Genomic DNA, 457622 nt, shown 5'->3' on the forward strand with positions numbered 1-457622 from the left:
TAACGCACGTCGTGACTTCTTCAAACGCGCCGGGACGGCCACGGTGGCGTCCGCCTTCGCATCGCAGCTGGCGGGCTGCAATGGCGGCGGCATGTCGGACGCCATTGCATCGACCATCCTGCCGGCCAAGGCCATGTTTCCAGGCGTGGCGAACAAAGTGTTCCTGAACGGCGCGGCCGATCATCCATGGAACCAGCATGCGGTCGATGCCATGAAAAACTATGCCGAGGCCAAGCTGTCGCTGGGCAGCGGGTCGGTCACCGCAACCGGCAAGTTTGCGACCCTGATCAATGCCGATGCCGACGAGGTCACGTACGTGCCGTCGACGTCGATGGGCGAGTACCTCGTCACCAAGGCGCTGGGCCTGCCGGAGTCGGGCGGGCGCGTCGTGACCGATGCCCTGCACTTCGTGGGCTCGTTCTACATGTATGAGCAGTACCGCAAGCAGGGACTGGATGTCGTGACCGTGCCCATGGACAGCGACTACAGGATCTCGATGGCGGCGATGGACGCGGCGATCGTGCCCGGCACGAAGCTGGTGGCCGTGTCGCACGTGTCGCTCTACAACGGCTTCGAGCATGACATGAAGGCGCTGTGCGACCTGGCGCATTCGCGCGGCGCGCTGGTGTTTGTCGACATCATCCAGTCTGCCGGCACGGTGCCGGTCGACGTCAAGGCCTGGGGCGTCGACTTTGCGGCATGCGGCACCTACAAATGGCTGATGGGAGACTTCGGCTTCGCGTTCCTGTACGTCCGCAAAGCCTTGCTGCCGCAACTGAAGCGGCCCTGGTACGGCTACCGGCAGACCCGCAATTTCGCGGCGCCCATCCTGCATGTGTACCCGTTGGATCCCGCCGGCGCCGTCCCTTATGAAAGCGTGCAGATCGACAGCGTGGCCGGGTACTTCATGGGGTCCTTTCCCGCGGCGGCCATCGAAACCGCGTGTGCGGCGTCCATCGACTGGATCATGGGCGTGGGCGTGGCGGCAATTCAGGAATATCGGCAGCCCATGCTGCAGGCCTTGCAGACCGGTCTGCGGGGCAAGGGATTCCGAGTCGTCACGCCAGCCACCTCGCGGACTCCGATCGTGACGGTGGCCTACGCGAACGCCGCCAGCCTGCAACCCCGGCTCGCTGCGGCGAAGGTCGAAATCACGCTGCGCGCCAACCACGCCCGGGTGTCGCCGTCGGTGTTCAACGACATGAACGACATCAACGTCTTTCTCAACGCCATCGGCAACCCTTGATCCACCTGGAGCGTCAAACATGCCCGTTACCCTTTCCAAGCTCACCCTGGCCATCGTGGTCGCGGCCGGCCTGTCGGCCTGCGCCGGTCCTTCCATGGCGCCCGAGTACAAGAACTCCGGCAAGATCCTGCCAACCACGCTGCCGTTTTCCGAGGCCGTGCAGGTCGGCAACCTGCTGCTGATGTCGGGCCAGATCGGAAATCTGCCCGGCACGCTGACCCTGGCCTCGGGCGGAATGCCTGCCGAGGCCACGCAGGTCATGGAAAACATCAAGACCACGCTTGAAGCGCATGGCTACACCATGAATGACGTGGTCAAGTGCACGGCGATGCTGGCCGACATGAAGGAGTGGGGCGCCTTCAATCAGGTGTACGAAAAGTATTTCCAGAAGGGGCGCTACCCCGCCCGCAGTGCGTTCGGCACCTCGGGCCTGGCGTTCAATGCACGGGTCGAAGTCGAATGCATCGCGGCAAAGTCGTCACCCGGGGCATAACTGCTATACCGGCGGCGCGGGCATCGCCATGATCGGCGTGACTAGAATGGGTGCAACAAGAACGCCCTCTGGAGACCGTTGTGACGATCCACCTTTCCCGCCGCGCTTTTACCACCTTTGCGGCTGCCGTCTCGGCATCGCTGGTGGCGGGCCTGCCGCTGACTGCCCTGGCGCAGGCCTTTCCTTCCAAGCCCATCTCCATCGTCGTGCCCTATGCGGCCGGCGGCGGCGTCGACATCGTGACCCGCGTCGTCGCGCAAGACCTGGGCACCGCGCTGGGGCAAACGGTTGTCGTTGACAACAAACCGGGCGCATCGACCAACATCGGCATGGCGGCCGTGGCCAAGGCGGCGCCGGACGGCTACACGTTGCTGACCGCGTCGCCGACGCTCGCTAGCAACGGCGCGCTCTTCAAGCAACTGGGCTTCGATCCCGCTGCCGACTTCACGCCGATCGGCAAAATCGGCTATTCGCCGCTGGTGATCGTGGTGCCAGCCAACTCGCGCTTCAAGACGCTCAAGGAACTGATCGACTACAGCAAGGCGCATCCGGAAGAACTGTCGTATGGGTCGGCCGGCAGCGGCAGCTCGGGCCATCTGGCCAGCGCGCTGCTGATCCAGGAAACGGGCGCGAAGGCGATCCATGTGCCGTACAAGGGCGGCAGCCCGGCCATTACCGATCTGATCGGTGGCCGCCTGTCGTTCATGTCGATCAATCCGCTGGAAGTGCTGGCGCATGTGCAGGCCGGCAAGTTGCGCGCCCTGGCGGTCTACGGCACCAAGCCGACCGATGCGCTGCCGGAACTGCCGACGACGGCATCGCTCGGCTGGCCCAAGCTGGACGCAACGGTGTGGTGGGGACTGATGGGACCCAAGGGCATGCCGAAAGACGTCGTGCAACGGCTGAACAGCGATTTGCAGAAGACGCTGGCGCGCAAGGACGTGCAGGAAAAACTGGCGGCGCGGGGCGCGATCGTGGAGACGGGTACGCCCGAGCAATTCGCCGCGTTCAATGCGGCTGAAATCACTAAATGGCACAAGGTGATCAAGGACGCCGGCATCCAGGCCGATTGAGTTCCATCTTGGGCGAGGCGCGCCCCCGCGCTGATCGGCAAACGTGCAAGATCGGTGCGCACGGATGCCTTGTGGGGAACGGTGGGCGCCTTGTGATCGTGCAGTCCTGCCGGGCATGAGGCTTGCAGTCATCCGGGCATGCTTTTCCTTCAGGACCTGCCATGACCCACGCCGACGCCTTCCTGCTTGCCGCCAACGATTGGGTGCCGAACAACGCGCGGCTGCCCGTGCTGGTGTACCGCGCCGCCATCGCACCGGATCCCGACGATCCCGCAGCGGCATTCGAGCGGGCATTCGCCGCCAACGGATGGCCCCCTGAATGGCGCGACGGCATCTTCGACTATCACCACTTTCATTCCACCGCGCATGAAGTGCTGGGCGTCTCGAAAGGGCGGGCAACGGTGATCCTGGGCGGCCCCGGCGGCCGCAAGGTCGATCTTGCAGCCGGAGACGTCGTGGTCTTGCCCGCGGGTACGGGCCACTGCCTGGACCATGCCGACGACGGATTTGAAGTCGTCGGCGCCTATCCCGCCGGCCAGCAATGGGACATCTGCCGCCATGCGCTGACGCCGGATGCCTTACGCAAGATGCTGGCGCTGCCCGTGCCGGAGCAGGACCCGGTGGCCGGCCAGGGTGGGCCGCTGTGCCAGGAATGGGACGAGCCGGGGAAGCAGATGTTGTGAGCGCGCGGCTGCGGGCCTGAAGGAGCGGCGGGCGGATACAGCGGGCGGTCCGGCGTCAAGGGCGCATGATGTGGAGACGCCTACCCTGCCGTAAGCTCAAACCCTTCACGCGCCAGGCTTTCTCCGTTCACCAGCAGTTCCAGTTCATGCCGGCCCGGCTGGTGGGTGCGGGTCGACAGGTCGCGGAACGCCTGTTTGCGCGTGATGCGAACCGAGCCATGGGCGGGCAGGGTCAGGGACTTCAGCTTGAACACCTTGCCGGACGCGACCCCAGATTTCTTGACGTAGTGGACGCGATAGTCGATCACCAGCGACTGCGGCCGGTCCACCTGCGACGTCAGCGTGAAGTCCATGAGGACCGTGCCGCCGATCGCGATGGTGGATGGCGTCAACGAAAAGCCGTGCACCGCGACCTCGGGCGCATCGCCCGCGCCAATGACCGCCAGCGCCCGCCTGTCCCCCTGTTTGATGAGCGTACGCAGCGCATGCCGCGTGATCCACGCGGTGCGCGGATCGTCCAGCGGCCAGCGTTCGAGGGTGTCCAGCACCCAGGTGGGATGCAGTTTGGTCACGTCGTTCAAGTGGTTCGCGACCGACTTGCGCACATACAGGCTGTCGTCGGCACGCAGCGTTTCCAGGATAGGCGCGGCCAGTTCCGGGTCGTTGACGATCGCATCGAGCCTGAACGACCACGGCAGCCGCGGACGGCAGCCTTCGCTGGCCAGGCGCCGGACATGGGGATTGTCGTCGTGCGCCCAGGTCGCCATGGTGGCCAGCGCGCGCGGCGGGTCCGCGCGCAGGAAAGGGCGGATGCCGAACTCCGACGATCCGAAGGGCGTAAAGAAGCGCAGGGCGTCCATCGATGCATCGAAATGATCAAGACCGTGGCACGCCACGTAGTCGGGCAGGATCATGGACACGAAGGCGTGGTCGATGCGGGGCGCCACGGCTTTCAGGATCGCCAGCGCGTCGGAAAAGTCGTTGGGCAGCGTGGCATGCAGGCTGGTCGTTGTCTGCCGCAACCTTTCCATCAGGCTGAGCGCGTCCAGGTTGGCGGTGGCCAGCGACAGGAACCGCGCGGTATCGAAGCGTGGATGCACGGCCTTGACCTGCGCCGCGATGTGTTTCAGACGGGCCGGGTCGAACATGGCTTTGAGGGCGGGGGCGGGCGTGTCGGACATGAATGGACTCAGGTGAAGGCAGCACGTCGAAGCAGCGGTTGAGGGCAGCAGGGCGGGACAGCGGCTGACGACGGCCCCGGCGGGCGGTCGGCCCTGCAGTGTAGACGCCGGGGTACCCCTGCGCCCGCCGACAGCGGGTAGACTGGCGGCCTTTCCGTGCTTTCGAGAGCGCCATCATGTTTGTCAAAGCCTTGCGTGTCGGTCTGGGTCAATTGATCGTCATTGGCGACGCCCTGTCGCGTCCACGTCCCCGGAAGCGCTCGGCGCAAGGGCAGGCAACCGTCGACGCGGAGGCTGCGCGGCTTTCCTTGTATCAGCTGCATGCCTGCCCTTTTTGTGTGAAGACCCGGCGTGCCGCCCATCGGTTGAACGTGCCGCTGACCTTGCGTGACGTGAAGCGTGATCCGCAGGCGCGCCAGGAATTGCAGGCGGGCGGAGGCAGGGTGAAGAGCCCGTGCCTGCGTATCGACGATGCCAAGGGCACGCGCTGGATGTACGAGTCCAAGGACATCATCGCGTATCTTGACCAGCGGTTTGGCCAGGTCGTCTAAAGGGCATCGTCCTGGTAACGCCCTCGTCCGGGTAACGTTCCAGCTTGTACCGTCCTGGTCGCGTCCTGCTCCTGTCCCTGCCTCGTCCCGTGGCAAACAGGCGACTGCGGGGCGGCATGAAATCCATTCATGGACATCCTCAACGAATGTCGTTTGCGGTGCTCGGTCGCGGCTCGCACACTTCGACCTGCATGCTCGCTGACAGGACCTTAGAGCCAGTCCACTGGCCGGTCCGGTACGCAAGGAATTGCCGTGCACTCCGCAACCCTCCCCACGCCCGAGGACACCCCCTGGTATCGGGCATTGAGCAAGAAGCAGTGGCAGATACTGGTCGCATCCAACCTGGGCTGGATGTTCGATGGCTTCGAGAATTACGCCCTTATCCTGACAGCCGGGACGGTCATGCTGCAGCTGCTGCCGCCCGAGCAGCACGCCTCGCTGTCGCTCTATGTGGGCGCCGCCATCGGGATCAACCTGCTGGGCTGGGGCGTAGGCGGGATGCTGGGCGGCATCCTTGCGGATTACATCGGCCGCAAGCGCATGATGGTCATTGCCATTCTGGCCTATTCGGTCATGACGGGACTGTCGGCCTTCGCCTGGAATTTCTGGTCCTTTGTCGTGCTGCGCTTTCTGGTCGGCGTGGCGGTGGGGTCGGAGTGGGCCACCGGCAGTTCGATGATGGCCGAGCTGTGGCCCGACCGCGCGCGCGGCAAGGGAGCCGGGCTGATGCAGTGCGGCCTGGGGCTTGGGTTCTTCGTGGCGGCCCTGGCATGGTTGTTCATTGCACCGATCGGCGAACACGCCTGGCGCGCGATGTACCTGCTGGGCGTGCTGCCGGCCTTGCTGACGCTGTGGATACGCCGCGCCATTCCGGAATCCGCGCTGTGGGAGGCCGTGAAGGCCAAGCGGGATGCGGCTCGCGAGCGCCTGCGCAGCGGCAGCGCGCTGTCGACATCCGATGAGCAATTGACCCGCTTTACCCTGACGGATCTGTTCACCGACACGACCGTGCGGCGGCGCACGATCCTCGTATTCCTGATGTCGCTTGCCACCACCGTGGGCTTCTGGAGCGTGTCGACCTGGGTGCCGCCCTTCATTGCGTCCGTGGCCGGACGGGCCGGTCTGCCCGCGGCCAAGTGGGCCAGCTATGCCGGCATGGCGTACACGCTGGGGTCGATCACGGGGTATGTGCTGCTTGGTTTCCTGGCCGATGCCTTTGGCAGGAAGCCGGTCACCATCGCCTTTTTCGTGCTGGCCTTCGTGATGACGCCCATTCTGTTTTTCACGACCACCAATCCCCATTGGCTGTTGATGCTGGCGTTCGTCAGCGCCATCTTTTCCAATGGCCAGTACACCTGGATGCCGGTCTGGCTGCCCGAGCTGTACCCGACGCGCATGCGGGCGACCGCCCTGGCGTTCGCCTTCAACGCGCCGCGCTTCCTGGCGTTTCTGGGGCCTTTGCTGGCAGGCGCGATGATCGTGTCTTTCGGGGGTTACGGACAGGCGGCGATGGTATTGGTGTCGGTCTATGCGCTGGGCATCCTTGCCGCGCCTTTCCTGCCGGAAACGAAGGGCAAGCCGCTGCCCGAGTAGCGGTCACCGCAACGGCCATGACAGTTCGGCATGTTTGTTGCTGCTGACAGTAAAAAAACCGCGAGGCTGGACTGTCATGACGACCGCTGTATCCCGCTCGCTGAAGCGGCATCCCATTGCTTTGGGCGTGCTGCTGTTCTTGATTCTGCTGGTGCTGGTATTCGACTGGAATTGGCTGCGCCATCCGGTCGAACGCTACATCTCGAGCAAGACCGAGCGCACCTTCACCCTCGGTCATCTGGATGTGGACCTGGGCTTTCCTACCGTCGTGCGCTTGCGGGACGTGTATTTCAGCAATGCGGACTGGGGACGCAAAGAGCCCATGGCCAAGGTTGGCCAGGTCGAATTTTCGGTGTCCCTGCCCAGCCTGTTCGCCGACAAGATCCTGATGCCACGCCTTGCCGTGTCGAATGCCGATGTCGTCATGGAAATGGACAAGGAAGGCCGGCGCAACTGGCGGCTGTCGGAACCCGACGATACGCGCCCGGGGCGTGTGCGCATCGGATCGTTGGCCGTGACCGATACCCGGCTGCGGTTCTATCAGTACGCCAGGAATCTGGAAGTGGCGGTCGATGCCACTACCTTCGATCCCAGGGCGGCGGACCAGGCGCGTGACGGAGACGCCCAGCCCGACAATGCTACCTTCACGACGCGCTACGCGATACGTGGCAACTACAACGATGCCGCGTTTGCCGGCGAAGCCATCGCAGGCGACACGCTGACCTTCCAGGAATCCGGCACGCCGTTTCCCTTGAAGGGCTACCTGGAAGCAGGGACGACGCGGTTCGATGTCGACGGCCAGATCGCCGACGTGGTCAACCTGTCGGCCATCGACGCGCGCATGAAGATCCGTGGCGAAACCCTGGCCAATCTTTATCCGTTCCTGTTGCTGCCTTTGCCGGCCTCTCCTCCCTACGCGCTGGAAGGACATCTGAAGTTGAACGGCAATCTTTACACCATGGACGAGTTGCGTGGAAAGATCGGGTCGTCGGACGTCACGGGAAGCGGAACGTACGAGAAACGCGAACCCCGGCCCTTGTTGACGGCCAAGCTGAGCAGTTCGCTGCTCGATGTAACCGACCTTGGTCCCCTGATCGGCGTGAGCAAGAAGCACGACGGCGCGTCGCCCCCAGTGAGCCAGTCGGAAACGAAGAACCGGGCCAGCGCTAAGGCAAAGGACGCCGCATCGGATAAGCGGGTGCTGCCCACGCAACAGTTCCAGCCGGAACGTTTCAAGGCTATCGATGCGGCTTTCGATCTGGATGCGGGCAAGCTGAAAGTGCCAGGCAAGCTGCCGCTGGATAGCCTCAAGGTGTCGCTGCGGTTGAAGGATGGCGTGCTCAAGCTTGAGCCCTTTACCGTTGGCATGGGAGCGGGGGCGGTGGTCTCACGTATTACCCTCGATGCCAGTGGCGAGCCGATGCGAGCCGATGCGCAAATTGACATCAAGCAGGTGGGCCTCTCGCGGCTGCTGCCGGCGTCGGACAAGGTGGCTCCCAGCACGGGCACGCTGGGGGGACGGATCAGCCTGCGTGGCACCGGCAGTTCGGTGGCGGAGTTCGCGGCGAAAGCCGATGGGCAGATCAGCCTGGCCGTGTCGCGCGGCCGCGTCTCCAATCTGATCGACGCGGCCAGCGGCCTGAACGGTGGCAAGGTCATTGCGCTGTTGGCCGGTGGCGATGAGCAGATCACCCTGCGTTGTGGCGCTGCCTTGTTCGATGTCAAACAGGGCAAGGGCACGTCGCGTGTGTTCGTGATCGATACCGAAGAAACCCAGGTCGTGGGTGACGGCAGCTTTGATCTGGCGGCCGAGCGCGTCAATCTGACGCTCGCGCCTCAACCCAAGAATCCGGGTTTCCTGTCGGCACGCACGCCGCTGAACATCCACGGCAGCTTCGTGTCGCCGCAGTTCGACCTGGAAAAGAAACCGCTGGTGGCTCGGGCCGTGGGCGCCGCGGCGTTGGCTGTCATTGCCACGCCGCTTGCGGCGCTGATCCCCTTCATTGAAACCGGCCCTGGCGAGGACACCGACTGCAGCAAGGTATGGGGTAAGGTGCCCGCCGCAAAAAGCGGGACGACGGGCGGGAAGTGAGGGCGGCGCGGGGCACGACGCAAGCGTGCCCACGGGCCGGCCGGCGTGCTCAGTCCAGCGTGATGCCCGATTCACCCACGATTTTTGCGAAGCGGGTCGAATCCGCAGCGGCCGCCTTGGTAATGTCGGCCGGTGTGCCGCGCCATGACTCGAAGCCGAAGTTGGCCATCCGCGCCAGCACGTCGGGCTCGTTCAGCGCCTGATTGATGCCGGCGTTGATCTTGTCGACCGCCGCCTTCGGCATGCCGCGAGGACCGAACAACGCCACCCAGGTCTTGAGTTCAAAGTTGGCAGGTCCTCCGGCTTCGCTCACGGTCGGGATGTCGCCGTATTCGGCCAGCCGCTTCGGCGCAGCCAGGGCCAGGAGCTTTACTTTTTCGCCTTGTAGAGCGGGCCCGCCGTGGCGGCGCTGCCGAAGGCCCAGCCCACTTCGCCGTTGGCGACGGCGGTATAAAGCTGCGGCAATTCCTTGAACGGCACGTGAGTCATGCGGGCGCCAGTGGCTGTCTCGAGCATGGCGCTTCCGACATGCGCCACGCTGCCGATGCCCCAGGTGCCATAGGTCATCTTGCCGGGATTGGCTTTGGCGGCGGCGACGAGATCCGCCACCGAATTCCATGGCGAATTGGCCGGCACCACGATGAAGAAATGGGTCCAGTAGAGCGGCGCCACGGGTTCGAAATCCTTGGCGGGATCGAAGGGCAACTGCTTGTACAGATGCGGCTGCAAGGCCATGTGGGTATTGTCGACTTCTAGCAGGGTGTAGCCATCGGCCGCCGCGCGCTTGACCGATTCGATCGCCAGCCAGCCATTGGCGCCGGGCTTGTTTTCGATCACGACCTGCATGCCCGCCGACTGGCTGAGCTTTTCGCCCACGTGGCGCAGCACGGCATCGGGGCCGCTGCCTGCCGAATAGGGCAGCACGGCGCGGATAGAACGATTCGGGTAGGCCTGCTGCGCGGCGGCGGGTTGCAGTCCCGACGCGACGAGCAGGCAGGCGGCGGCAAGGCCGCGCAGGCTGAGAGTCATGGTTGTCTCCGGATGTATTTGTCGTGTGGTGTAGGGGTGGGGCGATCAGGACACGGGCAGGGCGTCCGCGGGGGCTGCCATGGCGGGCGCGTCAGGTGCGCCCGGCGCCGCAGGCAAGGCGCCGGCCTGGGCTTCCCAGGCACGGGTAAAGCGGGGATCGCGCTGGCGCAGGTCGTCGTGACTGACCTGCCCGGTGCGGCGCATGTAGTCGTAGGCAAAGGACACCGGGTCCAGCGGCAGCTTGTCGGCCACGTTCTCGTACCAGTCCAGGCTGCGCGCCGCGGCCTGCTGGAAACTGGACGAAGCGGGACGGCGGGTGGCTTCGAACGCCGCGAAGGCCGCGGGCACGTCGCCCGGATGCGCCACCAGCCCACGGTGCAGGGCGATGGCATCCTGCATGGCCATGCGCGTGCCCGACCCCAGCGAAAAGTGCACGGTGCGCAGGGCATCGCCCAGCAGCACGATGTTGCGGTGGGTCCAGCGTTCGTTGCGCACGATATTGGCCTCGAACCAGAGCGACCGGTTGGTCAGCAGATCGTTGCTGCCGAGATCGGCGCGGAATACGTCCGCGCAATAGTTGCGGCTGTCCTCTTCACTGGCCTGGTCCAGGCCCGCCCGGCGCCAGGTGTCCGGATCGACCTCGACCAGAAAGGTGCTCAGGTCCGGGCTGTATTGGTAGGCGTGCGCGATGAACACGCCCGCCGGGGTATCGCGAAAGATGAGCGACACCGGATGGAAGCGCTGGTGCGTGCCGTACCACGCGAACTTGTTGCGGCGCTTCTCGAACGTGGGCTGGAAATGATCCGCGTACTGAGTACGGACCGCGCTGTTGCCCCCGTCACTGGCAATCAGCAGGTCGCAGTCGGCAGCAAGGGCGTCGACGTCGGTGATCCGCTTGCCATACTCGATTCGCACCCCTTCGGCTTCGCAGGCCTGCGACAGCACATTGAGCATGTCGATGCGCGCGGTGCGAGAAAAATGGTTGCCGTGCAATTGCACATGGGTGCCCTGGTGCACCACTTCCATGTAGTCGCACCGTTCATGATGGGCGATGAACTGCTCGAAAAAGACGGGGTCGGCGTCCTTCAGAAAGGCCAGGCCCACGTCCGAGAAGACGACGCCCCACCCGTAGGTGGCGCCGCGCGCGTTCTGCTCGAAGATCCGGATCTCGTGCGACGGATCGTGTTTTTGGCGAGCAGCGCGAAGTACAGGCCGGCCGGGCCGGCGCCGATGATGGTGATTTTCATGCGGACACCTTCAGGTCGTGAGTGCAGTATGCGCGGCGGCGGTCGTCGCGGCGGCTTCCGCTTCCAGCAGCGCTGCGATGCGGGCCTTGAGCGCGGGCTTGTCCACCTTGCCGACCCGGGTCAACGGGAAGGCATCGATGGTCTCGATACGTTCCGGGCACTTGAATTTCGCAAGGCCCTGCGCAACCAGGAAAGCACCCAGCGTCTTGACGTCGGGCGCCGCGTGGCCCGGCCGCAGCACGACATAGACGCAGCCTTTTTCGCCGTAGAAGGCATCCGGCATGGGCACCAGCTTGGCATCGGCAATCGCCGGATGCATGCTGACGAAGCCTTCGACTTCCTCGCAGCCGATCTTTTCGCCCCCGCGATTGACGTTGTCACGCAGGCGGCCTTCAAAGGCGTAATAGGTGACGCCATCAACGATATGGGCAGTCATCATGTCGCCGGTGCGGTAGTAGCCGTCGGACGTGAACGCTTTGGCGTTCGCATCGGGCGCCTTGTAGAACCCCGGGATGGCCGACGGCCCCTTGAAGCACAGCTCGCCCATCTGTCCAGGCTCGACCGGCGTTTCGGTATCAGGCACCAGCAGGCGCAGGTCATCCAGCGGACAGCCCGACGCGCCCTGCGTGTGGTGGCGTGCAAAGGCCGGGGCATCCGGCCCGCTGCCCAGCAGCAGGCCTTCGGTGATGCCGAACAGGTTGGAGCAGGGCAGGCCCAGATGCGCTTCCAGTTGCTCGGAGCGGCTCATGGTGGCGAACAGGCGCAGCGACGACAGGTCATGCGTGCCGATGTCGCCATAGGCCATGATCTGCGGCGCGATGGGCCCGATCGACAAGGCATGCGTCACCCGATGCGTGGCGATCAGCTCGAGCATGCGCGGCACGTCCACCTTCGGCATGAGCACCGTCGTGACCCCCATGGCCACTGGCGGGATCAGCGCATACAGCTGACCGGCGTTGTGCAGCAGCGGCAGCGACCAGATGACACGGCTGTCGGCGGTGATGCCATACACCTTGGCCCAGCCCACGGAATGGCCCAGGTATTCGCCATGGAAGCGGGGAATGATCTTGGGGACGCCGGTTGTGCCGCCCGACAGCTGGAAGCTCAGCACGTCGCGCGGGCTCAGCCTGAGCTGCGCCAGCCGTTGGCGCGCGGCGGCAAGCGGCATGGCATCGATCAGCGCGTCAAGCGATGCATGGCCGCCGGCATCGTTGCCACGCGCAACGATCAGGTGCTGAAGCGAGCCGTGCCGCTCCCGCATCCTGGAAGCGAACCCCACCAGGTCGAAGGCGCCGATGTCGGCCTGCACGAAGTAGCCGCGGGCGTCCGATTGTTCGGTCAATTGACCGATCTCGACCTCGCGGTGCTGCGGCACCGAGCAGACCGGAATGATGCCGGCTTTGTAGCAGCCCAGCAGCGCAAGCACGGTGTCGATCGTGGTGCCCATCTGGAAGATGGCGCGGTCGCCACTGTCCAGTCCGAGGTCGAGCAGGGCGGCGGCCAGCCTGTCGGTGGCGTCATCCAGCTCCCGGAAGGTCAGGTTGCGTTCATCGCTGATGAAGGCGGGACGGTCGGGGTATATGGACGCGGTGTCACGCAGCGCGTCGCCCACGGTCCGGCCCTGCCAGGCGCCGGCGGCGGTCCAGGTATCGGCCAGCTGTTCATCGGGGTAGACGATCCCTTCAAGGGGATTCTGTAGTGGCAGCATGTGTGTCTCCTTCCTGGCGCTCGCGTCAGGCGGCCAGCGGGACGATCCGCACGACATCGCGATCGAAGGTTTCAATCGTGCCCTGCAAGCCGCCGGTGAACAGGCCATACCAGACGGCCGGCTTGAGCCCGAGCACCTTGCGGCGGAACTCGACCGGGGCATCGGCTTCGATCACGGTGTAATCCGGCCCGGGTTCCACCCGGCAGTCCGGGCGGCTTGCGGCGTCCCTGACCAGCGACGCGAATTCGTCGACACGGGGCACGAAGATGCGCACGCCCTTCCCTTGCGGCAGCGCCTGCCGGGCGGCAACCAGTTTCCCCTTGTTCGCCCAGATGTCATCGATGTGCGTGACCCGGTCGCCTCGCCGGGCTGCGTCGTCTTCGGCCTGCACGGCGGCCTCCAGGGTCAGCGCCGCATCGGTGGCATCGAGGGTGTCCAGCGGCCGCAGCTTGCGGGTGAACTCCACGAAGTAGCCATTCGGATCCCGCACATAGATGGACTCGATCACTTCATGCCGGGTCTCGACCGATACCGTCAGGCCATGGCTTTCCAGCCGGGTCTTCCAGGCCTGCAGGGCCTCGGCGCTGTCCACCAGCCACGCGGTGTGCGTTGCATCGGCTACGTGGTCTTCGGGCAGGGGGCATGGAATTCCCGGCCTGCCATCGATGCGGGCGCATCCGATCCCAGGTAGTAGAAGAAGGCGATGGTGCTGCCTTGGCCGCTGTCGAAAAAGAAGTGCAGGAAGTCGGGATGCGTGGCCGGTCCCCAGCCGCGCGCCGAGATCACATGGACCAGCGGCAGGCCCAGCTTGTCGCGGTAGAAGGCAATGGTTTCGCGCAGCTTCCAGGTGGGACGCGCCGTGTGGTCGACACCCTGCAGCAGCAGGCGGGTCGCCGAAAGATCCATGTCGGACATGCGGAACTCCAGAAGAAAGGTCTCAGGCGGAAACGGGGAACGTGGCGCGCAGCCAGTCGGCCAGCAGCCGTCCGGCTTCGAGCCGGCCCGGCGCTTCGCCGTCTTTGAGCGCGCGGCCATGGTGGTCGCCGCGGATGCGTTCGTGGCGCTTGTCGGGCGAGCCGATGGCTTGGACGATGGCGCGCACGTCACCAGGAAAGCAGGCCTGATCGCCGGTGTACTCGACCACCAGCACGGGCTGCGTGATGGCCGGGGCGGTCTTGGCCAGCGTGGCGTTCGAGCTGAGGCCCGACCACGTCGACAGCCAGCTCTCGGGTGTGCACTGCCGCGCAAAGCCCACCGCGCCGTAGTTCGATGCGTACGGATCGCGGCCCCACAAGGACCCGAAGGCACGGTCCGATGGATCCTGGCTCAAGTCGAAACAGCGCAGGTCGCCGTCGGTGCGCCACACGTTGATGATGGGTGTGTGGGCCGCCGCGCGGCGGTCTTCTGGCGTGGCGTCAGGCCCTGCCGCCTTGACGCGCTTGCGGGCGGCCAGCCGGGTGTCGATCAACTGATGGGCCAGCGTGTCCAGCCGTTCGACGCGGCGGCGCTGCGCGATGCGATACCGTTCGACGAATTCATCCGGGTATTGAGTGCCCTTGGCACCGCGATACCCGTTGGCCGGCGATAGCGGATCGAGCGACGGGTCCACCGACAGCGGATCGGCTTCGTCCACGACCGACGGATCGATGCAATTCATGAGCAACGCGCCCTGACCAGGATGGGGTCCCACCAGCACCAGGCCATCGACGCGCGGCATGTCGAGGCCGTCCAGGCCAGTGGGCCGGCCCCCGGGCGTGCGAGCAATCCGCTCCGCGCCGGGCAGGGCGGACTGCTGGGTGTACAGCGCGTACAGGCCGGCGCCCCCGGAATTGCCCAGCAGCACGATGCGTGTGTAACCGCGCCGCTTGAGTTCGGCCAGGCCGGCGGCCACGTCGTGCAAGGCGATTTCGTGTTCCAGACGCAGATCGTTGCCGACCGAGCGGGGCGACTGCGACCAGGCCGCGTACCCCGCGCCGACGATGTCGGGAATGAGGTAGTGGCAGGCCATGAATTCGCGCGGATGCATGACACAGACCACGGTGTCGGTGGGGGCAGCCGGCGCGTACAGCGATCCGCCGGTGGCCGCACTATCGTCGGTGCGCAGCACGACGTTGGTGGTCGTCACGCCGTTGGGCAGTCCGCGCGGATTCCAGTCGGTATTGAGCAGGCCGGCAGTGGCCTGCGCGGCTTGGGTGGACGTGTCTTGGGAAGTCATGATCGACAGCCGGCATGCGGCGCCCGTGATTGAACTGGGGTCAATCATAGGCTCGTTTTGACACTTGTGTGAATTAATTTACGTAAGTGTCAACCCGCATAGGGGCGGCCCGGATAGTGCAGCCGGCGGTCGATTGTCAGGGCTTAGCGGCGGCGGGTGCTGGCGTCCACCTGCTCGGCCAGGCGGGCCAAGCCTTCTTGCAGCATGCCGATCGATTCGGCCACGGTGGCCGGGGGTGGCGGCCGTGCATCGTCGCGCAGCAGCGACCGCATCGCGAATTCGGCCAGCGACTTGGCCACGTCTTCGGCTGGCATGCCCGCATCGGGCTTGAACCACCACGCCGACCAATTGCACATGCCCAGGATGGCGAACGCCGCGACTCGCGCGTCGGGCGCCCGGAAGTCCCCGCTGGCCACGCCCCGTTCGATGACGTCAACGAAATGTTCGAGCAGCGCGCGCCGCGCCGCCTGCGCCGCCGCGCGCCGCTCGGCCGGCAGGTCTTTTTCGCTGCGCTCGACTACGCGGAACTGCAGGGTATGGGTCAGGATCAGGGTGGCATGCTGGATCACCAGCTGGCGCAGCGCCGCGTCGGGCGGCATGCCGTCGCGCACCGACACCGAACTGGCCAGCGCGCTGGCCGCTTCGGTCACGTCTTCGGTCAGCGCTTCAAGGATCGCCTCTTTGCTACGGAAGTAGTAGTAAAGGGCCGTGCGGCTGACGCCCAGCACATCGGCAATGTCATTCAGATTGGTGCCGCCAAATCCTTTCTCGATGAAAAGGCGCGAGGCGGCATCGAGAATGGATTGCCGTTGCAATTCACTGCGGGGGCTGGCGCGGCGACGCGCCGACGACGGCGGCGCGGGGTTGTCTTGGGTCATGGTCTCAGGCAGGAAGGGGGCAACACGCCCGGCCCCAAGCTTACGCTAGTCGACCGCGCCGCTTCACCGCACCGCCCCGCGCGGGTTCGCCGAATGCCCGTCCGGCCGATGGCCGCCCTTCCGATAATCGGCTAATGTCGTGGTTACCCCTTATTCGCGGAGCAGGCATGTTGAATATCTATGTGCTGGCCGGGCTGATCGGCATCGTGTGCGGCCTGCGCGCAATGACGGGTCCGGCCGTGGTCAGTTGGGCGGCCTACCTGGGCCTGCTGCCGGTGGCGGACACCTGGCTCGACTTTCTGAGCTATCCCGCAACGCCCTATATCCTGACCGCGCTTGCCGTCATGGAACTGATCGCCGACCAATTGCCCAAGACCCCGCCCCGCATCGTGCCGGTGCAGTTCGGCACCCGCATCCTGACGGGTGCCGTGTGCGGCGCGGCGCTGGCGTTCGGTGTGGCGCCGATCACCGGCCTGGTGCTGGGCGCCGTAGGCGCGATCATCGGCACCCTGGCCGGCTACACCGCGCGGCGGCGCCTGGTGGCAGCCAATGGCGGCCGCGATGTTCCGGTGGCCCTGGCTGAAGACTTCATTGCGATCGCCGCGGCGATCGGCATTGTGGCGATGGCATCATGAGCCGCGCGTTTGACGCGATCATCATCGGGGCGGGGCAGGCCGGCCCGCCGCTGGCCGGCAGGCTCAGCGCGGCGGGCATGACGGTGGCCGTGATCGAACGGCATCTGGTGGGCGGGACTTGCGTCAATGACGGATGCATGCCGACCAAGGCGCTGGTGGCCAGCGCGTACGCGGCGCACATGGCGCGGCGCGCGGCCGACTTTGGCGTGGCGGTAGGCGGTGAGGTGTCGGTGGACATGACGCGCATTCGCGGGCGCCGCGAGACGATCTCGGGCAACGCCCGGAGCGGCGTCGAAAAATGGCTGGCGGGCATGGAGCACTGCACGCTGTTCCGCGGGCATGCTCGCTTCGAGTCGGCCACGTCGGTGCGCGTGGGGGACGAGTTGCTGACGTCGAACCAGATCTTCATCAACGTGGGCGCGCGGGCGCTGGTGCCGGACATGCCCGGTGTACGCGATGTGCCCACGCTGAACAACACCGGCATCCTGGACCTGGACGTGTTGCCGCCGCATCTGGTCGTGATCGGCGGCAGCTATATCGGTCTGGAGTTCGCGCAGATGTATCGCCGTTTTGGCAGCCAGGTGACGGTGGTCGAAAAGGGGCCGCGTCTGGTGTCGCGTGAAGACCCGGATGTGTCGGACGCGATCCGCGGCATTCTGGAGGCCGAGGGGATTGACGTGCGCACGGAAGCCGAGTGCATCCACTTCACGCCGCACGGCGACCAGGTCGAAGTCGGCCTGCATTGCGGGAGCGATCCGGCGCTGCTGGCCACGCATGTACTGCTGGCCGTGGGCCGCGTGCCGAATACCGATGACCTGGGGCTCGATGCTGCGGGCATCACGGTCGACAAGCGAGGCTATATCGAGGTGGATGACCAGCTGCGCACCAACGTGCCGGGTATCTGGGCGATGGGCGATTGCAATGGCAAGGGCGCCTTCACGCATACGTCGTACAACGACTTCGAGATCGTTGCCGCGAACCTGCTCGACAACGATCCGCGCAAGGTCAGTGACCGGCTGCCGGTGTACGCGCTATATATCGATCCGCCCCTTGGCCGCGTGGGCATGAGCGAGACGCAGGCGCGGGCATCGGGCCGCAAGGTGCTGGTCGGCAAACGCCCCATGACACGGGTTGGGCGCGCGGTTGAAAAGTCCGAGACCCAAGGCTTCATGAAGGTCGTGGCGGACGCCGAGACGAAAGCCATTCTTGGTGCCGCGATCCTGGGCACGAGCGGGGACGAAGCCATTCACGGCATCATCGACATCATGTCGGCCGGTGCGCCGTACACGGCGCTGCAGCGCACCGTGCACATCCATCCGACGGTGTCGGAACTGATCCCGACCGTTCTGGGTGACCTGAAGCCGCTGGAGTGAGACGCGCATGGCGATTGTCGACGCGCACAAGCTGGACCTGAATCTGCTGCTTGTATTTGAAGCGCTGTACCTGGAACGCAATGTGACCCGTGCCGGGCAGCGTGTCGGGCTGTCGCAACCATCGATGAGCAATGCGCTGGTCCGGCTGCGCGCGCAGTGCGGCGACGCGCTGTTCGTGCGCGCGCCTTCGGGCATGGAACCCACGCCCTACGCAACCGCGCTGTCGGGCAATGTGCTGCGGGCGCTGGACCTGATGCGCGCCACCTTCGAGCAGTCGGCCGCCTTCGATCCGGCGACGACGCGGCGCACCTTCACGCTGCTGATGTCGGACTTTTCCCAGTTTCTGGTGCTGCCGCCCTTGATGGCGCGGCTCAAGCAGGTCGCGCCGCGTGTGCGGCTCGATGTCAGCGCGATGGACCGTGACCAGTACCGCGCCGCGCTGGAAAGCGGCGTTGCTGATCTGGCCGTGGGCCACCTTCAGGAACTGCAGAGCGGCTTCTATCAGACCGGCCTTTTCGTGGACCAGCATGTGTGCGTGATGGGGCGCGACTTCCGGATGGCCGGCGAGGCGATCACGATGGAGGAATATCTTGCCGCCAATCACCTGGTTGTCACCAACAACAAAACCGATCTGCAGATCGATCGCGACTTGGCGCGGCAGGGCCATCGGCGCCGGGTGGCCCTGAGCGTGCCGCGTTACCTGGTGCTGCCGCCGCTGCTGGGGCAGACGGATTTCATCGTGACCGTGACCGAGGCGATTGCCCAGGCGATCGACGACGCGATCGGGGTGCGCTGGTGCCCGTTGCCGTTCCCCACACCGCTGACGCGCATCCGCCAGTTCTGGCACGCCCGCTACCACCACGACCCGGGCAATAGTTGGCTGCGTCAACAGATTGCCGAACTGCAGATCGGGGCCACGCTGCGCAAGATCGGCAGCCCCTGTCCGCGGTCGGAGGCGGTGTCATGAACACGGTGTCATGAAGCCGGTGTCATGAACCCGGTGTCATGAGTCGGCCAGGCCGACGATGTCCTGTGCGAACACCGGCTGCTCGACCTCGGATACCGAGTCCGGATCCGCGGCGTTTTCCAGCGTCTTGCAGATGAGCCACACACCATCGCGCGGATTCTCCACCAGTTCGACCACCGCGCCTTCTTGGGTCTTCAGTCGGGTACCCGGGGTCAGGTCCACCACGTTCAATGCATTGTGTCCGCTCATCGTTCAGCTTTCCGGTTGGATGTTGGCGCGCCGGGCCACGTCTTTCCAGCGCGCGAGTTCGTCTCGATTGAAGTCCGCATAGGCGGCGCTGTCCTTGACGGCCAGCTGGAAGCCGGCCGTTTCCAGGCGCTGCACGTTCTCGGGCTGCTGCGCGCCCTTGACGATGACATCGCCCAGTTTCTTGACGATGTCGGGCGGCGTGCCGACCGGGGCATACGCGCCCAGCCAGCTCGTCACCACGAATTCGGGCAGCCCCGATTCGACCATGGTCGGCACATTGGGCAGGGCCTTGCTGCGCTGCGCGCTGGTCACCGCCAGCGCGCGCAGCGTGCCGCCCTGCACCAGCGTGTTTACCGTCGGGGCATTGGCGAACGCAATGTGCACATCGCCATTACGCAGCCCGGAAATGATCTCGCCACTGGATCGGTAGGGGATGTGCACGAACTGCGTGCCCGCCTGCAGGTTCAGCAGCTCGGACGTGAAATGGGCCGAGGTGCCCACGCCGTTGGTTGCGTAATTCAACTTTCCGGGGCGCGACCTGGCGTATTCGATCAGCTCGGACACGCTTTGCGCCTTGATGTCCTTGCCGACCACAAGCACGTTGACGAACTCCGCCAGCTGCGCGACCGGAACGAAGTTGGTCTGCGGGTTGACGGGCAGGTTCGGGTTCAGAATCACGGGCAGCACCTGCCCGCCCAGCCCGCCTGACAGCAGTACATGACCATCGTGCGGCTGCTGCAGGATGTACTGCTGCGCCACGGTGCCGGTGCCGCCGCCTTTGTTCTCGACAATGGCCGGCTTGCCGTATTCCTTGGTCAGGATCTCGGCGATCAGGCGGGCCGCCAGGTCGGTCACGCCGCCCGGCGGATAGGCCACCACCACCTTCATCATCTTGTTCGGAAAGGCGTCTTGCGCGCCCGCTTTGCCCGCCAGCCCCAGGGCCGAACAGGCCATCCCAAAACGCAATACCTCTCGACGATCCATGCTTGTGACTCCTGGTGCGGTGAGGAGTCTTCAAGGTAGGATTTCGCGCCCTGCGCTGTCCATCCCTTCCCAGCCATACCGGATATGGCTGGTGCGCATGATGGCGGCGCCGGCAGGGGATCCGGCGGTGTGCGGCTACCGCATTCGGCTACCGCATCCAGTGCACGTCGCCACTGAGCCAGCATCCGGGCGCATCGCCGCGCGCCCGGATGCGGATGGCCGAGGGCGCACCCATCGCCACTCCCTGGCGGACCGTGAAAGGCGCGTCGGCCGTCGATGCGACGGCCGCGCCGGCGTGGGTATGCAGGTAGCCCCACAGCGCGGCGGCGGCAATCCCGGTGGCGGCGTCTTCGGGGTAGCCGGACTTCTTGGGAAACTGCCGCGCGGTGGCGCCGGTGGCTTCCAATGCATAGGGATACAGGCCCGTCGATCCAATGGCGTCGCATAGCGCTTCGACGGCGCCGAAGTCCGGCGTGATGGCATCGAGTGTGGCGGCATCGGGCACGCGCACCAGGGTCTTGACCCGGCTGGTGCTGGCGTTGACGACGTGCAGTCCGGGCAGCGCGGGGTCGATGTTCAGTACCCGTGCAATGGCGTCGCGTTGATCATCGGTCAGGGTCTGGACGGTGGCCGCCGGTTGCGAGACCCAGGCCCAGCCGCGTTCGTCGTCCCACGACACCTCCACGCTGCCGCTCAGCGTCTGCACGCGGGCCTGGGGGTCGTCCAGCGTCCCCACTGGCGAAGCGCCCACAAGGTGCCCACGGTGGCATGGCCACACATTTCCATCTCGTGCCCGGGCACGAAAACCGAAGGCGCCAGTCGTGGGTGGCGGGATCGTCGGGCGCAAGGACGAAAGACGATTCATGACCGTGCTGCGCGGCCAGGTCACGCATGGCGTTGGCGCTCATGCCGGTGGCGTCCAGCACCAGGGGCACGGGATTGCCGCCCCGGTCGCCATGCGCCGGGTCCACAAAAACGCGAAGCAAGGCAGCGTCGCCTGCACGGGGTTCGGGCATATCAGTCAAGCTGGACTCCAATCGATCGGACGAGTTTGCCCCAGAAGGGGACGTCATGCGCCACGGCGCCGGTCAATGCTTCAGGGGCATCGGCACGCACCGCCACGCCTTTGGCGGCAAGGTCCTGCGCCACGGCCGGGTCCTTCAGCACGGCATTCAACGCGGCGTTGGCGCGCGTCACGATATCGGCCGGCGTGCCTTTGGGAAAAGCCAGACCGTACCAGAGTTGTTGCGTGTAGGCGGGCATGCCCTGCTGCGCAAAGGTCGGGACATCGGGAAGGATGGGGGTGGGTGCGGTCGTTGCCAACGCCGTCATCTTCCCGCTGCGCACGAAGGGGGCGAGTCCGACCGGGTTGTCGAACAGGATGTCGACCTGATTGCCGATCAGATCGGTGTAGGCCGGCGCCGCGCCGCGATAGGGAATGTGGGTCAGGGCCAGCCCACGGTCTTTCGCGAACATTTCGCCCAGCAGATGGGAGACGGTGCCCGCGCCGACCGACGCATAGCTGCCATTGCCCTTGGCCTTCAAGATCCTGGCGATGTCGGCGACCGACTTGGCCTGCAAGGAACCGTTGGCCACCAGCACATAGGGCGACGTGCCAATGAAGCCGGCGTAGCTGAAGTCGGACACCGGGTCATAGGGCAGCTGCTTGTACAGGCTGGCTGCCACGGCATGCGTGCTGGTGGTGACGGCCAGGGCAGTGTAGCCGTCGGGGCGCGCCCTGGCGGCCTGGGCCGAACCGATCGTGCCGCCCGCGCCGCCGACGTTGGTGATGACCACGGTCTGGCCGAGCTGGTGGCTCATGCCGGCCTGCAGGGATCGGACCACCAGGTCGGTGCCGCCGCCGGGCGGGAAGGGCACGATGAGCGTGATCGGTTTGTCGGGCCAGGCCGCCTGGGCCTGAAGCGGCATGGCCGCAAGGACGGTGCTGGCCGCCAGCGCCAGGGCAAGCGTGGGAAGGAGTGCGGACGTATTGGGGGATGTCAGCGTGGGCATCGGGACCTCCTGTTCGATGACCTCATGCTAGAAGTCCCTGTCCCGACGAACCAAACCGGGACGCGACATCGGGCGATCCCGAAGGCGACACGGCGGCCGGTCTTGCACGAATGCGGCCGCGCGCCGATACTGGATCGATGACCCTGCTTTCTTCCAAGCTCGACCTGATTGCGCGTGACGGCTTTGCGCTCGCGGCCAGCCGCCAGCCCGGCTATGCCTTCCGGTGGCACACGCACGATTGCGCGATGCTGCTGTGGCCGCGCGCGGGCGCCTTGCTGACGGCGTGGGGCATCGAAGATCACACCCTGCAAGACCGGCTGGTCAAAGGCCAGGCCCTGCTCCTGCCGGCCCATGTTGCGCATCGCACGCGATCGGACAGCGCCTTGCAGCAGCATGGCGAGCTATATCTGGCGCCGGAATGGGCGCAGGCATGGAAAGCCGGCGGCGTGCTGCAGCTGGACGGCGCGGCGCAGGCCATGCTTGACGCGTTGTGGATGCCGGCGCTGTCGGCCCATGCTGCCCCCGGGCTGGTGCAGGCCCTGATCGCGCAATTGGCGAGCAGCCGCGTCAAGCCTGCGCAGGCGGCCGCGCCAGCCGGGCTTGCCAACCGGTGGCGGGACCTGCTGCAAGCCCGGCTGGCCGATGGCCGCGCGCTGCCTGCGATTGCCGAGTCGGCATCCTGGTTGGGCGTGACCCTGCGAACATTGCAGCGGGCGTGTTTGGCCGAGTTCGGTCAGACGCCGGTGGCGGTGCGGCGGTCGTTGCTTGCGGCCGCCGCGCGCGCCCACCTGGCTGCTGGCGCGCCGCTGGCGCAGGTCAGCGCCGAACTCGGCTTTGCGAACAGCGGCCATCTGGGCCGCCTGTTGCGGGACGTGCCGGACGGGCGCTTGCACGGCCGTCTGGACGGGCCGTTGCGCGACTAAGCGGCCGGCAGCACGCCATGCCCCAGCCGGTCCGACAAGGTTCGGGCGGCCTGGCGGACGGCATCGGCAATGGGGCCTGACGGATCGGCATCGAACACGGCATCGTTGCCCAGCGCGGTAATGGCCAGCACCAGGCGGCCATCGTGATCGAACACGGGCGCGCTGACCGAATTGATGCCGGGCACCAGGTCCCCCATCACCACACCTACATGGCTGTCGCGCACCGTGCGCGTCAGCGCCTTCACCTCTTTGGCGGTTTCCGGAAAACGCTTGACCCGGGCAGCCTTGCGTTCCTTGAGTTCATCCGCAATCAACGACGCCGTCAGGGCCGGGTCCAGAAAGGCCGCAAAGACGCGCCCCGTGGCGGACGCCAGCAAGGGCATGACGGACCCGGGCCGCACATTGACGGTGACCGGATGCGGCGAGTCGCGCCATTGCACCACCGTCGGCCCACGGTTGCCCCAGACCGCCGCCAGCACCGTTTCGCCGACCGTGACGCTCAGTTCATCCAGCAGCGGCGTGACCAGCCGGATCGCGTCGACCTGAGCCAGCCCGGCCAGCCCCATGCGCAGCGCATTGCGGCCCAGGCTGTAGCGGCCATGCGCGTCCTGTTCGACATACCCGAACTTGATGAAGCTGACCAGGTAGCGATGCGCCTTGGCGGGATGCATGGACGCGGCCTGGGCGATGTCTTTGAGCATGGCCGGGCGAACGAAACCGGCAAAGGCGTCGAGCACGGACAGGCCCGTTTCCAGGGCTTGCACGCCGCCTGCCCCGCGCAGTTCGGTGCTGGTGTCGGAAGTCATGAGTCGGCTTTCATTGATTACGTCTGGCGTAACTCTAGCACGCCATGCGTAATTCGGCTTGACCCTGCCGCGCCCTTGAAATTACTCTTGCCGTAAACCGATTACGTCAGAAGTAAGCTGCTGCCTGCCAGCGGCGCACCCATCGACGAACACCAGGACGTGGTGACGAGACATGCACAGCAACTTCCCCAGCCTGGCCGCGGACTCGCGCGCGCTGGCCGATACCTTCGACCTGGCCCGCCTGCCGGCGGCGTTCTACGACGACCCGTTTCCGACCTATCACGCGCTGCGTGAACACGCTCCGGTCAAACAGCTGCCGGGCGGCGGGGTCTTCCTCACGCGCTATGCCGATCTGATCGCGGCCTACAAAAGCACGAAGGTGTACAGCAGCGACAAAAAGGTCGAGTTCAAACCCAAGTTTGGCGATTCGCTGCTGTTCGAGCATCACACCACCAGCCTGGTATTCAACGATCCGCCGCTGCACACCCGCGTGCGCCGGCTGATCGCGGGCGCACTGACGCCGCGGGCGATTGCGGGCATGGAGCCCGGTCTGATCCGTCTGGTCGATACGCTGCTGGACCGCATGGCCGCCAAGGGCGAGGTCGACCTGATCGAAGACTTTGCCGCGGCCATTCCGGTCGAGGTGATCGGCAATTTGCTCGACGTGCCGCACGATGAACGCGAGCCGCTGCGCGACTGGTCGCTGGCCATCCTGGGCGCGCTGGAACCGGTGGTGACGCCGGCCGCGGCACAGGAAGGCAATGCGGCACTGCGCCAGTTCCTGGATTATCTGGACGGGCTGATCGCGCAGCGCCGCGCGTCGCCCGGCGATCCCGAGCACGATGTGCTGACCCGCCTGCTGCAAGGCGAACCCGATGGCGAACGGCTCACGTCGGGTGAGCTGCTGCACAACTGCGTATTCCTGCTCAATGCCGGGCATGAAACCACCACCAATCTGATCGGCAATGGACTGGTCGCGCTGGCGCACTATCCGGACCAGAAAGCCCGGTTGATTGCCGAGCCGGACCTGATCAAGCCCGCGATCGAAGAAGTGCTGCGGTTCGAAAGTTCGAATCAGCTGGGCAACCGCATGACCACCGAAACCGTCGAGATCGGCGGCGTGACGCTGCCACCCGGCACGTCGGTCACGCTCTGTATCGGCGCGGCCAACCGCGATCCCGAACAGTTTCCCGATCCGGACCGCTTCGATATCGCGCGGTCGCCCAACCGGCACCTGGCCTTTGGCAGCGGCATTCATCAGTGTGCTGGCATGTCGCTGGCGCGGCTGGAAGGCGCGATCGCGATATCGCGTTTCCTGGCGCGTTTTCCGGATTACACGTTGACCGCGCCCCCGGTACGCGGCGGCCGCGCCCGCTTTCGCGGCTTCCTGCGGGTGCCGGCGCGGGTGCAAGGCTGATCTCATCAAGGATGCTCATGAACTCGCCATCCCTACCGACCCCGACCGACGCCGGCTACATGTCGGGCTTCGCAAATGAATTCGCTACCGAGGCGCTGCCGGGCGCCTTGCCCATAGGCCGCAACTCGCCTCAACGCGCGCCGTACGGTCTGTACGCCGAGCAGCTGTCGGGCACGGCCTTCACCGCACCGCGCAGCCACAACCGCCGGTCCTGGCTCTATCGGATCCGGCCTGCCGCGGTGCACTTGCCGTTCGAGCCTCTGCCTGACGACGGCCGCCTGGTCAGTGACTTTGGCCGCGTGCCGCCCACGCCGCCCAACCAGTTGCGGTGGGATCCGCTGCCCATGCCCGACGTGCCAACGGATTTCGTGGACGGCCTGGTTACGATGGCAGGCAACGGGTCCGCCGACGTCATGGAGGGTTGCGCCATCCACCTGTATGCCGCCAATCAGTCCATGACGCGCTTCTTCTACAGCGCGGATGGCGAACTGCTGATCGTGCCGCAGCAGGGGCGGCTGGTGCTGGATACCGAAATGGGCCGCCTCACGATCGAGCCGCAGGAAATCGCCGTGATCCCGCGCGGCTGCCGGTTTCGGGTGACGCTGCCCGATGGCGATGCGCGCGGCTATGTGTGCGAGAACTTTGGCGCCTTGCTGCGCTTGCCCGACCTCGGCGTGATCGGGTCCAACGGCCTGGCCAATCCCCGCGACTTCCTGACACCCCACGCCGCCTATGAAGACGTGGAAGGCGAGTTCGACCTGGTCGCCAAATTCGGCGGTCTGCTGTGGCGCGCGCGGTTGGGCCATTCGCCACTGGACGTGGTTGCCTGGCATGGCAACTACGCGCCCTACAAATACGATCTGCGCCGCTTCAATGCGATCGGTTCGATCACTTACGACCATCCGGATCCATCGATTTTCCTGGTGCTGCATGCGCCTACCGACACCCCAGGGGTGGACAGCCTGGACTTCGTGATCTTCCCGCCGCGCTGGCTCACGGCCGAAGATACCTTTCGGCCGCCCTGGTTCCACCGCAACGTGGCCAGTGAATTCATGGGCCTGGTCCATGGCGCGTACGACGCCAAGGCCGAAGGCTTTGTGCCGGGCGGCGCAAGCCTGCACAACTGCATGTCGGGCCACGGCCCGGACGCCGGCACGTTCGAGAAGGCCTCGAATGCCGACACCCGCTCGCCCCACAAGGTAGGCGATACGATGGCGTTCATGTTCGAGACGCGCACCCTGATCAAGCCGACCCAGCGAGCGCTGGCGTCGTCGCAATTGCAAGCCAACTACTTCCAGTGCTGGCAGGACCTGACACGGCACTTCAACCCGGAGACTCCATGACCGCCACCCCACCCGCCGCCCATCAGAAAAGCTGGGTGCCATCCGCCCATCGCGCGGACTCTCACTTCCCGATCCAGAACCTGCCGTTCGGCGTGTTTACTTCCGCGGCGTCGGCCGACCCCCGCGTCGGCGTCGCGATCGGTGACGAGATCCTCGATCTGTCGGTGCTGGAAGCGCGTGGCCTGTTGAACGCACCCGCCGGACTGTTTGCGCAGCGCACGCTCAATCCCTTCATGGCAGCGGGCCGCGACGTGTGGCGCAGCGTGCGCAGCCAACTGACGCAACTGCTGTCCGACGACAACGCGACCCTGCGCGATGATGTGGCCTTGCGGCAGACGGCCCTGGTGCCGCAGTCGCAGGCCACGATGCACTTGCCCGTCGACATTCCTGGCTACACCGACTTCTATTCGTCGCGGGAACATGCAACCAATGTGGGCGCACTGTTCCGCGATCCCAAGAACGCGCTGATGCCGAACTGGCTCGAGATTCCGATCGGCTACAACGGCCGCGCCTCGTCGGTGATCGTGAGCGGCACGCCAGTGCGCCGTCCGAATGGCCAGATCAAGAAGCCGGATCAGGAACGTCCGGTATTTTCGCCCTGCCTTCGGCTCGACATCGAACTCGAAACCGGATTTTTCGTGGGTGTGCCGAGCGGCCTGGGCGATCCCATTGCCTGCCAGGATGCCGAGTCCCACATCTTCGGCATGGTGCTCCTGAACGACTGGAGCGCGCGTGATCTGCAGGCCTGGGAGTACGTGCCGCTGGGCCCTTTCAACGCCAAGGGATTCGCAACGACGATCTCCCCCTGGGTGGTCACGATGGATGCGCTGGAGCCTTTCCGCTGCGCGCAGCCTGCGCAGGACCCGGTGCCGCTGGACTACCTGCGGCACGACGGCCACCACGCGTTCGACCTGCACCTGGAAGCCGCGATCCGGCCGGCCAACCAGAGTGCGGCCACGACCCTGGCGCGCACCAACTTCAAGTTCATGTACTGGACCATGGCCCAGCAACTGGCGCATCACACCGTGTCCGGCACCAACACCCGGGTCGGCGACCTGATGGGGTCGGGCACGATCAGCGGATCGACGCCGGACTCGCTTGGCTCCTTGCTGGAAATGACGGCAGGGGGCAAGACACCGATCACATTGAACAGTGGCGAGACCCGCACCTTCATTGAAGATGGCGATGAACTGATCCTGACCGGCTGGTGCCAGGGCGATGGATATCGCGTCGGGTTCGGTACCTGCACTGGCACGATCCTGCCTGCGCATCCCATCAAGAGCTGATCCAGCCCCCAGTTCGATCCACAACAATATTCGGAGACACCTGTGAAAACGTTCATCAAGCTGGCTTTGTCCGCGTCGGTACTTGCGTCAGGATGGGTCCTGGCCGGCAGCGCATGGGCGCAGGCCCCTAGTGCGAAGCCCCTGCGCTGGATCGTGCCCTACGCCGTGGGCGGCGGGTCGGACTTCCTGGCCCGGACCATCGGCGCGCAACTGGCGGAGAACACCGGGCAGACGGTTGTCGTCGACAACCGTCCGGGCGGCAACACCGCGATCGGCGCCGTGGAAACCGTGCGCGCGCCGCACGATGGCACGACCGTGCTGTCGGCCGATAATGGCACACTGATCTTCAACCCGGCGCTGTACAAGTCGCTCAGCTACGACCCGCTGCGCGACCTGGCGCCCGTCAGCCTGATGGGCCGCTTCCCCATGATCCTGGTCGTCGGCCAGACCACGGACATCAAGGACGCCAAGGATTTCATGGCCAAGGTCAAGGCCGCGCCTGGCAAGTTCAGCTATGCGTCGGCCGGGGCGGGCAGTCCGCATCACCTTGCCATGGAACTGCTGAAGGAACGTGCCGGCTTGCGCATGCTGCACATCGCTTACCGAGGCGCCGCACCGGCGCTGGTCGACGTCGCTGGCGGCCAACTGGCGGCGATGATGACCGACCTTGCCGCGGGCAATGCGTTCATCAAGGGAGGCAAGGTGCGCCCGATTGCGGTGGCCAACGCCACCCGCCTGCCGCAACTGCCCGATGTGCCGACCTTTTCCGAACTTGGCGTGCCCGGTGTCGAAGCCGCCGCGCTGGTCGGCATGGTGGCGCCGGCCGGTACCCCGCCCGACGTCATCGCCACGCTGCAAAAGAACGTGTCCGCCGCGATCCACACCCCCGCCGTCAGCAAGAAACTCGTGGAATTCGGCGTGGAACCCGTGGGCGGCACCCCGCAGGAATACGCCGCGTTGATCCAGAAAGAGACAGCGATCTGGCACAAGCTGATCAAGGACCTGAAGATCAGCCTGGATTGATAAGGTCGGGCTTATCTATCAAAGATAAGCTGGACCTTATGTATTTGGGCGGCCGGCGGGAAAGCGGCCCCTCGCCGGTGGCTTGGCGGCAAGGGAGGTGACCGCCGTCATCGCCCGGGCCAAGAGGGCGGGCGAGGGCGGCGCGGCGTGATCAGCCTGGGCGGATCGCGCTAGCCACGCTCTGCACGGTCATATCTCGCCAGAAACATGTCGACCGTGGTCGCCACCACGACCTGCTGCCGTTCCGCCGACAACGGCGGTTCGCCCATGGTGACCTGCGGCCAGAAACCGAAGGTCTTGAGCATGCCGTGCAACTGCTGCGCGGCGAACACGGGATCGGCGCCGCGCAACTTGCCATCGTCCTGAGCGGCGCGCAGCCACACCAGCAGGCCTTCTTCCTTCTCTCCCAATCGCGCCACCATGCTTTGCGCCCGCTCGGGCGAATGGATGGCGGCTGCGATCGCTACCCTGGCCAGGTCCAACAGGTGCGTGTCATTCAGCATGCGCAGTTTGGCGGCCAGCAGTTCCTGCAACTGATCGCGCAGCGGCACGTCGTTGCGATAGGCCAGTTCCCGCTCGGGCGCGCTCACGTTCCACAGCTGCACCAGGATGTCCGCAAAGAGCGCTTCCTTGCTGGGAAAGTGGTTGTAGACGGTCCGCTTGGACACTTCTGCCCGTGTGGCAATCCGGTCCATGCTGGTGGCTTCGAACCCGTTGGCACGGAATTCGGAAATGGCGGCCGCCAGGATGGCGTCACGTTTACGGTCGGTCAGGCGTGGGGCTTCGGTCATCGGGGAACGTTCGCTGGCGGAATCGTGTCATTTAGAACGGGCTGAAATCTTACACTGACCAGTTTACTTTTCACGCAGCGTTCTCTACACTCGATAAAACTACACCGTACAGTGTACTTTGAGCAGACACATCCCTCTTTCCGGAGCTGTTCCGTCCATGTCCGATACCCCGTCTTCCGTCGTTTCCCCGCTCGCCGCCTTGCGCGCGCGGGTTCCGCAGCGCCCGGTGCAGGCGGGGCTGTTCAACACGCTCAAGCTGATGTGGAAGGTGTTCTTTGCCAAGCCTCGTACCACCCGGCCGTCGGGCAGGATTCCGGTCCATGCCCTCACAGCCGCTGCCTTGCTGGCCGCGCCCGACCACACCGTGTACCGGCTTGGCCATTCCACGCTGCTGCTCAAGCTGCGTGGCGGGTTCTGGCTGACCGACCCGGTGTTTTCGAAACGCGCGTCGCCTGTCCAGTGGGCCGGCCCGAAGCGTTTCCACGCGCCGCCGATCGCCATGAAGGACCTGCCGCCATTGCGTGGCGTGATCCTGTCGCACGACCATTATGACCACTTGGATTACGCCAGCATTCAGGCGTTGGCGCCGAAAACGGACGTGTTCCTGACGCCGCGTGGCGTGGGCGACCGGCTGATTGCCTGGGGCGTGCCGGCAGACAAGGTGCGGCAATTGAACTGGTGGGAAGAGACCGACGTGGATGGCATCCGCTTCGTGCCGGGTCCGGCCAAGCACTTTTCCGGCCGCACCCTGCGCGATGGCAACCGCACGCAATGGGCGTCGTGGATCATCGTGGATGGCGATACGCGAGTGTTCTTCAGTGGTGACACGGGCTATTCGGCCGGCTTTCGCCAGATCGGGGAACGCTATGGGCCGTTCGACCTGACCTTGATGGAGACAGGCGCCTACGATGCGCGCTGGCCGGGCGTGCACATGCAGCCGGAAGAAAGCCTGCAGGCGCACCTGGACCTGCGCGGCAAATGGATGCTGCCGATCCACAACGGGACCTTCGACCTAGCCTTCCACGACTGGCATGAACCGTACGACCGGATCGTGGCCCTGGGCAAGCAACACGGCGTGCAGGTCACCACGCCGCGTATGGGGGAGGCCGTGGCGATCGGCGCGCCGCATGCGGGGGAGGCGTGGTGGGTGGGTGTCGATGCCGTGACGGCGTAAAGGCAGGGCGGATGCCGGCCCCGTCATGCCCGGCCCGCGGTATGGCCCGCAACTAAGGCATGACCCGCAACTAAGGCATGACCCGCAACTAAGGCATGACCCGCAACGACGGCATGACCCGCAACCGCCAGCCGGTGGGATTGCCTGCCTTATCCCGCATATCCATTCAGCCAGGCCAGCACTCCCGCCCCGCCAATGATCGCCGCTGACGACAGCACGCGTCGCGGGGCATAGCTGAACATCAGGGCGCAGGCGATGCCGGCAATGCTGAGCATGCCAAGCCAGAAGCTGATGCCGACCGAGGTGCCTTCGGCCTGAATCGCCGCCATCAGCGCCAGCACCAGCAGCAACGAGCCAAGCACACGCCAGCCGATCCGTCGGCGGCCATCGAGGGCAGGCAGTTCCGCCTGTTCCTGATGCCGGTCCATCGCCAAGGCAAGCCCGACAAAACCCGAGTAGGACAGCAGCAGGGTCGCCAGTCCGTTCATGATGCGGCTCCCGGCAGTGCCTCCGTCCGGCCAGGGGGACGCTGCAAGGCACCCGATGCCGCCGTGGCGGTCCGCGCCATGGCGGGGTCGCTGGCGGAAGCCGGGCCCGCGTCTGGCCGGCTTGATGAGGCGCCGTCATCCGCGCTGCGTCGCGCGCCGTCAGCCTTGCGCCGCGGCGTCTTTGCCAGGACCGTGCCCTTGCCGCCGCCACGCAGGCGGTATGCGGCGTAGGCCAGCAAGGCGCCGATCACCAGACATGCCACGTCCACGCCAGCGACCGCCCACAAGCCAGCCGGGATGCTGACCCTCAGGCCCGCGCCGCCCGTGAGCGCGTTCAATATTGGAAGGGACACAAAAAGCCCCGCAGCCAGCGTCAACTGTTCGCGCCAGGCGCTGCGATGCGGCCGCAACGCGGCGTGGACCAGGCAAACCAGCCACACGATGAATAACGTGTTGATTTCCCAGGCGCTGCGCTGGGCGAAGGTGGGGTCTATCAGCCGGTTGGCATGGAAGTAGGCGCCGATGGCAAGCGGCAAGCCGGCAATGCCGGCCACATTCAGCACTTCGACCAGCCGATGGCCGCGCGGCGTGGCGCCCAGCTTGCGGCGTTCCGGCAGGCGTTTGACGACCCACAACACCATGCCGGTCGCAACCATCAGCGTACCGATGATTCCGCCGATGAACAGCGCCCATCGCATGGCGGGTCCGGCAAAGCGGCCCAGGTGCAGGCTGGTCATGACGTTGTAGGTCGCGCGAATGGCAGAAGGCGGTGGCGGCGTGTCCTGCTCAAGCAGCCTTCCGTTGCCACCATCGAAGACCAGCTTGCGGCTGCCGCCACGTTCCGTCAGCTTGCGGCCGCCGTCTTCGCGCAATTCAATGCGCGCGCCCGGGGCGCCAGGGCGGGTGACCACGATGGCGCCCACCTCGCGTCCGGGCCAGGCCGCCTGCGCCTGCGCCATCAGCGGGGCGATCGGTGTCAGGGGCATCGGGCCGTCAGCCACGGCCGCGTTGCCACGCCGGCCACCGCCGCCCCGACCCTGACCACCACCCGCTTCACCGCCACGCGCATCGCCATTCCCTGCCTGGCCCCCACTTCCTTGACCTGACTGACCCTGCGCCGCCGGCGCCTGCCCGCGAAACTCGGCAAAGAACGCCGCGTTGTCGCCTCGGTAGACCGCATCCTTCGGGAAGGGCATGAGCATGTTCATCAACAACAGCAAACCGCTGAACGTGATCACGATGTGCAAGGGCAGCGCGAGCACGGCCGTGGCGTTGTGCGCGTCCAGCCACGAACGCTGGCCCTTGTTGCGGCGGAAGGTGAAGAAGTCGATGAAGATCTTCTTGTGCGTGACCACCCCGCTCAGGATCGCCGCGAACATGACCATGGTCGCGATGCCCACGATCCACCGCCCCCACACGCGCGGCATGGCGTGCAGTTCGAAGTGGAAGCGATACAGAAAGCTGCCGGCCCGGGTGTCGCGCACGGTGATCGGATCGCCGGTGGCGGCGTCGAGCATGGCGCGTTCGGTACCTGCGCGGCCGGCCGCCGCGCCGGGCTTGCGCCATGACGCTTCGACGGCGTTCTGCCGTTCGGTAGGCAGGCCCAGGGTCCAGGTGGTTGCATCGGGCGCAAGGCGCGCCATGCCGTCCAGCGCGCGTTGCGCCGTGTCGGGTTGCGGCACGGAACGGTGCAGCTCAGGGCGCATCCACGCGTTGATTTCATCCACGAAAAAGCTCAGGGTGCCGGTCAGGAAGACGGCATACAGCAGCCATCCAAGCAGCAGGCCGGACCACGTGTGGAACCACGACATCGCCTGCCGCAGACCTTCGGATTTCCCATCGATGCGCATGGCGCGACCCTGTCAAAGAACGTAGTGGGCAATGGCCCAGCAGACGGCGGACGGCGCCAGCAGGCCCATCCACAAGCGTGTGATGCTGGTGCAGCGAAAGGCCCACATCGCGGCAACAGCGTGCACGAGGAAGGCCAGCATGGTGGTGAGCAGCACAGCGTCGACGCGCGGCAGCGGCAGTACCGCGGCCAGCACGGTGGCCGTGCTGGCGCCCAGCGCATAGCCGCCGAAGATCGCCGCCGCGGCCCGCGACGCGATCCGCAGGCGGTATTGGAGGACCGGCGGCGCCGGCCGCCGGACCCGCGCCGGGGCCTTCGCGCTGGCATCCCCCGTCGCAGCGGGAAGCAGGACCGGCGCAGCGCCGGTGTCGGTGGCGGTAGGCGTCGTCATGTCAGAAGGTCATATTCATGGCCAGCCACAAGCGGCGGCCGTCGATGTACTGGTTCGCGACGTCGTAGTCCAGGCGCTTGTCGCCCAGGTTGTAGATCGCGGCGCTCAGAGTCGTTGCCTTCGTCAACTTGTACGAGCCGCCCAGGTCTACCTGCGCATAGCCCGGGGAGATCGTCGGCACGGCGCTGGTGCGGTTCAGTTTCATCTGCTGGTCGTAGGCCAGCAGGCGCGTCCAGCCGGTCGCGCGATCGTTGGGCTTCCATTCCACCGTCGCGCTCAGCACCTGTTTGGGGGTGCCCGCCAGTTGCAGACCGGTCTGGCCGTTGACGGGGTCGTCGGTGATCTTGGACCGGATGAAGGTGTACGTGCCCCGCAACGACACGGTGCGGGTCACCGGCCATTTCAGATTGGCTTCGACGCCGCGCATCACGGCGGCCCCGACGTTGACGCGCGAACGGATGGTGGCGCCCGGAAAGTTCGGATCGACCACGCCCGGCAACGTCACTTCAGTGATCTTGTTCTTGAAGTCGTTGTTGAACAGGGTGACCCCGCCCGATACGCCGCCGCGCTTGCCGTACTGCAGGCCGATTTCCTGGTTGATGCTGGTTTCGGGCTGCAGATCGGGGTTGGACCGGATCACGATGGAACCGCCGCCATTGCCGCCCCCTGACGACAGCGCGTAACCTGGCAGGATGTCGCGCGCGGAAGGCGCCTTGTAGCCCTTCGACACGCCGCCCTTGACCGTCCATTCGTCGTTCAGGTTGTAGACCGCATAGGCCCGCGGCGAGACTTCGCGCCCGAAGATTTCATGGTCGTCGAGCCGCACGCCGCCCGTCAGGATCAGGTTGTCGGTCAGGCGCCATTCGTCTTCCAGAAACACGGCCTTGATCACCGTCGACAGCTTGGAATCCGCCACGTTGATCGCGCGATAGGAACTGCCATTGTTCGGCGTGCCCGGCGCGACGCAGTTGAAAAACGGGTCGGCGGGATTGGTGCGGATGCACTCGCGGCCCACGTAGTTGTTGGCGGTGAAGGCTTCCTTGCGGTATTGCCCGCCTACGGTCATCAGGTGGTTGCCCAGCGGCAGGGTCCACTTGCCGTCGAGCACGGTGTTGCGCAGCTTGTTGGGCGACGCCGGCACCGCGCCGGTTTCCAGGTCGAAATTGCGGCGATAGGATTCTTCCTGGTAGATCGATACGGTGGACGTGCCCAGATCACCATATCGGCCCGTGTGCGTCAGCGCGATGTTGTCGCGCTGGTTCAGGCTGCGTCCCGACGCCGTGGTGGCGGTGACCGATTCGCCACGGTGGTAGGACACGTCCTGCCGGCTGCGGCCGAGGTCGAGCACGATGTCGTGGTTCTTGTTCGGCGTCAGCGACAGGCGGCCGTTCAAATTCGTGTTCTCGGCGCGGTTGAAGCCGTACAGGATCTCGTCTTCGGCGCGGTTGAAGTAGCCGCCGAACAGGGCCAGGCCCAGCAGGTCGTTTTTGATCGGCCCGCTCAGGTAGAAGTTGGTGCCGCCCGAATTGCCGGATGCCGACCGTTCCTGCAGTGTGCCTTCGACGCGGACCGAGCCGCCCCATTTCTTGGCGACTTTGCGCGTGATGATGTTGACCACGCCGCCCATGGCGTCGGAACCGTAAAGCGACGACATGGCGCCGCGAATCACTTCGATCCGCTCGATCGCCTCCAGTGGCGGTATCCAGCCGGCTTCGTAACCGGCATTGCCGTTGGTGCGGGCTTCACGCGTATTCTGCCGGCGGCCATCGACCAGGATCAGGGTGTAGGCGCCGGGCATGCCGCGAATGCTGATGTCGTAGCCGCCCCCGCCTTGCTGCGCGGCCGCTCCGGTCACGCTGACGCCTTCCACATTGCGCAGGGCGTCCGTCAGGTCCCGAAAGGCGCCGCTGTCCAGCTCCTCTTTGGTCACGACAGTGATGGATGCAGGCGCTTCCTTGATGTCCTGCTCGAAGCCCGACGCCGACACGACGACACTGTCGAGCGTGACAGGGCTGGGTGACGCAGTCTGGGCATGCAGGGCGGGGCTGGCGAAGGCAGCAAGAAGGGCGACAGTCAGGCAGGAAGGGGTGGGGAAACGGAGCACAGGGGAGGGCATGCGACAACTCTTGAAAAATGCGGGGATTCCGACGTTACCTATGGATCTAAATGAGAATGGTTGCTAACCTGATTTACTATAAGGTTTCACGGGCGCTGTCTGTTCGGCAGGTTCCCAACTTTGGCTATCTTTTGACTTCTTGATGTCCACTCGCGCCTCTCTTTCCTTTCCCGTCGCACTCAGGCCACAATTCGTCGGCGCGTCTGGGCAAGGCAATGCTGCGGACGGTTTGGCCGCCCGCGTCTGCGCTCCGCCCGACGGCAGGCCGTCCCCCGCCGCGCCGCTGTCCATCCTGCTGGTGGAAGACGACGTTGAACTGGCGCAGATGTTGGTGGAGTTCATGAGCGACGAGGCGCACGCCGTCACGCTGGCGCACGATGGCGTGGCGGCGCTGGGTCTGCTGCTGGAGCAGCCTTTCGACCTGGTGGTGCTGGACGTCATGCTGCCGCGCGCCGATGGCTTCGAACTGCTGCAGACACTGCGGCGGCGGTCGCAGGTGCCGGTCATCATGATGACGGCGCGCACCGCGCCGGCCGACCGGATCTCGGGTCTGGAACTGGGCGCCGATGACTACCTGTGCAAGCCCGTGGACCCGCTGGAATTGATGGCGCGTATCCGCGCGGTCATGCGTCGCACGCAGGCGCCCTTGCGTGACGCTGCCGTGGAGCCCGACGCCACGGTGATCGGACTGTTGCGGGTCGTGCCGTCGTCGCAGCGCGCGACGCTGGCCGGGATGGACCTGGGCCTGACCGCGGCCGAACTGCGGGTCCTGGACATGCTTGCGCGGCAGGCCGGCACGCCGGTCAGCCGTGAACACCTGACCGAACTGGCGCTGGGCCGCAGCCTGGAAGCCTATGACCGCAGCCTGGATACGCACGTCAGCAATCTGCGCCGAAAATTGCGCCGGGCCGCCGATCTGGCCAATGCGCCCGACGCATCGGTGCCCGAGATCCGCGGACTGCGCAGCTTCGGCTATGTGCTGACCGCGGGGACCGCCATTCCCGGGCCATCGGCGTGAATTCCTTGTTCCTGCGCATCGTCATCTGCTTCTGGCTGGCGATGGGCCTGATCGTGACGGGCGTGATCGTCGTGATGTCCCGTGCCGAAGCCGGCCGCAGCGAGGCCCTGGCAGCCATCGATCCGTCGGCGCTGGCGACCGAGGCGCGTGCGATTGCCCTGGCCGACGGGCTGCCCGGCCTGCGCGCATGGATCCGCGACACCGAAAACGAACACCCCATGCTGGCGGTCTATATCGTTGACAGACGCAACGACGACCTGCTGTCCCGGGAATTGTCGGAACTGGCCGATGACCGCATCAAGGCCTACCGCGCCCGGACCGTGCGACGCTACGTCGATGACCCCGGCTATGTCGAAGGCATGGAACCCGAATCGACACTGCGTGCCGCGCATCGGCAGGCATGGTGGAACATCCGCCGGCTCTACCTGAGCGACAGCACCCACTACGAACTCATCTTCGATCCCCTGTTCACCCCCGGCTTCGGCGACTTTGGCCATCCGAATCTGCCTTGGCTGTTGCTGATCTTTGCGCTGACCGTCAGCGGTCTGGTCTGTTATGGCCTGGCGCGCTACCTGGTGCTGCCGCTGCGCGATCTGCAGGCGGGCGTGCGGCGGCTGGCCACGGGCGATCTGACGCAGCCGTCGATGGGCAGGGCGTCGACCCGGCGCGATGACGTCGGCGTGCTGGCGCGTGATGTCGAGACCATGGCGGCGCGCATCCGTGACCTGATCACCATGAAGGAAACACTGCTGCGCGACGTCTCGCATGAATTGCGGTCTCCGCTCGCCCGCCTGCAGGTGGCCCTGGGCCTGGCGCGCCGGGGCGGCGAGCGCCTGCCCCTGCAACTCGACCGCATCGAGCGCGAGTGTGCTTTCCTGGAAGAGATGACACGCCGCATTCTGGAATCGGCCACGCTGGAAGCGCGCACCGGCGCGCTGCATGCGCTGGTGCTCGATCCGATCGTGGATCGCGTGGTGGACGATGCGCGCTTCGAAGCCAGCACGCGTCAGATCGGCGTGCGGGTCGTGCGCGCCTCCCGCCCACTGTGTCTGCATGGCGATGCCGTTGCCCTGCACAGCGCGATCGAAAACGTGCTGCGCAACGCGCTGCGGTTTTCGCCGTCGGGATCGGAAGTGGTCGTGGCGATGAAGGAACAAGAGGAATCGGCGCACGCACACGCCCACGCAGGCGCCTGGGTCTGCGTCGACATTGCCGACCGGGGACCCGGCGTGCCGCAGGCCGATCTGGACCGCATCTTTGCCCCGTTCTTTCGCGTGGCGGCGGCGCGGGATCGGAATTCAGGCGGCGTCGGTCTGGGCCTGGCGATCGTGGCCGAAGCCGTACGCCGTCATGGGGGGCGGGTGTCGGCTTGCAACCGGGATGATGGGCCCGGCCTGATCGTCAGCCTGTGCCTGCCTGTCACGGGGCCGGACGCCACCCTGTCGGCCCAGGATCACTTGCCTGCTGCCCGGTACGCCACCTTCAACGCTTCCACGATCGCCTCATAGGCACGCTTGCGGGTGTCCTCATCCGGCGCGCGCAGCACGAATGACGGATGATAGGTCGGCACCACTTGCCGGCCTTCGTGGTCGATCACGGTGCCGATCACGCTCTGCAGGGTGGCCGTACGTTGCGACAGGACCGACTTCAGGGCCGTTGCACCCAGGGCCACAATCACCCGCGGTCTGACGTCTTCCAGTTCCTGCTCGAGCCAGTAGTGACAGGCGGCGATTTCCTTTTGCGCGGGCGTCTTGTGCATGCGCCGCTTGCCACGCGGCTCCCACTTGAAATGTTTGACCGCGTTCGTCACATAGACATCGTGGCGTGGCACACCGGCGTCTTTCAGCGCCGCGTCCAGCATCGCACCGGCCGGACCCACGAAGGGTTCGCCCGCCAGGTCTTCCTTGTCGCCCGGCTGTTCGCCCACCATCATCAATGGCGCGTGCTTCGGCCCGGCGCCGGCGACGCCTTGCGTCGCGTCATGCCACAGGGCGCAGCGGCGGCAGTCGTCCAGCCTGGAAGGCTGCTGGTCGGGCAGGATCTCGATGGGTGTGCCTTCTGGCGCGCTTGCTTCGGGCGCGTGATCTGCGACGCCTTTCGCGTTCGAAGCGCGAGGGGCCGTGTGGCGGCCAGCGGTCGTCGTCTCGGTCGTGCGGGGCATGGCGGGCCCTCCTGCAAGGTCTGCTCGTCGGTGTGCGGATGCAACGCATGCTGATTGTCAGCACACCGCCGTTCAGCATGCCGTATGCCTGGCATCGGCATCACAGGGGCCGCGGTGTGGCCGTTTTGCCTCATCCGTCGGCCCCCACTTGAAAGCCCCCGCGCATCGCCATGTAGTGCCTATACGCAAGAGGTACGAGCGCCATGAGATCACGAGACCTGGGTTCCTGGATGTGGGGCGATGCCCTGTCACTGCTCGAGCAGGCCGACCGCCTGCACCGGCAGTTCTTCCAGAACGGGGCGGCTGAAGGCCGCTGTTGGGAACCTCCCGTCGATGTCGTGGAAACCGCCAGCGAAGTGCTGATCCATATCGCCCTGCCGGGCGTGCCGGCATCGGGCATCGTGGTCGGTTTCGATCCTGACGGGATCACGGTGTCGGGCGTGCGCCGCTTTCCGGCGCCCCGTTCGGCACGCATCCACCGCATCGAAATTCCCTACGGCCGTTTCGAGCGACGCATCGCATTGCCTCTCCACGCACTGAACCCTTCTCCCCCTGAATGGGCCGACGGGTGCCTGCTGCTGACGCTGACCAAGGTAAAGGTAAATCCATGATCCATGTTTCCCCGATGCAGGACCTGCGGACCGGTGAAGATGGCCCCCACGCCGGGGGTTCAGCCGCCGCGCCCACGCCAGCCCAAGGCGCCGTCAAGCGCCTGCCCGACGACGCGATCGCCATCGTTCCGTTGCGCGCGTCCGTGCTCTTTCCTGGCGTCCTGTCGCCAGTGACCGTGCATCGCGCGAGCGCCGTTGCCGCGGCGCAGGAAGCCGTCAAGAACGAGCATCAGGTGGGCTTCCTGCTGCAGCGCGATCCCATGACCACCGACGTGTCGCCGTCCGACCTGTACTGGGTCGGCACGGCCGGCCCGATCGTGCGCTACATCACGGGCCAGGACGACACCCATCACCTCGTGGTGCAGGGACAGTCGCGTTTTCGTGTGCTCGAATTCCTGGAAGGATGGCCCTTCCTGGTCGCGCGCGTCGCCATGGTCGAGCAGCCCAAGGGCGAGGGCAGGGACATCGATGCGCGCTTCCTGCAATTGAAGGAACGGTCGATCGAAGCCATCAGCCTGCTGCCGCACATTCCGGATGAACTGGCCGGCGTGGTGCGCAACATCGACTCGCCTGCCGCGCTGGCCGATATGGTCGCGAATCTGGTCGACGTCAAGAGCGAAGAAAAGCAGGACATCCTGGAAACCTTCGATCTCGAACGTCGCCTGGACAAGGTGATTGCCGCGCTGTCGGCCCGTGTCGAAGTGCTCAAGCTGTCGAAGGAAATCGGCGACAAGACGCGCGCGCAGTTCGACGAGCGCCAGCGCGAACACATGCTGCGCGAACAGCTCAAGCAGATCCAGATGGCGCTGGGCGAAGGCAATGAATCGGCGCAGGAAGTCGAAGCGCTGCGCGCCGCGATCGATACCGCAGGCATGCCCGAAGACATCCACAAGCACGCCGAAAAGGAACTGAAGCGGCTGCAGCGGATGGCCGATGGCAGTGGCGAAGCATCGTCCGTGCGTACCTATCTGGAATGGCTGACCGAACTGCCGTGGAAGGTCGAACCGCAGGAAGCCATCGACATCGGCCAGGCTCGCCAGGTGCTGGATGACGACCACTTCGGCTTGCCGAAGATCAAGCGGCGCATTCTGGAATACCTGGCGGTGCGCAAGCTCAACCCGGAAGGCAAGAGCCCGGTGCTGTGCTTCTCGGGTCCGCCAGGGGTGGGCAAGACCTCGCTCGGGCAATCGATCGCCCGCGCGACCGGCCGCGCCTTCCAGCGGGTGGCCATGGGCGGCCTGCATGACGAAGCGGAAATCCGTGGGCATCGCCGCACCTACGTGGGCGCCTTGCCTGGCAACATCATCCAGGCGATGCGTCGTGCCGGGACCAGCAACGTCGTGCTGATGCTGGACGAGATCGACAAGCTGGGCGCCGGTGGCTTCCATGGCGATCCGGCCAGTGCGTTGCTCGAAGTGCTCGATCCCGAACAGAACCACAAGTTCCGCGACAACTACCTGGGCGTCGACTTCGATCTGTCGCGTGTCATGTTCATCTGCACCGCGAACGTGCTCGACACGATTCCCGGCCCGCTGCGCGACCGGATGGAAATCATCCAGCTGCCCGGCTATACCGAGGAAGAAAAGATCCAGATCGCCAAACGCTATCTGGTCGAGCGCCAGCTGAAGGCCAACGGCCTGACGACGGAACAGGTGACCGTGACCGACGACGCCATCGCGTCGCTGGTGGGTGACTACACCCGGGAAGCCGGTGTGCGGGGCCTGGAGCGCGAGATCGGCGCGGTGCTGCGCCGGACGGCCATGCAAGTGGCCGAAGGCGAAGGGGCGGCCGTGACGATCACGGCGGACGACCTGCCGGGCATTCTGGGAGGCAAACGCTTCGACAACGAAGTGGCCTTGCGCACCAGCGTGCCGGGTGTGGCGACCGGGCTGGCATGGACGCCGGTCGGCGGCGACATCCTGTTCATCGAAGCCAGCAAGGTGCCCGGGACAGGCCGGCTGATCCTGACCGGTCAACTGGGTGACGTGATGAAGGAATCGGTGCAGGCCGCATTGACTCTGGTCAAGGCGGCGCGCGGGGATGCGATGGACAAGATCGACATCCACGTGCACGTGCCGGCCGGCGCCACGCCCAAGGACGGTCCGAGCGCGGGCGTGGCGATGTACCTGGCGCTGGCATCCCTGATGAGCGACAAGCCGATCCGCTCCGACGTCGCGATGACGGGCGAGATCAGCCTGCGCGGGCAGGTGCTGCCGATCGGTGGCCTGAAGGAGAAGACGCTGGCGGCGTTGCGTGCCGGCATCAAGACCGTCATGCTGCCCCGGCGTAACGCGAAGGACCTGGAAGACGTGCCGGCGGAAGCCCGCGAAAAGCTCGAGTTTGTGTTGCTCGACACGGTGGAAGACGCCGTACGGTGCGCCATTGGAGAAGACGTGCTGAGCCCTGAAGCCGTGGCGCATTGAGCGCATCAGGCGCCGGCCCACGGCACCTGCAGGCAGTCCCAAGGCGATCGGCAACGATCGCCTTTTTTACGCGTTCCTGGCGGTGTGAGACGGCGGCATCCTTGCAAACCCTCACGCCAGGCCGACCTTGGCGCCTGCTTCCCCTGGCATGCGATGGGCACGCCGGCCGGCAAGGCACGCATTGCGGTCGGGAACATCAATTGCGCTGCGCGCTTTGACTCAACCATATAAGAGACTGTGATGACCGCCGCAACCTTCCCGCAAGCACTGTCCGCCACCGACCCCGTCCGCTACCGCGCGGATCTGGAGCAACCCGAGCCTGACGAAGCCGAAACCATCCAGGGGCTGACCGATGCCCTGCACAAGGTCAGCGCCACCGTCTATGAAGACAGCGGTCACGCCGAACGCAGCGTGCACGCAAAAAGCCATGCGCTGTTGCGCGGCGTGCTGCAGGTCGATGCGGGGCTGCCCGCGACGCTGGCCCAGGGCATCTTCAAGACGCCGGGATCGCATGAGGTCGTGATGCGCTTTTCAACCAATCCGGGTGACATCCTGAACGACAAGGTGTCCACGCCGCGCGGGCTGGCAGTCAAGGTGCTGGGGGTGGAAGGCGATCGTTTGCCCGGTTCCGAAGACGAGACCTCGCAGGACTTCGTCATGCAGAACGCGAAAGCGTTCACCGCGCCCACGCCCAAGGCGTTCCTGAAGAACCTGAAGATGCTGGCCGGCACGACCGACAAGGCGCCCGGGCTCAAGCAGGCCTTGTCCGCCGTGCTGCGCGGCCTGGAAAAAGGGATCGAAGCCGTGGGTGGCGAAAGCGGTACGATCAAAAGCCTGGGGGGACATCCGCTGACCCACTTGCTTGGCGAAACCTATACGACCGTGCTGCCGCTGCGCTACGGCGAGTATGTCGCCAAGATCGCCGTGGTGCCGGTATCGCCGGCCCTGGTCGCCCTCAAAGATGCGCCCGTGGACCTGGACGACAAGCCTGACGGCCTGCGCGAAGCCATGCGGACGTTCTTCGAGACGCAGTCAGCCGAATGGGAAATCCAGGTTCAGCTCTGCACGAATCTGGAAACCATGCCAATCGAAGATGCGTCCAAGGAATGGCCGGAAGAGGAAAGCCCGTTTGTCCGGGTGGCGACAATCCGGGCCGAACCTCAACCCGCATGGACGGACGCGCGGCACGCTCTGGTGGATGACAGCATGGCCTTTGGCCCATGGAAAGGGGTGGTCGAGCACCAGCCATTGGGCGGCGTGATGCGGGCTCGCAAGTCGACCTATACGCACTCGGTGGACTTCCGGAGCCAGGCCAACGGCTGTCCCATGCATCGACTGGCAGGGACCGCCGACCTTCCGGACTAAGGCGTCAGTTCAGGGATAGGGATCGCGAGCGCGGCGGCGGCGAATGGCGGCCGCCTGCGGCGCCATGCTGTCGCTGCGGTGACGGCGCTGGCCCGACGAATGCGAATGGCCGCTGGAGACGACGACGCGCGCCGTGCAAGGCACTGCCACGCGGCGGGCCCGGCGCATACCCGTGGGCGCCGGCAGGCTGGCCCAGGGCGACATGGCGTGGTTGCCGCTCATGACCATGCGGTCATTGGCAGGCGCACCCAGGCGTTTGTACATGATGTGGGCGTCGACAAAGCCCAGCGACGCATGGCGGAAAGCATCGGGCAGGGTGCCGATGATCTCGAAGTCCAGGCGCTGCCAAAGTTGAACGGCGGCCAGGTTGGTCGCCACGACCATGTTGAATTGCATGGCGCGGAAACCCAGGCGCATGCTCATTTGCTGCGAGTGTTCGCACATCAGGCTGGCCACGCCCTGACCCTTTGCGCGGTCGGAAACGATGTAGGCACAGCTGGCGACATGAGAACCCAGGCCGGGCTGATTGGCCGTCAGGTAGTAGGTCCCGAGGACATCACCGCGTTCGTTCTTCGCTACGTAGGTTGCCACCGGCTGGTCGACCCAAAGCTTGCGGGCTTCGGCTTCACTGATTTCGGGCGAGTAAGCAAAGGTCTCACCGGCGCGAATCACGGGTGCGATGATGGCCCACACGGCGGACCAGTCATCGACGTCGAATTTTTGGATGGCAATCATTTTTCTCGGGGATCTGTCAGCGATACAAGTGGAGTGTTCGCCGAAGTGCTATGACGTTCACGGAATGTAGATTAGCGCCTGTTATGACGACTGTCCCTCCACCTCCCCAAGTAGCTCTGCCGGATCGTCGCGGATTTGCGGTAATCGCAACGGCGTATGCTAGGAGAATGTCTTGAATGCTCTCCGTCCAACTATATCTGCGGTGCGATATTGCCCTGCGTAATGTAAGAAATTTTCTTACCACCTAAGCATTAGTTCAGTTAGGTTAAAAACTCATCCATCGGGGTGATATCAACCCCCGAAATCAGCGAAAGCCGGACGCAGTTTGTCATAAATGTGTCAACGCTTACATGTAAGACGAGATAGAGGTTGGGTTTCAGGCTGAACTGATCGAGCCTGAAACCGGCCCTAGGCCTACGTCGAATCGCCGCCATGACGGCAGCGCCGGAGCGGCCGTGCGGATGCTTGGACCCTCATGCTCCAGGCAAAAGGGCAGCTTGCGCTGCCCTTTTGTCTTCATTCCACCGTCACGCTTTTGGCCAGATTTCGTGGCTTGTCCACGTCCGTGCCCCGGGCGCAGGCCGTGTGATAGGCCAGCAACTGCATCGGCACCACGTGCAGGATGGGCGACAGCGAACCGTAGTGCTCGGGCATGCGGATCACGTGCACGCCAGCCTCGTTGCGGATGTTGCTGCCGGCGTCGGCGAACACATACAGCTGGCCGCCGCGGGCTCGCACTTCCTGCATGTTGGACTTCAGCTTCTGCAGCAGCTGATCCTGGGGCGCCACGGTAATCACGGGCATCTGGTCCGTCACCAGCGCCAGCGGGCCGTGCTTCAGTTCGCCGGCCGGGTAGGCCTCGGCATGGATGTAGCTGATCTCCTTGAGCTTGAGCGCGCCTTCCAGGGCAATCGGGTAGTGCATGCCGCGGCCCAGGAACAAGGCGTGTTCCTTGCGCACGAATTCTTCCGCCCAGGAAATGATTTGCGGTTCGAGCGCCAGCACCGATTGGACGGCCACGGGCAGGTGCCGCAGCGCCTTGATGGCGTCGGCCTCTTCGTCGGCGTTGAGGCGGCCCTTGAGCTTGGCCAGGGTCAGCGTAAGCAGATACAAGCCGATCAGCTGGGTCGAAAATGCCTTGGTCGATGCGACACCGATCTCGACGCCGGCGCGGGTCAGGAAGGCCAGACTGCATTCGCGGACCATGGCGCTGGTGGCCACGTTGCAGATGGTCAGCGTTTTATCCATGCCGAGCGAACGGGCATGTTTGAGGGCGGCCAGCGTGTCGGCCGTTTCGCCCGACTGCGAAATCGTGACGACCAGCGAGCGAGGGTTCGGCACGCTGGTGCGGTAGCGGTATTCGCTGGCGATTTCGACATTGCACGTGATCGACGCAATGGACTCGATCCAGTATTTGGCGGTCAGGCCCGCGTAGTAGCTCGTGCCGCAGGCCAGGATCAGCACCGAATCGATATCGGCCAGGATGGCTTCGGCGCCTTCGCCGAACAATTCCGGCGTGATCGTTTCAACGCCTTGCAGCGTGTCGCCGATCGCGCGGGGCTGTTCGAAGATTTCCTTCTGCATGTAGTGGCGATAGGGGCCGAGTTCGGCAGCAGCGGTATAGGCCATCACGACACGCACGGGGCGCTCGACCGGGTTGCCGTCGATGTCCACGATCCAGGTGCGCGACAGCTGCAGATCGACGACGTCGCCGTCTTCGAGGTACACGATGCTGTCGGTAGTGCCGGTCAGCGCCATGGCGTCGGACGCCAGGAAATTTTCGCCATCGCCCAAGCCCACGATCAGCGGCGAGCCGTGACGCGCGCCCACGACCCGGTGCGGTTCGTCGCGGCAGAACGCCGCGATGGCGTACGCGCCCTGCAGGCGCTTGACCGTCTGCTGAACCGCCAGGAACAGGTCGCCGTCATAGACGTGATTGATCAGGTGGGCGATGACCTCGGTATCGGTCTGGCTTTCGAACGCGTAGCCGGCGGCTTCGAGTTCGCTGCGCAGTTCATCGTGGTTCTCGATGATGCCGTTGTGCACGATGCCGATACGGTTGTGGCCGGTGCGGTCTTTCGAGAAGTGCGGGTGGGCGTTGTGGGTGGCGGGTTCGCCATGCGTCGCCCAGCGCGTATGGGCAATGCCGGTGTAGCCGCCCAGGTGTTCCTTTTCGATGAGCGCTTCGAGCTCGGCGACGCGCGACGTGCTGCGCGTGCGTTTGAGTTCGCCGTCGGTGTAGACCGCGACGCCGCAGGAGTCATAGCCCCGGTACTCGAGCCGCTTCAGGCCTTCAACGAGGATGGGGGTGATATCGCGCTGGGCGACCGCGCCGACGATGCCGCACATAGAAGTCTCACTTGATGAGGAGTAATCGTTGCCGCTATTCTCTGCTTTTCCTCGTGAAATATGCTTTCCTATAACGGCGTAGTTTCGTCATATATTTCACGGTACATATCGGTGGACCAAAAATTTCATCAGCAGGACGCTTATGAAATAAAGGGGAGGTTTTTTGACTGCAGAGTCGCTGCCAGCTCCGCTGGACGATGTAGATCGCGCCATCCTCATGCTGCTTCAGGATGATGCGGGAATCACGAATCACGAGCTCGCCCGGCGGGTTGCGGTGTCGCCGCCCACCTGCCTGCGGCGGGTCAGGCGCCTGATGGAGCAGGGCATCATCGAAAAGCAGGTGGTGATCGTGTCGCCCGAGAAGGTTGGGGCGGGCCTGACCGGCATTGTCGAGGTCACGCTGGATGTGCAGGCCGCCGAGGCCCTGACGACGTTCGAACGTTCAATGGCGAAGGAAAGCACCGTAACGCAGTGCTATCGCGTATCCCAAGGTCCGGACTTCGTGCTGATGGTGCAGGTGCCGGATATGGAGGCGTACCACGCGCTGGTGCACCGCGCGTTTACCGCACAGAACAACGTCCGCAATGTGCGGACGTTTTTCTCGATTCATCGAAGCAAGTTCGATACGCGGGTAGTGGTCTGAAGCGGCCGGGTCGCTCCGACCCGCCGGCTCACGCCGGCTTTTTCACCGGCCGTTTCCATCCCGGCACGCTGACCTGCTTGGCCCGCGACACGGTCAGCGTGTCGGCCGGCGCATCGCGCGTCAGCGTCGTGCCGGCTGCGATGGCGGCGCCGCGGCCCACGCGGATGGGGGCGATCAGCTGGCTGTCGGACCCGATGAAGGCGTCATCTTCGATCACTGTGCGGTGCTTGTTCACGCCATCGTAATTGCAGGTGATGGTGCCCGCGCCGATGTTGACGCGCGCGCCCACCGTGGCGTCGCCAATGTAGCTGAGGTGGTTGGCCTTCGCGCCTGTGTCGAGCGTGGCGTTCTTGATCTCTACGAAGTTGCCGACGTGCGTGTCGTTGCCCAGGCGGGCGCCCGGGCGCAGGCGCGCGTAGGGGCCGACACGAGACACGTCGCCGACTTCGGCATCGTGCAGGTGGCTGAAGGCTTCGATGCGGGTGCCGGCGCCGACCTTGACGTTGCGCAGCACACAGTACGGGCCGATGGACACGCCATTGCCAAGTTCGACCACGCCCTCGAAGATGCAGCCCACGTCGATCGCCACGTCGCTGCCGCAGTTCAGCTGGCCGCGCAGGTCGAAGCGCGCGGGGTCGGCCAGCGTCACGCCGGCTTCAAGCAGCCGCGCGGCCTGCGCCTGCTGATAGACCCGTTCCAGTTCGGCCTGCTGCACGCGGCTGTTGACGCCCAGCGTTTCCCAATCGTGCGCGGGCTGGGCGGTGGCGACGGGCATGCCTTCGGCCACGGCCATCGACACGATATCGGTCAGGTAGTACTCGCCTTGAGCGTTGTCATTCCTGAGCGCGCTCAACCAACGCTTGAGCGCGGCGGTGGGCGCCGCCAGGATGCCGGTGTTGACCTCGCGAATGGCCAGCTGATCGGGCGACGCGTCCTTGTGTTCGATGATGGCGGTCACGGCGCCGGCTGTATCGCGAACGATGCGGCCGTAACCGGTTGCATCCGGCATCGTTACGGTCAGAATGCCCAGACCCCCGCCTTGCCCTGCACGGGCGTCCAGCAAGGTGCGCAGCGTGGCGGAGGCCACTAACGGAACGTCACCATAGAGCACCAGTGTCACATCGTCGCCACTGCCGCTTTCCAGTAGAGTGGGGACAGCCTGTTGCACCGCGTGGCCGGTGCCGAGCTGGGGCGATTGCATTGCAAACGCCAGGTCGGCGTCGCCGGCGTAGCGGGCTTCGACGGTGGCAGCGCCATGGCCGACCACCAGCGTGATGCGGGCCGGGTCCAGGGCGCGGGCACTGGCGAGCACATGGCTCAACATCGGCTGGCCAGCCAGCGTGTGCAGTACCTTGGGCAGGTCCGACTTCATGCGTTTGCCCAGGCCGGCTGCAAGAATGACGATGTTCAGCATGAAGCGCTTATCCAAGTGGGAGTGACGAGCGTCGCAGTTTAAGGCATTGGAGAAGGGAAAATGATACGTTGGGTACTCGTCGCTTTGACCGTGTTGACTTTGAGTGCCTGCACCACCATGCGGCTCGGCTACAACTCGGCCGACACACTGATCGCCTACCGCATGAACGATTGGTTCGATACGTCAGGCGAACTCGAAGCCCCCGCGCGTGAACGTCTCGACTCGGTGATCGCCTGGCATCGCCGCGAAGAACTGCCCGAGTATTCGCGCCTGCTGCTCAGCGCGCGTGAACGCTTTGCCGACCCCGCGCCCTTTACGCCCGAGCAGGTGCTGGCCATGCAGAAGCAGGTCACCCAGCGACTGGTGCGCACCGGGGACAAGGCGGCTGACGCCTTCGCCGACCTGTTCCCCCGTTTTGGTCTGGCCCAGCGCAAACGGGTGATCGCCCGGATGGACGAGAGCAACAAGGAATTCACCGAAAAGAACATCGATATTTCTCCGGCAAAGTTGCGCAAGCGCCGCATCGACGACATGGAAGACCGGTTCGCGTTCTGGTTCGGCAAGCTGGACGCGTCGCAACGCGAGCGGATCGAGAAATGGGCGGACGAGGCCGAGCCGTCGGGCGCCGAGCGCCTGGCCGTGCGGCGCATGCGTCAGACGGCTTTCCTGAACATCATGGATACCGGCAAGACGGCCAGCGTGCCCGAAACCAGCCGCAAGCTGAAGGCGTTTTTCGCCGACCTGGAAACCCCTGCCGATGCCGGAGTACGCGAACGTCAGCGCAAGCAATTGCAGCATTGGGCCAGCCTGACGTCGGATCTCATCAATAGCGCGTCGCCCGCGCAGCGCGCGCGGATCCAGGAAAAGATCAAGACCATGTCAGACGATTTCCTGACGCTCTCTCGGCAGAAATAGGGTGTCAGTCGCAGTTCGCCCCAGGGTTCGCGGTGCTAGGATAGGCACTTACTGACTGGAGTCCCTATGAGCAAGCTTCCCGGAATCGTGATTGCGCTGCTGCTGGCGGTGGTTGCGGCCGGCGCCTATCTCTGGTGGCGCCAGCCTGCCGAATTGCCCGCCATCGAGCAGGCGGCGGACGCGCCGCCGCTGGCCGACGCGCCGATCGAGGCGCCGCCGCCCGGGCCCGAAACGCGGTACCCGATCGAATCGGTGCCGCCATCGACCGATACGGCGATCGCCGACCCGGGCAACGACTTTGGCGTGGCCATGACGCAGCTCATCGGTCGTGACGCGGTCGTCAAGTTCCTGCAGCTGGCTGACTTTCCCCGCCGCGTGGTGGCCACCGTCGACAACCTGGCGCGTGCGCATGCCGCGCCGGTATTGTGGCCCGTCAATCCGACGCCCGGCCGCTTCACGGTGGAAGGCGCGGGCGATAACCAGTCCATCATGTCGGCCAGCAATGCGGCGCGCTACCAGCCCCTGGTGTCGGTGATCCAGGGCGTATCGACGGACAAGGCGGTCGCGCTCTATGTGCGCATGTACCCGCAATTCCAGAGCGCCTACGAAGAGCTGGGCTATCCCCGGGGCTATTTCAATGACCGCCTGATCGCGGTGATCGACAGCCTGCTGTCGACGCCCGAGCCCGACCAGCCGCCCAGATTGCAGCTGACCGAGGTGAAGGGAGAAGTGAAGTCGCAGCGGCCCTGGGTGCGCTACCAGTATGTCGATGGCGACCTCGAGGCGCTGCCGTCGGGTCAGAAGATGCTGCTGCGCATGTCGCCGGCCCAGCGCAAGGCCGTCATGGCCAAGCTGGCCGACTTTCGCCGCCGGTTGACGGGCGAAGCCGCCAATCTGTCGGCGGTGCCTGGATCGGGCCGCTAGACCCGTCGCCGCTGGGACGAGACCCTTATGTCGTGGGCCGTGCCAACAGGCGTTCGATCTCCCGCATCAGGCGGGGATCTTCCGGTTCGACATTGCTTGGGAACGCAGCAACGGGCTGTCCGTTGCGATCGACCAGGTACTTGTGGAAATTCCACGCGGGCGCTTGCCCCGTGGTCTTGATCAGGGTGCGGAACAGGGGTTGGCCCCGTTGCCCGTCACGGGGGTAGGCGTGAAGATCGGAAACTTCACGCCATAGGTATTGAAGCAGAGCGTTTCGATCTTGCTCTTGTCGGCCGCCTCCTGGCCAAAGTCATTCGACGGAAAGGCCAGCACGACCAGCCCGCGATTGCGGTATTTGGCATACAGCTTTTCCAGCCCCTCGTATTGCCGCGTGTAGCCGCAATAGCTGGCCGTGTTGACCACCAGCAGTACCTTGCCGGCGTATTGGCACAGATTCTGGACCGATTCGTCCTGCAATTTGTGCATGTCGACATTGAGCGAACTGGGGCAGGATCCTGCCGCGTCGGCAATGTACAGCGGTCGTGCGTCGCCTGGCGCTCCCGGCCCTGCCGCCATGGCCTGGCACGCAAGCAAGGACGCCGCGGCCAATGCGGTCAGCATCCCCGCAATGTGATAGCGGCGGGGGTCCGCACGCAGTGCAAGGGTCTTGCGGGCAGGGTAGGCCATGGTCAGTCTCCGATCTGTGTACGAACGGCCCACGCAATGCCGAAGCATCGGGCGGGCCATTTTCCATCATGCATCAGAACGCGGCAGCGTCCAAACGCAATGCCATCAGAACACGACGGCGATGTCCGTCAGCAGCGGTCCGGTCGCGCCGCCCACCAGGCCGGTGCTGGCGTCGGTCGGCGTGAGCGCGGTCAGGGCGCCGGTGGCGAGGTTGACCGTGAACAGCTTCGACGGGCCGGTGGCGGTTGTCGACGACGTGGCGACTGCCAGGCCGTTGGCGCCGCCGCCGATGTCGAATCCGACCCGGGCGCCAAGCGTCGTGCCGAGCGGGCCGACATCGACCAGCGTGCCGTCGTTCGGCGGGTTCTGCAGCGACAGCACGTTCGACGTGCGTTCCATGTCGTACAGCGCCGTGGCCGTCGTGCCCGCGAAGCTGTTGGTGTAGGCGGCAGCCGCCACCACAGGGGCCGCACCCGCGCGGTTGATGTTGCCGTCGGTGATCGTCGCGCCGGTCGCCACGTTGATACGCAGGCTGGCACCCGTGCTGGTGATCACGCGCAGGCGATCGGCCACCGGATTGAAGTCGACCGAGAAGGTCGTGCCTGCTGCCGGGAAGGTGGTGTAGGGCGCTGTCGTATCGGTCGTGTCGGCGGCCAGCGTTGCCACCACGGTCGCGACGCCGGTGGTTGGGACTACCGTAAACAGGCGGCCGGTGCTGCTCAGGCCGTAGACCTTGCCATCGGCGGGACGCTGGTCGATGCCGACCACGGTTTCGCCAGCGGCCAGGCCGGTGATGGCGACGTTGCTGGTCAGGGTGCCCGGCGTGGCGGGCTTGAAGCTCACCAGGCGGCTGTCGGAAGTCAGGCCGACCATGGTCGGGCCAGCCTTCTGGCGCAGGGCCAGGCCGCCCACCGCGGTGGTGCCCGCGCCGATCGCATTGACACGCGTGGCGGCAGGCGCGCCCGCGGCCGGCGTCAGGTTGATTGCATACAGGCTGGTCACGCCGCCGACCGTCAGCGCGGCAAATCCCTGGTTGGTCGTGGCGTCGATGTCGAAACCATTGGCCGCGGTGGCGTCGAAGCCGAGCGGAACCGGGGTCGACAGCGTGCCGTCGTTCGGCGGGTTCTGCACGTACAGCACGTCGTTCGCGGTGTCGATGTCGTACAGCGTCGTGGTGCCGGTGCCTGCAAACGAATTGGTGTAGGCCGCGCTGGTGACGGCGGCGCCCGCTGCGCCTCCGTTCACGATGCCGTCAACGATCGTCGCGCCGGTATCCACGTTGATGCGCAGGTTCTGGCCGGTGTTGCTGACGACACGCAGGCGGTCGGCGGCAGGGTTGAAATCAACGCCGAAGCTGGTGCCGTTCAACACCACGGCAGCGCCGCCCGCGGTGGCAGGCGCCAGTGCCGACTTGCGCGTGGCGACGCCGGTAGCCGGATCGATCGTATAGATCACGCCGGTGGTCGAAATGCCATACAGCAAATTGTCGGCAGGGCGGAAGTCCATGCCGACGAGGGTTTCACCCGTCGTGGCAAGGCCCGACAGCGCAACCGACGACAGGAAGGTCTGGGGAGCGGTGCGGTTGAAGGTGGCGAGCTGGCCGGCTGCCGTCAGGACCACGACGTCGCCAGGGGCGGTCGGAGCGGGCGTATTGTTGTTGTCGTCGTTGTCGCTGCCGCCGCAGGCGACCAGCGCCAGGCACAGCATGCCGGCGCCAGCCAGCTTGAATGGGGTTGCCGATGCCAGGCTCGCCTTGCGGCCCGTTTGCTTCTGATTCTTCGCCATCTTCCCGCTCCTATGTCTTTGTCATCAGTGACGTTTGCACGCGTCGCAGTACGCGTTGGCGAACACTACCCGCCGGTTCGGAATTCAGATGCAAGCCGAACGACGTATGTCTGACAAAAAGTAAGGAAGGGATGAAAGGAGTGTGACCAGTTTTCTTCAATACTAAAGAAAAGTCACCAGCACCCCGGTGTACCAGGACATGCGGTCCCCGTATATCTCGCCGTTCGCGAACAAACCAATCAGGGGAACATCGCCCAATTGCTGCTGCACCAGATGCATTTCGGCGGACGGGCCGCCGAACAGCGTGCCGGTGCGGCCCAGGCAAGAGATGTACAACGCGCCCCGAATGCGGTTCATGTTGCCGTACCGGGTTTCGATGGTTTCGCGCAATTCCGTGCATGCGCGGATCAGGTCGACCTGCGCGGCATGGCGATCGCGGCGACAGAACACCACGTGGTCGGCATCGTCCAGTTCGGCGCCCATGGCAAGCGCGCGTTCATGGGGATCCACGCCCACCAGCGGCCGGACCGGATAGTTGCCCCGCAGGAACGCGTCCCCTTCACCAAAACCGATGAAGGTGCCCTGCAGCATCTGCACCGTGGAGGCTGCCTGCTGCTTGCGCGCGGCCGGGGGCACTGGAACCCCTTGCACGGTGCTGGGAGACCATTCGGTCGGGGCGCCCATGTCGCGCAGCAGGACGTCCAGGGCGGGCGCGTCGTCCAGCCGGTTCAACAGCCGTCCGGCCGATGCCGTGACGCGATGCACCGGGCCGATCGGTTGGCAGCCCTGGCTGATGCGGCTTTCGACCGAAATGTTTTCGGACAGCACCACGCCTGACAGGCCGCCTGCAAAAATGTCATCGGCAATCAGGGCATTGGCATGACGACTGCTGGATACGCCGCCGAACAGCGTGTCCCCCGCAATCTTGCCGGCCATGTCCTGCAGCAATTCGGGCAGGTCGGGGGTCGAGGCGTCGGCGTGCACGAGGGCGGTCCACGAGGCGGACCGGCCGTTCGGAGTGCGTGCATCCCGGGCCGGCGGACGCGACTTGCCCGAGAACACCTGGAAGTCATCCGGCGAAAAATCCGCCAGCATGAAGGCCATGGCGGGTTCATCGATGTATTCGGCCATCCCGGCCGCCACGCCAACGCCGATCGCGCCCGTCCAGTGCGTGATCCCGGTGCGTTCTCGCAGAAACGCCAGGATGTCGTCCGAAGCTTCGGCAAAGTGGTCGGTCAGATACAGAAAGCCCAGCGTCGCCTGCCGCCCGGTTTCGGTGCGGCTGGCGTGTTCGATCTGGGCCAGGCACAACGACGCCGCCATCCGCCAATCCGGATGGGTGGCATGCGCCCAGGGAAACTGCGTGGTCATGCCTTGCCTCGGGCTCCGCGCGCGGGCGCCTTCCTGGCCGGTGCCTTGCTGGCCGCGGGCGCCTGCCTGGAAGTCTTGCCAGCGGCCTTTTTGCGGGCGCGTTGGTCGCGGCGTTTTTGCTGGCGTTCTTGCGCGCCGGGGCGGTCGTGCGCGCGGGGCGCGCCTGGCGTTCAGCCGGCGGGGCCGCCTGGCGGGCGGGAGCATCGGGCGCGCGCGACGGTTCGAACACGGTGCGCGCCGCGGCAACGGCGGCCTTGCCCAGATCCATGTGCGGCATCGGCGGCATGGCCGGCACGGCGGGCACCGCTTGCGTGGCGGCGGCGGTGATCTTGTTGAACTGGTCCTGCAGCATCGACCACCAGGCATTGGCCTGCGGCGAGCCCGGCGCGGCACCGGTGCTGTCCTCGGTCGAAGCCGTGTCGGCAGGGGAGGCGTCTGTGGCTGCGACGGTCCCGCGGGTTGGGGGGACGGCGGCGGCGTGGCTGCGGACATCGGCGGCGTGGGGGTGGACGCCGGAGTGGACGTCGCCGCCGGCATATGCGCAGGCGTATGCGGCCACCCGGTGGGCTGCGCAGCCGATGTGGCGGCGGCGGGTGCCGCCGCGGACGCCGATCCAGGCGCCGATGGCGTGGCGCTGGCCGAGAAGCCGAAGGGCGACGCATCGGCCGCCGCTCCCGGCGCCTTGCGCAGGCCCAGCACGATTTCCAGCGGCGACGGCGGCGGCAGGTCGGCCCCGTCGGCGTCGGACGTGCCCGTGGGACCATGCGCCTGATAGGCACTGCTGACGTTCTGCGCAAAATTGCGCAGCGTCGAGATCGTTGCGCGTTGCACCTCCAGGCCCTGTATGGTCCCGCGCAACATGGTCAGGTTCAGGTTCAACCAGTTTTCAATCGCGCGCAGGTCGGTGATCCGCTTGTCCAGTTCGTCGAGCCCCGGCACATTGCCACCGGGCGCCGTCGTCGCCATCGACCCCAGGTTGCCCCACACCTGCCGCATCATGTCCAGGCTCTGCATGACCGGATTGGCCGCGCCCGGATCGAAAGACGGGGCCGCGCCGGGCATGCCAGGGAACGCAAAAGGATTGCCGCTGGGGATCATCGCTCTTCCTTGTCTCGATAGGGGCGGGGTCAGGCCGCGCCGGGGGCGCGATCACCTGGTCGATGGCGCCGAAAATGCTGGCGCCTTTCTCGTCGAGCATCTCGATACGGATGCTGTCGCCGAACTTCATGAACTCGGTCACCGGGGCGCCGGTTTCGATGGCCTCCAGACAGCGCTTTTCGGCAATGCAGGCATAGCCCACCGAACTGTCCTTGTTTGATACCGTGCCCGAACCGACGATGCTTCCTGCCCGGCAATTGCGCGTCTTGCAGATGTGGGCGATCAGCGTCGGGAAGTTGAAGACCATGTCCTCGCCTGCCTGTGGCTTGCCCACCACCTTGCCGTTCCATTCCACCGTCAACGGGCGATGCACCTTGCCGTCGCGCCAGGCCGAGCCCAGTTCGTCGGGCGTCACGGCGACCGGTGAAAACGCGGTGGCAGGCTTGCTCTGGAAGAAACCGAAGCCCTTGCCCAGCTCGCCTGGGATCAGGTTGCGCAGCGACACATCGTTCACCAGCATCAGCAGCCGGATGGCGTCGCTGGCGCCGTTTGGCGGCGTGCCCATGGCCACGTCACCCGTGATCACCGCGATCTCACCTTCGAAGTCGATGCCGAACGCTTCGGAAGGGACCACGATGTCGTCATGCGGGCCAAGGAAATCGTCGCTGCCGCCCTGATAGATCAGGGGGTCGGTCCAGAACGTTTCCGGCATCTCGGCATTGCGCGCCTTGCGCACCAGTTCCACGTGATTGACGTAGGCCGACCCGTCGGCCCACTGATAGGCACGCGGCAGCGGCGACGCGCACCTGGACGGATCGAAGGGGAAGGGATGGCGGGCGCGGCCGGTGTTCAGCGCGTCGGACAGGTCCTGCAATTGGGAAACGACAAAATTCCAGTCGTCCAGCGCGCGTTGCAGCGTCGGGGCAATATCGGTGGCGAAGTGCGCGGTCTTGAGGTCGCGCGACACCACCATCAATTGACCGTCGCGCGAACCGTCGCGCAAAGAGGCGAGTTTCATAAGACGTGAATGAAAGAGTAGGGCGTCAGTCCGGCCGGCCGGGGCATGCAACGGGCCAGGTTCGGCAGGGAGCGACAGGATGCGCTTACAGTAACATGCGCCGCCCGGCGATCCGGCTTGGGCGCAGGGTCCCGGCGAGACGCGAAGGGCTTCGCGCGCGGGACATCGCGGACTTCCGAATGCCACCTTGCAGGGAACTCACGGCCCCGGCCGCGCCTCTACCGGTACGACTTGCGGCCTGCGCCTCTCCGGCCGCCGCAAGGCTTCCGGTACGATGAACCCCTTGCTTACAGGCGGCGCCGGGCCAACCGGCGTCTTCATGCCCATGACAGCTTCCTTGATCACCCAATCCGTATCTCTTGCACGCCGGGCCTTGGTGCGCCACGGTGTTGCCCTGGCCGCCGCGCTGCTGGTGGCGCCCGCTGCCTTGCTGGCCGCGTCCGGCACGGCGTCCGCCGCTGCACCGGCGGCTGGAGCGGCAACGGCATCTTCCGCCGTCAGCGTTCCGGATTCGTCGTCCATGACCTACACCTTGAAGGCCTCGGCCAAGGGCTTCAAGATCAACGTCGACAGCCACTTCGACTGGCAGCGCGAAGGCGACGCCTACCGCCTCGTCAACAGCGGCCGCTTCACCCTGTTCAGCTTCAATTTCGAAAGCAGCGGCGTGATCACGCCCCAGGGGCTGCAGCCGGCGCGCTATCAGGAAACCCGCAACAAACGGGTCAAGGCAGTCACCTTCGATCCGGAAGCCAAGAAAATCACCTTTTCGGGCGGCGAGTCGGAAGCGCTGCAGCCCGGCACCCAGGATCGCATGTCGGTGCTGGTGCAACTGGCCGCAATGGGCCGCAAGAACCCCGACGTGTTCGCATCGGGCAAGGTCGTCCCGTTCCGCGTGGCCGGGTCCAGCCGGACCGGCATGTGGCGCTTCCGGGTAGCTGGCACCGATACGCTGGATACCCCGCTGGGCGCCGTCAAGGCCGTGCATCTGGTTCGCGAGCGCGATGACGATGACGGGCAGAAAGTAGAAGTGTGGCTGTCGGCGGACTACGACTGGATGCCGGTACGCGTCCTGTCCAATGAATCGGATGGCGACTACCTGGATCAGGTGCTGAGCAAGTTCGAGCGCAAATAGGGGGTGATCGTCGGCGCCAGCGCGTGCTGGACAGCAATCGAATAGAATAAGAATCATTATCGATTGCTTCTGCTGCCCGACGGCAGCTGCCGCCCGCGTCCAGCGGGTTCCACGAGCGTTGCCGTGCCTCTTTCCTATTACCGAGAACTGCTGAACTTTTGCTTGCGCGCGCTCAGCGATCGCGACGCCGCCGTGGACACGGTGCAGGAAACCTACGCCCGCGTTCTATCAGCCGGGCGCTCGGGTGAAGCCATTGCGGATCCGCGTGCTTTTTTGTATCGCACCGCCCGCAATGTCATGACCGACGACTTTCGGCGGGCAGACGTCCGGCAGCATGCCAGCCTGGACGATCTGACGGTCGAGGACGAGCCGGTCAGCGCGGTCAATCGCCAGCCGGAAGAACGCTGCGCGTCGTCGCAATACGCGACGGCGATCGTGACAGTGATCGAAGGGTTGCCGCCTCGATGCCGCGAGGCCTTCGTGATGTTCAAGTTCGACGGGATGTCGTATGTCCAGATTGCCGAGGCCATGGGAATTTCGGTGCGCACGGTGGAAATGCATCTGAAGCTCGCCATGGATGCCTGCTGGCAATGCGCCGATGAAATGGTTGGCAAGGGATCCACCGATGGCAGTGGACCAGGCGCGAGGTCGTCGGCAATGGGCGGGCCGGTCGCCCGGCGCCGCGCGGGAGCGCGCGGATGACCACACTGCGTGAACACGTGCTGGATTGGTTTCTGCGCAGTCAGCGCGCGGATTGGTCGCAGGCGGATGCCCTGGCGCTGGCCAAGTGGCTGGATGCAGATCCGTCCCATCGGTCCGCATTCGAGCAGTTCGGCCAGCACTGGTCGGCATTGGACAGCTTGCCGACCGAGGCCGTGAACCGCCTGCGGGCAAGCCATGGAAGGGGGCGCAACGCGCCACGCGCCGCCCTGCGCCGTCCTGGCTCACCGTGCGCTGGCTTGCTGCCGGCGTCTCGCTGGCTTCCGTGGCTGCCGTCGCAGTCTCGTGCGGTCTCGTTTGGCGGCATCTGCAACAACCCGTCTTCTTGCAACATGTCGCTACCGGCCGGGGCGAGCAGGTCGATGTGCGCTTGCCCGATGGCAGCCAGTTGCGGCTGGACAGCGCAACGCAGCTGTCGGTGGCCTTCTACCGGAACCGCCGTGACGTCACGTTGACCGATGGCCAGGCGCTGTTCGCAGTGCAGCCGGATACCGATCGCCCCTTCCACGTGACGGCAGGACCATCGCGCGTGACAGTGGTCGGCACGAGGTTCACCGTTCGCTATCTGCCCGCCTTTGCTGGCGACACGGGGCCTGTCGTTGCTGTCGAAGAAGGCAAGGTGCGCGTGGGGCGCAGCGAAGCGAAAGCGTCGGAAGGCATGGGGGCGGTGGCGGGCGCGGGCGCGCCGGGCGGTGGGCTGCCGCGCGCAGACGCCTTGCTGACCGCCGGCCAGCAACTGGCCGTCCGCACCGACGGATCACCCGGCACCGTCTCCGCGTTGCCGCCCGAGGGCATTGCGCCCTGGCGGGACCGTCAACTCAGTTTCATCGATGTGCCGTTATCGCGCGCCCTGGCGGAGTTGGAGCGTTACACCGATTCGGGGCTCGTGCTGCGTGACCCCGCCGTTGCGGCGTTACGGCTCAGTGGCACCTTTGACACGACCGACCCCGCCAGCTTCCGGCGGCTGCTCCCGCGTGCCTTGCCAGTGCGTCTGCAGCCCACGCCTGACGGCCTCGAAATCCGCCCGCTGAAATAAATAACGTCCGCCATACGGGATTTCGCGCGACCCATGCGTCTTCATGAATAGGAATCGTTTCTATTCATTGGAGTTCTCATGGTGTGCGTCAAACCGCGTCCGGTATCGATTGCCGTGGCCTTGCTGGTGGCAGTCGCGTCGTCCGCAGCATCCGCCCAATCGGGTGGCAATGCATTGGCATCCGCCGCGCCGATCCCATTCGAGATCCGCGCCCAGACTCTGGCGCAGGCGCTGAACGACTGGGCCCGCCAAAGCCGGGTGCAACTGATCGTGCGTCAGGGGCTGGTCGCCGGCAAGATGGCGCCCGCCGTTTCCGGCACCTTTCCGCCGCGGGACGCACTGAATCGCCTGCTTGCGGGTAGCGGACTCGAAGCTGTCAGTGAAGGCGCAGCGGTCGTGGTGCAGACCGCTGCGCCGACGGCCATCCGAGCCCCTGCCAACACCGTGCTTTCAACGATTGATGTCACGGCTTCCGGTAATGCGCAGGCCACCAGCCTGCGCCGTACGGCGGCCTCTGGCGCATTGGGCCGCCGCAGCGTGCTCGACACGCCGTTTTCCATCACCAGCGTTGGCAGTGAAGAGATGGAAACCCGGCTGGTGACCACACTGGAGCAAGCCCTGCGTTACGACCCGTCCGTTCAGTCGACCGGCAGCGAGTACGGTCATGGCGCATCGATTTCCGTACGCGGACTGGGTCTGGACAGCACGAACGGCTTCAAAGTGGACGGGCTGCCGATCACGGCGTGGGGCACCGGCCTGCCCATGGAGCTGTTCGACCGTGTCGATCTGCAGAAGGGCATTACCGGCTTTATGAATGGATTCGGATCGCCGGGCGGTGTGGCTAATTACGTGCTCAAGCGTCCAACCGATGAACGCTTGTTGACCGCGTCGCTCGGCTTCAAGTCCAGGTCGCTGTTCTCCCAAAGCGTGGATGCGGGCGGGCGGATCGGCAACGACGACCGCTTTGGGTATCGCGCCAATCTCGTCCACGAAGAGGGCGACACCTTCACCCGGGGCGGCAGCTTGCGGCGGACCGCTGCGTCGATTGCAATGGATGCCCGGCTGACGAATGCCCTGACGGCCAGCTTCGATTTTTTATATGCCGACCGCAAATCCCTCGGCAACAGCTTCTGGGGGTCAACCTGGGCCGACTGGGCGTCGTGCCAGACCCGAGTAATCCCAGGACCCAGACACAACCTGACGGATCCTACTACCACACGACCGATCAGGTGGCCACGGCCGGCTTGCAATGGAACCTGGCGCCCGGATGGAACGCCAGCGCCACGTACCGAAAAAGTCGCCGCGATATTGATTACAGCTACAGCACGCTATACGTGCAGAATCTGGCAGGCGACTACACCGCTGACCAGTCCGTCTATAAGTTTCGGCAGGACTTCGAACACGCGCAGGCCATGGTCGACGGCGAGATCACGACGGGTCCTGTCAAACACCGAGTCGTGTTCGGGGCATCGCGGCAACGATTCCTGGGGTACGCCCCGTACCAGTCCATTTACACCGGTGACGTGGGCAGCGGCAATATCTATCGCGACTCGCCATTGACGATCAGCGGCGATGCTGGCACCCAATCGCTCTATCGTTCCAGCGTCATTGCGCAGACCGCCGCTTTCGTCAGCGACACCCTGAGCTTCGGCGACCAGTGGTCACTGATCGCGGGCTTGCGCTACAACCGTTTCAACCAGACCGGCGCCAACGCGGCAGGCACTCCCACAACACCGTACAAGCGCAATCCCGCTACGCCAACGCTGGCGTTGATGTTCAAGCCTACCCCCGGATCGACGTTGTACGTCAGTGCCGTCGAAGCGCTGGAACGCGGCGGCACCGCACCCACGAACGTTGTCAACCGCAACGAAGTGCTCGGACCCATCAAAAGCAAGCAGTACGAAGCAGGCTACAAGTTCGAACAGGGCGCATGGAGCGGCACTGCGGCGCTGTTCCGCCTGGACCGGACGGCGGGCTACACCAACGCCTCGAACTACTACGTGCAGGACGGCATTACCCGATACCAGGGCGCCGACATCAGCGGCCGCTATCGTTTCGATAGCCAGCTGTCGGTTGCTGCGGGCGTCATGCTGCTCGATGCCAAGTACGAAGAAGCCGCTGCGGCGGTAAACGGCAAGCGCACAACCGGCACGCCGCGCGTGCAGGCGGCGCTTGCCGCAACCTATAACGTGGCGGCGCTGCCTGGGCTGAGCTTGAATGGCGGCCTCAAATACATTGGCGCTGCCTATATGGACACAGGCAACACCTATCGCTTGTCGCCCTACCTGACCGCGGATGCCGGGGCCAGCTACAGCACTCGGCTCGTGGGCAAGGACGTCACCTTTACGGCTGCCATCCAGAACCTGGCAGGGCGTCGTTACTGGATCTACAACGGGTCCAACTACGTGGCGTCTGGCGCGCCACGCACGGTCAGTCTCAACGTACGTCTGGCGTTCTGATGCGGGCCAATACCGCCGGAGGGCGACAGGTGGCGCTGCGGGTTCTACTCGCGGTCGTTGGCGGCTATGCAATGGCATCGGCAATCGCAATCGCTTTGCCGCCCGTGCTGACCATGCCGCGCGTCGAGGCCGTCATGACCGCGACCCTGCTTGGTTACGTTGCCTACGTAGCCCTGATCATCGTCGTCTTCGCATCGACCCACCTGGCGCGGCTGGCCGTCGTGATGCTCGCGGCCAGCTTCGTGCTGGGCGGGTTCGGATGGACTGCCGGAGGTCTGGGCGCATGACCCCCGCAGCGTCCGCCACGGCGGGCTCGAACGCGCTCGTTGCCAAGGGCCTCCGTCAGCGCATGGCGTGGCTGCACACGTGGTGCGGCCTGTGGATTTCCTGGTTGCTGTTCGCCATTTTCCTGACCGGGACGTTGGCCGTCTTCGAAGAACCGATCACGCACTGGATGACCCCCGAGCATCATGCGGACGAAGCCGCGGCGCGGCTGCGCAACGACGTGGCGCCCGCTGTCAGTCGCTCGCAACGCCTGGCCTACGCGGCGGCGTATATGGCGGCGCATCATCCAGACGCAGGCATGTGGGAACTGTGGCCATCCGATGCACATGGGAAAGGCAGCCTGACGGCATTCTGGTTGAACGAAGACCGACATTACGAACGCGCGCAGTTGTCACCCACGACGGGGGTGAGGATGGACGCCGGCGCGCAAGAGGCAACAACGGGCTCGCCCGCGCGCGCAACGTTTGGCGGCCATCACTTCGTTGATTTCCATTACACGCTGCATGGCAAAGACGTCGGCCTGTGGGCGGTTGCGATCACCACCGTGGCCATGCTGGTGGCGCTGGTGTCCGGCGTCATCACGCACAAGCGCATTTTCAAAGACTTTTTCACCTTCCGGCCAGGGAAGGGCCAGCGCTCCTGGCTGGACGCGCACAACGCCGTTGCCGTCTTGAGCCTGCCATTCCAATTCATGATTGCTTTCACCGGCCTGGTGTTCAGTGCCGAGGTGTACTTGCCTGCTTCCGTATGGGCGCATTACGGCACGGACGCCACCGCGCGCACGCGTTACACCACCGACCTGTCGGATCCCGGCGTGCCACGACGCAGCGACATTCCGCTGGCGGTGCCTGACCTGGAACCGTTCGCGGCGCGCGCCGAAGCGTTGATGGGACAGCCCGTGCGCGCCGTCGTGATCGACCAGCCCGGTGACGCCGCCATGCGCATCGGCGTGTATGGATGGAATGACGACGAGGACGTGACGCGTCGGCTGACCCCGACGACTGGCCGGGTGTCGTTTTCGGCTGCGACGGGTGACTTGCTGAGTGTACGGATGCCCGGCGCGGTCGATGGCGGCGCGCCCATCCGCACGCGCGCGATCATGGGAAATTTGCATATGGCCGGTTTCGGTGGCGATGCGATTCGGTGGCTGTACTTCATAGCAGGGGCGGCGGGCGCGGCCATGATGGCCACCGGCGCCCTGTTGTTTGCGGTCAAGCGGCGCACGTCGTCGTTGCAGGAATTCGGTGACGCAACCGCGCACGTATACCGCGCCATCGACGCGCTGAACCTGGCCGCAATCGCTGGCTTAGGCATCGCGTGCACGGCCTATCTGTGGGCAAACCGGCTGGTTCCTTTGGGAATCGACCATCGGGCGTTGTGGGAGCTGCGCGTGTTCTTTGCCGTATGGGCCTTGTCGTTGGTGCATGCCTGCATGCGGCCTACCGGCCGTGCGTGGGTCGAGCAGATGACCGTGCTGGCAGTCCTGTGCCTGGCGTTGCCCCTTCTCAATGCTGTTGTGACCGGCAACCATCTGGTTGCGCATATCCACGAAGGCGACTGGGAAAGCGCCGGGGTCGAAGGCATGGCGGTGCTGATCGGAATGCTGGCATCCTGGGCCGCATGGCGGGTGCGGCGCCGTCCGGTGGACCGTAAACAGGGCAGGGCCGGGTACGTCTATCGCGGACAGCGTGCGCGCCAGCCGGAAGCAGGCCGACAGGAAGGGTCCGGTCGTCACGGCAGGAGCGTCTCATGACGTCGCCGTGGGCTGCCTGCTTATCCCCGGTTTTCGGTTTCGTTGGGATGGCATTGCTCAGTCTGGCCATGGACCGTCACTTCGGGCAAGTATTCTCCCGCCGCGCACCGTCTCGCGCACTGTGCATTCTGCTGCGCGTGGTTGGCGCTCTCGGCCTCGTCATGGCGCTCGTGTTCGCGCTAGACGCATGGGGTCCCAGTGTGGGCTGGGTGGCCTGGCTGGGTTGGCTCACGGTCGGCGCCTTGGTCGTGGCGTGGATGCTCGCATACGCCATACGCTTGCTGTTGGGTTTGGTGGTGTTAGGGACCGCGGTGCTCACCGTTTCGGTGTCCCTTCTACTGGGTTGATGTCTTTTTCGAGTTCCTGCATGACGTTTTCTTGCGTTGAATTGAATGTCCTCGCCATCATGCGCAAGGCTCGCTTTGCCCTCGTCATCGCCCTGCTTGCAGCCGTGAGTGGCCTCGGGCTGTGGTCGATGCGTGAACGCATCGATTACACGACCGAAGTGCTCGTGCGCCGGTCGGTCGAGTCGACCGTGACTGCCATTGGCAGCCTGCAGCCTCGGCGATACGTCGACGTTGGCGCCCAGGTGTCGGGGCTCGTCAACCGGCTGCACGTCAAGCCGGGCGATGGGGTCACGAAAGGGCAGTTGCTGGTGGAAATCGATCCAAGCGTGCAGCAGGCTACGGTCGATGCCGGCCGCGCAAGACTGGCCGGGCTGTGGGCTCAGGTGAACGAGCAGCAGGCCTTGTTGCGGCTGGCGCAGCAGCAACTGGCGCGCCAGCGGCAGATGGCGGCCGATGGCGCGACTCGTGAAGAAGACGTGCATGTGGCCGAAGCAGACTTCGCGGCGGCGGGCGCAAGAATCGACCATCTGCATGCGCAGATCGCGGAATCGCAAGCCAGCCAGCGGGCCGAAGAAGCACGCCTGGGGTATACGCGCATCTATGCGTCCATGGCCGGAACGGTCGTGTCGGTGGAAGCGCGCGAGGGGCAGACCCTGAACGCGACGTATCAGACGCCAAACATTCTGCGCGTGGCCGATTTGTCGGGCATGACCGTCTGGACCGAGGTGTCCGAAGCCGACGTGCGCCGCGTCAAGCCGGGCATGCCGGTATATTTCACGACGTTGGGTGACGACGGGCAGTCCACCGCACGCCGGTGGCAGGGTACGGTGCGGCAGGTGCTGCCGGCGCCGCCCGTCGCCGAGGCCAGGGCCAGCGCATCGGCCGCGCCTGCCCCCGCCACCAAGGCCGTGGTGTACACCGTGTTGTTCGACGTGGACAACGCCGACGGCGAACTCATGCCGCAAATGACGGCGCTGGTGTCCTTCATCACCGCGCGCGCGAAAGATGCGGTGGCCGTGCCGCTTGCGTCGCTTGCCGAGAACGAAGGCGAGCCGGGTGTGTACCGGGCGCGCGTGTTGCGGACCGATGGCCGGCCTGAAACCCGCCAGGTGCGCCTGGGCGCGCGCAGCCGGCACCTGGCCGAGGTGCTCGAGGGGCTTCAGGAAGGCGAGCGGCTCATCACGGCGGAAACGCGTGTGGGTGGACGCCCGCGGTGGATCCAATGGTGAACCAACCCATGAGCGCGCAAGCACCTGACGCCACACCGCCCCTGATCGCCCTGCGCGCTATCCGCAAGACCTACGGCGGCGGCGCCCAGCCGGAAGTGGAAGTGCTGCATGGCATCGACCTGAGCATCCGCGTCGGCGAGTTCGTCGCGCTGGTCGGCGCATCCGGATCAGGCAAGTCGACCTTGATGCACGTGCTGGGCTGCCTGGACCGCGCCACAGCCGGCACCTATCACATTAACGGCCACGACGTCGCCGCGCTGGACGCTGATGCCCTGGCCTGGCTGCGGCGCGAGGCCTTCGGATTCGTCTTCCAGGGCTATCACCTGATCGCCAGCGAAAGCGCGTCCGAAAACGTGCAGGTGCCGGCCATCTATGCCGGCATGCCCGAGGCGGATCGCGCTGCGCGAGCAACGGCATTGCTGGGCCGGCTTGGCCTGGCCGACAGGCAAGGCAACCGCCCCAACCAGTTGTCGGGCGGCCAGCAGCAGCGGGTATCGATTGCACGGGCGTTGATGAATGGCGGCCGCATCCTGCTGGCTGACGAGCCCACTGGCGCACTCGATACCCGCAGCGGCGCCGAAGTCATGGCGCTGCTGCACGAATTGGCCGACGCAGGTCACACCATCATTTTGATCACGCACGACCGCGACGTTGCGGCGCAGGCACGACGCGTCATAGAAATCCGCGATGGCCTGATCGTTGCGGACAGCAACGAAGCGGTGGCCGATCATCCCTCCGTCCGGTCACCTGCGCGCCAGAACACATTGCCCGGCCTGGACCTGCGCCACGCGGCAACGGCGTCAGGTGCGAGCCTAAAGGCCGACCTACGCGAAGCCTTGCGCACGGCGTGGCGCGGAATGCGCATGAACCGTGGCCGCACAGGGCTGACCCTGCTGGGCATCATCATTGGCGTGGCTTCGGTCATCGTCATGCTCGCGATCGGCGAAGGCGCCCGTCAGAAGGTGGTCGAGCAGATGGGGGCCATGGGCACCACCATCATGTACCTGAACAGCCAGCCGCCCGCCACGGGCGGGCCGACCGGGCAACTGACGCCAGACGACCTTGAGGCGGTCGAAGCCCTGCCTGAAATCCGGCGTGTCATGCCGGTCATCGGGGATCCGATCACCGTGCGGCGCGGCAACGCGGAACGGCAGATCTACGTGTTCGCCGCCAATCAGGACATGCCTGCCATCCATCACTGGAAGCTGGCGTCGGGCCGCTATTTCACCGAGGCCGAGGACCGGGCGCTGGCGCCCTTGGTCGTGCTGGGAATGGGTGCCAAAAACCATTTCTTTGGCGATACGCCCGATCCGCTGGGCCGCCAGCTCTTGATCGGCAATTCGCCCTTCGAAGTCATCGGCGTCCTGACGGAAAGAGGCGCCGATTCGGGATCGCAGGACTACGACGACATGGTGTTCATTCCCTACCGCAGCGGACGCGCGCGCGTCTATCAGGCACAGACACAACCGGATTACGTCGTGGTCGAGGCCATGTCCTCGCAGGACGTCTTGCCTGCCGAGCACGCCATGAACGAACTGCTGACGGCGCGGCACGGCGGGCGCAAGGACTTCGCCATCGGCAATGCGGCTGCCCGGTTACAGGCCGAGGCGGCGACACGCAGCAGCATGACGATGATGCTAGGCCTGATCGCTGCCGTGTCGCTCTTGGTCGGCGGCATTGGCGTCATGAACGTCATGCTGATGACCGTGCGGGAACGCACTCGTGAAATCGGCATCCGCGTAGCCACTGGGGCACGCCAGCGCGACATCTTGCGGCAGTTTCTGACCGAAGCCGTATTGCTGACCGTGACCGGTGGGATCATTGGCCTGGTCGCGGGGCTGGCTGTCGGTGCCGTCCTGATCGCCCTGGGCATGCCACTGGTGTTCTCGGTGCTCGCCATGCTCGGCGCGTTTCTGTGCGCAGTGGTGACCGGTCTGTTGTTCGGTTACATGCCGGCGCGCACTGCGGCCCGGCTCGACCCGGTCATTGCACTGGCAGGGGAGGCGTGACCATGCATGTCACCGCTAAGACGGTTCCGTCGCGGCAAGGGCTGTTCATGGTCCTGGCGCTTGGATTGGGCGGCTGCGCCGGGCCAAGCGCGCCGACGCCTGGCCAGGCACCCTCGCTGCCTGCCACCTGGTCCAGACCGGCGCCGTCGGCAGGCCCGTTATCCGACGCCTGGTGGGATGGGTTTTCGTCGGCTGAACTGCGCGACGTGCTGGATGCCGCCACGACCGGCAGCCAGGACCTGGCCGCAGCTGTTGCACGAGTGCGGCAGGCCGACGCACGCGTGCGGGCCGCTGGCGCGGCACTGTTGCCACAGGTAAGTACTACCGTGACGGCCAGCCGTCAGGCGCAAGTCGGAAGAACGACTTCAGGCACGGTATCCAGCAGTGCCTATACGACAGGCCTGGCGGCAAGCTATGAGGTCGACTTCTGGGGCCGCAATCAGGCCGTTCGCGACACTGCCGTCGCCTTGCGGCAAGCCAGCCATTACGACCGCGACACCGTCCGCATCACGGTCACCACCGGCGCCGCAAGCCTGTGGCTGCGCACCGTTGCCGCGCGCGAGCGCACGACGATTGCCGTGCGGAACGTAGACACGGCCACGCGCTTGCTCGACACCGTCACCGCGCGTGCGCGGGCCGGCGCGGCAGGGCCGCTTGAAGTCGCGCAGCAACGAGGCCTCGTTGCCGCCTTGCAGCGCAATGTCGATGCCTTGCGGCAAGAAGCCGATGACCTGCGCATTGGATTGAGCGTGCTCGTTGGCCGGCCGGGTCTCGCGATGACGACGGCGCAACTCACCGGCATCTTGGCGCCGCCAGTCGATACAGGCGTCCCGTCGCAGTTGATGGCGCGCCGCCCCGACATCGCCCGTGCCGAGGCCCAGCTGGCTGCCGCCGATGCCAATGTGGCTGCCGCCCGCGCCGCCCTGTTCCCGCGACTGACGCTTCAGGCCGGCCTGGGCGTCGGCGGCACGCGTCCCAGCGCCCTGCTCGACCATCCCCTTTACAGCCTGGTGGCGGGACTGGCCGCACCGATTTTCGACGCAGGCTTTCTTGCCGCGCAGGGCGACCTGGCATCGGCTGAACGCGAGGCCTTGCTCGCAAGCTACCGGCAGTCAGTCATCGCGGGCTTTGCGGAAGTGGAGCTTGGCCTGAACGCGTTGAGCGGAGTGGCCGCACAGATCCAGGCGCAGACCACCGTCGTGGCCGAGGCCGCGCGGGCATTGGCCTTTGCCGAGTCGCGCTTCCGTGCGGGCGCCGACACCCTGCTGGTACTGCTCGATGCACAGCGCACGCTGTACAGCGCGCAGGACCTGGCCGTCCAATTGGATCTGGCGCGCCTGCTCGCGACCGTGGATCTTTACCGTGCGCTGGGCGGAGGGTGGTCGTCCGCGGGATCGTAATTCCTTCGTGTGGCACCATGGCGCTATCGCACGCAACGTGCAACGAGAAGGTGCCGCATGAACAGCCACATCGCCCCGGTCGAACTCCCCAAGGCCTACCGCCTGCTCAACCATGGTCCGACCGTGCTGGTGTCGGCGCGCCACGATGGCCTCGACGACGTCATGTCCGCGGCCTGGGCCTGCGCACTGGACTTTGCGCCGCCCAAGGTCACTGTCGTTCTGGACAAGGCGACGCGCACGCGCGGGCTGGTCGAAGGCAGCGGGCACTTCGTGCTGCAGGTGCCGACCTTTGCGCAGCTGCAACTGACCTACGACGTGGGCAACCTCAGTCTGGCGGACGCGCCCGACAAGCTGGCGCGCTGCGGCGTGTCGACGTTCGAGGCGCCCGGGTTCGACGTGCCGCTGGTTCAAGGATGCTCGGCCTGGCTGGTGTGCAAGCTGCTGCCCGAGCCGCACAATCAGCAGGCCTACGATCTGTTCATCGGCGAAGTGGTCGGCGCCTGGGCCGACACCCGTGTGTTCCGCAACGGCCACTGGGAATTCGAGTCCGCCGGCCCGTCCTTCAGAAGCCTGCACTACATTGCAGGCGGCACGTTCTACGCGATCGGCGATCAGGCGCTGGCCGATACCAACAATCCAAAATAAGACGCGCATCACCACACAGGACACCGCGGATCCGGCTCGGCCGGTCCGCTGGTGTCGCCCCCGGGGAGGCGCGAAGCGCCTTGGGGGCTCAATACCCCGGTCCGCTGGTGTCGCCCCTGGGGGAGGCGCGAAGCGCCAAGGGGGCTTACAACGGCAGTTGAAAGTGCCGGGACGTCGTTTTCAACTCTTCGCGGTGCAGCGCCGCCAGCCTTGCCAGCACGATTTCACCCTGTTCCGTCAGATGGATGCGCACCTGGCGTTTGTCCTCGGACGCGGGTTCGCGGCGCACCAGGCCGAGCGCCTCGCAGCGGTTCACCAGCGCCACCGTCCCGTGATGCACCGACACCATCCGTTCGGCCAGCTCGCCTACCGTCGCCCACTCACGGCCCGGGAAGCCCTTGATATGCAACAGCAACAGATACTGCAGCGGCGTGATCCCCTCCGCCTGGACGGCCTCTTCGGAAAAATGCAGGAAGCGGCGCAGCTGATGCCGGAATTCCGACAGCACTTCAAAGTCGGATTTTTTCAGGGGTGGGGTCGATCGGCGGGTCATGTCGGCGTCGGCGGTGGAAGGGGCGGTTGGCGCGTCGGCCAGGGCGGCGCGTTGGCGACTGGCGCGGAGTTCAGCGCGTTGCTCGGCGTCATCAACCAGGGTAACAAGGTCTTCCGCGTCGATGGTCAACAGCTCGTCGCGGCTGTCCAGCACGGCCGCGATGTCGGCGTCGGTCACCCCTGACCGCGTGGTACGCGGTGCCCGGGCAGGTCCCGCATGATGCGGATACCGATGCCGTGTCGCCCAGTGGAAAAGCAGCGCGCAGGCCAGCATGATCAGACTGTTGATGGCCACGGGCATGATCACGAACCCGTACCCGGCCGCCTTGATGCCAGGCCCGCCGAACACCGCCGTCAGTGCAACCGCGCCCGACGGCGGGTGCAGGCAACGGCATGCGAACATCATTCCGATCGCCAGCGCCACGGCCACCGCCGCCGCCAGGATGGGCAGCGGGATCCACTGTGCGCAGGTGACACCGATCACCGCCGCCAGCAGATTGCCGCCAATCACGCACCAGGGCTGGGCCAGCGGACTGGCGGGCGCCGCGAACAGCAGCACGGCCGACGCCCCCATGGGCGCGATCAGCAAAGGCAGATCGGCATGGTCTCCCATGGTCCAGATGGACATTACCCCCGTCAGCCCGATGCCGATCAACGCGCCCAGCACCGCGCGAAGGCGTTCGGTGCGGCTGACGTGAAGAGGTTCGGGCACGCAAGCGCCCAGCCAGGACGCGATCGAAGCGGTGGGGAAAGACATGGAAGACGACAACAGCAATTGGGAAGGCACCGATCCAGGCAAGCATCGGCGCGGCCCGCCATTGTGCCATATATATCACGGTGTGATATATCAGGTTGATGTCGTCAACATGTGGACGACGGCAACCGTTTGCCGAGGGCAACTGATTGCCCGCGGCAATAGGGGCGCGCAGCCTACTGGGCTACGGAACCGCTGCCAGTCAGCCCGCGGTTCCTGGCTCGGCGTCGCCTAGGGGCGCTACGGCATCCGCCGCCTGGTACTTCACGTTGCCCATGGCGCGGGTCACGGCGTGCCACGCGAATTCCGTTTCGCCCAGCGCCTGTGTCGCCGTCACCAGCAACGCGTCGTCCGAACTCGTGTCGGGTGCCAGCCACTCGCGCGCGCCTTCGGCCGTCAGCGCCACCGGGCGGCGGTCGTGCACATCCAGCAGCCCGGCGTCCGCCGAACTGGTGATGATCGCAAACCCGTCCGACCCCAGGATCGCCGCCAGCAGCAGCGGCTCGTCATCGGCGCGGTGGATGAAGTGGGGCTGGCGGTTCGGCTTTTCGCCGGTCCACTCGAACCAGCCGTCCGCCGGAACCAGAATGCGGCCCCGTTCCCACAAGGGCTTCCAATAGCCCGACGTCGCGGCCTTTTCGACCCGGGCATTCACATACATGCGCGGCGCGCGGCCGCGATAGCCCCAATGCGCTTGCGCGGCCTCGGGTCCGTCGCCCCCGCGCGGAGGATCATCGGTTGCGTGCCGGGCGATACGTTATAGACCGGCGCATGCGAAAAGGCGGCGGGCAATACCGACGCATCGGCATTGGCGCCAGTGGCAAACGGGGTCGCCGGATTGGGGCGCAGCAGCTCGAAATAGCGTTCGGCGTCGCGATACTGGGCAAGTCGTCCGCACATGGTGGCCTCCTGGAACACGGCATGAACCAGGGTGTAGCAGGAGTCGATCCCGAGCGCGACAGTGGATGCGTCATACTCGGGGGACGGTCGACGCTGTCGGACCCGACGCATCCAACAAGGCAGCATTCGCACTATGACTATCCGGCCACCAACAGTCCTGCCAAGTGCGATCTACTTAAAACCAATCAGAAATCCAGGCTGACCTTCGCGTCCTTGACCAGCTTTGCAAACCGTTCGGTGTCCGCCGCGATCAACTGCTTCATCTGATCCGGATTGTCGCCGATCGCTTCCGCGCCCAGGTCGGCCATCCGCTTCCTGAAATCCGCGGACTGAATGATCCGGACCATGTCCTGGTTGAGCTTTGCAACGATTGGGGCAGGTGTGCCCGTCGGCGCCAGGACGCCGAACCAGGTGCCCAGGTTGAAGCCTTTCAGCCCCGACTCATCCAGCGTCGGCACATCGGGCAGGGCCGCCGATCGATGGGACGTGGTGACGGCCAACGCGCGCAACTTCCCGCTCTTGATGAAGGGCAGCACGGGCGTGACGGTGTCGAACGACATGGCGATCTGGCCGCCCATCAGGTCGGTCGTGAGCGGGCCGCTACCTTTGTAGGGAACGTGCAGCAGTTGCACGCCGCCCAGGGATTCGAATTGAGCTCCGATCAGATGCTGGCCGGTGCCTGTGCCGTTGGACCCGTAGGCCAGCTTGCCGGGCTGCGCTTTTGCCAGCGACAGCAGTTCCTGCACCGACTTGGCCGGAATGCCGGGGTTGATGACCAGCACGTTCGGAACCAGCGCGACGGTGGTGATCGGCATCAGGTCTTTCTGGAAATCGTAGGGCAGCTTTTTGTAGACGCTGGATGCGATGGTGTGATGCACGGCGCCCATCAGCAGGGTGTAGCCGTCGGGCTTGGCCTTGGCCACGTAGTCCGCGCCCAGCGTCGATCCGGCGCCTGGCTTGCTTTCGACGATGACGGGCTGGCCCAGTGTCTTGGACATCTCATTGCCCAGCGCACGGGCCAGAACGTCGGTGGTGCCGCCGGTCGGGAATGGGACGATCAGCGTAATCGGCCGGCTGGGGTAGTCCTGTGCCGATACCGGAGCGGCCACGCTGATGCCGCATAGAGCGGCCACGGCGATGGCGGTGGTGAAAGATGGACGGGTCATGCTGTCTCCTTGGATCGAAGCGCCGGCGCGTCGGCCGGCGTCTTTCTTTTGCGTGAAGGAAGTGCGCGGGGCGGGAGCGATGCCGCGCATGGCGGACCGCTCCGTCGCGCTGCGCCGGTCTTATGCAACGCGGCTTTGTGCCAACGCGTTCGCCCGGATCCGTGCGCACACGGCCTCGGTGACCTGACGGGTCGTGGCCTGGCCGCCCAGGTCGCGGGTGTGCAGCGCGGGGTCGGCGGTGACGGATTCGATGGCTTGCATCAGCGTGGCCGCGGCGGCCTGTTCGCCCAGGTGCTCGAGCAGCATCACCACGGACCAGAAGGTGCCGACCGGGTTGGCCAGGCCCTTGCCCATGATGTCGAAGGCCGACCCGTGAATGGGCTCGAACATGGACGGGTAGCGGCGTTCGGGGTCGATGTTGCCGGTAGGAGCGATGCCCAGGCTGCCGGCCAGTGCCGCGGCCAGGTCACTCAGAATGTCGGCATGCAGATTGGTGGCGACGATGGTGTCGAGCGTGGCGGGCCGGTTGACCATGCGGGCGGTGGCGGCGTCGACCAGTTCCTTATCCCAAGTGACGTCAGGGAATTCCTTGCTGATCTGTACCGCGATCTCGTCCCACATCACCATGGCATGGCGCTGGGCGTTGGACTTGGTGACGACGGTCAGCAGCTTGCGCGGCCGCGACTGGGCAAGCCTGAACGCAAAACGCATGATCCGTTCGACGCCGGCACGCGTCATCATCGACAGATCGGTCGCGACTTCTATCGGGTGTCCCTGGTGCGCACGGCCACCCACGCCGGCATATTCGCCTTCGGAATTTTCGCGCACGATGACCCAGTCCAGATCATCCGGTCCGCAGCGTTTGAGCGGGCCATCGATCCCCGGCAGGATGCGCGTCGGCCGGACGTTCGCATACTGGTCGAAGCCCTGGCAGATCTTGAGCCGCAAGCCCCACAGCGTAATGTGGTCAGGAATGTCGGGGTCACCGGCCGACCCGAACAGAATGGCGTCCATGTCGCGCAACGAGGTAAGACCGTCCTCGGGCATCATCGCGCCATGTTCGCGGTAGTAGTCGCCGCCCCAGTCGAACGACGTGAAATCGAAACGAAAGCCGGATTGGGCGGCGGCCAGTGCTTCCATGACGGTCTGTCCGGCGGGCACGACTTCCTTGCCGATGCCATCGCCGGGAATGCATGCGATTCGATACTGTTTCATATGGGAATGTCCTGAGAAAAAATGGGTGATCAACGATCAGGGAAGGCTGGCGATACGCAGCAGGTTGGTAGTGCCCGGCGCCTTGAAGGGCATGCCCGCGGATATGACGATGGTGTCGCGCGACTGCGCGAATTCCTGGTCGAGCGCGGTCGCGCAGGCGAACTCGGTCATCTCGCTCACGCTCTCGACTTCGTGGACCTGCACCGCATGCACGCCCCAGATCAGGGCCATGCGGCGCGCGGTCGATTGATTGGGGGTCATGCCCAGAATGGCAGTGCCAGGCCGTTCGCGCGACATGCGCATTGCCGAATAACCGGAGCTCGTATAGGCGACAAGGGCTTTGGCATGCAGCAGCCCGCACACCGCGCGCGCCGCCATGCCGATTGCATTGGCCGGGTCGGCCTCGGGCGCGGTGCGCGAGGCTTCGATCACGTCGTGGTAGTAGGGGTCGGCTTCGGTCTGGGTGATGATGCGGTTCATCATGGCAACGGCCTCGACCGGAAACTGGCCGGATGCCGATTCGGCCGACAGCATGACGGCGTCGGCGCCGTCGTACACCGCCGACGCCACGTCCGACGCTTCGGCCCTTGTCGGCGTTGGCGATGAAATCATCGACTCCAGCATCTGCGTCGCCACGATGACCGGCTTGCCGGCGCGGCGGCAGGCGCGCACGATCCGCTTTTGGATGGCGGGCACCTGTTCGGCAGGCATCTCGACACCCAGGTCGCCCCGGGCCACCATCACCGCGTCGGTCTCGGCAATGATCGCGTCCAGGTCAAGGATTGCCGCGGGCTTCTCCAGCTTGGCCACGATGCGGGCGCGTCCGCCGATGCGTTCACGGACCTCGCGTATGTCGGCGGCGCGCTGCACGAACGACAGCGCCACCCAGTCCACCCCCTGGTCCAGCCCGAATGCCAGGTCATCGATGTCTTTGGGTGTCAGGGCCGAGAGCGGCAGGATCACGCTGGGCACATTGACGCCCTTGCGATTGGACAGCGCGCCGCCCACCATCACCCGGGTGAGTGCGTCGGTGGCGCCGACCCGCAGCACACGCAGCCGGATCTTGCCGTCATCCAGCAGCAGATCGGTATCGGGCTTGAGCGCGGCAAAGATTTCCGGATGCGGCATGCTGACCCGCGTGACGTCGCCCGGCACGTGCGTGTCTAGATCCAGCTGGAAGTCCTGCCCGTTGCGCAGCACCACGCTGCCGGTTTCAAAGGTGCCTACCCGCAGCTTGGGTCCCTGCAGATCCAGCAGGATGCCGATCGGGCGCTGCACATCCTGCTCCAGCTTGCGGATGGCCATGACACGCGCGCGATGGTCGTCGTGCGTGCCATGGCTGAAGTTCAGCCGGAACACGTCCGCGCCGGCGCGGAACAACTGGCTGAGGCTGTCGGCACTGCTGCTGGCAGGGCCCAGGGTCGCGACGATCTTGGTGTTGCGGGTACGGCGCATGACTCAGACTCCTAGGGATGCCAGGCCGGGCCTGGCGATGTAGATGGCGCGAAAGTCATTCACGTTGCTCAGGGTCGGACCGGTCACCACGGTGTCGCCCAAGGTGCTGAATAACGAATGGGCGTCGTTGTTATCGAGCCAGGCGCGGGGCAGGGGCCGGAGGGCGCGGGTGCGCGCCAACGAGGTCGGGTCGATGCAGGCGCCCGCGATCGGCTCGACACCGTCCACGCCATCGGTGTCGGCGGCGATCGCATGCACTTGTGGCTGTTCGCCGAGCGCCAGCATCAGCGACAGCAGGAACTGCACGTTGCGGCCGCCGCGGCCGGATCCCGTGACCGTCACGGTGGTCTCGCCGCCCGACAGCAGCACGCAAGGCAACGTGAACGGTCCTTCATCGCGCACCGTATGCAGCACCAGCCCGGCCATGGCCTTGCCGACTTCGGTGGCATCGCCTTCCCACCGGTCACCCAGCAGGTACGGCGTGATGCCCGCACGGCGCGCGGCGTCCGCGGCGGCCGACAGCGCGGTGTAGGGCGTGGCGAGCATCGACCCCGTGGCGCGCGCAAGGCGCGGGTCGCCGGGCTTGATGCTCTCGGCGCGGCCGTCCTTCAGCAGACTGAGGACCCTGTCCGCTACGCGCAGGCCGTACCGGTCGATGATGGCGAGCGCATCGCGGCAAGTGGTCGGATCACCCAAGGTCGGGCCCGATGCGATGTCGACCGGATCGTCCCCGGGCACGTCGGAGATCAGCAAGGTGTGCACACGCGCGGGCAGGCAGGCTGCGGCCAGCCGCCCGCCTTTCACGGCCGACAGGTGGCGGCGCACGCAATTCATTTCCGAGATGGATGCGCCGCTGTGCAGCAGCTGTCGGTTGATGTCGCGCTTGTCTTCGGCATCGATGCCAGGCAAGGGCTGGCATAGCAAGGCCGACCCGCCGCCCGAGATCAGGCAGATCACCAGGTCGTCTTCAGTCAGCCCCCGAACGGCATCCATGACTTGCGCAGTAGCTTCGAGTCCGGCAGCGTCAGGCACCGGATGGGACGCTTCGATCACACGAATGCGCGACAGCGGCAACGCATGGCCATAACGCGTCACGACGACGCCCGACAGTTCACCGTCCCATGCTGCTTCGAGCGCTTGCGCCATGCTGGCCGCCGCCTTGCCCGCGCCGATCACCACCGTGCGGCCGGCTGGCCGCTCAGGCAGATGAGCGGCCAGCGTGCCCGCCGGCGACGCCGCCTGCACGGCAGCCTCGAACAAGGCGTTCAACACGTCGCGGGGACGTTGCGGTGTCATAGGGGCGGTCTCCTCCGTACGTTGCGGATAAGATGCAGCAGTCCTGTCAGGCCCGTCTGCACTGCAAAAAAGCGAGACCGTACTGTGCAGGCGCATGGCCTTGCGTGCCCGCGTCACCCTTCAAGCCATTGATGACTCTGGATTCAACAATGAACAAACCCGCATCGATGCTCGCCCAGAACCCGCAGATATCCGACTTTGCCTTCTTCGTGCTGATCGCACGCAAGGGAAGCCTGTCAGTGGCCGCGCGCGAACTGGACATCACGCTGTCGGCCGTCAGCAAGCGGCTGGCGCGCATCGAGCAGGGCCTGGGTGTGCGATTGTTGAATCGCACGACCCGGCGGCTGTCGTTGACCGAAGAAGGAACGATCTTTCTGGAACGGGCGCGGCAAATCCTGGCCGACATCGACGACATGGAACGCTACTTCGAGCGCAGCCGCGCCAAACCCAGCGGCCTGCTGCGCATCAACGCGCCCATGGGGTTCGGCCGCCAGTACATTGCGCCGGTGGTGTCGGCCTTCGCCAAGCTGCATCGCGACATCGACGTGCAGCTCACCCTGACCGACCGCCCCGTGGGTCTGAACGATGACGACTTCGATCTAGCGATCCGCTTCGGCGAATTGCCCGATGCGCGGGTCATCGCCCGCAAGATCGCCGCCAACCGTCGCCTGCTTTGTGCGTCGCCGGCCTATCTGAATCTGCGCGGACGCCCCGACACGCCGCAAGATCTGCTGGATCATCAATGCATCGTGCTGCGCCAGAACGACTCAGGCTTTGGTGTGTGGCGCTTGAGCAAGGACGGCGAGACCCACGCGATCAAGGTCAACGGGGCGCTGAGCAGCAATGATGGCGAGGTGACGTTGACCTGGGGCCTGGACGGCCACGGCATCCTGATGCGCGCCGAATGGGACATTGCCCGCTACTTCCGCAGCGGCCGGCTCGAGCATGTGCTGGTGGGCTACGACCTGCCCGCCGCCGACATTTTTGCGGTGTACGGGGAGCAGAACCACACATCGCCCAAGATCCTGGCGTTCGTGGACTTCCTGGCCAGCCGGTTTTCGATCGACAAGGCCAGTGATGGGGACATGACGTCGTTGTGGTGAACGACCGCGCCGGGGCCGGGCCAGGTTGTGGACAAAGTCAACAATGCCTTGCACGGTGCGTCATCAATGACGGATGTCATGGGCGCTACCATCGGTCCATGCATATGCCTCATGACCTCATTCATCGATTCTTCTGGTGCCTCGACCAGCGTGACACCGAAGGTGTTCTTGCAACGCTGAGCCCTGACGTGGTGTGGTTGCGGCAAGGGCGGCGCCACGTCGGCCTGGAAGGCGTGACCGCAGCGTTGTCGAGTCGATCACCCACCTTGTATGTCAGACATGTCGTCAGCAATCTGTTCGAGATGAGTCCGCGCGATATCGCGGCCTCGGACATTACCTTGCGTGAAGTCGATGCCGATCTGCAGGCCGTGCGCCCTGGCGACATCGTGTTGTCGAGCTATCTGTCGGGCTATACCCATGACGACGGCACGCAGGTGCAGGCGCCTTGCCACGGTGGCCATCTGCACAAGATGTCCTGGGTGCGTACTCGCCTGTCCCGTCACGAAGACGGATGGCGGATCGTTGCCAAACACATGCTACCGCTTTTTGTGTTCGGCCCCGCATGATTGCCGCTGCCACCGCCCGGCACGACGGCCAGCTCCGGCCGACCATCCCCCGGCCGATGTCCGACACACTTTCGCCGGCAGCACCGTTTCCGCGTGGCAGCTGTGACAGCCACGCCCACCTCTTCGGCGCGCTCGACACGCATCCCGTGTTGCCAGGCAGCCATTTCGTGCCGCATCCCAGCCCCTTGACCGACTATGCCGCCATGTTGCGCGTGCTGGGGTGTGATCGCGCGGTGCTGGTACAGCCGAGCGTGTATGGCACGGACAACCGCCTGATTGCCGGGACGCTCGCGGATGCCCAGGCCGTGCCGGCCTCGGCTAGCGGCTTGTCGCTTCGGGCCGTTGCGGTCGTCAACGAAACCATCGCCGACAGCGAACTGGAAGCGATGCACGCGTTGGGCTTTCGCGGCGTGCGTATCAACACCGCATCGGCGACACCTGGGCTGACCCTGCCACAGGTCCGGGTGCTGGCCGAGCGTATCCGGCACCTGGGATGGCACGTGCAGTGTTTTGTCGACCTGAAGCGCCTGTCTGACGTGACAGACGAACTGGCGCGGCTGCCCGTGCCCATCGTCATCGATCATTTTGGAAAGGTCGATGCGTCCGCGGGCGTCGATGCGCCACCCTTTCAGGCCTTGCTTGCCCTGCTGGCCCATGACCACTGCTGGGCCAAGCTGATGGGACCGTATTTCGTCTCGGCGCGCGGCCCTGGCTTTGACGATGTAGCGCCCCTGGCGCAGGCCATGGCAAGGATTGCGCCCGATCGCTTGGTGTGGGGCACGGATTGGCCGCATCCCAGTGCGCACGGGCAGATGCCCAACGACGGCACATTGGCCAATCTGTTGACGGCCTGGATACCCGACGCAGGCTTGCGGCACCGCGTATTGGTCGATAACCCCGCTCGCCTGTACGGATTCTGATAACAAGGAGACAGCAGTGACACTTACGCAGACGCTCTGCGCGGCGGCGCTCGCCCTGGCGACCACTGGCGCGCACGCCCAGTCCTATCCGGCCAAGCCCATCAAACTCATCATCGGTTATCCGGCGGGCGGTGGCGCCGACGTCGTTGGGCGCGTGGTCGCACAGAAACTGGGGGAACGTCTTGGCCAGCCCATCGTCGTCGAAAACCGGGGCGGCGCGGCAGGTGTCATTGCCACGACGGCCGCGGCCCAGGTCGCCCCCGATGGCTATACCTTGCTGCTGGGCCACGTGAATGCCTTGTCCATCGCGCCCGCCGCCCCCACACCGCTGGCTTACGAGGCAACGCGTGATTTCGCGCCTGTCGGCTACATCGGATTCGTGCCGAACATCCTGGTCGTCAACCCGGCCAGCGGCATCAAGTCCGTTGCCGATGTGGTCGCACACGCCCGGAAGCAACCGGGCAAGCTCAGCTTTGCGTCGCCAGGGGTAGGCAGCACCAACCATCTTGCGGGCGAAATGTTCAAGTCGGCCGCCGGGGTGCAGATGCTGCACGTTCCGTATCGCGGCAGCGCGCCCGCCATCACCGACCTGCTGGGCGGCCAGGTCACCATGAACTTCGACGCGCTATCGTCGGTGTCGAACTTCGTGCGGCAGGGCAAGATGACCGCGCTGGCGGTGACCAGCAAGGAGAGGAACCCGGCATTCCCCAACGTGCCGACGATGGTGGAACTGGGCTACAAGAGTTTCGACGTGACCATCTGGTACGGCATCGTCGCCCCGGTCAAGACACCGGCCGATATCGTGAACGTGCTTAATCGCGAGATCAACGCGGTGCTCGTGGACGCAGGCGTTGCCAGGCAGCTGGCCGAACTGGGTGTGCAACCCCAGCAGATGACGCCTGCGGCGTTCGGGTCACTGATCCGTCAGGACACCGACAAGTATGGTCAGGTCATCAAGCAGGCGGGTATCGTCATGGAATAGCCACCGCCCGCTGCGCGGGGATCCGCGCCGGTCAGGCCGCTGCAATCATCAGATAACACGCGTTGAACCACGCGTGCGTCACGATGCAAGGCCCGACCGCCCCGGTCACTTCCCGAATCTTGCCGAGCAGCAGCGACGGCAGCACGACGGCGCACGACATTTGCAATGACTGATACGGCAGGTGGCAGGCCGCGAACGCAATGCTCGTCAGTATATTGGTCGGGGCGAGTGCGAACGTGTCTGCGATCGTAAGGCGTTTCAGCACCCCTTGAAGCAGGTCGGTCATGGCCCCCCTGAAAGCCAGTTCCTCCAGCACGGGCGCGACACCTATCATCAGGATCGCGGCCTGCCAGGAAAGCAGCGGCTGCCTTCCTGGCAAGTGGCCTTGATCCAGCAACGCCAATGCCAGCGCCCCACCAGGACCTGCAACGAAAGCAAGCGCAAGGATGGCGCGCGCTCTGCCGCGGGTAATCGCAGCAATCACGGCTTGCCTCAGTCCTGCTTGGACGTGGGCTTGGGTTGGCGCCGGCGGATCAGCCCAAGCGCGGCCAACAGGGTCAGGCCGGCCAGCATCGGATCGAATCCGCCCTTGCCGATGGTGCATCCGCCGCCGCCGCTTCCACTGGACTCGGGCAGCGCCGCCTGGACAGTGGCGGGAAGGTCCACGAATTGCGCGGTCTGCGCGCCCGCGTACGACGCCGTCACCTTGCCATCGGTAAAGGCGGCATTGCCGCAGGTGGCGACGCCAGTGGCGTCGGTGGTTGCGGTGCACGACGCGTTCGAGCCTTCCGCCTTGAAGGTGATGGACTGGCCAGCAACCTGGCTCCAGCCGTTCTGCAGTTTCACGGTCATCCTGGCAGGCGTCGGCTGGCCCACGAATTCCAGCGTGTTGACCCGCCACGTGGCGAATGACCGGGCAGGATCCAGCCGAGTCAGCCATGCCGCCGAACATTCCCGCGCCACGGCCAGTTGCCGAAGCACCATTTCCTGGCCAAACACGAACTGGCTGGGCTTGCCGCGACCCTTGGCAATGATGTCGTCAACCTTCAGCACGGTGCCATCCCAGTAGATGTGCGGCGTCATGACACCTTCGACGTTCTGTTCTTTGGCCAGTGTGTACGTGCGCTCGATGGAGTCCAGGTACTGCGCCACCGCGGGCGCCGAATTGGTCATCGACTGCCCCCCGTTGATCAGGACGCGCACATCCCTGCCGTTGTCCTTGACAGTCAGCACGGCCGACGTCGACCCGGGCGTGTGGCCAGGTGTGGCAAGCATGGTGAACGTCTTGCCGCCGACCGAGATCTGCTGCGGTGACAGGTTGGTTGAATCAATCAACTTGGGCTGATAGGACTTGTTCGCGGCATCGGCCGACCCCAGCCAGGACCGCGCGCCCAGATTGTCCAGCAGCCACTGCGCACCGCCGTCGTGGTCGCCGTGGCCGTGCGTCAGGAAGACTTCCTTCAACGGATAGGACGCGGAAAGGCCCAGTGAGCGCAACGCCGGCAGGTTGTAGGTCTCGACTTCGCTCGCATTGTTGCCGCCGTCCACCATCACGAAACCGTCCGGCGTCTTGATGATGTATTGCGCGACGTAGCGGGAGCCGACGATCCAGACATCGTCGAAGATCTGTGTGAGCGGCACACGGATGCTGTTGGTCGCCCGCGCGGCCAGGACGATGGCGTTGTTGTCGTCGGGCAGGTTGCAGTAGAACGCGCGCGCGTTCTGCGCCATGAAGGTGTCGCCGCCGACGTTACGGGTGGCGGCGTCGCGATGGATCTCGCTCTGTGTCTGCGCGGCCACATGCGCCGACGCGCTGACGGCAATGGCGGTGGCAAGGATGCGTCCAAGGTGATGGCGGTGCGGGGTCAATGGTGGTCTCCTGATTGTTATGTTCCCCCAACCCGTTAGGTCGGTTGCGATCAATGTACCGATCGCAACCGCGAAAATACGGAGCCCAGGTAAAGGTGGTCTTTACCTGGGAGTTGAGAGTGGAGACCTGCAGCTGTCTGGCAGAACCGCCTAGCGCCCCGCCCCGATCCGCTGCGTGATGTCCTGCGCGATGCCGACCAGCCGTCCCGCCAGATACGCCTCGTTGAACGCGTGGAAGCGATCGAACGCGCCAACCGCGGTAATGCTGCCAATCACCCGTTTGCCGTCGAAAATCGGCGCCGCAATGCCTGCCTTGCCGTTGTCCAGATCCCCTCCGACACGCTGTAGCCCCGCTTGCGGGTGTCCAGCATCGCCTTTGCAAAAGCCTTCCAGTGTTCGCCCAGGCGCAGCACATCCGGGTGCTCGGCGTTGTCGTCGTACACGCGGCGCAGGTGCCGGGAGGGCAGATGCGCAAGGATCACGCGGGCGGTAGCGCTGCGGAACAGCGCCATCGGACGGCCGCGTCCGAATCGCAAGGGTTCGCTGTCGCGCCCCTGTTCCTGGTGCACGTTGATCACGGTGTCGCCATAAAGCTCGCTCAGCAGCACGCTCAGTCCGGTTTCTTCGGCCAACTGCTGCATGGCCGCGCGGCTGCTGTTGAGCAGGGGGTCTTCCTCGCGCATCTGCAGGTCGAGCGCGATGATGCGCGGGCCGAGCGCGTAGCCACCCGGCAACCGTACGAGCAGTCCCACGTCGCAGAGTTCGCGGACATAGCGGTAGGCCGAGGCGGGGGCGTAGCCGAGCTGAGCGCAGATCGCTTCGATGTCGACAGCCGGCGTGCCGGGCTTGAAAAGGTCCAGCACGTCCAGCATGCGTCTGAGGCTGTTCATAGGGTGGGGCTAAGGCGGGTCACGGGCGTGAGGGTGACGCAAAGGGGAATGCTTGGCAAGCCGGCCGGAACGTTTCGAAATCGATGAAAAAGCAGAATTTTGCTCTTGGGATAAAAATGCAAAAATATCTGGACTTGGCTCGATTTTGATTTCACACTTCTATCCCAGGAAGATAATTCTGCAAGAAAGGAGTGGCGGCTATGCGCACGGGTGCAACGGAAGTTCTCGCGGTTCTGCAGCAGCGCGGGGTGGACGTGTGCTTCGCCAATCCGGGTACCACCGAGCTGGACATCGTCCGAGCCCTGGAGGCCCAACCCGCCATGCGCTGTGTGCTGGGCCTTCAGGAAAACGTGTGCACGGGCGCTGCCGATGGCTATGGACGCATGACGGGAACGCCCGCGCTGACGCTGCTGCACCTGGGGCCGGGCTTTGCAAACGGCATTGCCAACCTGCACAACGCGCGCCGGGCTCACACCCCAATCATCAATCTGATTGGCGACCACATGAGCTGGCACCTGGCCTTCGATGCGCCGCTGACGTCGGACATCGAGTCGCTGGCGCGGCCCGTGTCGGGCTGGGTGCGGCGCATGACTGGCGCGGCCGACGCCGTGGCCGCCGCTGCCGAAGCGGTGGATCGTGCGCATGACAACGGCGGGCAGGGCGTCACGCTCATCTTTCCGGCGGACTATCAGGCGGAAAAGATGGACGCGGTGGAGACGGCGGCAGCAAAAGCCGAGGCCGCCCACCCGGCGTCCACCGTTTCAGGGGCGACCCAGACCGCAGCCAGGACCATATCGACCCCACCGCCGCGCGCCGACGTTGACGTGAACACCTGTGCCGACCGCCTGCGCGCCGCGGGCAAGATCGTGTTCCTGCTGGGCGGTGGCGGCGAAACCAGTGGCCTGGGCGAACGCGCCCAACGGGCTGCCGCCCGGCTGTGCGACGCGCTAGGCGCCACGGCCTATGCCGAGACCTTTCCGGCGCGCGCGGCGCGCGGCGGCGGCCTGCCCGACTTCGACCGCTTGCCCTATTTTCCAGAGCCCGCCCGCGCCGTGCTCGACGCAGCGGACCTGATCGTGCTGGCCGGCGCGCCCACGCCAATTACCTATTTCGGCTACGACGGTCACCCGAGCCAATTGGTCGAGAACGATCGCGTGCTGGTGCTGGGTTCGGCGGGCGACGACATTGCCGCGCCGCTTGAAGCGCTGGCGCAGGTGCTGGACGCGCCGGCCTATCTCCCCCGCAGCCACGACATTCCCGAGGTGGACGACGGCGCCTTGAGCCCCGCGGGCATTGCCGCGACGGTGGCGCGCCTGCTGCCGGCGAACGCCATCGTGTCCGTCGAGGGCGGAACCTGCGGCTATCCGTTCTATGCCGCATCGGCCGGAGCCGCGCGCCACACCACCTTGACCAACACAGGCGGTGCGATCGGCCAGGGACTGCCGGTGGCATTGGGCGCCGCCGTGGCCTGCCCGGACCGCAGGGTGATCGCGCTGCTGTCTGACGGCAGTACCCAATACACGATCCAGACCTTATGGACGCTGGCGCACGAAGCGCTGCCGGTGGTGGTGCTGATTGCCGCCAACCACCAGTACGGCATCTTGCGCAACGAACTCAAACGCGGCGGGCAAACCTTGGGCGAACGCGCGGCGGGGCTGACCAGCCTGGATCGCCCGCGCATCGATTGGGTCGAGCTGGCCCATGCCTATGGCGTCGACGCGACGTCGGTCGAGACGACGGGCGAACTGGCGGCGGCGATGACCCGCGCGCTGGATCGCCCGGGTCCGACGCTCATTGCCATGCAGCTGTAACCGCACCCTCGCACCCCGGACTTGAAGGAGACATCATGGATTTGCAACTGAGCGGCAAGGTGGCCGTGATCACAGGTGGCAGCCTGGGTATCGGGCGCGCATGCGCCGACGCCCTGGCCGCGGAAGGCGTCAAGGTCGCCATCGTGGCGCGCCGTCAGGACCAGCTCGACGCGGTGGCGCGCGAGATCCGCGAGGCCACGGGCGGTGAAGTGATCGGTGTGGCGGCCGACGTGTCCGACACGGCGCAGGTCGAGGCGATGATGGAAAAGGTGGCGAGCCACTTCGGCCGCATCGACATCCTGGTCAACGGCGCGGCCCATCCGGGCGGCCTGGTCCGCAGCGAGATCGAACACGCGGATCCGGAAGGACTGCTCGAAGACATCAACATCAAGGTGGTGGGCTACATGCGATGCGCCAAGGCCGCCGCGCCGCACATGAAGCGCAACGGCTATGGCCGCATCGTCAATATCGGCGGGCTGACCGGGCGCGGCAGCAAGCAGCTGTCCGGCATGCGCAATGCCGCCATCTGCCATCTGACCAAGACCCTGTCCGACCAGCTCGGCCCGTCAGGCATCACGGTCAATGTGATCCATCCCGGAGTGGTCGAGACGCCGCATATCCACGAGCTGTACGAAAAGGAAGCGATCAAGCAAGGGCTGACGGCCGCCGAAGTCGAAGCGAACTATTGCAAGGTCACACCCATCCGCCGCGTCCTGCAGCCGCCGGAAATCGCCGATGTCGTGTTGTTCCTCGCCTCGCCACGCGCCGCCGCCATCACGGGCGAATCGCTGGCGGTCGATGGCGGCATCACCCGCGGCATTTTCCTTTGACGCACGGAGACAGGTCATGAAAGGCACGATTCTGGTCGGCACCGCGGGGCAGGGCATCCTTCGCAGCGTGGACGATGGCGCAAGCTGGCATCGCCTGGGCCTGCGTGAGGCGATCGAGTTCGACGGCGTGGTGCGCAGCCTGGCGGTGGACCCGTCGGATCCGTCGCGCATCTTCGCGGGCGCCGACGCGGGCATGTGCATCAGTACCGATGGCGGCGCGCATTTTTCGCGGGTGGACTCGCCCATGAACGGCATGACGGTATGGGCGATCGCAATCGATCCCGCCGATCCTCGCCACATGTATGCCGGCACGGGCGCACCGTCGCGTGCCGCGATGTTCCGTTCGCAGGATGGCGGCGCGACGTGGACGCGGCTGTCGCCCGATATTCCCGAGTTTTGCCGGGGCGTGAACCGTCCGCGCATCCTGTCGGTGTGCGTGGACCCGCAGGAAGGGCGCAACGTGTGGTTCGGCGTGGAAGAAGGGGGCGCGTGGCACAGCGCCGATCATGGCGATACCTGGACCCGCATCGATCAGGAAGATGGCGTGCTCGGCAATCCGGATATTCATGCCATCAGTGTGCTGCCGGCGGAAGGCAACACACCGCGCCGCGTGCTGGTGCTGACGGTCAACACGGTCTACACCACCGACGACGATGGCGAACAATGGACCGGTGTTCCTTCCCGCACCCGCTTCGACGGCATGTACTACACCCGCACCGTGCAGGCCACCACTGACGGCGCAGCCTTGATGATCGCGATCGGCGACGGCACGCCAGGCACCCGCAGCAAGCTGTACCGGTCCACCGATCGCGGTGACAGCTGGAGTGAAGCGCTGCTGCACACCGCACCGAACTCCACCTTCTGGGCCTTCGGCGCGCACGCGGCCGATCCTTCCTTGATGTTTGCGGGCACCAAGTACGGCGATCTGTTCCGGTCCATGGATGGCGGCGCCAGCTGGTTCAAGGAATGGCGCAGCTTCAGTGAAATCACGGCGATTGCCTGGACGCCGTTCGAAGCGCCCGTGCACGCGCATCCCCAATCCATCACCTGACCGGAGCGCCGCCATGTCTGACGCCATATCGAAGCCTGCCTTGTACAGTCCAGCGCCCTTGCGCCCGCGCATTACCCGCACGCATCTGTCCTTGTTCGTGAAGGACCCGTTTGCTTCCGCGCCCTGGTATGTCGACACGCTTGGCATGCAGGAGACCGCGCGCGGCGCCGAGTGGGTGTTTCTATCGTTCGGGACCAAACATCACGATATCGCCCTGATCCGCGCGCAGGACGCCACGGGTGAATTCGCGCGCGGCCCGATCAACATGCAGCACTACGGGCTGGAGATCGAGGGTGACGTCGATGACCTGCGCCGGCTGTACGGCGCATTACTGGCCAAGGGGTGGAGATCGTCAAGATCACCGATCACAAGATCGGTTATGGCCTGTATTTCCTCGACCCCGACGGACACCGGCTGGAGTTCTTCTGCCCGCTGATCCACGACGACGAAGAAGGCAAGCGCGTCCTGCACGCCTACAACGCGCCCAGCGACCCCATGTCGCTGGAGCCGCTCTGATCCGTCCATTTTTCCCCTACAAGGAGACACCCCATGCGCCCCAGCAACTTCGGCGACCTGTTCATCCGCAAGTGGTATCTGCAGTTCGAGGACACCCTGGCGACCGAAAGCGGCGAGCCCGCCGATGGCGAGCCGCTGCGCAAGATCGTCATCGCGGCCGCGCTTCACAACCCGCATGCCGGCCGCTACGTGGAAAAGCTCGATGCCACTATCGCGGCATCGGCCGCGCTTGGCGCCGAGTTCGGCCGTCGCATTCAGGAAGCCGCCGCGGGCCAGGCCATCGAAAGTTATGGCAAGGCATGCGTGGTCGGCCAGGCAGGCGACTACGAACACGGCAATGCGCTGCTGACCACGGTGTTTGCGAACCCGGTGCGCGAAGCCCTGGGCGGCGCCCTGTCGTGGGTGCCCTCGACCGGCAAGCGGGGCGGTCCCGGCGCCACGATCGACATTCCTCTGGCGCACAAAGACGCGTTGTACGTGCGGTCGCATTACGACACGGTCAGCGCCACCTTCCACGACGCGCCCAACGCCGATGAAGTGCTGGTGGTGTTCGCCTTCGCCACACGCGGGCGGTTGCACGCCCGGCTTGGCGGCCTGCGCGCCGCGGACATCGAAGGCCGTAACGGCCTGAACTGAGAACGCCATGGACCGCCGCGAGTACGCCGTGAAGTCGGAAGGATTGTCGTTGCACGTCACCGAGTGGGGGCCCGCGGATGGCCATCCGGTGGTGATGCTGCATGGCATCCGGGGCTATGCCGAGACCTTTGCCGGGCTCGCCGCTGCCCTGCAGCCCGAGTGTCGTGTGATCGGCATCGACCAGCGCGGCCGGGGCGGCAGCGATTGGGACCCGGCGCGTAACTACTACACCGATGCGTATGTGGCAGACCTGGCGGCCGTGGCGGATCGCCTGGATCTGCGGCGGTTCGACCTGCTGGGGCATTCGATGGGGGGCATTGCCGCCATCGTGTATGCCGCGGCGCGCCCGGCGCGCGTGCGCCGCCTGGTGATCGAAGACGCCGGTCCGGGCGCCTTCGAAGGCAGCGCGGGCGCGGAGCGGATCCAGCGCGAACTGACGGCCACGCCCGCCGGCTTTGCGGACTGGGATGCGGCCCGGGCATTCATGCGCGCGCTGCGTCCCACGGTGACCGAAGCCGCGCGCGAGCAGCGATTGCTCAGCATGCTGAAGGCCTTGCCCGACGGGGGATACACCTGGCGCTACGACCATGCCGGCATCGTCGCCACACGGCTGCATCCGGATCCGGCGCGGGTCGTGGACCTGCGGCCGCACGTTGCGCGGCTGGCCTGTCCGACGCTGGTACTGCGTGGCGGCCGATCCGATTATCTGCAGAACGCGTCGGCGCAGGCCATGGCCGACGCCAATCCGAACATCCAGTGGAATGAAGTGCCCGATGCGGGGCATTACATCCACGACGATCAGCCCGACATCGTCGCCCGCCATGTGCGCGGCTTTCTTGTCGGCGGCGACGTTCCCGTGGCCCCGACGCATCGTCCAGGAGACGCCCATGTTGGTTGAGATGCGCACCTATACGCTGGTGCCCGGCGGTGTGGCGGAATATCTGCGGCTGTACGAGGGCGAAGCCCGCGCGCTGCAGACGCGGGTGCTTGGCGACCTGGCCGGGCTCTACCAGACCGAAAGCGGCGAGTTGAATCAGCTGGTGTTCCTGTGGCGTTACGCGTCGGCCGAGGACCGCGTGCGGCGGCGGGCCGAACTGATGGCCGACCCCGGCTTCACGGCATTTCGCAAGGCCAGCCGCCATCTGCTGGTGCGGCAGGAAAACCGGATGTTGAGTCCGCTATGAACGCCTCCCTGCAAGCAACCCATGTGTCCGCAGCCAGAGCGATGCCGGCGGCCGAGACGGTCGACGTCATTGTGGTCGGCGCGGGTCCGGTCGGCGCCACCATCGCGAATCTGTTGGGCACCTATGGCATTCGCACGCTGGTACTCGAACGCAACACCGAGATCCTGGATTACCCCCGCGCGGTCGGCCTGGACGATGAAGCCATGCGCACCCTGCAGAGCGCGGGGGTGGCCGACAGCATGCTGAAAGACATGATGCAGAACGTGCCCATGCGCATGTACACGGCGGGGCACCAGTGCTTTGCCGAATTCCTGCCGGCCACGCGGGAATTCGGATGGTACCGGCGCAATCTGTTTTCGCAGCCTTTGGGCGAACGGGCGCTGCGTGCCGGATTGCAACGGTTCCCCCACGTCGAACTGCGGCTGGGGGTGGAGCTGGCGGGGCTGGAGCAGGATGCCGACGGCGTCCTGGCCCGAGTGCGGAATGCCGACGGCACGGAACGTGTGATACGGGCCAGCCTGCTGCTGGCCGCCGACGGCGGCCGCAGCACGGTACGCGAAAAGCTGCTGCAGCTGCCGTTCCCGGGGGCGACACATGCACGCAAGTGGGTCGTTATCGAATGCGACAACGATCCGCTGGATGCGCCCTTTACCGCGCTCCATTGCGACCCGGTGCGGCCCTATGTCTGCCTGCATCTGCCTTACGGCATCCGCCGATGGGAATTCATGCTGTTCCCGGGCGAGGACGACGAACAGATGCTGCACCCCGACAAGGTGCGCGAACTGCTGAGCCGGCAGGTCCCCGATCCGGGCGCGCTGAACATCATCCGCGCACGGGTGTACACGCACCATTCGCGCATTGCATCGACGTTCGTGGTCGGGCGCGTCTGCATCGCGGGTGACGCCGCGCATCTGACGCCGCCCTGGATCGGACAGGGCCTGAACGCCGGCCTGCGTGACGCCTGCAACCTGGCCTGGAAGGCTGCGTGGATCGTCCGTGGCCGCCTCAAGCCCGAGATGCTTGCCAGCTACAACGATGAGCGGCATCGCCACGCGAAGGCCATGATCGAACTGGCCGACCTGTTCGGCGCGGTGCTGTCGCAGACCCAGCCGGCACTGGCCTGGCTGCGCGACCGCGCCTTCATGGCGATCCGCAACATTCCGCGGCTGCGCGATTACGTGTTGCAGATGAAGTTCAAGCCCATGCCGCGCTACACGCAGGGGGTCGTGCTGGATGCCGAACACAATGACGGCGTGGGCCGCATGTTCATCCAGCCCACCGTGGACACCGCGGACCGCAGCGGGATCCGGCTCGATGACGCCCTGGGTCACGGCTTCACGCTGCTGGCCTGGCGTCACATGCCGGCGCTGGGCGCCGTCACCCTCGACGGCCTGGATCGGCTCGGCTGCCACCGAACCGTCGCGGCCATGGCGCGCAGCGGTCCGGCCAGCGGCCGGCGCATCGATGTGCCCGCGGGCGTGTCCTTGGTCGAAGATACCGAGAACGCGCTGAACCTGTGGTTTCGCGCGGCAGGTGTCGACTGGGTGCTGATCCGCCCCGATCGATATATCGCGGCCATGGGCAAGCGGGCGGATGCCGACGAGACGCTGCGGCGCTTCGTGGACCGCTTCGTGCCGGCCGCCCCTGCCTGCGCCGCCAAGGAAGCCGCATGACACCGACCGTGACCCGCAACGTGCTGTTCGTGATGTGCGACCAATTGCGCGCCGATGTGCTGTCCTGCTATCGGCCCGGTGGCGCCTTGCAGACGCCACACATCGACCGGCTGGCGGCGATGGGCGTCCGCTTCGATCGCGCCCACGTCAGCTCGGCTGTCTGCGGCCCATCGCGCGCCTCGTATTACACGGGCCGTTATCCGGCGTCGCACCGGGTGACGTGGAACCGCGTCCCCATGCCCATCGACGAATGGAGCCTGGGCGATTACCTGGCGCAGCATGGCCGTGAATGTCATCTGCTGGGCAAGACCCATTTCGTCCCGGATACGCGCGGCTTGAAACAACGCGGCCTGGAGGTATCCGGCGCGGCGGCGGTGCGGTTCCGGCAAGGGGCTTCACGCCGATCGAGCGGTATGACGGCCACTTCGAAATGCATGCCGACAGTCCGTACCGGCAACACTTGCTGGCGCGGGGTTACCAGAGCGACCGGCCGTGGGAAGACTATGTGATCGGCAGCCTGGACCAGGACGGCGCGTTGGCGTCCGGATGGTATCTGCGCAACGCGGGGCTGCCCGCGCGTGTCGATCGCCGCGATTCCGAAACCGCCTATCTGACCGACCGCGCCATCGACTTCATCCGGGCCCGGGGCGACACGCCCTGGACCTTGCACCTGTCGTACATCAAACCGCATTGGCCCTACAAGGCGCCCGCGCCGTACCACGCGATGTTCGGCCCGGCCGACTGCGCGCCACCGGTGCGGTCCGAGCAAGAACGTTCGCATGCCCACCCGGTCCAGGCCGCCTACCAGAAGCACGAAGAGTCCGAGGCATTCGCGCGCGACGAGGCCTGGCAGACGATCAAACCGGTCTACCTGGGGCTGGTGAAACAGATCGATGACGAGTTTGGCCGATTGCTGGACGTGCTGGACGCGGCAGGCAGGATGCAGGACACCCTGATCGTGTTTTCGTCCGACCACGGCGACCACCTGGGCGATCACTGGCTGGGTGAAAAGGAAGTGTTCTTCGACAGCGCGATGCGGGTCCCGCTGATCGTCTATGACCCCGACGCCCGCGCCGCTCCAACGCGCGGCACCGTATCGAACCAGTTCGCGGAATGCGTTGACGTGGTCCCGACCATCCTGGATGCACTGGGCATCTTGCCGGCGTCCCAGCGCATCGAAGGTCAGTCGCTGCTGCCCTGGCTGCGCGGCGAGACCGCCGAGACGCTGCGCGAGGTCACCGTGGGCACGCTCGACTACGCCTATCGTGAAGCCCGCCTGACCCTGGGGCGGGATGTGAATGAGAGCCACGGCACGATGGTCCGCGACGACCGCTACAAGCTGATGCTGTGGCAAGGCTATCGCCCGCAGCTGTTCGATCTGCACGACGACCCCGATGAACTGCATGACATCGGCAACGATCCCGCCAAGGCGCCGGTGCAGCGCCGCCTGCGCGACGCGCTGGAAGAGTGGCACCTGCGCCGGCGGCAGCGCGCGACCGAATCCGACGCGGAAGTGGCTCAGCGCACCCATGCCCACGAACGCATGATGAACATCCTGATCGGACGCTGGTGATCCAGCGAGACAGCTTTTCGACCCCGACGGTTGCTGCCGGCGGGGATCCCTGCCGGCCCTGCCGGTGTTGTGCAACCTCTGGAGAGCAAGATGGGAAGTCTCGACCCGAAATGGGTGATCGCAGCATTGGGTTGCGTGGCGGCAATGGGTGGCGCGCCGGCCAGTGCGCAGTGGCCGGCAGGGCAGGTCAGGATCGTCGTGCCCTATCCCCCTGGCACCGAGCCGGATGTCATGGCGCGGGACATCGGCCAGCGCCTGAGCCACAACGGCAACGTCGTGGTGATCGAGAACCGCCCGGGCGCCAACGGCATGATAGGCACGGCGGCGGTGGCCAAGGCCGCTGCCGATGGCCACACCTTGCTGATGATCGACCGGCTGGCCCTGGTCACCAATCCCATGCTCTACAGCACGCTGCCCTACGATCCCAAAACGGACATCAAGCCCGTGGCCGAAGTGGGCAAGATCAACCTGCTGGTGGCCGTGCGGCAGAACTTTCCGGGCGCGACCTACAAGGACTTCGTGGCGTATTCCAAAACAGCGCCGGGCAAGACCAACGTCGGGACCGGCGGCAATGGCCACGTCAATCATCTGGGCATGGAAATGCTGGCGCAGTCCGAGAACATTCAGTTCTCGTACGTGCCCTACAAGGGCGTTGCTCCTGCCATCAATGCACTGCTCGCAGGTGAAGTCGACGCCGTAATGGCCGGAGGACTGGTCATGTCCCAGCACGCGGGTGGGGGCCGCATCAAGGTCCTGGCGGTGGGCGATACGACACGCAGCGCCTTCCTGCCAGAGGTGCCGACGCTGGGCGAGGCAGGGGGCACACCGGGCGCGATTCCCTCTACCGTGTTCATGCTGGCCGCGCCCGGCAAAACCCCAGCGCCAGTCCTGGATCAAGCCAACGCGGCGATCAACAGGGTGCTGGCCGATCCGGAACTGCAGGCCTCGTATCGCAAGCGCGGGGTGGAACTGCTGAATTCGACGCCGGCGTCCGTGCAGGAAGGCATCCAGCGCGAAACCGGGGTGTACGACGCGCTCATGAAACGTTCTCCGATCAAGCTGCAATAAGAGGCCGCGCATGTATCCCAGCCTGACCTTCACCCTGGACGGCACGCCGATCGGCGCCGATGGAAGAGCCACGCGGCCCGTCATCAATCCGGCCACGGGCGCCGCGGTCGGATCGTTGCCGTGTGCAACGACCCGGGACGTCGACGCCGCATTGCAGTCGTCGCAGCGGGCCCTGCCGGGATGGCGGCGCATGTCGCCCCTCGACCGGTCGGCCATCCTGCGGCGCGCCGCCACCCTGACACGCGAACGCGCATCCGACATCGCGCGCGGCATTACGCTTGACGAGGGCAAGCCGCTGGCCGAAGCCCTGGGCGAAGTCATGTCCTGCGCGGAGCAGTTCGAGTGGCATGCGGAAGAGGGCAGGCGCATCTATGGCCGCGTCGTGCCGCCGCGACTGCCCGACGTGCGCCAGATCGTGGTGCGGGAACCCGTCGGCGTCTGCGCTGCGTTCACGCCTTGGAACTTCCCGATGTCGCAGGCTGTGCGCAAGGTGGCGGCGGCGCTGGCCGCCGGGTGCACGCTGATCCTGAAAGGGCCGGAAGAGTCCCCCAGCGCCGTGGTGGCGATGACAGCCTTGCTGCACGAGGCAGGACTGCCCGCCGGGGTGCTGAACACGTTGTGGGGCGATCCGGCCGCCATCTCGACGCAACTGATCACGTCGCCCATCGTGCGCAAGATTTCGTTTACCGGGTCCGTGCCGGTCGGCAAACAGCTGGCCGCATTGGCCGGCGCCCATATGAAGCGGACCACCATGGAACTGGGCGGGCATTCGCCCGTGCTGGTGTTCGACGATGCCGATATCGACCGCGCGGCCGCCATGCTCGCGCAGTTCAAGTTGCGCAATGCCGGGCAGGTGTGCGTGTCGCCCACGCGTTTCTACGTCCAGCGCGGGGCCTACGATCGTTTCGTCTCGGCGTTTGCCGGCGCCCTGTCCGCCATTCGCGTAGGCGACGGCCTGGCCGATGGCACGCAGATGGGGCCGCTGGCCAATGTGCGCCGCGTGCAGGCCATGGAAGCGTTCGTGGAGGATGCCGTGTCACGCCGGGCGGAGGTGGTGACCGGAGGAAAACGGATGGGTGACAGCGGCTTCTTCTACGCGCCGACGGTGTTGGCCGGCATCGGCGATGACGCGCGCATCATGAACGAAGAGCCCTTCGGTCCGGTGGTGCCGGTCACCCGTTTCGACGAGATCGAGGAGGTGCTGACCCGCGCCAATGCCCTGCCGTTCGGATTGGCGTCGTATGTCTTCACCGAAAGCCTGAAAACCGCGCACGCCGCCTCCAACGGATTGGAAGCCGGAATGGTGAACATCAACCACTTCGGCATGGGCAATGTCGAAACGCCCTTCGGCGGCATCAAGGACAGTGGCATGGGCAGCGAAGGCGGCACTGAAAGCATGGACGGCTACCTGCAGACCAAGTTCATCACCCAGATGTAGGGCGTGCCGTCGGCAGGGTGGGCAGGCGGCCGGTGGCGAACGCCGTCATCAGCTGGATCACGCGGCGATGCGCGGGATGCGGCGCGGCGTCCCGCAACAAGATGGCGCCCACTTCCTGATAGGGTGTCTGAAGCCCGTCCAGACAGCGCACCAGGCCTTCATCCTGCAGGCGGGTGGCTTCGCTTTCGGGAAACAGCGCCAGCAGGGGATGCGAGGTCATCATCGGCAGATCGTTGAGCCCCAGCATCGACAGCACGGATGCCTGCGGCGGCGCCAGGTTCTCCGACAGGAAGGCCTGCTCGAACACATGGTGCGCGAACGTACCGGCCGGCGGCAGGATCCATTCCTGTGCCGCCAGGGCCGCAAGGCTGGCCGACCGCTTGCGCCACCACGGATGCCCGCGGCCACACACCACGACGAACCGGTCGCGATAGATCGGGTGGTATTCGAATTCGGCGCGCCGAAAGCCCGCGTCGCACCTTCCGAAGACGACGTCCAGCGCCTTGCGTTCCAGCTCGGCCAGCATGGTGTCGCGCGTGCCGCGATGCAGGCTGACCAGCAACCCGTCTTTCAGCAATGCGGTGGGCAAGGTGCCCGACACCGCGGCTTCAGCCACGCGGGTGGTGCCGATCGCGAAACGTTCGCGCGTGCCGAGCTTGGCGCGCCGGGTCTCGCGCTCCAGATCATCGACGTTGCGCAGGATGGCCCGTGCACGCTGGACCACGACCTGGCCGGCCGGCGTCCACTGCAGCCCTTCCCCCGTCGCTTCGAACAGCGCGTCGCCAACGATGTCGCGCAGGTCCCGGACGGTCTTGGAGACCGCCGGCTGCGTGACATGCAGCAGGCGGGCCGTGCGCGAGACGCCGCCCATGTCATACAGCGTGACGAGCAGGCGCAGGTGCCGCATGGTAAGGCGACGGATGAGTTCGTTCATGGCAAGGGCATAAAGGAACGGTTATGAGGCTTTGATGCGGATTCATTATCCGCCTCGGGCCATCTTACCTAGAATGACTTCACCTTAGTACTCGCCAGGGGATGACGCCATGAGATGCACCCGACGCAGTTTCCTCGGCGCCAGCGCCGTATTGATGAGCGGGCTGTCGCCGGTCCGCGCGGCGCCGCCGCCGTCGCGCCTGCGTCTGCTGGTTGCCGGGCCGGCCGGGGGCGCCGTTGACGTGGCGGCGCGGCTCGCGGCCGATCAGCTCAAGGAGTCAGGGTATGTCGCCATCGTCGAAAGCCATGCGGGCGCGGCCGGGCAGATCGCGGTCGAGATGTTGGCGCGCGCGCCCGCCGATGGGAGCACGGTGCTCGTCACGCCACCTGGCGTGTTCACGATCTTCCCGCATATCTATCCGCGGCTGCCGTATCGCACCGCCGATTTTTCGGGTGTCGGCACCCTGTGCGGGTACCAGTTCGCCATTGCCGTGGGACCCGCGGTCAAGGCCGATACCCTGCCCGGCTTTCTGGACTGGGCGCGCTCCCGGCCCGAGCAGGCGTCGTATGGCACCCCCGGGGCTGGGACCGAGCCTCACTTCATCGGCACCGAACTGGAGCGCCTGTCGGGCGTCAAGCTGGCGCATGTGCCGTATCGCGGCGGCGCCCAGGCCATCAACGATCTGGCAGGCGGACATCTGCCTGCGGTGATCTCGGCGGTACCCAATCTGGTGGCGCAGCATCAGGCGGGCAAGATCCGCGTGCTGGCAACCACTGGCAGCCACCGCAGCGACTTCCTGCCGAACGTTCCGACCATTGCCGAAGCGGGCTATCCGCAGATCACCGGCAACCTGTTCTATGGCGTCTTTGCGTCGGCCAGGGTGCCAGGTGAGACGCTGGCCGAGTTGTCGCTGACCTTTGCCCGCGCGGCGCAGGCCACGGCGTTCCGCGACGGCCTGCGCCGCATGTCGCTCGAACCCATGACGCTGTCCCGCCCCGATCTGGCCGCCACGATGTCGGCCATGAGCGACAAGTGGGCCGCCGTGGTGAAACGTTCCGGCTTCAACCCGGAGACCTGATCGGATGTCTGCAACCGCCATGAACACCCTCCTGTTGATGTCCGACGAACATAACCCTTGGGTAATGGGCTTTCTCGGGCACCCGTGCGTGCGTACGCCCAACCTGGACCGGCTTGCCGCGCGCGGTACGACGTTCACCCGCGCTTGGGCGGCAAGCCCGCTGTGCGTGCCGTCGCGCGCGTCGATTGCCACCGGCCGCTACGTGCATCAGCATCAGTGCTGGGACAACGCGATCGCCTACCAGGGCAACCCGCGTTCGTGGATGCACTCGCTGTCCAAGGCCGGTCACGTCGTCGACGCCATCGGCAAGCTGCACTTTCGCAGCGCAGGCGATCCGGTGGGGTTTCGCCAGCAGATAGAGACCGTGCATATCCAGGACGGCATCGGCCAGGTGTGGGGATCCGTGCGCGATCCCCTGCCGTCGACATCGAGCCGATCCGGCATGTTCGACAAACTGGGCGCAGGCGAGTCCGCCTACAACCGCTACGACCGTTTCGTGCGCGATGCCGCCTGCCACTGGCTCGAAAGCCATGCTGGCGGCGATGCGCGCTGGACGTTGTTCGTCGGGCTGGTCGCGCCTCACTTCCCCTGGTCGTGCCGCCGTCCTTCCTGGAACGCGTCCTGAACGACCCGGGCCTGGAAGCCTGCCTGCCGGTCGACCCGCCGCCGCGTCATCATCCGTGGGTGGCACGCATGCTGTCCTACATGGACCACGACGCGGCCCTGGGCACCGCCGAGCGCCGCCGGCTGGCCGTCGCTGCCTATCTGGCGCTGGTCGAATTCATGGATGGACTGATCGGCGACATCCTGGCCGCGCTGGAAGCGAGCGGCATGGCGGACGCCACCCGCGTCATCTACACCTCCGACCACGGCGACAACCTGGGTGCCCGCCGCCTCTGGAACAAGGGCACGATGTATCGCGAATCGGCCGGCGTGCCGCTCATCATCGCGGGTCCCGACATTCCCGCCGGCAAGACATGCACGACCAATGTGAGCCTGGTGGACCTGCATCCCACCTTGCTGGCGACGCAGGGCCTGCGCTGCATCGATCCGGCCTTGCCGGGCCGATCCCTGCTGGACATCGCCTGCGAGGCGGACGATCCGGCGCGGATGGCCTTTTCGGAATATCACGGCGTGGGATCGCCCTCGGGCGCCTACCTGGTCGCCAATGGCCGCTATGTCTACCACCACTATGTCGGCTATCCGCCCGAACTGTTTGACACCGTCAACGACCCGCTCGAACAGCACGACCTGAGCGAGGATCCGGCGCACGCGGCGGGCCTGGCCGACATGGTTGCCGCGCTCAACGACATCGTCGATCCCGGCAAGGCCGATGCCGCGGCCAAACGCGATCAGCGGCGGCTGGTGGCCGCGCATGGCGGGCCGGAACAGGCCCTGCGCAGCGGCCATCGCGGCGCGACCGGCGTACCACCGTCTTCCCCCGTCCGATTCATCCGTCTTGAGCGAGCCCCCAATCATGAATGCAGCCACGCCTACCGTGGGCGATGCGATCGTCAGCTACCTGCACCGCCTTGGCGTCGAGCACGCCTTCGGCGTCCTCTCGATCCACAACATGCCGCTGCTGGATGCGCTGGGCCGGGATGGCCGCATCCGGTATGTGGGTGCCCGGGGCGAAGCCGGCGCGGTCGGCATGGCCGACGCCTGCGCCCGCGTGACGGGAACGATAGGGGTGGCGTTCACCAGTACCGGCACGGGCGCGGGCAACGCCGCGGGCGCGTTGATCGAAGCGCTGACCGCGGGTACGCCCCTGCTGCACCTTACCGGACAGGTGGCCGTGCCTTATCTGGATCGCGGGCGATCCTACGTTCACGAAACCAAGGACCAGTTGAGCATGCTCACCGCGGTATCGAAAGCCGCGTTCCGCGTGTGGTCCGCGCACACCGCGCTGGCCACGCTGGAAGAAGCCGCGCGCGTCGCCCTGACGGCGCCGACCGGACCGGTCAGCGTGGAAATCCCTATCGACTTGCAAGGTGAACCGTTCACGGCGATGGTGCCGGCAGCGCCCCGGATCGTGCGCACCGAGCCCGACGAGGCCGCGTTGCGCGAACTCGCCACCCGGCTCAGGCAGGCCCGCCGCCCCCTGCTGTGGGTGGGCGGAGGCGCGCGCCATGCCAAGGCGGAAGTGCGGCGTCTGCTCGACATGGGATTTGCCGTCGTCACGACCTTGCAGGGGCGGGGCATCGTGCCCGAAGACGATCCGCGCACGCTGGCCGCCTTCAACTCTCAGCCAGCGATCGAAGCCTTCTATGGCACCTGCGATGCCCTGCTGGTGGTCGGGTCGCGCCTGCGCGTTCCCGAGACCCTGACTCACAGCCTGAAGCTGCCTGCACCGTGTTATCAGATCGATGCCGACCCGCTGGCGTCACAACGCGGCTACCCGACCGACCTGTTCGTATGTGGCGATGCGCAGCGCGCGCTGTCGCGCCTGATCGCCCTGCTCGACGAGGGCCTGACGATCGATCCGGCACTGCAGAAGGACGCGGCCGCCGCCCGGCACAAGGCGGCCAGCATGCTGCGGGGGCCGTGGCGCCCTACGACCAGGTGGCCGACGCCTTGCAGAGGGTGTGCGGCCGCGACTTCAATTGGGTCCGCGACGTCACCATTTCCAACAGCACATGGGGCAACCGGCTCTTTCCGCTGCCGGATGTGGCCCAAGGCGTGCATGCCGTGGGCGGCGGCATCGGCCAGGGACTGGCCATGGCCATTGGCGCCGCTGTCGGCACGCCCGAACGCCGCACGTGGGCGCTCGCGGGCGACGGCGGTTTCATGCTCAACCTGGGCGAGCTGGCCACGGCCGTGCAGGAAGACACCGGCATGGTCCTGCTGGTGATGAACGATGGCGGCTATGGCATCTTGCGCAATCTGCAGGACGCCGATTACGGTGGCCGGCGCTATTACGCCGACCTGCATGGCTTCGATCTGCGGCTGTTGGCCGAATCGGTGGGCGCCAGCTACCTGCGTGTCGGCGCGATCAGCGAAGTCCAGGAGGTGCTGGCAATGGCGGCCCGCCGCCGCCCGCCGGTCATGCTGATCGAGTTCGACATGCAGGCGATCGGCCCGTTCGCCAGGCCCTTCACCGGACCGCCCCTGGGGAAAGGCTGACGCCGGTCAGGCCTTGCCAGCCACCTTGTCCAGGCAGCGCGCAAAATCGGCCAGCAGGTCGTCGGCTTCTTCCAGGCCCACCGACACGCGGATGAAGCCGTCGGGAATATCCATTTCCTTGCGCTTTTCCGGACCGGCTTCCCAGAAAATCGTGGCGGCGACCGGAATGACCAGCGTGCGCGTATCGCCCAGGCCCGTTGCCTTGATCGGAATGCTCAGGTCGTTCATGAACGCCACGGTCTGGCTCGCGTCGCGCAGCTCGAACGACAGCAGCCATGCGTTGGCGCGAAACAGTTCCTTGGCGCGTGCGTGCTGTGGATGGTCGGGCAGGCCGGGATAGGACACGCGGCCCACGGCGGGATGCGATACCAGGAATTCGGCCAGCGCCTGCGCGGTCTGGCTGCTCTGGCGCACGCGCAGATTCAGCGTTTCCATGCCGATCGACACCTGGTTCGCATGTTCGGAAGACAGCGACCCGCCCATGTCGCGCAGCCCCTTCTTGCGGATCTGCTGAAGGCCTTGCTGGGCGGGCGCGGCGTCGCGATAGGCGTCGGCAATATTGGGATAGCTCGCCCAGTCGAACAGACCGGTGTCGGTCACCGCGCCACCCAGTGCGGCGCCATGGCCCGACAGGGTCTTGGTCAGCGAGTTGATGACCAGCGTGGCGCCCACGCGCTTGGGCTTGAACAGGGCAGGCGACGTGATGGTGTTGTCGACCACGTAGACCAGGCCCTTGTCGCGGCAGATGTCGCCAATGCCTTGCAGATCGACGATCTGGGTACCCGGGTTGGCGATGGTTTCGACAAACACCATGCGGGTCGCCGGCGTGATGGCATCGGCCACGCGCCGGGCATCGGTCAGGTCGTCCATGGTGACCGAGATGCCGAACTGGCGCAGCGTGCCGAACAGACTGTTGGTGTTGCCGAACACGTGCTGGCTGGCAATGATGTGGTCGCCGGCTTTGAGCAGCGTCAGGAAGACCGCGGTGATGGCGGCCATGCCTGTCGAAAAGCAGACGGTGCCGACGCCTTCTTCCAGTTCATTGATCTTGGCCTCGAGCATGGCCGACGTCGGCGTGGCCTGGCGGGCGTAGTTGAACGCGCCCTTCTTGGTGCCCTGGAACATGCCGATCAGGTCTTCGACCTTCTCGAAGCCATATTGGGCGGACATATGGACAGGGGAGCGCAGCGCGCCGAATTCCACGCCGACGCGGCGGTCGCGGTGAACGATGGTGGTGGTGATGCCCTGCTGCTTGTCTTGGTTGTCCATGTCGATGGCGGTCCTTGAATATCGTTCCGCAACGTTAACCCAACTCGGCGAGCCGTTTCGCTGCAATCGCCGCGACGTGGCGCACGTGGGCCTGCGACGCCTCTTGCGCGGCGTCCGGATCGCGGTCTTTCAGGGCCTTGACCAGCTTGGCCATTTCGGCCGCGGCGTCGGCCCGCCGGCCCGCGGAGGAGATGGTCACCGCGCGCAAACGGTTGATGCGGGCGTTGAGCGACTGCACCACGCCCCAGGCCACCGTCATGCCGCTGCCGGCGAACATGGCCTCGTAGAAGTCGGCGGTGCGCGCCATGACTTCGGCAAAGTCGTTGCGGCCGAACGCGGCATGGATGCGGTCATTGAGCTTGCTCAATCCGGCAATCGTGTCGTCGCTGGCCTTCTCGGCGCAAAGGCGCGCCGCGTGGCCTTCCAGCAGGGCGCGGATTTCATAGATCTGCGCGGCCTGGCCGCTGTCCAGCCGGGCCACCACCGGACCCTGATAGGGGATCGACTCGACCAGGCCTTCCGTCTCAAGGTGCCGCAGCACTTCCCGGACGATCGACCGGCTGACGTCCAGTTGGGCGCACAGGGTGCGCTCGACCAGACGTTCGCCGGGCTTGAAGTGATCGTTGAGAATGGCGTCGCGCATTTTCTCCAGCGACAGCTCACGCAAGGTCTTGGCGCTGCGATCGACCTTGAGGGAAGCGGCGTTAGGGACTGACATCGTGGTGGACTTCCTGATTCTTCGATTCGATGTCGAAGTATTCCACGTCTCGCGGCATGGCCAGGAAGGTCCGGAGCGACGCGTTCACCTCGTCCGGATGGGTCAGGGTCATCATGTGGCGGGCGTCGGGCAGGATCTCGACCACCGCGTTCGGCGCCAGCTCACCCATTGCGCGCGACATGGCCGGGCTGGAATTGGCATCGAATTCGCCGGTCAGGAAGAGCGCGGGCATGGCCAGCGTCCGCAGGCGATCGGCATGCACCGCATCGCTGCTGGCGAACAGGCGATAGGTGCGCGCGTACCCGGTCGGGCTGACATGGGTCAGCAAGCCGGACACCAGTTCGGCCGCGGTGCGCAGGTCGGGCGGCACCGGCGTGCCGAACCATCGGGCGATGGTCGGGCCGATGGTGGCCGCAAAGCCGCTCTGCTTCAGTGCGTCGGCGCGGGCCCGCACCGCCGCGCGTTGGTCGGGCGTGCGCTGGAACACCGCGTTCAATGCCGCCACGCGCAAGGTGCGCTCGGGCCGCGTCAATGCGAACTCCAGCGCGATCAATGCGCCCATCGAATGGCCCACGATGTTCGCGGCCTTGACGCCGAGATGGTCCATCAGGTCCGCCAGCTGCGCCGAATAGTCCGCCAGCGTCGCCCCTTCCGACGGCAAGGTGCTGTCCCCATGGCCCAGCATGTCGTAGACGATGACCTCGTGATCGCGCGACAGGTTGTCCACCTGCGGCTGCCACACGGACTTGGCCATGCCCACGCCATGGATCAGGATCACGGGTTCGCCGTGACCGGTCCGGCGCCAGGCGGTCTGCGGCAACGCGCCCGTGACAGGAAGGCGCTCAGGCATGGTTGCTGCCCAGGTCGGCCAGGTCCTGATAGCGGTCGCCAATGCGGTGATGCGGCCGGCCGCCGATCGATGCGCCCAGCGCCACCACGATCTCGTCCGGACCCGGCGCATCGTTGATGGCGAACTGCAGTGTCAGGTAATGGGACCGCATGCCTTCGTCATGCTTGTGCATCATCGGGATCGAGATCGCGCAATTCGGACCGCCGCGCACGTTGGTAAAGCTCAGGTAGCTTTTGGCGCCCACGGCCTTGCGATAGAAGTTGCCGAAGCGCAGCGTGTGGATCAGCGCCGACGCATGTTCGATCTCGCCATGGCTGCCCACCACCGCGGCCTTGCCATAAGCTTCGATCGCATCGCCGCCGCCGGTCAGGCCCAGCAAGGTATTGGTGATCTGTTCGCCCAGGACCGGCGCGACCGCATGGATCTGCGGCTTCAGGTCCTCGACGAAGCCTTGGCCGGCCCAGGGGTTCTGCAACACGGCCGCCACGGCGAACAGGCGCAGCGGCGTGGCGGCTTCCTTGCCGCCTTCAATGAATGTGTCTTCGGTGTAGGTAACGATCTTACGGATTCCGTGGCTCATGGCGTTCCAGTCAGGCAATAGAAAAAGGGCGGTGCAGGGAAGGGACGGTGCGCGCGTGGCGTCATTCCGCGGTGATGTTGGCGGCCTTGACGACGGCCCGGTACTTCTCGACCTCGGCGGCCATGAAGGTACGCAGATCGTCGGCCGACGCGCCCGATGCCGTGATGCCCTGATCGGCCAGGTTCTTGCGGATGGTGGGATCGCGCAGCACGTCCTGCGATGCGGCCTGGACCTTCTGCACGATGTCGCCCGGCGTCTTGACCGGTACGAACAGGCCGAACCACACCCCCAGGTCGAAGCCTTCCAGCCCCGGTTGCTGACCCATGGCCGGAATGCCGGGCGCCAGGTCGGACGGCTTGGCGCTGGTCACGGCCAGCGCCTTCAACTTGCCCGATTTGATGTAGACCTGCGCCGCGCTGAGCGTGGACACGCCCAGGTCGATCTGGCCACCCAGCAGGTCCACCAATGCTGGCGCCGCGCCGCGATAGGGCACATGCGTCATGTCGATCTTGGCGCGCATCTTGAGCAGTTCGCCCGCCACATGCATGGGCGTGCCATTGCCGGCTGAGGCGTAGCTCAGCTTGCCCGGCTCGGCGCGCGCCAGCTGCAACAGTTCGGGCACGGTCTTGGCGGCCAGGCTTGGCTTGCCCAGCAGCACCATCGGACCCGTGCCGATGAACACCGCTGGCGCCAGATCCTTCATGCCGTCATAGCCCACGGAAGGATTGATCAGCTTGTTGATCAGGATTTCCGACCCGGAGCCGAGCAGGATCGTGTAGCCATCCGCCGACGCCCGCACCGCGCGCTGCGTGCCCAGCATGCCGCCCGCGCCCGCCACGTTCTCCACCACGATGGTCTGACCCAGCTTTGCGCTGAGCGCCGGCGCGATGTTGCGCGCAATGATGTCCGAACTGCCGCCCGGCGCGAACGGCACGACCAGCGTGATGGGCTTCTCGGGATAGGCGGCGTGCGCCATCAACGGGGCGGCACTTGCCAGGAATGCGGCCGTGGCGATCATGGCCAGACGGCGCGACGGACGCGCGGGCAAATCGGTGGAGTGGGTCATGGTGTCCTTCTGCGGGGGAGTGACATGAGGCGCCGGCAAAGCCGGCAAACCGATCGCGCACGGGGTCTCTGCACGTGTGCCATCGGGACAGGGTTATCGGTTGGTATGATGGTATACCAACATACCAAGAATTGTCGAGTTGGATGCCGCCGAGGCCCCCAACCAAGGCCGCGGCGGCGCTCCGTGCCTCAGGCGTCGGCCATCACATGCTCGGGAATCAGGACATTTCCTTCGAACAGCCGGCGCGCGGTGCGGATCAGCGCCGCGCGATGAATGACCGGGTGATCGCCGCCCAGCTCGACATTCAGATCGATGGCGATGCTGCCTGACGGATGTTCGATCTCGACCACACCCTGGGGCGCCTGGTCCGGCAAGCCGGACAGACGCTGCGCGATCGTGCCGGGTGTCGCGCAGGCCGCCGCCACGCAGACCGCGCCCGTCACGGCATGTGCCTTGTGGCAGGCATAGGGCACGAAGTAGCGCGACGATATCGTGCCGCCCTTTGCGGGCCGCGCCATCAGCCCGATCTTGGGCACGACCGACTTCGACACGTCGCCCAGGCCCATCAATTCGCCCGCCTGGCGCCGGATCGCTTCCATGCGGGCAAGCAGCGCCACATCGGCATCCAGTTCGTTCGCGCCTTCGTGCCCGGTCTTGCCGACTTGTTCGGCCGGGATCAGCACCATGGGCATGGCGACGTCCACGCAGCTGACTTCCACGCCGTCGATCACATCGATGGGCCGGCCGGTCGGCAGCAGCTTGCCCGTGACGGAACCGATGGCGCTACGAAAGTTGAGGCGGACCGGCGCGGCGGTGCCCGGCACGCCATCGATGGCGGTCGTGCCAGCATAGGTGACGACGCCGTTCGGCGTTTCGACGATGGCGTCGACCTCGGCCTTGGTGTTCACATTGAAGATGCGGACGGTGGTTTCGCCCTGCTGCGCGGGCACCAGGCCCTGCTCGATGGCGAACGGACCGACGGCGCCGAGCATGTTGCCGCAGTTGGGCTTCGTGTCGACATAGCGTTCGTTCACCAGCACCTGTGCGAACAGATAGTCGACATCGATCCCGGGCCGGGTGGACCGGCTGATGATCGCGACCTTGCTGGTGAAGGGCGTTGCGCCGCCTATCCCGTCCACCTGGTATTCATGCGGCGAACCCATCGCGGCAATCAGGATCTCGTCGCGCAACGCAACGTCTTCTGGCAAGTCCTTGGCAAGAAAGAACGGACCGCTCGAGGTGCCCCCTCGCATCATCACGCAGGGAATCTTGGTTTGCATCGTATGTCCTTCGGCGGGGTAAGCGCCGGGTAGGTGGTCCGGAGGGTGGGTCCGGACCGGGTCAATCAAGGTCAGGTCGTTCAGGGCAGGTTGTCCGGGGCAGGTTGTCAAGGCAGGCGCATGCGCTTCACGGCGGTGCGCCATGGCGCGTTCAGTCCACCTGGATACGCGCGTCCGCCACCACACGCCGCCACAGGGCGACTTCCTTGTCGATCTGGTCCATGAAGGCGGCGGGCGTGCCGGGTGAGGTCTCTTCGCCGGTCGTTTTCAGATGGTCCGTGACTTCCTTGCTGCCCAGCGCCGTATTGATGGACTGGTTCAACTGCTTCTGAATGGCCGGGTCCAGGCCTTTCGGCGCGATGATGCCGTACCACACGGTCACCTCGTAATCGGGCAGGCCGGACTCCATCACGGTCGGAATCTGGGGTTCGGCGGCACTGCGTTTGGGCGTCGTCACGGCCAGCACATTCAACCGTTTGTTCTTCATGTAGGGCGACGCCGCGGCGGGCGTGCTGAAGAACACGTCGGTCAGTCCGGCCACCGTGTCGGTCAACGCGGGCGACGTTCCCTTGTAAGGAACGTGAGTCATATCGATGCCGGCACTCTTCAGGAACAGCTCGGTGGCCAGATGCGAGATGCCGCCCTGTCCGGACGATGCGAAGGTCATTCCGCCCGATTTGGTCTTGGCCAGCGCAATCAATTCAGGAATCGTGCGCGCCGGCAGTTTTGGATTGACGGCGACCAGCAACGGCGCGCGGGCAATCATGCCGACCGGCGTGATGTCCTTGATCGGGTCGAACTTGATGGGGTAGAGGCTGGGGTTGGCGGCATAGCTGTTCGAGATCAGCGTCAGCGTGTAGCCGTCGGGTTCCGCGCGGATGCCTTGTTCGACACCCAGCCGTCCGCCCGCCCCCGCACGGTTGTCGATCACAACGGGTTGGCCCAGTGCTTCCGACAGCTGCCGTCCAAGCAGGCGGGCAATGGCGTCGTTGCCCCCGCCAGGCGCAAACGGCACGATCAGTTTGATGGGCTTGGCGGGGTAGGCTTGCGCGTTGGCGGCGCCGTGCCAGGTCAATGGGCTCAGGCCCAAGGCAAGGGTCAGCGCCAGGCCCGCACGAAGGACGTGTCTGCGGCCAGATAAAAAGTCATTGTTGCGGTCTCCAGTAAGTCGGCGCCTGTGTCAGGTCTGTCAGGGGATCATGCAAGGCCAAGGCCATCTCACGCGATATGCAATGGCCGTGCCATAGGGGGCGGCAGCCCGGCGTGACGCCATTGCCAGGTACCCGGCGGATCGACGCCCGAGCACGGCGGGGAGTATGTTTCAATAATGAAACCCACATGAAACAGCCGAACCCTGACATGCCGCAGCCTTTTTCCGACGCCGTTCGCCCGGTCATCATGGCGGCCAGTGCCCACCGGCTGACCGACATCTTCCACACGGTATCGCCGGAATTTGCCGATCGCGCGCGCATCGAGGTCGTCGACAAGGGCTACGACGACGCCGTGTCAGCGATCTCTCGAGGCGCCCAGGACGGGCCATGCGATGTCGTCGTCGCGGCAGGCGCGCATGGCGCCTATCTGCGCCGCCACCTGTCCCAGCCGGTGGCCCTCGTCAAGGTAGGCGGCTTCGACCTTATGGCGGCGCTGAGCAAGGCCCGGTCCATCTCTGACCGGATCGCGGTGGTGATGCACTTGCGCATCTCGCCCGAGCTGACGCGCTTTGCCGGGCTGTTCGATCTGCCGCTGGTGCTGCGTTCCTACGAGACGGCGGACGACGCGCGGCTGTGCCTGGCCGAGCTGACCCGGCTGGGCATCAAGGCGGTGGTGGGTCCGGGCCTGATCGTCAATCTGGCCTACGCCGCCGGGCTGGAAGGCGTGCTGGTGTATTCGCCGGACTCCGTCCGTGCCGCGTTCGACGACGCCATTGCGCTGGCCAGCGCCAAGGTGGCCGAGCGGTCACGGCGCGCCCGGCTGGATTCCGTGCTGCAGCACCTGACCGACGGCGTGGTGGCCGTCGACATGGCAGGCCGCATCCTGACCGTGAATCCCGCCGTTGGAAAACTGACGGGGGCACGGGTCTCGGGCACCCAGGGCCAGCCCGTGCACAGCGTATTGCCGGAACTGAAGCTGGGCCAGGTGCTGACGCGTGGCACCAGCGACATCGGCTCGGTCGAGGACATGGCCGGGCGTTCGCTGGTCGTGGACCGGGTGCCGCTGTTCGATGAGGGCGTGCAGACCGGCGCGATCTTTACCTTGCACGGATCGAGCACACTGGAGCGCGCCGCCAGCAAGCTGCGCGCGCACAGTCACCGCAAGTCACGCGCCGCGCGCTACCGGCTCGATGACGTCGTTGCCGAGTCGCCCGCCATGCGGGACGTCGTGAAGCAATGCGCGGTGTTTGCGGCGCACAGCGACGCAGCGGTGTTGATCAGCGGTGAAAGCGGCACGGGCAAGGAACTGCTGGCGCAGGGCATCCACAACGCCAGCCGGCGTCGCCATCATCCCTTTATCGCAATGAACTGCGGCGCGTTTTCCGAAAGCCTGCTGGAAAGCGAACTGTTCGGTTACGAAGAAGGGGCGTTCACGGGCGCGAGCCGTCACGGCAAGATCGGGCTGTTCGAAGCCGCCAATCAGGGCACCTTGTTCCTGGATGAAATCGGCGAGATGCCGTTGGCGTTGCAGACGCGCCTGCTGCGCGCGCTGCAGGAAAAGGAAATCACGCGGGTCGGCGGCGTCGACGCGGTCGCTGTCGATGTCCGCATCGTTGCCGCCACCCACCGCGACCTGATCGCGATGGTGGCCAACGAATCCTTTCGTGAAGACCTGTTCTACCGGCTGAACATCCTGCACGTGGCGGTGCCGCCGTTGCGCGAACGCCCGGCCGACATCCACGCGCTGGGCACCCGGCTGATCGCCAACGCCCTGGGGCGCGCCGATCGCCCGGATCTGGCCAAGGATGTGCTGCGGCTGGCCTTGCCGGCCATGAAGACCTACCCCTGGCCCGGCAATGTGCGTGAGCTGGAGAACGTGGCCGAGCGCCTGGCCATGGCCTGCCTGTCGGCGGACCGCGCGCCGACCCGTGGCGAGATCAAGGCCATGCTGGCCGGGATGGGGCAGATGACAGGCGTGCGTCTGCCGCCCGGCCAGACCTTGCCTGATGCGCGCCGCACCCGTGACAGCGGCATGGCGCAAGCCATGTTGCGCGCCTGCGCGGGCAACCACGAGGAAGCCGCCCGGCGCCTGGGTATCAGCCGCACGACGCTGTGGCGCAAACTGCGCAGCAGCTGATCGCCCGTGGCGTCCGTTGCGCGCAAGAAGGTCTGCTTAGGCCAGCTTGCTCCATGCCTTGGGCGTTTTCGCCCATTCCTTCAGGAATTCGACGAACAGCTGCACCCGCATTGGCATGTTCTTGCGTGACGAATGGATCGCGTACACGTCCAGGGCCGAGGGCTCGTAGTCGGGCAGCACGACCTTGAGCAGGCCTTGCTCGATCTCTTCGGCGATCATGTAATACGGATGCATGGACACGCCCAGGCCGGCCAGCGCCGCCTCTTTCAAGGCGTCGCCAAAGTCGGAGCGCAACGAGCCGTGCGCACGGACGGACACCGGGCCGTCGGGACCCGTGAAGTTCCAGATGCCGGTAGGAGACTTGTTCCAGTTGACCAGGCAGTTGTGCCCGATCAGGTCTTGCGGTGTGCGGATGCGGCCGTGGCGCTTGAGGTAGGCGGGTGAGGCGACCAGCGCCTGCGGCGCGCCGGCCAGCGGAATCGCAACGTAGCTGGCGTCCTTGAGCACCGGCACGATGATGATGCCGATATCCAGTCCCTGTTCGACAAAGGTTTCCTGCTTGCGCACTGTCAGCAGGCTCAGTGCGATCTGGATGTCGGGGTAGCGGGCGTAGAAGTCGCGTATCACCGGCAGCAGCCGCCGCGTGCCGAAGGACGGTGGTACGCCCACGCGGACGATGCCGGACACGTCGCCCGACAGATTGTTGACGGACTCACGCAGTTCGTCATATTGCTGAAGCAGGGCGCTGCCGTTTTCCACGACTTCCAGGCCGGCGCGGGTCAGACCCAATTGCTTGGTCGTGCGGTTCAGCAGTTTGGCGCCGAAGGATTTTTCCAGCCAGGCAACCTGCTTGGTGCTCGTGGCCCGCGATACGCCAAAGTGCTGCGCGGCCCCCGAAAAGCTGTTGCGTCGCGCCACTTCCAGGAACATGCGCAGGCAGCTCAACTCGTCCACATCGTCTCCTTGTCGGACCCTGTCGGTTTCTTATCTGGAAATTATCAATTTAGCACTGCCGTCTTGTTGGGTCAGGCCCCACGCCGAATAATGGCCGTTCGGCATTGTTTCGGGGAAGGGTGCATTCCGTCCGCGAGCCGTCCTTATAACAGCCACGCTTCCAAGCCGGCGTATCGACCTTTTGCGGAGACACCCATGGTCCCATTCAGCTCACGCGTGCGGCACGCCGCGTCATCCTTGAACGTGCTCAAGATTGCTGGCGCTGTCGTCTTGCTGGCCGGCGCCACGGCGTTCACGCAGCAGGCTCGGGCGCAGGCATTTCCATCTCATCCCATCCGCATGGTGGTCGCGTATGCGCCGGGCGGTGCGACCGATATCGTGGGCCGCATGCTCGCGCAGGAAATGTCGGCCGACCTCGGCCAGACCGTCGTGCTGGAAAATCGCGCGGGGGCGGCACGCTGGTCGGTACCGACTCGGTGCGGCGGTCACCGGCTGACGGCTATACGCTGCTGTTTGGCACCAACGCTTTCGTGATCACGCCGCTGCTGCATGACAAGCCCACGTACGACCCTGTCAAGGATTTCCAGCCGGTGTCGCTGACCACCGTGCAGTCGCTGGGCATTCTGGTCACGCCCAAGCTCAAGCTGCGCACGGTCCAGGACCTGATCGCCTATGCCAGGGCCAATCCGGGCAAGGTCAACTTCGCGTCGTCGGGGAACGGGTCGGCGCAACATCTCGCAGGCGAGGCTTTCCGCACCGCTGCCAGGATCGAGATGGTCCACGTACCGTACAAAGGCACCGGCCCGGCCATGACGGATCTGCTGGCAGGCCGTGTGGACGTCATGTTCAGTTCATTGGTCGGCAATATGGAACACGTGAACGAAGGCCGGCTGAACCTCGTTGCCACCACGGGCGCCAAACGCAATCCCGCCACCCCCAACGTGCCGACCGTGGCTGAAAGCGGACTGCCGGGTTTCGAAGCGGGTACGTGGCAAGCCGTGCTGGCGCCTGCCGGCACGCCCGGACCGGTGGTGGAACGGTTGAACGCGGCGATTGCCAAGGCGGCCAAGTCGCCGCGGATCGTCGAGACCCTGGCCGCGCAAGGCATGGAGGTTCGCACGTCGTCTCCGGACGCCCTGCGCGAGATGCTGAAAAAGGACTCCAGCGAGTACCAGGCGCTGCTCAAGCACACCAAGACGACGCTGCAATAAACGGCAGGCAGCAGGCAAAGCAACGGGCGCTCGACAGGCGCCCGTTTGTCATTCCACCGGTGCTGGCGCACCCTCGTGATTACTTCAGTGCAAAGCCCATGCGGTTGAGCACCTCAACCAGTCGGTCCCGGCCTTTCATTGCTTCCGGACCGCGCACGCGCTGCAGCGAATGCTGGTCCCACTCGCCTTTGGGCTTCATGCCCTGGCTTTGATAGAACTGCGCCATGACGGCGTTGTAGCTGTCAGCCGCGGGTTCCAGCGTCGTTGCGTCGTACTGCTCGCGGAACAGCACGGCGGTCTGCGGCAGACGCGGTTTGACGGCAGCCGGACGCGTGGCGTCGGGATAGCCGATGCACATGCCGAACACACCGAAGGTATTGGAGGGCAGATTCAGTTCGGCGGCGACCTCTTCGGGCCGGTCGCGAATGCCGCCGATGTAGACCACGCCCAGGCCCAGCGATTCCGCCGCGACGGCGGCGTTCTGCGAGGCCAGCGCGGCGTCGATGGTGGCCACCAGGAACATTTCCAGGTGATCCAGGCTGGCGTGCGGCATGCCGCGCCGCAGGCCCAGGCTGCGCAGGCGCGCCAGGTCGGCGATCCAGACCAGGAACAGCGGGCACTCTTCCACGTGCTTCTGGTCGCCGACCAGGTGGGCCAGGCGCTGCTTGCGCGCCGGATCGGTCACGGCGACCACGCTCCAGGCCTGCAGGTTGGAGGACGACGACGCGGATTGCGCGGCCGCGACCAGCAGCTCGAGCGTGCCGTCGGGCACCGGCGCATCGGTGTAGGTGCGCACGGAGCGATGCCCGAGCAGGGTGGCCAGCGTGTCATTGAGATCATCGGCACCCGCCGCGGCCGCACCATAGCGGGCGGCAAGCATCTGGGTCAAGGTGGTCTGCGGGACGGAATTCATGGGCAGTTCGCTATTGGGCAAAAGGGGTTGAGACGTCACTTCTTGATGCGGTCGATGATGCCGGCAAGCTGGCGCCGGTCCTTGACGATGAAGTCGTGCAGGGCTGGCGGGGTCGAGACCCGTACGTCCATGCCTTCGTCCTTGAACCGGTCGGCCAGCCGTCCTGCCTGGCCCACCCGCTGCAGCGCCTGGCTCAGCCTGTCGATGACGGGCTGCGGCGTGCCGGCGGGGGCAAAGATGGCCTGCCAGGAATCGACGGCGTAATCAGGAAGGCCGGCGGCTTCGGACACGGACGGCACATCGGGTGTCGCCGTTGTGCGCGACTGGCCGGTGGTCGCCAACAGAATCATACGCTTGGCGGCGATGTGATCCTTCAGCCCGAGCAGGCCGGTGAACATCATGTCGACGCGTCCGGCGATCAGATCCTGGATGGCGGGACCCGCGCCTTTGTAGGGGACGTGCACGATGTCGATCCTTGTTGCGGCGGCGAAGGCTTCGCCCGCGACATGCTGGGCATTGCCATGTCCCGATGAAGCGAAGTTGAGCTTGCCGGGCCGTGCCTTCGCGTACGCAATCAACTCCTTGACCGAGTGGATGCCGAGCCCTGGCCGCACGATCAGCGCCAGGGACTGCACGGTGACCATGCCCACCGGCGCGAAGTCCTTCACCACGTCATAGGGCGCGGGATCCTTGAGCAGCGAGTTGATCACCATGCCATTGGTGGCAAAGAACAGCGTGTACCCATCGGCGGGCGCGCGCGCGACATATTCGGTGGCGATCAGCGTGCCCGCCCCGGCTTTGTTCTCCACAACGACCGGTTGGCCAAGCTCGCTTTCCAGTTCGCGGGCCAGCACGCGGCCGACGATGTCGGTCCCGCCGCCGGGCGCGTAGCCGATCACCAGCGTGATGGGCCGGGTAGGAAAGGATGGGCTTCTTGATGGCGCGGAAGGCGCAGTCTGCGCCTGCGCGAGCGGCAGGCCCGCCACAGCCGCCCAGGCAGCAGCGGCAGCCGTGCAGGTGACGGCGCGCAGGCGCGGCGGCGATACAGGGCGAAGCGTTCAGGGATCATGCAAGTCTCCTTGTAGGCCCGCATGCCGGTGTATCCCGGCTGCGCGGGGAGGGCGGATCAGGGCGACCGCGGGCACCGCCGCGCCGCCCCGGCATCACGTGCGGGGCGCATCACGCAGCGAAGCGGCGCTCCGACACTTTTTCAACGAACTTCCACACGCCGCCTTTCGTGCAGACCAGGCGTTCGCGATGAAACGAGATCGACAGCGGCCCGCCCAGCGGCGCGGCGCCGGACAGCGGCGCGTCTGCATCATGCCGGTACACCAGCGTCATGAACTGCGCCTGTGCGTGGCCCGGATCGATGACATCGACAACCAGGTTCTGCACCAGGTGCGCGGTGCGACGGCCGGCGGGGCGCTGGGCCAGGGCCGCCTGGACTGCCGCCGGACCGCGCAGCGCTTGCCCCTGGCGATGCCATACGCCATCGTCCGCCATGGCCGCGCTGACTGCATCCATGTCGGACGCGTCAAGCGCGGCATAGAAGCGGTGAATGGCTTGCTGGCAGCCGATCACCGCTTGCAGTTCACCAAGCCCGGCGGGCTGCGGTTCACCACGACTGTCGGATCGTTCCATGGCTGTCTCATTCCCCCTGTATGAATCGATTGCTCAAGGTGCCCAACCCGCTGATCGTCACGTCCACCACGTCGCCGGCGTTCAGGTCGGGCGACGATCCATCGGTGCCCATCCAGATCACATCCCCCGGCCACAGCGTCAGGTACTGGCTCATCGCGCACAGAAAGTGGGTGACGCCGAACAACATGTCGTTGGTTGCGAATGTGGTGCTGGCCTGGCCATTCACGCTGACCGTGGTGGTGGCGTGCGACGGGTCGAAATCGGTGTCGATCCACGGTCCCATCGGCTTGAAGGTGTCCGTGTTCTTTGCCCGCCAGAGCGTGCGGTCGGACCGCTGCCACACCCGCTCGCTGACGTCGTTGCCGATGGTGTAGCCCAGCACGCACTCCAGCGCGTTGTCCGGCGTCAGGCGCTTTGCCTGCTTGCCGATCACCACGACCAGTTCGCCTTCGTATTGCATCTTCTGCGCATCGGGCGGAATGACGACGGCAGCGCCATGCGCGATCAGTGCGTTGTTGGCGCGGTAGCCGATATCGGCCTGCTTGGGCAGATTGGGTTCGACGCCGCGTTTGGCGGCGGCTTCGATGGCGTGCGCGGCGTAGTTCAGTCCGGCGCAATAAAACGTGCGGGGAATGACCGGGACCTCGATCGTGACATCGGCCATCGCGTGCCAGTCGTCCTGCACCGTATAGCCGTGGAACGGATCGCCCGATACGCGGCGCACGCGGTCGCCTTCGACGATGCCGTAATGCGTCGCGCCGGCCGTGGTGTATCTCATCCAGCGCATGCGCTGCTCCTTGTCGTGAATAGGGATGCCGCCGGGGATGCCACGGGCGATGCCACCCGAGACGCCGCGCCGGCGGGCGGTGCCAGAAGGTCTGGGCCGATGGCGTCGATGCGCGGGGTGCCGCACAGTTTCATGGCGCGCACCAGTTCGCTGGTCAGGATCTGCAGCGCGCGTTCGGCGCCCGCATCCCCCGCGGCCACGGCGCCCCACAGGGTGGCGCGGCCGACCAGCACGGCCTGCGCCCCCAGCGCGCGCGCCTTGACGATGTCCACGCCGCGCCGCACGCCGCCGTCGATCAGCACGGGCACCCGTCCGGCCACGGCGGCCGCCACTTCAGGCAGGGCATCGAGCGTGGCGCTGGCGCCGTCCAGTTGCCGGCCGCCATGGTTCGACACCACGATGGCGTCGCATCCCATGCGCACCAGCCGATCCGCATCGTCGCCCCGCAGTACGCCCTTCACGATCAGCTTGCGCGGCCACAGGGCGCGGATTTCGGCAAGCCGGTCCCAGTCGAAAGAGGGGTCGTAATTGCGGCCGACTGCCGCCGCCACGCCGGCCACGCTGGACACGTCGCGCTGCAGGCCGATCAGGTTTTCATTGACCGGAAAGCCGTGCCGCAACACGGCCAGCGCCCAGCCCGGGTGCCGCGCGACGTCGCCGATGCTTTTCGGCCCGAGACGGAACGGCGTGCGAAAGCCGTTGCGAAGATCCCGTTCGCGATTGCCGCCAACGGCCAGATCGACCGTGATCACCAAGGCTTCGTACTCGGCCACCCGCGCGCGCTCGATCAGCTTAAGCAGGAATTCGCGGTTCTTCAGCACATACGCCTGGAACCAGAGCCGGCCGGGCGCCTCGCGTGCGATGCGTTCGATGGAAGCCGTGGCGCTGGTCGACAAGGTGTAGGGAATGCCGATGCGCGCCGCCGCCTTGGCGATCGCGACATCACCGCCCAGACGGCCATAGCCCACGCCGCCGGTGGGTGCGATAGCCATCGGGTAACCCGCCGGCGCACCCAGCACGTCGCAGGCTGTCGAGATGTTGCTGACGTCAACCAATACCTTGGGGCGCAGCCGCACGCGTTCAAAGGCAAGGCGGTTGTCGTCCAGCGTCGATTCGCTTTCGGCGCCACCGTCGAAGAAGTCGAAGACCAGGCGGGGCAGGCGGCGTCGCGCCATCTGCCGCAGGTCTTCGATGGAGCTGGCGCGGGCCAGCCGGGTGTCGGAAGAGGCGAACATGGCGGGGCTCAGGCCCGGCTGCCTGCGCGCGGCTCGCCGCGCGCGCCGGCCAGTGTCCGCACCGAGGGCGGCAGGAAGTCCGGATCGAAGATACGGTCCGCCATGACCTGGCAGCGTTTGATCAGCCGGTGTTCATGCGGCAGGTAGTCCGGCCACGCGGTGTGCAGGGTGCCCAGATGGTCCCACATCAGCACGTCGCCTTCCGTCCATTGATGCGTGTATTGGTACTTTTCCTGCAACTGATGCGTCGTCAGCATGTCCAGCATGGCGTTGCTTTCGGCTTCCGGCAATTCATTGATCCGGATCGCGTAGCCCGGATTGCAGTACAGCACCTTGCGCCCCGTGATCGGATGCGTCAGGAACAGGGGGTGGACCGACGGCGGGCGCTTGGCGCGCTGTTCCGGCGTCAGCGGGGGTCGTTCGCTGCCGGGCCGCGACCGCATGTTTTCCCAGAACTTGTTGAAGTCGTGCAGCACCGTTGCGTCGCGCAACCGTTCGCGGAGATCGGCAGGCAGGTCGTCGTACGCCGCGTGCATATTGGCAAAGCTGGTGGCGCCCAGCGCCTTGCCGTCGCGGCGCGGCACCTTGATCGCATACAGCACGTTCACGAAGCCGACCGTCGCGTTGTAGGACATGTCGGTGTGCCAGTCCTGGCCCGCGTCGGCCAGCCCTATCGGCTTTCCGTTCTCGACGATGTTGGACAGGATGCTGACTTCCGGAAAGCCCGGTTCGTTGACGGGGGACAGCGTGGTCTGCAGCCCGCCAAAATGCGCCGAAAACGCCTTGAGCGCCGCCGCGTCAATGGTCTGCGCGGGAAAGCGCAACACCCCATGCTGACCGAGGGCGGCAAGAATGCCGGCGAAGGCGTCGGGTGACAACGCGCGCGACAGATCCAGCCCCGCGATGGTGGCGCCGAGGATCTGGCCCGAGGGCTCGATGACCATGGTGCGTGCTCCTTGCTTGAACATGCGCCCATGGTAGGCGTCGGCAAGACGCTTGATAACTACACAGCCGCAAACTTGTTGTTTCGCAAAAGGAAACCAGGATGCGGTGGCGGGCTTAACGCGCCGCGGGGGCCAGTGCCCCGTCCTGCTTCCTGACCAGGTCTGTCAGGCTGCTGGCGGGCATCGCGCGCGAGAACAGGAAACCCTGCAGTTCGTCGCAGCCCGCGTCCACCAGCGCCGTCATCTGGTGTGCATTCTCGACCCCTCAGCCGTGACGGTGATGCCCATGGCGCGGCCCAGCGCCACGACCGAGCCCACGATGGCGGCCGAGTTCGCGTCCGAGCACAGATTCTGCGTGAACGACCGATCGATCTTGATCTTGTCGACCTCGAAGCGGCGCAGGTAACTGAGACTGGAGTGCCCGGTGCCAAAGTCATCGAGCGCCACTTTGAAACCGGCGCGGCGCAGGCGTGCCAGCGCCATGTTCGACACCGGGTCTTCGCCGACCAGGACGCCTTCGGTCACCTCCAGTTCGATCTGCGAAGGGTTGCAGTGTTCGGCTTCGACGATCTCGATCGCGCGCATCGCGAAGTCGGCCGATCGCAATTGCACGGGCGACAAATTGACGGCCATGAACCATTGCGGCCATTGCCGCGCGGTGCGGCACGCCTGTCGCAGGATCCACTCACCCAGCGGCATGATCAGTCCTGTCTCTTCGGCGACTGGAATGAACTCGTCGGGCGTGATCGTGCCGCGCACTGGATGGGTCCACCGCACGAGGGCTTCGAGTCCCACGACCGCGCCGCGCCCATCGACCTGCGGCTGGTAATGGACGTCCAGGCCGCGGGCATCCAGCAACGCCACGCGCAGATCATCGGCAATCACCTGCCGCCGCTTGACCGTTTCGTCCATGGCGGGCTCGAACCGCCGGTAGCGGTCGCGGCCCTCGCGCTTGGCCGCGTACATGGCGATATCGGCGCGGCGCACCAGGTCGACCCGGTCCTGTCCGTCGTCGGGCGCGATGGCGATGCCGATGCTGGTCGACCCGAAGATCTCGTTGCCGAGCAGATAAAAAGGCTTGCGGATGGCGTCGACGATGGCGCGGGCCAGCGCTTCGATATCGGTGCGCTCGGTCATGCGGGGACGGATCAGCACGAACTCGTCGCCTCCCAGGCGCGCCACGGTATCTTCGGGCCGCGCCAAGGCCGACAGCCGCGCGGCTGCCTGCTTCAGCCAGGCATCGCCGGCGTGGTGCCCCAGCGTGTCATTGACCTGCTTGAAGCGATCCAGGTCGAGCAGCAACAGCCCGACCCTTTCGCCGGGACGCGTCGCGGCCAGGGATTCGGCCAGACGCTGATCAAACAGCGCCCGGTTGGGCAGGCCGGTCAGCACGTCATGAAATGCCAGGTGCTGCGCCTGGGCTTCGCTCGCGCGCAATTCGATCACCGACTGCGACAGGCGGACCGCGGATTTCCAGAGACGCCGCGCAAGCAGCCCCATCGCAAGGACGATGACTGCCAGCACGACCAGCAGCAATGGCAGGATGGCCGCCCGCATGCGTGTGCCTGGCAGGTCCGGACGCCAGATCAGATGGCCGATCGAGCCCCCGACGCCTGGCGCACCGGCATGCTGTGCTCGGCATCGCTGGCGTCGTCGGTGGCCGAAAACCTGAGATCGCTCAGTATGCTGTCGCGCGCCAGGTCGGCCAGATAGCCGTCATCGAGCATTTTCAGATTCACCAGCAGGTACGTGGGCTGCGTGAGGCGTTCCGCACCTGCCGGACCCGCGTGGCCGGGCGAATCGGCATCACTGATCCGGGCCACCGCGATCGCCGCGGGCCGCGCGCCGATCTTCAGCAGGCTGACATTTTGCTCGCCCGACGCCGCGACGTCGGCAAGCAGGGTGCGCAGGTAGGGCCGCAGGCTGTCATAGCGGCGGCCCTCGACCCGGATGCCGTCGATCGCCGCATACAGTGCGTTGCCTGATTCGTTGACGATGAACACCCGATCGTGGCGAAACATGGCGTGCAGCCACCCGCCGACGTTTTCGTCCAGCCATGCCGCATCGACCGGGGGCGACGCCAGCGCCCGCGCCAGTGGCTGCCATAGCGCGACACTGCGCTGCTGCGCGCCCAGATCGCGCAGGCTGCCGGCAATGGCCACCTGGATGATGGCGCGTTCTTCGTTGATGGAATCGGTGTCGCTATGGCGCGTCGTGGACAGGACGACCAGGGTCAACGCAGCAGTGATGGAGAGCAGCAGGCCTGTCAACGGGAGCAGCACATGCAACACGAACCGGCGGCGGAAATCCGGTGACATACCGACCATACGATTCACCGGGCCGCTTCCTGCAAGAAGCCCGGCGCACCGCGCGCCCCAACGCGCGCGGTGCAATGACGCCAGACAAACACGATCACGACACTCCTCTCTTCTGTCCGCATCCGGTGGCGTCTGCCGGACACGGGCAAGCCCCTCGCTGGGGTGCCCGGCAATGATCGCCGGATACCGTCCCAGAAAGGTCCCACTGTTGCGACTAATGCCGCCTTCAGGGCAAAAGAGTGTGGCGCGCGCGCGACCCTGCCCGGCGCAGCGGGCAAGGGTTGCTCATCCGTACAGGAGCAGTCGGCGTACAGCGTCGGCGGGCGCCCTGACGCCGGAAGACTACTTCAGGCCGAACATGGCCCGGATGTCTTCGCCGGCGTTGTTTTCGCCGCTGTCATAGCGGTCACCGGCTGCCGCGCAACGCGCCGCCACCATCAGCGCAAAGGTGATGTGCGCTTCGTTGATGCGCATGCCTTCTCGCAGCAGGCCGGCTTCACGGGCCCAGCGTTCGACGTCTTCGCGGTCGTAGCTTTGCGACGTGGTGTTGGGCGCCAGGTCGATCACTTCGATATCGACGCTCTCGACACCCGGGTCGAAATAGACGGACCCGTCGGGGGTGGCCAGCATCCAGGGCGGCGCGCCGCAGGCCACCGAACGGAAGGGATTGACGCCAATGACGGTTCCGACATGGCGCACGCCGCCCACCGTCGCAATGACATCCTTGTCCACCAGTTGTTTCCAGTCTCCGTATCTTACTTTCGGCATCTTGATTCCCTAGTACCGCGCTGTGTGATGACCAGTGTCGCGTCGCGGCTCGCAACCCGGACTTGTTATCCGCGAAGCCATTGTGCTGCGGCGTTTGGCCTGCGCCCATCAGCCGTTGGTGAGACGGAGGCGGTGGTGATGGTCTAGTCCTGCGCCTGCACAGAAAGATGTAGAGCTGAGGCGTTTAGGGGAAGGGAGCGAGACCTGGCAGGACGTCCACGCCCGACGGGCTAGACTGTCAGGTGACCCCGCCCCTGGCAGCCGGGTCGAGTGGCCCACCTGCATGAGACAACCATGACCTCGCCGACCCCGCGTGCCATGTCCCACGCCTTGAACCTGAACCACCTGCCGCTCAATCACCTGCGCAGCTTCCTGGTGATCGGGCGTTACCAGAGCCTGATGCGCGCGGCGGAAGACATGCACCTGACCGCGTCGGCGCTCAGTCACCAGTTGAGCGCGCTTGAAGAACGGCTTGGCGCCAAGCTGTTCCTGCGGCACGGCCGCGGCCTGGCATTCACGGACGTCGGGCGGCGCCTGCATGCGCGGGTCGAGACCTGTCTGGCCGAACTGGACGACGCGCTGCAGGAAGCGGCCCGGCCCGCGCCCGAACGCGACCTGGTCGTCAGTGCGCTGCATACCTTCGCGACCCGATGGCTGCTGCCGCGCTTCACGCGCTTTCCGGCGCAGGTGGCCAATACCGAGATCCGCATCTCGCGTATCGACACCCATTTCGATCATGACAATGTGGACTGCGCGGTGTTCTATGGCGATGGCTGCTGGCCGGGCCTGACCGCCGAGTTCCTGCAGGATGAATACCTGATGCTGGTGTGCGATCCGTCGGTGCGCGCCCGTCATGCGCTCGACCGCTACACCGATGTGTTGCACCACGATCTGCTGGCCGCCAAGGCGCGTCCCGAAGATTGGACCCTGTGGTGCGCCGCGGCCGGCATCACGCGGGACCCGGCGCAACGGCAGCTGACCCTGGAAAGCCGCAACCTGGTGATCGAGGCGGCAGAGTCCGGCCTGGGCCTGGCGGTGGTGGATCCGCGCATGGTGGCCAAGGAACTGGCGACCGGCCGGCTCGTTTCGCCGTGGGACTTGCGGGTCAAGGGGCCGGGCGCCTATTACCTGGTCTATCCCGACGATCGCCCGCTCAGCAGCAAGGCAATGGCTTTCCGGGCCTGGCTGATCGATGAATTCCGCAACGATGTCGATGCGCTGCACAACACGGTCGATGCGTCCCGCAACGATTCGCGCGCGCCGGCATGAAAATCCGTCAACTCTGAACTTAGGAAGTTTCGTTTGTGCGGTGGGGTCGCGCTGCCTAGCATGAGGTCCTGTTTTCCACCCGCCGGGTGGTCTGAAAAGGATCTTGCATGGCCTACTTGCGCAACGCTTGGTATGTCGCGGCCTGGGGACACGAAGTCACCCGCACGCTGCGGCCCCGCACCCTTCTGGACGAGCCGGTGGTGCTCTACCGCCAGCTTGACGGCACGCCGGCCGCCATTGCCGACCGCTGCCCGCACCGCTTCGCGCCGCTGCATCTGGGCCGCCTTGTGGGTGATGCCGTCGAATGCGGCTATCACGGCCTGAAGTTCGACTGCTCCGGCGCCTGTGTCGAAAACCCCCATGGCGACCAGCGCATCCCGACGGCAGCCCGCGTGCGCGCCTATCCCCTGGTCGAGCAGGATGGACTGGTGTGGATCTGGATGGGCGACCCGGCCCGCGCGGATGCCGCCCAGGTGCCTGCCTATCGCTACCTGACCGACCCGTCCTTCAAGACCATCGGCAACGTGATGCTGCAACAGGCCAACTACCAGCTGGTCGTCGACAATCTGATGGACCTGACGCACGTGAACTTCCTGCATGCGCCGTACCAAAAGACGGATGAGCTGCTGGTGGCGCCCCACGAGGTGACGCAGACCGGCCGCACCCTGGACAGCCGGCGCGCCATCCCGTCCACGCGCGCGCCGCAATCGTTCACGCCTTTCCTGGCGGACCCGGACGCGCCGGTGGCCTACTGGCTGGACATGCGCTGGCAGGCACCGGGTGCGTGCCAGCTCGAAGTAGGCGTCACGCCAGTCGGCCAGCCGCGCAGCGCGGGCATCCTGCGCCGGGGCACGCATATCGTCACCCCCGAAACGGACACCACCACGCACTATTTCTACGCCAGTTCCCGCAACTATCTGCTGGACGATCCCAAGGCCGACCAGGAAACGACCAATTGGCAGCAGGTGGGTTTTCATGAGCAGGACAAGCCCATGCTGGAAGCCGTGCAGCAGCGCATGGGCACCACCGACCTGGATGCGTTGCGGCCGGTGCTGCTGTCGTCGGACCTGGCGGCGATCCGGGTGCGACGCAGACTGAAGGAATTGATGGCGGAAGAAGCAAGCGGCAATGCCGGCCGCATCCCGAATGACAGTGTACTGACGATGGACGCGTGACAACGGTGGATGCGGCGCGGAGAGCCCGGGTCGCATCGCCATACCCCCACCTTGCTTCGAACGACTGCGGACGCCAAGAAAGGCCGCGGCGACATGAACGACAATCGAGACGACACCATGACCCGACTTCCGTTGATCCTTCCGTGTGCGGCCCTGGCCGCCCTGGCATTCGCAACCGGCGCCAACGCGGCAGATGCTCCGTTTCCCGCGCGTCCCGTCAAGCTGATCGTGGCGCAGGCCGCGGGTGGCGGCCCCGATGTGCTGGCGCGGCTGATCGCGCAGGAATTGGGCGAAGCCTGGAAGCAGCCGGTCATTGTCGAAAACAAGCTGGGCGCGGCCGGCGCCATTGCCGCCGAGTACGCGGCGCGCGCCCCCGCCGACGGCTACACCCTGTTCGTGGCCAGTGCAGGCATCATGACCATCGCGCCCGCCATGGACGCCAAGCTGCCCTACACGCCTGCCGAGTTCTCGCCATTGATCCACCTGGCGTCGTTATCCAACGTGTTCGTGGTCAACAGCCAGTCGCCCGTTAAGACCATGCCCGCCCTGGTCGACAAGGCAAAACAGGCGCCGACCGGCTTGAGTTTCGCATCGATGGGGCCGGGGTCGACCGGACAGATCTCGGGCGAAATGCTGGTGCGCAGCGCGGGCGTCAAGATCGTGCAGGTGGCGTACAAAGGGGAAGCCCAGGCCGTGACCGACATCCGCGGCGGCCATCTCGACTTCATGGCGGCCGGCTTGCCGGTGGCCTTGCCGCAGGTCAAGGCGGGCGCGTTGACGCCCCTGGCCGTGACGGGATCGAAGCGGACGGCGGCCTTGCCCGACGTGCCCACCATGAACGAGTTGGGCTACACCGGGTACGACGTGTCGCAGTGGTATGCGCTGTATGCGCCGGTCGCCACACCCCGTCCGGTTCAGGAGGCCTTGACACGCGCCGTGCAGGCGGTGCTGGCCAAACCTGCCGTGCAGAAGCAGGTCATGGAGCTGGGCATGGACCTGACCAACGACGCGCAGAAAGACTTTGCCGCCTTTGACCGGGCCGAGCGCGCCAAATGGGCGGCGTTCATGAAGGCAGGCGGTGACATGGCGGCGCGGTAAGCGGGAGCGGCAAGGGCCGCGGCCGCTTGTTCCGGCTCCCCGCTCAGCCCATCGCCGGATCGCTGACCGAATGCTCGCCCGTCTCCACGCGTCCCGCGAAACGGCGATAGAACGCCGGGTCGGCATCGCACGTGACGGCAAAGTCGTACCAGCGGCCACTGTCCGCCAGCGACCAATGCTGGGTGGACGTCGCGCCGCCCGCGACCGACGCCGTCCACGGACCGTCCTTGCGATACGCCATCGACACGATGCTGAACTGCACCGGAGCCGTGCCGCCGTTCATCATCTCGGCATAGACATGGCCATTGGCGATGTCGTAGCAGACCCGGATTTCAGGCGTCGCCTTGCTCGCGGCAAGGCGGGTCGTGTCGCCCTTGAAATGGCGATGGAAGCCATTGGGCCCCAGCACCCACAAGTCGTAGCGGCCCGCGTCGGTGGCCTGCGTCGTCCACGTGTCATCCAGCGTCTTGCCCGCTTCCACGATATAGCGGCGCGGAATCCGGTCCAGGTGCAGCGCGTCGTACACATGGAACACGGCGGCGCGTTGGCCGGTATTGGAAAACAGCAACTGCACCGAACCGTTGGCATTGGCGCGGGCACTGGTGTGCAGTTCGTACGCCAGCGCGCGCGACGGCCGGACGCCACTTGCCTGCACGGGCAACTGCATGTCGGTCGGCACCGGCACCGCCGGCAACGCCTGCTGCGCCGTGCGCAACTGGTCTGCCGCATCGCGGGTGCTGCGACCCTTGAGCGTGGGCAGGGTTTCAGTGTTGGGCGTCTTGAAATTGAACGCGCTCAACAAATCGCCACAGACCGCCCGGCGGTACGGACTGATGTTCGGCTCCTGCACGCCAAAACGCGCCTCAAGAAAGCGCAGCACCGACGTGTGATCAAACACCTCGGAATTGACCCAGCCACCCCGGCTCCACGGCGAGATCACATACAGCGGCACCCGTGGCCCCGGACCATACACGCGATTATCCGGAGCCGGCTGCCCCTTGCTGCCCTGCGGCGCCGGATGGCGGAAATACTCGGCAGCCATCGCGGCATCGCTCAACGTCGACTTGCCTGCCACGGTATTGTCGGCATTCAACGACGGCGCCGATGGCGAGGGCACATGATCGAAGTAACCGTCGTTCTCGTCGAAATTGACGATCAGCACGGTCTTGCTCCACACGTCCGGATTGGCTGTCAATGCGTCCAGCACTTCCTGCAGGAACCAGGCGCCTTGCACCGGACTTGACGGCCCCGGATGCTCGCAATAGATCGATGGCGCATTGACCCACGACACCTGCGGCAGCGTGCCCGCCTTGATGTCCCGCTTGAATGCGTCCAGGTATTCCTCGGGCTTCGTGCCGGGCAGCGTATTGGCCACGCCCTTGTACAGCGGATTGCCGGCATTGTCCTTGGCGGCGTCATATGCCTTGTAGGGCAGCGCCTGGCCCGTCAGGTCATATGGCTTGCCTGGCGATCCGCCGCTGGACACCGGATAGCCCGACGCCAGATTGGCCTTGCGGAACTGCTGGAACGCGCCCAGCATGTTGTCGCCCCATTCGTCAGGCATGTTCTGGTACGAGATCCAGCTGATCCCCGCCGCCTCCAGGCGCTCGGCATAGGTGGTCCACGTGTAGCCCACATTGGCCGACGACGGCAGCCCGTCGATCGCATCCCACTCATTGTTGACGAAGGCAACGCCCTGCGCCGTCGGCCCATTGGTGCCGGTGATGTGAAAGGAGCGGTTCGCATCCGTGCCGGTGTGCATCGAGCAATGATAGGCATCGCAGATCGTGAACGCGTTGGCCAGGGCGAACTGGAAAGGGATCTCGCTTTCCTTGAAGTAGCCCATCGAAATGTCTTTCTTCTGCGTCGGCCAGTTGGTCATCCGACCGTTGTCCCACGCCTTCTGGCTGTCGACCCATGTATGGTTCGCGCCCGCCGCGCGCTGCGCGTTGTTCTTGCTGCCGTCCAGGTGATAAGGCGTCAGCACCGTGCCATTGGAACGTTCCTGCTGCCACACACTGCGACCTTTAGGTAGCGGAATCGTGATGCGATCGCCAAATCCGCGCACGCCATTAAGCGTGCCGAAGTAATGGTCGAACGACCGGTTTTCCTGCATCAGGATCACGACGTGCTCGACATCCTTGATCGTGCCGGTCGCGTTGTTGGCTTCGATGGCCAGCGCCTTGCGGATGCTGGGCGGAAACGCAGCGAGCGCGGCCGAGGCGAACCCGGCCGTGCTGGCGGCTTTGATGAATTGGCGGCGTGAGGTCATGGGGGTGGGCTCCTTGAGTCAGGGCGCGCAGCGCATGACGGCTTGCGGCTGGGACGGGGTCGAGTCATTGCCGCTGGACGCGTCGTCACCGCCGCAGGCGGTCAGACAGGCGGCCAGCAGCGCCATCGCGGCAAGGCGCGTGGCAAGCAGGGCGGAAGGCATGGAAGTGAGGACAGCGCACGTTGAGGTCGGCTACGGGGCGGCTGCATTTTTGAGTCGCCGCCCCGTGGGAAAGTGCGCGAATGGTAGAGGCGCGCCGTGACGGGGGAATGACACGGGGCTGACGGGAAGATGAATGGGGGCGCTTAGGGCGGAAGCTCGCGAATGTAGGCAGTCAGTTCAGAGATGAAAGTTCTGGTTCGTGCTGAGACCCGTCCGCCTGGGTACAACAGCCACGTTGCAAGCGAAGAGCCGTCTGAATTTACGCATTCATACTCTTCAAGCAGGCAGACCAGTTCGCCACTCGCGACTGCGGCGCGAACGGATCCGGTGCTGGCCTGGATGATCCCCATGCCGTGTCGTGCAAGCGCGATCAAAGGCAGATAGCTATTGCTGAAGAGCAGTTGATGGACCCGTTGCCGGATCACGTCCTTGCCCTTCTTGAATGTCCAATACCCATCGATGGCCTGTTGATGCGTCAGGCAGTCGTGCTCGATTAGAGCTTCAAGCGAGGTCGGTTTGCCCCGGCGCGCCAGATAGGATGGCGCCGCGCACAGGACTCGACGATAGTCCCTGATCCGGACGCCCTTGAGTGTCGAATCAGGCAAGCGGCCAGACTGGATCGCCACGTCGTAATCCCGCTTCTCGATGCCCACGATGTCATCCATGATGGCGATCGAAAAACGGATCCTTGGATACTTCTGAGAGAACGCCGCCAGGAACGCAGGGGTCAATATTGTCGATACGTATTCGCTCATGACGAGGCGCAGATTACCTGCCAATTGCCCTTGCAATGCGTCGATGTCATCGGTCAGCCGGTCATGATGGGCAAGCACGTCGCGCGCCCAGGCAAGCGTCAATACACCGGCCTCAGTCAGGTGGATTCTTCGCGTCGTCCGGTCGAACAGACGGGTGTTCAATTCCGCTTCGAGCCGGCCTATCTTGCGCGCAGCCAGCGAGGGCGCAATCTGCCACACGCGGGCCGCAGCCGAAATGCTCTGTCGCTCGACGACTTCCAAGAACAGGCCGAGCAGTTCCAGCGAGATTCTTGAGCCGGCAATGTCTTCTGTCATGGCATGGGGAGGATCGAAGGTGTGGAAGGAGCAATCGCGTGACCGTACCGCGCACCTTGCATCAGGGCAAGCGCGGCAAGGCGGGCCGACAGTCCCGTTCGCTGCACCGCGATTTGTGCAAATTCTGTCACGCCGCTAAGACGAAACGCGAGTGTTCGATCGTGCAGCCGCTCGATACCATGACTGCGCCGCCTGCCGATTTCCAAGGCCGGCGAACCAGACCCTATCGAGCGAGACAAAACAATGAAAAAGGCAGCCGGCTTGCAGCCGACATTGGAGGCACGTTCACTGACGTGGCCTACTTCGATTCGTCGACCGGCGCCATGTCCCTGGGGAAAACACTGAGTACTCCGCAGCATCTGGTTGATGGTATCGCCGACGGTGTCGGCAAAGCGGGGACCCGGTTCGCCGACGCCGAAATCTTTCTGCACGGATCGACCGTCGCGATCAACACCCTGCTCGAGCGCAAAGGTGCGAAGACAGCGTTGTTGATTACCGAAGGGTTCCGGGACGTCTACGAAATCGGCCGGATCAATCGGCCGGATGCCTACAACCTGTTCTTTGCCAAGCATGTTCCGTTAGTCGAACGGGACCTGCGCTTTGAAGTACGGGAGCGGTTGACGGCCGAGGGTAACGTCCATGTTCCCCTTGACGAATTCGGAGTGCACCGCATTTGCGACGCCCTGATCGAGCAGGGGGTAGATGCCGTGGCGATCCTGCTGCTGCACTGTTACACCAACCCCACCCACGAAATCACCGTCAAAAAAATCGTGCAGGAACGCCTGCCGCGCGCGTTCGTCAGTGCGTCGCATGAGTTGTCGCAAGAGTATCGAGAATTCGAGCGATGCTCGACCGTCGTCGCCAACGCGTATGTCGGGCCGGTTGTCAGCCGGTATGTTGCAGAGATTGAAACGCGCCTGCGCGACGAGGCGTTCCGCGGCGCGTTTCTTCTCGTTCAGTCCACTGGAGGACTGTATGAGTCGGTTCAGGCGCAGCAACACTGCGTGCGTATGCTGGAATCGGGCCCGGCCGCCGGTGTCATCGGCGCCCATGCGCTGTGCGCCGAACTCGGTCTGGCAAATGCCATTGCCTTCGACATGGGGGCACCACGGCCAAGGCCGGCGTCATCTTCGAATCAAGCGTGCTGACAACCAACGTCGCGCTGGTGGGCGGTTACAACCAGGGGTTGCCCATCCAGATTCCGCTCGTCGACGTGTTCGAAGTCGGGACCGGCGGCGGCAGCATCGCAGAAGTGGACACCTCGGGTTCGTTGCATGTCGGGCCCCGCAGCGCAGGCGCTGAGCCCGGTCCTGCGTGCTACGGAAGAGGGGGCGTGGCGCCGACCGTGACCGACGCCAACCTGGTTCTTGGGCGCTTGGGCGCAGACAGGTTCCTTGGCGGTGAGATGCTGCTTGATGTACACAGCGCGCGGGCCGCCATTGCGGACCGTATTGCCGGGCCGCTTGGATTGGACCTGTTAGCCGCTGCGAATGGCATTCTTCGCATTGCGGTCACGAAGATGTCGTATGCGGTCAAGGGCGTATCGACCGAACGTGGGCTGGATGCGGCGGCGTTCACCCTCATTGCCTACGGCGGCGCAGGCCCCCTGCACGCGTCGTCCATCGCGCGCGAGATCGGCATGAAGCACGTGATCATTCCCCGGGCACCTGGCCATTTCTGTGCGTTCGGCATGTTGCATTCAGACCTTCGCTACGACTTCGTCAAGACAACCTTCAGGAAACTGGCCGACGTCGACTTCCATGAAATCCGTGACGAGTTCGCATCCCTGGCTGGGCAAGGCAAAGCGGCCCTCGACGGCGCGGCCATTACGCCGAACGTGGTACGCGTGACGTACTCCGCCGACATGCGCTATGTCGGGCAAGAGCATTCGGTAACGGTGGTGCTCGACGCGCAGCTATTGGAACGACAAGACCGCGACGCGATCAAGCAACACTTTGACAGGGTGCATCAGCAACGTTACGGCACCTGCGCGCCAACCGAGAAGGTCGAGATCGTGACGCTGCGCGCCGCGACGACGGGTGTCATGACGAAACCCACGATGGAACGGATCGAGGCGGGCACCACCGACAGCCCTGAAGAAGCATCTGCTGGGTCCCGGCCGGTGGTGTTTTCGGACGCCAGCAGCGATGTCATGACGCCGGTGTTCAGGCGGGACAAACTGCTCGCCCACAACCGCATCGCCGGTCCGGCGCTGATCGAAGAGCACGCCTCGACGACGGTCGTCTTCCCCGGCGATGTCGTCGAGGTGGACGCTTTCGGAAATCTTCACATCAAGCTGGGAGCCACACCATGACTACTTCCATGGATAGCGCGGATGCATTGTCTGCCGAACAGGACATACCGCGTCCCGACGCGGTGCTGACGGAGATCGTGCGTAACGGCGTGCTGGCGGTGACCGAGGAAATGAAGACCAACCTCATGCGCACTGCTTACAACATGATCATCTATGAGGCCCTGGACTTTACGGTAGGCCTGTTCACGGCGCGGGGTGAGACGATTTCTATAGGGATAGGCCTGCCCAGCTTTATCCGGGGTATGGCCAATACCGTCAGGGAAAAATTGGCCAAATACGGTGTCGAAGGCATTGCGCCGGGCGACATCCTGGTCACCAATGACGCGTACATTACCGGCAGTCATCTGAACCACTTCACATTCAGTCAGCCGATCTTTTCCGGCGGCCAACTCACAGCTTGGGCGTGCTGCATGGCGCACTGGCCAGACGTTGGCGGATCCCTGGGCGGGCCCACGTCCGACATCTTTTCCGAAGGGCTGCAGATACCGATACTCAAGTATTCGCAGGCCGGACGGATCAACGGGGATCTTGTCGACATCATCAAGGCCAACGTGCGATTGCCCGACCGCGCGATGGGCGACCTGCGCGCGCAGATCGTCGCGGTAACGACCGGCACGAAACGGTTCACCGAGTTGCTGGACCGATATGGCAGGGGCAATGTGCTGGGTGCCATCGCCAATATCATGGACCGGTCAGAAGCCGCGGCGCGTGCCAGGACGCTGTCCATTCCCGATGGCGTCTACGAGGCCGAGTCGTTCATGGATGACGACGGGCTGCAGATCGGCAAACCTGTGCCTATCAAAGTCCGGGTCCTCAAACGCGGCGACGAACTGACGGTCGATCTATCCGAGGTCAGTCCCCAAGTACAGGGCTTTTTCAACTCCGGGCCGAGCACCGGTTATTCGTGCGCACAAGTCGCGTACAAGTGCCTGACGTCGCCAACCGACTATCCGATCAATGAAGGGAGCTTTCGGCCGCTCAAGGTCATCGTGCCCAGCGGCACGGTGGTCAGCGCGGTGAAACCTGCGGCGATGCGCAAGTGGATGACGTTTCCGATGACGGTGGTGGACACCATCTTCAAAGCGATGGTGGCCGCCATTCCGGAACGCACGATCGCCGCGCATCATGCCGATCTCGTTATCACGCTGTTCCACGGCATCGCGCCCGTGGACGGAAAGTTCTTCATCGGGTTCATCGGCCCGACCGGCGGCGGTTGGGGCGCGAAACACAATGGCGACGGCATGAGTGGCGTCGTGTGTTCCAACGACGGCGACACCCATAACAGCCCTTGCGAACAACTAGAAGCGAAGTACCCAATCTTGATCGAACGCCACGCACTCAGGCCCGACTCGGGCGGCGCTGGCCGTTTTCGAGGCGGGCTGGGTACGGAAGTGGTCGTTCAGGCCCGCTCGACCATTGCGGTCGACATCCAGGCCGACCGAATGCAATGTGCGCCGTGGGGACTGGAAGGCGGACTGGCTGGATTGCCGAACGACGTTCGCGTATCGATGCGAGGTGAACACGGGCAGGAGACCCTTGCCGGCAAGATTCGGAGTCAACGGCTGCGCGCAGGGGACCGTTTGTATCTTCGTGCGGGCGGCGGTGGCGGATTCGGTCCGCCCGAGGAACGGGACCCGATGGCAGTTTTACGGGACGTCAGGCACGGCTATGTCAGCGCAGGGGCCGCAAGGGAACATTACCGGGTAGTGGTCGACGATGCGGGGAAGCTTGACGAAGTTGCAACGGTAGCGCTGCGGACCCCTAGCCGGCAGTGCCGCGATGAAGCATAAAAATAATGTGGATGGAGACAACCATGATCGACTCGATATCATCTGTGACACGGCGCGCGCTGTTGGCGCTGACCTATGTCGTCCTGCAGTGCCTGACCGTTGCCGCCTTTGCCGACACGTTTCCTAGCCGTCCTGTCATGCTGGTCGTGCCCTATCCTCCAGGGGGTGGCGCCGACATCCTGGCGCGCGCGGTTGCCCAACAACTAGGCCAAGAGTGGAAGCAACCGGTGATCGTGGAGTCGAAGCCAGGGGGCGGCACGATGATCGCGGCAGACTACGTGGCACGCGCCAAGCCGGATGGTTATACCTTGCTGCTCAGTGTGACTCAGCATGCGATTGCCGTATCGCAATTCAAGAAGCAACCCTACAACTATCTGACCGACCTTGCGGCGGTGGCTTTGTTGAGCGACAGCCCTTTCATCCTGGTCGTTCCGCCGAACTCCACGGTCCAATCATTCCCGCAATTGGTGGACCTCATCAAGTCGAAAGGCAGCGCGTTAAATTTCGGGTCGTCAGGCTTGGGAAGTGTGCCGCATCTGAGCGGCGAGATGCTGAATCGTGCCTTGAATGCCAAAGCGGCGCACATTCCCTATCCGGGTACCGCACCCGCGTTCGCGGCGCTGATGGGCGGGCAGATCGATTACCTGTTTGGTGATACCTCGGTCTTGCCCAGCATCAAGGCAGGCAAGGTCAAAGCGTTGGCGGTAACGACGGGCAAGCGCAGTCCAAGCCTGCCCGACGTGCCCGCCATGTCGGAATTCCTGCCTGGCTTTTCCTTGTCATCGTGGGTGGCGATCGAGGCGCCGGCAGCCACCCCGCGGGCGGTGGTCATAGGTATCAATGCCAGCATCCAGAAGATCCTGAAGTCACCCGAACTGGTGGCGAACTATGAAGCGACCGCCAAGGAACCGTTGTTCTCCACACCGGATCAGTTCACGGACTTCAAGGTGGATGAGGTCCGGAAGTTCCAGAAGCTCATCGCCGATATCGGCATGGCGCAAGAGTGACAACGTCACTGTCCGTGCAGGCCATCTCGACGGCTGGCCGGTGGACCCGGCTGGCTCAGGGGCATATTCAACTGGCCGGCATGTCGTGCATGTGCAGCGCGGGTTTCGGAGGCATCAGCGTGGCGGACTTCGAACAGGACGTGCTCGGTTATTTGTTTGCCAAGCACGGCCAGAACCCAGCGCTTGCAGCGCTGCTTGCGCAGGCAGGATGCACCGAAGACGGTGGCGGGAACGTCCTGGTCCTGCTCCAGGCCATCGCTCAGATGACTCAGGATGGTCCTGGAACGAGACGGCTGTTGGCGGATCTGGATGCGTCCTTGCGCTCGTTCGAAGAGAGCCACGCAGGCACTACGGCAACACGTTGATCTTATCCACTACCCGTTAATGGCCGCGAACGTCGCATCAAAGCGCCCTTCACGTTCGGCGTTGCGCTGAAACAGCACGCGTTTCACCAGGATCTCGTTGGGCACTTGATCCTGTGACAGGACGTCCATGACTTCCGTGATGAAGGCATCCAAGGGCAGGGCAGCATCCCACTTGGATTGGCCCGGCGTCAGTTCCGTTGCTACCAGCGGCGGGGCGATTTCGTGGACGGCGACGGACGTATCGCGTAACTGGTGGCGCAACGATTGCGTCCACGAATGGATCGCAGCTTTGGTGGCGGAGTACACCGGGTTTTGCGCGCGCGGAACGAATGCCAGGCCGGACGACACGGTCATCAGCGCGGCGGCGGGCCGGGTGAGCAAGTGCGGCAAGAAGGCCGCAGCAAGGTGGATCGGGGCGATCAGGTTGGTGGAGATGGTGCGGTCGGCAACGTCGGTGCTGACGGCATCGGCTAGATAGTCCTCGGCTTCCATGATGCCCGCATTCAGGATCACGGCATCCAGGTCCGGCTGATCGGTCAGCACGCGGTCAGCGAATCCGGCCAGCGCATTCACGTCGGTCACGTCCAGTGCGTAGCCGGTCATGCCCGGGTGCTTAGCCAGCGTGGCGTGCAGCGTGTCCGGGTTGCGGCCAGTGATCACTACGGTGTTTCCCTTGGCTTGCAGCGCCGCGGCAAGAGCCTGGCCAATGCCTGAATTGCCGCCGGTGATGAGAATTTTCTTGTTGGTGAGTGGCATGGTGTGTCCTGGCAATAAGTGAATACTTGCCGAAGCTTAAGGAGCACACTAACCTTTCGCAAGAAGGCACCTGAAAAATCTATACCCACCCAAAAGAGAGTGAAGAACCATGCGCAGCGTTGCTGAAAAGCGCGTTCCCCACGACTTTCCGCCGACAACGCCCGAGCTGGACGCGCTGGTGAAAGAAACGATCAGCCGCGTCGCGGACAAGTGGACGATGTTGCTGATTGAGGTCCTGACGGAAAAGGGGGACTGCCGATTTACGCAGCTGGCCCGCGAATGTTCAGGGATCAGCCAGAAGATGTTGACGCAGACCTTGCGGGCGATGGAGCGCGATGGCCTGGTTACCCGCACGGTGTTTCCCGTGATTCCGCCCAAGGTGGTTTACGCGTTGACCGACCTGGGGCTGGGTCTGAGCAAGGCGTTCTGCGGAGTGTGGATTTGGGCGCAGGACAATCAGGCGACGATCGCAAAAGCACGCAATGCGTTCGACGCCCGACAGATCGAAGACAACTCCGCGGGAACCACTGCAAAAAGTTGACTACGGCAACACGTTGACCTTATCCACCAGTTCCGTCGTGAACGCCTTGCGGTAATCAACGCTCGGCGCCAGCAATTTCTCCTTGACCATGAAGTCATACGTCGCTTTCCAGCGCGCATCCGTCATCGTCAGCAGCCCCCGCTTGGCCGCGTCGCCCCCATCAACCAGCTTGGCCTGCTTCAGGGCCTTGACACCGTAATCCAGCAGCGCAGGGGTCATCTGCGGATTGTCTTTCAGGATCAACGCATTACCCGCCGCCGGATTGGCCAGGTAGCTCTTCCACCCTTCCGCGCTGGCTTGCACGAAGCGCTGCAAGGCGTCGCGTTTGGCAGTCAATGCGCTGCGGGTCGTGACCAGCGTTTGCGCGTAGGGTGGGTAGCCGTATTCACCCAAGAGAAAGACGGTGGGCTTTTGTCTGGTCTGTTGTTCGATGGTGTACGGCTCGGACGCCAGGTAACCCTGGGTGGCCGATTGTTTGTCGACCAGGAAGGGCTGGACCGAGAAGGTGTAGGGCTTTTTTGAGCGTCGGTAAAGCCGTACTTGGTCTTGAGCCAGGGCCAGAAGGTGGTTTCGCTGGCTTGGCCGATGAATAGGGTGCGGCCTTTCAGGTCGGCCAGGGTCTTGGGACCGGGATGCGACACCAGCACGGTGGGCGATTGCTGGAAGGTGGTGGCGATGGTGACCAGGGGCAGGCCTTGTTCGACGCCTTTGTAGGTCTGGAGGTCGTCCCCCATGGCGACGTCGTATTGGCCGGCCAGCAGCAATTGCATGCCGTTGACTTGCGGGCCGCCCATCTTGATCGTGACGTCCAGGCCGTGCTTGCGATAGATGCCTTCCGCAACCGCCTGGTAGAAGCCGCCGTGTTCGGCCTGGGCGTACCAGTTCGAGCCGAAGGTGAGCTTGGTGGGAGCGGTCTGGGCATAGGCGCCTGCCGGGATCAGGGCAGCGGCAAGCACGCCGAGGGTGACGGCGATGGTCGCGGGCAGGGCGAGGAAGCGCCTGGGCGTGGAGGCAGAAAGCTTGGCGGCAGAGGTCATGGGGTCTCCGGGCAAGGACGTGGGTGCGGGTAGTGGGTCAGGCGGTCGTGGGTCAACCCAGCCATCGTTCAATCAGTCCGTGGTTTCGCTGTCATGCCAGCGCGCCAGCACCATGCGTGACAGCAGGGTCATCACCGCAAACAGGATGACGCCGGCCACGGTAATGAGCAAGAGGGCGGCGAACAGGCGGGGGATGTTGATCTGGTAGCCGGCCTGCAGGATCTGGTAGGCCAGGCCGGTCTGCGCGCCGCCCGTGCCGGCGACGAATTCGGCAACGACCGCGCCGATCAGGGCCAGTCCGCACGCAATCCGCAGGCCGCCGAAGAACGCGGGCAAGGCCGACGGCAGGCGCAGGCGCCACAGGATCTGCCAGCGCGACGCGCGTTTAAGACGGAAGAAGTCGAGCAGGCCCGGGTCGACGCTGCGCAGCCCGAGCACGGTGTTGCTGATGATGGGAAAGACCGCGACGATGGTGGCGCACAAGGTCAAGGCCGCCGTGGTGTTCTGGATCCAGATGATGATCAGCGGCGCGATGGCGACGATAGGTGTCACCTGCAACAACACGGCGTACGGAAACAGGCTGGCTTCGATCCAGCGGCTCTGTACGAACAGGAAGGCGAGCAGGACGCCGATGCCTGTTGCGGCCGCCAGCGCCAGGCCGGTGATCTTGAGCGTGAACCACAGGGATTGCGCGAGCAGGGACCAGTCGCTGGCCAGTGCGTGCGCCACGTCGGTGGGCGCGGGCACCAGGTAGATCGGGACGTCCAAGGCGCGGACCAGTCCTTGCCAGATCAGCAGCAGGACGATGGCGACGATGACCGGCGCGGACCAGCGCAGTGCGGGGCTCATGGTTGCGTGTCCCCGATGCCCGCGGCGCTGAGGGCGCCCGGTTGCTGTCCCCCCGGTTGCTGGCCCTTCAGCAATGCCGCCTGCAGGCGGGCGGCGCGCATTGCGAAGTCGGGCGATCCGCGAAAGGCGGCATCCCGCATGGGCGCGTCATTGTTGACGTCTTCAACGATCCGTCCGGGCCGCGCCGACATGACCACGACGCGGGTCGACAGGTACACGGCTTCAAAGACGTTATGGGTAACGAACACCACGGTCAGCCGGTGCTTGCGGGCCAACGCCAGCAGTTCGTCGTCAAGATGCTGGCGGGTGATGTCGTCGAGTGCACCAAAGGGCTCGTCCATCAACAGCAGCCGGGGCGCGGTGACCAGGGCACGCGCGATCGACACCCGCATCCGCATGCCGCCCGACAGTTCGCGGGGAAAGGCGTCCGCAAAGTCGCTGAGGCCGACCCGTTCGAGTGCGGTAGCGACCGCCTGCGCGGCGTCGGCAGCCGAACGCTTGCCGCTGCCGCGCGTCAGGTCGACCGGCAGGCGCACGTTGGTGCGCACCGACGCCCAGGGCATAAGGGTGGCGTCCTGGAACACATACGACAGGTCGTCTTCATCGACAGCCCGGGTCAGTGTGCCCGTGGTCGGCACATCCAGCCCGGACATCAACCGCAGCAGCGTGGTCTTGCCGCAGCCCGACGGGCCGAGCAGGGTGACGAATTCGCCTTCGCGCACGGTCAGGTCCACGGGCGACAGCGCCATCACGCCCTTGGCGTAGCGGCGCGACACCCCTTGCGCATGCAGGACGACCGGCGCCTCGGGCAAGTCAGTTGCCTTGTGGCCGCAGGAAACGGACGGCGTGTTCGGTGATAGGACCGTCGTCGCTGCTGCCACAGGCGGATGCTGCCGCGGCGGGGCTGACGGGGTCCACGGCGTCGAAGGCGGTGTCCCCATCGGCATCCGGCACACCCGTCGGCTTCAGGTTGACGAAGTCGAACAGGCCGCGGTCCATGAGGTGCGAGGGCGTGACGCGGGACAGGGCATTGAAGATGTTGTCGATCCGGCCCGGGAATTGCTTTTCCCACGTGGCGATCAGCCGGCTGGATTCCTTGCGCTTCAGGTTTTCCTGCGACCCGCACAGGTTGCACGGAATGATCGGGAAGCCCTTCCAGTCCGCGTAGGCGATCAGGTCCGCTTCCTTGACATAGGCCAGCGGGCGGATCACGGTATGGCGGCCGTCGTCGGATACCAGCTTGGGCGGCATGCTTTTCAGGGTGCCGCCGTAGAACATGTTCAGGAAGAAGGTGGCGACGATGTCGTCGCGATGGTGACCCAGCGCGATCTTGGTCGCGCCGAGTTCGTCGGCCACGCGATAGAGGATCCCGCGGCGCAGGCGCGAGCACAGCGAGCACATCGTCTTGCCTTCCTTGATCACGCGCGTGACGATCGAGTAGGTGTCCTGCGTTTCGATATGGAAAGGCACGCCCAATTCGGTCAGGTAGCGCGGCAGGATGTCGTCCGGGAAGCCGGGCTGCTTCTGGTCCAGGTTGACGGCGATGATGTCGAAGTGGATCGGCGCCCGTTCGCGCAGCTTGAGCAGGATGTCGAGCATGCCGTACGAATCCTTCCCGCCCGACAGACACACCATGACCTTGTCGCCTTCTTCGATCATGTTGAAGTCGCCAATGGCGCGGCCCACTTCCCGCGTCAGGCGCTTGTCGAGCTTGTTGCGCTCACGTTCGCGCTTGAGGCGGGCGCGGGCGGATTCAGCGGCCTGGGTGTCGTTGACGTCGGCAACGACATCGCCTTGGGTCATGAGGGAAGGAACGGCGTTCATGCCAGGTCTCCACGGGAGGCCGAAATTTCGATGCCGACCGCAACGCAGTCGGCAAAGGCTTGGGGCTTGCTCACGCGCAGCTTGACGTGCTGCACGTCGGCGAACTGGGTCAGCAGACGGGCCGCAAGCCGGTCCACCAGGGTTTCGAGCAGGTTCACATGCGTGCGGGTGCACTCGTCGATGATGGCCTGGCGCAGGTGACGGTAGTCCAGCACTTCCTGGATGCCGTCATGGCGCGGAATGTCGATCATCGCAACGTCGATCTCGGCGTCGATGTGCAGCGGCTGCGTGGCGCCGCGCTCGTGGTCGAGGATGCCGATCTGGGCATCGATGGCCAGGCGGGTGAAGAAGATACGGCGGGTGCGCATGGCGTGTCGTGCTCAGGGAGTCGCCGCAGGCGGCGCTGCGGACGGGTTCATCATGCTGAAATCGCGAGAAAAGCCCACCAGGTGCTGGCCGCCGTCGACCATGAGGGTGGTACCCGTCATGGATCCGTTTTCGGCGGCGAACAGCACGGCGCTCGCGATGTCATCGGGGGTGCTGGCCTGTCCTAGCGGGGACATGGCGTGGGTCTGCGCGAACTGCTCGGGCGTCTGCAGGTGGCTGATCATGGTCAGTCCGGGCGCGACGCCCACCACCCGCACCGCGGGCGCCAGCGCCTGGGCCAGCATGGTGGTGGCGGCTTCCAGCGCGGCCTTGCTCAGCGTGTACGAAAGGAAGTCGGGGTTGTAGTTCCAGAGCTTCTGGTCGAGCAGGTTGACGACCACGCCCCGCGCATTGCCGCCGCGGTCCGCGACGGCATGCGCCAGGCCACGCGCCAGCACGATGGGCGCGACCAGATTGGGCATTAGGTGTTGCGTAAGCGACGCGGCGTGGAAGGTTTCGACGTCATCGAACTCGAAACATGACGCATTGTTGACGACCGCATCGATCCGCCCGAAGCGCGCGACGACAGCCGGCACCAGATTGCCGACCTCGGCTTCGATAGCCAGATCGCAGCTAAAGGCCGCGGCTTCGACGCCCAGGGCGTGCAGGTCGTCGCGGGTCTGTGCGGCGTCTTGTTGCGAGGTCGCGTAATGGATCGCGACGTTCCAGCCGCGGCGTGCAAAGGCCAGCGCGATTTCGCGGCCGATGCGGCGGGCCGCGCCAGTGACGAGGACGACTTTGCTGTCGGAACGCGCGTCGTTCATGGGGAAAGAGGTAACCGTAAGGGCGAATCCCGCAGTTTACCAAGGGCGGCGCGGGCAAGGGGCAAACCACTTCCGTGGGAAAATGCGCGTCATGCCTCCTGCCTCGATGTCCATGTCTCCGTCCGCTCCTGCCCAGGGCCTGCCGCCCCTTGACCCCTTGTCGCAACAGCATAGCGACGCCGTCGCCAACCACCTGCGCGCGCAGATTGCCGCCGCCGGGGGCTGGCTGCCCTTCGACCACTGGATGGGCGACGCCCTGTATGCGCCCGGCCTGGGCTATTACGCCGCCGGCAGCGAAAAGCTGGGATCGCCCGGCACCGCCGCGTTGGGTGGCGACTTCGTGACCGCTCCGGAACTGACCCCACTGTTCGGCGCGGCCCTGGCCCGCCAGGTGGCCGAGGTGCTCGCGGATTGCGGATCGGTCCAGGTCATGGAAGTGGGCGCAGGCACAGGCGTTCTGGCACGCTCCTTGTTGGAAGCGCTGGACGTCCTGGGTGTCGCCGCCCGCTACCGCATCCTGGAAGTGTCAGCCGACTTGCGTGAGCGGCAGCAGGCCACCCTGGCAGCGTTCGGCGATCGCGTCACCTGGCTGGACGCCTTGCCCGAGTCCTTTACCGGGTGCGTGGTTGCCAACGAACTGCTGGACGCCATGCCCGTGCGCCTGTTCCATTGGCCGGACAATGGCGGCGGTCTGCAAGAGCGAGGCGTGTCGGTGGATGCCACCGGCGCATTCGTCTGGGTGGACCGCCCGGCTGCCGATCCGCTGACCCATGCCGTGTCCCCCGCCTGCCCGCCTTGCCCGGCTACACGTCCGAGATCAATCTGCAGGCCGAGGCGTTCGTGCGCGGCATGGGCGACTGGCTGACGCGCGGCGCGGCCTTGCTGATCGACTACGGCTTTCCGCAGGCCGAGTACTACCACCCCCAGCGCGCCGCGGGGACCCTGATGTGCCACCTGCGCCATGTGGCCCATGCCGATCCGTTCGTTGCGCCGGGCGTGCAGGACATTACCGCGCACGTGGACTTCACTGCGATGGCCGACGCGGCGCTGGAAGGCGGGCTGGAAGTCCTGGGCTATACGTCGCAGTCGACCTTCCTGATGAACGCGGGGCTGGCCGACATGTTGGCGGACCTGGATCCGTCGGATGCCAAGGCTTATGCGCAAACCGTCGCGCCGGTGCAGAAGCTGCTGTCACCCGCCGAGATGGGCGAGCTGTTCAAGGTGCTGGCGGTCGGGCGCGATGTGGATGTGAGCCTGCGCGGTTTCGCGCAAGGGGATCGGCGGCATCGGCTGTAGGCGCGGACTGCCACGCCACCGCGCGGCACCGTTGCAGCGCGTCCCGATCATGCCAACCCCAATTCCTTCGCCGCCTTCACGATCTGCCTTGCGCGGCGGCTGAAGGGCGGGTCGATCATCTGGCCGTCGACCGTGTAGGCGCCGACACCATCCTTCTCTGCCTGGTCGGCGGCGGCCACCACGCGCAGCGCGTGAGCGATCTCTTTGTCTGACGGCCGGAACACCTCGTTCGCGATGGCGATCTGGCTGGGGTGGATGCAGGTCTTGCCCAGGAAGCCGAGGCGGCGCGCGGCTTCGGCTTCGGCGCGGTAGCCGTCGGGATTGGCGATGGCTGCGTAGGCGCCGTCGTAGGCCCAGACGCCGGCCGTGCCTGCCGCCATGCGCAGCGCGAACTGGACGTGATGCACGGCCAGGGTGTCGGTGCGGTCGATGCCGAGGTCTTCGAACAGGTCGCCCAAGCCTACCTGCAGACCAACGACACGCGGGCTGGCCTTGGCGATCGCGGAGGCGTTGGTCAGCGCGGTGGGGGTTTCGATGTTGGCAAGCAGGCCGACGGGCGTGGTGATGCCTCGTTCGGTTTCGAAGCGCTGCAGCGCGTCGGCGGCGGCCAGGATGTCGTCAGCCGATTCAGGCTTGGGCAGATTGACGATGTGCAGCGCAGGGCAGACGATGGCGTCCAGGTCGGACTCGAAGTGGCCGGAGTCGAGCGCGTTGACGCGAACGATCAGTGTCTTGGTCACCTCGGCAGAGGCGAGTCCGCGCAGGAAGGCGCCAATGGCCTCGCGCGCTTCCTGCTTGCGGCTTTCCTGAACGGCATCTTCGAGATCGAACGATAACGAGTCGGCGGCGCTGGCCAGCGCTTTCGGGAACAGTTCGGGACGGGAGCATGGAACGAAGAGTTTGCTGCGCATGGGCGTCGGTCAGAGTAGGAAGCGGATCGAACGCGCAGGATACCTGAGGCGGCGCGTCGGGTAGCATGCAAGCACCTGTCCACCCGAGCCTTCCGCCACCATGACGACCCGTGCCAACAAGCCTTCCGCCAGCTTTGCGACCAGTCATGCCGGCGTGGTCGCGTTCCTGACCGTCGCGGCCGAAGGCAGTTTTGCCAAGGCCGGAGATCGGCTGGGCATCGGCCGGTCAGCCGTCAGCCGCAGTGTCCAGAAGCTGGAAACCCAATTGGGCGTGCGCCTGTTTCTGCGGACGACCCGCAGCACATCGCTGACGCGAGAAGGCGAACTCTTTTACGCCAATTGTCATCCGGGCGTGACGCGCATCGAAAAGGCGCTGGAAGACATGCGCGACTTGCGCGAGGGCCCGCCGCGCGGCCCGCTGCGGGTGTGCGCCACGGTGGGCTTCGGCCGCAAGGTGGTCGCGCCCTTGCTCAAGGAATTCTGCGCCGCCTATCCGGATATCTCGCTGGACCTGTTGCTCGATGATGGCCCGACGGACTTTACGTCTGACCGCGTTGACGTGTCGTTTCGCAATGGGCGCATGGAAGACAGCCAGGTGATCGCCAAACAACTCATCCCCATGCAGATGGTGGTGTGCGCGTCGGCCGACTACGTACGCGAGCACGGCGTGCCGCGGGTCCCCGCGGATCTTGAACAGCATCTGTGCGTGAACTTCCGCTTCGCGTCGGGCCGCCTGTACGAATGGGAGTTCAACGTGGATGGGCGCCTGCAGCGGGTGCTGCCGCGGGCGCGGTTCACGATCAACGATGCGGACCTGGTGCTGCGTGCCGTGCGCGATGGTCAGGGCTTTGCGCAGATGGCGGCGTATCAGGTCAGCGATCTGTTACGGTCGGGCGAACTGGTGTCGTGCCTGGATGCCTTCGCGCCCGATGACCGCGGCCATTGGCTCTGCTACCAGAGCCGCCAGCATCTGCCGGCCCGCATTCGTGTGTTCATCGATTACATGACGGAAAAGATCCGCGGCCTGGGCCTTGAACGCCCGCGGATTGGAACGTGGTGATCAAGCCAGCTCGGCCTTGTCCAGCCCATACGGCTTGTCGAGCGAACCGGGCACGCTCCGGAAGCCCACATTGATGCGGTTCCACGCATTGATGACCATGATCACGTAGCTCAGGTCAACGATTTCCCGTTCGGACAATTCGGTGCGGACCTGTTCATAGACGGCGTCGGGCACGCCGTGCGGGGGCAGGTGGGTCAGGGCTTCCGTCCAGGCCAGCGCGGCGCGTTCGCGGGGCGAGAAGAGGGTGGATTCGCGCCAGATGGCGACATGGTGCAGACGCAAGGGACGTTCGCCATGCAGCGTGGCTTGCTTGACGTGCATGTCCAGGCAGAAGCCGCAGCCGTTCATTTGGGAAGCGCGAATGTCGACGAGATCGACGATGGCCGTCTCGATGCTGCTGTTCTTGAGATGGTTGCCGAAGTCAACGAAACGCTTGAAGAGGTCGGGGGCTTGTTTGACGTAGTCGATGCGATGGGTCATGGTGGACTCCTTGTGGGGCTGCGATGGAATGGGTCCATCGTAGGAGTCGCGGGCCGTTGCCGGAAGCCACGCAAGCGGGCTCGCTGTGTTGACTGGAATGCACCAATCGCGCCGGGCAGCGACACGCCCCAAGGCCCAGGGCGGCGATAATGCGCGAATGATCCCCCAACACCCGTTTCCCATCACCGGCCGCGCCCTGTCACGCGCCGACGTCCAGTCGTTGTTGTCGTCAACCGATGGCGCGCTGACGTTCGTGCAATGCAACTTCGATGACGCCGACCTGACCCGCCTCGATCTGCGGGGCGCGAGCTTCATCGAATGTTCTTTTGTCGAAGCGGCGCTGAGCCGCGCTTTGCTGGCCGACTCTCGGTGGCGTCAGTGCAAGGGGCGTCAGGCCGATTTCGAATTGGCCGACCTGACCGACGCCCAGTTCGAACGCTGCGACCTGAACAACACGCAGCGGCGGCGCGCGCGTCTGGCCTCGGCCCGCTTCAGCAACGTGAAGCTGACGGGGGCACGCCTGGCGGAAGTGGCGGGATTGGGATTGGTGTTCGAAGAATCCTTGTTGATCAGTACGGACCTGCGTGGTCTGTCATTCCGCAAGCAGCGGCTGGTGCAGCTGGATCTGTCGGATGCGGATCTGACCGGCTGCGACTTTACGGATGCCGTGTTTGACGGTGGCAGCTTGCGCAACGCGAATCTGACCAAGACGAAATTTGCGGGGGCAGACCTGCGGCAGGTCGATCTGGGTGGCTTGAAGCTGCCCGATACGTCGGTGCTGAAGGGCGCCACCATTTCGTATCACCAGGCGGCCGAGCTGCTGGCCGAACTGGGGTTGCATGTGGCGTGAGTCCTCGTTCGTCAGTGTGCTGTATGTCGTGCGCCCATGGCCTGCGCCGGCAAGACCAGACAAGGCAAGACCGGCCGCGAACGTGCCGGTCGACGCGCCATCACCTTGTTATTTCGCTGCGGCAGCCACCTTCGGATCGACCAGGAACTTGATCAACGCCACGACCGCGAACAAGGCTCCGGCAATACCCACCCATGCCCAGCCGCCATGATCGTACAGGGCGCTGGCTACCGCGGCGCCGATCGCACCGCCGATGAAGATGGCGGTCATGTAGATGCTGTTCAACCGGCTGCGCGCCTTCGCATCCAGTGCGTAGACTTCGCGTTGGCCGATCACCATCGACATCTGCATGCACAGATCCAGTACGACGGCCGTGACCGCCAGGCCGAACACGCCGAACCCCGGGTGGATCAGGGTCGGCAGAAAGCTCAATGCGGCGCCGGCCAGGGCGATCAGGGTGCCGATGCGGCCATGGCCTGCGTCGGCCAGCCGGCCGGTGAAGGGTGCCGCGAAGGCCCCGGCGGCGCCCACCAGCGCGAACAGGGCGATCTGGCTTTGCGAAAAACCATGGTGACGCGACAGTTCCACTGGCACGGCGGTCCAGAACAGCGCAACGGCGGCGAACATGCACGCCTGGTAGAACGCCCGTTGACGCAGCACGGGCTGGCTACGCAGCAGGACCAGCAGCGAGCGAATCAGCTGACCATAGCTGGCGGTATGGGCCGGCCGGCGTTGCGGCATGGTCAGCCCGAGCAGCACGACGATGGCAAGCATCAGCACGGCAGCCGCGGCAAACATGGTGCGCCAGCCGAAGTGGTCGGCCACCAGACCCGACAGCGGGCGCGACAGCAGGATGCCGAACAGAAGACCGCTCATGACACTGCCCACGACCCGGCCCCGTGTTTCATCGGTGGCCATGTGGGCGGCTAGCGGCACCATCATCTGGACCGAGACGGAACTGAAGCCGATCAGCATCGAAAAGACCAGAAAGGTGCCGGGCTGGCCGGACAAGGCCGCGCCGACCAGGCTTGCCGCCGACACCAGCAGGGTAATGATCATGAGGCGGCGGTTTTCGGTCAGGTCACCCAGTGGAACCAGGAACAGCAGGCCGATGGCATAGCCCACCTGCGTCAACGACACGATGAAGCTGGCGGCATGGCTGGACAGGCCGACGTCCGGCGCGATCAGTTCAATCAGCGGCTGGGCGTAATAGATATTCGCGACGATGGCGCCGCAGCAGAACGCGAACAGCAGTACCAGGCTGTTCGGGATGCCGGCCGGCACGGCGGGGCGGGACGTCGCAGTGGCGACATGGGTGGTCATGGCGGACTCACATATTAGGGTTACCGAGGGGTTCATCATCGATGTTTGCGCCTTTTGCGTAAATCCCTTACAACGCAAAGGATCTTTGCGAATCATGCAAAGAGGCGCAATGGACTGCGTGGCCGAAAGAGCGCATCACCGTTCCGCGCCCCCAGTCCGCCACTTCCGCTCCTTTTGAGCATCCCCGCCTACACATCCCATCAAGACTGCCCTCATGATCGAAGCCTTGCGTGATTTCGTCAGCGTTGCCACCCTGGGCAGTTTCTCGGGCGCGGCCCGTCAGCAGAACGTGGCGGTGTCATCGGTTACCCGGCGCATTGAAGGGCTGGAAGCCGAGCTTCGCGCCAAGCTGTTCAACCGCAGTACACGCGTGCTGACGCTGACCGAGGCCGGACAGGAATTGCTGCCCCGGGCGCGCGACATCCTGGCCGAGGTGGATGATGCGCGCGACGCGGTGTCCGCCTTGCACGCCGAGCCGCGTGGCACGTTGCGGGTAACGGCGCCCACGGCCTTCGCCCGGCTGCATATCGCGCCCGCGCTGGGCAGTTTCCTGGCGCGGTATCCGCTGTTGCATGTGGAGCTTGCAACCAGCGATGAAGTGTTCGATCTGGCCACCGACCGCATCGATGTGGCGATCCGTGTCGGCACGCTGCCCGACAGCGACCTGGTCGCCACCCAGCTTGCTCCCCAGCACCGCATCGTGTGCGCCAGCCCGGCCTATCTGGCGAGGCGGGGCACGCCAAGAACGCCGGACGACCTGCTGCAGCACGATTGCCTGAACAAGCACTTTGGGCCCGTGCCATCGGGTTGGTGGACGTTTGCGGGAATCAATGGGTACCGGCCGCTGCCCGTGCAGGGCAGCTTCCGGTCGAACGACACGCCCAGCCTGTTGCAGGCGGCGGTAGCCGGCGTGGGCATCGTGCATCTGACGAGCTGGCTGGTCAGCACCGAGATCGCGGCAGGCACGCTGGTGCCGCTGTTCATGGATCTGCCGGGCTATTCGACCCGGCAATCCGCGATCTATGCCGTGCGGCTATCGGGCCGGTCCCAGGCGACCAAGACCACCTTGTTCATCGACCACCTGCGGGAAAGGATAGGGTCGCCGCCGTACTGGGACGCGGTGTTCGGGCAGACGCTGCGTTGATCGTCTGCGGGGCCGGGCCCCCGGCGTAGGAGCCCCACCCCGGGGCGATCCCATAAGGGGACTGATGCCACACCCGGCCGACACCGTGCGTCCCGGCTGGGCCGCGCGGCCTTCCGATCCTTCCGCTTTATTCCGCGCGGATGTCGGCGTCTTTCGCCACCTTGGCCCACTGGCGGATTTCCTGATGGAACTGATTGGCGAATGCCGATGACGTTTGCGGCGCGGCTTCGGCGCCTTCCCGCAGCAGCAGTTCCTTCATCTCGGGCTTGGCCAGGGCTTTGTTGATCTCGGCGTTGAGCCGGGTCACGACCGCGGCGGGCGTTCCGGCCGGGGCGAGCACCCCCACCACAATTCCATGTTGTAGCCAGGCGCGCCGTTCTTGGCGAGCGGCGGGATCCCTGGGGCGACGGCCGATGGCTCGGCGCTCGTAATGCCCAGTGCGCGCACTTTGCCGGCCCGCACCTGCGGCATGATCGACGGGCCGCTGGCGATCAGGACCTGCACCTGGTTGCCGATCAGGTCATTGATGGCCGGGCCCATGCCTTTGTAGGGCACGTGCGTCATCTGGATGCCGGCTGCCTGCGCGTATTGGTGGGTCGCGAAGTGGTTGATGCTGCCGATGCCCGAGCTGACGTAGTTGAGTTTGCCCGGCTGCGCCTTGGCCAGTGCAATCAGGTCCTGTGCGGTCTTGACCGGCAGGCTGTTGTTGACGGTCAGGATCAGCGGCCCCTTGGCGACCATGGCCACGGGCGCGAAGGCTTTGTCGGGATCGAACTGGGTATTGGGCTGCACGGCCGCATTGGTCGTGAAGGTCGACGACACGAACAGCAGCGTGTAGCCGTCGGCCGGCGCGCGCGCCACCGACGCCGCGCCGATGGTGCCCGTGGCGCCGGCGCGATTGTCGACCACCACGGGCTGGCCCAGAGCGTCGCCCAGGTGCTTGCCCATGGCGCGGGCGAACACGTCATTCGATCCGCCTGGCGGATTTGGCACGATCAGGGCAATCGGCTTCGTGGGCCAGGCGCCTTGCGCCAATGCCGCGGTGCTGAAGGCGGTGCCCAGGGCGGCCACCGCAAGAAGGCAGACGGCGTGGCCGCGGCGGGCCAGTGGACGGGGCAGACGAGCCATTCAGGTCTCCAGAGTGTTGTTGTGATCCGGCGATTTTTCATGACCGGATAAACTTAGGCCAGCTATTTTTTATCGCATGGCCCTTTAGGATCCCTAATGAAAGTCGAGTTCCTCCACACTCTGTGCGCGGTGATCCGTCGTGGCACCTTTGCGGCGGCGGCGGAGGAAGTGCATGTGACGCCGGGGGCGGTCAGCCAGCACATCAAGTATCTGGAACAGCACTTTGGCCAGTTATTGTTCGACCGGTCGGCCCGTCGGGCCCACCCCACGCCGTTCGCGCTGGAACTGGCGCAGACCGTGCAAGGCACATTGGACGCCCTTGAGTCCCTGCGGACGCGCGACGAAACGGACGTGTCGGGCCGCACACGCCTGGGCACCATCGACACGGTGCAGGCCACCCTGCTGCCCGGCGCGCTGAAGTGGCTGCGCGATCAATATCCCAAGCTGGACGTGGAACTGGCACGGGGCCGGTCCGATCATCTGCTGGGCGAACTGAATGCCGGCACGCTCGACGCCGCCGTGGTGGTACGCCCCTGACCGGTGGGTCCAGCCGTCTTTTCTGGCAGGTGTTGCGCGAAGAAAGGATGGTGCTGGTGGCGCCGCCCGATGCGACGGGCGGCACCGTGCAGGAACTGCTGCGGCAGTACGACTGGATCCGCTTCGACAGGACGTCGACCGGCGGCATGATCGCCGCGCAGTTCGTGGAACGACTGCAGCCGCGGATGCGTGCCCGCATCGATCTGCTGTCCAGCCATGCCATCGTGGCCATGGTGTCGGCGGGGCTGGGGGTGTCCGTCATTCCGCAGCCGTACGAGCCGCTGCGTCGGGCCTACGCGTTTCGTGAAGTGGACCTGGGGAGGAAAGGGCCGACGCGGCAGGTGGCGTTTGTCTGTCGGCAGGCGGACAAGGACAAACGCAGCATCGGCGCCCTGCAGGAAGCGTTCAGGCTTTGAACCCGTCAGCGTTCGAACCGGTGGCGTTCGAAGAGGTGAAGGTGTCGGACGGGTCGCTGCCGAACCAGCCGTCGACCTTGTTGCGCGCCTGGTCCTTGACCGCGCCGGTGATGTACATGGACGTGACCACCAAGGCAGCCGCCATGACGCTCAGGTCGTCGGTATAGCCAACCAGTGGCGCGAAGTCGGGAATCGCATCCAGTGGCAGGATGAAATAACCCAAGGCGCTGTACATCGCGGCCTTGGCCCACTTCGGGGTGGCGGGGTCCTGCGCGGCGTAATGCAGCCACAACGCCTTTTCGACCACCTCACGGCCTGCCTTCCTGGCAAAGCGCGTCAGTTTCTGACGGAAATTGTCGTCGGAATAATGCGCTTCATACGTTTCGTTCATACCTCGTCCTCGTGCCCGTCCTGGGGCGGTTCGTTCTGCGGCTGCGGCCGCTGCGGGCTGTCCTGGGCCAGATGTCGTTCCAGGGCGTCGCGCCGGGCGGTCCTGACGGCGTCCTTGATCAGGGCAGGCGTCTTGGCGTGCCGCGCGGCAATCGCGCCCGCATCCACGGTCCGCGCGACATCCAGCCAGTCCAACCACCGGTTGCGCCATGACTCGCGTTCCACCGGCAGGATCAACGCCGCGCTGTCCAGCAATTGGGACAGCCGGTCGGGCTTGCGCAGCGCGTCGGTCAATTCGAACAGGCTGATCACCTGCTCTGCCGACGGTGATGCGCCAAAGGCCTCGGCCATCTTCAACATGCTCTGCAACAAACGCGCCTGATCCGCACATTCGGTCGGCGTCCGCAGCCGCTTGGCCAAGGCCGCCGTGTCCGACGATTCGACGCATAGCAGGGCATACCGGCCGGCAAGGGGCAGGCCGTTTCGCGCGGCCCGGTCGATCAGATCGGCCACACGCGGCGTCCACACCAGACCGGGCGCCACACGGGGCAAGGCATGCGTGTCGGCCAATACGTCGAGCATGCGGGACGGCTGGTCCAGCATCAGCCCGCGCGCCAATTCTTTCCAGACCCGTTCCGGTACCAGCGCGTCGACTTCGCCGTCATCGACCATATGGCGGCACAAAGCCAGCGTTTCTGGCGCGATGGAAAAGTCCGTGAAGCGCGCGGCAAAGCGGGCCAGGCGCAGGACCCGGACAGGGTCTTCGGAAAACGCCGGGCCGACATGACGGAAGACCCGATCCGCCAGATCGCGCTGGCCGCCGTAGGGGTCGACCAGGCGGCCATCGGCATGCCGGGCAATGGCGTTCACCGTCAGGTCGCGGCGCCCCAGGTCGTCTTCCAGTGTGACTTCCGGACCGGTATGAAAGGTGAAACCTTTGTAGCCCCTGCCAGACTTGCGTTCGGTGCGAGCAAGCGCGTACTCCTCTCGCGTGGCGGGATGCAGGAAGACGGGAAAGTCGCCGCCGACCGGCAGGAAACCTCGGTCGGACAGCTGTTCGGGCGTGGCGCCCACCACGACCCAATCCCGGTCCCCGGCCGGCAGGCCCAGCAAGGCGTCGCGCACGGCGCCGCCCACCACATACACGTCCAGCCCGTCCAGGGCGGGGTCCGCTGCCGCCATGCCGCGCTACGTATTCCGGCCGTGGCGCGCGCGCACGTCGTCGAAGCGTGTGCGCGGATGCTGGCCGGCAAGGTAATCGGGCGCGACTGCATCGAGCGAGGTCGGATGCAGGTCCAGTTCGGGCGCCAGCGCGTCGTTCATGACATTGTCGGTCGCCAGCGAATCCAGGTTGTCGCGTGACATGATGGGCTCGCCTGGCAACATCTCCATGAAGGCCGCCTGCAGCTTGCCAAGGCCCATCGGGATCTTGACGACCGGGCGCTTGTGTCCGCCCCACAGCGCCGCCAGCCGGACCAGTTCACCCAGCGTGAAGGTCTGGGGGCCCGCCAGCGAATACGTCTTGCCGTAGGTGCGTGGATCATCCAGCGCGTTCGTCATGGCCTGGGCCACATCGCCCACGAAGATGGGCTGCAGCCTGGCGTCGGCGCCCGCGATCGGCAGCACCGGGAAGAAGCGGGCGAGCCGCGCGAACAGGTTCATGAAGCGGTCGTTCGGGCCGAATACGACCGATGGCCGGAACACGGTCAACGCATTGCCTTCGACCCCGTCGAACGCACGATGGACGGCGGCTTCGCCGTCGCCCCGCGAGCGCTGGTACATGCTCTTGCCGGCCGGGTCGGCGCCCAGCGCGCTCATGTGCAGCAGGCGCGTCACGCCATGGCGCACGCAGGCCCGGGCGATCCGGTCGGGCAGCTCGACGTGCATCTTGCGGAACGCGTTGCCATAGGGTACGCCGCGGTCGCCGTGCAACACGCCAACCAGGTTGATGACCGCATCCTGTCCGGCGATCAGGGCGTCGAGATCGCGATCGTCATGGATGTCGGCTTCGATGGCGCTGACCGTGGGCAGCAGGATCAGGTGGCGCGCACGAATGTAGCGGCGTGTCGGGACGACGATGCGTTTGCCTTGTGCCGCCAGTTGGGCAACCAGATGGCTGCCGATGAAGCCCGAGCCGCCGATCACGAGGACACGTTGGTGTTTCATGGAGGGATGTCTTCTTCTAATCTAGGGAATCAGGGTCGTGTCGACCGCCTGTTGGGGCGCGACCGTGCCAAGGCGGGCTTTCAGGGACTGCGGCTGCCCGCTGAACAGGGCGGCGTAATAGGTGGCGTTGGACAGCACCTTCTTGACGTAATCGCGCGTCTCGGTAAAGGGGATCGTCTCGGCAAAGATGGCGCCTTCGACCGGGCCAGGCAGTGTCGAGCGCCAGGCCACCGGCCGGCGCGGGCCGGCGTTATAGCCCGCCGACGCCAGCAGCGGCGAGCCGCCCAGATCGTCCAGCACGATGCGCAGGTAGCTGGTGCCCAGCATCAGGTTGACGTCCAGGTCGTTGACCCGCGACGGTGAAAAGTCCGCCATGCCGATCTTGCCCGCTACCCATTTGGCGGTGGCCGGCATCAACTGCATGAAGCCCGACGCCCCCACGCTGGACCGCGCGTTCATGATGAAGCGGGATTCCTGGCGGATCAGCCCGTACACCCAGCTTTCATCGATCCCGATGCCGCGTGTGGTCTGCGCCATCTGATCGCGGAATGGAGTGACGAAACGCAGGTTGAAGTCATGCTGGCGTACCGTGCGATCCGCCGTGTTGACCGCGCGATCGTAGATGTTTTCCAGATGCGCCAGCTTGGCCGCGGCGATCAGCTCGCGATCGTCCATGGTGCGCAGCGCGTAGTTCCACTCGCGGGTGGCCTCGGTGCGCCAGTTCAGCTTGAACAGGGCCAGGGCGCGCTGCAGGGCCGGGTTGTATTGCGCAGCGGCCAGTTCCTGTGGCGTGATCGGGGGCGCCGTAGTCGGAATGGTGGTCGGCACACCCAGTTCTTCGGCAGCCAGTTGGCCATAGAAGTTGAACTGTTCGGCAATGCTGCGGAACGCCGCCTGGCCTTCCGGCACCGCGCCCGTGGCGATCAGTGCGCGGCCGCGCCAGTAGACCCAGCTGGCCGGATCTTCTTTCATGCCCGATGGCATGTCGTCCAGGTACCGCAGCACCAGGCGCCAGTCGACCGGCTGCTGGCGCAAGGCCGTGCGCACCCGCCACGCGTGGTTGTATTCGGTCAATTCCACGCCTTCACCCGCCCGGTACCAGTCGATGGCAACCGGATCGAGCTTGATGGCGGCCGACAGCGCAAACTGGTTTCGCAGCCATGCGACGTCGGCGGGCGGCAACTGGCGCGCCCAGCTGCGCTCGAAATAGGCGTAGCCAACCTGGGGATCGGTGCGGGCAAGGCGGCTCAAGGCATTGACGATCAATTCGCGGCTGGCCCGGTCGCGCGGCGGATCCGCCTGCTTGACCAGCCAGGGCATGGGCGCGTCGACCAGCGTGTTGAACGCCTTGAGCTGGACGGGGTTGTAGATGTAGCGGGCCATCCGGCGCGCGTTGGGCAGCGAGTTGTTTTCGAGCTGGCCGCGCAACTGGACGATGAAATCTTCGGTCTGCATGACGCCGTCCGCCTGCAGGCGGTCATACAGGGACCAGCAGACATCGCCCGGCGAAAACAGCTCGTTCACGCGCTTGAGCGACACCTTTTCGCCGCGCGCATGCTGGGCGAGCAGGATGCCGCAATCGACCTGCGGGGTCGTGACGGTGGTGTCGGCGTAATTGCGGATCGCGCCGTAGTCGCCCGTGCGCGCCGCCGCCAGCACCAGATCGCCCCGCAGCCGTTCGGCCAGGTAGGTGCCGCGGTGCGTAGTCAAGAAGGCATCGATCTCGGCCACCGGCGTCGGCTTGCGGGGATCCAGTGTCTGCTGGCGCAGCCACCAGTATTCGGGGTACGCCGCCAGCACATTGCCCTGGACCTGCGGAATCAGCGAACGCACCGCGTCCCAGTTGCCGCTCTGGCTGGCCGAGTAGGCGGCCATCAGGGCGGCGTCGGTGCGCGGCGCGGACGTTTGCGCCTGCGCGCAGCCGCTGACGCCCGCGACCGTGAAGGTCACGGCGGCAAGCGCGATAATCCGGGAGGTGATGAAACGAGCGAAATGAGCCATGGCGGGTAGGATAGCACCGGGAAAACCGCAAGACGGTGACCCTGCGGAAGAGGACAAAAACGGCGTGCGGGCGCAACAGGCGGCGCCCGGCGGCCCGGCTGTCAGCGGGCAGGGCGGGCCGGCGCCGGGCGCACCGGGCGCGGCGGGCACGGCGGCGGAAGTTCTTTCCAGCATGCCGTCCAGCACCGCGCCGGGTTTGCGGGCGGGATTGCGCGCCGCCCGGGCCGCAATGGGCGCGGCCGAACGGCTTGCGGCCGACGCCCGCCTGATGGCCGCCCTGGCGGTCTGGGCCGACGCCTGGCTGGCCGGCCGGCGCGCCAGCGGTTGGACCCGTCACACCGTCGCCGCGTTCTGGCCGATCGGCAGCGAACCCGATCTGCGGGGCCTGTATCGCCACTGGGCGGCGTCGGACGACGTCACCCTGGCGCTGCCTGTGGTCGCGCGCCAGGCCGCGCCCCTGGTGTTCCGCCGCTGGTCGGTGGGGGGACGATGGCGTCGGGAGCCTACGGCATCCCGGAACCCGATGGCGACGTGGTGACCGCGCCCGACCTGGTGCTGGTGCCGCTGCTGGGGTTCACAAACGACGCGGACCGGATCGGCTATGGCGGCGGCTATTACGACCGGACGCTGGCGGAGTGGCGGGCGCGGGGAGTGACGGTCAGGTCCATTGGCATCGCCTATGCCTGCAGCCGGCTGGCTCCGGGCGAGCACGTGCCCGAACCGCACGATGTCAGGCTGGACGCGGTGGTCACTGACGCCGGATGGGTGCCTGACGAACCGCCGGTCACGACGCCGCAGAGTGCGTCGTAGGTACCGCCAACCCAGCGGGCCGGCGGGTCATCGACGCCGCCGCCGGACGGGCCAGGAGCAGCAGGTTCTGCAAGGGTTCGGCGGTATTGTCCTCGCGATAGGCCACCCCCAGCGGCGACAGAGGCGGCAATCGCGCCGGCAAGGTCACGTCCAGAAGACAGATCCGGGGATTGGCCAGCAGGCCCTTCGACACGCTGCGTGGACAGATCGTGGCGGCATTCCCCTGTTGCAGCAGGCCGTCGAGCACCGGCACCGATACGGTGGATACCATCAGGAACTGTGCGTCCGGAAAGTTGCGCAGCACGACGGCATCGAAAATGGCGCGGACCTCGATATTGACGGTCGGCATGATCCATCGGCTGTTCGCCAGGCTTTCCAGCGAGACGTCCGCCTTTCCCGCCATGGGATGGCTGGCCGCACCGATCACCACGACGTCGTCGGCCAGCAAGGGGGTGAACGCAAAGCCTGAGGGCAGACTGGGTGGCGCGCGGCAGAACACGGCGTCCAGATGCTCGGCCAGCAGCAACGGAAGCAGCGCAGTGCCGGCGCCTTCTTGCACGTCCAGATGCACGCCAGGGTGTTCCGCGCAGAACACTTCAAGCAACGGAGGCAATAGCGTGTAGGACGCGGCCGGGATGGCGCCCAGCCTGAGGGTGCCCGTCGCGCCGCGCTGCAGCGCGGAAAGCGCTTCGGCGGCGCTTTGCAGGCCGGCCGTGGCGCCGCGGGCGGCGGCGATCAGCGCCTGCCCGGCGGTCGTGGGGCGGATGCCGCGTGCGTGACGTTCGAACAGCTTGACCTCGAGCAGACGCTCCAGATCGGCGACGGCCTGCGTCGCGGCAGACTGGCTGAGGTGGATGCTGGCGGCGGCTCGGGCAATGCTGCCATGGTCGTCCATGGCGACAAGGAGCCGCAACTGCCGCAATCGACCGTGTGTCATCAGCCGGGCAAAGAGCACCTTTGCGTGGGCCGAGGGCGTTGTGTCGGGCATGGAATTCCTGAAAGGCTGGGACGATGCAGGCCCGCTGCGGGCTGCAAGCCAAGGGCGGTACCGGTGCGCCTGCGCGGCGGCGCGGGCACGGACGCACGGGAAGTGCTCACTTACTCCACAGTACGCGCATGGGGAGCCGTGACCAAGCACTGATCTGCTAGCAATGGTTGCCTGCTGAGCTACCGGCGCAGCCGATAGCCTACGTTGAATATCTATTGGTGCGTTGCACTGTAAGTTTCTACAGTAGCGCGTCTGCAGTAGTGCTTACACCCGCTTACGTCCCGTTTTTAATTCAGGAGGATCCCGTGTCTGTTGTCGTGACGGCCTTCTTGCGCCGCATCGTTCTGATTGCCTGCGCGGCGTTGTCGACGCAGGTGTCGGCCAATGCCGACTTTCCCGTTCGGCCCGTCAAGCTGGTGGTGCCCTACGCGGCCGGCGGACCAACCGACCGCATTGCGCGTGTGATTGCCGACGGGTTGCGGGACGAACTGGGGCAGCCCATCGTGGTGGACAACCGGGGCGGCGCCGGCGGCATGATGGGCAGCGAGGCCGTGGCCAACGCGGCGCCCGACGGGTATACCGTCGGCATTGCCACCGTCAGCACCCTGACCGTCAATCCGCTGTTCAACCCCCGGGCAGTGGCCATCAACCGGCAGCTGATGCCGCTGATCCAGCTGCTTGACGTCCCGGGCGTCATTTCGGTGCATCCGTCCATGCAGGTGAAGGATTTTGCCGGCTTCGTGGCGGCGCTGAAGCGCTCGCCCGACACCTACAGCGCCGCGGTCGCAGGCGCGGGCACCTTGAGCCACCTGCTGATCGAAGCGATGACCCACGCCCTGCATGTGAAGATGCTGACGGTGCCTTACCAGGGGCAGGCGTCCGCCGTCGGGGAAGCCTTGTCGGGTGTCGTGCAGATCATGCCGGATCAGCTGCCCACCGCGCTGGCCCATATCCGGTCGGGCAAGCTGATTCCCGTGGTGGTGGGCGGTGACAGCCGGCTGCCCGAACTTCCCGGCGTGCCGACCTTCAAGGAACTGGGGTTTGCCGACCTGAACGATCTGGCCAAGAGCTGGTTCGGCCTGGTCGTGCCCGCCGGGACACCGGCGATCGTGGCTGAGCGCTTGCGTGCGGCGGCCCGCAAGGCCGTGCAGCGGCCTGACACCAGCGCCCGTCTGTACGCCATGGGCGCCCGGGTCGTTACCGGCCAGGGGCCGTCGTTCGCGGCCGTGGTCGATGCGCAGCTCAAACGCAATCAGGCGATCGTGCAGCGCTCGCACATCCGGCTGGAATGAAGCGCGGGGCGGGCTGCCGCGCCGTTGACTTGGTGTTCGGTCGGTCGGGTGCGACGGCAGCCGTCTTTCGGGTCAGCCATGTTGCAAGGCGCGGCGACGCTGATTCAGCAGAAACGGCCGGTCGATCTGCGCCGCATAGCCTTCGATCACGGCAGCGGGAATGCCGGCTGCGGCGAAGTGGGACTGCCATGCGTCCACTGCGCGGGCGACCCGTGCCATCTCGGCCTTGGCCTGCGCCGTTGTCAACCCATACGCTTTGGACCCGGACGCCGCATTATCCAGCGTGGACGACGCGCCGTCCTCGCCCAGTTCCTCAACGGCTTCACCCTTCAGAATTTGTTGGGTGAGCTGATGGAGCCGATCGACATCGGCCAGGGTGGGCAACGCCCCGTGGTGATGCGGCTGGTAGGCCGTTGCCGATGACGACACACCCAGTGCCCCGAATCGGTCGTCGCCCGCAAAGAACAGATAGTCGAGCAAGGCAAGACGGGGTGGCTTGTCGAGCAGGCGGATGACGCGCTCGCCCCAACGATCGGGGCGAGCGTCATCGACTGCGCCAGCCGCCTTCTCCTTTTCGATCGGCAAGTGTTCGATATCGATCAGCGGCAGATCTTCGCTCAATGGGAAACCTTGCTTCAACCACGAATCGGCATACCGCAGGCTGACGCCTCGCGATTGGACCAGCAAGCGGAGTTCGCCCACCGGAAGCGGTGCAGAGGGCAGTCCGAGATACCACAGAAAGCGCGAGTCGGCGGCTTGCAAAGATGCCATCATGACGTCTTCGGTTTATCGCGGCCAAGCCGTGCTTGGACCGATGCCGCGGTGCGAACCGCCCGCCGCCGGGTAGCGGCTCGAATGTCGAGTTCGAGTGCGCCAACGTCGTCGACGGGGTTGGCCAGATCGGCCAACTGATTCGATCGACCCATCATCCAGAGCGCGGTGGCATAGATACCCATGCTTACACCGGGATCACCGCGCTCCATACGAACGAGTGTTGGCACCGAGATGCCGGTGCGTTCCGCCCACTGGCGCTGCGATTCCTTGCGGCGAACGCGAGCCAGCGCAAGATATTCACCCAGGCGGGCCAGGGAACTGGCAACCTGGGGAGGCAGCGTGGACACACTCTGGGAGGCTCTGGACATACATAAACTTTATCGTTCTACCCACAAACGAGCAAGTTTATGTTGCTTCGACGCCCTACCGGCCCTACAGCTCCAGCTGCTTCCAGATCCCCAGCGTCGCGTCGGCTGAATTCATGGTGTAGAAGTGCAGGCCGGGTGCGCCGCTGTCCAGCAGGGTCTGGCACAGCTCGACCATGACGTCCTGGCCGAACGCACGGATCGACGCCTTGTCGTCACCATAGGACGCCAGGCGCAGGCGGATCCAGCGGGGGATTTCGGCGCCGCACATGTCCGAAAAGCGAGCCAGCTGGCTGTAGTTCGTAATCGGCATGATGCCGGGCACGATGGGCGCCAGCACGCCCTTGGCCGTCGCGCGGTCCAGGAAATCGAAATACGCGTCGGCATTGAAGAAGTATTGGGTAATGGCGCCATTGGCGCCGGCGTTGATCTTGTTCACGAAGTGCGTCAGATCGGCGTCGGGGCCAGCCGCCTGGGGATGCATTTCCGGATAGGCGGCGACTTCGATGTGGAACCAGTCGCCGCTTTCTTCGCGGATGAAACGCACCAGGTCGCTGGCGTACCGCAGTTCGCCCATATCGCCCATGCCCGAAGGCATGTCGCCGCGCAGCGCCACCAGGCGGCGGATGCCGGCCTTGCGGTAGCTGGTCAGCGTTTCGCTCAGGCTGTCCTGCGTCGAACCCACGCAGGACAGGTGGGGCGCCACTTCGTAGCCGAGGCCCTGCAGGGTACGCACCGTGTTGAGCGTGCCTTCACGGGTGGAGCCCCTGCGCCGAATGTCACGCTGACATAGCTGGGGCCGACGGCGTACAGCTGCTTGGCGGTACGGACGAGCCGTTCCTGGGCGGCGTTGTCACGCGGCGGAAAGAACTCCAGGCTGATGGCAGCGGGAGCCTCTGCCTGGGCGGCAGAGTTCGGGGATGAGACGTCGGAGATCACGAAGGGCGCCTGAGAAATAAGGGAAGAGCCAGCAAGCGGGGATCAGCCGGGAACGATGGCCGACAGCAGCCCGGAAATCAGGCTATACAGCAGTGCGCCGATCACGGCCCACCAGAACCCATTGACCTGGAAGCCCTTGAGGATGGATCCGGCGAACCAGAACAGCAGGGCATTGAGCACGATCAGGAACAGACCCAGCGTCAGGATGGTGATGGGCAGCGTGAGCAGCACCAGCAGCGGTTTGACGAGCATGTTCAACAGGCCGAGCACGAGCGCGGCGATCAGCGCCGAGCCGAAGCTCGCCACGGTAATGCCGGGCAGCAGGTACGCGACGACAAGCAGGGCAACCGCATTCAACAACCAGACAAGCAGCAGGGTCATGGCAAGGGCCTTCTAGGTGGGTGACCCCGGCGCGTGCGCGCCGGGGCGGGTGGTAAGCCGTGACGGCCGATCGGACGGGCGATCAGTAGCGATAGGTTTCCGGCTTGTACGGGCCGGCGACCGGGACGTTGATATACGACGCCTGGTCATCACGCAGTTCGCTGAGCATCGCGCCGAGCTTCTTCAGGTGCAGACGCGCCACCTTTTCGTCCAGGTGCTTGGGCAGCACATAGACCTGGCCCGACGTGTACTTGTCGTTGTGACGCCAGAGTTCGATCTGGGCGATCGTCTGGTTGGCGAACGACGACGACATGACGAATGACGGGTGGCCCGTGGCGCAGCCCAGGTTCACCAGGCGGCCCTGCGCGAGCAGGATGATGCGCTTGCCGTCAGGGAAAATGATGTGGTCGACCTGCGGCTTGATCTCTTCCCAGGTGTACTGCTTGAGCGACGCGACATCGATTTCATTGTCGAAGTGGCCGATGTTGCAGACGATGGCCTGGTCTTTCATGGCCTTGGCGTGTTCGTGCGTGATCACGTGGTAGTTGCCGGTCGCGGTCACGAAGATGTCGGCCTTGTCGGCGGCATATTCCATGGTGACGACCTTGAAACCTTCCATCGCGGCCTGCAGGGCGCAGATCGGGTCGATCTCGGTCACCCACACTTGCGCGCTCAGGGCACGCATGGCCTGGGCGCAGCCCTTGCCCACGTCGCCGTAGCCGCAGATCACGGCGACCTTGCCGGCGATCATGACGTCGGTGGCGCGCTTGATGCCGTCGACCAGCGATTCACGGCAGCCGTACAGGTTGTCGAACTTGGACTTGGTGACGGAGTCGTTCACGTTGATGGCCGCAAAGGCCAGTTCGCCCTTTTGCGACATCTGGTACAGGCGGTGCACGCCAGTGGTGGTTTCTTCGGTCACGCCGCGCACCTGCGCCAGGCGGGTCGAATACCACTTAGGATCGCGCTTGAGCTGTTCCTTGATCGATGCGTACAGGAATTCCTCTTCTTCGCTGGTCGGCTTGTCGAGGATGGACGCATCGCTTTCGGCGCGCGTGCCCAGGTGCAGCAGCAAGGTGGCGTCGCCGCCGTCGTCCAGGATCATGTTGGCCTGGCCTTCACCCGGCCATTCGAAAATCTTGTGGGTGTATTCCCAGTATTGCGCCAGGGACTCGCCCTTGACGGCGAACACGGGCGTGCCGCTGTCGGCAATCGCGGCGGCGGCGTGATCCTGGGTCGAATAGATGTTGCACGAGGCCCAGCGCACGTCGGCGCCCAGGGCCTTGAGCGTTTCGATCAGCACGGCGGTCTGGATGGTCATGTGCAGGCTGCCGGCGATGCGGGCACCCTTGAGCGGCTGCTGCGCGGCGAATTCGTCGCGGATGGCCATCAGGCCAGGCATTTCGGTTTCGGCGATGCTGATTTCGCGGCGGCCCCAGCCGGCCAGGCCGATGTCGGCAATGATGTAGTCGTTGGTCTTGATGTTTTGGACAGCGTTCATGGAAGCTCCAATGAACCTGCGCATCGGGAAGGAGGAGGGGAGACCTGACATCTGCTCACCATACCGCCCGCGTGTTGCAGGATATGGGTGAGCGCCGTTGCGGCAGACCACGCCGGCAAGGACGCCGGGGTCTGTTCGATTCCTGAGCCTGGCGGATGGACCCGTCGCAACGCTCCTCAGGAGGCAAGATTGTAGCCGGTCCGGGCGCCAATTGCAGCCCCTTGCGTGTCCGATGCGCGGTCCCACGGCGGGGGCAGTGGCCGCAAGGGATCCGCGGCCACCTGGGCATGCAGCAATTCGCGGGCAATCTGTTCCCAACTGTGACACAGCGCCTCCTGGCGGACGGCGGCGCGGTCCAGTTTGAGGGCATCCAGGCAGGCCACCCGCAAGTCGTTCGACAGCACGCCGGTCAGGCGGGGCCGCAGCACAGCGCGGGGCGCGGCATCCGGAAAGGCCGCCACCGGCGTGCCGCAGGCCATCGACTCCAGCATGACCAGCCCGAAGGTATCGGTGCGGCTGGGGAACACGAACACGTCGGCCGACCGGTAAAAAGGCGCCAGGGCTGAATGCGGCTGGCTGCCCAGGAAGATGGCGTCGGGAAAGGTCCGGCGCAGCCGCGCTTCATCCGGGCCGCCGCCCACCACGACCTTGGTGCCGGGCAGGTCGAGCGACAGAAACGCATCCAGATTCTTTTCCCTGGCGACCCGCCCAATGCTCAGGAAAATGGGGCGCCGGTAGGGCAGCGCGTCCCGCTCGCCGGGCGCGAACTGAACGGTGTCCACCCCCGCGCCCACACCTGCAATTGGCCCAGTCCCCGCCGCGCCAGCAGGTCGCGCACGGTAGGCGTGGGCACCAGCACCCTTTGCGATGGCTGGTGGAACCACTTCATGAACTTCCAGGTGAGGCCGACTGGCACGCCCAGGCGCGCCGTCAGGTAATCGGGAAACAGGGTGTGGAAGCCGGTCGTGAAACGCCAGCCGCGTTGCTTCGCCAGCCTGCGCGCCGCCAGGCCCAGCGGCCCTTCGGTGGCGATGTGCAGCGAATCGGGCAGGCGGCCGTCCAGCACACGCAGCAGGTGGCGCATCGGTTCGATGCACAGGCGTACGTCGGGTTCGGACGGCGCGGCGATCGTGCGGCTGCCCTGGGGGCTGACGATCACGACCTCGTGTCCCCACGCCGTCAGCGTCTTGACCATATAGGTCCAGGTATGGACCACACCGTTGACTTGGGGATGCCAGGCATCCGTGACGAGGACGATGCGCATGCGGGCGGCTACCAGGATGGGGTGGCGTCATTTGGCCCGCGGCCGATGACAGGGCCAAGACAGGCAGCCGTCTTTCGCAGCGTGCCGCAGTGGCCCGCATCCGGCCTGGACGACCCGCCATCCGCTTGCGACCCCGCGGCGATAGAATGGACGGGGTTATCAAAGCGCGTCGCTTTCCTGTATTGGCTTCGGCACATCCTGCATGCCTTCCTTTCCCCCTGTCGAAGCGGTCGTCCGCGCTGTCACCTTGCTGGAATGCCTGAATAGGCATCCCGTCTCCAGCATCGCGCAACTGCACTTCCAGACCGAAATTCCCAAGCCGTCGCTGGTCCGCCTGCTCCAGACCCTGGAAGGCATGGGCTACGTGCGCCGCGGGCCCAAAGCTGGCGGCTACATGCTGACGTCGAAGGTGCAATTGCTAGCCTGCGGCTACCACAGCCAGCCGCGTCTGGTCGAAGTGGTGGCGCCTTTGCTGGATGCCGTTACCGAAGCCATCAAATGGCCCGCCGCGCTGGCCGTACCCAGCAATGGCGCCGCGGTGATCTGCTACAGCACCATCCCGAACTCGCCGCTGGCGCTGCTCCACAACAGCATCGACATGCGCCTGAGCCTGTTCACGCGCGCGCTGGGGCGGGCCTATCTGGCGTTCTGCGATGACGACGAACGGGAAGCCCTGATCTCGATGGCCGACGTGGTCGACAACCCCGAAAACGCGGCATTGCAGGACCGGCGGTCCCTGGACGCAACGCTGGAAATGATCCGCCGGCAAGGGTATGCGCTGCGCGACCCCAAGGTGCGGCCCGTGTCAAAAACGGTGGCGGTGCCGCTGTTCGATGGCCAGGGCGTGGTCGGCAGCATCGGCATCACGTGGTTCACGTCAACCATGAGTGACGAGGAAGGCGTGAAGCGGTACCTGGGCCTGCTGCAGGATGTGGCGGCAGAGGCCAAGGCGGCGTTGACCGCGCCTGGCCAGTCCGACGGCGCGTGATGCCTCGCAGTCGCCGAGCACGCCGTGGCGGGTGGCGCGACCGGGCGGGGCGGCGTGTGCGAGGTGGCGTCAGTGAGGTGGCGTAAGTCAGGGCGTTTGACTGCCAGATGCGGTGCCAGGCGCGGCATAGTCGCCGGAATTGGCTACCCACCCGTTGGCGATGAAGTCGGCGCGCGGTGGCGAGAACACGTCGATCAGCAAGTGCCGGCCGGGCCCCACGCCTTCGCTGGTGTGGATGATCTGCACGGGCACCACCATCAACGACGGCGACCCGAGCTTCACGTGACGGTCGTCCTGCCATGCATCTGCATCCGGTCCCCATTCCACCCGCAGGTGATGTTCGAAGTCCCCCGCCAAGGCCAACGATCCCTGCTCGAATGACGTGTGCGAATGCGGGCTGAGCGCCTGCCGGTTACGCGGGCCGTCATACTCGACCCAGTTGATCGACAGCGTCGCGCTCTGCAGCATCTTCAGGCGCGGTTTGTCGGGGGACGCGGACACCTGGTCGATGGGCAGCATGCGGATGCGGTCGGCGTCGCGCACGGGGCGGTAGGGCGCGCCGACGGGGACGATGCGGGGATCGGGATCGGCGTAGGCGTCTTCGTTCAGGGCGCCAGCATCGTGGCCGGCCGGCAATGACGACAGCACGACACAGGTCGCGCCCGGCGCAAGCTGAAGCGTCCACGCGCCTGGGGGAAGCAGGCAGATGTTGCGCGGCGCAGCCTCGGCGCGTTGGCCTTCGCCGGCGATCGCCACGGCGGCGTCGAGCACCAGAACCATGAGCTCGAACATCGAATCGATGTGTGTGTGAGCGCCCTCTGTACCGGCACGAGTCCAGTTGACGGCGAAGTTCTGGCCGCGGCCGGTCCATTGCCCTATGCCGTCAGGGATGGCTGCATTCAAAGCAGCCCCATTGCGGGTCGGGTCCAGCAAGCTGGGTTGACGGACTGCATCGGGCGTGGATAGGGGCATGGTGGTCCTGGTCGGAAAACGAGAAAGGGTACGGATCAAACAGGGGCAAGCATCAGGTAGGAGCAAGCATCAGATGGGGGCAAGATCAGCCAAGCACACGGATCAAGAGAGCTTCAGCGAAGCGCGAAGCCGAACAATCGCGCCGGGGTCTCGCCCAATACTTTACGGCGGTCCGCCTCGTCCGGAAACCAGCGGACCAGCGCCTGCAACAGCGTAGCGTGATCGATGCGCTGGGGGGCGTGCAGATAGGGCCAGTCCGACCCCCAGATGCACCGGCCGGGCGTGAATGCGTCGATCAATGCGTGGACATAAGGGTCGACATCCTCGAAAGGATATCCCTGCTTCGAAAAGCGGAACACGCTGGCGAGCTTGATGACGGCCTCGCCTTCGCGGCCGAGTTCGAGCAGGGCCTTGAAACCCGGCTGGTCCAGGCCGGCCGACAGTTCGGGGCGGCCGCAGTGGTCGATCACGATCGGCAGGCGCGCGCGGCGCAGCACCGGCAGCGCATCGATCAAGGTCGTGCCTTCATAGTGCACCTGGGCAAACCAGCCCAGGTCGCGCGCAATGGCCAGCGAGCGCTGGGCTTCGGGAACGAACAAGGACGGACTGGCCGGAAAGTTCAGGTTGAACCGCAGGCCGACGACGCCTGCGTCCGCCATCTGGCGGAATCCGGCCTCGGGCGTATCGTGCGCAACGACGGCCACGCCTTTGAAGCGACCCTTGAAGCGCGTCAGCGTGCTCGTCAGGCAACGGTTGTCGGTGCCGTAACCGCCCAGCGGATTGATCAGGACGCCGTGGCTGAAACCCTGCGCGTCGAGCACGCATGCGAACTGATCGGCGGTGCCGATTTCATTGGGCAGCGGATCAAATCCACTGCTGTGATGCAAAGGGTGACGCGCCAGGTCGTACACATGCGCGTGGCAGTCGATCCGCCAGGTCGTTGCGGATGTCAACGATGCGCCGGCCGGGAGGGCCGAAGGCAGGGAATGCATGGCAGGGTCCTCCTTCAAGTCGTGATCGCGGACATCATGGCGCCGAATCGCGTCGTCTCGTCGGCCAGCATGCGGGCCAGCGCGTCGGCCGGCATCAGGTTCACCCGCGTGCGCACGCCTTCCATGGCCTTACTGTACGACGGGTCGCTGGCTGCGTCGTGGAATGCGCGCGCCAGGGTCGCGACCACGTCCGCTGGGGTGCCCCTGGGGGCATAGATGGCGAAATGGGTCGAGACGTCCAGATCGATGCCCACTTCGGCCAATGAAGGAATGTCGGGCGCCAGGGGAAAGCGGTTCTTGCCGACCACTGCGATCCGGTGAATCGCTTTGGACTCGATTTGCGGCATGAGGGTGCTGGGCGCGCCGATTACCGCTTCCAGGTGACCGCCAAGCAGTCCCTGGATGGCGGTCGCGATGCCCGAATACGGAATGTGAGTGACGCTGCTGCCAAGCGCGCGGGCCAGGGCTTCCATTCCCAGATGCGGCGAGGTGCTGATGCCCGGCGACCCATAGGTCAGCACGCCCGGCTTCTGCTTGATGAAGTCGATCAAACCGGGCAGGTCGGTAATCGATGATCCTTTGCGGGTCGCAATGATGTACGGCACCGTCACCAGATTGATGATCGGAATGAAATCCGCAAGCACCGGCGCGGCGGGCTGCACGCGTGGCGCGATCGACATCAGGCCCGACCCGCAAAACAGCAGCGTGTAGCCATCGGGCGCGCTGCGTTTGACGCGTGCCGCGCCCACCGTGCCGCCCGCGCCGTTGACGGATTCGATCACGAGCCGGATGCCATGCGCCTGTTCAAGCGCCTGTTGCAGCGGGCGCAGATACGTATCGGCGCCGCCCACCGCGTAGGGCACGATGGCCAGCACCGGGCGGGCCGGATAGGCGCTGGCTGCCCGCGCGGCGCGCCACGTCAGCGGCAGGGCGGAGCATGCAGCGGCGATCGCAAAGGTACGTCTTTTCATGGCTGTCGTCCTGACGATCAGTTAAGGGTGATGCGGCCTTTGTCGACCACGCGCTTCCATCGTTCGAACTCGACCCGCGTCATGTCGCGATAGGCGGCCGGCGTGGACGTCAAGGCGGTCCCGCCGATCCTGGCCATCTCGGCCTGCATCTCGGGTCGGGCGACCGCGTGGCGTACCGCTTCCACGATGCGGGCCTGCACCTCGGAGGCAATGCCCTTAGGGCCGACGATGCCGTAGTTGGCATCCATCAGGACGCCCGGAAACCCAAGTTCCGCCGTCGTCGGGACATTCGGCAGGCCCGGCACGCGGCGGTCGCTGACCACGGCCAGGATCTTGAGCCGGCCGCTTGCAGCCAGGGGAATCACGGGCAGCAGATCCACCATCATCATCTGCACGTCGCCCGCCATCAGCGCGGCAAGGGCCGGGGCTGCGCCCTTATACGGGACGTGCACGAGATCGATCTTCGCTTCCTGTTTGAACAGCTCGGCGCCAAGATGCGGAGTGGTGCCGGCGCCGGCCGAGCCGTAGTTCATCGTGCCCGGATGTTGCCTGGCCTGCTCGATCAGGGCTGCCAGGGTGTCGATGCCCGACTGGCTGCGCACGACGATGACGGACGGCGTGCGCGCGGCGAGCGTCAGATACCCGACGTCATCCGGGGCGTAGGGCAGCTTCATCAGGTTGGGCATGCCCGCGATCGGGCCCGGCGCGACCAGCGCAAGCGTGTAGCCATCGGGTTCGGCTTGCAGTGCCTGACTCAGTCCGATGGTGCCGCCCGCGCCGGCGCGGTTGTCCACGACCACCGGTTTGCCCAGCGCCTCGCCCGCGAACCGCGCCACCAGCCTGCCGATGATGTCGGTCGGGCCGCCGGGTGCGTACGGGACGATCAGGCGCAGCGGCCGGGTCGGCCAAGTATCGGCCTCGGCGGCCGCGGCGGTGGCGGTGGCGGGCAGTGAAGCCAGCGCAAGGGCCGCAAGGGCCACCATGCCAAGGCGGCCCGCAGCGCCCATGCGGCCCATGCGGCCTATGCGGCGCATGCGGCCCGTAAGACCCACGTCGCCCGCATGCTCCGGGACGCCCGCCAAGCCGGCTCGTGATGCCCCGCGCGGCGTCATGACGGCAGCCCCGGCCGCAGCACTTCGTGCAATACCGACGTATCGATCAGGGGCGCCAGCTGGGCAGGGGTGCGTGGTGCGCGGCCGGTTTCCTTTGCCACCCAGACATCTTCGTCGACCATGGTGTCGAGCAGGTTGGACAGCAAGGTGCCGGGGTAGGTGTTGTGCGGCCAGGCCCGTTCGACGGACGGCGGGTCAAGGCGCGCGGCCTTGGCCACGAGCGTGATCGCCTCGCGGGGATCGCGCCGGATCTGCTCTGACGCGATCATCAAGGACCGTACCAGCGAAACGATCTTCGGGCGCAATACGGGATCGGCCAGATTGCCGCGTGTGCTGTACAGACTGAATTGCTCGCGATAGGCGGCGGCATCAAAGAACGAGATTGCGTCCGCACCCAATGCGTCGGCGCAGCGTTGCATTTCGGGTTCCCAGATGGTGACCGCGTCGATCAGCCCGGTAAGCAGGGCGTCCTTCATCATCGCCAACGGGCGCGCGGTCCCCGACACGAACGGCTCGATGCGGACCTCATCGTCGTTCACGCCCACGCTGTTCAACATGCGGTGCAGGTAGTAGGCCGACGAGGTCTTGGGCATGGTGCCGATACGTTTGCCCCGCAGGTCCGCCAGCGACGCGATGCCGGCAGATCTGCGCGCGATGATGCGGTAGACGCCTTCAGAGATCGTGAAGATGATGCGCAGGTCCGGGTTGTCGAGCGAATACCGCAAGCCTTGCGTTTCGGAGTTGGTGGCGACATGGGACCGTCCGCTTGCCTTCAAATTCGGCAGGTCGCCTTGTTTGTCGAACAGGCTCAGGATGCCGCCCTGCGCGATCTCGATCCGTCCGGCTTCGCGCGTGGCGCCCGCCAGTAGCACCGGCGCGAATTCCAGCGTGTCGAGATTGCCAAAGACTTTCAGCGGCGCCGTGTCCGCGGCAGCAAGCGGCAACGAAGCGTCCGCCGTGGCAGGCGCGGCGCATCCATGCAACAGCGTGCCAAGGCCGAAGACGGCGCCCAGGCCCAGGACCTCGCGGCGGGTTGCGACGGGTTGGGCAGGAATCGGCAGTGCAGGAACGTGGGGCACGGGAGGGGGCTGCATGACTGTCCTCATTCCATGATGGTGGCGGCAATGGGCTCGACTATCGGACGCCATTTGTCCGTCTCGGTACGCATCAGTGTCTTCAAGGCGTCCGGCGTGCCGCCGATGGCGCGCATGGCGTACACGTCCAGCTGCTTGCGGCCTTCGGGGCTGGCCAGGAACGCGTTGGTCGCGGCGTTCACCTTCTGCACGATGTCGGCAGGCAGGCCCTTCGGGCCGGCCAGTCCGTACCACCCGGTCGCATTGACGTCGATGCCCAGTTCCTGAAGCGTAGGCACGGCAGGCAGACTGGCCGAGCGCTGCGGACCCAGTACCGCCAGGGGCTTCAGCTTGCTTGCCGTGATGTGCTGAAGGTAGGTTGGGACAAGATCGAAGCTGAGGTTGACGACGCCGGCAAGCAGGTCATTGAGCGCCCCCGCCGATCCCTTGTAGGGCACGTGCACAAGAGATGTCCCGGTGGCCCGTTGCATGAGCATCGCCGCCAGATGCCCCATTGACCCATTGCCGCCTGTCGAGTAGGACACCTTGCCCGGATTGGCGCGCAGGTAGTCAAGCAATTGCTTCACGTCATTGGCGGGGAACGATGGGTGCGCGGCCAGCAGCAGCGGCACGTCGGCCAGCAGGGAAATCGGTGTGAAATCGGTCAGCGGGTCGAACGGCGTATTGCGGTACAGCAGCTTGTTGATGGACAACGGGCCGGTGGTCGAGAAGAACAGGGTGTAGCCATCGGGCGCTGCCGTCGTGACAGCGGTGGCCCCCAGGTTGCCGTTGGCGCCGCCCCGGTTTTCGACGATGAACGGCTGACCAAAGCGCTCGTGCAGCGTCTGCGCCAGCAGGCGCGCCAGCGCGTCGGTGGACCCACCGGCAGCAAAGGGAACGACGAGCCGGACGCGCTGCGTCGGCCACGCCGCGGCGGCCGCGCGCGCGCCGGCGTGAAACAGTCCGCCCGCGCCAAGCGACGCGCCCGCCGCCAGCCACCGCAGCGCTTTGCGCCGGCCCGGATTGTCCGTGCGATCAAGGGTCATGCGCCCTGTCTCCTTGTCTTGTTCTTGCTTTGTTGAATCGATGGTAATGAGCGATCGAAGCAGTCGTGTGCAGCCCGACGCGGGATTTCGCTCAACGAAACCCCGTCGTGCCCGATCAGAAGAAGTGCGTGATGCCCACGTCGATGACACGCGACGCGCCATTCAACGCAACGCCGGTATAGGCGCCGCCGCCATCCGACGCGCCGTAGTTCGATGCATGCCGGTTCTTCAGCCGGGTCAGGCCACCGTAGAGCGTCGTGCGTTTGGACAGGGTGTGCCGATAGACCACGCTCCAGATGTCGGCATCGAAGTTGGATACCGTCCGATCGTCGTAGCGCTTGTAGGACCCGGACACCGTATCGGCACCCAGATTCACGGTGCCGCCAACCATGTAGCTGTTGAACCGGCGGCTCCAGATGCTCGATGCGCTGGCGGGTGCGGCGGCGCTGCGCGTGCCTTCCCATCCGCCGAACTGGCCCGCAGCGGCGAGCGAGAACGTGCCGAAGTCGTACCGCGCGGCAAGGGTGGTGGCGCGGTCGTCGCCGGTGTCGGCGGCGTTGCCCACCTTGGCGTAGGTCATGCCCGCGAGCAGGTTTTCACTGCGGTAGGTGACGCCCAGCCCTTTGGTGTCGCCGCCGCGCGACGGCAGCGGCGCGATCTGTTCGCCAGGCGCGTACAGCACCCGTGCGTTGAAGCCGGCGTACGTCGGGCTCTGATAGCTGATGGTGTTGTCGGTCCGGCCGCCGGCCGTGCCGGGCGAGCCGGACCAGAGCGTGGCGATGACCGATCCGATCCCCAGCCGCATGGGGTCGATGGCGGTCAGCAGATCGAACGCCGGCGCATAGGCGCGGCCCGCTTCGATCGCCCCGAACTTGCCGCTCAAGCCCACGATGGCCTTGCGGCCGAACAGCCGGCCGTTCTGCGCGAGGACGCCCGTGTCGATGCCGAACCCGCTTTCAAGCTGGAAGTACGCCTTGTACCCATCGCCCAGGTCCTCGGTGCCGCGCAAGCCGAAGCGCGAGCCGAAACTGCAGCCCCCGCCATTGATCTGGAAGTTCGAGCCCGCATTGCCGTTGTGCATGGCAAGGCAGGCGTCCGCGACGCCGTACAGGGTCAGGCTGGCGGTCGATGCCGCCGTCTGTGCGTGGGCGGCCGGCGCCATCAGCGTCGCGGCGGTAGCGAGCAGGGCCAGCCGGATGCGGGCGGTGTCCTGAGTCATCGTGTCTCCTCTCGTTCGTGACTTCTTGCGGTCGTGGCTTCTTGTGAAGGCGAGCGGAGTCTAGGAGGGAGGCGCACCTGGCGCAACGGATCGTTTTGCCCTTTCCGAGTGCCGGAATATTGCGTGCCGACAGACGAAAAAAGCCCCACGGCGTGGGGCTGTTGGTGGCAGAGCAAGCAGCAAGACGTCAACCGCCCGCGCGCACGAAGGGGGAACGCATCTCGACAATCTCGCCCACCGTGGCGTACTGGAAACCTCCAAGCCGGGTCAGCGGCCGCGCCTTGACGGTATCGAAGCGGCCGTCTGCATCCACGCAGTCTTCACGCAAATGCAGACCGACGACGCGGCCGAAAATAACGGTGCTTGGCGTTTCACCCGGATAGTCGGGTGCGATATCCACCCGCTGGATCATGCGGCATTCCAGGCTGGCCGGAGACGCGGCCACCCGGGGCGGCCTGACATGCGTAGACGGCGCCTTTTCCAGGGCGGCGTGCTCGAATTCGTCCGTCCCGTGGGGTAGCGGCGTCGACGTCAGATTCATGGCCTCGCGCAGGTCCCACGACACCAGGTTCACGACGAACTCGCCGATCGCGATCACGTTGGCGATGGTGTCTTTCTGTTCTCGGTCTTCGGGTGTGTTGCACGCGAACATGACTACGGGCGGCGCGGTCGACACCAGGTTGAATTGCGAGAATGGCGCAAGATTGACGCGCCCATCCAGGGCCATGGTGCTGATCCAGCCAATCGGGCGGGGCGCCACGATAGCGTTGAAGATCGAACGCTTGAAGCCGGGGTAGGTCAGGGGGTCGATGAACATGGTCGCGGGAAGAAGATGGGCAAGGGTGAAAGTGCGTGTCCGCAGGCGTCAGCCCGTGGTCGGCGTTTCATCGCGGAACTGGGGAAAGACGCGGCGGGACGCGTAACGCCACGTTCCATCCGCCTGCTTGAGAACGACCTCTTCGACCAGCGCCAGCATGATCGCCGGCCGCGAGGGCAGCACCGGCACGCCATCGGCGGCATACAGATTCAGAATGTACTGGCAGCGCACGCGGGTGTCGGACTCGGGCTCGATGCGAAAGTTCTGGACCACATGCAGCGACACGCGCGCGCCGCGGTCGCGGCGCCGTTCATAGAAGGCCTCGATGGCCGCGCGGCCCCGGTACTCGCGCACGCTGGACGCGAATACGGCGTCTTCGACATAGTAGCTGGCGGCCTTGCCCCGCCGGCAATGTCGACTTCGTGCCAGAAGTCGATGGTCAGGGCTTCAAGTTCGTAACGCAGTAACAGCAGTTCAGTCTTGGTCATGGCGAGGCCGGTAGAAAAGGTTGGGCGTATCGAAGGCGATACGGTGGCGGGCGACGGGATCGGGCACCCAGGTGTTCAGGTCGTTCAGGACTTGCGTATAGCTGACTTGCGTTTCAAAGGCGGCGAAGGGCCAGTCGCTGCCCCACATCAGGCGTTCGGGCCCTGCGTGTTCGAGCAGGGTGCTGGCCGCTTGCAGGACGAGTGCGTCCGATCCAAGGCGAAACGCGGAGGACAGCTTCACCCACGTGCGTCCGCCGGCAATGGATCGCAGCAGGCGCTGGAAGCCTTTGCCGCCGATGCCGTCTTCCAGGTCCGGACGACCGAAATGATCGACAACGACCTTGACGCCGGCGGCTTCGAGCCCGGGCAGATAGTCGGGAAGACGGCGCGCGTCATCATGCAATTGCACGTGCCAGCCAAGGTCTGCGATGTGACGCAGCAGGGCGCGGTATTCCGGTGAGGCGAAGTCCGGTACTCGCGCCACGTTGCGCAACTGGAAACGCACGCCCACGGCGCCGCGGCGGTCCATGTCCTGAAGGACGTTCAGGGGGAGTCGGGCGCGACGATGACCGTGGTCCTGAGCTGCCGGGAGCGATCGCACGCCGCCAATGGATAGTCATTGTTGGTGCCCGAAATGCTCGCGCCGGCCAGCACGCCGGACTCGACGCCGTGTTCATCCAGCGTGCGCAGATACTGCTGCGGATCGGCTTCGGCAACGGGGCGGTGCCAGGCGCCTTCGGCCAGCGGCATTGTCATGCTGAAGACGTGGGCATGCGTGTCGATGATCCTTGGCGCGGGCGGTGGCGGGGTCATGCAGTCGTCTCCCTACGTTCGGTTTGCCTGGGTCCTTCCAGCCGCGATCTTACGGAGCGCCGACCGGATTGCGCCTGTGACGACGGTCGATTTCGCTCAGCGAAAACATTTCGCACGATCGGATGGCCGCGGCCATGGCGTTCCTATACTCGACAAAAAAGGAGACCGCCGTATGCGCTCGACATCATGCGAAACCACCGCCGTCAGGTCTGTCATTCGCGCGATCGATCTGTTGCGGACCTTGAACCAGCGATCGATCTCCACGATCGACATGCTGCATTGCCAGACGCGGCTGCCCAAGGCCACCATCATGCGGATGATGCGCACGCTGGAAGAATGCGGACTGGTCAAGCACGCCCCGCAGCACGGCGCCTATTACCTGACGTCCGGCGTGCTGGCGCTCAGCCACGGCTATCACAGCGAGCCGCTGGTGGTGGAAGCGGCCACGCCCTGCATGGATGAACTGACCCGGCGCATCAAGTGGCCGGTAGCGGTGGCGATGCTCGACGAACTGTCGATGGTCGTCCGGTACAGCACCATTCCGCTGTCGCCGCTGGCTTTGCGTCATTCGACGCTCAACGTGTGCCTGAGTCTGGCCAGCCGCGCTATCGGCCGGGCCTATCTGGCGCATTGTTCCGTCGAACAGCAGGACGCGCTTATTGCCGCGCTGGCGTCATCCGACCGTGACGAAGATGCGCTGGCCAAGGATGCCGCCGCGATGCGGGACGTTCTGGACGACGTGCGGGCAAAAGGCTTTGCGACCCGGGATACCCGGTTCTGGCCCGCCACCAACACGATTGCAGTGCCCGTGTTCGATCGGGACGGCGTCGCCTGTGCGCTTGGCATGACCTACTTCGCATCGACCATGACACCCGAGCAAGCCATCACCCGCCATCTTGACGACCTGCAAGGGGCGGCGGCCGATATCGGCGCGCGCCTGCAGGCCATGCAGGCCACCGCGGCCCGGCCTGCGATTTGAACTTGCCTACAGGATGTTTCCATGACCCCCACCCCTGATGATTGCGTCCGTTTCCAGCCCTTCATCGACATGATCGCCGGGCATGCTGCGGCCATGCCGGCACATGTCGCCTTCAGGGTGGAAGACAGGACGTTGACGTGGCAAACGCTGTTTGATCGGGCGCGCAGCGTCGCTCGCGCACTGATGGCAAGTGGTGTGCGACCGGGCGATCGTGTCGCCCTGCTTGGCCCGCCGTCGCTGGCCTATGTGGCGTGCTTGTTCGGCATCGTGACAGCGCGGGCGTGCGTGGTGCCTTTGCCGGCATCGGCCAGTGCCGACACGTTGGTCACGATGCTGGCGGACTGCGATGCCCGAATGCTGTTCGTGGATCCGGCCGTGGGGGACCTGCTGATGGCAAGCTCCGTTGATGCGGCGGCGTCAACGCGATGCACCCCTGTCCGGTTCGGCGACGAGGGAGTCCAAGCCGCCGAGTTCGCCGCCTGGCACGACCAGCCGACGGACGATCTGCCGTTGCCTGTCGCGCTGGCTGACGATGCCTTCAACATCATCTACAGTTCGGGCACCACCGGCACGCCGAAGGGCATCGTGCACCTGCACGGCATGCGCCAGCGGCAGGCGCAGCGCAATGGTTTCGGATTCGGACCGCACAGCCGGGCGCTGCTGTCGACGCCCATGTATTCGAATACGACGTTGACGCCCTTGCTCGGTTCACTGGCGCATGGCGGCGAGTGCCTTCTGATGCGCAAGTTCGATGCGGCGCGTTTCCTGGCGCTTGCCAGCCAGTTCCGGGCGACCCACACCATGCTGGTGCCGATCCAGTACAAGCGGCTGCTGGCCCATCCGGACTTTGCCACCTCCGACCTGTCGGCGTTCGAATTGAGCCAGTCCACGGGCGCGCCGATGGACCCTGCACTGAAGCGCGACATCCTGGATCGTTGGCCGGGCCGCTTTCTTGAAGTCTATGGCATGACCGAAGGCGGCGTGTCCTGCTTTCTTGACGGCCGCGCCCATCCCGACAAGCTGCGCACCGTAGGCGTGCCGGTGTACGACACCGATATTCTGCTGATCGATGAAGCGGGCCAGCGCATTCCTGGCAACGCCGGGAATGCCGCCGCGCCCCAGGTGGGCGAGATCGTTGGCCGGTCCCCGTTCATGATGGCGGAGTATCACAACCGGCCCGAAGGAACGGCGGCCATCCGTTGGTACGACCAACAGGGGCGCATGTTCCATCGCACCGGCGACATCGGGCATATCGATGCCGACGGATTCGTGACGCTGCTGGACCGCAGCAAGGACGTGATCATCTCGGGCGGCAACAACATCTATGCCGCGGATCTGGAAGCCGTGCTGCTACGGCACGAGGGCGTTCAGGATTGCGCCGTCATTGGCGTTCCCAGTGTGCAGTGGGATGAAACGCCGCTTGCGCTGGTCGTGTTGCGTCCGGGCACGCGTATCGACGAAGCCACCTTGCGCGACTGGGTCAACGCCAGACTGGGCAAGACCCAACGCGTATCGATGGTGGAGTTTCGCAATGATCTGCCGCGTTCCGAACTGGGCAAGCTTTCCAAGAAAGCCCTGCGAGCGCCCTACTGGGCCAAGGCTGGCGCATGAAGCGATGGAGCGCCTGCCGCCGCATGGGCGGGATTCATCGTGCCGTCACGGACGCCGCCGAGGATAGCCCTGCGCGCGGATCCTTTCCCACACCGCCTGCTTTTCCTCGTCGGTCATGAACACCCAGTTGGACACTTCCATGGCCGTCCTTCCGCACCCCCTGCAGATGTCATCGAAGAGGGTGGAACACACGGCCACGCACGGAGAGTCCGTGGCCGTGAAGGAAGCGGAGCTGACGGTTCTTGTGAAGTCGTTGTCGTTGGAAGCCATGGAATCCAGAAAGGGTGACGCTTAGCCGCCGGCGGCGGCGCGCAGCGCGGCGGCCTTGTCGGTCGCTTCCCAGCTGAACTCCGGTTCCGACCGGCCGAAGTGGCCGTAGGCCGCCGACTTGGTGTAGATCGGGCGCAGCAGGTCCAGCATGGCGACGATGCCCTTCGGACGCAGATCGAAATGTTCACGCACCAGGGCAACGATCTGGTCATCGGAGATCACGCCGGTGCCGTTGGTGTCCACGGTGATGTTGATCGGGGCGGCCACGCCAATGGCGTAGCTGACCTGAATCTGGCATTGCGTGGCCAGGCCGGCCGCCACCACGTTCTTGGCGACGTAGCGCGCGGCGTAGGCGGCCGAGCGGTCGACCTTGGAAGGGTCCTTGCCCGAGAATGCGCCGCCACCGTGCGGGCACGCGCCGCCGTAGGTGTCGACGATGATCTTGCGGCCGGTCAGGCCGGCGTCGCCTTGCGGGCCGCCGATCACGAAACGTCCGGTCGGGTTGACCAGATATTTGGTGTTCGCGGTCAGCATGCCGTCCGGAAAGCTTTTCTTGATGATCTCTTCGATCACGGCTTCGCGGATGGTTTCCTGCGACACCTCCGGTGCGTGCTGAGTCGAGAGCACCACGGTGTGCACTTCGACCGGCTTGCCATCGACATAGCGGAAGGTGACCTGCGACTTGGCGTCCGGACGCAGCCAGGACAGGCGGCCATCCTTGCGCAGTTCGCTCTGGCGCTGCACCAGGCGGTGCGCGTACCAGATCGGCGCGGGCATCAGGTCGGGGGTTTCGGAGCAGGCGAAACCGAACATCAGGCCCTGGTCGCCGGCGCCCTGGTTCAGGTAGTCGTCGGACGCGCGGTCCACGCCCTGGGCGATGTCGGGGGATTGCTTGTCGTAGGCCACCAGCACGGCGCAGCCCTTGTAGTCGATGCCGTAGTCGGTGTTGTCGTAGCCGATGCGCTTGATGGTGTCGCGCGCGACCTGGATGTAGTCGACGTTGGCGCGGCTGGTGATCTCACCCGCCAGCACGACCAGACCGGTGTTGCACAGCGTTTCGGCGGCGACCCGCGACGTGGGGTCCTGTTCCAGCAGCGCGTCCAGGATCGCATCGGAGATCTGGTCGGCGACCTTGTCCGGATGCCCTTCGGAAACGGATTCAGAGGTGAAAAGGTAGTCTTTGTTGGCCACTCGATGGTCCTTTTATCAACTTGCCGGGAGTCTGCAACCGGCCCGGCATATCGGTTATGCGGCGCGTTGCACGGCAGGGTCAAGACCTTGTACGAGCAGCGACGCTTTAGCGGAATGTGGCGATCGCGCAAGCGCAACCGCCCGATCGCCCCGCAAGTTGTCGTGTTAACTCGGCGATCACTGTCATTTTAGGGGAAAATCGGGGATGGGGCCGCAGTGGCCCTACCGTCCTGTCGGTCTTGCCTGGCCGGCACGGCGCCCGTTTTCTCTATTTCGAGTCCGATGCTTACATTTTATCGACTGCTGGCCTGGCTGCCGCTTTCCTGGCTCCATTTCCTGGGGCGCCGCCTGGGCCTTCTGGTGTACCGGCTGTCGCCGACCTACGCCTCGCGCCTGCGCGAAAACGCCGCGCTCGCGGGCTATACAGGCGAAAAGTTCGCCCGCGCCTCGGCCGCGTCGGCAGGGGAAGGCGCCCTGGAGGTCCCGAAGTGCTGGTTCCGGCCCGACGAATCGCTGGCCAAGGTCCAGGCCGAAGGATGGGACGACGTGGCGGCGGCCATTGCCGAAGGCAAAGGCATTCTGTTCATGACGCCGCACGTCGGCTGCTTCGAAATCGCCGCAAGGTACTACGCGCATCGGGGTGGGCCATTGACGGTGCTGTATCGTCCGCCGCGCAAGCAATGGCTGTCAACACTGGTCGAAGCCGGACGCAAAGGCCCCAATCTGGACACGGCGCCCGCCAATCTGCAAGGAGTGCGACGATTGGTAAGGGCGTTGCGCAAGGGCGACGCGATCGGCATCCTGCCCGATCAGGTTCCGGGCAATGGCGAAGGCGTATGGGCGCCGTTCTTTGGACGTGACGCCTTTTCGATGGTGCTGCCCGGCCGGCTGGCCACGCAGACCGGGGCTGCGGTGGTGCTGGCGGCAGGTGAACGCCTGAAGGGCGGGAAGGGCTGGCGCGTGCATTTCGTGCGGCTGCCGGGCCCGGTACCGGAAGGCACCGAAGCGCAGGCAGCCTGGGTCAATGCCGCCATGGAACGGATCATCCGCCGCGTGCCCGAGCAGTACCTGTGGGGCTACAACCGGTACAAAAAGCCCCGCGCAGCCGAAGCGGCGGACGCGGCGGCGGTGGAAGCTCCGTAGAAGACTGCTTGCGCCGCGATCAGTGATCGAAGGTCAGATGCAATTCCGCCCGGTCGCCTTTCTGGACGGCGCGAACGCGGTCGGCCAGCTTGACGATGATCAGTGCCGACACTTGCCGCATCATCAGGTCGATGTCGTCGTCGGCATCGTCCGCGGCAGCCGTCGGGCTCGCGTCCATTAGCGCGGCAAGGTCGGGCTTGGTGCTGGCGTCCAGGCCGATCGACGTGCCCGTCCAGCTGAGCACGCACACGAAATGGAATTCGTCGAAGCTGGTGGTGAGTGTGACGGCGCCGGCAACGCCGGCCTGGCGCAACGCCTCCAGTGCCTCGCCAATGGCATGCTGCGCGCGTAGCGCGGTGTCCCGCCGCAGGCCCCACAGCGTCCCGGCGCGGTCGATGGCCTCGCGCGCGTCGGCTGCTTCATTGGCCGGCGCAAGCGTCTGGCGCAAGGTCTGCCGGGCGCCGATGCGGAACACGGCATTGAGCGCGACAGCCACCAGGGCGCCGACCGTCAGTCCGGACTGCACGATCACGAGCATCCAGTCCGGCGCGGCCTTGGACAGTTCGGGAATCAGCATGACCGACGACCCGCACACGATCGCAAGGCCGACCGTGAAGTTGCGGCGGGGATTCATCATGCGCGACATGATCAGGTCCATGCCCGCCGTCAGCATGTATGCCGCCGTGTACAGCAGGATGCCGCCCACGACGGGCGCTGGCGTCAGCACGAGCAAGCCGGCAAGCGGCGGAAAGAACGCGGCCACGACCAGGACGCCGCCCGCGACCAGCCCGACGCGTCGCGCCGGGGTCCCGGTGGCGTGAACGAGTCCGATGTTGGCCGACGACGATCCGCCCGGCAAGGTGCCCGTCAATCCAAAGAGGATGTGGGTCAGTCCCATTCCGGTCACCGCCCGCCCGACCATCGGCATGTCGGCCCGGCGCCAGTGTGCGTCCGTCATGCGGTCCATCGTCAGCGCGCTGCCGAATTGATCCATCATCGTGATGAATTGGGCAACCACCACGATCACGATAGGGATCAGATGGAATTCCGGCAGGGGCAGGTTCAGTCCCACCACGGGAAGCGCCACAAAGGGCATGTCCATCAGGTTCCCGGCGGGAACACTACCTACCATGGCCGTGACCGCCGTCCCGACCAATGCGCCGGCCAGCATGGCGACGCGACGCCAGGCGGGCGTGCCCCACACCGCGATGCCGACCATGCACGCCAGGGTCGCGAACGCCGCCGCGATGGCCGGGATCGATACGGCGTGCGCGCCGCCAGAAAAGCCGACACTTCGTGACACGCCGCCCGTCACCAGGGTCATGCCCATCATGACCAGCACCACGCCGATGACTTCGGGGGAAAGATGGGCCGCAGGCGGGGAATGACGCGGGCAAGCAGCACGGTCAAGACGCCGGCCACGATCGTCGCGCCCATGGTGGCCGCCAGGCCGTAATGCAAGGTGACGGCAATGTGGATGGGCAACCGGCCCGCGCCGGGAATGCTGACCAGCAGCATGCCCGCGCCGAAGCGGCTCGGCAGCGCCTGCAGCAAGGTGCCGCAGCCCATGATCAGCACCGTGGCGCTGACGAAAGCGGCCGTCTGCGCGGCGTCGAACCCCATGCCCTGACCGGCGATTGCTGCGTACAACGCGAAGATGAGCGCAAGGAGGGCATGCTGGATACCCAGGCCTGCCGTCACTGCGGACGGTGGGCGATCGTCGATGCCGTACAGCATCTCTTCGGGCCGCTCGCGCTTGCCGCGGGGTGGCGCGGCAAAGGCCCGTGCGAGTAAGCCAGCTTTCATTGGAGCGTGACCTCGGGCGGCAAGGCGGGCAGCGGGTGCGCCGCGCGTTCCGTGGCGATGTGCCGGATCCGGTCGATGCTGCTGCCGCCCAGGGCCTGGAAACGATGAAGGGCGCGTTGCGCGCCATTGCGTCCGGTCCGCACTACGTGGCGCGGGTAGGCCAGCATCCATTGTTCCTCTGGCGCCAAGCCCGCCGCCGCTTCGTCCAGCACGTGTTCGGTCAGGCAACGGACGGATACCGCGCCCGCGCGGCCATCCAGGCCGTCGCGAATGGCGGCGTCGCGCAGTGCCGGCAGCAGGCTCCACGGAGCAAGTGAGGAAAGCCGCGACCATGCGCCGGGGCGGCACAGCAGTCCCTTTTGCAACGCCGTGGGCGCCATCACGACCGATGCCGCGATATGCGCATCGGCAAGACCCAGCAATTCCTGGTCCGGAAAGTTCGCGCCACATGCGCGGCCTTCGATGTACACGTCGGCGCCACAGTCAGAAAAAAGCTGTTCCATGGCGCCGCGGGTGTGCAGCGCGTCGAAGAAGTCGGGCAGGGCGGGCGTCTTGGCAAACTGGAAACGGATGCGTGCATCCAGGAAGTGGGCGAACTGCTGCTGCGAGATGTGGCCCGCCTGTGGGCAGAGCATGTCGACCGCGGTGGTCCCGATGTGCCTTGCGCGGCGCGCCGGACCCGACAGGAAATCGAGCAGGCAGGGCGCATCTTCCACGCAGAACAGGGCGCCGTAGCCTTTGTAGGTGCCGTCATTGGCAGGAATGACCTGCATGGTGGTGCCGGGGCCGTACATCCACATCAGGTAATCGCTCAGGTCGCGAAAAGGACGGGCGGGCGGTAGGTGGAAGCGGCGATCGCCCGCTGCATGCGCGTTGGCGAACATGCGTGGCCACAGGGTCAGCCGGTTTTCGAGCAGGCCCGTGACGCGGCCGGCTTCGAACGGACTGTTGCCGAACAGGGCGATCATGGCCGGCGCTGTCCATAACATCAGGTTCAGCGCCTGGACCGCGCCGGCGGCGTCGACGCCGGTCGACGGTCCGTTCTGGGCTTTTGCGTCGATGCCTTCTTCGTGACGCCAGCCGCGGTCGCCAACCCAATGGGTGTAGATGGGCTTGGGCGCGCGCAAGCGGTGATACACGTCCGCATCGATCGCAGTGTCGGGATGCTCGGACAGGTTGAGCACCACGGCGCCTTCATCATGCAGCGCGGCCAGCACGGCGTTCATTTCGGTGCACACCGTGCCGGCCAGGCGATTCAGGAAGGAACCATCGGTATGGCCGAATTGGCTGCCGACCGGGGCGAACGCGTATTCCAGATTGTTGAAACCGTTGTCGACCGAAAAAAGCCGGTGTCGCAGGTCGACCCGATCAACAGATCGCCGGCATGCACATCCGTGCCCGGAACACAGTGTTCACCGCGGTAGTGCTGCCAGCGGCCAAAGACGGCCCTGGCGTCGTAGGTATGGCCACCGGCGCGGGCGGCGACCGCGCATTCCACTTCGAGCCCGACACTGGGCCGGGCCAGGACGGACGGGTCACGTGAATCTGCTGGCACGCCGAATTCTCCATGCGAGGATCGCGGCGGCCCCAGGCAGCAACGCGGAAGGTGCACGGATGATATCTTCGGTTACATCGCGGTAGTCGGATCGTATACGTTTGTGTTGCGCCGGCGCGACTGGGAATCCGCGGGCGGCATCCCGTCCGGTCACCCCAGATCGCGCAGCACCGCCTCGATCGCGACCGTGTCGTACGGTTTGCGGAGCACCTGGAAGCCTGGCGGAAGACTGTCGGGTTCCGTGCCGGTGGCGAATACGATGCCAAGGCTGGGTAACGCTTCCCTGGCGGCGTTGGCCAGTGATTCACCCGACTCGCCAGGCAGCCCCAGGTCGGTGATCATCACGTCGATCGTTTCGCGGCGCAGCGTCGCCATCGCGTCCGGCGCATTGCCTGCCACGAACACCGTGTGTCCAAGTTCCTGCAGCAGTTCGCGGGTGTTCTCGCGTATCAGGGCGTCGTCTTCCACGAACAGAATGCGGCGACTGTAAGTCGCGGGTGCACCGTCATTGACGGGCGCGAGCAAGGCAGGTTGGCCAGGCGCGCCGACGCGTTGCGATTCGGCGGCCAGAACCTGGCGGATCTTGCGAGCCAGCGCTTCGCGGGTGTAGGGCTTGCTCAAAGGTCGACGCCGGCGTCGAGCCGGCCGCCATGCACGATGGAATTTTCGGTATAGCCCGACGTGAACAGCACGGCCAGACCGGGCAGGCGTTCGCGCGCGCGGCGGGCCAGCTCGGGGCTGCGCAACGGGCCGGGCATGACGACGTCGGTGAACAGCAAGTCGATGGACATGCCGCTTTCGACAATGGCCAGCGCGCTGGCGGCGTCCGACGCTTTCAAGACGCGGTAGCCCAGTTCCGACAGCGTTTCAACCACGGTGGCGCGCACCTGGTCATCATCTTCCGCGACCAGGATGGTTTCGCGTCCGCCTTCGACCAGGGTGGTTTCCAGCACCGGGCCGGTTTCTTCGCGGTCGTGCGACCGTGGCAGGTACAGCTTCACGGTGGTGCCCATGCCAGGTTCGCTGTAGATCTTGATATGGCCCCCCGACTGCTTCACGAAGCCATAGACCATCGACAGACCCAGCCCCGTGCCCTTGCCCTCGGGCTTGGTCGAAAAGAAGGGTTCGTAGGCTTGCGCCAGGACGTCGGGTGTCATGCCGCAGCCGGTGTCGGTCACGGCCAGCATCACGTACTGCCCTGGCGCGACTTCGGCATGCTGGCGGGCATAGGCATCGTCCAGAAAGGCATTGCCCGCTTCCAGGGTGAGCTTGCCCGTGCCGTCCATCGCGTCGCGTGCATTGATGGCCAGGTTCAGGATGGCGTTTTCCACCTGGGTTGGATCGACCAGGGTGTTCCACAAGCCGCCCGACACCAGGGTCTCGATCTCGATGGCTTCGCCCAGGCTTCGGCGCAGCATGTCTTCCATGCCGCCAATCAGCCGGCCGATCCTGATGGTCTTGGGTTCGAGCGGCTGGCGCCGGCCAAAGGCCAGCAGCTGGCTGGCCAGCTTGGCGCCGCGCTGCACGCCGCCCAGCGCGTTGCCCAGCCGGCGCTCGGCGCGGGCGTTGCCGGCCACGTCGGCCGCCAGCAGCTGCAGGTTGCCAGAAATCACCTGCAGCAAATTGTTGAAGTCATGCGCCACGCCGCCCGTCAGCTTGCCGATGGTTTCCATCTTTTGCGACTGCTGCAGCGCGAGTTCGGTGCGGCGCAGCGCATCGGCGGCTTCGCGGTCGGCGGTGATGTCGCGGCCGACCGCGTGAATGAATCGTGCGTCGGGCACGGCCGTCCACGACAGCACGACGTAGTGGCCGTCGCGGCAGCGGTAGCGATTGATGAACTTGTACGTGCGCCTGCCGGCGCTGAGGTCACCCACTTCGGCCAGGGTCTCGATCCGGTCATCGGGATGCACCAGGTCCATGAAGGACCGCCCGACCAGGGCACTGGCCTCCCAGCCCAGCAGTTCGGTCCATGCCGGGTTGATGGCGACGATGTTGGCGTCGAAGTCGGCCACCAGCATGACGTCGGTGGACAGCCGCCACATGCGGTCGCGGTCGGCATGGCTTTCGGCCACCTGTTGTTCAAGGGTCTTGTTCAGGCGTTCCAGCGCGCGGGCGGCCGACTTCTGGTCTTCGATGTCGGTGTTGCTGCCCACCCATCGCACGATGCCCCCGGCCGCGTCGCGGATCGGCAGGGCGCGCGACAGATGCCAGCGGTAAAAGCCGTCGGCCCGGCGGATGCGGAATTCGCATTCATAGGTACCGCCGGTGTCGATCGCCTGTCGCCACCGGTCCAGCGCGTGGGGCAGGTCGTCCGGATGCAGCGTGGCATGCCACGCCAGGCCGTCGAGCTTGCCGGACGGCTTGCCGCTGAACGCGTAGACCTTGTCGTTGAACCAGTCGAGCGCGCCATGGCGGTCGGCGGACCACACCTGATTCGGCATGGCCTGCGCAAAGGTACGGAACTTGGCTTCGCTTTCGACCACGGCGCTTTCCGCCAGCAAGCGATCCGTGACGTCGGTACCCTGGATGAAGATGCCGATCACATCGCCGTCTTCACTGCGTACCGGCTGGCACACGAAATCCACGTGCCGCAGTTGCGGCGCGGCGCCCGGCGTGCGGGCCAGGTGCATGGGCTGCGCAAAGCCCGCGTGCGATTGGCCCACCGCGTACACATGATCGAGCCGCTCGAAAAATCCTGACCGGCCAGCTCCGGCAGGCAGTCGCGTACCCCACGGCCGATCAGGTCGCGCTGGCCGACCAGCGACAGGAAGGCGCCATTGGCCAGGTCGAACACGTGGTCGGGACCCGTCACCATGGCCATGAATCCGGGGGCCTGTTCGAACAGGCGGCGCAGGCGTTCGCGCTCGCCGCTCAGCCAGCGTTCGGCGCGCACTTTGGCCGTCGTCTCGACTACGATGGCAATGACCCCCATCGGCACGCCGTCGGGCCCGGGAATGGGCGAGTAATCCAGGTTCATCCAGACCGGTTCGCCAACGCCGTTGCGAAACAGCGTCAGCTCCTGATCTTCGTAACGCAGCGTCTTGCCGGCCAGGCCCACCTTCATGACGTTGTCATTGAAGTCGGCAATTTCAGCCCAGCCTTCCCGCACGTTCGACCCGAGCAGTTCCGGATGCCGGCCCCCGGCGAATACCGAATAGGCGTCGTTATAGAGCATCACGCCTTCGTCGCCCCACAGGGTAACGATAGGCAGCGGCGCGCGCAGGATCAGTGCAAGGGTGGCAGTGAGCGTGCTGGGCCAGGCATCGATCGGACCAATCGGCGTAACCGACCAGTCGCGGCGCGCGATAATGTCGGCGACGCCGCCGCCTTGCGCAAGAAAGGGGAAGGATGACGAGGGCTGGTCGGTCATGAAGGCGGTGATCGCGCTGCCCGAACAGGCATCACGTCAAAGAACGTTGGGAAAGTCGAGCAGGGCGCATGCATGTTACCTGCTGACAGCAGGCGCAGTGCCGAGCATGCAACGAGATGTAGCGTCGGGCCATCGAGGCCACATCGAGAAACAGAAAAGCCCGGGCGGCGTCTGCGGGAACAGCGTCGTCCAGGCCTTGCGTTGCCTGCCTGGAATCAGGCCGATTTCAGTTGCGCACTGGACACCGGCAGCTTGCGGATACGCTGACCCGTTGCGGCAAAGATGGCGTTGGTCAATGCAGGCGCCGTAGCGGCCGTGCCCGGCTCACCGATACCGCCCGGATCATCGGTGCTTTTGGCCAGAAACACCTCGATCCTGGGCGCTTCGTTCAGGCGCATCATGCGGTAGTCGCCAAAGTTCGACTGCTGCACACGCCCCTTGTCGAAGGTGATTTCGTTCCACAATGCTGCCGTCAGACCGAACACCACGCCGCTTTCGATCTGCGCCATGACGGTGTCCGGATTGACCAGCTGGCCACAGTCGACGGCGCATACGACACGCGTCACCTTGACTTCGCCAGCTGGGTCGACGGCGACGTCGATGACCTGGGCGATGTAGCTGCCGAACGCAAATTGCGCCGACACGCCGCGGCCCACGCGATGACCGTCGACGGCAGGCGCGGGTGTACCCCAGCCTGCTTTTTCGGCCGCCAGGTTCAGCACCTGACGCAGGCGGGGCGACTTGTCGAGCAGTTCGCGGCGGTAAGCGACGGGGTCCTGCTTCGCCGCCGCGGCCAGTTCGTCGATGAAGCTTTCGACCACCCAGATATTGTGGGTGGGACCGACACCTCGCCAGAACGCCGTAGGCACCGGCGGCTCGTGCCGCACGTAATCCACATGCACATTCGGAATCGCATACGGCATGTCGCGCGCGCCTTCGACGGCGTCGGGGTCCAAGCCGTCTTTCATGGCGGCCGGCGCGAACCGCGCCATGATCGACGATCCGGTAATACGATGCGACCACGTCTGCGGCATGCCCTTGTCGTCAATCGTGGCCGCCAGTCGGTCGTAGTAGTAAGGCCGGTACATGTCATGCTGGATGTCTTCTTCGCGCGTCCAGACGAATTTGACGGGCTGCTTCACCTGCCTGGCGAAGGCCACGGCCTGCGTCACCATGTCCACTTCCAGCCGCCGGCCAAAGCCGCCGCCAATGAAGTGGTTGTGCACCTTGACCTGATCGTTGCTCAGGCCTGTCAGCTTGGCCGCCGCGCCCTGCGCCAGCGCGGGCACCTGGGTGCCCAGCCACAGATCGCAGCCATCGGCGCGCAGGTCGACCGTGCAGTTCATGGGCTCCATCGTGGCATGCGCCAGGAAGGGCATTTCATACACCGCTTCCAGACGCTGGCCGCCCTTGGGGGCGTCCTTGTTGGCGTCGCCATCGTTGCGCGCCACGACACCGGCGCTGTTCGATGCCGTCTTCATGTCCGCAATGATGGTGGCCGTGGTCATGGCCGCGTTCGGCCCGTCGGACCAGGTCGGCTCCAGCGCGGCCAGGCCCTGCTTGGCGGCCCACATGTGATCGCCGACCACGGCCACCGCGTTGTCCAGCTTGAGCACATGACGCACGCCCTTGACCGCCATGGCCTTGGCGTCGTCGGCGGCCTGCAGCTTGCCGCCCGGCACGGGGCAGGCCGCCACCGTGGCGATCAGCATGTTGGGCAGGCGCACGTCGATGCCGAATTTGGCCTGGCCATTCACCTTCCCCGGCGAATCCAGGCGCTTCAGCGACTTGCCGATCACGGCAAAGTCCTCCGGCTTTTTGAGCGTGATCGATTTTGGCGTGTCCATCCTGGCCGCCGCGTCGACCAATTCCCCGTAGTGCAGGGTGCGGCCGCTGGACGCATGCGTGACCTTGCCATTGCGGGCCTGGCATTCGCCGGCATCGACCTTCCATGTTTGCGCGGCGGCGGCGACCAGCACCATGCGCGCGGCGGCGCCGGCTTCGCGCATGGGCTGCCAGCCGCCCCGGATCGAGGTGGATCCCCCTGTCACCTGGCCGCCCAGCAGCGGGTCGCTGTACAGCGAGTTGTCGGCAGGCGCATGTTCCAGCTTGACCTGCGACAGGTCCACTTCAAGCTCTTCGGCAATCAACATGGGCATCGATGTGTAGGTGCCCTGGCCCATCTCGGTCTTGTGCACGATCAGGGTCACGACGCCCTGGCGGTCGATACGGATGAAAGCCCGCTGCGCCAGCGCGGGGGCATCGCCGGTGACGTTGGTCGTGGCGTGGCCGACCGCGGCTTCGGGCGGCTTGGCGTTGCGGTCTTCCCGGCTGCAGCCGGTCAGGCCAAAGCCGATCAGCAGGCCACCGCCGGCTGCGGCGCCCACCTGGAGGAAGCGGCGGCGAGCAGGAGAGTCAACGGCTGCGGGGGTTGCGAGTTCGGTCATGTCGGCTCCTTACGTCGCGGCCGCGATCTTGATGGCGGCGCGAATGCGGCCATAGGTGCCGCAACGGCAGATGTTGCCGGACATGGCGCCATCGATGTCGGCATCCGACGGCTTCGGCGTGGTCTTGAGCAGTGCGGTCGCGGCCATGATCTGGCCCGACTGACAGTACCCGCATTGCACGACGTCGATCTGCCGCCAGGCTGCCTGCACCTTCTTGCCGACCGGATCCTGATCCATGACTTCGATGGTGGTGATGGCCTTGCCTTCCACCACCGAGACCGGCGTTACGCAAGACCGGATGGCCGCGCCGTCCATGTGCACCGTACAGGCGCCGCACATCGAAATGCCGCAGCCGAACTTGGTGCCGGTCAGGCCCGCCACATCGCGGATGGCCCACAGCAGGGGCATGTCGTCAGGGACAGCTAGCGTGGTCGGCTGTCCGTTGAGCGTAAAGGAAGGCATGGGTGACTCCGTACAAAAACGACAGCGTACTGCTGTCATGTCAGGCATGGCGGTCTGGCCAGTGCGGATGTGGGGGAATGCGGAGGGGCGTTCAGCGTTGCGTCAGGCAGTACCCATCGTCATGTCGGCCAGACCTGCCTGGCGGATGCCGGCGCGCGCCTTGACCAGGATGCGGCCGCGCGGCAAGGCGGGCAGGCGCCGCCAATCCAGTTCGGTGTCGCCGGGGATGACTTCGCTGCGCAGCAGGTGGTCGGTAAAGAGTGACATCAGGGCCGTGGTGACGTCTTCACCCGGACACCGGTGGTGCGTGCGCACATCGGCGCCGCCTTGTGGAACCAGGTCGAAGGGCCCGATGGCGCGGTCAAGAAAACGGGTGGGATCGAAGCGTTCCGGCAGGTCCCAGGTACGGGGATCATGGTTGGTGCCGTACAGGTCGAGCAGGGCGCGGCGGCCGCGCGCAATGCGCAGGCCCTTCCATTCGAAGTCACGCGCGGCGCGGGCCACCACGGCGGGAAAGAAGGGGTAATGCCGGCGGATCTCCTGCACGAACGCCAGCTTGAAGTGCCGGTCGCCGTCGGCCAGCCGCCGGGTGCATGCGGGATGCATGGCCAATGCGTGAGCCACGAACACGACATAGACCGATACGGCCACGACCGGCCGCAACACATTCAACAGTTCGGCGGCGGCCACAGGCGATGGCAGGGCCTGCCCGTCGGCATCGCGATGCTGCGCCACCGACGCCAGCACGCTGCCGGTGGACGCTGTGTAGCGGCCGGCGCGCACGTCGTCGATCACGCCCGCGAGCCAGCGTTCGGCCTGCCCTCGCGCGGCGCGCGCACGAAGGTGGCTGGCTACATTGCGCGCGGCGTCGTCGAACAGCGCCACCAGCTGGCCCTGCCGCCGGGGCGCGTCTTCACGCGACAGGGGAACGCCGGCCCAGCGGCATACCGCGCGCGTCAGCACGCAATGTGTCAGCTCATACAGGGGCTGTGCCGTGCCGCCCGACAGGGCAGCGTGCCATTCGCGAGAGGTGTGCTGCACCAGCGACTGCACGGCCGCCGGGTTCAACATGTCTACGAACATGGCCTTGCGCAGGCGGTGCGCGGACGCGTCCAGATTCTGCACGGTCACTTTGCCAAACAGCGTGGCGCGAACGGGCTCGGGCGCCGCGGTGGCGCGCTGGAAGTGATCGGTATCGTAGAACACCGCCGCCGCCTGCGTGCCACTGAAGCAGATGGTCGGCTGCAACATGATCCGGGCTTCGAAGGCCTCGGTGCCCAGGCGCCTGCATTGGCTCGAAATGTAGCGGTAAGGATCGGCCAACATGGCCAGCGTGCTTTCCAGCCGGCCATCCCGGGGCATCGTTGCAACCATCAACGTTCCTTGAAACGGATGAGCGGGATTTGCTCGCGGCGGCAGTCCCTGCTCAGGCATGCCGCCGCATCCCGCTCACCGGGGTGCTCAGTCCTTGCCGAGCTTGGTCTGCAGGGTCTGCGCCATTTTCAGGTGATGCTCGAGCGAGGGCAGGGTCTTGGTCGCGAATGCCTTGACCTCGGGGTCACGCGCGTTGCGCGACGCCGTACGGAACTGCTTGATGGTGGCTTCATGAGACGCCACGCCGATGCGGCGCATGAACATCTTGTCGAAGTTGTCGCCCTCGAGCACGCCCAGCGCGCGCAGTTCGGTGCGCTGCACCACCGACGGCTCGGTCGGTGGCGTGTAGCCCTTGGACGACGCCAGGGTCGCGAGTTCCTGGTTCACCTTGGTGTGCTCATCCACCAGCATCTGGCCAAAAGCCTTGACTTCGGCGTTGCTGGACTTGGTCTGCGCCAGCTTGCCCGCCTCCACCTCGGCAAAGCCACCCTGGGCTGCATTTTCCAGGAATGCGGTGTCTGCCTTCTGCAAATTGGAGCGCGATCCCTTTGCCGACGGCATGGAGGTGTCGGGCGAGGTCGCCGGAGCCGCGCGGACGGTCGGGCCAGCCGGAGGCGTCTGCGAGCTGGTCTGGGCGACCGCGGCCGTGCCGGCCATGACAAAACATGCGGCAACGGCGCTCAAGGTTGCGGTGCGTAGGCTCATGGAAGACTCCTTGTGGGTTGTATCTTGGGGAACCTCTGGTACAGCAAGTGGCGCGCCCGGGTCATGCAAACACCAGCGATTGGTGCACGGCCACGCCGGCCTGAAAGCCATCGCCCACGGCCGATGCCAGGCTGTGCGTGGCCCGCGCGGTGTCACCACAGGCGAACACGCCTGGCACATCCGTCGCTTTACAGGCGTCGGTGCGAATGAAGCAGCCAAAGGGGCCTTCCTCCAGGGTGCAGCCCAGCTGTTCGGGCAGGGCGCTGGTCATCCGCTGGCGCGGCGCCACGAACAGGCCGCGCAAGGCTACCCGCCGGCCGTCGGTCATGACCACCGTGGCGTGCTCGTCAATGGACGCCACCGCACCCTCCACGACCGTGACCCCGCGCGCCTGCAATCGGGCCGACTGCTCGGCCTCCAGATCCACACAGCCATCGGCGAAGAGCGTGACCGTGCCCCAGTCGGTCAGCATCATGGCCTCGTGTACCGACACCGATCCGGTCCCGATCACGCCCACTTGGCCCAGGTCCAGCTCATAGCCATCGCAATAAGGACAGTTGAAAACCGTCTTGCCCCAGCGCTCCGCGAGTCCGGGAATGTCGGGCAGTTCGTCGGTCAGGCCGGTGGCCAACACAAGCCGATCGGCGGAAACCGACGCGCCGTCGTTGCAGGTGACAACGAACCGGCCGCCGTCGTGCCCGGCCTCGCGCCGGACCCGTTCGGCAAACGCATCACGCCACTGCACGTTGGGATAGGCCAACAGCTGTTCGCGGCCCAGGGCCGCGATCACGGCCGGATCCTTCCCGTCATGGCCAAGGAATCCGTACGCCCGTTCAACCGTCCGGTTGCGGCGCTGGCCCGCGTCGATGATCAGTAGGCTGCGCCGCGCGCGGGCCAAAGGCATGGCCGCCGAAAGTCCGGCATAACTGCCGCCAATGACAATGACATCGAAGTGCTGCGGGGACATGCACATTTCCAGGAGTCGGGACGCCCGACCCAAGCAAGCAGCGCGCCCGCCTCGGCCGTCAGCTTTCCAGCCAGTCCTTGGGCGACCGCTTCGACACGACGAGCACCAGCTTGATCATGGCCCGCGTGGCGCCAACGAACAGCTTGCGTTTGGTCTTGGTATCCAGCGTCTCGAAGTCGATCTCGGTGAACACGACTGCCGCCGCGGCCTGGCCCTTGAAGCGGTAGATCGACTCCATCAGCACGTCGCCTTCCGAGAACTCCGGCTTGCCGAACAGATCGTACGTGCCGGTGAAGGTGCGCATCGCATGCGGGCCGAGCTGCGATTGACGCAGCAGCGCCGAGTGTTCCCGGCCCCGGAACCCGATCACCGCAATGTCGCTGCGCTTGAAGCCCGCCGCCAGGCAGTGCGAAATCGCCTTCTTGGTATGGTCGATCAGTTGGGTGTCGTCGTCATAGACCATCACTTCCACGTCGGACGTGGCGATCGGTCCGCAGGGTTCAACCGTGACGGTGTCGGGCAGCAGGTTCTGCAGCAGCTTCACCACGCTGCGCGGACTGCGGTAGTTGGCGGTGGCGTGCAGGGTCACCCACTTGGGCAATTGCACGGGTGGCTTGTCATACAGGTTCTGCATCGGGTCTTCCAGCCACACGATGCGCGCATCGGGCGCGGCATGGCGCAGCACGATGTCCCGCCAGCGATCGGTAAAGTCCTGGCCTTCGTCCACGATCACGGTATCGAACACCATCGAGGGCGGCACGGGAATCCTGGCGGCTTGCTCGACCAGGTCGTCGAACACGCTGGCACGCGAAAAGTCGGCTTGCGTGCCGATCGTGCGCAGCATGGCGCCGCACAGCGTGTGGAAGGTGACGGCCATGCCGCCTTCGGGCGCCACCTCGGCAAAATGGTCGGCCAGCGGACGGTTGAAGCACACGTACAGGGGCCGCTTGCCGGCATCGATGGCATCGCGGTATTCGGCCTGCGCCAACAGGGTCTTGCCCGATCCGGCCGTGCCGATCACATGCAGACGGAAAGGATCGAACTCCAGCTGGTGCGCCCAATGGGTCAGGCCGCCCGAAATCCGCGTGACCATGGCCTGCGCGCGGCCGACCATGACACTGGTGTCCGGATGCAGCTGGATGACGTCGCTCAGGAAGCGGTGCACATGTGCGCCCTGGCCGTTTGGCGGACCGGGCGGAATTGCCGCCAGGATGATGGCGCAGAGCTGATCGCGGCGGTTGGCATCCACGATACGTTCGGGCGCCAGACCCGCCGTATCGGGAAAGCGGACCAGGTAATCGGGGCAATACAGAAGGTACTCGACCCGTACGGGGCCGATGTTGGGCCGCTTCGACAGGCGGCTCTGCAGTACCGATACCTGCCGCGCAAGCTGCACGCGCACGTTCTTGGCGCCGTCGGGATACTTCTTGAAAATGCCTTCGGGCGTTTCTTCCAGGAAGCCGGCCTGCTGCTCGATCAGCAGCAGTTCGCCAGCCGGACTGACCACGGCAAAGTCGATATCGCCATAGATCGAAAAGCCTTGTTCGACGTTGGTCCAATGGACCGCGTGGTAGACGGTATAGCCCTCGGGAAGCCCGCGCGCGAGCAGCGCCAGGGTTTCGATTTCGCGCTGGGCGGCGCCGGTGGCGCTGACTTCGCGCCAGCCGTCGGGAACGATACGGGCCATGGTCAACCGGGAAGAAGAGGTCAAGCCCGCAGAATAGCAAGCCCGGCCCGATGACTGCCGCGTTCGTTGGAAACCTGCTGTTGCGGCGGTCCGTGGCGGGGCGGCGGCCGGATGTGCAACAAGATGCGATAATCCTCCGATGGACTGGCACTTCACCAAAATGCACGGCGCAGGCAACGACTTTGTCGTTCTCGATGGCGTTCGTCAACACATCACGCTCACCCCCGAGCGCGCGCGCAAGCTCGCCCATCGTCAATTCGGTGTCGGGGCCGATCAAATCCTGTTGGTGGAACCCGCGACGCGGGCCGACGCCGACTTCCGGTATCGCATCTTCAATGCCGACGGTGGCGAAGTCGAACACTGCGGCAATGGCGCGCGCTGTTTCGTCCGCTTCGTGCATGAGCAGGGCCTGACCGACCGCAATCCGATCCGCGCCGAGATCTGCACCGGCATCATCGTGCTCAACGAGCAGGACGACGGTGAGGTCAACGTCGAAATGGGCCGCACCAGCTTCGAGCCGGCGGCCGTTCCCTTCGACAGCGCCGGTCTGGTGCCGCGCATCGAAGGCCAGGACCAGCTCTGGCCGCTCGCCCTGACCGGGGAGGACGGCGCCGAGCGCACGGTGTGGGTATCGGTGGTCGGCATCTCCAACCCGCATGCGGTGCAGGTGGTCGACGATGTCGATACCGCCCCGGTCGCCACGGTCGGCCCGCGGGTGGAAAGCCATCGCCGATTTCCGCGCCGGGTCAACGCCGGCTTCATGCAGGTCGTTGACCGGCGCAACATCCGGCTGCGCGTGTTCGAACGCGGGTCGGGCGAAACCCTGGCGTGCGGCACCGGCGCCTGCGCGGCGGTCGCCGCCGGCATCCGCCGCGGCCTGCTGGATTCGCCGGTGCGCGTGCAGACGCGTGGCGGCGTGCTCACCATCGCGTGGGACGGCGAACAATTGGTCATGACCGGCCCGGTCGTGACGGTCTTCCAGGGCGTGATCGACGTCGACACCCTGTTGGGTTGAAGGCGGAAGCAGGTAATCAATGGATCTAGAAAAGCACACAATGGACGCCAACGCAGTCGCGCAATACTTGCAGGACCACTCCGATTTCTTTGAACAGCATGCCGAGCTCTTCAGTACGCTGAAGGTGCCCCACCCCCACGAGGGCCGCGCGATTCCGCTGGCCGAACGCCAGGTGCTGGCGCTGCGCGAACGCGTGCGCGGCATGGAACTGCGGGTGGCCGAACTGGTTCGCAACGCCGCCGAAAACGAACACATTGCCGACAACCTGCAACGCTGGAGCCGTGCGTTGCTGAAGGAGCCGTCCGCGCGCAAGCTGCCCGACGTGCTGACCACCGGCCTGGCCGACATCTTCAGCGTCCCCGACGTGGCCTTGCGCCTGTGGGGCCTGCCGGTCAAGGCTGACGGCGCGGGCGCATCGGCGGGCGATACCCCGGCCTGGCAAGGCAGCGTGACGGATGACGTGCGCAGCTTCACCAACAGCCTGATGTCGCCGCATTGCGGCCCGAACTCCGGCTTCGAAGCGGCTGCCTGGCTGGAACGCACGGTGGGTTCGATCGCGCTGATCCCCCTGCGCGTAGGCCTTTCGCCTCAGGCGTTCGGCCTGCTGGTGCTGGCGTCGCCCGATCCGGACCGCTTCTCGCCGTCGATGGGCACCGCCTTCCTGGCGCGTATCGGCGAAGTCGCCAGCGCCTCGCTGTCGCGCCTGCTGGCGGACTGACATGGCGGGCGCGCCGGCCGACCCCGTGCTGCTGGCGCCGCCCATGCTGCAGTGGTTGCAGCATCTGGAAACCGCCCGCCGTTACTCCGCGCACACCCTGTCCGCCTACCGGCGCGATCTGCAGCAATTGGTGACGCTGGCGGGCGGCCTGCCGCTGGCTGATATCTCATCCGGCCACCTTCGCCGCTACCTGGGCCAGCTGCATGCCCGCGGCATGGGACCGCGCAGCCTGGCGCGAATGCTGGCGTCGTGGCGGGGCTTTTATCAATGGTGGGCGCCCCAGGCGGGCCTGCCCGGCAATCCGGTGGCGGGTCTGCGCGCGCCCAAGGCGCCCCGCGGGTTGCCCAAGGCCTTGTCGGTGGACCAGACCCAGGCCCTGCTGGATCACGTGCCGGGCACCGTGGGCGGCGTGGCGGCGCACCTGCCGGAAGCCGACCGGCTGGTGGCCAGCCGTGACCGCGCCATGTTCGAACTGTTCTATTCCAGCGGGCTTCGCTTATCGGAGTTGACCGGACTCGACGTGCGCTACCTGAAGACGGCACAGTATGAATCGGCCGGCTGGCTCGACCTGGACGCCGGTGAAGTCAACGTGCTGGGCAAGGGCGGCAAGCGCCGGACCGTGCCCGTGGGCGAGGCGGCCCGGACCGCGCTGGCGGCCTGGCTGACGGACCGGGCATCTCTGGCGAAAGGCACCCCGCTGCAATCGGCGTCGGGCGCGCCCGCGGGCGAGGCCACCCAAGCCACCCCGCCGGCGCCGTCGAACCCGGCCGACGCCAACGCGCTGTTCGTGGGGGTGCGCGGCGCCCGCATCGCGCCGCGGGTCGTGCAGACCCAGCTGGCGCGGTGGGCGCAGGCGGCCGGTGTGCCGGCCCATGTCCACCCGCATGTGCTGCGCCACAGTTTCGCCAGCCATGTGCTGCAGTCCGCCGAAGACCTGCGGGCCGTGCAGGAAATGCTGGGTCATGCCAGCATTTCCACCACGCAGATCTACACCCGGCTCGACTTCCAGCACTTGGCCAAGGTCTACGACAAGGCCCATCCGCGCGCGGCGCGGGCGGCGCCCGACGACAAGAAAACGTCGTCCTGATCCCCTGCCGGCGCGGCCGGCGGCCAGGACGGCACACCGATTTTTCAGGGGGAAATGTCCATGACCATTCAGCACCTTGCCCGCCGGTCCGCCGGCGCCGTCTTCCTTTTCGTTGCCATGACCTGCGGCGCGGTGGCGCAGAACCTGGCGAATGTCGTCATCCTCGGAACCGGCGGCACCATCGCCGGCGCCGGGGCTGCGGCAACCAATACGTCGGCGTACCGGTCGGCTGTCGTGCCGGTCGACGCCATCATCGACGCCGTGCCGGACATCAAGAAGCTGGCCAATGTGCGCGGCGAGCAGGTCTTCCAGATCGGCAGCGAAAGCTTCAATGATGAACGCCTGTTGACGCTGGGCCGCCGTGTGGCTGACCTGGTCAAGCGCGATGACGTCGACGGCGTGGTCATCACGCATGGCACCGACACCATTGAAGAAACCGCCTACTTCCTGAACCTGGTCATCCGCAGCACCAAACCGGTGGTGATCGTCGGGTCGATGCGGCCGGGCACGGCCCTGAGCGCCGATGGCTCGCTCAATCTGTACAGCGCCGTGCTGGTGGCGGCCACCCGCGAGGCGGGCGGCAAGGGCGTGCTGGTGGTGTTGAACGACGAAATCCATTCGGGCCGCGACGTCAGCAAGACCAACACCTTCAAGCTCGAGACCTTCAAGTCGCCCTATGGTCCGCTGGGCTACGTGGTGGAAGGCCAGGCGCAGTTCTACCGTTTGCCGGCGCGCGCCCACACCGTCAACAGCGAGTTCGACATCGCCCGGCTGACCACCCTGCCCAAGGTCGGCATCGCGTACGCCTACGGCAACGTGGACCGCGCGGCGGTCGACGCGATCGTGGCGGGCGGCGCCAAGGCGCTGGTCTATGCGGGCACGGGCAACGGCAGTGTGTCGGAATTCATGGTGCCGGCCCTGCAGGACGCCCGGGGCAAGGGCCTGCAGGTGTTGCGCGCGTCGCGTACCGGCAGCGGCGTGGTGGTGCGCAACGGCGAACAGCCCGACGACAAGTATGGCTGGATCGTCGCGGGCGACCAGAACCCGCAAAAGGCGCGTATCTTGATGGCGCTGGCGCTGACCCGCAGCAATGATCCGGCCGCCATCCAGCAGATCTTCTGGAAGTACTGACACCCCGGGGCCCGATCCCCGCCGGCGCCCGGCGTACTGCACGCCGGGCGCCGATCGCATAACATCCCCGCTTTCGTGAATTTGGGCGCCCGCCGCCTGCAAGAGATCCCCATGAGTGAAGTCGTCCTGAAGTCCGGCAAAGAACGGTCGCTGCTGCGCCGCCATCCCTGGGTGTACGCCACCGGCATCGCCCAGACCGTGGGCCGCCCGTTGTCGGGCGACACGGTGCGGGTGGTGGACGACAAGGGCCGCTTCCTGGCGTGGGGCGCCTTCAGTCCCGAATCGCAGATCCGCGTGCGCTGCTGGAGCTTCAATGAGCAGGACACCATCGATGCGGCCTGGATGGCGCAGCGTGTGCACGACGCCGTGGCGCGGCGCGGATCGCTGGCGGCACGCAGCAACGGCGCCCGCGTCGTGTTCGGCGAAGCCGACGGCCTGCCGGGCTTCGTGGCCGACCGCTACGATGGCCAGCTGGTGGTGCAATTCCTGGCCGCCGGGGTCGAGCGCTGGCGGGAAGCCCTGGTCGACGGGCTGGTCGCCGCGACGGGCTGCACGCGGGTGTACGAACGGTCGGACGCCGCCGTGCGCGAGCGGGAAGGGCTGGTGTCCCGCGTGGGCGCGATGCGCGGCGATGCGCCAACCGCGCCGGTCGAGATCGTCGAAGACGGCGTGCGGTATGGCGTTGACGTGCTGCATGGCCACAAGACCGGCTTCTATTTGGATCAGCGCGAAAGCCGCAAGCGCGTGGCGGAACTGGCGGCGCAGATCGGCCCTTCGGCCACCATTCTGAATTGTTTTTCGTACACCGGTGGGTTTTCGCTGGCGGCCATGAAGGCAGGGGCGGCCCATGCGATTTCGGTCGATTCGTCGGCCGATGCGCTGGCGGCCGCTGCCCAGAACGCGGCCCGGAACGGCATCGATCCCGCGGCGTTCGAGTGCCGCGTGAGCAAGGTGGCCGACGCCCAACGTGCCTTGGCGGCCGAAGGGCAGCAGTTCGACATCGTCGTGCTGGACCCGCCAAAGTTCGCGCCCTCGGCCCACCACGTGGACAAGGCCGCCCGCGCCTACAAGGACGTCAATCTGAAGGGCATGCGTCTGGTGAAACCGGGCGGTTATCTGCTGACGTTCTCATGCTCGGGCGCGATCACGGTCGATTTGTTTCAAAAGATTGTCGCTGGGGCGGTTACCGATTCGCACATGGAGTTCGTCCTGCTGGAGCGCCTGGCGGCTGGCATCGACCACCCGATGCGGATGTCGCACCCCGAAGGCGAGTACTTGAAGGGCCTTCTCCTGCAACGTGTGTAAGGAGCCCCCCATGGCGCTGCGCGCCTCCCCCAGGGGCGGCACTGGCGGACTGGGGGGTAGAGCCCCCCTTGGCGCTTTGCGCCTCCCCCAGGGGGCGGCACTGGCGGACTGGCGAAGCCAGATCCGCTGTGCCCTTGGCTGGCCTCTGCTAGTGCCGGCGCCATGGCCTGGCTTGAAATTGGCTTACTTGGACATATATAGAGCGCCTGCCGCGGGCGGATTCGTGTTACACCGTCGGCTGCTTTTTTCGCGGTATCGGGGGTAAGTCCGGGTTTGCGGCCCCATTACAGCGCGTGCTGTAATCCGGCGCCCTTATTCGCCCGCCATCTTCTGGAGGAATGCGTGGAGGAACAAGCTCGCGAAGCGATTCGCACGCAGGGCGCGCGGGTGACTGCGACCCGGGTGCGGGTGCTGGCGACCCTGTTGGACGCGGTCAGCGCCCTCACGCATCAGGAAGTCTTCGACCGGATCGGCAGGGCGGTGTCCGTCGATCGGGTCACGGTATATCGCGTATTGGAATGGCTGGTGCAATGTGGCCTGGCGCACCGGATCGCCGGTGAAGACCGGGTCTGGCGTTTCAGCGCGCTGCATCAGTCCGACCACGATCACCCGACGCACGATGGGCATGACGGCGAGGCGCATACCCATGCCCAGCACGGTCATTTCCAGTGCGACGCGTGCCGGCGCATGTTCTGTATCGACGCCCCGGTGGGTATCGAGCAGACATTGCAGCGCCTGCCCGCCGGATTTGAAGGGCGCGACGTGGAGATGGTCGTGCGAGGCCTTTGCCCTGCCTGTGGCAAGGAAGCCGCCGCCTCACCGCCACGTCGACGCAGTAAAGACGCATTGCGCAAGGAGCACTAATTCATGTCGTCCGCCAAGAAAAGCACTACCGCACAGATCCCGGTCACCATCCTGACCGGCTTCCTGGGCGCGGGTAAGACCACGTTGCTGAACCGCATCCTGACCGAATTCCATGGCCGCCGTGTCGCCGTCATCGAAAACGAGTTCGGACCGGAAGGGATCGACAACGATCTGCTGATCCAGCACAACGACGAAGAAATCGTTGAGATGAACAACGGCTGCATCTGCTGCACGGTGCGCGGCGACCTGGTCCGCATCCTGCTCGAACTGAAGGCCAAGCGCTACGCCGGCAAGCTGAACTTCGAACGCGTGATCATCGAAACCACCGGCATGGCCAATCCCGGCCCGGTGTGCCAGACCTTCTTCATGGACGACGACGTGTCGTCGTACTTCAAGCTCGACGCCGTGATCACGGTCGTTGATGCAAAGCACGGCATGACGACGCTGGACGAACAGCCCGAGGCCCTGAGCCAGGTCGGCTTTGCCGACCGAGTGCTGGTATCGAAGATCGACCTGGTGACCGATGGCGACTATCAGGCGCTGCGCTCGCGACTGTTGCGTATCAACCCACGCGCAACGATCACGCCTGTAAATTTTGGTGAGGTCGACCTCAAGGAAATCATCGATATCAACGGCTTCAACCTGAACGCCATCCTGGATATCGATCCCGAATTCCTGGCCGAAACCCACCCCGACGCCGTCGAATCTCACGACCACGATCATGGCCACGACCACGGTCATGATCACGGGCACGACCATGGCCACGGCCACGCGCACGACGATCACGATGCCGCGACCTGCACGGATCCGACCCATGATCACGGACATGGCCACGCACATCATCACCATCACGACGACGCCATCGGCGCCTTCGTTTTCAAGTCGGATAAGCCTTTCGACTCCATGCGTTTGGAGGAGTTTCTGGGGGGCATTGTGCAGGTGTACGGAACGGATTTATTGCGGTACAAGGGAATTCTGTATATGGACGGCGTCAACCGTCGCATGCTGTTCCAGGGCGTGCACATGCTGATGGGCGCGGATGTCGGTCGGGCCTGGGGTCCGAACGAGAAGCGCTCCAGCAAGATGGTGTTCATCGGCCGCAACCTGCCGAAGGACGTCTTCATGCACGGGCTGGAGCAGTGTCTGGCTGCTTGAGCCCGCTCAACGCCACATAGGCACTCGAAGCGCGGGGCATGCGATGGTAACGAAAGCGGCACCAAAAACCCAAGAAGTCACTCAGGAGGACGCGTTGGAAAGCGTGATTACCAAACCGGCCACGGCCGTGATCTCGGAACAAGCGCTGTTGGCCATGCCAGAAGCCGAGTACATGAACGACGTGCAGCTCGCCTTCTTCAAGGCCCGTCTGCAGGAAATCGAACGCGAACTGCTTCAGAACGCCGGTGAAACCACCGAGCATCTGCGCGAAACCCCCTTCGTGCCCGATCCCGCCGATCGCGCCACGATCGAGGAAGAACACGCGTTGGAGCTGCGCACGCGGGATCGCGAACGCAAGCTGCTCAAGAAAGTGCAGCAGGCGCTCCAGCGCATCGACGGTGGCGACTATGGCTGGTGCGAAGAGACCGGCGAGCCGATCGGGGTGCCGCGTCTGCTGGCCCGTCCGACCGCCACGCTGTCGCTCGAAGCGCAGCAGCGCCGCGAACTTCGCCAGAAGCTGTACGGCGACTGACCCCGCCTGAACCGCCGGCCCACGCCGGCGGTGTATCACGCTGTCCATGAATCCTTGTGTCAGGCCGCCCGAGCATAGTGCCGGCCAACGATGCAGGGATTTTTTCGTACTGGCCAGGTGGTGCGCGCGAAGCCGAAGACTGCTATCTTGACGGAACAGCGGTATTCTTACTACATTGCGATCGATGCTTCAGGGGTACGAAATGGCGGCCACCGCTACGTTGTCCAGCAAGTTCCAAATCTCCATTCCCAAAGCCGTACGCGACGAGCAACATTGGGAAGCCGGGCAGGAATTCGTGTTCATCCCCAAGGGCGCCGGGGTGTTGGTGATGCCCGTTCCTACATTTGATCAATTGGCGGGCATTGCCAAGGGCGCGCGAACCGACGACACCCGCGACCGCAAGGACCGCTACTGATGGCGCTTGCGTTACAGGTGGTCGATACCTCTGCCTGGATTGAATGGTTGACCGCTAGCCCTCTAGGGAAGAAGTTGGGCAAACACTTTCCGGACAAGCAGCATTGCATCGTGCCGACCATCGTGCAGCTGGAACTGTCCAAGTGGTTGAATCGTGAGCTGGGTGAAGATCAGGCTGATCGGGTCATCGCCTACACGCAGAAATGTGTTGTCATCCCGTTGGACACCTCGATCGCGGTGCTGGCTGCGGACCTTCACCGCGACCACAAGCTCGCAACCGCTGACGCCATTGTGTATGCAACCGCGCGCCATCAGCGAGCCGAACTGCTGACCTGCGACGCCCACTTCAAGGGCCTGCCTTACGTCGCGTTCCATCCTAAGGTTGCTTGAGGGCGGGCGACCGTTGTATCGGGCCGGCCAACTACGCAGGGATTTTTTCGTCCATTTATCGTTCCGGGGTCTTGCCTGGTCCGCGGGCTGTCCCCATCTGTCCCGACATGGAAAAAGACATCGAACAATTTCACGGCACGACGATCGTCAGCGTTCGTCGTGGCAACCGCGTCGCCATCGGCGGCGACGGCCAGGTCACCCTCGGCAACATCGTCATGAAGGGCACGGCCCGGAAGGTGCGCCGCCTGTACAAGGATTCCGTCCTGGCGGGCTTCGCGGGCGCGACCGCCGACGCCTTCACCCTGATCGAACGGTTCGAGGCCAAGCTGGAAAAACACCAGGGTCATCTGCTGCGCGCCGCCGTCGAACTGACGCGCGACTGGCGCACGGACCGGGTGCTGCGCAAGCTGGAAGCCATGCTGATCGTGGCCGACGCGACCACCACGCTGGTGCTGACCGGCAACGGCGACGTGCTCGAACCCGAACATGGCCTCGCCGCGATCGGATCGGGCGGTTCATATGCCCATTCGGCGGCGCTGGCGCTGCAGCAGAACACCGACCTGCCGCCTGAAGAGGTGGTGAAGAAGGCGCTGACCATTGCCGGCGACCTGTGCATCTATACCAATCAACACCACACGATCGAGGTGTTGGGATGAACATGACCCCTAGTGAAATCGTTTCCGAACTCGACAAGTTCATTGTTGGCCAGAACAAGGCCAAACGGTCGGTCGCGGTCGCGCTGCGCAACCGCTGGCGCCGCCAGCAGGTGCCCGAGCCCCTGCGTCACGAGATCCATCCCAAGAACATTCTGATGATCGGCCCGACGGGCGTGGGCAAGACCGAGATCGCCCGCCGCCTGGCCAAGCTGGCCGACGCGCCCTTCGTCAAGGTCGAAGCGACCAAGTTCACCGAAGTGGGTTATGTGGGCCGCGACGTCGAAACGATTATCCGCGACCTGGCCGAAGTGGCCGTGAAACTGGTGCGCGAAAACGAAATGCGTGGCGTACGCACGCAAGCCGAAGATGCGGCCGAAGACCGCATCCTGGACGTGCTGGTGACGCCGCCGCGCGACGCATCGGGCAACCCGATCCGTGAAGACAATGCCGCGCGCCAGACCTTCCGCAAGCGTTTGCGCGAAGGCCAGATCGACGACCTCGAGATCGAAATCAACGTCGCGCAGGCGGCCCCGCAGATGGAGATCATGTCTCCGCCGGGCATGGAAGACATGACCGAGCAGATTCGCGGCATGTTCGCCGGCATGGCGCAGGACAAGAAAAAGCCGCGCAAGATGCGTGTGAAGGAAGCCTTCAAGCTGCTGGTCGAAGAAGAGGCCGGCAAGCGTGTGAACGAAGAAGAGCTGCGCACCAAGGCGATCGCCGCGGTCGAGCAGAACGGCATCGTGTTCCTGGACGAGATCGACAAGATCGCCACGCGCCAGGAAACCAGCGGGTCGGACGTGTCTCGCCAGGGCGTGCAGCGTGACCTGCTGCCGCTGGTGGAAGGCACGTCGGTCAAGACCAAGTACGGCATGGTCAACACCGATCACATCCTGTTCATCGCGTCGGGCGCGTTCCACCTGTCGCGGCCGTCCGACCTGATTCCGGAACTGCAGGGACGCTTTCCGATCCGGGTCGAACTGGATTCGCTGTCGGCCCAGGACTTCGTGCACATCCTGTCGGACACCGATGCGTCGCTGATCAAGCAGTACACGGCGCTGCTGGGCACCGAAGACGTGACGCTGGAATTTACGCCCGACGGCATGGAAAAACTGGCCGAACTGGCGTTCGCGGTCAACGAAAAGACCGAGAATATCGGCGCCCGCCGCCTGTACACCGTCATGGAAAAGCTGCTGGAAGACCTGTCGTTCGACGCTACCAAGAAGTCGGGTGACGTGATCCGGATCGATGCGCCCTACGTGGTGGAGCGCCTGCAGGAAGCCGTGGCGCAGCAGGATCTGGCCCGCTACGTGCTTTAAGACTGCTGGCGCGCCAACATGCCGGCTTTGCTCAACGGGCCGGTGCTTCGCCCAGCAGCAGATCCGTCATCAGATCGGCGACTGCGGAGATGTTTCGCACGTCGCCGATGCGTTGATTGATCACGAACCCGTCGAACGCCATCCAGATCACGTGCGCCAGCAGGCCGTCCCTGGCCAGCGCCTGACGCTCGGGCGGCAGGCTTTCCAGGATCATCTCGGTCAGGAAGCTTTCGACGGTTGCAAGCAGATCGGTGGGCTTGCCCATGTTCTGCGGCGCCGAGGCCAGGGCCTCGATCAGCGCGTTTGCAAACGAATGTTCCGCCCTGGGAATGTCGTCCCATATCCCCATGAAGATACGCTTGAGCTTGCTGCGCGGCGAGCGCGACCGCCGCACGGCCTGCCGCAGGGTATCGAGCTGTCCGCCCAACCAGGGGCGGTAGATCTCGTACAGGATCATCAGCTTGGAATCGAAATACACATACAGGTTGGCCACGGTCATGTTGGCGGCCCGGGCGATCTCCGCCATGGTCGTCGTGGTGTAGCCTTTTTGCGAGAAGAGGTGGAAGGCAGCTTCCACGATGGCTTCCCGCATCCCTTGTTTCTTGACTTGCGGCACGGTGTCTCTTTGCTGTTGTAAGGGTGGTCCGAATGCCGGCAGTGTAGAACAGCCCGCGTCCTCCCTCACGTCGACAGCGTGGCGCTGTGGCGCCGCTGCATCGTCTTCGCATGCGTCAATAAATAGTGCCATTCTTTTATGAAATCGCCAACTCATGATCGACGGGGCGCGCTCCGGATTGGGCGGACGTTGCGCAAATTCCGTTGACATGCGCGTTTCGCGTAATACAGAATGACGTTCATTATTGAAGCTTGGGGACAGGCATGAGCCCGACGACCGCAAGACTGCATGATCGTTACCCTGAACTGGGTACCGGCCCGGTGCCGGTCGAACCCTATATTTCTCCAGCCTACTTCGCGCAGGAAAAGGAAAAGATCTTCAAGAAGACGTGGCTGCACGTCGGGCGCGTCGAAGAGATCCCCGGGGTTGGCGACTACTTTGTGAAGGATCTGGCGGCCTGCGATACGTCGATCATCGTGGTGCGCAACAAGCAGGGCGTCATCCGGGCCATGCATAACGTCTGCGCCCACCGCATGAACCAGGTGGTGTACGAACCCTGCGGCAAGGCGCGCAAGTTCTTTTGCAAGTTCCATGGCTGGGCCTACGACCTGGACGGAAGGCTGACCGGCGTGCCGGAAGAGGGCTGTTTCTTTGATCTCGACAAGGTCGACTACGGCCTGTCGCGGGTGGCGTGCGAGGTGTGGCAAGGCTTCATCTTCGTCAACATGGATCCCAAGCCCGAGCTGTCGCTCGCCGACTTCATGAAGCCCATGTACGGCGACATCGAAGGCTATCCCTTCGACAAATTGACCACCGGCTTTTCGTGGACGACCGAGGTCAACTGCAACTGGAAGCTTGCCCTCGACGCCTTCCAGGAGGCCTATCACGTCGCCTATGTGCACGGCCATTCGATTGCCGATGCCATCGACAAAAGCGATGGCGGCGCGATGCGTCCGCTGGATGCGCTGTGTGGCGAATTCCATCGCCGGCTGTCTTTGGCGGGCAATCCGAAGTCGGTGTATGGCAACCCCAAGGCGGTGACGTCGGGTGGGGAAGCCGCGCGCGAAGCCCTGGCGGAATCGGCCGCGACCCGCCCGATTGCCGCCGCCGCATTGCGCGCCGGGATGGGTAGCGCAACCCACGAATTCCGGCTCGACACCCTGCCCAAGGGCATGAACTGGACCGGCAGCGAGAACTGGCTGTTCGACATCAACGTGGTGTTTCCCGAGTTTTACCTGTCCTTGCGGCCCAACTATTGCCAGGCCTACAACTTCCGCCCGATCTCGCACAACCGCACGCTGCTCGAAGCGCGGGTCTATTACCCGGACATGCCCACGGCGGGCGGCCGTTTTTTTCTGGAATACATGAAGGTAGCGCTGCGTGATGTGCTGCTTGAAGACTTGAGCACGCTCGAACGCACGCAGACCGCGGCGCAAACGGGCATCAAGAAACACATGATCCTGCAGGACTACGAACTGCTGGTCCGCCACAACTACAAGGTGGTCGACGGGCTGGTCCATGCCGGCGCCGCGCTTTGAAGGGAATCATTGATGTCATCCATTATCTTGCCCGATGCCTTTGCCCACCTGGCGCCGTTCACGCGCTGGTGCCTGGCCACCGAGACCGAACGCAACATGATGCGCAACACCAGCACCATGGCTGACATTCTGGCGTTCAAGGACGCGATGCTGCCCGAGGTTGATGCAATCGTTGCGTGGCTGGACCGCCATCCCGTCGATGCCTTGCCCGACGACGACAAGCCGCTGATGTACCTGCTGCTGTCGCTTGCCGAAGTGGGCCCCGCGGTGGAGTTCTACAAGCAGCCGGCTGTCATCGATGGCTACGATCCGCGCCGATTCATTGCGAACGAAAGCTTCGCGCTCCGTCCTTCCATCTGATTCCAGGAACCTTTCCCATGGCCAAATGCAGAGTGTTCGGTATCGATGACAACCTCAAGGAAGTGGTGCCCGGCGGCTTGTACATGAAGCACCTGTTCGGCAAGCACATCAGTGTCGCGGTCGTGAAGTTCATGGAAGAGGCTGGGCGCGATCTGCCCGCCAAGGCGCACGCGCATGGTGAAGAAGCGTCGTTGCAGGTCAGCGGCGGCTGTTCCGTGTTTGAAGGATTGGGCGCGCCGGACGATCTGGAATTCGTGATGGACGAGGGCGATGCGCTGATCATTCCGGGCGACGTGATGCACTATGGCGGCAATCGCTTCGAGCCGGCAGGCATCAGCCTGCGGCTGAATGTCGTGACGCCGGCGCGCAAGGAATATGGGCCGGAAGATACGACGCCGTATTACCCGCTCAAGGATCGGGAGGCACAGTCATGACGATGACCATGTCGGCCCATGGTGGCGTGGCGGGAGATGGCGCCGCCGTCAGTGGGACCCCTGCCGATGTCGTGCCCAGCCAGGCGGCTTCGTCCGGCCCCGCACACTGCCTGCGTGTCGACGCGGGCGCGAAGTGGCGTGCTGCAAACGCTACCGGCCAGCAGTTTGACGCGACCGGCAAGGCTTTCGATGTGGCCATCCGCGTGTTCGCCGAAGGCGAGACGGTCAGCGCCGGTGCCGATGCCGTGGGCGAAGAAGTCGCTGCCGTGCTTGAAGGGCAGTTCCATGTGGATGCGGCCGGTGAAAGCTATGACCTGGCGCGCGGCGAAGCCATTGTCATTCCCGAATTCGAAGCCCGCGCATGGCGTTGCACGTCCGCGCGCGGCGTGCTGTACCGCGTGCTCGTACGCGAACCCGGCGTGCCGGAAGACGCGGCAGTAGCGGTCGACGCAGCGGTTGCCATTCCTGCTGGGCCGACGACGGACCGGTCCACCCCGTCCACCGCGGCGTCGCCATCATGATGTCTACGCCGCGCCGCGCTGCCACGGACGACTTGCCATCGCTGGTCGACCGTCTGGACCGCCTGGAATCCCTGGCGGCCATCCAGGCGCTGAAAGCCCGTTACGGCGCACTGGCCGACGCGAAGTACACGGCGGATTACGCGCGGGTCGACGCCGGCACGATGCGCAAGGTCGCCTGGGAACAGGCGCAATGTTTTACCGACGACGCGGTATGGGAAGCCGGTGAAGGATTCGGCGCGAACCGTGTCGGACGGGACGCCCTGTTCGACTGGTTCCAGCAGTCCCCCTGGTGCTTTGCCGTGCACTATTACGGCAGCCCGGTCATCGACGTAGCGGGCGACACGGCCAGCGGCACGTGGCGCCTGTGGCAGATCGCGATGGCCGATGACACCCGCGAAGCCGTGCTGCTCGCTGCCGTCACGCATGAATCCTATGCCCGGCAAGCCGATGGCGCCTGGCTGCACAGCCGGATGCGATTCGAACAACTGCACATGCTGCCGGCCGGACGGGGTCCCGCACCGCTGGCGGCGACCCTGGCCGCGCTGGCCAGCCGCAGGTCCGCGTCGCCCATGACACTGGAGAGTCCGCCATCATGTTGAGTCCCCCCTGCACGTCGTTGGCGGCACCGCCGTAGCGCCTTCCGACCGGCTCCTTTCCGGCCGTCCGGCCCCCGAGTTCACGGTGGCCGAGAACCTGTGCACCGTGCTGTCGAACGACTGGGTCAATCCCGAATACAAACACCTGGTGCTCAAGGCGCCACCGATCGCACTGACGGCGCGGCCCGGGCAGTTCTTTCATCTGGCCTGCCCGCCCAGCGGCGTGGACAGCCCCTACCTGCGCCGCCCCATGAGTCTGTATCGGGTCGACCCGGCACAGGGCCATGTGGAGTTTTTGTACAAGGTGCAGGGCGCGGGCACCCGTGGGCTGGCCTTCCTGAATCCCGGCGACGGCCTGGATGCCGTGGGTCCGGTTGGCGTGGGCTTCGACCTGCCGGCGGGCTGCGGCCATGTGCTGCTGCTGGCGCGGGGCGTGGGTCTTGCCACGCTGGCGCCGCTGGCCGAATACGCGATCCGGCAAGGCGCCGCCGTGACCGCCGTGTTGAGTGCGCGCAGCCCGGCCCTGGTCATGTCGGAAGCCTATCTGCGCGAGGTCGGCGCGCAAGTCCATGCCGTGACGGACGATGAACAGACGAGCGACATCGTGCATGTGGAAAGCCTGATCCGCGACCTGCATGCACGGCAGCCCTTCGACCTGCTGACGACCTGCGGATCGAACCGCCTGCTGCTGTTGTTGCAGCGGCTGAGTGACGACCTGGACGTTCCCGGGCAGGTTGCCCTGGAACAGCACATGGGATGCGCGCTGGGCATGTGCTATGGCTGCGTCAAGGCCTTTCGCAAGGCGCCCGGCGCCACCGTGCTGACCTACAAGCGCGTGTGCTGGGACGGCCCGGTGTTCGATCTGCAGGAGACCGTATCGTGGTAGACATGAGCGTATCGATCGGCGGCATGACGCTGGCCAATCCCGTCATGCCGGGATCAGGCACTTTTGGCGAAGGCATGGCCAAGGTGATCGACCTGAATTTGCTGGGGGCCATCGTCAGCAAGACCATCACGCACGATGTGCGCGAAGGCAATCCCCCGCCGCGCATTGCCGAGTTCCGCGACGCCACGCTGTTTTCAATTGGCATCCCAAGCAAGGGCGCGGACCATTACGTGAATGAACTGGTGCCGTTCTACCGCGGCTATGTCCCACCCCTGATCGCCAGCATTTCGGCCGATACGATCGAAGGGTTCGCGGACCTGGCCGCGCGTATTTCCGTGCCCGGCGTGATGGCGATCGAAGCCAATGTGTCGTGTCCCAACATAAAAAAAGACGGGCAGGCGTTTGGCATGGACGCCGATGCGACCGAGCAGGTGGTGCGCGCCATGAAGGCCGCCACCCAGGTGCCGGTGTGGGCCAAGCTGACGCCCAACGCGGGCAACATGGCCGCCGTGGCGCGGGCCGCCGAACGGGGCGGCGCCGATGCCCTGGTGGCGGCCAACGCGATGCTGGCCATGGCGATCGACGTCGACACCTTCCGCCCCAAGGTTGCCAACCTGATGGGCGGCATTACCGGCCGCGCGACCAAGCCCATCATTCTGCGGATGGCTTACCAGTGCGCGCAGGCCGTGTCGATTCCGGTGATCGGCTGTGGCGGCATTGCGGACGCGAATGATGCGCTGGAATACATGCTGGCTGGTTGCAGCGCGGTGCAGATTGGCACAGCCAGCTTTATCAGCCCGAACGCCATGCCGCGCATCATCAACGACCTGGAAGCCTTCTGCCAGCGCCGGGGTATCTCGCGCATTCGCGATCTGATTGGCGCAATGCAAATGTTCGAACCTGTGATGCTGGAACGGAGGGCGACCTTATGAGTGCGATGCTTTCAGACGCTGGCAGTGATCATGACAAGGATCGCGGGGGCAGCGCGGGTCTGGGGACTGACCACGACACGAGTCGCGGCAGCATACTGGACGCCCCGGTTGCAGACGGTTCCGATGGCGACAGCCCACCCGGCGCGGGCTGGCACCGCGTCGGTCCGCGCGATGACTGCTTTGCGGATGCGCCCTGCATGCAGGCCACGGTCAACGGCGTCAAGGTCGGCTTGTTTTTGGTCGACGACGCGGTCTATGCCATTGACGACCTGTGCACCCATGGTCACGCCATGCTGACCGACGGCGAACTGGACGGCTTCGAAGTGGAGTGTCCGCTTCATGGCGGCGTGTTCGACGTGCGGTCGGGCAAGCCGATGTGCTCGCCGGTCACGCGTCCGGTGCGCACGCACCCGGTACGTTTTTATCAGGGCGGGGTGTATGTGAAGGTGGAAGGGTGATCGGCGAGGCCAGCGAGGCAGGCAAGGCCGCAATCACGTCTCGACGCCCGCGTATCGCCGTCATCGGTACCGGCGGCACCTTTGCAATGCAGGCCCGCCACCGCTTCGACTGGGTCGAGTACAGCGAAAGCGGCGTGATTCTGGGCATCGATCACCTGCTGACAACGATGGGCGAACTTGCGCCGCACATCGACATCGTCCCGATCGGATTTCGCGCGCTGGGCAGCACGGGCATCGTCCCGGCGGACTGGCTCGCGCTGTCATTGTTGATCACTTCAACCATGGCTCAGGACCCGTCGCTCGACGGAATCGTCATTACGCACGGCACCGCCACACTGGAAGAGACGGCCTGGTTCCTGGACCTGACCCTGGCGCTGGACATTCCCGTCATCGTGACCGGCGCGCAGCGGCCCGCCAACACCGAAGGGTCGGACGCCTGCGTGAACCTGCGCGCCGCATTGGCCGCGGCATGCGCGCCGGCGTTGCGGGGCCTGGGGGTACTGGTGGTCATGGACAACGTCGTGCTGCCCGCGCGAGACGCCACCAAGGTATCCAGTTTCGAGCTGGCCGCCTTCGAAGCGCCGGGCTTCGGTCCGCTTGCACGCATCGATGCGCAAGGGCAGGTGGCGCTGCGGCGCCTACCGGTGCGGCCCGCCGGCAGGCTGCCGATCACGGATCTGGCAGGCGTGGCATCGCTGCCCCGCGTGGACGTCGTGCTGTCCTATGCGGGCGCCGACCGCATTGTGATCGATGCGCTGGTGGCCGCCGGCACGCGCGGCATCATTAGCGCGGGGCTGCCGCCCGGCCGTCCCGCCAATGGCGAACGGGCCGCCCTGGTCGATGCCGTGGCCCGCGGCGTGATCGTGGTGCAGTCGACCCGCGCAGCGCGCGGCACCGTGCCGATGCAACGATTTCTGTCCGTTGACGGCATCCTGGCGGGCGGTGACCTGTCGCCGCAAAAACTGCGCATCGTGTTGATGCTGGCGCTGACGCGGACCGGCGATCCCGACGTCGTGCAGCAGATGCTGCTTGCGTATTGATGGCGGGTAGCCCCGCCGCGCCCCGGCAGCCACGCGCATGCCGCGAGAGTGTCGCAGACCCTTCGCGCGCCAGGCGCGCCTGACGATCAGCGTTCGAGCGCGGTGATCGTGTACTGGCCGTTGATCTTGTCGGCGGCAAAGCGGACCTTGTCGCCCGGCTTCACGTTCTGCAGCATGGCCGGGTCAGCCACGTGAAAAACCAAGGTCATCGCGGGCAAGTCCAGATTGGAAATCGCGCCGTGCTTGATGGTGATCTTGCCGGCGGCGGCGTCGATACGACGCACTTCGCCACTGGTGTTGGCCGATGCGGCCATGACGAGGCTGGTCGCCAGCAACGCGGCGGCTGCGGCAATAACGGTCAACGTTCGTTTCATGCGGTCTCCTTGAGACGATGGTGCAATGCACATGCTAGCAGGCGAACGCAGGCCGCACCTGCATGGGTATGACGAGGTGTAAGGGCCCGTATGGGCCGCTGCCCATCAATGCCGCCGATCCGCCAGTCCCGCAAGAATCGGGCAATCCGGCCGATGATCCCCATGGCAGTGCGAAGCCAGATTTTCCAGCGTGTCGCGCATGGCCTGCAGCGCATGGATCTTGTCGTCCAGTTCCCGGATGTGCCCCATCGCCAGCGCCTTCACATCGGCGCTCGGCCGGCCGCGATCCTGCCACAGTTGCAGCAGGGTATCGATCTGCGCAATCGAGAAACCCAGGTCTCGCGCATTGCGGATGAACTGGAGCGTGTGGATGTCGTCGTCCGTGTACAGGCGGTAGCCGGCGTCGGTACGCCGCGCGGCCGGGATCAGCCCGATCGACTCGTAATGCCGGATCATTTTGGCCGACACGCCCGACGCTTTTGACGCATCGCCAATATTGAGCGCGTTCAGGTGCTGGACGCGTGCAGGTTCCACCGCCATGTCATGCCTCCTTGGCAAGGGCCGTGCTGACGACCCTGGATGCGGCGGGGGCGGCCGCGGGCGCCCGTCGCGGCGCGGGTGACCAGCGCCGCAGCAGCACGGCATTGCTGACCACGCACACACTGCTCAGCGCCATGGCGGTGCCGGCCAGCACAGGATTCAGCCATCCCAGCGCCGCCAGGGGGATGCCGACCACGTTGTAGGCAAAGGCCCAGAACAGGTTCTGATGGATCTTGCGCGTCGTGCGGCGCGAGATCGCAATGGCATCGGCGACCAGCCCCGGGTCATTGCGCATCAAGGTGATGCCCGCCGTCTGCATGGCCACGTCGGACCCGCTGGCCATCGCAATGCCGACATCGGCGGTCGCCAACGCGGGCGCATCGTTGATGCCGTCTCCGACCATCGCAACGCGGCGTCCTTCGGCGCGCAGCCGCGCCACGGCGGCCACCTTGTCGGCGGGCAGCATCTGGCTTTCCACGTGGTCGATGTTCAATGCGTCAGCGACCGCGGCGGCACTGCCCGCGTTGTCGCCTGTCAGCAGCACCACCTGCACGCCCAGCCGATGCAGTTCCGCCACCGCCGCGGCGGATTCGGGGCGGATCGTGTCGCCAAAGGCCAGCAGGCCGAGCAGGGTGGGGGTGCGGGTGTTCACGTTTGGTGCAGCGTCGTTTGCAGAAGCGCCGTCGCGTGTCAAAGTCGCGGCTTCGCTTGTCAAGGTCGCGGCTTCGCCCGTCAAGGTCGCGGCTTCGCCCGTCAAGGTCGCGGCTTCGCCCGTCAAGGTCGCGGCTCCGCCCGTCAAGGTCGCGGCTTCGCCCGCCGACGCTGCCGAACTCGAGGCGGTTTCTTGCGACGCGAGCCAGGACACCGTGAACCCGGCTGCCTCGGCTTCCCGTGCCGACACTTTCAGGCTGTCTGTCGTCACGCCAAGTTCGCGCATCAATGCGCCACTGCCGAGCCAGACGGTGTGGCCATCGACCTCGCCCCGAAGACCCTTGCCCGGCAGGGCCTGGGTCTGATGGCTGGCCGGCGCGTCGCCACCCCGCGCCTTGTGCGCTTCAAGCACCGCCTTGGCCAGCGGGTGCTCGCTGCCGCGTTGCAGGGCCGCAGCCAGACGCAGAAGGCCGGCCGTGGCGGCGTCATGCGTGGCGCCCGCTGCGGCGTGTGCGCCCAGGGCGCCGCCCGTGGTGGCGCTTTGCTCGGCCCCCACTGGCGCCTGCGCGCCCAGGGTGACGCCCGCTTGCGTCGCCTGTCGCCCGTCCGCTACCCGGATCAGCGTCAGCGTCGGATGCCCGGCCGTCAGTGTGCCGGTCTTGTCGAACGTCACGCAATCGACCCGGTGCGCGGTTTCGAGCGCCTGGCCGTCCTTGATCAGAATCCCGTGGCGCGCAGCCACCCCGGTCCCGGCCATAATCGCCGCGGGTGTCGCCAGGCCGAGCGCGCACGGGCAGGCAATCACCAGCACGGCCACGGCGTTGAGCAGCGCCTGCGGCCAGTCGTGCGTGGTCAGGCCCCAGCCCAGCAGTGTCACCAGGGCGATCAGCAGCACGATGGGCACGAAGATGGCGCTGACACGATCCGCCAGGCGCTGCAGCGGCGCCTTGGTGGCCTGCGCGTCTTCCACCAGGCGCACGATGCGCGCCAGCGTGGTCTGGCTGCCAATGGCGCGCGTGCGCACCGCCAGCAGTCCGTCGCCGTTGATGGACCCGCCCGTCACGCGGTCGCCCACGCTCTTTTCCACGGGCCGGCTTTCCCCTGTCAGCATCGATTCATCGGCATAGCTGCGGCCTTCTTCGACCTCGCCGTCGACCGGAATGCGCGCGCCGGGCTTGACCAGCACCAGGTCGCTTACCCGCACGTGATCGATCGGGATCTCGACCTCGACAGGGCTTCCGCCCTCGGCGCGCCGCACCCACGCGGTATCGGGCCGCAGCGCCTGCAGGGCGCGCAGGGCTTCGGTGGTCTGGCGGCGCGCGCGGGTTTCGAGCCATTTGCCCAGCAGCACCAGCGTGATCACCGCGGCGGACGCCTCGAAGTACAGATGGGGCATGTGGTCGCCGCCATGCTGGAGCAGTTGCCAGACCGACAGGCCATATGCCGCCGAGGTCCCCAACGCGACCAGCAGGTCCATGTTGCCGGTGCCGGCCAGCGCCGCCTTGGCGCCCGCCCGGTAGAAGCGGGCACCCAGCCAGAATTGCACCGGCGTGGCCAGCAACCATTGCAGCCAGCCAGGCAGCATCCAGTCGCGGCCAGCCACCATGCCGAACATGGGCAGGATCAGCGGCGCCGTCAGCATCGCGGCGATCACCACCGGCCAGGCGTCGGGCAGCTTGCTGGAAGGCGCCCGGGTGTCATCGGCCAGCGCGCGCGCTTCGTAGCCCGCCTTTTCGATGGCTGCGGTCAGCGCTTCCATCTGGACGCCAGGCGCGTCGACATGCGCCTGTTCGGTCGCCAGATTGACGGACACGTCGTGCACGCCCGGCAGCTTGCGCAAGGCACGTTCGACCCGTCCCACGCACGACGCGCAGGTCATTCCCCCGACCGACAGGCGGTGCGTGGCGTGAAAGGTGGCGGCATCCATGGCAACACTCCGTAAGGTAGGCCCGGAGTACAAGGAAACGCCGTCGCAACGGCCCCATTGATCCGGGCAATGACCTGACTTTCAAGCCTACCATGATGTCAAGGTCAAGCCCCAGCCTTAGCCCCAGCCCCGGCCTCAGCCTTAGCCCAGCCCCAGCCCCAGCCCCAGCCCCAGCCCCAGCCTCAGGGTCCGGTCACCCGGCCCTTGCCGGTTCCCTCCGGGTCGCCGCCCGCCGCGACCCCTGTGCACAAGCCTGTGGGCAAGCTGTGGGCAGGCGGTGGACAGCCGGTGGACAGCGCGGGAAAACCGGTGAACAACGGAGTGGACAAGCCTGGGGATGGCGTGTGGACAAGCGCAGGTCACCCTTGCGTACATTCGTGTCACGCCGCAGTGGCTACAATCGGGTTTTTCGTCGCTCGACACTTTCATTCAGGCGCCTCCATGACAGATTTCACGCAAGCAGATTCCTCGTACGCCGAGAAGGCCGGTCCGCTGGTTACGACGCTGACGCCGCGCATCAAGGCCGAGGTGCTGGCCGAGGCGCTGCCCTACATCCGCCGTTTCCACGGCAAGACGATCGTCGTCAAATACGGCGGCAACGCCATGACCGAAGAGCGCCTGCAGCGCAGCTTCGCGCATGACGTCGTTCTGCTCAAACTGGTCGGCATCAATCCGATCGTGGTGCACGGCGGCGGCCCGCAGATCGACAGCGCCCTGAAGCGCGTCGGCAAGCAGGGCACCTTCGTCCAGGGCATGCGCGTGACCGATGCCGAGACCATGGAAGTCGTGGAATGGGTGTTGGGCGGCGAAGTCCAGCAGGACATCGTGATGATGATCAACGAGTTCGGCGGCAAGGCCGTGGGCCTGACCGGCAAGGACGGCGGCCTGATCCGCGCCAACAAGTTGCGCATGCCCGACAAGAACAATCCGGGCGCCTTCCTGGACCTGGGTTTCGTCGGCGACATCTCGTCGATCGACCCGTCGGTGGTCAAGGCCTTGCAGGACGACCAGTTCATTCCGGTCATCTCGCCCATCGGTTTCGGTGAAGACGGCTTGGCCTACAACATCAACGCCGACGTCGTGGCTGGCAAGATCGCCGAGGTCCTGCGCGCCGAAAAGCTGGTCATGATGACCAATACACCGGGCGTGCTGGACAAGAACGGCAATTTGCTGACCGGCCTGACCGCGAACAAGATCGATGAACTGTTTGCCGACGGCACCATTTCCGGCGGCATGTTGCCCAAGATCTCGTCGGCGCTGGAAGCCGCCAAGAGCGGCGTCAACTCGGTGCACATCGTCGATGGGCGCGTTGAACACGTGCTGTTGCTCGAAATCCTGACCGCGCAGGGCGTCGGCACGATGATCCGGTCGCACTGATGGCCGATCACCTCGTCGTCAGCGACGCGGCGGCGCGCGCCACCGGCGTGCCTGCCCTGGGCGATTTCCGGCGGCAGGTCAAACGCCCGTTGGGCCGGGTGCGCGCCAGCCGCCGGGTGCTGTCGCCCGGCAAGGCCAAAGAGCTGGTCTGGTTCTTTGACCTGGACAACACGCTGCACGACGCGTCGCACGCCATCTTTTCGCACATCGATCTGTCGATGACGGCCGCAGTGCGCGAAACGCTGAACGTATCGGAAGAAGAAGCCCACGCGCTGCGCAAGAAGTATTGGCAGCGCTACGGGGCCACCCTGATCGGGATGGTGCGCCACCATGGCGTGTCGTCGGCGGACTTCCTGCATCGCAGTCATAACTTCGATATCCGTCCGCTGGTTCGTGCCGACAAAGACCTACGCAATCGCCTGGACAAGCTGCCGGGCCGCAAGGTCCTGCTGACGAACGCTCCGCATAATTACGCACGGACAATCCTTTCGCATCTGGGTATCCTGCGTTGCTTCGACAGCCTCTGGGCCGTCGAAGACATGCGCTTTCATGGGGACTTCAAGGTCAAGCCGTCACCTGCCCTGATGCGCCACGTGCTGGCGCATGAAGGGGTCAGCGCCCACCGCGCCGTGCTTGTCGAAGACACTGCCGCCAACCTACGGGGCGCGCGTCAGGTCGGCATGCGTACGGTGTATGTCAGGCACCCCCAGACCCCGTTTGCCAAGACCCACCGTGGCCGGCCAACGTTTATTGACCTTCAAGTAAACTCGGTCAGTCACTTGTTGTTACAGCGTCGCCTGCTTCGCCGTGCGTAGTCCTGCCCCCGGGTAAGGGCCGCCCGGGGCAGCGACGAAGATTCCTTCTTTACACGGATCCAGCGCTTTATGGCGGCCATCAAGTCAGGCGAAAGAAAGACCCAGATCCTTCAAATGCTTGCAGAGATGCTCGAGCACCCCAAAGGCGAGCGTATTACCACCGCGGCCCTGGCGGCCCGGCTTCAGGTGTCCGAAGCGGCGCTGTATCGCCACTTCGCCAGCAAGGCCCAGATGTTCGAAGGGCTGATCGAATTCATCGAAACGTCCATCTTCGGCCTGATCAACCAGATCGCCGACAGCGAAGCCAGCGGCATCGCGCAAAGCCGCAAGGTCATCTCGTTGCTGCTGTCCTTCGCCGAACGCAACAAAGGCCTGACCCGCGTGCTGGCAGGCGATGCGTTGGTGATCGAAGATGAACGGCTGCAGGAACGCATGAACCAGTTCGTGGACCGGATCGAGGCGTCGTTGCGGCAGGGGCTGCGCAACGCGCTGTCGCTGGGCGAGCTGCCGCCGGCCGACGACATCCACGCGCGCGCCAGTCTGATCCTGCATTTCATCCTGGGGCGGTGGCAGCGATATGCCAAGACCGGGTGGAAGAAGTCTCCCACCGAATTCCTGGATTCACAAATGGTGCTGATGCTGCGGGCGTGACGTGGCGAGTGGGGCAAGCCGTGGGCAACGGTTTGATGAAACGGCCCGCGGCGTAATCAAAACGGCCCGCGGCAAAAGCGAACGGCCCGTGGCGTAATCGGACCGTCAGCGGTCCGAGCAGACCGCGCAGCCCGGATCCCGAGCCACCCGCACGCTGTGCCATTCCATGCCAAGTGCTTCCAGCATCAGCAGCCGGCCCGACAGGCTTTTCCCCACACCGGCGACCAGCTTGATCGCTTCTGCCGCCTGCATGGCCCCCACGATGCCCACCAGGGGCGAGAACACACCCATCGTGGCGCAGCGTTCTTCCTGAACATCGTCGCCGTCCGGAAACAGGCAGTGATAGCAGGGCGCCTTGGCGTCCCGCAGATCGAACGTACTGACCTGCCCGTCGAACCGGATGGCCGCGCCGGACACCAGGGGCGTGCCATGCTTGACGCATGCGCGATTGATCGCGTGGCGGGTGGCGAAATTATCGGAACAATCGAGCACGACGTCGGCCTTGGCCACCTCGGCATCGAGCGCGTCGCCCGCCAGCCGCACCGTCAAGGCGATCACTTCCACTTCGGGATTGATGGCATTGAGCGTGCGCCGGCCCGAGTCGGCCTTGGGCTGGCCGATCCGGTCGGTGGTGTGAAGGATCTGTCGTTGCAGGTTGGTCAGGTCGACGGTGTCGTCGTCGGCCAGCACGAGCGTGCCAACCCCGGCTGAAGCCAGATAATAGGCAGCGGGCGATCCCAGACCGCCCGCGCCGATGATCAGGACCCGCGACGCGATGATCCGCGCCTGTCCTTCGATCCCGAGTTCATCGAGCAGGACATGACGCGAATACCGCAACAGCTGGTCGTCGTTCACTTGGCCGCGTTCACTTCGCCGGCGCGGGAGTCGGCTTGATCACGTCGACAGGCTTGTCGGCCTTGTCACCGTCGGACGGACGGTTCGGCTTGGTGCCCTTTTCTTCTTCGGCCTTGGACGCCGCCTGCTGCGCGGCAGCCTTGGCAACATCTTCCGCCTTGGCCACCTGCACCGGACGGCCGGCCAGCTGGTTCAGCGCCTGCTGAAGCTGGAAGTCGTCGGCGCCGCCGAACTCGATCGGCTTGAGCGCAGCCTTGCGCTGTTCCGCAAGCTTTTCGGGGTCCAGGACGGCCGACTTCTTCTCTTCCGGATCCTTGTCGTTGATCAGGTGTTTGGCCAGGTCGGCTTCACGGGGACGCTCGAACAGGTCGCCGTCGGGCGTTTCGGTCACGGCGAGATCCGGGACGATGCCCTTGGCCTGGATCGAACGGCCCTTGGGGGTGTAGTAACGCGACGTCGTCAGCTTGATGGCCGATTCGCGGGAGATCGGCAGGATCACCTGCACCGAGCCCTTGCCGAACGTCTGGGTACCCAGCACCTTGGCGCGGTCCGTGTCCTGCAGGGCGCCGGCCACGATTTCCGACGCGGACGCCGACCCGGCGTTGACCAGGACGACCATCGGCACGGTCTTGGCCCAAGGCGGCAGGCGCTTCATGTAGTCGTCGCTGCTGCGCAGATAGTCTGCCGGCACCGATTCGTACTTGCGCTTGGAGTCAGGCGTGCGGCCGTCGGTCGTCACGATCACCGAGCCCGGCGGCAGGAAGGCGCCTGCGACACCAATGGCGCTATGGAGCAGGCCACCCGGGTCGTTGCGCAGGTCCAGCACGAGGCCCTTGGGCGCGCCGTTCTTGCCCAGGCGATCCAGATGCGTGATCAGGTCGGCGCCGGTCTGTTCCTGGAACTGCGACACCCGAACGTAGCCCACGCCGTTGTCCAGGGTCTTGCTGCGAACGCTTTGCACCTTGATCACGTCGCGCTCGATCTTCACGACCAGCGGCACGTCGGCGCCCTTGCGCACCAACGTCAGCACGATCGGGGTCTTGGGTTTGCCGCGCATCAGCTTGACGGCGTCGTTCAGCAGCAGACCCTTGGTGGACTTGTCGTCGATCTTGATGATCAGGTCGCCCGCCTTCACGCCGGCGCGTGCAGCCGGGGTGTCTTCGATCGGAGAAATGACTTTGACGAAGCCGTCTTCGGTACCCACTTCGATCCCCAGGCCACCGAATTCGCCCTGCGTCGTGCTTTGCATTTCGCGATAGGCATCGGCGTCCAGATAGGCCGAGTGCGGATCCAGGTCGGACAGCATGCCGGCGATCGCGCCGTCGATCAGCTTCTTGTCGTCGACGGGTTCGACGTAGCTGCTCTTGATCGTGGCGAATACGCTGGAGAACTGGCGGAGTTCTTCGAGGGGCAGCGGGCCACGCGTGTCGCGCTGGGCGACGGCTGTCAGGCCAACGCTGACCAGGACACCTGCCACGACGCCCACGCTGACCAGGCCAATACTGCGAACTTTACTTTTGCTGCCCATGTATTCCTCCGGGGCTACGATCGGAATGATCCACGGTTGGACATCCGACGGGCCTGCGGGTTCGGTTGGAGTGTGAAATTGATGGATACGGCGATGCGCCGCGCTGATGACAGGATTATCCGGTTCTTGCGCGTTAACGCAATGCGGTCCATTTGAGTGGATCGAACGGGGCGCCGCGGAAACGGAGTTCAAAGTATAGGCCCGATTCCGACTGCCCCCCGGTGGCGCCAACATTGGCGATCACGTCGCCGCTCGAGATGCTGTCGCCGACATGTTTAAGGATGGATTGGTTGTTACCATAAATCGACAAATACTGGCTGCCGTGGTCCACGATCACCAGATTGCCGAATCCCCGCAGCCAGTCCGCGAACACGACCTTGCCGGCCGCGACGGCATGCACGGTGGTGCCTTCTCCGGCGCGAATGAACACGCCGCGCCAGCTGCCGCCTTCGCCACGCGGTGACCCGAAGCGGCCGACCACGTCGCCGCGGACCGGCAGCCGCAGACGGCCGCGCAGCTTTTCGAACTGGCCGGACAACGATGCATCGGGCACGTCGTCGTTGCGGGCCACCGCCGTGTCGGGCGGCGGCGGGGGCGGCGGGCGCACGGCTACCGGAGGGGCTCGGGCGGCGGGGTGCGGCCCTGGCGTGCCGCTTCGGCTCGCGCGCGGGCCTGGGCCTGCGCCTGTGCCTTGGCCGCGGCTTCGGCGCGGCGCGCCTCGGCGGCGGCCGCTGCCGCCACCCGCCGCGCTTCTTCCTCGCGCCGCTTCTGTTCGGCGATCCGCTTCTGGCGGGCTTCTTCGGCCTGCCGGGCGATCATCCGGGTCAGCTCGTCGATTACGCGCGACAGGCGTTGTTCGTCGCGGGCGACCGCGGTGGCTTCCTTGCGCTGGCTGTCGAGCTGCGCGGAAATCGTGTCCATGACCTTGCGGCGTTCGGCCGATTGCTTGAGCAGCTCTTCGCGCTGCCTGCCTTCTTCCTTGGCCAGCGTATCGAGTTCCGCGCGCCGGTTGTCGGCCTGATTGCGCAACTGGTTCAGCTGTTCCAGTTCGGCGCGCAGGTCGACCACGGCCGCGGCGCGCGCCTGCGACACGTAGCCCAGGTAGGACAGGTTGCGGCCCAGGCGCTGCGGGTCGTCGCCCGACAGCAGGGCGCTCCACGGCGTGATGCCGCCGGTGGCGTATTGCTTGCGCAGCAAATCGCCCAGGTTGTCCTGGCGGCGGGCCAGGGTGGCTTCCTGCGCGGCGATCTGTGAATTCTTGGCATCCAGTTCCGCGCGGGCCTTGGCCTGCGACGCGGAAATTTCAGCGAGCCGCCGATTGGTGCGGGAAATGGTCTGCTCCGATTCCTTCAGCGCGTCGGCTGCGTCGGATTTGGCCTCTTCCTGCTCGGCAATGTCTTTCTTGAGGGCTTCCAGGCGGTTGCGCAGCGCTTCCCGCTCGCGCGCGACCACCTTGGGATCGGAAGGCGCCCCGGGCGGGGGCGTGGTGGCGGACTGTGCCGCCACCGCGGCCGACGTGCCGCTGGCCACCAGGACCAGCGCAGCCAGCGAAAACGTCGCCGCTTGCAGAATCACTTGGCCTTCGCCTTGCCTTGTGCGGCCACGGCGGCCATGGCAGCTGCGATCTCGTCCGCATTGCCGAGGTAGTAGTGCTTGATCGGCTTGAGGTTTTCGTCGAGTTCGTACACCAGCGGCTGGGCGGTCGGGATGTTCAGGCCCACGATCTCGTCGTCGGACACGTTGTCCAGGTGCTTGATCAGGGCGCGCAGGCTGTTGCCGTGCGCGGCGATCAGGACCCGCTTGCCGGCCTTGATGGCGGGGGCGATCGACTCGTTCCAGTACGGTACGACGCGCTCGACCGTGTCCTTCAGGCATTCGGTGGCGGGCAATTCGGCGGCGCTCAGGGCGCCATAGCGCGGATCGAAACGCGGATGGCGTTCGTCGTCGATGTCCAGCGGATTGGGCGCGATGGCGTAGGCGCGGCGCCAGATCAGGACTTGCTCGTCGCCGTACTTGGCCGCCGTTTCCGACTTGTTCATGCCCTGCAGGGCGCCGTAGTGGCGCTCGTTCAGGCGCCAGCTGTTGATGACCGGCAGGTACATCGCGTCCATGGTGTCGAGCGCGATCCACAGCGTGCGGATGGCGCGTTTGAGCACCGAGGTGTAGGCGACGTCGAAGCCGTAGCCTTCGCGCTTGAGCAACTCGCCGGCCTTGCGCGCTTCTTCGCGGCCTTTTTCGGTCAGGTCGACATCGGTCCAGCCGGTGAACCGGTTGTCAAGGTTCCATTGGCTTTCGCCGTGACGCATCAGTACGATTTTGTACATGGGATAAGGGCGGCGCTGCCGCAGAGGTGAAGGTTGAATACAATCCGGCGTCCCGGTCCGTATTGAGACGGGACGCCGCCGAAAGCTTGAAATTTGGCACGCAACCCCGACATTTTATAATCCCGCGGCTATTCCCAACATCCATCGTGATGGCGAGGCGCTCTGCGGGACCTATTCGAGTCCGGGGCGTTCTATCAGATCTCCTCTTCAGGATCCTCTAGTGAAATTTTTAATCGATAACATCTTTCTGGTTGCCCTGGCGGCAGTGTCCGGTCTCATGCTGCTGTTGCCGACGCTGCGCAACGGCAAGCGCGGCGGGGCCGTGACACCCGCCGAAGCAACCCAGATGGTCAACCAGCGCCAGGCCGTGTTCGTCGATGTCCGTCCGCCCGCCGAGTTCGCCGAAGGCCGCATTGCCCAGTCGCGCAACGTACCCGACGCCGAAATCGAACAGAAAGCCGCTGCTCTTCCCAAGAACAAACCCCTGGTCCTAGTCTGCATGAACGGAAAGGCGTCTGCAAAGACAGTTGAAAAATTCCGTAAGCAGGGCTTTGCCGAAGTCACCAGTCTGGCTGGCGGCATTGCAGGATGGGTCCAGGCAGGGTTGCCAATCGCCAAAGGATAACGCCATGCAAAACGTTGTGATGTACGCCACGGGCTATTGCCCCTACTGTCACCGCGCCGAAATGCTGCTGCAGCAGCGCGGCGTGGAGCACATCGAAAAGATCCGCATCGACGTGGACCGGACCAAGCGCGACGAGATGATCGAACGCACGGGCCGCCGCACGGTACCGCAGATCTACATTGGCGACACACACGTTGGCGGCAGCGACGACCTGGCGGCGCTCGACCGTGCCGGCAAGTTGCTTCCGCTGCTGAACGGCGAAGCATGACGTTTTTGTCCCGGCACCGCTGATCAGCCCGCCCGGCCCGGTGTATCGTGCCGGGCTGAATTGTTTTTTCGTTCCGGCCGCCCGCGGCCGGATTCTGCCCTCCGGCTCCCGTTTTTCGCGAATCCCGTCCATGTCCGACATCCAAGACCAAGAAGCTCCCGCCCCTGTTTTCAACATCCAGCGCGTCTACCTGAAAGACCTGTCGCTCGAATTGCCGAATTCACCGCAGATCTTCCTTGAACAGGAACAGCCCGCGGTCGAAGTGTCGATCGACGTCGGCGCCGCGGCGTTGGCCGAAACGGTGTTTGAAGTGACCGTGACCGCGACTGTCACCACCAAGATCAACGACAAGGTGCTGTATCTGGTCGAAGGCAAGCAGGCCGGCATTTTCGAATTGGCCAACCTGCCGGCCGAGCAGCTGGACCCGGTGCTGGGCATTGTGTGCCCGGGCATCGTCTATCCGTACCTGCGTTCCAACATCGCCGACGCGATCGGCCGCGCTTCGATGGCCCCGTTGCACCTGGCCGAAGTCAATTTCCAGTCGATCTACGAGCAGCGCATTGCCGCCGCGATGGAACAGCAGGCTGCCGCCGAGGCCGCCGGCAACGACAGCGGCATCATCCTTCCGGGTGGCGCTGGCGACATCAAGCACTGATCGCCTGACCGGAGCGGTGCTCATGACTGGTACGCACCGTCCGCTGCGGGTGGCCGTGCTGGGCGCGGGAAGCTGGGGCACGGCCCTGGCCGCCGCCAGCGCCCGCAACCAGCCCACCCTGCTGTGGGCGCGTGATCCGGCCATGGCGGCAGGCCTGGCGGCCACGCATGAAAACAGCCGCTATCTGGCGGGGGTGCCCCTGCCCGACGCGCTGGCCTTCACCAGCGATCTCGACGCCGTTTTCGACCACCTCCACCTTCCCGATACCGATGCCCTGATCATTCTGGGCGTGCCGGTGGTGGGCATGGCGGGCGCCTGCCGCATGCTGGCCGATGCGCTGGCGCGTCGGCCGCTGGCCGCGCTATCGGTCGTCTGGACCTGCAAGGGTTTCGACGCCGATACGGGCCGCCTGCCGCATGCGGTGGCTGCCGAGGTGCTGGGCGGCATGCCGGGGGTGTCGACCGGGGTGCTGTCGGGCCCGTCGTTCGCGCGCGAGGTGGCCCAGGGGCTGCCGGTGGCGTTGACGGTAGCCAGCAGCAGTGCCTGCCTGCGCGAGCAGGTCACGCACGCCTTGCACGGCGGCGCGATCCGCGTCTATGCCAGCGACGACGTGGTCGGCGTGGAAGTGGGCGGCGCCGTCAAGAACATCATGGCCATTGCGTGCGGGATCGGCGATGGCCTGGGCATGGGCGCCAATGCCCGTGCCGCATTGATTACCCGCGGACTGGCCGAAATGACGCGGCTGGGCGTGGCGCTTGGCGCGCAGGCCGATACGTTTTCGGGGCTGACCGGCCTGGGCGACCTGATCCTGACCGCGACCGGCGACCTGTCGCGCAATCGCCGGGTCGGACTCGAGATCGGCCGTGGCGCGTCGCTCGACGCCATCCTGGCCGACATGACGCAGGTGGCCGAAGGCGCGCGCTGCGCCCCGGCGGTGCTGGCGCTGGGCCGGCGTCATGGCCTGCAGATGCCGATCACGGAAGCCGTCTGCGCCGTGCTGTTCGACCGTGTCCCGCCCGCCCTGGCCGTCACCCGTTTGCTTGCACGCGATCCGCGTGCCGAAGGAGCTGTATAGATGGATGCGATCTGCGTCTATTGCGGATCGAGTCCCGGGACCGATCCGCGTCATGCCGAGGTCGCCCGGGACTTCGGCACGGCGCTGGCCCGCCGTGGCCTGCGCCTGGTGTACGGAGGTGGCAACGTCGGCCTGATGGGCGAAGTGGCCAATGCCACGCTTGCCGCCGGCGGAACCGTGACCGGCATCATTCCCGAACGTCTTTGGGAAAAGGAAGTCGGCCACCGCGGCCTGACCGACCTGTTCGTCGTGCCGACCATGCATGCGCGCAAGGCGCGAATGGTGGAACTGTCGGACGCGTTCGTCGCGTTGCCGGGTGGCTTCGGGACCCTGGACGAACTGTTCGAAGTCCTGACCTGGCAGCAGATCGGCTACCACCAGAAGCCGATCGGCCTGCTGAACGTGAATGGCTATTACGACGGGCTGATCGAATTCGCGCGCCACGCGCATGCGCAGGGCTTCGTGCGCAAGGATCACCTGGACTCGCTGATCGTCGACACCGATATCGAAGCCTTGCTCGATACGCTGATCCACGCCAAGCCTGTGCAAGTGGAAAAATGGTTGAATCGCGATGTGCCGGTCTGAGCACCGGGGCATCGGCAAAAACACAAACTCTGGAGACACCCCATGACATCCCGTACGACGTCGGCGCCGCGCCGCACTCTGATGCTGGCCGCGCTGACGGCCGTCGTGGCCGGCGCCTTTGCCGCGCCCGCCGCCTACGCCCAATCGGATTGGCCAAACCGTCCGATCAAGATGATCGTGCCTTTCCCGGCCGGCTCGTCGCCAGACACACTGGCGCGCATGATTGCGCAGCCGCTGGGCAAGGCGCTGGGCCAGGCCATCGTCGTGGACAACAAGCCGGGCGCGGGCGGCAACATCGGCACGGGCGCGGTCGCGCATGCGCAGCCCGATGGTTACACCATTCTGTACACGATCAATGGCCCGCTCGTGACGGCGCCGGCGCTGTACACCAAGCTGCCGTATGACCCCGTCAAGGATCTGGCTCCGGTCACCCTGGTGGCAACCAGCCCCAATGTGCTGGTCGTGGATCCTGCGCTCAAGGTGGACTCGGTGTCGGCGCTTGAGGCCCTGGTCAAGAAAGAACCGGGCAAGCTCAACTATGGGTCGGTGGGCGCGGGCAGCTCCGCCCATCTGGCCATGGAACTGTTCAAGGGCCGCCAGGGCCTGGACATTCTGCACGTGCCCTATGCAGGCTTTCCGCAGGTGATTACCGCCATGCTCGGCAATCAGGTGCAGGCCGCGTTCATGGTGCCGGCGATCGCCATGCCGCAGGTACGCGACGGCCGCATCAAGGCCCTGGCCGTGACCAGCCTGCAACGCAGCCCGTCGCTGCCCGACCTGCCAACGATGGCGGAACAGGGCGCGCCCGGCTTCGAGTCGATTTCCTGGAATGCGGTCCTGGTGCCCGCCGGCACGCCGCAGCCGCTGGTCGATCGCCTGAACACGGAACTGGTCAAGATCATTCGCAGCGACGAAGCCAAGACGTTGTTCACGGCGCAATACTTCACGCCGGTCGGATCCACGCCTGCTGAACTGAGCGCACTGATCAAGAAGGAAACGCAGGTGCTGGGGGGCGTGATCAAGCGCTTGAACCTGACGCTGGATTGAGCCGGGGCGGCGGCTGCCCGACCTTGCGTAACGGTACGGCGGGCGCCAGCCATACCGGTTCGCGGCGATGGTACTGGCCGTTGCCGCCATGACACCCGCTCCCTTACCGTAGCCGCATCCTTTCCGACAGACACCATCCATGCATTCTCTTCGGGGCCAGTTGGTGTTCTTCTGGGTGCTGCTGTTCGGCGCCTGCCTGGCGCTGGCCGGCATGATGTTCACGCTGTACCAGGACAGTGCCGGCGCGCAGATCGCCGCGGCGCGCAGCGCCACCGAGTCGTCATGCCAGAACATCACGACGCGTTATGCCAAGTCACTGCCCGCATCGTCCGAACAGGCGCCGCGCGTGGATCTGTTGCAGGTCCTGCTGCAACTGGTGCTGATTGAGGCCCCCCAGGTCGAAGGCGGCGTGTGGCAGACCCGCAACGGCCACCTGGCCTATGCGTATCCGACTTATGAAGGCAGCAGCGTCAAACGGGACGTGCCCGAGGCCGAACAGCCGCTGATCACCGAAATGGCCGAGCGGGCCGTGCGCACGCGCCAGACGCAGACCGATGTCGTGCGCGGCAGCCGCGAAGCGCTGATCGTCACCGCGTGCCCGCTGCCAGCCGCCAACGACGATCTGGCGGCGTGGACCATGACGCGCAGTCATGGCGGCGCACTGGCCGCGCAGGACAGCCTGCGCGCGGGGCTGGCCGGATTGCTGGTGCTGGTGGTGGTGTCGGGTCTGTGGCTGGGTGCGATCCTGTTGCGGGGCCTGCGTCATGTGCAGCGGCTTGAAGCACGCCTCGTGCAGGCGCACGCCGATGGCGGTGCGATGCCCGAATTGACCCGCACCGGCGTCAGCGAACTGGACCGTATCGTTGACAGTTTCAACCATTACCGGCTGCGCTTCGACGAAGCGCGCACGACGCTGCGGGCGGCTGCGCAGCAGCGTCATCGGGATCAACGGCTGGCTGCGCTGGGCCGCATGACCGCGGGCATCGCGCACGAGATCCGCAACCCCATCGCAACCATGCGGCTCAAGGCCGAGAACGCCTTGCACGCCGCGCCGGACCGGCAGGGGCAAGCCCTGCAGGCCATTGTCGGGCAGATCGACCGGCTGGACGGGCTGGTGCATAGCCTGCTGGCGCTGGTGCAGCCGATCACGCTCGCAACCGACGTGGTCGCCCTGGACGCGTGGCTGGCGGATCGGCTTGCCACGGTGTCGGCGCGGGCCGCAACGTCGGGGGTGCAACTGATCCTGATGCCAGGCGCGCCCGCCACCGCAGTGTTCGATCCGATGCACATGGCGCGCGCCATCGACAATCTGCTCGACAACGCGGTTCGGCACACGCCGTCGGGCGGGACCGTGCGGCTGTCGGCGTTCAGGCAGACTCAGCCAGGGTCCCAGCCTTCCAGGCCATCGTCTCTGACGCTGTCATCCGCCGAGTCGTCGGATACGGCGTCCGGGCTGCCGGCGCATTCATCCGGCAAGCCCGGGGATGCCGGCACGCTGGTGATTCGTGTCGACGACACCGGGCCCGGCATTCCGGAATCCCTGCAGGTTTCCCTGTTCGAACCCTTCGCCACCGGCCGCGCCGACGGCACCGGGCTCGGTCTGGCCCTGACCCGCGAAGTGGCGTTGGCACATGGAGGCGACGTGCATTACGTATTCCTGGATCCAGGTGCGCGATTTGACGTGGAGCTGCCATGGCGCGCGTCCTGATCGTCGATGATGACGATGCCTTTCGCGAGACCCTGGCCGAAACCCTGGAAGGGCTGGGGCATGCGGTCATGCTGGCGGCAAGCGGCCCGGATGCGCTGCACCTGCTTACGCGCGAGCAGGCCGATGCGGTATTCCTTGATCATCGGATGCCTGGCATGGACGGCCTGCAGACATTGGCGGCCATGCAGGCGCGGATGCGGGCTTTGACTCCTGTCATCGTGCTGACGGCATTTTCGAGCGCGGGCAACACGATCGACGCGATGCGCCTGGGCGCCTTCGATCACCTGACCAAACCCATCAGCCGGGATGCCGTGCGCGACGTGCTGCACCGCGCGTTGCAGGTTCGCACCGCGGCTTCGGGGGAGGGGCACCCCGGCGATGGCGCCCCGGACGATGACGATACCGGCGATCTGATCGGCATCAGCCCTGCCATGCGCGAGGTGCACAAGCGCATCGGACTGGCAGCCGGCAGCACGCAGCCCGTGCTGCTTCATGGCGAAACCGGCACCGGAAAGGAAATGGCCGCGCGCGCCTTGCATCGGCATTCGAGCCGGGCAGGGCGCCCGTTCGTTGCGCTCAACTGCGCGGCCATCCCCAAAGACCTGCTCGAAAGCGAACTGTTCGGCCATGTGCGTGGCGCGTTCACGGGTGCGACCGGTGATCGGCCAGGATGTTTTCGCGCAGCCGACGGCGGCGTGCTGTTGCTCGATGAGATCGGCGACATGCGGCTCGACGTGCAGGCCAAGATGCTGCGGGCCTTGCAGGAAGGCGAGATCACGCCGCTTGGCAGCCACCGGCCCGTCAAGGTCGACGTGCGGGTGATCGCAGCAACGCATCACGACCTGGCTGCGGCGGTGCGCGAAGGCCGCTTCCGCGAAGACTTGCTGTACCGGCTCGACGTGCTGACCGTGCGCCTGCCCCCGCTGCGCGAACGCCTGGCCGACATCCTGCCGTTGGCCGAACACTTCCTACGGCTGGCGGCCCGCGCGGAAGGCATGCCGGCCAAGGCGCTGACGGCGGACGCCGCCCAGCAGTTGCTTCGCCATGCATGGCCCGGCAACGTACGGGAATTGCGCAACGTCATGGCGCGCAGCCATGCCTTGTCGCGCCATGCGGTCATCGGTGTCGCTGATCTGGAACTGGGCACGCGTCGCGCCATGGGTGCCGATGCGCTGCCGGCCAGCTGGCTGGACGCCGAATTGCCGGACGTGGTCGAGAAGGTGGAACGGCTGATGATCGTGCATGCACTGGCGCAGGCCAATGGCAATCGCGCCGAGGCCGCGCGCCGGCTCGGCATCCACCGTCAACTGCTGTATCGGAAGCTGACGGCCTATGGGCTGGAATGAACGCCGGACGGACACCTGTCCGCTCATAGGACGCCAGCTGTCCGGAAAACATCCACATGGCGAGGCCGTATCACAGCTAAGTGCTTGATTCACAAGGAATCGCAAGCTGGCACGATCCGTGTATAGGAAGAGCACCTTACCCACGGAGCCGCCATGTCGCCACGCCTGCCCTTACTCATCGCCGCCTGCCTGCTGACGGCGCATACCGTCCAGGCCCAGGTGGTCCAGGCCCAGGTCGTCCAGGCCCAGGTCGCGCCAGCGCCAAGAGATATGGCGCCGGTTCCGCCCTCGGCCGCATCCACCCGACCCGCGCCGCCCCCGCCGCCTCGCGCGCGGCGCCCGGCTGACGAGGCCACCCAAGTGACGTCCGGCCGCATCCAGCACTGGCTCGTCAATCCCAATGGCGACGCCGACGGCATCGTGCTGGCTGATGGCACTCAGGTCGCGTTTCCCCCGCATCTTGCGGACGACGTGACCGGGCTGGCCAAGGTGGGCGACACCATCCAGGTGACCGGATGGCGCGCGCCAGGCGTGCCGGTAATGCGTGCGCAGTCGCTGTCCGCCAATGGCCGGACGGTGACCGATCGGCCTCCCGAAGGCGTTCCGCGGCCGCCGCGTGAACCGGGTGCGCTGGCCGCGCTGTCGGCCAGCGGCAAGATCGAGCGGCTGTTGTACAACGACCGGGGCGATGCCCATGGCGTGGTGCTGTCCGACCACACCATCGTGCGATTTCCGCCGCACATCGGCGCAAGCCTGGCCGGTCAGTTGACGGTGGGTAGCGGGTTGTATGCCGTCGGCTGGGGCACGCGCGGCAAGCACGGCGCCGCCCTGGAAGCCACGCAGCTTGGCGCAAGCGCCGACAGCCTGCGCGATGTGTTCGGCCCGCCGCCAGCCATGCGCGGTACCCCGCCGCCAGCCGTGAGCGGCACCCCGCCGCAAGCCGTGAGCGTCACCCCGCCGCAAGCCGTGAGCGGCACCCTGCCGCCAGCGGTGCGCGGCACCCCGCCGCAAGCCGTGCGCGGCACCCGGCCGCAAGCCGTGAGCGGCTCCCTGCATCCAGCCGTGCGCGGCACCCGCCGCGACCGCTTAACGGGGATGTGGCAGGCGCAGGCGTTCGACCACCTCTAGGCACCCCGGCCGCCGATGCGCCGCCACCTCCCGCCGCGCCATGACTGCCGCCATTCCCGCACGCCGCAGCCTGCGCGCCCTGGACCTGCTGGCCTTTTTCGCGCCCGACATCCAGGGCGGCGTCGGGCCGTTCCTGGTCGTCTTCATGGCCGGCACGCTGGCCTGGGATCCGCAGCGCATCGGCACCGTCATGTTCGTGTCGGCCCTGGTCGCGCTGATCGTGCAGGCACCGGCCGGCGCGCTGATCGACCGGGTGCCGAACAAGCCGCGCTGGGTGGCCGCCGCCATTGCGCTGATCGCGGCCTGCCTGGTGGTAATGGCCAATTGGCCCGGCTATGCCGTGATCCTGGTTGGGCAATCCATCATCGCCGCCGCCGGCACCCTGGTCGCGCCGGCGATCGCCTCCACCAGCCTCGGCATGGTCGGCCGGCAAGGCATGGACGCGCGCATCGGACGCAACGCGGCGATCACTGCCGCGGGCACCCTGGTGTGGGCGTTCGGTACCGGCCTGGTCGGCAAGTATTACGGACCGCACGCGATGTTCTTCTACGCCGTGGCCATGGCCGTGCCCACCATTGCCGCCGCGATCATGATCCGGCGCCAGGACATCGACGTGCGCCTGGCGCGTGGCGCGGACGTCGCTACGCCAGCGGCATCCATAGCAACCGCTGCTCCCACCGCGGCCCCCACCGCTGCTCCCACCGCAGCCCCCGCCGCTGCTCCCACCGCAGCCCCCATCGCTACCCCCATCGCTGCCCCCACCGCAGCCCTCATCGCTGCTCCCACCGCTGCTTCCACCGCAGCCCCCATCGCTACCCCCACCGCTACCCCCACCGATACCCTGACCCCCACCCCCGCCGGCCCCCGCTGGTTCGGCCGCCGCCTGGTCACCTTGCTCGCCAGCGCGTTCCTGTTCCACCTGGCCAACGCCGCCATGCTGACGCTGGTCGCGCAAAAGTCGGCACGCAAGCTGGCACGTCGGCCACGGTGTGGTTGTCCGGTGGCGTAATCATCACGCAATTGGTCACCATCCCGATCGGACTGGCCGTGGGCCGGTACGCGCCGCGCCTGCCGCGCAAGCCGATCTTTCTGGTGGGCTTTGCGGTGCTGCCGATCCGCGGCCTGCTGTATCTGCTGGCCGACAGCCCTGCCGCCTTGCTTTCCTTGCAGGTGTTGGACGGCATTGGCGCGGGTGTGTTCGGGGTGATGCTGACCTTGATGATCGGCGACCTCACGCGGGGCAGCGGGCACTTCAGTTTTGCGTTGGGCATTGGCGCGGCGTGTGTGGGACTGGGCGCTGCCCTGAGCAATCTGTTGGCCGGCACCATCGCGCATGTGTCCGGATACTCCACGGCGTTCCTGGTACTGGCCGCCGTTGCCGCCGCCGCCCTGATCCTGTTCGCAGTTGCCATGCCGGAAACCCGCCATCCCAATCCGTCTCGGGAAGACGTTCCCCCTGGGGCCCGCCCGGCGGTTGCGACACTCCCGGCAGCCGCTTTGCCCCTGACACCCGCCGTCCCTCCGGCAGCCACCCTGCCATGAGAGCCGACACCGCCGCGCCGCTGCACGAGTGCGCCGCCGAATGCTTGCGCAGCGGCACTTCCATTACTGCATGACAAGGACATTCTTATGCCAAAACCTACCCATGACACCGTTGACATCTGGTCCGTCGAAGGACGGTTCAGCCACCTGATCTACAGCCCGAAAGGTGGGATCGAAGGCGTGCTGATCGACACCGATGGCATTTCCACCCAGTTCGTATTCGATCGCCATGACGACGGCGCCGCTTCGCGCTTTACCGGCGTGAAGGCAGGCCAGACCGTGGTGATCGAAGGCATCGAAGAAGGGCCGTCCCCCAAGGGGGAGGCGGTGCACACCGTGTATCGCTTCGAGCGGCTGGTCACGGTGGACGGCAAGCCGGTCCCGGCGGTGGCGTTCGAAGGACCGGTCGAAGGCAAGATCGTGCGTCTGAACTATGCACGCCACGGCGAACCCAATGGCGTGGTGCTGGACACCGGCGATTTCGTTCACACCAAGCCGCACGGCTTTGCGCGGCTGGGCCTGGCGGTCGGTGACACCATCCGCGTCGAAGGCCGCGCGGTGCCGCTGTCGGTCGGCAAAGGACGTGTGATCGAAGCCGTGCTGGTCAACGGCAAGCCAGTGGACGGCGCCGAGGAAGAATAAGCCGGTCAAGCCGGCGGGGGCGCCTGGTCCGGGGAATGCGATGCCGGCACGCGGCCTGGGCCGCGGCCGATGTCATGGGCGCGTGCCCTAGCGGCGCAGCGCTTACACCCCGCCCGGATACCCCTGCTGCCGCCACGCTTCGAACACCACCACGGCAACCGAGTTCGACAGATTCAGGCTGCGCTGCCCGGGCTGCATGGGCAACCGCAGCCGCTGGTTTTCCGCGAAGGTATCGCGCACCTCGGGCTTCAAACCGGCCGTCTCGCTTCCGAACACCAGCACATCGCCCGGTTCGAACGCCACGCCCGCAAACGAACGCGATCCCTTGGTCGTAAAGGCGAACCGCCGCTCGGGCCAGGCGCCGGTTGCGGCCATGGCGTCGGCAAAGGTGTCGTGCACCTTGACCGCGGCCCACTCGTGATAGTCCAGGCCGGCGCGTCGCAATCTGGCGTCGTCAAGTTCGAAGCCCAGTGGCCTCACCAGGTGCAACTGCACCCCGGTGTTGGCTGCCAGGCGGATGGCGTTGCCCGTATTGGGCGGAATCTCTGGCGAGACGAGTACGACGTGGAACACGATCAGTCCTGGGGTCGGGGTTTGACGGGAGGCGCGAGATCCTGGTCCCACCCGCCGCCAATGGCGGCGATCAGCGCCACGCTGGCGGTCAGGCGGTTGCCGAGCAGCGTCAGGTTCGTGCGCTCATTGTTCAGCGCCGTCGTCTGGACGGTGACCAGGCTGAGGAAGTCGATAATGCCGGCTTCGAACTGGTTGGTTGTCAATCGCAACGATTCGCGCGCGGCATCCAGGGCGCGCTGCTGCACCACCTGTTCGTCGGCCAGCACCCGCAATTGAACCAGATTATCTTCGACTTCACCCAAGGCGGTCAGCACGGTCTGCCGGTATGCCGCCACCTGCGCATCATAGGCGGCTTCGTTCTGGGACACCTGCGCGCGGCGCAGGCCTCCGTCGAACAAAGGCGCGGCCAGGGCCGGTCCCAGCGACCAGAACCGCGCAGGCGCCGTCAGCCAATCCGCAAAGGTGGAGTTGCGATAGCCGCCGCTGGCCGACAGAGTCAGGGTCGGGAAGTACGCCGCCTTGGCGACGCCGATGCGGGCGTTGGCGGCCTGCACGTTGCGTTCGGCGGCCGCAATGTCCGGACGCCGCTCGAGCAGTTCCGAGGGCAGGCCGACCGGCACATCGGGCAGCGCGGTGTTCAATGGCGCCGGCGCGATCGCGAAGTTCGACGGCGGCTGGCCGGTCAGGATCGCGATGGCGTGTTCCAGCTGCGCGCGTTGCCAGTCCAGATCGATGGCCTGCGCCCGCGCGCCTTCCAGTTGCGCCCGCGCCTGGACGATGTCGGCCCGCGCGCTGACGCCGACGTCATACCGGTTTTCGTTCAGCCGCAGCGACCGCTCGTACACCTTGATCGTGGCTTCGAGCAGGCGCTTCTGTTCGTCCATCACCCGCAGCTGAAAGTAGTTGCGGGCCAGGGTGGATTGGGCGCTCAGGCGGGCGGCGGCCAGATTGGCGGCGCTGGCCTGGACGCTGGCCGAATCGGCTTCGACGCCCCGGCGGATGCGGCCCCACAGATCGACTTCCCAACTCGCGCTCAGGCTGGTGCTGAACTGGTTGCGGATACTGGAACTGCTGCTGGGTGTGCTGATGATCGTGGTGCCGGTTCCCGTTCCGGTGCCGGTGCCGACACCGGTACCGACGCCGGTGCCGGTCGTGGTGGTCGTCGTGCCGCTGCTGACGCCGTTGCCGCTGCGCGTGGCTGACACGTTGCCGCTCAGCGTCGGCAATTCGGCGGCACGCGTACCGCGCAGCACCGCGATAGCCTGCCGATACTGCGCTTCGGATTGCGCCAGTGTCTGGTTGGCGGCCTCGACCTGCGGCATCAACCGGTTCAGAACCGGGTCGTTGTAGATCTCCCACCAGGCGCCGCGCGTGATGTCGTCGCTGGGTTGGGCGGCTTTCCAGCCTTCGGTTTCCTTGAATTCGATGCCGGTTGGCGCGGTGGGCCGATGGTAGTCCGGTCCAACGGCGCATCCGGCAAGCAGGGCGGCCAGGGTCAGTCCGGCCAGCAGATTCAGGGTGGCGGGGCGCGATGGCCGGAGCACGCGGGCGTTCACGATGGAACGCGGCGCCACGGTCAAGGGCTGCTTCATAGATTGCCTCCAGGGAGCGGCAGGGCAGGCGCGGGCGTGCCCCAGCGCCGGTGCGCCCAATGGCGCATGCGGTCAAGGTAGAGATAGACCACGGGCGTGGTGTACAGGGTCAGCAACTGGCTCAGGAACAGGCCGCCCACGATCGTGATGCCCAGCGGCTGGCGCAGTTCGGCGCCGGCGCCAGTGCTCAGCACCAGCGGCAGGGCGCCCAGCATGGCGGCCATCGTCGTCATCAGGATGGGCCGGAAACGCATCAGACACGCCTGATAGATGGCTTCGCGCGGTGACAGCCCCAGCCGCCGTTCGGCATCCAGCGCGAAATCCACCATCATGATGGCGTTTTTCTTCACGATCCCGATCAGCAGGAATACCCCGATCAACGCGATCAGCGTGAATTCCTTGCCGAGCACCATCAGGGCCAGCAGCGCGCCAATGCCCGCCGACGGCAAGGTCGACAGGATGGTCAGCGGATGGATATAGCTTTCGTACAAAATGCCCAGGACCAGATACATCGTGACCAGCGCCGCCAGGATCAGCCAGGGCTGCGCACTCAGCGTCGACTGCAGCGCCTTTGCGCTGCCGGCAAAGCCCGCCTGGATTTCGGTGGTGGGCAGGCTGATGCGCGCAATGGCTTGCTCGATGGCGGCAGTGGCCTGGCCCAGCGACACGCCCGGCGCCAGGTTGAACGAGATGGTGTCCGCCACGAACTGGCTGTCGTGCTGCACGCTCAGCGGCGCGTTGGTCGTCTGCCATTTTGCAAAGGCCGACAGCGGCACGCGCGTGCCCGCGGCCGTGATCACGAACACCTTGCTGAGCGCATCGGCGTTCTGCGCGTAGCGCTGGTCCACTTCCATGACCACCCGGTATTGATTGAGGGTGTTGTAGATCACCGAAACCTGCCGCTGCGTGAACGAGTTGTTCAACACCGCCGCAATGGTCGACATGTCCACCCCCAGCCGCGTGGCCGTCTCACGATCGATCTGCAAGGAGATCTGCTGGCCCTTGTCTTCGATGTCGGTATCCACATCGGCCAGCTCGGGCATTTTCAACAATGCCTGCTGCACCTTGGGCATCCACTCGCGCAGCGCCGACAGTTCCGATGCCATCAACGTGTACTGGTAGGACGATCGTGACGATCGCCCGCCGATCCGGATGTCCTGGTTCGGCACCATGAACATCTGCGCCCCGGCAATGTTCGACAGCCGCATGCGCAGCCGTGCGATCACCTGGTCGACATTTTCCTTGCGCTGCGTGATGGGCTTCAGCTGGATCATCATGAAACTGGAGTTGCTGCCACCGCGTCCGCCGCTGTAGCCCACCATGCTTTCCACCGCCGGGTCCGACAGCACGACCTTGCGGAAATATTCCAGCTTCGGGCCCATGGCCTGGAACGACGTGCCCTGGTCGGCGCGCACGAAACCCATCAATTGCCCGGTGTCCTGCTGCGGAAAGAAGCCCTTGGGCACTTTCACGTACAGGTACACGTTCAGCCCCACGGTCAGGGCCAGCACGACTACGGTCAGCAAGGAGTGCTTCAAGGCCCAGGCAAGGCTGCGATCGTAGCCGCGCAGCAAGGCATCGAAGAAGCGGCCCAAGGCCCGCGACACGCGGCCCGTTTGACGGGTTTGCGCGGGCGTTTTCAGCAGCCGCGCGCACATCATGGGCGTCAGGGTGAGCGACACCACCAGCGACACCAGAATCGCGGCCGACAGCGTGACCGCGAATTCACGGAACAGCCGGCCGACGATGTCGCCCATCAACAGAATGGGGATGAACACGGCGATCAATGACAGGCTCATGGACAGCACGGTGAATCCGACCTCGCGTGCGCCTTTGAGCGCGGCCCGCAGCGGGGACATGCCTTCCTCGATATGCCGGGAGATGTTTTCCAGCACCACGATGGCGTCGTCCACCACGAAACCGGTCGCCACGATCAGCGCCATCAGCGACATGGTGTTGAGCGAATAGCCACACAGCCACATGACGACGAAGGTGCCGATCAGCGACACCGGCACGGCCACGCTCGGGATCAGGGCCGCGCGCCCATTGCGCAGGAACAGCAGCACCACCATGATCACCAGCCCCACGGCAATGATCAGCGTGTGTTCGGCTTCGGCCAGGGATGCCCGGATGCTGGGCGTGCGGTCTTGCGCCACCGTCAGTTCCACGTCGCCCGGCAGCATCGACCGCATTTGCGGCAGGGCATCGCGAATCCGATCCACCGTCTCGATGATGTTTGCATTGGCCTGCCGGCTTACCACCAGCAGGATCGCCCGCTGGTTGTTGTAGAAGCCCATCTGGAACAGGTCTTCGACCGAATCCTCGACCCGCGCGACGTCGCTCAGCCGCACGGCGGCATTGTTGCGATACGCAACGACCAGTTCCTGGTACTGGGCGGCCTTGCGCAACTGCCCGTTGGTCGCGACCTGCCAATGCGTGGTGTCGTTCTCAAGGACGCCTTTCGGACCATTGGCATTGGCGCCGGTGACCGCCTGCCGCACGGTGTCCAGCGGAATGTCGTACTGGTTCAGCAGATTGGGATTGAGTTCGATCCGCACGGCGGGCAAGGAACTGCCGCCCACCTGCACTTCGGCCACGCCTTTGATCTGCGCGATCCGCTGCGCCATGATGGTCGAGCCGACGTCGTACAACTGGCCCTGGTCCAGCGTCTTGCTGGTCATGGCCAGCACCATGACCGGCGCCGACGACGGATTGCGTTTCGTGTAGGTGGGATTGCTGCGCAGGGCCGAAGGCAGCATGCTGCGCGCCGCGTTGATCGCGGCCTGCACGTCGCGCGCCGCACCATCGATGTCGCGGCTCAGGTCGAACTGCAGCGTGATCCGGGTGGATCCCTGCGAACTGCTCGACGTCATTTCGCTGACCCCGGCAATGCTGCCTAGCGCCCGCTCCAGCGGCGTCGCCACACTCGACGCCATGGTTTCGGGGTTGGCGCCCGCCAGACTGGCCGATACCGAGATGGTCGGATAGTCGACCTGCGGCAGGGGCGCCACCGGCAGCATCAGGAACGCAAGCACGCCCGCCAGCACGATGGCCAGCGTCAGCAGCGCGGTCGCCACCGGCCGCATGATGAAGGGCGCCGACAGGTTCATGCCGCCTGGTCTCCGGTCACCGGCATGCCTTCCTTGCGCGCGCGGCGGTCCCGCACCCGCTGTCCCAGGCGATCAAACATCAGGTAGATCACCGGCGTGGTGAACAGTGTCAGCACCTGGCTGACCAGCAGGCCGCCCACCATCACCAGGCCCAGCGGCTGACGCAGCTCCGCGCCGGTGCCGGTACTGAGCATCAGCGGCACCGCGCCGAACAGGGCGGCCAGCGTCGTCATCAGGATGGGACGAAAGCGCAGCAGCGCGGCCTGGTGAATGGCGTCGCGCGGGCTCATGCCCTGCTTGCGTTCCGCGTCCAGCGCGAAGTCGATCATCATGATCGCGTTCTTTTTCACGATGCCGATCAGCAGGATGATCCCGATGATGCCGATCATGTCCAGATCGCTGCCCGCGATCATGAGGGCGAGCAGGGCGCCCACGCCGGCCGACGGCAAGGTCGACAGGATCGTGATCGGGTGGATGTAGCTTTCATACAGCACCCCCAGCACGATATACATGGTCGCAATGGCCGCGATGATCAGGAGCAGGGTGCTGTCCAGCGAGGTCTGGAAGGCCTGCGCCGCACCCTGGAATCGGGTCTGGATCGCCGTCGGCATGCCGATGTCCTGCTCCGCCTTCAGGATCGCTTCCACCGCGCCGCTCAATGACGCGCCCGGGGCCAGGTTGAATGACACCGTGGCCGACGGGAACTGCCCCAGGTGGCTGATCGCCAGCGGCGTATTGCGTTCCGACACCTTCACGATATTGGTCAGCGGCACCTGCTTGCCGTCGGCCGCCGCCACGTGGATCTGCGACAGCGACGACGGATCCTGGCGGAACTGCGGCTGCACTTCCAGCACGACGCGATACTGATTCGACTGCGTGAAGATGGTCGAAATCAGCCGCTGCCCGAGTGCGTCGTACAAGGCCGCGTCGATCGTGGTGGCCGTGATGCCCAGCCGTGACGCGGCATTGCGATCGATCTCGATATAGGTCTGCAGCCCCTGGTCCTGCAAGTCATGGTTCACATCGGCCAGCTGGGGCAGCGTCGCCAGCTGTTCGACCAGCTTGCGGGTCCATACGCCCAGATGCGCCAGGTCGGGGTCCTGCAGGGTGAACTGGTACTGCGTCCGGCTGACGCGATCTTCGATCGTCAGGTCCTGCACCGGCTGCATGTAGAGCTTGATGTCGGGCACGTCATGCAGCGCGTCCTGCAGCCGCTTGATGATGGCGGGCGCGGTGTCCGACCGTTCGCCGCGCGTCTTCAGATTGATCTGGATGCGTCCGCTGTTGAGCGTGGGATTGTTGCCATCGACACCGATGAAGGACGACAGGCTTTCGACATCCGGATCGTCAAGAATGACCTTGGCCGCCGCCTGCTGACGCTGGGCCATGGCCGAGAAGGACACCGATTGCGAGCTCTCGGTAATGGCCTGGATCACGCCCGTATCCTGCAGCGGAAAGAACCCCTTTGGAATGATCACGTACAGCAAGGCAGTCAACAGCAGGGTCGCCAGCGCCACGAGCAGCGTCAGCGGCTGATGCGCCAAGACACGCTGCAGCATCCGGTCGTAGCCCGCGATGATGCGGTCGAACACGGCGCCGCTCTTGCGGTAGAAACGCGTCTGCCGTTCTTCGGGAATGTGCTTGAGGAACTTGGCGCACATCATGGGCGTCAGCGTCAGCGAGATCACCAATGAGATCAGGATGGACACCGCCAGCGTGATCGCGAATTCGCGGAACAGGCGGCCGATCACATCGCCCATGAACAGCAGTGGAATCAGGACGGCAATCAGCGACACGGTCAACGAGATCAGCGTGAAGCCGATCTGCGCGGCGCCCTTGAGCGCGGCATGCAGCGGCGTCTCGCCCTCTTCCAGATAGCGCGCGATGTTCTCGATCATCACGATGGCATCGTCGACCACGAAGCCGGTCGCCACGGTCAGCGCCATCAGCGTCAGGTTGTTCACGCTGAACCCGGCCAGATACATGATCCCGAAAGTGCCGATCAGGGACAGCGGCACGACCACGCTTGGAATCAGCGTGGCAGTCAGGTTCCGCAGGAACACAAAGGTCACCATCACCACCAGCGCGATCGCCAGCAGCAATTCGAACTGCACGTCCCGCACGGATTCCTTGATGGTCTCGGTCCGGTCCGACAGCACCGCCACGTCCAGCGTGCTCGGCAGGCCAGCCTGCACGTCGGGCAGCAGCTTGCGGATGCGGTCCACGACATCGATCACGTTGGCGCCAGGCTGGCGCTGCACATTGATCAGGATCGCCGGCTTGCCATTGGCCCATGCGGCCTGGCGCGTGTTCTCGGCGTCTTCGACCGTTTCGGCCACGTCCGACAGGCGCAGCGGCGCGTTGTTCTGGTACGAGATGATGAGGTTGCGATACTGGTCGATGGTCTTGAGCTGGTCATTCGCGTCCAGCGTGGTCGCGCGGCTCGGGCCATCGAAGTTGCCCTTGGGCTGATTGACGTTGGCGCCCGTGATCGCGGTGCGCACGTTGCTCAGATTCAGACCGTAGGCAGCCAGTGCCTGTGGGTTGGCGCGGATCCGCACCGCGGGCCGCTGGCCCCCGGCAATGCTGACCAGACCGACGCCCGATACCTGCGCGATCTTTTGCGCCATGCGGGTGTCGACCAGGTCGCGCACCTTGTACAGCGGCAGCGTGGGCGACGAAATCGCGAGCGTCAGCACCGGCGTGTCGGCCGGGTTCACCTTGTTGTAGATAGGTGGGGCCGGCAAGTCGCTGGGCAGCAGGTTGGACCCGGCGTTGATCGCGGCCTGCACTTCCTGCTCGGCAATATCCAACGCGAGGTCCAGATTGAACTTGAGCGTGATCACCGACGCGCCGCCCGAACTGATCGACGACATCTGGTTCAGGCCCGGCATCTGCCCGAACTGGCGTTCGAGCGGCGCGGTCACGAGCGACGTCATCACATCCGGACTCGCGCCCGGATATTGCGTCGTCACCTGGATCGTCGGGTAGTCCACCTCGGGCAGGGCCGACACCGGCAGCAGCCGATACGCGATCAGCCCCGCCAGCAACAGCGCGATCATCGCCAGGGTCGTGGCGACGGGGCGCAGGATGAAAAGCCGGGACGGATTCATCAGGGTCTCGGCGTCTGTCCGCGGTTAGGGCGGGGACCGCCTTCACCGCTGCGCTGCAACTGGCTGCCCGCGGCCGCCGGCACCTCGGCCGCGCCGGTCACCACGTCGACCTTGGCGCCCGCGCGCAGCCGGTCCACGCCTTCGACCACGACTTTTTCACCCGGCGCCAGGCCTTCGGTGACCGCGACCCGTTCGCCGTTGGGTTGCCCCAGCTTGATCACCCGCACGTCAATCGTATTGTCGGGCTTGACCACATAGACGAAGGTGCCAGGGGTGCCACGCTGCACGGCGGCGGTCGGGATGACGGTGGCGTCTTTGAGCGTGCGCACGTGCAGGCGCGCATTGACGAACTGGTTCGGAAACAGGGATTCGTCCTTGTTGTCGAACCGCGCCTTCATCTTGACGGTACCCGTGGTCACGTCGATCTGGTTGTCCAGCGTGTCCAGCACGCCGTCGGCGATCTTGACCAGGTCGGCGCGGTCGTACGCTTCGACCGCCAGCCGATTGCCGCCGCGCAACTGCTGCAAGACGCGCGGCAGGTCGGATTCGGCAATGGTGAAAATCACGGAAATGGGCTGCGTCTGGGTGATGATGACCAGGCCATTGGTATCGCTGCTGCGCACCAGGTTGCCCTGGTCCACCTGGCGCAGGCCGACCCGGCCGGCGATCGGCGCCGTGACGCGCGTGTAGTCGAGCTGCAGCCTGGCGTTGTCGACGGCTGCCTGGTTGGTCTTGAGCGTGCCTTCGTACTGGCGGACCAGCGCGGCCTGCGTATCCACCTGCTGGCGGGCAATCGAATCCTGCGAGAATAGGGTCTGGTACCGGTCCAGATCCTTCCGGGCATTCTCCAGCTGGGCCTGATTCTGCTGCAAGGTGCCTTGCGCCTGCGACAAGGCGACCTGGTAGGCGCGTGGATCGATCTGCGCGATCAGATCGCCCGCCTTGACCCGCTGGCCTTCCTTGAACAGGACCTTCATCAGTTCGCCGTCGACCCGGCTGCGCACCGTGACCGTATTGAAGGACGTGACCGTGCCCAGCGACTTGATGAAGACATCCAGGTTTTCGGATCGGGCCGCTTCAGCCTTGACCGGAATCGGAGGTGTCGCGAAGGCGCCCGCGCCGGCCGCCCCCGGCGGGCCGCCGGCACCCGGCGCCCGTGGCCCGCGCGCACCCGAGGCGCGGGACGCGCCGGTGGCGCCAGGGGCTGCTTCCTGGGTCGTCCGCCCATGCCACCACCACCAGCCGACTGCGGCAAGAATGAGCAGAAGCGCCACGAGCCACGGCCAGCGCGCGCGGCGGGGCAGGGGACGGGACGGGGACGCGGGGTCGCCAGAGCGATCGGGCGCGTTAGGAAAATCAGCCATGGTGTTCCAGGAGAGGCCTGTGCGTGACCGTTAAGGTAGACCAGAAGCGGTCGAAAGTCGGCGGGATCATCGGGTTTTGAAATGGTTCGAAATCGTTATTCACGTTGTCTGCGAAAATTCGCCCCTGCCTTGCGAATATCCGGCCGCGCGACCGTTTCGTCATCGGGGGATGCGGCGTGCGCGCCGCCACCAGCGCGGTCACGCTGGCCGCCCCGGCCGCCTTCAGCGCCAACGCGATCTCATGCAGCGTGCTGCCGGTCGTCATGACGTCGTCGACGATCCCCAGATGCGTGCCACGCACGGCGGGTGCGCAAGCATACAGGCCCTGCGCGGCCTCCCGGCGTTCCAGCCGGCCCAGCGTGTGCTGCTGCGCCTGCTGCCGGGTGCGCGCCAGCCAATCGTGGTGCACCGGCAACCCCAGGTCGCGGCCCAGCGCGCGAGCAATCTCGGCGGCGGGATTGAAGCCCCGTGCACGCAAGGCCGCCCGGCTGGCGGGCACCGGCAGCAGCACCGTACCAGGCGGCAGCCCGCGGCCGTCATGGCGGATGGCCTCGGCCAGCAGATTGCCGAGCAGGTCGCCCTCGGCATAATGGCGACCCGCTTTCATACGCAAGATAAGCGCGTCGGCCGGCGGAACGTAATCCAGCGCAATCACGGTCCGGTCGAACGCCGTGTCCCGGCCCGCGCAATCGGGGCAGGGGCTATCGTGTTCGGGCAGGGCCAGCGCGCACCGCTGGCAGCGCCAGGTCATGCCCGTTCCGGGCGCGCTGCGCAGCAAGCCCGTGACCTCGGCATCACACGCCCGGCACAGGGTGCCGCCCTGCGCTGGCGCGCTGCACAGGGGGCAGTCGGTCGGCAGCCGGGCACGCGCGATCGACAATGCGTCGGCGGCACGGGCGCGCCACCGCCCGGCGCCCGGAAAACGGGGCGTCGGCCAGCGCGGCAAGGAAAACCAAGGCGGCGGCTTGGGCATGAAGGGTGCGAGCGTGCAGGCGTGGCGGAGTACAGTGGACGTGGGCCGTGGCGAGCCATGGCATGATGAGCGGGCGGCGCAGTCCACCCGATGCTCTGCCGTAGTGTAAAGACTCCCTTGATACGTGTGCCTACCCGCAATGACAGAAACATCCATGCCCGCCGCGGCCTCCGTCGGTCGGCTTCCCGCCTTGCCCCTGGTCGGCCAGCATGTCGTGCGCCAGTTCGATCGCCGCGGCGACCTTGAAGAAGCGCAATTCCTGTACGGAGAAATCGCGCGGCGCATGCTCGAGCGCCTGGACTACATCCGCGTGGACCCCGCGGCGCTGCTCGACGCCGGTTGCGGCGCCGGCGCTGCCTTGCCCTTGTTGCGCGAACGCTATCCTGCTGCTCACTACACCGGTGTCGACCTGAGCCCTTCCTTGCTGGACCATGCGCGTCGCAAATACCAGCCCTCGGCGGTGGCCCGCCTGCGGCAAGGCGTCATGGGCCTTGTGGGCCGCGCCGGTTCGGCTGCCCCGGAATTCCTTGAAGCCGACCTGGCCGCCACCGGCCTGCCGCCCGAACAGTTCGACATGGTGTGGTCCAACCTGGCCTTGCACTGGCATGCCGAACCGCATCGTGTGCTCGAAGAATGGCGCCGGGTCCTGAAGGTTGGCGGACTGGTCATGTTCAGCTGCCTGGGTCCCAATACCTTCAAACAATTGCGCGATGCCGTCGCCCAGGCGGGGCTGGACACAGCCACGCCGCCATTCGTCGACATGCATGACTTTGGCGACCTGCTCATCGAAAGCGGCTTTGCCGATCCCGTCATGGACCAGGAAATCCTGACCCTGACCTATAACGATCCGGCGTCGCTGCTGCTGGACGTACGCCGCCTGGGGGCAATCCGGCGGCCGGACGGCGCCGCGGACTGGCGGGGCGCGCCTGGCGCGATCGCCTGGCCGCCGCCCTCGATGCACAGCGCGCACCCGACGGCCGTATCCACCTGACGCTGGAAGTGGCGTATGGTCATGCCTGGCGAGCGGGGTCGCACAAATTGGCTACAGGGGAAACCCGACTATCCGTGGCGTCGATCGGACGTTCAGTCAAACGATGAGCGATAGGAGGCATGCAGCGCATTTGCTGCGGCTTCGCCCGTACCCGTATAATCCGGCGGTTCTAAGCACTAACCTGCTAAGACACCGCATATAACAATTAATTTAGTGGTTGGCCGGGGGAGCGCTGCGAGGAGATACGCAGCCGGGGCTCGACTGCCTGAAAGTAAACGATGTTCTTCGAGGTCGGACATGAAGAAGTGGTTGAGTGGGTGGGTAGGAGCCTTGTTCGCAAACATGCTGGCCAGCAGCGCAGCGCTGGCGGTCAACGACAGCGTAGGCGGCCCGAAGGTCAATCAACTCAACCTGCATGAGCCGGTCACGAGCATTGCCTCGCAGATCCAGTGGCTGCACTGGATGATGCTGGCGATCTGTCTGGTGATCTTCATCGCGGTGTTCGCCGTGATGTTCTATTCGATCTGGGCGCACCGGAAATCGCGCGGCGCCAAGCCCGCCACGTTCCATGAAAGCATCGGCGTCGAGATCGCCTGGACGATCATTCCGTTCGTCATCGTAATCGGCATGGCGCTTCCGGCGACCAAGACCGTCGTCGCGATGAAGGACACCACCAACGCCGACCTGACCGTCAAGGCCACCGGCTACCAGTGGAAATGGGGCTACGACTACCTGACCGGCGAAGGCGAGGGCATCGGTTTCCTGTCCAACCTGGCCACGCCGGCCGAGCAGCGCGACGGCACCGCGCCCAAGGGCGACAACTACCTGATGGAAGTGGACAACCCGCTGGTGGTGCCGGTCGACAAGAAAATCCGTGTCGTCACGACCGCCAACGACGTGATCCACGCCTGGATGGTGCCTTCCTTTGGCGTCAAGCAGGACGCGATCCCGGGTTTCGTGCGCGACACGTGGTTCCGCGCCGAAAAGATCGGCGAATTCCGCGGTCAGTGCGCCGAACTCTGTGGCAAGGACCACGCCTTCATGCCCATCGTGGTGAAGGTCGTGTCCGCCGAAGATTACACAAAGTGGGTCGATGAAAAGAAGAAGGCGATGGCTGCTCTCGCCGACGACCCCAACAAGGTCTGGACCGCCGACGAGCTCAAGACGCGCGGCCAGACGGTCTTTGCCTCGAATTGCGTGGCCTGTCATCAGGCGACCGGGAAGGGCGTGCCTGGCACGTTCCCGGCGCTGGATGGCGATGCCGCCGTTCTCGGACCCAAGGCCCGGCAGATCGAGACACTGCTGAAAGGACGTCCAGGAACGGCAATGGCATCGTTTGCCCATCTGTCCGACACTGAACTTGCTGCCGTCATCACCTATACCCGCAATGCCTGGAGCAATGCGGGCAAAGGGACCGATCCGGTCGTGCAACCCGCCGATTTGAAAGCCGCCCGCTGATCGCTCCGGCCGGCCGCCAAGGCCGCATAGCCAGGGATGTCAGGTTTCGTATTCGAATGGATGTCCATCGTCACGCACGATGACAGCAGTACAGAGCAGCAAGGAGCCATCATGAGCAGCACCGCGATCGACCACGCCCACGGGCATGATCATGCGCACGACGACCACGCCCACGCACGTCCGACCGGGTGGCGCCGCTGGTTGTTCGCAACCAATCACAAAGACATCGGGACGATGTACCTGATCTTCTCGTTCACGATGCTGATGATGGGCGGCCTGCTGGCCCTGTTGTTGCGCACCGAACTGTTCGAGCCCGGCATCCAGTTCTTCCAGCCCGAACTGTTCAACCAGTTCACCACCATGCACGGCATCATCATGGTGTTCGGCGCGATCATGCCCGCCTTCGTGGGCTTCGCGAACTGGATGATCCCGCTGCAGATCGGCGCATCCGACATGGCGTTCGCCCGGATGAACAACTTCAGTTTCTGGCTGCTGCCCGTCGTGGGCATCCTGCTGAGCGCGTCGTTCTTCGTGCCTGGCGGCGCCACCGCGGCCGGCTGGACCCTGTACGCACCGCTGTCGGTACAGATGGGCCCCGGCATGGACATGGCCATCTTTGCCCTGCACATCGCGGGCGCATCGTCCATCATGGGCGCCATCAACATCGTCGTCACGATCCTGAACATGCGCGCCCCTGGCATGACCCTGATGAAGATGCCGCTGTTCTGCTGGACCTGGCTGATCACGGCCTACCTGCTGATCGCCGTCATGCCCGTGCTGGCCGGCGCCATCACCATGGTCCTGACCGACCGTCACTTCGGCACGTCGTTCTTCAACGCGGCCGGCGGCGGCGACCCGGTCATGTACCAGCACATCTTCTGGTTCTTCGGGCACCCCGAGGTGTACATCATGATCTTGCCGGCCTTCGGCATCGTCTCGGCCATCGTGCCGGTGTTCGCCCGCAAGCGCCTGTTCGGCTACGCGTCGATGGTGTATGCAACGTCTTCCATCGCCATCCTGTCCTTCATCGTGTGGGCGCACCATATGTTCACGACCGGCATGCCGGTCACCGGTCAGCTCTTCTTCATGTATGCGACGATGCTGATCGCCGTGCCGACCGGCGTGAAGATCTTCAACTGGCTGGCCACGATGTGGCGCGGTTCCATGACGTTCGAAACACCGATGCTGTTCGCGGTCGGCTTCATCTTCGTGTTCTCGATGGGCGGATTCACGGGCCTGATCCTGGCCGTGGCGCCGATCGACATCCAGGTGCAGGACACCTATTACGTGGTCGCCCACTTCCACTACGTGCTGGTGGCCGGCTCGCTGTTCTCGCTGTTCGGCGGCACCTATTACTGGCTGCCGAAGTGGACGGGTGTCATGTATGACGAGAAGCTCGGCAAGCTGCACTTCTGGTCGTCCCTGATCTCGTTCAACATCACCTTCTTCCCGATGCACTTCCTGGGCCTGGCCGGCATGCCCCGTCGTTACGCCGACTACGCCGCGCAGTTCACCGACTTCCATCAGATCGCCACCATCGGCGCCTTCTGGTTCGGCCTGTCGCAGCTGCTGTTCCTCTACATCGTGCTGAAGGCGTTTGCCGGCAAGGGCGAACCGGCGCCCGCGAACCCGTGGGGCGCCGAAGACGGCGGCCTGGAGTGGTCGGTGCCGTCGCCCGCGCCGTTCCACACCTTCGAGACGCCTCCGCTGATCAAGTAATGACGCCGGAACAACGCCGCAACAACCGGCGACTGGGCATGCTGCTTGCCGCGGTCGCCATCGGATTCTTCCTGATGGTCATCCTCAGGAAGGTCTATTACGGCTAAAGGCACGCCATGACGACACCGCAAGAAAAAACGCCAGGCCCCGCAGGCGACAACCGTCGCATGCTGGGCAAGCTTGCGGTCATCATCGTGCTCATGTTTGGCTTTGGGTATGCGCTGGTGCCGATGTACAAGGCCATCTGCGAGGTCACGGGCATCAATTTCCTGACCCGGATCGACGATGACGCGGTCGAGTTCGCCAAGAACACCCAGGTGGACACATCGCGCACCATCCGGATCGTGTTCGACGCCAACATCCATGGACCGTGGCGATTCCGGCCGGTGCAGACGTCAATGGACGTGAATCCGGGCGAGCTGGCCACGATCACGTACGAGATCGCGAACCAGCAGGACCGCGAGATGGCCGGGCAGGCGATCCCGAGCTACGCGCCTATGGCGGCAGGACAGTATTTCAAGAAGATCGAGTGCTTCTGCTTCACGCAGCAGGACTTGAAGGCGCGCGAAACGCGTCAGTTCCCGGTGGTCTTCGTGGTCGACCCGAAGCTGCCGAAAGAGGTGACCACCATCACCCTGTCGTACACGTTCTTTGAAGTGGCCGGTCGCACGGCCGCCAGCAAGGACGACACGGCAGGCGCGGGGGCGGGGGCGTATGACCGAGCCGCGCGTGGATGCCCGCGCGACGGCGCGCAAGCTCAATTTCTTCCAGACGGTTCAGGCCGTGCTGTGGTCCTTCATCGGACTGCGCCGCGGCAAGGACTACCAGCAGGACATGGCCAACCTGAATCCCGTTCATCTGGTGATCGCGGGCGTTTTGATGGCGGCCTTGCTGGTGCTGGTGCTGGTTGGAATCGTGCAGGCGGTGGTAGCGTAGCGGCATAACAAGAACGAATTACATAGACATCGCGAAGGAGAGTTGTGATGAGTGCAGGTCACTCGGTTGAAGGCGCGGAGGCGCCGTACTACTTCGTCCCGGCCCCGTCCGTTCATCCGGCCACGGGAAGCCTGGCGCTGCTGTTCTTCGGCGGCGGCATGGTCATGTGGGTCAACGACATTGCGATGGGGCCCTGGGTGGTCCTGGCCGGGGTGCTCGGTTTCCTGTTCGTGCTCTACCAGTGGTTTGGCGACGCGATCGCCGAGTCCGAAGGCGGGATGTACAGCCGGCGCGTCGACGTCTCCTACCGCTGGAGCATGAGCTGGTTCATTTTTTCCGAAGTCATGTTCTTCGCGGCGTTCTTTGGCGCGCTGTTCTATACCCGCGTGTTCACCACTCCCTGGCTGGGCAACTTCGACCACCGCCAGGTGCTGTGGCCGGCGTTCTCGGCGGTCTGGCCCAACCAGGGTCCGGCGGGCGTGGTCGAGACATTCGCCACGGTGGGCCCCTTCTGGCTGCCCACGATCAACACGGCGCTGCTGCTGACGTCGGGCATCACACTGACGATTTCCCACCATGCCCTGCGCGAAAACCTTCGCAGCAAGTGCATCACGTGGCTGGCGGTCACCGTCCTGCTGGGCCTGACCTTCGTCGGTGTCCAGGCCTACGAGTACTACCACCTGTATACCGAACTGAACCTGCGCCTGACCTCGGGCGCGTACGGCTCGACCTTCTACCTGCTGACAGGCTTTCACGGATTCCACGTGTGCCTGGGCGCGTTGATGCTGGCGGTGGTATTGCGGCGGCTGATCAAGGGCCATTTCACGGCGGACCAGCATTTCGGCTTCGAAGGCGCCGCGTGGTACTGGCACTTCGTGGACGTGGTGTGGCTGGGCCTGTACCTGTTCGTGTACTGGTTCTAAGGTCGTTGCACCGGCCGGCGGGGCCATGAATCGACAAGGCGGATGGCAGCGGCACGGACCGCGGCCATCCGCCTTGTCTTTTCGGGACCTGGCCAGGTACCCCGGCTGCGCTAGCGCAGCCCGGTGCTCTGGATCCACCCCATCCAGTGCGCGAACAGCACGAACAGAAACAGCATGACCGACAGACCGATCCGGGCGGTCAGTGCGTTGACGGTCCGGTTGGTCTTGCCCTTGTCCCGCATCAAGAAGAACAGGGCGGAAGCCAGGCTGTACAGAATGCCGATAAAGGCAATGGCAACGATGATGCGCATCAAACTCCTCCCGCAAGCGTTGATTATCGCAGTGCCCCGGGCTGGATGGGGCCTTGAATGATGCAAACGCGCAAGACGCCTTCCTCCCACGCCGCGGGGCGTGATGGCCCGGCCGCTCCGGCCCCTGTTCGCTCCGGCGCGACCGGTCCCGAACAGACGCCGGGCTTCGGCAGGGCGCGTCCCAGCCGAAGCCGTGTCGTGGTCGCGCTCGTGCTGCTGGCGATGACGGTACTGATGTGTGTGTCGCTGGGGCGTTGGCAGGTGGCGCGCGGCAAGGAAAAGGCGGCGCTGCTCGACCAGGTGGAAGCCGGCAAGCGCCAGGCGCCGCTGCGGATCGTGGCGTCCACGCCCCCGTCGGACCTGACCGCCTGGCGGCCGGCGTCAGCAAGAGGCCAGTGGCTGCCGGGTCTGACCGTGCTGCTGGACAACCGGACCGCTGGCGGCCGGCCAGGATTCTGGGTGGTGACGCCGCTACGCTTGGACAATTCGTCCGAGGCGCTGAAAACGCCCGGCGGCTACACTGATGCCGGCTCGGTCGTCCTGGTGCTGAGAGGGTGGTTGCCCCGGCAGTTTCCTGACCAGCCGCTTGGCGCGGTGCCCGCGCCCGCTGGCCAGGTCGACGTTTCCGGTACGGTGCTCTCCCATATTCCCCGCTTGCTCGAATTGTCGAGTCTGGGCGCGGGCAAGGCGGCCGTGCTGCCGGACCGGCTGCCCGCCGATCGGCAACCGGCCGACGGGCCGCTGCCCCGGGTGCAGAACCTGGATGTCGCCGCCTTCGCGCGCGCCAGCGGCTTGACCGTGCTGCCCGCGGTACTGCAGTCGTCGTCGCCCGACGGCAACCTGGTGCAGGATTGGCCCGCGCCACCGGCCAATACCGACATGCATCGCGGTTATGCGCTGCAGTGGTTTTCTTTCGCGGCCATTGCCGCCATTGCTTTTGGAGTGCTTCTTGTCCGACACCTCCGTTTCTCGCGCCGCTGACCCGCGCGGCCGCACCGCGCCGCCAGCAAAGCGATCGAACTTCACCCTGTTCATGGTGTTGCTGGTGTGTGCCGCCCCGGTGCTGTTCGCGGCCGCCGCGTACTTCCTGAACTGGCGGCCCGCCGGGACGACCAACTACGGCCAGCTGGTCACGCCGCAGCGCCCCGTTCCCGACCCCGCCGTCATGCCGCTGACCAACCTGGACGGGACGCCCTTCGACTTGCGCAGCCTGTACGGCAAATGGGTGCTGATCAGCAGCAATTCCGGCGCGTGCGACGAGGCCTGCGCCAAGAATCTGTTCATCATTCGTCAGACGCACGCCAGCACGGGCAAGGAAATCGGCCGCATCGAGCGGGTCTGGCTCATCAATGACAAGGAGCCGGTCCCGACGATCGTGATCCGCGCCTATGAAGGCATGCGCTTCGTGCGCGGCGACGCGCGGCAGATTGCCGACTTCCTGGCGCTGCCCGAAGGCGTCGCCAACACGCCCGAGGCGCTGCGCAAGCACATCTGGCTGGTGGACCCCCGGGGCAACCTGATGATGCGTTTCCCTGAAAATCCGGATCCGGCCGAACTGCGCAACGACATTGGCGAGCTGCTCAAAGCATCGCGGATCGGCTGACGGGTCGCCGGGCATCCGTTCACCCCGCCAACGCATGACACATGTAGATCGGATCTTTGGGTCCCAGGTTTCAAGGCAAGCATGACGTCCGTTCCTCCTTCCAGCGCTTCGGTGCCCACGGCTTTTGCCCGGATCCGCTCGCGGTACGCCAGACTCGTGGCCATCACGATGTTCCTGACGTTCGACCTGATCATGTTCGGCGCCTTCGTGCGGCTGTCCGACTCCGGCCTGGGCTGCCCGGACTGGCCCGGCTGTTACGGCAACGTGACGCCGATCGGCGCGCGGGCGGATATCCATGCCGCCGTGCAGGCGATGCCCGACGGCCCGGTCACCGTGCCCAAAGCCTGGATCGAAATGATTCACCGGTACGTCGGCACGTTGCTGGGCATTCTGATCATCGCGATCGTGTTCATAGCCTGGCGCCATCGCAAGACACTGGCGCAATCGCCCTGGCTGGCGACCATCATCCTGCCCGCGGTCTGTCTGCAAGGGGCGTTCGGTGCGTGGACGGTCACGCATCAACTGATGCCCGTGGTAGTGACTGCCCACTTGCTGGGCGGCATGATTCTGCTGTCCCTGCTGACCTGGCTCTCGGCCAATCAGCAGGCGCACATTCCCATCCCGGCCGACGCCAGGCGATGGCGGACGGCGGCCATCGTCGGCCTGGTGCTGCTGTTCACCCAGCTGGCGCTTGGCGGGTGGGTCAGTACCAACTATGCAGCCTTGGCCTGCCTGGAATTTCCGACCTGCCACGGGGAGTGGATTCCGCCCATGGATTTCAAGAGCGGATACTCCATCATTCGTGCGCTGGGCGAACTGCCAAGTGGCGAGATCATTTCGCAGGATGCCCTGACGGCCATCCATTGGACGCATCGGAACTTCGCCTTTGTGGTGTTGATCTATCTGGGGTGGCTCGCCTTCAAGTTGAAGCGGATTCCGGGCACGCGGGGGCCGGCCCGCCTGCTGAACATCATGCTGCTGGTCCAGCTGCTGACCGGCCTGACCAGCATCTTCCTGCAATGGCCTATCGTGATCGCCGTCCTGCATAACGGCGGCGCTGCGGTGTTGACCATCCTCTGCATCACCCTGATCGTGCGCCTGTCCCATGCCGGACGGCCCAGCCCGCCGCCGGTGGGCGCTGCCGCCCGCACGAACGCTTGAGTTAACCTTCAGCCATGGAAAGCCTTACCGCGTCGCGCGCCAACCTGCGCATCCGTCAATACCTGGTCCTGACCAAGCCCCGGGTCACTCAGCTCGCCGTGTTCTGCGCGGTCATCGGAATGTTCCTGGCGTCCCCCACGTTGCCGCCCTGGCAGACCGTGCTGTCGGCCACGGTCGGGATCTGGTTGTTGGCGGCGGCCGCCTTTGCAGTCAATTGCCTGATCGAAGAGCAGGTTGACGCCAAGATGACGCGCACCGCCCACCGCGCGTCGGCCCGAGGCGAAATCAGCGCCCCGCACATCCTGCTGGTATCCGGCATCGTCGGAGGCGCCGGCATGTTCGTACTGTACCGATGGGTCAATCCGCTCACGATGTGGCTGACTTTCGCCACGTTCGTCGGTTACGCGATCATCTATACCGTCATCCTCAAACCGCGCACGCCGCAGAACATCGTGATCGGCGGCCTGTCAGGCGCCATGCCGCCGGCGCTGGGCTGGGCGGCCGTGGCCAACAGCGTGCCTGCCGAAGCCTGGCTGCTGGTGCTGATCATTTTTGTATGGACCCCGCCGCACTTCTGGGCGCTGGCGCTGTATCGCACCCGCGACTACGAAAACTCCGGCTTGCCGATGCTGCCGATCACGCACGGCGAAGCGCTGACCCGGCTCCACATCCTGCTGTATTCGATCGCACTGCTTGCGACGACGCTGTTGCCCTACGTGATCCGCATGAGCGGCTGGGTCTACCTGGTAAGCGCGCTGGTGCTGGGAGCGATCTTTGTCGGCTATGCGTGGAAGCTGTACCGCCAGTACAGCGACGCGCTGGCGCGCAGCATGTTCAAGTTTTCGATCCTGTACCTGTCGCTGCTGTTCGCGGCGTTGCTGGCCGACCACTGGTTGCTTAGCGCCTGAACATCCCGTTCCTTTCGACCCCTTGCGGCGCCTTGCCGGCGTCCTGCCCATGACACCTTCTTTTCTTTCGAGCCGGCGTTCCGTCTTGCGTGCCGGCGCCGCGCTGACATTGACCGGTCTGATCGCCGGCGCGCTGTCGGGCTGCCAACGCAAAGAACTGGCGTTCAACAGCACGGACGTCACCGGCAGTGATATTGGCGGGGACCTGAGCCTGACCGACCACAATGGGGCCAAGCGCAGCATGGCCGACTTTCGGGGCAAGGCTGTCGTGGTGTTTTTCGGCTTTATCCAGTGCCCCGACGTCTGCCCGACCACCCTGGCGAACTTTGCCGAGGTCATGAAACGGCTTGGACCGGATGCTGACAAGGTGCAGGTCGTGTTCGTGACCGTCGATCCGGAACGCGACACCGCTGCCGTCATGAAGGAGTACGTGACGCAGTTCGATCCGCGCTTTCTGGGGCTGTCGGGGTCGGCGGACGACACGGCCCGGGTCGCCAAGTCATTCAAGGTGTTCTACGCCAAGGTGCCGGGCAAGGAACCGGGTGCCTATAGCATGGACCATTCGGCAGGCATCTACATCTTCGATCCAAAAGGCAACCTGCGCCTGTACGGCCGGCATACGGCCACGCCCGATGCACTGGCCTCCGATATCCGCCAGCTCCTGACCTGAATCTGTTGCAGGCATAAAAAAACGGGGCACCTTTCGGTGCCCCGTTAACATATCCGCCTCGAGTGGGGGGAGGGAGGAGAAATACAGAGGCGGACGTACGCTGGTACCGACAATACAATCCGGAAGAACGGCATGAAGGCGGGGGGCCTCACGACGTTCGACACAAGGCATTGCGCCTGTTTGTGCCCCAACTGATAGTTAGGCGCCTGCAACGCCCGAAAGTTTCCTGTCTGTCGCTTTTTTCTTCAAAATTCCCTGGTCAGCAGGTAACAGAGTGTGTCGTTACCGCGCCGGTGCCTAAACAGGAGTATGACGACGACACAAAAAAAGCGGCAATCGCCGCTTTTTTCGTTCCGCATTGCTGGGACGTTACGCGTATTCGGCCAATGCACCGCGCATCTTGACCATGGCGCGCGCTTCGATCTGACGAATACGTTCCGCCGACACGCCGAACTCGGACGCAAGTTCCTGCAGGGTCAGACCGCCTTCGTCTTTCAGCCAGCGCGCTTCGATGATGCGGCGCGACCGATCGTCCAGGGCGTCAAGCGCCGAGTGCAGGCCCACGCCATGCAGTTCGTCGCGGCGGCGTCCTTCCAGCACCTGGGTCGGCTCATGCTGCCCTTCGTCCGACAGGTAAGCGATCGGCGCAAAGTCGGTTTCGCCGTCGTCGGTCCCGCGGCCTTCAAGCGCCATGTCCTGGCCCGACAGGCGGACTTCCATGTCGGTCACGTCTTGCGGACGCACGTTCAATGCGGTGGCGATCTCGGTGACCTGATCCGGCGTCAGCGAGCGCGAATCCTTCTTCATGCTGCGCAGGTTGAAGAAGAGCTTGCGCTGTGCCTTCGTGGTCGCAACCTTCACGAGCTTCCAGTTCTTCAGGATGTACTCGTGGATCTCGGCCTTGACCCAATGAATCGCAAACGAGACCAGACGCACGCCACGTTCAGGATCGAAACGCTTCACGGCCTTCATCAGCCCCACATTGCCTTCCTGGATCAGGTCGGCATGCGGCAGGCCATAGCCCAGATACTGGCGAGCGATCGCCACCACCAGACGCAGGTGCGACAGGACCAGTTCACGGGCGGCGCCCAGGTCTTCCGTTTCCTGGTAGCGACGAGCCAGCGAGGTTTCCTGGTCGGCAGTCAACACCGGCAGGCGGTTCACCGCGCCGATATACGCCTCGATCGTACCGAGCGCACCTGGATTGGCGATTGCCATGGCCAGCGCTCCGGGGCCAAAACCGGCAGGGACGACGGGGGACTGCTTCAACGATTTATTCATGGATTCATACCTCCCAATGCATCAAGGTTAGCACTCCAGCAAACCGAGTGCTAATGCGTCTTTTTGATAGCTGCGATAGCCCGAATGTATGGTGCAAGAACCCGTCCTGCTCCCTCTGTGCTGCGCTGCGATTCCGCCAGCCAGACAGCCCATTCCTGCTTGCGCCTTTGCTTGGCATTTGCCTTGATGGCGCGCGGATAACCAACGTACCCGACCTATAAGAATAGACAGCTTTTCTTGCCGGATGTTCTGTAAAAATTCGCAAAAATGCGGCGCTACGGTAATGCCGCGCCATCTGTCCCTTTTTATTGTAACCTGAGCGCATGGCCCGCCTACCCAGACTCTATGCGCCCGGCCTGCCGCACCTCGCGCAGGCCCGTTTCACGTCCTCGCTCGCGCCATCCGAAGGCTCGGTAGCGGCCTTGTTCGACCGTGTTGCGGGCTGGCTCGCCGACGAATCCCGCCTGCATGGCGTCGCCCTACACGGGTGGACCTTGGCGCCCGACCAGCTACTGCTGCTTGCCACGCCTGCGGGCCCGACCGGCCTGGCTGGTCTGTTGCAAGCCATTGGCCGCCGGTTGGCCGCCCACCTGCGTTCCGGACCGGTTTTTCAGGGACGATACCGGTCCACCTTGGTGGAACCCGGGGCGTGGGTGCTGCCGGCGCAGGCCTGGGTCGAGACGCTGCCGCTGCGGCTATCCCTGACGGACGACGCCGAACAATGGCGATGGTCCTCGGCCGCGGCGCACATGGGCGGCGCCAAGCAGCCTTTCCTGCATGACCATGGCGATTACTGGGCCTATGGCAACACGCCGTTCGACCGCCAGGCCAAATACCGCCGCTATGTATTGGCCGGCCTGCCGGCGCGTGAGTCCGATGCCATCCGCCGCGCATTGCAGGGGCAGTGGGCCCTCGGGTCGGACAGCTTTCTGGACATGCTGGGTGGCGGCGCCGCCAGCCGCCGTCCTGTCGCCGCCAAGCGCGGACGGCCGCGTAAGGCGGTCGTGTCGGCGACTGGGGCGGAGGTAGAGACCCTCGCACAAACGGACGATGCATCGAGCGCTCATCAGGCGCTTGGCAAATCGGTCTGAAACGCGCGTCGCTGCTGGACAAAACGCCTCCAGGTGCATGGTGTGTCCCTAATTAAATACAGCGTGCCGCAAGGTTGAAGAAATAAAAGGGACAGTCCCCCAATAATGTCCTTGCGTCCGCTGCTGCGCCGCAGTATCGTCAGGCCATCGGTGTCCGTCAGTGGGTGTCCTCGTCGACCCAACTGGCCGCGACCTGCCCATCCTGTCAGATTTGTCCACGACCTTGCCTTGCCGGGTCGCCTTACCGGAGCGTTTCATGCCCCATTCCCACCAGGATCCCTCCTCGGTGTCCCCGTCGTCGCAAGGCCAGATGGCCGTCATCGACGCCAGCCGCATCGGCTTCAACGGTCACACCCGGGCAGCCGCCGCCGCGCCGGCCATCCATTCCGCGCCTGAAGCGCAAGGCATGTACGATCCGGCCAGCGAACACGACGCCTGTGGTGTCGGCTTTGTCGCGCACATCAAGGGCAAGAAAAGTCATTCCATCATCCAGCAAGGCCTGAAGATCCTTGAAAACCTGGACCACCGGGGTGCGGTCGGCGCCGATCCGCTCATGGGCGACGGCGCGGGCATCCTGATCCAGATTCCCGACGCGTATTACCGCGAAGAACTGGCGCGCCAGGGCGTGAACCTGCCGCAGCCGGGCGAATACGGCGTGGCCATGGTCTTCCTGCCGAAGGAAATCGCTTCCCGCCTGGCCTGTGAACAGGAACTCGAGCGCGCCGTGCGCGCCGAGGGCCAGGTCGTGCTGGGATGGCGTGACGTGCCGATCGACACCGACATGCCCATGTCGCCCACCGTGCGCTCGCATGAACCGGTCATCCGCCAGCTGTTCATCGGCCGCGGCGGCGACGTCATGGTGCCCGACGCGCTGGAACGCAAGCTGTACGTGATCCGCAAGATGGCGTCGCACGCCATCCAGGCCATGCGCCTGAAGCACGGCAAGGAATACTTCGTGCCGTCGATCTCGACCCGTACCGTGGTGTACAAGGGGCTGCTGCTGGCCGACCAGGTCGGCCGCTACTATCGCGACCTGGCCGACGAACGCGCGGTGTCGGCGCTCGCGCTGGTCCACCAGCGGTTTTCCACCAACACCTTTCCGGCCTGGCCGCTGGCGCACCCCTACCGTCTGATCGCCCACAATGGCGAAATCAACACGGTCAAGGGCAACTTCAACTGGCTGCGCGCCCGGGAAGGCGTCATGCAGTCGCCCGTGCTGGGCGACGACCTGAAAAAGCTGTATCCCATCGTTTACGAAGGCCAGTCGGACACCGCCACGTTCGACAACTGCCTTGAACTGCTGGTCATGTCGGGCTACCCGATCGCCCACGCGATCATGATGATGATCCCGGAAGCCTGGGAACAGCACACCGAAATGGACGAGGCCCGCCGCGCGTTCTACGAATTCCATGCCGCCATGATGGAACCGTGGGACGGCCCCGCCGCCATCGCCTTTACCGACGGCCGCCAGATCGGCGCCACGCTGGACCGCAACGGCTTGCGTCCAGCCCGCTATATCGTGACCGACGACGACCTGGTCATCATGGCGTCGGAATCGGGCGTGCTGCCTGTCCCGCAAAGCAAGATCGTCAAGAAGTGGCGTCTGCAGCCCGGCAAGATGTTCCTGATCGACCTGGAACAGGGCCGTATCATCGACGACAAGGAACTGAAAGACCAGCTGTCCAACAGCAAGCCCTACCGCCAGTGGATCGAACGCCTGCGCATCAAGCTGGACACGCTGGCCGAACCCGCGGCCGAAGAAATCGCAGAAAGCCGGTCGTCGGTGCCCATGCTGGATCGTCAGCAGGCCTTCGGCTGGACGCAGGAAGACTACAAGTTCATTTTGCGCCCCATGGCCGAACTGGGCGAAGAAACGACCGGTTCGATGGGCAATGACTCGCCGCTGGCCGTGCTGTCGAATCGCAACAAGAGCCTGTACAACTATTTCCGTCAGCTGTTTGCGCAGGTCACCAACCCGCCGATCGACTCGATCCGCGAAAATCTGGTGATGTCGCTGGTGTCGTTCATCGGCCCCAAGCCCAACCTGCTCGACATCAACAACGTGAACCCGCCGCTGCGCCTTGAAGTGGCGCAGCCGGTGCTGGACTTTGCCGACATGGCGCAGATTCGGCACATCGAGCGGGTCACCGGCGGCAAGTTCAAGAGCTTCGAGCTGGACATGACCTACCCGGCAGCCTGGGGCAAGGAAGGCATCCAGGCCCGCGTGGCTGCGCTGTGCGCGCAGGCCGTCGATGCGGTCAAGAGCGGCTACAACATCCTGATCGTGTCGGATCGCCTGGTCGACGCCACCCGTGTGCCGATTCCGGCGCTGCTGGCCACGTCGGCCGTGCACCAGCACCTGATCCGCGCCGGCCTGCGCACCAGCACCGGCCTCGTCATCGAGACCGGCTCGGCGCGCGAAGTGCACCACTTCGCGCTGCTGGGCGGCTACGGCGCCGAAGCCGTGCACCCCTATCTGGCCATGGAAGCGCTGCTGGCCGAACACGCCAACAACCCCAAGGTGTCGGGCGAAAAGGCCATCTACAACTTCACCAAGGCGGTGGGCAAGGGTCTGCAGAAGGTCATGGCCAAGATGGGCATCTCGACCTACATGTCGTACACCGGCGCGCAGATCTTCGAAGCCATTGGCCTGAGCAGCTCGCTGGTCGAGCAGTATTTCCCGGGCACGTCCAGCAACATCCAGGGCGTGGGCATTTTTGAAGTGGCCGAAGAATCGATCCGCATCCACCGTGCGGCCTTCGGCAACGATCCGCTGCTGGAAAACGCGCTGGACGAGGGCGGTGAATACGCCTTCCGCGTCAAGGGCGAAGACCACATGTGGACGCCGGACGCGATCGCCAAGCTGCAGCACGCCAGCCGCGGCAACAACTATCGCACGTACAAGGAATACGCCCAGCTCATCAATGATCAGAGCAAGCGTCACATGACGCTGCGCGGTCTGTTCGAATTCAAGTTCGACCCGGCCAAGGCCATCCCGCTTGAAGAAGTGGAACCGGCAAAAGACATCGTGACGCGTTTCGCCACGGGCGCCATGTCGCTCGGCTCGATCTCGACCGAAGCGCATTCGGTGCTGGCCGTGGCCATGAACCGGATCGGCGGCAAGTCGAACACGGGCGAAGGCGGCGAAGATGAAATCCGCTACCGCGCCGAAATGCAGAGCGGCCTGTCGGCGATCAAGGACGGCGACACCCTGGCATCGGTGCTGGGCGCCGACCGGATCGTGGCCGACGTGCCCCTGCTGGCGGGCGATTCCATGCGTTCGAAGATCAAACAGGTCGCGTCGGGCCGGTTCGGTGTGTCCGCCGAATACCTGGCCAGCGCCGACCAGATCCAGATCAAGATGGCGCAGGGCGCCAAGCCTGGCGAAGGCGGTCAACTGCCCGGCCACAAGGTCACCGAATACATCGCCAAGCTGCGCTTTTCGGTGCCGGGCGTGGGCCTGATTTCGCCCCCGCCGCACCATGACATCTACTCGATCGAAGACCTGGCGCAGCTGATTCACGACCTGAAGAACGCCAACCCGCAGGCCTCGATCTCGGTCAAGCTGGTGTCCGAGTTCGGCGTGGGCACGGTGGCCGCGGGCGTGGCCAAGGCCAAATCCGACCACGTCGTGATCGCCGGCCATGATGGCGGCACGGGCGCGTCGCCGATCTCGTCGATCAAGCATGCCGGTACGCCCTGGGAACTCGGCCTGGCCGAAACCCAGCAGACCCTGGTGTTGAACCGCCTGCGCAGCCGCATCCGCGTCCAGGCCGACGGCCAGATGAAGACCGGCCGCGACGTCGTGATCGGCGCGCTCCTGGGCGCCGATGAATTCGGCTTTGCCACGGCGCCGCTGGTGGTGGAAGGCTGCATCATGATGCGCAAGTGCCACCTGAATACCTGCCCGGTGGGCGTGGCCACGCAGGATCCGGTGCTGCGCGCCAAGTTCCAGGGCAAGCCCGAACACGTCGTGAACTTCTTCTTCTTCATCGCCGACGAAGTGCGTGAACTGATGGCGCAGCTGGGGATCCGCAAATTCGACGACCTGGTGGGCCGTGTCGATCTGCTCGACACTCGTGCCGGCATCGAACACTGGAAGGCGCGCGGCCTGGACTTCACCCGTGTGTTCTTCCAGCCCAACGTGCCGGCCGACGTGCCGCGCCGTCAGGTCGAAGAGCAGGATCACGGCCTGGCCAAGGCACTCGATCATCAACTGATCGAACGCAGCCGTCCGGCGCTGGATCGCGGCGAAAAGGTGTCGTTCATCGTGCCGGTGCGCAACGTGAACCGCACGATCGGCGCCATGCTGTCCGGCACGGTGGCCCGCAAGTACGGCTATGACGGTTTGCCCGACGACACCATTCACGTCCAGTGCACGGGCACGGCGGGCCAGAGCTTCGGCGCCTTCCTGGCGCACGGCATCACGCTGGACCTGGTGGGCGAAGCCAACGATTACGCCGGCAAGGGTCTGTCGGGTGGCCGCATCATCGTGCGTTCGCCCAACGACTTCCGCGGTTATGGTCCCGAACACATCATCGCCGGCAACACCGTCATGTACGGCGCGCTGTCGGGTGAAGCGTATTTCAACGGCGTGGCCGGAGAACGTTTCGCGGTCCGCAACTCGGGTGCGGCCACGGTGGTGGAAGGCGTGGGCGACCACGGCTGCGAATACATGACCGGCGGCACGGTCGTGGTGCTGGGCGACACCGGCCGGAACTTCGCGGCGGGCATGTCGGGTGGCGTGGCCTTTGTATGGGATCCGGACGGCACGTTCCGTTCGCGTACCAACCTGGCCATGGTCGACCTCGAACCGGTCATGACCAGCGCGGCGCAGGAAAAGGAAAACGCCCAGCGGCTGCGTCACAGCATGGTGCGCGGCGGCGAGCAGGAAACCGACGAAGCGATCCTGCGTCGCCTGGTCGAAAACCACTTCCGCTATACGGGCAGCTTCCGCGCCCGCGACATGCTGGACAAGTGGGAAGTCTCGCGCAGCAAGTTTGTAAAGGTCATGCCGACCGAATACCGCCGCGCCCTTGGCGAGATGTGGCAGGCACAGAACGGACAGCAACTGGCGGCCTGAGCCTCGCGCACCGCCCACTCAACATCATTGGCCACCCGACGCGCGCAACGCGCCGCGGGTGGTCGCAACGAATCGTCAGGATATAGCCATGGGTAAGGTCACTGGATTTCTCGAGTTCGAACGGCTGAAGGAAGCTTCCGAAGCACCGGGCTCGCGGGTCAAGCACTGGAAGGAATTCGTCGTTCGTCTGGACGACACCGCTGCCAAGCAGCAGGGCGCCCGCTGCATGGACTGCGGCATTCCGTTCTGCTCCAGCGCGTGCCCGGTCAACAACATCATTCCGGACTGGAACGACCTGGTCTTCCGCCAGAACTGGAAGCAGGCGATCGACGTCCTGCACATGACCAACAACTTCCCGGAATTCACCGGACGCGTCTGTCCCGCGCCATGCGAAGCGGCTTGCACGCTGAACATCAACAACGACGCCGTCGGCATCAAGTCGATCGAGCACGCGATCATCGACAAGGCCTGGGAAAACGGCTGGGTCGTACCGGTGCCGCCCAAGCTCAAGACCGGCAAGAAAGTCGCGGTCGTGGGCAGCGGCCCGGCCGGACTGGCCTGTGCCCAACAATTGGCGCGTGCCGGCCACGATGTCACGTTGTTCGAAAAGAACGACCGTATCGGCGGCTTGCTGCGCTACGGCATTCCCGACTTCAAGCTGGAAAAATGGCTGATCGACCGCCGCATGGCGCAGATGGAACAGGAAGGCGTCACCTTTGCGCCGTCCACGTTCATCGGCAGCCAGGAAGACGCCGCGGCCTACGGCGGCAAGCTCACCTGCAAGACCCCGGACGAACTCAAGGCCGAATTCGATGCCGTCGTCATTTCGGGCGGCTCGGAAACGCCCCGCGACCTGCCGATCGAAGGCCGGGACCTGAACGGCGTGCACTTCGCCATGGACTTCCTGCGTCAGCAGAACAAGGCCAACGCCGGTGACAAGATCAAGGGCCAGCTGTCGGCCGCGGGCAAGCACGTCGTCGTGATCGGCGGTGGCGACACCGGCTCCGACTGCGTGGGCACCAGCAACCGCCACGGCGCCAAGTCGGTCGTGCAGTTCGAAGTGATGCCCCAGCCGCCGGAATCCGAAAACAAGGCATTGACCTGGCCGTACTGGCCGACTCGCATGCGCACGTCGTCGTCGCACGAAGAGGGCGCTGACCGTGACTGGAGCATTACCACGCGCAAGTTCGTCGGCAAGGACGGCAAGATCACCAGCCTGATCGGCAACAAGGTCGAATGGATCAAGGACGACACCGGCCAGATGAAGATGGTCGACGTGCCCGGATCCGAATTCGAAATCCCGGCCGACCTGGTGCTGTTCGCGATGGGCTTCGTGTCGCCCGTGCAAAAGATGCTGGACGGATTCGGCGTGGACCGCGATCAGCGCGGCAACGCACGTGCCAATGCGGAAGACTATCGCACCAATGTCGATAAGGTGTTTGCCGCCGGCGACATGCGCCGGGGCCAATCCCTGATCGTCTGGGCGATCCGTGAAGGCCGCCAGTGCGCAGCTGCCGTCGATACCTTCCTGATGGGCGCGACCGAACTGCCGCGTTAAGCGCGAAAGGCGCAAGCAACACGAATGCCGCTGAAACCCAGCGGCATTTTTTTCGTCATGCCGCGGTGATTCGGCGGGCTTTTTGTTCGCGTTGTCCAAGATTGACCCTGCGCATGACAGGGGTTTGCAACGGCCTTCGGCAGCGCCCTTTTCCCTGCCATCCCTGGGGAAAACACTGCAGCATTGCTTGGACAAAAACGACTCATCCTCGCCGAAATATTTTGTTCGAATCGTCCTTATTGAGGAACTCGCGCCTTGCACCAGAGCCATACTTCAATGCACGATGTGACAAAGCGTCGTGAAGTGTGCGAAAGCAACATCAATTGCGTTGCATGAATGGTGGCTACGCACGAAGATATACCCAAGGGGGCCTCGGTTTGCGGGGCTCTGGACATCACCGGGGGCAGAAGATTTGACCAATCTACTCCGCACCATTCAGCGTTACAGCGAGTCCATCACCGCCGCACCGTAAGCCCTTGCTGCAAAACTGAACGCCAAGCCGGCACAGACCCGGCGCCGAGGCCACCTCGGCAGACGAGAACGGAGTTTCAAAGACCTTTTCCATTGCTGTTGGAGGTTTTCCGTGCTGAATATTGTCGAAGGCTTTAAGTCGCAGTATGCAAAGACCCAAGAGACCGAGATGTCTCTTGAGGATTACCTCAACCTTGCTAAACGCGACCCGATGGCGTATTCCAGTTCTGCGGAACGGATGCTGGCGGCCATTGGTGAGCCTGAAATCGTTGACACCCGCAACGATCCGCGTTTGTCCCGTCTGTTCTCGAATCGCGTCATCAAGCGTTACCCGGCCTTCAAGGAATTCTTTGGCATGGAGGACGTGATCGCGCAGATCGTCGCGTTCTTCAAGCACGCGGCGCAGGGGCTGGAAGAACGCAAGCAGATCCTGTATCTGCTGGGCCCGGTGGGGGGCGGCAAGTCGTCCATTGCCGAACGCCTCAAGGTGCTGATGGAAGCCTATCCGATCTATGCGCTCAAGGGCTCGCCCGTCAATGAATCGCCGCTGGGCTTGTTCCACCCCGACCGGTTTGGTGATCTGCTCGAAAACGAATACGGCATCTCGCGCCGCTACCTGACCGGCATCATGTCGCCATGGGCCGTCAAGCGCCTGCGCGAATTCGATGGGGATATCTCCAAGTTCCGCGTGGTGCGTCTGAACCCATCGGTGCTGCAACAGATCGCCATCGCCAAGACCGAACCGGGCGACGAAAACAACCAGGACATCTCGTCGCTGGTCGGCAAGGTCGATATCCGCAAGCTCGACCGCTACTCACAAGACGATCCCGATGCGTACAGCTACTCGGGTGGCCTCTGCCTGGCCAACCAGGGTTTGCTCGAATTCGTCGAAATGTTCAAGGCCCCGATCAAGATGCTGCACCCGTTGCTGACGGCGACGCAGGAAGGCAACTTCAAGGGCACGGAAGGGTTTTCGGCCATCCCGTTCAACGGCACGATTCTCGCCCATTCGAATGAATCCGAATGGCAGACCTTCCGCAACAACAAGCACAACGAAGCGTTCCTGGATCGGATCTACATCGTCAAAGTGCCGTATTGCCTGCAGGTGTCCGAAGAGGTTCACATCTACGACAAGCTGCTGCAGAACAGCTCGTTGTCCGCGGCGCCGTGCGCACCCGGCACACTGGAAATGATGGCGCAGTTCTCGGTGCTCACGCGCCTGAAGGAACCCGAGAATTCCAGCATCTATTCCAAGATCCGCGTGTATGACGGCGAAAGCCTGAAAGACGTCGATCCGAAGGCCAAGGCGCTGCAGGAGTACAAGGATTACGCGGGCACGGATGAAGGGATGAACGGGGTATCCACCCGCTTCGCCTACAAGATCCTGTCGGCCGTCTTCAATTATGACCAGACAGAAGTCGCAGCCAATCCGGTGCATCTGATGTACGTGCTGGAACAGCGTATCGGCCGCGAGGACTATCCGGAAGAAACGCGCCGCAAGTACCTGGAGTTCATTAAGGGATATCTGGCACCGCGTTATGCCGAGTTCATCGGAAAGGAAATACAGACGTCGTACCTGGAGTCGTATTCCGAGTATGGCCAGAACATTTTTGACCGGTATGTGACCTTTGCCGATTGCTGGATCCAGGACGAAGAGTTCCGCGATCCGGAAACCGGCGAGAGCTTCGATCGGGCGTCGCTGAATGCCGAACTCGAAAAGATCGAGAAGCCGGCAGGCATTGCGAACCCGAAAGACTTCCGCAACGAGATCGTCAATTTCGTGCTGCGTGCCCGCGCCAACAACGGCGGCACCAACCCGACCTGGACGAGCTACGAAAAGCTGCGTGAAGTCATCGAGAAAAAGATGTTCTCGAATACCGAGGATCTGCTGCCAGTCATCTCGTTCAACGCCAAGGCCTCGGCCGAAGACCGCAGCAAACACCAGAGCTTTGTCGAGCGGATGGTGGACAAGGGTTATACCGAAAAGCAGGTGCGTCTTCTCTGCGAATGGTATCTGCGGGTGAGGAAGTCTTCCTGAACAAAGGTGAATATGAATTCACTTATCGATCGTCGTCTTAACGGACGCAACAAGAGCGCCGTCAATCGAGAGCGCTTCCTGAGGCGGTACAAGGACCAGGTTCGCAAGGCCGTCCGCGAACTGGTTCAGGAGCGTTCCATCGAAGAGATGGACCAGGGCGGGGAGATCAACCTTCCCGCCCGGGACATTTCCGAGCCCAGTTTCCGCCACGGCATGGGCGGGGACCGCGAAATGGTGCATCCCGGCAATCGGGAATTCGCGAAAGGGGACAAGATCGATCGTCCCCGCGGGGGTGGCAATTCGTCCGGCAGCGATCCTGGCGAAGGGGAGTCGGTGGACCAGTTCACCTTCAGCCTTTCTCGCGAGGAATTCCTCAACCTGTTCTTCGAAGACCTGGAGCTTCCCCACCTGGTGCGCACGCAGCTGGGCGACGTGCACCAGAAGAAGTTCCAGCGCGCCGGCTACACCACGTCCGGATCTCCCAGCACCCTGAGCGTCGGCCGCACGCTCAAGACGTCGTTGTCCCGCCGGATCGCGCTCAGCGTGCCCGCACGCAGCGAACTCGAACTGGCGGAACTGAAGATGGAAGAGGCCAGGGCGTCGGGCGCCGATGCGGACACACTGGCCTCGATCGAAGTCGAGATCGAGGAAGCCCGGGCGCGGCTGGCCCGGGTGCCTTTCCTTGACGAACTGGACCTGCGCTACCGCAACCGCGTGTCGGTCGCGGCGCCGATGGCCCGCGCCGTCATGTTCTGCCTGATGGACGTGTCGGGTTCGATGGACGAGCCCAAGAAGGACATCGCCAAGCGCTTTTTCACGCTGCTGTACCTGTTCCTGTCGCGCAAGTACGAACACGTCGATCTGGTCTTCATCCGTCACACCGACAATGCCGAAGAAGTGGACGAAAACACCTTTTTCCACGACCCGAAAAGCGGCGGCACGGTGGTGCTGTCGGCGCTGGAGCTGATGCGCGAGATCATGCACGACCGCTATCCTCCATCGATGTGGAACGTGTATGCCGCGCAGGCGACCGACGGCGATTCGTTCGGCGCCGACGCAGGCAAAAGCGCGCGGTTCCTGGCGGAGCATCTGCTGCCGGCCACCCGCTATTACGCCTACATCGAGATTCCCGACCCGGGCGATGCCCGCAAGACCAGTCTGTGGGCCGAATACGAGCAGGAATCGGCGCCGCACTTCGTGATGCGGCGCATCCGTGAACGCGGAGAGATCTTTTCCGTGTTCCACGATTTGTTCAAGAAGGAGCTCGCATGAGTGCCGTCATCGAACCCAAGGCCGCATCCTCGGCCCTAGCCGGGACGGGCCCGATTTCACGCGGGTCCGAATGGACCTTCGAGCTGATCCAGCGCTACGACGACGCGATCGCCGAAGTCGCCCGGGAATACAAGCTGGACACCTACCCCAACCAGATCGAGGTGATCACGTCCGAGCAGATGCTGGACGCCTATGCGTCGGTGGGACTGCCCATCGGTTATCCCCACTGGTCCTATGGCAAGGAATTCATCCGGAACGAGCAGGCCTACCGCAAAGGCGCGCAGGGCCTGGCCTACGAAATCGTCATCAATTCCAGCCCCTGCATTTCGTACCTGATGGAAGAAAATTCCATGGCCATGCAGGCGCTGGTGATCGCGCATGCGTGCTATGGGCACAACTCCTTCTTCAAGGGCAATTACCTTTTCAAGCAGTGGACCGATGCCGAAGGCGTGCTCGACTATCTGGTGTTCGCGCGCAATTACGTCATGCAGTGCGAAGACCGCTACGGCATTGGCGCGGTCGAAGAACTGCTGGATTCCTGCCATGCGTTGATGCCGCATGGCGTCGATCGCTACAAGCGGCCCAGCCCGATGTCGATGCGCGAAGAAGCGGCGCGCATGGCTGCGCGGGCCGAACACGAACGTGTGCAGTACAACGACCTGTGGCGCACGGTGCCCAGGTCAGACCCGGTGCCCGAACCGGGAAAGTACGAAAAGTTTCCGGCGGAACCGGAAGAAAACCTGCTGTACTTCATTGAAAAGTATTCGCCCAAGCTGGCGCCCTGGCAAAAGGAACTGGTGCGTATCACGCGCAAGGTGTCCCAATACTTCTACCCGCAAGGCCAGACCAAGGTCATGAACGAAGGCTGGGCGACCTTCTGGCACTACACGATCCTGAACCGGCTGCACGAAAAGGGCCTGGTGGACGACGGCTTCATGATCGAGTTCCTGCAAAGCCACACCAACGTCGTAAGCCAGCGGGGTTTCGATCAGCGCGGATACGGCGGCATCAATCCCTATGCCCTGGGCTTCGCAATGATGACGGACATCCGCCGCATCTGCGAAAACCCGACGGACGAGGATCGGCGGTGGTTTCCTGATATCGCCGGCGGCGACTGGCTGGAAACCCTGCACTTCGCCATGCGCAACTTCAAAGACGAATCGTTCATCTCGCAATACCTGTCGCCCAAACTGATCCGCGACTTCCGCTTCTTCGCGGTAGCGGATCATCAGGCCAAGGCCAAGCTCGAGATCGACGCGATCCACGACGACGAAGGCTACCGGCGCATCCGCAAGTTGCTGTCGGAACAGCACAACCGTGACAACATGGTCCCGGACATCCAGGTGACCCGCTTCTACCGGGAGTCGGATCGATCGCTCGTGCTGCGCCACCTGCGGGCGCGCAGCCGGCCGTTGGCGGGCGATGACGCCGATCAGGTCATGAAGCATCTGGCGCGGCTGTGGGGCTTCAAGGTCAGGCTCGAAGAGGTCGAAAGCGACGGACGGGTCAGTTCCTTCCGCGAGGTCAGCGGCTGAACACCATCTGTCTGTGGTCTTTAAGTTAGTGCTCACTTAAATGGGGCGCCGCCGGGGACGGGGCGCCCCGAAGTTTTGCTGTCTCCGCCGCGCGACAGGTGAATCCCGGTCTGCCGGACTTTTGTGTCCGTGCGTAAGTCTGCTCATGCTTGCAAGCCGCCTGTCAGACTTTCTTTCCGATTCAAACTGCTAGAATCCATGGTTGTTACCGATTGCCAACCAGCCAGTTTCCCTTAGTGCGGACACTGGTGTCACCTACGGTTCACCCTGCCACCCATGCCAGATTCGGCGATTCCCCCACGGCCCGCCCGCCTGCCGACGTCGCGCTGTCTTTCAGCAGCTTGTCGGTCGGCTATGGCGACAGGACCATCCTGCGCGATATCGACATGGTGGTCCGGCCGGGGCAGGTCGTTGCCATCATGGGTGGATCGGGATCGGGCAAGACCACGCTGCTGCGCGCGGCGGTTGGCCAGCTTGCGCCGCAACAGGGCAGCGTCCACGCGTTTGGCCAGGACCTGTCCCGCCTGTCGGGCGACGCGGTCTTTACTGTCCGCAAGCGCATGGGCCTGCTATTTCAGCAGGGCGCCCTGTTCACCGACCTCGACGTATACGAAAACGTCGCCTTCCCGCTGCGCGAACATACGGACTGGCCCGAAAGCAGGATCCGCGAAACGGTGCTGGCCAAGCTGCAGGCCGTCGGCTTGAAAGCCGCCGCCTTCCTGCGCACGTCGGAAATTTCGGGTGGCATGGCGCGGCGTGTAGCCCTGGCGCGCGCAGTCGTGCTCGACCCCGAACTGATTCTGTACGACGAACCCTTTGCCGGGCTGGATCCGATCTCGCTGGGCGTGACGGCGCAGCTGATCCGGACCATGACCGACCAGCTGGGGTGCGCGTCGGTCCTGATCACGCACGACGTGCAGGAATCCTTTGCCATTGCCGACCAGGTCTATCTGCTGGGCAAGGGGTCCGTGGTCGCGGCGGGATCGCCGGACTCGCTGTCCGCGTCGCAAGACTCGTACGTGCGCCAGTTCCTGGACGGCGCGCCCGACGGCCCGGTGGCGTTCGAATATCCCGAGACGCCGGCTTACCTCGATTGGCTGGCCCGCCAACAGGCTGGCAAGCAATGAGGGCAGGCAAGCTATGAATGTCGCGACGCGTTTCCTGACGGCCATTGGCGCCGGCGCCCGAGGGTGGGTGTACGGTCTGGGCGCCTTCACCCGCTTCTTCGTCACCCTGCTCGGCAAAAGCGCCACGGCGCTGCGCCGGCCCGGGCTGGTGGTGCAGCAGATCCACTTCATCGGCAACTATTCGCTGGTGATCATTGCGGTGTCGGGCCTGTTCGTCGGCTTCGTCCTGGCCCTTCAGGGCTACTACACGCTAAGCCGCTACGGATCGGAACAGGCGCTGGGCCTGCTGGTCGCGCTCAGCCTGGTGCGCGAACTGGGTCCGGTCGTCACGGCGCTGCTGTTCGCGGGCCGCGCCGGCACGTCCCTGACCGCCGAAATCGGCCTCATGAAGGCGGGCGAACAACTGTCGGCCATGGAAGTCATGGCGGTCGACCCCGAACGCCGGGTGCTGGTCCCGCGCCTGTGGGGCGGCATCATCGCCATGCCGCTGCTGGCAGCGGTGTTTTCGATGCTGGGCATCCTGGGCGGGTGGGGCGTGGGCGTCCTGCTGATCGGGATCGACGATGGCGGATTCTGGTCGCAGATGCAGAACGGTGTCGACGTCTGGAAAGACGTGGGCAACGGCGTGATCAAGAGCCTGGTGTTCGGCGTGGCCGTCACGGTCATCGCGCTCTATCAGGGCTATCACGCCAAGCCGACGCCGGAGGGCGTTTCGCGCGCCACGACGCGCACCGTCGTGGCCGGCTCGCTGGCCGTGCTGGGCCTGGATTTCCTGCTGACGGCACTGATGTTCGGCAACTGATCGCGGTGTCTGGATGGCGGGCGCAAGCCGGCACTCACGGACGTTAATGATTCATTTAGGTAGGGTGGCACGCCAGACGGCGTCGCCGGGAGGTCACAAGATGTCGCGTGAAAAAGTCGATTTGTGGGTGGGCCTGTTCGTATTGCTGGGCGCCGCCGCCATCATTTTCCTGGCCCTGAAAGCCGGCAACCTGAGCACGTTCTCGTTCGGCAACAGCTACACGATCACCGCCAACTTCGACAATATCGGTGGTTTGAAGTCGCGCGCGCCCGTCAAGAGCGCGGGCGTGGTGGTCGGCCGGGTGTCCAGCGTCAGCTTCGACGACAAGATGTACCAGGGCGTGGTCACCCTGGACATGGACAGCAAATACCAGTTCCCGAGCGACTCGTCGGCCAAGATCCTGACCTCCGGACTGTTGGGTGAACAATACATTGGCATCGAACCTGGCGGCGATGAGAAGAATTTCGCCGCGGGTGACAAAATCCTTTATACGCAAAGTGCGGTTGTGCTGGAAAATCTGATCAGCCAATTCCTTTACAGCAAGGCGTCGGATGCCGCGACGCCCGCTGCCGGCAGCGGCGACAGCGCTGCACCGGCTGCCGCTCCGGCGGCTGCCCCCGCGGCGGCACCCGCGGCGGCACCCGCGGCGCCAACGGCACCGACCCCTTCCGCCGGTTCGCAAGAACCTGCCAACAAATAAAAAGAACCCACCGATGACTACCGCACTCAACAAGAACCTGCTGGGCCTGGCGCTGGTCGCCATCCTGTCCGGCTGCGCCACCCCTCCGCCTTCGGGCGCCCCCGTGGGTCAGAATCCACGCGACCCGCTTGAAGGCGTCAACCGACAGGTCTACGCATTCAACGACAGCCTGGACCGCGCCGTGCTCAAACCGGTCGCCCAGGGCTACGTAAACGTCGTTCCCGGTCCGGTCCGCAGCTGCGTCCGCAATGTCTTCAACAACCTGGGCGACGTGTGGTCCGCCGCCAACAGCGTGCTGCAGAACCGGGTGCCGGAAGGCATCAACATGACGTTCCGCTTCATGCTGAACACCACCATGGGCGTCGGCGGTTGTTTCGACGTCGCGTCCAAGCAAGGCGTGCCGCGCGTGCGCGCCGACTTCGGCCAGACGCTGGGCGTCTGGGGTGTACCCAATGGTCCCTACCTGATGCTGCCGCTGCTTGGCCCGAGCACCATTCGCGACGCAAGCGGCACGGCCGTGGACTTTGCCTTCGACCCGCTGGCGCTCAGCGCCATCGTCGACAATGTGCCTGTCCGTAACTCGCTTTATGTCCTGAAGCTGATCAACACCCGGGCCAACCTGCTCGACGTGGGCAACCTGCTGAATGACGTCGCCCTGGACTCCTATGCCTTCACGCGCGATGCCTATCTGCAGCGCCGCGACAGCATGGTCCGTGGCGTCAAGACCAACGGTGAAGGCAGCCTGCCCGACTACTCGCTGCCCGATTATGGCGATGACCCGGCCACCTCGTCGGCGCCCAATCCGACCGCTATTCCCGCAACACGTTGACACTGCAGGGGTCTGAACTCTGTGGTGTGCTACAGGTCAGACCCCTAACGCTTTCCCCTACAGGTTATCCATGAACGTACAAGCCCTTACCCAAGCGGCCCCGCAGCCGCTGTATCGCCGTTTTGCGGTGATTTGCGCGATGCTGGTTGGCCTGACCCTGGCTGTCACCGGTTTCCGCGCCCATGCCCAAGACGCCGACGCGCCCGAAGCCCTGGTCCAGAAGCTGACCAACGACGTGCTGGCCGCCATCAAGAGCGACAGCGCCATCCAGTCCGGCAATCCGCAGCGCCTGCTGCAACTGGTCGACGAAAAGATCCTGCCTTACACGAACTTCGAAAAGACGACCCGTCTGGCTGCCGGCCGCTACTGGCGCCAGGCCACGCCTGAACAGCAGAAGGCGCTGGTGAAGGAATTCCGCACGACCCTGGTCCGCACGTACAGCGGCGCCGTCTCGTCGGTCAAGCAGCAGACTTCCATCGAAATGAAGCCTGCCCGCCGCGAAGCCAATGCGACCGACACCGTGGTCCGTACCCTGATCAAGCAGCCCAATGGCGATCCGATCCCGGTCGACTACCGTTTGGAAAAGGCTGGCACGGCGTGGAAGGTCTATGACGTGAACGTGCTGGGCGTGTGGCTGATCGAAAACTACCGCAACCAGTTCTCGCAAGAGATCACGAAGGGCGGCGTCGATGGCCTGATCAAGTCGCTGGCCGACCGCAACCGTTCGTTCGAGGGCGCCAAGTAGCAGGCTAGGCCGGGGGCAGGCGTCCCCGATCTTGCAGGTGCGGTGCTTATGCTTCGGGTCCCTGGCCATGTCATGGACCCGTTGTCGTTTCTGGCCGGTCGCCGGACGCGCCGGGCAGGCGCTGCGGCGCGGCGCCTGGATGTCTGCGCCTCGATGCGCGCCACCCTGATGGATAGACTGTGGCGTCCGCGTAGCTCGCTTCCCGGCCTGATTTTCTGCCTTTTCCTGGGCGCGCCTATAATAGCGGGTTCAGCCTCCTGATCCGCCGGCATCCACACGGTGTCCGCCCGCCGATCCCACGCAGCCGTCCTTGCAGCCCGCCATGCCATCCGCAGTTCGTATCGAACACGTTTCCAAGACCTATCCCGCCGCCACTTCCTGGTGGAAACGCGTGGGGGGCGCCTCGAAGGAAGGATTTCGCGCGCTCAATGACGTCAGCCTCGACGTCGCGCCAGGCGAATTCTTCGGATTGCTGGGGCCGAACGGGGCGGGCAAGACGTCGCTGATTTCCATTCTTGCCGGCTTGGCGCGTGCGTCCGCCGGCAAGGTATCGGTCTGTGGCTACGATGTGGTCGACCAGTTCCGCGAAGCGCGCCGGTCGCTGGGCGTCGTGCCGCAGGAACTGGTGTTCGACCCTTTTTCACGGTGCGCGAGTCGCTGCGCATCCAGTCCGGCTACTTCGGCCTGCGCAACAACGATGCGTGGATCGACGAGGTACTGGAAAACCTGGGCCTGACGTCCAAGGCCGACACCAATATGCGCGCCCTGTCGGGCGGCATGAAACGCCGGGTGCTGGTCGCCCAGGCGCTGGTGCACCGTCCGCCGGTGATCGTGCTGGACGAGCCGACCGCCGGGGTGGACGTGGACCTGCGCCGCACGCTCTGGCAGTTCATTTCGCGCCTGAATCGTGAAGGCCACACCATTCTGCTGACGACGCACTATCTGGAAGAGGCCGAAGAACTCTGCCATCGCATCGCCATGCTCAAGGGCGGGCGCGTCGTGGCGCTGGACACCACGCGAGCCCTGCTCGCGCGGGTGGGCGGCTCGCGCCTGGTACTGCACCTGGGGCCCGGCGGTTGGCCCGCCGGCCGCAATCCGTTGCTGGATGACCGGGTGGTCGACGTGCAGGGTCAGCGCGTGGCCCTGCGGCTGGAAGCCAGTCTGGAAGTGGAAGAGGTGCTGGCTCAGGTGCGCGCGGCCGGCGGCACGGTAGAGGGCATCGAAGTCCTTCCCGCCGACCTGGAAGACGCTTTCATTAACATCATGCACGACGATCCGGTCGCTGCCGCCGTTCTGAAGGAGGCAGCATGAGCGCCGTTCCCGCCGCGCCGGTGTTGCAACCCGACCTGACCGCCGGGTCGGGTTTTCGCACGCTGTTCTACAAGGAAATGCTGCGGTTCTGGAAGGTAGGCTTCCAGACCGTGGCCGCGCCGGTCGTGACCGCCGTGCTCTACCTGCTGATCTTCGCGCATGTGCTCGAAGGGCGGGTGACGGTGTATGGCTCGATTCCCTATACGGCCTTCCTGATTCCCGGGCTCATGATGATGAGCATGCTGCAGAATGCCTTTGCGAACGCGTCGTCGTCGCTGATGCAGAGCCGCGTTACCGGCAACCTGGTGTTCATGCTGCTGCCGCCGATCACGCATTGGGAATTCTTCTGGGCCTATGTGCTGGCCGCCGTGGTGCGTGGCCTGGTGGTCGGCACCAGCATTTATGTCGTAGCGCTGTTCTTTACCGGCCCGCACTTTGCCGCCCCTGGTGGATGCTGGTGTTTGGCCTGCTCGGGTCGGCGATCATGGCGGTGCTGGGCCTGATCGCGGGCATCTGGGCCGAAAAATTCGACCAGATGGCGGCCTTCCAGAATTTCCTGATCATGCCGGCTACGTTCTTGTCCGGAGTGTTCTATTCCGTGCACTCGCTCCCGCCGTTCTGGCAGGCCGTGTCACACTGGAACCCTATTTTCTACACCATCGACGGTTTCCGTCATGGATTCTTCGGTGTGTCCGACGTGTCGCCCTGGCTCAGCCTGGCGGTGGTCGGCGGCACTTTCATCGTGGTCGCGGCGATTGCGCTGCGGCTGCTGGCCTCGGGTTACAAGCTGCGCTACTGAACATGAATCTCCCTCTCCCCACCCCTGAACAGGTCCGCCAGTACATCGTCGACGGCCTGGCCTGTGATCACGTCGATGTGCAGGGCGACGGTCAGCACTTCGAGGCAGTCATCGTCAGCTCGGCGTTTGAAGGCAAGCGCCCTGTCGCGCGCCATCAACTGGTCTATGCCGCACTGGGCGAACGCATGCGCGCGGAAATCCACGCGCTGTCGATGCGCACCCTTACACCGCAAGAATACAAAGGCAATTGATGGACAAGCTGCTCATTACCGGTGGCACGCCGCTTCGTGGCGAGGTCGACATCTCGGGCGCGAAGAACGCTGCCCTGCCCAGCCTCTGCGCCGCGCTGCTGACCGCTGATACCGTCACGCTGGAAAACGTGCCGGAACTGAACGATATCGGCACGACCTTGCGCCTGCTGCGCAAGATCGGCGTGCGCGCCGACCGCGGCACGCCCGGCGACGCATCCGACAGCCATCGTGTCCGCCTGACCGCCAACCACATCGATAGCCTGGAAGCCCCGTACGAGCTGGTCAAGACCATGCGCGCGTCGATCCTGGTGCTGGGGCCGCTGCTGGCGCGCTTTGGCGAAGCCAAGGTCAGCCTGCCGGGCGGCTGCGCCATCGGGCAGCGTCCGATCGACCAGCACATCAAGGGGCTGGCCGCCATGGGCGCCGACATCAGCATCGAACACGGCTTCGTGATCGCGCGCGCCCGCAAGCTCAAGGGTGCGCGGATCCGCACCGACATGGTGACCGTCACGGGCACCGAAAACCTGCTGATGGCCGCGACGCTGGCCCAGGGCACCACCGTGCTCGAGAACGCCGCGCGCGAACCCGAAATCGTCGATCTGGCCGAACTGCTGATCAAGATGGGCGCGCAGATCACCGGCCACGGCACCGACCGTATCGTGATCGAAGGCGTGGAGCGCCTGCACGGCGCCACGCACCGCGTCATGCCCGACCGGATCGAAGCCGGCACCTTCCTGTGCGCCGTCGCGGCCACCGGGGGCGACATCACGCTGCGCCACGCCGATCCGAAAAGCATGGGCGCCACGCTGGACAAGCTGCGCGAAGCCGGCCTGAAGATGGAGTGCGGCGACGACTGGATCCGCGCCACCATGACGGAACGGCCCCAGGCCGTGGGTTTTCGCACGCAGGAATATCCCGGTTTCGCCACCGACATGCAGGCGCAATTGATGGCGTTGAACACGGTGGCCGATGGCACGGCCATCATTGCCGAAACCATCTTTGAAAACCGCTACATGCACGTGCAGGAATTGCGCCGCCTGGGCGCCAGCATCGAGATCGACGGCCACACCGCCGTCGTGATCGGCACGCCCGGCCTGTCGGGCGCCATCGTCATGGCAACCGACCTGCGGGCGTCGGCCAGCCTGGTCATTGCCGGCCTGGTGGCTGAAGGTCAGACCACGATCGAACGCATCTATCACCTCGACCGCGGCTACGAACACATGGAAAGCAAGCTGGTGAAGCTGGGTGCCCAGATCCGCCGGGTGGTCGGCACCGGAGCGCCCGAATGAGCGCCTTTTCTCCCGCCAATCCGCAAACGCCGATCACGCTGGCTCTGTCCAAGGGCCGGATCTTTGACGAAACGATGCCTTTGCTGGCTGAAGCCGGCATCACCGTGCTCGAGAATCCCGAAAGCTCGCGCAAGCTGATCCTGCCCACCAGCGACCCGTGCGTGCGCGTGATCATTGTGCGCGCCTCCGATGTCCCCACCTATGTCCAGTATGGCGCGGCCGATCTGGGCGTGGCCGGCAAGGACGTGCTGATCGAACACGCCGCCCAGCACCCGGGCGGGCTCTATCAGCCGATCGACCTGCGCATCGGCAAGTGCCGGCTGTGCGTGGCCGTGCCCAACGGCTTCGATTACCCCAGCGCGGTGCGCCAGGGTGCGCGCCTGCGGGTGGCGACCAAGTACGTCCAGGCGGCGCGTGAACACTTTGCCGCCAAGGGCGTGCACGTCGACCTGATCAAGCTGTATGGCTCGATGGAACTTGCGCCGCTGATCGGCCTGGCCGACGTGATCGTCGACCTGGTGTCGACCGGCAGCACACTGAAGGCCAACAACCTGGTCGCGGTGGAAGACATCATGGACATTTCGTCGCGGCTGATCGTGAACCAGGCGGCGCTCAAGATGCGGCGACATCGATTGCAGCCCCTGCTCGACGCCTTCTCGCGCGCCAGTCTGGCCATGCCTGGCTGACACAGGCGCAGCGGCCTCCGGGCCGCGGCCGAGACGGCGCGCAGGGGCTGCGATCCGCAACCACGGCGTGCCCCGGCGCGCCCACCGCAGGCCGGCCGCCTTCCTGGCGCCGCCTGTCGGCCCCGAATCCCGAATTTCTGCAGAGCGTACCGCCATGTCCCTGATCCACAAACTGGATACCCGTAGCAACGATTTCCGTCACCAACTGACCACCTTGCTGGCGTTCGAGGCGTCCGAAGACGCGTCCATCGAACACGCCGTCACCGACATCCTGCTGGACGTGCGCTCGCGCGGCGACGCCGCCGTGCTGGAGTACACGCGCCGTTTCGACCGCCTGACGGCCGACACTATTGACGCGCTGGAAATCCCGCGCAGCGAATGGCTGGCCGCGCTCGATGCCTTGCCCGCCGCGCAGCGCTCCGCGCTGGAAAGCGCCGCCGACCGGATCCGCAGCTATCACGAGCGTCAGGTCATGCAGACCTGGACCTACACCGAGCCCGACGGCACGGTGCTGGGCCAGAAAGTCACGCCGCTGGACCGCGTGGGCCTGTACGTGCCGGGCGGCAAGGCCGCCTATCCGTCGTCGCTGCTGATGAACGCCGTGCCCGCCAAAGTGGCGGGTGTGGCCGAAGTCGTCATGGTGACGCCGACGCCCGACGGCGTGCGCAATCCGCTGGTGCTGGCGGCGGCGGCGATCGCCGGCGTTGACCGCGCGATCGCCATTGGCGGCGCGCAGGCGGTGGGCGCATTGGCCTACGGCACGGCATCGATCGCCGCGGTCGACAAGATCGTCGGTCCGGGTAACGCGTACGTGGCGGCCGCCAAGCGGCGTGTCTACGGCACGGTCGGCATCGACATGATCGCCGGCCCCAGCGAAATCCTGGTGATCTGCGACGGCAAGACGCCGGCCGACTGGATCGCGATGGACCTGTTTTCGCAGGCCGAGCACGACGAGCTGGCCCAGGCGATCCTGCTGTGCCCCGACGCGGGCTTCATTGCCGAGGTCGAAGCCGCGATCGCCCGCCTGTTGCCGACGATGCCGCGTGCCGAGATCATCCGCACCAGCCTGTCCAATCGCGGCGCGCTGATCCTGGTCAAGGACCTGGAAGAAGCCTGCGCGATCGCCAACGACATCGCTCCGGAACACCTCGAGATCTCGACCGAGAACCCGGACCGCTGGGCCGACCTGATCCGCCACGCCGGCGCGATCTTCCTGGGGCGCCACAGCTCCGAATCGATCGGCGACTACTGTGCCGGACCAAACCACGTCTTGCCCACCTCGCGCACGGCCCGGTTCTCGTCGCCGCTGGGGGTGTACGACTTTCAGAAGCGGTCCAGCCTGATCCATGTGTCGCCCGCTGGCGCGCAGACCCTGGGCCGCCTGGCGTCCGAACTGGCGCACGGCGAAGGCCTGCAGGCGCACGCCCGTAGCGCCGAGTTCCGGCTCGACGACTCGGTGTCCGCTGCCGCCCGACCTTCGACGCCGGACTGACGCCATGACCGCCAGCGACGCCAGCACGGCCCGTGTGATCGCCGCGACCATCCGCCCGGATGTGCAGGCCCTGACGCGGTATGCCGTGGCCGATGGCACCCAGGCGATCAAGCTCGACGCGATGGAAAGCCCGTATCCGCTGCCTGAAAACATCCAGGCAGCGGTGGCCCGCGCCGTGGGCAAGGTGGCGTTGAACCGCTACCCCAGCGCCGACCCCCGGCCGGTCAAGGATGCGGTGCGAACGGCGTTCGATATCCCGGCTGGCGCCGACATCATGCTGGGCAACGGGTCGGACGAACTGATCAGTCTTGCGATCCAGTCCGCCTGCGTGCCGGGTGACGTGGTCATGTCGCCATGGCCGTCGTTCGTCATGTACGAGGCCTTTGCGCGCCTGAACCACGCGGCGTTCGTGGGGGTGCCGCTGACGGCGGACCTGCAGCTCGACGTGCCGGCCATGGTGGAAGCCATGACGCGGCTGCGTCCCAAGATCGTGTTCCTGGCCGTGCCCAACAACCCCACGGGCCTGATGTGGCCGGCCGACGCGATCCGGACGGTGGTCGAGGCCGCCCCGGGGCTGGTCGTGATCGACGAGGCCTACCATGCCTTCGCGCGGTCCACGTCCATGGACCTGGTGCTGTCGCATCCCAACGTCGTCATTGTGCGGACCGTGTCCAAGATCGGACTGGCCGGCATGCGCCTGGGCTACCTGGCCGGCGCCCCGGCCTGGGTCGACCAACTCGACAAGCTCCGTCCGCCCTACAATCTGAATGTGCTGACCCAGGCGGCGATCGTTGCCGTGCTCGAGCACAAGCCCGTGCTGGATGCGCATGCCGCGCAGATCTGCGCCGATCGCGATGCCCTGATCGCGTCGCTGGCGGCGCTGCCTGGCGTGACGTCCTACCCGTCGGCTGCCAACTTCGTGCTGGCCAATTTTTCCGGCGTGGACCCGCGGCCAGGCAGCGCGGCCCGCATCTACGACGACCTGAAGGCCCGCGGCATCCTGGTGCGCAACGTGGGCCCCATGCATCCGCTGCTGGCCGAGTGCCTTCGCATCTCGATCGGCACCCCCGACGACAATGCTGCCCTGTTGGCAGCCCTGAACGACATTCTTCCTACTATCCGGAACTGATCATGCGTAGCGCCGAGATCACCCGCAATACCAACGAAACGCGCATCCGCGTGTCCGTCAATCTCGACGGCACGGGCAAGCAGAAGCTGAATTCCGGCGTGCCGTTTCTCGACCACATGATGGATCAGATCGCCCGCCACGGCATGTTCGACATCGAAGTGGACTGTGATGGCGATCTGCATATCGATGACCACCACACCGTGGAAGACATCGGCATCACCATGGGCCAGGCGTTCGCCCAGGCCGCCGGCACCAAGGCCGGGCTGCGCCGCTATGGCCACGCCTACGTGCCGCTGGACGAAGCGCTGTCGCGCGTGGTCGTGGACTTTTCGGGCCGTCCGGGCCTGGAATACAACGTGCCGTTCACCCGCGCCATGATCGGCCGTTTCGACGTCGATCTGGCCCGCGAATTCTTCCAGGGCTTCGTGAATCACGCGCTGATCACCCTGCACATCGACAACTTGAAAGGCAGCAACTCGCACCACCAGTGCGAAACGGTCTTCAAGGCGTTCGGCCGCGCGCTGCGCATGGCGCTGGAAGTCGATCCGCGCGCCGGCAGCTCGATCCCGTCGACCAAGGGAGTGCTCTGACGTGACCACGATTGCCATTGTCGACTACGGCATGGGCAACCTGCTGTCGGTCGCCCGGGCCCTTGAACACGTCGCGCCCGACGCCAACGTCCGGCTGTGCACCGATGCCGCCGGCATTGCCGCCGCCGACCGGGTGGTGTTTCCCGGCCAGGGCGCGATGCTGGACTGCATGCGCAACCTGGACGCGTCCGGCCTGCGCGAAGCGGTGCTCGACGCCTCGCGCACCAAGCCGATGCTGGGCGTCTGCCTGGGCGAACAGATGCTGTTCGACCACAGCGAAGAAGGCCCGTCGAACGGCCTGGGCATCATGAAAGGCAATGTCGTGCGCTTTGCCGGCAGCGCCTTCGATGGCGATTCGCGCCTGAAGGTCCCGCACATGGGCTGGAACCGGGTCAAGCAGACCCTGGCCCACCCTTTGTGGGAGGGCGTGGCCGATGACACGTATTTCTACTTCGTGCACAGTTACTATGTCGTGCCCGAAGACGTAGGGGTAATTGCCGGGCGGACCGATTACGGTCTCGGCTTTACCTGCGCCGTAGCCAGAGATAACATCTTTGCAACCCAGTTCCATCCCGAGAAAAGCGCCAGCGCGGGCTTGCAGATCTACCGCAATTTCGTGCGATGGAACCCGTGATACGCATGCACTTCCCGCCGGCCTTCCCGGCCGATCCCTCATTGGCTTGCCGCGTGCAGCCCTCCGACCCGAACGTCACTTTCTGACTCGTCATGCTCCTCATTCCTGCGATTGACCTCAAAGACGGTCGTTGTGTTCGCCTGCGTCAAGGCGACCTCGACGACGCCACCGTGTTTTCCGAAGAACCCGCGGTCATGGCCACTCACTGGCTGGATCTCGGCGCACGCCGGTTGCACCTGGTCGACCTGAACGGCGCCGTGGCCGGCAAGCCCAAGAACGAGTCGTCGATCCGCGCGATCGTGAAGGCGGTCGGCGACGACATTCCGGTGCAGATCGGCGGCGGCATCCGCGACCTCGACACCATCGAGCGCTATCTGGACAACGGCATCTCGTTCGTGATCATCGGCACGGCCGCGGTCAAGAATCCCGGCTTCCTGCACGACGCGTGCAGCGCATTCCCGGGCCAGATCATCGTCGGCCTGGACGCCAAGGACGGCAAGGTCGCCACCGACGGCTGGAGCAAGCTGACGGGTCATGATGTCATCGATCTCGCCAAGAAGTTCGAAGACTACGGCTGCGCATCGATCATCTACACCGACATCGGCCGCGATGGCATGCTGTCGGGCGTGAACGTCGACGCCACCGTGCGCCTGGCGCAGCACGTGCGCATCCCGGTGATCGCCTCGGGCGGCATCGCCGACCTGCGCGACATCGAACAGCTGTGCGCCGTGGAAGAAGAGGGCGTCGAAGGCGCCATTCTCGGCCGCAGCATCTACGAAGGCACGCTGGACTTCCAGGCCGCGCAAACGCTGGCCGACAAGCTTGGATCGGTCTGACGACATGCTGACCCGACGTATCATCCCCTGCCTCGACGTGACCGCCGGTCGTGTCGTGAAGGGAGTCAACTTCGTGAACCTGATGGACGCCGGCGACCCGGTCGAGGTGGCCCGCCGCTACGATCTGCAGGGCGCCGACGAAATCACGTTCCTCGACATCACCGCGTCCAGTGATCAGCGCGACATCATCGTGTCGGTCATCGAACAGGTGGCGTCCCAGGTCTTCATCCCGCTGACGGTGGGCGGCGGCGTGCGCGAAGTCGGCGACGTGCGCCGCTTGCTGAACGCAGGCGCCGACAAGGTCGGCATCAACACGTCGGCCGTCACCAACCCGACGCTGGTGCGCGACGCGGCCCAGCGTTACGGGTCGCAGTGCATCGTGGTCGCGATCGACGCCAAGCGGGTGTCGCAGCCGGGCGAAGCCCCGCGCTGGGAAGTGTTCACGCACGGCGGCCGCAAGGCGACCGGGCTGGACGCCATCGAATGGGCGCGCACCATGGCCAACTACGGCGCCGGCGAGATCCTGCTGACCAGCATGGATCGCGACGGCACGCGCTCGGGCTTCGACCTGGCGTTGACCCGCGCCGTGTCCGAAGCGGTGCCGGTGCCCGTGATCGCGTCGGGCGGCGTGGGGTCGCTGGACGACCTGGCCAACGGCGTGACCGAAGGCAAGGCCGACGCGGTGCTGGCCGCCAGCATCTTCCACTATGGTCAACACACGGTCCAGGAAGCCAAGCGCTTCATGGCCGATCGCGGCATCGCCATGCGGTTGAATGACTGATGCTGCTGGATAATCGATAGCATGGCTCCGACTTCTGAATCCGCGGATCGACCCGCAGCGTTTTCTCCGACCGACCCGGCCAATGACGCCTGGCTCGACGAACTGGTGTTCGACGACAACGGCCTGATCCCCGGCATTGCGCAAGACGTGACCACGAACAAGGTGATCATGTTCGCGTTCCTGAACCGCGAATCGCTGCGCGAGACGCTGCGCACCGGCAACGCCACGTACTGGTCGCGGTCGCGCGGCCGCCTGTGGCGCAAGGGCGAAGAGTCCGGCCACGTGCAGAAAGTGCGTGAACTGCGCCTGGATTGCGATGGCGACGTGGTGCTGCTGCGCGTCGAACAGGTGGGCGGCATTGCCTGCCACACCGGCCGCGAACGCTGTTTCTATCGCCGCCTGGACACCGATGGCGGCACGAGCTGGGTCGAGACCGATCCCGTGCTCAAAGACCCCGAGAGCATCTACAAATGAGCGATTTCCTGTCCCGCCTGGCCGACACGATCGCCACGCGCCGCCCGGAAAACGGCGGTTCGCCCGACGCGTCCTACGTCGCCCGGCTGCTGTCCAAGGGGCCCGACTCCTTCCTGAAGAAGATCGGCGAAGAAGCGACCGAAACGGTCATGGCCGCCAAGGATGGCGACGCCGACCGCATCGTGTCCGAAACGGCGGACCTGTGGTTCCATTGCCTGGTCATGCTGGATTTCTACAAGTTGCGTCCTGAACAGGTGATCGCCGAGCTTGCGCGGCGTGAAGGCCTGTCAGGCCTGGAAGAAAAAGCGTCCCGTCCTGCCTGAGGCCTTTCATGAGCGAGAATTGCCTGTTCTGCAAGATCAGCCGCGGCGACATCCCGTCGCGCAAGGTCTACGAAGATGACGAGCTATATGCTTTTCATGACATTCATCCGATCGCGCCGGTTCATTTTTTGGTGGTGCCCAAGCGACACATCACCTCGCTGCAGGACGTGTCACAAGAGGACGCCGGGGTGTTGGGTAGAATGACGGTCCTGCTTCCGCAGCTGGCGCTCGAACAGGGTTGCCGGCCCGGACCGGACGGCGGTTTTCGCGTCATGGTCAACAATGGCGCGGACGGCGGCCAGGAAGTCCCCCACCTCCACTATCATGTGATCGGTGGTCCCCGGCCCTGGAAGCGGGATTGACCACCGGGGACTAAGCACCGGGGACTGACCACCTGGGACTGACCGGAATTGAGTACCGGAGGCCAATCGGCGCTTCGGGTGACTGGACGAATTACCGCCTTGCGGCGCGGAGTATTGCAATGGGAAGCTTTAGCATTTGGCACTGGCTGATCGTGCTGGTTATCGTCGTGCTGATTTTCGGCACCAAGAAACTGAAGAACATGGGCGGCGACCTGGGTGGCGCGGTCAAGGGTTTCAAGGACGGCATGCGTGAAGGCGGCGAATCCGCCGGCCCCACCACCACGCACACGACGGCCGATCCGAAGCGCGTTCCTGGCGACACGATCGACGTGCAGGCCAAGGAAAAAGAACGCATCTGATAGCGGCCTGGCCCTCCGGGCCTGCATCGTGGTCGGCCCCAGCCGGATTCGTCCGGCTTGGGGCGTCTTGTTTTTACTTCTCTGCAACGGTGCGTGCTGAATGTTTGATGTCAGCTTTACCGAGATGCTAGTGATCGCCGTCGTGGCGCTAGTGGTCATCGGTCCCGAACGTCTGCCCAAGGTGGCCCGCACGGTCGGACACCTGCTGGGCCGGGCCCAGCGTTACGTCAGCGATGTCAAGGGTGACATCCGGCGCGAAATGGAACTCGACGAATTGCGCAACCTGCGCAGCGAAATGGAAGAGGCGGCGCGCACCATCAAGTCCACCGTCGACACCAACGTCGAAGAAATGCGCAAGGAACTGGATCACACCACCCGCGAGGTGAAAAGCCTGGCGGACGATGCCGCGCACAGCGCCTCGACCGCCAGTGCGGCGGCCGACGTGGCGACCGATGCGGCGGTGCATGGCGGCGATTCCGCGTTACTGCCGGAAGGCGTCACGGGCGCACCGCACGCACCCCATGCGCCCGACGCCGTCGCCGCGATACCGAATCCGGCGATCACCCCGCGCGATCTGCCGCCCGGCGCGCCCCAGGTCACGCCCGATCCCATCGTGACGTTGCATGCCGACGCCGCCTCGGCCCCGTCGCAAGAACCCGTTCCGCAGGCGTCGCTGTTCCCGTCCGACGTCCTGCCCCCCGTCGCGGTACCGGCCCAGGCCGACGTGGCGCCGGCTGTCGCCGACGCCAGCCAGGCCGCCGACACCCACCCAGCCGCGACGCCTGCCGCGCGTGATCGGGAAAAAGCGTGAGCACAGAAGACAGTTTCATCTCCCATCTGGTCGAACTGCGTGACCGCCTGATCCGCGCCCTGCTGGCGGTCGGTGTGGTTTTCATCGTGCTGTTCCTGTACCCCGGCGCGTCCACGATCTATGACCTGCTGGCCCAGCCCATGCTGGCCACCCTGCCGCCCGGCACGCGCATGATCGCCACCGGCGTGATCACGCCCTTCATGGTGCCCGTCAAGGTCACCATGCTGGCCGCGTTCGTGGTCGCCTTGCCGGTCGTGCTGTACCAGGCCTGGGCATTCGTTGCCCCCGGCCTCTATGTACACGAAAAGAAGCTGGCCCTGCCGCTGATTGTCTCCAGCACGTTGCTGTTCATCATGGGCATGTCGTTCTGCTATTTCTTCGTGTTCAAGACGGTGTTCCATTTCATTGCGACCTTTGCGCCGCAATCGATTACGCCCGCGCCGGATATCGAGGCCTACCTGAACTTCGTGATGACGATGTTCCTGGCTTTCGGCATCACGTTCGAAGTGCCGATCGCCGTGGTCCTGCTGGTCAAGACCGGCGTCGTCACGGTCGAAAAGCTGGCCGCCGCGCGGGGCTACGTGGTCGTGGGTGCCTTCGTGATCGCCGCCGTCGTGACGCCGCCCGATGTGGTCAGCCAGTTCATGCTTGCCGTGCCGCTGTGCGTTCTGTTCGAATTGGGATTGTTCGTCTCTCGGTTCCTCAAAAAGAAAGAATCCGAAGAGCGCGCGATCGTAGAAAAACATTGAAATCAGCCCGGGTCCTGCCCGGGCGATTTGCAACTTGCTGGAGACTTGCATGCACGTGTTGAACAAATTGGCCGTCGCCCTGGCGTTGGCCACGACGGCGCTTGCCGCGCACGCCGACATCACTGTCGGCGTGAACGTATCGGCCACGGGTCCCGCCGCCTCGCTGGGCATCCCGGAAAAGAACACCTTCACCTTGATGCCCAAGACCATCGCCGGGCAGAAGGTCAACTACATCGTCCTGGACGATGCGACCGACACGACCACCGCCGTCAAGAACGCACGCAAGCTCACGACCGAAGACAAGGTCGACATCCTGGTCGGCTCCACGGTCACGCCCAATTCGCTGGCGATGATCGACGTGGCCGCCGAAACCGGCACGCCCCTGATCTCGATGGCTGCGTCGGCCGTGATCGTCGAACCGCTGGACGGCAAGAAGCGCTGGGCCTTCAAGACGCCACAGAACGATGCGCAAATGGCGGGCGCCATCGTAGAACACATGAAGGCGAATAACGTGAAGACGGTCGCGTTCATCGGCTTCGCGGACGCCTACGGTGAAGGCTGGTACGCCGAATTCAACAAGGCGGCCACGGCGGCTGGCATCAAGGCAGTCACCAACGAACGCTTTAACCGGACCGACACGTCGGTCACGGGCCAGGTGCTGAAAATGATGGCGGCCAAGCCCGACGCGGTATTGATCGGCGCCGCCGGCACGCCCGCCGCGCTGCCCCAGAAAACGCTGAAGGAACGCGGCTACGCCGGCAAGTACTACCAGACGCACGGCGTCGCCAACAACGACTTCCTGCGCGTGGGCGGCAAGGACATCGCCGGCACCTTCCTGCCGGCCGGCCCCGTGCTGGTCTGGAACCAGTTGCCCGACAGCAATCCGGTCAAGGCGTCCGCCACCGAGTACGTGCAGAAGTACGAAGCCGCCTTCGGCAAGGGTTCGGTGTCCACCTTCGGCGGTCACGCCTGGGATGCCGGCAAGCTGATCGAAGCCGCCGTGCCCGAAGCCCTCAAGAAAGCCAAGCCGGGCACGCCCGAGTTCCGCACCGCGCTGCGCGATGCGCTCGAGCAGGTCAAGAACGTGGCCGGCGCCCACGGCATCTTCAACCCGACCGCCACCGATCACGTGGGCCTCGACAACCGGTCACGCGTCATGGTGACGATCGAGAACGGCGGTTGGAAGCTGATCAAGTAAATCCAGGCGGAGGGTGGGCGAAGGCTCCGGCCCTTCCGGAGTCGAGATGGACCTCCAGATAGTTCTTTTCCTGGTGCAGGACGGCATCACCAACGGCGCGATCTACGCGCTGTTGGGCCTGGCGCTCGTCCTGGCCTTCACGGTCACCCGCGTGATCTTCATTCCCCAGGGCGAATTCGTGGCCTGGGGCGCCCTCAGCCTGGCTGCCCTGCAGGCCGGCAAGCTGCCCGGCACCGTGTGGCTGCTGGTGGGCGCGGGCGCCGCGGTGGCCGTCGTCGAACTGTGGACGGCATGCCGGGCGCGATCCTGGCGGCGCGTGCCGTCGGTGCTGGGCTGGAACGTGGTGTATCCGCTGGTGGTGCTGGCCATCGCGCGATACGTCTCGTTTGCCGAGCTGCCGTTGATCTTCCAGATCCTGTTCACCTTCGTCATGGTCGTGCCGCTGGGCCCGATGATCTGGCGCCTGGCGTTCCAGCCGGTCGCCGAAAGCTCGGTGCTGGTGCTGCTGATCGTGTCGGTGGCCGTGCACATGGCGCTGGTAGGATTGGGGCTGCTGTTTTTCGGGGCCGAAGGCTCGCGCACGCCCCCGTTTTCCGAAGGCAGTTTCGAACTGGCCGGCGTGCCGATCAGCGCGCAGACGCTGTGGGTCGTGGGCTGCTCTCTTGCCCTGATCGTGATGCTGTCCTTGCTGTTCGAACGCACGCTGTATGGCAAGGCGCTGCGCGCCACCGCCGTCAACCGCGTGGGCGCGCGCCTGATGGGCATTCCGACCAGCCTGGCCGGCAAGCTCAGCTTTACGCTGTGCGCGTTGATCGGGGTGTTCTCCGGCATCCTGATCGCTCCCATCACCACCATCTACTACGACACCGGCTTCCTGATCGGCCTGAAGGGCTTCGTGGCGGCCATCATCGCCGGCCTGGCGAGCTACCCGATCGCGGCGGCGGGCGCGCTGCTGGTGGGCCTGCTGGAAGCCTTTTCGTCCTTCAGCGCCAGTGCCTACAAGGAAGTGATCGTCTTCACGCTGATCATTCCTGTGCTGGTGTGGCGGTCCCTGTCGTCGCGGCATGTGGAGGAAGAATGATGCGGGTGCGTCCTTCCTGGCTCGTGGCCGCAGGCGTCCTGGCGCTGCTGGGCGCGGTGCTGGGCCTGTCCGAATTCACGGTCACGCTCCTGAACTACATCGGCCTTGCCGCGCTGGTCTCGCTGGGGCTGGTGCTGCTGACTGGGGTGGGTGGCCTGACGTCCTTCGGCCAAGCCGCGTTCGTTGGCCTGGGTGCCTACGCCACGGCCTGGCTGACGACCGCCACCTTGCCCGCCTGGCTGGCGTGGACCGCCGGGTCGCCCTGGGCCGGATTGCTGCTGGGCTTGCTGATCACCGGGGTGTTCGCCTGGATCCTTGGCGGAATCTCATTGCGGCTGTCCGGGCACTACCTGCCCCTGGGCACCATTGCCTGGGGCCTGAGCCTGTATTTCCTGTTCGGTACCTTCGACTTTCTGGGTGGCCACACCGGCTTGTCGGGCCTTCCGCCCATCACCCTGTTCGGCACGCAACTGGTGGGCGGACGGGATCTGTTCTGGCTGATCTGGATCGTGCTGGGCGTGGCCATGCTGCTGATCAGCAACCTGCTGGATTCGCGGGAAGGCCGGGCGATCCGTGCGCTCAAGGGCGGCATGGTGATGGCCGAATCGATGGGCGTGGACACGGCGCGGTCACGTGTCGCCATCTTCGTGATCGCGGCGCTGCTGGCGGCGCTGTCGGGCTGGCTCTACGCCCACATGCAGCGTTTCGTGAACCCGACGCCGTTCGGCCTGGGCATCGGCATCGAATACCTGTTCATGGCGGTGATCGGCGGTGCGTCGCAGGTATGGGGCGCGTTGCTGGGTGCGGGCGTGGTCACGCTGCTCAAGCAATGGCTGCAGAACGTCCTGCCGTCGTTGCTGGGTGCGTCGGGCAGCTTCGAAACCATCGTGTTTGGCATTTTGCTGGTCGTGTTGCTGCAACGGGCGCGTGATGGCCTCTGGCCCTTGCTGGCCCAGCTCACGCGCAAGGTGCTGCCCTTTGCGCCACCCAACCGGGCGATCGACACGGCGGCCGCGCCCCTGGAACGCCGCGCCATGCCCCAGCGGGGGAAGAGGTGCTGGCCGCCGAACACCTGACCAAACGCTTTGGCGGCCTGGTTGCCAACAACGACATCAGTTTTTCCGTGCGCGCCGGTGAAGTGCTGGCGCTGATCGGCCCCAACGGCGCGGGCAAGAGCACCATGTTCAACCTGCTGTCGGGGGTGGACGATCCCACGTCGGGCGTGGTGCGCTTTCGCGGCGACGCCGTCACGGGCCGCAGCGCGCGTCACATTGCCGCGCAGGGCCTGGGCCGCACCTTCCAGCACGTGCGCCTGTTGCCGCACATGAGCGTGATCGAAAACATCGCCATCGGCGCCCACCTGCGCGAACGCCGCGGCATCGTTCACGGCCTGTTCACCGGCGCGTTCAAGCTGGACCGCAAGGAAGAAGCGCGGCTGCTGGCGGAAGCCGCCCGCCAGGCGGCCCGCGTGGGCCTGGGGGACCAGCTGTGGGTGGCGGCCGGTTCGCTGCCCCTGGGCCAGCAACGCATGCTGGAAATCGCCCGCGCGCTGTGTGCCGATCCATGTCTGCTATTGCTGGACGAGCCTGCCGCTGGCCTGCGTTACCTGGAAAAGCGGGCGCTGTCCGATACCCTCGCCACGCTGCGGGCCGAAGGCATGGCGATTTTGCTGGTCGAGCACGACATGGACTTCGTGATGGGCCTGGCGGACCGGATCGTGGTCATGGAATTCGGCGAAAAGATCGCCGAGGGTCTGCCTGAACAGGTGCAGAAGGATCCCCGCGTGCTTGAAGCCTATCTGGGAGGCGTCGAATGACCGCAACGACCGCAACACCTGCCACGTCCGCCTTCGCTACCTCTGCAGCCGCCTCGTCCGCGCCTGCCTTGCTGACTGTCTCAGACCTGCACGTGTCCTATGGCAAGGTCGAAGCCCTGCACGGCGCCGATCTGATCGTGCCATCCGGCAGCATCGTGACCGTGATCGGCCCGAACGGCGCCGGCAAGACGACCATGCTGTCCGCCATCATGGGCCTGCTGCCGTCCCGCGGCACCGTGGCCATCGATGGCGTCGTGCAGCCCCAGCCCGAGATTGAAAAAATGGTGGCGCTCGGGCTCAACCTCGTTCCGGAAAAGCGCGAACTGTTCGGCGAGATGACGGTGGAAGACAACCTGCTGCTGGGCGCCTTCTCGCGGTACCGCCGCGGGAAACGCGATCAGGCCGAGTCGATGGACGAAATCTTCACGCTGTTTCCCCGGCTAAAAGACCGCCGCAAGCAACTGGCTGGCACGCTGTCCGGGGGCGAGCGCCAGATGCTGGCGCTGGGACGCGCCCTGATGGCCAAGCCGCGCCTGCTGCTGCTGGATGAACCGTCCCTGGGACTGGCGCCAAGGATCGTGAAGGAGATCTTCCACATCATCAACGAACTTAAGGCGCGCGGCGTGGCCATCCTGCTGGTCGAGCAGAATGCCCGCGCGGCCTTGCAGACGGCCGATTACGCGTATGTGCTGGAAACCGGCAAGGTGGTGCTGTCGGGCCCGGCCCGCGAACTGGCGGATGACCCGCGCGTCGTTGAAAGCTATCTGGGACTGGGCAAGCACTGACGGCCACGCGGGTGCCGCCGTGCGCCGCGGGCACGACATGAAAAACGCCAGGCTGTTGCCAGCACTGGCGTTTTTTCATGGCTGCGGTGACAGGGCAGGGATCGAACTGCCGCCAACGCCGCGGGCCGTCATCAGGGCGTCTGCGGTTCCCGCCGTGGTTGCGGACGCGTCGCCACGGTCACTACCGAGTCGAATTCCTGCCCGCCCCGCACCAGCTTGATCTTGACCTTGGTGCCCGGCGCCAGCGCCGCGATCGCGTTCAACATGGTGGTCGTGTCGGTGATCCCCTTGTCGTCCACCGACACCACGATATCCCCGGTGCGGATACCGGCCTTGGCCGCCGGGCCGCCGCGCACGACGCCCGCGATGATCACCCCTTCACGGCGCGACAGCTTGAAGGCATCGGCCAGCTCGCTCGTCAGGTCTTGCGGTTCCACGCCGATATAGCCGCGCGTGACCGACCCGGACGTGATCAGCTGTTCCATGACCTGCCGCGCGGTGCTGACCGGGATCGCAAAGCCGATCCCCAGCGAGCCGCCCGACCGCGAATAGATGGCCGTGTTGATACCCACCAGGTTGCCGCTGGCGTCGATCAGCGCGCCGCCCGAATTGCCCGGGTTGATCGCCGCGTCGGTCTGAATGAAGTTTTCGAAGGTATTGATGCCCAGGTGCGTGCGGCCCAGCGCCGACACGATCCCCATCGTGGTCGTCTGGCCGACACCGAAGGGGTTGCCAATGGCCAGCACCACATCGCCCACGGACAGGTCTTCGGCCCGGCCGAAGGTGACGGCGGGCAGGGTGGGCAGGGTCAGTTTCAGCACGGCCAGGTCGGTTTCGGGATCGGCGCCGACCAGCATCGCCTTGCCCTTGCGGCCGTCGGCCAGGGCGACTTCGATCTCGTCGGCCGCTTCGATCACGTGGTTGTTGGTCAGTACGTAGCCTTCGGGGCTGACGATCACGCCCGAGCCCAGGCTGGAGGTCTGCTGCCGGCGGGGATTGAACTCGTCGCCAAAGAACCGGCGGAACACCGGGTCATCGGCAAAAGGATGGGTGTTCGACTGCGGGGCGTCCTTGCTCGTGAAGATGTTGACCACGGCCGGCGCGGCCTTGCGCGTCGCCAGCGCGTACGACGACGTGGCGGCGGCGGCCGGCGCGGTGGCGGGGGGCGCCGCTTCGAAGAACGGGACCACCATGGCGCCATTGGGCCCGCCGCTGCGCGGCAGCCATTCCGGACGCAACGTCGCCACGATGAATAAAATGGCCAGACAGACAGTCGTGGTCTGGGCGAATATCAGCCATAGTCGGCGCATGTAAACACTTCTGGACGTAGGAGATTGACAATGATGGCAGGCGAACCACTGCAAACGCAAACCGGGATGCCCTCGTCGAACTGCCAGGGTGCGGAAGGGCAGGGCAGCGTGCGCAGCGAGGATCTGGTGTCATGGCTGGCCGCCGAGCTGCAGTCGGACCGGTTCCGCGACTACTGTCCGAACGGGCTTCAGGTCGAAGGACGCCCCGTGATCCGCCATATTATCGCCGGGGTGACGGCTTCCGAGGCAATTATTCGTCATGCGATCTCGGTCGGGGCGGATACGCTGCTGGTGCATCACGGCTGGTTCTGGAAGAACGAGGATCCCCGGGTGCGAGGCATTCGCCGGACCCGGCTGGCGCTCACGCTGGGACACGACCTGAATCTGCTGGCCTACCACCTGCCGCTGGATGCCCACCCGGTGCTGGGCAATAACGCCCAACTGGCGCGCGTGCTGGGCATCACGCCCAACCTGGCCGATGGCAAGCCGGAACAGACGGGGAGCGATGGCCTGATCTGGCTGGGCCGGGCCGATGGCATCCGGACGCTAGGCGCGCTGGCCGACCGGGTGGCCCAGCGCCTGCAACGCCCGCCGCTGGTCGTGGGCGACCCGAACCAGCCGGTGTCTCGCATCGCGTGGTGCACGGGCGCGGCGCAGGGCATGCTGCAGGACGCCATCGACGCCGGCGCCGACGCCTATATCACTGGCGAGGTATCGGAACCAACCGTGCACCTGGCGCGCGAAACAGGCGTCGGATTCCTTGCCGCCGGACATCACGCCACGGAGCGGTACGGCGTTCAGGCCCTGGGCGAGGCCATCGCCGCACGGTTCGGGGTGCGCGTGGACTTCGTCGACATCAACAACCCGGTCTGACCGCGCGCCCCTGCCGCTCAACCCAGCCGCTGTCGCGTCAGGGCGTCCCGGATTTCGCGCAGCAGCACCACGTCTTCCGGCGGGGCGGCCGGCGCGGCGGCGGGTTCTTCCCGCTCGAAGCGCGCCTTGGCGCGATTCATCAGCTTGATCATCCAGAAGATCACGAACGCCAGCAAAATGAAGTTGATCAGGATGGTGACGAAGTTGCCCCAGCCCAGCACGGTGGCGCCGGCCTTGGTCAGCGCGTCGTAGGTCATCGGCCCGCTGTAGTCGGCCGGCAGCCGCAAGACCAGGAATTTGTTGCTGAAGTCGACCGATCCCCCCAGGATCAGATTGACCAGCGGCATGATGATGTCCTTGACCAGCGAATCCACGATCTTGCTGAACGCCGCGCCGATGATCACGCCGACCGCCAGATCGACCACATTGCCGCGCATGGCGAACGCGCGGAATTCCTTCATGATGCTCATGCTTGCTCCTTCCCTCGGTTGTGATCCTGCTGTCGCGCCAAGTATCAACCGGCTTTGACACAAAGCGCTACCGTTTCCTCAACATCTGGGGAACTTTCGCCATAAGCTGTAGAACACCGCGGCCATTACGGTATAATCGAAGGTTAAGAAGTCCCTGGAACAGGTTGCCTGATTGGGCAGCTGCAAGCGGTTGCAGGGCGCGAGACACGATAGCCATAAAAATCGCCAGAAAAACCCGCTACACAATACGCTGTACAACACGCAAGCCAGAACACCGCATTAGCACCACCGCAATGAAAAGCACAACAGCGCATGACACGCGCGCATGCGGGTGACTAGCGCCGGAGACAGTAGTACCGGACAGTGTCCCAGCCTGGGCGTGCAGGAATGCACGAATCTAGTACTGCGAGCGGTAGACGCCGCGCGTTAAGGATCTGAGGGTCGTTCAATGAGTCAGGACAATGTGATGGATGCCGAACGCCGCTTCTGGGTTGGCACCACCTGTGCCGTCGGTGGCGCCGCTGCAGTCGGTGTCGCCGTCCCCTTCGTCAGCACCTTCGCGCCGTCCGAGCGCGCCAAGGCTGCCGGCGCGCCGGTCGAAGTCGACGTCGGCGACATGAAGCCGGGCGAAATGCGCACGGTCGAATGGCGCGGCAAGCCTGTCTGGATCGTGCGCCGCACGCCTGAACAGCTGGCGTCGCTCAAGGCGACCGATCCGCTGGTGGCCGACCCCAAGTCCGAACGCAACCCGGCCGAAATCACGCCCGAATACGCGCGCAACGAATACCGGTCCATCAAGCCGGAATACCTGGTGGCGGTCGGCATCTGCCCGCATCTGGGCTGCTCGCCCTCCACGCGCTTTGCCGAAGGTCCGCAGCCCAGCCTGCCGGCCGACTGGCACGGCGGCTTCCTGTGCCCCTGCCACGGGTCGACGTTCGACATGGCCGGCCGGGTATACAAGAACAAGCCTTCGCCAGACAACCTGACGATTCCCCCTACGAGTTCCTGTCCGATTCCCGCATCATCGTGGGTGTCGACGCCAAGACCAAGGCCTGACGCTGTTCCTCGGGTTGTTCGATATGGCGCGGGGTCACCCGCGTTACTGAAACAGTACACACACGTTAGTGAATGCCGGGTCCCGCCGGCTGCGCCAGGCGCAGCACGGATCCGGTAAACCGCCGAGCAAAAGGAGCAGCACGTCATGGCTGGCGAGAAGAATGTCGAGACAACAGGCATCGTAGGTTGGGTCGACGCCCGCTTTCCGCTCACCTCGACCTGGAAAGCGCACCTGTCCGAGTACTACGCACCGAAGAACTTCAACTTCTGGTATTTCTTTGGTTCGCTGGCGCTGCTGGTCCTGGTGATCCAGATCGTGACCGGGATCTTCCTGGTCATGCACTACAAGCCCGATGCGGAACGCGCGTTCCAGTCGGTCGAATACATCATGCGCGAAGTGCCGTGGGGCTGGCTCGTCCGCTACATGCATTCCACCGGCGCATCCATGTTCTTCGTGGTGGTATACCTGCACATGCTGCGCGGCCTGTTCTATGGCTCGTACCGCAAGCCGCGCGAACTGGTCTGGGTGTTCGGCGTGGCGATCTTCCTCTGTCTGATGGCCGAGGCCTTCATGGGCTACCTGCTGCCCTGGGGCCAGATGTCGTATTGGGGCGCCCAGGTGATCGTGAACCTGTTCGCCGCCATTCCTTTCATCGGCCCCGACCTTGCCCTGCTGATCCGCGGTGACTACGTCGTGTCCGACGCCACCCTGAACCGCTTCTTCTCGTTCCACGTCATTGCCGTGCCGCTGGTGCTGCTGGGCCTGGTCGTGGCGCACATCATCGCGCTGCACGAAGTGGGATCGAACAACCCCGACGGCATCGAAATCAAGAAGCACAAAGACGAAAACGGCATTCCGCTCGACGGCATTCCGTTCCACCCGTACTACTCGGTGCATGACCTGTTCGGCGTGTCGATCTTCCTGATGATCTTCAGCGCGATCGTGTTCTTCGCCCCGGAAATGGGCGGCTACTTCCTTGAGTACAACAACTTCATCCCGGCCGATGCGCTCAAGACGCCGCCGCACATCGCCCCGGTCTGGTACTTCACGCCGTTCTATTCGATGCTGCGCGCGGTCACGTCCGACTTCGCAATGGTGCTGACGGTGCTCGCCGTGCTGGCCGCCGCCGCGATCTTCGTCAAGGGCCGCTTCAACTTCAAGCTCAAGCTGGCGGTCACGGTGGTGCTGCTGGTCCTGGCTGTCCTGCTGCAGGTCTTCGACGCCAAGTTCTTTGGCGTGGTGATGATGGGCGGCGCGGTCGTGATCCTGTTCTTCCTGCCGTGGCTGGACCACTCGCCGGTGCGGTCGATCCGCTACCGTCCGGGCTGGCACAAGGCGCTGTACGCCGTGTTCATGATCAACTTCCTGATCCTGGGCTACCTCGGCACGCAAGCGCCGAACGACGTCTTCAACCTCATGTCGCAGATCGGCACCCTGATCTACCTGGCGTTCTTCCTGCTCATGCCGATCTGGAGCCGCCTGGGTACGTTCAAGCCGGTGCCTGACCGCGTGACGTTCGCCGCCCACTGAAGAGTTCGACCGGGTCCGGGCGCGAACGCCCCGGACCGGCATGCCATTACGGATATCAAGATGAAGAAGCTTCTCGGTGCCCTGATCCTGATGCTGACCTGCTCGGGGGCCTATGCCGCTGAAGGCGGGTTCCCGCTGGATACCGCGCCCTTCCGCAGCAACGACCTGTCGGCCTTGCAGAACGGCGCAAAACTGTTCGTGAACAACTGTCTGAACTGCCATTCGGCGTCGTCCATGCGGTACAACCGCCTGCGCGACATCGGCCTGACCGACGAGCAGATCAGCAAGAACCTGCTGTTCACGGGCGAAAAGGTGGGCGACCTGATGACGGTGGCCATGACACCAAAAGACGCCAAGGAATGGTTCGGCGCCGCGCCGCCCGACCTGTCGGTGATCGCCCGCGCCAAGTCGGCCAACGCCGGCCCCAGCGGTTCCGACTACATCTACACCTATTTGCGCACCTTCTACCGTGACCAGGCCCAGGCCACGGGGTGGAACAACCTGGTGTTCCCCAGCGTCGCCATGCCCCACGTGCTGTGGCAGGAACAGGGCCCGCACACCGTCACCACCGTCGCGATGCACGCGGCGGAAGGCGAGCACGGCTGGGAACGCATCACCACCGTCCACGACGAAAACGGCGTGCCGACCGTGACTCGGGAGCCCGTCCCGAATTATCATGGGCACGAAAGTTCGGTCAGCCGTATCGTCCCGAAAAACCCGGCCCAGGCCGCGGTCTTCGACAATCAGGTGGCCGACCTGGTCGCCTTCATGACTTGGATGTCCGAGCCTGCCGCCCAGCAGCGCACCCGCCTGGGCGTCTGGGTTCTGCTCTTCCTTGCCGTGTTCACCATCATTGCCTGGCGACTGAACTCGGTGTACTGGAAAGACATCAAGTAGCTTTTCAGGCTACATTTCCGGGGCCAGCGTCCGCAAATGCGGCCGCTGGCCTTTCACGCTTCTATCTTTAACATCTCACGGGGACCCTGCCATGATGGTGCTTTACTCCGGAACCACGTGTCCGTTTTCCCAGCGCTGCCGCTTTGTGCTGTTCGAAAAAGGCATGGATTTCGAGATCCGCGACGTCGATCTCTACAACAAGCCTGAAGACATCTCTGTGATGAATCCGTATGGCCAGGTGCCGATCCTGGTCGAACGCGACCTGGTGCTGTACGAATCCAACATCATCAACGAGTACATCGACGAGCGTTTTCCGCATCCGCAGCTGATGCCTGCCGACCCCGTCATGCGCGCCCGCGCGCGCCTGTTCCTGTTCAACTTCGAAAAGGAATTGTTCGTGCACGTGACCACGCTGGAATCGCGTGAGTCCAAGAGCGACGAAAAGGCGCTGGACCAGGCCCGCCTGCAGATCCGCGACCGTCTGGCGCAACTGGCGCCCATGTTCCTGAAGAACAAGTTCATGCTGGGCGACGAGTTCTCGATGCTCGACGTCGCCATCGCGCCGCTGCTCTGGCGCCTGGATCACTACGGTATCGAACTCCCGAAAAACGCGGCCCCGCTGCAGAAGTATGCCGAGCGTATTTTCTCGCGGCCGGCCTACATCGAAGCGCTGACGCCGTCCGAGAAGGTGATGCGCCGTTGATTCGGCACGTCCTGATAGCTGGCAGACACGTATGAGCGAAACCTCCACCAAGCCCTATCTCATCCGCGCGCTGCACGAGTGGTGTACCGATAACGGCTACACCCCTTTTCTTGCGGTCACCGTCGACGAACGTGTCGCCGTCCCGCGAGAGCACGTCAAGGATGGCGAGATCGTGCTGAACGTCGGCCGTCTGGCGACCAGCAAGCTCGATCTTGGCAACGAGTACATCGAATTCCAGGCGCGCTTCGGCGGCGTCGCACGCCAGATCTCGGTACCGGTGGACGCCGTGACCGCGATCTACGCGCGCGAAACCGGCCACGGCATGGCCTTCGAGGCCACGCCGCCCGCCGCCAAGCGGCCGGTCGGCATTGCCGGCGCCGCGGATGAAGACGGTACGATGGGTTCGGCCGACGGCGACACTGCCGCCGACCATGGCGCGCGTCCGGCTCTGACCGCCGTGCCGGCGGCCGATGACGACACGCCGGGTGCCAGCGGCGACGATGACACTGATCCGCCGTCGCCGCCCAGCCCGGAAAAAGGTCGTCCGCGACTCACGGTAATTAAATAAGCCGTCCGCGCCAGAGGTCCGCATTTTCGTGGCTATAATGCTGACCTTGTTGCCGGCTTAGCTCAGTTGGTAGAGCAGCGCACTTGTAATGCGAAGGTCATGGGTTCGACTCCTATAGCCGGCACCACCCAGATTCAAGAACGTAAAGCAGAAGGCCAGTCATCGTGACTGGCCTTTTGTTCGTCTGGCGCCGCCGGAAACGTGCAAGCAGGCAATCAGGCAGCCAAGCCACCAGCCCGGTCAGCGGTCACACACCGTGTTCCTTCCCATGCGCTTGGCTTCATACAGGCGAGCGTCCGCGCGAATGATCAGGTCGGTAATGGGCAGCGCCGGTTTCGTCGCCGGCCTGACTGTAACGACGCCAAAGCTGGCGCTGATCCGCCCGATGTGCGAGACGTCGTGGGCGATTTGCAGCGCCAGGATGGCCCTGCGGATGCGCTCGGCGACTTCAACCGCGCCCGCGCCGTCCGTGGCGGGAAGGATCACCGCGAACTCTTCACCCCCATAACGGGCGGCTTGATCGCCCGTCCGGCTGGCCTGCTCGGACAGGACGACGCCAACCTGGCGCAACACGCTATCGCCCGCCACGTGGCCATATCGGTCATTGAACTGCTTGAAGAAATCAATATCCAGCAGGATCAGCGACAGGAATTCCCCGCTGCGTTCCGCGCGTTTGAACTCCTGTTCCAGCACTTCATCGAAGGTCCGCCGGTTGGGCAGGCCCGTCAGCGTGTCGGTGTGGGCCAGGACCTGCAGGCCAAGATTGTTCTGCTCCAGTTCGTCCGAATAAGCGCGCAGTTTCTCGCCCAGCGTGTCCCGGATCGCAAATTGTTCCATCAACTTGCGCGCAAGCAGCGAGAACATAAGGCAGATCAGAACGACCGCGCTGCCGATCAGCACACTCGAATGCTTCCATGGGCCCAGCAATTCGTCCTTTGTGCGGCCAACGGCCACGATGAAAGGAAAGCCTTCGACATGACGGTAGCTGTACAGCCGCTCGATGTTGTCGATCTTGGCAACGAGCACCGATGAACCGCTGAACTGCGTCGACAAGGCCTGCATGACGGGGCCTTGCGAAATGTCCGTCCCGATCACCTGTTCGTCGAAGGGCCGCCGGTACAGCAAGGTGCCGTCATTGAGCGCGACCAGCACCGTGCCGGTTTCGCCCACGTTCAGGTCGTCATAGATGCGTTCAAAGAAGTTGACGCGAAGCGTGACCAGAACCACGCCTCCAAAGCTGCCGTCGGGCCGATCGATTCGACGCGACACCGGAATGACCCAGACGTTGGTCGACCGGCTTTTCACGGGCGCGCCCACATGTACGCCGCGATCCGCATGATCGACGTGGTATCGGAAATACTGCCGATCCGAGTTATTGCCTTTGACCGGCCGGCTCAATGACGTCGCCAGCCAGGAGCCATCGGCGCCATAGACGAACAGGCCATGCAGTTCCGGAGTCGTCATCGCCACCTGCGCCAGGTGCGCTTCCAGGCGCTGCAAGGCCGCTGGGTGGGTGCCGCCCACCTCAACGCGTTCGGAAAGGTCGGCCAAGGCAAAGCTGGCGGTCTTGAGGGTCAGCTCGACCTGCACCGCGATCATCCGGGCAATGTTGGTGTTGGATACCTGCGCGTCCCGCAGTTGCGCGGCACGGGCAGACAGAATGAACGACGCCGCCGCTGCGATGACGAGCAGGCATGCCAGGACGGTGATCAAGCAAACCAGGCCGGTGGCCGGCTGTCTTGTCTTGTTCAGACGGACCGGGTGGCCATCGGCGACGTGGGATGAAGCGTTCAATGCCGGTCGAACCTATATCAGAGATGCCAATGACCCTTGGGCAGGCGGTGCAAGGTTAACGCAGCCAGTAAGCGCACACAAAGGGTTACCTCGAAGGCCTCAGTTTCGTTGCGAAAGCGCCGTAAAGCCGATGGAGACTTCGGCAAAAACGATCATCAGGCCGCCGAACCGAAGCACGGCTCCCATCCCCCCGATCCGATGTCGATGCTCCACGCCACGAGGGTTCCCATCGATCGCGGCAGGTGGAGTGCGATATGCCTTCAAGAAGAAAAATGAACACGCTCAGACTTGGCGGCGTATGCGTTGCCGCGTTGTTGCTTGCGCTGTCTCTGGCCAATGAATCGTCCGCACAGGAAGGGGTTCCAGCCGGCCCCGCTGGCAATCCGACCCTGATCGCCACGCAGATCGTGGAAGCGTTCGACCATCTGTTCCGCGGTCCACGCGCGGGTGTGCGAGCGGTGCACGCAAAGGGATTGCTTGCCGAAGGCACGTTCGTGCCCACCGAACACGCCGCATTGCTGAGTCGCGCGGTCCATTTCCAAGGCCCCGCCATTCCGGTCGTCGTGCGTTTCTCGAACTTTTCCGGACTGCCCGCGATTGCAGATAACGACGCCATGAGCAACCCTCGGGGCATGTCGATCAAGTTCTTTCTGCCCGACGGCGGCGATACCGACATCGTGGCGCATTCCTACAACGGGTTTCCCGCGGCCACGCCCGAAGACTTCCTGAAATTCCTGCGCGCGCTGGGATCGCCGGATCCGTCAGAAATCAACCGCTTCCTGCATACGCATCCGGCAGCACAGGCCTTTGCGGCCACGCCGTCCCTGGCGCCTCAAAGCTATGCGCGTGAAGCCTATTACGGCGTCAACGCCTTCCGGTTCACCAATGCCGCGGGCGTGAGTCACTATGGGCGTTACCGGCTCGAGCCCGTGGCAGGCACCGGCTATCTGTCGGCAGCGGAGGCTGCCGGTCAACGCCCCGACTACCTTGCGCACGAACTGCATCATCGCCTCAGGGCCGGGGCGGCCCAATTCAGGATGATGGTACAGATCGCCCAGGCAGGCGATTCGGTGCTGGACGGCTCGACGCCCTGGCCTGACGACCGTCCGGTCGTCAACGCCGGGACCCTGACGCTCCGGCATGTCGTGGCGGATGGCGCGGCAAGGCAGCGATCCATGCTGTTCACGCCACTGAGCCTGGTCGCCGGGATTTCTCCGTCGGCCGATCCCATGCTCGTTGCACGTAATCGTGCCTATCGAGTGTCCAACGTACGTCGGAACCCCAGCCACGGCGCTGCTGCACATCCATGATGAATCCCGGACACCTGCCTGCTCCATTGCCACGACACACGGCCCCGACCCGTGTCGGCCTGATGATTGCCGCCGTGATCTGCATGGGTGCCGTGACCGCGGCGCAGCCGCTGACGGTCATGCAAAAGAACCGTCAGTTCGACCAGGCCAACGTGCGTGTCGTGGCGGGCGACACCGTCAACTTCACCAACGAAGACGAGTTTCTGCATCAGATCTATGTGTCGTCATCGGGATTCAATTTTGATTCCAACGAACAGGCGCCCGGTGACGTGGTGACGGTGAAGTTTCCCGTTCCGGGCGAATTCGATGTGCTGTGTGGCATTCATCCCAGAATGCGTCTGCACGTCAGCGTCGGCAAGTCTGCCGCAACGAAGCGTTGAACGTATCACCCGGTCAACCAGGCATCACAAAGAATCGTCATGTCTATCCGTTTCAAACTGCTTGTGGGATGCCTGAGCCTCACACTGATCACCCTCTTGCTTGGCGGTTTCATGCAGCGATCGCAAAAGGAAGTGGGCGCGATGGCAACGCAGATCTACGACGGGACCTTCATGGCCGTCAGTTATCTGCGGGCATCCCAGAATGGCTTGATGGCGATCAAGACGGCGTACCTGCAGCAGGCATTGGGGGTCCCGGGTCAGGCGTCCGCTTCCAGCAGCCCCCTTGCCGCGTTCAAGCCCGCCATCGACGACGTGCTGGCCGATCTGGAAGTCGCGCGTGACAGAGCCATGTCGGCGGAAGCCAAGGATGCCGCCGGCAAACTGCGCCAGCGAGTGGAGGCGTTGGCTGTTCCGTCCCGGCAGTCCGGCCTGTCGCTGGCGGAACTGGACGCCATCCAGAACGGGTTCGATACGCTGGTGGAAATCTACGCGGGCGACGGATTCCGGTACCGGAAGAACGTCGGCCGGCTCGTTGACGAGTCCGAACGCCAGACGTGGATAGCGATCGGTGCATCGGTTCTTCTGGCCCTGGCGATCACGGTCTTGCTCAGTCGCTCGATCATTCCCACGCTTCGCAATGCGGTACGTATCGCTGCCTTGATCGCAAGCGGCAAACTGGACAATGCCATCGACACGCGCAGCGGTGGCGAGGCCGGACAACTGCTCTCGGCGCTGGCCGCCATGCAGTCCAGCATTGCCGCCAATCTCGAACGCATCAATGGATTGATGGCCAGGCAGGTCACGGCCCACGCAGACGAACTGGCCGTCCAGAACAGCCGCTTCCAGGCAGCACTCAACAACATGACGCAAGGCCTTTGCCTGTTCGATGCGTCTCACCGTCTGATCGTTTTCAATCGGCGGTTTGCCGAAATGTTCGGCACGCCGGAACTGGGCCGGCTGGCGGATGAAATCACGACCGATGCGGAGTTGATGCCCTTGCTCAGCCGCAGCCCGGTCATCGCGCTGTCGCATGACTTGTCCGACGGAAGGGTCATCGCGGTATCGCGCCAGCAGATCGCGACCGGCGGATGGGTGGCGACGTATGAAGACATCACCGAACGCCGGAAGATCGAAATTAAGCTTGCCCACATGGCTCGCCACGATGCCCTGACCGGCCTGCCGAATCGGGTGCTGTTCCGCGAACACATGGAACAGACGCTCCGTCAGCAACCGCGCGACACGGGGCTGGCCGTTCTCAGCCTTGACCTGGACGGTTTCAAGAACGTGAACGACTCATTGGGGCATCCCATGGGGGACGCGTTGCTGCAAGCAGTTGCCGAACGTTTGCGCGGCTGTACGCGGGAAACCGATCTCGTCGCCAGGTTGGGGGGCGATGAATTCGCCATCATCCAGAAAGACGTTCCGCAGCTGGCCGACACGCGGGCCCTGGCCAATCGGATCGTCGAAGCATTGAACGCGCCGTTTGAAATCGATTCGCAGCTGATCCAGATTGGCGCGAGCGTGGGCATTGCGACCCTCAAGGATGTCCTGCCCGCACAAGGGCCGCTTGCCGCGGACCTGTTCCTGAAAAGCGCCGACCTTGCGCTGTATCGCGCCAAGTCCGAAGGGCGCGGCACCTATCGGTTCTTCGAGGCCGAAATGGACGCGCTGCACGAGGCGCGGCGCAGCCTTGAAGTCGCGTTGCGCGTGGCGCTGGAAAGACAGGAGTTCGAGCTGTTCTACCAGCCCTTGGTCAACACGGCGCAACAGGAAATCTCAGGCTTCGAAGCGCTGCTGCGGTGGAACCATCCGCAGCGCGGCGTGGTATCGCCCATGGATTTCATTCCCGTGGCCGAAGAGCTTGGACTCATCAAGCACATCGGCCGCTGGGTACTTCACGAGGCCTGCAGGGAAGCGGCGGGTTGGCCAGAGAACGTCAACATTGCGGTGAATCTGTCGTCCATTCAATTTCGCAACCACGATCTCGTTGGGGATGTGGCGAGCGCGCTGGCCTTGTCGGGTCTGGCACCCAACCGGCTCGAACTGGAAATCACCGAATCGCTTCTGCTGCAAGACAACGCGGCGGTCCTGGCGACGCTGCATCAACTTCGCAAGCTCGGGGTCAGCATTTCCATGGATGACTTTGGAACGGGCTATTCGTCGCTGAGCTATCTGCAGAAGTTTCCGTTCGACAAAATCAAGATCGACCAATCGTTCATCCAGCGATTGTCCGAACAGGACTCGGTATCCATTGTGCGGGCCGTGATCAGCCTGGGAAGGTCGCTGGGCATGTCCATACTGGCCGAGGGCGTGGAAACCGCGGAACAGCTCAAGGTGCTGCAGGCTGAAGGATGCTGGGACATCCAGGGCTATCTGGTCAGCCCGCCCAAACCCGCGCTGGATACCATCGGTCTGATCGACCGCTACTGTGTGGGTGTTTCGGCATAGTCCGGCTTCGCGCCACACGGCGGGTGCAAGTCGTCAACCCGGCCCTGCGCTGCAGCTGCCCTCAGGCCGGCCCCGCCAATTCCAGCACCTGTTCGAGCAGGTCGGGCAGCGAATAGGGCTTGTCGAACACTTTCGCGAACAGTTCAGGGTGACGGCGCGCCAGGGCGCCCTGCGCGCCGCTGACCAGGATGATGGGCAGGTCCTGGTATTCCGGACGCGCCTTCAGGTCCTGGGCGAGTTCCAGACCCGTCATGAGCGGCATCATGAAGTCGGTAATGACAAGGGCCGGGGGTGACGCCAGGATCAGGTCGAGCGCCATCTTGCCGTGATAGGCGAGCACGACCTCGTACCCTTCGTCTTCCAGCGCGAAGGCAAGGACGTCTACGAGCAGGCTCTCGTCATCGACTACCACGATCTTGGTCATAAGATGCCGGCTCCGCCCTACTGAACCTGGGGAACCGGCGCGCGCGGCTCGTCCGGAGGCGGGTTGGTGACGTCGAATTTGCCGCACATCTGCAGGCCACCGTGGCCGACGGCGATCTCGTACATCGACGCTGGATAGAAACCATCGCGTATCTTGAGAATGCCCAGGACACGGCGCAGGTCCGCACCCGCGGGGTGTTGCTTGAGCAGGAACAGGTTGTCGACGATGCCCGATATTTCGGGTGTCGGACTTTCTGCGCGCAAACCGAACAGGTTGCGCGTTTCCCAGGTTGCAACGACGGTGGCGCCGCGGCCTTTCAGCTCGTTGCCGAGCGCCGAGAAGAATTCGACGACACGCGTCTTGTCGATCATGGTGCGTTCAAGGGCGCTGTAGCCGTCGATGACGATGCGCGACGCGTTGACCGCAGCGACAGCGTCAAGCAATTCGTAGGCGATCCTGTCCACCAGGCTTTCGGTCAGCGGGCACCAGATCAAGGTGACCGCCTTGGTTGCCACCATCGATTCCAGATCGATGCCAATGGCGGTGGCCTTGCGGAACAGCCGCTGTGGCGATTCGGCAAAACTGAGCATCACGGCCGGACGTTCGGGCGTGGCAAACTTGAGGAACGACAGGCCAAGGGTTGTTTTGCCGGTGCCCGAGGGTCCCATCGCCAACGTGACCGACGCTGCGGGAATGCCGCCGCCGATCAGGTCGTCCAGCCCGTCAACGCCACTGGCCAGCCGGTCGGGCGGGGCGGCGTCCAGCATGGACGGGCGGGACAGCAACGCTTCCAACCGCGGAAAGACGGCCATGCCGGCCTGCGTGATTTCGTAGTGATGCAGCCCCGACAACGCACCGCTGCCACGTGATTTGGTGACTTGCAGACGGCGCGACGTGCGGGCGCCGGCAAAGTCTTCGTGCAATTCGACCACGCCATCGACCATGGTGTGTTCAGGGCTGGCGTCGCCGGGCTGGGCGCTGGTTAGCAGCAGGATCGTGCAGCGGGAAAACGCGGCGTTGGCCTGCAGTTCGGCCACGAAGGTCTTGACGTCGAGCGAGTCGTCGGCGGCATCGCGGGCGGTCAGCAGGCCGTCCACCACCAGCATGGTCGGATTGCGCCGCGCCATCTCCTTGCGCAGCATGGTCACGACGGCGTCCAGTCCTTCCGACCGCAGCGTCTGGAACAGGCTGACGTAGGTCATGTTGCTGCCGACGTACTGGGCGTCGTAGAAGTCCAGCGTGGACAAGGCTTCGAACAGGCGTTCGTGCGATTCCGCCAGTAGCGTCACGTACATGACGCTGTTGCCATCCCGGGCTTGCGCAAAGGCGATCTGATTGGCCAGGATGGTCTTGCCAGCGCCGGGCCGGCCGCGCAGGATGTAGGACGCCCCTTCGACGAATCCGCCGCACAGGATATCGTCAAGACCGGGAACGGTACTTTTCAGGCGCTTCAAACGGTTCACCACGTCGTCATTCCTCAATCGTCATGCGCACCGGCGATGCACGCATGGGTAGTACGGCGTCAAGGGAAAGGCAGGCGCCGTCAGGCGCGCTGCATGTCCGATGCTTCATGGAAACCTTTGGTCTGGAACCGATGGGACGCGCCGCCGCGCGGGTCGCAGGGGGCACGCGGTGCGAAAAAGTCGGTGCCCGTGCAGGGCGCCACGACCGGTGCTCATCGGTGGATAGTAGCGTGAGTCCTTACTCTGTCGCTATGGCATTTGGTAACGACTTTAGGGCGGGTCACCGCAATTCGAACTCGGCCTGCTGCACGTTCTGCGAATCCAGCCCGATCTGCACGGCGAACCGGCCCGCTTCGGCCACCTGCTGCAGGCGGGCATTGAAAAACTTCAGGTCGTTTTCGTCCAGGGTGAATGTGATCGTGCGGCTTTCGCCCGCCTTCAGGGACACCTTGCGGAAGTCCTTCAGTTCTTTTTCCGGGCGCACGACCGATGCGGCTTCGTCATGGATGTACAGCTGCAGCACCGTTTCGCCATCCCGGGCGCCCGTGTTGCGGACCGTGACCGATGCGTCCACCTTGCCCTTGCGTGCCATGACCGGGGCCGACAACGTAATGGGCGAGACCTGGAAATCGGTGTAGCTCAAGCCATAGCCGAAAGGGTAGAGCGGGCCGTTCTTTTCTTCGAAGTACTGCGAGGTGTAGTTGCCCGGCTTGCCTTCCACGAACGGCCGGCCGACGCGCAGGCGGTTGTAGTACGTCGGGATCTGTCCCACCGACCGCGGGAACGACACCGGCAGCTTGCCCGACGGGTTGTAGTCCCCGAACAGCACGTCGGCAATCGCATGGCCGCCTTCCGTGCCGCTGAACCAGGTTTCGAGCATGGCGTCGGCGTTGGCCTGTTCCCAGGTCAGCTCGAGCGGCCGGCCGTTCATCAGCACCAGCACCAGCGGCTTGCCGGTGGCCTTCAGCGCTTCGAGCAAGGCGCGCTGGCTGGCCGGAATGTCCAGGCGCGTCCGGCTGGACGATTCATGCGACATGCCGCGCGATTCGCCCACGGCAGCCACGATCACGTCGGCCTCTTCGGCCACCTTGACGGCTTCGGCGATCATGTCCGCCGGCGAGCGCTTGTCCTGGATGATTTCGGGATTGTCGCTGTCCAGGTAGTTCAGATATTCGACGATGCGTTCGTCGTTGGTGATGTTGGCGCCTCGCGCATAGACCACGCGCACCTTGTCGCCCGCCACGTCCCGCAGGCCCTGGCGCAGCGTGATCGCCTGCCTGGCGACCCCAGCCGCCGACCAGCTGCCCAGGATGTCCAGCTGCGAATCGGCCAGCGGGCCGACCAGGGCGATCGTGCCGCTCTTTTTCAGGGGCAGGGTCTGGTTGCGGTTTTCCAGCAGCACCATGGACGCGCGCGCCACCTGGCGTGCCGCGGCACGGTGCAGGCGGCTTTCGGCGTTGACGTCGGCCGGATCGTTCGCGGCCACGCCAATGCGGCGGTACGGGTCGTGGAACAGGCCCATGTCGTACTTGGCGCCCAGCACTTCGCGCACGGCATTGTCGATCTCGCGCATCGACACGGCGCCGGACTTGATCAGTCCGGGCAACTCCTGCAGGTACAGGGCGTCATGCATGCTCATGTCGATGCCGGCCTTGATGGCCAGGCGGGCGGCTTCCCGGTTGTCTTGCGCGACACCATGACGCACGAGTTCGGTGATCGCGCCGTGGTCACTGACCGTAACGCCTTTGAAGCCCCAGTCCTTGCGCAGCAGGTCGTGCATCAGCCAGGTGTTGGACGTGGCCGGCACGCCGTTGATGGAGTTCAAGGCCACCATCACGCCGCCCGCGCCAGCGTCGATCGCCGCGCGATAGGGAGGCAGATAGTCCTGGTACATGCGCATCGGGCTCATGTCCACCGTGTTGTAGTCCCGGCCGCCTTCCACCGCGCCATACAGCGCGAAGTGCTTCACGCTGGCCATGAGGCTGTCGCGGTTGGCGGCGGACGTGCCCTGAAAGCCCCGCACGGTCACTTTCGCGATTTCCGACACCAGGTGCGGATCCTCGCCAAAGCCTTCCGACGTCCGGCCCCAGCGCGGGTCGCGGGAGATATCCACCATGGGCGCGAAGGTCATGTCGATCCCGTCGGCGGACGCTTCGATGGCGGACGTGCGCGCGCCCAGGGCAATCGCGTCCATGTCCCAGCTCGATGCCTGCCCCAGGCTGATCGGAAACACCGTGCGATGGCCGTGCACGATGTCATAGGCAAAAAGATCGGGATGCCCAGGCGGCTGTGTTTGACCGCGGCGTCTTGCAGGGGGCGGTTTTCGCTGGGGGTGACGGTATTGAAGGTCCCGCCGATGCGGCCGGCCGCGATCTCCTGAAGGATGCGCGGCTGGGGCATTTCCGTGCCGATGCTGATCAGCCGCAACTGGCCGATCTTCTCGTCCAGCGTCATCTTCTTGATGAGCCCGGCAATGAAGGCCGGCTTGTTGTCGAGCAGCGGAGCCGGGGTGGCGGCCAAGGAAGGAAGGCTGACCAGACTGGCGACGATCGCCAGCGAACACAACATTTTCATGAGGCGACAATCTCGGGTGGCAGGCCGTCGTGCCCGGGGCCATCCAGGCCCCGGCGCGGCATGCACGTTGATGCGGTGACGTGCGGACCTGCCTGCATAAGGCGGGTGGGGCAACGCGTCGATCGATCGGCCGCCTGTTCGTCTTGGCGGCGGCCGGACTGCCCTATTGTAGATGCGCCACCTGGCGAGCGCGTCCTTACGTGCTCAGCCGCGGCCGCGCGGCTTCATCTGCTATGGTTTACCCGCGGCGGCGGCCCGGCATCGTGATACTTTGCGGATGGCGGACGGTCGGCTGTCCGCGTTCCATCGCAAATTTCTGGAGATTTCCGTGGTCTTTTTTGCCATCAGAGCTTCCGTGCGTCGTCCTTCGGTGCTGGCGTCGATAAGCCTTTCATGTCTTGGCCTGTTGCTGGGCGCCGCACAGGCCCATGCCTTCTCGCTGGACGACGTGACTGCCAAGGCCAAGGCGCTGGTGGACAAACCGTACGCCGCGCCGGCCAGCAATCTGCCGCCGGTGTTCAGCCGCATGCAGTTCGCCGACTATATGAAGATCCAGCCGCGCGCCGACAAGGTGGAGTGGAAAGACCTCGATACGCCGTTCAAGCTCAGCTTCTATCACCAGGGCATGCACTTCAACACCCCGGTGCGCATCAGCGAGATCACGCCGCAGGGCGTGCAGGAAATCCGCTACGACCCCGAACGCTTCCATTTTGGCGACCTGCACTTCGACAAGGACCAGACAGCCCGGCTGGGGTATGCGGGCTTTCGCGTGCTCTATCCGATCAACCAGAAAGACAAGCAGGACGAGATCATGAGCGTCCTGGGGGCAAGCTACTTCCGGGTGATCGGCAAGGGGCAGGTGTATGGCCTGTCGGCGCGCGGATTGGCCATCGATACGGCGCTGACCAGTGGCGAAGAATTCCCGGCCTTTCGTGAGTTCTGGATCGAGCGCCCCAAGCCGCAGGATCGCCAGCTGGTGATCTACGCCCTGATGGACTCGCAGCGCGCCACCGGCGCCTACCGGTTCACGCTGCGCCCCGGTGACGACGCCGTGCTGGACGTGCAATCGCGCGTCTTTTCGCGCAGCAACGTCAACAAGATCGGCATTGCGCCGCTGACCAGCATGTTCCTGTTCGGACCGAACCAGCGCACCGACAGCACGCAAAACTACCGTCCTGCGCTGCATGATTCCAACGGGCTGGCCATCCACACCGGCGACGGGGAATGGCTGTGGCGTCCGCTGAACAATCCGCGCGACCTGGCCGTCAGCACCTTTCGTGTGAACCAGCCCAAGGGCTTCGGCCTGCTGCAGCGCGGCCGGGAATTTTCGCGCTACGAAGACCTGAAAGACCGTTACGACCTGCGCCCGAGCGCGTGGATCGAGCCGCAAGGCGATTGGGGCAAGGGCCAGGTCGAACTGGTCGAGATCCCGACGCCCGATGAAACGAACGACAACATCGTGGCCTTCTGGACGCCGGATGCCAAGCCCGCCAAGGGCCAGCCCATGCAGTACGACTACCGCATGCACTGGACCATGAACGAGCCGGCGCTGATCGACAAGGACATGGCCTACGTGAAACAGACCCTGCGCACCGCGGGCGAGATCACGCAGGCCAACCTGATGCGTCATCTGGACGGCAGCGTGGGCCTGCTGGTCGACTTCGAAGGCGCGTCGCTGGCCAATCTGCCCGCGGACGCCGCGGTGCGGCCCGTGGTCAGCTACAGCGGCAATGCGGAGATCCTGCATCAGTCGCTGGAACGCAATCCGGTCATCCGCGGCTATCGCATCAATCTGCGGGTCAAGGTGAACGATCCTTCGCAGGCGGTCGAACTGCGTGCGGCGCTGGCGCAGGGCGACAAGGTGTTGAGCGAGACCTGGAGCTACCAGATCCCGCCGAACTCGGTCACGGTGGGGCGATAAACGGCGGGCCGATCGGCTACAGCAACCAGTCGATCGGCAGCCATGACAACACCCGGATGGCCGCGCGTTTCAGCAATCCGGTGTTCGGTTCCGAGTCCCAGCGAACCTGCTTGCCGTCGTTGTAGCCCAGCCAGTACAGGTCGCCCTTGTCGTCCAGCCGGACTTCGTAGGAGGCTTGCGGAATCTTCTCTTCGAAGGCCTCATGAATGGCTTTGGCCAGATTGGGGTTGTCGATCACAAAGCCCAGTTCGGTATTGAGCTTTTCGGATCGCGGGTCGAAGTTGTACGAACCCACGAACATCCGTTTCTGGTCGACCGCAAACGTCTTGGCATGCAGGCTGGACCCCGAACTGCCGAAGGGACCGCCGACATCCGAAGGCTCGGTGCCCGGCTGGCGCCGCATCTCGTACAGGGTGATGCCGGACGCCAGCAAAGCCTTGCGGCGTTTGGCATACCCGGCATGCACGGGCGCCACGTCGGTGGCTTCCAGCGCATTGGTCAGAATGCGCAGCTTGACTCCGCTGTCCGCCATCTGCGTGAACGCGACCGTGCCATTCTCGGCCGGCACGAAATACGACGACACCAGGTCCAGGCTGTCGCGCGGCGTGTCCAGCAACTGCAGCAGCCGCGGCATCATCAGCTTGTTGTCGGGCGCTTCGCCCAGGCCCTTGCGCGGATCGTCGCTGACCATCCGCACCTTGCTCCACTGAAAATCGATCTTGCCTTCGTACAGCGTGTCGAGCAGGCGGGATTCGTCGCGCGCCTTGCGGTAGCGATTGGCCTGCGCGTTGTCGTCGGCCAGTGGGGGCAGGGCTTCGGCCAGCGGCACCGGCTTTTGGAGGCCAGGACGCGGTTGACGGGATAGGCCGACAGGCTGGCCCAGTACCGGTCGAAGTCTTTCGACAGGTCCGGCACCACCGCGCCCACCGCGATCACGTCCAGGTCGGCAAAGACCACGTCGTCCGTCGCGCCGAAATACTCATCGCCGATATTGCGTCCGCCGATAATGGTGGCCTGGTTGTCCACCGTGAACGACTTGTTGTGCATGCGCCGGTTGGCGCGGTCAAAGTGCGTCAGGTAGCCGATCGCCTTGGGGGACCGGACCGTGAACGGATTGAACAGCCGCACCTCGATATTCGGATGGCGGTCCAGCGCGGCCAGGGCGTCATCCAGGCCTGCGGTGCCATTGTCATCCAGCAGCAGCCGCACCCGCACGCCGCGCTCGGCGGCCTCGTGCAGTGCCTGCAACATCAACGTGCCCGTCGCGTCCTTGTGCCAGATGTAGGACTGGACGTCCAGCGTGCGCTCGGCGCCGCGCACGAACAGCATGCGCGCGGCGAATGCTTCGCGGGCATCCGCCAATGGGCTGATGCCGGTCAGGCCGGGGTGGGCGGACGCGGCGGCGGCAAGCGACCGGCCGATGCGGGTCGTTGCGCCTTCGGCCGCGCTGATGGCCTGCGATTCGGGGCGGCCTTCCTGGGAAGGCAGAGCACAGCCGCCCAGGGACAGGGCGGCTGCCAGCAGCACGGCGGTGCAGCTGGCACGCCACCCGCCTTCAACGACAAATCCGCGGCCTGCGGGCAGGCGCGACAAGCCCTGTCCGGTCATGTGAGGCTTCCCGACCGGATGGGCAAAACAAAGACGGCAATGAGCATTCAAAAAACCTGAAAAGAAACGGTGCGAGCCGGCCCGGGTCGAGGTGCGCAACGGCTACGCTGCCCCCGTCAGGCGCGGGATAGCCTTGCTAGCGGAAGCTGCCGCCCACGATGCGGCCCTGGTTATCCATCTGGGCGAAATAGCGGCTGTTGTTGTTCCGCATTTCCATCGTGGCGATGTCTTGCGGCAGCACCAGCTGCACGTCGGGATACATGCGCCGGAAGCCCGACGGCGTTGGCCGCGTTGCAATGAAGTTCTGGAAGGCGCCCACGTTCGACACGTAGCCCCGGATGGGCTGCGGTTCGGCCAGCGAAACACTGCTGCCGCAGGCGGACAACGACAACATGGCCGCAAGCGCGGCGGAAACGATAAGCAGGCGAGGCATGGCGGCGGGACCTTCTGGGGGGTGGCCTTCGCTATGGGCGAAGTCGGGTGGGGTCACTGTCGGATGAGCCATTATGCCTGCGCCGGATGATGGGGGGAATCGGCCAATGGGGGAGTGGGAAGATGGGCTTGCGCCACTGCCTGGATGGTGTCGATCACCACTTGAACGGCGGCCGCCGGACGCGCACCCGCCAGCAGGATCATCCCGACGGGGGGCATGCGAATGGGCAGGTCCAGGTCCAGAATGCCCAGCAGATGCTGCGCGGCGTAGTGCTCGGCCACATGCAGGGGCATGGCCGCGATCCGGTCGCCACGCGCCAGCAGGATCTGCATCAGCAGCAAGGACATGGTTTCGATGCGGGGCATGGGCCGGTGCACGCCATGGGCCAGCAGCATGGCGTCCAACTCCCGCCGCAGCGGCGCCAGCTCAGGCGGCAGGATCCAGCGCGCATCCACCAGGTCCTGAAAGCCGATGCGTCCGCGCGCGATCAGCGGGTGCGTGGGGCTGGCGACCAGGCAGACCGGCTCCTGGTACAGCACGTGATGCGTGAATTGCGTCGTGTGGACGTCGCCGGTCAGGCGGCCCAGCACCAGGTCGAGTTCGCCACGGGCCAGCGCAGGCAGCACGGTGTCGCCGCCGCCTTCCACCAGCGTCACCACCAGATCCGGTGCGGTCTGCGCCAGGGTATCCAGCATGCGCGTCACCAGCATGGGAATCGCCACCGGCAACGCGCCGATGCGGACCCGGCCCGTGGCGCCGCGCGCCATCAGGTGGGCTTCGGCCACCGATTCCCCGACCGAAAACAGCAGTTGCCGCGCCCAGCGGATGGCCGACGCGCCCGCGTCGGTCGGCGTGACACCTCGAGGGTGGCGTTCGAACAGGCGCGTGCGATACAAGGTCTCGATCTCCTGCAAGAGCTTGCTCGCCGCCGGCTGCGTCAGGTTCAGCCGTGGCGCGGCGTGATGGATGTTCCGGGTTTCGCCCAGGGCATCCAGCAATTCCAGGTGCCGCAGCCTGAGGCGGGACAACAGTCGCGAGTCGAGTTGCGGGTGCATGGACGGACGCCTCGGAATTCCTGCCGGTTATCGATGGATCAGCATAATTCATTAGTAGGGAATACCGATGCCACCGATACTTTTCACACGCCTTTCAAGGAGCTGCTTGTGAAAATCACCATGCTGGGTACGGGCGCCGCGTTGCCCGATCCCGATCGCGGCCAATCCGCCATCCTCATTTCCCTCGATTCCGGCAAACATTACCTGTTCGACTGTGGCGAGGGCGCGACCCGCCAGATGGTGCGGGCCAACGTGAACCCGGCCGATGTCGGCGTGGTGTTCCTGACCCACCTGCATCATGATCACATCGGCGACTTTCCCTACTTCGTGATCTCGAGCTGGATGATGAACCGCAAAGGATCGCCCGTGCTGCTGGGGCCGAAAGGCACGCGCAACTTCGCCCGCCATCTGTTTGAAGACGGCGCATTCCACACTGACTTCGCGGCGCGTTCGGCCTACCCCTTGCGCCAGGCCAATATTGAAGCCGTGCGGCCCGATGTGCGCGAGATTTCGCCCGGCCTGGTGTTCGAGGACGACGAGGTCAGGATTCACGCGCTGCACGTGGACCACATTCCCGAGCACATCTGTGAATGCTTTGGCGTGCGGTTCGAAGCCGAAGGCAAGGTCGTGGCGTTCAGCGGCGACACCAAGCCGTGCGATGCCATGGTCGAACTGGCCCGCGATGCCGACCTGATGATCCACGAATGCACGTTTCCGGAATCGTTCATTGCGCATCGCGCCAAGACAGGCGTGGGCATCTACGCCCACACCAGCCCGACCGAACTGGGCGTGATCGCTGCCAGGGCGGGCGCCAAAAGCGTGGTGGCGACGCACTTCGGACATTTCGATTCCACGAGCCCAGTGCTCAAACGCGCCGCCGGCCACCACCTGCCGGTCGACCTGATGGGCCCGCATCTGATGGACGAAGTGGCGGCCGACATTCGCAAGAACTATCACGGGCCCTTGCGCCTGGCGCATGACCTGATGCGCATCGATCTGTAGCCGCAACGAGCGGGCAGCGGCGTCCTGCCGCTGTGCCCGGCCGCCGCGTCCTGCTGCTGTGCCCGCCGCGGCGTCCCGCTGTGTCCGTCCTTGCCCCGTCACTCTTGGGAGTCGTCATGAAGCCATGTTCATTGCCCCGCGTGCTGGCCTGCGCGACAGGGTTCCTTATGCTTGCCGCCGCGTCCTCCGTCCTGGCCGAGTGGCCTGAACGGCCAGTGCGCGTGATCATTCCCTACGCGGCGGGCGCGGCGGGCGACATTGCCTTTCGCGCCTTGTCTCCTGCGCTGTCCGCGCGCCTGGGGCAGCCGGTGGTCATCGACTACAAGGCCGGCGCGGGCGGCAACATCGGCACGGCCGAAACGGTGCGGGCCAGGCCCGACGGCTACACGCTGGTGCTTGGCGCAACCAACAACTTCGTGATCAACCAGTACCTGTACAAGGACATGACGTTCGATCCGCTCAAGGATCTCGTGCCGGTCACACGGGTGGCCGACGTGCCGTCTGTCGTGTTCGTGAATGCCTCGGTGCCTGCCACGTCGTTTCGTGAATTCGCGGCCTATGCCAAGGCGCACCCGGGCAAGTTGAATTACGGGTCCCCGGGCGCTGGGACGGCGCCCCATCTGTCGGCGTTTGCCTTGTCCAACGCCATCGGAGCCGCCATGGTCCATGTCCCGTACAAGGGCGCGCAGCCTGGTGTGACAGGGCTGCTGTCGAATGACGTGCAACTGTTCCTGGTGGGCTATGGCGTAGCCGGTGCGCATCTGGCCTCCGGCCGCATTCGCGCATTGGCGGTGGCCGGCTCGCAGCGGCTGCGTGCCTTGCCTGATGTGCCGACCCTGTCGGAGGCGGGCGCGCCCGAGGGCGTGCTCAGCAACTGGTGGGGGCTCGCCGCACCGCGCGGCACCCCGCCCGAGGTCGTGCGCAAACTGGCCGATGCCGTCCGCCACGCCAAGCGCGATCCGAAAGCGCGCGAGACCCTGGAGGCGCAAGGATTCGTGCTGACCGACGACACACCCGCGACCTTCGCGGCGCAATTGGCGACGGAAGCCGCAACGTGGCAGGACATTGTTGCCCGGTCGGGGGCGACGGTGGAGTGAGTGCAGGCGGGTCGCTCAGGTAAACTTGAAGACCCTCTCCAGGGCGCTGCCGGCCACCCGCAGCCCGCCATCACCCATGCGCATCCGTCCCGAATCCGTCGCCTTCATCTTTCTTCTTGCGGTGCTGTCCGCGTTGCCCGCGCTGGCGACTGACATGTCCTTGCCGGCGTTGACGCAAATCGGCGCGTCGCTGCAGGTATCGCCCTCACGGGCCGCGCTCACCCTCAGTGTGTTCCTGGTCGGCTTTGCCATCGCGCCCATTGCGTACGGACCCCTGGCGGACCGGTACGGGCGGCGGCCGGTGCTGCTGTTTGGCAGCACGCTGTTCACGCTGGCCAGCGCCGCCTGCGCCATGGCGCCGACACTCGAAGCCCTGTTGGCCTTTCGCGCGATCCAGGGCGTCGGCGCGGGGGCCGGCATGGTCATGTCCCTGACCATCGTGCGGGACCTGTTCGAAGGCCAGTTCGCGCGGGCCAGGCTGTCCTATGTGGCCACGGTGCGGATCGTGGCGCCGATGATCGCGCCGACCCTGGGCGGCTGGGTGCTGGTGATGTTCGACTGGCGCGCCATTTACCTATTCATGACGATCGCCGGGGCGGTCGTGACCCTGGCGGTCTACCTGGGCCTGCCCGAAAGCAGGCCGGCATCGACCATGCTGAAAAGCCTGTCGGTGTCCGCGCTGGCCAAGACCTACAAACGGGTCATCAGCCACCCGGTGGCGTTCGGCAACGCGGCCGTTAACGCGCTGACCTTTGGCTGCCAGTTCGCGTACATCACCGGGTCGCCCTTGCTGATGATGGAAACGCTGGGCATGTCCGCGCAGGGCTTCGGCCTGGTGTTTGCCGGCACGGCCTTTGGCATCATGCTCGCGTCCATCCTGAACGGCCGTCTGAATACGCGTGGCGTGTCGCCGCACCGGTTGCTGAAGGTGGGGCTGGGGCTGTCGAGCGGAACGTCACTGGTACTGGCCATCATGGCCTTCACCAACACCTTGCCGCTGGCGCTGTTGATTCCGGTGCTCATGGTCAACACGTTTTCGTTCGGACTGATCGCGCCGAACGCGTCCCATGCGGCGGTCGAGCCGGTGCCGGAAGCGGGCGGGGTGGCGTCGGGCGTGGTGGGCGCGCTGATGATGAGCGTGGGCGCGGTGTCCGGCTCGCTCGTGACCTTCTTCTACGACGGCCATACGGCCCGGGCCATGATGGGCGTGATGCTGGGCTGCGCCCTGCTGGCGCTAAGCATCTACACGTTCTGGGTGCGCCCGCACGACAGGCGGTGGCGGGCGGCAAAGGCGGCGGAGCCGGTGGCGGCCACCCATGCTGGGGGAACGACGAGCGCCCGCTAAGGCGTAAACGTTGCGTCAGATCGTCGTACGAATGCGCAGCGCCACGAACGTTCGGCAACGCGCTGCATCAGCGTTTCACCGCAGAACGAACCCGCCGACCTTGCCATCGCGCGCCACGTTCAGCGTCCCGATGATGTCGTCACCGTTATCCTTGAACGAAATCTTCCACAAGGAAAACTCGTAGCCCTGCTGCTGATACTGCGTCAGGCGGTCGGCGGTATAGCCGGCCTGCAGACGCGGGCTCAGTTGGGTCGACACCGCATCAAACGCCGCCTTGTCCAGTTTGCCAAAGTTCGCGTTCCCAAGGCCCACGAACTGCTGATAATCCTTGGCCTGGATCGCGGCAAGCAGCGACATGACAATGCGATCTTCAAGCTGCGGCGTGATGGCAACCGGCGCGCTGTTGGAAGACGACCCCGAAGCCGATCCCGAAGACGACCCCGCCGCAGGTGACCGCGCCGGTGCCGCGGCCTGCGCCGCAAACGCTGCGGAAGACACCAGGCAGGCGCCCGCAAGAAGGCAAGCACTCACAGCGCCGCGCAGGACAGTCATCATTCTTTTCCTTCGGACAGTTGTCGCGCGGCAATGCGCCGCAGGCACTCGTGCGCCGTGCCAATCACCACATGGGCGCTGCTGCACGCCAGCATCAGGTTCAGGTTCATGCCGAAGTCCTCGACCAGCATGCCCGCATCGTCGATTTGAGGGCCTTGCAGCACCGGGTCCGTCTCGGCCCACTGCTCCACCAGATTGCGGGGTTCGCTGGTGTAGACCCAGATCTGTTTGCCCAAGGCCGCCGCATAGCCCACTTCGAACGCCGTGCCCGAGTCCGGCTCGCGTCCGCGAAAGGGATTCAGGTTCGCCATGATGGCGTCGCAATCGCGGATCATGGCCACGTTCGCTTCGTAGATCGCGCGCGCGGCGTCCGGGCCCGACAGGCCGGTCTTCAGCTCGTTATCGAGCGGAAAGCACCCGGTCAGGCCCAGTTCATTGCACAGGGTCTGCAAGCTGCGTCCGAACGCCGCCGCGTCGGGCCGAAACACATCGGGCCCGGCAAGATAGATTTTCATGCCAGTCTCCGTGTCGGGCGCCAGGAACAGGCGGCAGGGGATACCGCCATAGCGGATCGGGCTGCGTCAGACCACGCCGGCGTCAGCCAGCATCTGCTTCAGTTCGCCTGTGCTGTCGAGTTCGGCAATGATGTCCGAGCCGCCTACGAATTCGCCCTTGATGTACAGCTGGGGAATCGTCGGCCAGTTCGAAAATTCCTTGATGCCCTGGCGGACCTCGGCGTCTTCCAGCACGTTGACCGTGGTCAGCTGCTTCACGCCATTGGACTTCAGGAACTGGATGGCCTTGCCCGAAAAGCCGCACTGCGGAAACTGCGCGGTGCCTTTCATGAACAGGACGACCGGATTGTCGGTCACGGTTTCGCGCAGAAATTCTTGTACGTCGCTCATGGCGAACCTCACGTGCTAGAAAATGGAATAGAGAGTGAATACATCGATTATAGGTATCCGCCGGAAATCCGTTCGATGTCCGACAAGTCCCGGCGGCTGCCAACTCGCTGGAATCCGGCCGCCACCAGCAGCTCGCGCACGGCGGCCGCCTGGTCCCAACCATGTTCCAGCCAAAGGCTGCCCCCGGCATTCAGATACGGCCGCGCGCCGGCAACAAGGATCCGCAAGGCATCCAGGCCATCGCAAAAATCCGTCAGCGCCTGCCGCGGTTCAAACCGCAAATCGCCCTGATCCAGGTGCGCATCGCCCGACGAGATATACGGCGGGTTCGACACGATCACGTCATAGACCGGGGGCAGGCTGGCCGAGTTCAGTGCGTCGAACCAGCTGCCCAACCCGAAGCGCACGCGTGCTTCCAACGATATGGCGTTGTTTTGCGCCACCGCAAGGGCGTCAGCGCTCACATCGGTGGCAGCCACGTCGGCATCCGGCCGCGCCAGCGCCAGCGAAATCGCGATGGCGCCGCTGCCAGTGCCCATGTCAAGCACGGCAGGGCGGATCTTGCCTTCCAGATCGGCCAGGGCGGTTTCCACCAGCACCTCGGTATCGGCGCGCGGGATCAGCACCGACGGCGTTACCTGAAAGGTGTGCCCCATGAACTCTTTTTCGCCCAGCAGATACGCCACCGGTTCACCGGCGCGCCGCCGTTCGGCCAGTTGCTGGTAAGCGCTGACCTGTTCCTCGGTCAGCGGATCGGTGTCATGCGCGATCAGCCAGGCCCGATTCACCCGCAGCGCATGGCCCAGTAGCACCCGGGCTTCCAGCACCGGCAGTCCGCTGGCGGCAATCAGCGAGCGGACATCGGCAGCCGCCACGGCTTACTCGTCGCCCAGCGCGGCCAGCAGCTCGGCCTGGTGTTCCGACGCCAGCGCGGCAATCACTTCGTCCAGGTCGCCATCCAGCACGTTCTGCAGCTTGTACAGCGTCAGGTTAATGCGGTGATCGGTAATCCGGCCCTGCGGGAAGTTGTAGGTGCGGATACGTTCCGACCGATCCCCCGACCCCACCAGGCTCTTGCGCTGCGCGGCTTCCTTGGCCTGGCGCTCGCGCACTTCCTTATCCTTGATCCGCGCGGCCAGCACCTTCATGGCCTTGTCCCGATTGCGGTGCTGCGACCGGTCGTCCTGGCACTCCACCACGATCCCTGTCGGCAGATGCGTGATCCGGACGGCAGAATCCGTCTTGTTCACGTGCTGGCCGCCCGCGCCGCTGGCCCGGAAAGTATCGATGCGCAAATCCCCCGCATTGATGTTGACCTCGGCCACTTCATCGGCCTCGGGCATGATCGCCACCGTGCACGCCGACGTGTGGATGCGGCCCTGCGTTTCGGTCGCGGGCACGCGCTGCACCCGGTGCCCGCCCGACTCGAACTTCAGCCGGCCGTAGGCGCCATCGCCCGCGATACGCACGATCGCCTCCTTGTAGCCGCCCAGCTCCGATTCGCTTTCGGACATGACCTCGACCTGCCAGCGATTGCGCTCGGCAAAACGGGTATACATCCGCAGCAGGTCCCCGGCGAACAGGGCGCTTTCGTCGCCGCCCGTGCCGGCGCGCACTTCCAGGAACAGGCTGCGGCCATCGTCCGGATCGCGGGGCAGCAGCAACACCTGCAATTCCGACTCGAGCTGGGCCAGCCGCTGCTTGCCGCTCTTCAATTCGTCTTCGGCCAGGCCCTTCATGTCCGGGTCGGACAGCATCTGCTGCGCCGTCGCCAGGTCGTCTTCGGTGCCCGTGTACGCGCCGAACGCCACCACCACCGGCTCGAGTTCCGATCGTTCGCGCGACAGCTTGCGGAAGGTGTCCATGTCCTGGGCCGTATCGGGATCGGCAAGCAAGCCGTCCAGTTCGGCAAGGCGTCGAGTCAATTGCTCGAGCCGGGACCGCATCGATGCTTTCATTGAAGGCTAGTGGTCGTTACGCGAAGCGCGTGACGTGAAGAGGCGCGGCAACAAGGCCAGCAACTGCTTGCGGTCAGCGCCGTCGCTATGGTTTAGCGCGGCCAGCGGGCCGTGAAGATACTTCTGCGTCAGCCCATGGGCCAACTGCTCCATGACCTGCTCCGGATCGTCACCCCGCGCCAGCGCCTTGCGCGCCCGGTCGAGTTCGGCGGCGCGCACGGCGTCGGCAGTCTGGTGCATGTACTGAATGACGGGCACGACTTCGCGCGAGTCCATCCAGTGCATGAAATTTTGTACCCGCGTTTCGATGATCGCCTCGGCCTGCGTCACGGCTGCCTTGCGTGCATCGGTCGCGGTCTGCACCAGCCGGCCCAGATCGTCCACCGAATACAGGTACACGTCATCCAGCCGGCCGACTTCCGCTTCGATATCACGCGGCACGGCCAGGTCCACCATCACCATTGGGCGATGCCGGCGTGTCTTGGTCGCCCGTTCCACCATCCCGAGTCCGAGGATAGGCAAGGAACTGGCCGTACTGGACACAATCACGTCAAATTCGCACAACCGGTCCGGCAATTCGCTCAGCCGCATCGCGCCCGCCGAAAACTTCGACGCCAAGGTTTCGGCGCGTTCCACCGTACGGTTCGCCACCACCATCTTTTTTGGACGGTGGGCAGCAAGATGGGTCGCACAGAGCTCGATCATCTCGCCCGCGCCGATCAGCAGCACATTGCATTCTTTCAGGTCGCCGAACACCCGTTCGGCCAGCCGCACCGACGCGGCCGCCATCGACACCGACTGCGACCCGATCGCCGTCTGCGACCGCACTTCCTTGGCCACCGAAAACGTCCGCTGGAACAGCTGGTGCAACAAGGTGCCCATCGACCCGGCATCTTCGGCCGCGCGTACCGCGTCCTTCATCTGACCCAGGATCTGCGGTTCGCCCAGCACCATCGAATCCAGCCCACTGGCAACCCGAAACGCATGGCGCACCGCATCGTCCTGCATGTGCCGATACAAATGCGGCTGCAACTGGCTGGTATCGAACTGGCGAAAATCCGCCAGCCACGCCGGCAACTGCTCGGCCACGCGCGAATCGGCCGCACAGTAGATCTCGGTCCGATTACAGGTGGACAGAATCGCCGCTTCCGTCACCGCGCCGCCAAAGGCCGACCGCAAGCCCGCAAGCGCCGGCTGCAGCAACTCGATAGGCAGCGACACACGCTCGCGCACCGAGACGGGGGCAGAGACGTGATTCAGACCAAAGGTAAGGACGTCGACAGACATGGCGGGGTTCAGGCGCCGCTTGACCAGCGGCTTAGCCATCCATTATAGGGCAGCACCTGCGCAGGACCGAATTGTATTGGGCGAACAGGGCAATAGACCGCGGCTATTGGAAATCTTCATGACCATCAAGGCGTCTACGTATATACCCATATTGGTGCATTGATGGGGATGGTTCATGATCCAATGTGGTGCGCCGTAGGTAGAAACGCGGTGAACGTGAACTGTCGGAGACTCCCAACGCATGATCGATGAAAAGCTGCAGCCCATCCTGAACGAAGTCATGAACCGCAACGCTGGCGAACAGGAATTCCATCAGGCCGTCAAAGAAGTCCTGGAAAGCCTGGGCCGCGTGATCGCCAAGCGGCCTTACTACGCCGACAACGCCCTGATCGAACGGCTGTGCGAACCCGAACGCCAGATCATCTTTCGCGTGCCGTGGATCGACGACAGCGGCCAGGTCCAGATCAACCGTGGCTTTCGTGTCCAGTTCAACTCGGCGCTCGGCCCCTACAAAGGCGGCATCCGCTTCCACCCGTCCGTCAACGTCGGCATCATCAAATTCCTGGGCTTTGAACAGACCTTCAAGAACGCCCTGACCGGCATGCCCATCGGCGGCGGTAAAGGCGGGTCCGACTTCAACCCCGTGGCCGGTCCGACCGCGAAGTCATGCGCTTCTGCCAATCGTTCATGAGCGAACTGCATCGCCACCTGGGCGAATACACCGACGTGCCCGCCGGCGACATCGGCGTCGGCGGCCGCGAAATCGGCTACATGTTCGGGCAATACAAACGCCTGACCAACAAATACGAAGCCGGCGTGCTGACCGGCAAAGCCCTGTTCCACGGCGGATCCCGCGCCCGCCGCGAAGCCACCGGCTACGGCGCCACCTACTTCGTCGAACGCATGCTGGCCACGCGCGGCGACACCTTCGAAGGCAAACGCACCGTCGTCTCCGGATCCGGCAACGTCGCCATCTACACCATGGAAAAAGTCCTGGAATTCGGCGGCGTCATCGCCGCGTGCTCCGACTCCAACGGCTACGTCGTCGACGACAACGGCATCGACCTGGACCTTGTCAAAGAGATCAAGGAAGTCCGCCGCGGCCGCCTGTCCGAGTACGTCAAACTGCGCGGCGCCGGCGCCCACTACATCGAAGACGGCTCCATCTGGGACGTCCCCTGCGCCGTCGCCATGCCCTCCGCCACGCAAAACGAACTGACCGGGCGAGACGCAAAACGTCTGATTGCCAACGGCGTGATCGCAGTCGGCGAGGGCGCCAACATGCCGTCCACCCCCGATGCCGTGAAGCTGTTCCAGGACGCCGGCGTGCTGTTCGCGCCCGGCAAGGCAGCAAACGCCGGCGGCGTCGCCACGTCGGCACTGGAGATGCAGCAGAACGCGTCGCGGGACAGCTGGACGTTTGAAAAGACCGAGACGCGGCTGGCCGAGATCATGCGGTCCATTCATGATCGCTGCGCCGAGACGGCGGACGAGTACGGCGCGCCCGGGGACTATGTGCTGGGGGCGAACATTGCCGGGTTCGTGCGGGTGGCGGAAGCGATGGATGCCTTGGGGGTGATCTGACGGCGGCTGCGTTCTGATCACGATGGATCGATTGCCGTTTTGACGGCCGCAAAAAATCGTGTATTATTTCGTGCTGTTCAGGGCGCAGCGCAAACGCTGAGTTCGAACAGCCGGTCGCCTCCTTCAAAGGCGTATCGTGACAGTACAGATGGCCTGGTAGCTCAGTTGGTAGAGCAGCGGATTGAAAATCCGCGTGTCGGTGGTTCGATTCCGCCCCAGGCCACCAAAATTTCTGCAAAAGGCCAGTTCTTCGGAACTGGCCTTTTGCATTCCAAATCGCACTCCAAGCGATCAGACGCTGTCTGGCCTGCGACCAGCAGCGACTAATCAAGCCTTTCGGCACTGGACGGCGGTCGGCCAGCCCAGTGCTGATCCCTGATCAGGCCGTACCTTCCTCAGCCCGCGCAGCCAAGCCACCGCCGATGGCTTCCGCCCGATCATCCATCAACTCGTACCACATCGCATTCAGCACCGCAAAAGTCGCCGCCAGCGGCAGGCCCAGAATCCACGCGAAGTACCACATCGTCACTCTCCTTAATAATCAAAGCATTCAATACGCAGATCAAAGCATTCAATACGCATGCCCACGCCCATCCTGAATATCGCTGGCGCTGACCTTGCCCCACAACACGCGATACACCCAGGTCGTGTACACAACGATCAGTGGCAAGAACACGCACGTTCCGATCAGCATGATGAACAGCGTCAAGTGGCTGGACGATGCGTCCCAGACCGTCAGGCTGGCCGACGGCTGGATGGACGAGGGCAGGATGAAGGGGAACATCGATGCGCCAACGCTCAACACGATGCCGGCGATCGACACGCTGCTGACCACCAGCGTGATGCGCTCCCACTTCAGGTACAGGCCTAGTGCGGCCAGGACGGCGGCAACGAGTCCGGCAACGGGCGCGGCCAAGGTCCAGGGGTGGCTAAGGTAGTTGTCGAACCACACGCCTGCTTCCGCCACGGCGGTTTTGAACAAGGGATTGGACGGGCCGTCGGCAACAAATGAACTGGTGATGCGATAGCCATCGATACCCGTCCACACCATCACGCCGGCCAGCGCGTACAAGACCACCACAGCCAGGGCGGCAACGATGCCGTACCGCCTTGCCCGACCCGCCACGGCGCCGTCGGTCTTCAAGACCAGCCACGCGGCGCCGTGCATCAGCAGCATCGCCAACGACACCAGGCCGCACAGCAAGGCAAAGGGGTTCAACAGGTCAAAGAAAGTGCCGTCGTAGAAGATGCGCATGTCGGGGGTCAGCCGGAAGGGCACGCCTTGCAGCACGTTGCCCATTGCGACGCCAAAGACTACGGCAGGCACGATGCCGCCGAACACCAGGCTCCAGTCCCATGCCGACCGCCATCGGCGCGACGCGTGTTTGCTGCGGAATTTGAATGCGACGGGGCGGATGATGAGGGCGAGCAGGATGGCGAACATCGCGAAGTAGAAGCCCGAGAAGGACACAGCGTACAGCTGCGGCCAGGCGGCGAAGATGGCGCCGCCGCCCAGGATCAGCCAGACCTGGTTGCCTTCCCATACTGGGCCGACGGTGTTGATGACGACGCGTCGTTCCAGGTCGGTGCGGCCCACTGCGGTCAGCAGCGCGCCGGTGCCCAGGTCGAAGCCATCGGTGACGGCAAAGCCGACCAGCAGCGCGCCCAGCAGCGCCCACCAGATGACACGCAAGGTGCCGTAGTCCATCAGTTCGTACAGGATCACAATGTCATTCCTCAGAGATCATCGGAGCGGTGCGCAGCGCGCCGCCGTGGCCAAGAATGGGGGCGGCCGTGCCGGTGGATCGTTGGTGCTCGGGCTCGGGGCCTTTGCGGATGGCCTTGAGCATCAGCTTCATTTCGATCACGAGCAGCACGGTGTACAGCGCGGCAAAACCGATCAGCGTGGTCAGCACGGTCTGGACGCCCAGGTTCGATACGGCCACGGCGGTGGGCAGCACGCCTTCGATGCTCCAGGGCTGGCGGCCCAGTTCTGCCACGATCCAGCCGCATTCGGCGGCGATCCAGGGCAGAGGGATGGAGAAGACCGCGACTTTGAGCAGCCACGGGTGCGCATCCAGACGGCGGCGGGCGGACAGCACAAAGAACGTGGCGGTCAGGATGATGAAGAACATGCCGAGCCCGACCATGATGCGGAACGACCAGTAGAGCGGCGCCACTTGCGGGACGGTGTCCCAGGCCGCCTGGTCGATCTGCGCGTCGGTGGCGTCGCGCGGATCATTCACGTACCGCTTTAGCAGCAGCGCGTAGCCAAGCAGACGCCCATCGGCTTCGAACCGTTCGGCCAGGGCGGGTGAGATGGCGGTGGTGCTGCCCTCGGCACGAATGTGTTCGAGCGCGTCATACGCCCGTATGCCTTGCCGGATGCGGACCTTCGCCAGGTCGACCAGTTCATGGATGCCAGGGATTTCGGTGGTGAGCGATCGTGTGCCGATCAGGCCCATGACCCACGGGATGTGGATTGCGTAGTGCGTTTCGCGCGCGGCCTGGTCGGGCAGACCGAACAGGGTGAAGGCAGCGGGGGCGGGTTCGGTGTGCCACATGGCTTCGACGGCGGCCAGCTTCATTTTCTGGTGTTCGGTCGACAGGTAGCCGCTTTCATCGCCCAGCACGACCACGGACAATGACGCGGCAAGGCCGAACGATGCCGCGACGGTCATGGACCGCTTTGCCAGTTCGCCGTGTCGGTCTTTGAGCAGGTACCAGGCGGATATGCCCAGCACGAATATCGCCGCGATGACATAGCCCGCGGACACGGTGTGCACGAACTTGGCCTGGGCGACCGGGTTGAAGATGACGGCCGCGAAGTCATGGATTTCCATCCGCATGGTCTGCGGGTTGAAAGTGGCGCCGACGGGATTCTGCATCCACCCGTTTGCAATCAGGATCCACAGCGCCGAAAAATTGGTGGCGATGGCGACCAGCCAGGTCACTGCCAGGTGGGAGACCTTTGACAGCCGGTCCCATCCGAAAAAGAACAGGCCGATGAAGGTCGCTTCCATGAAGAAGGCCATGAGTCCTTCCAGGGCCAGCGGCGCGCCGAAGATGTCGCCGACATAGTGGCTGTAGTAGCTCCAGTTCATGCCGAACTGAAACTCCATGACGATGCCGGTCGCGACACCCATCGCAAAGTTGATGCCGAACAGCGTGCCCCAGAACTTGGTCATCTGACGCCAGATGGGGCGGCCGGTCATGACGTAGACGGTCTCCATGATGGCCACCAGCACCGACAGGCCGAGTGTCAGCGGTACGAATAAAAAGTGATACAGCGCCGTCATCGCGAACTGCAGGCGGGACAGCCCTACGATATCGAGTTCCATGGAAGTCCTTGGTTTATCGGGTCAAAAGGTCAATCTGGACGCAGCGCCGACAGCGCCGCGTCGAATTCGGGGGTACCTCGAAGCAGGTCGTGTTGCACCTTGCCCGCGCGGATCACCAGCAGGCGGTCGGCCAGGGCCGCTTCGCGCCGCAGGTGCGTGGCGATGACGATGGTGCGGTGGCCTGCGCGCCGGGCCAGTACGGTCAGGACGTCTCGTGCGGTGGAGGCGTCCAGGGCCTCGGTCGGCTCGTCCAGCAGCCATACCGGTCTGTCGTGCAGCAGCAGGCGGGCCAGCGCCAGCCGCCGGGACTGGCCGCCCGACAGGCCTTGTCCGCCCTCGCCAAGGAATGTGTCCGGGCCTTGGTCCAACCCTGCCGTGTCGTTTGCCAGGCCGGCGTCGGTCAGTGCGTTCCAGAGTCGCGCGTCATCTGCCGTGGCGTCGGCCAGGCGAAGGTTGTCCCTGAGCGTGTCCTGGAAGAGTTCAGTACGCTGCGTAAACAAGGTTGCGGGCAGGCTGGCGGTCTTGCCCTGGTGTGGCGTGACGTCGCCCGCCAGCACCGACAGCAGCGTGGACTTGCCGGCGCCGCTCGGGCCGACCAGCGCCACGCGCTCGCTCCTGGCGATCGAGACCGTGACGTGATCGAGCGCCGCACGGTGTTCCAATGCAGAGCTGACGGACACGTCGTGCAACGTACAGGCCATCCCGTCGCTTGGCGCCTGCATAGAGCGCGCCGCGTCGCCCCCCGTGCGCAACCTGGGCGCGATGCGACGGGCGGCCAGCCAGGTGCGTCCTGCTTCCAGCGCGCCGCGTCTCAGGGCGGCGAAGGGTTCGATAGCCGACTGCGCGACCAGCACTGCCAGCGCCATCATCGGGACGGTAGCAACGCCGGTCGCGGCCAGTTCCGCCGCGGCAAGAAGGACGGCGGCCACGAACAGCGTGCCCGCTACGCCCTGTATCCATGTGGCAATGACCTCGGCGCGGTTCAGTGCAAGGTCTGCGCGCGCAAGCTGACGGTCGCTTGCCCGTAGCCGCGCGATCTGTGCGTCCAGCTGACCGGCCATGATCCATTCCGTCTGGCCCGCCACTAGGTCGATGGTGTGCGATCGCACGCGTTCCACCGCTTTGGCACGACGCACGGCATGGGGCCATGCGCGGCGCATCAGGATGACGGACCCGGCCAGCCCGACCCCGCACACCACAAGGAACGCGGCCACGCCAAGCCGTGCATCCAGACTTGCCAGCAACACCCCCGCAAGCAGGGCAGCCCCGATGGCCGCGGCACAGGGCGCGGCAAGACGCAGGTAGAGCGACTCCAGCGCGTCCAGGTCCGCCGTCAACCTGAACAGCCATCGTGAAGGGCGGGCTGCCAGGTCACGAGCCGCCCCGGGTTGCGCCCATCCCAGGAACAACCGTTCGCGCAGTTGGGCCAGGACGCCGAACGTGGCGTCGTGCGTGACGACCCGTTCTGCGTAGCGGGACAGCGTTCGCCCCAGCGCAAGCAGGCGGATGGCCGCTGACGGCATGAACACGTCGAATGCGATCGCCGATGCCACCGACGCGCCGGCCAATGCCGTTGCGGTAATGAACCAGCCGGACACCCCCAGCAAAGCGATTCCCATCGCCATGGTGGCCACGGTCAGCACCAGGCCAAGGAGCAGCGAGCAACGGGATGCACGCAGGAAGAACCGCGCAATGGTCACCATGTCATTGGCCTTGCTCATGGCAGAACCTCGGCGTCGACATGGATGATCCGGTCCATATGCTCGGCAAGGCGAGGGTCGTGCGTGGCGACTACCAGCGTGCGGCCCACGGCCATCTGCAACAAGGCTGAGATCACCTGTTGCGCAGTGTCGTTATCCAGGTGGGCAGTCGGTTCGTCGATCAGCAGGATGTCGGCGCCCGGCCGGGCCGCGACGCGCGCCATCGCCAGCCTGATGACTTCTCCGCCCGACAAGCCCAGGCCGCCTTCGCCTACGTTGCGGGACACGCCATGCTGCAGGGCGTCGGTCAGGCCGACCGCGTGCAAGGCTTGCTGCACCTGTTCGCGCGACACATCGGGCTGACCCAGCAAGACGTTGCTGCTGACCGAACCGGCAAAGACATGCGGCGTCTGGCCCATCCAGGCCATGCGCTGTCGTACGGCCGTTGCGGTGTCGTCGCGAAGCACCGCGCCGCCAATGGTTACCGTGCCGGTCCGGGGTTGGATCAGGCCGGCGATCAACGACAGCAACAGCGTCTTGCCGCTGCCGCTCGATCCCCACAACGCGACGTGCTGCCCTGCGTGGATATCGGTGTCTGCAAACTGCAGCGCCGGTGCGCCGCCGTGCCGGTCCACGCTCACGCCGCGCAGGGCGATCACGGGGGAGGGCGTTGCGACGGTTGTGTGCTCGACAGCGGGCGCAGCGGCAGGCGTTGGCGCAATGGCAACGGCAGGCGCAGCGGCAAGGGCAGGTGCAGCGGCAAGGGCAGGTGCAGCGGCAAGGGCAGGTGCAGCGGCGAAGGCGGGCGCTACGGACGCTCTGCACGCATCGCGGTCCCCGCCGCCCACTACACCGCCCACGCCGCCGGCATCGACCTCAATCAACTTGCCAATCGCATCCCTTGCAGCCTCACCGGCAGCGCGATCGTGCCAAGCCGCCGACAGATCTCTCAAGGGTTCGAAAAACGCAGGCGCAAGCAGCAGGATGAAAAGGCCTTCGGCCAGCGTCAACGTGCGGCCCCACGCCCCGAACGCCAGTTCACCCAGCAGATGGAAGCCGACGTAGACAGCGGTCAAGGCAATACCCAACGCAGCGAAGAGTTCAAGCACGGCCGACGACAGAAACGCGATCCGCAGGACATGCATGGTGCGGGTCCTGAGCGATTCCGCGTGATCGCGGATCCGTGTTGCCGTCATCGTCACCGCACCCAGTGCCCGCAAGGTCGTCAGTCCCCGCAGCCGGTCCAGCAGCAGCCCATTCATGCGACCCATCTCGCCCAACTGCGCTTCGCTGGCCGCCTTGGCCCGCCAACCGATCAAGGCCATGAAGATCGGGACCAGTGGCGCCGCCGCCACCAGGATCAGCGCCGCCGCCCAGGAATGCATGCCGACCACAATCGCAATGACAGGGGGCACCAGCATCACCCGCCACCGCGCCGGGGTATAGCGCGTCAGCCACGGAACCAGGGTTTCGGCCTGTTCGCCGATCACGCTGGCTGCCTGACCCGAGGCCGGACGCGACACATCCAATGGCGAACGGGCGGCAAGGGCAGTGGCTGCGCGGTCGCGCAACGCAGACACCGAGGCGCGGGCATCATGGAACAGACGCCGCGCAGCCCAGGCATCCAAGGTTGATCGCAGGACGCCCAACCCGACGAACCCCACGGCATGCAGCACGACGGCGGCGGCGCCCTGGCCGAGGGCGACCTGATGCACGGCCGCTGCAATCAACGCAGCCTGAGGAATGCACATCAGGGCCGCCAGCGCCAATATGACACTGCCTGCATTGCGTACTGCCGGCCTTTCGTTTTCCATATTTCAGTAATTAGTGAAAATTAAAATCGAGGGAAGGCGCGAAGTTTGCGCCCTGGGTATCGGGTTGTCGGGGGTGTCGGTGTCGGTGTGAGGGGGGTCGCCGGAAAGGCGTTAGCGGGGTTTCTTTCTCAAGGGCGCGGTGGCCCTGTCTTTGACAGCAAGCAGCTTCTGGACTTTGCGGCCCAGGCTCATCAACTGCAACAAGGATTCCGGAGACAGATCCTGCAGTTCCTCGAACCAGTTGTTGGACATTTCGGCCAGTTCATACATTTCGCGCATGCGCTCCAGCGCATACCGGTCGGCCGCGTTCGCGCCCGGATCAAGCAGCGACTGACGCAGCATGGTCAGCGTGGGCTCGACCTCCCGACGGCGGCGTTCGGCGGCGACCGCCTTGAAAATGTCCCACACGCTGCCTAGCGTGCTGTAGTACTCGCGCCGGTCGCCGGGGGTGCGCGTCAGGCGAACCAGCTGCCATGCTTCCAGTTCTTTGATGCTGATGCTGGTGTTCGACCGGGAGATGCCCAGGGTTTCGCCAATCTCGTCCGCGTTCAGCGGCTGTGGGGAGACGAACAGCAACGCGTACACCTGACCGACGGTACGGTTGATGCCCCATCTGCTGCCCATTTCGCCAAAGTGCGCAACGAACGATTCGACGACCGGTGACATGTCTTTCCAAATTTCAATATTTTATGAATATTAACAGGAATACGGTTGTGCAGGGAATGTCGTTGCCAACATCCATCACGCAGACTGCCGCACCGTCCCCACCATGGCCGCCCGGAACGCCTGCGCCAGTCCCGACAGCGCCGCCCCTCGCCGTGACAGCAAGCAGATGGTCCGCGTCACCTTCGGCCCGACCAGCGGCGTGAACGAAATGCCCTCCGATCGCAGTCCTTCCACCGCGCTGCGGGGAATGACCGTCAAGCCCAGGCCGGCCTGCACCATCCGCACGGCGGTCAAGGTGTGCTGCACTTCGTGCACCCAGTTCATGTGCTCGCTTTTTTCGCCAAGCGCCTGATCGACGATGTAGCGGTTGGCCGTGTGCGGGCTGACGCGGATCAGTTGTTCTTGGCTGAGATCCGACCAATGGATCTCTCTGCGCCTGCCCAGACGATGGCCCACCGGACACACCAGCAGATAGTCTTCGGTGAACAAGGGCTCTGTGATCAGGTCTTCGTTGCCTGCTGCCATGATCGTCAGGCCAATTTCGGCGGACCCTTGCGTGATCAGTGGTGGGATCTCGGCGGCCGACGTGTCGAAGGTCCGCACCCTGACGGCCGGATGCTGCTGCTGGAAAACCGCCAGCGCCGACGGCAGCACGTCCATGGCAATGGTGGGCAGGCAGGCGACGGTCAGCTGTGGTGCATCGGTGTGCGCGGCTTCCATGCGCACGCGCAGCAGTTCGCCGCCAAGGTCACCCAGGATCGTCTTGAGCCGGGGCAGCAAGTCCGACCCTGCCCGGGTCAGCATCACATCGCGGGTGGACCGATGCAGCAGCTTCACGCCCAGGTTCCGTTCCAGCTTGGTAATGCGATGGGTCACGGCGGTCTGCGACAGATTCAGGTGTTCGCCAGCGCGCGTGAAGTTGCCGAACTGCGCGACAGTAACGAACGCTTCAAGGCCGGGAAGATCGATCTTCATCATCCGTTCCAGTAATGAATGCCGTGAATGACTGGTGAACAATAATTCATTTCTCTCATGGCCCGGCGATCGCTACGCTGACGACATCAAAACCATAAGATCGGGTGTCGAGACATGCGCAGCATCTCCATGGAAGAAGCGCTTTCCATCATTCTGGAAACCTTCAAGGAAGCCCACCGGCAACAGGCCCACGGGCTGGGAGCCATCGTTCTGGACGCAGGCGGGCACGTCAAAGCCTTCCTGAGGCAGGACGGCGCGTCCATCATGCGGTTCGAGATTTCCCGCGGCAAGGCGTGGGCCGCGCTGGCCATGAATCGATCGTCGCGCATGGTGCTGCAGAAGGCGAAAGACAAACCGCTGTTCATGGACACCCTGCGCGACCTGGCTCCGGGACCGATTTTTCTGGAGGCGGGCGCGCAACTGATTCGTGATGACGCGGGTGAAATCATTGCCTGCATCGGCGTCACGGGCGACGTGAACGAAGTCGACGATATCTGCGCGCTGGCAGGCATTCGTGCGGCGGGTTTCAAGACGGATGAGGACTTCAGTCCGGAAGACGTGCGCCGGCTCAATATCAAGGTAGGCCCGCCCATCGTTGATCCGCGCAAGCCGGTATGAAAGGGGAGGCGACCATGCACCGTACCTTGTCTCAGTGGTCAATACGTCTGGCTGCCGCGCCGTTGGCCATCACGTGCGCGCTGTCTGCCAGCACTAGCCAGGCTCAGGTTCCAGCGCAGGCCCAGAGCCAGACTCAATCTGTCGCGCAGGCCCAGGGCCAAGCGCCGGCCCAGGCCCAATCCTCTTCGCAGACCCAGACCTACCCTGATCGCCCCGTGCGGCTGGTGATTCCCTTTGCGCCCGGCGGCAGCAACGACATCGTCGGCCGCCTGATCGGCGAAGAACTTGCCAAGCGGCTGGGCCAGCCTTTCGTGGTCGAAAACCGGGGCGGCGCGGGCAGCACCATCGGCACCGCCCTGGTCGCGAAGGCTCGTCCCGATGGCTACACCTTGCTGCTGGCATCCACGCCCTACGCATCCAACACCAAGATGTATCGCAAGCTGCCCTACGACCCGGCCAAGGACTTTGCGCCGGTGGCCAAGCTCGCGGCCGCACCGCAACTGGTGACGATCTACCCCGGGCTGCCAGTCAAGACGCTGGCGGAACTGATTGCCTACGGCAAGGCCAACCCCGGCAAGCTCAACTATGTGTCGTCAGGCGTAGGCAGCGCGCAGCACCTGGCCAGCGAACTGTTCCAGAGCCGCGCGGGCATCACCATGACGCACGTGCCTTACAAAGGGGCGGCGCGGCCATGACCGACGTGGCCGCCGGACACGCGCAAATGGCCATGGGCACCGTGTTGCAGGGAGCGCCTTACGTGAAGGGCAACCTGTTGCGCCCGCTGGCCGTGGGCGGCGCCACACGGCAAAAGGCCCTGCCCGATGTACCTACGTTCGAGGAAGCCGGCCTGACCGGCTTCGATGGCGATCTGTGGTGGGGCATCCTGGCGCCGGCTGGCACGCCCACTGCCGTCGTCGACACCCTGAGCAAGACGATAGGCGAGATCATGGCGAGTCCGGACATGCGCACGCACCTGGACGCGGCAAGCGCAACGGTGGGCTACCTGGGGCCGGCGGATTTCGGCAAGTTCATTGCGGCAGAAACCGTCAAGTGGGGCGAACTGCTCACCAAGTTGGGCATCACTGCGGACGAGTGAGGGAGCGATCCAGTGGGCGTGCCGTCGCGCATTAAAGGGCAGATCAGGCCGGGTCAGTCACGCGTGTCGGCTTCAGCCGGTAAACTGGCGGCCGCTTCCTTTTTCGCATGGCTCTCATTGACATGACCGACACCACCACCCACAGCGACACCCCCGCAACCACGTCCCCCAGCGCCGACTCCCGTCCCGCTCTGCCGGACCACCTTTCGATCGATCCCCGCAGCCCGCACCATGTCGCGGCAGCGTTCGAACACGACATCGGCATCCGTTTCAACGACGTCGAACGTACCGACGTCGAGGAATACTGCATCAGCGAACGCTGGATCCGCGTGCGGTCGCCCAAGGCCAAAGACCGCCGGGGACAACCTTTGTTGATCAAGCTCAAGGGCAAGGTCGAGGCGTTTTATCGCTGAAGGCGCGACGGCGCGCCGCCCGCGCGACCGGGCTGTTCTTGACCTCACCCAAGCAGACAGCATGTGCCCGGGGTACTGCGGGCGTTCGATGATTGTTCGGTGGATCGGATCCACGCGTTGAATCAGCGCATGGCGCACAGGTGATTAGATGACTTCCCGCCGCGCGTACGCGGTCAAGAGTGCGTCGATTAACGTCGACCCTTTCCAGAACCGGACGACGAACGCGTGTGCGGACGTACGTACGTGCCATCTTTTCGGTAATACCCTCTGACGGACACCGGGCCACAGGTCGATGAAACGCAAGGAGCGCTTCCACTTGACTCTGTCTTGCTCTCGGTCAGAATGTTCTTGTATCCGCCTCGTGCAGAAAGAGCCGGTTGGATATACCGACTAAAGGCTGGCGTGTCTGCCGGAAGTTTAATCACATCTAAGGTCTCTTTAGACACGTAGACCGTCGAGGTGCCTGGTGCCGGGGGCTTGTCCAACTCACGCCCGAGGGTTTCATAAGTTGTTTGCGCCTCCTCACGTGTGATTTCTCCTGCTTTCGTCCTTTCGTCTAGGCTGCGGGCTGAGACGGCCATGAAATCGATGCGCGACCGCACGTTTTCCGGAATGAAGGGGGCCGCTCGTAGCCTGCCTTGCATGCACTCGACATGGGCAACAGCATCGGCAGCAAATTCTTTGCAAGCTTCGACATACCTCTGCGGTCCACCCGCGCAACCGGTCAGCACGACGGTCAGCACGACCAAGGCTCCCGCTAGGATTTTTCTGATAGGCACCTTTATCCCCTCCGGCATTAATTTTTGTCTACGTTGGCGAAACCACGTCGTAGCTGAGCAGCAGCGGATCTTGCCCTGACGGCGAAATGTTGCGTGGCTTTAGGGTGTATCGGACAAAAAGCGAGCATCTTGAGAAAACGGGCATGACCATCGTCTTGATTGATGGCTCCTAACCATTTGTGCTTGTCACCATCGCAATGCACATCAATTGTCCCGATAAGTGGAATTAAATCCTGCACATAACGCGCATTCTATTTGCTCGGCATGCTGAGTATCGTTTGGGTCATGGAACGGGACACCCCCGATCCCCTTCGGAGATGACCCATGAAGCTCTACCACTACGCCCTGTCCGGCCATGCCCACCGCGCGGCGCTGTTCCTGTCATTGCTCGACATTCCGCACCAAATGATCGAAGTCGACATGGCGGCCGGGGCTCACAAGCAGCCCGACTTCCTGGCCCTCAATCCCTTCGGCCAGGTCCCCGTGCTGGACGACGACGGGGTCGTCATCGCGGATTCGAATGCCATCCTCGTCTACCTGGCCAAGAAGGCCGGCCGCAGCGATTGGCTGCCCGACGATGCGCGCGGGGCGGCGGCGGTCCAGCGGTGGCTGTCGGTGGCGGCGGGCGAGGTGGCGTACGGGCCGGCCGCGGCGCGGCTGATTACCGTGTTCAACGCCAGGTTCCATGCGGATGAGGTCATTGCCCGCGCCCACGCGATCCTGTCCAAGATGGAGCAGCACCTTGCCGGGCGCGAGTGGCTGGTGGGCGACGGCCCGACGATTGCCGACGTGGCGATCTACAGCTATGTCGCGCAGGCGCCGGAGGGCAACGTGGATCTGTCTGGCTATCCAGCGGTAAACGCCTTGCTGCGGCGGGTGGAAGCGTTGCCAGGGTTCGTCCCGTTCAAGAAAACGGCGATCGGCCTTGCCGCGTGACGCCTGCAGCGTGATATCTGACGCCTTCCGGCCTGACGCATCTTTATGACGTCGCTAGCCTGAAGCGAGCCGTCTCTCCGCCCCTTAGCTTCTCCCTTCCAAGGATGTTGATGATGACAACGACCCTGTCCACGTTGCCAACCTGGCATGCAGGTGAAAAGGCCCTTCAGGAACAGCTGGGGGTGGCGGAACGGATGGAGGCGATCGGGCCGCGGATCGTGCGGGACCACATGCCGGACCAGCACCGCGACTTCTACGCGCAACTGCCCTTCGTGGTGGCTGGCAGTGTCGACGAGCACGGCGATGCGTGGGCCACCCTGCTTACAGGCAAGCCGGGGTTCATGTCTTCACCAACGCCTGCCACGCTCGATATCGCAATGCTTGCTGATGTCAACGATCCGGCGCAGGCAGGGCTGCGGGCGGGCGACCCGATTGGCCTGCTTGGCATCGAGATGCATACGCGCCGCCGCAACCGGATGAATGGGGTGGTCGAGCCGACCGCTCAGGGGTGGCGGGTGCAGGTCGACCAGAGTTTCGGCAATTGCCCGCGGTACATCACGGTGCGCGATGTGGACCTGGTGCGCGATCCACTGCGGCCCGGGACCGGGATCGTTGAAGAGATCAACGTGTTGGACGACGCTGCGGCGGGTATGGTCCGCAATGCGGATACCTTTTTCGTGGCGTCATACGTCGATCGCGAGTCGCGTCGTCAGGTGGACGTGTCCCATCGGGGCGGCAAGGCGGGCTTTGTGCAGGTTGACGCGGATGGACTGCTGACGATCCCCGACTACAGCGGCAATCAATTCTTCTCGACGCTCGGCAATCTGGTGGTGAACGGGAAGGCAGGATTGCTGTTTGTTGACTTCGTCAACGGCAACGTGTTGCAGATGACGGGGGATGCCAAGGTGATCCTTGATACGCCTGACCTTGCCAGATTCGAAGGCGCGGAACGGCTGTGGACCTTCAGGCCCCGGCGCATCGTGCGTCGGCCCGGGGCGCTGGCGGTGCGCAGCCGGGGCACTGGCTGATGGGAGACCCTTGCGCGTAACATGCCGCATACGAACAGAACGGGATGGCAGAGTGGATCGTTGGCAGGCTATGCGTATCTTTGTAAAGGTCGCGGAAACCGAGAGCTTTTCCGAAGCCGCGCGGCAGTTGCACATGAGCCCGCCCGCGGTCACGCGCGCGATTGCCGCGCTGGAAGATGCGATTGGTGCGCGGCTGCTGGTGCGCACCACGCGCTCGGTCAAGGTGACCGAGTCGGGCAGCCAGTATCTAGATGACTGCCGTCGTATCCTTGCCCAGATCACCGAAGCGGAAGCCTCCGCCGCAGGCTCGTACGCCACGCCGTCGGGCACGTTGACGATCACCGCGGCGGCATTGTTCGGGCATATGCATGTCTTGCCCATCGTCCATGAATTCCTGTCTACCCATCCGGCTGTCAACGCCCGAACGCTGTTCGTGGATCGGCCCGTGAATCTGGTGGAAGAGGGCATCGATGTGGCCATACGGATCGGCCACCTGCCGGACTCAGGTTACACGGCCATCCGGGTAGGCGAAGTCAGGCGCGTGGTCTGCGGCGCGCCGTCCTATTTCGCTTCCCATGGCACGCCTGCCGTGCCTGCCGATCTGCGCAACCATCGTGTCGCTGCATCCACAGGTGCCTGGGTGTCGCCGGAATGGCGCTTTGCCGGTGACCACAAAGTGACGGTGCAGACCTGGCTGCAGTCGAACACCAATGAAGCCGTCATTGCTACCGCGATCGCCGGCATGGCGGTGGCGCGGGTGCCGGAGTACCAGATCGCGTCGGCACTGAAAGACGGCCGCCTGGTGATCGTGCTGGCCGATCATGAAGAGCCGCCGCTGCCCATTCACGTGGTGTACCCCGCAGGCCGCCATGCACCGGCCAAGGTCAGGGCGTTCGTGGACCTGGCGGCGAAGCGGTTGTCGACGCGCTAGCGTCTTGCGAGCGGCCCACGTCCCGCGATCCGCCCATGTCCCATTACGGCGGATCGCCACACCTCCTTCGCAAGCCGCAGTCGCGCGTCAATACGGATACACCTCCAACGTTCGATCGCCAATCTTGATGTCAGGCCAGCGGCGCGGCACGCGCTGCACATCGCCGCGATCGATCGCGGCGAGCCAGGCTGCCAGGTTGGGGCCTTCGCCGTAGCTGCCCAGGCGGCCCTGGCGTTGCCAACCCGTGGCGGAGCGGACGTACAGCAGAGCCTGGACGCTGCCATGCACGTCCGACATCACCACCAGTTCGCGTTCGCCATCGTTGTCGATGTCCACCATCCAGATCGCGCAGCGGTGGGGCTCGACCAGGCAGATCGTGTCGAAGTCGCCGTCCTTGCTGGCCGGGTCGGCCAGCCAGCGGACCGTGGCGTCGTCCAGGGTCTGCCCATCGGGTTTGACCGGAACCTTGCGCGTGGCATCCGCGCGTGCGTCCGCCGAGTGCGGCGGGGTTTTCGGGATGTCGTCGTACTGGGTCAGGGCCGACGCCGCAAGACGGCGGATTTCTTGCTGCCGGGCGTCGCCGGCGTCTTGCGCGGCAAGGCGGGTCAATGCGTCACGGCCATATGGTCCGGTCCTCCTGGCCAGGTACTGCCAGTCGAAATCCTGCGGCGTGACCTTGCCTTGCTGGAGCCGCCGGATCTGATCGCCCGTCACCAGCTTGCGGGTGTCGGCCACCGGGCTGATCAATGCGGCCGCCAGGACGACACCGACAATCGCCACGGCAATATTGGTGGACGGTACCGTGCGCATCCACAGGCCAGGCCGCGGCAAGGACATGGCGTAACCCAGCCCGTACATCGTCAGCAGGATCCACACGAGCCCGCCCCACACCCGCTCGGTCGTCAGGCCATGTTGTTGCGTGCGTTCCAGCAGTGCCCATCCGGCCAGTGCCAGGAACACCGGAATCGTCAGCCAGAGCCATTGCAACGCGCGCGCCAGCCCTGGGCGATAGGCGGGCGTGTCGCCGTCGAACCGAAACGCCACGTTGACGAACTTGACCGCCAGCGCGCAGAACCACAGCAGATAGAGCGCGGCACGCCGGGTCGCAAACAGTGGGTCAACGCCAGTAAAGAGCAACGCGACGACCCAGACAGCAGAAAAGACCAATGCCACCGGCAGCATCCAGACCGTCAACGCGAACCAGAAGCGGCGCAGCATGGCATGCATCTCGGGACGTGTCAGCCCCAGCCCGATGGACAGCCCCAGCACCGCGCCCGTCACGGGCAACTGGAATGCCTGGTGACTCACCACCCGCTCCACGACGGTCAGCCCGATGCTTTCCATCAACGATGCCGCCGACCACACCAGCAGCCAGAACAGCCCCGTAATGGCCATGGCAACCGCCACCAGCATGGCATTGCGCCATGCGATGTCGAAGAGCCGCTCATACACGATGCGCCTGGCCCCCATGTCGACGCCGCACGCCAATGCCACCAGCACGAAAGCCAACAGTGCACTGACGAACAGGAATGACACTGGAAACAGGTCGTGCACCGGCTGGAAGGCGGGCGGTGCGGCATGCGCGCCCAACGCTGCGAACATCATCGCCATCACCACCGCAAAAGCGATGCGCGCGCGTGGTTGCGCAAAGCCGTCATGCGAAAAGTGCCAGGCGGAAGGCGCAACGGCCGTCGCGTACATGAGGGCGACGAGCAAGGGCCCGTAAGACGAGGCCGAGGACTTGTCTGCGAGCTCGATCAACGCCCACAGGCCGGCGCCTTGGGCGGCGCCAAGGGCAACGTGCAGCCAAAGACGGGGCGTGGTGTGGGGGAGAGGTGGAGCGGATGCGATGAGGGGCATGGCGAGAGCGGTAAGTCATAGGAGGACACTACGTCACAGTGTGCCCACGTAGGGGATGAATGCCAATCGGCGGATCCGATGCTAACGACGCGATGGCGGTGTCTTGACCTTCCACACTGACACCAGGGTTTCGATGAACGCAGTCGCCGCCACTGAGTCCGCGCCGTCGCGCCGCCGGACCAGGCATAGCTCGCGGTCTTTGATCGGAAGCTGCACCGGCACGGCAACCAGCCCGGGCAACTGGAACTGGAACAGCGCAAGCGTGGGAGCCAACGTCACACCGATCCCGCTGGCGATCAGCCCCGCGGCTGTGACTGGGTGAATCACTTCCATGGCGGTAACGGGCTGCGCCGGGTAAAAGGCCGCATCGATGTGCTGACGGATGCTGCTGGCCCGGTCGAATCGTATCTGGGGCAAGGCGACGATGTCGCGCAAGGTCAGCCTGCGCCGGCGCGCCAGCGGGTGGTCTTCGCGACACACCAGATGAAAGCTGTCGGTCAGCACGGGTTCGCTCGCAAGGTCCACCCCGGGCTCGATGCTGGCCGTGAGCGCGAAGTCGGCCTGCCGTTCCCTGACCGCTTTCACGCACAGGTCGGCCGTGATGTCCTTAAGGAGAATATCGATCCCCGGGTAGTCGGTCACGAAGCGGGAGATCACGGCGGGCAATGCGCCGCCCGCGATCGACGGCAGCGCGGCAATCGTGACGCGACCCTTGCGCCGGGACACGTGCTCACGTAATTCGGTGAATGCGCCTTCAAAGTCCTGCAGCACCCTTTCCGCGGTCAGTGCGAACACCTGGCCTTCGGGTGTCAGCGTGACGACGCGTGCGCTGCGATCGAACAGGCGCACACCCGCATGGTCTTCCAGGTTGCGCATCAGTGTGCTGAAGGCCGGCTGCGACAGGTGGCAGGTCTCGGCCGCCCGCGTGAAGTTCTGCTCTCTGACCAACGCCATGAAAGCCTTGAGGTGCTTGATGGAGGGATTCACTGCATGTCCAGGATCGCAAATGTGCGGCATCCAAATTTTGAATGAAAGCATTCAAACTATCAATTTCCTTACTGCCCGCCATCTTCTTAGACTGCGTTCCATGCTTCACCGATAAAGGAACTGTTTGTGGCTCGCATCGAATCCGTCTCCGTTTGTATTGCCAGCGTGCCGCTGGACGCCCCCGTCACGTTTTCCACGCGCACCGTGCGCGCGCGTGAATACTGCCTGATCAAGATCCGGTCGACGGACGGGGTGGAAGGTCTTGGCTATTGTTATGCCGTCAACACATCAGGCCGCGTACTGGCGGTCGCGGTGACCGATCTTCTGGGTCCGATGCTGGTCGGACAGGAATCCTTGCGGGTCGAAGGCCTGTGGCAGGAGATGTATCACGAGGCCCTGCTGCAGGGGCGAACGGGCGCCGTCATGCGTGCGATCTCCGCCCTCGACACGGCGCTGTGGGACCTGAATGCGCGCACTGCCGGGCTGCCTCTCTATCGCTATCTCGGCGCATGGGCGCATGACCGTGTGCCCGCCTATGCAAGCGGCGGTTATTACTGGCCAGGCAAGACCAACGACGATCTGGTCGAAGAAATGGTCGGCCATGTGCGCAACGGTTTTACCGCGGTCAAGATGAAGACGGGCAAGCTGTCGCCCGGAGAAGAGGCGGCCCGCGTGGGCGCCGTGCGAGAGGCGATCGGCCCGGACGTCCTGTTGATGCTCGACGCCAACAATGCCTGGAAGGACATGGCGACGGCGATGTCGCACATGCGTCGGCTTGAAGCGTTCGATCCCTACTGGATCGAAGAGCCGTTCTCGCCGGATGACATTGACAACCATATCCGCCTGTCCAGGGCCACCACGGTAACCGTCGCAACCGGCGAGGTCGAGGCAGGGCGGTGGCGCTTCAAGGACCTGCTTGAACGCGGAGCCACGACGCTCTTGCAGACCGATGCGACGGTGTGCGGGGGCATTACGGAATGGCGGCGCATCGCGGCCACGGCAGCCAGCTTCAGTGTGCCAGTCGCGCCGCACGCCTGGCACGACGTGCATGTACATCTGGTGGCGTCGGCGCCGAACGCGACGTTTGCAGAGTTCATGCCCGACGATCACGTGGTCAACTTCCGGCGCTTGATCGACACACAGATCGTGGCTGAAGGCGGGCAATTGCTGTTGCCGCAAACGCCTGGGCTGGGTTTCGGTTTCTCGCCTGATGCCCTCGAACGCTATGGCGTCGTCCAGACAGGCGAACGTGACCGCTGGCAAACCATTCGCTGACGACACCACTTCATAAAAAATCTGAGGAGACACCACCATGAACCCTTGCCGCAGCCTGTTGGCGCTGCTTGCCTGCTCGATGCTGAGCCCCGTCACGGGCTGGGCGCAGGCCGCCCCCTATCCGACCCAACCCGTCACCATCATCGTGCCATTTCCTCCGGGCAATAGTGGCGACGTGCTATGGCGCACGTTGGGTGCGTCGCTCAGCAAGGAATGGGGAAAGCCCGTGGTGGTCGAGAACCGTCCAGGCATTGGCGGCGCATTGGGCGCGCAGCAAGTCGCACGCGCCAATCCCGACGGCTACACCTTGCTGCACGGGTCGAGCGGGCCGATCGCGATCAGCCCGCAGATCAACAAATCGGTCACCTACGACCCGCGGAAGGACTTCACGCCCATCATGCTGGTGGCGGGTGTCTCGCAAGCCATCGTCGTGCGGGCCGACTCCCGATTCAACACCATTCAGGAACTGATTGCCGCAGCCAAAGCCAATCCGGGCAAGTTGAACTATGGGTCGGGCGGCAACGGATCGACGCAGCACTTGACCGGCGAACTGTTCAAGCAGAGCGCCAAGGTGGATATCACTCATGTGCCGTACAAAGGAGCCGCGCCGGCCTACACGGATCTGCTCGGAGGGCAGATCGACATGGTGGTCGACTCCATCTCCACGGCAGTGCCCTACGTACAGAGCAAGCAACTGCGTGTGCTGGCGGTGTCCACAGCCCAGCGTGATCCGGCTGTGCCCGATGCGCCAACGCTGGCGGAAAGCGGGCTGGCGGGTTTCGACGTATTGGGCTGGATGGGACTGGTCGGTCCCCCAATATGAAACCCGACGTCAGCAATGCCATCAATGCCGCCTTGAAGCGTGCGATGGCGCAGGCGTCAGTGCGGGATACGATGGCGACCCTCGGAATGCAGGCGGTGGGCGACAGTCCGGATGCCTTCGGCAAATACATTTCCACGGAGTACGACCGGTGGGGCAAGGTCATCAAGGCATCCGGGCTGAAAGCGGAATGACGGAACGTGCGCGGTATGTCGCTCAAGCCCTGAACGATGTTGCGGCATCGCTGCTGATCGTTGCCGGGATGCCCGCGGACAAGGCAGCGGCCGTCGCCGATGTGCTGGTGGATGCAGACCTGATGGGCCACGCCACGCACGGTCTGCAATTGCTGCCGAGTTACCTGGAGCAGATCGCGTCGGGCGGCATGACGCTATCGGGCGATCCCGACATCCTCTCCGATCACGGGGCGGTCGTCACGTGGGACGGCAAACGCCTGCCTGGCGCATGGCTCATGCAGCAGGCGATTGCCGTCGCAAGCGAACGCGCGCGCCAGTTCGGCATCGGTGCGGTAAGCGTACGCAACAGTCATCACATCGGGGCGCTGGCCACCTATGCGCGCCGGGTGGCCGAGCAGGACTTGGTGCTGCTGCTCATGTCGTCGGCGCCAGCCGGTGCAAGCGTGGCGCCGTATGGCGGGACGCGGGCCGTGTTTTCGCCCAGCCCAATAGGTGTTGGCATTCCCACAAGCGGCGACGCAGTCGTGGTGGACGTATCGACATCGATCACGACCAACACCCTCACGTCGCTGCGAGCACGGGCCGGCGAGCATATGCCGGGCGACTGGTTGCTGGACGAAGCAGGGGTGCCCACCAATGATCCGGCCGTTGTCATTCCGCCCCGCACCGGCACCATTCTGCCGCTTGGCGGGATGGATGCGGGCCACAAAGGCTATGGGCTTTCATTGATGGTCGAATCGCTGACCACCGGATTGGCCGGTCACGGGCGAGCCGAAAATGCGGAGCGGCTGGGCGCCACGCTATTCGTTCAGATCATCGACCCACGTGCGTTCGGTGGCATCGCCGGTTTCACGACGCAGATGGACGCACTGACGAAGCAGTGCCATGACAACCCACCCATCGACGCATCGTGTCCGGTTCGTTTGCCGGGTGAACGCGCCTTGCAACGCAGGCGCAGCCAACTGGAACACGGCGTTGAACTGGACGAACGCATCATTGAAGGGCTCGAAGCGTGGGCGCGGCGTCTGCAGGTGACCTGGCCGCCTGGATCTGCCGCAATCCGTTGACGTCTGGCGCACGATACCTGCCATGGTGCGATGGCGGGGGCCGCGTTGGGGCAGGGCGTGTTTTCCATTGCGTTTCCCCCTGATTTGACGGTAGCTTGGACGCCACCCGTTTGCTGGAGCGTTCCATGCACCGCCGCGCATTCATCACGTCCGCCGCCTCCGTGATTACCCTGCCTGCCTGGGTGCACGCGCAGGCGCAGCCATCGTCCCTAGCTCCCCTCAAACCCGCCCCGCCTTCCGACCACGCGTATCACAGCATGTCGAAGGGCGGCGCTCCGCATCATCTGACGCCGGCAGAAGAAGCCCAGCGCGTCTTCGACAGCCCGGCGCCGGCGGGGCCGTCAGGCCGGTGGGAACCTCGTGCCGCCATGCCCATCCCACGCAGCGAAATGGCCTGGGCGACCGCGTGGCAGGGACGCATGCATGTCGTCGGAGGTTACGGTGAAGGGCGCTTCGACCGCGCGTATCACACCATCTACGACCCTTCTGCCAACGCCTGGTATGACGCCGCACAGGTTCCGCGCGGCGCCAACCACATTGCGGTCGTGGCCGACGCCGGCCGCGTGTATGCGCTGGGCGGCTTCATCGAACAGAACCGCCGCTGCGACAACAAGGCGTTCTTCTACGACGTGAAAGAGGACCGCTGGTTCGACATCGCCCCGCTGCCACGACCCCGCGGCGCGGCCGCTGCCGTGGTCATGAACGGCAAGGTGCACCTGATCGGCGGCGCCACCGACCCCGCAGCCGAACGCGCCAGCATCGCCTGGCATGAAGTCTACGATCCGGTCACCGACACATGGGAAATGCGCCGGCCGATCCCCGCGGCCCGCGACCACGTGGGATGTGTCGCGTTCGGCAACGCGATCCACGTGGTCGGCGGCCGCTTCAACAACTTCCAGTTCAACACCGACCTGCACCACGTCTACGACGCCCAGAAAGACACCTGGGACCTGCGCGCGCCCATGCCCACCGCGCGGTCCGGCCACGGCATGGTGGTGTATCGCAACCGGATTTTCTGCATGGGCGGTGAAGGCGGCATCTTGCAGAACGGCGTGCCGGTGGTCGCTGCCATCTACGGACAACTGGAAAGCTATAACCCGGCAACGAACACCTGGCAACGCCACGCGCCAATGATCAGCCCCCGCCACGCTGTCGCCGCCACGGCGATCGGTGACTGGATCTATGTGGCGGGCGGGGGCCGGTACTTGGGGGATCGTTGCAATCATCGGTACACGAAGCGTTTACCTTGGGCTGAGCACTTCCGCTCGGCCATCAACACAACCTGAAGGACACTGCAATGCGCGTTCTGCTCTCTACCCTTACCGGTGTTGCCCTCTGTGTGTGCGCGGCGGGTGCGCGTGCCGACGATATCAAGGTGCTCACGACCGGCGCATTCCGGCAGGTGGTCGTGGCCATGGTGCCCGTGTTCGAGCAGCGCACCGGCCACAAGGTCACGGTCGAAAACGACACGGCTGGAGGACTGGCCAAGAAGATCGACGCGGGCGCGGCGTTCGATGTGGTCGTGCTGACGCCAAGCCTGATCAAGGACCTGGTGGCGAAAGACAAGGTCGCGCCCAATAGCGTGGCGAACCTGGCTCGCGTCGGGGTAGGCGTGATGGTGCCGATGGCCGGCGCGCCCATGCCGGCCATCGGCACCGTGGAAGAGTTCAAGAAGACGCTGCTGGATGCCAGGAACGTGGCATACATCGACCCGGCATCGGGCGGGTCGAGCGGGATCTATCTGGCGCAGCTGTTCAAGGAATGGGGCATTGCCGACCAGATCGCGCCCAAGGCCGTACTGGTATACGGTGGGTATGTGGCGGACCGGCTGGTCAAGGGCGATGCCACGCTGGGCATCCACCAGATCAGCGAGATCGTCCCGGTAAAGGGAGTGACGTTGGTCGGCCCGCTGCCTGCGTCCATCCAGAATTACACGACGTACACGGGCGCTGCCGCAAAGTCTTCGCAGCACGCCGGTGCGGCGCAAGCTTTTCTGGATCTGTTGACCGGGCCCGAAACGGCGATGTTGATGAAGGAAAAGGGAATGGAGTCGGTGGGGAAGCATTGACCAAGCTTGAACCAGGTCGCCGACGATCACTCTGTACGTCGGCGACGATCCCATCATGACGGGGCATCTCTCTTCTTTCTTGCAAGGTCGACCGATAGCCAAAAAACGCCTGCGGTAGCACTGACCCCGGCACCGAGCACACAGACGCCATACCAGCCTGCGTGCGCGAAGGTGACGGTGGACGCAAGGGCGCCCGCGCCGCTGCCGACCGAATAGAAAAGCATGTAGGCGCCGACAAGACGGCTGTGATCACCTGAACGGTCGCGAAAAATCAGGCTCTGATTGGTGACGTGCAATGCTTGCCCGCCCACGTCCAGCAGGACGATGCCAACAATCAGCGCCGCGAGCGACGATTCCATGTGCGACAGGGGCCACCACGCAACGAGCAACAAGGCCAGGGAAAATCCTGTCGCGACCTGTCCGTGTCCGGCATCGGCCCACCGGCCGGCACGTGTTGCCGCCAGCGCGCCTATCGCGCCGACCAGACCCAGCGCGCCGACGGCGACGTGCGACAACGAGAAGGGCGGCGCGGTAAGCCGCAGCGCCAGCGCACTCCAGAAGATATTGAAGGCCGCGAACATCAGCATTGCCAGCATGCCGCGCCGTTGCAGCAGGCGGTCATGGAATAGCAGGGTGAACATGGATGCGATCAACTTCAAGTAGCTGACGGCCTGCTGTCCCGCCCCTGGGCGGGCGAGCGCGGGCAAACGGCGCAGCAACGGCGGCGCCAGCACGGCCATCATGAACGCGGCAGCCACATAGACTCCTCGCCAGCCTGCGACATCGCTGACCCCGCCCGCAACGACCCGCGCCAGCAACAGTCCCACAAATACGCCTCCTTGCGCTGCCCCGACGACACGACCTTGCTGAGCCGGTGGCGCTGCGCTTGCCGCATAGGCGATCAGGCCTTGTGTCATCGCCGTACCCAGCAAGCCGACGCCCAGCATGCCGGCAAGAAGGGCAAGCGTCGAAGGCGCTAGCGCGACCATCAGCAATGCTGCGATCAACGCCAGCCATTGCACGATCATCAAGCGCCGCCGATCGACGCGATCTCCCAACGGGACCAGCAGGATCAGGGCCAACGCACATCCGACTTGCGTTGCAGTGATGACGCCTCCGATGGCGCTGAGTTCGACGGTGAAATCCGACGCGATGGCGTCGAGCAGGGGTTGCGCGTAGTAGACGTTGGCCACGCTCATGCCGCTGGCGATGGCGAAGAGAACGACCATGCCGCGCGGCATGTCGCTGGATGCTTGAATACGGGGCACACGCTATCCTTCAAGGTGGTTTCAAAACAAAACCGGTTGTAGGATAGGCAAGCTGGTTTTAAAATGCAACTGGAAACGCCAAAAGTGTCAAGGAGCCTGTATGCCGCGTGCACCTGCTGTGGACGAGAACCAGGATGCTGTTGAAACCTGCCCGGTCGCCCGCGCGGTCGATCTGGTTGGCGACCGATGGTCATTGCTGATCGTGCGCGACGCGTTTGATGGCACGCGGCGCTTCGGCGATTTCCAGCGCGGCCTCGGCATGGCGCGCAACATTCTGGCGGATCGGCTGCGCAAGCTGACCGACGCCGGAATTCTGGATCTGCAGGCCGCTTCCGATGGCACGGCCTACCAGGAATATGTGCTGACCCCCAAAGGCCTCAGCCTTTTTCCGCTCGTCGTGGCCTTGCGGCAGTGGGGAGAGCGGCACCTGTTCGCGCAGGGTGAACGACACTCGACCTTGATCGATACGCGAACAGGCAGGTCCATCCCGTACATGGCGCCGCAGTCCAGTGATCACACGATGCTGACGCCGGCAAGAACGCGGGTCAGGAAAGTGGAGTAAGAGGTGGTCCCCGTCCCGCTAATGCCGTATACGAAGCCGCCTTCAAAACAGATGCCGGATCCCCAGATCGAACCCGAATTGCCCATACCCCGGCGTGGTCGCGTTGATCATCTGGTACTGCGCGCCGTTGCGATTGTTGATCTTCGCAATCGAGCTATACACATTCGTACGCTTGGATAGCTGGTAGGTATAGCCAAGCGCAATATGCGTGGCCTTGGCATCAGCGTTGGCGATCTTGCGTTGATCATCGGCATACGTGACCGCGCTGTACACGGTGTGCTTGCCGATCGGCACGCGCGCGCCCACGCTGTACAGATTGACGTTGGTGTCCTGCTTGGTCACGCCGGGAACGCCGTTCAGGTCGGACCGCAGCCGCTGGATGTCGCCAAACAGCACGACCGGACCCAGGTCGTAATTGGCGCCGAGCATGGTGCCGTAGCTGGTCGCCGTGCCCGCCGCGTTGTTGCTGTTGTAGTGACCCAAAGACGCTTTCAAGGCGCCGCTTTGATAGAGCACGGCGGCCGCGTACGACCGGCCGGCCGACGTGCTGAGCGTGCTCTCGCCGGCTGAGTACATGATGGACGCGGTCAGGCCCGCAAAGGTTGGCGTCTTGTAGATCGCGCTGTTGTTGCTTCGGGTAAAGCCGTTCTGAAGGTTGATGGCCGCGCCCATCATGCCGACGCCGAAGGTGTCGCTGGTCAGGAAGGTCATCGAATAGAAGGGGGTGTACTGACGGCCCAGGCTCAAGGATCCCAGCCTGGTGTTTTCGATGCCCACGAATGCCTGACGGCCGAACAGCGCGCCCAGGGTGGACGTGCCGTCATCGGCATTGATGCCCATCTCCAGGGTGTAGAAGGCTTTGTTGCCGCTGCCCAGGTCTTCGATGCCGCGCAGGCCCAGGCGTGAGCCGGACTGCCCGCCGCCGGTAATGCTTTTCTTGCTGCCGCTGCCTGTGACCGGATCGGACTGGTACACGAAGCCGGAATCGACAATGCCATACACCGTGACATTGCTTTGCGCGTGGGCGCTGGTGAACGCGGTGGAAGTCAGGGAAGCGCAGGCGAGCGCGAGCGTCGCGGTTACGCGAGTAGTCATGGTGTCTCCATCGACAGAATGAGAGGGGCGTAGCGAGCCCACGCCGGCGTTCTAGGGACGCCGTGCGTGGATCGCCGTGACCACACCCACTTGTGATGGGAGCCGCGCTGTCTTTGTTTGGATGAATGATGCGCCAGCGCGGCGGTCACGACAGCCCGCACTGTACGCAGCGCCGACCGCCATGCCTATGACGCTGCGTACAAGGCTGCATGACCGTGCGTGCATCAATGAAGGGTTATCCCTTCATGGTGATCGCCGCCGTGACAGGACGGTCAGAACGGCATGGCGGTCGACGACGCCGCGCTGCCCGCGGGCGCCGGGCTGTTGCAGAACGACGGGTTGTATTGATAGACCCAGTTGGTCTTTGGAACAGCCGTGGGAGCGACCCAGGAACTCATCTGCGTCATCGTCGTGAAGATGAGTTCCGACCGCTGCGTGACCTTGGTCGTGAAGTCGCCGCCCTTTTCTTCGACCTTGAACGACGCTTCGGCCACGGCTGGCGTGGTCGCGCTGGCGTTCAAGTACCAGAGCGACACCGAGAATTCGGCCGACTGCTGGCCGATGTCGCTGATCGCGCCGTCATACGTCTTCTCGTAGATCGTCAGCCCACTGACGATCGCCATCGGGGCGTCGCTGGTCACGCTCAGACCGGTCGCGGTGGGGTACAGATCCTTGACGTCCTTCATCTTGTTCAGATTCTTGCCCGTCGAAAAGTCCTGCTTGGTCGAACGCGAATAGGCGACGGCCGAGGCGGTCTTGTCCACCTCGAATTTCGACGACGCGCCGCTCTCGCTGCCTTTGATGGTGACGCCCGCGGCAGCTGATTGCGATGTCGAACGGAACTTGAGTGTCGATTCGCGCTTGCTGTCCACCCGTTCGCGGAACGAGTATGACTGTGCGCGCAGCTCGCAACTTCCGGGTGAGTCATAGAACCGCACGGTGCGTTCATCGTTCTTGGCGAAGGTGCCGGTCACGGTGCGGTCGAAGCCGGCCGATGCCAACGCGGCTTTCAGGTCGGCCAGGTAGGCGTTCGATGCGTTTTTCGGCTGATCCGCAAACAGTGAAGGGCTGAGCAGCACCTTGTATTCGCGCGACGTGGGCACGTCGGCCTGCGCCAGGCCGGACACGGCCAGCGACCACCCCAGTACCACCCCCACTACCCCTGTCTTGATCGACATCATGTTCTTCTCCCCTTGAATTGCGGACACCCGCAGGGGAGAGCATGGGGACGACATGTGGCGTGGTTGTGGCGGCAACCTGACAAAAAGCTGAACGACTGTTGGCCTCGCGTTTCTGGAATTCCGAAATTCTGGCGTCGACCGCACCGTTATTCAGATCATTACGGAATTCCGAAACGAAACGATCAAGAATTGCTCAAGCGACCTGATTGCTACCCTCAAAGAAAGCCGATCCACCGCCCCGCCACCAGGACGGCGATCCACGTCACCACCGAGACCACGGCCAGCCCGCGCACGATTCCGTGGATGGGTCCCCCTGCCACCGCCTGCCGGTAATGCCCGTTTCCATGCTGCAAGGCTACGTTGACCAGCGCGAAGGCCAGTACGCCCATCTTGATCAGGAACGCAGTGTTGCCCGCGTATTCAGCAGGCTTGACCGAAAACAGCCATGCCCCCGTAAGCAGGGCGACCCCAAGTCCACACGCTGCCGCGCGCGTCAGGAAGGGCGCCAGCACCTGCACTGGAAAGGACCGAAACAGACCCGCCAGCCGCAGGTCCAGCGGCAGGATGGCGCCGACGAGCATGCCGATGCCAAGGATGTGCGCGGCGTTGACGAACAGGTAGGCGGTGCCGGACCGGGTCAGCCAGACGGCGCCAGGCCATGCGGCAAGGGTGTCGAACGGGTCCACGTGAAAACGTGTCTGCGACCGACTACCTGGCCTGGATCCGCTCCGGATACATGTCGAAGTTGCGGCCATCGAGCGTGATGCGCACCGCCTTCATCACCTTGTCCTTGGGATTTTGCGAGCGGTTGCCAAGCACCTTGATGGTGTCGCCGGTTTTCGCCGACTGGCCGGTAAAGCCGGATCGTTCGGTCTGGTTCGGGTTGCCCAGGTCGATCTGCCAGACGACGCCATCGGTGGCCTTGACCTTCAGGGTGGGGTGCGGGGGCGCCATCGAAATCGACTGGATCGTGCCCGACAGTTCGGTCTGTTCGCCTTCGGCCCACGACCAGCCATGGTGGGCAAGGGCGGGCAGCGCGGCGCAGGCGGTCAGGGCGGCGGCGGCCCATTGCATCAGGTGGCGGCGCGCGATCGTGCGGGAAGTCGGGATCGATGTCATGGAATGCTCCTGGGCGATGCGCTCGTCAGGTCCAAGCGCGAGAGGGGCACACGGGTCGGGCGACTGTCCGACGGGGCCCGCGTGCCGTCATGACCATGCTAGCAGGTCATTGCGCTCCGACCGGCACATAGGCGTCCCGGTTGTCGCGCAGCCAGGCGTGGGCCAGTCCGCTCTCGTGTTCCGACGGATGAAAGTCGCTGGAAAAATACCGTCGCCACGCTTTCAGGTTGGCGCCGAACAGGCCCTTGCGGCCAAGCAGCAGCCGCGCGGCGCTGGCCCACGTCGAACGTTTCCACAGCTGCTTTTCTTTGTTGAGATTCGCAACGGTCTGGCGCAGCAGGTCGCGCAGGAACATGGAGGTCGTGACCGCGAACCAGCGCTTGCGGGCTTTCTCGGATCCCCCTGCCGCGCGGTACAGATCGAACGCGGTGGTCTTGTGCTCGGATTCTTCGGCGGCATGCCACAACCACATTGTTTTCAGCCGCGGCTCGGCGCCGTCCAGCACCTCGGGATGGGCCAGCAGCCAGTCCGCGAACATGGCGGTGAAGTGTTCATTGGCGGCCGTGACCGCGAGGGCATGGCGGGGGTCCAACCCATCGAGCCGCGTCGCGCGTTTGGCGGCGCGGGGCGTCCAGCCGTCCACCAGTCCCTGCCGTTCAAGGTGGGCGTTGAACAGGCTGTGGATGCGCCGGTGCGTGGCTTCCTGGCCGACGAAGCCTTTGACTTCGGGCTGCCAGCGCGCATGCGCGTCGGGGGGCAGAGTGGCCAGCACGCCACGCAAGGCGTCGATGAAAAACTGCTCGCCGAACGGAAAGCTCATCGACAGCGCATTGAAGAAGGCGGTTGCGAACGCATCGCCGCCGCACCAGGTGCGGGGAATGGGCGGTTGCAGGTCGATCAGCAGGCGGCGGACGACAAGATCGGTCATCGAAAAGCTCCTTCATGACGCGCGGCATGATGTCGGGCGGTTGGTACGATCGCGTACCAACATGATGCGATCGACATCTGGTACTGTCAAGTACCAATCTACTCATGATGTCATGCCATGGCTTTCGCTACATCCCACTCCGGGATTGACATACCCGGCTCTTCCGCACCGGCTGCCGTGCCGCATGAGCACTACCTGCGCCTGCTCGCCGGCATGGCGCAGGCGCTGGCCGCCAAGGGCTACGCGGACACCAGCATTGCCGACATCGTGCGCGAAGCGGCGGTGTCGCGCCGGACCTTCTACGAGCATTTCGAGACCAAGGCGGACTGCCTGCTGGCGTTGTACGCAATGGCCAGCCAGCAGGCGCTCGCGGCGTTGCAGGGGGCGGTCGACCTGTCGCGCCCGTGGCAGGATCAGGTCGAGACCGCGCTGACGGCCTACCTGGATTTTCTGGCGCAGGACCCGCGGCTGCTGAAAACCCTGTTTGTCGAAATCCTGGGTTGCGGCCTGCCGGGTCTGCGCGTCCGGCGGCAGGCCAACGCGCAGATCGCGGCGTTCGTGCAATCGGCCACGGCGGATGCCGACGGCCGTACGTTGCCGGCCGATATGGCGATGGCGGTCGTTGGCGGTATCAACGAGTTGATCTTGCAAACCATCGAGGCGGATGCGTCGTCAGGTCTGCGCCATCTGGTCGGGCCGGCAACGCGGCTGGTGATCGCCGTCGCGGGGAAGGGACGGACTTAGGACACCCGTCCCCCCTTCCAGCCATCACAACGCCAGATCGGCGTCGGTCTGCTCTTTCTTGCGTTGCGGCACGGTGCCAGTGGGCGGTGCGGGCGGCGGGGTCATGTCGATCGCCGGAGGCGGGGTCAGCTGCAAGGTGGCCGCCGTGGCGTTCCATTCCTGTTGCACCTTGGCCGGGCTGCCATTGAGCGTCGTGCCGTAGCTGGGCACCAGCTCACGCAGCTTGGCTTGCCAGGCCGGCGATGCCACCTTGTCCTTGAACACCTTGCCGACCAGGTCAAGCATGATCGGCGCGGCGGTCGACGCGCCGGGCGATGCGCCCAGCAGGCCGGCGATGCTGCCGTCGGCCGAGGTCACGATCTCGGTGCCGAGCTTGAGCACACCGCCCTTTTCCTTGTCGCGCTTGATGACCTGCACACGCTGACCGGCCTGCCACAGGCGCCAGTCTTCTTTCTTCGCATTGGGGAAGTATTCCTTCAGTGCGTTGAAGCGGTCATCATCGGATTGCATGAGCTGACCGGCCAGGTATTCGACCAGCGGATACTGCGCCACGCCCACTTTCATCATGGGCCAGACGTTGTGCATAGTTGTGCTTGTCAACAAGTCCAGGTACGAGCCTTCCTTCAGGAATTTGGTCGAGAAGGTCGCGAAGGGTCCGAACAGGATCACGCGCTTGCCATCCAGGACGCGCGTATCCAGATGGGGCACCGACATGGGCGGCGCGCCCACGGCCGCTTTGCCGTAGGCCTTGGCCAGATGTTGCTGCGCCACGGCGGCGTTTTCGGTCACCAGGAACGAACCGCCGACCGGGAACCCGGCGTAATCCTTGGCTTCCGGAATGCCCGATTTCTGCAGCAGGTGCAGCGCGCCGCCGCCTGCGCCGATGAACACGAACCTGGCGTCGGTTTGCGAGGTCTGGCCGTCTTTCAGGTTTTTGTATTCGACGCGCCACGTGCCGTCCTGGTTGCGCGTGATGTCCTTCACGTCGCTCGACGTCTTGAGCGCAAAGTTGGGCGTGCTTTCAAGGTGGCCAACGAACTGACGGGTGATTTCGCCGAAGTTGACGTCGGTGCCGATGGGCGTCCAGGTCGCGGCGATCTTCTGCGCGGGGTCACGGCCTTCCATCATCAGCGGGACCCACTTCTTGATCTGCTCGGGGTCTTCCGAATATTGCATGCCCGCGAACAGGGGGCTGGCCTTCAGGGCTTCGTAACGCTTGCGCAAAAAGGCGATGTCGTCATCACCCCACACGAAGCTCATGTGCGGCGTCGAATTGATGAAAGTGCGCGGATTCTTCAGGACGTTGCGATTGACCTGCGACGACCAGAACTGACGAGAGACCTGGAAAGCTTCGTTGATCTCGATGGCCTTGGAGATGTCGACCTTGCCGGTCTTGTCTTGCGGGGTGTAATTCAGTTCGGCCAGCGCCGAATGGCCGGTTCCGGCGTTGTTCCAGCCGTTCGAGCTTTCCATGGCGACCTTGTCCAGGCGCTCGACCATCTCCATGCTCCAGCCCGGCTCCAGTTCGTGCAGCAGGACGCCCAGGGTGGAACTCATGATGCCTCCGCCGATCAGGAGCACATCGACCTTTCGGGTTTCGGCCGCGTGCAGGGGCAGGACGGCCACCGACGCCACCAGGCCCAGCATGGCCGGGATCATACGCTTCAACATTGATTGACTACCTTCTGAACAGATACGACTTGGACGAGTCGGCAGGCAACCACCTGGGACTCGTTTGATCTGTCTCCTGCACCGGCTTTGGGATTTCAAGAAATACCGTTAGCGTCCGGCGCAGCGCGATTCTGGGTTCGTGCGCTGCGGGCCGGCACTCGGAGCCCTGGCGAGCCTATGTCGCGGGGCGGCCCGGTCAGATCCGGGCGAATGAAAAGCGGCGTTGTCGTCAACGCCGCATGAAACCTAGGGATTGTACCAAGATTGTGCGGGATTACCCTGAGGGCATCCCGCGCCGCCCGGTCAGCTCTTCCGTGCCGACCAGGTCTTGCCACCGCCGGCGGTGCCGGTCATGGCATTGCCTTCCACCGTGCCTTCATAGCGGATGCCATTGGAAGTAAAGGCGATTTTCTTGCCTTCCAGCTTGGCGTCGCTGATGGCATTCGATCCCAGGGTACCTTCCAGGTTCTGGAACGTCTGCTTCAGCGTCAGGCGCTGGCCGTCCAGTTGCCACGTGCCGGCAGCCTTGGCGGGCACCACCCACATCAGGGCCGTGCAGTAGTTGGAGCAACCCTGGCTGACGGTTTCGGAACGGTCCGGTTTCCAGTCGCCCATGGGGAAGGAGTTGGACACCACGCGCGTGCCGGCCGGCAGTTCCAGCAGCTTGGGACGCAGGCGTTCGTTGATCGTGGGCAACAGGAACATGGTGATGACCGTGGCCTGTTTGAGGTCGATCTCAAACAGGTCGGCGGTCTGGAAGGTCGCCAATTTCGAGACGCCTTCCTTCTCGGCGTTGGCGCGGGCCAGGGCGGCCATGTCGGGGTTGTATTCGACGCCGTGCGCCTTGACGCCGCGCTTTGCCGCGGTGATGACCGTGCGCCCGTCGCCCGAACCGAGATCCAGCACCGTGTCTTTTGGCGTGATGTTGGCCAGCTCCAGCATCTTGTCCACGACCGGTTGCGGCGTGGGCACCCAAACCACGTCCTTGCCGGCCTGGCCGACGTCCGGGGTGTAGGTGTAGCCGGGCGATTGAGCCAGGGCGGTTGTGCCGAAAGCCAGCGCGGCGGCCAGCACGCCGGCAAGCACCGGGCGCTTGCGGGCACGGCGGTGTTCGACGGAAACAGCGGGCAGGACAGCCGGCGACATCGACGACGACACAGACTGCGTAACGTACGGGACAGGCATGGCGACATTCCTTTGGTGGCCCTTGAAGGGCACGGGGTTGGCAGGATTCTCGGTGCATGGAGCGAGCAGCACCCACAGCAATACCATGCCTGACAGGAAGCTGACTATCGGCCGTTTGTTAAAGTTTTTGCAGCCGTCTCGTTGGGTGCGATGGTTGTCTTGGGGGGCAGCCAGACTTCGATGGTCGAGGGCGTGCTGGGATAGCGGGCCGACAGCGGGCGGGGCGTGACCGGCCCCGGCAGGGTCAGCGTCTGGCGGGCCACTGGCCACAGGTAGGCGGCGCATGCCGCGGCGTCGTTGCGGTGATAGCGGATCGTGGGTTCGGTGACCGGCGTCAGGTTGGGGCGGCCGCGTGCTTCGGCCGATTGCTGCACGTTCTCGATCGGCTGGAAGCGCGCCTGGATGGCCGACCACGGTCCGCGCAGCCGCGTGGCGGCGGCGTAGGATTCGGGGTCATACACCTGGACGAAGATGGCGACATCGCTGCACGCGGCGCGGGCTTCCGCGTTGATGGGGGTGGACAGGGAAGGCGCGGCCGATCGCGCGGGAGGGGACGCGGGTGCGATCTCGGCGTGGTGGTCCTGTGCGAACCGGCTCAGCCAGAGGTCGTGCGTGTCGATGCCGGCCAGGCGCTGCAAGTACCGAAAGCCGTCATTGACCCCGGCCATCACGCTGCGGACGATGGCTTCGCCCGGCACGCCGAACGCAAACGTGCCCAGGCGGCATCCGGCCGCGGGGGGATCCACCACGTCGGTGATCGTAACCGGCATGGCTTCCAGACGCAGGTCCTCGCGATACATATCGCAGGGGTGCAGCAGATGCGGCGACGCCTTGGTGGTGTAATCGTAGGCCCAATAGGTTTCGTAGCGTTGGGGCGGTCTTTCGAGCAAGGGACCCAGGCAGGTATTCACGGTCCGGCTTGCCGGATTGCCCACCGATTGCAGCAGCACGGCGCATGATCGCGACGCCAGCACGTCGAGCTTGCGGCATTCCGCAAACGCGTCGATCGCGATCTCGCGCGCGAGTCCCGGCTGCTGGAACCACTCGGCCTGCCCATGGGCGCAGATCCGGTCGGCGGTGTAGAGCAACGTGGTCGCCAGCCGCGATACGGCCTCGATGCGTTGCGGCGTGTCCGATGCGCGGGCACGCTGCGTTTCCAGCCACGTCGACGACAGACTGGAGAGCGCCGTGCGTTCGGTATCGACACTCTTGTCGCGCGCGGTGCGCCAGGCTTCCAGGCCTTGCCAGGCCGAAGCGCCGATCGCCGCGACCGCGGTCAGTCCGACCGTGGCCTTGACCGTCGACACGGCGATCCGCGCCGGAATGCGCGAGATGGCCTGCATCGGTGTCGCCGGCGCGCCGGCCGGCACGGCGCCCTTGTCACGCGTCATCGCCTTGTCGAGGGTCGAACTCGTGTCCTGCACGAAGTAGGCGTCAGGCGCGGCGGCAATGCAGTTCAAGAGATCGATGGACAGGGCCTTGCCCATTTCCTGTCCAAGCAGGAAGTAGCTTTCCCATTGCGACTCCGAAAAGAATTGATCGGAGGTCGGCTCTTGCGGGAAGCTGGGATTGGCCGCCTTGAAGTTGACGAGATCCACCGGCAGTCCAACGAAAAAATTCGGCTTCATATAGATCAGGATGCCGGGGTGCAGCGGGTCTTCGGCGTAGATGACCGTGGCGAGCGCCATGCACGCATTGCTCTTGGACGAGGCCAGATCGTCGATGGTGCCGAACTGCGCCAGCTCCGCCACCGGCGGGCTCAGGCGCAGATCGGGCGGATTGCGGGGCCGCATGAATCGGATGTCGGCATTCAGGTCGATGCGCGCCTTGCGCACCAGGTTTTCAAGGTCGCCGAACGCATAGGTCGGGTCCGCCCCCGCGTCGGAAACGACGATGACACGGCAGCGCTCGGCAAGCAGCGCATAGGCGCCAGTGTTCTCGAAATGCCCGCCGTCGGTCAGGAACCAGTCGGGTCCCTGCGTGCCCTGGAAGCGGCCGCGCAATTCGTTCAGTATGCGGCGCGATTTGCCGGTCCACGCATGGACGGACCGGGTGCCCTCGCCATTGCGGCGCTCATTGCTCCACCAATATCCCAGCCGCAGGCCCGCGAACATGGCCAGCGCCGAGATGCCGCCCCGCGTCAGCGCGCCCAAAGCCGGCGCGATGGCCGCGCCCGAAATCGCGATGAAGGTCCCGAGGCTCAGCGGTTCGTCGCGCCGCATCTCGGACCAGTTCTCGATGCCTTCACGCATGTAGCCGCCCGACACGATGGTCAGCGGCAAGCCTTGCCGGTCGCGGTTGAAGATGCCGCCGCGCGGATCGTTGGTCTGGTTCACGCACATCGTGATGAGGTGCACCGGGCCACCGGCGTCCATGGGCCGGTAGTCGTTGATCGCGACATCGTCGTCCAGATGCACTTCTTCGACTTCACTCACGACCTTGCCCAACGGTAGGTCGGCCGGGACGGGGGTCAACGTGCCTTCGTCAAGCGGGCCGGCCGCCTGGAAACGCCGGTAGTTGGCCGCGCCCAGATAGCTGCGGACCAGGCGCGCGCGATAGAAGGAATGCAAGGACGACAGATTGAGGAATTCGATATTGCGTCCGGTCACCGTCAGGTAGATGGCCATCGGAAGCATCAACAGGACGGCCACGGTCAGCGCAGGCCAGAACGCCAGCGTGGTGCGATCGAAATACGCGCCAAGCACCGCGCGATACGCAAGCGATATCCAGAATGCGGCAAGCAACGCAACGATCAGATAGCCCAGGCCACGCCCGATCAACATGGCGATGCGCACGCTTGCGGTCGGGTTGGTCAGCCGCGATGCGAAGGGCAGGGCGGCCCGCAAGGCCGGTGCAACGATGGTCAGGACGATGCCCACGGTGGCCGTGTCGAAGCCGCTGGGCTCGAACGCCAGGTGCCACGCAAACCGTTCGACGACCCCCAGCGCCAGGAAGCCGATACCCCAACGAAAGGTATTGGACAGGCGTTGTGTCAGGACACTGAGCACATCGGCCGCGGCCGAACTGGCATCGGGCAGCCGCCGGCGCGCCTTGATCCAGATGCGTTGCGCATACAGCGCGCCCAGCAGCCAGCAGCACATCAAGGCGACCATGGTCACCCACAGGCCTTCGCGCACCACGCTGCCGGGCCGTCCGGGGGCCGTGTCGAACAGCGGGTGCAGCGCCACGATCGCGATCATGGCGGTGATCACGACGGCGAATGCGCGCTGCGACGCGCCTCGTTTCCGCACATACGGGAAGCACCAGAAGGCCGAGGTCTGGACGGCCCCGATCACGATGAACACGGCCAGTGCGATCCATGGCACGGGCAGCCAGGGCGACAGCCAGCGGAAGGCGTCGAAGAAGGTGTCCCCGCCTATCCATCCCAGTGCCGCCAGCCCGGTCCACGTGAACAGATTGACGCACGCCAGGAAGATGCCGGCGAGCAAGGCCAGCAGCGCAAGTTCGAAATGGACGGCCAGCACGTTGCGCACATACAGCGCCACGATCAGCGTGCCATCCAGCACACCGCTGGGGATCAGATACCGTCCGTTGGCGCGCAACCACCAGGTGGTCCAGGTCGCTTCATCGCGCGCCAGGCCGTCCTGCACCGCGCGGGCGGCATCGCCGGTCGATCCCTTCGCGGCGTCCGAGGCGGCCACCTTGCCGCGCACCCGGTCGAACAGCCGGCCTATCGTTGCGCCCGCGTACCCGCCACCCGACACCGTCGACAGCAGGTCGAAGCGCAGCAGCATCTTTTTTCGCGAGCGCCGTGACCAGCCCCAGCGCAAAGTCGCGCTGCGTATGCCGCCTCCCGACAGCGCCAGCCCCCATTTGTCGTGGTGCCCTTCGGGCAGGTTGGGGTCCTGCAGGACCCTGCGGCGATGGTCCACCAGCGCGTCGAGCCGCTTCACTAGAAGCCCCGCAATTCGTCGACCGGGGTGGACAGCGCCGTTCCGGTGATGCGCTCCAGGGTGCGCGTGACCACCGCAAGGTCGTTGTCGAAGCTGCCGTGCGCGGCTTTCTGCAGGACGGCGTCGCCGTTGGCTTCGGTGCCCACACGCACCTTGGGCGTATCGACCCGCTTAAGCACTTTGCCTTCGGCATCGTCGAAGGCCTTGCGCCAGGCCGACAGCGCTTCTGCCGTGTCCGACGATCCGTCCCATCCCGAATAGTCCGGGTTCCAGATGTTCGACAGGCCCAGGATCGGCGTTCGCAGATCGGCTTCCAGCGCATTGGAAACGAGGTACAGCAGCGACTTGCGATAGATGGCGGAGACCGTATCGGCGCGTTCCACCTCATCCGACAGCACATCCAGGAACAGGCGGTTCATGAAGCGCGCGTCGCTCGCGTAATGTTTGTTGGCGAATGGCACCGTGCACGCCGGCGCGTACAGATGGATCGATGCGACGCGATCGGCCAAGGCGCCCCGCTGACGCAGTGCACTGAGCAAATGACCCAGAATGATCGACCCGGCCGAATGCCCGACCAGGTGCAATTCGAACTGGTCGCCCCAGGTCTCCACCAGGGCCGCAAGGGCATCGAGCAGCAGTTCGCCCCCGCCGAGGCGCAAAGGCCAGTTCCGCGTTTTCTTTCATCTCTGACCATATGGGCCGCGCCAGGGGCGGGCAAAGGTCTTTTCGATCAGGGCGTCCGACGCATCCGTCCAGGCGCCTGCCAGGTCCCCCGCGCCGCCGGGGTCCGCACGGATTCGGACAACATGCCCTGCAGCGATTCCAGCAGCCCGGTCTTCCAGACCAGGAACAGCGGGTAGCAGCCGTTGGCCACGAAGTACCGGCCCATCGCGCTGGCCCGATCGATGGCTGCCTTTTCGCTGTTGAGCCCTCCGTGCGCATAGAGCACCAGCCGCTTCTTCTGTTGCGCCGGGGTCGTGCGGAACCATTGGTCCGGCAGCGCGTACACCTGCTGCTGCAGCTTGCGCGGCTTTTCGTCTTCGCTCACGTACCGCATGACGCGGCCATCATTGCCCAACACGACACTGTGCTGATAGGCCACCGAGGCATCCCACCATTTGCTCTTGTCGACCCGCGCGCCCGCGACGCCGCTGCCGTCGCGGTTCGATGCCACCAGCCGCCCTTCGATCACGCCGGCGACGCCCAGCGCCACCACCCAGGCATCCATGGCGTTGGCCAGCCAGTCGCGATACGACAGGATCGCGAAGCCCCCGCGCCCCAGCTTGGACCCCAGGAATTCTGCACGATGAACCCGCGGGCATCGAACCCGACCAGTGCGAAGGCGTGGCCGTCCACCTGCGACGGGCGGCCGTCGAATTCGATCTCGGGCAGGTCCTGGTGGCCCGTCGGACAACTGCCCACGTCGGGCACGTCCAGCCAGCCGTCATGGGTGAACGCCGAGACGAACACGGCGCCGTGCTGTCGCAGCGCCGCCTGCATGTCCGTAATGGACCGCGTCTCGACACGGTAGTAGACGCCCAGGGTGGTGTTGGCCGCGCGCTTGGCGTAGCCGTAATGCGGCGGATTGGATTTTTCCGGGGAGTAGGGCCAGTCGTCTTCGAGGCAGACCCCGTGGCTGAACCACGCCTTGATCGCGCCCCGGCAGCTCGATCCCTCGTAATTTTCGCCTTCGTATTCGTCGTAGCGGCGGGCCAGGGTGTAGAGCATGCGCGGGCTGACCGAAATGAAGTCCTTGTCGGGATGATCGGCCTTGATCCACCGCAGATAGTTGATGACGCAAGACAAACCGAAGCCAGTGCACGCGCCTTCGCGTCCCTGATCCAGGATCAAGCCGGCCTGGGTGTAGCGGGCCAGGTAGGTCTGCACGTCACCGGAAGACGGGAATTCGTTCGGCAGGCTGATCGCGCCGGGCTGGTACCAGCGGTCGCGCAGGTCGTCGGTGTCTTTCTTGGTCTTGGCACTGGTCAACGACGTGCGCCGCGACGTGAAGGTGGGGGACTTGCCCGCGCCCACGCCATGCGTCGCCGTGCTCCACGCCGTCTCGGCCAGCGCAAAGACGCTGCGGAACCGGTCGAGTCCATGGCTGCCGCCATTGACACATTTGCGCGCGGCGGCCAGATCGCCCTTTTCGCACGCGGGCCGGAACTTGCCGGCCACATCGCCAAGAAAGGTCGCCAGCAGCAAGGCGGCGACTTCGGGCGCGTTGGCCAGGTCGGGCTGCGCGTCCAGCGGAAAGTCGATCTTGGCGGCGTACTTCCGGTAGTTGAACTTGCCCGTCAACTGGACGAAGCCGCGGCCGCGGTACCGGAAACCATCGCCCGGCACGTCGTTGCCCAGGCGGCCATCGTAGCGATTGAAAGGCGGCGCGCCCGGGTCGCTGTTGAATTTGGAGGGGAATTCAGAGATCGGCACGAACCCTTCGGATTCGGACCGTATCGTACCGAGCGCGCCCAGCACCATGGGCCTGTCGGTCAGGTCGAGCACGCCCAGCGCGGCTTCGATGTACGGAAGGTAGCGGGCGATATTGGCCGGTTTGGTGGCAGGGAACAACCGGCTGACGGCCGCCACGGTCAGCGGCGTGCTACCGAATTTGCCGCCCTGCGGCGCGATCATTTCCAGGAGCACCTGGCACAGCGGGCCGACGACACCGTCGGCAATCAGCCCGACGCCCGCCTGCCATCGGCGGATCGCGGCGTCGAAGTCCGCATCGATCGTTTGCGTGCCTGCCAGATTCGGAAAGTCGCCGGCATCGTCGCCAAGTTCGCGCAGCAGCGCCTCGGCCAGCCTGCCTACCTCCGCCCCGGTGGATCCCTTGATCAACAGCATCGTCATTGCCAACTCCCTTTGGTGAGTCGCATAACTGAGCGGTCAAACGGATGCTGCAGGACGCACCGACCCGCTTGGCCGACACAGTGGCCAAGAGGTGATCAGAAAGTGTGAAAAGGTGCCCCGACAGTGAAGATGCGCCGCCAGACCGTGAGGCGGCGTGACTAGACTATTCCGTCAATCGGTTGAGAGATATCGTCCAAAAGTTTGAGTCCGTTACCGGGCTCAAGGTCGCAGGGTTGCGACATTCGGGAAGACGATAGGTGCGTCAGATACCCGTTTCCATGAACGACAGCACGTGCTGTCCCAGCACCTCTTCCTGTGTGTTGAAGTGCGCGATGATCGACGTGTGGTTATGCCGCGGAAGCCAGACGAAGCGGGGCGCGCGGCGCCGGATGTGCGACAGCGTCGCGAACAATTCGGCGCAGTGCACGTCGATCAGCGGGTTTTCGTACTGGGCGACCGCGATCATCGTGGGCAAGGATTCGGCGGATACGTGGCTGATCGCCGAACCCGCGGTCATGTCATCGAGCGACGTGCCGTAGTAGGCCTCGACCCGTTTCGCGTTGGGATTCTCGGCGGAGTTTTCGGCGCGTACGCGGCCCGATACGACGATCAGACCCGCCAGGCCATGGCCGCCTTCCGGATGGTAGCGGGCGTCGTACGCGTAGTGCGCCGAATGCGCGCCGCCGGCCGAGTGGCCCATCAGGAAAATGCGGTCCGGATCACCGCCGTACTCCGCCGCGTGGGCCTTGACCCAGGCAACGGCGGCGCCGATGTCTTCGGTGCCGCTTGGAAACGTGTGGGTGGGCGCGAGGCGGAACTCGACGTTGACGCCGACGATGCCGTGCCGCGCGAAGTACCAGAGCACGTTGCTGTAGATCTCGTCGGTGCGGTCCTTGTCGCCTTCGACGAATGCGCCGCCATGCACGAACATCAGGATCGGGCGGCCCGATGCGGCGTGGCCGCTGGGCTCAAACACGTCCAGGCGCTGGCGCGGGTCATCGCCATAGGGCAGGTCGCGGTGGGCGGTCCCTTCCTTGGGCGCGTCTTTCAGGATGTCGGAATAGGCCTCGATCATCGTGCGGACGTTGGCCTGGACGGCCGATCCCCAGCGGGGACCGATCTCATCCATCAACCGGTACAGCGAATCGGGAATGCGGGGAACGGTTGTCGTCGTCAATCAATCCACCTTGCCGATTTTCTTGACGGCGGCCACGACACGTTCGGCGTCGGCCTTCCAGTAGGTTGCGAATTCTGGCGCGTCCATGTATTCGATCGGGCTGCCCAGGTTGTTGAAGACCTGCTTCAACGCCGGGTCGGCGGTGACCACGCGCATGGCGTTGCGCAAGGTATCGATCACGGCGCGCGGCGTCTGCGCCGGCGCCATCAGAGCGGACCATTGCACGAATTCCGCGTCATAGCCCAGCGACTTCAGGCTGGGCAGGCCGGGATAGGCGGGCAGGGGCTGGCTGCCCCAATGGGCCAGTGCGCGCATCTTGCCTGTCTTGATGAAGTTGCCGGCATTGGCCGGGCCGCTGGCCGCCGTCTGGATCTGGCCGCCAAGCAAGGACACCATGGCGGGCCCCCCGCCCGAAAACGGCACGTGCGTGATCTGTGCGCCGCTGGCCGCCTTGAACATCTCCATCGGGATGTGCATGGCGCCATAGACCCCCGACGACCCGTAGTTCAGCGCGGTCGGATGTTGCTTGCTGTCCGCAACCAGTTCGGCCACCGATTTCCAGGGAGCGTCTGCGTTCACGACCAGCAGGTTCGGGTCCGCCGTGACGCGGGCGATCGGCACGAACTGGTCAAGCTGGAAAGCCGGCTTGCGGCCCAGCAGGCGGTCTGCTTCGGGCAAGCCTGAAATCGCCGACAAGGTCAGCAGCAGGGTGTAGCCGTCGGGCTTAGCGCGGGCAACGAAGCCGGTACCCACCACACCACCGGCGCCCCCTTGTTTTCGACGATGACGGACTGCTTGAGCACTTTGCCCAGCGCATCGGCGATAGGCCGCGCAATGTTGTCGGCCAGGCCGCCCGCGGCATACGGGACGACGACGGTGATCGGGCCGGCCGGGTAATCCGCGGCAAACGCCGCGCCCGGAACGGTCAGGGCAGCGAACATCAAGGCAACGATACGAGGTGTGAGCATGAGCGGATTCCCGATGGTGCGATGCAATAGGCCCAGCCATACTGCGGTCATTCACGCTTTGTCACAATCGATATATAGTCAACTCGGTTTACCAGAACTCAACGATTCGAAACCCATGAAGCTGCCGCCACTGAACCCGCTCCGCATGTTCGAATCCGCCTCGCGCACCTTGAGCTTTACCCAAACGGCGCGCGAATTGCATGTGACGCCTGGCGCCGTCAGCCGGCAGATCAAGGTCCTGGAAGACTTCCTGGGCATGCGCCTGTTCGAGCGCGCCAACCGCGAAGTGCGGCTGACGCCGGGCGGTCTTCAATACAAGGAAGATCTGCACGGCGCGTTCGAACGCATCGAGCAGGCCACCGCCAAGGCCCTTGCGCCGCCTGCCGCCAAGCCGTTGCAGATCTGGTGCCAGATGACGTTTGCCATGCGCTGGCTGCTGCCGCGCATGCCCGCCTTTCACGTGGCGCATCCGGATCGCGACACGGTGTTCACGACGTCCTTCAAGCCGCTGCGCACCCTGGGCGACGCGGACGTCATGATCGGCATCGGGCATGGGGATTGGCCAGGGGCCATCTCGCGCCGCCTGGTCGACATCGAACTGTTGCCGGTGTGCAGCCCGCAGTTGCTGACCGGGCCCAATGCGATCACGACACCCCGGGACCTGGCGCGCCACACCTTGCTGCAATCCACCGCGCGTCCGGATTACTGGGGGCGATGGCTGGACGCCAACGGCGTGGGCGATATCGACCCGACGCATGGTCTGACGTTCGAAAACGTGGCGCTGGCCTACCAGGCTGCGCTGCAGGGGCTCGGCGTGGCCATGGGCCAGTACGCGCTGGTCAAGGATGACCTGGCGGCGGGCCGTCTGGTCGCGCCGTTCGACCGCCGTCTGTTGATCGACTCGGCGTTCTATCTGGTGTATTCCGAAAGGCTGGAATATGACCCGCATCTATGCGACTTTCGTGACTGGTTGCTGGAAGAAGTGTCAAAGGGGTGAAGACACTGCGCCGGGCGTAAAATACGCCACCCCCGGCCGGATGACCTTGCTCGTCGGCCCTCCCTTCGCTCCTGATATCTCCATGACCCCAGCACCTATCGATACGCGGCGCGCGCCCAACCCGCTCGTCGGCATCGCCGTTTTCGTCCTCATCGCAGTGGCCGGCCTGGCCTACGTGAAGTGGTATCCCTATTACAACCGCGCGTTCGTTGCGGCCAGCAACCATTCGATCGGCAATTCGATTCTGATGGGAACGGCGGCCAGCGCGCCCGCGCCGTCGTGGACTGCCGCGCTCGACTACGCGCTGGTGTACGGCAAGGCCATCTGGCAGGCCATGGTGCTGGGGCTGCTGCTGGGCTCGGCCGTCCAGGCCCTGCTGCCGCCGCGCTGGATCGCCAAGGCCCTGGGCGGCGCGGGGTTCGGCAGTGTGTTCGTGGGCGGCATGATGTCGCTGCCCGGCATGATGTGCAGCTGCTGCGCGGCGCCGGTGGTGGCGGGGCTGCGGGCGCGGCAGGCGTCGCCCGGCGGGGCCGTGGCGTTCTGGCTGGGCAACTCGGTGCTGAACCCGGCCACGTTGGTCTTCATGGGGCTGGTGCTTGGATGGAACTGGGCCGGGCTGCGCCTGGTGCTCGGGGTGGCCATGGTGTTCGGGCTGGGCTATCTGATCAACCGCATGGTGTCGTCTGCGGAAGCCGCGGATGCGAGCGAGCGTGTCGCGCATCTGCTGGAAGGCAGTGTGGACGCCCCGACCCTGTCGGCCGGCGAGTACTGGAAGCAGGCGTTCACGCGCTGGGGGCAGATCCTGTGGCGCATGACGATCCGGCTGGTGCCCGAGTACATCGTGCTGGTGCTGCTGCTGGGCGCGGCGCGCGCATGGCTGTTCCCGGTCATTGGTCCGGACATCGGCAATCATTGGATCTGGATCGTCGCGCTGGCCGTGGCGGGTGCCCTGTTTGTCATCCCGACGGCCGGAGAGGTGCCCATCATCCAGGCCATGCTGTCGCTGGGCATGGCGGCGGGTCCGGCGGGTGCGTTGCTCATGACGCTGCCGCCGATCAGCCTGCCGTCGCTTGCGATGGTTGCCAAGTCGTTCCGTCCGCGTGAACTGGCCACGGTGGCCGTGGGCGTTGTCGCCTTCGGGCTGCTGGGGGGGCGCTGGCCGTGGCGCTGGGTTTCTAGACGAAGCCTGATTTGTAGCCAACCTTGATTTCGGGCCCTGCCTGGCCAGGATCCCGCTGCCCCGGGGGTATCCTTGACGCTTCGCGTTGCGGAGTCGCCCGGTGCTAGTCGTAGACAATGTTGGCAAGTCTTTCATCACGGCCCAGGGGCCGCTGCCGGTCCTTCGCGGCGTGGACCTGGAGGTGGCGACCGGGACCAGCCTGGCTTTGATGGGCGAATCCGGCAGCGGAAAAAGCACTTTGCTGCACCTGATTGCCGGCCTGGACCGGCCCGATACTGGCAGGATCGAGGTGGCCGGGGAACCGCTTACCGGCCGCAGCGAAGCCGAACTGGCGCGCTGGCGCCGCGAAGGCATCGGCCTCGTCTTCCAGCAATACAACCTCATCAGCAGTCTGACCGTGGGCGCCAACCTTGCGTTCCAGGCGCGTCTGGCTGGCCGCGACGACCCTGGGTGGACCCGCCGCCTGGCCGATCGGCTGGGTCTGGCGTCGCTGTTGGCGCGCTATCCCGAACAGCTGTCGGGCGGACAGCAGCAACGGGTTGCGATCGGCCGCGCCTTGGCGGGCCGTCCGTCGCTGGTGCTGGCCGACGAACCGACCGGCAGCCTGGACGAAGCCAGCAGCGACACTGTGCTGGACCTGTTGCTGGAGCTGGTGGCGGAGGCCGGCAGCACGTTGCTGATGGTCACGCACAGCGCCCGGCTTGCCGCGCGGCTGAACCGCCGCGTGCATCTGCAAGGCGGGCGCGTGCTGCCTGCGCAAGCCTGATGCGCACACTGCACATCACCCTGCTTGCGCTGCTCAGCCATTGGCGGCGCCATCCCCTCCAGTTCTTCAGCATACTGACGGGTCTGTGGCTGGCGACGGCGCTGTGGACGGGGGTTGAAGCGCTCAACAGCCAGGCGCGCGCCGACTACGCCCGCGCCAGCGCCATGCTGTCGGCGCCGTCGCAGTCGCAACTGGTGCCCCGTCAGGGGCAACGCTTCGACCAGACGCTGTACGTGGCGTTGCGGCGCCAGGGCTGGGCGGTATCGCCGGTGCTGGAAGGCCGGGTTCGCTTCGCGGGCGAGACGCTGACCAGCGTCGAGGTGCTGGGCATCGAACCATTGAGCCTGCCGGTCGGCACGTCGGTGGCGGGCCAGGCCGAGCGCGCCTTTGATCTGACCGGCTTCATCGGGTCGCCCGGCGAAGCCTGGATCGCACCCGACACCTTGCAACGCCTGGGCCTGACAGCGGGAGAGCAGGCGACGACGGGCGACGGGCGGCGCCTGCCGCCTTTGGTGCCCCGTGCCGACCTGGCGCCCGGCGTGATCGTCGTCGACATTGGCGCGGCGCAGGCCCTGCTATCCGCGCCGGGGCAGGTATCGCGTCTGCTGGTCGATGCGGACCTGGCCGCGCGCCAGCCGCCGCTTCCCGCCGCGGTGGCGGATACGTTGCAATGGCGCGCGTCCGAAGAGGGCGGCGATCTGCAGCGGCTGACCGAAAGCTTCCATCTGAACCTGACGGCGTTGGGCATGCTGGCCTTCATCGTCGGTCTGTTCATCGTGCATGCGGCTATCGGACTTGCCCTCGAACAACGGCGCGGGGTGTTGCGCACCCTGCGCGCGTGCGGCGTGAACCTCAGCACACTGATCAGTGCACTGGCAGTCGAGCTCGGTGCGTTCGCGATTCTTGGCGGGCTGGCCGGGGTGATCAGCGGTTACCTGCTCGCGAGCGTGCTGCTGGGCAATGTTGCGTCCAGCCTGCGAGGCCTGTACGGCGCCGAAGTCTCCGGGCAATTGAGCCTGTCGCCCAGCTGGTGGGTGGCAGGTGTGGCGATCAGCCTGCTTGGCGCCTTGCTGGCAGGCTGCAGCAGTTTGCTGCGCGCCTCGCGCCTGCCCCTGCTCGCCATTGCCCAGGCGCAGGCATGGCGCATGGCGCAAGGGGTATGGTTGCGCCGGCAAGCCATGTTGGCCGTGGTGCTGGCGATGGTGGCCGTCGGCTGCTGGCGCTTCGGCAACAACCTGCTGAGCGCCTTGTTGATGATGGGCGCGATCCTGCTGGCCGGCGCCTTGTTCCTGCCAGCCTTGCTCGATGCCGCCCTGGCGGGGCTTGCACGGGCCTGCCGCGGACCCCTGACCGAATGGTTCATTGCCGACAGCCGCCAGCAATTGCCCGCCATGGCGTTGGCTTTGATGGCCTTGCTGCTGGCCCTGTCCGCCAGCGTGGGCGTGGGCAGCATGACCGAGGGCTTCCGGCAGACCTTCCTGGGCTGGCTCGACCAGCGTCTGTCGGCAGATCTGTACCTGACGCCACGCGACCCGGCGCAGTCCGTCCAGATCGCGGCGTGGGCCGCCGGCCAGCCTGGCGTGAAAGTGGTCCAGCCGCAGTGGCGCACCGATTTCCGCCTGCAGGGCTGGCCGGTGCAGGCCCAGGGCATCGTCGTGCAACCGGCCTTTCCCGAACAATGGCCGTTGCTGGAACAGGCCGATCGGGCGTGGGAGCGGTTGGGCGCGGGGCAGGGCGTCATGCTCAGCGAACAGCTGGGCCGCCGCCTGCACGTCGGTCTGAACGACACCCTGGTACTGCCATCAGGCCATGGCGAGCAGCACTTGCCTGTCGTCGGCATTTACGCCGACTACGGCAACCCGAAAGGGCAGGTGCTGCTGGCCGCGGACCGCTTGCGCCAGCATTGGCCGGAGGCCGTGATGACCAACTTGAGCCTGCGGCTTGAACCCGGCCGCGCGGCCAGCCTGGCAGAGACGCTCAAGGATCGTTATGGGCTCGACAGCACCCGCGTGATCGACCAGACCACGATCAAACGCTGGTCGATCGATGTATTCGAACGGACCTTCGCGGCCACCGGCGCCTTGAACACCTTGACCTTGGCCGTGGCGGGCATCGCGCTGTTCATCAGCCTGCTGACGCTGGGCCATAGCCGGGTGGGGCAACTGGCGCCGCTGTGGGCGCTGGGCGTGCGGCGCAGCCGCCTGGGATGGCTCACGTTGGGCCAGACCTTGATGCTGGCGTGCCTGACCGTCCTGCTGGCGATGCCGCTCGGTTTGCTGCTGGCCTGGTGCATGGTTGCGGTCGTCAACGTTCAGGCCTTCGGGTGGCGGCTGCCGCTGTACGTGTCGGCCCTGCAACTGGTGCAGCTGGGCATGTTGGGCCTGCTGACCAGCCTGCTGGCCGCGGCCGGACCCATCTGGCGGCTGGCGCGTCGTCAGCCTGCCGATCTGTTAAGGCAATTTGCCGATGAACGCTAAGCATTGCGTGTCCCGCGTGTCCGCCGCGTCGTGCCTGCGCACGGCGCTGCGCCTGGCCGGAGCCCTGGCGGTGTCCGTGTTGCTGGCGGGCTGCGACAAGCCGGCTGAAGCGCCTCGCAGCGGCTTCGCGGGCCTGGGCGCCGACGCGGCCGCGTTCGCACAGGTCACCCGGGGCAAGCCGCTGCGCTTCCCCGCGGATCACGGCCCGCACGATGGCTACCGGATCGAGTGGTGGTATGTCACCGCGAACCTGAAAGACGCGTCGGGCAAGGACTGGGGCGTGCAGTGGACCCTGTTCCGCTCGGCGCTGCGGCCGGGCGCCGACGTGGAAGGCTTCGGCAGCCCCAACGTCTGGATGGGGCATGCCGGCCTGACCAGCCCGGCGGGGCACCGCTACGCCGAAACCCTGGCGCGCGGCGGCATTGGCCAGGCGGGTGTGACGGCGGCGCCGTTCCGCGCGTGGATCGACGACTGGCAGCTGCAGACATCCGGCGGCCGCGACATCGACCAGTTGAGCATGCAGGCCGCCGGCAAGGACTTTTCGTACCGGTTGCAACTGTCCACGAATCGGCCGCTGGTGCTGCACGGCGATGGCGGCTACAGCGAAAAATCCGGACTGGGCCAGGCGTCCTACTACTACAGCCAGCCGTTCTATACCGTGACGGGCGACATCGTTGTCGATGGCAACAAAGTCCCCGTCACCGGCACGGCGTGGCTCGATCGCGAATGGAGCAGCCAGCCCTTGGCCGCCACGCAGCAGGGGTGGGACTGGTTTTCCCTGCACCTGGATAGCGGCGCCAAGCTGATGCTGTTCCAGGTGCGGCAGACCGATGGACCACCCTATCGGGCGGGCACCTGGATCGCTGCGGATGGCACGCCCCGTGCGCTGCGCGGCGACCAGATCCAGCTCGACGCGGGCGCGGCGACGCGGCAGGACACGGGCCGCAAGGTGCCGACGCAGTGGCGCGTGCGCGTGCCCGACATGGAGGTGGACGTCACCGCCGAGGCCATCCAGCCTCGCGCGTGGATGGGCACGTCGTTTCCGTATTGGGAAGGACCTGTGCGGTTGATGGCAGGCCAGGGCGGCGCGCCAGCGGGCCGTGGGTATCTTGAAATGACCGGCTATTGAGCATTCCGCTAGGTGCGGGTATTCACTGACCCATCGCCCCGCAAGGCGCGCCAATGCTCGACTATTGATGCAGTTAATTCTCGGGATTTTTTCCGGTTAATAGCTGCGCCGGGCGTAGGTGTTTAGACTGCGTGCAGAACCCCGGGAGACAGCGAGCGATCCAGCCCGCGACGGGGAAGATAGGCCCAAGACCTATGTCCTACACGATCACCCTGCATCCCAGCGGGCACACCTATCCCTGTTCCGCTGACACCCCCATCCTCAAGGCAGGCCTGGATACGGGGCTGTTCATGCCCTACAGCTGCCGGTCAGGCGTCTGCCGCACCTGCCGAGGCCGTGTGGTCTCGGGCGAAGTCGACTACGGCGGTGTGCACCCCAATTACCTGAGTGACGCGGACAAGGCCGAAGGACTGGCGCTGTTGTGCTGCGCCAAGCCACTTAGCGACCTGGTTGTCGAAGTCAACGAACTGGATCCGCAGGATGCCATCAAGTCCAAGTTCATGCCTTGCCGCGTCATCAAAATGGAGCCTGTCAGCGATGACGTGATGATCGTTACGCTGGGCTTGCCCATGAACGAACCGACCCTGTTCCGCGCGGGTCAATACCTGGACATCCTGCGGCCCGATGGCACGCGCCGCAGCTATTCGATCGCGAATGTGCCAAGCAATGACGGCGTGCGCCAGGTCGAACTGCATATTCGCCGCATGCCGGGCGGCAAGTTCACCGAGCACGTCTTTACCGCGATGAAGCTGCGCGAAATCCACCGGATCGAAATGCCGCTGGGCTCGTTCTTTTTGCGTGAAGACTCCGACGCGCCCATCGTGATGCTCGCATCAGGCACCGGCTTCGCCCCCATCAAATCCCTGCTCGAACAGACCCTGCAGCGAGGCACACGGCGGCCCATTACCCTGTACTGGGGCGGCCGCAAGCGCGCCGACCTGTACATGGCCAACCTGGCCGAATCCTGGGCCGCCACGCACGACCACATCACCTTCATCCCTGTGCTGAGCGATGCCACGGAAGCCTGCGCCTGGACGGGCCGCACCGGCTTCGTCCACCAGGCCGTGATGGAAGACTTCCCGGACATGTCGGGCGTGCAGGTCTATGCCTGCGGCGCGCCCGTCATGGTCGAGTCCGCGCGCCACGATTTCACGACCACCTGCCGGCTGCCCGAAGACGCATTCTTTGCCGATGCCTTCCTGAGCGAAGCCGACCGCAACGGGCTGCCACAAGCCTGAACCCCCTACCAAGGAGACTGTCATGCTGCCAGAGAATTGCCGCGTCGATCCCCCCAGCCATCCGTCCGTCGTCAAGCCTTTCTGCCTGGGCCACGGCACGCTGGAGTGCTACAGCCTGAAAGCGTCGCGCCGCTTCTACGAAGAATTCCTGGGCCTGGAATGCGTGCGCCACGGCAAGCCCGCCATGGCCGTCCGGCTGGCCCAGCGCTTCCACGTCATCTGCGTGGAAGTCGGCGATCAGGTGCATCCGACCAACCTGCTGAACCATTGGGGGCTGGACGTCGAGACGCGCGAAGAAGTCGATCAGGCCCATGCGGCCGCGGTGCGCGACAAAGACAAATACGGCATCCGCCAGGTGTTGCCGCCGCAGGAAATGCATGGGGTGTATTCGTTCTATCTGGAGGACCTGGACCACAACTGGTGGGAGATCCAATGGTACGAAAACGGCTTCCAGCATGACGACCTGTTCGACTACGGCGACCGCTTTTCGATGGACGACGCCGCCGATATCGGCAGCCTGGAAGAACTGAAGATCAAGGGATCCGCATCATGATCCAGCTCGTGACGATCGAGCACGAAGGCACCCGCAAGACCGGCCTCCTGCACGAAGGCAAGATCTATGCATCGCCGCGGTATGCCGGCGTGCAGGACGTGCTGGAGGACTGGCCGCGCGCAACCGAAAAGCTGGCGACCCTGGGCCGCGACCTGCCCGGCCGCGAGTACGTGTCGGGGGCGACGCTGCTGGCGCCGCTGCCCGCGCCGCGCACCATCTACTTTGCAGGCGTCAACTACAGCGACCACGTCGAAGAAATGAAGCGTGTGCTGGGCATGCCGCTCGAAGGCGATCCCAAGGGCAAAGGCTACCTGCCGTGGCACAACATCAAGGCAGGCGGCGCCTCGGTGGTCGGCCCGGATGCCAAAGTGCGCATCCCGGCGGGATCCACCATGCTGGACTGGGAAATCGAACTGGGCGTGGTGATCGGCCGTACCTGCAAGGACGTTCCGGTCGACGAAGCGATGGACTATGTCGCGGGCTACGTCGTGACGAACGACCTGTCGGCACGGGACTGGGTCTCGCGGCCCAACGTGCCGGATACGTCACCGTTCCGCTGGGACTGGATCGGGCAGAAGTCGTTCGACGGTTCGTGTCCGATGGGTCCGGCCATCACTCCCGCCCAGTTCATTGGCGACCCCATGGCCCTGTCGATGAAGCTGTGGGTCAATGGCGAACTGATGCAGGACTCGAACACGTCGCAGATGCTGTTCACGATCGCGGAACAGATCGCGCAGCTCAGCTCGCGCATCACGCTGGCGCCGGGCGACCTGATCCTGACGGGCACGCCGTCGGGCGTCGGCATGGCGCGCAAGCAGTTCCTGCAGGCGGGCGATGTGGTGCGTCAGTGGATCGAGAACATCGGCGAGTTCGAGTTCACGATCACGGCCTGATCCCGGACCGGTCGCCGGCAGGTCACGCCGACGCGCGCGGCGCGGTCGGCGGATGGTTCTGGATGTCGTGCACGGACTCGATCACCTGCTGCCGGAACCACTGGTTGGCGGGGTCCTTGTGGAAGCGGTCATGCCAATACAGCGCGACATCGAAGTTGCCCATGGGCAGGGGCAGCGGTTTGACGGCGAGGGGAAAATGCTTGCGAAGTTCAACGACCAGGGATTCCGGGCAGGTCCAGATCAGGTCCGACCGGAGCACCAGATGCGGCGCGGCCAGGTACTGCGGCATGCGCACCCGGATGCGGTCCTTGGCGCCGGCCTCGATCAGCGCGCGTTCCAGCAAGACATGACCGCTGCCGGCGTACTCGACCAGCAGGTGCTGCTGCGACAGGAAGCGTTTGAGCGTGAGCTCGGCATTGGCCAGCGGGTGGTCGCTGCGCATCACGCACAGGTAACGCTGCTTGAACAGCACCTTCTTGTGGATGTTGCGTTCAAGCGCCGGCAGATAGCCGAGCGCCACGTCCATGCGGCCGGTGGACAAGCCGTGCACGGTCTCTTCGATGGGCGCGAACATGACGTTGATCTTGACCCGCGGCGCCACGCCCTCCATGCGGGCGAACAAGGCGGGAAGCACCACCACTTCGCCCACGTCGCGCGTGCGGATCGTGAACGACCGGGTGGACTCCGTGGCGTCGAACGACGTCTGTACGCCTGTCGTTTTACGAATGGCATTCAGCGCTTCCAGCAGCGATGGTGCAATGCTGGTGGCCATGGCCGTCGGCTCCATCCGCCGGCCGGCCAGCATGAACAGCTTGTCGCCATATTCGTCCCGCATGCGCTTGAGCGCGCTGCTGACAGCGCCTTGCGTCACATCCAGGCTTTCGGCCGCGATGGTGACCGAACGGTCGCGCCACAGGGCTTCGAACACGTACAGCAGGTTGAGGTCTTTCATGGCGCGCCTGATCGAAGAACTATCAATGAGTTTAATACCGCGGAATCAATCAGCGCGATGGCTGGCAAACACGCCGGACCACATAATCGCTGCATAACAACGATGGGCCGGCAGGCTCTGGGAGACACGCAATGAAAACGACGATGGTGATGGTGCTCGGCCTCGCGGGCCTCTGTGCCGCGCCCGCAATGGCGCAGGTCAAGATCGGTTTTCTGGGCACCCTGTCGGGCCAGGCGGCCGACGTGGGACGGGACCAGGCCGATGGCTTCATGCTGGCCGTGGAACAGGGCAAGGGCAAACTGGGCGGCTACGACGTGAAGGTCATCCAGGAAGACGACCAGATGAAGCCGGACGTGGGCATGCTGGGCCTGACCAAGCTGCTGGAACGCGAGAAGGTCGACATCGTGACCGGCCTGACCTACGCCAACGTCATGATGGCGCTGCAAGCCAAGATCGGCGCCAGCAAGATTCCTTTCGTCGGTTCCGTGTCCGGCCCGTCGCCGCTCGCGGGCGCGCAGTGCAAACCCAATCTGTTCGTGACGTCCTGGCAAAGCGACGCCACGGCCGAAGCCATGGGCAAATACCTGAACGACCAGAAGGTCGCCGACATCAGCATCATCGCGCCGAACTTCCTGGGCTCGAAAGACAAGGTCACTGGCCTGAAGCGGTTCTATAAAGGGAAGATCTCGAACGAAATCTACACGTCGTTGACGCAGCTGGATTTCTCGGCCGAACTGAGCCAGATCGGCGCGGCCAAGCCCGCCGGCGTGTTCGGCTTCTTCCCAGGCGGGCAGGGCGTGTCGTTCGTCCGCCAATACCAGCAGATGGGCATGAGCAAGACCATCCCGCTGTACAGCGTGCACACGCTGGAGCCGACCAGCCTGGGCGCGATTGGCAAGGTCGCCTACGGCAATATCGTGGCCGAAGCCTGGCAGCCCAGCGCCGACAATCCCCAGAACAAGCAGTTCGTTGCCGCCTACGAGAAGAAATACGGCCGCACGCCCACCTCGTTCGCCGCCTTCAGCTACGACGCGGCGATCTTGATCGGCGAGGCGCTGAAAAAGATCGGCGGCAAGGCGTCCGATGCGCAGGCGTTCAACGAAGCGATCCGCACTACGCCCTTCCCGTCAGTGCGCGGGGACTTCAAGTTCAACAAGAACAACTACCCGATCCAGAACTACAACATCTATCAGGTGGCCGAAGGCGCTGACGGCAAGCCCATGTTCAAGATGCTGGTGAAGAACGTGCTGGCATCGCATGGGGATGCGTACGCGGAGCAGTGCGGGGCGGCGAAGTAGAATCGGAAGGTGACATGTCGATTGCCGAGGGGAGCGTCTTGACACACGCTATCCGGATCCATCCTTTTGCTGGCCCGCTTGGGGCAGAAGTTTCCGGACTGCGTCGGGAAAGCGTTGTGCCTGACACGGTCAAGGAGGCCCTGCGGGTCGCTTTGTCGACACACTTGGTCCTGGTATTTCGCGGGCAATCGATGTCACCGCAGGCGCTCCTGGCATTCGCTGCTTTGTTTGGAGAGCCTGTGACGCACCAATTCGTGCAGGCGGTGCCGCCGCATGGGCAGGTCACGGAGATCCGCAAAGAGCCCGACCATCTGCACAACTTTGGCGGAGCTTGGCACTTCGATCTGAGTTTCATGGCGTGTCCTCCTTCCGCTACGGTGTTGATGGCCAAAGAGCTTCCAGCACACGGTGGCGACACGGTCTGGAGCAACCAGTATCTGGCCTATGCCATGCTGCTGGCTCGGTGCCGCGATGGCATCGATAGCCTGCTAGCCGAACACACTTCACAACTGGCATTCGGCCATGGTGCCCACGCCCTGTCAGCGGTCCACCCACTTGCCCCCAGGCACCCCCATTCCGGCTGTCGTTATCTTTATGCCAATCCGGTTTCAATCCGCCGCGTTCTAGGAGTAGCGGATGAGGCTGGCAACACGCTCTTGCGCCATCTGTACGCCCACGCGATCGCGCTCGAATTCCAGTATCGGCATCGTTGGGAACTCGGTGACATCGTTGTGTGGGACAACCGGGCCACCATGCACAAAGCGATGAATGACTACCCGGGCGAACGGCGGGTGATGCAACGTGTTGCGGTGACCGACCGTCGGCACCGTATCGGTCTGCCGTGAACGCGCCGACTAGGCGAGATTGCCTGTAACTTTCAGCGCGAAGGCGTACATCAGCGCGGCATCCGCGACCTTCCCGTGTTGACCGGGCGAACCGGCATGTCCGGCATCGACACGCATGTCCAGCAACTTGGGGGCGTCCCCTTTCTGATGTTTGCGAAGTTTCGCTATCCATTTCGCCGCTTCCCAGTACGTAACTTGAGAATCGCGCAGAGCAGCAATGGCGAGCACCGGCGGGTATGTCTGCGCCAGGATGTTTTCATAGGGCGACCAGGCCGCTGTCTGGTTGTATTCGACGTCCGACGCGCCAGGATTGCCCCATTCCTGCCATTCGACGGACGTAAGCGGAAGGGTGGTGTCCATCATGGTGTTGAGCACGTCGACGAAAGGCGCTTGTGCGATCACCCCTGCGAATAGCTCGGGCGCTTGGTTGAGGGCACCTGCAACAAGGGTGCCACCCGCGCTCATGCCATGGGAGACAACAGCCTTTGGTGCGCACCACCTGTCTTCAACGAGATGCCGCACCGCAGCGACGAAATCGGCGATTCCATTGGGCTTCAGAGCGGCGCGGCCCGCATGATGCCAAGCCGCCCCATTTTCTCCACCGCCCCGAACATGCACGATCGCGATCACCCAACCGCGGTCCACCAGGCTGAGGCGCAGCGGGTCAAACGCAGCGGGCAGGCTGATGCCATAAGCGCCGTAGCCGTAGCACAGGCATGGCGCCGTGCCATCCAGCCGAGTGCGCCGATGAAAGAGCACTGACACGGGAACCTGTGTTCCGTCCCTCGAGGTTGCATGGGTGCGTCGGCAGATGTAATCCGCCTCATCGAATCCGGCGCCGACGCTTCTGACACGAATCAACGTTAGTTGCCCGGTGTCCATGTCGCAGTCAAAGGTTCGGTCCGGAATGTGCATGGAGGACCGGATGAGTCGCACGTGAGACGTATCGAACTCGTGAGCGGGACCCAAATCTAGCGCGCCAGGGCCACCTTCGAAGTCGATCACACGCCTGTCGCCGTCGTCCAGCTTAAGAATGACTACTCTGGTGTCCCCTTTGCTCCTTTCCAGCCACACCAGATGCCGCTTGAATATCCGGTAGCCGACCAACGTCGTCCCAGGTCTGTGGGGTACCAGGTCCCGCCAGACAATCGGAACGCTGTCATCCAGACAGGCCGTCATGATTTTGTAGTCGCTCGCGCCGTCTGCATCTGTCAGCGCATACAGCACATTGTTGCCTTCATCGACATGCCAGTGGCCTTGCTGTTCCCGCGAAACGACCTGCCTCGCTCGAGCAAGCGGATTGTTGGCAGGGAACACGGTGATTTCCGAGCGATCTGGACCCTGAGAAGACCCCACCAACCACGCTCGCGATTGCGTGCGCTGCACTGTCAGACGAAAACTTGGATCGTGCTCTCGCAGCATCACGACATCACTGGCTGCGTCCGTCCCCAGGCGGTGCAGGTTCAGCTGGTGATGACGATGCTGCACGTCGATACGAACGTAAAGAAAAGCGCAGTTGTCGCCACTGAACGTTCCTACCGGATAGGCATCTTCGACGCTGCAGCCATCCTGGCCGGTGATCTGGTTCCGAAATCGAATGATGCTGCGGCCCGATCCCGACTCGTCTGCTGACCATGCAATCCACTGATGGTCCATGGAGTGTGTGCTGAAGCCAGGACAGAAATACGCTTTGCCCATCGCTTCGACGTTCAGGTCGACCAGCAGTTGCGCCGCCACGTCTCCAACTTGACGGCGCAATAATTGGGGATGCGACGCTCCAGGCACTTCGAGAATTGCGTACTCCACGATGCCATCGCGCTGCCATGAAGCCCCAGCAAGAGCATGCTGATAGGCCAGATGAATGTGTCCAAACGTTTCGGTGTTATCGAGTCGCTGTTGCATCTCCGACCTGAGTGTCTCCTGTACATCTAGCGTGCTAGACATTACCTCGCCGAAGTGGCGTGATTCCGCGTCGATATGCGCAAGTATCGGGTCCGGTAATGCCGCTCCGCTACGCAAAATGTCGGACCAATTGTCGGCCCGTAGCCAGGAGAAGTCGTCGGGCGGCACCCGTTGAACCGTACTAGAGGCACGCGGTGCTGCAGGGTGCATACGCGCGTTAAGCGAGTCAGTCATCATGGAAATTGGCGTCTTTGCACGACCCATTATGCGTCGTCAGACCGGTGATCGCGAGCATTGACGCCGTTTGACGGGGTTGATAGTGTGGGTCTCGCACTTCAACCCACGGAGGTTCAATATGTCTCAAAGCATGTTTGAAAGTCTTTTCTATGCCGATCGGGATTTTGAATTTTTGATGAATGAACGCGGCACTAGTGACGCTTCGCTTGAAGCAGCTGCGGGAACCGGAAGTCTTGCCGATGGCCGTTCCACTCCTGGTGACGGCACCAGCAATCCCGGCGTGAACTGCACCTGCTGCTGCAATTGAATTGAGTTGTCAGCGGCTCGGTCAGTCTTGGCCAGCGCCGACGTGGCCCACGCGATGACTCGCCATTTCGCTGCGAGTATCGAACACTCGGCTCTGACGATAGACGAAGTCCTTTCTGACGACTACGAGCCGCTTCCAGCTCAAGCGGGTGATCACGCACTTGCTAGGAAGCGGCTCGATCGATGGATCACCCTTTGCGCGGATAACGATCCGTCTGTCTTCGAGCAGCGCCTGGCGCGCCTGAACTGGGCTCGGCAAACGCTGCTCGCACGGTTGGCTGGTGTGCGCCGACGTGATCACGTGAAGGAACCATTCTGGGTCAGCAAGACCCGCCACGTGCTAGACGTGCTTCTGCAAGGGGGTATAAACCCCGCCCAACAGCAGCTGGCATTTTCCCCTTTGCTGTCACCGCTGGTCGAAGATGCGGTGCGGGTTCTGCGCCGGTCCTTGCCTATCGACGTGTCGGCCATCATGACGAGTCGAGCGTTTGAAGGCATCGTCGATCACCTCCGAATGCGCCTTGGCAATCTATGCGAATTGCCGTTTTACGATGCGTTGCTGCACTGGCGTAGAGGCTTGCTTTCCGCCGCGCAAGGTGGAGATGCGGCTGCTTTGGCGCAGCTGTCGGATGACTCTCTGGACGGCTTCGCCGAACACATGAGGACCACCGGCTACGCCGCGCTGTTCGACCAAACCCCCGTTCTATTTCGCCTTATTGCCACGTTGATTTGCCAGTGGCAGTCGAGCTATCGCCTGTTTCTTCTGCGGCTTGCCGACGACAGGCCCGCGCTTCAGACGTGGTTACCGCTTGCGCAGAATGACGCGCTCGTCAGCCGTGTGAACTGGGGCTTGTCGGACCCCCACAATGAAGGGCTGTCGGTGCTCGGCGTCGAATTTTCAGACGGCACGAAAGTCCTTTACAAGCCCAAAGACTTGCGCCCGGATACTTTCGTCATCCAAGTGGTGGGCGAACTCATACAACTGGGACTGCCTGAACAGCTGCTCCTGCCTAAGGCATTGGTCAGGGAAGGTTACGGATGGACCACTCATATCCCGCCGGCAGCATGCGGGACGGTGGACGATGTGGATACCTACTATCGCCGGTTCGGTACATGGCTCGCCGTGTTCCACCTACTCTCGACCTCCGACATGCACATGGAGAACTTTGTCGCGAGTGGCGCGCACCCTGTTCCTGTGGACGTCGAGATGATCCTGCAAGGGATTCGCCAGCGGCCACGCGCTGTGGACGAACACAGTGAGGCCCACTGGCTTGCCACCCATGCACTCGAAAAATCCGTGCAGAGCGTCGGCATGTTGCCCGCCTACGTGCAGGGCCAGAACGGTGGTCTGATCAGTATGGGTGCCCTTGAGCCGTCGGTCTATCCAGTCAAGGTGCTGAAGTGGGATTCCATCAATACCCCCAGAATGTTGCTGGCATCCCAGACGGATCACATCGAAATCAACACGAATCTTCCTGTTCTTGATGGCCACCCCATTTCGGTTGGCCGGCATAAGGAAGCATTTTTCTCGGGATTTGTGAGCACCTTGCGTTTCATCGCTGGTCAGGAGCGCGCTGGTAACACGATCAGAAAAGCCCTTGACGCTCCGCCCTTCATCATCCGCAAGGTTGTTCGTCCTACCCGCTTCTATTACATGTTGCTCAAGCGGCTGTACGACCACCGTGCGATGCACGACTCGGTTTGTTGGAGCATGGAAGCCGACTTTGTCGCCAGGTTCTACGATTGGGAAGATCATGCGGAGCGGCCTTGGAAACTTGCCGCCAGCGAACGGCGTCAATTGCTCGACTTGGGTATTCCGCATTTTGTCATGCACACCGATGCGAACGTCATTAGCGACGGCCGCGGCCCGGTCACCCGCCTTCATGTCGAGCTCGGCCACGACGTTGTTCGCCGCCGGATGACGACGCTCGGACCTCAAGAGATTGCTATCCAGAGCGACATTGTGCGTGCCTGTCTGCAGATGCCCCCGACGCAAGCGTCTGCGTTCACCGACGTGCAGCCGGGGTTGCCGTTTGTCCAGATGCTGGGTGACGCGTTGATGAGCTCGTCGCTACGGGCTGAAAGCTCCGTCGCATGGATAGGTCTGACGCGAGTCGACCATGAGGTTGCCGCACAATTGGCGCCGCTTGGACACGACCTGTACTACGGCGCCACCGGCATTGCCGTCTTCCTTGCTGCACTGGCACTTTCCGGCAGCCCGATGGCCGCTACGGACTGTAGGCAGGTGCTCGCCGCGACGATGCAGACCGTGCGTTCCGCCAGGCTGGCACAGCTGCGACGGGCCATCGGCATTGGCGGGGCAGTGGGCCTTGGGTCCATCGTGTACGGCCTGACCCTGACCGGCGAGGCATTGGCGGATGACGGCATGCTGGAGGCCGCAGCGTCCTGCGCATCGGGCATCACGCCCGAAGCCATCATGGACGACCGCACGTTCGATCTCGTCGGCGGCGCATCGGGTGCCTGTCTGGCGTTGATCGCATTGCACCGGCGCCGCAGCGACGAGCGCTTGCTTGAACGTGCTGTGCTCTGCTGTGACCACCTTCTTGCCCATCGCGAGGCGAAGTCGGGCATGTGGCGCTCGTCGGCTATCCCGTTACCGCTGACAGGCGTTGCTCACGGCGCAGCGGGAATCGCCCTGGCGTTTTCACGTGTCTACGGCTTGACGGGATATGAACGTTTCCGCGTCGCTGCGCAGGATTGCATCGCGTTCGAGGCACGCCATTTTGATGTAGTTGTTGGCAATTGGAAGGACTTGCGCGCGGGAGGTGATCAGCGCACACCACGCCCACCCAATCAGTGGTGCTACGGCGCAGTGGGCATCGGCCTGGCAAGACTGAGCATGCTCAAGGACGATGCCGTTCCGTGCCATGTGTTGAACGAGGATGTCGATCGTGCGCTTGCGGCGACTCTTGCCGATCAAGGGGGACGAAACAGCAGCTTGTGCTGCGGCGACGCCGGACATATCGAGTTTCTTGTTGAAGTCGCTGGGCAACGTGGGCGGGGCGACTTGATGGATGTTGCGCAGGCCCGTGCCGCGGCGCTATCTAATACCTGGCGCCGCACCGGCGATCTGGTTTGGAACGGCGGTCACGCCACTTGGAATCCAGGGCTTTTCCAGGGCGTGGCTGGTGTTGGCTTTAGCGGACTGCGAGCGCTTGGCATCGTGTTGCCATCTCCGCTTGCTTGGTTGTGAGGTCGGCACGAGCGGCCCTGTGATCTTGCAGCACTGGCAGTTATGCCAGCGCAATGCGTCGGAGGTCCAGATCACAATGACGCGAGCTCACACCCCCGCCACACCCCCAGCCCCCGCATGTCCGGCACCGCATCGATCGCCATCGCCTCGGCATGAATCGCAGCCACCCGCTCATCCGGCCACGCGCGCCGTGCAATGTCGAAAAACTTGGCCTTGTATTCGTCCGGATCGGCGGGATTCGCGGGCTCGCCACGGATCACGTCCGTGTGTCCTGACAGCACGGTGCCGTCCTTCAACGTGATCGTCACGTCGCATAGCTGCTTGCCAGGAAACTGCGCGCTGTAGTTGTCGTCCTCAACCATTTCGATCTTGGCGACCAGGCCGTGGATCGTGTCGTCCGCGGCGGCGGCGTCGTCGAAACATTCGAGGCCGTGGCTGCGGTGCACGATCACGCTGGCCACCGCGAACGGCGTCGAAAACCGGGTGGCGAAGGCATTGCGGATGTCGCGGCGGCTGAGGAACGCAATGAACTTGAACCCGCGGATGTGGATGTGCGCGATGTCGTCGGCGCGCGGCCAGCGGGAAGGTTCGCCCGCGCCTGCCAGGGCCTGGCGGACCGCGTCGAGCGCGGCGTGGATGGGGCGGCCGCAGCCGTAGAGCTTGATGTAGCCCTCGGCCAGCAGCCAGCGCGTGCCGAGGTCGCGCACGACGTCATCGGGTCGGAAGTTGTCGAACAGGACTTCGTCGCACGTGGGCGTGATGCCGTCGCGCGGGCCGGTAAAGCCGCTTTGCACCAGGCGAACCGCGGTCTGCCCCATGATGGCGCTGTGGGAGGCGTACCAGTTGCGCAGGGTGGCGCCGTCTTTCATGCTCTGGCGATTGCCGGCGATGGGAGACGAGCCGGCCAGGTTGATCAGTTCGCGCATCTCGGTCACGTCAAGGCCGTGCAGACGGGCGGCGGCGACCGCGGCGCCAATGACGCCGTAGGTGCCGTGCGGGTGGATGCACATGCGCATGTCGCACGCCGCGCCGACCCGCGCGATGATCTCGTAGCCGATCGCGCACGCCAGCAGGAAGTCGGCGCCCGAACTGCGGCGCTGTTGCGCCACGGCCAGTGCGGCCGGGATGACTTGAATGCCAGGGTGGCCATTGCTGGCAAGATTGCCTTCGTCCAGTTCCAGCCAGCACCCCGCGGCCGCGTTCAGCGCCGCGGCGTCGATCGGGTTGAGCCGCTGGCCGGTACCAACCACGCTGGCGTGGCCTCCCGCCACTTCGTCCATTTGCCGCGCAAGCAGCGCGCGCATTTCAGGTTCCTGATTGCCCGCAGCGAAGGCGCCGAGCGTGTCCGCGATGATGACGCGCAGGTGGTGCAGCGCACGCGGGTCGATGTCGGCCAGCGTGGTGGTGCAAGCGAATTCGGCCAGGCGATCGAGGTAATCGGAAGCAGGGGAATGGGGAACAGTCACGGCAGGACACTCGCGAGGGGACGCACGGAATGGTGGCGGCGGCCAGCCGACGGTGCGCAAAATGGGGCGCGTTGCACCAAGCTGGACGGGGCCCGGAACAAAGCAAAGGGCGGTTCAATATAAATATATTTTTATGTTGCGTACATATATTTCATTGAGAGATACTTTTCGCACTCTTCCGCTCAACCCCTTGCAGGACGTGCGCCGTGGCCTCTTTCCCCTATCCATTCCGGGCGCGTGCCTGTCTGCCGCTGACCCTGATTGCAGCCGCGCTGGCTGCGGTTCCGGCCGTCGCAACGGCGCAGACCTTTCCTGACCGTCCGCTCAAACTCATCATTCCGTTCGGCGCGGGCAGCGCGGTCGACACCATTGGCCGCGTCGTCGCCGCGCAGGTGTCCGAGCAGATCGGCCAAAGCATCGTGATCGACAACCGCACCGGTGCAAACGGCATCATCGCGGCCGAGATGGCAGCCCGCGCCCCGGCCGACGGCTATACCCTGTTCATGCCGAACGACGGCATCATGGCGGCCAACCCGGCGCTGTACGCCAAGCTGCCCTACGATCCGCTCAAGGATTTCACGCCGGTCACGCTGACATCCACCGTGCCGCTGGTGCTGGTCGAGAACCCGAATTTCAGTGCAAAAACCATTCCAGAAGTGATTGCGCTGGCCAAGTCCAAGCCGGGGTCGATCGACTACTCATCGACCGGGTCCGGATCGGCGCAGCACCTGGCCATGGAAATCTTCATCGATGCGGCTGGCATCAAGATGACCCACGTTCCCTACAAGGCCATGGCGCCTGCCATCTCGGATGTCGTGGCCGGCACGGTGCCGATGATGTTCTCGGGCATGTCGAACGTGATCGGTTTCGTGAAGGAAGGCAAGCTGCGGGTGCTGGGCGTCAGCACCCCGAAGCGGTCGGCCGCCGCGCCGGACTGGCCGACGATTGCCGAGGCCGGCCTGCCGGGCTACAGCTACGCGGCGTGGAACGGCATCGTGGCCCCCTCGGCCACGCCACCCGCGGTCGTGGCGCGCCTGCATACCGAATTCGCCAAGGCCATTGCCACGCCTGCCGTGCGGGACAAACTGGCCAGCCTGGGCTTTGACCTGGTCGGTTCCGGCCCGGACGAGTTCGGCGCCCTGATCAAGGCCGACGTGGCGCGTCTGGGCGCTTTGGTCAAGAAGGCCGGGATTCAGGCGAACTGACATGACGGATGCTTCTTCTCCTGCCGCTGCATCGGACGTTCCGGTGGACTACCTCGATCAGCTTGCGCGCTTCGTGGGCCAGACCCGGTACGAAGACATTCCCGACGCCGTGCTGGCTCGCACGCGCGAAATCCTGGTCGATACGTTTCCTGTGATCGCGAGTGGCATGCGCACGGCCGAACTGATGGCGCTGTCCGACAAGCAGGTCAGGAGCGGATCGCCAGGACGATCCTGGGTGATCGGCCGCGGCGTCACGACCAACCGCTTCGATGCCGCCATGCTCAATGGGATTGCCGGGGCCTGGCTGGATTACGACGAAGGGAATTTTCTGGCGAACGGCCATCCGGGCATGCAGGTGATCCCGGCTGCGTTGGCCGTTGCGCAGGAACTGGGGCGGTCGGGCAAGGAACTGCTGGCCACGATCGCGCTGGCTTACGAGGTGGTGGCGCGCATCGGCTGGGCCACCAAAGTGAAGCTGATCATCAATCCGCATGGGACTTTTGGCGTGGTCGGCGCCGCGCTGGCCACGGCCCGCTTGACGGGCATGCCGGCCCGCGACCTGCGGCAACTGGCCAGCCTGGCGGCGTCGTCGTGCATGGCGACCAACCGGCACACCATGCTGGATGGCGCAACCGTGCGCAACTGGTACGCGGGACACAGCGGCATGATGGGGCAGATGGCGGCGCGCCTGGTCGAGTCCGGTTTCAGTGGACCATCCGACGGCGTCAACACCACCTTCAGCCTGGTGCTGGGTGACGGCTTTTCGAAGGAAACGGCCGTTGCTGGCCTGGGCGAACGTTGGCTGCTGACAGAGGGCTATCTGAAGCTGTATCCCACGGCGCGGTATTCCCATTCGTGTATCGACGCCTTGTTCGATGCACAGGCCAAGGCGCCCCGGCCCATCGCTCCGGAAGACGTCGATCACATTGACGTGCGCGCCTATCGGCTTGCCGCGTACCTGACGACGCAGCGGCCCAAGGACTGGTTCGGCACCCGTTTCTCGTTGCCGTTCGCGGTAGCGACCTTGATGGTGGGCGGGCGCAATGGTCTGGACGCCTTTGGCGATGAGGCCGTGGCGGACCCCCGCATCGTGGCCCTGGCGGCGCGCGTCAACGTGGCCGAAGCGCCAGAATTCACGGCGCGCTATCCCGCCGAACAACGGGTGACGCTCGCTATTCATTTGCGTGACGGCACGGTGGTCGATGGCGAATGCATCATCACCAGCGGCGAGCCCGGCCGTCCGCACGCCGCCGCCGATCTGGAACGCAAGTATCGCGACCTGGCGGAACCGCTCTGGGGCGCCTCCCGCGCCGCGCAGTTGCGCGACGCATTGATGCAGCTGGACGATTGCCCCGATGTGTCCGCGCTCGTGGATTTCTGCCCCTGACCGGCTCGACGTTTTTGCGACTGCGCTTTCGACTGCCTTCTTCGATTCCCACCCCTAGCCGCCCGACTGGAACCGCCATGAAACGCTCCGTGATTGCCCTGCTGACGATGTCCGCCTGTCTGACGTCGACCTCCCTGTATGCCCAGCAGTCCGCGCCCGCGGCGTGGCCGACGCAACCGATTCGCCTGATCGTGTCGCAATCGGCCGGCGGGAGCATCGACATTGCCGCGCGCCTGATTGGCCAGAAGCTGTCGAATGCGATCGGCGCCGCCGTCGTGGTCGACAACAAGGCCGGCGCCAACGGCCTGATCGCGGGTGAGGCGGCTGCGCGCGCGACCGATGGTCATACCTTCCTGATGACATCGCCCAGTACACTGACGATCAATCAGCACGTCTACAAGTCGATGCCGTATGACACGGCGCGCGACTTCCGCCCGGTGACGCAGACGACGTCGATTGCCTTCCTGCTGGTCGTCAATGCCAGCTCGCCCTACAAGACCCTGGGCGACCTGATCGGCGCCGCCAAGGCCAAGCCTGGATCCATCCGCTTTGCATCGGCCGGCATCGGCAACCAGTCGCAATTGGCGGCCGAGTTGCTGGCGGGCGCGGCCAAGGTCGAGATGCAGCATGTGCCCTACAAGGGCGAGGCGCCGGCCATCGTCGACCTGATCGGGGGCCGGGTGGACTTCATCTTTGGCACGATGCCGGCGCTGTTGCCACAGGTGCAGAGCGGCAAGTTGCGCACCCTCGTAGTGGGCCAGCCCAATCGGTCCGCGGCCGTGCCCGATGTGCCCACCACCGCCGAGTCCGGTCTGCCGTCGGTGGTGGTGACGGGCTGGACCGGAATCGTGGCGCCCGCGTCGGTGCCCGCACCGGCCATCCAGCGGATGCATGACGAGGTCGTGAAGATCCTGGCCCAGCCGGATGTGCGCGAGACCCTGGTCAAGGCCGGGGCCGAGCCGGTAGGCAGCACGCCCGCGCAGTTCGGCGAGTTCATTCGCACGGAAACGGTCAAGTGGGGCGCCGCCGTCAAACAGGCGGGAATTACGCCCGAGTAGGCCGGAACCCCCGTCCGAATGTGAGAAACTTGCGGCATGAGGAGCCAAAAGAAAGTTTTCACGAAAGCCAGCGACCGGATCCGGATGGAGATCGAAGAAGCCATCAAGGATGGGTCGCTGCTGCCTGGCGAATCGGTCGACGAGGCCGAACTCGCGCTTCAATACGACGTGTCGCGCACGCCCGTGCGCGAAGCCTTGCTGCAACTGCAGGCGCAAGGGCTGCTGACCAGCCTGCCGCGCGGCGGCATGATCGTCGCCAAGATGGACCTGCAGCAACTGCTGTCTTTGTGGGAATTGCTGGCCGAACTGGAAGGCGTGGCCGTGCGGCTGGCGTGCCAGCGCATGACGCCCGAAGAACTCGACATCATCGTCCGGCACCACGAGGCCAGCCGCAAGGTGGTCGACGCCGACGACGTGGCGGGCTGGCAGGAAAGCAATCTGCGCTTCCATGAACTGATTTACCGCGCCACGCGCAACCCCTATCTGCGGCAGGAAGTGCTGCGGATGCGCACCCGCACCGGCTATTACCGGCGGCACGCCTTCGCGGCGCTGGGCCAGATCCGCAATTCGTTCGAGCAGCACCGCCGCGTGGTGGAAGCGTTCCAGAAGGGAGACGCGGAGTCGGCGTCGAGCGCGATGGTGGACCACATGCGTCCGGCCAGCGACGCCAATGGCCTGACCGACTTCATCGTCAATCTGCCCAAGGAAGTGCTGGCGCCCTGACCGGAAGGCGATCCCCCGTTTTCAAAGGAAGCGCATGGCGTCGTCCGCCCCTCAGCAACTCAAGCGTGGTCTCAAGAACCGTCACATCCAGCTGATCGCATTGGGCGGGGCGGTCGGTACAGGGCTGTTCCTGGGCATTGCGCAGACCATCCGCATGGCCGGGCCATCGGTGCTGCTTGGCTACGCGCTGGCCGGCATCGTGGCGTTTTTCATCATGCGCCAGCTGGGCGAGATGGTGGTGGAAGAGCCGGTGGCCGGATCCTTCAGCCATTTCGCCAACGCCTATTGGGGCCATTTTGCGGGCTTTGCATCGGGCTGGAATTACTGGGTGCTGTATGTGCTGGTGAGCATGGCCGAACTGACGGCGGTCGGCATCTACATCCAGTACTGGTGGCCGGGGGTGCCGACCTGGGTATCGGCCGCGGTGTTCTTCGTGTTGATCAATGCGATCAACCTGGCGCACGTAAAGATCTATGGCGAGATGGAGTTCTGGTTCTCGCTGGTCAAGGTCATCGCGATCATTGGCATGATAGGGTTTGGCGGCTATCTGCTGGCCAGCGGCAACGCCGGGCCCGACGCGGGCCTGGCCAATCTGTGGCAGCTCGGCGGCTTCTTCCCCAACGGGGTGGGTGGCTTGGCCATGGCAATGGCGGTCATCATGTTTTCTTTTGGCGGGCTGGAACTGGTGGGGATCACGGCGGCCGAAGCGGACGATCCGGCACGCAGCATTCCGCGGGCGACCAACCAGGTCATCTACCGGATCCTGCTGTTCTACATCGGGTCGCTGGTCGTGTTGCTGTCCTTGTATCCCTGGCCCAAAGTGGTCGAAGGCGGCAGTCCGTTCGTGCTGATCTTTCATGCGCTCGACAGCAATGTGGTCGCCACCGTGCTCAATGTGGTGGTGCTGACGGCCGCGCTGTCGGTCTACAACAGCAGCGTGTACTGCAACAGCCGCATGCTGTATGGCCTGGCGCAGCAAGGCAATGCGCCGCGCGCGCTGCTGAACGTGAGCCGGCGTGGCGTGCCCCTGGCCGCGCTGGGCGTGTCCGCGGTGGCGACCGCATCGTGTGTGGTCATCAACTATCTGATTCCGGCGCGAGCCTTCGAATTGCTGATGTCCCTGGTGGTGTCGTCGCTGGTGCTGAACTGGTTCATGATTTCCGTCACCCACCTGAAGTTCCGGCAGCAGAAGCGGCTGGGAGGCGCACGCACGCAGTTCCCCAGCATCGGCTACCCCCTGACCAATCTGATCACGCTGGTATTCCTGGCGGGCATTCTGGTGGTGATGTGGCTGACACCCGGCATGCGCTTATCCGTGATCCTGATCCCGGTATGGCTGATCGCGTTGGCGGTCGGATATCGCTTGCGCAAGCCAGCCGAAGCGGCCCTGACACAGGCCGGCCCCGGCTGATCCCACGTTATTCCTGCTCGATCTTGCGTTCGCGCATCACGCCCCGCAGGCTGGCGATGTCGCGCTCGACCCGTCCACGAAATTCAGCGGGCGTGCTGGCCTGGGGCGAACCGCCCCAGTCCGTCAATCGCTGGCGGATGTCGGGCTGGGCCAGCACCGCGCGCAAGGCCTCGTTGAGTTTGGCAACGATCTCGGGCGGCGTGCCGGCGGGCGCCGCAATGCCAAGCCAGGATTCAAACACGACATTGGGCAGCGTGTCGGCCACGGTCGGCACGCCGGCGATCGGGCTGCCGCCCTTGGGCGCCGTGACGGCCAGCGCGCGCACGCGCTGTTCCTTCAGCAGCGTCGCGGTGCTCGTCATGGTGTCGATCATGACATTGACCCGGCCCGCCAGCAGCTCGCCCAAAGGCGCGGTGCCACCTTTGAAGGGCACATGCACGGCGGTGACGTTGGCCTCGCTCAATATCCATTCACCAACCAGATGCATGGCGGTCCCGACCCCGACCGACGAATAGGTCAACGTGTTCGGCGCGGCCTTTGCCCGCGTGATGAAGTCACCGAAAGACTGGATGGGCGAATCGGGCGCGACCACCAGCGCCAGCGGGTACGTGGTGACGGTGGAGATCCACGCGTAATCATCCACCGGGTTGAAGGGCAACGACTTCTTCATGGCGGCGTTGCTGGCGTGGCCGCTGGGGAGCAGCACCAGCGTGTAGCCGTCGGGCGTGGCCTTGGCCGCCTGTTCGGCCGCGATGTTGCCGCCCGCGCCGGGCTTGTTTTCGACGATCACGTTCTGCCCAAGTCGCTCGCCCAGGGGGCGCGCCACCAGGCGGGCCACGATGTCCGATCCGCCGCCCGGCGCGAAGCCGAGCAGCAGCCGGATAGGGCGATTGGGGTAGCTTTGTGTACTGGCGGCTGAAGCGCCGGACTGCGCGCATGCCAGGGTGGACGTCGCCAGGCAGACCGCGCCGAGCAGGGTCGCACGCAGGCCGCCGGACAGGCGTGAAAGGTGTCGCATACCGTCTCCTGTTGACCTGGGCCGGCCGGCATCGATCGCCAGGCGGTTACTTAGGTCTATATGTTTTTATCAATATGCGACAAATGTACATCAGGGCTGCCAGTGTGTCTCGTCCCCTGACAGCTTGCGATCCAGGAATGATGCCGCACTGATCAACGCCAGGTGGGTCAAGGCCTGTGGTGTGTTGCCGAGATGGCGGCCGCGCCGATCGAACTCTTCAGCGTAGAGTCCCAGCGGGTTGGCATAGGTCAGCAATTTCTCAAATTCGGATCGGGCTTCGTCCACCCGGCCAGCGCGCGCCAGGCATTCGACGTACCAGAAGGAACACGCGGCAAACGCGCCTTCATCGCCCTCCAGGCCGTCGCAGGGGGTTTCTTCCATCAGGTAGCGCTTGACCATGCCGTCGCGCACCAGACGGTCACGAATGGCATCCAGCGTCGCGAGCCAGCACGGGTCGGTCGCGCCAACGAACCGCACCAGCGGCATCAGCAGCATGGCGCCGTCCAGCGCGCGGCTGCCCAGGCGCTGCACGAAATGTCCGGCTTCCTTGTCGAAGAAATTTTCCCAGATATCGTCGTGGATGGCCGCGCGCTCGGCATTCCAGCGCTCGAACGGGGCAGGCAGCGACCGCTTTTGCGCCAGCCGGATGGCGCGGTCGATCGCGACCCAGCACATCAGGCGCGAGTGCAGGAAGTGTTGCGATTCGCCGCGCATTTCCCAGATACCGACGTCGGGCGTGCGCCAGTCGCGACAGGCCTGGTCGACGATCTGTATGACGTGCCGCCACCCCTTGTGGGAGATGGCTTCGCCGTACTTGTTGCTCAGGTAGACGCCGTCCAGCAGCTCGCCGTAGATGTCGTGCTGCACCTGTTTGTACGCCTCGTTGCCGATGCGCACCGGACGCGAGTTGGCATATCCCTTCAGATGGTCGAGAGACTCTTCCTTCAGATCCGGATTGCCATCCACCGTGTACATCACGGCCAGGATCTTGTGCGGGTCATGGTCTGTGTCGTCGTTGGTCTCGACATAGGCCGGCACGCGTTCGGACGCCCAGTGCATGAAGGCATTGGCCTCTTCCGTAAAGCCCAGGCGCATGAAGGCATAGATGGTGAAGGACGCATCGCGTATCCACGTGTACCGGTAGTCCCAGTTGCGTTCGCCGCCCAGGTCTTCGGGCAATCCGAACGTGGCCGCGGCCAGGATGCCGCCATGCCGGCGCGACGTCAGCAGCTTGAGCGCCAGCGCGGACCGCGCGACATATTCGCGCCAGCGGCCGGTATAACGGGACTGCGACAGCCAGCCGCGCCAGTACTCCATGGTGCGCCGGAAGCAGTTGAGCGCATCATCAGCTCGCACGAAGGGATCGTCGGCGCCGCCCAGCACGAACTCGGCCGTCTGGCCTTCTTCTAGCCACAGGTCAGCAACCGCGGCGTTGTCATCGATGGAGAGCGGCGTGCTGCCCGACAGGCGCATGGACGGCTGGCCCTCCGCGTCGAAGCACACATCTCCGCCGTCGTTGCGCGCGCGCGTGTCGGCACGGGCGTAATCATGACGCACCGCGCAGCGCAGGCGGATGCGGGCCCGTCCGTGAACGGCCTTGATCGTCCGCACGATGCGCGATACGTCGTCGGTGTCGTTGACCGGCATCAGGTCGGTCAACTCGACGATGGCCGCTTCGTCCAGCCACCGTGTCAGCAGGACATTGGTGTCGGGCAGGTAGACCTGCATGCGGCGCGCATCGGGCAGGTCGGGCGACAGCTCGAAGGCGCCTGCGCGTGGCGTGTCGAGCAGGGATACGAATACGGAAGGACTGTCGAATTCCGGCCAGCAGAAAAAGTCGACGGCGCCATCATCGGCAATCAACGCCGCCGTGCGCATGTCGCCGATGATGCCGTGCGCTTCGATGGGCCGCTGGGTGGGAACGGGGCCGGTGTCCGGCATCGGATCGGGATACGCCATCGACTCAGCCATTGTTGATGAATCCTGGATAGAGGCACATGCCGCCGTCGATGGTCAGCGTCGTGCCAACGACATAGTCCGACAGGTCGGACGCCAGCCACACGACAGCATTGGCGATGTCTTCCGGATCGCCGATGCGGCCATACGGAATCAGCTTGAGCAGCTTGCGGCCCGCCGCGCCCTTGGTTTCGGTCTCGTTGATGGGCGTGCGAATGGCGCCAGGCGCGATGCCATTGATGCGGATCCGCTGATGTGCCAGTTCCTGCGCCAGGGTGCGCATCAGCATGTCGACGCCGCCTTTGGATGCGGCGTAATTGACGTGACCGGCCCACGGAATCGTCTGGTGCACGGAGCTCATATGGATGATCTTGCCCGCCGCGCGCGACACGTTGTCGAGCACGCCCTGCGCCTTGAATTGCCGGATGGCCGCGCGCGCGCACAGGAACTGGCCCGTCAGGTTGACCGACAGCACCGTGTTCCAGTCGTCCAGGGTCATGTCTTCGGCTGCGGCGTCTTTCTGCATGCCGGAATTGGCAACCAGGATGTCGATGTGGCCGAAGGTATCGATGGCCTTCTGGAACATCATGTCGACCTGGGCTTCGTCCGACACGTCCGCGCCCACGGCAATCGCCTGGCCGCCATCCTGCTTGATGGCCTTGACCAGTTCGCGCGCAGGTTTTGCCTTGGAGTGGTAATTCATGACGACCGCGGCACCGGCCTTGGCCAATGCCCGCGCGGCCGCCTCGCCCAGGCCGGAACTGGCGCCAGTGACGATCGCAACCTGGTTTTCGAGTGTGATCTGCATGGACTCCCCATCTGGAACGAAGGTTGTCCGTGCAGTCGAGCAATAAACATGCCTCGGATCAGGTCTGGCCCCAGCGGCGGATCAGGTTGTGATAGTGGGCCGTGAGCGCAATGGTTTCGTCGCTATCGCCATGGCGCGCGCGCAGCGACTGGATCGCCACGTCAAGCTCGTATAGCTGGGTACGCTGGCCATCGTCCTGCACCAGGCTTTGCGTCCAGAAAAACGCGCTGACACGCGCGCCTTTCGTGACCGGCTCGACGCGGTGAATGCTGGTGGCCGAATACAGGATGAGGTCGCCTGCCGGCAGCTTGACCTCGTGTTCGCCATAGGTGTCGCGCACCACCAGTTCGCCGCCTTCGTAGGTGTCGGGCTCGGACAGGAACAGCGTGGACGACACATCGGTGCGCAGCCGTTGATCGGTGCCCGGCAGGATGCGCACCGACCCATCGACATGATTGCCATAGTGCTCGCCACCTTCATAGCAATTGAACAGCGGCAGCATCATCCGCGCGGGCAGCGCAGCCGCAAAGAACGTGGGGTGGGACGACATCGCATGCTGCACGATGCGGCCCAGTTCGATGGCAAGCGGCGAGCCTTCCGGCAATTGACGATTGCGTTTGACACGCGCGCCCTGGTCGCCAACGGTCGCGCGCCCGTCGGTCCAGTCCGACGCATCGAGCCGCGCGCGCAGCTGGGCAGCCTGTTCCGGTGTCAACACGCCTGGGATATGGAGCATCATCGCGGGCCTCCTTTGAACGAAAAAAGCCTCTCCGGATCGGAGAGGCCAAAGCACGACGCGGGTCCGCGATCAGAAGCGGAAGTTGGCGCTCAGCAAGGCGTAACGCGGCACGCCAGGCGTGTAGCGATAGCCACTTTTGTTGATGTTCGCAACGTAATCCTTGTCGAACAGATTGTAGACGTTGAGCTGCAGGCTCAGGTTGCGGTTGATCGGGTACAGCGCCATTGCATCGAACACCACATACGAGTCGGTGTAGCGCGGCGTGCCCACCGCGCCGTCGGTGCCGCGCTGCAGCTTGCCGTTGTAGCGCGCGCCGCCGCCGATGGTCAGCCCGAAGGGCGTCTTGTAGGTGGTCCACAGGGTGAAGGCGCTCTTGGGTGTGTAGTTGAGCGCGTTGCTGCCTGGATCGGCGCCGACATTCGGCCCGTTGGTGACAGCCGTGTGCATGGTGGTGTAGCCGGCGTTGATGGCCCATGCCTTGGTGATCTGGCCGACGGTGGACAGCTCGACCCCTTGCACGCGTTTCTTGCCGCTCTGGATGTAGGTCGTCGGGGAGACCGGATCGGCAATGATTTCGTTGGTGATCTCAGTGCGATACAGGGCGGCGGCCACACCTAGCTGACGATCCAGGAAATCCCACTTGGTGCCGACTTCGGCGGTCTTGGCTTTTTGCGGATCGTAAGCCGTGCTGTTGGCGTTATTGGCCGAGGTGCTCAATGCGAAGGCCGCGCCGCCCGGCGGTTGCTGTGACACGCCATACGCCGCGTACATGCTGCCATTGTCCGCAGGCTTGTAGAGCGCGCCCAGTTTCCAGCCGAACAGATTGCCCGACTTGGATACGTCGAGCGCCGGTGCGGTGGCGGTGGCGGTGAACGGATTGGATGCGTATTCCGTCTTGTAGCGGTCATACCGCAACCCGCCGTTCACTGAAAACCGCTCGCTGATCTGAATGGTGTCGAACGCATAGATTGCCGCAGTCTTGGTCGTGCCCGTGGCCTGCCCCGGCGCTTTGATACGGGTGTAGCCCGGCGCATTCCAGTCGGGGTTGTACAGGTTGGCGGGCGGTGCGGTGCCCGCGCCGCCCGTGTTGCGCGCGATGAAGGCGTAGTTGATCTGTTCTTCGCGCGTCAGTTCCAGACCCGTGCTGATGGTGTGCTTGAGGCCGCCCGTCATGGCGGTCGCGCGTAGATTGGTCTGGTTGGTCAGGATGGTGTTGCGCTGATCGACGTTGGTGGGCAGGCTGCGCGCAACCGTCCATGCGGACTGCGGTCCGGCCAGGTTCAGGTTGTTCCCGGTCGGCATGAATGCGTTCAGCATGTAGTCGTGATCGGTGCGGCCGTACCGGGTCGTGTTGGTGAGCAGGTTGCCGTTGCCCAGGTCATGCTCCACACGAGCCGTCAGCATGTTGGTGGTCGCGTCGTCATAGTCGCCGCTGGTGCCGTAGAAATTGCGCGAACGCACGCGCGGGGCGCCGTTCAGCTGATTCAGCAAGGCCTGCGTCGCGCCGGGAGTTGGCGTCGTGGTGCCGCTTGCCGCGGCCGGCGCGCTATACCCCGGCAGTCCGATCGTCGGCACGCCGCCATCGGGCACGCTTTCCTGCTTCGTGTGAATGAAGTTGAAGAACGCGCGCGTGTTGCCGTTCAGGCCGAACGCCAGCGACGGCGCGATGCCCAGGCGGTCGTTGTTCACATGATCTCGGCCGGGTACATCGCTGTCCTGCTTGATCACGTTCAGGCGGAACGCAGCGCCGTTCCCGCCTTCGATCACGCGGTTCAGGTCCGCCGTGACGCGGCGTTGGTTCTGCGTGCCCAGGCTCAAGGTGCCGGCCGCGAAGTTTTCCAGCCGAGGTTGTTTCGTGACCAGGTTGATCGATCCGGTCGGAGAGGTGCGGCCATAGTCGGAACCCGACGGCCCCTTGATCACTTCAATGCTTTCGATGTTGAACACGTCGCGCGATGCGGTCGAGGTGTCGCGCACGCCGTCGATGAAGATGCTGCTGCTGGCGTCGAAGCCGCGCATGTAGACGGCGTCGCCGGTGGTGGTGTTGCCGTTCTCGCCAAGAAAGAAGGTGCCGACACCCGGGGTATTGCGCAGCGCTTCGGTCAGCGTCGTGGCGACCTGTTCCTTGAACAGGCTTTCCTTGATGATCGTGACGGTTCGGGTCGTATCGATCAGCGGTTCGGTGAACTTGGGCGAGGACAGGGCGTCGGCCTTGTAGTCGTTCTGTGCGTCACCGCTGACAGTGATTTCGGGCAGCGATGTCGTCGAGCCGGAGGCGGTCTGGGCGCTGGCAGGGTGCATGGCAATACCTGCCGCAAGGGCGGCGGCGGTGGCCGCGGCGGTCGAGTGGCGGCGCGGCGCAGCGGGATGCTTGCGGCTCTTGATGTACGACATTGGATGTCCTTTTGTATGGTCCCCCCGGGCGCTGTGCGCCTCCCCAGGGGCGGCACTGGCGGACTGGCGTGGCCAGATCCACTGTGCCCTGGATGCGGTGTTTTTGATGGAATGTAAGTAGTAGTACAAATGATAATGGATATCATTATGATTGTGAAGAAATGTGGGGTTTTGTTTAGCAGATGTGTTCGACAGCCCTTCAATGGGCGTTTCTGGAAGGCGGGGTACGCCTCGTCGTACGCACCACGGACAACAAAAAAACGGCGTGCTGCAGGTCGCAGCACGCCGTTTTGGCGTCCAGAAACAGAAAGGATCAGTTGCGTTGGCGAGGCGGAATGCGCGTTTCCAATGCGGCGGGCACGTAATCGGGAAGGAAGCGGCAACCCGCGCCGTATTCGGCTTCGAAGGCCGGGCAGGCGGCAGCGACGCTGGCCGGTGTGGGCTTCGTGCCCTGCGTTACCCATTTGGTGAGCTGCGACATGATCGTCACGTAGGCGGGGTCGCTCAGATAGCTGTGCGCGCTGTCATTCGTGAAGGTCTGCACCAGATGGTCGGCCGTGCCTGCCCGGGTCATGGTGCGGCCAAAGAAGTTGGCCATTTCAACGAATGCGGTCGGATCCTGCGTGCCGCGCATGGTCAGCACCGGCACCGGAATCTTGCCGTTCGGATCGGTATCGGCCGCGAATTTGGCGACTGCCGTCGGGTCGGCGGCATACCGCAGCACACCTGCGTTCAGGGCCGTGTCGTCATCGGATCCGCTATACCGCACGCCAATGTTGCCGAAGGGGCTGGCGCCGCCGGTGCGCTTGCTCGAGATGTCCTGGAAGTGGAAGGTGCCCCAGTTGATGTGCGACTGGATCGAGCTGGCCGGGATCTTGATGACATTTTCGATCGTGCGGATCTTGCGGGTTTCTTCAGGCGTGCGCTGCGCGGCCGCCTTGTTCAGACCCAGGCATTCGTTGACACGGCCGGTCAGGTCGGCGGACGTCATGGTCACGCCGGCCGGCAGGCCAAGGCTGAGCGGGTAGGCTGCTTCGGTTGGACGGGGATGGTTGTTGCATAGATATTGGTAGACCACGCGCAGATCCAGCCGGAAGTCGTACGAATAACTGCCGCCCGCGATCACGCCGCTGGTGAGCAGCACGCCGTCATAGGGCGCCTTGCCATTGTTGGTGGCCGCGGTGTAGGTCTCGGCCGCTTTGGCTGCGACACCGCCGCCCCAGGACTGGCCATGGAGAATCGTCAGCTTGGGCTTGGCCACGTGTTCGATAAATATCTTGCGCAGGCGTTCGGTATCTTCCGCGGCGGCGCGCACTTCGACGCCCCCTGGCGGAAGGTCGAGCCAGCCCAGGCATAGCCTTGCTTGACCATGATCGTCCAGCGCTCCAGGTCTTCCACGGCGCGGGCCGGGGTGGGTGCGTCCAGCGACGGGCCGCCATGGGCGTGCATGACCAGGTCGCCGTTCCATTTCTCTGGCATGGCGATCAGGTAGTACGCGCCAGCCGAGTCCTGCCCGGACAGGCACTTTGCCGTTGCCGGGACGACGGACGGGCAGGTCGCCGACGTGGGCGCTTTTTCGCCCGACGCGACCGGGGGTGCTGCTGTCGTTGTTGTCGTCGCCGCCGCCGCAGGCGCCAAGCAACATGACGGCGGCAACGGCCGCGCCAAGGGAAAGGGGGTGGTACGCATGATGTGTCTCCGGATGGGATCGTGTAGTTGTTCTGCGCAACCATCGTAGAGACGTGTCACATAAGCGTCAAATATATGGAAAAGTGGTTCTGCATATTCTGTGCATATGAAGACGAACGGCGAGCCGGTTGCCGCCGGTATCTGAATGCGGGCTGCCAATGGAGCGTGCGGTGGCATATGAATGCCGAATGCGATCTGAATGCCAATGCGATCTGAATCGCCAATGCAACCTGAAAGCCAATGCAACCTGAGAGCCAATGCGATCTGCATGCCTGGATGCGATCTGGACGCGACAGCGATCTGGACGTCAGCGCGCTTGCAAGGGCGCATCCCGCAGCATGGCGCGGTTGGCTTCGAAATCGGCCCTGACGCGCGCCGCAAACGCCTCGCGTGTGCCGCTTGCCGGCAGGTTGTCGGTGGCGGCCAGGCGTTGCTGGAAGTTGGATGACGCCACCGCCACATTGATAGCCTGATTGAGCGCTTTCAATATTGACGCCTTCGTGCCGCCCGGTGCGAACACGCCAAATAACGACGACAGATTGGCCTGGTCGAAGCCCAGTTCGGCAAAGGTCGGCACGGATGGGAGCACGGGCAGACGCGCGGGCGCACCCACGGCCAGCGGCTTGAATTGTCCGGCTGCAATGGCGCGCAACGACATCTCGCTGACGTTGGTCGACAGCAGTTCGAACTGGCCGCCCAGGGCATCCGTCAATTGTTGACCGCCGCCCTTGTAGGGCACATGCACGATACGCGTCCCGCTGGCGCGGCTGACCTGTTCCATGACCATATGGCCGGTGGTGGCGATGCCCGAGGATGCCCATCGCAATCGACCGGGAAACGCCCGCGCGTGGCGCAGCGTGTCGGCCAGCGTATCGAAGGGCAGGGCAGGCGTGCCGACCAGCAGCAACGGCGTGTGCATGACGCCCGCCACCGGCGCGATGTCGCGCAGCGGATCATAGGTGACGGCGCCCACCAGTGGCCGCACAGTCAATGGCGTGATCGCCGAAAAGACCAGGGTCGTGCCATCGGGCGCGGCCCGCGCGATCATGCCCATGGCCACGCTGCCGCCGTCCCCTGCGCGGTAGTCGACAATGACGGGCACGCCCAGCGGCGCTGCAAGTTCTTCGGCCAGCACATGCGCCAGCGTGGCGCTTACACCGCCGGGCGGATAGGCGACCACCAGCCGCAAGGGCCGAGGAAGCACGCGACGAGATGGCGAGGCGCCCGGTGCGGCAGCGTCGGCCAGCGATGCGGGGCCGGACGCCATCACCCGTCCGCCGGAAGGCATCGGCATCGCGCCGGGCCCTGGACGCGCGTCCGCGGCTGCGCTCGCCGGTTTCGCCGTCATGCCTGGCAGCAGCAACGCCATGCCCGCCATGACCAGACGACGCCTCGTTGTGAGCACGCTCATTGTTGAGCGGCGGCGCGCGCCGTCTCGCGGCACAGCGCCACGAACCGCGCGGTGGCGCCGACACAATCCGCCGTCCGATAGACCAGCGTGATCGGGGCGTCCAGCCTGGCGCTTTCGCGCAGCGGCCGGTAGATGACCTCTTCGGGATGCAGGGTGCGCATGGACGCCGGCACGACCGACACGCCCATGCCGGACGCCACCAGATTGATGTTGGTGGTCATCCGCTCCACCTCGGCGTGAATGCGGGGCTGCAGTCCTTGTTCATGAAACAGCGCCAGCAGGTTCTGGTAAAGGCCCGGCGCCCCGGGCTTGCGCACCAGGATCAGCGATTCATCGCGCAGGTCCTGGATGGACAGCGGCTGCGCGGCACGGCGGCCCGTGCGCCGGGCAAGAGGATGATCGGCTGGCAGCGCCACCATGACCGGTTCGCGCAGCAAGGTCTCGAACGACAGGCCAGCCGGTGTGGCGACCGGGACCCGCAGCAGCCCGCAATGCAGGCGGGTGTCGGCCACGGCTTCGGTGATCTCGGCCGCATTGCGTTCGGTGATGGTCAGCGCGACTGACGCCACATGAATGCGGCACGCACGCAGCACACGGGGCGTAAAGGCATGGGCGCCCGCCGAACTGGTAATGCCCACGTCGAGCCGGCCCGTTTCGCCGCGCGCAACCAGCGCCATGCGGGCCTGCATGGCCTCGGTGTCGTTGACGATGCGGCGCGCTTCGGCCTCGAACAGGCGGCCGCCATCGGTCAGGCTGACGCCCTTGGGATGGCGGTGGAAAAGGGCAAGGCCCAGCTGTTGTTCAAGCGCCTTGATCTGCTGGCTGAGCGGCGGCTGCTGGATACCGAGCTGCTCGGCCGCGCGGGTAATGTGGCCGGCGTCGGCCACCGCCAGAAAATAGCGCAGGTGACGAAATTCCATATCGAAATCATATCGCCCCCGCCATTACGGATATATCTGACGTTTACCCTTGGCGAAACCCGTAGAGCACGGCGGGGTTGTCGATCAGGATGCGCCGCCGCCGCGCGACATCGGGCACCCAGCGCGCCAGCAGGGCTGCCAGCGACGCGTCGTCGGGTTTGACCGGTTCCGTCACGTGCGGCCAGTCGCTGCCCCACACGAGCCGTTCCGGGGCCGCATCGACCCAGGCCTGCGCCAGTGCATCGGTATCCTGGTAGCCGCCCATTTCGCCCACGGCGGAATCCAGATACGGGCCCGACAGCTTGAGCCAGGCCTTGCCCCCGTCCAGTTCGCGCCGAATGATGCCGAATGCCGGATGGTTCACGCCGCAGTTCACCGGCAGCCGCCCCAGGTGATCGAAGACGATGGCGGAAGGCAGACGCCGCACCAGGGCTTGATGTTCAACGATCTGCGCGGCCGTCCAATGCAACTGCACATGCCACCCCAGCTCGTGCACGCGCCGCGACAGCGGCTCCACCATGTCGAAGCCGACCACCGCGTGCGCCGGCGTGTACAGCGTGAAGCGGATGCCACGGACCCCGCCGTCGTGCAGGGCCAACAATTGCGCATCGGTAACGTCATTGCGCACCACCGCCACGCCGCGGGTGCGCTCGCTGCCGAGGGCCTGGATGGCGTCCAGGGTGACACGGTTGTCGGTGCCGAAGTTGCGCGGCGTGACCACCACCGTGCGGCGCGTGCCGATCACGGGCTGGACGCGGCGATAGGCGTCGACCGTTCCTGACACGGGCAAGGGCGGCGCGCCTGTCGGCAGAAAGGCCGGATCGTAGATGTGCATGTGCGCATCGCACGCCAGCGCCGGGTCGATCGCATCGGCAGCCGCATGAGAGTGGCCATCCGCAACGGTTGCCGCCGTCAACGTTGCGTCTGTCAACGTTGCATCCGACAACTTTCCACCCGCCTCCGTCACAGCACCGCGGCGCTGGCGCGCAGGGCCGCGATTTCCGCATCGCTGCGGCCGGCCAGCTTCAGCACGGCGTCGGAATGCTGGCCCAGCGTCGGTGCGGCGAACGGCTCGGGGCCGGGCGTGCGGCCGTGCACCATCGCGCGTTTGAAGCCGCGATAGGTGCCCAGCGACGAGTGCTCGAATACGGCCACCATGTCCTCGGCCTGCACTTGCGGAAAGTCAAACATGTCCTCGACCGACCGGGCGGCCGAGCAGGGCACTTCTTCACCGAACAGGGCTTCCCATTCCAGGGCGGACCGGGCCTGCAATGCCGCGTGCAGCCTGGGCACGATTTCGGTGTGATGCTGCGCGCGCTTGCGCACGGAGTCGTAACGATCGCCGGTCAGCAGGTCGTCCAGCCCGGTTTTCAGGCACAGCGCTTTCCAGAAGTGCGGGGTGTTGGCCGAAATGTAGATGTAGCCATCGCGGGTGGGGTGGATGCCGGTGATGCCACCCGACCGCATGTCGCGGCCCACGTCTTTTGGTTCGCCTTCGGCCCACACCATGCGTGCCGATTGCAGCGCCAGCGCGCTGCGCAGCAGGGAAACGCCCACGTACTGGCCTTCGCCGCTGCGCTCGCGTTCGAACAGGGCCGACGCCACGGCGCCCGCCAGCAAGGAGGCCGCGTAGTAATCCACGATGGATCCGTACAGGATCTCGGGCGGTCCGTCCTGCTTGCCCTGCAGCACGCACATGCCGGTCATGGTCTGCAGAACCTGGTCGTACCCGGCCTTGTCCTTGAGCGGTCCGGTTTCTCCGTACCCTGTGACGGCGCAATAGATCAGGCGCGGATTGATGGCGCGCAGCGTGTCGTAGTCGATGCCCAGGCGCGGCGGGACGTTGGGCCGGAAGTTATGCACCAGCACGTCGGCATCACGGACCAGATCGCGCAGCACGTCCATCGCGGCCGGCTGCTTCAGGTCGAGCGCGATGCCCAGCTTGCTGCGGTTCACGCCCAGGAACGCGCGGCTTTCGGCTTCGAGCGTCGACGGGTATTTGCGCAGATTGTCGCCCACGGGGGTTCGATCTTGATGACCTCGGCGCCCTGGTCGGCAAGCAGGGTGCAGCCGTAGGGGCCGGCGATGTAGGCGCTCAGGTCGAGCACGCGGATGCCCGTCAGGGGCCCGCGTCGGGAAGAGGGGGATGTCGTCATGGCCAGGATCCTAAGACACCTGAATGATCCCGAAAAGCGACGTTTCGTAAACCGAAGGGTTACCAAATCTGTAGGCCGCGCCCGGGAGCCCCACCCAGACGCTGGCCTCGGTTAACCTGCATCGGTAACCCCGTATGGGCACCCGCGAGAAGTTGGCGCACACTGCCAGCCCGCTTGCCGTCCATTCATTTGCCGGATTTGCCAATGACCTCCCCCGTTTCGAAAGAGCTGCCGCCCTGGCCGCGCTCCACGTCGAATCGCCCACGCCGCTGACGGCAATGGCGATCTACCTGGAATTGACTGTCAACGACAGTAGCGACGATGCGGTGCGGGCTTTGCTGGCGCAAACCGAGGCCACGACGCTGGCGGCAAGGACTTCCGCCGCCCAGGTTGCCGCGGCGACGCCAGGCGCCCCGGCGGCCGCTCCGGAAAGCCCGGTGGAAGCCGGCACGGCTCCCGCTCGGTCGGGCAATACCCCCTCGGCGTAACCTACAGGTGCAGCGTGCACCGGTCGCCGGACGCGCGGCGCGCGACCGTGACCCGCGCCAGACCCGGCAAGGCAGGCTGAAGCGCCGTGGCAATGAACGTACACAGCCCTTCCAGCGTAGGCAGCGCCAGGCCGGGCACTTCGTCCAGCAGGCGGTGATCTAGCTGTTCGCGCACGCCGGCCAGTGCGGCGCGGAAGTGCCCAAGGTCGATCAGCATGCCGGACACCGGGTCGGGCGTGCCGGCGACCGTGACGTCGGCATGGTAGGTATGCCCGTGGATGCGCAGGCTGGAGTCGGTCTCGATCTCGCGGTGCAGGGTATGCGCCGCTTCGAAATAGAACTCCTGGGTCAACTCGTACTTCATCGTATGCCGATCACTTTGTGGGATTGCACGCTCAGGCGCCACATCGGGTGCCGCATGCACCAGTCGATGGCCCACTGCACGTTCTTTGCCTGGTCAGGGCCGTCCATGGCCTGGACGAAATAATGGTCGAAGGGCAGGGCTTCGAGCGCCAGCAGGTCCACTTCGGCCTGCGGCACCACGACTTTCAATTCCGTGCCGCGGGTCTGGTTCAGCGGGGCCGTGCTTTTTGGGCTGACGCAAATCCAGTCGATGCCGTCGGGCGCCGCCACGGTGCCGTTGGTTTCCACCGCGATTTCAAAGCCGCGCGCGTGCAAGGCGTCGATCAGAGCCGTGTCCACCTGCAGCAGGGGTTCACCGCCGGTCAGCACGACCAGCGGGATGCCGCGCGGCGCATCGGGCCACTGGCTGTGGATGATGTCGGCCAGGTCGTCCGCCTGCGGATATTTGCCGCCCAGCGTGCCGTCGGTGCCGACGAAATCCGTGTCACAGAAAGTGCAGACGGCGGCGGCGCGGTCGGACTCGCGGCCCGACCACAGGTTGCAGCCGGCGAAGCGGCAGAACACGGCCGCGCGGCCGGCATTGGCGCCCTCGCCCTGCAAGGTATAGAAGATTTCTTTTACTGCGTAGGTCATTTCACATGCTCTGAAGCGATGGCCTGCTGAGCCATCGTGCCCCGATCAGTCCTCGGGAATCGCGCTTTCGTCAAAGCCGATGATCTTGCCGGACTGCCGGATGATGGTCACATACACCCGATGCCGGTACAGGCGTTCGAACTCGGCATCATGGGCGCCGGATTTGAGCGTCTTTTCAAACTTTTCGATGATCAACGCGTCATCGTTGACGCCGTCATAGACATCGACGCCGACCACCGTGAAGTCGAACTTCGCGCCGCGTTCCTTGAAAAAGGCGCGCGCCTTGATTTCTTCGGGATCCTCGGCGTCGAAATCCTGGAACAGATAGTCGCGCGTCGCGTCGTCGAGCGGCTCGTCCTTGAAGTGGTCAGAAAAGCGGTAATCCATGGACTTATCCTGGGGAAAGACCTGGCGCGCGCGGGGTCGCGCGGCGTGTCAACCCGCTAGTATCGCCGAAAACCCGGGGTTGACGCGCCGCACCGCGTTGCGCACGTCCTTTACACGGCCCGCAAACGTTGCTGGCCGGACGACAACGCGCCGGGCAACTCGATGCCCACCATCGTTCCCTCCACGCCCTTGCCGTCGGCGTCGCGCAGCTTGCCTTCGGCCCAGGCCTTGCCGCCGTGCATGTGCGCGACGGCGCGCACGATCGCCAGGCCAAGGCCGTGGCGAGCCGCGTCGCCGTGGGCCGATCGGGACGCATCGGCGCGGTAGAACCGGTCGAACATCCGCAAGGCCAACTCGGGCGACACCGGATGGCCGGTATTGAAAACGGAAATGCGCACCGCGCCAGGCAGCGCCTCGACGCGGGCCGTTATCTGACGGGCGCCGTCGGCATGGCGCACCGCGTTGGTTACCAGATTGGCGATGGCGCGGCGAATCAGGGCCGGGTTGCAGACGGCGCTAGCCTGCCCGATGCGTTGGGCCGTGGCGCCCGCATCGTCCAGCAGGGGGCCGCAATAGGCCAGAACGCCGTCGACCAGGTCGGCAAGGTCCACCCGTTCCAGCGACCGCGCGCGTTCTCCCTGGTCCGCGCGCGCCAGGAACAGCATGTCATTGACGATGGCCGCCACCCGCTCCATTTCTTCAAGATTCGACGCCAGCGCATCGCGCAGCGCGTCTGCCGAGCGGGGGGCCGACAAGGTGACCTGCGCGCCATTGATGGCGCTGGCCAGGGGCGACCGAAGTTCATGCGCCACGTCCGCGCCAAAACCTTCCATTTGCCGGTAGGCGTTGTCGAGCTTGCCCAGCGCGTCATTGAACGCGGCCACGAGATCGCCCAGTTCGTCATCCACATGCCGGGTGTCGAGCCGGCCACCGATCGTGATGGCGCGAGCTTCGGCCGACAGCCGGCGCAGGTTGCCCGCCACCCAGTGCGCGGCCAGGGCTCCCAGCAGGGAGGTCAGCAGCACGCCGGCCAGTCCGGCGCCCAGCAGCACCGTGGCATACCGTTCCAGGCGGGCTTCGCGATAGCGGGTGTCGACTTCAAGGCGGGCGCGCGCGATCGGGCCATGGGTAAGCGCAATGTCGACGGCGTCGCGCATGACGCCGTCTTCGCCCTGCCGGCGGTAGGGCTGACCCAGGGGCACGGCGGTGGCCTCGGCCGGGCCGGGCAACCAGGTGACATCCATGTCTTCCTGGCCGCGCATCATGTCGTTCACGCGCCGATAGGACGACTCCGGCGTGTTGTCGGCATGCGCCTCGTCCATCAGTTGCAGCAGCAGGCGGGACTTGGTCTGCAACTGGTCGTGGTCGGCCGCGATCAGGCGCGTTTCGAAACCGCTGTGCAAGGACACGCCGATCGTTACGAAAATGGGCAGGGACACCAGGGCCAGGGCAGCCGCCAGCCGCCCGGCCAGCGAACGCCTCACGGTCCGCGCCGTTCGAGCACGTAGCCCATGCCGCGCACGGTGTGCAGCAGCTTGTCGTCGAAAGGTTCGTCGAGCTTCAGGCGCAGGCGGCGCACCGCGACGTCGATGACGTTGTTATCGCTGTCGAACGTCATGTTCCAGAGCTGTTCGGCCAGTTCGCGGCGGGACAGCACTTCGCCCTGGCGTTTCAGGAAATAGGCCAGCAGCATGAATTCCTGCGCGGTCAGGTCGATCTGGCGGCCGGCCCGAAACGCCTTGCGGCGGCGCGGGTCCAGTTCGACGTCGGACAGCCGCGCGCGGGCGGGTTCGGCCAGGCTGCCGCCGGCCCCCGCCGCATCAGGGCGTGCGCCCGGGCCAGCAGTTCCGAAAAGGCAAAGGGCTTGACCAGGTAATCGTCGGCGCCGCCGTGCAGGCCGCGCACCCGGTCTTCGACCTGGTCGCGCGCGGTCAGCATCAGCACGGGCGTCGTCTTCTTCTTGCGCAGGTCGGCCAGCACGTCGAAGCCATCCAGGCCGGGCAACATCACATCCAGCACGATCAGATCGTATTGGCCTTCGATGGCCAGGTAGCGGCCCTGCAGGCCGTCGTGCGCAATGTCGACCAGATAGCCTGCTTCGCTCAGCCCCTGGCACAGGGACGCCGCCAGTTTCGGTTCGTCTTCGATCAGCAGCAGGCGCATGGTGGACTCTATCCCTGTCGGGCGAGGGCGGCGTCGCGCTGGCGGACCAGCGATTCGCGGCGGATGAAGTCGGCGACGAAGGTGTCGGCCGGCCGATGGTGCAGGTTATACGGCGAATCCCATTGCCGCAATTGCCCGCCTGCCATCACGCCGATCCGGTCGGCCAGCGCGAAGGCTTCCGCCTGGTTGTGCGTGACCAGAATGGCCGTGTGGCCGGACGATTTCAGAATGTCGCGCACTTCGAATGCCAGGTGCTCGCGCGTGTCGACATCGAGGTTGGAGAAGGGCTCGTCCAGCAACAGCAGATCGGGTGACGCGGCCAGCGAACGGGCCAGCGCCACCCGCTGCTGCTGGCCGCCCGACAGTTCATGCGGGTAGCTGTCGGCGGCGGCGGGCAGGCCCACCATGTCCAGCATGGCGGCCACCTGCATCGCGCGTTCGCGCGCTGGCCGGCGGCGCAGGCCAAAGCCGACGTTCTGCCCGACCGTCAGATGGGGGAAGAGCGCGTAGTCCTGGAACATCATGCCCACCCGCCGCAACTCGGGCGCGCGCTGTTCGGTCGGCGAAGACAGCACTTCGCCATCGAGCAGGATGCGGCCTCCGCGCACCGGTTCGAAGCCGGCAATGGCGCGCAGCACGGTGGACTTGCCGCAGCCCGATGCACCCAGCAGGCAGCCGATCGCGCCGCGTTCCAGGTCCAACGAAAAGTCCGACACCACGCTGCGCTCGCCCTGCGGCGTGTCGTAGGCCAGGAACAGGTTTTCCAGCCTGAGCGCAGGCGCGGCGGGCGGCGCGGGGTGTGCGGGAGCAAAGGACATGGTCAACGGCCTATCTTCAATTGGGTGCGCGCCAGCAACATGACGGGCAGCAGGCCCGCCAGCACGATCAGCAGCGCGGCGACCGCGCCTTCTTCATACGTGCCGCGGGCGGCTTCGGCATACAGCCAGGTGGCCAGCGTATCGAAATTGAGCGGACGCAGCAGCAGCGTGGCGGGCAATTCCTTCATGGTATCCACGAACACCAGCAGCGCCGCCGCGGCCAGGGCGGGCCGCAGAAGGGGCAGGTGCACCCGGCGCAACGTGCCGCCGGCCGTCTCGCCCAGCAGGCGGGACGCCTGTTCCAGCGAAGGCGGAATGCGGGTCAGCGCGGCGTCCACGCTACCCGCCGAAATCGCCAGGAAGCGGATGGTGCAGGTGATGACCAGCGCAGTGACCGACCCCATCACGACCAGCCCCGAGGTGCCGAATGCGGCGCCCAGCAGGCGATCGATGGCAATGAACGGCGTCATCAGCCCGATCGCCAGCACGGTGCCCGGCACGGCATACCCCAGGCTGGCGACACGGGCACAGGCGCGTACCGGGTCCATGCCACCGCCTTCACGCAACGTGCGGCTTGCCCAGCCGATGACCAGTCCGCAGGCGACCGTCAGCACCGTGGCGGCCAGCGCGACCGTCAAGGTATTGCGCAGGCCGCCCAGCAACGCGTCGGATACGCCACCGACCCGGTGCAGCCGGGTCCAGGTCTCGGCCGCCAGATACGACACCGGCGCCACGAAGCCAACGACGACCGGGATCATGCCCAGGGCCAGGGCAAGCGCCGCGCGCGCGCCCCGCAGCGGCCGGGGCGGCATGGGGCGCATGCGTTGCGTATTGGCGTAGCGTTGTCGGCGGCGCGCGTGACGTTCGAGCAGGATCAGCGCCACGATGATCGCCAGCGTGGTCAAGGCCAGCTGGGCCGCGCCCGCCAGGTCCGATCGGGTGATCCATGTCGTATACACAGCCACCGTCAGCGTCGGCACGCCCAGGAATTCCGACGCCCCGATATCGTTGAGGGTCTCAAGCAATGCCAGGCTCAGTCCCACGGCAATCGCCGGGCGCGCCATCGGCAACGCGACCCGGCGAAAGGCCTCGGCGCGCGTTGCGCCCAGGGTGCGCGCCGCTTCCATCAGGCTGGCGGCCTGGCTCATGAACATCACCCGCGTGCTGAGGTACACGTAGGGATACAGCACGAAGCCCAGCACGAAGATGGCGCCGGGCAGCGATCGCAGGTCGGGCAAGCGGAACTGCCGAGGGCTGTCAAAGCCCAGCACCGCCCGCAGCGCCATCTGCACGGGACCGATCGGGTGCAGCAGATCCAGATACGCGAACGCGACGATATAGGTAGGCACCGCCAGCGGCAGCAGCAGCGCCCAGGTCAGCGCCTGACGGCCTGGAAAGGTATAGGCGGTGACCAGCCATGCGCTGCCCGTCCCCAACATGACCACCAGCACCCCGACGCCGGTCAGCAGCAACAGGGTGTTGGCCAGGGCCTGGGGCAGCACATAGCTGGCAAGGTGCGACCAGTGCGCCAGGTCGGTATCCAGCGCGAACCAGGCCAGCGTCGCAATGGGCGACAGCACGATCAGGGCGATGACCGCCGTGACGATCGCGGCGGCACGGCCCCGTTCGGGCCGAAGCAGCTTTCGTTGAGACCAGGCCAAGATCAGTTGTCGAACCCGACCTTGTCGATCAGTTCGCTGGCCTGCTTGCGATGACGCGCAATCTCGGCCACCGACAGCGGGTCGACTTTGAGCGGGCCCAGCGATGCCATGACCGGATCAAGCGCGATACCGGCGCGCACCGGGTATTCATAGTTGACGCGAGCAACCAGGGCCTGACCCGCGTCGGACACCAGGTATTCCATCAACTTGACCGCATTGGCGGCGTGCGGAGCATGTTTGGCGACCGCGGCGCCCGACACGTTCACGTGCGTGCCGCCGCCGTTGGCAAAGGTCGGCCGCACCACCTTGATGGCGTCGCCCCACTTGCGGCCGTCGGTACCCGGCGCGGAGTTTTTCATGTGGCCCACGTAATACGCGTTGGCCAGGCCGATATCGCAGATGCCGCCCAGGATGTCGCGCGCCACGTCGCGGTCGCCGCCGGTGGCCTTGCGCGCCAGGTTGGCCTTGACGCCGCGCAGCCACGTTTCGGTCACGGCCACGCCATCATGCGCGATCTTGGCGGCCACCAGCGCCGTGTTGTACGGGTGCTGGCCCGCGCGAATGCAGACCTTGCCCTTCCACTTCGGATCGGCCAGCGCTTCATAGGTGAAGGTCTGCACCGGCAGATCTTTTTCCACATACAGCACCCGGTCGCGCAGCGACAGCGCATACCACTGGCCTGCCGGGTCGCGCAGGTTTTCCGGTACGGCGGCATCCAGCGCCGTCGACTTCACGCGCTGGGTCACGCCGCCTTCGACCAGGTCGACCAGGTTGCCGATGTCCACCGTCATCAGTACGTCGGCCGGCGACCGCGCGCCCTCGGCCTTCACGCGTTCCAGCAGGCCGTCCTTGACGAACACCGTATTCACCTTGATGCCGCTCTGCTTGCTGAACGCGTCGAGCAGCGGCTGAATCAGCGCGGGCTCGCGGGTCGTATAGAGGCTGACTTCTTCGGCCTTGAGCGCGGGCGCGGTCAAGGCGGCCGACGCGGCGACGGCTACGGCGGTGAAGCGGAGCAGACGCGCGCGGGCGGTAACGGTAAGGGTCATGAGGCAGATCCTGTAAAGCAGGGACAGAAGAAAAACGCGCCGTCGATTCTAGGGGAAATACGAATCGTTCTCCTAAATGTCCGAGTGCCGTGCAGGGTTTCCTGACAGGAAGCTGTCATGTCGGGAGGGCCGACAACCCTGGCGTGCGCCCGCGCTGCCGCCCTACACCGGCAACACAATCAACGTATCGATCTTCTTCGAATCCAGCACCACCGCCCTTTCCTTGAACCGTGCCGCTTCCCCCTCGAGCTGGATCCGGTCTTCATACTGCCCCGACAGGAACAGGTCCGTCGTGCCGTTCTGCATGATGCGGATCACCGCGAAGCCGGTCACGGCGCGATGCATTCCGTCGTCGTCCGTGCCAAGGAAGCGCGTCGGCCCGAGCAGATGCCGGTACCGGTGCGGCTCGAAAATGTTCGCCTTGCGCAGCGCCGACACGCGGTCCAGCAGCATGCCTTTGCTGGAGCAATACAGGATGCCCAGGGGCAGGTTGCGGTCTTCGCTTTCGCGGGTGGCGATGCGGTAGCGGCAGGTGTCCACGAACAGCTCGGGCCAGTCTTCATAGCGGCCGTCGTCGATGCAGAACACGTAGTCGTGGATCAGCGCCGTGATGGCGTCGCGGTCGGCGGGGGAGGTCAACGGCGGTCTCCAGTCGGTTGTGATGGGGGCGTGGGGGCGGCGTCGTGCGGCATCACAGGTCCATGTGCTTGCGATAGCGCTGCCAGAAGCCGCGCACCGACGCTTCGCTGACACGCGATTCCTGGTTTTCGACCGTGCGGCCGCCCATCTCCAGCACCGTTTCGCCGTCGGTCTCGTTGTGGAGCGCCCGCTGAACGAAATTGCCGATGACGCCGTCTTCAAGCGACACCAGGCCCGCCGGTCCGACCAGGTTGCCCAGCGCGATGCGGATGTCCGTTTGTTCAGGCGTGTCGTCTTCATAGCCGAACAGGATCCAGACCAGTTCGCACTTTTCCGGGCCCTGGGGCACCAGCAGGCGAATGGCCAGCGAGTTCTGGATCTGCTGGATCACCAGGTTGGGAAAGATGCCCTGGATGGCGTGGGTGATGCCGTCGTCGAACTCCTGCCAGCTTTTCAGCAGGCTGGGGTCATGCAGCTTAAACTCGTCGTCTTGCGCGCGCAGGGTGCTGTCGTCGTAGCCCGCGCCGGTGTCCGACGCCATCTGCGAGAAGCTGATGTGATGGCCGCCGTCGCCTTCCATGACGAGGCCCCCGCGCATCGACAGGCGATTCAGCTTGAAGGTGGTGAAGAACAAGTGCAGCAGGCTGGCGTGGTAGGAGTCCTTGACGTTCTCCATGTACAGCTTCCAATTGTTGTGCATGACCTGCGAGTAGCTTCCCAGAATGCGGATCTTGCGGTGGAAGATGCGTTCCATGTGCTCGCACATGCGCGGGCCAAGAAAATCCCGCAGCGGTTCGACGGTGTGGGAAAAGGTCGCGAACACCAGGCCGTTGAAGACCTCGACACGCAGCGCGCGCAGGTTGTGCTTCGATTTGTCGAAGTCTTCCGGCATGCCGCCGACGCCCGCCACGCCGCGGTGGAAGGCCACGGTTTTCAACTGCCCTTCCAGGTCGTACGACCAGTTGTGATACACGCAGGTAAAACGTTTGGCGCTGCCGCGTTCTTCGATGCACAGGGTGGCGCCGCGGTGCGCGCAGCGGTTGACGACCACACTGAACCGGTCGTCGGCGCTGCGCACCAGCACCACGGGCGTTTCGCCTACGGTGGACGTCTTGTAATCACCGACGTTGGGCACGTCGATGTCGAGTCCGACAAAGCTCCAGATGTCACCCTTGAAGAGCTTTTCCTGTTCTTCGGCGTGCAGGCTTTCGTCGCTGAAAATCTTGAAGGGCACGCGGCTGACGCCTTGTGCGGGCCAGGTGATGCCATGCGGCCGAAGGGGATGGGTCGAGTCCATCAGGGCTCCTGATGCGCGGCGCGGGCTGCCGCGCGAGTCATTGAGAGATGCGGCGCCAAGGCTGCCGCACGCGTCCGGGGCTGCGCGAGAGGCGCCGCTTTACCTGGCTGCAAAGCGTTGGGCCCGGGTGTCATTGCGCGGTAGTACCCGAGTCCTTGATGGCTTTGGACCACAGCGCCAGTTCCTTCTTTTGAAAGACGGCCATGTCGGCGGGCGTGCTGCCGACCGGGGTCGCGCCCAGAGAGATCAGGCGGTCCCGGAAGGCGGGATCCTGCACGCTCTTGGACACGCCCGCAGCCAGTTTTTCGACGATGTCGGGTGGGGTCTTGGCCGGGGCATAGATGCCATACCAGGCCGTGACTTCAAACCCCGGCAGACCTTGTTCGCGATAGGTCGGCACGTTCAGTCCGGGGACGCGGTCGTGGGTGGCGATGGCGATCGCCTTCAGCTTGCCGCTGTTGATGAACTGCGCCGCCGCGGTGTATTCGACCGAGACGAACGTGATCTGGCCACCGAGCAGGTCGGCCAGCGCGGGAGCCGAGCCTTTGTAGGGCACGTGCGTCGCTTCGATACCCGTCATGGACTTGAGCATTTCACCCGCCAGATGGTGCGGTGACCCGATGCCCGCCGAGCCGAAGGTCGCACCCGGATGGCTCTTGATATAGGCCAGCAATTCCTGAAAGGAGTTGACGCCCAGCGACGGGTTGACGACCAGCACGTGCGGGATCGTTGCGATCAGGGACACGGGCGCGAAGTCGGCGGGGGCGTACGAGATGGTCTTGTATAGCGACGGGTTGATGCCGTGCGTCGTGGTCGATCCAAGCAGAAGGGTGTAGCCATCGGGTTCGGCGCGCGCCACATAGGTCGATCCGATGATGCCGGCCGCGCCGGCGCGGTTATCGACCAGGAAAGTCTGCCCCATCTGATCCGACCACGACTGCGCGACACCGCGCGCGATCATGTCGAGCGCGCCGCCCGGGGCAAACGGCGCGACCAGACGGACTGGGCGACTGGGGTAGGGCGACTGGGCAAGCGCGGCTGGACCGAGGCCCAAGCCACAGGCCAGCAGGCTGAGCGCGGCGGCGCCGAGAACAAGGCGCCGGCCGGCGGACGGCAGGTCTTGATTGAGTGAGACACGCATCTTTTCAACTCCCGAACTGCGAATGACCGGCCCGGCGCCGGCAGCCTGAGTGTCTCTCTCCAACCGATTTTTCGGTATATCGTATACGATCCCGGGGTGTCGTCAACGGGTTTTTTCGTATGCTCCTGGCACGTCGAAGGCCCGGCCCGGCGCCTATGCGATGACACCATCCAACGCGTGCACGCGAGGCGCCGAAACCCTTTGCGGGGCCGATCGGCCACCCATGCTTGCGGTAAACTGCCAGCCTGCGAGACCGCGCGCCACCTAGCCGCGCCGTGGTCTGGAAGCCGTATCAGTCATGCCGAAAAAGAACGAGACCAAGCTTACCGAACGCATCGTCGCGCGTTCTTCAATGGTGTCCCAGATCCTGCCACGCCTGCGTCAGGACGTCGTCGAAGGGCGATGGAAGCCAGGCGAACGTTTGATCGAACCCGTGCTGTGCGAACAGTTTGGCGTGTCGCGCACGCCCATGCGCGACGCCTTGCGTGTCTTGGAATCGGAAGGGTTGGTCGAACTGATTCCCCACGTGGGCGCGGTTGTCACCAAGCCGGAGGCCGCCGATATCTCAGGCACCTTCGACATCCTGGCCGTGCTCGAGGCCACCGCGGCCGAGAAGGCGACGCGCGATCGGTCGCCCATGTTCCTGGCCAAGCTCAAGAAGCTGGTCGCCAAGATGGACGCCGCGGTCAATGCGGGCGACGCGGCGGCGTACATCAAGGTCAATGACGAATTCCACCGGCGCATTGTGATCGAGTCGGGCAACCCGGCGCTGATCGATATCCATGAACACCTGATGTGGCACGTGCACCGCGTGCGTCACGCCACCTACCGCAACCTGCCTTTCACGAAAGACACCGGGCGGCATCACGATGAACTGCTCGCGCTGATGGAAGCGGGTGATGCGCCGGGCGTTTTTTCGGCCATGCGCGCGCATATGCTGGATGTCGGCCGCAACGTCATGAGCGCATCGGGCTGGCACCCGGACGTGGAGCCGTCGGCCGAAGTGGCATGACGAAGCGGGCAGTCGATTGCCGATCTGCCCGCTTCGAGTCGCTGTGCCGGAATGCCCGTGCTTGTATCGTTGCAACTTGCCAAGGGCCGGTTGCGAAAGACGCGAAGCACGCGTAGCGCTTCGGCTTGCAGGTTGCCAAGCCCGTGTTTGCTGCCAGCTTGCCGCCGCCAGCAAGTTGCCATCGGCAACTACATCTGCGCGATTCCCGCCGCCTTCACCAGCTTGGCGTTCGCGTCGATTTCTTCCTTGATGTAGGCATCGAACGCTTCGGGCTTCATGGTCCACGCATCCGCGCCAAGCTTGGCGAACCGTTCCTTGACTTCGGGCGAGGCCAGCGCCTTCACGACTTCGTCATTCAGGCGATTGACGATCTCGCGCGGCGTCTTGGCCGGGACCATCATGCCGATCCAGAAGTTGAATTCCGACCCAGGTACGCCGGCTTCGGCGGTCGTTGGCACGTCGGGTAGCGCGGCCGACCGTTTGGGCGATCCGACCGCCAGCGCCAGCAGATGCCCTTCCTTGATCTGGCCTATGACCGGAGCGATGGGCGAAAAGTAGTAGTCGACGCGCCCGGCGAGCACTTCGCTGACGGCTTCGGCCGAGCCTTTGAACGGGATATTGGTGGCATCGATCTTGGCCGCCATCTTGAACTTTTCGGCGTTCAGGTGGGTGGCGCTACCCTGGCCGGCGGAGGCGAAATTGAGGCTGCCCGGTTTGGCGCGCGCGGTGGCGACCAGGTCTTGCAAGGTCTTGATGTTCTTGGAGGGCGAAATCACCAGGGCGTTCGGCAACGACGAGATCGGCGTGACCGCGGCAAAGTCGCGCACCGTATCGAAGGGCAGCTTCGCGAAAGTGGACGGGTTGACCGTGTGGGACGACGAATGAATCATGATCGTATAGCCGTCGGCTGGCGCACTGGCGACCGCGGCCTGGCCGATCGTGCCGCTGGCGCCGCCGCGATTGTCGATCACGAAGGTCTGGCCCATGCTGGCGCCCAGTTTGTCGGTAATGGCGCGGGCGATGATGTCGGTGGTGCTGCCGGCCGTGAAGGGCACGATCACGCGCACCGGTTTGTTGGGGTAGTCGCCTTGGGCGCTCGCGGCAAACGGCAGAGCTGCCGTCAGGCACGCCAGCGCGCCGACGGTGGCACGGATGAAGTTCATGCTGTCTCCTGTGGATGGATGCTACGGCGTCGCTCAAGGCGCCCCGGCATGCGGAAGCCTCGCTGTCTTGTCTTTTAATTCACCGTTAAGTTAATTATCAGCAGCGGGGCAGTTGACGTCAATCCGTACCTGCGGTCGCTGGATCAGGAGATACCCTTAAGGGTCATACGGTGTGTGCGTGAAGGTGATCGCGGGATCATCCAGGTGGGCGAGGGGCCGATCCGTGATCGCGCCGTCCCGCTTAGTTAACTATCTAGTGATTTAAAGGGCGTGGTCGTTGCCGGCTGCGGCATTGCTCAACCAAGGGCGTTTCCGCCAGGGGTTACAGTGTCACCCTACGCGGCGGAGGTGCCGCCGCGTCGTATGAGGCCCCTGCTGCATGTTTACGACCACTCTTACGCCCCAGGACCGCCGGCTCCTGATGTTCGTCCTCGTGGCCGCGCCCTTGCTGGACCGGCAGCGCACCGGCCGCGACATGCCTGATGACGATCATTCAAGCGTGCTGTCACGCTGGCTGGACAAGAATGACCGCAACGTCAGCCTGATCACGCGGGCGCGTTTCCTCAGTTATTCCAGCCGCTTCTACAAGCAGTTGGTCCGCACCCAGGCGCCGGAACATATCGCGATGCTGTGCGCGGCGCTGCGCCAGGCCTTTGAAGGGGGCGAGCGACCGCCGCTGGCCGAACAGCTGATGGCCGACTGCACGCAACTGCTGGTCGAACACAAGCTGGATCACTGACCCGCCATGTCCAGCCTGACCCGCATGCTTGCCGTGCTGACCCTGTTCGAGAAGAACGTGCCGACGCTGGACGCCGACACGATCTGCGCACGCCTTGGGTATTCGCAGCCGACCGGCTATCGCTACATTGCAGAATTGGTGCGTGCGGGGCTGATCGCGCGTATAGGGGTGGGCGCCTACGGGCTGGGGCCGCGCATCATCGAGCTGGATTATTCGATGCGTGAAGCCGATCCGGTGCTGGGCGCCGCCAAACCGGTCATGGCCGATCTGGTCCTGGCCACGGGCGGCGACGCCACGCTGGCGGCGTGCTACGGCGACCACTTCGTGACGACGCACCATCATGCCGGGCCGGAAGGCATGAGCCTGAGCTATGGCCGGGGCCGGCCCATGCCGTTGCTGCGCGGAGCGCTGTCCAAGTGCCTGCTGGCCTGGCTGCCCCGCGCCCAGCAGCAACGTATCTATCAACGCGGCATGGCGGCCCAGGATCCTCCGCCCGATGACCTGGCCGAACGCCGCGCAAGCTGGACCACGATCCGCAAGCAGGGATTTGCGGTGTCGATCGGCGAACTGGATCCGGGTGTGGTGGCCGTGGCCGCGCCGGTGTTCGATGGCGAAGGCGCCATCCTGGCCGCGGTCGCCGCGGTGCTGCGCAAGCAGCGCTACGACCTGGTCAACAAGGCGCAGCTGAACGACCTGGTGATCGATGCCGGACGACGCATCGGCCGCGCGGTGGCAGTGCCATCATTGCTACAGGGATCGGCCGAGTGACGAGGCCACAGACGGGGTGATCGATAGCGTGCTCGCCCGGCACTGACCGTTCTTTTGATACCTTCTTGAACCCACACAGCGAGCATATGCCCGAGATCTCACCGTTTGTTGCCCTTGCCGCCGTCGCCCTGGTGCTGATCCTGATCGGATCGACGTGGCTTTTCGGTGGGCGCCGGCCCCGCCGCGAGGGCGGTCCCCGCCTGAAGCCGGTACGCCGGTTCATCGGCTTGCTGGTCCTGTTGACGGGGCTGCTTTCGGCCTTCCTGGGCTTTACCGTCTACCGCTATCTGCAACTGTTCGACGACGAGCCCGTCGCAGTGATCACCCTCAAGCAGCAAGGTCCGCAGCAGTTCGTGGCAACGGTCACGCTCAACAGCCATGACGTGATCGGCGCGCCGCCCGCCGTGCATGAATTCACGATCAACGGGGATGCCTGGATGATGGACGCCCGCGTCTTGCGCTGGCAGTTGCCAGCCGCGCTGGCCGGCGTGCCTTCCTTGTATCGGCTGGAGCGTCTGTCGGGCCGCTATGACGCCATCGAGCAGGAACGCACCGCGCCTCGCTCCGCCTATGAACTCGGTAATGCAGCGGCGCCCGATCTCTGGTCGCTCAAGAAACGATTCCCGACCTGGCTGCCCTTCGTCGACGCCCAGTTCGGCAGCGCGACGTGGATGCCCATGTTCGACAACGCGCACTACACGGTGCTGTTCAACGGCCGCGGCGGCTTGCTGGCAAAACCGGCGGACGCCGCCACGGCGGAAGGGCTGCGCAAGCGGGGTGGTAAGCCGTTCGGGGCCGGTTCGTCACTGGCGCGGGCGCGCCGGCGGACGTTCCCCGGCGTCGATCCCCGGGCTGCCTTAGCCCGGCAATTCCAACTGCGCCTGCGCACAGGCGTAAAACACCCGCGCCAGTTGTGCATGCGGCGCCCGGCCGGCCCATAACAACCCCATGCGCCGCACCGGCGCGGGATCGGGCAGGCGCAGCTTGACCAGCGGCAAGGTGTCGAGCCAGGCTGGCGCCCAGTCCGGCACCAGCGACACGCCCAGGCCCTGCGCGACCATGGACGAGATGGCCATCAGCCCATCGATTTCCAGCCGTTCATGCGGCCGGATGCCATGCTGGCGCAGGTAGCGATCGGCCATCCTGCCTCCCCACACCGACCGGTCGTACCGAATGAAGGGTTCGCTCGCCATCACGGCGTGCGCATCGTGATCGGCCAGATGGGCGGGTGCCAGCACCACCAGCGGTTCTTCGGCCAGCAGGCGCCATTCGTATTCCTTGGGAATCGCGAACTGGGGTTCGACAATCAAGGTGGCGTCCAGATCGCCCGCCGTCGTCCGGTGATACAGATCGCGGGATGTGCCCGGCTCCACGTAGATGGCCAGTTTGGGGTGGGTGTCGTACACGCGACGAAGCACGGGCGGCAGCAGGCCGATCAGGGCCGACGTGGACGCGCCCAGCCGGAATTCACCCAGCGGCGTGTCGTCGGTGGCGGCGGCATGCAGGTCACGCACTTCGCGCAGGACCTGGCGGGCCCGCTCCATGACCTTGAGGCCGGCCTCGGTGGCTTTGACGTTGCGGCCCGCGCGTTTGACGAGCGCGACGCCCAGGTCTTCTTCCAGGGCTTTGACCCGGGCGGCAATGGCCGCCGGCGTCAGGTCGAGCCGCCGTGCGGCCTCGGCCAGCGAGCCGCATTCGACCACGGTGATGAAGCTCTGCACATATCGGGTATCCATCGGCAATCCGCGGGATAACAACAGGGACCCAACGATACCGGGTTTGCACATCTGGCGCGGTCAAGGCGAACGCGCTAAATTTGGAAAAGACTAATTCGTAACTAACTCTAACGTTCTAGTTCATTCGGTCGATAAAAGCTGGGATACGGACAACGGGCCCTTCACGGCTCCTCCCCACTGGATAAGAAAATGACGATGTCGGACGGCTTGTGGATCCTGATGGTTGCGGTGTGCGTGGGCACGCTGGTGTTTCTGGGCGTGGGGATCGCGCGCGGTGTCCGCGTCCTGGACCCGCGTGACTCCGCTGAACATCCGCAGGGTGATCAGGGCGCTGCCGCGGAGCACGCTCCGTCCGGCGACTCCCGCGTCCCTAGCCGTCCCGGTCATTCCTTTCCTGCCTGATCACCTGGCCGAGGCCGCCACCCACCTGGCCACCTCGACAATGGCCGCGTCCCGCCTTGCCGGGGCCGCCGCCGCCGCTTCGGTCAGATAGGTCGTCACGATCACCGGGCCTCTCGCCGTGGCCCCACCCGGCGCCTTGCCGCCGTCCGCCTGCCCGGCGCCGGCCTGCCTTCCCGCCGGCCACATCACCGCAATGTCGTTATGGGTGCCATGGGTGCCGGTGCCGGTCTTGTCGCCCACCGTCCAGCCCGCTGGCACGCCCGCGCGCAGCCGGGTATCGCCCGTCCGGTTCCCCACCAGCCACGCCACGAATTGCTCCCGCGATGCCGCCGACAGCACCGATCCCAGCGCCAGCGCCCGCAACGTGGCGGCCATGGCGGCCGGGGTGGTCGTGTCACGCGGGTCGCCCGGAATCGCGCTGTTCAGGCTGGGCTCGTTCCGGTCCAGGCGGGTCGTTTTGTCGCCGATGGACCGCAGCCAGGCGGTCAGGCCGGCGGGGCCGCCAAAGCTGGCCAGCATCAGATTGGCTGCCGTGTTGTCGCTGAGCGTGGTCATGACCGCGCAGATGTCGAAAACGGTCATGCCCTCCCCACCCGCATGCTTTTCCGTGCCAGGCGAGTAATCGACCAGATCCTTGCTGGAGAACCGCACGCGGCGATCGAGCCGTTCCTGTCCCTGGTCGACCCGATGCAGCACGAATCCCGACGCCAGGGTCTTGAAGGTGCTGCACATGGGGAAACGTTCGTCCTGGCGATAGCCGTACTGCATGCCGGTGTGGGTGTCGATCACGCCGACGCCCAGGCGGCATCCGGTTGCCTGTTCGAGGGCGGCAAAGTGTCGGGCCGCGTCGGCAGCGCGCGGATTGGCAGCGTAGGGCGTGTTGGCGGTCGGGTGTGGCCCGGCCTCGGCCGCTTCTTGGTGTGCACCGCTGTTGGCCCAGATTTTCTGGGTGCAGCCGCCGGTGGCCAGGCCAAGCAGCCCGGCGCCCACGGTCAGGGAAAAATGTCGTCGGTCCATGGGTCGTCTCCGTTGTTTGTGACAGGGGCATGAGGCGTCATGCGGCGGTGAGGCGAGAAGATAGCGTCCGCGAACCGGCGCCGCAATCAACGATAATCTCGCTCACACCCAAGAAAAACCGGGGCATCGCCACCATGCACTTGCCACTCAACGCCTTGCGCGCCTTCGAAGCGTCCGCGCGCAACCTGAGCTTCACGCGGGCCGCGGCCGAGTTGAACGTGACGCAAACCGCCATCAGCCAGCACGTCAAGAATCTGGAAGACCGGGTGGGGGCGCCGCTGTTCCGTCGCTTGCCACGCGGGCTGGCCTTGACGGATGAAGGCCTGGCCATGCTGCCGGGCCTGACCGATGCGTTCACGCGTATCGCCAGTCTCCTCGAGCAATGCAGCGACCAGCGCGCCCGCGAAGTGCTGACGGTGGGCGCAGTCGGAACGTTTGCGATCGGCTGGCTGCTGCCGCGCCTGCGGGCCTTTCAGCAGGCGCACCCCTTCGTGGACTTCCGGCTGTTCACCAACAACAATCGTGTCGACCTGGCGGGGGAAGGGCTGGACTACGCGATCCGTTTCGGTGATGGGGCATGGCATGGAACTGACGCGGAATACGTATTCGATGCACCGTTATCGCCGGCCTGTGCGCCCTCGGTTGCCGAGCGCGTGCGCAGTCCCGCCGACCTGGCGCGCGAAGTCCTGCTGCGGTCGTATCGGTCCGATGAATGGTCGCGGTGGTTCGATCAGGCGGGCGTGCCGTGTCCGGTCTTGCGGGGCACGGTATTCGATTCGTCGCTGACCCTGGCGGAAGCGGCCGCGCAGGGCGAAGGGGTCGCCCTGCTGCCCACGCGCATGTTCGCGCGGGACCTGCAGCAAGGCCGCCTGGTGCGGCCTCTTGATCTGGACATTTCGACCGGGGGCTATTGGCTGACACGCCTCAAGTCCCGGCCGGTCACCCACGCCATGGACGTATTCCGCGCATGGCTGCTGGACACGGGCGCCGTCAGGATCAGCTGACCACGCCAATGTTCCACGGCACGAACTCGTGGTTGCCCAGCCCCAGCAGTTCGCTCTTGCTGCGCTCGCCCGACGCGGTGCGCAGGATCTGCTCGAAAATGCGCTGCCCGACTTCCTGCAGGGTGGCCGTGCCGTCGACGATGTCTCCGCAGTTCACGTCCATGTCTTCGGTCAGCCGTTCGTACATGGGCGTGTTGGTCGCCAGCTTGATCGACGGCACCGGCTTGGCGCCGAACATCGACCCGCGTCCGGTCGTGAAGCAGATCAGGTTGGCGCCCCCGCGATCTGGCCGGTGGCCGACACGGGATCGAAGCCTGGGGTGTCCATGAAGACGAAGCCCGGTTGTGTGACGCGTTCGGCGTAGCGGTACACCTCCATCAGGCCGGTCGTGCCGCCCTTCATGGACGAGCCCAGCGACTTTTCAAAGATATTGGCCAGGCCACCCATCTGGTTGCCCGGGCTGACCGCGCCATTGATCTGCACGTCCCGGCCGGGCGAATACTCTTCTTTCCACCAGCGGATACGCTCCACCAGTTTTTCGCCGACTTCCCGCGTGCGGGCGCGGCTGGTCAGGGTGTGCTCGACGCCGTAGATTTCCGGCGTTTCGGACAGGATGGCGGTGCCGCCATGGCGCACCAAAATGTCCATGGCCGCGCCCAGCGCCGGGTTCGCGGTGATCGATGAAAAGCCGTCCGATCCGCCGCATTGCAGGCCGATCTTCAGGTGGCTGGCGCTGACGGTTTCTCGCTTCACGTTGTTGGCGTCGGGCAGCAGTTTTTCGATCGCGGCAATGCCGGCTTCGATGGTCTTGCGGGTGCCGCCGGTGTCCTGCATCACGAAGGTATGCAGACGCGCGCCATCGCTCAGGCCCTGGTCTTTCATGAGCAGGTTCAACTGATTGCGTTCGCAACCCAGCCCGACGATCAGCACCGCGGCAAAGTTCGGATGATGCGCAAAGCCGCCAATGGTGCGGCGAAGCAGGTCCATCGGTTCGCCCGACATCTCCATGCCACAGCCCAGCCCATGGCTGAGCGCCACCACGCCGTCCACATTCGGGAAGTCGGCCAGCCGGCGATCGTTGAAAGCTTCGGCAATGTGATGCACCACCGTGGCGGAACAGTTCACGGTCGACAGGATGCCGATGTAGTTGCGGGTAGCAACTTGTCCGTCGGCCCGCACGATGCCCTGGAAAGTGGCGCGTTGCTCGGGCGGCAGCACCGGCGTTTCGACATAGTCGCGGCCGTGGGCGTAGTCACGGTCGAACTCGCGGAACACGGTGTTGTGCGAATGCAGGTAGGTGCCGGCCGGAATGTCGGTCGCGGCAAAGCCGATACAGACGTTGTATTTCAGGATGGGTTCGCCGGCGGTCAGCGCCCGCGCCGCGATCTTGTGACCGGCGGGCACCTGGCTGCGGGCGGTGATGCCTTCGGATGGAATGGCGGTGCCGATGCCCAGCGGAACGCGCGCCACCACCACATTGTCGGCGTGGTGCAGGCGGATCACGGGTCCGGTGACTTGTTTCTCGGAAATGTCGATCATGGATGCCTCGAATGGATGGGGAACGCGCAGGATCACTCGGCCTTGATGCCGAATTCCTTGATCAGCGTGGACCACTTCGGCACTTCGTTCTGGACGAAGCGGCTGAAGTCGGCCGGAGTGCTGGCCACGGTCGTCAGGCTCTGATCGGCCAGTTTGGCTTTCAGGTCAGGCTTGGCCAGGGCTTGCTGCATTTCGCTGTAAAGCTTCTGCACGACGGGCGCGGGCGTCTTGGCCGGGGCGAACACACCGTACCAGGTCAGTACTTCAAAGTCCTTCATGCCGGCTTCCACCATGGTTGGAATGTCGGGCGCCGTCGGGTTGCGCTGCAGGCTGGTAATGGCCAATGCGCGCAGCTTGCCGGCCTGGATGTGCGGCATGGCGACCGGCAGGTTGGCGAACATGTATGGAATGTGGCCGCCCAGCACGTCGGCGATCGCGCCTGATTCGCCCGAATACGGCACGTGCGTGACGTCGGCGCGCAGCATGTGTTTGTACAGTTCACCCGCGATGTGCTGCGGCCCGCCCGCGCCCGACGACGCATACGACATCGAGCTTGGATTGGCCTTGATCTGCTTCGTCAGTTCTTCGACCGTTTTGGCGCTGACCTTCGCCGGGTTGACCACCAGCAACAGCGGCATGGACACCAGTTGCGATACCGGCGTGAAACTTTTGAGCGGATCGAATGGCAGCTTGGGGTAGATGTTGGGGGCGATCACCATGGTCGACTGCGATCCCAGGAACAGCGAATAGCCGTCGGCAGGGGACCGCGCCACGCTGTCGGCAGCAATGGTGCCGGTAGCGCCTGGACGATTTTCCACGACGACCTGCTGGCCCATGCTTTCCGACATCTTCGCCCCGACCAGACGCGCCACCACGTCGGCGCCGCCGCCAGCGGCAAAACCCACGACCATGCGCACCGGCTTGGCAGGAAAGGCGCCAGCATCGGCATGCGCGCCGTTCGCGGCTACGAGGCCGACCACGGCTGCGCACGCGGCGGCGCTCAAGCGCCACGTCGCCCGGGCAGGCGCGGTGCGAACGGAGGGACAGGGGGCGGGGCGAAAGGTCATGCGTGTCTCCAGCAATGGATATAGGGACAGTGAAGGCAGCGAGGCCATCACCGGTATGCAGGCGCTCATTCTGGTCATGTCGGATACAAAGAACAATGTGGTTGCCCTGTGTTCAGACAACAAAGATTTCTGCGTTTCAGCCAGGTATGACAGGCGTTGGAATGACCAGGGTTTTCCCGATTCGTCTCAGCCCGTGAGAAATTTCGTTGACGCTGTTGGCGTCCGGCCAGATAGTGCGGGCATTGCAGCAAACGGCGGAAACCATCATGGAACTGCGCGCTTCCCTCAATCACTTGAACGTGACGACTCCCGATCCCGCGGCCATGGCCGCGTTCTACTGCAACACGTATGGCATGACGCAAGCGCACGCCGGCGACGCCATCGTGTGCAGCGGACCGGGCCGCGTGATCGCATTGACCCGCGGCGCGGCCAACCAGCTGGCCTACGCGCACTACACCTTCAACGACATGCCGGCCTGGCTTGCCTTCCGGGACAAGGTTCCCGGCGCGGCGCAGATCGACGTGCCGACGCTGGCGCGGCCCGCGTCCGACGCGATCGCCATCCGCGACCCCGACGGCAACGTGATCGTGTTCTCGGCGCCCGACGTGGCGTCAGATGCGGCGTCCGGATCCCATGGCGCCGCCGGCGCCGACGGCATGCCCCAGGCCATCCTGCAGCACTTCGCGCTGCGTACGACGCAGCCGCAGGTCATGCTGGCCTTCTATCAGACCCTGGGTTTCGTGCTGTCCGACGAAGTGCACGACCCGACCGGCGCCGTGCGCGCGTGCTTTCTGCGCACCGAACATCTGCACCATTCCCTGGCGCTGTTCGGCGCACCAGCGGCGGGTTTCGACCATCAGTCCTTCGAGACCGATACCTGGGCCGACATGCGCGTGTGGGGCGACCGGATGGCCGAGCTGCGCGTGCCTATCGTGTGGGGCATCGGCCGCCATGGTCCGGGCAATGACGTGTTCTTCATGGTGCGCGATCCCGACGGCAATCTGGCCGAAATTTCGGCAGAGATCGAAGTATGCGAATCGGAACGTCCGGCCGGCGTCTGGGTGCACGAAGAGCGCACCCTGAACCTGTGGGGCAAAGCCATCATGCGCGATTGACCATGGGGGCCGTAGCCGACTGCTGCGCATCCTGGCGTCCTTCGACTTGTCGCGTCCCGTGCTCAAGCCCGCCGAACTGATGGATGAACTGGGCGTCTCGCGCGCCAGCATCTATCGCGACCTGGCCGACCTGGAGCAGGCGGGATTGCTGGAACGGGTGGCCGATCGCGGCTATGCGCTGGGCTCGTTGATCGTGGAGCTGGACCGGCAGATCCGCCTGGCCGACCCGTTGCTCAATGCGTCGGGCACCCTGCTGCGCAAGCTGGCCGACGAGACCGGCGGCACCGTGTTGTTGTGCCGCGTGCATGGAGCCAAGGTGCTCTGCATCCACCAGGAAGCCACGCAGGCGGGGCAGACCCCGGTCAGCTATGAACGCGGGCGTGCGATGCCGTTGTACCGCGGGGCCACGTCCAAGATCATTCTGGCGCACCTGCAGGACAGTGCGCTGGAGGCACTGTGGGAACGGGATGCGGACGAGATGCTGGCGGCCGGCTTGCCGCCGACCTACGACGGCTTGCGGGACGCGATGCAGGCCATCCGCAACGATGGCTACTACGTGACGGAAAGCGAACTGGATCGCGGCCTGGCGGGTTTTGCCGCGCCGCTGATGGATGGCGTGCGGGTACTGGGCAGCCTGAGTGTCGTGACCCCCGCGCAGGACCTGACCGATGCACGCCGCAAGTCAGTGCTGACGCGGGTCGTGACAGCGGCCGCGACCATCGAGTCGCGCATCGAGGAAGAGCGCCTGAAAGCGCGCAACAAGAAAGGCAGACAACGATGACCCCGACTCCCCGCCATATCCCGATCGTCATTCTTGGCGCCGGGCCCACCGGGCTGGTGCTGGCCAATCTGCTTGGCACCTATGGTGTGCCGGCCATGGTGCTGGACCGCAATCCGTCGACGGTGGACGAGCCGCGCGCCGTGTCCATCGATGACGAAAGCCTGCGCACGCTGCAGACCGCCGGGCTGGTCGACGAGGCGTTGACGCAGATCGTGCAAGGCTACGGCGTCCATTACTTTTCGTGGTCGGGCAAGCCGTTCGCCAAGGTGGAACCCACGTCGCGGGAATACGGCTATACCAAACGCAATGCGTTCCGGCAGGCGGTGCTGTGCGCGCAACTGCGCGACGGGCTGAGACGCTTTCCGCACATCGACGTGCGCTTCCGGCACGAGGTCCTGTCGTTTTCGCAGACGGACGATGGCGTGCGGCTGGAGGTCGAGGCCGACGGCGCGCCCACCGTCGTGACCTGTGATTGGCTGATCGGATGCGATGGTGGCCGTAGCGCCACCCGGGAACGCCTGGGCATCAAGCTGACCGGCAACACCTTTGCCGAAAAGTGGCTGATCGTCGACCTGCTGGATCGGCCCGATCCCTTCCGCCATACGCGCACCTATTGCGATCCGGCGCGACCCGCCATCCGGCTGCCGGGGCCCGACGGTACCGTGCGCTACGAATTCATGCTGAAGGGGGATGAGACCGCGGACTTCGTGCTGGACGATGCGCGGCTGCGCAGCTGGATCGCGCATCGCGAACCGCGTGACGCGAACCTGACCATTGCGCGCAAGGTCGTCTATACCTTCCATTCGCGGATTGCCGAGCGGTGGCGCGAGGGCAGGGTGCTGCTGGCTGGCGACGCGGCGCACCTGACGCCGCCGTTCGCCGGCCAGGGCATGAACAGCGGCGTGCGCGACGCAACCAACCTGGCGTGGAAGCTGGCGGCCGTCGTCCGGGGCGGCGCCGATGCCAGCCTGCTCGACACCTATGCGTCGGAACGCAAGCCGCATGCATGGGCCTTGATCAAGATGGCCATGCTGATCGGCAAGTACATGCAGCCCAAGTCGGTCATGGGGGCCATGGCGGCGCAACTGGCGCTCAAGGCGATCAGCCTGTATCCGCCCGCGCGCGACTACGTGCTGCAGCTGAAATTCAAACCCAAGCCGCGCTTCCTGCAAGGCTTCTTCGTTCCCGACGGCGCGCTCGATGCGCCGATCCGGTCAGGCCAGTTGATGGCGCAACCGCAGGTCGAATTGCCGGGCGGCCGCCGCGTCCTGCTGGACGACTGGCTGGGCGCCGGCTTTGCCTGCGTCAACTGGCATGACGACGCGGCGCCGGTCTCCTGGCCATCGATCGGCGCGATACCGTGCCGCACGGTACGCCTGGTGCGCCAGGACGAAGACTTTCCGTTGGGCGTCCGGGATGGCGGCATCGTGGCGCGCGATTGCGATGGCGTGCTGGCGGGCATTCTGCGCCGCGCGCAGGCGCGCGCCATGGTGCTGCGCCCTGACCGATACGTGATGGCTTTCATTGCCGATGACGACGGCCCCTCGCATCCGTCCACCGTGACGGCGGTCGGTGCGCTATACCAGCAGTACGGCATCACGACCGACCGGCTGCCGGGCGCCGCGGATCCGGCCGACGCAGTGGTTGAATTTGGCAACGATTCGCCGCAGACTTCAGGGCGGCGCATCGAGCGACACGAATCCCTTACAGCAACAGGTCCTGGAAACGCCAGGGCTCTCATAACCGGAGAACATGCATGAAATTCCTCAGCTTCGTCCACAACGGCAAAGCCAGTTGGGGCACGGTAGTCGGCGACGGTGTGGTCGACCTGACTTCGGCCGAATTCCCGACGCTGAAGTCGGCGATCGAAGCCGATGCGTTGCAACGCCTGGGCCAGGGCGCGCAGCAGTCACAGCCGGTGGCCAAGCTCGATGCGATCGACTACCTGCCGGTGATTCCCGATCCCGGCAAGATCGTGTGCGTGGGCCTGAACTACGACGACCACGTCAAGGAAACCAAGCGCGACAAGACCGAAAACCCCACCATGTTCCTGCGCGTGGCCGAGTCGCAGACCGGCCACAACAAGCCCATCCTGCTGCCGCCAGAGTCGCATGAACTGGATTACGAAGGCGAGATCGCCGTCATCATCGGCAAGGGCGGCCGCCGCATTGCCGAGGCCGACGCCTGGGATCACATTGCCGGCTACGCCCCGTACAACGACGGATCGATCCGTGACTGGCAGCGTCACACCATCCAGTTCACGGCGGGCAAGAACTTCAATGAAACCGGTGGCTTCGGTCCGTGGATGGTGACGCGCGACGAAATCGCCGACGGCGAATCGCTGTCGCTTGAAACGCGGCTGAATGGCCAGGTCATGCAGAAGTCGTCGACCGACATGATGATTTTCGACATCCCGCGCCAGATCAACTACATCTCGACCTTCACGACCCTGAAGGCCGGCGACGTGATCGTGACCGGCACGCCGGGCGGCGTGGGCGCCAAGCGCAACCCGCCGGTCTGGATGAAGGAAGGCGACATCGTGGAGATCGAAGTAGGCAAGGTCGGCACGCTGGTGAACACCATCAAGGCCGAAAAAGCCTGACGCAACGAAAGGCGCCGTCAGTGCACTGACGGCGCCGCCTTGACGCTGCTGTCATTAACGCGGGCGGATGCGCGCGCCAGGAATCACCTTGGCGGGTTCATCCGCCCGTTTGCGTTGCAGGAACACATCGATCAACTGTTCGCGGAACCACTTGTGCGGCGGGCTGCGGTGGGTGCGTTCATGCCAGCCCACCGCGATCTTGCCGGTGGGGATCGACACGGGCAACTCGAACAGCTTGAGCGTGCTGCCCAGGCTCAACGCCAGCGTGCGCGGGAACACCGCGGCAAAGTCGCTTTCATACAGGATGTTGGTCGCCAGCATGAAGCTTGGCACCGACGCCACGACTTTGCGCGCCATGCCATGTTCGGCCAGCGCCGCGTCGATGTCCCCCACGAAACTCCCGCCCATTGGTGACACGATCACGTGGGTCAGCGCGCACAGGTCTTCCATCGACATGACCCGTTTGTTGAAGGGATGGTCGCCCCGCAGCGCGCACACGAACGACTCGGTCGATACATGCCGGGTGTGCAGGCGTTCGGGCATCATCGACAGTACCGTCAACAGCAGGTCCAGTTGGCCCGTGGCCATGCGTTGATCGATATCGGGCTTGTTCAGCCGCGTCAGGGGAATGAAGGCCAGGCGGATGTTGGGCGCGCGTTCGGCCCAGGTCGCGAACGACGCCGCCAGCCCGTTGTGCAGGGCGTCGGGGCTGCCTATCTGTATGGTCGCTTCCGAGGTAAGCGGATCGAAGTGATCGGGCTGGACGATGGCGCGAAATTCGCCGATCAGCTCCGACAGCCGGGGCGCGATTTCCAGCGCGCGTGGAGTGGGCGTCATGCCGCGCGATCCCGCCACCAGCAACGGATCGTCGAACATCGCGCGCAGGCGCACCAGTTGCGCCGACAGGGCCGGCTGGCTGGTCTGCAGGCGCGCCGCGGCCCGGGTCACATTGCGTTCGGTCATCAGCGCATCGAGCGCCAACAGCAGATTCAGATCGAGTTTTCGCGTCATGGCAGCGCGCGGCACTGGCCGGGTCGGTATAAAAAATCAATATACCAGCGGCGGCCATCGATTCATCGCACCGAGACCTCAGTCGGCGCCGAAGCGATACCCGATGCTGGTCAGGAACAGCGTGTCCGTCTTCTTGATGCCAGGACGGGGGTTGCTCTGGAAACGATTCGACAGGGTCAGCTTCAACTCGATCTTCTTGGTGATCGAGGTGGCCAGGCCCGCGTCGAATTGCGCGCGCAGGCCGCTGTCCGTCAGGTTCGGATAGAGCGCGAAACGCTGATTGAGCGACGTCGTGTCGGTGATCCGATGCTGCGATTCTTCACCGATCAGGAATTCCATGCTGTTGCGCGTCTCGCTCGTGAAGCGCTCATGGTTGTAGGTCAGACCGGAGAACACGTCAAAGATCGTATTTTCGTTCTTGATCAGGTGATAACCCACGCCGCCCGCGGTCACGGCGCGCAGATCCAGCTCCTGCAGCTTGTCGTGTTCGGTGTCGAGCGAGCCGAAGGCAAACACATTCTCGTTCAGGTTCCGGTCGTACTTGGCGCCGGCGCGGAACAGGTTCGCGGTTTCTTCACGATTGCCATCATTCTTCTTCGTGCCGTACAGGGTCGTCAGATAGAAATTGAGTTTGTCGTCCTGGCTTGCCTTGGCTGCGTTGGCGGACACATTGAAGGACGTCGCGTCCGTGTTGCCCGAGGCAACACTGGCGCCGGCGTTGATGGCGCCGCGCCATTGGTTGTCCTGCTTCACGGGGGCTTGCGCAAGCGCGGAACCGGCAGCGAACAGGGCGATCAGAGGGACGAGACGTTTTTTGACTGGCATCGGTGGGTTCTCCTGGGGGACGGCAGGCGACAGTGCGCGCTGCGACAATGGCGTCGGGCTGGACAGCAGGGTGCCCGGCAGACAGGGAAGGCATTCAAGGTGACGTTGATGCAGCGCGCGCAGGCGTGCGACGGCGGTGGACACGCGCCATGAAGCATGGCGGCGCCTGTACGAACGGCGCGCGGGCACGCCGTGGAATGCATGAGCCTTGAAGACTACACTGTGCATCCCGATGCGCGAACCCTGACCTCCGGGCTCGTCATTGACCCATACACCTGTTACGTGCGGATACGTCGGCGCTTTCTTCCTCTTCCATGCAAGCCATTCTTTCGTTTTTCACCGATGTCCGCGACAGCGTTTCGGCATCGAGCACGCTCAGCCAACTGTTCGCAACGGTCGTGGTGCTGGTCGCCGCGATGATGGTCACGCGGTCCGCCGCGAAGTACTACCGGGGCAAGGATTCCGGTTCCACCGGCGAGCGCCGCACCGCCTATACGGCTGTGCGCAATGGGGTCGCGGTGGTGGTGCTGATCCTGTTGTTGTTCTTGTGGGGCGGGCAGTTGCGGCACTTCGCGCTGTCGGTTGCCGCGCTGGCCGCCGCGGTGGCGATTGCGAGCAAGGAGTTCGTGATGAGCGCGCTCGGATCGCTGATGCGCGCCACGCAACGGCCCTATGCCGTCGGTGACATCATCGAGATCAACGGCATGAAGGGCGAAGTGCTCATCATCGATCTGTTCAGCACGACGCTGCTCGAAGAAGCGCAATCGGGGTACGTCACGGGCCGCACCTATCAGTTTCCCAACATGCTGTTGCTGCTGAACCCGGTGCGCAAGTCGTCGACCATGGGCAGCTTCGTGCTCGAAGCGGTGCGGGTGCCGCTCGATCCAGCCGATGATGTCGTCTCCGCCGAACAGCGTCTGCTGCAGTCCGCCGTGGTCGTGTGCGAGCCGTGGGTGCAACAGGCCGATGCGCATTTTCGCCGGATCGAAGGCGCGTATCTGGTCGCGTTGCCCGAGAGCCGGCCCGTGGCCTTGATCGAACCGGTGGATGCAAAGCGGGTGGATGTGGTCGTGCGGTTCCCGTGTCCAAGCAATCGGCGGATGGCGGTGGGCCAGCAGATCCTGAACGGTTACTACGCCATGATCCGCGAAGAACGCAAGGCGCGGTCTGCGGCCAGTGCCGTGGCGGCAAACAAGGCGGCCGGATCAGCATCCGCTGCGCCTGTCGCATCGACATCCGCATCGACATCCGCGACAGCATCCCCGACTGCCGGGAATGCCGCGACGAGTATGTCGTCCGCGCCCGCTGCCGGTGCCGCGCCTGCGCCGGCCACGGGCGCGGCTTTGCCTGGATCCCCCGGCGTCACGCCTTCACCAGCCACAACCTATACAGCCCCGCAAACGCCGCCGGATAGGCCTGTTCCACTTCGTCCCATTGATCCGGTGTAAGGGTGGCCGGGTCCTGATCCACCACGCTGCGTGCCATGGCGTCTGTCGCGGCGGACGCATCCACCGCCAGCAGTTTGAGTCCCTGGCGCTGGGCCATGGCCACCCATTCCGTCATCGGCAACGCGCATTCCCGTACATGGAACAGCAGGTCGCGCAGTCCACCGGCTGCATGGAAGTCCGGCGACCTTGCCACGACGTCGGGCAATGACGGTCCCCCTTCGTGGATCAGCGTGCGGCGAAAGGCCAGCCGGCCTTCGGCATCGTCGCGCCAGCCTTCGGCGTCGATGCGGCGCCGCAGGGCCTCGAACGGCGCGCGGGCCCGTGCGCTGTACACCGCCACATACATCACGGCGTCCGGCGTCATGACGCCAGCCAGCGCAGCCAGGCCCGCTTCCGGATCCGGCAGATGCGGCAGCACGCCCACACATTCGATAGCGCGAAAGGTCTGCCCCAACCGGTTGGCGTGATGCAGGTCCATGGCGCGGAACGTGATGTCGCCCAGTCCGGCTTCGGCGCATTTGTGCGCGGCATGCGCCAGGGCGTTGACGCTGAAATCGATCGCGACGATTTTTGCGAGCGGATAGCGGTCATGCGCCACGAAGATCTGCTGCCCCGTGCCGCAGCCGGCGACCAGCACCTGTGCCCCCGTCGATGGCCACGCCGCGACGCGGCGCGCAACCGCGGCTGGCAGGTGGGCCGGCATGCCGAGCGGTTCGCGCACCCAGCGTGGGTAAGGATGGGCATCGTAGTGATCGCGGACGGGGTCATTCGACAGGGGCTGGCGCGTATACCCAGGCTTCGTGGCGGGATCAGCCCTGGCGGCAGTGTGCTCGCCCGGCGCGCGGCCCGTGTCGGCAATCAGCCGCTCCCGCAGCACCGCTTCCCGCGCCGCCGCCTGCATCCGTTCGATCAACGGCCCCAGGCCTGGCCATTCGCGAGGGGCGTGGGACGACTGCAGCAAGCCGCCCAAGGGACTGCTGCCCAGCGGGATGGCCGTTGCCACCAGCGCGATGTCCGCTGCGTTGATGGCGGTGCCGATCTGCGTGCGAGTCAGCAGTGCGGCTTCCAACGCCTGGGCCCGCGCCAGGGTGTCGGGCGACGGTGGCTCGATGCCTTCGGTCAGGTCGTTCTGCAGGGCCATTGCCAACGTCAGCCGCAGTGGCGTGTCGCGCTTGCCCTCGTGACGGCGCGCCAGCAGCAGGTCACGCAGCCGGGCCAGCAAGGTCTGCCAATCGGCATCGGCAAGGATCGCCACACGCGCCACCGTGCAGAACACGGGCTGGTCATCCAGACACCCGGCCACGGTCAGCAACTGCCGGGCGGACGGCGCCTGGCGGGACGTGCCGGCGGGGGACGCGCTCAATGCCTGCGCCACGGCGGGCTCGGCGGCCAGGTAGGCCAGCACCACGGGGGCCAGATCGCTGGGGCGTACCCATGCCTGATCCAGCGCCAGGGACAGGACCCGGTCCACGTCGGCATGCCGACGGGCCGGGCAGTGCGCCACCAGGAACTGGCCCAGCGCGGCCCGCGCGCGCGCCGAGTCGGGCGCCAGCGCGATCGCCGCGTACAAGGTGTCGAAGGCCTGGCGATACTGCCCGGACGCCTCGGCCTGACGCGCCTGAGCCAGCAGGTGATCGACCGACGGAGCAAGATGAGAAGGCATGGGAGTCGCCTGCGCATGCCGGCGTGAAGGGCCGCCGATCCACCCTGGCGGCGGGAGCCGCCGCGTCACCCCGGCGGCAGGGGCCGCCGGACTATGGCAAGGCGGGACCGCACGGCACGGACCCACCCGTCAGCCGCCACTGTCGCAGATGTACGGGCCGCACGGGTGAAGATTGTGTGACGACGGCCCGAACCGCCCGTTGCCCGCCGCCCCTGACCACAAGCATGCGCCTGCCATGCCGACCTTCACGACTGCCGCGACAATTGCCGGGCGTTGGTCACTGACGGCCTCCAGCATGAACGGTAAACTGAACCATCCCTGCTGGCGGTCTTGCCGCCAACCGTCCCTTCTTCGAGCCGCGCCATGAACACTTCCCGCTCTTTCGCCTCGACCATCATCGTGATCGGCACCGGCATTGCCGGCCTGGCCAGCGCATTGGCGCTTGCCCGCAAGGACCAGGACGTGGCGTTGCTCGGGCCCAAGGCGCCGCTGCCGCCTGCCCGCGCCGGCGAGTTCGACCCGCGCGTCTACGCCATTTCGCCGGCCAGCCAGCAGTTTCTGGCCGAGCTTGGCATCTGGGACCTGCTGCCCGCCGACCGAGTGACCGCGGTCGAGGCCATGGAAGTGTTCGGCGACGCCGCGCCGGCCCCGTCCGATGCGCTGCGCCGCCTGCCCGCACCGTCCACCGGCCGCGTCGAACTGTCGGCCTGGCAGGGCGGGCTGGCGGCGATGGCCTGGATCGTTGAATCCCGCGAGCTGGAACGCGCGCTGCGCCAGGCGGTGCAGATGTTCAACATCCGCTGGATCGCTGATCGCTACGCATCCCTGGAACGCCATGCGCCCGATGCCCCGCTGATGCTGCGGACGGCGAACCATGCCAGCCTGCCTTGCGGCCTGGCCGTGGGGGCGGATGGGGCCGACTCGCCGCTGCGCGAGTCGATCGGCCTGCCCGTAACGCGTTCCGAGTACGACGCCACCGGACTCGTCATGCATCTGTCGGTGGCTTTGCCGCACCAGGGCCGCGCGCGGCAGTGGTTCACGCCCGACGGCGTGCTCGCGCTCTTGCCGATGCCCGATGCGGACGGCCAGCCACAGGTATCGATGGTCTGGTCGATGCGCACGGCCAAGGCCGACGCCCTGCTGGCCATGGACGCCGCCACGCAGCGCGTCGCCATGGGCGAACGCCTGTTCGAGGCAACCGGGGGTGTGCTGGGCGCCCTGACGGCGCGCACGGCGCTCGCGGGCTTCCCGCTGGCCCTGCAGAACGCCAGCCAGATGGTCGCGCCCGGTGTGGCGCTGGTTGGCGACGCTGCCCACCTGGTGCATCCGCTGGCCGGGCAAGGCCTGAACCTGGGCCTGGGCGACGCCAGGGCGCTGGCGGACACTCTGGCCTCGCGCGAGGCCTATCGCAGCGTGTATGACCTGCGCGTACTACGCCGCTACCAGCGTGCGCGGGCCGAGCCGCTGCTTGCCATGCGGCTGGCGACCGACGGCCTGTACCGTCTGTTCGACTCGCAACTGGCCCCTGTCAGCTGGCTGCGCAATGCGGGCATGAATGTGGTGGATCGCCTGCCGCCCTTGAAGCGCATGCTGGTGCAGGGCGCGTCGGGGCTGTAGGGCGGCCACTCGGATCAGACCGTCGCGCTATCATTGAGCGATCAAGAAAGGAAGACTATGAAGCGAACCGTAGCGGGCTGTCTGTCTGCCCTGATGTTGTCCCTGGCCCTGCCAGCCGCCGTGTCGGCGCAGGTCTCGCCCGCCAAACCGACCCCTGCCGCCGCGGCAACGGCCCCGGCCGCCGCGCCGACCGCTGCCGAGAACACGGTCAGGAAACTGTTCACCGATCGGTTTGGCGCGGTCGCCATCGACAGCGTCACTCGCACGCCGTACGGCCTGTTCGAGGTGCGCATCGGGTCGGACCTGCTCTATACCGACGACAAGGTCAGCTTCGTGCTGGACGGCACGTTGATCGACGCGGCCACCAAACGCAACGTCACGCGCGAACGGGTGGAAAAGCTGCTGGCCATCAACTTCGACGAACTGCCGCTGGACCTGGCGATCAAGCAGGTGCGGGGCAATGGTTCCCGCCGCATCGCGCTGTTCGAAGACCCGAACTGTGGCTATTGCAAACAGTTGCGAAAGTCCATGACCGGCATCGACAACGTGACCGTGTACACCTTCCTTTATCCGATCCTGGCGCCGGACTCGACCACCAAGTCGCGCGCCGTGTGGTGTTCGGCCGACCGCGCCAAGACCTGGGATGACTGGATGCTGAACGGCAAGACGCCCACCGGCGCCGGCACGTGCGACACCCCGATCGAAAAAGTGGTGGCGCTGGGCAAGAAGCTCCAGATCACCGGCACGCCAACGATCTTTTTTGGCGATAACACCCGGGTGGGCGGCGCGATGCCCGCGGACCAACTGAAGGCCAAGCTGGATTCCATGGGCAAGGGCTGACGGTTCACCGCGCCGGCGCGGGCGCGCCTTCGCCCTTGGGCCACAGCACCCACATCTTGCTCGGCTGCTTCATGCGGCCAGCCTGTTCGCCGGCTTCTTCGCCATAGCCCCAGAACACGTCCGCGCGGGCCGGCCCCTTGATGGCGCTGCCGGTATCCTGCGCGAACACCATCTTCTGCAGCGGCACCTTGGAATTGGGCATCGTGGTCGACAGGAACGCCGGCGCGCCCAGCGGAACGATGGCCGGATCCACGGCGATCGACCGCTGCGCCGTCAGAGGCATGCCGAAGGCGCCCTTGGGCCCTTCTTCCGGATTCACCACCGGTTCTTCACGAAAGAAGACGACGGCCGGATTGGCGTTCAGCATTTCCTTCACACGGGTCGGATGCGCTTTCGCCCATGCCTTGATGCTCTGCATCGATGCCTGGTCCAGCGTCAGTTCGCCCTGGTCCACCAGCCAGCGGCCGATCGACACATAGGGATGCCCGTTGTGCTCGGCGTAGGCCACGCGAATCACGCTGCCCCTGCCCGGGCCGTCGTCCAGCGATGCGCGTCCGGTGCCCTGCACCTGCAGGAAGAACGCATCGACCGGATCGCTGACCCACACGATGGCTGCGGGTTCGCGGCCCGCGCGTTCGAGTTCGGCGCGGCTGTCGTACGGCACCACGCGTTTTCCATCCAGCTTGCCGCGCACGCGCTTGCCCGCCAGCTCGGGATACAGCGAACCCATGTCGAGCACCAGCAGGTCGTTCGGCACGGCGTACAACGGCCACTGGTACGGGCCGCCGCGCACGCGGGACGCGCGCACCAGGGGCTCGTAGTAGGCGGTGGCCAGGCCGGTGGCGGCTTCACCCGTGGGTGTGCGCACGGTCCAGGGTTCCAGCCATTTTTCCAGGAAGGCGCGGGCCTGAGCCGGGCTGGGGTTGCGCAGCGACGGGTCGCGCGCCGCGGCGCAGACCTGCTGCCAGGCATAGGGGTCGACGGTTTGGGGCGCGGCCAGCGACACCGGCCGGCCGGTGCGCAGCATGATGGACCGGCAATTGTCCTGGAAGGTCGTCCACGCGCTTTCGACCGCATCGGCCTGCCAGCCACTGACGGACGCCCAGCCGCTGCGCACGAAGTGCTTGCTGGCTGGAAGGGCGGGCTTGCTGGCCGGACGGGCCACCGGGGCGGCAGGCGGGCGGGCGGTGGCCGGAGGCACCGGAACGCCCCCCGGTGCGGTGGTGGGAGCCGGGTGCACCGGGTCGGCGGAACCTGCCGTGCCGCCCGCCGAACCGGGATACGAAGCGCCCGGATAGGCCGAGCCTGGCGTTCCGTACGCGCCCGACGTGCCGGATGACCCCGACGGGCCGGCGTCGCCGCCCGAGTCGGGCAGCACGGTCACGGGCGCGCCGCCACAGCCGGCCAGCGCAAGCGCCGCGCAGAGCGTCAGCGCCGCGGGGCGCAAGCGGTTACAGTGGGACAAGACAGACTTTTTCGCAGTGGCCTTGCGAACGGACATTATGTGGTTGCTCCTTCTGGAAGCGGCATTGGCGCTTGCCTTGCTGGTATTCATCGTGATGTGGACCGTGTGGCCGAAGCGCAAGCAGCTCGGTCAGGAGATGCGCAAGCCGCCAGCCGCGGACGCCGCCGATCCCGGCACGAAGCAGGATGCGGGGCGCGATCCGCGTGGTCAGTGAAGTGTGCGGGGCACGGCCAGCACGAATTCGGGGATATCGACTTCGAACGGCGTGCCGTTGTCGCCCACGCAGTGATACGTGCCGCGCATGGTGCCCACGGGCGTCGATAGCGGGCAGCCGCTGGTGTATTCGAAGCTCTGGCCTGGCTGCAGCAAGGGTTGCTGGCCCACCACGCCCAGGCCGCGGACTTCCTGTTCCTGCTGGTTGCCGTCGGTAATGATCCAGTGGCGGCTGATCAACTGGGCGGGCTGCGAACCGGAGTTCGTGATGCGTATCGTGTAGGCAAAGATGTACTGATTCTCGGCCGGATCGGACTGATCGGCGAGATAGCGCGGTTCAACGGTGACCGACAATTCGTGAGATTTCATGCGTACGCCATATCGATACGACAAATTTCATACAATTCAGGGGATGGACCGGTGCGTGACCTTCCGCAGCCCTTTGAGGCGCCCGGCCTGATATCTCTGCACTGGAAGCTTCCATGACCGATCTGACGCCGTTCGACCCGCACGCCACCCGTATTGCTCCAAGCATTTTATCCGCCGATTTCGCCCGGCTCGGCGAAGAGGTGCGTAACGTTGTAAGCGCCGGTGCGGACTGGATCCATTTCGACGTCATGGACAACCACTACGTGCCGAACCTGACGATCGGCCCGCTGGTGTGCGAGGCGATCCGGCCGCATGTGCAGGTGCCGATCGACGTGCACCTGATGGTCGAGCCCGTGGATGCGCTGGTGCCGATGTTCGCGAAAGCCGGGGCAAACATTATCAGCTTTCACCCGGAAGCGTCACGTCATGTGGACCGCACGCTTGCACTAATCCGGGATCATGGCTGTCATGCCGGCCTGGTCTTCAACCCGGCTACCCCGCTCGATTACATGGATTACGTCATGGACAAGCTCGACGTCGTCCTGCTGATGTCGGTCAACCCCGGCTTCGGTGGCCAGAGCTTCCTGCCCAGCACGTTGCCCAAGCTGCGCCAGGCGCGCGCCCGCATTGACCGGTGGCGCGCCGAGACGGGCCACACTATCGCGCTGGAAGTGGACGGTGGCGTCAAGATCGACAACATCGCCGAGATTCATGCGGCCGGCGCCGATACCTTCGTGGCGGGTTCGGCCATTTTTGGCAAGCCAGATTACGCAGGGGTCATCCGCGACCTGCGCGCACAGATCGCCAAGGGCGCGTCGCTCGCCGCGTAAGATCTGCCTTCCCCTCAGCCCCAGGAAATCCCATGCCTTTGCACGCTGTATTGTTCGACCTTGACGGCACGCTGGTCGACTCGGTGCCCGACCTGGCCTATGCCGTCAACGCCATGCGCGTCGACCTGGGCATGGCGCCGCTGCGCGAAGACGTCATCGCCACCTACGTGGGCAAGGGCGTGGAAAACCTGGTGCATCGCGCGCTGGCCGCAAGCATGGACGAGGCGACCGAACACGAACGCTTTCCCGAAGCGCTGGCCTCGTTCCGCCACGCCTACCACATGATCAATGGCGAAAAGACGCGCATCTTCGACGGCGTCATCGAAGGCCTGCAGGCGATGCGCGCGCAAGGGTTGAAGCTGGCCGTCGTCACCAACAAGGCCGCCGAATTTACCGGGCCGCTGCTCAAGAATATCGGGCTGCATGCCTTCTTCGACGTGGTGGTCAGTGGCGACACGGTGGAACGCAAGAAACCGGACCCCATGCCCATGCTGTACGCGTGCGAACAGCTGGGCGTGGCCCCGGCCGACGCGCTGGTGATCGGTGATTCGATGAACGATGCGTCGTCGGGCCGCGCGGCCGGGTGCACGGTGCTGCTCGTGCCCTACGGCTACAACGAGGGCCGCGATATCCGATCCATCGAAGCCGATGGTATAGTCGCAAGCATCAAGGAAGCCTCCGACTGGACCGCGTCACGGACCGCGTCGGCAGCCACCGGATCCGAACCCCTGCCGCTGACCATGCACTGATCACGGCATATCGTTTACGAATTCAATCATCCGCATGCTGACCATCACCCTCGCGATCCCGGCCTGCGCCACCTGGCGCTGGTGGCGTTCGTCCGCCGGGTGGTGGTGATTCATTCCGGCCTAACGTTCAATCCCTGAACGTCCGGCCATCGTAAGACCCCCAGTTTTCGAATCGACCCCGCCCGCGTCCTGAAGGACCGGAGGCGTCGTCGTGTCATGTCCGACTCCGGAACCCAAGATGCGGGTGGTGCGACACACACTGCACGTAATCGAGGAAACCATGACCGAAGTCGAATTCCAGGCACTTGCCGCCCAGGGCTACAACCGCATTCCGCTGGTCGCCGAAACCTATGCCGACCTCGACACCCCGCTCGCGCTTTACCTGAAGCTGGCGCAGACCGGCCCGGCCAAGGGCGCGATGAGCTGCCTGCTCGAGTCGGTGGTGGGCGGCGAGCGTTTTGGCCGCTATTCCTTCATTGGCCTGCCCGCGCGCGCCTTTCTGCGCACCCATGGCACCGTGACGGAAGTGGTCGAGGATGGGACCGTGACCGAAACGCACGACGGCGATCCGCTGGCCTTCGTGGCTGACTACCAGAAGCGCTTCAAGGTGGCGCTGCGGGCAGGCATGCCGCGCTTCATCGGCGGGCTGGCCGGTTATTTCGGCTACGACATGGTTCGCCATATCGAGAAAAAGCTGGGCCCGTGCACCAAGCCCGATCCGACCGGCATGGGCGATCCGGTGCCAGACATGCTGCTGCTGTTGATTGACGAACTGGCCATCGTCGACAACCTGACCGGCCGGTTGTACCTGGTCGTGTATGCCGACCCGTCTTTGCCAGAAGCCTACCCCCGCGCGCGCAACCGCCTGCGCGACCTGCGCGCCCAGCTGCGCAAGCCTGTCGAGATACCGTATAGCCAGGCCAGCCTGCCGACCGAGACCCAGCGCAATTTTCCCAAGGCCGACTACCTGGCCGCGGTCGTCAAGGCCAAGGAATACATTGCCGCGGGGGATCTGATGCAGGTGCAGGTGGGGCAGGTGATCGCCAAGCCCTTCCGCGATTCGCCGCTGTCCTTGTATCGCGCCCTGCGGTCGCTGAACCCGTCGCCCTACATGTACTTCTGGAACTTTGGCGACTTCCAGGTCGTCGGCGCTTCCCCCGAAATCCTGGTGCGGCAGGAAGCCGTGACCGAAGGCGGGGCGACCCGTCAGAAGGTAACGATCCGTCCGCTCGCCGGCACCCGGCCACGCGGCGCCACGCCAGAAGACGACGCGGCGCTGGCCGACGAGTTGCGCGCCGATCCCAAGGAAATCGCCGAGCACGTCATGCTGATCGACCTGGCCCGCAACGACGTCGGCCGCATCGCGGACATCGGCTCGGTGGTCGTGACCGACCAGATGGCCATCGAACGGTACTCGCACGTCATGCACCTGGTGTCCAACGTGACCGGCACCTTGCGTGAAGGCATGAGTTCGATGGACGTGCTGCGCGCGACCTTCCCGGCCGGCACGCTGTCGGGCGCGCCCAAGGTGCGCGCCATGGAACTGATCGACGAACTGGAGCCGGTGCGCCGCTGCATCTACGCGGGTGCCGCCGGCTACCTGAGCTACGGCGGCGAAATGGACGTGGCAATCGCCATCCGCACGGGCGTCATCAAGAACGGCATGCTGTACGTGCAGGCCGCTGCGGGTGTCGTTGCGGATTCGGAGCCCGAAAAGGAATGGGCCGAGACGGAAGCCAAGGCGCGCGCGGTGCTGCGCGCGGCGGAGCAGGTGCAATCGGGGCTGGACGATCCGATCTGAGCGCGATGGCGTCAGGCCTGCACGCTTGACGGCCGCACGCATCGGGCATGCAGGCCATGGGTCCCCCCACGTCAGGCCTGCGTCTTGTCGTGGACCGCGCTGCGCAGATGCAGCCGCATGTGATCGGCGGCCGCTTCGACCTGGCCATCCAGCAGCAGGTCGATCAACACCAGATGTTCCTGGCAGCGGCGCAGCGCCTGTTCGCGGTCCACGGCCTTGCGGTATTCGAACAGGCGGCGCACCCGGTTCAGCCGTGTCAGCGAATCCGCGATGAACACGTTGCCCGATCCGGCGGCAATGGTTTCGTGCAGATGCGTATTGGCATCGAACAACTGCGCAGGCGATGCCGTGTCCACGGCGCCTGCCACCAGCATGGCCTGTTCCGCACGGCAGGCGAGCAAGGCGGTGCGATCCACCTTGAAATCCGGCTCCAGCATGGCCGCCGGCTCGACCAGCAGCCGGTAGCGATAACTCTGCCTGTACGCCGATAGCGAACTGAGCATGGGCAGGAACATCCATCCGTGCCCGGGCATGCGCTGTATCCATCCTTCGTGGACCATGCGCCGCAGGATCGCGGCCAGCGTTGCCCGTGTCACGCCATAGCGCCGCATCAATTCATTCTCGGTGACCCGGTCCGGCAAGGTGCCGGCAACGCGGTCTTCCGCGATCGTCAAATACACCCGTTCGATGTCGGTCGGCTGCTCGTCCTGCCCGGGAAGGCTGGCCGGGGCCGGGTCATGCGCGGCCACCACACAGCCCTTGCCCGGGCTGTTTTCGATCACGCCCAACTCCACCAGCTTGCGCAACGCGTCTCGCACCGGAGACCGCGATACGCGGAAATGATCCGACAGCGCGCGCTCTGTCAGCCGCGTACCGGCGGGCCATTTCTGCGCGGCGATATGACGGCGGATATCACCGACAAGTTGGTCGGAAAGGGCTTGGCTCATGGACTCAAGGGCTGCGTAGCGCGTGGTCAAAAATCATAACATCGGCAAGCACTATCGGTACTTTGTTCGACAAAGAACGCAAAGACAAAGGTGGTTAAGCCAAAAAACCATCTTGACTTGGTACTTTGAATGAATAAAATACCAAAAAGCCAACCATCAGGAGACGGCGGTGACGAGCGATCCAGACACGCAAGCGGCATTTGCTCCAGCACTGCCGTCCGTTCCAGTGATGCCGGTCCCTGACGGCAGCTGCGACACGCACGTGCACGTGTTCGACCCCGCCCGCTACCCGTATGCCGACTCGCGCTCCTACACGCCGCCTTCAGCCACCGCTGCACAACTGGCCGGTGTAGCGGCGCGTCTCGGGGTAGAGCGCGTCGTGGTCGTGCAGCCAAGTTGTTATGGCCACGACAACGCGGCGGTGCTGGATGCCGTCCGTCAACTGGGCCTGACCCGCGCGCGGGGTGTGGTGGCGCTGGATGAAGCCTCATTGCATGACCGGACGGCCGATATCGAAGCGTTCCACCGTTCCGGCGTTCGGGGCGTGCGCCTGAATGGCTCCGTCAATGATCTGGGCGACGGCGAGGCCATCGCCGCGCACATGGCGCGGCTGCAAACAGCAACGGCCCACCTTGGATGGCATGTGCAGATGTATATGCCCGTGTCGACTGTGAAAGCCATCGCCCCTGCGATTGCTGCGTTCAAGATGCCTGTGGTGCTCGACCACTTCGGCGGTCTGGACGCGTCGTCGTGTGTCCAAGGGTCGCCAGACGTCGACACCTTGCTGCACCTTCTGCGGACCGGGAACCTGTACCTCAAGCTGTCGGCGCCGTATCGCGTGGCAGGCAGCAAAGCAGGCGTCGGCCAGGCGCTTGCCGATGTGGTCCGCCGCTTTGCCCAGGCCGCGCCCGACCGTTTGCTGTGGGGATCCGACTGGCCGCACACGGGCGGGGCGGGTCGCCGGGCAGGCGCTGTCACATATCGCGATACCGGCCTGGGCAATGGCGCCCGCGCTTGCGCCGCCTTCGAACCCTTTCGTTCCGAGAACGCCGCAACGGCCCTGGACGAACTGCAGACCTGGCTTCCCGACCCCGCGGTACGCCATCGCATTCTTGTCAGCAACCCCGCGCGGCTGTACGGCTTTGACCTGGCGACCGCCGCCTTACCACCTAGAGAGGTCTGAATGATCGAATCGATCAACCCCGCCACCGGCGCGGTATCCGCGTTGATCCCCTTGCACTCGGCGGCCGCCGTCGATGCCACGCTGTCCGATGCCGTCGCCGCGCAGCGCGCGTGGGCGCACCAGTCGGTCGAACACCGCTGCGCGTTGTTGTATCGCCTGGCGGCGGTGCTGCGCAAGAATCTGTCGGCTTACGCGCGGCGGATTACGGCCGAAATGGGCAAGCCCCTTGCCGAAGCAGAAAGCGAAATTGAAAAGAGCGCGGTGACCTGCGAGTTCTACGCCAATCATGCCGCGCAATTCCTGGCCGACCAGCCCGTCGCGAGCAATGCCACGCGCAGCGCCGTGGTGTTCGATCCGCTTGGGGTGGTCCTGGCGATCATGCCGTGGAACTACCCGTTCTGGCAGTTCATCCGTTTTGCCGCACCGGCGCTTGCCGCGGGCAACGGGGCCATTCTCAAGCATGCCAACAATGTGCCGGAATGCGCACTGGCACTTGAAGCGGCGTTCCTTGAAGCCGGGGCGCCCAGGGGGCTGGTCGGGACGGTGCTGATCGACGCGGCCGACGTCGCGGCCATCATTGCCGATCCGCGTATTGCCGCACTGACGCTGACGGGATCCACGGCCGTCGGCAAATTGGTCGCGGCGCAAGCCGGCAGTGTGCTGAAGAAGCAGGTACTGGAACTGGGCGGGTCCGATCCCTTCATCGTGTTGAAAGATGCGGACGTCGATGCCGCCGCGCGCACCGCGGTCAAGGCACGATTTTCGAACACCGGGCAAAGCTGCATCTCGGCCAAACGTTTCATCGTCGACCAGACCATCGCCGATACCTTCAGCGCGGCTTTTTGCGAGCACGCCAGCCGCCTGAAGGTCGGCGACCCGATGGCGAGCGGCACCGACATCGGGCCGTTGGCCCGGGCCAATCTGCGCGATGCCTTGCACGATCAGGTCCAGCGCAGCCTTGCCGCAGGCGCGACCCTGGTGCTGGGCGGCCATGCGCTGCAACCGGAAGGATGCGAGCACGGTTTCTTTTACGCGCCGACCATTCTCGACCACGTGACCCCGGACATGGCCACGGCCATGGAAGAAACCTTTGGCCCTGCCGCGGCCATCCTGCGGGTGGCCGATGAAGCCGAGGCCATCCGCCTGGCCAACGCCACGGAATTCGGTCTGGGCGCGGCGCTGTGGACCCGCGACGTCGAGCGTGGCGCGCGCCTGGCGCGGCAGATCGACGCGGGCGCGGTGTTCATCAACGGCATGGTGGCATCCGACGCGCGATTGCCCTTCGGCGGTATCAAACAATCCGGATACGGCCGGGAACTTGGCGACTACGGCATCCGCGAGTTCACCAACATCAAATCAGTGTGGGTCGGTCCGGCGCGCTGACGCCGCGTTCGCTACCCGCCCAGACCCGACAGCCCTCACAACCCTTGTTTCTTCCAGGACCCCGAACATGATCAAGACCGAATCAAACGCCGTGCTGCTCAAGCCTGCCAGCATCAAGAAACATGACCGCGGTGGTGGCGCGAGCACGACCCCGCTGGTGACCAAAGGGCTGGGCGCTTCCGTGTTCATCACCGGCTACACCGAGTTCGCCGGCGGCGCAAAGATCCCTTTCCACTATCACAACTGCGAAGAGAGCGTGATGCTGGTCGAGGGGCACGCATTGTTCGACATCGACGGCCAGGAATTCGAGGTCGCGCCGCAAGACATGACCTTCATCCCGGCCGGCGTGCCGCACCGCTTTCGTAATGCATCTGATACCGAGCCCATGAAGATCCTGTGGATCTATGGGTCGCCCGACGCCAATCGCACGCTGGTCGAGACCGGCGAAACGCGTCCGATTGCCGCCGAACACGCGACGTGATGCGACCGTGGCCGCAGTGATTTCTTCCGCTTTCAACAGGTAGACCTCTCATGAAATTCCTAGTGTTGCCAGGGGACGGCATCGGTCCCGAAATCGTCGGGTCCGCCGTCGATGTGCTCGATACGGTGCAGGCCCACTACGGTCTGGATCTTGCGTTCGACTACCAGGACATCGGCTTTGCGAGCCTCGACAAACACGGCACGACGCTGCGCGAGACCGTATTGCAGGGCGCTCGCAACTACGACGGCATACTGCTCGGCACGCAGTCGCATGCGGACTATCCACCGCCTGAGCAGGGCGGCCGCAATATCTCGGGCGCCTTCCGCGTCGGACTGGATTTGTACGCCAATGTGCGGCCCGCGCGCACGCGTCCCTATCTGCCCAGCAATCTGTCGGCGGGCAAGACGATGGACCTGGTGATCATGCGCGAGGCGACCGAAGGTTTCTATCCAGACCGCAACATGGCGAAAGGGTGGGGCGAGATGATGCCGTCGCCCGACATGGCGCTGTCCGTCCGCAAGATCACGCGCCACTGCAGCGAACGCATTGCGCGCCGCGCGTTCGAGCTGGCAATGACCCGCAAGAAGAAGGTCACCGCCATTCACAAGGCCAATAGCTTCCACATGACAGATGGCCTGTTCCTTGAATGCGTGGCCAAGGTTGCCGCCGAGTTTCCCGAAGTCATGTATGACGACCTGCTGGTGGATGCGTCCACTGCCTATCTGGTCCGCAATCCCGAACGGTTCGACGTGCTGGTTGCCGAAAATTTCTATGGCGACATTCTGTCGGATCTTGCGAGCGAACTGTCGGGCAGCCTGGGGCTGGCGGGGTCGATCATGGCGGGTGACGAGCTGTGCTGCGCCCAGGCTCAACATGGGTCCGCGCCCGACATCCAAGGACAGGACAAGGCCAATCCGACGTCCATGCTGCTGTCGGTAGCGATGTTGCTCGAATGGCTGGGCAAGCGCCGTGACCTGGCCGCGTACACGCAGGCGGGCCTGGCCATTCATGCCGCAGTCGAAGCCACGCTGGCCGACCCCGCCACCCGCACGCGGGACATTGGCGGCGACATCGGAACCCGGGCATTCAGCGCGGCGGTCAAGGCAAACCTGAAGGCACACCACGCGACCGCGCAAGCCGCGCGCTGATCCTCCTTCCGCTGCCGCATCCCCCGGCGCGGCGGCCTGGCACAGGGACCTTCAAGAGTCCCGGCCGTCCCCTTTCCACTTTCGTGTTGGAGACACATCATGACCTTGATTCAACGAGGCCTCGGCCTGCTCACCGCGTTGTCGGCGTGCGCACCCGCCCTGGCGGGCAATGGTCCGGACAACTATCCCGTGAAGCCGGTCACGCTTGTCGTCCCGTTCGCTCCTGGCGGCGGCAGCGACAACATTGCGCGCTATGTGGCATCGCGCTTGGGCGAGCGGATGGGCAGCCCGGTCATCATCGACAATCGCCCAGGCGCCGGCACCAACATCGGCAACGAGCTGGCTGCCCGCGCCAAGGGCGATGGCTACACGCTGCTGTTCGGACAGGTCACCTTGTCCATCAACCCCTACGTCTACAAGAACCTGAAGTACAGCGTGGCCAAGGATTTCGTGCCGGTCGCCCATCTTGCCAATTCCCCCACGGTCCTGCTGACCAACCGCGACCTTGGCGTAAAAGACGTGCGAGGTTTCGTCAAGCATGTGCAGGACCACCCCGGCGCCGTCAACTATGGGTCGGGAGGAACGGGAACGTCGGTGCATCTGGCGGGCTATCTGTTCAACTCGATCACCCGGCTGGACATGACCCATGTTCCCTACAAAGGCAGCGGCCCCGCCATGACCGATCTGATTGGCGGGCAGATCCAGGCCATGTTCGACACGGCGCCGTCGGCGGTCCCGCAAGCCGGGGCCGGCGCCCGCGTCGTGGCATTGGCTGTGACCGGCAAGACCCGGCTCGATGCGCTGCCCGACGTTCCTACCTTTGCCGAAGCCGGCTATCCGGCATTCGATGCGCCCGCCTGGTACGGCGTGCTGGCGCCCACCGGCACACCCGCCAGTGTAGTGACCTATCTGAATCAACAGGTCAACCGCGTTCTGGAGGAACCCGAGACACGCAAGCGATTCGTGCAGCTCGGCGCCACGGCGGCAGGCGGCACGCCGGCCGATTTCGGCGCCTTCCTGCGTACCGAGGCCGCGCGGTGGGAATCGGTCGTCAAGAGCGCGAACGTCACGCCGGACTGACCGGCCTCATCGCCGTTGATTCGAGACATGCCGTTTCGTCCGTTGCGCCAGATGGTCATGCAGCACGTCGATGAAGCTTTGCGCGGCGGGCGAGGGGCGCGGCGCGACATGCCGTACACGCAGATCGTGCGATGGAACGCCGGCTTGACCAGCGGCACCATGACCAGCCCCTGCGCCTGCACGGTGCGGGCCGCGTAGCTCGGGCACACCGTGACCCCCAGCCCGGCTTCTGCCATGCCCAATGCCGTCGTGATGTAGGACACGGATTGCGTCCCCGGCCCCGCCAGGGCGTCGCGCCCGTCAGGATCGAGTTCGGGCAGCACGCGGCGCAGGAAGTCGCGGGTCGGGGCGATGAAGGTCTCGCCGTGCAGATCGTTCCAGGCGACTTGCCGGCGTGTGGCGAACGGGTGGCCGGCGGGGCAGACCAGCCAGTGCCTGTCCTTGAACAGGGCCTGCCGCTCGAACGTGTCGTCCACCTCGATATCCTGGCCGATGGCCAGTTCGACTGCGCCAGATGCGATGCCGTCCAGCAAGTGTTCGGGCGGGGTATCGGCAAGCCTTACCTCGATGGCCGGATAGCGCGCGCGGAATGCGGCGATCACGGGCGGCATCCACGTGCAGGCCATGAATTGCGGCGCGGCCAGTCGCAACACGCCGCGCCGCTTGTCCCGCAGGTCGGTCAGCCCGGACACCGCCGTGGCCAGGTCGGCCAGCATGCGTTGCACGGCCGGCTGGAATTCCCGGCCCGCTTCGGACAGCACCACGCGCCGGGTATGGCGATCGAACAGCCTGACGCCCAGGTCGGCTTCCATCTCACGAATGAGCACGCTCAATGCGGACTGCGTCAGGTGCAGCGTGGCGGCAGCCGCCGTGAAGCTGCCGGTGTCGGCCACGGCCGTGAAAGCTCGGAGTTGGCGCAACGTCAGATTCATACAATCCATTCATGATTCGATGAAATAATTTCGATTGAATCATAGGTCAGGCCGCGTTCCAATGATCCGTATCGATAACAGGAAGGAGCGGAGACGTGACCACGACACCTTCTACTGGCGCGGCAATGGCCGTTGCCACGCCCGCGCCGGGCCATGCGCCCGACATGACCGGCGCGCCCCTGGCGGTGCCGGTGCTGGGCCTGCACCATTTCGCATGGCGATGCCGCGATAGCGAAGAAACCCGCCAGTTCTATGAAGACCTGCTGGGCCTGCCCCTGGTGCATGTCATCAAGAGCGACCACGTGCCAAGCACCGGCGAATACTGCCCCTACGTGCACATCTTTTTCCAGATGCGCGACGGTTCCTACATTGCATTCTTCGATCTGGGCGACGACGTCAAGGCTGAACCATCGCCGAACACGCCGCCGTGGGTGAACCACATTGCCTTGCGCGTGGAGTCGGTGGCGGCGCTGCGGGCCGCCAAGGCCCGGCTCGACGCCGCGGGTGTCGAGGTGCTGGGCGTGACCGACCACCACATCATCGAATCGATCTATTTCTTCGATCCCAACGGCATTCGTGTCGAGCTGACGACGCCCACGGTGCCGCAGTCCGAGATGGATGCGCATGCCCTGCGTGCGCGCGCCGACCTGGATGAATGGACCGCGCGCAAGGCCGCCAGGATGGCAGGGCAGGGCGCCCATGTCTGAGCTCAGGATCGCCGTTATCGATGTCAAGCCAGGCGCGTCGATGGAAAGCCAGTCCGGGCTGCAAATGCTGCGGCCCCGCATCTTTGGCGCGTACCGGGCGCCGGCGGACCGCCGCAAGGTGGCTGCCATCGTCATGCACCCGACCAGCAATTTCATGGGGCATTACCTGATCGAACCGTTGGCCGAGCGAGGCATCTGCTGCATGGGGCTGAACTCGCGCTACATGGGCAATGACACCTTGCTACTGATGGAACGCGCCATCCAGGACCTGGGAGCGGGTGTGAAGTACCTGCGTAATGCGGGCTACGAAAAGGTCGTGCTGATCGGCAACTCGGGCGGTGCGGCGCTGGCGAGCTTCTATCAGGCGCAGGCCGAGACGCTGACCGCGACGCATTTCCCGGACGGAGACCCGACGAATCTGCATGCCGACGATCTGCCGCCGGTGGATGGCATCGCGCTGTGCGCGGCGCACCTGGGCCGCAGCCGCCTGATGCGCGACTGGATCGATCCGTCAGTGACCGACGAACAGGATCCGCTGTCGGTCGACCCGGCGCTGGACATGTATGACCCGCGTCATGGCGTGCCCTACGATAAGGACTTTCTGGCGCGTTTTTCTGCCGGCCAGCAGGCGCGGCTGGACCGGATCGAGCAGTGGACCATGGACCGGCTGCGCGTGTTGCGCGCGACGCCGGGCGCGCCGCGCGATCAGGCCTTTATCGTCTATCGCACGCATGCCGACCCGCGTTGCCTGGACTTGTCGATCGATGCGAATGACCGCGCGCCGGGCAGTGTGTGGGGCGATGCGCGGCAGGTGAACTATTCGGCCAACGCCATGGGCCGCACCACGTCGCTAACAGCCTTTCTGTCGCAGTGGTCGTCACGCTCGCAAGCCGATGGTCCGACCAATCTGGCGCGTACGTCGGTGCCGGTGCTGTTGCTGACCTACACGGCGGACCAGTCGACCTTTCCCAGCACGCGCGATACGTGGCTGGCCGCGGGTGGCGACCGCATCCGCAATGTGGATATCGTTGGCGGCAACCACTATCTGGCAGGACAGCCCGCGTTGGTGCCGCAGGCGGCGGACGCCATCGCCGGCTGGGCGGAGGCTTTATGACGCACGTCGACAGCGAGATGCCGCCTTCGGTCGGCGCCTTCCACTACACGCGCTATCGGTCGGCATTGCCTGCGCTGATCGACGGTATCGAGCCGGACGACCACCCCGTGGTGATCGCCGGCGGCGGACCGGTCGGCATGGCGCTCGCCCTGGGTTTGGCCAACCATGGCGTGCGCAGCGTGATCCTCGAACTGGACGACACGGTGTGCGTGGGCAGCCGCGCCGCCTGTATTTCCCGCCGCAGCCTGGAAATCGTGGAACGCCTTGGCGCATTGCCCGCGTTTCTTGAAAAAGGCCTGCCGTGGACCGGTGGCCGCAGCTACTACAAGACGGATGAGGTATTCCGCTTCGCGATGCCGCATGACGACACGCAAAAGCTGCCGCCCATGATCAACCTGGAGCAGTACTACATCGAACACTATCTGCTGCAGGAAATCGAACGCCGGAACGCCGCGACGCCGGGTTTGATCGATGTGCGGTGGGGCACGGAAGTGACGGCGCTGACCCAGCACGGCGATCACGTCATGCTGTCGGCACGCCATGCGGACGGCGCCTATCAGCTGCGCGGCGCGTGGCTGGCCGCCTGCGATGGCGGGCAAAGCCTGGTGCGCAAATCGTTGGGCCTCAGTCTGGAAGGCACGGCCTACGAAGGCCGCTATGTCATCATCGATATCGAACTGCACAGCAGCCATCCGACCGAGCGTCGGGCCTGGTTCGACCCGCCGTGGAATCCGGGGTCCACGGTGCTGATGCATCGGCAGCCCGACGACATCTGGCGCATCGACTACCAACTGCGGGACGGGCAGTCGACGGAAGACGCGCTGCAGCCCGCTGCCGTGGCCGAGTTCGTGCAGCGGCACCTGGATGCGATTGGCGAAGGCCATCTGCCGTGGCACACGGTATGGACCTCGGTGTACCGCGCCGGGGCCATGACCTTGCCCAGCTATCGTCACGGTCGCGTGCTGTTCGCCGGCAATGCGGCGCATGCCATGCCGATCTTTGGTGTGCGCGGCTTGAACTCGGGCTTTGATGACGCCGACAACTTGGCGTGGAAGCTGGCGCGGGTGGCGCGCGGTGTGGCCGGCACGGCACTGCTTGACAGCTATTCGGCCGAGCGCATTGCGGCGTTTCACGTCAATGCCGAAAACGCCATGCGCAGCACCGAGTTCATGTCGCCGCCTTCGCGCGGCTTCGACCTGCTGCGCGAGGCTGCCTTGTCCTTGTCGGGCCGGCATCGTGATATCGCGAACCTGATCAATCCACGGCAGACGCAGGCGGTGCGCTATGTGGCGTCGCCGCTGTCATCGGACAGCGATGCCCTGGACGCCGGTCCGTTGCCGGGAGAGGTCATGCCCAATCTGCAGCTGGGGCCGGGCAGGCACCTGATCGACCTGATGCAGACGCCGGGGTTCGTCGTGCTGGCGGTCGGGACACCGCCGTTGGAACACGCGGCGATCCAGGCATGTCGCCAGTTCGACGCCCACGTCGCGTTTCACGTGCTGGGCCGTGATGACACCCTTAACACGGCGCGCGCGGCGCTTGGCGCTGCCGGCGCGTCGGGGGCCACGTACTTGCTGCGGCCCGATGGCCACGTGGCCGGCAGGTGGTCCGGCACGCCGGCGAACGACGTACTTGCGCAGGCGCTTGCCCGCGCCCTATCGTTGTCGGCAACAACGTTGTCGAATGCAACGTTGCCATCATCCACTTCCCCGCTGGAGGCGTCATGAGTGCCCCGCTGGCCCCCGATGCGCGCGACCGCCTGTACGCGGCGTGCGCCAACGCCGTGACCGAAGCGGGTCCGGCCCGAGAATCCCTTTTTCTGGCGCGTCTGGCCCTGCTGTTGTTCGAGCAGGTCGGCGACGAAGCGCGCTGCCGCCAGGCGCTTGCCGACGCACTGCAGGACCTGCCCATGCCGTCGCTTTCCTAGCTTCGTATTTCCCTGGAGACATCAACAATGACACTGCAACGCAGAACTTTCCTGGCCGGCATGGCGGCCGCCGCCGCCTCGGCCACGCTGCCCTCCCTGGTCCGTGCCCAGGGCTATCCCGAGCAACTCGTCAAATGGGTCGTGCCCTATCCGGCCGGCGGCGGCACCGACGTGATCGCGCGCACCCTGGCCGACGCCATCCGCCCGGCACTTGGACAATCCCTGGTGATCGACAACCGGCCGGGCGCATCGACCAACATCGGGGCTGACCTGGTCGCCAAGAGCAAGCCCGACGGCTACACCATCATGTCGGCCGACAACGCCGTGCTGGCTTTCAATGAATTCCTGTTCGGCAAATTGCCCTTCAATCCTGAAAAGGACTTCACCTACATCGGCGCGATCGGCCGCTTTCCGCTTGCCCTGGTCGTCAACCCGGAATTCCCGGCCAAGGACTTCAAGGCCTTCCTGGCCTATGCCAAGGCGAATCCCGGCAAGCTGAACTATGCATCGCCGGGCAACGGGTCGCCCCATCACCTGGCCATGGAGATGTTCAAGAACCGCACGGGCACCTTCATCACGCACATTCCCTACCGGGGCGCGGCGCCGGCCATGGCCGATGTGATGGGTGGACAGGTCAACTGCATGTTCCTGGATCTGGCCTCGGGCCTGCAGATCATGCAGGCCGGCAAGGTACGCGTCCTGGCCATCGGCTCGGCGCAGCGCAGCAAGCTGCTGCCTGACATTCCCACCCTGGCCGAAGTTGGCGTCCCGAATACCGAAGTGTTTGCCTTCCAGGGCGTGCTCGGGCCGGCCGGCATGCCCCCCGCCGTGGTGTCGCGCCTCAATGCCGAATTGAACAAGGCCTTCAGCAATCCGGCGGTGCAGAAGCGTTTCACGGACTTTGGCATGGAAGCGCTGCCGGGCACCCCAGAGCAGTTCGCAGCGTTGTCGCGGGGCGAAGCGACCCGCTGGGGGCCAATTATCAAGGCGCAGGGCATCCGGTTGGATTGAGGCCACACTGCGGCGGCTACGGATGAGCTGGAACCACGAAAAGGTTAAATTAGGAATGAGAGCTATTCTCATCGCTAACATAACTTTGGATTTCCAGTATGCGTTGCCTTGTTGTTTCCGCATGCGTTCTCAACGCCTCATCGCTTGCCTGGGCACAACAGCCCCCGGGTGCCCCTTCCGCTGTTCAACTGGATGCCGTGACGGTGTACGCACCCGGCGAAACGGCTGATGGTCCCGTTGCTGGCTATCGGGCAACCCGGTCGGCTAGCGCCACGCGCACCGATACGCCGCTGCACGAAACGCCTCAATCCGTCACGGTGCTGCCGCGCGATGTGGTGGAAGACACCGCCGCCACGCGGCTCATCGACGTGCTCGATTACGCGGGAGGCGTGGGCCGCGTCAACAACTTTGGCGGGCAGGGGCTGGCGCTGTTCAGCGCCCGCGGCTTTACCAGCGGCGAGTTCTATCGCAACGGATTCCCGATCAATCGTGGCTACCCCACGGCGCCCGATGCATCCACCATCGAGCGGCTGGAAGTGGTACGCGGCCCGTCGGCAGCCTTATACGGGCGCGGCGATCCGGGCGGCACCTTCAACATTGTGTCCAAACAGCCCTTGTCGCGTCGCGCGGTCACGGTGGGCAGCCAACTGAGCGATCAGGGACTGCGGCGCGCGACGGTCGACGCGACAGGTCCGCTGGATGCCGAAGGCAAGCTGGCCTACCGGCTGAATGCGGTAGCCGAGGGTGGCAAGACGTTCCGCGATGGCGCCGACACCGAACGGTATGGCGTATCTCCGGTCATCAGCTGGCAGCTGACCGAAGCGACCCGGATCATCGTCGAAGCGGACCTGATGCGCAACAACACCCCGCTGGATCGCGGACGCACCGCCTACACCACGCAACAGCGGCGGTCCTCGCGCAGCGTCAATCTGTGGGAGATGGGCAATGGCAATCTTTTGCATAGCGACAATGCCATGGCCCAGGTGCGCTTCGATCATGTCCTCAATGACAACTGGACTCTGGCGGGCGGTGTGCAATGGATGGACGGGTCGCTCAAGGGCAACGCCGTCGAAGCCAATGGCTTGCAAGGCGATGGCCGCACCCTGGGCCGCAACGCCAACTATCGGCGGCTGGACTGGACGGACCGCACCGTTCAACTGAACCTGACCGGCAAGGTCGACACCTGGGGCATCCGGCACACGCTGTTCACGGGTGTCGAATACGACAACTACGACTACGCGTCGATCATCCAGCGCTCCGCCGCGGGGGCGACCGCCTACCCCATCGATATCGTCAATCCGGCCGTGGGCCAGCCCTGGCCCGCGTTGACCCGCACCACCACCCACGATCGCGAATCGCTCAACACCTGGGCCGCGTTCGTGCAGGATCAGATCACACTGACTGACACCCTCAAGGCCCTGGTGGGCGTGCGGCTCGAGCGCTTCAAGCATGACTACACCGACCTGTCACCCGCCGCGCGCAGCTTTGCAAAAACCGACACGGCCGTCACGCCGCGGTTTGGACTGATGTACGACGTGACGCCGACCGTCGCGGTGTACGCCAACACGGCGCGTTCCTACAAGCCCAACACGGGCGCGCAGCGTCTGGGGGCGGCTTCGACCCCGAAAAGGGCAGGTCGAACGAGGTCGGCGTGAAATGGGAAGCGCTGGATCGCACCGTCAGTGTCAACGGCGCGCTGTACCACACGGTCAAACAGAACGTGCAGACGGTTGACCCGGTCGATTCCAGCTATCGCGTCGCGACGGGCGAGGTGCGCAGCCAGGGCCTGGACCTGAACGTGGTGGGCAACCTCACGCCGGCCTGGCGCGTGATCGCGGGCTACGCGCTGGTGGATGCCGAAGTGACCAAGGACAACGTCGCACCGGCGGGCACTCGGCTGGCGAATATTCCGCGCACCCTGGCCAGCCTGCTGAACGTGTACACCTTCCAGGAAGGTCCCGCGCGCGGACTGGGCCTGGGCGCCGGCATCAAGCACACGGCCGACCGCCCCGCCTCGACCGCAACGGGCGCCTATACCATGAAGCGCCATACCGTGGTCGATCTGCTGGCCTTCTATCAGGTGAACAAGAAACTGCGCGTCAATGTGGACATCAAGAATCTGTTCAACAAGGATTATGACGAGGGCGCGTTCCAGTCCTACGTCTACCCCGGCGCGCCGCGCACGGTCCAGGTCGGGATGGCGTACACGTTCTGATGCGCGGAACGTCGCGGCGTCAACGGTTCATCAAAGGGAAGTCGAACGAGAGTTGCCGATGATGCCGGACTGAAAGCAGAAAGACGACGTCAGCAATGACCGCGTAAAGGATCACGAAGTGCGATGTGACGATTTCGCGCAGTTCACTATGGGGTCCCAATGCGCGAAGTGTGTCGGCCAGGAGGTCGACACCCATGGCCGATTCTATGGATTCCGGAATGCGGCCAAAGAACGGTCTGCCCATTGAGGGGAAGCGCTCCAGGTTGGGCACCAGGGTGTCTTCCAGGTCGGCCAGCAGCTCGTCGAACCCGTTTGTGTTGCCTGCTTCGGCAAGGAAGGTTTCGACCTCGGACAACTTTCGTTCGAAGGCTGCCGTGACCTTGACGACAGCGCGTGTCTTCACGCCTTACTCCGTGTTTGACTGGGCGCGACGACGGCGTATCTCCGCCAGCGCCGTAGCCGCTGGCCTGACGCGCCGTGCAGCAATGTCGTCAAGACCTTTGCTGGCGTCATCGATCAGCAGCAGGTGGATGCGCTCGCGCTCCAGCCGGTGGTAGTAATCAAGCCTTTGCGCATCGATCAGAGCGACATAGCTCTCACCGTTTTTCGTGATGATTTTTTCTGCGCCGGCTTTGACTTGATCAGCCAGGTCAGACAGGTGTGCTCTGGCCTGCGACAGCGGGACGATATCGGCAGCAGTAATGGTCATGACAGCTCCAGTCCAGGATGTTGTACAGGATTTTGTACAGTATATAAGCAGCCAGGGTCTGCGTGGCGTGTTTCCACGGTTGCTGGTATCCTTGCCAACGCGCCGTGTGCTTGTGCCCGGCGCGTACCCGACCGATCTCTCAAGCATTTCAAAAAATGATGCCGATGACGCCGATTCGTATTGCCAAGTGGTGGTGGCGCTTCTTCTAAGAAGCGGCATGCTTACGCGGTACGAATCCGCACCTTGCCGCCGTTCCTGGACAGGCAAGGTATCGGAATCCTCTCTCCAGGCACGGCGGCTCACCTTAGAGACCGATCGATGCCCAGCACGTTTGACCTTCCTGCCTTCCTTGTAGCCTGCGTTTCAGTGCCTGATGCATCCCTGCCAGTGCCGTTGCGTGCGTGCGCAAGCGCGCCGCGTGTCGCCATGCACCTGGCCCTGCCGCGTTCCGCGTGCCTGCATCCTGCCCGCCGCCGCGCCGCCATCGGACGATGGCGCCCTGTCGACTAGCCCTTGCCCGCGCGGTCCCTTCCGCGCCACATCGACTTTTCTTTGGTCGCGAACGATTCGCGAACGACAGGTGCCCCATGCTGCTCATGCTCGACAACTACGATTCCTTTACCTACAACCTGGTGCAATACTTCGGCGAGCTTGGCGAAGACGTGCGTGTGTACCGGAACGACGAGATCACCCTGGACGAGGTCGAGCGCCTGGCGCCCGATCGCATTTGCGTGTCGCCGGGTCCGTGCTCGCCGGCGGAGGCGGGGATTTCGGTGCCGCTGATCCAGAAATTTGCCGGGCAGGTGCCCATCCTGGGCGTGTGCCTGGGTCACCAGGCCATCGGCGCCGCGTTCGGTGGCAAAATCGTCCGCGCGCAACAATTGATGCACGGCAAGACGTCGGTGATTACCCATCGCGGCACCGATGTCTTCCGCGACCTGCCGTCGCCCTACACCGTGATCCGTTACCATTCGCTGGCGATCGATCGCGACGAGGTGCCGGACTGCCTGGACGTGACGGCGCAGACGCTGGACGGCGAGATCATGGGTGTGCGGCATCGCACGCTGCCGGTGGTGGGCGTGCAGTTCCACCCCGAATCCATCCTGAGCGAACATGGCCATGCGCTGTTGCGCAATTTCCTGACGCTGGCCGCATGAACCACGCGCAACGATTCCCCAAGGAGACCGTGTTGCCCATCACCCCCAACGAAGCACTGGTGCGTTGCATCGAACATCGCGAAATCTTTCACGACGAGATGCTGTCGCTGATGCGTATGCTGATGCGCGGGGAGATGGCGCCTGCGACGGCGTCGGCCCTGATCATGGGGCTGCGCGTCAAGAAAGAGACGATCGGCGAGATCACCGCGGCCGCGCAGGTCATGCGGGAATTCGCCACCCGTGTCGACGTGCCGGACACAGGCAGCCTGGTCGACCTGGCCGGCACGGGCGGCGACGCCGCGCACACCTTCAACATTTCCACTGCCGCCATGTTCGTGGCGGCGGCGGGCGGCGCGCGGATCGCCAAGCATGGCAACCGCAGCGTGTCGTCGTCATCGGGCAGCGCCGATGTGCTGGAAGCCCTGGGCGTGAACGTCATGCTGCCGTCCGACGCGGTGGCCGACTGTATCGAGGCCACGGGAATTGGTTTCATGTTCGCGCCGTCCCATCACAGCGCCATGAAGAACATCGCGCCGATCCGCAAAGAACTGGGCGTGCGAACCATCTTCAATCTGCTCGGTCCCTTGACTAACCCCGCCAACGCGGCAAACCAGCTGATGGGCGTGTTCCATCCGGACCTGGTCGGCATCCAGGTACGGGTGCTGCAGCGCCTGGGCTCGCGTCACGTGCTGGTCGTGTACGGCAAGGACGGCATGGACGAAGCGTCGCTGGGCGCGGCCACCCTGGTCGGTGAACTGCGTGATGGTGAAGTGCACGAGTACGAGATCCATCCGGAAGACTTTGGCCTGCAGATGGTGTCGAACCGCAGCCTGAAGGTGGCCAATCGCGATGAGTCGCGCGACATGGTGCTGGAAGCGCTAGGCAATGTGCCCGGCGCGGCGCGTGACATCGTTGCGTTGAACGGGGGGCTCGCGCTGTATGCGGGCAATGTCGTCCCGTCGATCGCCGACGGTATCCAGCGGGCCTTCGAGATCATTGCGAGCGGTCAGGCGCGGGCCAAGCTCGATGCCTTCGTCCAGTTCACGCAGTCCGCTTCACGTACCCCTAGGTAGTTTTTTCATGAACGACATTCTCAAACGTATTCTTGACGTCAAGGCCGAGGAAGTCGCCGCGGCGCGGCGCATGCGCAGCGAATCCGAACTGCGCCGCGAGGCCGAGGCGCGCCAGGACGTGCGCGGTTTCGCGGCCGCGATCGAACGCCGCATCGAAGGCGGCAGGGCAGGCGTGATCGCCGAGATCAAGAAGGCGTCGCCGTCCAAGGGCGTGATCCGCGAGAACTTCCAGCCGGCGGAAATTGCCGTGTCGTACGCCGCGCATGGGGCGGCCTGCCTATCGGTGCTGACCGATATGCAGTTCTTCCAGGGATCGATGGACTACCTGCGTCAGGCGCGCGCCGCCTGCGCCCTGCCGGTGCTGCGCAAGGATTTCATTGTCGATACCTACCAGATCGTCGAAGCGCGCGCGCGCGCGCCGATTGCATCTTGCTGATCGTGGCGGCGCTATCGCCGTCGCAACTGCGGGAGTACGAAGCGCTGGCGATGGAGCTGGGCATGGACGTGCTGGTGGAAGTGCACGACGCCGCCGAGCTTGACGTGGCGCTGGACCTGCGCACGACGCTGCTGGGCGTGAACAACCGCAATCTGCGCACGTTCGAGACCTCGTTGCAAAACACCATTGACCTGCTGCCGCGCATTCCGCAAGGCAAGCGTGTCGTGACCGAAAGCGCGATCGCCACGCCGGAAGACGTGCGTTTCATGCGTGAGCACGACGTGCATGCGTTCTTGGTGGGCGAGGCCTTCATGCGCGCGCCGGACCCGGGCGTGGAATTGGCCCGGTTGTTTGCGTGAGAGACCTGTTTTCCGACCTAGAGGCGCCTGACGACAAGGACCAGGGCGGCGCAAAGCAGACGGGCAAGGCCGCCCGGACCCCCGCGCGCGCGCCCTCTGGGACGCCACCTTCCGCGACGTTGCAGGCGGCAACCGCTGCGCTATCCGCTGCCACTGCCGGCAACACGCTGGATTCCCCGCTGCGCGATCAGGTGGCGACGCTGCCCCAGTCGTGGCGATCGCTGCTGTCCGACGTCCTGACCTCGTCCACCTTCGATGCACTGGCGCATTTCGTGGATGCACGCCGTGAGGCGGGTGCGGTCATCTATCCGTCGCGGCCGTTCCGCGCATTGGATCTGGCGACGCCTGCGAACACGCGCGTCGTGATCCTTGGCCAGGACCCGTATCACGGTCCAGGCCAGGCGCAAGGCCTGTCGTTTTCCGTGCCCATGGGCTTCAAACGCCCGCCCAGTCTGCGCAACATCTTCAAGGAAGTGGCGGCGGACTTTGGCGGTAACCCGGTTGCATTCAACAACGATCTGACGCGGTGGGCCGAGCAGGGCGTGCTGTTGCTCAACACCGTGCTGACGGTGGAAGATGGCCAGCCGGCGTCGCATGCCAAACGCGGCTGGGAAGCGTTCACGGACGAGGTGATTGCGCAGGTCGCCCGCGAACCGGAACCCAAGGTGTTCATGTTGTGGGGATCGCACGCGCAGGCCAAGCAGGCCCTGCTGCCGGCCAACAGCGGGCATCTGGTGCTGATGTCGAACCATCCGTCGCCCCTGTCGGCCACGCGGCCGCCGGCCCCGTTCGTCGGGTGCGGGCATTTTGCCAAGGCCAATGCATGGCTGGAAGAACAGGGCCTGGCGCCGATCGACTGGCGCTGAAGACTGGCGCTGAATCGGCTGGCGCGGCAGGCCAGCGCATGGCTGCCCTGCGCCGATGCGTGCGGCGCGAAGGCCCGCGCCTTCATGCCCCTTACGCCGTCGCCGTCAGCACGCAATCGGTTGCGGGCGGCGCGGCCAGCTTCAGCCTGACGCTGCGCAGTTCATCGCGGCGGAAGGCATGCACCACCACCGTGTCGCCAGCGCGATAGCGCCCCAACACTTTGTCCAGATTGCTTGCCGTGACGCGCACGCCGTCGATGGCCACGATCACGTCATGGGCCGACAATCCGGCCTTGTGCGCCGGGCCTTTCTCGATCACCGCCGTCAGGCGCAAGTCATCGCCTTGCTTGCCGGTGCGCGCGCCGATCGATGGCAGGGCTGACGCCGCCTTCCATTGCACATTGATGCCCTGGCGGGCCAGCAGCGCTTCCAGCGGCGGGTCTTCGCGGCCTTCCACGTAGCGGGCAAGGAAGCCGGTGATGTCGACGCCGGTGGCTTCC

General features: G+C 65.0%; 411 protein-coding genes, 2 tRNA genes, 34 pseudogenes and 1 riboswitch (2 of these 448 only partly in view). Of the genes and pseudogenes, 242 read left to right on the forward strand and 205 right to left on the reverse strand.

What is annotated here, in order from left to right; translation table 11 throughout:
- From ACNANG_RS13765 to ACNANG_RS13780, 4 genes are all read left to right on the forward strand, one after another.
- Positions 1-1246, forward strand: the 3' portion of a protein-coding gene (locus ACNANG_RS13765) for an aminotransferase class V-fold PLP-dependent enzyme (RefSeq protein ID WP_420223436.1). It extends 5 nt beyond the left edge of the window; the window shows 1246 of its 1251 coding nt (coding positions 6-1251); its start codon lies beyond the left edge, outside the window; its stop codon occupies positions 1244-1246.
- A gap of 19 nt (positions 1247-1265) precedes the next feature.
- Positions 1266-1739, forward strand: coding sequence for a RidA family protein (locus ACNANG_RS13770; RefSeq protein WP_420223437.1), 474 nt, complete (start codon positions 1266-1268; stop codon positions 1737-1739).
- Between the two features lie 80 nt (positions 1740-1819).
- On the forward strand, positions 1820-2812 hold the full coding sequence (locus ACNANG_RS13775) for a Bug family tripartite tricarboxylate transporter substrate binding protein (RefSeq protein ID WP_420223438.1): 993 nt from the start codon (positions 1820-1822) through the stop codon (positions 2810-2812).
- A gap of 161 nt (positions 2813-2973) precedes the next feature.
- A complete protein-coding gene (locus tag ACNANG_RS13780) occupies positions 2974-3495 on the forward strand; it encodes a cupin domain-containing protein (RefSeq protein WP_420223439.1) in 522 nt (173 codons plus the stop codon).
- 80 nt (positions 3496-3575) lie between these two features.
- Here ACNANG_RS13780 and ACNANG_RS13785 read toward each other — a convergent pair whose 3' ends face one another.
- Positions 3576-4676, reverse strand: a complete 1101-nt coding sequence (locus tag ACNANG_RS13785) for a DNA alkylation repair protein (RefSeq protein WP_420223440.1) — start codon at positions 4674-4676, stop codon at positions 3576-3578.
- A 176-nt stretch (positions 4677-4852) separates the two neighbouring features.
- Here ACNANG_RS13785 and ACNANG_RS13790 point away from each other — a divergent pair, with 176 nt between their 5' ends.
- The 3 genes from ACNANG_RS13790 (at position 4853) to ACNANG_RS13800 (ending at position 8912) form a co-directional block, all read left to right on the forward strand.
- Positions 4853-5227 carry a glutaredoxin family protein gene (locus ACNANG_RS13790; RefSeq protein WP_420223441.1) on the forward strand — a complete coding sequence of 125 codons (375 nt, stop codon included), beginning with the start codon at positions 4853-4855 and terminating at the stop codon, positions 5225-5227.
- A gap of 252 nt (positions 5228-5479) precedes the next feature.
- A complete protein-coding gene (locus ACNANG_RS13795) occupies positions 5480-6820 on the forward strand; it encodes an MFS transporter (protein ID WP_420223442.1) in 1341 nt (446 codons plus the stop codon).
- A gap of 76 nt (positions 6821-6896) precedes the next feature.
- Positions 6897-8912, forward strand: coding sequence for an AsmA family protein (locus ACNANG_RS13800; RefSeq protein ID WP_420223443.1), 2016 nt, complete (start codon positions 6897-6899; stop codon positions 8910-8912).
- 49 nt (positions 8913-8961) lie between these two features.
- Here the strand turns inward: ACNANG_RS13800 and ACNANG_RS13805 are convergent, their stop codons facing one another.
- The 7 genes and pseudogenes from ACNANG_RS13805 to ACNANG_RS13835 all read right to left on the reverse strand — a co-directional run bounded on the left by ACNANG_RS13805 (position 8962) and on the right by ACNANG_RS13835 (position 15989).
- On the reverse strand, positions 8962-9378 hold the full coding sequence (locus ACNANG_RS13805; protein WP_420227542.1) for a Bug family tripartite tricarboxylate transporter substrate binding protein: 417 nt from the start codon (positions 9376-9378) through the stop codon (positions 8962-8964).
- Positions 9282-9941 carry a Bug family tripartite tricarboxylate transporter substrate binding protein gene (locus tag ACNANG_RS13810; protein ID WP_420223444.1) on the reverse strand — a complete coding sequence of 220 codons (660 nt, stop codon included), beginning with the start codon at positions 9939-9941 and terminating at the stop codon, positions 9282-9284. Before ACNANG_RS13810 ends, ACNANG_RS13805 begins: the two co-directional genes overlap by 97 nt.
- Before the next feature lie 45 nt (positions 9942-9986).
- Positions 9987-11188: pseudogene (locus ACNANG_RS13815) on the reverse strand (FAD-dependent monooxygenase).
- 10 nt (positions 11189-11198) lie between these two features.
- Positions 11199-12896, reverse strand: a complete 1698-nt coding sequence (locus ACNANG_RS13820) for an AMP-binding protein (RefSeq protein WP_420223445.1) — start codon at positions 12894-12896, stop codon at positions 11199-11201.
- A gap of 25 nt (positions 12897-12921) precedes the next feature.
- Positions 12922-13811: pseudogene (locus ACNANG_RS13825) on the reverse strand (VOC family protein).
- Between the two features lie 22 nt (positions 13812-13833).
- Positions 13834-15111, reverse strand: coding sequence for an alpha/beta hydrolase (locus tag ACNANG_RS13830; protein WP_420223446.1), 1278 nt, complete (start codon positions 15109-15111; stop codon positions 13834-13836).
- A gap of 143 nt (positions 15112-15254) precedes the next feature.
- Positions 15255-15989 carry a TetR/AcrR family transcriptional regulator gene (locus ACNANG_RS13835; RefSeq protein ID WP_420223447.1) on the reverse strand — a complete coding sequence of 245 codons (735 nt, stop codon included), beginning with the start codon at positions 15987-15989 and terminating at the stop codon, positions 15255-15257.
- Positions 15990-16156: 167 nt separating this feature from the next.
- Between ACNANG_RS13835 and ACNANG_RS13840 the strand changes: the two genes are divergently transcribed.
- Genes ACNANG_RS13840 through ACNANG_RS13850 form a run of 3 tightly spaced genes read left to right on the forward strand, consistent with a single transcriptional unit; the run spans position 16157 to position 18964 of the window.
- Positions 16157-16624, forward strand: a complete 468-nt coding sequence (locus ACNANG_RS13840) for a DUF4126 domain-containing protein (RefSeq protein ID WP_420223448.1) — start codon at positions 16157-16159, stop codon at positions 16622-16624.
- On the forward strand, positions 16621-17997 hold the full coding sequence (locus ACNANG_RS13845) for an FAD-containing oxidoreductase (RefSeq protein WP_420223449.1): 1377 nt from the start codon (positions 16621-16623) through the stop codon (positions 17995-17997). Before ACNANG_RS13840 ends, ACNANG_RS13845 begins: the two co-directional genes overlap by 4 nt.
- Positions 17998-18004: 7 nt before the next feature.
- Complete coding sequence (locus tag ACNANG_RS13850) at positions 18005-18964, forward strand: LysR family transcriptional regulator (RefSeq protein ID WP_420223450.1); 960 nt, start codon at positions 18005-18007, stop codon at positions 18962-18964.
- A 36-nt stretch (positions 18965-19000) separates the two neighbouring features.
- On the opposite strand, the gene ACNANG_RS13855 is transcribed toward ACNANG_RS13850, so the two are convergent.
- The 4 genes from ACNANG_RS13855 to ACNANG_RS13870 form a co-directional block, all read right to left on the reverse strand.
- Positions 19001-19213: a hypothetical protein gene (locus ACNANG_RS13855; protein ID WP_420223451.1), complete on the reverse strand. Its 213-nt coding sequence runs from the start codon at positions 19211-19213 to the stop codon at positions 19001-19003.
- A 3-nt stretch (positions 19214-19216) separates the two neighbouring features.
- Positions 19217-20197 carry a Bug family tripartite tricarboxylate transporter substrate binding protein gene (locus tag ACNANG_RS13860; RefSeq protein WP_420223452.1) on the reverse strand — a complete coding sequence of 327 codons (981 nt, stop codon included), beginning with the start codon at positions 20195-20197 and terminating at the stop codon, positions 19217-19219.
- 148 nt (positions 20198-20345) lie between these two features.
- Entirely contained in the window at positions 20346-20948 is a 603-nt protein-coding gene (locus ACNANG_RS13865) for a PhzF family phenazine biosynthesis protein (protein WP_420223453.1), read from the reverse strand.
- Positions 20949-21214: 266 nt separating this feature from the next.
- Positions 21215-22210: a Bug family tripartite tricarboxylate transporter substrate binding protein gene (locus ACNANG_RS13870; protein ID WP_420223454.1), complete on the reverse strand. Its 996-nt coding sequence runs from the start codon at positions 22208-22210 to the stop codon at positions 21215-21217.
- Between the two features lie 137 nt (positions 22211-22347).
- Between ACNANG_RS13870 and ACNANG_RS13875 the strand changes: the two genes are divergently transcribed.
- On the forward strand, positions 22348-23133 hold the full coding sequence (locus ACNANG_RS13875) for a helix-turn-helix domain-containing protein (RefSeq protein WP_420223455.1): 786 nt from the start codon (positions 22348-22350) through the stop codon (positions 23131-23133).
- Here the strand turns inward: ACNANG_RS13875 and ACNANG_RS13880 are convergent.
- Positions 23130-23939: an IclR family transcriptional regulator gene (locus ACNANG_RS13880; protein ID WP_420223456.1), complete on the reverse strand. Its 810-nt coding sequence runs from the start codon at positions 23937-23939 to the stop codon at positions 23130-23132. The two genes, ACNANG_RS13875 and ACNANG_RS13880, sit on opposite strands and share 4 nt — an antisense overlap.
- 172 nt (positions 23940-24111) lie before the next feature.
- Between ACNANG_RS13880 and ACNANG_RS13885 the strand changes: the two genes are divergently transcribed.
- The 4 genes from ACNANG_RS13885 to ACNANG_RS13900 are packed head-to-tail and all read left to right on the forward strand — an operon-like array spanning position 24112 to position 29008.
- Entirely contained in the window at positions 24112-25356 is a 1245-nt protein-coding gene (locus tag ACNANG_RS13885) for a cytochrome P450 (protein WP_420223457.1), read from the forward strand.
- Positions 25357-25373: 17 nt separating this feature from the next.
- Entirely contained in the window at positions 25374-26699 is a 1326-nt protein-coding gene (gene hmgA, locus ACNANG_RS13890) for a homogentisate 1,2-dioxygenase (RefSeq protein WP_420223458.1), read from the forward strand.
- On the forward strand, positions 26696-27985 hold the full coding sequence (fahA, locus tag ACNANG_RS13895; RefSeq protein WP_420223459.1) for a fumarylacetoacetase: 1290 nt from the start codon (positions 26696-26698) through the stop codon (positions 27983-27985). Before hmgA ends, fahA begins: the two co-directional genes overlap by 4 nt.
- Positions 27986-28027: 42 nt before the next feature.
- Positions 28028-29008 (forward strand): Bug family tripartite tricarboxylate transporter substrate binding protein, encoded by a 981-nt coding sequence (locus tag ACNANG_RS13900; protein ID WP_420223460.1) that lies wholly within the window; start codon positions 28028-28030, stop codon positions 29006-29008.
- A gap of 170 nt (positions 29009-29178) precedes the next feature.
- On the opposite strand, the gene ACNANG_RS13905 is transcribed toward ACNANG_RS13900, so the two are convergent.
- The gene (locus ACNANG_RS13905; protein WP_420223461.1) at positions 29179-29799 is read right to left on the reverse strand and encodes a TetR/AcrR family transcriptional regulator; all 621 of its coding nucleotides are present in this window, start codon (positions 29797-29799) and stop codon (positions 29179-29181) included.
- Between the two features lie 157 nt (positions 29800-29956).
- Here ACNANG_RS13905 and ACNANG_RS13910 point away from each other — a divergent pair, with 157 nt between their 5' ends.
- Entirely contained in the window at positions 29957-30973 is a 1017-nt protein-coding gene (locus tag ACNANG_RS13910) for an MBL fold metallo-hydrolase (protein ID WP_420223462.1), read from the forward strand.
- 149 nt (positions 30974-31122) lie between these two features.
- Here the strand turns inward: ACNANG_RS13910 and ACNANG_RS13915 are convergent, their stop codons facing one another.
- The 4 genes from ACNANG_RS13915 to ACNANG_RS13930 are packed head-to-tail and all read right to left on the reverse strand — an operon-like array spanning position 31123 to position 35817.
- The gene (locus ACNANG_RS13915; RefSeq protein ID WP_420223463.1) at positions 31123-31461 is read right to left on the reverse strand and encodes a DUF3325 domain-containing protein; all 339 of its coding nucleotides are present in this window, start codon (positions 31459-31461) and stop codon (positions 31123-31125) included.
- Positions 31458-33311, reverse strand: a complete 1854-nt coding sequence (locus ACNANG_RS13920) for a PepSY-associated TM helix domain-containing protein (RefSeq protein ID WP_420223464.1) — start codon at positions 33309-33311, stop codon at positions 31458-31460. The genes ACNANG_RS13915 and ACNANG_RS13920 overlap by 4 nt, the downstream gene beginning before the upstream one ends.
- A 12-nt stretch (positions 33312-33323) precedes the next feature.
- Positions 33324-33701 carry an iron transporter gene (locus ACNANG_RS13925; protein ID WP_420223465.1) on the reverse strand — a complete coding sequence of 126 codons (378 nt, stop codon included), beginning with the start codon at positions 33699-33701 and terminating at the stop codon, positions 33324-33326.
- Between the two features lies 1 nt (position 33702).
- On the reverse strand, positions 33703-35817 hold the full coding sequence (locus ACNANG_RS13930) for a TonB-dependent receptor domain-containing protein (protein WP_420223466.1): 2115 nt from the start codon (positions 35815-35817) through the stop codon (positions 33703-33705).
- 229 nt (positions 35818-36046) lie between these two features.
- Between ACNANG_RS13930 and ACNANG_RS13935 the strand changes: the two genes are divergently transcribed.
- Both ACNANG_RS13935 and ACNANG_RS13940 read left to right on the forward strand, forming a co-directional pair.
- Entirely contained in the window at positions 36047-36835 is a 789-nt protein-coding gene (locus ACNANG_RS13935) for a response regulator transcription factor (RefSeq protein WP_420223467.1), read from the forward strand.
- Positions 36832-38343 (forward strand): ATP-binding protein, encoded by a 1512-nt coding sequence (locus ACNANG_RS13940; RefSeq protein WP_420223468.1) that lies wholly within the window; start codon positions 36832-36834, stop codon positions 38341-38343. Before ACNANG_RS13935 ends, ACNANG_RS13940 begins: the two co-directional genes overlap by 4 nt.
- Here the strand turns inward: ACNANG_RS13940 and ACNANG_RS13945 are convergent.
- Positions 38289-38996 carry a UdgX family uracil-DNA binding protein gene (locus ACNANG_RS13945; protein ID WP_420223469.1) on the reverse strand — a complete coding sequence of 236 codons (708 nt, stop codon included), beginning with the start codon at positions 38994-38996 and terminating at the stop codon, positions 38289-38291. The two genes, ACNANG_RS13940 and ACNANG_RS13945, sit on opposite strands and share 55 nt — an antisense overlap.
- Before the next feature lie 203 nt (positions 38997-39199).
- On the opposite strand from ACNANG_RS13945, the gene ACNANG_RS13950 reads away from it, so the two are divergent.
- From ACNANG_RS13950 to ACNANG_RS13960, 3 genes are all read left to right on the forward strand, one after another.
- Positions 39200-39607 (forward strand): Hsp20/alpha crystallin family protein, encoded by a 408-nt coding sequence (locus tag ACNANG_RS13950; protein ID WP_420223470.1) that lies wholly within the window; start codon positions 39200-39202, stop codon positions 39605-39607.
- The gene (lon, locus tag ACNANG_RS13955; RefSeq protein WP_420223471.1) at positions 39604-42030 is read left to right on the forward strand and encodes an endopeptidase La; all 2427 of its coding nucleotides are present in this window, start codon (positions 39604-39606) and stop codon (positions 42028-42030) included. Before ACNANG_RS13950 ends, lon begins: the two co-directional genes overlap by 4 nt.
- Before the next feature lie 240 nt (positions 42031-42270).
- On the forward strand, positions 42271-43395 hold the full coding sequence (locus ACNANG_RS13960) for a catalase family protein (protein WP_420223472.1): 1125 nt from the start codon (positions 42271-42273) through the stop codon (positions 43393-43395).
- 9 nt (positions 43396-43404) lie between these two features.
- Here the strand turns inward: ACNANG_RS13960 and ACNANG_RS13965 are convergent, their stop codons facing one another.
- Both ACNANG_RS13965 and glmS read right to left on the reverse strand, forming a co-directional pair.
- A complete protein-coding gene (locus ACNANG_RS13965) occupies positions 43405-44130 on the reverse strand; it encodes a GNAT family N-acetyltransferase (RefSeq protein WP_420223473.1) in 726 nt (241 codons plus the stop codon).
- A 516-nt stretch (positions 44131-44646) separates the two neighbouring features.
- Positions 44647-46479: a glutamine--fructose-6-phosphate transaminase (isomerizing) gene (gene glmS / locus ACNANG_RS13970; RefSeq protein ID WP_420223474.1), complete on the reverse strand. Its 1833-nt coding sequence runs from the start codon at positions 46477-46479 to the stop codon at positions 44647-44649.
- A gap of 217 nt (positions 46480-46696) precedes the next feature.
- Between glmS and ACNANG_RS13975 the strand changes: the two genes are divergently transcribed.
- The gene (locus ACNANG_RS13975) at positions 46697-47122 is read left to right on the forward strand and encodes an Lrp/AsnC family transcriptional regulator (protein WP_420223475.1); all 426 of its coding nucleotides are present in this window, start codon (positions 46697-46699) and stop codon (positions 47120-47122) included.
- 28 nt (positions 47123-47150) lie between these two features.
- Here the strand turns inward: ACNANG_RS13975 and glmU are convergent, their stop codons facing one another.
- A complete protein-coding gene (glmU, locus tag ACNANG_RS13980; RefSeq protein WP_420223476.1) occupies positions 47151-48536 on the reverse strand; it encodes a bifunctional UDP-N-acetylglucosamine diphosphorylase/glucosamine-1-phosphate N-acetyltransferase GlmU in 1386 nt (461 codons plus the stop codon).
- 60 nt (positions 48537-48596) lie between these two features.
- Here glmU and ACNANG_RS13985 point away from each other — a divergent pair, with 60 nt between their 5' ends.
- A complete protein-coding gene (locus ACNANG_RS13985; protein WP_420223477.1) occupies positions 48597-49451 on the forward strand; it encodes a DUF6279 family lipoprotein in 855 nt (284 codons plus the stop codon).
- 66 nt (positions 49452-49517) lie between these two features.
- The gene (locus tag ACNANG_RS13990; protein ID WP_420223478.1) at positions 49518-50375 is read left to right on the forward strand and encodes a DUF3014 domain-containing protein; all 858 of its coding nucleotides are present in this window, start codon (positions 49518-49520) and stop codon (positions 50373-50375) included.
- Positions 50376-50400: 25 nt separating this feature from the next.
- Here the strand turns inward: ACNANG_RS13990 and ACNANG_RS13995 are convergent.
- From ACNANG_RS13995 to ACNANG_RS14005, 3 genes and pseudogenes are all read right to left on the reverse strand, one after another.
- Positions 50401-51062: pseudogene (locus ACNANG_RS13995) on the reverse strand (glutathione peroxidase).
- Positions 51063-51167: 105 nt separating this feature from the next.
- Positions 51168-52847 (reverse strand): DUF4394 domain-containing protein, encoded by a 1680-nt coding sequence (locus ACNANG_RS14000; RefSeq protein WP_420223479.1) that lies wholly within the window; start codon positions 52845-52847, stop codon positions 51168-51170.
- A gap of 162 nt (positions 52848-53009) precedes the next feature.
- Positions 53010-54218 (reverse strand): FIST signal transduction protein, encoded by a 1209-nt coding sequence (locus ACNANG_RS14005; RefSeq protein WP_420227543.1) that lies wholly within the window; start codon positions 54216-54218, stop codon positions 53010-53012.
- 478 nt (positions 54219-54696) lie between these two features.
- Between ACNANG_RS14005 and ACNANG_RS14010 the strand changes: the two genes are divergently transcribed.
- On the forward strand, positions 54697-54990 hold the full coding sequence (locus ACNANG_RS14010) for a hypothetical protein (protein WP_420227688.1): 294 nt from the start codon (positions 54697-54699) through the stop codon (positions 54988-54990).
- 89 nt (positions 54991-55079) lie between these two features.
- Here the strand turns inward: ACNANG_RS14010 and ACNANG_RS14015 are convergent.
- Both ACNANG_RS14015 and ACNANG_RS14020 read right to left on the reverse strand, forming a co-directional pair.
- Positions 55080-55316: pseudogene (locus ACNANG_RS14015) on the reverse strand (hypothetical protein); the annotation flags it as partial.
- 40 nt (positions 55317-55356) lie between these two features.
- A pseudogene (locus ACNANG_RS14020) lies at positions 55357-56334 on the reverse strand (fumarylacetoacetate hydrolase family protein); the annotation flags it as partial.
- 325 nt (positions 56335-56659) lie between these two features.
- Here ACNANG_RS14020 and ACNANG_RS14025 point away from each other — a divergent pair.
- The 13 genes and pseudogenes from ACNANG_RS14025 to ACNANG_RS14085 all read left to right on the forward strand — a co-directional run bounded on the left by ACNANG_RS14025 (position 56660) and on the right by ACNANG_RS14085 (position 69349).
- Positions 56660-57466 (forward strand): DUF3108 domain-containing protein, encoded by an 807-nt coding sequence (locus ACNANG_RS14025; protein WP_420223480.1) that lies wholly within the window; start codon positions 56660-56662, stop codon positions 57464-57466.
- 123 nt (positions 57467-57589) lie between these two features.
- Positions 57590-58168, forward strand: coding sequence for an RNA polymerase sigma factor (locus ACNANG_RS14030; protein WP_420223481.1), 579 nt, complete (start codon positions 57590-57592; stop codon positions 58166-58168).
- Positions 58165-58245: pseudogene (locus tag ACNANG_RS14035) on the forward strand (hypothetical protein); the annotation flags it as partial. The gene ACNANG_RS14030 and the pseudogene ACNANG_RS14035, both read left to right, overlap by 4 nt.
- Positions 58246-58511: 266 nt before the next feature.
- Positions 58512-59222, forward strand: coding sequence for a FecR family protein (locus ACNANG_RS14040; protein WP_420223482.1), 711 nt, complete (start codon positions 58512-58514; stop codon positions 59220-59222).
- A gap of 297 nt (positions 59223-59519) precedes the next feature.
- Positions 59520-60002, forward strand: a pseudogene (locus tag ACNANG_RS14045) (TonB-dependent receptor plug domain-containing protein); the annotation flags it as partial.
- Positions 60003-60382: 380 nt separating this feature from the next.
- Positions 60383-61681: a TonB-dependent siderophore receptor gene (locus ACNANG_RS14050; RefSeq protein ID WP_420223483.1), complete on the forward strand. Its 1299-nt coding sequence runs from the start codon at positions 60383-60385 to the stop codon at positions 61679-61681.
- On the forward strand, positions 61681-61968 hold the full coding sequence (locus ACNANG_RS14055) for a hypothetical protein (RefSeq protein WP_420223484.1): 288 nt from the start codon (positions 61681-61683) through the stop codon (positions 61966-61968). Before ACNANG_RS14050 ends, ACNANG_RS14055 begins: the two co-directional genes overlap by 1 nt.
- The gene (locus ACNANG_RS14060; RefSeq protein WP_420223485.1) at positions 61965-63719 is read left to right on the forward strand and encodes a PepSY-associated TM helix domain-containing protein; all 1755 of its coding nucleotides are present in this window, start codon (positions 61965-61967) and stop codon (positions 63717-63719) included. Before ACNANG_RS14055 ends, ACNANG_RS14060 begins: the two co-directional genes overlap by 4 nt.
- The gene (locus ACNANG_RS14065) at positions 63716-64066 is read left to right on the forward strand and encodes a DUF3325 domain-containing protein (RefSeq protein WP_420223486.1); all 351 of its coding nucleotides are present in this window, start codon (positions 63716-63718) and stop codon (positions 64064-64066) included. The genes ACNANG_RS14060 and ACNANG_RS14065 overlap by 4 nt, the downstream gene beginning before the upstream one ends.
- A 59-nt stretch (positions 64067-64125) precedes the next feature.
- A complete protein-coding gene (locus ACNANG_RS14070; RefSeq protein WP_420227544.1) occupies positions 64126-65295 on the forward strand; it encodes an efflux RND transporter periplasmic adaptor subunit in 1170 nt (389 codons plus the stop codon).
- Between the two features lie 8 nt (positions 65296-65303).
- Positions 65304-67304, forward strand: a complete 2001-nt coding sequence (locus tag ACNANG_RS14075; RefSeq protein WP_420223487.1) for an ABC transporter permease — start codon at positions 65304-65306, stop codon at positions 67302-67304.
- A 2-nt stretch (positions 67305-67306) separates the two neighbouring features.
- Positions 67307-68704, forward strand: a complete 1398-nt coding sequence (locus ACNANG_RS14080) for an efflux transporter outer membrane subunit (protein ID WP_420223488.1) — start codon at positions 67307-67309, stop codon at positions 68702-68704.
- Positions 68705-68761: 57 nt separating this feature from the next.
- Positions 68762-69349, forward strand: coding sequence for a flavin reductase family protein (locus ACNANG_RS14085; RefSeq protein WP_420223489.1), 588 nt, complete (start codon positions 68762-68764; stop codon positions 69347-69349).
- 145 nt (positions 69350-69494) lie between these two features.
- Here ACNANG_RS14085 and ACNANG_RS14090 read toward each other — a convergent pair whose 3' ends face one another.
- From ACNANG_RS14090 to ACNANG_RS14120, 7 genes are all read right to left on the reverse strand, one after another.
- Positions 69495-70658, reverse strand: a complete 1164-nt coding sequence (locus tag ACNANG_RS14090) for an HPP family protein (protein ID WP_420223490.1) — start codon at positions 70656-70658, stop codon at positions 69495-69497.
- Positions 70659-70857: 199 nt separating this feature from the next.
- Positions 70858-71316: an SOS response-associated peptidase family protein gene (locus ACNANG_RS14095; RefSeq protein WP_420223491.1), complete on the reverse strand. Its 459-nt coding sequence runs from the start codon at positions 71314-71316 to the stop codon at positions 70858-70860.
- Positions 71307-71555 carry a hypothetical protein gene (locus ACNANG_RS14100; protein WP_420223492.1) on the reverse strand — a complete coding sequence of 83 codons (249 nt, stop codon included), beginning with the start codon at positions 71553-71555 and terminating at the stop codon, positions 71307-71309. The genes ACNANG_RS14095 and ACNANG_RS14100 overlap by 10 nt, the downstream gene beginning before the upstream one ends.
- Before the next feature lie 185 nt (positions 71556-71740).
- Positions 71741-72721 (reverse strand): Bug family tripartite tricarboxylate transporter substrate binding protein, encoded by a 981-nt coding sequence (locus ACNANG_RS14105; RefSeq protein WP_420223493.1) that lies wholly within the window; start codon positions 72719-72721, stop codon positions 71741-71743.
- Positions 72722-72841: 120 nt separating this feature from the next.
- Positions 72842-73936, reverse strand: a complete 1095-nt coding sequence (locus ACNANG_RS14110) for a tartrate dehydrogenase (RefSeq protein WP_420223494.1) — start codon at positions 73934-73936, stop codon at positions 72842-72844.
- A gap of 36 nt (positions 73937-73972) precedes the next feature.
- Positions 73973-75391, reverse strand: a complete 1419-nt coding sequence (gene pyk / locus ACNANG_RS14115) for a pyruvate kinase (RefSeq protein WP_420223495.1) — start codon at positions 75389-75391, stop codon at positions 73973-73975.
- Positions 75392-75394: 3 nt separating this feature from the next.
- Positions 75395-76687, reverse strand: a complete 1293-nt coding sequence (locus tag ACNANG_RS14120) for a glycerate kinase type-2 family protein (RefSeq protein WP_420223496.1) — start codon at positions 76685-76687, stop codon at positions 75395-75397.
- A gap of 149 nt (positions 76688-76836) precedes the next feature.
- On the opposite strand from ACNANG_RS14120, the gene ACNANG_RS14125 reads away from it, so the two are divergent.
- From ACNANG_RS14125 to ACNANG_RS14140, 4 genes are all read left to right on the forward strand, one after another.
- A complete protein-coding gene (locus ACNANG_RS14125) occupies positions 76837-77790 on the forward strand; it encodes a LysR family transcriptional regulator (RefSeq protein WP_420223497.1) in 954 nt (317 codons plus the stop codon).
- 98 nt (positions 77791-77888) lie between these two features.
- A complete protein-coding gene (locus ACNANG_RS14130; protein ID WP_420223498.1) occupies positions 77889-78356 on the forward strand; it encodes a hypothetical protein in 468 nt (155 codons plus the stop codon).
- 56 nt (positions 78357-78412) lie between these two features.
- Entirely contained in the window at positions 78413-79276 is an 864-nt protein-coding gene (locus ACNANG_RS14135; protein ID WP_420223499.1) for an amidohydrolase family protein, read from the forward strand.
- Between the two features lie 16 nt (positions 79277-79292).
- A complete protein-coding gene (locus tag ACNANG_RS14140; protein WP_420223500.1) occupies positions 79293-80258 on the forward strand; it encodes a Bug family tripartite tricarboxylate transporter substrate binding protein in 966 nt (321 codons plus the stop codon).
- A 31-nt stretch (positions 80259-80289) separates the two neighbouring features.
- On the opposite strand, the gene mrtJ is transcribed toward ACNANG_RS14140, so the two are convergent.
- The 4 genes from mrtJ to ACNANG_RS14160 all read right to left on the reverse strand — a co-directional run bounded on the left by mrtJ (position 80290) and on the right by ACNANG_RS14160 (position 83017).
- Positions 80290-80661 (reverse strand): JDVT-CTERM system glutamic-type intramembrane protease MrtJ, encoded by a 372-nt coding sequence (mrtJ, locus tag ACNANG_RS14145; RefSeq protein ID WP_420223501.1) that lies wholly within the window; start codon positions 80659-80661, stop codon positions 80290-80292.
- 89 nt (positions 80662-80750) lie between these two features.
- Positions 80751-82127 (reverse strand): MBL fold metallo-hydrolase, encoded by a 1377-nt coding sequence (locus tag ACNANG_RS14150; protein WP_420223502.1) that lies wholly within the window; start codon positions 82125-82127, stop codon positions 80751-80753.
- Positions 82128-82277: 150 nt separating this feature from the next.
- Entirely contained in the window at positions 82278-82403 is a 126-nt protein-coding gene (locus tag ACNANG_RS14155; RefSeq protein WP_420223503.1) for a hypothetical protein, read from the reverse strand.
- On the reverse strand, positions 82400-83017 hold the full coding sequence (locus ACNANG_RS14160) for an IclR family transcriptional regulator (protein WP_420223504.1): 618 nt from the start codon (positions 83015-83017) through the stop codon (positions 82400-82402). The genes ACNANG_RS14155 and ACNANG_RS14160 overlap by 4 nt, the downstream gene beginning before the upstream one ends.
- A 200-nt stretch (positions 83018-83217) precedes the next feature.
- On the opposite strand from ACNANG_RS14160, the gene ACNANG_RS14165 reads away from it, so the two are divergent.
- The 11 genes and pseudogenes from ACNANG_RS14165 (at position 83218) to ACNANG_RS14215 (ending at position 94797) form a co-directional block, all read left to right on the forward strand.
- The gene (locus ACNANG_RS14165; RefSeq protein WP_420223505.1) at positions 83218-84828 is read left to right on the forward strand and encodes an acetolactate synthase large subunit; all 1611 of its coding nucleotides are present in this window, start codon (positions 83218-83220) and stop codon (positions 84826-84828) included.
- A 35-nt stretch (positions 84829-84863) separates the two neighbouring features.
- The gene (locus tag ACNANG_RS14170; RefSeq protein ID WP_420223506.1) at positions 84864-85658 is read left to right on the forward strand and encodes an SDR family NAD(P)-dependent oxidoreductase; all 795 of its coding nucleotides are present in this window, start codon (positions 84864-84866) and stop codon (positions 85656-85658) included.
- Positions 85659-85674: 16 nt separating this feature from the next.
- Positions 85675-86709 carry a WD40/YVTN/BNR-like repeat-containing protein gene (locus tag ACNANG_RS14175; RefSeq protein WP_420223507.1) on the forward strand — a complete coding sequence of 345 codons (1035 nt, stop codon included), beginning with the start codon at positions 85675-85677 and terminating at the stop codon, positions 86707-86709.
- Positions 86600-87225: pseudogene (locus ACNANG_RS14180) on the forward strand (VOC family protein). Before ACNANG_RS14175 ends, ACNANG_RS14180 begins: the two are co-directional and overlap by 110 nt.
- A 33-nt stretch (positions 87226-87258) precedes the next feature.
- Positions 87259-87861, forward strand: coding sequence for an amino acid synthesis family protein (locus tag ACNANG_RS14185; protein ID WP_420223508.1), 603 nt, complete (start codon positions 87259-87261; stop codon positions 87859-87861).
- A 7-nt stretch (positions 87862-87868) separates the two neighbouring features.
- Positions 87869-88759 (forward strand): alpha/beta fold hydrolase, encoded by an 891-nt coding sequence (locus ACNANG_RS14190; protein ID WP_420223509.1) that lies wholly within the window; start codon positions 87869-87871, stop codon positions 88757-88759.
- Positions 88749-89045 (forward strand): NIPSNAP family protein, encoded by a 297-nt coding sequence (locus ACNANG_RS14195; RefSeq protein ID WP_420223510.1) that lies wholly within the window; start codon positions 88749-88751, stop codon positions 89043-89045. Before ACNANG_RS14190 ends, ACNANG_RS14195 begins: the two co-directional genes overlap by 11 nt.
- A gap of 41 nt (positions 89046-89086) precedes the next feature.
- Complete coding sequence (locus ACNANG_RS14200; RefSeq protein WP_420227545.1) at positions 89087-90718, forward strand: bifunctional 3-(3-hydroxy-phenyl)propionate/3-hydroxycinnamic acid hydroxylase; 1632 nt, start codon at positions 89087-89089, stop codon at positions 90716-90718.
- A pseudogene (locus ACNANG_RS14205) lies at positions 90715-92291 on the forward strand (sulfatase-like hydrolase/transferase). The gene ACNANG_RS14200 and the pseudogene ACNANG_RS14205 overlap by 4 nt, the downstream one beginning before the upstream one ends.
- A gap of 90 nt (positions 92292-92381) precedes the next feature.
- Entirely contained in the window at positions 92382-93359 is a 978-nt protein-coding gene (locus tag ACNANG_RS14210; protein WP_420223511.1) for a Bug family tripartite tricarboxylate transporter substrate binding protein, read from the forward strand.
- 10 nt (positions 93360-93369) lie between these two features.
- On the forward strand, positions 93370-94797 hold the full coding sequence (locus ACNANG_RS14215) for an NAD-dependent succinate-semialdehyde dehydrogenase (RefSeq protein ID WP_420223512.1): 1428 nt from the start codon (positions 93370-93372) through the stop codon (positions 94795-94797).
- On the opposite strand, the gene ACNANG_RS14220 is transcribed toward ACNANG_RS14215, so the two are convergent.
- Positions 94784-95731 (reverse strand): LysR family transcriptional regulator, encoded by a 948-nt coding sequence (locus ACNANG_RS14220; RefSeq protein WP_420223513.1) that lies wholly within the window; start codon positions 95729-95731, stop codon positions 94784-94786. The two genes, ACNANG_RS14215 and ACNANG_RS14220, sit on opposite strands and share 14 nt — an antisense overlap.
- A gap of 109 nt (positions 95732-95840) precedes the next feature.
- Between ACNANG_RS14220 and ACNANG_RS14225 the strand changes: the two genes are divergently transcribed.
- From ACNANG_RS14225 to ACNANG_RS14240, 4 genes and pseudogenes are all read left to right on the forward strand, one after another.
- Positions 95841-96809: a tripartite tricarboxylate transporter substrate-binding protein gene (locus ACNANG_RS14225; protein ID WP_420223514.1), complete on the forward strand. Its 969-nt coding sequence runs from the start codon at positions 95841-95843 to the stop codon at positions 96807-96809.
- 19 nt (positions 96810-96828) lie between these two features.
- Entirely contained in the window at positions 96829-97434 is a 606-nt protein-coding gene (locus ACNANG_RS14230; protein WP_420223515.1) for a sulfatase-like hydrolase/transferase, read from the forward strand.
- 158 nt (positions 97435-97592) lie between these two features.
- Positions 97593-98060 (forward strand): annotated as a pseudogene (locus tag ACNANG_RS14235) (sulfatase-like hydrolase/transferase); the annotation flags it as partial.
- Positions 98061-98283: 223 nt separating this feature from the next.
- Positions 98284-99932, forward strand: a pseudogene (locus ACNANG_RS14240) (thiamine pyrophosphate-binding protein).
- 6 nt (positions 99933-99938) lie between these two features.
- Here ACNANG_RS14240 and ACNANG_RS14245 read toward each other — a convergent pair.
- From ACNANG_RS14245 to ACNANG_RS14275, 7 genes are all read right to left on the reverse strand, one after another.
- Positions 99939-101201 (reverse strand): cystathionine gamma-synthase family protein, encoded by a 1263-nt coding sequence (locus ACNANG_RS14245; RefSeq protein WP_420223516.1) that lies wholly within the window; start codon positions 101199-101201, stop codon positions 99939-99941.
- A 34-nt stretch (positions 101202-101235) separates the two neighbouring features.
- Positions 101236-101919 carry a GntR family transcriptional regulator gene (locus tag ACNANG_RS14250; RefSeq protein WP_420223517.1) on the reverse strand — a complete coding sequence of 228 codons (684 nt, stop codon included), beginning with the start codon at positions 101917-101919 and terminating at the stop codon, positions 101236-101238.
- On the reverse strand, positions 101906-102769 hold the full coding sequence (locus ACNANG_RS14255; protein WP_420223518.1) for an alpha/beta fold hydrolase: 864 nt from the start codon (positions 102767-102769) through the stop codon (positions 101906-101908). Before ACNANG_RS14255 ends, ACNANG_RS14250 begins: the two co-directional genes overlap by 14 nt.
- Complete coding sequence (locus tag ACNANG_RS14260) at positions 102762-103349, reverse strand: amino acid synthesis family protein (protein WP_420223519.1); 588 nt, start codon at positions 103347-103349, stop codon at positions 102762-102764. Before ACNANG_RS14260 ends, ACNANG_RS14255 begins: the two co-directional genes overlap by 8 nt.
- 61 nt (positions 103350-103410) lie before the next feature.
- Positions 103411-104415, reverse strand: coding sequence for a Bug family tripartite tricarboxylate transporter substrate binding protein (locus ACNANG_RS14265; protein ID WP_420223520.1), 1005 nt, complete (start codon positions 104413-104415; stop codon positions 103411-103413).
- Positions 104416-104603: 188 nt separating this feature from the next.
- Positions 104604-105695: a 4-oxalomesaconate tautomerase gene (locus ACNANG_RS14270; RefSeq protein ID WP_420223521.1), complete on the reverse strand. Its 1092-nt coding sequence runs from the start codon at positions 105693-105695 to the stop codon at positions 104604-104606.
- A gap of 151 nt (positions 105696-105846) precedes the next feature.
- Positions 105847-106785: a tripartite tricarboxylate transporter substrate binding protein gene (locus ACNANG_RS14275; protein ID WP_420223522.1), complete on the reverse strand. Its 939-nt coding sequence runs from the start codon at positions 106783-106785 to the stop codon at positions 105847-105849.
- Between the two features lie 248 nt (positions 106786-107033).
- On the opposite strand from ACNANG_RS14275, the gene prpR reads away from it, so the two are divergent.
- The gene (prpR, locus tag ACNANG_RS14280) at positions 107034-108983 is read left to right on the forward strand and encodes a propionate catabolism operon regulatory protein PrpR (protein WP_420223523.1); all 1950 of its coding nucleotides are present in this window, start codon (positions 107034-107036) and stop codon (positions 108981-108983) included.
- A gap of 36 nt (positions 108984-109019) precedes the next feature.
- Here prpR and ACNANG_RS14285 read toward each other — a convergent pair whose 3' ends face one another.
- A complete protein-coding gene (locus ACNANG_RS14285) occupies positions 109020-109937 on the reverse strand; it encodes a LysR family transcriptional regulator (protein WP_420223524.1) in 918 nt (305 codons plus the stop codon).
- Between the two features lie 195 nt (positions 109938-110132).
- Between ACNANG_RS14285 and ACNANG_RS14290 the strand changes: the two genes are divergently transcribed.
- Positions 110133-110471: a hypothetical protein gene (locus ACNANG_RS14290; RefSeq protein WP_420223525.1), complete on the forward strand. Its 339-nt coding sequence runs from the start codon at positions 110133-110135 to the stop codon at positions 110469-110471.
- The gene (locus tag ACNANG_RS14295) at positions 110414-111148 is read left to right on the forward strand and encodes a tripartite tricarboxylate transporter substrate-binding protein (RefSeq protein WP_420223526.1); all 735 of its coding nucleotides are present in this window, start codon (positions 110414-110416) and stop codon (positions 111146-111148) included. The genes ACNANG_RS14290 and ACNANG_RS14295 overlap by 58 nt, the downstream gene beginning before the upstream one ends.
- A gap of 79 nt (positions 111149-111227) precedes the next feature.
- Here the strand turns inward: ACNANG_RS14295 and ACNANG_RS14300 are convergent, their stop codons facing one another.
- From ACNANG_RS14300 to ACNANG_RS14345, 10 genes are all read right to left on the reverse strand, one after another.
- Positions 111228-112061 (reverse strand): NADPH-dependent oxidoreductase, encoded by an 834-nt coding sequence (locus ACNANG_RS14300; protein ID WP_420223527.1) that lies wholly within the window; start codon positions 112059-112061, stop codon positions 111228-111230.
- Positions 112062-112096: 35 nt separating this feature from the next.
- The gene (locus ACNANG_RS14305; protein WP_420223528.1) at positions 112097-113047 is read right to left on the reverse strand and encodes a Bug family tripartite tricarboxylate transporter substrate binding protein; all 951 of its coding nucleotides are present in this window, start codon (positions 113045-113047) and stop codon (positions 112097-112099) included.
- Between the two features lie 193 nt (positions 113048-113240).
- Positions 113241-113702 carry a nuclear transport factor 2 family protein gene (locus ACNANG_RS14310; RefSeq protein ID WP_420223529.1) on the reverse strand — a complete coding sequence of 154 codons (462 nt, stop codon included), beginning with the start codon at positions 113700-113702 and terminating at the stop codon, positions 113241-113243.
- Between the two features lie 7 nt (positions 113703-113709).
- The gene (locus ACNANG_RS14315; protein WP_420223530.1) at positions 113710-114489 is read right to left on the reverse strand and encodes a fumarylacetoacetate hydrolase family protein; all 780 of its coding nucleotides are present in this window, start codon (positions 114487-114489) and stop codon (positions 113710-113712) included.
- Positions 114477-115724 carry an alpha-hydroxy acid oxidase gene (locus ACNANG_RS14320; protein WP_420223531.1) on the reverse strand — a complete coding sequence of 416 codons (1248 nt, stop codon included), beginning with the start codon at positions 115722-115724 and terminating at the stop codon, positions 114477-114479. The genes ACNANG_RS14315 and ACNANG_RS14320 overlap by 13 nt, the downstream gene beginning before the upstream one ends.
- An 8-nt stretch (positions 115725-115732) precedes the next feature.
- A complete protein-coding gene (locus ACNANG_RS14325; RefSeq protein WP_420223532.1) occupies positions 115733-116668 on the reverse strand; it encodes a TauD/TfdA dioxygenase family protein in 936 nt (311 codons plus the stop codon).
- 115 nt (positions 116669-116783) lie between these two features.
- Positions 116784-116912 (reverse strand): hypothetical protein, encoded by a 129-nt coding sequence (locus tag ACNANG_RS14330; protein WP_420223533.1) that lies wholly within the window; start codon positions 116910-116912, stop codon positions 116784-116786.
- The gene (locus ACNANG_RS14335) at positions 116909-118225 is read right to left on the reverse strand and encodes a putative bifunctional diguanylate cyclase/phosphodiesterase (RefSeq protein ID WP_420223534.1); all 1317 of its coding nucleotides are present in this window, start codon (positions 118223-118225) and stop codon (positions 116909-116911) included. The genes ACNANG_RS14330 and ACNANG_RS14335 overlap by 4 nt, the downstream gene beginning before the upstream one ends.
- A 29-nt stretch (positions 118226-118254) precedes the next feature.
- Positions 118255-118995, reverse strand: coding sequence for a CHASE4 domain-containing protein (locus tag ACNANG_RS14340; protein ID WP_420223535.1), 741 nt, complete (start codon positions 118993-118995; stop codon positions 118255-118257).
- Between the two features lie 333 nt (positions 118996-119328).
- Positions 119329-119754, reverse strand: coding sequence for a hypothetical protein (locus ACNANG_RS14345; protein WP_420223536.1), 426 nt, complete (start codon positions 119752-119754; stop codon positions 119329-119331).
- Between the two features lie 294 nt (positions 119755-120048).
- Here ACNANG_RS14345 and ACNANG_RS14350 point away from each other — a divergent pair, with 294 nt between their 5' ends.
- The 3 genes from ACNANG_RS14350 to ACNANG_RS14360 all read left to right on the forward strand — a co-directional run bounded on the left by ACNANG_RS14350 (position 120049) and on the right by ACNANG_RS14360 (position 123296).
- Complete coding sequence (locus tag ACNANG_RS14350) at positions 120049-121023, forward strand: LysR substrate-binding domain-containing protein (RefSeq protein WP_420223537.1); 975 nt, start codon at positions 120049-120051, stop codon at positions 121021-121023.
- 107 nt (positions 121024-121130) lie between these two features.
- Positions 121131-122198: a Rieske 2Fe-2S domain-containing protein gene (locus ACNANG_RS14355; protein ID WP_420223538.1), complete on the forward strand. Its 1068-nt coding sequence runs from the start codon at positions 121131-121133 to the stop codon at positions 122196-122198.
- A gap of 117 nt (positions 122199-122315) precedes the next feature.
- Positions 122316-123296, forward strand: a complete 981-nt coding sequence (locus tag ACNANG_RS14360; RefSeq protein WP_420223539.1) for a tripartite tricarboxylate transporter substrate binding protein — start codon at positions 122316-122318, stop codon at positions 123294-123296.
- A 43-nt stretch (positions 123297-123339) separates the two neighbouring features.
- Here the strand turns inward: ACNANG_RS14360 and ACNANG_RS14365 are convergent, their stop codons facing one another.
- From ACNANG_RS14365 to ACNANG_RS14375, 3 genes are all read right to left on the reverse strand, one after another.
- Entirely contained in the window at positions 123340-125568 is a 2229-nt protein-coding gene (locus tag ACNANG_RS14365; protein WP_420223540.1) for a phosphocholine-specific phospholipase C, read from the reverse strand.
- Between the two features lie 18 nt (positions 125569-125586).
- Positions 125587-125730, reverse strand: coding sequence for a hypothetical protein (locus tag ACNANG_RS14370; protein ID WP_420223541.1), 144 nt, complete (start codon positions 125728-125730; stop codon positions 125587-125589).
- A gap of 143 nt (positions 125731-125873) precedes the next feature.
- Positions 125874-126800, reverse strand: coding sequence for a LysR substrate-binding domain-containing protein (locus ACNANG_RS14375; RefSeq protein WP_420223542.1), 927 nt, complete (start codon positions 126798-126800; stop codon positions 125874-125876).
- Between the two features lie 179 nt (positions 126801-126979).
- Between ACNANG_RS14375 and ACNANG_RS14380 the strand changes: the two are divergent.
- The 5 genes and pseudogenes from ACNANG_RS14380 to ACNANG_RS14400 form a co-directional block, all read left to right on the forward strand.
- Positions 126980-127522, forward strand: a pseudogene (locus ACNANG_RS14380) (hydantoinase/oxoprolinase N-terminal domain-containing protein); the annotation flags it as partial.
- Positions 127508-129114 (forward strand): annotated as a pseudogene (locus tag ACNANG_RS14385) (hydantoinase/oxoprolinase family protein). The pseudogenes ACNANG_RS14380 and ACNANG_RS14385, both read left to right, overlap by 15 nt.
- A complete protein-coding gene (locus tag ACNANG_RS14390) occupies positions 129111-130904 on the forward strand; it encodes a hydantoinase B/oxoprolinase family protein (RefSeq protein ID WP_420223543.1) in 1794 nt (597 codons plus the stop codon). The pseudogene ACNANG_RS14385 and the gene ACNANG_RS14390 overlap by 4 nt, the downstream one beginning before the upstream one ends.
- Positions 130905-130927: 23 nt before the next feature.
- The gene (locus ACNANG_RS14395; RefSeq protein ID WP_420223544.1) at positions 130928-131911 is read left to right on the forward strand and encodes a Bug family tripartite tricarboxylate transporter substrate binding protein; all 984 of its coding nucleotides are present in this window, start codon (positions 130928-130930) and stop codon (positions 131909-131911) included.
- Complete coding sequence (locus ACNANG_RS14400) at positions 131908-132276, forward strand: hypothetical protein (RefSeq protein WP_420223545.1); 369 nt, start codon at positions 131908-131910, stop codon at positions 132274-132276. The genes ACNANG_RS14395 and ACNANG_RS14400 overlap by 4 nt, the downstream gene beginning before the upstream one ends.
- A 9-nt stretch (positions 132277-132285) precedes the next feature.
- On the opposite strand, the gene ACNANG_RS14405 is transcribed toward ACNANG_RS14400, so the two are convergent.
- On the reverse strand, positions 132286-133032 hold the full coding sequence (locus tag ACNANG_RS14405) for an SDR family oxidoreductase (RefSeq protein WP_420223546.1): 747 nt from the start codon (positions 133030-133032) through the stop codon (positions 132286-132288).
- A gap of 109 nt (positions 133033-133141) precedes the next feature.
- Between ACNANG_RS14405 and ACNANG_RS14410 the strand changes: the two genes are divergently transcribed.
- The gene (locus ACNANG_RS14410) at positions 133142-133573 is read left to right on the forward strand and encodes a winged helix-turn-helix transcriptional regulator (RefSeq protein WP_420223547.1); all 432 of its coding nucleotides are present in this window, start codon (positions 133142-133144) and stop codon (positions 133571-133573) included.
- Here ACNANG_RS14410 and ACNANG_RS14415 read toward each other — a convergent pair whose 3' ends face one another.
- The 7 genes and pseudogenes from ACNANG_RS14415 to ACNANG_RS14445 form a co-directional block, all read right to left on the reverse strand.
- Complete coding sequence (locus ACNANG_RS14415) at positions 133574-134338, reverse strand: ABC transporter substrate-binding protein (protein WP_420227546.1); 765 nt, start codon at positions 134336-134338, stop codon at positions 133574-133576.
- Positions 134221-134610, reverse strand: a pseudogene (locus tag ACNANG_RS14420) (ABC transporter substrate-binding protein); the annotation flags it as partial. The pseudogene ACNANG_RS14420 and the gene ACNANG_RS14415, both read right to left, overlap by 118 nt.
- A 72-nt stretch (positions 134611-134682) precedes the next feature.
- Positions 134683-135459: an ABC transporter permease gene (locus ACNANG_RS14425; RefSeq protein ID WP_420223548.1), complete on the reverse strand. Its 777-nt coding sequence runs from the start codon at positions 135457-135459 to the stop codon at positions 134683-134685.
- Complete coding sequence (locus tag ACNANG_RS14430; protein WP_420223549.1) at positions 135456-136271, reverse strand: ABC transporter ATP-binding protein; 816 nt, start codon at positions 136269-136271, stop codon at positions 135456-135458. Before ACNANG_RS14430 ends, ACNANG_RS14425 begins: the two co-directional genes overlap by 4 nt.
- A 1-nt stretch (position 136272) precedes the next feature.
- Entirely contained in the window at positions 136273-137283 is a 1011-nt protein-coding gene (ttcA, locus tag ACNANG_RS14435; RefSeq protein WP_420223550.1) for a tRNA 2-thiocytidine(32) synthetase TtcA, read from the reverse strand.
- On the reverse strand, positions 137280-137651 hold the full coding sequence (gene folB / locus ACNANG_RS14440) for a dihydroneopterin aldolase (protein WP_420223551.1): 372 nt from the start codon (positions 137649-137651) through the stop codon (positions 137280-137282). The genes ttcA and folB overlap by 4 nt, the downstream gene beginning before the upstream one ends.
- A gap of 12 nt (positions 137652-137663) precedes the next feature.
- Positions 137664-138473 carry an SDR family oxidoreductase gene (locus tag ACNANG_RS14445; RefSeq protein WP_420223552.1) on the reverse strand — a complete coding sequence of 270 codons (810 nt, stop codon included), beginning with the start codon at positions 138471-138473 and terminating at the stop codon, positions 137664-137666.
- Between the two features lie 112 nt (positions 138474-138585).
- On the opposite strand from ACNANG_RS14445, the pseudogene ACNANG_RS14450 reads away from it, so the two are divergent.
- A pseudogene (locus ACNANG_RS14450) lies at positions 138586-139769 on the forward strand (class I SAM-dependent methyltransferase).
- Positions 139770-139816: 47 nt separating this feature from the next.
- Here ACNANG_RS14450 and ACNANG_RS14455 read toward each other — a convergent pair.
- Positions 139817-140680, reverse strand: a complete 864-nt coding sequence (locus ACNANG_RS14455; RefSeq protein WP_420223553.1) for an HpcH/HpaI aldolase/citrate lyase family protein — start codon at positions 140678-140680, stop codon at positions 139817-139819.
- Positions 140681-140780: 100 nt separating this feature from the next.
- Between ACNANG_RS14455 and ACNANG_RS14460 the strand changes: the two genes are divergently transcribed.
- Positions 140781-141740: a LysR family transcriptional regulator gene (locus ACNANG_RS14460; RefSeq protein WP_420223554.1), complete on the forward strand. Its 960-nt coding sequence runs from the start codon at positions 140781-140783 to the stop codon at positions 141738-141740.
- On the opposite strand, the gene ACNANG_RS14465 is transcribed toward ACNANG_RS14460, so the two are convergent.
- Positions 141741-142220 carry a carboxymuconolactone decarboxylase family protein gene (locus ACNANG_RS14465; protein WP_420223555.1) on the reverse strand — a complete coding sequence of 160 codons (480 nt, stop codon included), beginning with the start codon at positions 142218-142220 and terminating at the stop codon, positions 141741-141743.
- Positions 142221-142377: 157 nt separating this feature from the next.
- On the opposite strand from ACNANG_RS14465, the gene ACNANG_RS14470 reads away from it, so the two are divergent.
- The gene (locus ACNANG_RS14470; RefSeq protein ID WP_420223556.1) at positions 142378-143070 is read left to right on the forward strand and encodes a pentapeptide repeat-containing protein; all 693 of its coding nucleotides are present in this window, start codon (positions 142378-142380) and stop codon (positions 143068-143070) included.
- 108 nt (positions 143071-143178) lie between these two features.
- On the opposite strand, the gene ACNANG_RS14475 is transcribed toward ACNANG_RS14470, so the two are convergent.
- Positions 143179-144393, reverse strand: coding sequence for an MFS transporter (locus ACNANG_RS14475; protein WP_420223557.1), 1215 nt, complete (start codon positions 144391-144393; stop codon positions 143179-143181).
- Positions 144394-144607: 214 nt separating this feature from the next.
- On the opposite strand from ACNANG_RS14475, the gene ACNANG_RS14480 reads away from it, so the two are divergent.
- A complete protein-coding gene (locus ACNANG_RS14480; RefSeq protein WP_420223558.1) occupies positions 144608-145537 on the forward strand; it encodes a LysR family transcriptional regulator in 930 nt (309 codons plus the stop codon).
- 127 nt (positions 145538-145664) lie between these two features.
- On the opposite strand, the pseudogene ACNANG_RS14485 reads toward ACNANG_RS14480, so the two are convergent.
- Positions 145665-146665 (reverse strand): annotated as a pseudogene (locus ACNANG_RS14485) (Bug family tripartite tricarboxylate transporter substrate binding protein).
- Positions 146666-146761: 96 nt separating this feature from the next.
- On the opposite strand from ACNANG_RS14485, the gene ACNANG_RS14490 reads away from it, so the two are divergent.
- Positions 146762-147202, forward strand: coding sequence for a LysR family transcriptional regulator (locus ACNANG_RS14490; protein WP_420223559.1), 441 nt, complete (start codon positions 146762-146764; stop codon positions 147200-147202).
- A gap of 56 nt (positions 147203-147258) precedes the next feature.
- A complete protein-coding gene (locus ACNANG_RS14495) occupies positions 147259-147618 on the forward strand; it encodes a LysR substrate-binding domain-containing protein (RefSeq protein ID WP_420223560.1) in 360 nt (119 codons plus the stop codon).
- Here the strand turns inward: ACNANG_RS14495 and ACNANG_RS14500 are convergent.
- From ACNANG_RS14500 to ACNANG_RS14515, 4 genes are read right to left on the reverse strand one after another with little or no spacing between them, the layout of a single operon-like run.
- Positions 147608-148009 (reverse strand): YkvA family protein, encoded by a 402-nt coding sequence (locus tag ACNANG_RS14500; RefSeq protein ID WP_420223561.1) that lies wholly within the window; start codon positions 148007-148009, stop codon positions 147608-147610. The two genes, ACNANG_RS14495 and ACNANG_RS14500, sit on opposite strands and share 11 nt — an antisense overlap.
- A complete protein-coding gene (locus ACNANG_RS14505; RefSeq protein WP_420223562.1) occupies positions 148006-149190 on the reverse strand; it encodes a CCA tRNA nucleotidyltransferase in 1185 nt (394 codons plus the stop codon). The genes ACNANG_RS14500 and ACNANG_RS14505 overlap by 4 nt, the downstream gene beginning before the upstream one ends.
- 6 nt (positions 149191-149196) lie before the next feature.
- Complete coding sequence (locus tag ACNANG_RS14510) at positions 149197-150174, reverse strand: complex I NDUFA9 subunit family protein (RefSeq protein WP_420223563.1); 978 nt, start codon at positions 150172-150174, stop codon at positions 149197-149199.
- A gap of 21 nt (positions 150175-150195) precedes the next feature.
- A complete protein-coding gene (locus tag ACNANG_RS14515) occupies positions 150196-152175 on the reverse strand; it encodes a transglycosylase SLT domain-containing protein (RefSeq protein WP_420223564.1) in 1980 nt (659 codons plus the stop codon).
- Between the two features lie 64 nt (positions 152176-152239).
- Between ACNANG_RS14515 and ACNANG_RS14520 the strand changes: the two genes are divergently transcribed.
- Together ACNANG_RS14520 and ACNANG_RS14525 are read left to right on the forward strand one after the other, a co-directional pair.
- Positions 152240-152713 (forward strand): hypothetical protein, encoded by a 474-nt coding sequence (locus ACNANG_RS14520; protein ID WP_420223565.1) that lies wholly within the window; start codon positions 152240-152242, stop codon positions 152711-152713.
- Entirely contained in the window at positions 152665-152985 is a 321-nt protein-coding gene (locus ACNANG_RS14525; protein ID WP_420223566.1) for a 5-formyltetrahydrofolate cyclo-ligase, read from the forward strand. Before ACNANG_RS14520 ends, ACNANG_RS14525 begins: the two co-directional genes overlap by 49 nt.
- Here ACNANG_RS14525 and ACNANG_RS14530 read toward each other — a convergent pair.
- Positions 152960-153973 carry a LysR substrate-binding domain-containing protein gene (locus ACNANG_RS14530; protein ID WP_420223567.1) on the reverse strand — a complete coding sequence of 338 codons (1014 nt, stop codon included), beginning with the start codon at positions 153971-153973 and terminating at the stop codon, positions 152960-152962. The two genes, ACNANG_RS14525 and ACNANG_RS14530, sit on opposite strands and share 26 nt — an antisense overlap.
- A 305-nt stretch (positions 153974-154278) precedes the next feature.
- Between ACNANG_RS14530 and ACNANG_RS14535 the strand changes: the two genes are divergently transcribed.
- Complete coding sequence (locus ACNANG_RS14535) at positions 154279-155265, forward strand: tripartite tricarboxylate transporter substrate-binding protein (protein ID WP_420223568.1); 987 nt, start codon at positions 154279-154281, stop codon at positions 155263-155265.
- Positions 155266-155337: 72 nt separating this feature from the next.
- Here ACNANG_RS14535 and ACNANG_RS14540 read toward each other — a convergent pair whose 3' ends face one another.
- The 6 genes and pseudogenes from ACNANG_RS14540 to ACNANG_RS14565 all read right to left on the reverse strand — a co-directional run bounded on the left by ACNANG_RS14540 (position 155338) and on the right by ACNANG_RS14565 (position 160489).
- The gene (locus ACNANG_RS14540) at positions 155338-156039 is read right to left on the reverse strand and encodes a HipA N-terminal domain-containing protein (protein WP_420223569.1); all 702 of its coding nucleotides are present in this window, start codon (positions 156037-156039) and stop codon (positions 155338-155340) included.
- Positions 156036-156407 (reverse strand): helix-turn-helix domain-containing protein, encoded by a 372-nt coding sequence (locus ACNANG_RS14545; RefSeq protein ID WP_420223570.1) that lies wholly within the window; start codon positions 156405-156407, stop codon positions 156036-156038. Before ACNANG_RS14545 ends, ACNANG_RS14540 begins: the two co-directional genes overlap by 4 nt.
- Positions 156408-156471: 64 nt before the next feature.
- Positions 156472-157343: pseudogene (gene metF / locus ACNANG_RS14550) on the reverse strand (methylenetetrahydrofolate reductase [NAD(P)H]).
- A 42-nt stretch (positions 157344-157385) separates the two neighbouring features.
- Complete coding sequence (locus tag ACNANG_RS14555; protein WP_179583693.1) at positions 157386-157724, reverse strand: phage holin family protein; 339 nt, start codon at positions 157722-157724, stop codon at positions 157386-157388.
- 82 nt (positions 157725-157806) lie between these two features.
- Positions 157807-159225, reverse strand: coding sequence for an adenosylhomocysteinase (gene ahcY / locus ACNANG_RS14560; protein WP_420223571.1), 1419 nt, complete (start codon positions 159223-159225; stop codon positions 157807-157809).
- An 82-nt stretch (positions 159226-159307) separates the two neighbouring features.
- Positions 159308-159409: riboswitch (S-adenosyl-L-homocysteine riboswitch) on the reverse strand.
- Positions 159402-160489 (reverse strand): annotated as a pseudogene (locus ACNANG_RS14565) (glycosyltransferase family 4 protein). Its footprint overlaps the riboswitch before it by 8 nt.
- A 202-nt stretch (positions 160490-160691) precedes the next feature.
- On the opposite strand from ACNANG_RS14565, the gene ACNANG_RS14570 reads away from it, so the two are divergent.
- Complete coding sequence (locus ACNANG_RS14570; protein WP_420223572.1) at positions 160692-161477, forward strand: DNA-binding transcriptional regulator; 786 nt, start codon at positions 160692-160694, stop codon at positions 161475-161477.
- A gap of 87 nt (positions 161478-161564) precedes the next feature.
- Here ACNANG_RS14570 and ACNANG_RS14575 read toward each other — a convergent pair whose 3' ends face one another.
- The 11 genes from ACNANG_RS14575 to ACNANG_RS14625 form a co-directional block, all read right to left on the reverse strand.
- A complete protein-coding gene (locus ACNANG_RS14575) occupies positions 161565-162449 on the reverse strand; it encodes a hypothetical protein (RefSeq protein ID WP_420223573.1) in 885 nt (294 codons plus the stop codon).
- 113 nt (positions 162450-162562) lie between these two features.
- Entirely contained in the window at positions 162563-163441 is an 879-nt protein-coding gene (locus tag ACNANG_RS14580; RefSeq protein WP_420223574.1) for an amidohydrolase family protein, read from the reverse strand.
- A 14-nt stretch (positions 163442-163455) separates the two neighbouring features.
- Positions 163456-164412 carry a Bug family tripartite tricarboxylate transporter substrate binding protein gene (locus ACNANG_RS14585; RefSeq protein WP_420223575.1) on the reverse strand — a complete coding sequence of 319 codons (957 nt, stop codon included), beginning with the start codon at positions 164410-164412 and terminating at the stop codon, positions 163456-163458.
- A gap of 17 nt (positions 164413-164429) precedes the next feature.
- Positions 164430-165494 (reverse strand): tripartite tricarboxylate transporter substrate binding protein, encoded by a 1065-nt coding sequence (locus ACNANG_RS14590; protein ID WP_420223576.1) that lies wholly within the window; start codon positions 165492-165494, stop codon positions 164430-164432.
- Positions 165495-165520: 26 nt separating this feature from the next.
- The gene (locus ACNANG_RS14595) at positions 165521-166618 is read right to left on the reverse strand and encodes an ABC transporter substrate-binding protein (RefSeq protein WP_420223577.1); all 1098 of its coding nucleotides are present in this window, start codon (positions 166616-166618) and stop codon (positions 165521-165523) included.
- An 8-nt stretch (positions 166619-166626) separates the two neighbouring features.
- Positions 166627-167643 carry a Bug family tripartite tricarboxylate transporter substrate binding protein gene (locus ACNANG_RS14600; RefSeq protein WP_420223578.1) on the reverse strand — a complete coding sequence of 339 codons (1017 nt, stop codon included), beginning with the start codon at positions 167641-167643 and terminating at the stop codon, positions 166627-166629.
- Between the two features lie 115 nt (positions 167644-167758).
- Positions 167759-168862, reverse strand: a complete 1104-nt coding sequence (locus tag ACNANG_RS14605) for a porin (protein ID WP_420223579.1) — start codon at positions 168860-168862, stop codon at positions 167759-167761.
- A 187-nt stretch (positions 168863-169049) separates the two neighbouring features.
- Positions 169050-169679, reverse strand: coding sequence for a flavin reductase family protein (locus tag ACNANG_RS14610; protein ID WP_420223580.1), 630 nt, complete (start codon positions 169677-169679; stop codon positions 169050-169052).
- Between the two features lie 48 nt (positions 169680-169727).
- Complete coding sequence (locus ACNANG_RS14615; RefSeq protein WP_420223581.1) at positions 169728-170033, reverse strand: nuclear transport factor 2 family protein; 306 nt, start codon at positions 170031-170033, stop codon at positions 169728-169730.
- 120 nt (positions 170034-170153) lie between these two features.
- On the reverse strand, positions 170154-170696 hold the full coding sequence (locus ACNANG_RS14620) for an amidohydrolase family protein (protein WP_420223582.1): 543 nt from the start codon (positions 170694-170696) through the stop codon (positions 170154-170156).
- Between the two features lie 14 nt (positions 170697-170710).
- Positions 170711-170980, reverse strand: coding sequence for a hypothetical protein (locus tag ACNANG_RS14625; protein WP_420223583.1), 270 nt, complete (start codon positions 170978-170980; stop codon positions 170711-170713).
- A 172-nt stretch (positions 170981-171152) separates the two neighbouring features.
- Here ACNANG_RS14625 and ACNANG_RS14630 point away from each other — a divergent pair, with 172 nt between their 5' ends.
- Both ACNANG_RS14630 and ACNANG_RS14635 read left to right on the forward strand, forming a co-directional pair.
- Entirely contained in the window at positions 171153-171959 is an 807-nt protein-coding gene (locus tag ACNANG_RS14630) for a DNA-binding transcriptional regulator (protein WP_420223584.1), read from the forward strand.
- 21 nt (positions 171960-171980) lie between these two features.
- On the forward strand, positions 171981-173570 hold the full coding sequence (locus ACNANG_RS14635; RefSeq protein ID WP_420223585.1) for a class I adenylate-forming enzyme family protein: 1590 nt from the start codon (positions 171981-171983) through the stop codon (positions 173568-173570).
- Between the two features lie 45 nt (positions 173571-173615).
- On the opposite strand, the gene ACNANG_RS14640 is transcribed toward ACNANG_RS14635, so the two are convergent.
- Positions 173616-173840: a DUF1289 domain-containing protein gene (locus ACNANG_RS14640; RefSeq protein ID WP_420223586.1), complete on the reverse strand. Its 225-nt coding sequence runs from the start codon at positions 173838-173840 to the stop codon at positions 173616-173618.
- A gap of 21 nt (positions 173841-173861) precedes the next feature.
- Positions 173862-175031, reverse strand: a complete 1170-nt coding sequence (gene metK / locus ACNANG_RS14645) for a methionine adenosyltransferase (protein ID WP_420223587.1) — start codon at positions 175029-175031, stop codon at positions 173862-173864.
- 282 nt (positions 175032-175313) lie between these two features.
- On the opposite strand from metK, the gene ACNANG_RS14650 reads away from it, so the two are divergent.
- The gene (locus ACNANG_RS14650; RefSeq protein ID WP_420223588.1) at positions 175314-176174 is read left to right on the forward strand and encodes a lysophospholipid acyltransferase family protein; all 861 of its coding nucleotides are present in this window, start codon (positions 175314-175316) and stop codon (positions 176172-176174) included.
- Positions 176175-176193: 19 nt separating this feature from the next.
- On the opposite strand, the gene ACNANG_RS14655 is transcribed toward ACNANG_RS14650, so the two are convergent.
- The 13 genes from ACNANG_RS14655 to ACNANG_RS14715 all read right to left on the reverse strand — a co-directional run bounded on the left by ACNANG_RS14655 (position 176194) and on the right by ACNANG_RS14715 (position 190547).
- Positions 176194-177507 (reverse strand): solute carrier family 23 protein, encoded by a 1314-nt coding sequence (locus tag ACNANG_RS14655; protein WP_420223589.1) that lies wholly within the window; start codon positions 177505-177507, stop codon positions 176194-176196.
- Positions 177504-177980 carry a solute carrier family 23 protein gene (locus ACNANG_RS14660; RefSeq protein ID WP_420223590.1) on the reverse strand — a complete coding sequence of 159 codons (477 nt, stop codon included), beginning with the start codon at positions 177978-177980 and terminating at the stop codon, positions 177504-177506. Before ACNANG_RS14660 ends, ACNANG_RS14655 begins: the two co-directional genes overlap by 4 nt.
- Positions 177977-179206: a glutamate-cysteine ligase family protein gene (locus tag ACNANG_RS14665; protein ID WP_420223591.1), complete on the reverse strand. Its 1230-nt coding sequence runs from the start codon at positions 179204-179206 to the stop codon at positions 177977-177979. Before ACNANG_RS14665 ends, ACNANG_RS14660 begins: the two co-directional genes overlap by 4 nt.
- Positions 179207-179235: 29 nt before the next feature.
- Entirely contained in the window at positions 179236-179535 is a 300-nt protein-coding gene (locus ACNANG_RS14670; RefSeq protein WP_420223592.1) for a hypothetical protein, read from the reverse strand.
- Between the two features lie 150 nt (positions 179536-179685).
- Positions 179686-180156: a response regulator gene (locus tag ACNANG_RS14675; RefSeq protein WP_420223593.1), complete on the reverse strand. Its 471-nt coding sequence runs from the start codon at positions 180154-180156 to the stop codon at positions 179686-179688.
- Positions 180153-182165, reverse strand: coding sequence for a PAS domain S-box protein (locus tag ACNANG_RS14680; protein ID WP_420223594.1), 2013 nt, complete (start codon positions 182163-182165; stop codon positions 180153-180155). The genes ACNANG_RS14675 and ACNANG_RS14680 overlap by 4 nt, the downstream gene beginning before the upstream one ends.
- Positions 182075-182905 (reverse strand): PAS domain-containing protein, encoded by an 831-nt coding sequence (locus tag ACNANG_RS14685; protein ID WP_420223595.1) that lies wholly within the window; start codon positions 182903-182905, stop codon positions 182075-182077. Before ACNANG_RS14685 ends, ACNANG_RS14680 begins: the two co-directional genes overlap by 91 nt.
- Before the next feature lie 215 nt (positions 182906-183120).
- Complete coding sequence (locus ACNANG_RS14690; protein ID WP_420223596.1) at positions 183121-185352, reverse strand: molybdopterin cofactor-binding domain-containing protein; 2232 nt, start codon at positions 185350-185352, stop codon at positions 183121-183123.
- Between the two features lie 9 nt (positions 185353-185361).
- Complete coding sequence (locus tag ACNANG_RS14695; protein ID WP_420223597.1) at positions 185362-185814, reverse strand: (2Fe-2S)-binding protein; 453 nt, start codon at positions 185812-185814, stop codon at positions 185362-185364.
- Between the two features lie 102 nt (positions 185815-185916).
- The gene (locus tag ACNANG_RS14700; RefSeq protein WP_420223598.1) at positions 185917-187188 is read right to left on the reverse strand and encodes a cytochrome P450; all 1272 of its coding nucleotides are present in this window, start codon (positions 187186-187188) and stop codon (positions 185917-185919) included.
- A gap of 87 nt (positions 187189-187275) precedes the next feature.
- Positions 187276-187893 carry a DUF4142 domain-containing protein gene (locus tag ACNANG_RS14705; RefSeq protein ID WP_420223599.1) on the reverse strand — a complete coding sequence of 206 codons (618 nt, stop codon included), beginning with the start codon at positions 187891-187893 and terminating at the stop codon, positions 187276-187278.
- A 61-nt stretch (positions 187894-187954) separates the two neighbouring features.
- A complete protein-coding gene (locus ACNANG_RS14710; protein WP_420223600.1) occupies positions 187955-188860 on the reverse strand; it encodes an NAD(P)/FAD-dependent oxidoreductase in 906 nt (301 codons plus the stop codon).
- Between the two features lie 58 nt (positions 188861-188918).
- Entirely contained in the window at positions 188919-190547 is a 1629-nt protein-coding gene (locus tag ACNANG_RS14715) for an ATP-binding domain-containing protein (RefSeq protein ID WP_420223601.1), read from the reverse strand.
- 139 nt (positions 190548-190686) lie between these two features.
- On the opposite strand from ACNANG_RS14715, the gene dapF reads away from it, so the two are divergent.
- The 12 genes from dapF (at position 190687) to hslU (ending at position 201133) form a co-directional block, all read left to right on the forward strand.
- A complete protein-coding gene (gene dapF, locus ACNANG_RS14720; RefSeq protein WP_420223602.1) occupies positions 190687-191562 on the forward strand; it encodes a diaminopimelate epimerase in 876 nt (291 codons plus the stop codon).
- Between the two features lie 40 nt (positions 191563-191602).
- The gene (locus ACNANG_RS14725) at positions 191603-192280 is read left to right on the forward strand and encodes a DUF484 family protein (RefSeq protein WP_420223603.1); all 678 of its coding nucleotides are present in this window, start codon (positions 191603-191605) and stop codon (positions 192278-192280) included.
- A 1-nt stretch (position 192281) separates the two neighbouring features.
- Entirely contained in the window at positions 192282-193367 is a 1086-nt protein-coding gene (locus tag ACNANG_RS14730) for a tyrosine recombinase XerC (protein WP_420223604.1), read from the forward strand.
- 117 nt (positions 193368-193484) lie between these two features.
- Entirely contained in the window at positions 193485-194498 is a 1014-nt protein-coding gene (locus ACNANG_RS14735) for an asparaginase (protein WP_420227547.1), read from the forward strand.
- Positions 194499-194609: 111 nt separating this feature from the next.
- The gene (locus ACNANG_RS14740; protein ID WP_420223605.1) at positions 194610-195803 is read left to right on the forward strand and encodes a class I SAM-dependent rRNA methyltransferase; all 1194 of its coding nucleotides are present in this window, start codon (positions 194610-194612) and stop codon (positions 195801-195803) included.
- A gap of 423 nt (positions 195804-196226) precedes the next feature.
- Positions 196227-196667: a Fur family transcriptional regulator gene (locus tag ACNANG_RS14745; RefSeq protein ID WP_420223606.1), complete on the forward strand. Its 441-nt coding sequence runs from the start codon at positions 196227-196229 to the stop codon at positions 196665-196667.
- Positions 196668-196670: 3 nt separating this feature from the next.
- Positions 196671-197822 carry a CobW family GTP-binding protein gene (locus ACNANG_RS14750; protein WP_420223607.1) on the forward strand — a complete coding sequence of 384 codons (1152 nt, stop codon included), beginning with the start codon at positions 196671-196673 and terminating at the stop codon, positions 197820-197822.
- 154 nt (positions 197823-197976) lie between these two features.
- The gene (gene dksA / locus ACNANG_RS14755; RefSeq protein ID WP_257022530.1) at positions 197977-198354 is read left to right on the forward strand and encodes an RNA polymerase-binding protein DksA; all 378 of its coding nucleotides are present in this window, start codon (positions 197977-197979) and stop codon (positions 198352-198354) included.
- 202 nt (positions 198355-198556) lie between these two features.
- Positions 198557-198769 (forward strand): AbrB/MazE/SpoVT family DNA-binding domain-containing protein, encoded by a 213-nt coding sequence (locus tag ACNANG_RS14760; protein WP_420223608.1) that lies wholly within the window; start codon positions 198557-198559, stop codon positions 198767-198769.
- A complete protein-coding gene (locus ACNANG_RS14765) occupies positions 198769-199158 on the forward strand; it encodes a type II toxin-antitoxin system VapC family toxin (protein WP_420223609.1) in 390 nt (129 codons plus the stop codon). The genes ACNANG_RS14760 and ACNANG_RS14765 overlap by 1 nt, the downstream gene beginning before the upstream one ends.
- A 119-nt stretch (positions 199159-199277) precedes the next feature.
- Positions 199278-199814: an ATP-dependent protease subunit HslV gene (hslV, locus tag ACNANG_RS14770; protein WP_420227548.1), complete on the forward strand. Its 537-nt coding sequence runs from the start codon at positions 199278-199280 to the stop codon at positions 199812-199814.
- A gap of 2 nt (positions 199815-199816) precedes the next feature.
- A complete protein-coding gene (gene hslU / locus ACNANG_RS14775; protein WP_420227549.1) occupies positions 199817-201133 on the forward strand; it encodes an ATP-dependent protease ATPase subunit HslU in 1317 nt (438 codons plus the stop codon).
- A 31-nt stretch (positions 201134-201164) separates the two neighbouring features.
- Here the strand turns inward: hslU and ACNANG_RS14780 are convergent, their stop codons facing one another.
- Positions 201165-201749, reverse strand: coding sequence for a TetR/AcrR family transcriptional regulator (locus ACNANG_RS14780; RefSeq protein WP_420223610.1), 585 nt, complete (start codon positions 201747-201749; stop codon positions 201165-201167).
- Between the two features lie 263 nt (positions 201750-202012).
- On the opposite strand from ACNANG_RS14780, the gene ACNANG_RS14785 reads away from it, so the two are divergent.
- The 9 genes from ACNANG_RS14785 to ACNANG_RS14825 all read left to right on the forward strand — a co-directional run bounded on the left by ACNANG_RS14785 (position 202013) and on the right by ACNANG_RS14825 (position 208514).
- On the forward strand, positions 202013-203287 hold the full coding sequence (locus ACNANG_RS14785; RefSeq protein ID WP_420223611.1) for an aromatic ring-hydroxylating oxygenase subunit alpha: 1275 nt from the start codon (positions 202013-202015) through the stop codon (positions 203285-203287).
- Positions 203288-203299: 12 nt separating this feature from the next.
- On the forward strand, positions 203300-203647 hold the full coding sequence (locus tag ACNANG_RS14790) for a hypothetical protein (RefSeq protein WP_420223612.1): 348 nt from the start codon (positions 203300-203302) through the stop codon (positions 203645-203647).
- 17 nt (positions 203648-203664) lie between these two features.
- Positions 203665-204081: a cupin domain-containing protein gene (locus tag ACNANG_RS14795; protein ID WP_420223613.1), complete on the forward strand. Its 417-nt coding sequence runs from the start codon at positions 203665-203667 to the stop codon at positions 204079-204081.
- A complete protein-coding gene (locus tag ACNANG_RS14800; protein ID WP_420223614.1) occupies positions 204078-204602 on the forward strand; it encodes a hypothetical protein in 525 nt (174 codons plus the stop codon). The genes ACNANG_RS14795 and ACNANG_RS14800 overlap by 4 nt, the downstream gene beginning before the upstream one ends.
- Entirely contained in the window at positions 204599-205201 is a 603-nt protein-coding gene (locus ACNANG_RS14805; protein WP_420223615.1) for a nuclear transport factor 2 family protein, read from the forward strand. Before ACNANG_RS14800 ends, ACNANG_RS14805 begins: the two co-directional genes overlap by 4 nt.
- Positions 205202-205283: 82 nt before the next feature.
- Positions 205284-206084, forward strand: a complete 801-nt coding sequence (locus ACNANG_RS14810) for a dihydroorotate dehydrogenase electron transfer subunit (RefSeq protein WP_420223616.1) — start codon at positions 205284-205286, stop codon at positions 206082-206084.
- Positions 206078-207016: a dihydroorotate dehydrogenase gene (locus ACNANG_RS14815; protein ID WP_420223617.1), complete on the forward strand. Its 939-nt coding sequence runs from the start codon at positions 206078-206080 to the stop codon at positions 207014-207016. The genes ACNANG_RS14810 and ACNANG_RS14815 overlap by 7 nt, the downstream gene beginning before the upstream one ends.
- 5 nt (positions 207017-207021) lie before the next feature.
- Positions 207022-207474 (forward strand): non-heme iron oxygenase ferredoxin subunit, encoded by a 453-nt coding sequence (locus ACNANG_RS14820; protein WP_420223618.1) that lies wholly within the window; start codon positions 207022-207024, stop codon positions 207472-207474.
- Positions 207471-208514, forward strand: a complete 1044-nt coding sequence (locus ACNANG_RS14825) for an asparaginase (RefSeq protein WP_420223619.1) — start codon at positions 207471-207473, stop codon at positions 208512-208514. The genes ACNANG_RS14820 and ACNANG_RS14825 overlap by 4 nt, the downstream gene beginning before the upstream one ends.
- Before the next feature lie 86 nt (positions 208515-208600).
- Here the strand turns inward: ACNANG_RS14825 and ACNANG_RS14830 are convergent, their stop codons facing one another.
- From ACNANG_RS14830 to ACNANG_RS14840, 3 genes are all read right to left on the reverse strand, one after another.
- A complete protein-coding gene (locus ACNANG_RS14830) occupies positions 208601-208888 on the reverse strand; it encodes a copper-binding protein (RefSeq protein WP_179583783.1) in 288 nt (95 codons plus the stop codon).
- A 105-nt stretch (positions 208889-208993) separates the two neighbouring features.
- Complete coding sequence (gene cueR, locus ACNANG_RS14835; RefSeq protein WP_420223620.1) at positions 208994-209428, reverse strand: Cu(I)-responsive transcriptional regulator; 435 nt, start codon at positions 209426-209428, stop codon at positions 208994-208996.
- Position 209429: 1 nt separating this feature from the next.
- Positions 209430-212006, reverse strand: a complete 2577-nt coding sequence (locus ACNANG_RS14840) for a heavy metal translocating P-type ATPase (RefSeq protein ID WP_420223621.1) — start codon at positions 212004-212006, stop codon at positions 209430-209432.
- A gap of 441 nt (positions 212007-212447) precedes the next feature.
- Between ACNANG_RS14840 and argB the strand changes: the two genes are divergently transcribed.
- From argB to slmA, 3 genes are all read left to right on the forward strand, one after another.
- Positions 212448-213383 carry an acetylglutamate kinase gene (argB, locus tag ACNANG_RS14845; protein ID WP_420223622.1) on the forward strand — a complete coding sequence of 312 codons (936 nt, stop codon included), beginning with the start codon at positions 212448-212450 and terminating at the stop codon, positions 213381-213383.
- A complete protein-coding gene (locus ACNANG_RS14850; protein WP_420223623.1) occupies positions 213383-214198 on the forward strand; it encodes a pyrimidine 5'-nucleotidase in 816 nt (271 codons plus the stop codon). The genes argB and ACNANG_RS14850 overlap by 1 nt, the downstream gene beginning before the upstream one ends.
- A gap of 69 nt (positions 214199-214267) precedes the next feature.
- Positions 214268-214849 carry a nucleoid occlusion factor SlmA gene (gene slmA, locus ACNANG_RS14855; protein WP_420223624.1) on the forward strand — a complete coding sequence of 194 codons (582 nt, stop codon included), beginning with the start codon at positions 214268-214270 and terminating at the stop codon, positions 214847-214849.
- A 105-nt stretch (positions 214850-214954) separates the two neighbouring features.
- On the opposite strand, the gene ACNANG_RS14860 is transcribed toward slmA, so the two are convergent.
- From ACNANG_RS14860 to gpmA, 5 genes are all read right to left on the reverse strand, one after another.
- Positions 214955-215704 carry a HesA/MoeB/ThiF family protein gene (locus ACNANG_RS14860; RefSeq protein WP_420223625.1) on the reverse strand — a complete coding sequence of 250 codons (750 nt, stop codon included), beginning with the start codon at positions 215702-215704 and terminating at the stop codon, positions 214955-214957.
- A gap of 10 nt (positions 215705-215714) precedes the next feature.
- A complete protein-coding gene (locus ACNANG_RS14865) occupies positions 215715-217232 on the reverse strand; it encodes a S41 family peptidase (protein WP_420223626.1) in 1518 nt (505 codons plus the stop codon).
- Positions 217233-217365: 133 nt separating this feature from the next.
- Positions 217366-217839, reverse strand: a complete 474-nt coding sequence (locus ACNANG_RS14870) for a murein hydrolase activator EnvC family protein (protein WP_420223627.1) — start codon at positions 217837-217839, stop codon at positions 217366-217368.
- Positions 217840-217841: 2 nt separating this feature from the next.
- Positions 217842-218807 carry a murein hydrolase activator EnvC family protein gene (locus ACNANG_RS14875; protein ID WP_420223628.1) on the reverse strand — a complete coding sequence of 322 codons (966 nt, stop codon included), beginning with the start codon at positions 218805-218807 and terminating at the stop codon, positions 217842-217844.
- Positions 218804-219556 (reverse strand): 2,3-diphosphoglycerate-dependent phosphoglycerate mutase, encoded by a 753-nt coding sequence (gene gpmA / locus ACNANG_RS14880; protein ID WP_420223629.1) that lies wholly within the window; start codon positions 219554-219556, stop codon positions 218804-218806. Before gpmA ends, ACNANG_RS14875 begins: the two co-directional genes overlap by 4 nt.
- 220 nt (positions 219557-219776) lie before the next feature.
- Between gpmA and ACNANG_RS14885 the strand changes: the two genes are divergently transcribed.
- The 12 genes from ACNANG_RS14885 to ACNANG_RS14940 all read left to right on the forward strand — a co-directional run bounded on the left by ACNANG_RS14885 (position 219777) and on the right by ACNANG_RS14940 (position 230177).
- Positions 219777-220181: a rhodanese-like domain-containing protein gene (locus tag ACNANG_RS14885; protein WP_420223630.1), complete on the forward strand. Its 405-nt coding sequence runs from the start codon at positions 219777-219779 to the stop codon at positions 220179-220181.
- Positions 220182-220185: 4 nt separating this feature from the next.
- Entirely contained in the window at positions 220186-220449 is a 264-nt protein-coding gene (gene grxC / locus ACNANG_RS14890; protein ID WP_420223631.1) for a glutaredoxin 3, read from the forward strand.
- Positions 220450-220579: 130 nt separating this feature from the next.
- A complete protein-coding gene (secB, locus tag ACNANG_RS14895; protein WP_420223632.1) occupies positions 220580-221104 on the forward strand; it encodes a protein-export chaperone SecB in 525 nt (174 codons plus the stop codon).
- Between the two features lie 22 nt (positions 221105-221126).
- Positions 221127-222179, forward strand: a complete 1053-nt coding sequence (locus ACNANG_RS14900; RefSeq protein ID WP_420223633.1) for an NAD(P)H-dependent glycerol-3-phosphate dehydrogenase — start codon at positions 221127-221129, stop codon at positions 222177-222179.
- Positions 222180-222764: a TIGR00730 family Rossman fold protein gene (locus tag ACNANG_RS14905; protein WP_420223634.1), complete on the forward strand. Its 585-nt coding sequence runs from the start codon at positions 222180-222182 to the stop codon at positions 222762-222764.
- 42 nt (positions 222765-222806) lie between these two features.
- Positions 222807-223811 (forward strand): Bug family tripartite tricarboxylate transporter substrate binding protein, encoded by a 1005-nt coding sequence (locus tag ACNANG_RS14910; RefSeq protein ID WP_420223635.1) that lies wholly within the window; start codon positions 222807-222809, stop codon positions 223809-223811.
- Between the two features lie 139 nt (positions 223812-223950).
- Complete coding sequence (locus tag ACNANG_RS14915; RefSeq protein WP_420223636.1) at positions 223951-225519, forward strand: sensor histidine kinase; 1569 nt, start codon at positions 223951-223953, stop codon at positions 225517-225519.
- Positions 225504-226865, forward strand: coding sequence for a sigma-54-dependent transcriptional regulator (locus ACNANG_RS14920; RefSeq protein ID WP_420223637.1), 1362 nt, complete (start codon positions 225504-225506; stop codon positions 226863-226865). Before ACNANG_RS14915 ends, ACNANG_RS14920 begins: the two co-directional genes overlap by 16 nt.
- Positions 226866-227018: 153 nt before the next feature.
- The gene (locus ACNANG_RS14925; protein WP_420223638.1) at positions 227019-227993 is read left to right on the forward strand and encodes a hypothetical protein; all 975 of its coding nucleotides are present in this window, start codon (positions 227019-227021) and stop codon (positions 227991-227993) included.
- A 40-nt stretch (positions 227994-228033) separates the two neighbouring features.
- A complete protein-coding gene (locus ACNANG_RS14930; protein WP_420223639.1) occupies positions 228034-229002 on the forward strand; it encodes an MFS transporter in 969 nt (322 codons plus the stop codon).
- Entirely contained in the window at positions 228987-229535 is a 549-nt protein-coding gene (locus tag ACNANG_RS14935; RefSeq protein WP_420223640.1) for an MFS transporter, read from the forward strand. Before ACNANG_RS14930 ends, ACNANG_RS14935 begins: the two co-directional genes overlap by 16 nt.
- An 87-nt stretch (positions 229536-229622) precedes the next feature.
- Positions 229623-230177, forward strand: a complete 555-nt coding sequence (locus tag ACNANG_RS14940) for a hypothetical protein (protein ID WP_420223641.1) — start codon at positions 229623-229625, stop codon at positions 230175-230177.
- Positions 230178-230279: 102 nt separating this feature from the next.
- On the opposite strand, the gene ACNANG_RS14945 is transcribed toward ACNANG_RS14940, so the two are convergent.
- The 6 genes from ACNANG_RS14945 to ACNANG_RS14970 are packed head-to-tail and all read right to left on the reverse strand — an operon-like array spanning position 230280 to position 240584.
- Positions 230280-230750: a tRNA (cytidine(34)-2'-O)-methyltransferase gene (locus ACNANG_RS14945; protein WP_420223642.1), complete on the reverse strand. Its 471-nt coding sequence runs from the start codon at positions 230748-230750 to the stop codon at positions 230280-230282.
- Between the two features lie 2 nt (positions 230751-230752).
- Complete coding sequence (locus ACNANG_RS14950) at positions 230753-232342, reverse strand: efflux transporter outer membrane subunit (protein WP_420223643.1); 1590 nt, start codon at positions 232340-232342, stop codon at positions 230753-230755.
- A complete protein-coding gene (locus tag ACNANG_RS14955; RefSeq protein WP_420223644.1) occupies positions 232339-235452 on the reverse strand; it encodes a multidrug efflux RND transporter permease subunit in 3114 nt (1037 codons plus the stop codon). The genes ACNANG_RS14950 and ACNANG_RS14955 overlap by 4 nt, the downstream gene beginning before the upstream one ends.
- A complete protein-coding gene (locus ACNANG_RS14960) occupies positions 235449-238565 on the reverse strand; it encodes an MdtB/MuxB family multidrug efflux RND transporter permease subunit (RefSeq protein ID WP_420223645.1) in 3117 nt (1038 codons plus the stop codon). Before ACNANG_RS14960 ends, ACNANG_RS14955 begins: the two co-directional genes overlap by 4 nt.
- On the reverse strand, positions 238565-239929 hold the full coding sequence (locus tag ACNANG_RS14965) for an MdtA/MuxA family multidrug efflux RND transporter periplasmic adaptor subunit (RefSeq protein WP_420223646.1): 1365 nt from the start codon (positions 239927-239929) through the stop codon (positions 238565-238567). The genes ACNANG_RS14960 and ACNANG_RS14965 overlap by 1 nt, the downstream gene beginning before the upstream one ends.
- Positions 239922-240584 (reverse strand): ComF family protein, encoded by a 663-nt coding sequence (locus tag ACNANG_RS14970; RefSeq protein WP_420223647.1) that lies wholly within the window; start codon positions 240582-240584, stop codon positions 239922-239924. The genes ACNANG_RS14965 and ACNANG_RS14970 overlap by 8 nt, the downstream gene beginning before the upstream one ends.
- Before the next feature lie 472 nt (positions 240585-241056).
- Between ACNANG_RS14970 and ACNANG_RS14975 the strand changes: the two are divergent.
- The 7 genes and pseudogenes from ACNANG_RS14975 (at position 241057) to ACNANG_RS15005 (ending at position 246929) form a co-directional block, all read left to right on the forward strand.
- Positions 241057-242000: pseudogene (locus tag ACNANG_RS14975) on the forward strand (methyltransferase domain-containing protein).
- Positions 242001-242190: 190 nt separating this feature from the next.
- Positions 242191-243351 (forward strand): cytochrome c oxidase subunit II, encoded by a 1161-nt coding sequence (coxB, locus tag ACNANG_RS14980; RefSeq protein ID WP_420223648.1) that lies wholly within the window; start codon positions 242191-242193, stop codon positions 243349-243351.
- A 111-nt stretch (positions 243352-243462) separates the two neighbouring features.
- Positions 243463-245070, forward strand: coding sequence for a cytochrome c oxidase subunit I (ctaD, locus tag ACNANG_RS14985; RefSeq protein ID WP_420223649.1), 1608 nt, complete (start codon positions 243463-243465; stop codon positions 245068-245070).
- The gene (locus ACNANG_RS14990; RefSeq protein ID WP_420223650.1) at positions 245070-245177 is read left to right on the forward strand and encodes a cytochrome oxidase small assembly protein; all 108 of its coding nucleotides are present in this window, start codon (positions 245070-245072) and stop codon (positions 245175-245177) included. The genes ctaD and ACNANG_RS14990 overlap by 1 nt, the downstream gene beginning before the upstream one ends.
- Positions 245178-245186: 9 nt before the next feature.
- Positions 245187-245783: pseudogene (locus tag ACNANG_RS14995) on the forward strand (cytochrome c oxidase assembly protein); the annotation flags it as partial.
- A 1-nt stretch (position 245784) separates the two neighbouring features.
- Positions 245785-246006: a DUF2970 domain-containing protein gene (locus ACNANG_RS15000; protein ID WP_420227550.1), complete on the forward strand. Its 222-nt coding sequence runs from the start codon at positions 245785-245787 to the stop codon at positions 246004-246006.
- Between the two features lie 47 nt (positions 246007-246053).
- A complete protein-coding gene (locus ACNANG_RS15005; protein ID WP_420223651.1) occupies positions 246054-246929 on the forward strand; it encodes a cytochrome c oxidase subunit 3 in 876 nt (291 codons plus the stop codon).
- A 110-nt stretch (positions 246930-247039) separates the two neighbouring features.
- On the opposite strand, the gene ACNANG_RS15010 is transcribed toward ACNANG_RS15005, so the two are convergent.
- The gene (locus ACNANG_RS15010; protein WP_179583819.1) at positions 247040-247240 is read right to left on the reverse strand and encodes a twin transmembrane helix small protein; all 201 of its coding nucleotides are present in this window, start codon (positions 247238-247240) and stop codon (positions 247040-247042) included.
- Positions 247241-247438: 198 nt separating this feature from the next.
- On the opposite strand from ACNANG_RS15010, the gene ACNANG_RS15015 reads away from it, so the two are divergent.
- From ACNANG_RS15015 to ACNANG_RS15035, 5 genes are all read left to right on the forward strand, one after another.
- Positions 247439-248221 carry an SURF1 family protein gene (locus ACNANG_RS15015; RefSeq protein ID WP_420223652.1) on the forward strand — a complete coding sequence of 261 codons (783 nt, stop codon included), beginning with the start codon at positions 247439-247441 and terminating at the stop codon, positions 248219-248221.
- Positions 248190-248843 carry an SCO family protein gene (locus tag ACNANG_RS15020; RefSeq protein ID WP_420223653.1) on the forward strand — a complete coding sequence of 218 codons (654 nt, stop codon included), beginning with the start codon at positions 248190-248192 and terminating at the stop codon, positions 248841-248843. Before ACNANG_RS15015 ends, ACNANG_RS15020 begins: the two co-directional genes overlap by 32 nt.
- A gap of 81 nt (positions 248844-248924) precedes the next feature.
- Positions 248925-250004: a COX15/CtaA family protein gene (locus tag ACNANG_RS15025; RefSeq protein WP_420223654.1), complete on the forward strand. Its 1080-nt coding sequence runs from the start codon at positions 248925-248927 to the stop codon at positions 250002-250004.
- 14 nt (positions 250005-250018) lie between these two features.
- Positions 250019-250912, forward strand: a complete 894-nt coding sequence (gene cyoE / locus ACNANG_RS15030; RefSeq protein WP_420223655.1) for a heme o synthase — start codon at positions 250019-250021, stop codon at positions 250910-250912.
- Between the two features lie 49 nt (positions 250913-250961).
- Positions 250962-251582, forward strand: coding sequence for an SCO family protein (locus tag ACNANG_RS15035; RefSeq protein ID WP_420223656.1), 621 nt, complete (start codon positions 250962-250964; stop codon positions 251580-251582).
- A gap of 369 nt (positions 251583-251951) precedes the next feature.
- Here ACNANG_RS15035 and rpoH read toward each other — a convergent pair whose 3' ends face one another.
- Entirely contained in the window at positions 251952-252863 is a 912-nt protein-coding gene (rpoH, locus tag ACNANG_RS15040; protein ID WP_179583831.1) for an RNA polymerase sigma factor RpoH, read from the reverse strand.
- A 323-nt stretch (positions 252864-253186) separates the two neighbouring features.
- On the opposite strand from rpoH, the gene ACNANG_RS15045 reads away from it, so the two are divergent.
- The 32 genes and pseudogenes from ACNANG_RS15045 to ACNANG_RS15200 all read left to right on the forward strand — a co-directional run bounded on the left by ACNANG_RS15045 (position 253187) and on the right by ACNANG_RS15200 (position 287870).
- The gene (locus ACNANG_RS15045; RefSeq protein ID WP_420223657.1) at positions 253187-253954 is read left to right on the forward strand and encodes a transposase; all 768 of its coding nucleotides are present in this window, start codon (positions 253187-253189) and stop codon (positions 253952-253954) included.
- Positions 253955-254264: 310 nt separating this feature from the next.
- Positions 254265-259037 carry a glutamate synthase-related protein gene (locus ACNANG_RS15050; protein WP_420227551.1) on the forward strand — a complete coding sequence of 1591 codons (4773 nt, stop codon included), beginning with the start codon at positions 254265-254267 and terminating at the stop codon, positions 259035-259037.
- Between the two features lie 88 nt (positions 259038-259125).
- Entirely contained in the window at positions 259126-260595 is a 1470-nt protein-coding gene (locus tag ACNANG_RS15055; protein ID WP_420223658.1) for a glutamate synthase subunit beta, read from the forward strand.
- Positions 260596-261235: 640 nt separating this feature from the next.
- Positions 261236-263104 (forward strand): PrkA family serine protein kinase, encoded by a 1869-nt coding sequence (locus ACNANG_RS15060; protein ID WP_420223659.1) that lies wholly within the window; start codon positions 261236-261238, stop codon positions 263102-263104.
- A gap of 12 nt (positions 263105-263116) precedes the next feature.
- Positions 263117-264376 carry a YeaH/YhbH family protein gene (locus tag ACNANG_RS15065; protein ID WP_420223660.1) on the forward strand — a complete coding sequence of 420 codons (1260 nt, stop codon included), beginning with the start codon at positions 263117-263119 and terminating at the stop codon, positions 264374-264376.
- Positions 264373-265911: a SpoVR family protein gene (locus ACNANG_RS15070; RefSeq protein ID WP_420223661.1), complete on the forward strand. Its 1539-nt coding sequence runs from the start codon at positions 264373-264375 to the stop codon at positions 265909-265911. The genes ACNANG_RS15065 and ACNANG_RS15070 overlap by 4 nt, the downstream gene beginning before the upstream one ends.
- Before the next feature lie 248 nt (positions 265912-266159).
- The gene (locus tag ACNANG_RS15075) at positions 266160-267038 is read left to right on the forward strand and encodes an ABC transporter ATP-binding protein (RefSeq protein WP_420223662.1); all 879 of its coding nucleotides are present in this window, start codon (positions 266160-266162) and stop codon (positions 267036-267038) included.
- Positions 267039-267051: 13 nt separating this feature from the next.
- Positions 267052-267840 carry a lipid asymmetry maintenance ABC transporter permease subunit MlaE gene (gene mlaE, locus ACNANG_RS15080; RefSeq protein ID WP_179583846.1) on the forward strand — a complete coding sequence of 263 codons (789 nt, stop codon included), beginning with the start codon at positions 267052-267054 and terminating at the stop codon, positions 267838-267840.
- 100 nt (positions 267841-267940) lie between these two features.
- On the forward strand, positions 267941-268540 hold the full coding sequence (gene mlaD / locus ACNANG_RS15085) for an outer membrane lipid asymmetry maintenance protein MlaD (RefSeq protein WP_420223663.1): 600 nt from the start codon (positions 267941-267943) through the stop codon (positions 268538-268540).
- A gap of 13 nt (positions 268541-268553) precedes the next feature.
- Entirely contained in the window at positions 268554-269369 is an 816-nt protein-coding gene (locus tag ACNANG_RS15090; RefSeq protein WP_420223664.1) for a VacJ family lipoprotein, read from the forward strand.
- A 70-nt stretch (positions 269370-269439) separates the two neighbouring features.
- A complete protein-coding gene (locus ACNANG_RS15095) occupies positions 269440-270114 on the forward strand; it encodes an MlaC/ttg2D family ABC transporter substrate-binding protein (protein ID WP_420223665.1) in 675 nt (224 codons plus the stop codon).
- A gap of 322 nt (positions 270115-270436) precedes the next feature.
- Positions 270437-271425: pseudogene (locus ACNANG_RS15100) on the forward strand (ABC transporter ATP-binding protein).
- Positions 271422-272224, forward strand: a pseudogene (locus tag ACNANG_RS15105) (ABC transporter permease). Before ACNANG_RS15100 ends, ACNANG_RS15105 begins: the two co-directional pseudogenes overlap by 4 nt.
- Positions 272225-272226: 2 nt before the next feature.
- Complete coding sequence (locus ACNANG_RS15110) at positions 272227-272475, forward strand: BolA family protein (RefSeq protein WP_179583856.1); 249 nt, start codon at positions 272227-272229, stop codon at positions 272473-272475.
- On the forward strand, positions 272475-273764 hold the full coding sequence (gene murA, locus ACNANG_RS15115; protein ID WP_420223666.1) for a UDP-N-acetylglucosamine 1-carboxyvinyltransferase: 1290 nt from the start codon (positions 272475-272477) through the stop codon (positions 273762-273764). The genes ACNANG_RS15110 and murA overlap by 1 nt, the downstream gene beginning before the upstream one ends.
- The gene (gene hisG, locus ACNANG_RS15120) at positions 273761-274450 is read left to right on the forward strand and encodes an ATP phosphoribosyltransferase (protein ID WP_420223667.1); all 690 of its coding nucleotides are present in this window, start codon (positions 273761-273763) and stop codon (positions 274448-274450) included. The genes murA and hisG overlap by 4 nt, the downstream gene beginning before the upstream one ends.
- Before the next feature lie 154 nt (positions 274451-274604).
- Positions 274605-275942, forward strand: a complete 1338-nt coding sequence (hisD, locus tag ACNANG_RS15125) for a histidinol dehydrogenase (RefSeq protein WP_420223668.1) — start codon at positions 274605-274607, stop codon at positions 275940-275942.
- Between the two features lie 4 nt (positions 275943-275946).
- The gene (hisC, locus tag ACNANG_RS15130; protein ID WP_420223669.1) at positions 275947-277071 is read left to right on the forward strand and encodes a histidinol-phosphate transaminase; all 1125 of its coding nucleotides are present in this window, start codon (positions 275947-275949) and stop codon (positions 277069-277071) included.
- A gap of 2 nt (positions 277072-277073) precedes the next feature.
- Positions 277074-277661: an imidazoleglycerol-phosphate dehydratase HisB gene (hisB, locus tag ACNANG_RS15135; protein WP_420223670.1), complete on the forward strand. Its 588-nt coding sequence runs from the start codon at positions 277074-277076 to the stop codon at positions 277659-277661.
- A 1-nt stretch (position 277662) separates the two neighbouring features.
- Positions 277663-278295 (forward strand): imidazole glycerol phosphate synthase subunit HisH, encoded by a 633-nt coding sequence (hisH, locus tag ACNANG_RS15140; protein ID WP_420223671.1) that lies wholly within the window; start codon positions 277663-277665, stop codon positions 278293-278295.
- Between the two features lie 92 nt (positions 278296-278387).
- On the forward strand, positions 278388-279131 hold the full coding sequence (gene hisA, locus ACNANG_RS15145) for a 1-(5-phosphoribosyl)-5-[(5-phosphoribosylamino)methylideneamino]imidazole-4-carboxamide isomerase (protein WP_179583870.1): 744 nt from the start codon (positions 278388-278390) through the stop codon (positions 279129-279131).
- 4 nt (positions 279132-279135) lie between these two features.
- Positions 279136-279912: an imidazole glycerol phosphate synthase subunit HisF gene (gene hisF / locus ACNANG_RS15150; RefSeq protein WP_189613448.1), complete on the forward strand. Its 777-nt coding sequence runs from the start codon at positions 279136-279138 to the stop codon at positions 279910-279912.
- Positions 279913-279933: 21 nt separating this feature from the next.
- Positions 279934-280386: a phosphoribosyl-AMP cyclohydrolase gene (gene hisI, locus ACNANG_RS15155; protein WP_420223672.1), complete on the forward strand. Its 453-nt coding sequence runs from the start codon at positions 279934-279936 to the stop codon at positions 280384-280386.
- Positions 280383-280709 (forward strand): phosphoribosyl-ATP diphosphatase, encoded by a 327-nt coding sequence (locus ACNANG_RS15160; RefSeq protein WP_179583876.1) that lies wholly within the window; start codon positions 280383-280385, stop codon positions 280707-280709. Before hisI ends, ACNANG_RS15160 begins: the two co-directional genes overlap by 4 nt.
- Before the next feature lie 8 nt (positions 280710-280717).
- On the forward strand, positions 280718-281071 hold the full coding sequence (locus ACNANG_RS15165; protein ID WP_420223673.1) for a histidine triad nucleotide-binding protein: 354 nt from the start codon (positions 280718-280720) through the stop codon (positions 281069-281071).
- 119 nt (positions 281072-281190) lie between these two features.
- The gene (gene tatA, locus ACNANG_RS15170) at positions 281191-281430 is read left to right on the forward strand and encodes a Sec-independent protein translocase subunit TatA (RefSeq protein WP_420223674.1); all 240 of its coding nucleotides are present in this window, start codon (positions 281191-281193) and stop codon (positions 281428-281430) included.
- A 100-nt stretch (positions 281431-281530) separates the two neighbouring features.
- Entirely contained in the window at positions 281531-282241 is a 711-nt protein-coding gene (gene tatB, locus ACNANG_RS15175) for a Sec-independent protein translocase protein TatB (RefSeq protein WP_420223675.1), read from the forward strand.
- The gene (tatC, locus tag ACNANG_RS15180; protein WP_420223676.1) at positions 282238-282990 is read left to right on the forward strand and encodes a twin-arginine translocase subunit TatC; all 753 of its coding nucleotides are present in this window, start codon (positions 282238-282240) and stop codon (positions 282988-282990) included. Before tatB ends, tatC begins: the two co-directional genes overlap by 4 nt.
- Before the next feature lie 49 nt (positions 282991-283039).
- Positions 283040-284188: an ABC transporter substrate-binding protein gene (locus ACNANG_RS15185; RefSeq protein ID WP_420223677.1), complete on the forward strand. Its 1149-nt coding sequence runs from the start codon at positions 283040-283042 to the stop codon at positions 284186-284188.
- Positions 284189-284234: 46 nt separating this feature from the next.
- Positions 284235-285269 (forward strand): branched-chain amino acid ABC transporter permease, encoded by a 1035-nt coding sequence (locus ACNANG_RS15190; protein WP_420223678.1) that lies wholly within the window; start codon positions 284235-284237, stop codon positions 285267-285269.
- Positions 285266-287085: pseudogene (locus ACNANG_RS15195) on the forward strand (ABC transporter permease subunit). Before ACNANG_RS15190 ends, ACNANG_RS15195 begins: the two are co-directional and overlap by 4 nt.
- Positions 287086-287153: 68 nt before the next feature.
- Positions 287154-287870: an ABC transporter ATP-binding protein gene (locus ACNANG_RS15200; RefSeq protein WP_420223679.1), complete on the forward strand. Its 717-nt coding sequence runs from the start codon at positions 287154-287156 to the stop codon at positions 287868-287870.
- 131 nt (positions 287871-288001) lie between these two features.
- On the opposite strand, the gene ACNANG_RS15205 is transcribed toward ACNANG_RS15200, so the two are convergent.
- Complete coding sequence (locus ACNANG_RS15205) at positions 288002-289180, reverse strand: trypsin-like peptidase domain-containing protein (protein WP_189613431.1); 1179 nt, start codon at positions 289178-289180, stop codon at positions 288002-288004.
- A gap of 66 nt (positions 289181-289246) precedes the next feature.
- On the opposite strand from ACNANG_RS15205, the gene ACNANG_RS15210 reads away from it, so the two are divergent.
- A complete protein-coding gene (locus ACNANG_RS15210) occupies positions 289247-290053 on the forward strand; it encodes a Nif3-like dinuclear metal center hexameric protein (protein ID WP_420223680.1) in 807 nt (268 codons plus the stop codon).
- A 17-nt stretch (positions 290054-290070) separates the two neighbouring features.
- On the opposite strand, the gene mscL is transcribed toward ACNANG_RS15210, so the two are convergent.
- A complete protein-coding gene (gene mscL, locus ACNANG_RS15215) occupies positions 290071-290523 on the reverse strand; it encodes a large conductance mechanosensitive channel protein MscL (protein ID WP_420223681.1) in 453 nt (150 codons plus the stop codon).
- Between the two features lie 448 nt (positions 290524-290971).
- Here mscL and petA point away from each other — a divergent pair.
- The 6 genes and pseudogenes from petA to ACNANG_RS15245 all read left to right on the forward strand — a co-directional run bounded on the left by petA (position 290972) and on the right by ACNANG_RS15245 (position 295405).
- Positions 290972-291579, forward strand: a pseudogene (petA, locus tag ACNANG_RS15220) (ubiquinol-cytochrome c reductase iron-sulfur subunit).
- A gap of 145 nt (positions 291580-291724) precedes the next feature.
- On the forward strand, positions 291725-293110 hold the full coding sequence (locus ACNANG_RS15225; protein ID WP_420223682.1) for a cytochrome b: 1386 nt from the start codon (positions 291725-291727) through the stop codon (positions 293108-293110).
- Between the two features lie 60 nt (positions 293111-293170).
- Positions 293171-294007: a cytochrome c1 gene (locus tag ACNANG_RS15230; RefSeq protein WP_420223683.1), complete on the forward strand. Its 837-nt coding sequence runs from the start codon at positions 293171-293173 to the stop codon at positions 294005-294007.
- Between the two features lie 91 nt (positions 294008-294098).
- Positions 294099-294710: a glutathione S-transferase N-terminal domain-containing protein gene (locus ACNANG_RS15235; protein WP_179583902.1), complete on the forward strand. Its 612-nt coding sequence runs from the start codon at positions 294099-294101 to the stop codon at positions 294708-294710.
- Between the two features lie 31 nt (positions 294711-294741).
- A complete protein-coding gene (locus ACNANG_RS15240) occupies positions 294742-295278 on the forward strand; it encodes a ClpXP protease specificity-enhancing factor (RefSeq protein ID WP_420223684.1) in 537 nt (178 codons plus the stop codon).
- Positions 295279-295329: 51 nt separating this feature from the next.
- A tRNA-Thr gene (locus tag ACNANG_RS15245) sits at positions 295330-295405 on the forward strand.
- Positions 295406-295518: 113 nt separating this feature from the next.
- On the opposite strand, the gene ACNANG_RS15250 is transcribed toward ACNANG_RS15245, so the two are convergent.
- The gene (locus ACNANG_RS15250; RefSeq protein ID WP_420223685.1) at positions 295519-297072 is read right to left on the reverse strand and encodes a diguanylate cyclase; all 1554 of its coding nucleotides are present in this window, start codon (positions 297070-297072) and stop codon (positions 295519-295521) included.
- 272 nt (positions 297073-297344) lie between these two features.
- Here ACNANG_RS15250 and ACNANG_RS15255 point away from each other — a divergent pair, with 272 nt between their 5' ends.
- Genes ACNANG_RS15255 through ACNANG_RS15265 form a run of 3 tightly spaced genes read left to right on the forward strand, consistent with a single transcriptional unit; the run spans position 297345 to position 301210 of the window.
- Positions 297345-298382, forward strand: coding sequence for a catalase family peroxidase (locus ACNANG_RS15255; protein WP_420223686.1), 1038 nt, complete (start codon positions 297345-297347; stop codon positions 298380-298382).
- Between the two features lie 26 nt (positions 298383-298408).
- A complete protein-coding gene (locus ACNANG_RS15260) occupies positions 298409-298762 on the forward strand; it encodes a cupredoxin domain-containing protein (protein ID WP_420223687.1) in 354 nt (117 codons plus the stop codon).
- A gap of 39 nt (positions 298763-298801) precedes the next feature.
- A complete protein-coding gene (locus ACNANG_RS15265) occupies positions 298802-301210 on the forward strand; it encodes a putative bifunctional diguanylate cyclase/phosphodiesterase (protein ID WP_420223688.1) in 2409 nt (802 codons plus the stop codon).
- A 61-nt stretch (positions 301211-301271) separates the two neighbouring features.
- Here the strand turns inward: ACNANG_RS15265 and ACNANG_RS15270 are convergent, their stop codons facing one another.
- The 3 genes and pseudogenes from ACNANG_RS15270 to bglX all read right to left on the reverse strand — a co-directional run bounded on the left by ACNANG_RS15270 (position 301272) and on the right by bglX (position 305665).
- Positions 301272-301634, reverse strand: coding sequence for a response regulator (locus ACNANG_RS15270; RefSeq protein WP_420223689.1), 363 nt, complete (start codon positions 301632-301634; stop codon positions 301272-301274).
- A gap of 17 nt (positions 301635-301651) precedes the next feature.
- The gene (locus ACNANG_RS15275) at positions 301652-303100 is read right to left on the reverse strand and encodes an RAD55 family ATPase (protein ID WP_420223690.1); all 1449 of its coding nucleotides are present in this window, start codon (positions 303098-303100) and stop codon (positions 301652-301654) included.
- A 277-nt stretch (positions 303101-303377) separates the two neighbouring features.
- Positions 303378-305665, reverse strand: a pseudogene (gene bglX / locus ACNANG_RS15280) (beta-glucosidase BglX).
- A gap of 361 nt (positions 305666-306026) precedes the next feature.
- Here bglX and ACNANG_RS15285 point away from each other — a divergent pair.
- Positions 306027-307592 carry a glucan biosynthesis protein G gene (locus ACNANG_RS15285; RefSeq protein WP_420223691.1) on the forward strand — a complete coding sequence of 522 codons (1566 nt, stop codon included), beginning with the start codon at positions 306027-306029 and terminating at the stop codon, positions 307590-307592.
- Between the two features lie 16 nt (positions 307593-307608).
- Here ACNANG_RS15285 and ACNANG_RS15290 read toward each other — a convergent pair.
- The 3 genes and pseudogenes from ACNANG_RS15290 to ACNANG_RS15300 form a co-directional block, all read right to left on the reverse strand.
- A pseudogene (locus tag ACNANG_RS15290) lies at positions 307609-309200 on the reverse strand (phospholipase D family protein).
- Between the two features lie 136 nt (positions 309201-309336).
- Entirely contained in the window at positions 309337-309633 is a 297-nt protein-coding gene (locus ACNANG_RS15295) for a hypothetical protein (RefSeq protein WP_420223692.1), read from the reverse strand.
- 71 nt (positions 309634-309704) lie between these two features.
- The gene (locus ACNANG_RS15300) at positions 309705-310688 is read right to left on the reverse strand and encodes a LysR family transcriptional regulator (RefSeq protein ID WP_420223693.1); all 984 of its coding nucleotides are present in this window, start codon (positions 310686-310688) and stop codon (positions 309705-309707) included.
- A 108-nt stretch (positions 310689-310796) separates the two neighbouring features.
- On the opposite strand from ACNANG_RS15300, the gene ACNANG_RS15305 reads away from it, so the two are divergent.
- From ACNANG_RS15305 to ACNANG_RS15315, 3 genes are all read left to right on the forward strand, one after another.
- On the forward strand, positions 310797-311690 hold the full coding sequence (locus tag ACNANG_RS15305; RefSeq protein ID WP_420223694.1) for an MBL fold metallo-hydrolase: 894 nt from the start codon (positions 310797-310799) through the stop codon (positions 311688-311690).
- Between the two features lie 116 nt (positions 311691-311806).
- Entirely contained in the window at positions 311807-312787 is a 981-nt protein-coding gene (locus ACNANG_RS15310; protein ID WP_420223695.1) for a Bug family tripartite tricarboxylate transporter substrate binding protein, read from the forward strand.
- Positions 312788-312812: 25 nt separating this feature from the next.
- Entirely contained in the window at positions 312813-314132 is a 1320-nt protein-coding gene (locus tag ACNANG_RS15315) for a multidrug effflux MFS transporter (RefSeq protein WP_420223696.1), read from the forward strand.
- Positions 314133-314207: 75 nt separating this feature from the next.
- On the opposite strand, the gene ACNANG_RS15320 is transcribed toward ACNANG_RS15315, so the two are convergent.
- The 6 genes from ACNANG_RS15320 to hemA form a co-directional block, all read right to left on the reverse strand.
- Positions 314208-314687, reverse strand: coding sequence for a hypothetical protein (locus ACNANG_RS15320; protein WP_420223697.1), 480 nt, complete (start codon positions 314685-314687; stop codon positions 314208-314210).
- A complete protein-coding gene (locus tag ACNANG_RS15325; RefSeq protein WP_420223698.1) occupies positions 314684-315199 on the reverse strand; it encodes a nucleoside 2-deoxyribosyltransferase in 516 nt (171 codons plus the stop codon). Before ACNANG_RS15325 ends, ACNANG_RS15320 begins: the two co-directional genes overlap by 4 nt.
- A gap of 66 nt (positions 315200-315265) precedes the next feature.
- Positions 315266-315589 (reverse strand): Grx4 family monothiol glutaredoxin, encoded by a 324-nt coding sequence (gene grxD / locus ACNANG_RS15330; protein WP_420223699.1) that lies wholly within the window; start codon positions 315587-315589, stop codon positions 315266-315268.
- Positions 315590-315636: 47 nt separating this feature from the next.
- Positions 315637-316464: a peptide chain release factor N(5)-glutamine methyltransferase gene (gene prmC / locus ACNANG_RS15335; RefSeq protein ID WP_420223700.1), complete on the reverse strand. Its 828-nt coding sequence runs from the start codon at positions 316462-316464 to the stop codon at positions 315637-315639.
- A gap of 3 nt (positions 316465-316467) precedes the next feature.
- The gene (gene prfA / locus ACNANG_RS15340) at positions 316468-317547 is read right to left on the reverse strand and encodes a peptide chain release factor 1 (RefSeq protein ID WP_420223701.1); all 1080 of its coding nucleotides are present in this window, start codon (positions 317545-317547) and stop codon (positions 316468-316470) included.
- A gap of 6 nt (positions 317548-317553) precedes the next feature.
- On the reverse strand, positions 317554-318834 hold the full coding sequence (gene hemA, locus ACNANG_RS15345; RefSeq protein ID WP_420223702.1) for a glutamyl-tRNA reductase: 1281 nt from the start codon (positions 318832-318834) through the stop codon (positions 317554-317556).
- Between the two features lie 241 nt (positions 318835-319075).
- Between hemA and gdhA the strand changes: the two are divergent.
- Both gdhA and ACNANG_RS15355 read left to right on the forward strand, forming a co-directional pair.
- Positions 319076-320418 (forward strand): annotated as a pseudogene (gdhA, locus tag ACNANG_RS15350) (NADP-specific glutamate dehydrogenase).
- Between the two features lie 150 nt (positions 320419-320568).
- A tRNA-Phe gene (locus ACNANG_RS15355) sits at positions 320569-320644 on the forward strand.
- Between the two features lie 153 nt (positions 320645-320797).
- On the opposite strand, the gene cydX is transcribed toward ACNANG_RS15355, so the two are convergent.
- The 7 genes from cydX to ACNANG_RS15390 form a co-directional block, all read right to left on the reverse strand.
- Positions 320798-320941 (reverse strand): cytochrome bd-I oxidase subunit CydX, encoded by a 144-nt coding sequence (gene cydX, locus ACNANG_RS15360; RefSeq protein WP_420223703.1) that lies wholly within the window; start codon positions 320939-320941, stop codon positions 320798-320800.
- Positions 320942-320989: 48 nt separating this feature from the next.
- The gene (gene cydB, locus ACNANG_RS15365; RefSeq protein ID WP_420223704.1) at positions 320990-322144 is read right to left on the reverse strand and encodes a cytochrome d ubiquinol oxidase subunit II; all 1155 of its coding nucleotides are present in this window, start codon (positions 322142-322144) and stop codon (positions 320990-320992) included.
- A 4-nt stretch (positions 322145-322148) separates the two neighbouring features.
- Positions 322149-323759, reverse strand: a complete 1611-nt coding sequence (locus tag ACNANG_RS15370; RefSeq protein ID WP_420223705.1) for a cytochrome ubiquinol oxidase subunit I — start codon at positions 323757-323759, stop codon at positions 322149-322151.
- 29 nt (positions 323760-323788) lie between these two features.
- On the reverse strand, positions 323789-325480 hold the full coding sequence (locus ACNANG_RS15375) for an amino acid ABC transporter ATP-binding/permease protein (protein ID WP_420223706.1): 1692 nt from the start codon (positions 325478-325480) through the stop codon (positions 323789-323791).
- Positions 325477-327210 carry an ABC transporter ATP-binding protein/permease gene (locus tag ACNANG_RS15380; protein WP_420223707.1) on the reverse strand — a complete coding sequence of 578 codons (1734 nt, stop codon included), beginning with the start codon at positions 327208-327210 and terminating at the stop codon, positions 325477-325479. Before ACNANG_RS15380 ends, ACNANG_RS15375 begins: the two co-directional genes overlap by 4 nt.
- Before the next feature lie 174 nt (positions 327211-327384).
- Positions 327385-327939 (reverse strand): GbsR/MarR family transcriptional regulator, encoded by a 555-nt coding sequence (locus ACNANG_RS15385; protein WP_420223708.1) that lies wholly within the window; start codon positions 327937-327939, stop codon positions 327385-327387.
- A gap of 75 nt (positions 327940-328014) precedes the next feature.
- Positions 328015-328914 carry a LysR substrate-binding domain-containing protein gene (locus tag ACNANG_RS15390; protein ID WP_420223709.1) on the reverse strand — a complete coding sequence of 300 codons (900 nt, stop codon included), beginning with the start codon at positions 328912-328914 and terminating at the stop codon, positions 328015-328017.
- A gap of 114 nt (positions 328915-329028) precedes the next feature.
- Here ACNANG_RS15390 and ACNANG_RS15395 point away from each other — a divergent pair, with 114 nt between their 5' ends.
- The 6 genes and pseudogenes from ACNANG_RS15395 to ACNANG_RS15420 all read left to right on the forward strand — a co-directional run bounded on the left by ACNANG_RS15395 (position 329029) and on the right by ACNANG_RS15420 (position 334715).
- Positions 329029-329532 carry a GlcG/HbpS family heme-binding protein gene (locus ACNANG_RS15395; RefSeq protein ID WP_420223710.1) on the forward strand — a complete coding sequence of 168 codons (504 nt, stop codon included), beginning with the start codon at positions 329029-329031 and terminating at the stop codon, positions 329530-329532.
- A gap of 14 nt (positions 329533-329546) precedes the next feature.
- Positions 329547-330628, forward strand: a pseudogene (locus ACNANG_RS15400) (tripartite tricarboxylate transporter substrate binding protein).
- Between the two features lie 122 nt (positions 330629-330750).
- On the forward strand, positions 330751-331041 hold the full coding sequence (locus ACNANG_RS15405; RefSeq protein WP_420223711.1) for a DUF3297 family protein: 291 nt from the start codon (positions 330751-330753) through the stop codon (positions 331039-331041).
- A 1103-nt stretch (positions 331042-332144) separates the two neighbouring features.
- Positions 332145-332756: a glutathione S-transferase family protein gene (locus tag ACNANG_RS15410; protein ID WP_420223712.1), complete on the forward strand. Its 612-nt coding sequence runs from the start codon at positions 332145-332147 to the stop codon at positions 332754-332756.
- Positions 332757-332866: 110 nt separating this feature from the next.
- Positions 332867-333784, forward strand: coding sequence for a pyridoxamine 5'-phosphate oxidase family protein (locus ACNANG_RS15415; protein ID WP_420223713.1), 918 nt, complete (start codon positions 332867-332869; stop codon positions 333782-333784).
- Between the two features lie 52 nt (positions 333785-333836).
- The gene (locus ACNANG_RS15420; protein ID WP_420223714.1) at positions 333837-334715 is read left to right on the forward strand and encodes a LysR family transcriptional regulator; all 879 of its coding nucleotides are present in this window, start codon (positions 333837-333839) and stop codon (positions 334713-334715) included.
- 87 nt (positions 334716-334802) lie between these two features.
- On the opposite strand, the gene ACNANG_RS15425 is transcribed toward ACNANG_RS15420, so the two are convergent.
- Both ACNANG_RS15425 and ACNANG_RS15430 read right to left on the reverse strand, forming a co-directional pair.
- Positions 334803-336575: a DUF4153 domain-containing protein gene (locus ACNANG_RS15425; protein WP_420223715.1), complete on the reverse strand. Its 1773-nt coding sequence runs from the start codon at positions 336573-336575 to the stop codon at positions 334803-334805.
- An 81-nt stretch (positions 336576-336656) separates the two neighbouring features.
- Positions 336657-337562, reverse strand: a complete 906-nt coding sequence (locus tag ACNANG_RS15430) for a LysR family transcriptional regulator (protein WP_420223716.1) — start codon at positions 337560-337562, stop codon at positions 336657-336659.
- Positions 337563-337688: 126 nt separating this feature from the next.
- Between ACNANG_RS15430 and ACNANG_RS15435 the strand changes: the two genes are divergently transcribed.
- The 6 genes from ACNANG_RS15435 to ACNANG_RS15460 all read left to right on the forward strand — a co-directional run bounded on the left by ACNANG_RS15435 (position 337689) and on the right by ACNANG_RS15460 (position 342986).
- Positions 337689-338837 (forward strand): mandelate racemase/muconate lactonizing enzyme family protein, encoded by a 1149-nt coding sequence (locus ACNANG_RS15435; RefSeq protein ID WP_420223717.1) that lies wholly within the window; start codon positions 337689-337691, stop codon positions 338835-338837.
- A 37-nt stretch (positions 338838-338874) separates the two neighbouring features.
- A complete protein-coding gene (locus ACNANG_RS15440) occupies positions 338875-339660 on the forward strand; it encodes a Bug family tripartite tricarboxylate transporter substrate binding protein (RefSeq protein ID WP_420223718.1) in 786 nt (261 codons plus the stop codon).
- The gene (locus ACNANG_RS15445) at positions 339657-339851 is read left to right on the forward strand and encodes a hypothetical protein (protein WP_420223719.1); all 195 of its coding nucleotides are present in this window, start codon (positions 339657-339659) and stop codon (positions 339849-339851) included. The genes ACNANG_RS15440 and ACNANG_RS15445 overlap by 4 nt, the downstream gene beginning before the upstream one ends.
- Positions 339848-340918, forward strand: a complete 1071-nt coding sequence (locus ACNANG_RS15450) for an Ldh family oxidoreductase (protein ID WP_420223720.1) — start codon at positions 339848-339850, stop codon at positions 340916-340918. Before ACNANG_RS15445 ends, ACNANG_RS15450 begins: the two co-directional genes overlap by 4 nt.
- A 125-nt stretch (positions 340919-341043) precedes the next feature.
- Complete coding sequence (locus ACNANG_RS15455) at positions 341044-342204, forward strand: Kelch repeat-containing protein (protein ID WP_420223721.1); 1161 nt, start codon at positions 341044-341046, stop codon at positions 342202-342204.
- A gap of 11 nt (positions 342205-342215) precedes the next feature.
- Entirely contained in the window at positions 342216-342986 is a 771-nt protein-coding gene (locus ACNANG_RS15460; RefSeq protein WP_420223722.1) for an extracellular solute-binding protein, read from the forward strand.
- 53 nt (positions 342987-343039) lie between these two features.
- On the opposite strand, the gene ACNANG_RS15465 is transcribed toward ACNANG_RS15460, so the two are convergent.
- A complete protein-coding gene (locus ACNANG_RS15465; RefSeq protein ID WP_420227552.1) occupies positions 343040-344227 on the reverse strand; it encodes an MFS transporter in 1188 nt (395 codons plus the stop codon).
- A 127-nt stretch (positions 344228-344354) separates the two neighbouring features.
- Here ACNANG_RS15465 and ACNANG_RS15470 point away from each other — a divergent pair, with 127 nt between their 5' ends.
- Entirely contained in the window at positions 344355-344816 is a 462-nt protein-coding gene (locus tag ACNANG_RS15470) for a winged helix-turn-helix transcriptional regulator (protein WP_420223723.1), read from the forward strand.
- 42 nt (positions 344817-344858) lie between these two features.
- Here ACNANG_RS15470 and ACNANG_RS15475 read toward each other — a convergent pair whose 3' ends face one another.
- The 5 genes from ACNANG_RS15475 to ACNANG_RS15495 all read right to left on the reverse strand — a co-directional run bounded on the left by ACNANG_RS15475 (position 344859) and on the right by ACNANG_RS15495 (position 349139).
- Positions 344859-345911 (reverse strand): porin, encoded by a 1053-nt coding sequence (locus ACNANG_RS15475; protein ID WP_420223724.1) that lies wholly within the window; start codon positions 345909-345911, stop codon positions 344859-344861.
- A 272-nt stretch (positions 345912-346183) separates the two neighbouring features.
- Entirely contained in the window at positions 346184-347092 is a 909-nt protein-coding gene (locus ACNANG_RS15480) for a hypothetical protein (RefSeq protein ID WP_420223725.1), read from the reverse strand.
- Between the two features lie 215 nt (positions 347093-347307).
- Positions 347308-347778: a DUF6644 family protein gene (locus tag ACNANG_RS15485; protein WP_420223726.1), complete on the reverse strand. Its 471-nt coding sequence runs from the start codon at positions 347776-347778 to the stop codon at positions 347308-347310.
- Between the two features lie 22 nt (positions 347779-347800).
- Complete coding sequence (locus ACNANG_RS15490) at positions 347801-348211, reverse strand: DUF6152 family protein (RefSeq protein WP_420223727.1); 411 nt, start codon at positions 348209-348211, stop codon at positions 347801-347803.
- 106 nt (positions 348212-348317) lie between these two features.
- Positions 348318-349139 carry a metal-dependent hydrolase gene (locus ACNANG_RS15495; protein ID WP_420223728.1) on the reverse strand — a complete coding sequence of 274 codons (822 nt, stop codon included), beginning with the start codon at positions 349137-349139 and terminating at the stop codon, positions 348318-348320.
- Between the two features lie 117 nt (positions 349140-349256).
- On the opposite strand from ACNANG_RS15495, the gene ACNANG_RS15500 reads away from it, so the two are divergent.
- Entirely contained in the window at positions 349257-349883 is a 627-nt protein-coding gene (locus tag ACNANG_RS15500; RefSeq protein WP_420223729.1) for a TetR/AcrR family transcriptional regulator, read from the forward strand.
- Between the two features lie 24 nt (positions 349884-349907).
- Here the strand turns inward: ACNANG_RS15500 and mqo are convergent, their stop codons facing one another.
- The 9 genes from mqo to ACNANG_RS15545 form a co-directional block, all read right to left on the reverse strand.
- Positions 349908-351554, reverse strand: a complete 1647-nt coding sequence (gene mqo, locus ACNANG_RS15505; RefSeq protein ID WP_420223730.1) for a malate dehydrogenase (quinone) — start codon at positions 351552-351554, stop codon at positions 349908-349910.
- 303 nt (positions 351555-351857) lie between these two features.
- Positions 351858-352739: an SAM-dependent methyltransferase gene (locus ACNANG_RS15510; protein WP_420223731.1), complete on the reverse strand. Its 882-nt coding sequence runs from the start codon at positions 352737-352739 to the stop codon at positions 351858-351860.
- A 104-nt stretch (positions 352740-352843) separates the two neighbouring features.
- The gene (locus tag ACNANG_RS15515) at positions 352844-356653 is read right to left on the reverse strand and encodes a hypothetical protein (protein WP_420223732.1); all 3810 of its coding nucleotides are present in this window, start codon (positions 356651-356653) and stop codon (positions 352844-352846) included.
- Positions 356653-357312, reverse strand: coding sequence for a hypothetical protein (locus ACNANG_RS15520; protein WP_420223733.1), 660 nt, complete (start codon positions 357310-357312; stop codon positions 356653-356655). The genes ACNANG_RS15515 and ACNANG_RS15520 overlap by 1 nt, the downstream gene beginning before the upstream one ends.
- A gap of 71 nt (positions 357313-357383) precedes the next feature.
- Positions 357384-357881: a hypothetical protein gene (locus ACNANG_RS15525; protein ID WP_420223734.1), complete on the reverse strand. Its 498-nt coding sequence runs from the start codon at positions 357879-357881 to the stop codon at positions 357384-357386.
- On the reverse strand, positions 357842-359506 hold the full coding sequence (locus ACNANG_RS15530) for a C1 family peptidase (RefSeq protein WP_420223735.1): 1665 nt from the start codon (positions 359504-359506) through the stop codon (positions 357842-357844). Before ACNANG_RS15530 ends, ACNANG_RS15525 begins: the two co-directional genes overlap by 40 nt.
- Before the next feature lie 262 nt (positions 359507-359768).
- Positions 359769-360683: an alpha/beta hydrolase fold domain-containing protein gene (locus tag ACNANG_RS15535; protein ID WP_420223736.1), complete on the reverse strand. Its 915-nt coding sequence runs from the start codon at positions 360681-360683 to the stop codon at positions 359769-359771.
- Positions 360684-361436, reverse strand: coding sequence for a tripartite tricarboxylate transporter substrate binding protein (locus tag ACNANG_RS15540; protein ID WP_420223737.1), 753 nt, complete (start codon positions 361434-361436; stop codon positions 360684-360686).
- Positions 361382-361651 (reverse strand): hypothetical protein, encoded by a 270-nt coding sequence (locus tag ACNANG_RS15545; protein WP_420223738.1) that lies wholly within the window; start codon positions 361649-361651, stop codon positions 361382-361384. Before ACNANG_RS15545 ends, ACNANG_RS15540 begins: the two co-directional genes overlap by 55 nt.
- A gap of 115 nt (positions 361652-361766) precedes the next feature.
- Here ACNANG_RS15545 and gcvA point away from each other — a divergent pair, with 115 nt between their 5' ends.
- The 8 genes from gcvA to ACNANG_RS15585 all read left to right on the forward strand — a co-directional run bounded on the left by gcvA (position 361767) and on the right by ACNANG_RS15585 (position 370884).
- Positions 361767-362648 (forward strand): transcriptional regulator GcvA, encoded by an 882-nt coding sequence (gcvA, locus tag ACNANG_RS15550; RefSeq protein ID WP_420223739.1) that lies wholly within the window; start codon positions 361767-361769, stop codon positions 362646-362648.
- A gap of 82 nt (positions 362649-362730) precedes the next feature.
- The gene (locus tag ACNANG_RS15555; protein ID WP_420223740.1) at positions 362731-363855 is read left to right on the forward strand and encodes a permease; all 1125 of its coding nucleotides are present in this window, start codon (positions 362731-362733) and stop codon (positions 363853-363855) included.
- A 73-nt stretch (positions 363856-363928) separates the two neighbouring features.
- The gene (locus ACNANG_RS15560; RefSeq protein WP_420223741.1) at positions 363929-364594 is read left to right on the forward strand and encodes an ABC transporter ATP-binding protein; all 666 of its coding nucleotides are present in this window, start codon (positions 363929-363931) and stop codon (positions 364592-364594) included.
- Positions 364594-367071 (forward strand): FtsX-like permease family protein, encoded by a 2478-nt coding sequence (locus ACNANG_RS15565; protein WP_420223742.1) that lies wholly within the window; start codon positions 364594-364596, stop codon positions 367069-367071. The genes ACNANG_RS15560 and ACNANG_RS15565 overlap by 1 nt, the downstream gene beginning before the upstream one ends.
- Positions 367061-368200: a lipocalin-like domain-containing protein gene (locus ACNANG_RS15570; RefSeq protein ID WP_420223743.1), complete on the forward strand. Its 1140-nt coding sequence runs from the start codon at positions 367061-367063 to the stop codon at positions 368198-368200. Before ACNANG_RS15565 ends, ACNANG_RS15570 begins: the two co-directional genes overlap by 11 nt.
- Before the next feature lie 194 nt (positions 368201-368394).
- A complete protein-coding gene (locus tag ACNANG_RS15575; protein WP_420223744.1) occupies positions 368395-369438 on the forward strand; it encodes a CDP-6-deoxy-delta-3,4-glucoseen reductase in 1044 nt (347 codons plus the stop codon).
- A 22-nt stretch (positions 369439-369460) separates the two neighbouring features.
- The gene (locus tag ACNANG_RS15580; RefSeq protein WP_420223745.1) at positions 369461-369991 is read left to right on the forward strand and encodes a VOC family protein; all 531 of its coding nucleotides are present in this window, start codon (positions 369461-369463) and stop codon (positions 369989-369991) included.
- Entirely contained in the window at positions 369988-370884 is an 897-nt protein-coding gene (locus ACNANG_RS15585; RefSeq protein WP_420223746.1) for a fumarylacetoacetate hydrolase family protein, read from the forward strand. The genes ACNANG_RS15580 and ACNANG_RS15585 overlap by 4 nt, the downstream gene beginning before the upstream one ends.
- 22 nt (positions 370885-370906) lie before the next feature.
- On the opposite strand, the gene ACNANG_RS15590 is transcribed toward ACNANG_RS15585, so the two are convergent.
- A complete protein-coding gene (locus ACNANG_RS15590; protein WP_420223747.1) occupies positions 370907-371836 on the reverse strand; it encodes a LysR family transcriptional regulator in 930 nt (309 codons plus the stop codon).
- Positions 371837-371967: 131 nt separating this feature from the next.
- Here ACNANG_RS15590 and ACNANG_RS15595 point away from each other — a divergent pair, with 131 nt between their 5' ends.
- Positions 371968-373134, forward strand: a complete 1167-nt coding sequence (locus tag ACNANG_RS15595) for an ABC transporter substrate-binding protein (protein WP_420223748.1) — start codon at positions 371968-371970, stop codon at positions 373132-373134.
- Between the two features lie 14 nt (positions 373135-373148).
- Positions 373149-373979 (forward strand): TauD/TfdA dioxygenase family protein, encoded by an 831-nt coding sequence (locus ACNANG_RS15600; RefSeq protein ID WP_420223749.1) that lies wholly within the window; start codon positions 373149-373151, stop codon positions 373977-373979.
- Positions 373980-373988: 9 nt separating this feature from the next.
- On the opposite strand, the gene ACNANG_RS15605 is transcribed toward ACNANG_RS15600, so the two are convergent.
- Positions 373989-376145, reverse strand: a complete 2157-nt coding sequence (locus tag ACNANG_RS15605) for a prolyl oligopeptidase family serine peptidase (RefSeq protein ID WP_420223750.1) — start codon at positions 376143-376145, stop codon at positions 373989-373991.
- A gap of 91 nt (positions 376146-376236) precedes the next feature.
- On the opposite strand from ACNANG_RS15605, the gene ACNANG_RS15610 reads away from it, so the two are divergent.
- The gene (locus ACNANG_RS15610) at positions 376237-376425 is read left to right on the forward strand and encodes a hypothetical protein (RefSeq protein ID WP_420223751.1); all 189 of its coding nucleotides are present in this window, start codon (positions 376237-376239) and stop codon (positions 376423-376425) included.
- Positions 376426-376452: 27 nt separating this feature from the next.
- Positions 376453-379638, forward strand: a complete 3186-nt coding sequence (locus tag ACNANG_RS15615; RefSeq protein WP_420223752.1) for a type 2 lanthipeptide synthetase LanM family protein — start codon at positions 376453-376455, stop codon at positions 379636-379638.
- 71 nt (positions 379639-379709) lie between these two features.
- Here the strand turns inward: ACNANG_RS15615 and ACNANG_RS15620 are convergent, their stop codons facing one another.
- Complete coding sequence (locus ACNANG_RS15620; protein ID WP_420223753.1) at positions 379710-381104, reverse strand: MmgE/PrpD family protein; 1395 nt, start codon at positions 381102-381104, stop codon at positions 379710-379712.
- A 206-nt stretch (positions 381105-381310) separates the two neighbouring features.
- Between ACNANG_RS15620 and ACNANG_RS15625 the strand changes: the two genes are divergently transcribed.
- From ACNANG_RS15625 to ACNANG_RS15645, 5 genes are all read left to right on the forward strand, one after another.
- Complete coding sequence (locus tag ACNANG_RS15625; protein ID WP_420223754.1) at positions 381311-382309, forward strand: Bug family tripartite tricarboxylate transporter substrate binding protein; 999 nt, start codon at positions 381311-381313, stop codon at positions 382307-382309.
- A gap of 1 nt (position 382310) precedes the next feature.
- Complete coding sequence (locus tag ACNANG_RS15630; RefSeq protein ID WP_420223755.1) at positions 382311-383696, forward strand: MmgE/PrpD family protein; 1386 nt, start codon at positions 382311-382313, stop codon at positions 383694-383696.
- Between the two features lie 77 nt (positions 383697-383773).
- The gene (locus ACNANG_RS15635) at positions 383774-384754 is read left to right on the forward strand and encodes a Bug family tripartite tricarboxylate transporter substrate binding protein (protein WP_420223756.1); all 981 of its coding nucleotides are present in this window, start codon (positions 383774-383776) and stop codon (positions 384752-384754) included.
- An 84-nt stretch (positions 384755-384838) separates the two neighbouring features.
- Positions 384839-385477 carry a GntR family transcriptional regulator gene (locus tag ACNANG_RS15640; protein ID WP_420223757.1) on the forward strand — a complete coding sequence of 213 codons (639 nt, stop codon included), beginning with the start codon at positions 384839-384841 and terminating at the stop codon, positions 385475-385477.
- A 34-nt stretch (positions 385478-385511) separates the two neighbouring features.
- The gene (locus ACNANG_RS15645) at positions 385512-386888 is read left to right on the forward strand and encodes an amino acid permease (RefSeq protein WP_420223758.1); all 1377 of its coding nucleotides are present in this window, start codon (positions 385512-385514) and stop codon (positions 386886-386888) included.
- Positions 386889-386895: 7 nt separating this feature from the next.
- Here the strand turns inward: ACNANG_RS15645 and ACNANG_RS15650 are convergent, their stop codons facing one another.
- The 11 genes and pseudogenes from ACNANG_RS15650 to ACNANG_RS15700 all read right to left on the reverse strand — a co-directional run bounded on the left by ACNANG_RS15650 (position 386896) and on the right by ACNANG_RS15700 (position 399979).
- Entirely contained in the window at positions 386896-387906 is a 1011-nt protein-coding gene (locus tag ACNANG_RS15650) for a Bug family tripartite tricarboxylate transporter substrate binding protein (protein WP_420223759.1), read from the reverse strand.
- A 90-nt stretch (positions 387907-387996) separates the two neighbouring features.
- The gene (locus ACNANG_RS15655) at positions 387997-389877 is read right to left on the reverse strand and encodes a glycoside hydrolase family 15 protein (protein WP_420223760.1); all 1881 of its coding nucleotides are present in this window, start codon (positions 389875-389877) and stop codon (positions 387997-387999) included.
- Entirely contained in the window at positions 389870-390670 is an 801-nt protein-coding gene (fabG, locus tag ACNANG_RS15660) for a 3-oxoacyl-ACP reductase FabG (protein ID WP_420223761.1), read from the reverse strand. Before fabG ends, ACNANG_RS15655 begins: the two co-directional genes overlap by 8 nt.
- A 58-nt stretch (positions 390671-390728) precedes the next feature.
- Entirely contained in the window at positions 390729-391409 is a 681-nt protein-coding gene (locus ACNANG_RS15665) for a Fe2+-dependent dioxygenase (protein ID WP_420223762.1), read from the reverse strand.
- A 69-nt stretch (positions 391410-391478) separates the two neighbouring features.
- Positions 391479-393803: a catecholate siderophore receptor Fiu gene (locus ACNANG_RS15670; protein WP_420223763.1), complete on the reverse strand. Its 2325-nt coding sequence runs from the start codon at positions 393801-393803 to the stop codon at positions 391479-391481.
- Positions 393804-394116: 313 nt separating this feature from the next.
- Positions 394117-395118 (reverse strand): hypothetical protein, encoded by a 1002-nt coding sequence (locus ACNANG_RS15675; RefSeq protein WP_420223764.1) that lies wholly within the window; start codon positions 395116-395118, stop codon positions 394117-394119.
- Positions 395046-395492, reverse strand: coding sequence for a hypothetical protein (locus tag ACNANG_RS15680; RefSeq protein ID WP_420223765.1), 447 nt, complete (start codon positions 395490-395492; stop codon positions 395046-395048). The genes ACNANG_RS15675 and ACNANG_RS15680 overlap by 73 nt, the downstream gene beginning before the upstream one ends.
- A gap of 307 nt (positions 395493-395799) precedes the next feature.
- Positions 395800-396903, reverse strand: a complete 1104-nt coding sequence (locus tag ACNANG_RS15685) for a Bug family tripartite tricarboxylate transporter substrate binding protein (RefSeq protein ID WP_420223766.1) — start codon at positions 396901-396903, stop codon at positions 395800-395802.
- The gene (locus ACNANG_RS15690; protein WP_420223767.1) at positions 396900-397823 is read right to left on the reverse strand and encodes a LysR family transcriptional regulator; all 924 of its coding nucleotides are present in this window, start codon (positions 397821-397823) and stop codon (positions 396900-396902) included. Before ACNANG_RS15690 ends, ACNANG_RS15685 begins: the two co-directional genes overlap by 4 nt.
- Before the next feature lie 43 nt (positions 397824-397866).
- Positions 397867-398658 (reverse strand): amidohydrolase family protein, encoded by a 792-nt coding sequence (locus ACNANG_RS15695; RefSeq protein WP_420227553.1) that lies wholly within the window; start codon positions 398656-398658, stop codon positions 397867-397869.
- A gap of 128 nt (positions 398659-398786) precedes the next feature.
- A pseudogene (locus ACNANG_RS15700) lies at positions 398787-399979 on the reverse strand (CaiB/BaiF CoA transferase family protein).
- Positions 399980-400113: 134 nt separating this feature from the next.
- Between ACNANG_RS15700 and ACNANG_RS15705 the strand changes: the two are divergent.
- On the forward strand, positions 400114-400467 hold the full coding sequence (locus ACNANG_RS15705) for a hypothetical protein (protein ID WP_420223768.1): 354 nt from the start codon (positions 400114-400116) through the stop codon (positions 400465-400467).
- Between the two features lies 1 nt (position 400468).
- Here the strand turns inward: ACNANG_RS15705 and ACNANG_RS15710 are convergent, their stop codons facing one another.
- From ACNANG_RS15710 to ACNANG_RS15760, 11 genes and pseudogenes are all read right to left on the reverse strand, one after another.
- Positions 400469-400831 carry a 6-pyruvoyl trahydropterin synthase family protein gene (locus ACNANG_RS15710; RefSeq protein WP_420223769.1) on the reverse strand — a complete coding sequence of 121 codons (363 nt, stop codon included), beginning with the start codon at positions 400829-400831 and terminating at the stop codon, positions 400469-400471.
- The gene (gene queE / locus ACNANG_RS15715) at positions 400828-401463 is read right to left on the reverse strand and encodes a 7-carboxy-7-deazaguanine synthase (RefSeq protein ID WP_420223770.1); all 636 of its coding nucleotides are present in this window, start codon (positions 401461-401463) and stop codon (positions 400828-400830) included. The genes ACNANG_RS15710 and queE overlap by 4 nt, the downstream gene beginning before the upstream one ends.
- A gap of 45 nt (positions 401464-401508) precedes the next feature.
- Positions 401509-401850 (reverse strand): hypothetical protein, encoded by a 342-nt coding sequence (locus tag ACNANG_RS15720; protein WP_420223771.1) that lies wholly within the window; start codon positions 401848-401850, stop codon positions 401509-401511.
- A gap of 110 nt (positions 401851-401960) precedes the next feature.
- Positions 401961-403334, reverse strand: a complete 1374-nt coding sequence (locus ACNANG_RS15725; protein WP_420223772.1) for a heavy metal sensor histidine kinase — start codon at positions 403332-403334, stop codon at positions 401961-401963.
- Positions 403331-404013, reverse strand: a pseudogene (locus ACNANG_RS15730) (heavy metal response regulator transcription factor). Before ACNANG_RS15730 ends, ACNANG_RS15725 begins: the two are co-directional and overlap by 4 nt.
- Positions 404014-404021: 8 nt before the next feature.
- Entirely contained in the window at positions 404022-404831 is an 810-nt protein-coding gene (locus ACNANG_RS15735; protein ID WP_420223773.1) for an ABC transporter ATP-binding protein, read from the reverse strand.
- A gap of 2 nt (positions 404832-404833) precedes the next feature.
- Positions 404834-406471 carry an ABC transporter permease gene (locus tag ACNANG_RS15740; RefSeq protein ID WP_420227554.1) on the reverse strand — a complete coding sequence of 546 codons (1638 nt, stop codon included), beginning with the start codon at positions 406469-406471 and terminating at the stop codon, positions 404834-404836.
- A gap of 23 nt (positions 406472-406494) precedes the next feature.
- Positions 406495-407541, reverse strand: coding sequence for a Fe(3+) ABC transporter substrate-binding protein (locus ACNANG_RS15745; protein WP_420223774.1), 1047 nt, complete (start codon positions 407539-407541; stop codon positions 406495-406497).
- Between the two features lie 162 nt (positions 407542-407703).
- Entirely contained in the window at positions 407704-408180 is a 477-nt protein-coding gene (locus ACNANG_RS15750; RefSeq protein WP_420223775.1) for an aromatic-ring-hydroxylating dioxygenase subunit beta, read from the reverse strand.
- Positions 408181-408232: 52 nt separating this feature from the next.
- Complete coding sequence (locus ACNANG_RS15755; protein ID WP_420223776.1) at positions 408233-409477, reverse strand: aromatic ring-hydroxylating oxygenase subunit alpha; 1245 nt, start codon at positions 409475-409477, stop codon at positions 408233-408235.
- 130 nt (positions 409478-409607) lie between these two features.
- A complete protein-coding gene (locus ACNANG_RS15760) occupies positions 409608-410618 on the reverse strand; it encodes a Bug family tripartite tricarboxylate transporter substrate binding protein (RefSeq protein WP_420223777.1) in 1011 nt (336 codons plus the stop codon).
- Positions 410619-410916: 298 nt separating this feature from the next.
- Between ACNANG_RS15760 and ACNANG_RS15765 the strand changes: the two genes are divergently transcribed.
- Positions 410917-411630: a GntR family transcriptional regulator gene (locus tag ACNANG_RS15765; protein WP_420223778.1), complete on the forward strand. Its 714-nt coding sequence runs from the start codon at positions 410917-410919 to the stop codon at positions 411628-411630.
- A 188-nt stretch (positions 411631-411818) separates the two neighbouring features.
- On the opposite strand, the gene ACNANG_RS15770 is transcribed toward ACNANG_RS15765, so the two are convergent.
- A complete protein-coding gene (locus ACNANG_RS15770; protein WP_420223779.1) occupies positions 411819-412793 on the reverse strand; it encodes a tripartite tricarboxylate transporter substrate binding protein in 975 nt (324 codons plus the stop codon).
- A gap of 379 nt (positions 412794-413172) precedes the next feature.
- On the opposite strand from ACNANG_RS15770, the gene ACNANG_RS15775 reads away from it, so the two are divergent.
- The 3 genes from ACNANG_RS15775 to ACNANG_RS15785 all read left to right on the forward strand — a co-directional run bounded on the left by ACNANG_RS15775 (position 413173) and on the right by ACNANG_RS15785 (position 415241).
- Positions 413173-413532 carry a hypothetical protein gene (locus tag ACNANG_RS15775; RefSeq protein WP_420223780.1) on the forward strand — a complete coding sequence of 120 codons (360 nt, stop codon included), beginning with the start codon at positions 413173-413175 and terminating at the stop codon, positions 413530-413532.
- A 6-nt stretch (positions 413533-413538) separates the two neighbouring features.
- Positions 413539-414300, forward strand: a complete 762-nt coding sequence (locus ACNANG_RS15780; RefSeq protein WP_420223781.1) for an IclR family transcriptional regulator — start codon at positions 413539-413541, stop codon at positions 414298-414300.
- A gap of 65 nt (positions 414301-414365) precedes the next feature.
- Positions 414366-415241: a hypothetical protein gene (locus ACNANG_RS15785; RefSeq protein WP_420223782.1), complete on the forward strand. Its 876-nt coding sequence runs from the start codon at positions 414366-414368 to the stop codon at positions 415239-415241.
- Here ACNANG_RS15785 and ACNANG_RS15790 read toward each other — a convergent pair.
- Positions 415158-416036: a LysR family transcriptional regulator gene (locus tag ACNANG_RS15790; protein WP_420223783.1), complete on the reverse strand. Its 879-nt coding sequence runs from the start codon at positions 416034-416036 to the stop codon at positions 415158-415160. The two genes, ACNANG_RS15785 and ACNANG_RS15790, sit on opposite strands and share 84 nt — an antisense overlap.
- Before the next feature lie 189 nt (positions 416037-416225).
- On the opposite strand from ACNANG_RS15790, the gene ACNANG_RS15795 reads away from it, so the two are divergent.
- On the forward strand, positions 416226-416438 hold the full coding sequence (locus ACNANG_RS15795; RefSeq protein ID WP_420223784.1) for a hypothetical protein: 213 nt from the start codon (positions 416226-416228) through the stop codon (positions 416436-416438).
- On the opposite strand, the gene bla is transcribed toward ACNANG_RS15795, so the two are convergent.
- Positions 416439-417455: a class A beta-lactamase gene (gene bla, locus ACNANG_RS15800; protein WP_420223785.1), complete on the reverse strand. Its 1017-nt coding sequence runs from the start codon at positions 417453-417455 to the stop codon at positions 416439-416441.
- 134 nt (positions 417456-417589) lie between these two features.
- On the opposite strand from bla, the gene ACNANG_RS15805 reads away from it, so the two are divergent.
- Positions 417590-418459 (forward strand): LysR substrate-binding domain-containing protein, encoded by an 870-nt coding sequence (locus ACNANG_RS15805; RefSeq protein ID WP_420223786.1) that lies wholly within the window; start codon positions 417590-417592, stop codon positions 418457-418459.
- Here ACNANG_RS15805 and ACNANG_RS15810 read toward each other — a convergent pair.
- Positions 418452-419998, reverse strand: a pseudogene (locus ACNANG_RS15810) (UxaA family hydrolase). The gene ACNANG_RS15805 and the pseudogene ACNANG_RS15810 sit on opposite strands and share 8 nt — an antisense overlap.
- A gap of 32 nt (positions 419999-420030) precedes the next feature.
- Positions 420031-421065, reverse strand: a complete 1035-nt coding sequence (locus ACNANG_RS15815) for a Bug family tripartite tricarboxylate transporter substrate binding protein (RefSeq protein WP_420223787.1) — start codon at positions 421063-421065, stop codon at positions 420031-420033.
- 266 nt (positions 421066-421331) lie between these two features.
- Between ACNANG_RS15815 and ACNANG_RS15820 the strand changes: the two genes are divergently transcribed.
- The 4 genes from ACNANG_RS15820 to ACNANG_RS15835 are packed head-to-tail and all read left to right on the forward strand — an operon-like array spanning position 421332 to position 425563.
- Positions 421332-422180, forward strand: coding sequence for a VOC family protein (locus ACNANG_RS15820; RefSeq protein WP_420223788.1), 849 nt, complete (start codon positions 421332-421334; stop codon positions 422178-422180).
- 46 nt (positions 422181-422226) lie between these two features.
- Positions 422227-422961 (forward strand): IclR family transcriptional regulator, encoded by a 735-nt coding sequence (locus ACNANG_RS15825; RefSeq protein WP_420223789.1) that lies wholly within the window; start codon positions 422227-422229, stop codon positions 422959-422961.
- On the forward strand, positions 422958-424721 hold the full coding sequence (locus ACNANG_RS15830; protein WP_420223790.1) for a bifunctional 3-(3-hydroxy-phenyl)propionate/3-hydroxycinnamic acid hydroxylase: 1764 nt from the start codon (positions 422958-422960) through the stop codon (positions 424719-424721). The genes ACNANG_RS15825 and ACNANG_RS15830 overlap by 4 nt, the downstream gene beginning before the upstream one ends.
- Positions 424718-425563 carry a fumarylacetoacetate hydrolase family protein gene (locus ACNANG_RS15835; RefSeq protein ID WP_420223791.1) on the forward strand — a complete coding sequence of 282 codons (846 nt, stop codon included), beginning with the start codon at positions 424718-424720 and terminating at the stop codon, positions 425561-425563. The genes ACNANG_RS15830 and ACNANG_RS15835 overlap by 4 nt, the downstream gene beginning before the upstream one ends.
- A gap of 54 nt (positions 425564-425617) precedes the next feature.
- On the opposite strand, the gene ACNANG_RS15840 is transcribed toward ACNANG_RS15835, so the two are convergent.
- Positions 425618-426574 carry a LysR family transcriptional regulator gene (locus tag ACNANG_RS15840; protein ID WP_420223792.1) on the reverse strand — a complete coding sequence of 319 codons (957 nt, stop codon included), beginning with the start codon at positions 426572-426574 and terminating at the stop codon, positions 425618-425620.
- Between the two features lie 78 nt (positions 426575-426652).
- Positions 426653-427399, reverse strand: coding sequence for a DUF481 domain-containing protein (locus tag ACNANG_RS15845; protein WP_420223793.1), 747 nt, complete (start codon positions 427397-427399; stop codon positions 426653-426655).
- Positions 427400-427713: 314 nt separating this feature from the next.
- Between ACNANG_RS15845 and ACNANG_RS15850 the strand changes: the two genes are divergently transcribed.
- Positions 427714-428847: a mechanosensitive ion channel domain-containing protein gene (locus tag ACNANG_RS15850; RefSeq protein ID WP_420223794.1), complete on the forward strand. Its 1134-nt coding sequence runs from the start codon at positions 427714-427716 to the stop codon at positions 428845-428847.
- Here ACNANG_RS15850 and ACNANG_RS15855 read toward each other — a convergent pair.
- Positions 428762-430510 carry a class I SAM-dependent methyltransferase gene (locus ACNANG_RS15855; RefSeq protein WP_420223795.1) on the reverse strand — a complete coding sequence of 583 codons (1749 nt, stop codon included), beginning with the start codon at positions 430508-430510 and terminating at the stop codon, positions 428762-428764. The genes ACNANG_RS15850 and ACNANG_RS15855 overlap by 86 nt on opposite strands.
- A gap of 363 nt (positions 430511-430873) precedes the next feature.
- Here ACNANG_RS15855 and ACNANG_RS15860 point away from each other — a divergent pair, with 363 nt between their 5' ends.
- Positions 430874-432127, forward strand: coding sequence for an FAD-dependent monooxygenase (locus tag ACNANG_RS15860; protein ID WP_420223796.1), 1254 nt, complete (start codon positions 430874-430876; stop codon positions 432125-432127).
- 57 nt (positions 432128-432184) lie between these two features.
- Positions 432185-432967, forward strand: coding sequence for a DsbC family protein (locus ACNANG_RS15865; protein WP_420223797.1), 783 nt, complete (start codon positions 432185-432187; stop codon positions 432965-432967).
- A gap of 4 nt (positions 432968-432971) precedes the next feature.
- Here the strand turns inward: ACNANG_RS15865 and ACNANG_RS15870 are convergent, their stop codons facing one another.
- Positions 432972-434207 (reverse strand): murein transglycosylase A, encoded by a 1236-nt coding sequence (locus ACNANG_RS15870; RefSeq protein WP_420227555.1) that lies wholly within the window; start codon positions 434205-434207, stop codon positions 432972-432974.
- A gap of 301 nt (positions 434208-434508) precedes the next feature.
- Between ACNANG_RS15870 and ACNANG_RS15875 the strand changes: the two genes are divergently transcribed.
- Positions 434509-434646, forward strand: coding sequence for a hypothetical protein (locus tag ACNANG_RS15875; RefSeq protein ID WP_420223798.1), 138 nt, complete (start codon positions 434509-434511; stop codon positions 434644-434646).
- Here ACNANG_RS15875 and apaG read toward each other — a convergent pair.
- Entirely contained in the window at positions 434640-435014 is a 375-nt protein-coding gene (apaG, locus tag ACNANG_RS15880) for a Co2+/Mg2+ efflux protein ApaG (protein ID WP_420223799.1), read from the reverse strand. The genes ACNANG_RS15875 and apaG overlap by 7 nt on opposite strands.
- A gap of 113 nt (positions 435015-435127) precedes the next feature.
- Between apaG and rpe the strand changes: the two genes are divergently transcribed.
- The 3 genes from rpe (at position 435128) to ACNANG_RS15895 (ending at position 438394) form a co-directional block, all read left to right on the forward strand.
- Positions 435128-435844: a ribulose-phosphate 3-epimerase gene (rpe, locus tag ACNANG_RS15885; RefSeq protein WP_420223800.1), complete on the forward strand. Its 717-nt coding sequence runs from the start codon at positions 435128-435130 to the stop codon at positions 435842-435844.
- Between the two features lie 32 nt (positions 435845-435876).
- Positions 435877-436593, forward strand: a complete 717-nt coding sequence (locus ACNANG_RS15890) for a phosphoglycolate phosphatase (protein ID WP_420223801.1) — start codon at positions 435877-435879, stop codon at positions 436591-436593.
- A 280-nt stretch (positions 436594-436873) separates the two neighbouring features.
- Positions 436874-438394, forward strand: coding sequence for an anthranilate synthase component I family protein (locus ACNANG_RS15895; RefSeq protein WP_420223802.1), 1521 nt, complete (start codon positions 436874-436876; stop codon positions 438392-438394).
- 71 nt (positions 438395-438465) lie between these two features.
- Here the strand turns inward: ACNANG_RS15895 and ACNANG_RS15900 are convergent, their stop codons facing one another.
- Positions 438466-439341 carry a GntR family transcriptional regulator gene (locus tag ACNANG_RS15900; RefSeq protein WP_420223803.1) on the reverse strand — a complete coding sequence of 292 codons (876 nt, stop codon included), beginning with the start codon at positions 439339-439341 and terminating at the stop codon, positions 438466-438468.
- A gap of 169 nt (positions 439342-439510) precedes the next feature.
- Between ACNANG_RS15900 and ACNANG_RS15905 the strand changes: the two genes are divergently transcribed.
- The 5 genes from ACNANG_RS15905 (at position 439511) to ACNANG_RS15925 (ending at position 444616) form a co-directional block, all read left to right on the forward strand.
- Positions 439511-440524 (forward strand): amidohydrolase family protein, encoded by a 1014-nt coding sequence (locus ACNANG_RS15905; protein WP_420223804.1) that lies wholly within the window; start codon positions 439511-439513, stop codon positions 440522-440524.
- Positions 440525-441907: an NAD-dependent succinate-semialdehyde dehydrogenase gene (locus ACNANG_RS15910; protein WP_420223805.1), complete on the forward strand. Its 1383-nt coding sequence runs from the start codon at positions 440525-440527 to the stop codon at positions 441905-441907.
- Positions 441908-441974: 67 nt separating this feature from the next.
- On the forward strand, positions 441975-442388 hold the full coding sequence (locus ACNANG_RS15915; RefSeq protein WP_420223806.1) for a cupin domain-containing protein: 414 nt from the start codon (positions 441975-441977) through the stop codon (positions 442386-442388).
- A 50-nt stretch (positions 442389-442438) separates the two neighbouring features.
- Entirely contained in the window at positions 442439-443536 is a 1098-nt protein-coding gene (locus ACNANG_RS15920; protein ID WP_420223807.1) for an isocitrate/isopropylmalate dehydrogenase family protein, read from the forward strand.
- 99 nt (positions 443537-443635) lie between these two features.
- Positions 443636-444616 (forward strand): Bug family tripartite tricarboxylate transporter substrate binding protein, encoded by a 981-nt coding sequence (locus ACNANG_RS15925; protein WP_420223808.1) that lies wholly within the window; start codon positions 443636-443638, stop codon positions 444614-444616.
- A 146-nt stretch (positions 444617-444762) separates the two neighbouring features.
- Here ACNANG_RS15925 and ACNANG_RS15930 read toward each other — a convergent pair.
- A pseudogene (locus tag ACNANG_RS15930) lies at positions 444763-445557 on the reverse strand (LysR family transcriptional regulator); the annotation flags it as partial.
- Between the two features lie 155 nt (positions 445558-445712).
- Here ACNANG_RS15930 and ACNANG_RS15935 point away from each other — a divergent pair.
- From ACNANG_RS15935 to ACNANG_RS15960, 6 genes and pseudogenes are all read left to right on the forward strand, one after another.
- Positions 445713-446255 (forward strand): VOC family protein, encoded by a 543-nt coding sequence (locus ACNANG_RS15935; protein ID WP_420227556.1) that lies wholly within the window; start codon positions 445713-445715, stop codon positions 446253-446255.
- Positions 446248-447369 (forward strand): alpha/beta hydrolase family protein, encoded by a 1122-nt coding sequence (locus ACNANG_RS15940; protein WP_420223809.1) that lies wholly within the window; start codon positions 446248-446250, stop codon positions 447367-447369. The genes ACNANG_RS15935 and ACNANG_RS15940 overlap by 8 nt, the downstream gene beginning before the upstream one ends.
- Positions 447366-449096 carry an FAD-dependent monooxygenase gene (locus ACNANG_RS15945; protein WP_420223810.1) on the forward strand — a complete coding sequence of 577 codons (1731 nt, stop codon included), beginning with the start codon at positions 447366-447368 and terminating at the stop codon, positions 449094-449096. Before ACNANG_RS15940 ends, ACNANG_RS15945 begins: the two co-directional genes overlap by 4 nt.
- Positions 449093-449296 (forward strand): hypothetical protein, encoded by a 204-nt coding sequence (locus ACNANG_RS15950; protein ID WP_420223811.1) that lies wholly within the window; start codon positions 449093-449095, stop codon positions 449294-449296. The genes ACNANG_RS15945 and ACNANG_RS15950 overlap by 4 nt, the downstream gene beginning before the upstream one ends.
- Positions 449297-449329: 33 nt before the next feature.
- Positions 449330-450307, forward strand: coding sequence for a Bug family tripartite tricarboxylate transporter substrate binding protein (locus ACNANG_RS15955; RefSeq protein ID WP_420227557.1), 978 nt, complete (start codon positions 449330-449332; stop codon positions 450305-450307).
- A gap of 98 nt (positions 450308-450405) precedes the next feature.
- A pseudogene (locus ACNANG_RS15960) lies at positions 450406-452522 on the forward strand (TonB-dependent siderophore receptor).
- Positions 452523-452541: 19 nt separating this feature from the next.
- Here the strand turns inward: ACNANG_RS15960 and ACNANG_RS15965 are convergent.
- Both ACNANG_RS15965 and ACNANG_RS15970 read right to left on the reverse strand, forming a co-directional pair.
- The gene (locus ACNANG_RS15965) at positions 452542-452925 is read right to left on the reverse strand and encodes a type II toxin-antitoxin system RelE/ParE family toxin (RefSeq protein WP_420223812.1); all 384 of its coding nucleotides are present in this window, start codon (positions 452923-452925) and stop codon (positions 452542-452544) included.
- Positions 452926-452928: 3 nt separating this feature from the next.
- A complete protein-coding gene (locus ACNANG_RS15970; RefSeq protein ID WP_420223813.1) occupies positions 452929-453231 on the reverse strand; it encodes a type II toxin-antitoxin system Phd/YefM family antitoxin in 303 nt (100 codons plus the stop codon).
- A gap of 587 nt (positions 453232-453818) precedes the next feature.
- Between ACNANG_RS15970 and ACNANG_RS15975 the strand changes: the two genes are divergently transcribed.
- From ACNANG_RS15975 to ACNANG_RS15990, 4 genes and pseudogenes are all read left to right on the forward strand, one after another.
- Positions 453819-454388 (forward strand): aminodeoxychorismate/anthranilate synthase component II, encoded by a 570-nt coding sequence (locus ACNANG_RS15975; RefSeq protein ID WP_420223814.1) that lies wholly within the window; start codon positions 453819-453821, stop codon positions 454386-454388.
- 32 nt (positions 454389-454420) lie between these two features.
- A complete protein-coding gene (gene trpD / locus ACNANG_RS15980) occupies positions 454421-455461 on the forward strand; it encodes an anthranilate phosphoribosyltransferase (protein ID WP_420223815.1) in 1041 nt (346 codons plus the stop codon).
- A 7-nt stretch (positions 455462-455468) separates the two neighbouring features.
- A pseudogene (gene trpC, locus ACNANG_RS15985) lies at positions 455469-456256 on the forward strand (indole-3-glycerol phosphate synthase TrpC).
- A gap of 119 nt (positions 456257-456375) precedes the next feature.
- Complete coding sequence (locus ACNANG_RS15990) at positions 456376-457122, forward strand: uracil-DNA glycosylase (protein ID WP_420227558.1); 747 nt, start codon at positions 456376-456378, stop codon at positions 457120-457122.
- A 91-nt stretch (positions 457123-457213) separates the two neighbouring features.
- Here ACNANG_RS15990 and ACNANG_RS15995 read toward each other — a convergent pair whose 3' ends face one another.
- Positions 457214-457622, reverse strand: the 3' end of a protein-coding gene (locus ACNANG_RS15995) for a M61 family metallopeptidase (RefSeq protein ID WP_420223816.1). Its footprint extends 1376 nt past the window's final position; 409 of the gene's 1785 nt are visible here — the last part of the coding sequence; its start codon lies off the right edge, out of view; the stop codon is at positions 457214-457216.

The sequence above is a fragment of the Pigmentiphaga litoralis genome (assembly GCF_048632615.1).
GTDB lineage: Bacteria > Pseudomonadota > Gammaproteobacteria > Burkholderiales > Burkholderiaceae_B > Pigmentiphaga > Pigmentiphaga litoralis_B.

Bases quoted from the DNA above. Each gene is read 5' to 3' on its own strand.
- ACNANG_RS13770 (WP_420223437.1), top strand. From the start codon at position 1,266: ATGCCCGTTACCCTTTCCAAGCTCACCCTGGCCATCGTGGTCGCGGCC.
- ACNANG_RS13780 (WP_420223439.1), top strand. From the start codon at position 2,974: ATGACCCACGCCGACGCCTTCCTGCTTGCCGCCAACGATTGGGTGCCG.
- ACNANG_RS13785 (WP_420223440.1), bottom strand. From the start codon at position 4,676: ATGTCCGACACGCCCGCCCCCGCCCTCAAAGCCATGTTCGACCCGGCC.
- ACNANG_RS13790 (WP_420223441.1), top strand. From the start codon at position 4,853: ATGTTTGTCAAAGCCTTGCGTGTCGGTCTGGGTCAATTGATCGTCATT.
- ACNANG_RS13800 (WP_420223443.1), top strand. From the start codon at position 6,897: ATGACGACCGCTGTATCCCGCTCGCTGAAGCGGCATCCCATTGCTTTG.
- ACNANG_RS13810 (WP_420223444.1), bottom strand. From the start codon at position 9,941: ATGACTCTCAGCCTGCGCGGCCTTGCCGCCGCCTGCCTGCTCGTCGCG.
- ACNANG_RS13820 (WP_420223445.1), bottom strand. From the start codon at position 12,896: ATGCTGCCACTACAGAATCCCCTTGAAGGGATCGTCTACCCCGATGAA.
- ACNANG_RS13830 (WP_420223446.1), bottom strand. From the start codon at position 15,111: ATGACTTCCCAAGACACGTCCACCCAAGCCGCGCAGGCCACTGCCGGC.
- ACNANG_RS13835 (WP_420223447.1), bottom strand. From the start codon at position 15,989: ATGACCCAAGACAACCCCGCGCCGCCGTCGTCGGCGCGTCGCCGCGCC.
- ACNANG_RS13840 (WP_420223448.1), top strand. From the start codon at position 16,157: ATGTTGAATATCTATGTGCTGGCCGGGCTGATCGGCATCGTGTGCGGC.
- ACNANG_RS13845 (WP_420223449.1), top strand. From the start codon at position 16,621: ATGAGCCGCGCGTTTGACGCGATCATCATCGGGGCGGGGCAGGCCGGC.
- ACNANG_RS13850 (WP_420223450.1), top strand. From the start codon at position 18,005: ATGGCGATTGTCGACGCGCACAAGCTGGACCTGAATCTGCTGCTTGTA.
- ACNANG_RS13855 (WP_420223451.1), bottom strand. From the start codon at position 19,213: ATGAGCGGACACAATGCATTGAACGTGGTGGACCTGACCCCGGGTACC.
- ACNANG_RS13860 (WP_420223452.1), bottom strand. From the start codon at position 20,197: ATGGATCGTCGAGAGGTATTGCGTTTTGGGATGGCCTGTTCGGCCCTG.
- ACNANG_RS13870 (WP_420223454.1), bottom strand. From the start codon at position 22,210: ATGCCCACGCTGACATCCCCCAATACGTCCGCACTCCTTCCCACGCTT.
- ACNANG_RS13875 (WP_420223455.1), top strand. From the start codon at position 22,348: ATGACCCTGCTTTCTTCCAAGCTCGACCTGATTGCGCGTGACGGCTTT.
- ACNANG_RS13880 (WP_420223456.1), bottom strand. From the start codon at position 23,939: ATGACTTCCGACACCAGCACCGAACTGCGCGGGGCAGGCGGCGTGCAA.
- ACNANG_RS13885 (WP_420223457.1), top strand. From the start codon at position 24,112: ATGCACAGCAACTTCCCCAGCCTGGCCGCGGACTCGCGCGCGCTGGCC.
- hmgA (WP_420223458.1), top strand. From the start codon at position 25,374: ATGAACTCGCCATCCCTACCGACCCCGACCGACGCCGGCTACATGTCG.
- fahA (WP_420223459.1), top strand. From the start codon at position 26,696: ATGACCGCCACCCCACCCGCCGCCCATCAGAAAAGCTGGGTGCCATCC.
- ACNANG_RS13905 (WP_420223461.1), bottom strand. From the start codon at position 29,799: ATGACCGAAGCCCCACGCCTGACCGACCGTAAACGTGACGCCATCCTG.
- ACNANG_RS13910 (WP_420223462.1), top strand. From the start codon at position 29,957: ATGTCCGATACCCCGTCTTCCGTCGTTTCCCCGCTCGCCGCCTTGCGC.
- ACNANG_RS13915 (WP_420223463.1), bottom strand. From the start codon at position 31,461: ATGAACGGACTGGCGACCCTGCTGCTGTCCTACTCGGGTTTTGTCGGG.
- ACNANG_RS13920 (WP_420223464.1), bottom strand. From the start codon at position 33,311: ATGCGCATCGATGGGAAATCCGAAGGTCTGCGGCAGGCGATGTCGTGG.
- ACNANG_RS13925 (WP_420223465.1), bottom strand. From the start codon at position 33,701: ATGACGACGCCTACCGCCACCGACACCGGCGCTGCGCCGGTCCTGCTT.
- ACNANG_RS13930 (WP_420223466.1), bottom strand. From the start codon at position 35,817: ATGCCCTCCCCTGTGCTCCGTTTCCCCACCCCTTCCTGCCTGACTGTC.
- ACNANG_RS13945 (WP_420223469.1), bottom strand. From the start codon at position 38,996: ATGCCCCGCACGACCGAGACGACGACCGCTGGCCGCCACACGGCCCCT.
- ACNANG_RS13950 (WP_420223470.1), top strand. From the start codon at position 39,200: ATGAGATCACGAGACCTGGGTTCCTGGATGTGGGGCGATGCCCTGTCA.
- lon (WP_420223471.1), top strand. From the start codon at position 39,604: ATGATCCATGTTTCCCCGATGCAGGACCTGCGGACCGGTGAAGATGGC.
- ACNANG_RS13960 (WP_420223472.1), top strand. From the start codon at position 42,271: ATGACCGCCGCAACCTTCCCGCAAGCACTGTCCGCCACCGACCCCGTC.
- ACNANG_RS13965 (WP_420223473.1), bottom strand. From the start codon at position 44,130: ATGATTGCCATCCAAAAATTCGACGTCGATGACTGGTCCGCCGTGTGG.
- glmS (WP_420223474.1), bottom strand. From the start codon at position 46,479: ATGTGCGGCATCGTCGGCGCGGTCGCCCAGCGCGATATCACCCCCATC.
- ACNANG_RS13975 (WP_420223475.1), top strand. From the start codon at position 46,697: ATGCTGCTTCAGGATGATGCGGGAATCACGAATCACGAGCTCGCCCGG.
- glmU (WP_420223476.1), bottom strand. From the start codon at position 48,536: ATGCTGAACATCGTCATTCTTGCAGCCGGCCTGGGCAAACGCATGAAG.
- ACNANG_RS13985 (WP_420223477.1), top strand. From the start codon at position 48,597: ATGATACGTTGGGTACTCGTCGCTTTGACCGTGTTGACTTTGAGTGCC.
- ACNANG_RS13990 (WP_420223478.1), top strand. From the start codon at position 49,518: ATGAGCAAGCTTCCCGGAATCGTGATTGCGCTGCTGCTGGCGGTGGTT.
- ACNANG_RS14000 (WP_420223479.1), bottom strand. From the start codon at position 52,847: ATGGCGAAGAATCAGAAGCAAACGGGCCGCAAGGCGAGCCTGGCATCG.
- ACNANG_RS14005 (WP_420227543.1), bottom strand. From the start codon at position 54,218: ATGACCACGCAGTTTCCCTGGGCGCATGCCACCCATCCGGATTGGCGG.
- ACNANG_RS14025 (WP_420223480.1), top strand. From the start codon at position 56,660: ATGACAGCTTCCTTGATCACCCAATCCGTATCTCTTGCACGCCGGGCC.
- ACNANG_RS14055 (WP_420223484.1), top strand. From the start codon at position 61,681: ATGCGGGCCAATACCGCCGGAGGGCGACAGGTGGCGCTGCGGGTTCTA.
- ACNANG_RS14060 (WP_420223485.1), top strand. From the start codon at position 61,965: ATGACCCCCGCAGCGTCCGCCACGGCGGGCTCGAACGCGCTCGTTGCC.
- ACNANG_RS14065 (WP_420223486.1), top strand. From the start codon at position 63,716: ATGACGTCGCCGTGGGCTGCCTGCTTATCCCCGGTTTTCGGTTTCGTT.
- ACNANG_RS14070 (WP_420227544.1), top strand. From the start codon at position 64,126: ATGCGCAAGGCTCGCTTTGCCCTCGTCATCGCCCTGCTTGCAGCCGTG.
- ACNANG_RS14075 (WP_420223487.1), top strand. From the start codon at position 65,304: ATGAGCGCGCAAGCACCTGACGCCACACCGCCCCTGATCGCCCTGCGC.
- ACNANG_RS14080 (WP_420223488.1), top strand. From the start codon at position 67,307: ATGCATGTCACCGCTAAGACGGTTCCGTCGCGGCAAGGGCTGTTCATG.
- ACNANG_RS14085 (WP_420223489.1), top strand. From the start codon at position 68,762: ATGAACAGCCACATCGCCCCGGTCGAACTCCCCAAGGCCTACCGCCTG.
- ACNANG_RS14090 (WP_420223490.1), bottom strand. From the start codon at position 70,658: ATGTCTTTCCCCACCGCTTCGATCGCGTCCTGGCTGGGCGCTTGCGTG.
- ACNANG_RS14095 (WP_420223491.1), bottom strand. From the start codon at position 71,316: ATGTATGTGAATGCCCGGGTCGAAAAGGCCGCGACGTCGGGCTATTGG.
- ACNANG_RS14100 (WP_420223492.1), bottom strand. From the start codon at position 71,555: ATGTGCGGACGACTTGCCCAGTATCGCGACGCCGAACGCTATTTCGAG.
- ACNANG_RS14105 (WP_420223493.1), bottom strand. From the start codon at position 72,721: ATGACCCGTCCATCTTTCACCACCGCCATCGCCGTGGCCGCTCTATGC.
- ACNANG_RS14110 (WP_420223494.1), bottom strand. From the start codon at position 73,936: ATGAAACAGTATCGAATCGCATGCATTCCCGGCGATGGCATCGGCAAG.
- pyk (WP_420223495.1), bottom strand. From the start codon at position 75,391: ATGCGCCGTACCCGCAACACCAAGATCGTCGCGACCCTGGGCCCTGCC.
- ACNANG_RS14120 (WP_420223496.1), bottom strand. From the start codon at position 76,687: ATGACACCGCAACGTCCCCGCGACGTGTTGAACGCCTTGTTCGAGGCT.
- ACNANG_RS14125 (WP_420223497.1), top strand. From the start codon at position 76,837: ATGAACAAACCCGCATCGATGCTCGCCCAGAACCCGCAGATATCCGAC.
- ACNANG_RS14130 (WP_420223498.1), top strand. From the start codon at position 77,889: ATGCATATGCCTCATGACCTCATTCATCGATTCTTCTGGTGCCTCGAC.
- ACNANG_RS14135 (WP_420223499.1), top strand. From the start codon at position 78,413: ATGTCCGACACACTTTCGCCGGCAGCACCGTTTCCGCGTGGCAGCTGT.
- ACNANG_RS14160 (WP_420223504.1), bottom strand. From the start codon at position 83,017: ATGAACAGCCTCAGACGCATGCTGGACGTGCTGGACCTTTTCAAGCCC.
- ACNANG_RS14165 (WP_420223505.1), top strand. From the start codon at position 83,218: ATGCGCACGGGTGCAACGGAAGTTCTCGCGGTTCTGCAGCAGCGCGGG.
- ACNANG_RS14170 (WP_420223506.1), top strand. From the start codon at position 84,864: ATGGATTTGCAACTGAGCGGCAAGGTGGCCGTGATCACAGGTGGCAGC.
- ACNANG_RS14175 (WP_420223507.1), top strand. From the start codon at position 85,675: ATGAAAGGCACGATTCTGGTCGGCACCGCGGGGCAGGGCATCCTTCGC.
- ACNANG_RS14185 (WP_420223508.1), top strand. From the start codon at position 87,259: ATGCGCCCCAGCAACTTCGGCGACCTGTTCATCCGCAAGTGGTATCTG.
- ACNANG_RS14190 (WP_420223509.1), top strand. From the start codon at position 87,869: ATGGACCGCCGCGAGTACGCCGTGAAGTCGGAAGGATTGTCGTTGCAC.
- ACNANG_RS14195 (WP_420223510.1), top strand. From the start codon at position 88,749: ATGTTGGTTGAGATGCGCACCTATACGCTGGTGCCCGGCGGTGTGGCG.
- ACNANG_RS14200 (WP_420227545.1), top strand. From the start codon at position 89,087: ATGCCGGCGGCCGAGACGGTCGACGTCATTGTGGTCGGCGCGGGTCCG.
- ACNANG_RS14210 (WP_420223511.1), top strand. From the start codon at position 92,382: ATGGGAAGTCTCGACCCGAAATGGGTGATCGCAGCATTGGGTTGCGTG.
- ACNANG_RS14215 (WP_420223512.1), top strand. From the start codon at position 93,370: ATGTATCCCAGCCTGACCTTCACCCTGGACGGCACGCCGATCGGCGCC.
- ACNANG_RS14220 (WP_420223513.1), bottom strand. From the start codon at position 95,731: ATGAACGAACTCATCCGTCGCCTTACCATGCGGCACCTGCGCCTGCTC.
- ACNANG_RS14225 (WP_420223514.1), top strand. From the start codon at position 95,841: ATGAGATGCACCCGACGCAGTTTCCTCGGCGCCAGCGCCGTATTGATG.
- ACNANG_RS14230 (WP_420223515.1), top strand. From the start codon at position 96,829: ATGAACACCCTCCTGTTGATGTCCGACGAACATAACCCTTGGGTAATG.
- ACNANG_RS14245 (WP_420223516.1), bottom strand. From the start codon at position 101,201: ATGGACAACCAAGACAAGCAGCAGGGCATCACCACCACCATCGTTCAC.
- ACNANG_RS14250 (WP_420223517.1), bottom strand. From the start codon at position 101,919: ATGTCAGTCCCTAACGCCGCTTCCCTCAAGGTCGATCGCAGCGCCAAG.
- ACNANG_RS14255 (WP_420223518.1), bottom strand. From the start codon at position 102,769: ATGCCTGAGCGCCTTCCTGTCACGGGCGCGTTGCCGCAGACCGCCTGG.
- ACNANG_RS14260 (WP_420223519.1), bottom strand. From the start codon at position 103,349: ATGAGCCACGGAATCCGTAAGATCGTTACCTACACCGAAGACACATTC.
- ACNANG_RS14265 (WP_420223520.1), bottom strand. From the start codon at position 104,415: ATGACCCACTCCACCGATTTGCCCGCGCGTCCGTCGCGCCGTCTGGCC.
- ACNANG_RS14270 (WP_420223521.1), bottom strand. From the start codon at position 105,695: ATGCAAACCAAGATTCCCTGCGTGATGATGCGAGGGGGCACCTCGAGC.
- prpR (WP_420223523.1), top strand. From the start codon at position 107,034: ATGAAACAGCCGAACCCTGACATGCCGCAGCCTTTTTCCGACGCCGTT.
- ACNANG_RS14290 (WP_420223525.1), top strand. From the start codon at position 110,133: ATGGTCCCATTCAGCTCACGCGTGCGGCACGCCGCGTCATCCTTGAAC.
- ACNANG_RS14300 (WP_420223527.1), bottom strand. From the start codon at position 112,061: ATGAATTCCGTCCCGCAGACCACCTTGACCCAGATGCTTGCCGCCCGC.
- ACNANG_RS14310 (WP_420223529.1), bottom strand. From the start codon at position 113,702: ATGGAACGATCCGACAGTCGTGGTGAACCGCAGCCCGCCGGGCTTGGT.
- ACNANG_RS14315 (WP_420223530.1), bottom strand. From the start codon at position 114,489: ATGCGCTGGATGAGATACACCACGGCCGGCGCGACGCATTACGGCATC.
- ACNANG_RS14320 (WP_420223531.1), bottom strand. From the start codon at position 115,724: ATGTTCGCCTCTTCCGACACCCGGCTGGCCCGCGCCAGCTCCATCGAA.
- ACNANG_RS14325 (WP_420223532.1), bottom strand. From the start codon at position 116,668: ATGGTCATCGAGCCCTCGGGCCAGATCCTCGGCGCCACCATCGCGGGG.
- ACNANG_RS14330 (WP_420223533.1), bottom strand. From the start codon at position 116,912: ATGACGGCGCTGGTGGACGCGGGCTGCGACGAACTGCAGGGTTTCCTG.
- ACNANG_RS14335 (WP_420223534.1), bottom strand. From the start codon at position 118,225: ATGCGGGCGGCCATCCTGCCATTGCTGCTGGTCGTGCTGGCAGTCATC.
- ACNANG_RS14340 (WP_420223535.1), bottom strand. From the start codon at position 118,995: ATGGTCGGTATGTCACCGGATTTCCGCCGCCGGTTCGTGTTGCATGTG.
- ACNANG_RS14345 (WP_420223536.1), bottom strand. From the start codon at position 119,754: ATGCCGAAAGTAAGATACGGAGACTGGAAACAACTGGTGGACAAGGAT.
- ACNANG_RS14350 (WP_420223537.1), top strand. From the start codon at position 120,049: ATGACCTCGCCGACCCCGCGTGCCATGTCCCACGCCTTGAACCTGAAC.
- ACNANG_RS14355 (WP_420223538.1), top strand. From the start codon at position 121,131: ATGGCCTACTTGCGCAACGCTTGGTATGTCGCGGCCTGGGGACACGAA.
- ACNANG_RS14360 (WP_420223539.1), top strand. From the start codon at position 122,316: ATGACCCGACTTCCGTTGATCCTTCCGTGTGCGGCCCTGGCCGCCCTG.
- ACNANG_RS14365 (WP_420223540.1), bottom strand. From the start codon at position 125,568: ATGACCTCACGCCGCCAATTCATCAAAGCCGCCAGCACGGCCGGGTTC.
- ACNANG_RS14370 (WP_420223541.1), bottom strand. From the start codon at position 125,730: ATGCCTTCCGCCCTGCTTGCCACGCGCCTTGCCGCGATGGCGCTGCTG.
- ACNANG_RS14375 (WP_420223542.1), bottom strand. From the start codon at position 126,800: ATGACAGAAGACATTGCCGGCTCAAGAATCTCGCTGGAACTGCTCGGC.
- ACNANG_RS14390 (WP_420223543.1), top strand. From the start codon at position 129,111: ATGACTACTTCCATGGATAGCGCGGATGCATTGTCTGCCGAACAGGAC.
- ACNANG_RS14395 (WP_420223544.1), top strand. From the start codon at position 130,928: ATGATCGACTCGATATCATCTGTGACACGGCGCGCGCTGTTGGCGCTG.
- ACNANG_RS14405 (WP_420223546.1), bottom strand. From the start codon at position 133,032: ATGCCACTCACCAACAAGAAAATTCTCATCACCGGCGGCAATTCAGGC.
- ACNANG_RS14410 (WP_420223547.1), top strand. From the start codon at position 133,142: ATGCGCAGCGTTGCTGAAAAGCGCGTTCCCCACGACTTTCCGCCGACA.
- ACNANG_RS14425 (WP_420223548.1), bottom strand. From the start codon at position 135,459: ATGAGCCCCGCACTGCGCTGGTCCGCGCCGGTCATCGTCGCCATCGTC.
- ttcA (WP_420223550.1), bottom strand. From the start codon at position 137,283: ATGAACGCCGTTCCTTCCCTCATGACCCAAGGCGATGTCGTTGCCGAC.
- folB (WP_420223551.1), bottom strand. From the start codon at position 137,651: ATGCGCACCCGCCGTATCTTCTTCACCCGCCTGGCCATCGATGCCCAG.
- ACNANG_RS14445 (WP_420223552.1), bottom strand. From the start codon at position 138,473: ATGAACGACGCGCGTTCCGACAGCAAAGTCGTCCTCGTCACTGGCGCG.
- ACNANG_RS14455 (WP_420223553.1), bottom strand. From the start codon at position 140,680: ATGCGCAGCAAACTCTTCGTTCCATGCTCCCGTCCCGAACTGTTCCCG.
- ACNANG_RS14460 (WP_420223554.1), top strand. From the start codon at position 140,781: ATGACGACCCGTGCCAACAAGCCTTCCGCCAGCTTTGCGACCAGTCAT.
- ACNANG_RS14465 (WP_420223555.1), bottom strand. From the start codon at position 142,220: ATGACCCATCGCATCGACTACGTCAAACAAGCCCCCGACCTCTTCAAG.
- ACNANG_RS14470 (WP_420223556.1), top strand. From the start codon at position 142,378: ATGATCCCCCAACACCCGTTTCCCATCACCGGCCGCGCCCTGTCACGC.
- ACNANG_RS14475 (WP_420223557.1), bottom strand. From the start codon at position 144,393: ATGACCACCCATGTCGCCACTGCGACGTCCCGCCCCGCCGTGCCGGCC.
- ACNANG_RS14480 (WP_420223558.1), top strand. From the start codon at position 144,608: ATGATCGAAGCCTTGCGTGATTTCGTCAGCGTTGCCACCCTGGGCAGT.
- ACNANG_RS14490 (WP_420223559.1), top strand. From the start codon at position 146,762: ATGAAAGTCGAGTTCCTCCACACTCTGTGCGCGGTGATCCGTCGTGGC.
- ACNANG_RS14500 (WP_420223561.1), bottom strand. From the start codon at position 148,009: ATGAACGAAACGTATGAAGCGCATTATTCCGACGACAATTTCCGTCAG.
- ACNANG_RS14505 (WP_420223562.1), bottom strand. From the start codon at position 149,190: ATGGCGGCAGCGGACCCCGCCCTGGACGGGCTGGACGTGTATGTGGTG.
- ACNANG_RS14510 (WP_420223563.1), bottom strand. From the start codon at position 150,174: ATGAAACACCAACGTGTCCTCGTGATCGGCGGCTCGGGCTTCATCGGC.
- ACNANG_RS14515 (WP_420223564.1), bottom strand. From the start codon at position 152,175: ATGGCTCATTTCGCTCGTTTCATCACCTCCCGGATTATCGCGCTTGCC.
- ACNANG_RS14525 (WP_420223566.1), top strand. From the start codon at position 152,665: ATGGCGTCGGGAGCCTACGGCATCCCGGAACCCGATGGCGACGTGGTG.
- ACNANG_RS14530 (WP_420223567.1), bottom strand. From the start codon at position 153,973: ATGCCCGACACAACGCCCTCGGCCCACGCAAAGGTGCTCTTTGCCCGG.
- ACNANG_RS14540 (WP_420223569.1), bottom strand. From the start codon at position 156,039: ATGATGGCATCTTTGCAAGCCGCCGACTCGCGCTTTCTGTGGTATCTC.
- ACNANG_RS14545 (WP_420223570.1), bottom strand. From the start codon at position 156,407: ATGTCCAGAGCCTCCCAGAGTGTGTCCACGCTGCCTCCCCAGGTTGCC.
- ACNANG_RS14555 (WP_179583693.1), bottom strand. From the start codon at position 157,724: ATGACCCTGCTGCTTGTCTGGTTGTTGAATGCGGTTGCCCTGCTTGTC.
- ahcY (WP_420223571.1), bottom strand. From the start codon at position 159,225: ATGAACGCTGTCCAAAACATCAAGACCAACGACTACATCATTGCCGAC.
- ACNANG_RS14570 (WP_420223572.1), top strand. From the start codon at position 160,692: ATGCCTTCCTTTCCCCCTGTCGAAGCGGTCGTCCGCGCTGTCACCTTG.
- ACNANG_RS14575 (WP_420223573.1), bottom strand. From the start codon at position 162,449: ATGCCCCTATCCACGCCCGATGCAGTCCGTCAACCCAGCTTGCTGGAC.
- ACNANG_RS14580 (WP_420223574.1), bottom strand. From the start codon at position 163,441: ATGCATTCCCTGCCTTCGGCCCTCCCGGCCGGCGCATCGTTGACATCC.
- ACNANG_RS14585 (WP_420223575.1), bottom strand. From the start codon at position 164,412: ATGAAAAGACGTACCTTTGCGATCGCCGCTGCATGCTCCGCCCTGCCG.
- ACNANG_RS14595 (WP_420223577.1), bottom strand. From the start codon at position 166,618: ATGCAGCCCCCTCCCGTGCCCCACGTTCCTGCACTGCCGATTCCTGCC.
- ACNANG_RS14600 (WP_420223578.1), bottom strand. From the start codon at position 167,643: ATGACCCTTGATCGCACGGACAATCCGGGCCGGCGCAAAGCGCTGCGG.
- ACNANG_RS14605 (WP_420223579.1), bottom strand. From the start codon at position 168,862: ATGACTCAGGACACCGCCCGCATCCGGCTGGCCCTGCTCGCTACCGCC.
- ACNANG_RS14610 (WP_420223580.1), bottom strand. From the start codon at position 169,679: ATGTTCATCGACCCCCTGACCTACCCCGGCTTCAAGCGTTCGATCTTC.
- ACNANG_RS14620 (WP_420223582.1), bottom strand. From the start codon at position 170,696: ATGGACCGCCGCGGCGCCGTGGGCGTGCGTTTCCAGTTGCGCAACGTG.
- ACNANG_RS14625 (WP_420223583.1), bottom strand. From the start codon at position 170,980: ATGACCCCGCCACCGCCCGCGCCAAGGATCATCGACACGCATGCCCAC.
- ACNANG_RS14630 (WP_420223584.1), top strand. From the start codon at position 171,153: ATGCGCTCGACATCATGCGAAACCACCGCCGTCAGGTCTGTCATTCGC.
- ACNANG_RS14635 (WP_420223585.1), top strand. From the start codon at position 171,981: ATGACCCCCACCCCTGATGATTGCGTCCGTTTCCAGCCCTTCATCGAC.
- ACNANG_RS14640 (WP_420223586.1), bottom strand. From the start codon at position 173,840: ATGGCTTCCAACGACAACGACTTCACAAGAACCGTCAGCTCCGCTTCC.
- ACNANG_RS14650 (WP_420223588.1), top strand. From the start codon at position 175,314: ATGCTTACATTTTATCGACTGCTGGCCTGGCTGCCGCTTTCCTGGCTC.
- ACNANG_RS14655 (WP_420223589.1), bottom strand. From the start codon at position 177,507: ATGATGGGCATGACCCTGGTGACGGGCGGCGTGTCACGAAGTGTCGGC.
- ACNANG_RS14660 (WP_420223590.1), bottom strand. From the start codon at position 177,980: ATGAAAGCTGGCTTACTCGCACGGGCCTTTGCCGCGCCACCCCGCGGC.
- ACNANG_RS14665 (WP_420223591.1), bottom strand. From the start codon at position 179,206: ATGAACGCCGTGCTGGCCGCGCTGCATGATGAAGGCGCCGTGGTGCTC.
- ACNANG_RS14680 (WP_420223594.1), bottom strand. From the start codon at position 182,165: ATGCACCTGGCCCGCACGCCGGGCGCCGCGCCGCAACTGCGGCACGTG.
- ACNANG_RS14685 (WP_420223595.1), bottom strand. From the start codon at position 182,905: ATGACCGACCAGCCCTCGTCATCCTTCCCCTTTCTTGCGCAAGGCGGC.
- ACNANG_RS14690 (WP_420223596.1), bottom strand. From the start codon at position 185,352: ATGACCGAACTCGCAACCCCCGCAGCCGTTGACTCTCCTGCTCGCCGC.
- ACNANG_RS14695 (WP_420223597.1), bottom strand. From the start codon at position 185,814: ATGCCTTCCTTTACGCTCAACGGACAGCCGACCACGCTAGCTGTCCCT.
- ACNANG_RS14700 (WP_420223598.1), bottom strand. From the start codon at position 187,188: ATGGTTGCAACGATGCCCCGGGATGGCCGGCTGGAAAGCACGCTGGCC.
- ACNANG_RS14705 (WP_420223599.1), bottom strand. From the start codon at position 187,893: ATGAGCCTACGCACCGCAACCTTGAGCGCCGTTGCCGCATGTTTTGTC.
- ACNANG_RS14710 (WP_420223600.1), bottom strand. From the start codon at position 188,860: ATGTCCCCGCAGCACTTCGATGTCATTGTCATTGGCGGCAGTTATGCC.
- ACNANG_RS14715 (WP_420223601.1), bottom strand. From the start codon at position 190,547: ATGGCCCGTATCGTTCCCGACGGCTGGCGCGAAGTCAGCGCCACCGGC.
- dapF (WP_420223602.1), top strand. From the start codon at position 190,687: ATGGACTGGCACTTCACCAAAATGCACGGCGCAGGCAACGACTTTGTC.
- ACNANG_RS14725 (WP_420223603.1), top strand. From the start codon at position 191,603: ATGGACGCCAACGCAGTCGCGCAATACTTGCAGGACCACTCCGATTTC.
- ACNANG_RS14730 (WP_420223604.1), top strand. From the start codon at position 192,282: ATGGCGGGCGCGCCGGCCGACCCCGTGCTGCTGGCGCCGCCCATGCTG.
- ACNANG_RS14735 (WP_420227547.1), top strand. From the start codon at position 193,485: ATGACCTGCGGCGCGGTGGCGCAGAACCTGGCGAATGTCGTCATCCTC.
- ACNANG_RS14740 (WP_420223605.1), top strand. From the start codon at position 194,610: ATGAGTGAAGTCGTCCTGAAGTCCGGCAAAGAACGGTCGCTGCTGCGC.
- ACNANG_RS14750 (WP_420223607.1), top strand. From the start codon at position 196,671: ATGTCGTCCGCCAAGAAAAGCACTACCGCACAGATCCCGGTCACCATC.
- dksA (WP_257022530.1), top strand. From the start codon at position 197,977: ATGCCAGAAGCCGAGTACATGAACGACGTGCAGCTCGCCTTCTTCAAG.
- ACNANG_RS14760 (WP_420223608.1), top strand. From the start codon at position 198,557: ATGGCGGCCACCGCTACGTTGTCCAGCAAGTTCCAAATCTCCATTCCC.
- ACNANG_RS14765 (WP_420223609.1), top strand. From the start codon at position 198,769: ATGGCGCTTGCGTTACAGGTGGTCGATACCTCTGCCTGGATTGAATGG.
- hslU (WP_420227549.1), top strand. From the start codon at position 199,817: ATGACCCCTAGTGAAATCGTTTCCGAACTCGACAAGTTCATTGTTGGC.
- ACNANG_RS14785 (WP_420223611.1), top strand. From the start codon at position 202,013: ATGAGCCCGACGACCGCAAGACTGCATGATCGTTACCCTGAACTGGGT.
- ACNANG_RS14790 (WP_420223612.1), top strand. From the start codon at position 203,300: ATGTCATCCATTATCTTGCCCGATGCCTTTGCCCACCTGGCGCCGTTC.
- ACNANG_RS14795 (WP_420223613.1), top strand. From the start codon at position 203,665: ATGGCCAAATGCAGAGTGTTCGGTATCGATGACAACCTCAAGGAAGTG.
- ACNANG_RS14800 (WP_420223614.1), top strand. From the start codon at position 204,078: ATGACGATGACCATGTCGGCCCATGGTGGCGTGGCGGGAGATGGCGCC.
- ACNANG_RS14805 (WP_420223615.1), top strand. From the start codon at position 204,599: ATGATGTCTACGCCGCGCCGCGCTGCCACGGACGACTTGCCATCGCTG.
- ACNANG_RS14820 (WP_420223618.1), top strand. From the start codon at position 207,022: ATGCTTTCAGACGCTGGCAGTGATCATGACAAGGATCGCGGGGGCAGC.
- ACNANG_RS14830 (WP_179583783.1), bottom strand. From the start codon at position 208,888: ATGAAACGAACGTTGACCGTTATTGCCGCAGCCGCCGCGTTGCTGGCG.
- cueR (WP_420223620.1), bottom strand. From the start codon at position 209,428: ATGGCGGTGGAACCTGCACGCGTCCAGCACCTGAACGCGCTCAATATT.
- ACNANG_RS14840 (WP_420223621.1), bottom strand. From the start codon at position 212,006: ATGGATGCCGCCACCTTTCACGCCACGCACCGCCTGTCGGTCGGGGGA.
- argB (WP_420223622.1), top strand. From the start codon at position 212,448: ATGACAGATTTCACGCAAGCAGATTCCTCGTACGCCGAGAAGGCCGGT.
- ACNANG_RS14850 (WP_420223623.1), top strand. From the start codon at position 213,383: ATGGCCGATCACCTCGTCGTCAGCGACGCGGCGGCGCGCGCCACCGGC.
- slmA (WP_420223624.1), top strand. From the start codon at position 214,268: ATGGCGGCCATCAAGTCAGGCGAAAGAAAGACCCAGATCCTTCAAATG.
- ACNANG_RS14865 (WP_420223626.1), bottom strand. From the start codon at position 217,232: ATGGGCAGCAAAAGTAAAGTTCGCAGTATTGGCCTGGTCAGCGTGGGC.
- gpmA (WP_420223629.1), bottom strand. From the start codon at position 219,556: ATGTACAAAATCGTACTGATGCGTCACGGCGAAAGCCAATGGAACCTT.
- grxC (WP_420223631.1), top strand. From the start codon at position 220,186: ATGCAAAACGTTGTGATGTACGCCACGGGCTATTGCCCCTACTGTCAC.
- secB (WP_420223632.1), top strand. From the start codon at position 220,580: ATGTCCGACATCCAAGACCAAGAAGCTCCCGCCCCTGTTTTCAACATC.
- ACNANG_RS14900 (WP_420223633.1), top strand. From the start codon at position 221,127: ATGACTGGTACGCACCGTCCGCTGCGGGTGGCCGTGCTGGGCGCGGGA.
- ACNANG_RS14905 (WP_420223634.1), top strand. From the start codon at position 222,180: ATGGATGCGATCTGCGTCTATTGCGGATCGAGTCCCGGGACCGATCCG.
- ACNANG_RS14910 (WP_420223635.1), top strand. From the start codon at position 222,807: ATGACATCCCGTACGACGTCGGCGCCGCGCCGCACTCTGATGCTGGCC.
- ACNANG_RS14915 (WP_420223636.1), top strand. From the start codon at position 223,951: ATGCATTCTCTTCGGGGCCAGTTGGTGTTCTTCTGGGTGCTGCTGTTC.
- ACNANG_RS14920 (WP_420223637.1), top strand. From the start codon at position 225,504: ATGGCGCGCGTCCTGATCGTCGATGATGACGATGCCTTTCGCGAGACC.
- ACNANG_RS14925 (WP_420223638.1), top strand. From the start codon at position 227,019: ATGTCGCCACGCCTGCCCTTACTCATCGCCGCCTGCCTGCTGACGGCG.
- ACNANG_RS14930 (WP_420223639.1), top strand. From the start codon at position 228,034: ATGACTGCCGCCATTCCCGCACGCCGCAGCCTGCGCGCCCTGGACCTG.
- ACNANG_RS14940 (WP_420223641.1), top strand. From the start codon at position 229,623: ATGCCAAAACCTACCCATGACACCGTTGACATCTGGTCCGTCGAAGGA.
- ACNANG_RS14950 (WP_420223643.1), bottom strand. From the start codon at position 232,342: ATGAAGCAGCCCTTGACCGTGGCGCCGCGTTCCATCGTGAACGCCCGC.
- ACNANG_RS14955 (WP_420223644.1), bottom strand. From the start codon at position 235,452: ATGAACCTGTCGGCGCCCTTCATCATGCGGCCGGTGGCGACCGCGCTG.
- ACNANG_RS14960 (WP_420223645.1), bottom strand. From the start codon at position 238,565: ATGAATCCGTCCCGGCTTTTCATCCTGCGCCCCGTCGCCACGACCCTG.
- ACNANG_RS14965 (WP_420223646.1), bottom strand. From the start codon at position 239,929: ATGGCTGATTTTCCTAACGCGCCCGATCGCTCTGGCGACCCCGCGTCC.
- coxB (WP_420223648.1), top strand. From the start codon at position 242,191: ATGAAGAAGTGGTTGAGTGGGTGGGTAGGAGCCTTGTTCGCAAACATG.
- ctaD (WP_420223649.1), top strand. From the start codon at position 243,463: ATGAGCAGCACCGCGATCGACCACGCCCACGGGCATGATCATGCGCAC.
- ACNANG_RS14990 (WP_420223650.1), top strand. From the start codon at position 245,070: ATGACGCCGGAACAACGCCGCAACAACCGGCGACTGGGCATGCTGCTT.
- ACNANG_RS15000 (WP_420227550.1), top strand. From the start codon at position 245,785: ATGACCGAGCCGCGCGTGGATGCCCGCGCGACGGCGCGCAAGCTCAAT.
- ACNANG_RS15005 (WP_420223651.1), top strand. From the start codon at position 246,054: ATGAGTGCAGGTCACTCGGTTGAAGGCGCGGAGGCGCCGTACTACTTC.
- ACNANG_RS15010 (WP_179583819.1), bottom strand. From the start codon at position 247,240: ATGCGCATCATCGTTGCCATTGCCTTTATCGGCATTCTGTACAGCCTG.
- ACNANG_RS15025 (WP_420223654.1), top strand. From the start codon at position 248,925: ATGACGTCCGTTCCTCCTTCCAGCGCTTCGGTGCCCACGGCTTTTGCC.
- cyoE (WP_420223655.1), top strand. From the start codon at position 250,019: ATGGAAAGCCTTACCGCGTCGCGCGCCAACCTGCGCATCCGTCAATAC.
- ACNANG_RS15035 (WP_420223656.1), top strand. From the start codon at position 250,962: ATGACACCTTCTTTTCTTTCGAGCCGGCGTTCCGTCTTGCGTGCCGGC.
- rpoH (WP_179583831.1), bottom strand. From the start codon at position 252,863: ATGAATAAATCGTTGAAGCAGTCCCCCGTCGTCCCTGCCGGTTTTGGC.
- ACNANG_RS15045 (WP_420223657.1), top strand. From the start codon at position 253,187: ATGGCCCGCCTACCCAGACTCTATGCGCCCGGCCTGCCGCACCTCGCG.
- ACNANG_RS15050 (WP_420227551.1), top strand. From the start codon at position 254,265: ATGGCCGTCATCGACGCCAGCCGCATCGGCTTCAACGGTCACACCCGG.
- ACNANG_RS15055 (WP_420223658.1), top strand. From the start codon at position 259,126: ATGGGTAAGGTCACTGGATTTCTCGAGTTCGAACGGCTGAAGGAAGCT.
- ACNANG_RS15060 (WP_420223659.1), top strand. From the start codon at position 261,236: ATGTCTCTTGAGGATTACCTCAACCTTGCTAAACGCGACCCGATGGCG.
- ACNANG_RS15065 (WP_420223660.1), top strand. From the start codon at position 263,117: ATGAATTCACTTATCGATCGTCGTCTTAACGGACGCAACAAGAGCGCC.
- ACNANG_RS15070 (WP_420223661.1), top strand. From the start codon at position 264,373: ATGAGTGCCGTCATCGAACCCAAGGCCGCATCCTCGGCCCTAGCCGGG.
- mlaE (WP_179583846.1), top strand. From the start codon at position 267,052: ATGAATGTCGCGACGCGTTTCCTGACGGCCATTGGCGCCGGCGCCCGA.
- mlaD (WP_420223663.1), top strand. From the start codon at position 267,941: ATGTCGCGTGAAAAAGTCGATTTGTGGGTGGGCCTGTTCGTATTGCTG.
- ACNANG_RS15090 (WP_420223664.1), top strand. From the start codon at position 268,554: ATGACTACCGCACTCAACAAGAACCTGCTGGGCCTGGCGCTGGTCGCC.
- ACNANG_RS15095 (WP_420223665.1), top strand. From the start codon at position 269,440: ATGAACGTACAAGCCCTTACCCAAGCGGCCCCGCAGCCGCTGTATCGC.
- ACNANG_RS15110 (WP_179583856.1), top strand. From the start codon at position 272,227: ATGAATCTCCCTCTCCCCACCCCTGAACAGGTCCGCCAGTACATCGTC.
- murA (WP_420223666.1), top strand. From the start codon at position 272,475: ATGGACAAGCTGCTCATTACCGGTGGCACGCCGCTTCGTGGCGAGGTC.
- hisG (WP_420223667.1), top strand. From the start codon at position 273,761: ATGAGCGCCTTTTCTCCCGCCAATCCGCAAACGCCGATCACGCTGGCT.
- hisD (WP_420223668.1), top strand. From the start codon at position 274,605: ATGTCCCTGATCCACAAACTGGATACCCGTAGCAACGATTTCCGTCAC.
- hisC (WP_420223669.1), top strand. From the start codon at position 275,947: ATGACCGCCAGCGACGCCAGCACGGCCCGTGTGATCGCCGCGACCATC.
- hisB (WP_420223670.1), top strand. From the start codon at position 277,074: ATGCGTAGCGCCGAGATCACCCGCAATACCAACGAAACGCGCATCCGC.
- hisA (WP_179583870.1), top strand. From the start codon at position 278,388: ATGCTCCTCATTCCTGCGATTGACCTCAAAGACGGTCGTTGTGTTCGC.
- hisF (WP_189613448.1), top strand. From the start codon at position 279,136: ATGCTGACCCGACGTATCATCCCCTGCCTCGACGTGACCGCCGGTCGT.
- hisI (WP_420223672.1), top strand. From the start codon at position 279,934: ATGGCTCCGACTTCTGAATCCGCGGATCGACCCGCAGCGTTTTCTCCG.
- ACNANG_RS15160 (WP_179583876.1), top strand. From the start codon at position 280,383: ATGAGCGATTTCCTGTCCCGCCTGGCCGACACGATCGCCACGCGCCGC.
- ACNANG_RS15165 (WP_420223673.1), top strand. From the start codon at position 280,718: ATGAGCGAGAATTGCCTGTTCTGCAAGATCAGCCGCGGCGACATCCCG.
- tatA (WP_420223674.1), top strand. From the start codon at position 281,191: ATGGGAAGCTTTAGCATTTGGCACTGGCTGATCGTGCTGGTTATCGTC.
- tatB (WP_420223675.1), top strand. From the start codon at position 281,531: ATGTTTGATGTCAGCTTTACCGAGATGCTAGTGATCGCCGTCGTGGCG.
- ACNANG_RS15185 (WP_420223677.1), top strand. From the start codon at position 283,040: ATGCACGTGTTGAACAAATTGGCCGTCGCCCTGGCGTTGGCCACGACG.
- ACNANG_RS15190 (WP_420223678.1), top strand. From the start codon at position 284,235: ATGGACCTCCAGATAGTTCTTTTCCTGGTGCAGGACGGCATCACCAAC.
- ACNANG_RS15205 (WP_189613431.1), bottom strand. From the start codon at position 289,180: ATGCGCCGACTATGGCTGATATTCGCCCAGACCACGACTGTCTGTCTG.
- ACNANG_RS15210 (WP_420223680.1), top strand. From the start codon at position 289,247: ATGCCCTCGTCGAACTGCCAGGGTGCGGAAGGGCAGGGCAGCGTGCGC.
- mscL (WP_420223681.1), bottom strand. From the start codon at position 290,523: ATGAGCATCATGAAGGAATTCCGCGCGTTCGCCATGCGCGGCAATGTG.
- ACNANG_RS15225 (WP_420223682.1), top strand. From the start codon at position 291,725: ATGGCTGGCGAGAAGAATGTCGAGACAACAGGCATCGTAGGTTGGGTC.
- ACNANG_RS15230 (WP_420223683.1), top strand. From the start codon at position 293,171: ATGAAGAAGCTTCTCGGTGCCCTGATCCTGATGCTGACCTGCTCGGGG.
- ACNANG_RS15235 (WP_179583902.1), top strand. From the start codon at position 294,099: ATGATGGTGCTTTACTCCGGAACCACGTGTCCGTTTTCCCAGCGCTGC.
- ACNANG_RS15240 (WP_420223684.1), top strand. From the start codon at position 294,742: ATGAGCGAAACCTCCACCAAGCCCTATCTCATCCGCGCGCTGCACGAG.
- ACNANG_RS15255 (WP_420223686.1), top strand. From the start codon at position 297,345: ATGAACACGCTCAGACTTGGCGGCGTATGCGTTGCCGCGTTGTTGCTT.
- ACNANG_RS15265 (WP_420223688.1), top strand. From the start codon at position 298,802: ATGTCTATCCGTTTCAAACTGCTTGTGGGATGCCTGAGCCTCACACTG.
- ACNANG_RS15270 (WP_420223689.1), bottom strand. From the start codon at position 301,634: ATGACCAAGATCGTGGTAGTCGATGACGAGAGCCTGCTCGTAGACGTC.
- ACNANG_RS15295 (WP_420223692.1), bottom strand. From the start codon at position 309,633: ATGCCTCGCCTGCTTATCGTTTCCGCCGCGCTTGCGGCCATGTTGTCG.
- ACNANG_RS15300 (WP_420223693.1), bottom strand. From the start codon at position 310,688: ATGCACCCGCAACTCGACTCGCGACTGTTGTCCCGCCTCAGGCTGCGG.
- ACNANG_RS15310 (WP_420223695.1), top strand. From the start codon at position 311,807: ATGAAGCCATGTTCATTGCCCCGCGTGCTGGCCTGCGCGACAGGGTTC.
- ACNANG_RS15320 (WP_420223697.1), bottom strand. From the start codon at position 314,687: ATGATGACTGTCCTGCGCGGCGCTGTGAGTGCTTGCCTTCTTGCGGGC.
- ACNANG_RS15325 (WP_420223698.1), bottom strand. From the start codon at position 315,199: ATGAAAATCTATCTTGCCGGGCCCGATGTGTTTCGGCCCGACGCGGCG.
- grxD (WP_420223699.1), bottom strand. From the start codon at position 315,589: ATGAGCGACGTACAAGAATTTCTGCGCGAAACCGTGACCGACAATCCG.
- prfA (WP_420223701.1), bottom strand. From the start codon at position 317,547: ATGAAAGCATCGATGCGGTCCCGGCTCGAGCAATTGACTCGACGCCTT.
- hemA (WP_420223702.1), bottom strand. From the start codon at position 318,834: ATGTCTGTCGACGTCCTTACCTTTGGTCTGAATCACGTCTCTGCCCCC.
- cydX (WP_420223703.1), bottom strand. From the start codon at position 320,941: ATGTGGTACTTCGCGTGGATTCTGGGCCTGCCGCTGGCGGCGACTTTT.
- ACNANG_RS15370 (WP_420223705.1), bottom strand. From the start codon at position 323,759: ATGGAACTCGATATCGTAGGGCTGTCCCGCCTGCAGTTCGCGATGACG.
- ACNANG_RS15375 (WP_420223706.1), bottom strand. From the start codon at position 325,480: ATGAGCAAGGCCAATGACATGGTGACCATTGCGCGGTTCTTCCTGCGT.
- ACNANG_RS15380 (WP_420223707.1), bottom strand. From the start codon at position 327,210: ATGTGCATTCCTCAGGCTGCGTTGATTGCAGCGGCCGTGCATCAGGTC.
- ACNANG_RS15385 (WP_420223708.1), bottom strand. From the start codon at position 327,939: ATGTCACCGGTCGTCGAATCGTTCGTTGCGCACTTTGGCGAAATGGGC.
- ACNANG_RS15390 (WP_420223709.1), bottom strand. From the start codon at position 328,914: ATGAAGATCGATCTTCCCGGCCTTGAAGCGTTCGTTACTGTCGCGCAG.
- ACNANG_RS15395 (WP_420223710.1), top strand. From the start codon at position 329,029: ATGCGCAGCATCTCCATGGAAGAAGCGCTTTCCATCATTCTGGAAACC.
- ACNANG_RS15405 (WP_420223711.1), top strand. From the start codon at position 330,751: ATGACCGACACCACCACCCACAGCGACACCCCCGCAACCACGTCCCCC.
- ACNANG_RS15410 (WP_420223712.1), top strand. From the start codon at position 332,145: ATGAAGCTCTACCACTACGCCCTGTCCGGCCATGCCCACCGCGCGGCG.
- ACNANG_RS15415 (WP_420223713.1), top strand. From the start codon at position 332,867: ATGATGACAACGACCCTGTCCACGTTGCCAACCTGGCATGCAGGTGAA.
- ACNANG_RS15425 (WP_420223715.1), bottom strand. From the start codon at position 336,575: ATGCCCCTCATCGCATCCGCTCCACCTCTCCCCCACACCACGCCCCGT.
- ACNANG_RS15440 (WP_420223718.1), top strand. From the start codon at position 338,875: ATGAACCCTTGCCGCAGCCTGTTGGCGCTGCTTGCCTGCTCGATGCTG.
- ACNANG_RS15445 (WP_420223719.1), top strand. From the start codon at position 339,657: ATGAAACCCGACGTCAGCAATGCCATCAATGCCGCCTTGAAGCGTGCG.
- ACNANG_RS15450 (WP_420223720.1), top strand. From the start codon at position 339,848: ATGACGGAACGTGCGCGGTATGTCGCTCAAGCCCTGAACGATGTTGCG.
- ACNANG_RS15455 (WP_420223721.1), top strand. From the start codon at position 341,044: ATGCACCGCCGCGCATTCATCACGTCCGCCGCCTCCGTGATTACCCTG.
- ACNANG_RS15460 (WP_420223722.1), top strand. From the start codon at position 342,216: ATGCGCGTTCTGCTCTCTACCCTTACCGGTGTTGCCCTCTGTGTGTGC.
- ACNANG_RS15465 (WP_420227552.1), bottom strand. From the start codon at position 344,227: ATGCCGCGCGGCATGGTCGTTCTCTTCGCCATCGCCAGCGGCATGAGC.
- ACNANG_RS15470 (WP_420223723.1), top strand. From the start codon at position 344,355: ATGCCGCGTGCACCTGCTGTGGACGAGAACCAGGATGCTGTTGAAACC.
- ACNANG_RS15475 (WP_420223724.1), bottom strand. From the start codon at position 345,911: ATGACTACTCGCGTAACCGCGACGCTCGCGCTCGCCTGCGCTTCCCTG.
- ACNANG_RS15480 (WP_420223725.1), bottom strand. From the start codon at position 347,092: ATGATGTCGATCAAGACAGGGGTAGTGGGGGTGGTACTGGGGTGGTCG.
- ACNANG_RS15490 (WP_420223727.1), bottom strand. From the start codon at position 348,211: ATGACATCGATCCCGACTTCCCGCACGATCGCGCGCCGCCACCTGATG.
- ACNANG_RS15495 (WP_420223728.1), bottom strand. From the start codon at position 349,139: ATGACCGATCTTGTCGTCCGCCGCCTGCTGATCGACCTGCAACCGCCC.
- ACNANG_RS15500 (WP_420223729.1), top strand. From the start codon at position 349,257: ATGGCTTTCGCTACATCCCACTCCGGGATTGACATACCCGGCTCTTCC.
- mqo (WP_420223730.1), bottom strand. From the start codon at position 351,554: ATGTTGAAGCGTATGATCCCGGCCATGCTGGGCCTGGTGGCGTCGGTG.
- ACNANG_RS15510 (WP_420223731.1), bottom strand. From the start codon at position 352,739: ATGCCTGTCCCGTACGTTACGCAGTCTGTGTCGTCGTCGATGTCGCCG.
- ACNANG_RS15525 (WP_420223734.1), bottom strand. From the start codon at position 357,881: ATGGATGCCTGGGTGGTGGCGCTGGGCGTCGCCGGCGTGATCGAAGGG.
- ACNANG_RS15530 (WP_420223735.1), bottom strand. From the start codon at position 359,506: ATGACGATGCTGTTGATCAAGGGATCCACCGGGGCGGAGGTAGGCAGG.
- ACNANG_RS15545 (WP_420223738.1), bottom strand. From the start codon at position 361,651: ATGCTCACACCTCGTATCGTTGCCTTGATGTTCGCTGCCCTGACCGTT.
- gcvA (WP_420223739.1), top strand. From the start codon at position 361,767: ATGAAGCTGCCGCCACTGAACCCGCTCCGCATGTTCGAATCCGCCTCG.
- ACNANG_RS15555 (WP_420223740.1), top strand. From the start codon at position 362,731: ATGACCCCAGCACCTATCGATACGCGGCGCGCGCCCAACCCGCTCGTC.
- ACNANG_RS15565 (WP_420223742.1), top strand. From the start codon at position 364,594: ATGCGCACACTGCACATCACCCTGCTTGCGCTGCTCAGCCATTGGCGG.
- ACNANG_RS15570 (WP_420223743.1), top strand. From the start codon at position 367,061: ATGAACGCTAAGCATTGCGTGTCCCGCGTGTCCGCCGCGTCGTGCCTG.
- ACNANG_RS15575 (WP_420223744.1), top strand. From the start codon at position 368,395: ATGTCCTACACGATCACCCTGCATCCCAGCGGGCACACCTATCCCTGT.
- ACNANG_RS15580 (WP_420223745.1), top strand. From the start codon at position 369,461: ATGCTGCCAGAGAATTGCCGCGTCGATCCCCCCAGCCATCCGTCCGTC.
- ACNANG_RS15585 (WP_420223746.1), top strand. From the start codon at position 369,988: ATGATCCAGCTCGTGACGATCGAGCACGAAGGCACCCGCAAGACCGGC.
- ACNANG_RS15590 (WP_420223747.1), bottom strand. From the start codon at position 371,836: ATGAAAGACCTCAACCTGCTGTACGTGTTCGAAGCCCTGTGGCGCGAC.
- ACNANG_RS15595 (WP_420223748.1), top strand. From the start codon at position 371,968: ATGAAAACGACGATGGTGATGGTGCTCGGCCTCGCGGGCCTCTGTGCC.
- ACNANG_RS15600 (WP_420223749.1), top strand. From the start codon at position 373,149: ATGTCGATTGCCGAGGGGAGCGTCTTGACACACGCTATCCGGATCCAT.
- ACNANG_RS15605 (WP_420223750.1), bottom strand. From the start codon at position 376,145: ATGGGTCGTGCAAAGACGCCAATTTCCATGATGACTGACTCGCTTAAC.
- ACNANG_RS15610 (WP_420223751.1), top strand. From the start codon at position 376,237: ATGTCTCAAAGCATGTTTGAAAGTCTTTTCTATGCCGATCGGGATTTT.
- ACNANG_RS15630 (WP_420223755.1), top strand. From the start codon at position 382,311: ATGACGGATGCTTCTTCTCCTGCCGCTGCATCGGACGTTCCGGTGGAC.
- ACNANG_RS15635 (WP_420223756.1), top strand. From the start codon at position 383,774: ATGAAACGCTCCGTGATTGCCCTGCTGACGATGTCCGCCTGTCTGACG.
- ACNANG_RS15640 (WP_420223757.1), top strand. From the start codon at position 384,839: ATGGAGATCGAAGAAGCCATCAAGGATGGGTCGCTGCTGCCTGGCGAA.
- ACNANG_RS15645 (WP_420223758.1), top strand. From the start codon at position 385,512: ATGGCGTCGTCCGCCCCTCAGCAACTCAAGCGTGGTCTCAAGAACCGT.
- ACNANG_RS15650 (WP_420223759.1), bottom strand. From the start codon at position 387,906: ATGCGACACCTTTCACGCCTGTCCGGCGGCCTGCGTGCGACCCTGCTC.
- ACNANG_RS15655 (WP_420223760.1), bottom strand. From the start codon at position 389,877: ATGGCTGAGTCGATGGCGTATCCCGATCCGATGCCGGACACCGGCCCC.
- fabG (WP_420223761.1), bottom strand. From the start codon at position 390,670: ATGCAGATCACACTCGAAAACCAGGTTGCGATCGTCACTGGCGCCAGT.
- ACNANG_RS15665 (WP_420223762.1), bottom strand. From the start codon at position 391,409: ATGATGCTCCATATCCCAGGCGTGTTGACACCGGAACAGGCTGCCCAG.
- ACNANG_RS15670 (WP_420223763.1), bottom strand. From the start codon at position 393,803: ATGTCGTACATCAAGAGCCGCAAGCATCCCGCTGCGCCGCGCCGCCAC.
- ACNANG_RS15680 (WP_420223765.1), bottom strand. From the start codon at position 395,492: ATGCGTACCACCCCCTTTCCCTTGGCGCGGCCGTTGCCGCCGTCATGT.
- ACNANG_RS15685 (WP_420223766.1), bottom strand. From the start codon at position 396,903: ATGAGCGTGCTCACAACGAGGCGTCGTCTGGTCATGGCGGGCATGGCG.
- ACNANG_RS15690 (WP_420223767.1), bottom strand. From the start codon at position 397,823: ATGGAATTTCGTCACCTGCGCTATTTTCTGGCGGTGGCCGACGCCGGC.
- ACNANG_RS15695 (WP_420227553.1), bottom strand. From the start codon at position 398,658: ATGCACATCTACGATCCGGCCTTTCTGCCGACAGGCGCGCCGCCCTTG.
- ACNANG_RS15705 (WP_420223768.1), top strand. From the start codon at position 400,114: ATGGGCACCCGCGAGAAGTTGGCGCACACTGCCAGCCCGCTTGCCGTC.
- ACNANG_RS15710 (WP_420223769.1), bottom strand. From the start codon at position 400,831: ATGAAGTACGAGTTGACCCAGGAGTTCTATTTCGAAGCGGCGCATACC.
- queE (WP_420223770.1), bottom strand. From the start codon at position 401,463: ATGACCTACGCAGTAAAAGAAATCTTCTATACCTTGCAGGGCGAGGGC.
- ACNANG_RS15720 (WP_420223771.1), bottom strand. From the start codon at position 401,850: ATGGATTACCGCTTTTCTGACCACTTCAAGGACGAGCCGCTCGACGAC.
- ACNANG_RS15735 (WP_420223773.1), bottom strand. From the start codon at position 404,831: ATGTCCTTTGCTCCCGCACACCCCGCGCCGCCCGCCGCGCCTGCGCTC.
- ACNANG_RS15745 (WP_420223774.1), bottom strand. From the start codon at position 407,541: ATGACCCTTACCGTTACCGCCCGCGCGCGTCTGCTCCGCTTCACCGCC.
- ACNANG_RS15755 (WP_420223776.1), bottom strand. From the start codon at position 409,477: ATGGACTCGACCCATCCCCTTCGGCCGCATGGCATCACCTGGCCCGCA.
- ACNANG_RS15760 (WP_420223777.1), bottom strand. From the start codon at position 410,618: ATGCGTGTCTCACTCAATCAAGACCTGCCGTCCGCCGGCCGGCGCCTT.
- ACNANG_RS15765 (WP_420223778.1), top strand. From the start codon at position 410,917: ATGCCGAAAAAGAACGAGACCAAGCTTACCGAACGCATCGTCGCGCGT.
- ACNANG_RS15770 (WP_420223779.1), bottom strand. From the start codon at position 412,793: ATGAACTTCATCCGTGCCACCGTCGGCGCGCTGGCGTGCCTGACGGCA.
- ACNANG_RS15775 (WP_420223780.1), top strand. From the start codon at position 413,173: ATGTTTACGACCACTCTTACGCCCCAGGACCGCCGGCTCCTGATGTTC.
- ACNANG_RS15780 (WP_420223781.1), top strand. From the start codon at position 413,539: ATGTCCAGCCTGACCCGCATGCTTGCCGTGCTGACCCTGTTCGAGAAG.
- ACNANG_RS15790 (WP_420223783.1), bottom strand. From the start codon at position 416,036: ATGGATACCCGATATGTGCAGAGCTTCATCACCGTGGTCGAATGCGGC.
- ACNANG_RS15795 (WP_420223784.1), top strand. From the start codon at position 416,226: ATGACGATGTCGGACGGCTTGTGGATCCTGATGGTTGCGGTGTGCGTG.
- bla (WP_420223785.1), bottom strand. From the start codon at position 417,455: ATGGACCGACGACATTTTTCCCTGACCGTGGGCGCCGGGCTGCTTGGC.
- ACNANG_RS15805 (WP_420223786.1), top strand. From the start codon at position 417,590: ATGCACTTGCCACTCAACGCCTTGCGCGCCTTCGAAGCGTCCGCGCGC.
- ACNANG_RS15815 (WP_420223787.1), bottom strand. From the start codon at position 421,065: ATGACCTTTCGCCCCGCCCCCTGTCCCTCCGTTCGCACCGCGCCTGCC.
- ACNANG_RS15820 (WP_420223788.1), top strand. From the start codon at position 421,332: ATGGAACTGCGCGCTTCCCTCAATCACTTGAACGTGACGACTCCCGAT.
- ACNANG_RS15830 (WP_420223790.1), top strand. From the start codon at position 422,958: ATGACCCCGACTCCCCGCCATATCCCGATCGTCATTCTTGGCGCCGGG.
- ACNANG_RS15835 (WP_420223791.1), top strand. From the start codon at position 424,718: ATGAAATTCCTCAGCTTCGTCCACAACGGCAAAGCCAGTTGGGGCACG.
- ACNANG_RS15840 (WP_420223792.1), bottom strand. From the start codon at position 426,574: ATGACGCGAAAACTCGATCTGAATCTGCTGTTGGCGCTCGATGCGCTG.
- ACNANG_RS15845 (WP_420223793.1), bottom strand. From the start codon at position 427,399: ATGCCAGTCAAAAAACGTCTCGTCCCTCTGATCGCCCTGTTCGCTGCC.
- ACNANG_RS15850 (WP_420223794.1), top strand. From the start codon at position 427,714: ATGCAAGCCATTCTTTCGTTTTTCACCGATGTCCGCGACAGCGTTTCG.
- ACNANG_RS15855 (WP_420223795.1), bottom strand. From the start codon at position 430,510: ATGCCTTCTCATCTTGCTCCGTCGGTCGATCACCTGCTGGCTCAGGCG.
- ACNANG_RS15860 (WP_420223796.1), top strand. From the start codon at position 430,874: ATGAACACTTCCCGCTCTTTCGCCTCGACCATCATCGTGATCGGCACC.
- ACNANG_RS15865 (WP_420223797.1), top strand. From the start codon at position 432,185: ATGAAGCGAACCGTAGCGGGCTGTCTGTCTGCCCTGATGTTGTCCCTG.
- apaG (WP_420223799.1), bottom strand. From the start codon at position 435,014: ATGAAATCTCACGAATTGTCGGTCACCGTTGAACCGCGCTATCTCGCC.
- rpe (WP_420223800.1), top strand. From the start codon at position 435,128: ATGACCGATCTGACGCCGTTCGACCCGCACGCCACCCGTATTGCTCCA.
- ACNANG_RS15890 (WP_420223801.1), top strand. From the start codon at position 435,877: ATGCCTTTGCACGCTGTATTGTTCGACCTTGACGGCACGCTGGTCGAC.
- ACNANG_RS15895 (WP_420223802.1), top strand. From the start codon at position 436,874: ATGACCGAAGTCGAATTCCAGGCACTTGCCGCCCAGGGCTACAACCGC.
- ACNANG_RS15900 (WP_420223803.1), bottom strand. From the start codon at position 439,341: ATGAGCCAAGCCCTTTCCGACCAACTTGTCGGTGATATCCGCCGTCAT.
- ACNANG_RS15910 (WP_420223805.1), top strand. From the start codon at position 440,525: ATGATCGAATCGATCAACCCCGCCACCGGCGCGGTATCCGCGTTGATC.
- ACNANG_RS15915 (WP_420223806.1), top strand. From the start codon at position 441,975: ATGATCAAGACCGAATCAAACGCCGTGCTGCTCAAGCCTGCCAGCATC.
- ACNANG_RS15920 (WP_420223807.1), top strand. From the start codon at position 442,439: ATGAAATTCCTAGTGTTGCCAGGGGACGGCATCGGTCCCGAAATCGTC.
- ACNANG_RS15925 (WP_420223808.1), top strand. From the start codon at position 443,636: ATGACCTTGATTCAACGAGGCCTCGGCCTGCTCACCGCGTTGTCGGCG.
- ACNANG_RS15935 (WP_420227556.1), top strand. From the start codon at position 445,713: ATGACCGGCGCGCCCCTGGCGGTGCCGGTGCTGGGCCTGCACCATTTC.
- ACNANG_RS15940 (WP_420223809.1), top strand. From the start codon at position 446,248: ATGTCTGAGCTCAGGATCGCCGTTATCGATGTCAAGCCAGGCGCGTCG.
- ACNANG_RS15945 (WP_420223810.1), top strand. From the start codon at position 447,366: ATGACGCACGTCGACAGCGAGATGCCGCCTTCGGTCGGCGCCTTCCAC.
- ACNANG_RS15950 (WP_420223811.1), top strand. From the start codon at position 449,093: ATGAGTGCCCCGCTGGCCCCCGATGCGCGCGACCGCCTGTACGCGGCG.
- ACNANG_RS15970 (WP_420223813.1), bottom strand. From the start codon at position 453,231: ATGACCATTACTGCTGCCGATATCGTCCCGCTGTCGCAGGCCAGAGCA.
- ACNANG_RS15975 (WP_420223814.1), top strand. From the start codon at position 453,819: ATGCTGCTCATGCTCGACAACTACGATTCCTTTACCTACAACCTGGTG.